We start from the raw sequence: 461,373 nt of genomic DNA on the forward strand, positions 1-461,373 counted from the left end.
GAACCTCTGATCGACAGCCCCGGTGGCAAACTCCGTGCCGCCGGGCGCTTTCCCGACAAAAATACTAGGACTTTGTCCGGCGCGATGATTGGCGTAAACTGCCGGCAAGCCTGCGAGGAGTTTCCATGACCGCCATTACCATTACCGATGCCGCCCACGATTACCTGGCCGACCTGCTGTCCAAGCAGAACACGCCGGGTATCGGGATCCGCATCTTCATCACCCAGCCCGGCACCCAGTACGCTGAGACGTGCATTGCCTACTGCAAGCCGGGGGAAGAAAAATCCGAAGACACCGCGCTGGGGCTCAAGAGCTTCACCGCGTACATCGACTCGTTCAGCGAAGCCTTCCTGGACGATGCGGTGGTCGACTACGCCACTGACCGCATGGGCGGCCAATTGACCATCAAGGCGCCCAACGCCAAGGTGCCGATGGTCAATGCCGACAGCCCGGTCAACGAGCGCATCAATTACTACCTGCAAACCGAAATCAACCCGGGGCTGGCCAGCCACGGCGGCCAGGTTTCGCTGATCGACGTGGTGGAAGACGGCATCGCCGTGCTCCAGTTCGGCGGCGGCTGCCAGGGCTGCGGCCAGGCTGACGTGACCTTGAAGGAAGGCATCGAGCGCACCTTGCTCGAGCGCATTCCGGAGCTCAAGGGCGTACGCGACGTGACCGACCACACGCAGAAAGAAAACGCCTACTACTGATTGTGGCGAGGGGACTTGGCAAAACGTCACCCGCCCTGTAGGAACTGCCGAAGGCTGCGATCTTTTGATCTTTTGATCTTTCGCTTGAGACCCAAGTGTCAGAGCAAAGATCGCAGCCTCGCTTCGCTCGGCAGCTCCTACAGCAGGGGCAGGTTGGGTCTTGCTGAGCTTCAGGGCCTGTAGAGATGCGCATGCCCGGCGCGGTAAAGCGAAGACTCGCTGAATACATCATTGCCCAGCACACGTCCCACCAGAATCAGCGCCGTGCGGCGAAAGCCCTTGGCGCGTACTTTTGCTGCGATATCGTCCAGCGTCCCCATCACCCAATCCTGATCCGGCCAGGTCGCCCGGTGGATCACGGCAATCGGGCAATCGGCGCCGTAGTGGGGCCGCAGTTCGTCGACGATTTTTTCCAGATGAGTGACCCCCAGGTGAATCGCCATGGTCGCCCCATGCTGCGCCAGGCTGCCCAATTCTTCCCCGGCGGGCATCGGGCTTTTGTCGGCGTAGCGGGTGAGGATCAGGCTTTGGGAGATGTCCGGCAAGGTCAGTTCGGCGCCCAGCAGGGCGGCGCAGGCTGAGGTCGCGGTCACACCCGGGACGATTTCGAAAGGGATGCCCAATTCCTGCAGGCAACGAATCTGCTCGCCAATGGCGCCGTACAGGCTCGGGTCGCCGGAATGCACCCGGGCCACGTCCTGGCCCTTGAGATGGGCGCTCTTGATCAATTCGATGATCTGTTCCAGATGCAGCTCGGCGCTGTTGATCACCTGTTCGGCGCAATGGCCTTCAAGGACAGCGGTCGGCACCAGCGAGCCGGCGTAGATGATGACCGCGCAGTGGCGGATCAGTCGCTGGCCTTTGACGGTAATGAGATCCGGGTCGCCGGGTCCGGCGCCGATGAAGTAAACGGTCATGACCGGCTCCTGTGAAAGGTAGGTGAGCATCGCCCAGATGAAGATCGCTCATGATCCTGGGCGCCGATTATCGGGATTTACGCCACGACCGCCAATGCCAACGTGCTCTTGGGGCCTTTTTGGCGAGTCATCAGCAGCGTCGCGGGCGCTGTGCCCAACTGGTCGGCCAAGGCCAGGGCGGCGCTTTCGGCGATGCCGTAGCAACCGGTGCGTTCGAAGGCGATCTCGGAGCGGTGACTGAGCCGCTCCTGATACTCGGCCAACTGCTCGGCGCTGAAGCAAATCAGCGGCAGCGCCAGTTGTTCGGCCAGTTTCAGCAGGCCCGGTTCGTCACGCTTGAGGTCGATACTGGCCAGGGCTCGCACCTGATCAAGCGCAATGCCATGGGCCAGCAACGCCTGGTCGAGCAATGCTCGTAGCGTGCTGGCCGGGCAGCCGCGCTGGCAGCCGAGGCCGACCACCAGGATCGGCCTGGTGCTCATGCGTCGTGGTGGGCTTGGCCATCACGGCGAAACAGCCAGGTGCTGATCAGGCCGAGGGCCAGCCAGAACGCGACGTTGGTCAGCTGCGAGGCGATCTTGAATTGGCTTTCCAGCGCTTGGGGCGCCAGCATCGAGTGGACTTCGGGTTGCGGCGCACCGATGACATGGGGCACCAGCAACGTCGCCACGCCCAGCACCTTGAGCAGCCAATGCCGGCCAAAGGCGATCAAGGCAATGCCCACCGCCGTGGACGCTGCGGTGCCGATCCACCACATCTGCCGTTGGGCCAGGTCGGCCGCTGCGGTACCCGGCAATTCCGGGGGCAGGCCGAGGGTCGGCGCCAGGACGAACGTGGCATAGCCGGCCAGGCCCCAGAGCAGGCCCTGGGAGGTGCGAGTCGGTGCGCGCAAGGTGTACAGGCCCGCCAGCATCAGGGCAAAACCCACGGCGACCACCAGGTTGCCGCCGGTGGTGGACAGCACGCGCTGCCAGCCGTCTTCCGGCTCCCAGGCCTCGGCATCATGGGTATGAGCCGCTCCGTCGGCGTGTTCATGGACCTCGGTCGCCGGGGCCTTCTCGAAGGTTTCCGCCTGGAGAATCAGCGGCGATACCCAGAAACTTTGCAGCAGGGTCAGCAGCAGGGCGGCCAGCAAGCCGCTGAAACCAGCGGTCTGCGCGATACGCTTGATCATGGCGTCAGTTCTCAATGGCACGGGAAAGCGGCGCTGTGGCGGGTATCGTGGGCGGCGTTGTGCACCGCTTCGATGTGGGAGAAACCGGCGAAATAGACCAGCCCCGCGCCCAGGATCGAAGCCAGGATCGCGGCGCTCAGGCGTTGGCTCAGGGTGGTGGTGCTGCTGGCGGTGCGGGCGGTGCTGCTGATGGTCGACATGGCGCTTCCCTCTGTTCTTGTTCAGTGGGGGATATGAGCGCGATGAGACCCCGGGCGAAAGCCCACCAAGGTTCGAACAGCGCCCGCCCACCGCGGGTTTGTTGATGCATGAGTCATGGGCCGGTCTCCGGGCTTGCGAGGGGCCGGGCTTGCGCCTGGCCTGCAAGCGTCACCTTCCCATGTCCGCGGACACAGTGGTTCAGACGCTTCGCTCGCTTACCGTTGCGGGGGCAGCACCGGACTGACGTGGCTTTGGAGTAAAGCACACGATTCACCGGTTTCCCGTTTCACCCTGTGAAGGGCACCCATGACAAGTGGTTTGCGTAGCGGGTTCTGTTAGCCCAACTTCGGACGCCAGAATTTGAGCTAGCAGAACCCGCTACGCAAACCATGCACAGGAGAGCATGGGCGGGGGCGGGGCGTCAATGTACAAGGGGCGCGGCGAGCATGCTGTTGTGGCGAGGGAGCTTGCTCCCGCTGGGCTGCGCAGCGGCCCCCGGTTCTTTACGGTCGCTGCGCAACCGAGCGGGAGCAAGCTCCCTCGCCACAACGGCGTCATGCAGATTACTTGCGGCGATTGACCCGCCACCACACCCTGCGTAGCCTTGCGCCTTCGAGGTTCTTCGGCATGCGCCGAAGCTAAGAAGGGAACGCGGTCCAAGCCGCGGCTGCCCCCGCAACTGTGAACGGTGCTGTTTCTGCAAGGCCACTGTGCATGCTCTCTTTAAACGGGCACACGGGAAGGCGCAGCAATTGCCAGTCGAAAGATTGGCCCGCCGTCAGCCAGGAGACCTGCCTCGAGACAGATTCTCACTACAACCGGGCGGGGTGATCCGGTGGCGAAATCTTCCGCGCACGCCTGTGCCAGCGGTCGTCGTCCCGTTTGCCCGCCACCTTGCCAAAGGGCATCCGATGAAAACACTGGCCAAACTCCCCGTCACCATCGTCACCGGTTTCCTCGGCTCGGGTAAAACCACCTTGCTGCGGCACATGCTCGACAACGCCCAGGGCCGGCGTATTGCCGTGATCGTCAACGAATTCGGCGAGCTGGGCATCGACGGCGAGATCCTCAAGCAGTGTTCCATCGGCTGCACCGAAGAAGAGGCCAACGGCCGCGTCTATGAACTGGCCAACGGCTGCCTGTGCTGCACGGTGCAGGAAGAGTTCTTCCCGGTGATGCGCGAACTGGTGGCTCGGCGTGGCGACCTCGACCACATCCTGATCGAAACCTCCGGCCTGGCCCTGCCCAAGCCGCTGGTCCAGGCTTTCCAATGGCCGGAAATTCGCAGTGCCTGCACCGTCGATGCGGTGATCACCGTGGTCGACAGCCCGGCCGTGGCCGCCGGTACCTTTGCCGCCTTCCCCGACCAGGTCGATGCCCAGCGCAAACTCGACCCGAACCTGGACCACGAATCGCCGCTGCACGAACTGTTCGCCGACCAACTGGCGAGCGCCGACCTGGTGATCCTCAACAAGGCTGACCTGATCAGTCCTGAAGACCTGGCCAAGGTTCGCCAGGAGGTCGCCGAAGAGCTGCCACCGGCGGTCAAGGTCATCGAAGCCAGCAGCGGTCGCCTGCCGCTGGACGTGCTGATCGGCCTGGGCGCCGGTTCCGAAGAACACATCGACGGCCGCCACAGCCATCACGACCATCACCACGATGGCGACGATGATGACCACGATCATGACGCCTTCGATTCCATTTCCATCGAACTGCCCCAGGCTGACGAAAGCCTGTTGCTCGACGCGCTGACGCAACTGGTGGTCCAGCACGGCGTACTGCGAGTCAAGGGTTTCGCGGCGATTCCAAACAAGCCGATGCGCCTGTTGATCCAGGGCGTCGGCACGCGTTTCGACAAGCATTTCGACCGCCAGTGGGGCGCCGAGGAAGCGCGGGTCACCCGTCTGGTGCTGATCGGCCAGGCGCTTGACGCCGCGCTGCTCGAAGCGCAGTTGCGCGCCGCCCTCGGCGCCTAAGCCATGCACCTGCTCAGGACCCAGCCCGGCGGTTTTGTGTCGGATGACAACATCGCCGACCTGGGGCAAACCCCCGCCGAACTGGTGATCCTGTGCAGCGGCGACTCCAGCCTGGCGCTGCTGGCCGAAGCGGCGAAGCAGTTGCCGGATGATTATCCGCAGTTTCGCCTCGCCAACCCGATGCAGGTGCAAAACCACGCTTCGGTGGATCTGTATGTCGAAGACGTGCTGCGCCACGCCAAGGTCATCCTGCTGTCGCTGCATGGCGGCATCGGCTATTGGCGCTACGGTATCGAGCGCCTGATGGAGTTGGCCGGGCGCGGGGTGAAGCTGATCCTGGTGCCGGGGGATGATCGTCCGGACCCGGAGCTCAGCGACCTGAGCAACGTCCCCTGCGAAGACCGCGACCGGCTCTGGCAGTTCTTGCGCCAGGGCGGGCTGGGCAATGCCCTGGATCTGTTTCACAACCTGGGCAGCCAATGGTTTGGCCGCGATTATCCGTGGACCGAGCCGCAGGCCTTGCCGCGCACGGCCATCTATCACCCGCGCAAAACCAGCGCCAACCTCGACGATTGGCAAGCCGACTGGAGCGCCGGGCAGCCAGTGGCGGCGGTGCTGTTTTATCGCTCCCACCTGCAAGCGGCGAACACCGCGTTCATCGACGTGTTCTGCCAGCGCCTGCAAGCGGCGGGGCTCAATCCGCTGCCGATTGCCGTGGCCAGCCTCAAGGAGCCTGCTTGCCTTGCACTTGTAGAGGATTGGTTGGACGAAGTGGCGGCGGGCGTGATCCTCAATACCACCGGCTTCGCTCAATCCAGCCCCGAAGCTGCGCATCTGCGCCCGTTTCGTCGCAACATCCCGGTGATCCAGGCGATCTGCGCCCAGGACAACGAACCCGGCTGGCGTGCCAGCGAGCAGGGCTTGGGACCACGGGACCTGGCGATGCACATAGCCTTGCCGGAACTGGACGGACGGATCATCAGCCGCCCCATCAGTTTCAAGGACCTGGCCTGGCGCAGCGAGCGCAGCCAGAGCGACGTGGTCTGCTACCGGGCCGCGCCCGAGCGTATGGATTTTGTCGCTGGGCTGGCCCGACGCTGGACCACCCTGGCGCGTTTGCCCAATGCCCAAAAGCGTGTGGCGCTGATCCTCGCCAACTACCCGACCCGCGACGGGCGCATCGGCAATGGCGTCGGCCTGGACACCCCGGCGGCGGCGCTGAATATCCTGCGGGCCCTGCAGGCCGAGGGCTATCCACTGCCGGCTGAACTGCCAGCAAGCGGCACCGCGTTGATCCAGCAATTGCTCGGCGGGGTCAGTAATGACCTGGACAGCCTCGACTTGCGTCCCTGTCACCAGAGCCTGGCCCTTGCCGAGTACCAGGCCTTGTTCGACGCACTGCCCGAAACCAATCGCCAAGCGGTGCTGGCGCGCTGGGGCTCGCCCGCGCAGGACCCGATGTTCCGCGAGGGACGCTTGATGGTCGCCGGCCTGCGCCTGGGCCTGACCTTCGTCGGCATCCAGCCGGCGCGGGGTTACCAGGTCGACCCGAGCGCGGTGTACCACGACCCGGACCTGGTGCCACCCCACGGTTACCTGGCGTTTTATTTCTGGTTGCGCCACACCTACGGCGTCCACGGGGTGATCCACGTCGGCAAGCACGGCAACCTTGAATGGTTGCCGGGCAAGGGCGTCGGGCTGTCGGAAAACTGCTGGCCGGACGTGCTGTTGGGGCCGCTGCCGAACATCTATCCGTTCATCGTCAATGACCCGGGCGAGGGGGCCCAGGCCAAGCGTCGCACCCAGGCGGTGATCATCGACCACTTGATGCCGCCGCTGACCCGGGCCGAAACCTATGGGCCGCTGCGTAACCTCGAGCTGTTGGCCGACGAGTACTACGAGGCGCAATTGCTGGATCCGCGCCGTGCCCGGGAACTGCAACGGGACATCCTCAACCTGGTGCGCGAGACGCACATCGACCGCGAGTTGCAACTCGATGCCGCGCTCGATAGCGATGCCGATGCGGCGATCTGGCTGCCACGCCTGGACACCTACCTGTGCGACTTGAAGGAGTCGCAGATCCGCGACGGCCTGCATATTTTTGGTGAGTCGCCCAGCGGACGGCTGCGCATCGACACGTTGCTGGCGTTACTGCGCATTCCTCGTGGCGACGGCAAAGGTGCGCAGTCGAGTCTGTTGCGGGCGCTGGCCAAGGCGTTCGGGCTGGGTTTCGACCCGCTGGACTGTGCCTTGGGCGAACCCTGGACTGGCGACTGTCCCGAGGCCTTGCGCCAGGTCAGCGCCGAGCCCTGGCGCACCACCGGCGATACGCGCGAGCGCCTGGAGCTGTTCGCTGTACAGTTGATCGAGCAGGCGCTGGACGGTGCGGTGGAGCAGCTCGACGCGCCAGGTTGGGAGGTGGTGGGCAGCATCATTGAAAACCTGCGATCCGTCGTGGCCCCACGCCTGGACGCCTGCGGCCCGGCGGAAATGCGCGGCCTGCTCGATGCCTTGAGCGGGCGCTTCGTGCCGGCCGGCCCCAGCGGTGCGCCGAGCCGCGGGCGCCTGGACGTATTGCCTACCGGGCGCAACTTCTTCTCGGTGGACGTGCGCAACCTGCCCACCACCACGGCGTGGCGCATCGGTTTCCAATCGGCGAACCTGATCCTTGAGCGGCATTTGCAGGATCACGGCGACCATCTGCGCCAGCTCGGCCTGTCGGTGTGGGGCACCGCCACCATGCGCACCGGTGGCGATGACATTGCCCAGGCCATGGCGTTGATGGGCGTGCGTCCGGTGTGGGCCACGGGCAGCCAAAGGGTCGATGACTTTGAGATCCTGCCGCTGAGCCTGCTGGACCGGCCTCGGGTCGATGTCACGCTGCGCGTGTCCGGCTTCTTCCGTGATGCCTTTGCCAACCTGATCCGCCTGTTCGATGCCGCCGTGCAGGCCGTCGCCGCCCTCGATGAGCCGGACGACATGAACCCCTTGGCAGCCAAGGTGCGCAGTGAGCGCGAAGCCTTGCTGGCGTCGGGCCTGGAACCAGACGCCGCGGCGCGCCAAGCCGGCTGGCGAATCTTCGGCGCCAAGCCCGGGGCCTATGGCGCAGGCGTGCAGGGCGCGATTGACGGTCGCTTGTGGCAGAGCCGCGAGGATCTGGCCGAGGTGTACCTGAACTGGGGCGGTTATGCCTACGGCGCCAGCGATGAAGGCACTGCCGCCCGGGAACAGTTCTCCCGGCGCTTGAGCCAGGTGCAGGCGGTGCTGCAGAACCAGGACAACCGCGAGCACGACCTGCTCGACTCCAACGATTACTACCAGTTCCAGGGTGGCATGCTGGCGGCGGTCGAGACCCTCAGTGGTGATGCGGCGGCCAGTTACCATGGCGATCACAGCCAGCCGGACTTGCCCAAGATCCGCACCCTGAAAGAAGAGCTCAACCGCGTCATCCGTTCCCGCGCGGCGAATCCGAAGTGGATCGACGGGGTCAAGCGTCACGGCTATAAAGGTGCGTTCGAACTGGCGGCGACGGTGGACAACCTGTTTGCCTTCGACGCCACCACCCGATTGATCGACGATCACCAGTACGCCTTGCTGGCCGATGCCTACCTGCTCGACCCGGACACCCGGGATTTCGTCCGCCAGCACAACCCCGACGCCCTGCGGGACATGACCGAGCGCATGCTCGAAGCGCAGCAGCGGGGGATGTGGCAGGAACCGGGTGAGTACCGCGAGGCGCTGGAGAATTTGTTGTTGGACATAGAAGAAGATGGCTGACGTGCCTACTCAGCAGGCGGGACACAATGTCTGTGATGGGTTGACCTGTGGCGAGGGGATTATTCCCGCTGGGTTGCCCCTACCTTCCGTAGGAGCTGTCGAGTGCAACGAGGCTGCGATCTTTACCCATACCCCTTAAATCTCAAGCGAAAGACCAAGATCAAGATCAAAAGATCGCAGCCTTCGGCAGCTCCTACCACCGAACATCCATGAGATATCCAACATGACCCACACCCCCCATTTCCCGCTCTGCGCCGTGGTCGGCGCCGATGACCTGAAACTGGCCCTGTGCCTGGCCGCGATCGATCCGAAAATCGGCGGTGTGCTGATCGAAGGGCCGCGGGGCATGGCCAAGTCCACCCTGGCCCGGGGCTTGGCGGACCTGCTGGCCAGCGGTCAGTTCGTCACCTTGCCCCTCGGTGCTACCGAAGAGCGGCTGGTGGGCACCCTGGACCTGGACGCGGCCCTGGGGCAAGGGCGCGCGCAGTTTTCTCCCGGCGTGCTGGCCAAGGCCGACGGTGGCGTGTTGTACGTCGATGAAGTGAACCTGCTGCCCGATCATTTGGTGGACTTGCTGCTCGATGTGGCTGCCAGCGGCACCAACCTGATCGAGCGCGACGGCATTTCCCATCGGCATCCGGCGCGCTTTGTGCTGATCGGCACCATGAACCCGGAAGAGGGTGAGCTGCGCCCGCAGTTGCTCGACCGTTTCGGCCTCAACGTCGCCCTCGACGGTCACACTGCACCGGCTGAACGCGCTCAGATCATCCGGCGGCGGCTGGATTTCGACAGCGATCCGCTGGTGTTCTGCGCAGCGTGGGAGACGGCCCAGCAGCAGTTGCGCGAACGTTGCCAACAGGCACGCGACCGCTTGGCCGGGATCGCCCTGGACGATGCGGCGCTGGCGCAGATCACCGAGCGCTGCTTTGCCGCCGGGGTCGATGGCTTGCGCGCCGACCTGGTCTGGCTGCGGGCGGCCCGGGCCCATGCGGCTTGGCGCGGGGCTGCTGCGATTGCCGATGAAGACATCGATGCGGTCGCCGAGTTTGCCTTGCGGCACCGGCGGCATGGGCATTCGACACCGGCACCGTCCCAGGCGCCGCAAACGCCCGCCAATGGAGCGACCCAGCCCAACGAAGGCCAGGGCCAGTGGGGCGACCTGCCGGCCCGGGCATTGCCGACCGGTGCCCGGCGTGACGTGCCGAGCTGGCCAAAAAAGCCTTAGGCATTCGCCCCCGTTCGCCGGCGGGGGCGAATGCCAGACCCCGTGCCGGACGACTCGACCAGGGCCGCCAGGGCCGCAGCAAAGCGGCGGCCAGCGGTGCGGTGAACTGGCCGGGGACATTGCTCAATGGCCGACCACGTCTGCGTGAGGACCTGCGCTTTCATGGGCGCCATCGCTCGCCCCATGAGCTGTGGCTGGTCATCGTCGATGCGTCGGCCTCGACCCGTCGTCATCGCGCCTTGAGTGACGGCAAGGGCTTGCTGGCGCAGCTGTTCGACGACGCCTACCGCCAACGCGCCCGCCTGGCACTGTTGAGGGCCAGCGGCACTGTCCCGAATTGGCAGGTGCAAGGGCTCAAGGCCTCGGCCGGCTTGCGCGACTGGCTCGACGGCCTGGGCGCCGGTGGCGGTACACCGTTGCTGGCGGCGCTGGAGGAGGCCGGGCGCTGGCTGGTGGCCCGGCGCAAGCGTTACCCGGCGGAGCAGCAGCGGGTCTTGGTGATGACCGATGGACGAGTCAAGGAGGGGCTTTCACCGCCGTTTCTCGATTGTCCGTGCCTGCTGATCGACATTGAAAGAGGTCCGATCCGCCTGGGGCGGGCCCGGCAGTTGGCGGGGCGGTTGGGGGCGGAGTATCGGCATATTGATCAAATCACTTGAAATGTTCTTTGACTGTGAAGGCCTCATCGCGTCGGTCCCTGATCTGACCATCTAACCCGCATCACTGCACTATGCTCAGGCAGCCCCCTCACAGGAGTGAACCATGCGCGTACTCGTCACCAACGCCCAGGACGATTTTCGGGTCAAGGCCTATGCCGGCACCAACGGCGTGCTGCTCGCCATGGACCTGGCTGAATCCCGGCGCAAGGGTCTGCTGGGCTTTGCCATCGAGAAGCAGCACAGTGACAGGCCCTGGCTGTTCCTGTTCAACAGTCTGACCTTCCCCGACAAGGCCCACACCTTTCCTCAGTTCCACGCCACCCCCAGCGACAAGGCACCCTTGCAGAAATTTCGCTGGGCCGACTACGCAGTCAACCCCGGCGTGACGATTCGCTACCGTGTGCACCTGGCCTATGGCAGCCCCGATGCACCGCAGTTGGGCGACTTCCTGGAGGTCACCGTCACCAGCGACGACGGGCAGCCGGCCAACCAGCAGGTCATCTTCAATCGGGCGGTGGCCGCCAGCCAGGCGTTCCAGCGCAAGTTTCCTGAAGTGGATGCCTTGATCAGCGCCAACAAAAAACTGTCCATCGAAGCCTGGCCCGACGCCCCGCGTCGTTGGCTGGAAAATGGCTTGTTGGGACGCTTGACCGGCTTCATCGACCGGGCGCTGGATGCCAGTTGGGCCCTGGATGTCGCCATCTATGAATACGAACTGCCGGTGATCGTCGAGGCGGTCAACGCCGCTCATGCTCGCGGGGCACAGGTTCGAGTGCTGTACCACGCCGAACCAGGAGACGACACCACCCAACGCAACGAAGCCAACCTCCAAGCACTGCCGGCCGCCAACAAACGCGGGCGGGTCACCCACAACATTTTCCACGACAAGTTCATCGTGCTGAGCAAGGTTGATGGCGGCGGTGCGCTACAACCTGAGGCTGTGCTGTGCGGCAGCACCAACTTCACCGCCAACGGCGTCTACCGCCAAGCCAACGTCGTTCATGTGCTGGATGACCCACAGGTGAGCGACAGCTACCGCCAAGTGTTCGAGCAGATCTGGGCCGCACCGCAGAACGTCGATACCATTCGCCAGTGACTGACCCGGAACAACCCCATGGCACCGAAGAAGGCGCTGTTTACCGGATTCTCGCCACGCACCGGCGAGGGCGACCTGGACCGCTTCGTCGACATCATCAAGGGCGCGCGAAAGGACCTGTTGTTCGTCACCGCATTCGTCTTGCCCGAGCGCATTCTCGACGCCGTGCTTGGCCAGCCCAATGACGACGTGTTGCGCTATGGCCTGCAAAACACCAAGAGCCGCATCACCGGCTTTCACGCCGACCGTACTGCCGAATTCGCCGCCACCGCCTTGCTCAACACCGGCCTGGAAGGCTGGCTCAAGGAAAACATGAAAGGCCAGAAGGGCAACCTGCTGGTGCACACCAAAGCCATCGTCACCGACTTCACCAGCGACACACCGACCATCCTCAGCGGCAGCCACAACCTGAGCGCCGCGGCCAGCAATGGCAACGACGAGAACTACCTGATCATCCAGGGCGACACCGACCTGGCCGACCGCTACGGGCTGGAACTGCTGCGTTTCTATGAGCATTACCGCTTTCGCTACTTCGCGAAAAAACTCGCCCTCAAGCAGGTCAAGCCACTGGCGGTGGATGACAGCTGGAGTGATGACTATTACCGCGAGGGGGATTTGCGGATGTTGTCCAGGGTGAGGTTTTGCGGGCGTTAGGTGCAGCGGGTATCCAGTGCTAGCATAGGGCCATCTGTCGGCCGGGAAAGCTGCCATGAATCGCTGTCACGGAACGTCTGCCTTGCTTCGCGCCTGTATCGCGACCCTGTTGTTGGCGCTGTGTACTTCGACCCTTGCCGCCAATCAACCGTGTTCCGGGCGCAAGGGCGGGATTGCCGGGTGTGACGGCGATACCTTCCTGTGCAATGACGGCTCCATCAGTGCTTCGAAGAAGTCTTGTTCCGCTGTGCTGGGGCTTCGGAACGAGGCCAGGCCGCAGTTGTTGCTCAAATCATCCGAGGGTTGCCAGTGCGGCAGTGGCAATTACTGCGTCGGTCCCCGGGGCGGGGTCTATTGCCTCACGCCCGGCGGCAGCAAGAGCTACAAGCGCAAATAGCCAGGCACACCGCCGAACCATTGTGGGAGCGAGCTTGCTCGCGATAGCGTCAGGTCAGTCGCCATCAATATTGACTGATATGCCGCCATCGCGAGCAAGCTCGCTCCCACAGGGTATCCATTTACAAATTCCAGGGTGGCTCCGTTTCGGTGCGCCGGGTGCGCCGAGTACCCGGTTTGGGGCCTTGTTACCCGTGCGTCGTGGCCAACGGTAGCAATAGCGTTCGCACGCAGATGCCACTGTGCGGACGCCTGTTTCTCCCATCCCCCTGATTTCCTTAACTTTCCATTTTCCTCACTCGCGCGCTGCATGCCTGTGGCACACTTTCTGCTGTCTATTCCGTTGTTACATACCATGTTCCGGTATAGCGGAATAAACTGACCTTGGAGTGCTTGCCATGCAACGCCGACCTTCCTTGTTAAAAGCGTGTGTTTTTCTCTTCGCGGCCACGACGGCTGCCATGGGGGTCGCTCAGGCGGCCGACAGCAAGCTGGACAGCGTGCTGCAGCGGGGGAAATTGATCGTGGGCACGGGCAGTACCAATGCGCCGTGGCACTTCCAGGGAGCGGATGGCAAGTTGCAGGGCTTTGATATCGACATTGCGCGGATGGTCGCCAAGGGGTTGTTCAACGACCCGGAGAAAGTCGAGTTCGTGGTGCAGTCTTCCGATGCGCGCATACCCAACCTGCTGACCGACAAGGTCGACATGAGCTGCCAGTTCATCACCGTCACCGCCAGCCGCGCCCAGCAAGTGGCGTTCACCCTGCCGTACTACCGCGAAGGCGTGGGCCTGCTGCTGCCGGCCAACAGCAAGTACAAGGAAATCGAAGACCTCAAGGCTGCCGGCGACGGCGTCACCGTGGCGGTGCTGCAGAATGTCTACGCCGAGGAATTGGTGCACCAGGCGCTGCCCAAGGCCAAGGTCGATCAATACGACAGCGTCGACCTGATGTACCAGGCAGTGAACTCCGGCCGCGCCGATGCCGCCGCCACCGACCAGTCCTCGGTCAAGTACCTGATGGTGCAGAACCCCGGCCGCTACCGCAGCCCGGCCTATGCCTGGAGCCCGCAAACCTACGCCTGTGCGGTCAAGCGTGGCGACCAGGACTGGCTGAACTTCGTCAACACCACCTTGCATGAAGCCATGACCGGCGTGGAATTCCCCACCTATGCGGCGTCCTTCAAGCAGTGGTTTGGCGTCGAGCTGCCGTCGCCAGCGATCGGTTTCCCCGTTGAATTCAAATGACCCTGTGAGCCCGGGGCGCCACTTGCTGGCGCTCCGGCTAAGGTACTGCCGACCATGAATTATCAGTTGAACTTTGCCGCCGTCTGGCGCGATTTCGACACCTTGCTGGCGGGGCTGGGCCTGGGACTTTCCCTGGCGTTGGTGTCGATCGCCATCGGTTGCGTGATCGGCCTGGCGATGGCGTTCGCGCTGCTGAGCAAACATCGGCTCCTGCGGGTGCTGGCGTCGGTGTATGTCACGGTGATCCGCAATACGCCGATCCTGGTGTTGATCCTGTTGATCTACTTCGCCTTGCCGAGCCTGGGCATCCGCCTGGACAAGCTGCCGTCGTTCGTCATCACCCTCTCGCTGTACGCCGGGGCCTACCTGACCGAAGTGTTTCGCGGCGGGCTGATGAGCATTCACAAGGGCCAGCGGGAAGCGGGATTGGCCATCGGCCTGGGCGAGTGGCAGGTGAAGGCCTACGTCACGGTGCCGGTGATGCTGCGCAACGTGTTGCCGGCCTTGTCGAACAACTTCATTTCGCTGTTCAAGGACACCTCCCTGGCGGCGGCGATTGCCGTGCCGGAACTGACCTATTACGCCCGCAAGATCAACGTGGAGAGCTACCGGGTGATCGAAACCTGGATGGTGACCACGGCCCTGTATGTCGCGGCCTGTTACCTCATTGCCATGGTGCTGCGGTATTTCGAGCAGCGCCTGGCGATCCGCCGTTAGGAGTTTCCCATGTACGAATCCCCCAGTTGGTTGCATGAGTTATGGGTTGCCCGGGACACCCTGTGGAGTGGCTTTCTGACCAGTGTGCAGTGCTCGGTGTTGGCGATTTTGTTGGGCACGTTGATCGGCCTGGTCGTCGGGCTGGTGCTGACTTACGGTCGGACCTGGATGCGTGCGCCGTTTCGTTTCTACGTCGACCTGATTCGCGGCACGCCGGTGTTCGTGCTGGTGCTGGCCTGCTTCTACATGGCCCCGGCGCTGGGCTGGCAGATCGGTGCGTTTCAGGCCGGCGTGCTGGGCTTGACGCTGTTTTGTGGCTCTCACGTGGCCGAGATCGTGCGTGGGGCCTTGCAGGCGTTGCCTCGCGGGCAGATGGAAGCGAGCCAGGCCATCGGCCTGACGTTCTACCAGTCGCTGGGCTACGTGCTGTTGCCCCAGGCCTTGCGGCAGATCCTGCCGACCTGGGTCAATTCCTCCACCGAGATCGTCAAGGCCTCGACCTTGCTGTCGGTGATCGGCGTCGCCGAACTGCTGCTCAGCACCCAGCAGATCATCGCCCGGACCTTCATGACCCTGGAGTTTTACCTGTTCGCCGGGTTTCTCTTTTTCATCATCAATTACGCCATCGAATTACTCGGGCGGCACATTGAAAAGCGGGTGGCGTTGCCATGACTGACGTTTCGAATCTCTCCAACACGAACCCCAACATGAACCTCTCCAACACCCAGCCGCTGCTGGACATTCGCGGCCTGCGCAAACAATACGGCCCGCTGGAAGTACTCAAGGGCGTGGACCTGAGCATGCAGCGCGGCAACGTGGTCACGCTGATCGGCTCCAGCGGTTCGGGCAAGACCACGCTGCTGCGCTGCGTCAACATGCTGGAAGAATTCCAGGGCGGGCAGATCGTGCTCGACGGCGAGTCCATCGGCTACGACGAGATCGACGGCAAGCGTGTGCGCCACGCCGAGAAAGTCATTGCCCGGCACCGAGCCATGACCGGCATGGCCTTCCAGCAATTCAACCTGTTCCCGCATTTGACGGCGTTGCAGAACGTCACCCTGGGCCTGCTGAAGGTGAAAAAGCTGCCCAAGGACGAAGCCGTGGCCCTGGCCGAGAAATGGCTGGAACGGGTGGGCCTGTTGGAGCGGCGCGATCACTTTCCCGGCCAGTTGTCTGGCGGCCAGCAGCAGCGCGTGGCGATTGCCCGGGCGATTGCCATGAACCCCAGCCTGATGCTGTTCGACGAAGTCACTTCGGCCCTGGACCCGGAACTGGTTGGCGAGGTGCTGAACGTGATCAAGGGCCTGGCCGAAGACGGCATGACCATGCTGCTGGTGACCCACGAAATGCGCTTTGCCTTCGAGGTCTCCGACAAGATCGTGTTCATGAACCAGGGCCGCATCGAGGAGCAAGGGCCACCCAAAGAGTTGTTCGAGCGACCGCAATCACCGCGCCTGGCGGAATTTCTCAAGAACACGCGTTTTTAACTTTTCATTCAATAAGGAGATAACCCATGAGCATTACGCGCTACGGCACCGGCAGCACCGCAGGTGGAGGTCAGCCTCGGCCATTTGCCCGCGCCGTGGAGGCCGATGGCTGGCTGCACGTGTCCGGCCAGGTGCCGGCGGTGAACGGCGAGATCATTGTCGGCGGGATCGTCGAGCAGACCCACCAGACCATGAAGAACCTGGTCGCCATTCTCGAAGAGGCCGGATACGGCCTGGAAGACGTGGTGCGCTGCGGCGTATGGCTGGAAGACCCACGGGACTTCTGGAGTTTCAACAAGGTCTTTGGCGAGTACTTCAGCCCGGAACACGCCCCGGCCCGGGCCTGCGTGCAGGCGAGCATGATGGTTGATTGCAAGGTCGAGATCGATTGCATCGCCTACAAGAAAAAGGCCTGAACCCTGTAGGAGCTGCCGAGCGAAGCGAGGCTGCGATCTTTCCCCAGACAGTTGAGTCTTAAGTGAAAAAGATCGCAGCCTTCGGCAGCTCCTACAGCGTCGGAGTAAGATTCGACAGCTCCTACGACCAATGAACGGGAATGCAATAAATGACCGAAGACACCATCAAACGCCGGGCCCGAGGATTGGATCGGGCGTTCGATATCCTCGATTTTCTCAAGGAAATCGGCCAGCCGCTGCGCCCGAACGATATTGCCAGCGGCATCGGCAGCCCCAAGTCCACGGTCTATGAACTGGTGGCGTCGCTGCTGGAGCGGCGCATCCTCGAGCCGGTGGGCAAGGACGGCCATGTCTACCTGGGCCGCCAGTTGTATTTTCTCGGGCAGGCGCACCTGCGGCATTTCGATTTGAGCCGCGAGGCTGACCAGGCCTTGCAGGAGATCGTGCGCCAGACCCGGGAAACGGCGCAGATGTGCCTGCTCAATGGGCGCAAATACACCGTCGCGCTGATGAAGGAAGGCGAGCGGCATTTTCGCATTTCATCGGACATCGGTGAAAACGCGCCGATCCCCTGGACGGCGTCCGGGCGCCTGTTGCTGGCGCATCTGAGTGACCAGCAGATCGTCGACCTGATCGACCCCGACGACTTCATTTTGCCGGACGGCGAGCGCCTGCCCCTGGAGCAATTCCTCAAGGAAATCCGCCAGGCCGGCCTCGATGGTTTTTTCTCCTTCGACAGTGTCGCCGACACCTTCACCCACTGTTTCGCCGCGCCGGTCAAAGACCCCGGCGGCGTGGCCATCGCCACCCTGTGCATCGTCGCCCCACGGGCCGACGCCAAGAACAATTACGCCGACTACCGCCGGGTGCTGATCGAAAGCGCCAACAACCTGGCCCGTCGGATCAATGAATAGACAGCACCGGCACGAGTGGCCGTGTGCGAGGAGTTCGAACATGCCTTCCGCCATCCTTAATGCCGGCGTCGAGAAGGGCGCCGCCACCGTCGGCGCCCACCTGCTACGGGACGTCAGCCTGCCGGCGCTGGTGCTGCATCGCGCGGCGCTGGAGCACAACATCCGCTGGATGCAAGATTTCGTCACCAGCAGCGGTGCCGAGCTGGCGCCCCACGGCAAGACCAGCATGACCCCCGCGCTGTTTCGCCGGCAGCTGGAGGCCGGCGCCTGGGGCCTGACGCTCGCCACCGCCGTGCAGACCCGTGCCGCTTACGCCCATGGCGTGCGCCGGGTGCTAATGGCCAACCAATTGGTGGGCACGCCGAACATGGCGCTGATTGCCGATTTGCTCGCCGACCCGGCGTTCGAATTCCACTGCCTGGTCGATCATCCGGACAACGTCGCTGACCTGGGCGCGTTCTTTGCCACTCGCGGCGTACGGCTCAATGTGATGATCGAGTACGGCGTGGTCGGCGGCCGGTGTGGCTGCCGGACCGAAGCCGAGGTGTTGGCCCTGGCCGAGGCTATCCAGGCGCAACCGGCGCTGGCCTTGATCGGCATCGAAGGCTACGAAGGGGTGATCCACGGTGACCACGCCATCAGTGGCATTCGTGCGTTCGCGGCGTCCCTGGTGCGGTTGGCGGTGCAGTTGCAGGACAATGGCGCCTTTGCCATCGACAAACCGATCATCACCGCCTCGGGTTCGGCCTGGTACGACCTGATCGCCGAATCCTTCGAAGCCCAGAATGCCCACGGGCGTTTTCTCAGCGTGCTGCGCCCCGGCAGCTACGTGGCCCATGACCATGGCATCTACAAAGAAGCGCAGTGCTGCGTGCTGGAGCGGCGCAGCGACCTGCACGAAGGCCTGCGCCCGGCGCTGGAGGTCTGGGCCCATGTGCAATCGCTGCCGGAGCCGGGCTTCGCGGTAATTGCCCTGGGTAAGCGCGACGTGGCCTACGACGCCGGCTTGCCGGTGCCGCTCAAGCGCTACCAGCCCGGATCGGACTTGCTGGCGGGTGACGATGTGAGTGGCTGCAAGGTGACGGCGGTGATGGACCAGCATGCGTTCATGACGGTAGCGGCGGGGGTTGAGTTGCGGGTCGGGGACATCATCTCGTTCGGTACTTCACACCCGTGCCTGACGTTCGACAAGTGGCGGGTGGGGTGCCTGGTGGATGAGCAGTTGCGGGTGGTCGAGAGCATGGAGACGTGTTTCTAGCCTTTAGACCGAGTCGCGGCTATCGCGGGCAAGCCTTGCTCCCACAGTTGGGCCGCTGCGGACACAGAATTTGTGTTCACCAAAGATCCCCTGTGGGAGCGGGCTTGCTCGCGAAGACGATCTGTAAAACACCGCTGAATTATCAGGATCATCCATGAGCAACCCCAAACCCCGCATCGCCCTGATCGGCGAATGCATGATCGAATTGCAACAACGCGCCGACGGCAGCCTCCTGCAAAGCTTCGGCGGCGACACTCTGAACACGGCGGTGTACCTGGCCCGCGCCCTGGGCGACCGGGGCGCGGTGGATTACGTCACCGCCCTGGGCGACGACAGTTTCAGCGATGCCATGTGCGCGAGCTGGGCTGCCGAGAACATCGGGTTGCAGCGGGTCCAGCGCTTGCCTGGACGCCTGCCGGGTCTGTATTGCATCCAGACCGATGCGGCGGGTGAGCGGCGATTCCTGTACTGGCGCAACGAGGCAGCGGTGCGCGATTGTTTTACCACCCCGGCCGCTGGCCCGATCCTGGCTGCGTTGCTGGATTACGATGTGCTGTATTTCAGTGGCGTCACCCTGGCGGTGCTCGGCGAGCAGGGGCGTGGCAAGCTCATCGAAACTCTGGTCCAAGCGCGCCGGCGCGGGGCGCTGGTGGTGTTCGACAATAATTTCCGGCCCAGGCTCTGGGCCTCGAACGAAGCGGCGCGGGCGGCGTATCGCAGCGTCTTGCCCTATGTGGAACTGGCGCTGCTGACCGTAGAGGACGAGCAGGCATTGTTCTGTCATGCCGACAGCGAGGCGGTGTTCGCCGCCTATGCGCAGCTCGGCACGCCCGAGGTGGTGCTCAAGCGCGGTGCCGAGGCCTGCCTGATTCGGTGTGACGGCCAGTCTTATGAAATACCTGCCCTGCGGGTCGAGCGCGTCGTGGACACCACGGCGGCGGGGGACTCCTTCAGCGCCGCGTACCTGGCGAGTCGTCTGCTAGGCGGCAGCCCGGTGGAGGCGGCCGAGGCCGGGCACCTGTTGGCGAGCCGGGTGATCCAGGTGCCGGGGGCGTTGATGCCCCGGGACTGACTGGGGGGATGTACCTGTGGGAGCAAAGCTTTGCTCCCACAGGCAAGCTTTGTTTCCACAGACAGGCTTCGCTGACAACGTGATCGATCAATCCCGGTAGAACACCTGCACCAGGTGATACCCGAACTTGCTCTTGATCGGCCCATGCACTACCCGCAGGGGCTTCTTGAAAATCACCGCATCGATCACCCCGACCATCTGCCCCGGCCTTACTTCACCCAAATCGCCGCCGCGTTTGCCCGAAGGGCAGGTGGAGTATTTCTTGGCCAGCACATCGAAGGCTTCGCCCTTGGCGATGCGTTGCTTGAGCTGTTCGGCTTCTTCGGCGGTTTTCACCAGGATATGGCGGGCTTGGGCTTTCATTGCTGCGGTGACCTGAACGGTGCGACGGGGCGGCGATTATGCCTCAAGTCAGTTGCCATGGTTGATCATCGTCCGAATCTTGTTGGCCAATAGATCTAGGGTGAAGGGCTTGGCGACCATGTCCATGCCCTGGTCGAGGAACCCCTGGCGTTCGGCGGCTTTTTGCGCGTAACCGGTCATGAACAGCACTTTGAGCCCCGGCCGGTGCTGGCGGGCGATCTCTGCGAGCTGCCGACCATTCATGCCCGGCAGCCCGACATCGGTCACCAGCAGGTCGATGCGCTGGTCCGATTCCAGCACGGGAAGCGCGGTCACGGCGTCCCGGGCTTCGAGAGCGGTGTAGCCCAAGGCCTGCAACAGATCGAGCACCAGCATGCGCACAGCAGGTTCATCCTCCACCAGCAGCACGGTTTCCCCGGCGATGGCCGGCGGTACGACGACTGTCTCTGGCGTCTCGGGTGGTTGGGTCGGCGAAACGTGCAAGCGCGGCAGGTACAACTGCACCCGCGTGCCCTGGCCCGGCACACTGTCCAGGTTGAGGTGCCCACCCGACTGCTGGGCAAACCCGTAGATCATCGAGAGGCCCAGGCCGGTGCCCTGGCCGATGGGCTTGGTGGTGAAGAACGGATCGAAGGCCTTGGCCAGCACGGCGGGGGTCATGCCGCTGCCGTTGTCGCTGACGGCGATCATCACGTAGTCGCCGGCCTTGACCGGCTCCAGGGTGTTGATGTCCGCACCGTCGAGATAGACGTTGGCGGTTTCGACGATCAATTCGCCGCCCTCGGGCATCGCATCGCGGGCGTTGATCACCAGGTTGAGCAGGGCGTTTTCCAACTGGCTGGCATCGGTGCTGACCGGCCACAGCTCATTGGCCAGTTGCAGTTGCAGCACGATGTGATCGCCCGTGGTGCGGCTCAGCAGGTCTTCGAGCGAGCGCACCAGGTCATTGGCGTCCAGTGGTTTGCGGTCCAGGGACTGGCGCCGGGAAAAGGCCAGCAATCGATGAGTCAGCGCCGCGGCGCGGTTGGCCGAGGACACCGCCGCTTCGGTGAAGCGCCCGATCTCGTCGGTGCGGCCAGCGGCGATGTAGCGTTGCATCAGGTCGAGGCTGCCGAGGATACCGGTGAGCATGTTGTTGAAGTCATGGGCAATGCCGCCGGTGAGCTGGCCCACGGCTTCCATTTTCTGCGCATGGCGCAGGGCTTCTTCGGCGCGCTCGCGTTCGAACATCTCGCTTTGCAGCCGGTGATTGGCTTCGGCCAGTTGCTGGGTACGGGCGATGACCCGTTCTTCGAGTGTTTCGTTGAGGTTGCGCAGGGCCTCCTCGGTTTTGCGGCTTTCGGTTTCGTCGATCACAAAGATGTAGAAACCGTTTACTGCACCGTCCGCCCCGTGGCGAGGCAGGTAGTTGACCAGCGAATGGCGCGGGCGCCCGTCGCGATGGCCCATTTGCACGGCGAAGGTGCACGGTTTGCCGGCCAGGGCGTCGGCGATCTGCTGGGCGCGGGCGGCATAGGCCTCTTCGCCGAGTACTTCGCGGACCGTCTTGCCGTAGAGTTCCTGAGGGGTCAGGCCGTACCAGTCCAGGTAGGCACTGTTGTTCAGCCGGAAACGCTCTTGGCGGTCCACGTAGCTGATGAGGATCGGCATGGCGTTGATGATCAACTGCAGCTCGGTCTGGCTCTGGCGCAGGGCCTGCTCGGTGCGCTTGCGCTCGGTCAGGTCCAGCGCCGCACCAAGAAAACGCTTGGGCCGGCCGTGGCGATCCTTGTAGCAACGACCGCGTACGAATACCCAGCGCAATTCACCGTCGGGCCGCAGCAAACGATATTCCTCGGCGTATTCGGTGCCGTGGGTGATGCAGTGCTTGATGCTGCGAGCGACCATGGCCCGGTCCTCGGGGTGCACGCCTTCGAGGTAGGCGCTGATGGGCAACTGGCGTGACAGGCTCGGATCGACGCCGTGCAGCAGGGCGAAGTGTTCGTCGGCGATGAAGCGATCTTCGCTGATATCCCAGTCCCAGGTGCCTAACGCATCGGTGGCGGCCAAGGCCAGTTGCAAGCGTTCCTCGCTTTCGAGCTGGGCCTTGAGACTGGCCTCGGAGCGTCGTTCGAACTCCTGGGCCAATTTTCGCCGTTCGCTGGTTTCAATGGCGGTGACCAGGATACCGGCGACGGTGCCGCTTTCGTCGTGCACGGGGCTGTAGGTCAGGTCCAGCCACAAGTCGCAGAAGCGGCCGGCGAAGGGTAGGCGCCATTGCTGATCGCGGCTGCTGTACGTGCGGCCTTGCAACACGCGGTGATAAATCGGTTCGCTGAAGGCTTTGAGTTCGGGCCATGCTGCGTGGGTCGGCTGGCCGAACGCCTGCGGATGCTTGTCGCCGACCAATCGGGCAAAGGCGTCGTTGTAGATGTGGGTCAGTTCGTGGCCCCACAGCAAGGCCATTGGCATCGGGGAGTGGAGCACGATGTCCACGGCGGTGCGCAGGCTTTGCGGCCAGTTTTGGGTGGTGCCCAGCGGGCTGCGGGTCCAGTCCAGCCGGGCGATCAGGCTCTGTATGTCGCTGCCGGAGGGCATCGCGCTCATGACAGACCCCCTGCAAGTCGTGTCGGTACCGCGGCGTCTACTATCCTCTGAAGAAGGTAAGCGCGGGTTGATCTGAAGAGTTTCATGCTCGGGTCAGCTTGTTTCAATTGATGTCTCGCGGAAATTTCAGTCCATGGAAATTGATCCCTTGTTGCGAATCCTGGCGAGCCAGAATGGTTCCGATCTTTACATGTCCACGGGTGCGCCGCCGTGCGCGCGTTTCGAGGGTGTGCTCAAACCCTTGGGGAACGAGGCATTCAAGGTCGGCGACATTGCCCGGCTCGCCGAGTCTTTGATGGACGCCGAACAGCGCCTTGAGTTCGATCGGGAGTTGGAAATGAACCTGGCGATCTCCCTGGCCGGCGTCGGGCGGTTCCGGGTCAATATCTTCAAGCAGCGCAATGACGTGTCCATGGTGATCCGCAACGTCAAGCTGGACATCCCGCGCTTCGAAGACCTGAAACTGCCTCGAGTGCTGTTGGACACCATCATGCAGAAACAAGGGCTGATGCTGTTCGTCGGCGCGACAGGCTCGGGCAAGTCGACCTCCCTGGCGGCGCTGATCGATTACCGCAATCGCAACAGCAGCGGTCACATCATCACCATCGAAGACCCGGTGGAGTATATCCATCGGCACAAGAAATCCATCATCAATCAACGGGAAGTCGGTGTCGACACCCGCAGTTTTCACGCGGCCCTGAAAAACACCCTGCGCCAGGCGCCGGACGTGGTGCTGATCGGCGAAATCCGCGACCGGGAAACCATGGAGCATGCCCTGGCTTTCGCCGATACCGGGCACTTGGTGATTTCCACGCTGCATGCCCACAACGCCAACCAGGCACTGGACCGGGTGATCAACTTCTTCCCGGAAGAGCGCCGGCCGCAGTTGTTGAACGACCTGGGCAACAACCTCAAGGCGTTCGTCTCCCAGCGCCTGGTGCGCACCCGCACCGGCCAGCGCCGGGCGGCGGTGGAGGTGATGCTGGGTTCGCCCACGGTGGCCGACCTGATCCGGCGCAACGAGTTCGGCGAGCTCAAGGGCATCATGGAAAAGTCAGAGGAACTGGGAATGCAAACCTTTGATCACGCACTGTTCAACCTGGTGGTTGAAGGCGCCATCGATGAGGAGGAAGCCCTGAAAAACGCTGACTCGGCGAACAACTTGCGATTGCGGTTGAAGTTGCATACCGAGTCGGGTGCGGCGGCGCCACCGGCCGACCCGCCAGCGGGTGAGTGGGGGCTTATGGATTGAGTACTTCTGTGGGAACAACACTTGTGGAAGCAAAGCCTGTGATGAGCCTGTGGGAGCAAAGCCCGTGATGAGCCTGTGGGAGCAAAGCTTGCTCGCGATGAACGATGACGCGGTAGGTCTGAAAAACCGCGTTGCCTGTATCGCGAGCAAGCTTTGCTCCCACAGGTTTTGCTCCCACAAGTGTTTTTGCTCTCCACAGGTCTGAGGCCTGTTCAGTTCAGGTAGCAAGCTCCGGCCGATCCCGAAACTGCTCCAAAGCCCCGGGGTTGGCCAAGGCATCGGTGTTCTTCACCACCTCGCCATGCACCACATTGCGCACCGCCAGCTCCACCACCTTGCCGCTGATGGTTCGTGGAATATCACTGACCGCGAGGATCTTCGCCGGCACATGACGCGGTGTGGTGTTGGCCCGGATGACCTGGCGGATCCGTTGCACCAGGGCTTCATCCAGTGTCACGCCATCGCGCAGGCGCACAAACAGGACCACCCGGACATCGCCCTGCCATTGCTGGCCGATGGCGACGCAGTCCAGCACCTGCTCGACCTTTTCCACCTGCCGATAGATTTCCGCCGTGCCGATGCGCACGCCGCCGGGGTTGAGCACGGCATCGGAGCGTCCATGGATCAAGAAACCGCCGTGGGGCAGTTCTTCGGCGTAGTCACCTTGGGCCCACACGCCGGGAAACTGGCTGAAGTAGGAGGCGCGGAGTTTTTCCTGCCGAGGGTCGTTCCACAAACCAATGGGCATTGCCGGGAAATGCCGGGTGCACACCAACTCACCTTTTTCACCGATGACCGGGGTGCCGGCCTCGTTCCAGACTTGCACGGCCATGCCCAGGCTCTTGCCCTGCATCTCGCCCCGGCGTATCGGTGACAGTGGGTTGCCGTTGACGAAGCAGGACACAATGTCAGTGCCGCCGGACATCGAGGCCAGGCAGACATCGGACTTGATGTCGCGGTACACGTAATCGTAGCTATGGGGCGCCAGCGCCGAGCCGGTGGAGAGCAGGGTTTTCAGGCTGTCCAAGCGGTGCGTCTGCCGGGGCTTGAGGCCTTCGCTTTCCAGGGTGGCGAGGAACTTGGGGCTGGTGCCGAATACGCTGATGCGCTGCTGGTCGATCAGGTCCAGCAAGCGCTCGGGGCCGGGGTGGAACGGCGAACCATCGTAGAGCACCACCGTGCTGCCCACGGCGAGGGCCGACACCAGCCAGTTCCACATCATCCAGCCGCAAGTGGTGTAGTAGAACAGCCGATCCTCGGGCCCGAGGTCGACGTGCAGGCCATGTTCCTTGACGTGTTGCAGCAGCACGCCGCCGGTGCCATGGACGATGCACTTCGGCACGCCGGTGGTGCCGCTGGAATACAGGATGTACAGCGGGTGGTCGAAGGGCACGCTGACGAAAGCCGGTTCGCCACCGCTTCGATAAAAGTCGTTCCACAGCGCGACAGCGGCCGAGGTCTTGAAGTCCTCGACGCGGGCGTCAGGCTGGGCATAAGGCAGTACGATCAATTGCTGCAATGACGGCAATCGTTCAAGGATTTCGTTGACCTTGGGTCGCTGGTCGATGATTTTCCCGGCATAGCGATAACCCGCGCAGGTGATCAGCACCTTGGGTTCGATCTGGCCAAACCGGTCGATGACCCCCTGGGTGCCGAAGTCCGGTGACGAGCACGACCAGATAGCGCCCAGGCTGGTGGTGGCGAGCATGCCGACCAGGGTCTGCCAGGTGTTGGGCATGCAAGCGGCCACTCGATCGCCCCGGGTGACGCCAGCGGCTTGCAGGCTTTTTTGCAGGCCAGTGACATGGGCGGCGAGTTCGGTCCAGGTCAGTTGTTCCTGGCCGCCGTTTTCGTCGAGCGCCACCACGGCGACGGCGTCATCACGGCGGCGCAGCAGGTGTTCGGCGAAGTTCAGCGTAGCGCCAGGGAACCACTGGGCGCTGGGCATTTGCGCACCCTCCACCAATACCGCGTCCGGCGCGTGGTGAAAGCGAATCTCGAAGAAATCGACAATGGCCTGCCAGAAGGCCTCGCGCTGATCGACGCTCCAGGCGTGCAGGGCCGGGTAGTCGTTCAGTTGCAGTTGATGTCGCGCGTTGACGAACTGGCGAAAGGCGTTCATGCGCGACTGGGCGATGCGTTCGGGGTTGGGTTGCCAGAGGATGTCGGACATGGGGTGCCTCTTGTTTTTTTGTGTACACACAAACTATAGAGCGACCCATTCTTGTGGTGAGGGGATTTATCTCCACTCTGTGGGAGCAAGGCTTGCCCGCGATGGCCGCACCGCGGTTCAACAGCTAGACCGCGGTTTCGTTCATCGCGGGCAAGCCTTGCTCTCACAGATAAGTCCCCTCGCCACAAGGGATCGCAAGGGATTTACTGGGCTAACCATCCACCATCGATATTCCACGCCGCGCCGCGCACCTGGCTGCCGGCTTCGCTGCACAGGAACAGCACCAGTTCCCCCAGTTGCGGCGGGGTGACGAATTCCAGGGACGGCTGTTTCTCGGCCAGCAGGTCATGCTGCGCCTGTTGCGGATCGACGCCGGCGGCAATGCGATCATCGATCTGTTTTTGCACCAGCGGCGTCAGCACCCAGCCCGGGCAGATGGCGTTGCAGGTCACGTTGCTGGTGGCGGTTTCCAGGCCGACCACCTTGGTCAGGCCGATCACCCCATGCTTGGCTGCGACATACGCCGCCTTGCCGACCGAGCCGACCTGGCCATGCACCGAGGCGACGTTGATGATCCGCCCCCAACCCTTGGCACGCATGCCCGGCAGGCTCAGGCGGGTGGCGTGGAACACCGATGACAGGTTGATGGCAATGATCGAGTCCCAGCGCTCCACCGGGAAATCCTCCACGGCGGCCACGTGCTGGATCCCGGCGTTGTTCACCAGGATGTCCACGCCGCCGAACTCGCGCTCGGCGTAGGCGAGCATGTCGGCGATCTGCGCCGCGTCGCTGACGTCGGCCGGATGATGACCAACCTTGCCGCCGAACTGTTTCACCTCGGCGATCACTGCCGAGGCATCGCCAAAGCCGTTGAGGATCAGGTTGGCCCCGGCCCTGGCCAGGCTCAGGGCGATACCCAGGCCGATGCCACTGGTAGAGCCGGTGACCAGGGCCGTCTTGCCTGAAAGAGTGGTTGTCATGGGAACCTCACACAATGCCAGTGGCGTAGAACACACCGATCACCGCGAAGACCGCGAGGGTCTTGATCAGCGTAATGCAGAAAATGTCTTTGTAGGCTTCACGGTGGGTCAGCCCGGTGACGGCCAGCAGGGTAATTACCGCGCCGTTGTGGGGCAGGGTGTCCATGCCGCCGCTGGCCATGGCGGCTACCCTGTGTAGCACTTCCAGGGGGATGTTGGCGGCGTGGGCAGCGTTGATAAAGGTTTCGGACATCGCCGCCAAAGCGATGCTCATACCCCCCGAGGCGGAGCCGGTGATGCCCGCGAGCAGCGTGACGGTCACCGCTTCGTTGACCAGTGGGTTGGGAATGCTCTTGAGCCAGTCGGCCAGTACCAGGAAGCCCGGCAAGGAGGCGATGACCGCGCCGAAGCCGTATTCCGAAGCGGTGTTCATCGCCGCCAGCAGTGCACCGCCCACGGCGCTCTTGCTGCCTTCGGCCAGTTTGCTGCGAATGACCCGGAAACCGAACAACAGCACCATGATGATGCCCACCAGCAACGCTGCCTGCACTGCCCAGATCGCGGTCAGTTTGGCGATGTCGCTGGTCACTGGCGTCGCCATGCCCGGCAGCGCCAGGTTGTGGGTCTTGCCATACCACTGGGGGATCCACTGGGTGAACAACAGGTTCATGATTCCCACCGCCAGCAGCGGCGAAACGGCGATCCAGGGGTTTGGCAGCTTGATGTCTTCGGCGGTTTCCGGCTCGTTGCGCAGCTCGGTGCCATAGCCTTCGCCCACACGTTGGGCTTTGTTGCGCTGGCGTTGCAGGAACAGCATGCCGAGGCTGAACACGAAGAGCCCGCCGATCAGGCCCAGCCACGGTGCAGCCCAGGCGGTGGTATTGAAGAACGTGCTGGGGATGATGTTCTGGATCTGTGGCGTGCCGGGCAGGGCGTCCATGGTGAACGAGAACGCGCCGAGGGCGATGGTGGCCGGGATCAGCCGTTTGGGGATATTGCTCTGGCGGAACATTTCGGCGGCGAACGGGTACACCGCGAACACCACGACGAACAGCGACACGCCGCCGTAGGTCAGCAAGGCACAAACCAGCACGATCACCAGCATGGCCTGGCGCGTACCCAACAGGCGAATCGCCGCGGCGACGATGGAGCGGGAAAACCCCGACAACTCGATCAACTTGCCGAACACTGCGCCGAGCAGGAACACCGGGAAATACAGTTTGATGAACCCGACCATTTTTTCCATGAACACCCCGGTGAACGCAGGGGCGACGGCGGATGGGTCGGTGAGCAGGACGGCGCCGAGGGCGGCGATGGGGGCAAAGAGGATAACGCTGTAGCCACGGTAGGCGGCCACCATCAGCAGCGTGAGGGCTGCCAAGGCAATGATCACACTCATGGTGTGTCTCCTGGATTGTTATTGTTGTGGTGAAACTGTGGAGGGGCTTTAGCGAGTTTTGTGCCAGGTGTGTAACTGGCTGAAATATAAGGAAATTGTTTGGGGGGTGTAGGGCGGATATGAGAGATTTGTCTCTGGTTTGAGACTTCTGTGGGGTGTACCGGCCTTATCGCGAGCAAGCTCGCTCCCACAGTTGACCGCGTACTTCAGAAGAAGCCAGCCCCCCTACGGGAGCGAGCTTGCTTGCGATGAGTGCGAAAGCGCTCCAAAAGAAGCTGTCTAAATATAGAGACTTGAATCTCTTTATTGAGACTCTGCAATCCCCAACGCCACCATCTTCTTGTACAACGTCGACCTGCCCAACCCCAACCGCTCGGCCGCTTCAACCACTTTGCCCCCGCATTGCACGAGGGTGGTTTCGATCAACTGCCGGTCGAATCGTGCCCGGGCCTGGCTGAAGGTTTCTTGCGGCAGCGGCTCCAGGCTCGGGCTTGCCGAGTGAGTTACCGGTATGAATGTGCCGATGGCGGCGCGGATGTCCGCCGCCGTGAGCACCAGGTCATCGCTGAGCAGCGCGGCCCGTTCCAGCACGTTGCGCAGTTCGCGGATGTTGCCCGGCCAGGCGTGTTGCCGCAGTAGGTCGAGGGCGGCGTGGTTCAGTTCGTGCTGGCTACGCAGTTCCTCAAGGATCGCTTCGCTCAGGGCCGGCAAGTCATCCAGGCGCTCGCGCAACGGCGGGACCTGGATCGGCAGCACGTTGAGGCGGTAATACAAGTCGGCGCGGAACTCTCCGCGCTTGATTGCCGCTTCCAGGTCCATGGAGGTGGCGGCGATCACCCGAACGTCGCTTTGCAGCACCTCGTTGGAGCCCACCGGTTCATATTCTTTTTCCTGGAGCACGCGCAGCAGTTTGCTTTGCAGCGGCAGCGGCATGTCGCCGATCTCGTCGAGGAACAGCGTGCCGCCCTGGGCAATTTGCAGTTTGCCGGCGCGACCCTTGCGGTCGGCCCCGGTAAACGCCCCTGGCGCAGTGCCGAAGAACTCGGCTTCCAGCAGCGATTCAGGAATCGCCGCGCTGTTGATGCTGACGAACGCCTTGTGCGCGCGTGGCGAAGCGCTGTGGATGGCCTGGGCCAGCAGTTCCTTGCCGGTGCCGGTTTCGCCGAGCAGCAGCACCGGCGAATCGGCGCTGGCGCTGCGCCGGGCACGGCGCTTGACCTCAAGGCCGGCGTTGCTGGTGCCAATGAAATGGGCGAAGTTGTACTTGGTTTGCCGCGCCCGCAGCAGCGAGCGGGTGGAGGCCAGTTCTTCCTGCATGCTCAAGTAGCGCTTGAGCATCGGTGACAAACTGCGCAATTCATCGAACAAGGCAAAGCCGATGGCACCGATCACCGCGCCCGCGCTGTCGTGGATCGGCAGGCGCATCACTATCAGGGGCTCCTTGGGCGTGTCCTGCATGTCCAGCAGGATCGGGCGCCCGGTGCGCACCACTTCACGCAACAGGCTGCTGGGGATCACGCTTTCGCACGCCCGGCCAATCGCCTCCTTCGCCGAGTTCAGGCCGAAGCGGCGGGCGTAGCGTTCGTTCATCCAGACGATATTCGCGTCACGGTCGACAATCACCGTACCTTCGCTGGACTGCTCGATGATCTCGAACAACGAACGGATCGCCAGCGTACGGACGCGCTTGTAATCCTTGAGGCTTTCGGTGGGGTTCATCGGTCATTTCCCGGGAGGTCCGTCGTTCGGCGGCATTATGCCGGGGCATGCAGGCTGATCAGAAGTCCCTTCCGATTCGTCATGGTTGGAGGGGGAATAAAGTTGTACAGTTCGTTCGGTCTGTACATAAAGGTTGTCAGCACGTCATGAATAAATTCAATCCTCGAAAGCTGAGGCTTTCCAAGTGGACGGCTTGCAATCCAGTCAATCGAGAAAAGCACTTTCTGGTTCTTCAGCTGCTTTGCGATGAGCATGGTTCGCCGATTCAGGTGGAATTGCAGGCTGTTCGAAGTGCACGCATCGAATGGCTCGATTGGCAGGTGTTGCGTGACAGCACACGATGGAAAATGGGCTGGAGCTGAACGGGTGCCGCTTGCGAGAATGAGTGAAAGCCTAATTAAGTTGTACATAAACAAAAATATGTACAATTATTTAAAGGTAGTGGCTTAATGATGCTAAGCCAAGGCCCGCCTTCAGGCAGGCAGTGGTATTGCACTTAACGTCTCTGGGAGTCGTACCCATGTTCATTCGTACTCGCAAGCATCAGGACGCTTTGCACGAAATCCAAGCCAGGCAGGCGATTCTTGAAGCGCAGCGGGTGGCCCTCCGTGGCGCCATGGCCATGGTGGAGTTCACGGCGACAGGGGATGTGCTCGACGCCAGCCCGCTTTTCCTGAAGATGACTGGCTATTCTCTCGAAGAGGTGGTGGGCAAGCACCACTCGATGTTTTGCGAACCTTCCTACGCGCGCAGTCCGGAAAACGTGGCGTTGTGGCAGCAGTTGGGGCGAGGCGAAAGCGCCGAAGCTCAGTTTTTGCACCTGCGGCGCGCAGGCGGCGGGATCTGGGTAGAGGCAAACTATGTGCCCGTACACGATAAAGGTTCAGGGGTGCAGCGTATTGTCCAGGTTGTGCGCGACAATCATGAGCGCGTGCTTCGCGCGCAGACCGAATCCAGTTTCAAGCAGGCGATAGACCGTTCCATGGCGGTCATTGAATTTGACCTGGGCGGTACCGTGGTGCGGGCCAATGAAAATTTCCTCAAGGTCATGGGGTATCGACTCGAAGAAGTGCTCGGCCAACACCACCGTATATTCTGCCCGCCCAAAGAAGTGCAGAGCGAAGCCTATCGTGGCTTTTGGGCTGGGCTGAACCAGGGCCGATACATGAATGGGCTTTTCCAGCGTGTCGACAAGCGAGGCGCGACGGTCTGGCTGCAAGCGACTTACAACCCGCTCTACGATGCCAATGGGCGTTTGTACGGAGTCGTTAAGTTCGCCACGGACAGCACTCGAGAGGTCGAGCAGCGTCAAACTGAATCAAAAGCGGCGCGGCTGGCGTTCGAAACGTCTCGCCAAACAGATGAACATACGCAGTTGGGCACCTCGGTCGTCCAGCAAACCGTGACAGTGGTGCAAAGCATTGCTGATGAATTACAGCAGGTTGCCTTGGGAATCGGTGCGTTGAGCGCCCAGTCCGAGGAGATCGGCAGTATCGTCGATGCCATCCGGGGGATTGCGGAACAGACCAACCTGCTGGCACTCAATGCCGCCATCGAAGCGGCCCGAGCCGGGGAGCAAGGACGTGGATTCGCGGTGGTCGCCGATGAGGTGCGCAACCTTGCCCGGCGCACCAGCCAGGCCACCGTGGCCATTTCTGATGTGGTCGGCAAGAATCGCGAGTTGGCTAAACAGGCGGTGACCAGCATGCAGTCCAGTACGCTCAAGGCGGAGCAAGGCGTGACGTTGGCAAATCAGGCGGGCACGGTCATCTTGGACATCCATCGCGGTGCCCAACTGGTTGTCACGGTGATTGGCGAATTTGCGCACACCTTGGATCAGCGGGGCGAGGCCTGATCGCGTCAGACCCACCCCGTATGCGCCGCCGCCAACAACTCCTTGGTATAAGGGTGTTGAGGCGAGTCGAACACGTCATGGCTGGCGCCTTGCTCGACCACTTTGCCGTCCTTTATCACGATCATGTCGTGGGCCAGGGCGCGGACCACCGCCAGGTCGTGGCTGATGAACAGGTAGGTCAAGTCGTACTTCTCCTGGAGCTGGCGGAGCAGGGCGACGACTTGTTTCTGTACGGTGCGGTCCAGGGCCGAGGTGGGTTCGTCCAGCAAAATCAATGCTGGCTTGAGCACCAGGGCCCGGGCAATGGCGATGCGTTGGCGCTGGCCTCCAGAAAATTCGTGGGGGTAGCGATCGCGGGTCAGCGGGTCGAGGCCGACTTCCTCGAGGGCCTGGATCACCCGGGCTTCACACTGTTCGGGGCTGGAGGGCTGGTGGACCTCAAGGCCTTCGCTGATGATCTGCTGCACCGACATGCGCGGGCTGAGGCTGCCGAACGGATCCTGGAACACCACCTGCATCTGCTTGCGCCACGGCCGCAATGCTTTTTGTGACAGCTGATCGAGGGCCTGGCCCTGGAAGCGAATGCCGCCTTCGGATTCGATCAGCCGCAGGATCGCCTGGCCGAGCGTGGACTTGCCGGAGCCGGATTCACCGACGATGCCCAGGGTCTTGCCACGCTGGATGGACAGGCTGATGCCATCCACGGCGCGCAAGTATTCCTTGCGCCGGAACAGACCGCCGCCCAGGGGGAAACTGACGTGCAGGTCCTGTACCTGCAGCACCTCTTCGCGCTCGTCCCGGGGCAGGGCTTCGCCTTCCGGCTCGGCGTGCATCAGCTCGCAGCTGTAGGGGTGTTTCGGCGCGCTGAAGAGGGTTTCGCAGGGCGCCTGTTCAACGATTTCACCCTCTTTCATCACGCACACCCGTTGCGCGATGCTGCGCACCAGGTTCAGGTCGTGGCTGATCAATAACATGGACATGCCAAGCCGTTGCTGCAGCGACTTGAGCAGCAGCAGAATCTTGCGCTGCACGGTCACGTCCAATGCGGTGGTCGGTTCGTCGGCAATCAACAGTTCCGGCTCGCAGGCCAGCGCCATGGCGATGATGACCCGCTGCCGCTGACCGCCGGACAGTTGATGCGGATAGGCCTTGAGCCGTTCGGCGGGTTTCTGGATGCCCACCAGGGTCAGCAGTTCCAGAATGCGCTCGCGCGCCGCTTTGCCCCCCAGGCCCTTATGCAGCATCAGGGTTTCACCGATCTGCTTCTCGACGCTGTGCAGCGGGTTCAGCGAAGTCATCGGCTCCTGGAAGATCATCGCGATCCGGTTGCCGCGCAGCTCCCGCAGGGCCGTGGTATCGGCGCCCACGAGTTCCTGGCCGCGATAGCGAATGCTGCCGGTGGTGCGGGCTTGTGTTTCGGGCAGCAATTGCAGGATCGAGTGGGCGGTCACCGACTTGCCGGAACCGGACTCGCCGACCAGGGCCAGGCATTCGCCGGGGCGGATGTCCAGGCACAAGTTGCGCACCACGGCGTTGTCGTTGAAGGCCACGCTCAGGTCGCGGATTTCGATCAGGTTGTCGCTCATCTCAAGGTTCCGCTTCATGGTCGTTTCACGATCGTGGGTCGAACGCGTCTCGCAACGCTTCGCCGATAAACACCAGTAGAGAGAGAATCAGCGCCAGGGTGAAAAACGCCGTCAACCCCAGCCACGGCGCTTGCAGGTTTTGCTTGCCCTGGGCAATCAATTCGCCCAGGGAAGCGCTGCCGGCTGGCATGCCGAAGCCGAGGAAATCCAGGGCGGTGAGGGTGGAGATGGCGCCGGTGAGGATGAAGGGCAGGTAGCTCAGGGTGGCGTTCATTGCGTTGGGCAGGATATGCCGCACGATCACCTTGCGGTCCGACAAGCCCAGGGCCCGGGCGGCTTTCACGTACTCAAGGTTGCGCCCGCGCAGAAACTCGGCGCGGACCACGTCCACCAGGGCCAGCCAGGAAAACAGCGCCATGATTCCCAGCAGCCACCAGAAATTCGGCTCCACGAAGCCCGACAGGATGATCAACAGGTAGAGCACCGGCAGCCCGGACCAGACCTCCAACAGGCGTTGCCCGAGCAGATCCACCCAGCCGCCGTAGTAGCCCTGCAATGCACCGGCGGCGATGCCGATGAGTGCGCTGATGGCGGTCAGGGCCAGGGCGAACAGGATCGACACCCGTGCGCCGAAGATCACCCGGGCCAGCACGTCCCGGGACTGGTCGTCGGTGCCCAGCCAGTTCACCGATGAGGGTGGGCTCGGGGCCGGTTGGTTGAGATCGTAGTTGGGGGTGTCGGCGCTGAACGGGATCGGTGGAAACCACAGCCAGCCGCCGTCCTTGTGGATCAGGTTCTGCACGTAGCTGCTGCGGTAGTCGGCCTGGAACGGCAGCTGCCCGCCAAATTCCTGCTCGGTATGGCGCTTGAACACCGGGAAATACAGCGAGCCCTGGTAGCTGAGCACCAGGGGTTTGTCATTGGCGATCAGCTCGCCACCCAGGGTCAGGATGAACAGGCCGATGAACAGCCACAGCGACCACCAGCCCCGACGGTTTTTCTTGAAACGTTCGAAGCGCCGGCGGCCCAAGGGGGAAAACTTGAACATCAGGCGTTCCTCGCGGCGAAGTCGATGCGCGGGTCCACCAGGGTGTAGCAGAGGTCGCCGATGAGTTTGATCAGCAGGCCGAACAGCGTGAAGATGAACAGTGAGCCGAACACCACCGGGTAATCCCGGGACACCGCGGCCTCGTAGCTCATGCGTCCGAGGCCGTCGAGGGAAAAAATCACCTCTATCAGCAAAGAGCCAGCGAAGAACACGCTGATGAACGCCTGGGGAATGCCTGAAACCACCAGCAGCATCGCATTGCGGAACACGTGGCCATACAGCACCCGGCGTTCGCTCATGCCCTTGGCCCGCGCGGTGACCACATACTGGCGCGTGATTTCATTGAGGAACGAGTTCTTGGTCAGGATCGTCAGGGTGGCGAAGCCGCCGACCACCAGCGACGTGACCGGCAGCACCAGGTGCCAGAAGTAGTCGGCGATCTTGCCCAGCGTCGACAGCGACTCGAAGTTATCCGACACCAGTCCGCGTACCGGAAACCAGTTCAGCGAGGTGCCGCCGGCAAACACCACGATCAGAAACATCGCGAACAGGAACGCCGGCATCGCATAGCCAATGATGATCGCCGTGCTGCTCCACACATCGAATGCCGAGCCGTGACGCACAGCCTTGCGGATGCCCAGGGGGATCGATACCAGGTAAGTGATCAGTGTCGCCCAGAGCCCAAGGGAAATGGTCACCGGCATTTTTTCCAGGATCAGGTCGGTGACCGTCGCGCCGCGAAAGAAGCTCTTGCCGAAGTCCAGGCGAGCGTAGCTGCTGAGCATCAGCCACAGCCGTTCGTGGGCCGGTTTGTCGAAGCCGTATTGTTTCTCGATGTCCTTGATCAGCTGCGGATCCAGGCCGCGACTGGCGCGGGAGCTGCCGGTCATGGCGTTGCCCGAACCGCCGACGCTGGCGCTGCCGATGCCTTGCAGGTGGGCGATGGCTTGTTCCACCGGCCCGCCGGGTGCGGCCTGCACGATGACGAAGTTCACCAGCAGGATAATCACCAGCGTGGGGATGATCAGCAGCAGGCGCCGCACGATATAAGCCCACATCAATGCGGCCCTCCGGGTGTGCCGCGCCTGATACGTTCGGCACGCATCTGCTCGTTGGTCAAGGGTGTGGTGCTCACTTCCCACCAGCTTTCGATGGCTTCGTCATTGCTGGCCTGAACTTTCGGGATACCGAAGCGGTTCCACCACACGGTCGAGCTGCCCGGGGGGTAATAGTTGGGGATCCAGTAGTAATTCCATTGCAGCACCCGGTCCAGGGCGTGGGCATGGCGCAGCATGTCGGCTTGGGTGTTGGCCTTGACCAAGCCGTCGATCAATGCGTCCACCGCCGGGTTCTTCAAGGCCATGTAGTTGTTGGCCCCCGGATCGTTGGCTGCTGCCGAGCCGAAGTAATTGTAGAGTTCCATGCCCGGCGATGTACTGACGGGGTAGCCGGTGATGATCATGTCGTAGTCGCGGCTCATCAGGCGATTGACGTACTGGGATGCGTCGATGCGGCGGATGCTCATGTCGATGCCGATTTGTGCCAGGGTTCGTTTGTAGGGCAGCAGCAGGCGGTCGATACCGTTCTGGCTGTTCAGGAACGTGAAACTCAGTGGCTCGCCCTCGGCATTCACCAGGCGGTCGCCGTCGGGTTTCCAGCCGGCCTGCTCCAGCAGCGCCAGGGCTTGCAGTTGCTTGTCGCGGATCACGCCGCTGCCGTCGGTTTTCGGGGCCTGGAAGACCTGGGTGAAGACTTCGTCGGGAATCTGCCCGCGCAAGGGTTCGAGAATCGCCAGCTCGCCAGCATCGGGCAGTTTCCGCGCGGCCAGGTCGGTGTTGGAAAAGTAACTCTGCTGACGCACATAGAGGTTGCGCATCATCTGGCGATTGCTCCATTCGAAGTCCCAGAGCATCGCCAGGGCCTGGCGCACGCGGCGGTCCTGGAACTGCGGTTTTTGCAGGTTGAAGACGAAGCCCTGGGCGGTCTGGGGGGCCTCGGTGGCCAGGTGGGCCTTTTGCAGGCGACCGTCGCGCAGGGCTGGGCTGTCATAGCCAATGGCGTAGCCGGTGGCGGAGAACTCGCGATTGTAGTCGTAGGCGCCGCCGCGCAGCACCTGGCGGGCGACGTCGGTGTCGCCAAAATACTCGATGCTGAAATGGTCGAAATTGTAGAGGCCACGGCTGACCGGCAGGTCCTTGCCCCACCAATCGGCATTGCGCTCGAAGGTAATGCTGCGCCCGGAGTCGACCTTGCTCACCCGGTAGGGGCCACTGCCCAGCGGGGGCTCGTAGCCGCCACCGTTGGCGAAATCGCGGGTCTTCCACCAATGTTCGGGAAAGACCGGCAGGGTAGCGATGTCCAGGGGCAGGGTGCGGCTTTCGTTGTTCTTGAAATTGAAGCGAACGGTGCGCTTGTCCTCGACCACGACGTCCTTGACCGCCGCGAACTGGGTGCGGTAGCGCAGGCTGCCCTGGGTCATCAACAGCTCGAAGCTGTAGCGCACGTCCTGGGCGGTAATGGGTTTGCCATCGGCGAAGCGCGCCTTGGGGTTCAGGTAGAAACGCAGGGACAGGCCATCGTCGGCCCGCTCCATCTTCTGCGCCACCAGGCCGTAGACGGTATAGGGCTCATCCAGCGAGCGCTGGGCCAGTGGTGAATACAGCAGGCCATCGATCTGGCTGACGCCGATGCCTTTGTCGATGTAGGGCAGGATGTGGTCGAAATGGCCGATCTCGATGGCCGAGCGGCGCATGGTCCCGCCTTTGGGGGCCTGGGGATTGGTGTAGGCGAAGTGACCGAAGCCTTCGGCATATTTGGCCGGTTCGCCATAAACGGTCAGGGCGTGTTGCGGTGCCGCATCGACGCCGGCGGCGCCTGTCAGCAGGACCACGGCAGTCAATAGCAGGGAGGGGAACGCCAGTCGCATTGTCAGCCTTAAAGCCGGGTGATCGATGACACGATTTGTACGCGAGCGGCGCATGAATCGCCAGCCCTTGTGGCGAAGGGATTTGTCTGTGGGAGCAAGGCCTGTGGGACAAAGCCTTGTGGGACAAAGCCCGGTGGATGCAAACCCTGTGGGAGCAAGGCTTGCCCGCGATTGCTGCGCCACCGGTTCAATAGCTAAACCGCGTTATCGTTCATCGCGGGCAAGCCTTGCTCCCACACGTTCATCGCGGGCAAGCTTTGCTCCCACAAGGGGCCATCAGTCCTGACGGCTGGTGACTTCCAGCAGGTGGAAGCCGAACTGAGTCTTGACCGGGCCCTGGACCACATTGATCGGTGCGCTGAATACCACGGTGTCGAATTCCTTGACCATCTGGCCCGGGCCGAACGAACCCAGGTCGCCGCCCTGACGGCTGGATGGGCAGGAGGAGTTGGTCTTGGCCACTTCGGCGAAGTCGGCGCCGGCTTCGATCTGGGCCTTGAGTTCGTTGCACTTCTCTTCGCTGGAAACCAGGATGTGGCGGGCAGTGGCTTTAGCCATGGGGGAAAATTCCTTTCGCTGTATTTAAAGGTGTTGAGCCTACCGGATTCGTTAACGTGTTGTTGTCAAAATTGCGTCAAAACCTTGGGCCCGGCGATCAAAGGCCGGCTTTGCGCAGGCGCTCGGCGTGGCGCAGGTAAAGGTCTGTGGGGTTAAGCTCCTTGGGGTTAGGCTCTGTCGGGTCTGTACCCTTGCGTAACGTGCCGCCTCCTGGAGTGATGGCCTCCATGTGGTCCATGGGATAGTCGGAACGAATGACTTTGCCCAGGTGCGAACTGAAGCGCCCGACCAGGCCGTCGTTCTGCTCGGCTTCGGTGATGAAGTATCTGGAAAAGGCGCGGTAGAAAACCTGCAAAGGCTGCGATGCTGCCCCCGTCGTCTCTCGCAACGTACCGCTCCATGAGTAGTAACGCACGCCATTGACCCGGTCCGGGCCGTTCCCGCCCCAGTTCTTCGGCAAGCCCTGGGGGTATTTGTCGTTGAAGGCGCCCACGCCCTCAGTGGTCAACGTCGCCAGCGCGGCGAGGGCTTTGGGTGACAGCTGCGCCTGTCCGTCAAGCAGCGAGATGAAGTCGGCGAACAATGTGGCGACGCCTCTTGCCACATGCCCTGGCAACCGTCCGGGGGTAAGGGCCTTGCGCAGAAAATCCGCCAGTTCGGAACCATGGTTGGGGCCGCTGACCGACGTGACCGAGGCTACTTTGTCGGGTGCCAGCGCGGCGGCATAGCGCGCGGCCAGCGCACCCTGGCTGTGGCCGATCAGGTTGACCCGGGCTGCACCGGTGCCGGCCAGGACCCGATCGATTTGTGCCAGCAGTTGTTCGCCTCTGGCCTCGTTGCAATGGGTGGCCGACAAATAGGGGATAAACACCCGGGCACCGCCTGCACGGAGGGCTTGTTTGACGCCATGGAACAGCTCGAAGCCGCCGATCTTGTCAAACCCGAACAACCCATGGACCAACAGGATGGGAAACTGAGTGGTTGCATTCCGTTGCATGTTCGTACCTTTTTCGAAGAGGTTCACGTTGAATTTGCGACTTCACTCTAATCCAGCTCCGTGATCGGCGATGTAGGAAGAAACCACGCTGAACCAGCGAAACCGGAATAAAAAAAGTGGGAAGAATGGGAAATAACCCGACGGTGCCTATAGGTGTAGGAGGTCTCCTATAACCCGAGTTGTTTGCAGCTACGGCTTTGAACGCAAGGGACTACTGCCGTTGTCGACTTGTCTGGCTGTGGGTTTGGGGCGAGCGGGTTTTAATGGCTCCATTGAGCACCGTTATGCAAACGGTGCCTTCATCCAAGGACTGGAGCCTGTACATGATCACTTACCCTTCTTCTCAACGACCCCGTTCAACATCAAGCACAAGGCTGCCGCCACCGGTCCTGGCCGCGGCCAGGGACGGGGTGATCAATCCCGCTTGGCGCAAGGCCGTCGTTACCGTCAAACCTTATCCGATGATGACGTGCGGGGATGAGGTGCTGCTGTGTTGGCATGGGCTCAATAACGAGGGTGAGCCTTACCGATATGAAGTGGCCGGGTTCGTCACGCAGCGGCAAGTAGGACGAGACCTCGTATTCGTCGTGCGCGAACCGCATATTGCCGAGTTGGACGGTGGCTCGCTGGAGCTCTCCTACCAGGTGACGGGCAAACAGTTGCCGGCCACCCTGGTTTCGGAGCACCTGCAATTGGACATCGGTGATGTATCACCGCAACTGCTACCTGCCATTGCCAACGATGCGGTCGGTGGCAGCCTTGACCCGAGTCGAGTGCCTGACGGAACCTGGGTGACGATTCGGCCCTACGCCAGGATGGCGGTCGGCGATCGGTTGATCCTGACGGCCAGTAAAGGCTCCAACGCGCTTTGGCGCGACGTGCTGGAGATAGAAACCCATGCTGTCGGTCGTGAGGTGTCGCTCTGGATCGATCATTCGTTGATCGCTCCCCATGTGGGACACAACCTGGCCCTGGTCTATGTCGTCAGGCGTGGGCATTCGGTGCGCCGTGCCGAGCCCTTGTCATTGCGCGTCGGTCCTCTGCTGCGTCCTGTGTTGAAGGCGCCCAGGATTCAGGAGATGAATGATGGGTGGCTTGATGTCGACGATTTGCAAGAGGGAGTGACGATCGTCATCGATGATCCCGGGCTTGAGGTGGGCGAGCTGGTCTGGTTGCAGTGCAATGGCAATTCCGCTTATGTGCTTGAACGCGAAATCACCGAGGCCACGGCAGGCCAACCGCTCGCATTTGTGGTTCCTGTGGCGTTTTGGCAGGGTCAAGGCGACAGGTCGGTGGCCGTGTTCTATCAGGTCGAGCGCCTGGATGACGTCAGCCAGCATTCGGAGTGGGTGACGGTCCAGGTTCGTTCCAGTGCGTCAGCCTGAGCGAAGCGGGAGCGTGCTCCCGCCGGGCTCTGTAGGAGCTGTCGAGCGAAGCGAGGCTGCGATCTTTTGATCTTTCGCTCCAGACTCAATTGGTAATGGAAAGATCGCAGCCTCGTTTCACTCGACAGCTCCTACGGCGCAGTCCAACGGGAGCAAGTGCTCACCACAATGATCCAGACAAGTCACAGTATTTACCCCAGAAGAGGGCGTGTTCGGGACTCAGGCTGGCAATTGCAGCTTGTGATGGGCCTGGCGCAACAACTGCTCAGTGGATTCCCAGCCCAGGCAACCGTCGGTGACCGATACGCCGTAGCGCATCGATGGGGCCAGCGGCTGGCAGCCTTCGAACAGGTGACTCTCCAGCATCATGCCAATCAGGGAGCGGTTGCCTTGCAGGCGCTGCTCCAACACGTCATTGAACACCTGCGGCTGACGCAACGGGTCCTTGCCGCTGTTGGCGTGGCTGCAGTCCACCATGATCCGGGCCGGTATCTTCAGGCGGGTCAGGTCGTGGTGTATCTGCGTGACGTTCTGCTGGTCGTAGTTCGGCCCGCGATGGCCGCCACGCAACACCAGGTGGGTATCGGGGTTGCCCGGCGTCTGGACGATCGCCGGATGCCCCTGGCTGTCCACACCGAAATGCCGGTGGGGGTGGGCGGCAGAGCGCATGGCATCGCAGGCAATGCCGACCCCGCCGTCGGTGCCGTTCTTGAACCCCACCGGCATGCCCAGGCCGCTGGCCATTTCCCGGTGGATCTGCGACTCGGTGGTGCGCGCACCGATGGCGACCCAACTGAGCAGGTCATCGAAGTAACTGGCAGCCATGGGTTGCAGCAGTTCGGTGGCGACGGGCAAGCCCAGTTGCAACATTTCGCGCATCAGTTCCCGGGACAAGGTCAGGCCGGCGGCCATGTCATCGCTGCCATCCAGGCCAGGATCGTAGGCCAGTCCTTTCCAGCCTACGGTCGTGCGGGGCTTTTCCACGTAGGCGCGCATGACCAGCAGCGTGCTGTCGCGCACTTCATGGGCCACGCGAGCCAGGTTGGCGGCGTATTCGAGGGCGGATTTCGGGTCGTGGATCGAGCAGGGGCCGACGATGACCAGCAGGCGGGAGTCCTCGCCGTCGAGGATCGTGCGGATGGCCTGGCGATGGGCACTCACTTGGTGACTCAGCTCGGTACTGAGCGGCAATTGGTGCTTGAGTTGCAACGAGCTCGGCAGACGCAGGGTCAGGGCTTCGTTGGCAGGGTTGAGCGTGGACAGCGGCAAAGCGGAGACGGACGAATTCATGATCTGGCTTCCTGGACGGGCAGCGGGTTCATTCCCGCGCGCCGGTCCTAGTGGGGTGTTCGACAATTGGCCGGATTGGCCCGCAATTGAGGCTTGCCACCGGTAGGTGACCGATCGGAGGCGGCAGGCTGTCCCGAGCGGTGGCTGGTAAATCGCCAGGCGGAAAAACTGTCGTAACGGTAATAAGTGGCGTAGTTCATGGCTCAATCCTCAAGTTGTCTGGTGCTGCAAATGTGTGGGGCCTGAAAAAACAAAACCCCCGGTCGGGAGGCCGACCGGGGGTTTGGAAAACTCTGGAAGGCGACCCGTTTAAAGTGGGCGCCGGTTGGGTATCAGGCGCGCCAGTGGCTAAACCAATACCCAAAATAAAAGCTGACCGGAGTTTGAACACTGTTCGCCCGGGCAGCCGCAACCGAGCGCTGGGCGCTGGCGGTTTGACGCGGTGAGAGGGCGTTGAACATGGTCTGTCTCCGATGAATGGCCCTGAGCTTACTTGAGGACGGTGCGCCGGTTCAATCGGAAAATGCTATCGAGGGCATGCAATTGTTCGCCCTGGCTTGAGTCCGCTGGGCTTTATGACACACTTGAGGTTTGCAGCGCCTCCCAGGGATGACCCATGACCGCTCCAGCCTTCGCCGCCGCCCAGTCGATCTCCATCGCGGGGGACGTCCGTGCCAACCTCGTGCGTCATCAGCATTTCATGCAGGCGGCCGCTGAACAGGGTGTGCAGTTGCTGGTGTTTCCTGAACTGTCGCTCACCGGCTATGAACGTGGCCTGGCGGCGGACCTGGCCGTCCTGCCGGAGGATGCCTTATTGCAACCGCTGCGCGACTTGGCCCGCGAGCTCGGCCTGACAGCGGTGGTGGGCATGCCGATTCGCCTGTCGGCGGATGCCCCGGTGTTGATCGGCGCGTTGGTCCTCGGTGCCGATGGCTCCCTCGGGGTGTACAGCAAGCAGCACCTGCACCCAGGGGAAGAAGTCGCCTTCGCCCCGGGCCATGGTGGCTCGATGCTGACGATGGGGCAGGATCGCGTCGCCCTGGCGGTGTGTGCCGATTTTTCCCACGCCAGCCATGCTGCCGCGGCAGCCGGGCAGGGCGCTACGCTATATGCGGCGGGGGTGTTGATCACCGAGGGCGGCTACGTGCCCGATACGACGTTGCTGCAAGGCTACGCCCGGCAGCACGCCATGACCGTGCTGGTCGCCAATCATGGCGGCGTCACCGGCGGTTGGGAATCGGCTGGCCGCAGCGCCATCTGGGGCCCGGACGGTTCGTTGCTTGCGGCAGCGCCGGGCACGGGCGAGCTGTTGGTGGTCGCCCGCCGCGACGCCAACGGCTGGGCAGGGAAGGTCGTACCGGTGCAAGTGCTTGGATGAGGTGTTCATGAGCTTCGAGTGGCGTGCCGCAACGGCCGGGGACATCGACTTCGCCCGACAGCTGACCTGCGACAATATGCTTGCCTATTACCTCAAGCATGATTTGCTCTGGCAGGACGAAGCATTCGATCTGGCCTGGATCATTCGCCAGAACTGGATAATCAGTCGTGAAGGCCAGGCGCTGGGCTTCGTCAGTCTCAGTCGTGATGCCAGGGCGTTGTATATCCGGGAGCTGCAGATCGACGAGGCGTTCCGGGGGCAGGGCGCCGGTACCTGGGCGATCGGACAAGTTTGGGACCTGGTGGGGCTGGAGCGTCGCCCGGCTTTGCGCCTGACGGTGTTCAAGGATAATCCGGCCAGGGCATTGTACGAACGGATGGGCCTGCGTGTCGTGGGCGAGGATGAGTGTTTCCTGAGGATGCAGCGAGACGCCGGTGCTTGACGCCTCGGGCGTTGTGCCAATAAAGATGTGTTGTAACTTTTATCTGTCCCTTTGCGCTAGGTCTGCCGGATGCTTTTTGCTAAGGTGTTGTGCAACCCAAATAAGACCAAATCGTGAGGTGTCTGCTTGATTAGGGTGTTAGTGGTCGATGACCATGATCTCGTCCGTACGGGCATTACACGAATGCTGGCTGACATCGATGGCCTGCAGGTAGTTGGCCAGGCTGAATCCGGGGAAGAGTCCCTGATCAAGGCGCGTGAATTGAAACCCGACGTGGTGTTGATGGACGTCAAGATGCCTGGCATCGGCGGCCTTGAGGCCACGCGCAAACTGCTGCGCAGTCACCCGGACATCAAGGTGGTCGCGGTGACCGTCTGCGAAGAGGATCCGTTCCCCACCCGGTTGTTGCAGGCGGGCGCGGCGGGCTATCTCACCAAGGGCGCTGGCTTGAACGAGATGGTCCAGGCCATTCGTCTGGTTTTTGCCGGGCAACGCTACATCAGCCCGCAAATCGCCCAGCAATTGGCGATCAAGTCATTCCAACCGACCAACGACTCGCCCTTCGATGCGCTGTCGGAGCGGGAAATCCAGATTGCCCTGATGATTGTCGGTTGCCAGAAGGTGCAGATCATCTCCGACAAGCTGTGCCTGTCGCCAAAAACCGTCAACACCTACCGCTATCGTATCTTCGAGAAGCTTTCGATCAGCAGTGACGTCGAATTGACACTGTTGGCGGTGCGCCACGGCATGGTCGATGCCAGCGCCTGAAAATGACTGAATTGTTTGATCCAAGTGCGTTCCTCTCCACCTGCAGCGGTCGCCCCGGCGTGTACCGCATGTTCGACGGCGACGCACGCCTGCTTTATGTCGGCAAGGCCAAGAACCTCAAGAAACGCCTGGCCAGTTACTTTCGCAAGACCGGCCTCGCCCCGAAGACTTCCGCCCTGGTGGGGCGCATCGCGCAAATCGAAACGACGATCACCGCCAATGAAACCGAGGCGCTGCTGCTTGAGCAGACGCTGATCAAGGAATGGCGCCCGCCGTACAACATCCTGCTGCGCGACGACAAATCCTACCCCTACGTGTTTCTGTCCGACGGGGCCTTTCCGCGCCTGAGCATTCATCGGGGCGCCAAAAAGGCCAAGGGTCGGTATTTCGGTCCTTACCCCAGCGCCGGGGCGATTCGTGAAAGCCTCAGCCTGCTGCAGAAAACCTTTTTCGTTCGCCAGTGTGAAGACAGCTACTACAAGAATCGCACCCGGCCCTGCCTGCAATACCAGATCAAGCGCTGCAAGGCGCCTTGCGTAGGGTTTGTCGAGCCGCAGGTCTACGCCGAGGACGTGCGTCACTCGGTGATGTTCCTGGAGGGCCGCAGCAATGCGCTGACCGATGAACTGTCGGCAGCCATGGAAGACGCGGCGGTCAACCTTGAGTTCGAACGGGCCGCCGAGCTGCGTGACCAGATTGGCCTGCTGCGCCGCGTTCAGGACCAGCAAAGCATGGAAGGTGGCAGCGGTGACGTCGATGTGATCGCCGCGTTCATCAACCCGGGCGGCGCTTGCGTGCATTTGATCAGCGTGCGGGGCGGTCGTGTGCTGGGCAGCAAGAACTTCTTTCCCCAAGTGGGTATCGAGGAGGACGTGGCTGAGGTCATGGCGGCGTTTCTGGGCCAGTACTACATCAGCAGCCCGGAACGCGACTTGCCTGCCGAGTTGATCGTCAACGTGGTCCACGAGGATTTCCCGGCCCTGATCGAAGCCATCGACAAGCTTCGCGGTCGTGAACTGACCATCAGCCACCGCGTTCGCGGCACCCGTGCCCGTTGGCAGCAACTGGCCGTGACCAACGCCGAACAGGCCCTGGGCGCGCGCCTGGCCAACCGTCAACATGTGGCGGCGCGATTCGATGCCCTGGCCGATGTCCTCAACCTGGATGAGCCGCCGCAGCGGCTGGAGTGCTACGACATCAGCCACTCCAGTGGCGAGGCAACCGTGGCGTCCTGCGTGGTGTTCGGTCCGGAAGGCCCGATCAAGTCCGATTATCGCCGGTACAACATCGAAGGCGTCACCCCCGGCGATGACTATGCCGCCATGCATCAAGCATTGATGCGGCGTTTCGGCAAGCTCAAGGACGGGGAGGGCAAGTTGCCAGACATCCTCTTGGTCGACGGCGGCAAGGGCCAGTTGTCCATGGCCCGCGATGTGCTCAATGAACTGATGGTGCCCGACCTGATCCTGCTGGGCGTGGCCAAGGGCGCGACGCGCAAGGCCGGTTTCGAAACCTTGTACCTGAACGACGCCGCCCATGAGTTCACCCTCAAGGGCGATTCGCCGGCGCTGCACCTGATCCAGCAGATCCGTGACGAAGCCCACCGTTTTGCCATCACCGGACACCGTGCCCGTCGTGGCAAGACGCGCCGGACGTCTACACTGGAAGGTGTGGCAGGCGTCGGCCCGACGCGCCGCCGCGACTTGTTGAAACATTTTGGTGGATTGCAGGAACTGTCTCGTGCCAGCATCGAGGAGATAGCCAAAGCACCCGGTATCAGTAAAAAGCTCGCTGAGTCGATTTATGCAAACCTGCACAGCGAGTAGAATGCCCGTCAACCTCGCAGCCAGTTGTGCCGATGAATATCCCAAATCTGATTACCGTCCTACGCGTCCTGCTCATTCCGATCTTCATTTTGCTGTTCTATTTGCCGTACCACTGGAGCTACATGGCCTCCGCCTCGGTCTTCGCCTTCGCCGCCGCGACGGACTGGCTGGACGGTTACCTGGCCCGACGCCTGGAGCAGAGCACGCCGTTCGGTGCCTTCCTCGATCCGGTGGCCGACAAGCTGATGGTCGCGGTGGCCTTGGTGCTGCTGGTACAGGAACACGGCAACCTCTGGCTGACCTTGCCGGCGGCGGTGATCATCGGCCGCGAAATCGTCGTCTCGGCGCTCCGTGAATGGATGGCCGAGTTGGGCGCCCGCGCCCAAGTCGCCGTGTCGAACCTCGGCAAATGGAAAACCGCCGCGCAGATGCTGGCGCTGGTGATCCTGCTGGCGAACCCTTCGGATTTCAGCTTCTGGGTGCTGTTGGGCTATGCGCTGTTGCTGGTTTCCGCTGGGCTGACGCTGTGGTCGATGGTCCAATACCTGCGCGCGGCGTGGCCGCATCTGCGGACGGATGTAGACCCGAAATAAAACTTTTTTGAATCAAGGGGTTGACGGCGTAATCTGAGTCTATAGAATGCGCCACACCAAGACGCGGGAATAGCTCAGTTGGTAGAGCACGACCTTGCCAAGGTCGGGGTCGCGAGTTCGAGTCTCGTTTCCCGCTCCAAGATTCAGAAAAAAGCCACTCAGATGAGTGGCTTTTTTTTGCCTGAGATTTATGTGCCGAAGCGTCAGCCTTTAACGTTAGTGGTCAATCTCGGGGCAGATGCAACTGCCCAAAAAGGCTCCTGACCAAGTTACAAGGTTGGATTGGTACTGACCCAGAATGCGCTCACAGCGGTAGTCGGAGACTGGAGACGCACATTCATCATGGGCGAATCAAAATGGCATGGCCTGGAACACTCATGCTTGGCCCTCGTATGCCTAAACGCTTCGATAAGCGAAAAATTCCTGCCTCACGATACGCAGCAATCGTGCCGGCGTATCGAGGGCCAGCGGGGCATGGAGGGGCTGTTACCTCTGCGAGCAGCAGAACGAGCGCTGTGCTGTTCGAAGCATGGTCGGGGTCGTGCTGTCTACTAGCAACTGCCTTACATGACGTCGATCAAGTACTGGTTTGAAGCGTCAGAGCAAGTCGTGGCGCAGGTGTCTTTCGCGTTGCTCCTCGCGTTCTTTGGCCTCGATGCACAGGCTTGCGGTAGGCCGTAATAACAAACGCTTGAGTCCGATGGGCTCACCCGTCTCTCGGCACCAGCCATATTCTCCATGGGCCAGGCGGTCCAGTGCTTGATCGATTTTATCCAGTAGCTTCTTTTCTCGCTCCAACAAGCGCAATTGCCACTGACGCTGCTCTTCAGCGCTGCCGATATCGACAGGATCGCTATTGGTTTCGCCTTCGCGCAAGCCCTCGAACTCTTCAGCAATACGCGCCTGTAGCTCGCCGCGTTGGTTCAACAGCAGGGCACGGAAGAACTGCTGCTGCTCAGCATTCATATAGTCTTCTGCCGGCAGAGCAAGCAGCTCGGCCTCGGTTAGCACAGTGGGCATGGTGGACCGCTCCTATTGATTTTAGCCAGCCTTGAAACGGCAAAAACGGATCAGTTTGTAGGCGTCACAGGCGAGGCGATCGTCTCGGATCTCTCGGACTCATTTTGTTTTTTGAATGCAGACATCAGAGAGGGTTTTCGTTTAATGTAATAATATAACACTTAAGCCGGGCTCACCAATGAACGCACTCGTACTCTCCAGCGCCACACGCTATGCCTGTTGCATCGGTGTCCCCTTTAGACAGGGGGGCGTGCAGGCAACCTTGCCTGTTCGAGCGCAACGACTGCCCGTCCGGTACGGGACGGCTGCAGACAGTCCGGATCGCAGGGTCGAGCACAAGCACGACTTTCCGATGGCGGTACCACACTCATGAGTTTGTGGCTTGAACTTGAACAGGCAGGGCTCGGCGAAGAACAGCCTTTGACTACCGTGCTAGACGCCATTCCTTGGAACGCTGACGGGCTGATCGGCGCCATCGCCCAGCGGCACGACACAGGAGAAGTGCTTATGTTGGCGTGGATGAACCGTGCGGCGCTGGATGAAACGCTCGCCACCGGCCAAGTCTGTTACTGGTCGCGCTCGCGTCAGCAGCTGTGGCGCAAAGGCGAGACCAGTGGCAACCACCAACGCCTGGTCGAAGCGCGCCTGGACTGCGATGGCGACGCCATTCTACTGCTCGTCGAGCAACAGGGGCCGGCTTGCCACACAGGACGCCCCAACTGCTTCTACAACGCCATCCGCAACGAGCGGGTGACGGTTATCAGCGTGCCGCAATGAAGCGCCTGTTGATTGGCCTCGTACGCCTCTACCAATTTCTGATCAGCCCCTTGCTCGGGCCGCGGTGTCGCTTCTATCCGAGCTGTTCGCATTACGCCATCGAAGCCGTGCAAAGCCATGGCGCATTTCGGGGTGCCTGGCTGGCAGTGCGCCGCCTGGGGCGCTGCCATCCTTGGCATCCGGGGGGGTATGACCCGGTGCCGCCGCACAATCCAACTACAGAGCAAAAAACATGATTCGCAAAAACCCTTCCGGCCATTTACCGGTCATTGCCGAGTCCGCCTACGTGGATAAAACAGCGATTATCTGCGGCAAGGTCGTTATTCACGACAACGTCTTCGTGGGTCCCTACGCGGTGATACGTGCTGACGAAGTGGACGAAACCGGTGATATGCAACCCATCGTCATCGGAGCCAATTCCAACATCCAGGATGGGGTGGTCATCCATTCCAAGTCCGGTGCAGCGGTGACTATCGGCGAGCACAGCTCCATTGCGCACCGCTCGATAATCCACGGCCCTTGCCAGGTTGGAAACCGGGTGTTCATCGGCTTTAACAGCGTGCTGTTCAACTGCACCGTTGGCGACGGTTGCGTGGTGCGGCATAACGCGGTGGTCGACGGCTGCGATCTGCCGGCCGGCTTTCACGTTACCTCCACTCAGCGTATCGGGCCCAAGACTGACCTGGCCAGCCTGCCGCGTGTGAGCGTATCGGCGAGCGAATTTTCCGAGGACGTGGCGCGTACCAATATCGATTTGGTGCGCGGTTACAAAGCCCTGCAGAACGAGTTCTGAGCATGAGCAGCGTAGTCATCCGCAACGCCCGCCTGGTCAATGAAGGAAGAGAGTTCGACGCTGATGTATGGGTGCGCAATGGTCGTATCGAACAGATCGCCAGCAGCATGGGCGGGCGCAATGCCGACGTCGAAATCGACGCCGCTGGCCAGTTCCTGCTGCCGGGGATGATTGACGATCAGGTGCATTTTCGTGACCCCGGCTCGCCGGCAAAAGGCAGCTTCGCCACCGAATCCAGCGCGGCGGTAGCTGGCGGCATCACCAGCGTGATGGATATGCCCAACACCAATCCGCCGACCCTGAGCCTGGAAGCCCTGGCCGCCAAGGAGCACCGCGCCGCGTCCTTTTCCAAGGCCAACTACGGCTTTCACTTCGGCGTCAGCAAGGACAACCTGGACACCGTTGCGGCCCTCGACCCCAATCGAGTGGCTGGGGTGAAGGTGTTTATGGGCGCATCCACTGGCGACATGCTGGTCGATGACATCTACTCCCTGGAGCGCCTGTTCGCCAACTGCCCGACGATTCTGCTGACCCACTGCGAGAGCACACCACGTATCCGCGAACGCGAAGCCGAATTCCACGCGCGCTATGGCTCGGATATTCCGCCCGCCATGCACCCGCTGATTCGCGATGGCGAAGCCTGCTACCAGTCTTCCAGCCAGGCAGTGGCTTTGGCCAAGCGCTTCAACACCCGTTTGCATGTACTTCATCTGACAACGGCACGAGAACTGGCGTTGTTCGGTACCGGGCCACTGGCCGGCAAGCGCATTACTGCGGAGGTCTGCGCCCATCATCTCTTGTTCGATGACAGCGACTACGCACTGCTCGGTCACCTGATCAAGTGCAACCCGGCAATCAAGAGCCGTGCCGACCGCGACGCCTTGCGTCAGGCCTTGCTTTGCGGTCGGCTGGATGTGATCGGTACCGACCACGCTCCGCACACCCTGGAAGAAAAACAGCGCCCCTACGCCCAGGCTCCTTCTGGCCTGCCATTGGTGCAGCACGCCTTGCCCGCGCTGCTGGAGCTGGTCGCCGACGGCGTGCTGCCGCTGACCACCCTGGTGGAGAAAACCAGCCATGCGGTCGCCGACCTGTTTGCCATTGAAGAGCGTGGTTTTCTGCGCGAAGGCTATTGGGCTGACCTGTGTCTGATCGAGCGTCTGAGCGAGCCGAGACCGGTGCATGCCGACCCGCTGCTCGCCCACTGCGGCTGGACGCCATTCCAAGGCCAAAGCATGCGGCACAGAGTGCGCACCACCCTGGTGTCTGGCCAAGTGGCCTGGCATCTGGGCCGCGTGCAGGACAACTGCCAAGGCTTGCCGCTGCGCTTTAAGCGATAACCCCATCACGACTAGAACGCTGAACACCCATTAATCAGCGCCTGATCAGTAACCGATTAGCCAAGGATTTCCATGCTTACCATCACTCTGCCAGACGGCAGTCAGCGTCAGTATTCACAACCTTTGCGCGTGGCCGAAGTGGCTGCCGATATCGGCCCGGGTCTGGCCAAAGCGGCATTGGCCGGGCGCCTCAATGGTCGCCTAGTGGACACCAGTACCCTGATCGACAGCCACGCCAACCTCAGCCTGGTCACGGCCCGAGACCCGGAAGGCCTGGAACTGCTGCGCCATTCCTGCGCGCACCTGCTGGCCATGGCGGTGAAGCAGCTCTACCCAAGCGCCCAGGTGACTATCGGCCCGGTGATAGAAGACGGTTTCTTCTACGACTTCGCCTTCGAGCGTCCCTTTACCCCCGACGATCTGGCGTCCATTCAGGCCCGCATGCAGGAACTGGCCAGCGCCGATCTGCCGGTCAGCCGCCGCGAACTGCCGCGCGACGCTGCCATCATCCATTTCGAAGCCCAAGGCGAACACTACAAGGCCGAGCTGATCCGCGATATTCCCGAAGACGAGGTGCTCTCGCTGTACCGTCAGGGCGACTTCGAAGACCTTTGCCGTGGCCCGCATATCCCGCGCACTGGCCAGTTGCAGGCGTTCAAGCTGACCAAGGTGGCCGGCGCCTATTGGCGCGGCGACGCCAAGAACGCGGCGCTGCAGCGCATCTACGGCACCTGCTGGGCTACGCCCAAGGAACTCAAGGCCTACCTCAACCGCCTGGAGGAGGCGGGTAAGCGCGACCATCGCAAGCTCGGCGCCCAGCTTGACCTGTTTCACTTCGACGACTGCGCCCCCGGTTCGGTGTTCTGGCACCCCAAGGGCTGGACGCTGTTCCAGCAATTGATCAATTACATGCGCCAGCAGCAGGACGCTGCCGGCTACGTCGAGGTCAACACCCCGGACGTGATGGACCGCAGCCTGTGGGAAACCTCCGGGCACTGGTTCAACTACCGCGACGCGATGTTCACCACCACGACCGAAGACGAGCGGGTGTTCGCCCTCAAGCCGATGAACTGCCCCGGCGCGGTGGCGCTTTACGCCCGCGGCTTGAAGAGCTACCGCGACTTTCCGCTGCGCATGGCCGAGTTCGGCAAGGTGCATCGCTACGAACCGTCCGGCGCGCTGCACGGTCTGCTGCGTGTACGTCACTTTACTCAGGACGACGCACACATCTTTTGCACCGCTGCGCAGATGGAGCAGGAATGCGCCGACACCATTGCCCTGGTGTTCGCGATCTATCGCGACTTCGGCTTTGACGAGGTGGCGGTAAAACTGTCCACCCGACCAGCCAACCGCATCGGCAGCGACGCCACCTGGGATCAACTGGAAGGCGCACTGTCCGGTGCCTTGCAGCGCATGAATATCGACTACCAATTGAACCCCGGCGAAGGGGCCTTCTACGGGCCGAAACTGGAGTTCGTACTGCGCGATGCCATCGGCCGTGACTGGCAATGTGGCACCCTCCAGGTTGACCTCAACCTGCCCGAGCGCTTTGACATCAGCTACGTCAACGAGCAGGGCGAACGCGAACGCCCGGTGATGTTGCACCGCGCCTTGTTCGGCTCGCTGGAGCGCTTTACCGGCATTTTGATTGAGCAGTACAGCGGCCTGTTCCCGCTGTGGCTGGCCCCGCAGCAAGTCGCCGTGCTGACCATCTCCGAAGGGCAGAACGACTATGCCCGCCAAGTGCTTGCCACGCTCAAGCGTGCCGGTTTGCGTGCGACAGCCGACCTGCGTAACGAGAAGATCGGCTACAAGATCCGCGAAGCCACCCTGCAGAAAGTGCCCTACCTTTTGGTGATCGGCGAGCAGGAAAAAGCCGGAGGCCGCGTCACCTTGCGCAGCCGCGCCGGCGAGCACCTCGGCAGTCTCACGCTGAACGAACTGCTCGAGCGCTTGAGCGAAGAGGCGCGCCCGCCCGGCCAGGAGTTTCCATGCTGATCCGCAAGCTGTTCAAGTTCGAGAGTGCACATATCGTCCGCAACTGCAGCAGCCGACGCTGTTCGCGCTCGCTCCATGGTCATTCCTACAAAATAGAGGTCCTGCTTGAGGCTGACGCGCTGGATCACGGCCAGATGGTCTACGACTTCGGCCTGCTCAAGGGCACGGTAGGGGATTTTATCGACGCCTTCGACCATGCAGTGACCTTCTGGGACGGCGACGACCCGGACTACGTCGCGCAGTGCAAACGCTTCTCCGAACGCTGGGTATCCTTGCCGGTGTCGCCCAGCGCCGAGCAGTTCTCACGGGTATTCTTCTGCCTGATCGACGCGGTGCTGAGCAATACGCAGATGGCCAACGGCGAGGTCGGTGTGCGTCTGCACTCGGTGATTGCCCATGAAACCGATACCGGTTATGCACAGTGCTTTCGCGAAGACGCACACAACCCACGCATGGGCGCGTTCCAGCTGAGCCAGATCGGTTTCTCCGCGCAGGTCAAAGGCGAGTGGGCCAACCCGCAGATGTTCGCCAAGCTGCTGGCCGGTGAAGTCTTTATCAATCGTCCGCCGGCCTGACATCAACTCTTGATGGTCACTGGACAATGGTCGTCGCAGTGGCCATCGTGCGAGTGGTGCAGATGACCGTCCACCAGGTAATCGACATGGTCGCCATGCGGAACGGGCTCATGGGCGCAACCTGGCCCGTGTACATGACCTGCGGGGTGGCCGTCGCACTGGTGGGTCGGCGTGCAGCGATCACGGTTGAGGACATTCACCGAAAGGCTGTGCTCGTCGACGTGATCACCACTACAACTGGCCTCTGCGTGCAGTCGTAACGAGTCTGGAGCCAATACCACACTGCGAGCTTTCCAGATCAAGCCACGCTCTCGCTGGTGACTGGAAAGGCCTATTTATCTCCTCCTTGATGCGGGATTGAAACAAGTCCAGAATCAAGTCTTTTCCTGCTCCGGTAAGAAAAGAAACCCCTTAGATTTCAATGGGTCGGACGCCAGATAAGAGTCTCGTTTCCCGCTCCAAACATAGCGCTGCATAGTTCAACTGAATCATGCAGCGAACGAAAAAAGGACCTCCGGGTCCTTTTTTCGTTTCCGGCGGAAAGCACCGAAACTCGGCGCCATCCGGTGCATTCAGGTCCAGGATCGAGTCCAGGATGCGGACGTGCACTGAATCGGCTTGTTGCTGGAGCAGTTTGCACCGCGAGATGAGTATCTAGGCCTAACTCTGTTCAGGAACTCGCGATTGCACTCTCAGAAGTGACAGTTCGGCATGCCCGCGACTGTCGTGCGGCAATCGCATTGCACAGGGCCCGGGCGACAGGTGCGTAACTGGTCTGGCTGGGCTGGCCGGCTTCGGGAGCCCCGGTGGGATTGATCAGGTGTACCGCGATCTGTCCTGGCAGCCATGAGACGAGTGGCCAACGGGTGCGATAGGCAGGTTTGGGCTGGGTATCTGCGGTGGTCGGATCAAAATCGCAGGATGTCACAACCGCTATCCCTATCAGGCAAGCGCCTTCGAGCTGCGAGCGCACGCGGCCAGGATTTTTCAAGAAGCCCAAGTCCGCGACAACGACCGCGTCATGAATGATCAAGCGGCCTTCGTCGCTCACCTCGATATCGAGAACGACCGCCATGCAGGTCTGCGCGTCATAGTGGGCAGCGATGCCTTGCGCCCGACCATGTCTTGGCGGTTTGCCCCAATGAGCTTTCTTTGCCGCTTCGGTGATGACGTTCCGCATTCGATGGCCCTCGATGCTTGATGAGTGCCGAGTGCCGTCGTCCACTGTCGATGCCGGATCAATCAGCGAAAGCAGATAGTCCCTGTGATCCAGCTTGCAGGCTCGCACCTGCGCAGCCATGAGTCGCTGTTCGGCGAACAGGCGGAGCAACAGGCCTTTTCTGTCCAGATTGTTGTCGAGGGTCGATTGCCAAGTGAATGGATCAAGAGCACTGACGTGCGCATCAGGATGGCTCATTGCATTTCTCCTTCCGGTTGATGGCAAGAGGTCCAGCTAAAGCGATGTGTCCTTGGTGCCTGTAACGCTGGCACCGTAGGGGCGGTCATTGGGGGTACTTTAGGGGGAAGGATCTGACGTCAGAGTGACCGGAGGCTGACAGGAACATGTCAGGCGTTGGGCGAGCCGGCTTTCCAGCCAGTGAGTTGCTTGTTCGAGAATTGGGAAGTTGGGTATTGATCAATATCGAAGGAGTCAGCGTATCGGCAGCTCGTGTGGTGTCTCCAGGGTCACGTACTAGTCGATCCAATAGATGCACGTCCCGAGCGGTGACCCAACTATCAGCAAGTGGAACAAACTAATGTCGTGGTAGTCTTCAAATGTGCCCCTGGCAACGGACGGTTCTTACATGGGGGCGGTCCGCAACACTGGAGTATTTTTTCCATAGGAGGTTTCGCGTGCCCTGGAAGTCAAATCTTGTAGTGCTCGCCCTGTCTGCCGTTGCCTTTTCGGCGCAGGCCCAATCCGATCGTCAAGTGGTCGAGGACATGGTTACTCGCTCGGCCAATGTCTGCCCAGGCCATAGCACCGAGCGCACCACGCCCACGGTGAAGGCGGTGCCTGTCGGCGCGTTGCGGGTTATGCTTGACCGCGGCTTGGTCATGTGTCCCGATCGGCGCCTCGATGTCGGCGCGCCGGCTGTGTTCTACGGTAGAGTTGGCGTGTTTGGATGGAACCCCGAAGTGCCTGCAAGTTCGGAGGTGATCGCCAAGCAGATCGACGCCATGACCCGCAAGGACGAGTACCCCTCGGACACTTTGGTTTGGGATGCCAAGGGTATGCCACTTGAGCAGCGCACTGTGCCGGCTTTCGAACCCAAGCCAGGGGCTGCTGTGCTGTACCAGGTACGGTAAGCCCTGTCGACGAGGCGCTTGGAAGTAAGTGTCAGGTGGGTTTATGTAGTCATGGCTTCTGAGACACTCTGACGCGCCCAGCCTTGGTCATTGAATATCCGGCCAGGCAGTTCATCCAAGACCGCACATGCGTGTTTGGTTCGGTGAGTTCCGAGTATTATCATAGCCTTAGAATTCAATGGGGCGGACACCAGATACGAGTCTCGTTCCCTGCTCCAAGATTCAGAAAAAAGCCACTCAGATGAGTGGCTTTTTTGTGCCTGTCGAAAAACACGAGTTGAGTTATAAAGAAGCTCAAGAGCGCTACGGCACTCAGGGCTAACGCCCGCCCATTAACCAAACGTTAGGCGTTCAAAGATGGGAGGCGTAGTTCAGTGTTGACGAGAAGAAAGTTCATCGCTACTGCAGCAGTAACGGGGGTGGGTGCCGCAGGGGCCCTTGCGTTCCACACCTCGAGCAAGGGCAGTGTGGAATATGAGCATGCCGTGAAGCAGATATGGCGTCACAGCGAACTCGATTCGAGTAACGTTCCGGCAGTACTGCGCGAACTTGTGCGCTACGCAACCCTAGCGCCATCCAGTCACAACACCCAGTGCTGGAAGTTCGGGCTGGACGATCAGTCGATTTCAATCCGGCCTGACTATCAACGCAGATGTCCGATTGTCGATCCAGACGATCACCACCTTTTTGTCAGCCTCGGCTGCGCCGCCGAGAACCTTGTGCAGGCAGCGGCAGCGATGGGCTTTAGGGGTGATGCCGTTTTCAATACCGGGAAAAACGAATCATGGAACATCTCCTTGGAGCGCGCAGCGCAGGTCCGAACTCCGCTTTTCGAGGCAATTCCGCGTCGGCAGTCGACCAGGGCCGAATTTGATGCCAAGCCTCTTTCAAACGACGAACTGCGGCTTCTGGAAATAGCCGGCTCGGGAAATGGCGTTCGGGTTCAGTTGCTCACGGATAAACAGGACATGGAGAATGTCCTTGACTTCGTGGTTCAGGGAAACACCGCACAGATGCGTGATCCGGCATTTGTGCGCGAACTCAAAGAATGGTTGCGTTTCAACGGAGGACAGGCCGCGAGGCAGGGCGACGGACTGTTTACAGGTTCTTCCGGCAACCCAACGGTCCCCAGTTGGCTTGGTGGCCTGATGTTTGATTTCTTTTTTTCCGAAGAGTCCGAGAATGACAAGTACGCGCGACATGTTCGGAGCTCCTCCGGCATTGCGGTATTTGTTTCAGCGCTTGAGGACAAGCATCACTGGATCGAGGTGGGGCGTGCCTTTCAACGGTTTGCTTTGCAGGCAACGGCGATGGATATTCGAACCGCTCACCTTAATCAGCCGGTGGAAGTCGCGTCACTCAGGCCGCAGTTCGCCAAATCAATCGGTATCTTGGGTCAAAGGCCTGATCTTGTCATTCGATTCGGTCCTGGACCCGAGATGCCCAGATCCTTGAGGCGCCCAATTGAAACCGTACTGTTGTAGACGCCTGACCATTCGTTCCAGCGGACGTTGGGGTGAAACAGGTGTGAACCTATTTCAGGACCACCTTGCTGTAGGGTACCGGCATGGTGGCGATCCGGTTTTCCACCTGATTACCTCCCCAGAGCCGGTTGACTACGCCTGAAGTCTTAGCGCGCTGATGATAAAAGCATGAAGGCTATTGACTGCTTTAGACCCGCGAGAGGTTCGGCTACGTAGAATCGACACTTCCATAGGTTCAATGTTTCCTAAGCCGTGCTCGTTGCTTAAGACGTGAAGCGATGGCTGCACGCTGCACTGAGTGATCGCGGCGATAGCGAGTCCTCCCTCGACTGCGGCCACCTGGCCAGCAAGACTGGAGCTGTTGTATACCACCTTGAATTCACGTCCCTGCTGGGTCAGTGAGTTCACTGCATAGCGTCGAGCCAGGCTCTCTCTTTCGTAGACTGCAATGGGCACCGGGTCTCGCCTCCATAGTTCGAATTGGGGTGAACCCACCCAGACCATGGGTTCTTTGAAGAGGAATGTGCCGCTTTGAGGCGTGTCTCTGGACACCAGCGCAAGATCAAGATCGCCGCTTCGCACACGTGGTATCAGCGTGGTCGACTGTTCACAGGTCAACTCTATTTCCACGCCTGCGTAGCGCGGCGAAAAGCGCTTCAGAACTGGCGTGAGATACTTTGCCGCGTAGTCCTCCGCGACGCCAAGGCGGATTCGTCCGGTTAACTCTTCACCGTGAAATGCCGCTTGGGCTTCGGCGTGGAGCGCAAGTATGCGACGGGCGTAGCCCAGCAGCGTCTGGCCGTCAGCGGTCAGGTGTAGGTGCCTCGGGCCACGACTCAATAGCGGCCGTCCAAGGGCTGCCTCCAGCTTCTTCATCTGCATGCTGACAGCTGATTGCGATCTGTTGACCTCGTGGGCTGCACCCGATAGCGAACCTGCATCCACCACTGCCACGAAACACTTGAGCCAATCGGTCTGCAAATCGCTGGCAGGCATCGCTGTCACCTCTATTCGTTAATCGAATGGCTACGACGTAAATTATGCGCTTTTCATGGCGGTTGTTCACTCGCAGGATGCTGATCAGAATCGACACACTGGGATCGGATCATGCCATTTGAGACTTGGTTGCTCTATCTGTTTACCTGCTGCGGCATAGCGATAGTGCCAGGACCCAATGCGCTCTTAGTGCTTACCCATGGAGCCATTCATGGGAGCCGAAAAACGTTGTTCACTATCACGGGTGGCGTTCTCGGCTTTGCCGTCGTGCTTTCACTTTGCGCATTGGGATTGGGGGCGCTGATCCAGGCGTCGGCCACCTGGTTCACCGCGTTGAAGATAATCGGCGGGCTTTATCTGATCTGGTTGGGCTTCGGGCTTTGGCGTTCCCCACCCGTCAGTCTTGATGCGACGGGTACCAAGAACTTCCGAGGCCGGTCTCTGTTCCGCCAGGGGTTGGTATCGGCCATTTCAAATCCCAAGGCGCTGCTGCTATTCACCGCATTTATCCCGCCATTCCTGGATCCTCACAGAAGCATCATCGCGCAGACGTTCGTCATCGCATTGACTTACGCCGTGGTGGAGTTCGTTGTTGAGTATCTAGTGGCCAGCGCTGCGCACCAGGTCAGGCCATGGTTAGCCCGAACCGGGCGGCGATTCAATAAAGTTTGTGGTGGTTTTTTTGTTCTTTTCGGGTTGGTTCTGCCCGTCCATGCTTGAAGCCATGCTTCGTTTTGGAGCCGACGGCGGCAGCGCCCCGCGTTGTGCAAAATACTGTGCGGGCGTGCTCCCCAGTGCCTTTTTGAACATGGTGATAAAGGCGTTGACCGAGTTATAGCCCAGCTCGGTTGCAACGTTCTGCACCTTCGCACCACTGGCCAATTCTCGCAGTGCCACGACAAGGTGCAACTGTTGCCGCCAGCGTCCAAACGTAAGGCCCGTCTCACGAATCATCAATCGAGACAGCGACCTGTCGCTCATCGCCACGCGTTTGGCCCACTCGGCTGACGTACTGCGGTCGGAAGGGGAGAGCGTCAGTGCATGTGCTATCGCACGAATTTTTGGATGGCTGGAGATGGGGAGGTTGAAGCGCTCGCGCGGCATTTCGACCAGTTCGTCGAGGATCACTCTCGCAAGCCTGGCGGCATGGCCAACCGAAGGATAATCGGCAGGCTCCTGTGCCAGCCGATCAACCATTTCCCGGATCATTGGGGAGATGGACAGCGTGCAGCAATCCTCGGGTAGGTTCGCCGCTCCGGGGTTCACGAAAAGATAATTGAGCCGGGCATTCGCTGTCGCCCGTGCGCTATGGGGCACGCCGCCCGGAATCCAGACACCGCAGTTGGGCGGTACGATCCAGATCTCGTTGTCGGCAGTACAAGTGACCGCCCCGTGCAATGCAAGGATCAGTTGGCCCTTGCGATGCACATGCGTTGGCACTTCCGCCTGGTGATCTGCAAAGTCGAGCTGCCGGGCCACCGCCGGCCGATCCGTGAGGTCAGGGTCGAAGACGGAAACGGCTGATTGTGTGGGCGGCATCAAGTTGGCAGTTTTTAGGGATATTTTGGAAGAATACTGAATTTATTTGCTTTTGCAACGCAGCAATAATGGTTCGCATGAACATCCTATCTGCTGTGAACAAACCACCTGGGCGCGCCGCCGTCGGCATAGCGCACGCGGTAGTGTCTCTCCTGCAAACTCCTGCCATGAGGGCAGATGTGGATGCGGTGCTGTTTTCGGCGAAGAGCTTTGCCGCAGCGATGTTGGCCTACTATGTTTCGCTGCGTATAGGACTTGCCAATCCTTACTGGGCAATAGTGACCGTCTACATCGTCTCGCAGACCTCGGCGGGTGCGTCGCTCAGTCGCGGTGTCTATCGCTTCGTGGGAACCCTCGTCGGGGCGGCGGCAACGGTGGCAATCATTCCGAATTTCGTGAACGACCCTATCGTATGCAGCGTGGTGCTCGCCTGCTGGATCGGCCTGTGTCTTTATTTCTCGCTGCTTGATCGCACGCCAAGAGCCTATGCTTTCGTTCTTGCCGGTTATACCGCGAGCCTGATCGGATTTCCCAGCGTCCTTGATCCAGGCACGGTGTTTGATACAGCTTCCGTGCGGGTCCAGGAAATCTCCATCGGGATACTGTGTGCCGTTCTAGTGCATCGCTACATCCTGCCCAAACGTATGACGGGTCAGTTCATTGGCAAGCTGTTGGCAGCGCTGCGGGACGCCCGTCAATTGGCAGCCGATGCCTTGAAGGGAACGCCGAGTGAGAATCGTCGCGATCGGACCCAGCTTGCAGTGGATCTTCTTGCCCTTCAGGGGCTTGCTTCGCACCTGCCCTATGATCCGGCCCCTGCGCTGCGGCACGAGTCGGTACAACTGATCCATGACCGGCTCGCGCGATTGCTTGCGCTCGCTGCGGAGATCGAAGACCGGATCCATTCCCTGGGTGTGGGCGGCTACAACTCACCCGATGAACTGGTCGCTTTGCTCGATGATCTCGCGACGTGGACCTGCGCTGTCGAGGCGACCGACCGGGAGCGCGTCGCGAAATGCTTAATCGCCCGCGCGCGGGCGATCAACAAACGTCTCGGCGTAGGTGACGCAACGCCAGGCGTCAGGCTCGCCGCTAATCTCGCCGGTTATCTTGGCGAAATGATCGGCCTGCTCCAGGACTGCGACAACCTGGGGCGCCACATCGTGACTGCCGAGCAATCACGCGAGACGACAGCGCTTCATTGGCCCAAGCCCGCGAAGGGCTACATCTATCACCGCGATCGCTGGATGGCGGGCCGGGCCGCGTTGGGTGCCATCGTCGGCATCCTGATCAGCTGCGCTTTCTGGATCTGGTCGGCCTGGCCTGAGGGCGGGACGGCCGTATCGATTTTCGGCGTATGTTGCACGCTGTTCGGAAATGTCGATGCGCCAGCCCCTAACGTCATCAAATATATGCTCGGCTCGATCTATGGAGTGGTCATCAGCTTTGCCTATAGCTTCGTCATTCTTCCCCAGGTCACGGACTTCGCTCTCCTTGTTGCGGTGCTGGCACCGGCGTTCCTGTTCGCGGGTTCCCTGCAAGCGCGTCCGCCGACAACGTTCATGGCGCTCGGTATCACCCTGACCATTCCGATTCTTTCAGGGTTGCGCGCCACCTACGCCGGCGACTTCGCTGCATCCCTCAATACCGTTGTTGCGCTCTTCGCGGCGGTCGGATTCGGGGCGGTCAGTATGACCTTGTTCCAGACCGTCCCGGTCGACGCAGCGATCAGCCGGCTGCTTCGATTGAGTCGCAGGGGCGTCAGCCGTCGAGCGCTGGGTGAGGTACCCGATGACCGGCATTGGACGAACCTTATGATCGATCGGACGGCGCTGCTGCTACCCAGGTTACGGGTGTCCAACAAAGGTTATTCAGATGTTCTCGACGATACCTTGCACCATCTGCGCGTCGGCCACGCTGTTGGATCGCTTCGCAAGATCATCCCGCAGGTCGACGGCGACATCGCCGAAAAACTGGGTGAGCTGCTTTTCGCGATCGCCGCACGCTTCAGCGCCAGAGACCTTAAGGATCATGTTGATCCGACCGGTTTTGACCAGCGTATCGAGACCTTGCAGGCGATGATCGCTGACAGCTCGATCAACGACCGCTCGCGGATCGCCGAGCTGCTCATGGACCTTAGGTTTGCCCTAGGTCTCAGTCATACGGCGAGTGCGCCTCATGATCGTTGATCTCGACGTCGGTGGCGTCCTCATCCCCGGGTTACTGGCGCTGGTATTCGTCGCCATTTTTGCCACCATCGCGATAATCCGCGTCCTCTGCGTCGTGGGCATCTACCGCCTGTTCGTTCACTGGCCGCTCGTCGAACTCGCCATTTTCGCGCTCATCTACGGTTTGCTCGTGCAGCACCTGCCCTCAATCGGACACTTATCTTGAAGCCTGTTCTATCCTTGCTCAGCCGCTATGCCCTGACTCTTTGCCTCGTTGCTGGCGCCACGCTCATTGCGCTGGGGGCGTGGAACCATCACGAGCGAACGCCCTGGACTCGCGACGGGCGAGTGAGCGCCGATGTCGTGCAAATTGCACCGGAAGTCTCCGGCACTGTCAGTGCCGTCCCGATCGTTGATAACCAGTATGTCCATCGGGGTGACATTCTTTATGTGATCGACCCGCAGCGGTATCGGCTCGCATTGGCGTCGGCCGAAGCCGACGTCGAAGCCAAGCGCCAGGATAGGCTCGTTCGCCAGGCGGCGGCGCGGCGGCGTGGCCAACTCCGCGATATCGTGTCTCAAGAAGATATTCAGAAAACAGGAGGCGCGGCTGCAGTGGCGGGCGCCACCTATCAAGCAGCGCTGGCGGCTCTGGACCTCGCCAAACTCAATCTCGCCCGCTCGACTATCCGCTCGCCGGTCGATGGCTATGTCACTAACCTGAGGTTGCGCCCTGGTGACTATGCGACGGCCGGTTCGACAACGGTTGCTATCCTCGACGCGGCGAGCTTCTGGATCACTGGTTATTTTGAGGAGACGAAAATCCGGCAGATCCGCGTCGGCAACCCGGCGCAGATCATGCTGATGGGCTTTGATCAGCCTGTATCGGGGCATGTCGAAAGCATCGGTCGCGGCATCGAGAACAGTAACGATTCGCCAGGTCATCTCGGCCTGCCAAATGTGGCGGCGACATTTACCTGGGTGCGTCTCGCGCAGCGGATCCCGGTTCGTATCCATATCGATAGGGTGCCACCGGGCGTTGAGTTGGTCGCAGGCATGACCGCGAGTGTTGAGATCATCCCGCTTTGAGGCGTTGTGCTTTTCAGCCAGCCAGCCAGCCAATCAATCAGGGCAGGGCATGCCCCTCTAAAATCTCGAATCCGTCGTCAATGGGGGCGTAAGCAACAACTTCTCGGGTCTTATCAATGGAAAGGCGCTTGTATCTATTGTCTGATACGCCATGAATCACATGGAACCCGTTCAGCTCTGCATCCACGCAACTTCTAAGTAAAGCTACGACATCCCTCTCGCTGATAAATGCAGCTACATCTCTGTGGCTGTGGGTCTCTCCATGCTGAAACTCGGCTACGTTTGCAATGCGGACTGCAATGGTTGTCATTTGACCATCGTTTGCATACATCGATGCGAGAGCCTCCCCAAATGCTTTGCTGACCCCATAAAGATTTCCTGGCCTGGGCGACATATATTCATGTACCTGGACGTCTTTGGGGTAACCCTCAATGGCCTGGGCACTGCTCGCAAATATGAACCGCCTGCAACCTTGTGCCTTCGCGGCGAACAGCATGTTGTAGGTGCCAACAATATTTACAGGCAGGAGGGAAGTCATGAAGTTAGCGTCTGGACTCGGGTCAGCAGCTAGATGAATCACGGTGTCGATGCCTTCGCAGGCCTCAAGGCAGCTTGACTGATCCCTGACATCAAGAGAGAAACTTTGTGCGGATTTCGGAAATTTCTGTACATCTATATCAGCAAGACGCAAATCCAATCTATCGGCTTGCGCTGTCCAAAAAGCAGTGCCAATCCTACCCGCCGCTCCTGTGACTAAAATTTTTCGCGCGCTCATGTGTCTGCGTCCTTACCGTTAAGCTGCATTGAGCATTTGAGATCAGCAGTGCCTGATACATGTCGCACCGATCTAGGTGAGCGGTGGGGGCGGCCGATAGTATTTCAGAAACTTCGGCCCGCGCCGACTCAGATGGTGTCGGCTACAGTTCCTTGTAGCCTTAGGAATGTATCACGACCGCCACGGAATATTGATCATGACGAAACACCCTCCGCTCCAATCGCTCGGCTGCGCTGAATGCCGCAACCGCGAGGCGTTGGGGTTTGATTTCACCATGGCCTTCCAGCCTATTTTCAACGTCCGGACACACGCTGCGTTTGCTTATGAGGCGTTGGTCAGAGGCGTCAATGGCGAATCGGCTGGCTACATCCTGGGGCTCGTGAACGACAGCAACCGCTACCGCTTCGACCAGGCTTGCCGGGTGAAAGCCATCGAGGAATCCGCGAGGCTGGGCCTGCTGGACATTCCCGATTGCTTGCTGAGCATTAATTTCCTGCCCAACGCCGTATACCGGCCAGAGACGTGCATCCGGGCCACCCTGGAAGCGGCGCGCCTGACGCATTTCCCGCCAGAAAGGCTCATGTTCGAAGTGACCGAAGGCGAGAAGGTGGTCGACCCTGGGCACCTCAAATCGATTTTCGTGGAGTACCAGCGCCAGGGTTTCATTACCGCCATCGACGATTTTGGCGCGGGCTATTCGGGCCTTAACCTGCTGGCCATGTTCCAGCCGCAGGTGCTGAAGATTGACATGGCACTGACCCGAGGCATCGATCGAGACCCGGTCAAACAAGCGATCGTTGAAGGTATCATCCTGGTCGCCAGGCGCTTGGATATCCTGATCATCGCCGAAGGTGTCGAGACCCGTGAAGAAAGCACGACGCTTCTAGGCATGGGAATCGAGCTGATGCAGGGATATTTGTATGCAAGGCCCGAGGTCGGTCATCTTCCGGCAGGATGCTTTGACTTGGGTTGATGTGTCCAAGCTCTTTATTCGTGTTTCCTGATGGGTGTGAACACTGCTAGTCCGTTGCCCATTCGTCATTCACCGCATTGTGTCCATGATATTCGATGGGCCATTATCGGGCCTCGACATAAGGACACGTCCCATGCCCACGCCTGTACTCCACCTGTTGTGCGGTAAAATTGCTTCGGGAAAATCCACGCTGGCCCGATCGTTAAAGGCTGAACATTCAGCCATTTTGTTGAGCGAAGATCACTGGCTTTCAAAGCTCTACCCTGATCAGATCAAATCGGTAGCGGACTACGTCCTGCATGCGCGCCGGATCCGGGATGTCCTGGGGCCGCTGGTTATCGACATGCTCTGGACGGGGACTCCCGTGGTTCTCGATTTTCCTGCCAACACCCCAGCAGATCGTCATTGGCTGCGCAGCCTGGCTGACACTGCGAAAGTCCCTCACCGTGTTCACTACATTGAGGTGGACGATGACACCTGCCGCCGAAGACTGCACCACAGGAATGCGCGTGCCGAGCATGACTTCGCAGCCACTGATGCTGAATTCGACCTGATCACGAGCTACTTTCGTGCACCAGACCAGGTGGAAGGGCTCGATGTTGTCATACACCGAACGTGATCCGTTGAAAATGTCGGGGCATTAAAGGTGGGTTTGCGGCTCGCGAAATACGGGGCATCGAATCCATAGGTTCTACGGCAGGAGTGCTTCACGATCCCATCCAGTTATCCAAGAAATCCGTGAGTATGTCTGTGGATAACTGCGCTGAAGCCAGGTAGGCAGGGCGTTTTAACGGGTGCTCAAAAAATCTACAGGCAGATTGGTATCATCCCGCCGCAGGCCATTGAGTTTAAAAAGGGCGCTGAAAATCGGGATCACCTTGCATGCATGTTCATCGACGCCATCCGAGAAGTGGCGAGCTGGGCAGCGGGAATTTCAGACAACAAAAAGCCCGCGCATGACGGGCTCTCTGTATGGGGTCAAATCCTTTTGTCTGTTCAATCTAGGCTTCGTACTGTAAATATTTCGTGAAAAGCATGCTGCGGGAGCGAAATAACCGGCATTTGGTCGGATTTTTTGTCGATAGCAAGACAGGGCGCAAACAAAATCCCGGGCAAAGGCCCGCGTAAGGCGGGCCTCTCCATGAAGAGAGATCGGTTATCGGTTAAACCGCTCGACCAATGAGTACTGCGTGGACGCGGTCCTGGTCAGTTCCTTATTCAGATCTGCCGATTGGTGCGCCTGTTCCGAGGTTTTATCGGCCAAGTGGGCGATGGTTGTAATGTTTCGGCTGATTTCCTCGGCGACGGCAGTTTGCTCTTCAGTGGCCGCGGCAATCTGGGTGGTCATCTCGGTGATGTGGGAGACCGCTTCGCTGATGCCCACCAATGCCTTGTCTGCCTCCAGTACCCAGGTCACACCTTCCTGGGCCTGACGATGCCCGCTCTCCATGGTCTGCACGGCGTTGTTGGACGACGCCTGGAGCTTGGTGATCAGGTCATGGATCTGGGTGGTGGATTGCGAGGTGCGTTGGGCCAGTTGACGAACCTCATCGGCCACGACGGCGAAACCCCTGCCCATGTCGCCGGCGCGCGCTGCTTCGATGGCGGCATTTAATGCCAGCAGATTGGTCTGGTCGGCGATTCCTTTGATCACGTCAACGACTGTGCCTATTTCATTGCTGTCCTTGGCCAGCTGTGCAACGGTCAGGCCTGTCTCGCCGACCGCGGCGGAGAGGCGCTCGATAGCCTCTCGGGTGTCTCGGGCCACATCGCGGCCGCGATTGGTCAGCAGGTTGGCTTGTTGAGTAGCGTCAGCCGTGCGCTGGACGTGGCTGGCGACTTCCTGGGTGGTCGCGGCCATCTGGTTGACCGCGGCAGACACCTGTTCGGTTTCGACGCGCTGACGATCCAGCCCTTTGGAGCTGTCCGTGGCAAGTACATCGGATTGTTCCGCCAGTTTGCTGAGTTGCTCGGCGGTGTCTTGCAGGCGCGTCAGGCAAGTCTTCAGGCGCGAAGTCTGGCTGACGAAGGCGGTTTCCAGGCGTGCTTGTGGTCCGCGCGCATCGCTGTACATCTGAGCGATCAGTAAATCGGAGGTAGAGGGCTCTGCCATCCGCAGCAGGCGCAAAGTTCCTCGCATCTGCCAGCGTGACGAGAGCAAGCCGATCGGCACGGCGATGCCTACGGCCACGGCAATTGCAACAGGCGTGCTGAAGAACAAGCCGCCCAGGGTGCCTGCCAGCCCCATGGCTAAGAACGGCAAGCAATCCAGCAGGGACGCTTGCCAAGCATCTTGGCGGGGGACAGCTGGTTTTCCCTGGCTGATGCGCTTATACAGGGATTCAGCTCGACGAATCTGATCAGTCGTCGGTTTGACTCTGACCGACTCAAAGCCCACCACTTGGCTGCCTTCAAATATCGGTGTGACGTAGGCGTTGACCCAGTAGTGATCGCCATTTCTGGAGCGGTTCTTGACGATACCCATCCACGGGCGGCCTTGCTTGAGAGCCCCCCACATATGGGCAAATACGGCAGGCGGGACGTCAGGATGGCGGACGATATTTTGCGGGGCGCCAATTAGATCGGTTCTATCAAAACCACTGATCTCGACGAAGGCGTCGTTGCAGTACGTGATAACGCCTCGATCATTGGTCGTCGAGATGAGTTTCTGGTGGGGGGCGAGTGAAATTTCACGCTGCGTAACTGGCTGATTATTTCTCATTCCGACTGTTCCTTGATTCCGTGAAAGGTCATCGGCCAGTAATTGAAAAAAATTAGCGGCGCGCTTCAAAAAATTCTTTTATAACAACGAGTTATATTAATGCGCTTGAGTTGTTTTTTGATCCGGATCGCTCTTGAGTATAGGTTTGGTTTTGATTAAAAAACCATTGTTACAATCGAAAAGGCTAGCTCTTTTATTAACAAGCAGTCAGTTGACTATCGATGTTCTTCCAGTGCTACTTCCTACGCGAAGATCATTGCCAGCATTCTTCAACCTGGACTTGGCTAAGGAACGGAGCAAAAGGGGCCATCTGAAGCCGCATGACGCAACGCGCAAATGCCGTAAGGCACCTGCCAATGTCCTGACGCTAACGTAGAGATGGCGACAAGGCGCTGAACTTGGAAGGGCGCAGGGCGGACCGATCCGGAGCGCTTGATGATGCTGATAAAAACAACTCATCCCAAACTGACGAACTGGGTGTACAGGTTCATCCTCCACGCCGCACAGCGCTTGCCGGCTCCGGGTGTTAATTAGGTGCTTGTATTGCTGCCGCTATTGCCGATGGTGTGGCAGGTGGCAGGTGGCAGGTGGCAGGTGGCAGGTGGCAACGGCCATGGAAATGAAACGGTACGCGCCGAACCTGCTTTCAGCTCAGCCTGGTCAGATACTCCGGCACTTGTTGCTCAGGGAGCACTGACAGAACTTTCAACCGCTGCAACATGCGTTGGCGGGCGCGGTGAAGGTGTTCCTTGAGGTTCAGCGCTGCTGCGTCGAATGCGCCATGCAATAGCAGCTCTAGAATCAGACGGTGCTCGGCCAGCATGGCTTCGTCGGGACCGAGGCCCAACTGACTGTAAAAAATCCGACTGATGATCCTGGGGCTCTGGGGCTGCCGGATCAGCGTAGCGATCTTGCGATTGTTTATTCCGGCGAGGCAGTGGTAGTGCAGGTCTTCTTCAAGTCGTTCGATGCAAGCCAGGCTGCAATGTGGGTTGCTCTGTGCCTCTTTAACCCGAGCCAGCATCGCTTCAAGGGCTTGCCGGCTAAGCCCTGGTGCGCTCTGGCGTAACGCCTCAGGTTCAAGGCAGGCGCGCAACTCGTAGTCTTCGGTGACCTCCCTGGCGGTGAGCGGGCCGGCCAGCCACTGGGAGTAGGGTTCCTTTTCCACCAGGCCGCGGTCACGCAGACGCATCAATGCCTCGCGTATCACCGCCCGACTGACGCCGTAATGCTCGGCCGCCTTTTGCTCGTCGAGTCGATAGTGCCCGAAGGCAATACAGGTCGATAAAGCCGAGCCAATCTCGTCGAACATCCGCTCGCCCAATGGGCGGGTATCGACCAGTTCTTCGCTGCTATCAAGGCCAAGTTGCTTGTGGGTAACGGCCAACCGCAGTGGCTCCACTTCAACCCCCTTCGGATTGACCAGATAACCGCGGCCATCGAATCGACTGATCAAGCCTTCCTTATGCAGCAGGTCCAATGCTTTGCGCACCGGGACGCGGCTGGTTCCAAACAGCTCGGCCAGAGGTGCTTCGAGCAGGACGAGCCCTTGAGCCACCTCTCCATTCACGATGGCGTCACGCAGGACCTGGCGGATCATGGCGTAGCGCGATGCAGTGCGGTAATCCTCGGCGGTCATCGATCTCATACGCTTCTCGAAAGGCGGGGGAAGATTCTCGCACAAGTCTGTTGTCACCGTGGACCACGTCATTTGTGCGCGTTCGTAGGGCCGTTGTTACGATTTTGCACCAAAACGGATATTTTCTAATAAGTACATTATCAGGGTGCCTTAGCTAATTCTGCGCAGAATGCTTTGCGCAAAGGAGTACCAACCCGATTGGCAAGGTGTCTAGTTCGAGTGCTGGGCGTAGGCTGATGGCTATAGGTTACCGCTCAGACGTTCCTTCCGTATTCAGTTTGGCACGCTATCTGCTCTATAAAACGTACATTTTAATAATGAATACGTTTGTTGGTGGATCAGATGGCCCATACCAGTCCTCAATTACCGCTTGAGTCCGATGCATTGGCGATGGCGGACGCATTCGCCTCGGGCAGCAGCGACCCGGTCAAGGCATTGGAAGAAACGCTGGCCAGGGTGGCGCAAGTCGATGACGTGTTCATCTCTCTCTGTTCGGCGCGTGCCTTTCGCGAAGCCCACTCATCAGCCGCACGCTGGAAGGCCGGACAGCCGGCAAGCGCACTGGACGGCGTACCCATTGCCTGGAAAGACATGTTCGACGTCGCAGGCAGCCCAACCACCGCAGGCGCAGCCGTGCGCCGCGACATTACGCCAGCGCTGCTTGACGCGAATGTCGTAGGTCAACTGGCTAAAGCCGGAATGGTCAGTGTGGGGAAAACAAACCTTAGCGAGTTCGCTTACTCAGGCCTTGGACTCAATCCCCATTTTGGAACGCCGCACAATCCAGTCGGGCTGGACCAGCCACGCATTCCGGGCGGCTCGTCCTCAGGCTCAGCGGTCGCGGTCGCGGCGGGAATCGTACCGATTGCCATGGGCACGGACACCGCAGGGTCAATCCGAATTCCAGCGGCCTTCAATGGGCTGGTGGGATTTCGCAGCAGTTGCAGGCGTTACAGTCGCGAAGGCGTCTTTCCGCTCGCGCATACCCTCGACAGTGTCGGGCCTCTGACACGTAGCGTGCGTGATGCCTTGGCTATCGATGACATCCTGTGCGGGCGCACCAAGTCGACATCACTCATCCCCCGCGGTCTGGCAGGGCAGCGTTTTTGGGTCGACCAGTCGGCCCTTGAGGATGCACGTGTAGAACCTGCGGTGCGTGACAACCTGCTGAACTGCTTGAGCGTATTGAAAGATCACGGTGCGCTGATTGACCTGCGGCCTTCGCCAGCCTTTCAAGCGACGCTTCAGCTTATCGAGGCGCAAGGCTGGCTTGGCGCCCCTGAGGCTTTCGCTCTGCATCAGCCTCTGCTCGACAGCGATGCCGCCACCCGACTCGACCCCCGCGTGCGACGCCGTCTGGAAGCCGCACGTGCATTTCCCGCCAGCCAGTTGATCAACCTCCACAGCGCGCGCAACCGGCTGCAGCAACAAATGACCGATGAGCTGGATGGCGCGTTTTTGATTACACCGAGCGTAGCCCATGTGGCGCCACCTCTGTCGCCACTGGAAGCCGATGACGAGCTGTTCGTGCGCACCAATCTCGCGACGTTGCGCCTGACCATGCCCGGCAGCTTGCTGGATCTGCCGGGAGTGTCACTGCCCAGCGGCCGCGATGCGCTCGGTTTGCCCACCGGCATGTTGATTAGTGCGCCTGCGGGTGAAGACTTTCGATTGTTGCGCGCGGCGCTGGCAGTGGAAGCCGCGTTGCGCCAGCCCTGAAACCCACGACTGATTTGATAAAACCGCAGGAGAACAATGATGGCTAAAGAAATTCTGTGCGCCTTCGGCGTCGACGTAGACGCCGTGGCAGGCTGGCTGGGCTCGTATGGTGGTGAGGATTCGCCTGACGATATTTCCCGCGGCCTGTTCGCCGGCGAAATTGGCGCCCCGCGCTTGCTCAAGCTATTCGAGCGTTACGGCCTGCGCACCACTTGGTTTATTCCCGGGCACTCGATGGAAACCTTCCCCGAGCAGATGAAGGCCGTGGCCGACGCCGGCCACGAAATCGGCGTGCACGGCTACAGCCACGAAAACCCGATTGCCATGACCGCCGAGCAGGAAGAAATCGTGCTCGATAAATCCATCGAGCTGATCACCCAGGTCACCGGCAAACGCCCCACTGGCTATGTCGCGCCGTGGTGGGAGTTCAGCAAAGTCACCAACGAGCTGCTGCTGAAAAAAGGCATCAAATACGACCATAGCCTGATGCACAACGACTTCCACCCCTACTACGTACGCAAGGGCGACAGCTGGACCAAGATCGACTACAGCCAGCATCCCGACACCTGGATGAAACCCTTGGTGCGCGGTGAAGAAACCGATCTGGTGGAGATTCCGGCCAACTGGTACCTCGACGATTTGCCGCCGATGATGTTCATCAAAAAGGCCCCCAACAGTCACGGTTTCGTCAACCCACGTCACCTCGAGGAAATGTGGCGCGACCAATTCGACTGGGTCTACCGCGAACACGACTACGCGGTGTTCACCATGACTATCCACCCCGATGTATCCGGTCGCCCGCAAGTGCTGCTGATGCTTGAACGTCTGATCGAACATATCCAGAGCCATGCCGGCGTGCGCTTCGTCACTTTCGACGAAATCGCCGACGACTTTGTCCGTCGCCAACCCCGTACCTGACACCCACCCTCCGAGGCGCGATTCATGTCTATCTACAACAAGCTTGACCTGACTGGCTGGAAACCCCGGCAGTTGACGTCCCAGGAAGTACGTTTCGCCACCTGGATCGCCTTCTTCGCCTGGGTGTTTGCGGTGTATGACTTCATCCTGTTCGGCACCTTGCTGCCCGAGATCGGCCGGCACTTTGGCTGGGGCGAAGTGGAGCAAGCTGAAATCGCGACCTGGGTGGCGGTGGGTACCGCTGTTGTCGCGTTGGCCATCGGGCCGATCGTCGACAAGTTGGGGCGACGCAAAGGGATTATCTTCACGGTGGCCGGATCCGCATTGTGCTCGGCGCTCACCGCGATTGGCGGGGCGTGGGGCAAGTCGCCGCTGATTCTGATCCGTTCGTTGGGCGGCCTGGGCTATGCCGAAGAAACTGTCAACGCCACCTATCTGACCGAATTGTATGGCGCCTCGCAAGACCCGCGACTGACCAAACGTCGTGGTTTCATCTACAGCCTGGTGCAGGGCGGTTGGCCGGTCGGTGCGTTGATCGCGGCGGGGTTGACCGCGCTGTTGCTCCCGATCATCGGTTGGCAGGGCTGCTTCATCTTCGCCGCGATTCCGGCGGTGGTGATTGCGATCATGGCACGCAAGCTCAAGGAGAGCCCGCAGTTCCAGATCCACCAGCGCATCAGCGCACTGCGTAAAAGCGGCGCTGTGATCGAAGCGCAGAACGTGGCCGTGACCTACGGCGTCGACTACGACGAACACAGCAAGGCCGGCCTCAAAGCCGCGTTCCGTGGCCCAGCCCGTCGCGCTACCTTGGTGATCGGCGCCGCGCTGTTGCTCAACTGGGCGGCGATCCAGGTGTTCAGCGTGTTGGGCACCTCGGTAATCGTCAGCGTGCACCACATCTCGTTCGAGAACTCTTTGATCATCCTGGTGCTGTCGAACCTGGTGGGTTACTGCGGCTACCTCAGTCACGGCTGGATGGGCGACAAGATTGGCCGCCGCAACGTGATCGGCCTGGGCTGGATGCTCGGCGGCCTGTCGTTTGCCGGGATGCTGTTCGGCCCGAGCAACATGCCGATGGTGGTCGGGCTGTACAGTTTGGGCCTGTTCTTCCTGATTGGGCCGTACTCGGCGGCGCTGTTCTTTATCAGTGAAAGTTTCCCTACCAGCATCCGCGCCACCGGTGGCGCGATCATTCATGCCATGGGTCCGATTGGCGCGGTGGTCGCAGGGTTTGGCGCCACCCAGGTGCTGTCCGCCGGCAGTGATTGGCAGACCGCTGCACTGTGGTTCGGTGCGGTGCCGTGCTTCTTGTCCGGTGCCCTGATGTTTGCCGCACGCCACGTGCGCCCGGAAACCGTTCAGTAAGGAGTTTTTGATGAACCGTAAAGTTGCCTTGATTACCGGTGCCGCCAGCGGCATCGGTCAAGCCCTCGCCGTAGCCTATGCGGGCAGCGGTGTGGCGGTCGTCGGCGGGTATTACCCGGCCGATCCCCATGACCCGCAGACCACGGAGGCCATGGTGGAAGAAGCCGGTGGCGAATGCCTGATGCTGGCGCTGGACGTGAGCGATACCGCGTCGGTGGATGCACTGGCCGAACAAGCGGTGCAGCACTTCGGCCGCCTGGATTACGCCGTTGCCAACGCCGGTTTGCTGCGCCGTGCGCCGTTGCTGGAAATGACCGATGAACTGTGGGACGAGATGCTCAGCGTCGACCTGACGGGGGTGATGCGAACCTTTCGCGCGGCGACTCGGCATATGAGCGAGGGCGGGGCGTTGGTGGCGATTTCGTCGATTGCCGGCGGCGTGTATGGCTGGCAAGAGCACAGCCATTACGCAGCGGCCAAGGCCGGTGTGCCGGGGTTGTGCCGTTCCCTGGCGGTGGAGTTGGCAGCACAGGGCATTCGTTGCAATGCGGTGATACCGGGGTTGATCGAGACGCCGCAGTCGTTGGATGCGAAGAACTCCCTCGGGCCGGAAGGCTTGGCGAAAGCTGCAAGGTCGATTCCGTTGGGGCGGGTAGGGCGCGCGGATGAAGTGGCTTCATTGGTGCAGTTCTTGACCAGTGATGCGTCGAGTTACCTGACCGGGCAGAGCATCGTGATTGATGGCGGCCTGACCGTGCGCTGGCCTGACTGACTGTACTGGATCAAAAATGTGGGCGCGAGCAAGCCCCACATTGGAACTGTGTTTTTTCGGGAGATTGTTTACATGCCCCAACTGACTAATCGCCGCGCCGTCATCACCGGTGCCGGCAGCGGTATCGGTGCCGCCATCGCCCATGCCTATGCAGCTGAAGGCGCGCGCCTGTTGCTGGCCGATCGTAACGCCGTCAGCCTCGCCGAAACCGCTATCACCTGCCGCAACCTCGGCGCCGAAGTGCTGGAGTGCCTCGCCGATGTAGGCACTGTCGAAGGCGCCCAGGCCAGTGTCGACCGCTGCGTCGAACATTTCGGCGGCATCGACATCCTGGTCAATAACGCCGGCATGCTCACCCAGGCACGCTGCGTCGACCTCACTATCGAAATGTGGAACGACATGCTGCGCGTCGACCTCACCAGCGTATTCGTAGCCAGCCAGCGCGCCTTGCCGCATATGCTCGCCCAGCGTTGGGGGCGGATCATCAACGTGGCCTCGCAACTGGGCATCAAGGGCGGCGCCGAACTCACCCACTATGCCGCGGCCAAGGCCGGGGTGATCGGCTTCACCAAGTCCCTGGCGCTGGAAGTCGCCAAGGACAACGTGTTGGTCAATGCCATCGCTCCAGGGCCGATTGAAACGCCATTGGTCGTCGGGATCAGCGACGACTGGAAGCGCGCCAAAGCCGCCGAGTTGCCCCTCGGCCGGTTCGGCCTGGCGAATGAAGTGGCGCCCACCGCCGTGCTGCTGGCCAGCGAGCCGGGTGGCAACCTGTTCGTTGGCCAGACCCTCGGCCCGAACTCCGGCGATGTCATGCCATGAGCGAGGTGTAGCCATGTGCGGACTCTGCGGTTTGCTCGGCGAAGACTTGCACTGGAGCGACCCCCTGGGCGATGAGCTGCCCAGGCGCCGCGAACGCCTGCGCCGCATCGCCGCGATCAATCAGGTACTGGCGGTGTTCCGGCTCAAGGTCGAGGACTTTCAGGGCGCCTCTTATCTGCTGCTCGGCGCGACCGGCAAGCAAGAACTGGCGAGTGGCCTGGATCAACTCTGGCGAGCGGCCGAAACCATGCTCGGTCGCCCGTTGGACCCCCTGGACCCGCACCTGTTGGATCACTTGGAGTCAGCCGTATGAGCATCGCTCTCAACGTCATCACCGGTTTCCTGGGCAGCGGCAAAACCACCTTGCTCAAGCGCCTGCTGCAAGGCGAAAGCCTCGGTGATACGGCTTTGCTGATCAATGAATTCGGCGACGTCGGCATCGACCATCTGCTGGTGGAAGAAGTCGCCCCGGATACCGTGCTGCTGCCCAGTGGCTGTGTGTGTTGCTCGATTCGTGGCGAACTCAAAGACGCATTGCTCGCCCTGTTGCAACGCCGTGAGCGTGGCGAAATCCCGGCGTTCAAACGGGTGATCCTGGAGACTACCGGCCTGGCCGACCCGGCGCCGATCCTCGCCACGTTGAACAACGATGTGCAATTGCGCGGGCGCTTGCATATCGGCCTAGTGGTCACCTTGGTCGACGCCAGCCATGCCGCGCTGCAAGAGCGCCTGCATCCGGAATGGCTCGCCCAGGTCGCCGCCGCGGATCGCTTGTTGTTGAGCAAGACCGACTTGGTGGAGGACTGCGCCACACTGCGCGCGCACCTGCAAGCGCTCAATGCCGGAACGCCGATCCTCAATACCAGCGACGTCCGCTGCGGCGATCAACTGTTGCTGGGTGAAGGTTTGCGCAGCGCCGAACCGACAGAGGAAGTCAGTCGCTGGCAACTGCATCGCAGTATCAGCGCCACCCATGGTGCCGCGCAAGTATGCAGCCTGACCTTCGACCGGCCGCTGGATTGGGTCGGTTTCGGGGTTTGGTTGTCGATGCTGTTAAGATGCCACGGCGAACGAATCCTTCGTGTCAAAGGACTGCTCAACGTGAACACCAGTAACGCCCCCATCGTCATCCATGGTGTGCAGCACTGCCTGCACGCCCCGGTGCACTTGCCTGCCTGGCCGGGCACTGATCGGCAATCGCGACTGGTGTTTATCCTGCGTGGCCTCGACCCCGCGCTGCTGCGGCGCTCCTTTGACGTGTTCTCCCAGCGGTTCGCCGCATGATCACACTCCGCGTCCTTGGCACCTCGGTGACTTTGCTCGAATGCCTGCGTGTGCGGGCAGAACAGGAACTGGGTATCCGCTTGGTTTACCAAGTACACGACGTCGAACAGGCCCAGCGCATCGCGGTGATGCAGCCCGACAGCTACGACCTGTACGACCAGTGGTTCCACAACGTTGACTTCGTGTGGCCGGCCCGGGCGATCCAACCCATCGATACGCGGCGCATTGCGTTGTGGCATGAGATCAACGACCTGCCCAAGCGCGGTCGCCTGTCCGCCAATGATCGGTTGGGCAGCGGCAGCGTGCCTAGCGAGCGTTTATTCGTGCAGCACGATGGCAGCCTCGGCAGCACCGTCACTGAGCGGATCAGCATGCTGCCCTTGACCCATAACGCCGACAGCTTCGCCTACCGCCCCGAGCGCTTGCCCGAGGGGTTTCGCCATGACAACGAAAGTTGGGGGTGGTTGCTCGACCCCGCGTGGCGCGCGCGCACTGCGCTGCAAAGCGATGCGGCCATCGGTGCCCTGGACGCCGCGCTGGCGGTGCAGGGTGCGGGACTGGCGCGCTTCAAGGACATCGGCAATATGAGTATCGAAGAGATCGATGTGCTGGCCGATATTCTGGTGCGCAAACAGAAGGAAGGTCACTTTGCGGCGTTCTGGTCCGATGACGAGGAGGCCGCGCAATTGATGCTCAGCCCGAGCATCGACATCCAGAGCTTGTGGTCGCCGACGTTGATGCGCCTGCATCGCGCCGGGGTGAAATACCGTCTGGCGGTACCTCGCGAGGGCTACCGTGCCTGGTTCGGCGGTTTGTCATTGTCGCGCCACGCCCAAGGCCCGGTGCTGGATGCGGCCTATGCATACCTCAATTGGTGGTTGTCCGGCTGGCCCGGCGCCGTGATGGCGCGCCAGGGTTACTACATCGGCAACCCGGCGCGCAGTCGCGACCATCTGAGCAGTGCCGAGTGGGATTACTGGTACGCCGGTCAACCTGCGCGGGAAGAGTTGCTGGGCAGTGATGGTTTGCCGCTGATAGACATCGGTGATGTGCGCGATGGCGGTTCCTATGAGCAGCGCATGGGGCATATCGCTGTGTGGAACTCGGTGATGGATGAGCACAACTATCTGGTGCGTCGCTGGGGCGATATTTTACGGGCGGGGGCGAAAAGCTCCCGCAGACCGGGGAATGGCGGACCGTGCTGACATCAATGGTGATACCCACAGGTCCTGTTGGCGCTGGTCTCATGACCAGCGTCAGCAGCGAAAATAAATGTGCCCCTTTAGCGCCCCAAGCAGGTTTTCAGGCGCGAAGAAAAACTGTCGTAAGACGACTTGCTGCCCGTACCTGGCTTACGTCTCGTAAGCAATGGTGTAGCTGTTACCGGAACGCTTGATATGAGCAAAGCCGAGCGCGGCCAAGTGCATGCCAGCGACCATCAAGTTGTCTGAACTGGCAACATCCAGCAGCCTCGTTCGCGTGGCCGCCGATAGCAATGGGTCCTGGTCGAAGGCAATCGTGACATCGGGGCGCGCGATCTGAATCTGAGGAAAATGAACGATATCGCCCCACACTAGCAGGCTGCTCGCCGCGGACTCGAAGCGGTAGCCGCAATGCCCGACGGTATGCCCAGGCAACGGCATCGCGCTGATTCCAGGCAGTACGTCATTGGCGGTGAACGGGCGCAGATTTTGCCGGTACCGCTCGAACACCCTTCGTGCAAACAGAAAGTTTCCACGCGCGCGTTCACTGGCTTGACCAAGGTGGCCATCGTCCTCCCAGAACGCTAGCTCTCGCTGGTGCACAACCAATTCAGCATTGGTGAAGGCCATTTCTCCCGCTGCGTTCAACAAGCCACCGATGTGGTCGGGGTGCGCGTGCGTCAGCAGAATCGTATCTATTTCGCCGGGTTGCACGCCAGCCAATACAAGATTGGCCAGCAACTCGCCGCCCCATTGATTGAAACCGCCGGCGCCGGCGTCGATCAGAATCGTGCGGCCACGCCCACGTACCAGATAGCAATTGATATGGATCGACGCTGGCTCGCTGATCCCGGCGGCTAACTGAAGTCGGGCCGCCTCCGTTGGCGCGATATTAGCGAGAAAATCCAGGCTCGCACCCAAGTAGCCATCGCTGATGGCTGTGATTGAAAACTCGCCGATTTGCTGGCTGGGGAGTCTCCGGTGATTTATGTCCACGTTACTCATGACTGTAACTGCACGGTCATTGCGCAATAGACATCCAGCCCCTGCAGATCGCTGGCCTTTGCCTGAGTGCAATCCAGTTTGGCCAGCCAACGGTGTGCAGGTCTCTTGTCCAAAGCAACTGCGTGTAGCGCTAAAGGTGTAAGGCCTAATTCAATCAGTATTTGAGGGCCTTGTTCACTGAGCAACAGGAATTCGTCCGCGCCCACGGCAACGGCTCGGTCCAGCCCGGCATAGAGGTTGCGCCTCCAATCAGTGATGTGCGACTGCCAACGGGAAAAATTGCCACCCCCTTTTTGGCGGTACTCGTCGCTCTGTAATACGGCTGGCGTGTCGACTGAATGCAGGGCCAGGTAGGCCGGGCAATTGCCGCTCAAGGCTTTGAAACGCTGTGAAGAGCTAAATCCGCTCACCGAGATCAGCGCTGGCAGTTTTTCCAGGCTGTAAAACGCATTCCACTCGGCTTCGCTGGCGGGTTCAGCGTAGTTGCATTCGACTGTGTAAATCATAAATGTCACTTCATGGGTTGATGTTTTATCATGCTAGTGACACGGTAATCGCTTATAAAACGACTTTATCGCACCATTCAGTGACTAAACATCAAGGTGGATGCCTAGACTTGCCTCAGGAAAACCCATGCGTCGAAAACTCCCTAGTAACGCCGCCTTGATAGCCTTTGAAACAGCAGCCCGTCATGGCAGTTTCGCCCGTGCCGCAAACGAATTGGCCTTGACCGAAGGCGCCATCAGTCGGCAGATAGGGCGCCTGGAAGCCTTTCTGGGCGTTACGCTATTCGAGCGCGTTGGCAACCGCGTGCGGCTTTTGCCTAACGGTGAGCGCTACGCTGCCCAAGTGCGCGAACTACTCGACCGGCTCGACAGGGACAGCCAGTATTTGATGGGCCAGCCCAACGATGGCGCAAGCCTGGATATCGCCGTCAGCCCAACTTTTGCCCTGCGTTGGCTAATTCCTCGGTTGTCCGGCTTTGGCGAGCAACACCCGAATATCTGCGTGCACCTCTCGGAACGTATGGAACCGTTCGTGCTTGCCGGCAGCGGCTTCGATGCCGCTATCCATTTTGAGCACCCAGCTTGGACAGGCATGCATACGCACCGCCTGTTGAACGAAGTGTTAATTCCGGTCTGTCATCCTGACCTCCTGAACCCTGGCAAGCAGGCAACGGCTCTGGATTCACTGCCGCGATTGCACCGCCGGCAGAACCCGGATGCCTGGCAGCGCTATGCCCAGGAAACCGGGATTGTCCTGAGCAACGCAGCGATGGGAGCACGCTACGATTTGCATGCGATGTTGATCGAAGCCGCACTGGCTGGTCTCGGCGTGGCACTTGTACCGCGCTTGTACGTGGAAGCAGAGCTGGCGCAAGGCCGGCTGGTTGCGCCATGGCCGCAGGAGACGAATGTTGCCAAGACTTTTTGCCTCGTGTTACCCGAGCCCCTTGAGCTGAGCCGCGTGCCCATCCAGGCATTTGCGCATTGGCTTTTGAAGGAAGCACAGGTGAAGTAGGGGCGTGTAGTGGTGTCAGTACCGGGTCGATTCCGTAGGCCACGCTAGTATTGATCACCCCCGGGTGACAGTGTCGGTGCGCGACCAGGGGCGCTCAGTTGGCTGAAATCCTTCCATGGCCGCGCGAAGCGGGCACGTTGAGACTATGCTCATTGCCACTGCAGGCAATGTACTGGTTTCACTTGTCGCCCCCCCAAGGAAAGGAGTCTGTATGTGGCTGGTTCTTCATGCCCGGTTCCATTATTTGCACGGTCGAATGCGCAGTCTGGTAACGCCGGTCCGTCGGCATACTTCGATCACCCACAAAATCTTGTGGTGCTTCACCGGCTGCGTGACCGGGCTGGCGATGGTTGTCACCCCTCCAGTCCAAGCTGCCGACGCGGGCATCGCTGGCGGCCCTACCGCAAGCTATAGCATTGGCTTCAGCAACTCCTACGCGGGCAGCGATTTTCGCAAGGTGATGGTGCGCAACTGGCAGGAGATTGCGGACCAGGCGCAAAAGGATGGCTTGATCCGCGAGGCGCCGGTGGTCAGCGCCAATAACTCGGCATCGGAACAGGCGGCCCATGTCCAGGACATGATCGTCAAGGGCGTCAATGCCATCGTCATCCTGGCCGCGTCCGACACGGCCCTCAACGGGGTAATCCGCGATGCTTGCAACGCCGGCATCGTGGTGGTCGTCATGGCCAGCCTGGTTACCGAACGCTGCGTCTATACCGTGGACTACAACTGGGCCGCCATGGGCCGCGTGGAAATGGATTACATCGCCAAGCGCCTCAAGGGGAACGGGACGCTGCTGGAGATTCGTGGCATTGCCGGCGATGCCACCGATAAAAACATCAGCGACGGCATTCGCACGGCCGCCAGCGACTATCCGGGCCTGAAGTTCGCCAAGACCGTCTACGGGAACTGGACCGCTTCCGTCGCACGCAAGGAGGTGGCGCTGGCGCTGCCGTCGCTGCCCAACATCGATGCCGTCGCGACTCAAGGGGGCGACGGTTATGGCGCGGCCATGGCGTTCAAGGCGGCGGGACGTCCTTTGCCGATCATCGTGATGGGAAACCGTCAGGATGAACTCGCCCTGTGGAAACAGGAGCGCGATGCCAATGGCTATGAAACCGTTTCTGTCTCCGCTTCTCCGAGCGTTTCCCAGGTGGGGTTCTGGGTGGCCCAGCAGATTCTGGCGGGCAAGCAGGTGCCGAAGTTTGTCGAGGTGCCGCTGGTACGCATCGATGCGAAAGACCTGGACGGCTGGCTCGCCACGATGCCGGTGGGTGGCGCGGCTAATCCTCCCTACAGTCAGGCTTCCGTTGCGGCGATGATCGACGCGGCCATCAACAATACGGCGCCGCCAGCGCCTTTGCCGGAGGTGACGAAGCAGTAGTGGCAGGCGTGGAGCGAGGAGGCGAGGCGCCATGTTGACATTCAAATCCTCCACGGACAGGCCCATTGCCGTCAGGATTGGCCTGGCGGTCGCCGCGCTGGTGTTCCTGATGCTGGTGGTATCGCTCGTGAACCTCTATGGCCTGCGAGGCATGGTGCGTGCGGTGGATTCCGCCAGTCATTCCGCGGAAATTCTGGCCTCGGTCAACGGGGCCACCGGGCGGGTGGAAAACTTCATCGCCACCCGCGACCAGGAAAGCCTGTCCCAGGCCGAAGACATGGTGGCGACGGCGATTGCCGGCCTCACCGCCATTGCGGTGGAAGAGGCGCAGTCGCTCAAAGGCAGTCTGGAAAGGCTCGCCGCGGCAATCGCCGCCTTGCGGGCGGCGACCCTGACCATGGATGGCGAAACAGAGAACATGACAGCCCACTACGGGCGGATGCGGGAGGCGACGATCCTCGTCGAACAGGGCATTGCCGATGGGCTGAAGGGGATTGATTCGCGCGCCGCCGAGCACGAGGCGCGGGTGAGCCGCATCGAAACTGCTCATCGCATTCTGGATATCCTGCGCGACGGTGAACGGATCATCATCGCCAATGTGGCCAAGATGCTGGTGTCCGGTGATGGGGCGGCCTTCACCGCGGCGCGCAACACTTGCGCGGCACTCCCGCCGGTGATCGAGCAATTGCGCGAGCTGATGGAGGCGCCGCAGGAGCGAGAGACTTTGGACCAGTTGGCGACGGCGGTCGCTGCGGTCAGCCAGGCGGTCGAGCATTTTGGCGAGGCGCCCAAGCTTTGGGGAGACGAGGCTTTGCGGCATCTGGCCGCCGTCGAGGATGTGGTCGAGCGCCTCGATGCCATGTTGGGTGAAGTGGACGAGCATGTTTCCCGTGACGCAAATGACATTCAGGCAGCTACCGGTTTGCTGCACAACGCAGCCGCGTTGTCCAAGCGTTTCGCCGAGCGTGTGGCCACCCTGGAGGCGCAGACCTTGTCGTTTCGCCTGTCACCGTCGGCCGAGGTCGCCGGCTCGGTCGGCGAGATCCTGGACGAGCTCTCCCGTCTCGCGCGCGTTCTCCCTTCGTCGGTGGGGCTGCAAGCCAAGGCTACCCCCCTGACTGTCAGCGATCAGATTGCCGGCTACCGGGCGGCATTCGCCCGGTTCCATCAGGCGAGCAACGCCTTGAGTGGCGCGCGCGACCAGGTTCGCAACGAGGCACGAAGCGCCGGCCTGTTGGTGGCGCGCTTCGCTGGCCAAGCGCGCTCCGACGCCTTGGTCCACAATGATCGCAGCATGCTTGCGACGATCGTTGCGGGTACCGTCGCCATCCTGCTAGCCGGCGCCATCGCCTGGAGCACGTCGCGATTTGTCGCACAGCCCATCGTGGCCCTGGCCTCGGTCATGCGCCGACTTGCGGCCGGCGACCTGAACGCCGAGATCGCCAGCGCCGAACGCGGCGACGAGATTGGAATCATGACCCGCGCCGTGCGAGTGTTCCAGGAGAATGCCTTGCGCATCCGGGTGCTGGAGGCCGAGGCCGAGGCCGAACGACAGCAAGTCCAGGCCTCTTTGGAAAGAATGGTCGCCGAACGGACTGACACGCTGCACCAGCAGACCGAGGTGCTGGAGGCGCAGGCTGTCGAACTCATTCAGGCGCGCAACCAGGCCGAGGCGGCTAACCAGGCAAAGAGCGATTTCGTGGCCACGGTCAGTCACGAACTGCGCACCCCCCTGACCCTCATTCTCGCCCCCCTGGAGCAGCTCTCGGCGGCGACCATCCCGCCGGCGGACTGGCATGTGCAAGTCGACCGCGCCCAACGCAACGCGCTGCGCTTGATGAACCGGGTGAACGACATCCTCGATTTTTCCAAGGCCGAAGCGGGCAAGTTCGAGTTGTGCCCAACGCCAATTGACTTGAACAAGGTGGTGGGTGTGCTGGCCGAGGATGCCGCCATGGTGGCCGAGGGCAAAGGCTGCACCTTGACCTGCAGCATTGATCCCGCGCTCGGCACGGTGTTCCTGGACCCCCGGCACTTCGAGAAGATTCTTCTCAACCTGGTCAGCAACGCGATCAAGTTCACGCCCGCGGGCGGTACCGTGCACCTGGCAGTCACTGCGCTTGATGGCGAGCGATTTGAACTCGCGGTGCACGACTCAGGTATTGGCATTGCGCCTGACAAACTGCCGCTGCTGTTCCAGCGTTTTTCTCAGATCGATAATTCCGCTACGCGCCACTACAGCGGCACGGGCATCGGTCTCGCCCTGGTCAAGGATCTGGTCGAACTGATGGGGGGCGAAGTCGGCGTCAACAGCGAGCCCGGTCAGGGTTCGTGCTTCTTTGTTCGACTTCCGCTGGGGACTGAGCAAAGCACTGTACCGACCGAAGCCAGCAACATGCACGAGCTAACGTCACCGAGCACTGCAAGCACAACCGAGCAGCGCCACCTGCGTTTCGACGACGGTCGCCTTGGCATTCGCAATGACCGGGCGCCGATGGAAGAAGCGGACGAGCAGCACCCGGAACACGCCCTGCGATCCAAAGTGCTCGTGGTAGACGACAGCCCGGAAATGCTTGGTTATCTCAGCGAACTGTTGCACGACGACTACAGCGTCGCTACCGCAGTGGATGGAGAGCAGGCCTGGGCAGTCCTGCAGCGTCGCCCCATCGATGTCGTCGTCTCGGATGTGATGATGCCGAAGCTCGACGGCTTCGGCCTGACTGCCAGAATCAAGGCCAGTGCCGGTTTTGCCCATTTGCCCGTGATCCTGGTGACCGCCCGCGGCGGTAGCGAGGCCTGCGTCTCCGGGCTGGAGAGTGGCGCCGATGACTATATCGCCAAACCCTTCTCGCCGCTGGAGCTCAAGGCTCGCGTACGCGCGGCGCTACGCATGAGCCAGGTGCAAACCGAACTGCATGCAAAATCCCGTCAGGCGGGCATGGCCGAAATCGCCACGACTGTGCTGCACAACGTCGGCAACGTCCTCAACAGCGTGAATGTATCGGCAGAACTGGTCAGCAGCCAGATGCGCACCTCCAAGGCCCAGGGATTGGGCAAGGTGGCTCAACTGTTGAGCGAACACGTCCATGACCTGAGCGATTTTCTCACTAGAGACCACAAAGGAAAGATGCTGCCTGACTACCTGCTCAAGCTGGCGAAAATGGTGACGGCGGAGCAACAGGGCATCATCGAAGAACTCGGGCAACTCACCAAGGGCATTGACCACATCAAAACCATTGTCGCTGCCCAGCAGTCCTATGCCGTGGCCGTCAGTATTGTCGAGACAGTGCCGGTCGCAGAGTTAATCGACGATGCCTTGCGCATGAGTGCTGGATTACTGGCGCGCGAGGAGGTGACGGTGGTCAAGGAGATTGACGACTTGCCCCTGCTGCCCCTGGACCGGCACCGGATGCTGCTGATTCTGGTGAACCTGATCAACAATGCCAAGCAGGCGTTGGACGGCGTGATCGATCGCAGCCGATGCGTCACGTTCGGCGCGTCCCTCGCTGACGGGGCAGTATTGCGTATCACGGTGGCCGACAACGGCAATGGGATTGCGCCTGAGCACCTGACGCTTATCTTTTCCCATGGTTTCACGACGCGCAAAGACGGTCACGGTTTTGGCCTGCATAGTTGCGCGCTGGCCGCGCAGGAAATGGGTGGCAGCTTGAGCGTGCGCAGCGATGGGGTCGGACAGGGCGCTACCTTTACCCTCGATATTCCCCTTGATGCGCCGCTGAGTAAGCGATGACCGCCGAACCGGCACATTCTACGGGTCGATGATATGCCGGGCTGACCGGAGCCTCAAAGAGGGATGTGGGTTGTCGACAGGACCTGGCGCAATCCCATGAACGAGCGAATCTGGCGAACCCCGGGCAGGTAAAGCAACTGCTCCGCGTGGAGCCGGTTGAAACTGTTGCTGTCCTTGGTGCGCAGCAACATGAAGTAGTCGAACTCCCCCGTCACCACATGGCACTCCATGCAGCCGGACACTTTTTGCGCGGCGGCCTCGAATGCGGCGAAGGATTCCGGCGTGGAGCGATCCAGCACTACGCCGATCAAGACCACCATCCCCGCATCCAGCGCTTCATTGTCCAGCAGCGCGACGATGTCCTTGATCAGGCCGACCTGCTTGAGCCGTTCAACGCGCCTGAGGCAAGCAGGGGCACTCAATTTCACCTTCTCTGCAAGCGCCACGTTGGAGATGGAGGCATCTCGTTGCAGGGTCTTGAGAATGGCGCGATCGGTTCGATCCAGTGGATGCGGCACGGGGTCTGCGGTGCCCGGCTTCTTGTGAGTATTTGTTGCTTTCATATCGGTTTCTACGCAATGAAAGTATGTTTTGTGTGACTTTATGGAAGTTATGTTTCTTGAAGTGATGGAAACTTGCAACACATATTTTTTGGAATCTTCTTAATATTGAACTCATCGAAGCCCTCCTGAAAGAGCCTGGAATGCGGCCCTTTTTCCTTTCGGTCTGGCGCTTGGATATTCAATATCAAGGAGCAGAGTCATGAACCTGAATCGTTTTAAACGTTACCCATTGACCTTCGGTCCTTCGCCCATCACGCCCTTGAAGCGCCTCAGTCAACACCTGGGTGGCAAGGTCGAGCTGTATGCCAAACGTGAAGACTGCAACAGTGGCCTGGCCTTTGGTGGGAACAAGACGCGCAAGCTCGAATACCTCATTCCCGAAGCGATCGAGCAAGGCTGCGATACGCTGGTCTCCATCGGTGGCATTCAGTCGAACCAGACCCGCCAGGTCGCTGCCGTCGCTGCCCACTTGGGCATGAAGTGCGTGTTGGTGCAGGAAAACTGGGTGAACTATTCCGACGCAGTGTATGACCGCGTCGGCAATATCGAGATGTCGCGGATCATGGGCGCTGACGTGCGGCTTGACGCAGCAGGCTTCGATATTGGCATTCGGCCAAGTTGGGAAAAGGCCATGAGCGATGTCGTGGAGCAGGGAGGCAAACCGTTTCCGATTCCGGCGGGTTGCTCCGAGCATCCCTATGGCGGCCTCGGTTTCGTCGGCTTTGCCGAAGAAGTGCGGCAGCAGGAAAAAGAACTGGGCTTCAAGTTCGACTACATCGTGGTCTGCTCGGTGACCGGCAGTACGCAGGCGGGCATGGTTGTCGGTTTCGCCGCTGACGGTCGTTCGAAGAATGTGATTGGTGTCGATGCTTCGGCCAAGCCGGAACAGACCAAGGCACAGATCCTGCGCATCGCCCGACACACCGCTGAGTTGGTGGAGCTGGGGCGCGAGATTACGGAAGAGGATGTAGTGCTCGATACGCGTTTCGCCTACCCGGAATATGGCTTGCCCAACGAAGGCACGTTGGAAGCAATCCGACTGTGCGGCAGCCTTGAAGGGGTACTGACAGATCCGGTGTACGAAGGTAAATCGATGCACGGCATGATTGAAATGGTCCGTCGGGGTGAATTTCCCGAAGGTTCCAAAGTGCTTTACGCGCACTTGGGTGGGGCGCCGGCGCTGAACGCCTACAGCTTCCTGTTTCGTAACGGCTGAGCGCAGGCCTGTTGAAGTTCACTGTGGGAGCGGGCTTGCCCGTTCGCACGGGTTCAATACTCATGCAGTAAACGCTCGCGTTCAAACCACGCCGGGAGTACCACCATGCATGCGATATCGCAGTCTGCAATCTGGGTGAAAGAACCGCTGGCGGATACCGGAGTCGTCATCGTGACCAGCGCCGCGTTGCCCAAATACATGATTGACAAGTTGCACATGGCGATCGACGACTGGGACCAGGTTGCTTATCTGGTGGTCCAGCAATCCAGGGCGTTTATGCTCGACTGGTTGCAGTTTGGGTCCAACCCGATAGATGCAGCGGCGGCGACCACCTGCCGGGCCAGCCAACTGCTGCGCGGCCTGTCCAAAGGCTGCTTTTTACTGGATGTCGAAGTCAGCCCGATACCCCGTCTCACCTGGCTGGGATCAGTCTGCGGTCACCCACTGCGTGTCCTCAAACTGGAAGACGCAGCCTCTCATGCAGCGATCGATAAACAGGTGGAAGAGATTTTATCGGTGACCCGGACACTGGTGAAAAGCGGGTTGCAAGAGCGTTGTTTCATCTAGCGAAAGTCATCGCCACACACGCCTGAATTGATTACCCAATGGAGAGGCCACACTCATGAGCCGATCTGCCGACTGTCGTTCTAAAACCATGAAGTGGATGCGTGAACCTTCGAGCCGTACCCGCATCGTTGTCATAGTGTCCGCAATTGACAGTGACCATATTGACCTGATGCATCATGGGTTCAGCTGTTTTGACAATATCGCGCTTGTACAGGTTGAACCTTCGGATACAGGGGCTGACAGGTGCGTTGCAGTACACGTAGCGGGGTGTGATTACAGCTTTCTCGTTTGCGGTGAACTTGAAGAGTATCTGCTGAACAATCTTTCCATTGGCAACCCGTGCATCTACCAGATAGGGCAAGACAGCTGGGCCGAGCGCTCCGTCATTGACGCGGTAGAGCAAGTCAAAAAACTCGCCCGATTGAGCTATTTGCGCCACCTTGAAGCGTTGCCCGACATTTGCAGGAGCTGTCGATGAACCTGTCCGATATTGATGCCCAATGGTCGGGCCAGACCACTGACGATGCTCAAGAAGTTGCTGAATGGCGGGACGCCTTGCTGTCAGTTATCGCCCATAGCGGCACGGCACAGGCCAAACAGATTCTCGACATGCTGGTGGCTGTGGCAAGCGCCTCGGACATCGGTTGGCGGCCCGGCCATGGCACGCCTTACATCAATACCATCAGTGTTGAGTGCCAGCCGGTATTTCCAGGGGACCTGGCCATCGAAGAACGGCTGGCCTCGATCATGCGCTGGAATGCGTTGGCCATGGTTGCCAGGGCCAACTACGCCTATGGCGAATTGGGCGGCCATATCGCCAGTTATGCCAGCGCGGCGGATTTGTTTGAAGTGGGCTTCAACCATTTTTTCAAAGCGCGAACCGAAGGGAGCGGTGGCGATCTGGTGTTCTATCAGCCGCACTCGGCGCCAGGGGTCTATGCCCGGGCGTTCCTCGAGGGACGCCTGGAAGAAAAGGATCTGCTGCATTATCGGCAAGAGATCAGCGCGCGCGCCAAGGGTGTCCGGGGTCTGTCGAGTTACCCGCATCCTTGGTTGATGCCGGACTTCTGGCAGTTTCCGACGGGCTCCATGGGCATTGGTCCGATCAGCTCGATCTACCAGGCGCGTTTCATGCGTTACCTGGAGCATCGAGGCCTGCAAGACAGCGCCGGGCGAACCGTCTGGGGCGTGTTTGGCGATGGGGAAATGGATGAGCCGGAAAGCATGTCGGCATTGACGCTGGCCGCGCGCGAAGGGCTGGATAATCTGGTCTGGGTGGTCAATTGCAACCTGCAACGGCTGGACGGGCCGGTGCGTGGCAATGGTCGCATCATCGACGAGTTGGAGGCGCTATTTGGTGGTGCCGGCTGGAACGTCATCAAACTGGTGTGGGGCGCCGACTGGGACGGCTTGTTTGCGCGCGATGCGGATGGCGCGCTGGTCAAGGCGTTATCCAACACCGTCGATGGCCAGTTCCAGACGTTCGCGGCAAAAGACGGGCGCTTTAACCGTGATCATTTCTTTGGCCAGAACGAGGCATTGGCGCAGCTGGCACAAGGCCTGACCGATGAACAGATCGATCGCCTGAAACGTGGCGGTCACGACATGGTGAAGATCTTCGCCGCCTATCAAAGCGCACTGCTCGAAGGCAACAAACCCACCGTGATTCTGGCGCAGACCAAAAAGGGCTTCGGCATGGGCGATGCCGGGCAGGGCAAGATGACCGTGCACCAGCAGAAGAAGCTCGACAGGGAGGCGCTGATCGCGTTTCGCAATCGTTTCAACCTGCCGTTGACCGATGAACAGGCCGCCTCGTTGAGCTTCTTCAAACCCGATGAAGACAGTGCTGAAATGCGCTATCTGCACGAGCGTCGCCATGCATTGGGCGGCTACATGCCGTCGCGTCCTTCGACTGCCGAATCATTGGCGGTGCCTGACGTCAGCCGCTATGGCGCGTTTGCCATTGCTGCCGAAGGCAAGGAAATGTCCACCACCATGGCTTTCGTTCGAATGCTCAGTGGTCTGCTGCGGGACAAACAACTGGGGCCGCGAATCGTACCGATCGTGGCGGATGAAGCGCGTACGTTCGGCATGGCCAGCCTGTTCAAACAGATCGGTATTTATTCCAGCGTGGGGCAGCGATATGAGCCGGAAGATATCGGTTCGATCCTGAGCTATCGAGAAGCCCTGGACGGCCAGATTCTCGAAGAGGGCATCAGCGAGGCCGGGGCGATCAGTTCCTGGGTAGCGGCGGCGACCAGCTATTCGGTGCATGGCTTGCCGATGCTGCCGTTCTACATCTATTACTCGATGTTCGGCTTCCAGCGCATCGGCGACCTGATCTGGGCGGCGGCGGATCAACGGGCCCGCGGCTTTCTGCTCGGGGCCACCGCAGGTCGCACGACGTTGGGTGGCGAAGGCCTGCAGCATCAGGACGGCAACAGTCATCTGATGGCGGCGATGGTGCCCAATTGTCGTGCCTACGATCCGGCATTCGCCGGCGAGCTCGCGGTGATCCTGGATCACGGCATGCGCCAGATGCTGGAGCGCCAGGTGGACGAGTTTTATTACGTCACCTTGATGAACGAGAACTACCCGCAGCCGAACCTTCCCGAAGGTGTCGAACAGGCGATTATCAAGGGCATGTATCGGTTTGCCCGGCATGAAGTCGAGGGTGCGCGTGGACGTGTCCAGTTGTTGGGTTCCGGCGCCATCCTGCGCGAAGTGATTGCCGCCGCCGAGTTGCTGGCCAGCGATTGGGGGATCGACAGTCAGGTCTGGAGCGTTACCAGCTTTACCGAGTTGGCACGTGATGCCCGTGAAGTGGAACGTTGGAATCGACTGCATCCTGGACAGCCTTCGCGCAGCAGTCATGTCCAGGCGTTGCTCAACAACTCGGCGCCGATCATTGCCTGCACGGACTACGTTCGCGCCTTGCCGCAGCTGATCGCCAGTTATCTCGATGCCCGTTACACCGTACTGGGCACCGACGGCTTTGGCCGTAGCGATACCCGCGGTCAGTTGCGCAGGTTCTTCGAAGTGGACCGCCACCAGATCGTCTTGAGTGCGCTGACTGCCCTGGTGCACAAAGGGCGCCTCGATGCCAATGTGTGTGCCGAGGCTATTGAGCGGTACGCCATTGATGTGGACGCGGTGGCCCCTTGGGACGCTTGATTTCAGGGGGTATATCCATTGCTGCGGTAACGGCCGCTTAGGGTTCCGCTCTTACAGCGGGTCACTTTTGGAAGAGCGCTTTTCGAAAGTGACCCGCTGTTGAGCGGAACCCTAAGCCGCCGTTACCAAAAAAACGGATATACACACCACCCATCCGGAAAAACGCGAATAGATTTCCCCCCCAAAAAAAGCCTCAACTACCCTAGCCAACAGCCAGAATAGTCGCCACCAACGCCAGAGCGCGAGGCACCAGCGTATCCAGTTCCAGATACTCACGCTCGGTATGGACTTTGCCACCCACCGGCCCGAGACCACACAGCGTCGGAATGCCCAGGCTGGCAGTGAATCCAGAGTCAGCACAACCGCCAGTGAATTCGCCTTCGACGCTGAAACCCAGCGCCAAGGCCTTTTGTTGGTAGATCTGCAGCAGCCGTTCGCTATGACAGGCTTCCATCGGCAGAAAGGTTGTCGCCTCCTTGAGGATAGCGCGGGTGCCGATCAACTCTTCTTCCGCGACGATGCCCAGGATCGCGGTAAAAATCTGATCCCAGTGCTCGAGTTCGATGAAGCGCACATCCAGCCGGGCAGAGGCGCCAGGCGCGACGGTGTTGCTGGAGGTGCCACCGGCTATCAGGCCAACATTGGTGGTGATGCCTGCCGCGTAATCGGTCAAGGCATGGAGCTTGACGATCTTGCGTGCCAGGGCTTCGATGGCACTGGCTCCGTCGGCATGGTTGACCCCGGCATGCGCCGCGCGGCCGCTGACTTCGATGATCAGCGTGGCGCCGCCTTTGCGTGCGCTGACCACGTTGCCGCTGGCCCGGCCGGGTTCGGTATTGAGCACGGCACGCGCGCCACGGGCGGCTTTTTCGATATGGGTTCTGGCGCTGCCGGAGCCGATTTCTTCGTCTCCGGTGTACAGAACCTGCACCGGATAGGGCAACTGACCGGCGCGTTTGAGAGTCTTGAGCGCAAAGCAATTGAGCACCAGGCCGCCTTTCATGTCGGCGACGCCGGGGCCATAGGCAAGGTTGGCGTCGCGGCTGTAGCCGCGAGTCGTGGTGGTGCCTTTGGGGAACACCGTGTCGCGATGGCCCAGCAACAGCACCGGCTTTCCAGAGGCGCCTGGCACTTCGGCGAGCATCACGTCGCCAAAATCATCGACCGGCATGCGCTTGAGCAGGATGCCGTCGGCTTCCAGTTCAGCCGCGAGCAGCGCGCCCACCGCGTCGACGCCCGCCTTGTCGTAACTGTTGGAGTCGGTGTCGACGATACGCTGCAGCAGCGCTTCCATGGCGTGGCGCTGGTCGGCAAGCCAGTCCAGCGCCTGTTGTGGCGTGGCACTCATTGCGCTTGCTCGCGCAACTGATGCTCCTGAGTCAGGCGTGCCGCGTCGTTGCCCAGGTCCCAGAACAGACCGGCCATGATTTGCAGGCTTTCTTTGACCACCGGTGCCAGCAAATGCTCGTTCGGCGCATGTTGCGAGCAGGCCGGGTACGAGTGCGGCACCCACAATGTTGGCAGGCCGAGCACGTCCGCGAACACGTCGTTGGGCAGCGAACCCCCGAGGTTTGGCAGCAGCGCAGGTTTTTTGCCGGTGGTCTGTGTCAGGGAGCTGAGTGCCCAATTGACCCACGGGCTTTGCGGGTCCAGCCGAGTGGCGTGCATCACATCGATGCGGCTTTGCTTGACCTCGACATTGCTGAAGCCATGAGCATCCAGGTGGGCACGAACAGCCGGGATGAAGGTCGTGTAGTCGCTGTTCACCACGAAGCGGATATGGCAGTGGGCATTGGCTTTACCAGGGATCGCATGCACGGGGGCGTCCGGGTTGCCGGTCTTGAAGGCGATGACGTCGAGGGTGTTCCAGCCGAACACCTTTTCGCTCAGCGAGAGCTGCGGGTTACCCCAGTTGGCGTCGATGTCCGGATCGCCCGGCCCGCCACCCACGTCAATGTCGGCCAGTGCCAGGCGAACCGGCTCCGGCAGCGTCTCGGGCTGCAGGCCTGCCACTTTCACCCGGCCCTGTTCATCGATCATGCTTGCGATGGCATTGGCCAGAATGATGCCAGGGTTGGCCAGCAAGCCGCCCCAGTTGCCAGAGTGATGGGCGCCTTCGCGCAAATTGACCACCAGCTCGAAGTTGAACACCCCGCGTGAGCCGAGAAAAATGGTCGGTCGTGATGCCGCCAGGCGCGGGCCGTCCGAGGCGATGAAAACATCCGCCGCGAGCTCTTCGCTGTGGGCGGCACAGAACGCATTCAAGCCCGGGGAGCCTTCTTCTTCGCCCATTTCCAGCAGCAATTTGACGTTAAAGCCCAGCTTGCCGTCGCGAGCCTTGAGCGTTTGTTCCAGCGCGGTCAGGTTGATCAGGTGCTGGCCTTTGTTGTCCGCCGTGCCGCGGCCGTACCAGCGATCGCCTTCGACCGTGACTTGCCACGGCGACAGCCCTTCACGCCATTGCGCTTCATAGCCGCGCACCACATCACCGTGGCCGTAGCTCAGTACGGTCGGCAGTTCTGGATGCTCAATGCGTGTGGCGATCATGAAGGGCCCACGCTCTGCCACCGGGTTGTCATAAATCTTGACGCTGAAGCCCATGGCCTTGACATGCGGGGTGATGAAGTCATTGAGATAGCGATACAACTCGGGCTGGCTGTCCGTTGCCTGGCTTTCGGTGGGCAAGGCGACGCTACGTTCGAGCAGATTGAAAAAGGCGCCGTTGTCGAATTGCTCTGTGGTGTTGCTGATGGCCAATGAACGACTCATGAGTGGACAAGCTCCAGTGTTTGGGCAGGATTGTCGTGAAGGTGGCAACGCACGTTGCCCCCGATAATGGAATCATTGGCCGGGTAGGCCGTTTTGCACGGTGCGAAGCAGCTCGGGCAGCGCGGGTGGAAAGCGCAACCGGACGGCGGTGACATCGGATTGGGAAAGGTCCCGTGCAGGCCGATCTCGGGAATGCCCAGGTGCGGATCGGGCGTGAGCACCGAATCCAGCAAGGCACGGGTATAAGGGTGGCCGGGTTCAGCAAACAACGATTCGCGCGTACGTTCTTCGACGATGCGCCCCAGGTACATCACCGCGACCCGGTCGGCGAGGTGTTCGATGACCGCGAGGTTGTGGCTGATCAGCAGATAGGTCAGGCCGAACTCGCGCTTGAGGTCTTGCAGCAGGTTGAGAATCTGCGCTTGCACCGACACATCCAGTGCTGAGGTGGGCTCGTCGCAGATCAACACATCGGGGCGCATGATCAACGCTCGTGCGATCGCGACTCGCTGGCGTTGTCCGCCGGACAGCTGGCTCGGGTAGCTGTCGATCACCCGCTTGGGCAGGCCGACCACATCAAGCATCGCTTCGGTCTTCTTGCGCCGCTCGGCGGGGCTGCCGATGTCATGCACGATCAGCGGCAGGGTAATGATTTCGCGCAGTGTCTTGCGTGGGTTCAGCGAGGAATACGGGTCCTGGAATATCGGCTGAATATGCCGGGACATTGCCTTGCGATCAGTCGCCGCCAGATGCTTGCCATTGACCAGCACATCGCCGCTGGTAGGCGGCAGCAGACCGAGCAGCAGCTTTGCCAGGGTACTTTTTCCGCAACCGGACTCACCTACCAGACCGAGGGTCTCGCCACGCATCAGACGCAGGGAAACGCCATCTACGGCTTTCAGGATGGCGGCGGGTTTGAAAAAGCCCTGGTTGATCCGAAACTCGCGACGGATGTCACACAGCTCCAACGTAATGTCTTTTTTCATGACCTTGCACGCTCCTGAAGGCGAATCGGTGCCGGGGCCGGTGCGGCGAACAGGCAGCGCGCCATGTGTCCGTCCTGTTCGACTTCGGGGATGTTCTGCGCGCAGGTCGGTATCGCCTGAGCGCAACGATTGCGGAACGCACAACCTTGCTGCTCGCCCACCAGGCTCGGCACCAGGCCTGGAATCGAACCCAGTGCCTCACCCGGTTTGGTCTGGCCAGGGATTGGAATACTGGCCAGCAGACCACGGGTGTACGGATGCTGCGGGTTCTCGAACAGTTGCAGGGCAGGGGCGGTTTCGACGATTTCCCCGGCATACATCACCGCGACCCGATCGGCGATCCGCGCCACCAGCCCAAGGTCGTGGGTGATGAAGATCACCGCCAGGCCGAGTTCTTTCTGAATATCGCGAATCAGGCGCAGGATCTGCGCTTGAATAGTCACGTCCAATGCAGTGGTGGGTTCATCGGCGATGATCAGGTCCGGTTCGCACATCAACGCCATGGCAATGATCACCCGCTGGCGCAAACCACCAGAAAGTTGATGCGGATACTGCCGCAAGCGCTCGGTGGCATTGCTGATGCCGACTTTCTCCAGCATCCGCCCGGCGCGAACCAGGGCATCCTTGCGCGACACCTTGCGATGCCGGGTCAGCACTTCGCTGAGTTGATCGCCAATGCTGTAGGCCGGGTTCAGCGAGGTCATCGGTTCCTGGAAGATCATCGCCAGACGGTTGCCGCGCAGGTCGCACATGTGCCGTTCGCTCTGGCCGATCATGTCGATGCCGTCCAGCGTCAGCCGTGACGCAGTACGTTTGGCCTTGCGTGGCAACAGGTCCATCAGCGCCAGCGACGTCAAGGATTTACCGCAGCCGGATTCGCCGACGATGCACAGCATTTCGCCGCGTTCGACTTCAAAGTTCAGGCCACGCACTGCATGCAGCGTGTCATCCGGCGTTGGGCTGTTGCCCATGGGGATATCCACGCGCAGGTTTTCTACATGGAGTAATGCCATGTTCGGTACCCTCTATGAGTTACGGCCGTCTATCAGTTACGGCCATCGGGCAGGATCAGATCGCGCAGGCCATCGCCGACCAGGTTGATGCCCAGCACCAGAATCATCAGGGCGACACCGGGAATGGCGATGACCCATGGGGAAAAGAACATGTAGGGTTTGCCTTCAGCGATCATCAACCCCCAGGACGGCGTCGGCGGCTGCACACCCACCCCGAGGAATGACAGTGCCGACTCCAGCAGGATCGCGTGGGCCATTTCCAGCGTCGCGACGACGATCAGCGCACCGACCAGATTGGGCAGAATTTCACTGACCAGAATGCGCAGGGTCGAGCAGCCCAGAGCCTGGGCCGAGGCCACATATTCAGCATCGCGAATCTGTTGCACCGAAGCCCTGACCACCACCGCGAAGCGATCCCAGAGCAGGCAGCCGAGCAGCACAATCACCACTTTCAGCGAGCCGCCCATCAGCGAGGCCGAGGCCAGCGCGACCATCACCACCGGCATCGCCAGCCGGGTGGTGATCAAGTAGCTGATAAACGCATCGACCTTGCCGCCGTAGTAACCCGCCAACAGCCCCATGACGGTGCCGATAAAGCCGGAAATAAGCGCCGCCGCAATGCCGATGAACAATGAAATACGAGCGCCGTAGAGCAGTCGTGACAGGTAATCACGGCCCAGCTTGTCGGTTCCCAGGACGTATTCCCAGGTGCCGTTGGCCATCCATACCGGCGGTTTCATACGCAACATCACGTCTTGCGCATAAGGGTCATAAGGTGCCAGCCACGGCGCGAAGAGTGCCCCCGTGAAGATGATCAGCAACAACACCGTGCCGATGGCGAAACCACGATGACGAAAGCTCTTGCCAAGGACTCGGCTCAGGCTGCTGGGCGGTGGCAGGTAGTCATTGATCGCGAGGGTAGTGGGGGTGCTCATGTAAGCCTCCTAGCGCACGCGAATGCGCGGGTCGAGCAGTGCGTTGAGCACATCGGCCAGCAAGGTGAGGATGATGTAGATCACTGCGATGAGCAGGACCACGGCCTGTACGACCGGAAAGTCATCACGGGCGATGGCGTCCCAGGCGAGCTGTCCGATACCTTGCAGGGAGAACACGGTTTCGATCACTACCGACCCGCCGAGCATGAAGCCGAACTCCACCGCCGCCAGGGCGACGACTGGAATCAAGGCGTTGCGCAGTGCATGCTTGAACAACACGCGGGCAGGGCGCAGGCCCTTGGCGCGGGCGGTGCGGATGTAATCGGAACTGAGCACATCAAGCATGCCTGCACGGGTCAGACGCATGATTGCCGGAGTCGCGTAATAGCCCAAGGCAATGGCCGGCATGACGAAGTGCAGCAGGGTCGAGTTGCCGGACACTGGCAGCCACTTGAGCGTCACCGCGAACACCACGATCAGCATCAGCGCAAACCAGAAACTTGGCATTGCCTGACCCAGTACGGCAATGGTCAACGCCAGGCGGTCAATCCAGGTGTCGCGTTTGACTGCGGCCAGCACCCCGAGCGGAATCGCCACCAGCAGTGCAATGCCCAATGCCATCGCTCCCAGGCCGAGGGTGATTGGCAGGCGGTTGACGATCAGGTTGTAGACCGATTCCTGAAAGAAAAAAGAGTTGCCCAGATCCAACCGCAGCAAATCGCCCAGCCAGTTGAAGTACTGGGTCGGCAGCGGTTTGTCCAAACCGTACTGCACGCGGATCTGTTCGATCTGTTCGCTGCTGGCTTCCGGTCCGCCAATGGCAGTGGCCAGGTCGCCGGACAGATGCAAAAGAGAAAAACTGATCACCGACACGGTAATTGCAACGCAAAATGCGATACCCAGACGGCGTAGAAGGAATCCAAGCATGGCAAGTTTCCTCGTATCCATTGGCTGATAGGTGTGGGGCGTGCCGTAGCGCGGTTAAAACCGCGCGTCACGGCACCTGTCGATTACTTCCAGCTGGACTGAACGAAACGCGGTAGCTCATCCGGGTAGGGCGTGAACGCCAGGTCGGCGGTATAGGCGTAGTTCATCGAGTAATTGAACAGCGGCGCCCAATAGGCTTGCTCGCTGATGCGCTGCAACGCCTTGCGGTAGTTGTCCTTGCGCACTTGCGGGTCGAGGGCGTTGTCGGCGGTCTGCAACCAGCCCTGGACTTGAGGATCCTTGATGTTGTCGTCCGGGTTGCCTTTGAACCAGGTCCCAGCCGACGCCGATGTGTCGAGAATCGAGAACGAACCCCAGGCCTGGAACGATATCGGCACTTTGCCGCCCCGTTGTTGATCGCGCAGGGCGGCGTACTTCAAGTAGCGCAGCTTGGCGTTGATACCCACGGCACGCAGGTTGCCGATGATCGCTTCGACGTAATCACGGTCGCGGTAGGCGAAGATTTCTGTCTCAAAGCCATTCGGATAACCGGCTTCAGCGAGCAGCGCCTTGGCCTTGGCCGGGTCATAGTTGTAGACCGTGGCTGCCGTGGTGTCGCAACCGAATTGCCCCGGATAGCAGGCGACTTGCAAGGGTTTGGCTTCGCCGCCCACCAGTTGTGAGGCCAGTGCATCGCGGTTGATGGCGTGGTTGATGGCCTGACGCACCTTAAGGTTTTTCATCGGTGAGTTTTCAGTCGAGGTGCCACGAGCATCGAGGATCAGGAAACCGATGCGCATGGTTTCGCCGCTGGCCACGGTCAGGTTCGGCATGCTCTTGAGGTTGACTGCCTGGTCCGGTGCGACGCGCCAGGTCCAGTCGACACCGCCGGTCATCAGCTCGGCCAGACGGGTTTCCGCATCAGGGATCACCCGGAACTTGAGGTGGCCGATATGCGGTTGGCCTTGTGGGCTGTCCTTGAAGTAGTCCTTATTGAGCGCCATGGTCACGCCTTCGCCTGCCACTACTGACACAGCTTTATAGGGACCGGTGCCAATCGGTTTACGACTGAATTCAGCCAGGCCGACTTTCTCGAAATACGTTTTGGGAAACATCGGTACGGCGTTGGACAGGTATTCCAGTGCCGCGGGAAAAGCTTTTTTCAGATGAAGACGGACGCCGTAGTCACCGGTTTTTTCCGCGCTTTTGATCCAGTCGACGTTTTGCACGGTAACGACTTTCGCTTCGGGCGACACCACGTAGTTGAGGGTGAACACCACGTCGTCGGCGGTGAAGGCGTCGCCGTTGTGAAATTTGACGCCTTTGCGCAGCTCAAAGTCGATGGTGGTGTCGTCGACCTGTTTCCAATGGGTGGCCAGCATGGGTTTGTATTCGCCGCTTTTGGGATCGCGGTAGATCAGGTTGTCCCAGATCAGCCGGCCGAGAATCACCCCTTCGCGTAAATCGTTGTGATAGGGGCTGACGTTTTCGGGCTCGCTGTCGGAAGCGTAAACCAGGGTGTCGTTGGCTTTACCGGCATGAGCCGGAAAACTGCTGATGAGGCCCATCAGCGCAAAACTGCAGGCGAAACCTTTGATGCCCATGCCGTCGTCTCCGTTGGCGAGAGTGGTTGAATCAAAGGGCAGCGAATCGCAAATGCGGTAAACGAGGAGGAGAAGCTCAGGCGTAGTTTTTTTTGGTCTGGACACGAATGTAGGGAAAGGCTATCAATGCCACAAGCACAATCTTTCGATACTTGCTTTGCCGAAAAGGCAATCCTCGGGGGCTCCGATGCAGCTGTATGGCGTGCAATCCACGGCGTTGCGCTATTTTCTGGAAGTCGCGCGGTGCGGATCGATCAGCGAAGCGTCGGTGCGGCTCAATGTTGCAGCGTCAGCGGTAAGCCGCCAGATTTCCAAGCTTGAGTTGGCCCTGGATGCCAGCCTGTTTGAGCGTCGTGCCCGAGGCATGGTGCTCAGCGAGGCGGGGGCGCGACTGGCGGCCTATGCGCGCAAGTCCCAGCTTGAGGCTGAGCAGGTGGTGCTGGAGATTACCGAACTGCATGGCTTGCAGCGCGGCCATGTGCATGTTGCCTGCTCGGAAGGGTTTGCACTGGAATACATGCCCAGGAGCATCAGCGCGTTCAGGCGTGAGTATCAGGGCATTCATTTCACCTTGGAGGTCTGTGCGCCTGCCGAAGCGACCGAGAAGGTGCGTTCCGGCGAAGCCGACCTGGCGATGACCTTCAGCCTGACGCCGCAAAAGGAAATCAAGGTCGAACATGTCCTGAGCGGGGCGATTTTTGCCGTGGTCGCCAATTCCCATCCCTTGGCCGGGCGTGAAGCGGTCAGCCTCGCTGAGCTGCAGCCCTGGCCCATTGCGTTACCCAAGGCCGACACCACGATACGGCAATTGTTCGACATCTGTTGCGGTGTACAGGGGCTGTTGTTCGACCCGGTGTTGACCACTAACTACGTTGCCGCGCTCTATAGCTTCGTCCGCGAAGAAGGCGTTATCAGCCTGGCCAGCGAAATGACCTTGCAAAAGCAGGTGGCGGACGGGGTCCTGCAATGCGTGCCGATCCTTGACGAAGGCATGCAGGCACGGCGCATCGAACTGCAAAGCATGGCAGGTCGCAATTTACCGGCAGCGGTTTGTGCCTTCAGGGATTTTCTGATTGCGGATCTGGCGAAAGCGAAGCGTCGCTGAAAAAGAGGCACTCTGTGAGGCTTCGGTGGGGCAGACCTTGCTCCGACATGGGCGTCAGGTAATGGCGGTCGGGGACCGCACGTTACTTTTTCACAATAGCCATTCTGCGACCACTGATGAAGCACAGCAGGCCTCCCATCGCGGTCAGTGCGCCTAACACATAGAACATCGTCGGTGCCGGAGTATGCATCAACAGGTACCCGCAGATCACCGGGCTCAAGGCGCCGCCGAGCGCTGCCAGGTTTTGGGCACCGTAGTAGCTGCCGCGCAGTTCTTCCGGGGCCAGGGTATCGACGAAAAGGAACTCGGCCGGGTAAATGATCATTTCACCGAGGGTGAAAATGAACATCGCCACGCACCAGCTCACCATGTTGTCTGCCAGGCTGAAGCCGATCAGGCCAAGCATGAACAGGCTGGTGCCCGCGGCAATCCAGTAGCGCAGCTTCTCGCGATCGAGGAACCGGCCGATTTGGTACTGCAGCAGGATCACGGTGATGGCGTTGCAGGCGAGCAGGGCGGCCATGATGCCCAGCGCGCGTTTGGAGTCGTGGGTCACCAGCAGGTATTGCGACAAATAGAGGGTGAAGCGTCCGTGTACCACGGTGCTGAGCAGACAGCCGCAGGTGAACATGATCAGGGTACGGTCATTCTTGAGGGTCTTGAGCGTCTTGAGAAAACTGGGTGGTGGGCCAATGGCCGGTGTCGATGCCGGATCTTTGGGGATGCCGGTCATCAGGAAGATGCTGAAAAACGCGATACCACCGGCGATCAGGAACGGCGCGATCGGATAGACCCCGGCAATCACCACGCCGAGCATGGGACCGGTGGCATAGCCGATGTTGGTCAGGGTGTAGCGCAGGGAAAACGCCTTGGCGCGTTGGCCGATGGGCAGGTTTTCGCTGAGGATCGCTTTGGAGCCGATCAGGAACAGCGCGGACGCGGTCTCGGTGATCACCACGGTCAGGGTGGTCAGGTAGAGGTTCTGGGCAAAGGTCAGCAGCACGAAACCGATGGCGCTGGAAAGCATCGCCACGATGAGCAGCCGGCGCTTTTCCAGGCGATCGATGACATAGCCGCCATACAGCGCCAACAGGGTGGCGATGAACACCGCAATGCCAAGCAGCAGGCCGACGTCCTGTTGGTTGAGACCCAACTTGTTGCTCAAGAACAGCGTAAGCAAAGGGCTGGTGATGGCACGACTGACCACGATGGTCAGTGAAACGATCATCAAGCGTCGGATAACGAGCGAGTAAGTGGCCACGGTGGTGCAAATATCCTTATTCAGATGTTTGGCGTTCGCCGCAATACCACGTCGCTGCTACTGCGAACAAGCCACCGATCCAGCGTGCGTACCGATTGCAGTTCTTCGATGCGCCACAGTTGCCCCAGTAATCCTTCAGCTTGTTCCTGCGGCATCACCCGCATCGCCAAGCTGAAAAACTTCTCCTGCAGAGCCACATCAGTCAGCGGATTGCCTGGCGCGCCCAATGGCACGTCTACGCACACGCTTGCCTGCCGACCGTCCACGGTCCGCAGTGTTACCACGGGCTCGCCATCTTCGGACAGACGCGGATCGACTTCGAGGTGAATACGCGACAACCATTGGCTCATGTGCGGATCGTTGCGTTGCAGGTCGTCATAGGCCTGCAATCGGCAATGCCCCTGCACCAGCCGCGCGGCCAAGGCATACGGCAGGCTCATTTGCGCGGCTGCAAGGGTACTGACGTCCCGGCCGCCACACATGGTGTGAAGAAACCCGCTCAACCGCACCTGCACGTCTTCGACCTGGTCGAGCCGTACATTCAGTTGATCCAGCAGCAAGCCGAGGGCGTCGATGGCTGAATGGGTGCCGCGGCAGGAGGCATAAGGCTTGATTGAGCACCGGGCGAGCTTCCAGACCGCACCGAGGTCAGCATCCAGCGCTTCGGGCATTGAGGTCGTTGGGGCGAGGGTTTTCAGAAAACCACCCCAAACTTCATCGAACAACTGCGTCGGCCCGCTGATGCCCTGTTGGGCAAACCGCGCTGGTGTATCAGGCGTCAATAGATTTATTTGCCTCGGTCGATAACTTTCGTGACCGCCTTAGTTCCGCGCAAAACGAACTTGTCGGTGATCTTGGCGTGGGGGTCATTGATAATACAATCTCCGATGATAATTCACCGTTAGTTGCCGCACTTAAACGTATAAATGAACAGTCTCCCAAGGTCAGATTTCAACTTCAGGCCACGCAACTTGATGAGGTTGAAAGAGGCGTCGTCGAGGGGCGATTGGTGGCGGGAATTGTGCCGATTTATCAAAAGCGCGAAGAGTTTGATTACTACGCGCTATACGAAGAGCGCTCGGAGGTTTACTGCGCGCTCGACCATCCACTGTTCTCCATGGCGGACGCGGACATGGGGGGAAATGTGCTCAAGGATTACGAGTGCATCAACCATCGCTACGCGATTCATCGCGACAAACTGAAATTTGCCCACTACGACAGCTTTTCCGCCTCGGCAACCCAGGTGGAGGCCGTTGCATTGCTGATCAAGACGGGGCGTTTCCTGGGCTTCCTGCCCCAGCATTACGCCGCGCCGATGGTAGCGCGGGGCGAGTTTCGCGCGGTGCGTCCGGACCTGTTCAACATCGTCACGCCGTTCAGCCTGATACTGCGTCATAACAGTGTGCGCAGCCCCCTGGTCAAGGCATTTGCCCAGGCATTGGGCGTGGACTTAAAAGCCTCGGTTTGATTGTTTGCCGCGTTAAACACTCACGGACACCGGTGGCGAGCGCGAACGATTGACGAAGCTTAGAACCCCAGCATTTACAACAATACTAACGCCGTACTATCGGGCCTATCTGTTGAGTCGATCGATTGAGTCCGCAGCCGAGTGCTGTCAGTCAAAACGCGCTGATGGCTGAGGTGGCTTGTATCCCGCAAGCATTACCTGGAAACCACGACCGGTCATGCCATGTTCGAAGCGGCATGACCGGAGCGCCTTGCGGATTACTTTTGCGCCAGCAATGCCTTTCTTGCTGCCTTTTCGTGTTTCATGGCGGCGATTTCACGCTCGCAGGCCTCGACATCGAACGAGTTGTCCCACTTGGCAATGGCGAGGGTGCCGATGCCGTTACCGATCAAGTTGGTTACCGCCCGCGCTTCGTTCAGGAACCGGTCAATCCCCAAGAGCAAAACGAGGCCGACCAGAGGAATGGAGTGGATGGTTGTGAGCGTGGCAGCCAGCGTTACGAACCCCGCACCCGCCACGCCGGCCGAGCCTTTTGAGGTCAGCAGGAATACGCCCAGCAGAATCATCTGATCCACAAAAGTCAGTGGCGTATTGGTCGCCTGGGCGATAAAGATGGCGGCCATGGTGAGATAGATGCAGGTGCCGTCCGCATTGAAGGTGTAGCCAGTTGGCAACACCATGCCCACGACGGATTTTTTGCAGCCAAGCTTTTCAAGCTTCACCATCATTCGCGGCAGCACGGCTTCGGTTGAGCAAGTGCCAAGGGTGATGAGAATTTCATCTTTGAAATAACGAAGAAACTGCATCAGCGGCATGCCCGTCCATCGAGCGACCGTACCGAGCACGACTACGATGAAAATCAAGGTCGTGATGTAGAGCGCGACCAGCAACTGGCCGAGCGACAGCAAGGTACCGATCCCGTATTTGCCGATCGTGAACGCCATGCCGGCACCGGCACCAATCGGCGCCAGGCGCATGACCATCGCAACGATCTTGAACAGGCCTTGCAGGAACAGATCAAGGGTGTTGATCAGTGGCTTGCTGGTTTCGCCCATTTGAACCAGGGCAACGCCCATCAATACCGAAAGCAGGATGACCTGGAGCATGACGCCGTTGGAGAATGCGCCGATGAAGGTTTGCGGGATGATATTGAGAAAGAAATCAATGGTGCCGCCTTGTTCACTGGCAGCTTGGCTGTATTTGCTGATGGCACTTCCATCAAGTGTGCTGGCGTTGATGTTCATACCGACGCCAGGCTTGACGATGTTGACCACAATAAGGCCGACGACCAGGGCGATGGTTGAAAGAATCTCGAAATAGATCAGCGCTTTTACGCCAATCCGTCCGACTTCCTTGATGCTGCCCATCTTGGCGATACCGACAACGACCGTACCGAAAATAATCGGCGCCAACAGCATTTTGATCAGTTTGATGAAGCCATCGGCAAAGGGCTGGAGCTTGGCGCCGATATCAGGCACGAAGTAACCGATTGCTGCACCGATCACGATGCCGATGAGTACTTGCACATACAACTGGCCATACCAGCGGGATTTGGAGATTTCCACGGGAGCACCTCATTTTATTTTTGTGATGGGCTGTGGCTTGGCGTCGAGAGGGGACACCGGGTGTTGCGGCCTCTTTGACAGAGACCGCAGATAGAGGGTGATCAGCCTTCGCCCAACTCACGCATGACGGCATACAGAGCGGACTTGGCTTCGAAGCCGACACCTGGAATATCCGGCAGGCCGACATAGCCATTTTCGACGCGGATACCGTCGGCGAAGCCGCCAAAAGGCTGGAACACATCGGGGTACGATTCGTTGCCGCCCAGGTGCAGGCCCGCGGCGATGTTCAGGGACATCTGATGACCACCGTGAGGCACTACGCGGCGAGAAGACCAACCCATGTCTTCCATCACCTTGAGGGTGCGCATGTACTCCACGAGCCCGTAGGACAGCGCGCAGTCGAACTGGAGGTAGTCGCGATCAGGGCGCATGCCGCCGTGGCGCAGCAGGTTGCGGGCATCCTGGTGGGAGAACAGGTTTTCACCGGTGGCCATGGGCAGTTCGTAGTGATTGGCAAGCTCAGCCTGGAGTGCGTAATCCAGCGGATCGCCGACCTCTTCGTACCAGAAGAGGTTGTATTTCTTGATAGCTTCAGCGTACGCAATACCGGTTTGAAGATCGAAACGACCATTCGCATCGACCGCCAGTCGACGACCGTCGCCAACCACTTCAAGCACCGCCTCGATGCGACGGATATCTTCATCCAGTGGCACTGCACCAATCTTCATCTTGACGACGTCGTAGCCACGATCCAGATAGCTCTGCATTTCTGCTTTGAGCTTGGTCTGGTCTTTGCCAGGGTAGTAGTAGCCGCCCGCTGCATAGACCCAGACCTTGTCATCGGCCACGCCGTTACGGTAACGGTCGGCCAGCAGGCGATACAACGGTTTGCCTTCAATCTTGGCGACGGCATCCCACACAGCCATGTCGATGGTACCGACGGCAACCGAGCGCTCGCCATGGCCGCCTGGCTTTTCGTTGGTCATCAGGGTTTTCCAGATGGCGAACGGGTCCAGGTTGTTGTTGGCATGGTCGATGAGTGTGTCTGGATCAGCTTCCGTAATACGCGCCAGGAAACGATCACGCATCAGTGCGCCCTGGCCATAGCGGCCATTGGAATTGAATCCGTAGCCGATGACAGGCTTCCCGTCGCGAATCACATCCGTGATGACAGCGACAACCGAGCAGGTCATTTTCGAAAAATCGATGTAGGCGTTAGCGATTGGGGAGGCAATGGAAACAGTTTTTTCACGAATGTCTACGATGCGCATGACGGGGTCCTCTTGTTGTTTGTAGCCCCACGTTATGCTTTGCGATGTCACCCGCCCAATGCTATTAATGCCGCACCCTATGCACAGGAGGCATGGCCCTTGGAACTCGTCTGGCTTGAGGATTTTTCAGCGCTTGCGGAGTACGGCAGCTTCGTTCGGGCGGCTGAAGCGCGGCACGTTACCCAGCCGGCATTCAGTCGCAGAGTGCGCTCGCTGGAGAGTTGGATGGGGGTGCAATTGTTCGTTCGAACGCCTCAAGGCGCGACGCTTACTGAAGCCGGGAGGCAAATTTTGCCTAGTGCTCAGGAGGCTGCCAGGCGCTTGTACAGAATGCGCAACGAGGCTCAAGAGGTTGCGGGGATGGCTGCCAGGTCGCTTCAATTTGCGGCGACGCATTCCCTGTCGTTCACATTTTTTCCCAGGTGGCTTCGAAGCTCGGAGAGCGGTGCCCCCATCGAGGCTGTGCAACTGCACTCCGATAGCATGGCTGTCTGTGAGCAGATGCTGATACATGGCCAGGTGCAGTTTCTGCTCTGCCATCGCCATCCCGATGTTCCACCTTTGCTCGCCCCAGATCAGTTCATCGGCAAGAAGGTGGGTGAAGACGTTCTCGTTCCTCTGGCGAGTGCTTCTGCCAACTTCGGCACCTCGCCTGCGGCATTGCCATACCTGGCTTACACCCATGAGTCTGGATTGGGGCGTATCGTCGCCCACAGGCTGCGTGGCAAAGAAGATTACCTTCACCTCAAGCCACTTTTCAGCAGCCACCTTGCCGCGGTGCTGATGTCCATGGCCTTGGAAAGCAAAGGCGTGGCCTGGTTGCCCAAGAGCCTCACCGAGCAGGAAATGCTGGATGGACGCTTAGTCAGAGCGCTCGACGAAAGCTGGGATATACCGCTGGAAATTCATCTGACCCGTCCATCGGCGCCACTCAGTCAATCTGCCGAAGCCTTCTGGGCCAGGGTGGGGCAGTGACCAGGCGCGTTTTATGGGACGCGTTGCCAGCAAGCGGTTTTCTTGAAGCTGCGAACGGACACGCCCCGATAGAACGACCAAATAGCGAGCCCCTGCACGACGACCGCTGCTGTCACGACGGCGACGATGGCATGATTCGGATCGGTGAAGAGGGTGCGGACCAGGCCGAAAAAGGCCGGGGCGAAGGCGTAGGTGGCTTGGCTGATCGCGATCATCAGGGCGATCACCCTGGCGGTTTGTTCTCGGCTGAACTCGCTCTGTGCAATCAGTGGCGGCAAGGAGGTGGCATTGCCAATGCCCGAACCGATCAGTACCACGGCTACCCAGGCCATCGTCGGGTGAAGGTCCAGGCCCAGAAGCATCAGCGTGCCCAGCATCTGGATGGCATACCCGAGGCAGGCCAGGTGCCGGCGGTTCATGCCGTGGATCATCAGGCGTGCGGCGCCGTATCGCCCGCCCATCGCACTGGCAGTGGCCAGACCCATGGCGAAGGAGGCGTCATGCGCCCCCATGCGTCCCACCAGGATCGAGTACAGGTGCGCGATCAAGCCGATCTGGGCGAACAGCCCCAAGGACATGCCGGCTGCCAGGCTGCGGAAACTGGCTGACCTGAGCGTCTGCATGGCGGTCCACGGCGTGGCGCTGGTGTTGGCCCGCTCGGGTTCCGGCGGGGCTGCATTGTCGGGATGCTGTCCCAGGTTTTGTGGGCTTTTGTTGAAGACCAGAAAGGCGAACGCGCCTATGAGCAGCACTGCGACGACGCTGATCAGCAGCGCCGCCGTGGCAAAGCCGAAACGCTCGATCAGCAACACCCACAGCGGTGAAAAGATCACGCCACCCAGGCTGGCGCCGTTGTAGGCCTTGCCCAGGGCCTTGGGTCTTTCCTTGATATACCACGGGGCGATCAGGCTGTTGACGGCCGCAGCCCCCAATGTCACCCAACCGATGCCCGAGCAGACAGCGCCGGCATACAACACCCAGAGCTGGTTGGCTTGCGCCCAGATGTTCACGCCGATGCCCAGGACGATGCAGCCCAGCAGGGTGATGGCGGGTATCCCGAAGCGTGCGTAAAGGCGTGGCAGGTTGGCGATGACAATCGTGCCGCTGAGAAAGTGCACGGTCACGGCAGTCGAGACCTGGGCAATCGGCCAACCCGTGCGCTCCATGACCGCTTGCATATAGATCGGCGGCCCATAGAAGCCAATCCCCCAACCGATCATCGCCAGGACGAACGTGCAGGTCAGTACGGTCTTGCCAAAAAAGCGCGTGTGAGTCATCGCCATCTCCTCCAAGGTGGCTCACAGACTATGCGCTCGGCAGGTTCCTCACTTCGAGCTGCGTCGAACAATGGATGTCGAGCATGATTGCTTGTTGGATTTGGTTTTCCGGTAGAACTCCGTGACGCTGCTGCCTGCAGTCACGATGCACAGGTCGTTGCAATTCGCGGCCTGGAGCATCCGCTACGTTGATTGGAGCTGAGCTTCGATCGCTTGCTTGTCGATAATCGACCAGACCTCGCGGATCCTGCCGTCTTCGAACGCGTAGAAGACGTTTTCCGTGAAGGCGATCCGTGCGCCATTGACCGCAAGCCCCAGGAACTCCCCAGCCGGCGTGCAATTGAATGCCAGGCGAGCCGCCAACTTGGGTGGGTCGATCACCAGGAATTCGACTTCAAATCGCAAGTCGGGAATGTCCCGATAGTTCGCTTCCAGCATGCTTTGATAGCCATGCAACCCTAATCGTCTCGCGTTGTGAACCACTTCCTGATGCACAAAAAGGCCCAGGTTTTGCCAATCCTGTGCATTCAGGCAGGCAAGGTAGTGGTTATAAATGTCGGCAAGATTCGAGGTCATGGGGACGGATTCTCCGTTACGTGTCTGTTCCAAGAGCATAGTCATGCCGCAGTTTCGACCTGCTCTTGACTTCATGGCGAGGAGGCTAAGCTCTCCCAGGCCGCCAACGGCGTCTCGAAAAATAATCGCGTCGACTTGTCGATTTCGACCATTGCCATTCGATTAACCCATAGAGCCGCCACACGGACGGCCTAATCCATCCACTCTCAGGAGATCAGAGCATGCGATTTATGGTGATCGTCAAAGCCAGTCCGGAATCGGAAGCCGGAGAAATGCCCAGCGAGCAATTGCTGGCCGCCATGGGCGCCTACAACGAAGCGTTGGTCAAGGCCGGGGTGATGCTCGCCGGTGAAGGCCTGCACCCCAGTGCCGAGGGCGTGCGGGTGCAGTTTTCCGGCAAGGACCGGACGGTGATCGACGGGCCCTTTGCTGAAACCAAGGAGCTGATCGCCGGTTTCTGGATCTTCAAGGTCCAGTCACTGCAGGAGGCCATCGATTGGGTCAAGCGCTGCCCGAACCCGATGGTCAGCGACAGTGAAATCGAGATCCGCCAGATCTTCGAGCTCGAGGAGTTCGGCGAGTCCTTTACTCCCGAATTGCGCGAGCAGGAAGAACGCCTGCGGGCGCAGATGTCCGGCCAATCGTGAAGCCAATTACAGGAGACCCCACCATGAGAATCATCCCTTACCTGACCTTCAACGGTCACTGCAAGCAAGCCTTCGCCTTGTATCAGGAGGTACTCGGTGGCGAGCTGTTTTCCATGTCTTTTGCCGAGGCACCTGAAGAAACCGGGATGCCCAAGGATCCCAATCTGATCCTGCACACCTGCCTGACCGTCGGCGCTTTCAGTCTCATGGCCTCCGACTGCCCGCCAGGCCAGCCGTTTCGCAAGCCGCAAGGCGTGTCGGTCTCGCTCAATGTCGACAGCGTGGAGGAGGCCGAGCGGCTGTTCAATGGCTTGAGTGCAGGTGGCAGCGTTTACATGCCCTTGGAGAAGACCTTTTGGGCGCAACGCTTTGCCATGTTTGAAGACCGCTTCGGGATTGCCTGGATGGTTAATTGCGAGGGGGAAAAATAAGTCGAGCGCAGCCCATGGATGGACGACTCGGGTGAGCACGCTCCACGGTTTTGCCTCTGTCAGGTGAACCTTGCGCCAATACTGCTTTCACTTATTAAGTTGCCGTTTTAAGTGGTCCTGTGGGAGCGAGCTTGCTCGCTCCCACAGGGGTCAGTCTGAATTTGGCCGCTGTCTCAGTGCCGATAAGGAATTCGCATGCACCCAATCTCGTCCACATTCCCCTTGAACGCCACCGTCGAACGCGAGCTCAGCCCGCGTGCGGTCAGTACGGGCATCGTCCTCGGTATCCTGCTGACACCCTCCAATGTCTATGCCGGGTTGAAGATCGGTTGGTCGTTCAATATGTCGATCATTGCCTTGCTGATCGGTTATGGCATCTGGCAAGGCCTGGCGAGTCGGTCGGTGGGTCGATTGCCCTGGACGCTGCACGAAAGCAACATCAACCAGACCGTGGCCTCTGCCGCTGCGTCGATCATTTCCGGTGGGCTGGTCGCGCCCATCCCGGCCTATACCTTGCTGACCGGCCAGCAGTTGGACGCCATTCCCATGGTGGCCTGGGTCTTTTCGGTGAGCTTCCTGGGGGTCTGGATTGCCTGGTACCTGCGCCCCTCACTGCTCAATGACAAGGCACTGAAATTTCCCGAGGGCATGGCGACCCTGGAAACATTGCTGCACATCTACAACCACGGTCACGAAGCCGCGACGCGCTTGAAGGTGCTGCTCAGCGCCGCGTTGCTGTCCGGGCTGGTCAAGGCGCTCGACACCTTCATGTGGGCCATCCCGCGCTGGTCTCCGAGCGCCCAACTGGAGCGCCTGACGTTTACCGCCGACCCTTCGCTGTTGTTAGTGGGGTTCGGCGGGATCATCGGTATTCGCGTGGGCCTGACCCTGCTGCTCGGTGCCCTGCTGGCGTGGGGCGGGTTGGCGCCGTGGCTGCTGGCGCAAGGCCTGGTGCAGTTGCCGGATGGCAGCAGCGGCCCGCAATTCGCGGCGCTGGTGGAGTGGTTGCTCTGGCCGGGGGTGAGCCTGATGGTCTGCTCGACCCTGGTCTCGTTGGCGATTCGCTTGTGGGCATTGCACAGGTCCACCAAGACGGGCGGCGGGGCGATCTGGACGATACCCAAGCCTGGGCCTGCTGCTGGTTTCGTACTGGCTATTTTCCTGGTGGTGAGCTTGCAAGTGCTGTTGTTTGGCATCAACCCATGGATGGCCCTGTTGACCATTCCCTTGGCGATCTGCCTGGCGGCGGTGGCCGCCCGGGTGGTCGGCGCCACGGGCATTCCACCGATCGGGGCCATCGGGCAATTGTCCCAGTTGAGCTTTGGCATCGTCGCGCCGGGGCAGGTGCCGATCAACCTGATGAGCGCCAACACCGCCGGCGGTTCGGCCGGGCAGTGCACCGACTTGATGAACGACTTCAAGGTCGGCCGGGCGATTGGCGCTACGCCGCGCAAGCAGTTGATCGCCCAGACCCTGGGGATTTTCGTCGGTAGCATCGTCGGTGTGTTGGCTTACCTGGCCCTGATCCCCGACCCGCAAACCATGCTGCTCACCGAAGAGTGGCCAGCCCCGGCAGTCGCCACCTGGAAGGCCGTGGCACAAACCCTGACCCTGGGCCTGGATTCCTTGTCAGCGAGCATTCGCTGGGCGATTTTCATCGGTGGCCTGGTCGGCTTGTTGTTGGGAGTCCTCGACAGCCTGCTACCGGGGCATCGGGCTCGCTACCTGCCAAGCACGGCGGCCTTGGGCCTGGCCTTCGTCCTGCCGGCCTCGGTGTCACTGATGATGGCCCTCGGTGCGGTGCTGACGTGGCTGGTGAGCTGTCGCTGGCCGAGCCTCACGGAACGCTTCGCCATCACCGCGGCGGCGGGGTTGATTGCCGGGGAGAGCATTACCGGGGTGGGGGCGTCGTTGTGGCAGATGCTTGGGAATGGGTGAGGAGCGTACAACGATCAAAGTTCGGATGTTGCACGCCGCCCTCACGTTCAGCTGAAGTTTTTCAGCCCGCGTCCAGGGCTGTTTAGCTTGCTTCTAGGTGCGCCGTGCCCGCTCTAATTACTAAGGCTGGCCTGTGGGCTTGGTGGAGACGATTTTGCCGTAACCTTCTACTGGCGATGCCTCATTGACCACCAATACACGTTCTTTGCGACACTTGAACTTCACCCCTTTGCGCGGCGCCATGACTCTGGTTGTCTCCATGCACATTGCCTTGGAAGCAAAGGTTGGCCCTGGTTGTCGCTGCTCGACACAGCCTTCGAAGCCACTGCAGATCGTCATCACAACAAAATAGACAGTCATCATCTCGGTGTCGCTCCATTGAGTGACGCGGTTGATTACATCCTGTAGTCCAGGTCGGCGGCCCAAACGTTTAGCGGGGTTGCCTACCGATGATGAGCTTGGATTTAATGCCCCAGCAATGGCACATGGATACCGCGCGTCGGGAAACCGTCACTGTATTAATTTATTTTTATCTCGTCGTTAACTTCGCCAATAACTTGGCGTCACCCGGGCTACATGGACGTCAGCAGAACCGGCTATCCTTTTGGAACACCGCATTCTTGGCAAAAAGGGAAGCCATGCCCGACTTCGATCGCACCACCGGCCCCAGACACGGCACCACATGCGGTGATCGAACCTGTTCGATTGAGCCCAGGGTACGAAGGTCCTGGCGGCTGCAAATGGCTTCAATAACGATTTCCTGTCTTTTCACGGCAACGTCCGGGTACGGCCAGGACCTGCCAACCGCAGCGGGTCTCGAAAACGCCACCGTCACAGTGGTTCAAGCGCAGGAAGTCGTTGCCAGGGCCTCCCTTGGCGCCGTGCGCTGGAGCGGCCCGGTATCCGGCCCGCAAGCCCAGCGGGGCAAGAGCATCGCGCTGGTTGCAGAAGATTTGCGTAACGGAGGCATTGTCGGCGTCGCGCAGGGGGCCCGTGAGGCCGCCAGCGCGTTGGGCTGGACGCTGAAGATATTCGATGGTGCCGGCTCATCGGCCGGGCGCGCAAAAGCCTTTTCCGATGCCCTGGCCGCGAAGCCTGACGGCCTCATCCTGTGCGGCTCCGATGCCCTTGAGAACAAGGCGGCGCTGCTGCTCTTCGCCAACAAGGAGGTGCCGGTGGTTGGCTGGCACGCCGGGGTGCGCCCCGGGCCGATTGAAGGCACTCCGGTGGCCATGAACGTCACGACCGACCCGCTTGAAGTGGCGCGCCTCACGGCCATGGCGGCAGTGGCGCAGTCAGACGGACGCGCCGGCGTGGTCATCCTGACCGACTCCAAGTACAGCATTGCCATGGCGAAAGCCAAGGCCATGGAAGACGTCATTCGGGCCTGTCGTGAATGTACGTTGCTGGAGGTGCGCGATGTGGCGATCTCCGAAAGTGGCGAGAAGATGCCGGCGATCACCAAAGAATTGCTTCAGCGCTATGGCAAGCGCTGGACCCATACGTTGGCCATCAACGACATCTATTTCGACTACTCGATTGCCTCGCTGACCAGCGCCGCCATACCCAGTGACGGCATCAGTCTGTTGTCTGCCGGTGACGGCAGCGCTTCGGCTTTCTTGCGCATACAGGCAAAAACCTACCAGACCGTTACTGTGGCCGAGCCGCTCAACCAGCATGGCTGGCAAGTGATGGATGAATTGAACCGATTGTTTGCAGGTCAACCAGTGAGCGGCTTCGTCGCGCCGATTCACTTGGTCAATGCCGACAATATCGCCTTCGATGGCGGGAAAAAATTCCAGTACGATCCTGACAATGGCTATCGAGACATCTATCGCCACCAATGGAATCCCTGATGTTGGACATGACTTCCCGGCTTGGACGCCAGCTATTGCCACAATCGCTGCGCGCACAATTCACCCTGGCGTTCCTGACGCTGGCGCTGCTGATCCTGGCAGCGGGCGCCACGGCGGTCTACGCGTTGCGCACCTCAAACAGCGCCACTGGTCAACTGACGGATGAACGACTGGTCCGCATGCAAAATGGGCAAGACATGGTGCAGCGCACCTTGCTGATCGAACGCCAGACCGACCAGCTGCTGACAACCCGTTCCCCAGACATCCTGCGTTCAAGCTATGCGGCGACCGTCGAACAGCTTGAAGCCCTCGATCAACGGGTGCAGCAACTGACTGCCGCGAACAGTGGCGTGGCGATACTCGACATGCATCAGTCGAGTCAGATGTTCCGCAATACCGCTAACATCGTTGCGCAGTTGCGAGAAAGCCTGCTGCAAACCGAAGTCAGCTTCGAGCAGGCCCTGGAGGATCAAACCGCCCGATTAACGGCGACCCAGACCCGGGCCAGCCTCGAACTGGCGGTGCTGCTTTTCGATCTGCCGCAGGCGGTCGACAGTGAGGCCGTGCAACGGCTGCGGACCCGCTACGAGCACCTGTCACGCACCGCAGGCATGTTACCCGACGCTGATGTGCAGACGCCGGATCTCTTTTCCCTGCGCCAGACGCTCATCAATCAGCAGGACGTCCTGCAGCGCTTCAATGAGCAACTCAATGAGGAGGCCGGGGTCCTCGTCGCGCTGGCCCGTACGCAATCGGACGCCTACACCCAAGACTATCGCGATGCGGTGCAGCGCCTGGTCGAGGCCTCCAATCGCAGCCAGCAATGGGTGCTGATCATGTTGGGCGCCAGCCTGGTGTTCGCCTGGTTCGTGACCCGGGTTTTCATGGGCCGCCATGTGCTCGTGCGCCTGAATGAAATAAGCCGGCAATTGCGTCAGGAACACACGGACAAAACGCATCTGTTGATGGCCGACCATGGGAAGGACGAGATCGGCAACATGGCGCGGGCGGTGAATCAATTTCTCAAAGACCGGCTTCAGCTGGAGAAAAGAACGGCCCAACTGAGTATCGCCACAGAGCGGCTCGCCGTGCAAAACGACCGATTGGAGCAGGAGGCCATCGTTCGGGCCGGACAAGGTCATGTCCTGGAACTGATCGCCAGGAGCACCGAGCTTGCAGAGGTGCTCGACAGCCTGGCGCACCTGGTCGAGTCCCAACTGGAGGGCATGAAGGTGTCCATCCTGGTGCTGGACGAGGAGGGCAAGCACCTGCTGCACGGGGCTGCACCCAGTTTGCCGAAAGCCTATAGCGAACTCATCGACGGGATCGAGATCGGTCCGAGCGTCGGCTCCTGCGGTACCTCGGCCTATCGCCGAGAGCCGGTCATCGTCACGGACATCGACCAGGATCCACTGTGGCAAGCGTACCGTTCACTCGTTGCGCCCTATGGGTTTCGCGCCTGCTGGTCGACGCCGATCCTGTCCCATGAGCGCAAGGTCCTGGGTACGTTTGCCTTGTATGCCAACACCGTACGCAGCCCCAGCGCGGCCGAGACGCAACTGATCGACATGGCGACACCGCTTGCTGGCATTGCGATAGAACGCCAACTGACCGAAAAGCGCATTCGCTTCATGGGCGATCATGACGCCCTGACCGGGCTGCCGAATCGCACGCTGCTCGAAGACCGTCTCAAGCAGGCGATGCTATATGCCCAGCGCTACAACCGGTTGGTGACCGTGGTGTTTCTCGACCTGGACAAATTCAAACTGGTGAATGACAGCCTTGGGCACAGTGCCGGGGACGAACTGCTGAAAACCGTCGCCCAGCGCATGTTGGGGTGTGTACGGCGTATCGACACGGTCGTGCGACTGGGCGGCGACGAGTTTGTGATCATCCTGTTCGACCAGCCCTCGGACCTGGACGGCGTGACGCCAGTGCTGCACAAAATCCAGGAAGCCATCCTGCGGCCGATTCAACTCAGCGGCCATACGCTCCATGTCACCTGCAGCATGGGGTTGTCCACTTACCCGGCCGACGGCACGGATACCGACACGCTGCTCAGCAATGCGGACGCCGCCATGTACCGGGCCAAGGAGCTGGGGCGCAACAGCTTCCAGTTCTATACGAGCGAGATGAATAACAAGGTCCAGGGCAAGCTCGCCATGCAGGACGGGCTGCGAAGCGCACTCAATAACGACGAGTTCCTGCTGCTGTACCAGCCACAAGTGGATTTGCAGTCAGGCCAGATCATCGGCGTGGAGGCATTGATCCGCTGGCAGCATCCCGAGCTGGGCATGGTCTCTCCCATCAAATTCATTCCCCAGGCCGAAGAGACCGGGTTGATCGTGCCCATCGGCGACTGGGTGATTCATACCGCCTGCAGACAGAACAAGGCGTGGCAGGATGCCGGTTGGCCGCCGATCACCATGTCGGTGAACATTTCCGCCCGACAGTTCATCGAAAGGGACCTGATCGACCGGGTGATGCATGCCTTGCAGGAAACCGGCCTGGACCCGATGTACCTCGAGCTGGAACTGACCGAAAGCCTGATCATGCAAGACCTTCAGCAAGCCATCAGCAAAATGAAGGCCCTGCAAGCCATGGGGATCAGCCTCTCGATCGACGACTTCGGCACTGGCTATTCCAGCCTCGCCGCACTGAAAAGTTTCCCGATCGCCAGACTCAAGATCGACCAGTCGTTCGTGCGCGATCTGCCCGACAACGAGAACGACAAAGCCATCGCCACCGCCGTGATTTCGTTGGGGCACAAGCTGAACCTCAAGGTCATTGCCGAAGGTGTCGAAACCCAGGAACAGCAAAGCTTCTTGCGTGATAACGGCTGCGATGAAATCCAGGGGTACTTTTTCAGCAAAGCGGTCAGCGCGCAGGAAATCGGTTTGTTGCTGCGTACCCACCGGGTACCTCAAGCGAGCCGCCTGGCGAGCCCTGGTTCGCCCAGGCAAAACAAACGCGATGTAAAACGCCCGAGCGGTCCAATGTCTGGGAATTGATGACGCAGCGTGCTGTAGCGCTGCTGTGCCAGGCCAAGTGCATATCTGGCAATCGATATATTGCCTGTTCGCCGGTTACCGCAACGAGGACATCATCCTAGCGCTCCAGAATGAACTCCACTCGACGGTTGCGCGCGCGACCTTGGGTTGTTGAGTTGTCGCCTAAGGGACGGGTGTCTGCATAGCCGACTGCGGTAAGGCGGTCGCTGTTGATGCCGTTGCTCTGCAGGTAGCGCACGACGCTGCCGGCGCGGGCGCTGGAGAGTTCCCAGTTGGAGGGGAAGCGTGAGCTGCGGATGTCCTGTGTGTCGGTGTGGCCGGCGACGATGACTTTGTGTGGGACGCTTTCGAGTATCGGTATCAGCCGTTGCAGGACTCTCAGACCGCCGAGGTTCAGGTCAGACTGGCCGGAGGGAAAGATGATCTCACTGCTGATCCGGAAGCTGACGGCGCTTTCGCTGGCGACCACTTCAATATCGCTGCCCAGCTTGTCCAGCGGCAGTTCATTGAGCAGATCCTCAACACTGGGTTTGACCGGAGCCGGGGGCGCAGGGATTACAGTGGCGGGCTCAGGGGCTGGCACCTCGATCGTCGTGGCGACTGAGGCGACCAGGTCCGGGGCTACGGCTTCAGTCGCGGTTATGGGTTCTGGCGTGGGTTCCGGTTTTGGTTCGACCGCTGTCTTGGCCTGCGGCGCGAGCAACAATGCCCCGGGCGGATCCAGTCGGGTCAGTTCTTTTGCGTTGAAAATCTGGCTCAGGTTGAAGTCGCCTTGGTGTGGGTGGTCATGACCCCTGCCGGCCATGGCCAGCATGGCCATGGTGACTACCAGCAACAGCGTCATCATGTCCAGGTAGGTCATCATCCAGGCGTCGCTCTCGGTGTCCTCCGAGGCATTGGCAATCGCTGCCGCTGCTGCGGTTTGCCGTTTCAGGCCACGATGACTCTGCCGAGCCTGCATAAGCTCTATTTCAAGGGCCCGGTGACGAGCCAGCCAGTGCTGATGATCGGTCACAACGTTTCCCGAAGCGTAGCCATTGAACGCACTCATGTTCGCAGGTTCCACTTGATGGGCATTCGCTTGCGGCTCAGGCGAGGAGGGGCGTCACGCAGTTCGTTCTGATGTTGGGCGACGAAGGATTTCAGCGTTTCACGCATCAGGCCCGGGCTGCGCTTATTGGACATCATGGAAATGCCCTGCAGGATCATGTTCATCAGCACCACCCGCTGTTCAGTGCGGCGCTCGAGTTTGACCGCGACCGGTTTGAACACCAGGTTGGCCAGCAGCACGCCGTAAAGGGTGGTCATGAGGCCGACGGCCATTTGCCTGCCAATGGTGATCATGTCGCCGTCGCCGAGCACAAACATGAGGTTCACCAATCCCACCAGTGTGCCCAGCATGCCGAAGGCCGGGGCGTAGCTGGCCATGACCCGAAACAGTTGCGCCTCGGCCTGTTCCTTGGCGCGCAGTCTTGAAATGCGCCATTGCAGCAGTTCAAGGATGTCGTCTTCCGGTGTCTTGTCTATGACCAGTTGTACGCCGCAACGCAGGAAAGGATTCTTGACCTGATCCAGTGCTCCTTCAACGGCTCGCAAGTCGCCGTCGATCCACAGGCGCGACAGGCTGACCAGCTCATTGATGTCTTCCTGGGTGTACTCGCGCTCGTTGCGGATCACCGTTTTGATGAGGCTGAAGATTCGCAGCACTTCGCTCAGCGGATAGCTGATGAAGGTCGCGGCAAACGTGCCGACCACCACAATGCCCAGGCTCGGTATATCAATGAACAGCCCGGGTTGCTGCGCGGAAAACACCAATAGAACGGCCAGCAGCAAGAGACTGGCGAGCATACCGATCAGGGTTGAGGGGTTCATGCGGCACTCCTGGGGACAACGCTCGGCACCTTCGACGTGGCGTGGGTGCGATTAAGGCAAGGCTGGCTTTATACCGTGGCCGGTGCTGTTTCAAACCCGCTAATACAGCCACTTTTCCTGGCGAAATCTGCGCTACGGAAAATGGCTGTCGAGTCTGCAAGGGGAGAGAACATCGCGTTCGAAATTTTTTTCAGGGTTGGCTAAAGGTGAGTGATCGGATCGCCGATGTTCGCAATGTCTGTACGGCAACGGCGCTGAAAGCAACGGGCGTCGGATTCTGAATGTGTCACTAGCACCTCCCCACGAGAAGGAACTGCAAAATGTCAGTTATCAATACCAACATCACCTCGTTGATCGCTCAACAAAACCTGAACGCTTCGGAAAACAGCCTGAGTACTTCGATCGAACGTTTGTCGTCCGGTCTGAAAATCAACAGCGCCTCCGATGACGCCGCTGGCCAGGCGATCGCCAACCGCATGAGCTCGCAGATCACTGGTCTGGAGCAGGCGAGCAGCAACGCCAGCGACGGCATCTCCCTGGCGCAGACCACCGAAGGCGCCCTGGATCAGGTCAACGACAACCTGCAGCGTATTCGTGAGTTGGCCGTTCAGGCCTCGAACGGCACCAACTCCCAGTCCGACTTGCAGTCGATCCAGGACGAGATCACCCAGCGTCTGGACGAGATCGACCGTATCTCCGAACAAACCGCGTTCAACGGCGTGGATGTATTGGCGTCCGACCAGACGATTACCATCCAGGTGGGGGCGAACGATGGTGAGACCATCGATATCAAACTGAGCGAAATCAACGCCGAAACGCTGGGGCTGGGGGACTTCAACGTCAACGGCTATGACACGACGCTGACCGCGGCGACCTTGTCGGACGAATCGGGCACCGCGATCACTTCGACCAACACCAGCTACGTCGACAAGTCTGGCACCACCATCAGTGGCGGCACCTTGTCCACAGACGCCGATGGTGACTACTTCCTGACCGTGGACGGTAAAACCTACGCGGCCGAAGTCACGCTGACGACCAGTGGCACCACCACCACGGCGAGCATCAGCATCGACACGGAGAACGCGGTTACCAAGAAGTCGACAAACACCCTGACCACGCTCGACAGTGCGCTCAATACCGTCGACTCCATGCGTTCGGACCTTGGTGCGGTGCAGAACCGCTTCGACTCGGCGATCACCAACATTTCGACCACCACCACCAACCTGACATCCGCCCGTTCGGGTATACAGGATGTGGACTACGCCACTGAAGTGTCGGCGATGACCAGTGCCCAGATTCTTCAGCAAGCAGGTACCTCGGTATTGGCCCAAGCCAACTCCATGCCGGAGCAAATGCTGTCTCTGCTGCAGTAAACATCAGGCATTCGTCGCACGCGTCAGGAAGGGGCCAGCGCCAGCTGAGCCCCTTTTTTTCGTTGTCTGGTCACCACGCAATACCGCGTTATCGCGGGGCTGGCGTGGGTTTATCCGGGCTTTGCCGCAGCAAGTGGCGCGATAGCATTGCGGCAGACTTTTCCTTTGCGAGGCTGTCCTTCATGCCCAAGCCCTTACGCGGCCGATTGCACAAAAAAACCACCTCTGCGACCTCAAATCGTGCCGCGGATACGCGAGACCTCGCCCAGGCGCGACGGCTGAGCCAGCAGCGTCCGCGTGACCCACAGGTATGGAAAGACTTGGGCAATCTGGAGTTCAAGGCCGAGCCTGAGCGAGCACTGGCCAGTTTCGAGCGAGCACTGAGCCTGCTGCCCGACGACCCACAGACGTTGGAGTTGGTGGCCAAGGCGGCGCAAAAGCTGGGTCAGGCCGATCGGGCCCAGGCGCTTGCCCTCCAGGCCCTGGGAATAGAACCCGATTTCGCAGCAGGCCATCATCGCTTGGCCACGCTTTATTTTGAAAAAGGCCAGTTCGCCAAAGCCTTGCAGCACATCGAGCGGGCACTGGATATTTCCCCCGATGACTGTCGCATGCAGTCCAGGAAAGGCTTGGTCCTCAATCGGCTTGAGCGCTACAGCGAGGCCATCGCCGTGTTCGACAAGCTGATCGTGCGAGAACCGGGTGACTACAGTCACTGGAACAATGCGGCCAATCTGTACAAGGACATCGGTCGGTTGGCCAAGGCCGACGAGTACTATCAAAAGGCAGTGTCGCTGGCCCGGCGCAAGGATGTACTGCCGTACTCCAATCGCCTGACGTCGCTGCATTACGATCCTGAGCGCAGTCGCGACTACATCTTCGAGGTCTGCAAGCAATGGCAGTCGCGCTTCGGGCCGAAATCCGTTCCGCCACGGCCCGAGGCACAGGATCGAGCCCCGGACCGATGCCTGCGTATCGGTCTGGTGTCCGATGGCTTGCGCCAACATCCGGTGGGCAACATGATCGTGGGGGTGCTGGAGAAGCTGCCACGGCATCAGTTTGAATTGTTCGCCTACAGCACCAGCCAGGTATGTGATCACTTGACGCGACGCATTCGCGCGACGGTTCAGCAATGGCTCGCGATCAAGCATATGGATGAGCACACCCTGGCCCAGCGCATTCGTGACGACCGGATCGATATCCTGATCGACTTGTGCGGTCACAACGCCGGCAACCGGATGGGCACCATGGCCTTGCAACCGGCACCATTGCTGGTCAAGTGGGTGGGCGGGTTGATCAATACCACGGGGCTGGACGCGATCGACTACCTGCTCAGCGACCGCATCGAGTCGCCTGAAGGCGAGGATGCGTACTACACCGAAAAACTCATTCGCCTGCCCGACGATTACATCTGCTACGACCCACCGCCCTACACACCGGACATCAAGCCGTTGCCGGCGCTGGAGAACGGATTCATCACTTACGGATGCTTCAATAATCCAACCAAGGTCAATGATGTCCTGTTGGCGCAATGGGCGAAATTGATGCTGGCGACGCCTGCATCGCGCTTGTTGCTCAAGGGCGGGGCATTCGGCAACAGTGAGCTGCGCGAACATGTGCATGGTTTCATGGCCCGCCAGGGCATCGACCCTGAGCATGTGCTCGTGGAGGGGCCGGTCGGTCACAAGGCGCTGCTGGAGGCTTACAACCGTATCGATATTGCGCTCGATCCCTGGCCTTATTCCGGCGGCTTGACAACCTGCGAGGCTTTATTGATGGGCGTGCCGGTGGTCACCTTGCCGGGGCCGACCTTCGCCGGGCGCCATTCGGCCACCCACCTGGTCAATGCCGGTTTTCCAGAATTGGTGGTCAACAGTTGGGATGAGTACCGCCAGCGGGTGATCGGCCTGGCCGGGGATGTGAAAAGCCTTTCGACGATCCGCGGGCACTTGCGTGACGTGCTGATGCGTTCACCGGTCTGTGACAGTCGGCGTTTTGCAAACCATTTCAGTAGCGCCATGCGGGCCATCTGGCAGCGTTATTGTGAGGGTAAGCCCGCGGCGGCCTTGACGCTGGACACGCAGGGGCAGGCCAGGTTCAGCGATGAGGCCGATAACGTGGACCTCCAGCACCCCATTGCGCCACTTGAAGAGCAGGGGTTCAGTTTCAAATTTCAGGGCAAGATCGTTACGCTGGATCATGGGGCGACACTGGTGGCTTCGGCGCAGTTTGTCGAGTTGCAAAGGCTGGGCGCTTTTTCGACGATTGCATTCGATCCGGCCAGTCGCGTAGCCAATGCCAAGCAATTGGGGCAGATGGGCGAACTGCATCATTACCCCCATGCGGCATTGGGTGATGGTCGGGCGACGACCCTCTATGCGTGCCTTGATCCGGCCATGAGCGCCACGCTGGAACCTCTGGGCGCGGCCCATCCGGATTCCGGTTCCAAAGTCCTGGCCAAGCTTGCACTGCCGACACTGAAGCTCGACAGCATCAAGGGTTTGCAGTCCGTTGACTGGCTGTTGCTGGACAACCTGAGCAACAGCGTGGCCGTCATTGAACATGGTACGCGGCGGCTGGCCGATACGCTGCTGGTGCAGGCGCGCATCAACTTCACACCGACCCATCGTCAACAATCCGATATGGGGCTTATCAGCAAAAGTCTTGCGCGACTGGGTTTCAGTTTCTATCGATTGAACAAACTCCAGCACGCCAGCCATCTGCCGCAGGACGAGCATTGCGTGCAACTGCGCGCGTCTCATCTGGTCTGTGCAGACGCATTGTTCCTACCTGACGCGGCGCGACTGGCGTCACTGTCGGACAACCAGCGTTTGAAGCTGGCGTTCATCCTGCACACGGTATATGGCGTGCATGATGTGGCGACGCAACTTATCGCGGCAATGGACAGTGATTTGGCGCAGCAGTATCGCCAGCATTGCCAGGGTTCATCGCCGTCCCGCCCGGCCGCTGCGGCGCAGCGGGGCGAAGCAGGCGCCACAGGCAGCGATACCCCCACGTCAAGTGCCGCGCAGGCACTGATAGAGGAACCCCAGGTGACGTTCCCCGAGGAGGTCGCGGTTTATCTCAGGCGCATTTATTCGCAGGCGTCGGTGATTCTGGAATACGGCAGTGGTGGCTCGACCATCATTGCCGCCAGGATGCCAGGCAAATCGGTCATTTCGGTAGAAAACGACGCGCATTGGGCCAAGAACATGCAGGACTGGATCGCCAGTGCTGAGCTGCCATCGCGGCCGGTGATCTATCCCGTCGATGTCGGCGAAACCGGAAAGTGGGCGCGGCCAAAAAACGCCCGGGCCTGGAAACGATTCCACACTTACCCACTGAAGGTCTGGGACGAGCCGTTTTTCCAGGAGCCCGATGTCATTCTGATCGATGGACGCTTTCGGATTGCCTGCTTCGTGACTGCCTATCTGCGGGCGAACAAGCCGATGATCGTGCTGTTCGATGACTACCTCGACCGCCCTCACTATCACGTGGTCGAGCGATTGCTGGCGCCGACCGAGTTTGTCGGTCGGATGGCCAGGTTTGACTTGCGTCCTCTGACTGAAGTACCCCGGTCGGAGTTGACCTGGCTGGTGGGGAGCTATAACGAGGTGGCCTACGCCGAGTGACGGATGGAACGTTCCCATGGGGACATGGGAACGTTGTCGCTGAGGAGCCGGGGAGGCGGTGATGACGCCACGCTCACCTGCCGATTGCCGAATAGGTCAATCCGGCGTCCAGCAGAGCCTTTGGTTCGTACAAGTTGCGCCCATCGATCACCACGGCAAGCTTGAGTTGCTGTTTGAGCCAGGTGAAATCGACGCTGCGAAAGGCTTTCCACTCCGTGCAGATCACCAAGGCATCGGCACCCTTGACGGCTTGTATACGGTCTGCGGCCAACAGCAAATCGTCGCGTTCGCCATAGATGCGCCGACACTCCAGCATCGCTTGCGGGTCGTAGGCCTGTACCTTGGCGCCAGCGTTCCATAAGGACTCCATCAAGTCTCTGCTGGGGGCGGCGCGCATGTCGTCGGTGTTGGGTTTGAACGCCAGTCCCCACACGGCAATGGTTTTATACCGCAACTGACCGTCCAGGGCCCGTTCGAGCTTTTTGAACAGGGAGTTTTTCTGTCGCTGGTTGATCGCTTCGACCGCTCTGAGCAATTGCGGGTCGTAGCCGACATCCTGGGCCGTGCGACTGAGGGCTTGTATGTCCTTGGGGAAACACGAACCGCCATAGCCGCAACCGGGGTAGATAAAGTCATAGCCGATCCGCGGATCGCTGCCGATGCCATGGCGAACTTCTTCTATGTCCACCCCAAGGCACTCGGCGAGGTTGGCCATTTCATTCATGAAACTGATTTTTGTCGCCAGCATGGCGTTGGCGGCGTACTTGGTCAGCTCGGCGGCGCGCAGGCTCATGAACATCAGCTTGTCGTGATTGCGGTTATAGGGGGCGTAGCACTCGCGCATGAGGGCTTTGACCGCGTCCGACCCGGTGCCGACGATGATGCGTGCGCCGCGGGTGAAGTCGTCGATGGCGGCGCCTTCTTTCATGAATTCCGGGTTGGAACAGACCTCGAACGGCAGTTGCACACCGCGATCGGCCAGCGCAGCGCGAATGCTCGCCTGGACCTTTTCCCCGGTGCCAACCGGGACGGTGGATTTGTCGACGATGACCTTATAGCCCTGCATGTGCTGACCAATGTTTCGTGCTACGGCCAGCACATATTGCAGATCGGCGCTGCCGTCCTCGTCGCCCGGAGTACCCACGGCAATGAACAGCAGATCGGCGAAGGCAACGGTTTGTGCGGCATCAGTGGAGAACAACAGGCGCCGAGCCTGGACATTGGTATGGATCAGTGCGCTCAGACCGGGCTCATGGATCGGTACTTCGCCGTTGCGCAGCAGTTCGATGCGTTGGGGGTCGATGTCCATGCACATCACTTCATGGCCGACATCGGCAAGGCAGGCACTTGCCACAAGCCCCACATAACCTGAGCCGAATACGCTGATTTTCATGGTTCTCTACTCCGCCATGCTTGCGCGTAGGCGGGCAATGGCCTGGCTGTGCAACTGGCAGACGCGAGACTCGCTGACGCCTAGCACCAGGCCAATTTCCCGCAGGTTGAGTTTTTCGTGGTGGCACAGCGCGAGCAGCAGTCTTTCCCGCTCGGGGAGGGCGTCAATGGCGCGCATGAGGTGGGTGCGGTTGCGATCGTTGACCAGTTCGGCGAAGGGGGTGATATGCCGGGAGCATGTCTCATCGATGTGCTCTTCGTTCACATCGTCGATGGGCAGCATCTGGCTGCCGTTGGTGTCGCTGAGTACCTGATGATACTGGGCAAGTGTCAAACCCATTGCGTCCGCGATTTCACGCTCTTTGGCCGGCCGCCCCAGGCTTTGCTCCACGCGATGCATGGCATTTTCGAGCGCGCGCGCGTTGCGGCGCACGCTGCGAGGCACCCAGTCACGGGTACGCAGTTCGTCGATCATGGCGCCGCGGATACGCTGCGAGGCGTAGGTTCCGAACGTCGCCCCCACGTTCAAGTCATAGCGAGTCATCGCATCAAGCAGGCCAATGCTGCCGGCTTGAATCAAATCATCCAGCTCGATATTGGCTGGCAACCGCGTTTTCAAACCTAATGCTTGCCGTCGGACCAAGGGTAAATACTGCTGGAGCAATTCCTGCTGGTTCATCTTGCCCTGTGCCGTATACATCGTGCGCGCCTGCGAAAGACAAAAAAATGGCAATGAGCATCCGCACAGTTGGAAGCCGTGTGATGCCTGGAGTCGTAATATCAGGATTATTACCGCTCCCCCGAGCCCCTTAAGCGTGGAACAGCCATGCGCTACACGACATGTTCCCCGCTTAGGTGTGCCAGCCAATGACGAATGACTCAGTGGCCTGCTTCATCGACGAGCAACAATCGAATGCCGAGATAACGTCGGGCTGCATCCTGCAAGTTGCCGAGCAGGCCCTGTCGGGAAAACCCGGGGTGCAGCGCCAGTACCTGGTTGGGGCCACCTTGCTCGCCGAGCTGGCGCAAGGTCTGGAACGTCCGGCGGAAAGCATCCAGGTCGCTGTCGACCCACAGGCCCCAGCACGGTTGCCGCTGGGCCAGTGCTTGCAGGTCCTGGCGACTGTTGCACACAGGCAGTACGCGCCAGCGGTTGGGGTGACCGACCCAGGGGTGACCCTGGTGGTGCCAGCGTTCCAGGGTTTGATAAACCTGGCCTGCCATCTGCGCCGAGCCGAACAACATCAAGGTTCGATCTGGCGGCGTTGGCGATAACCGTTCGACCTCTCGGACCGTCGCAGTGGGGGCGGCCTGGTTTTGCCTGGCCCAGCGCCGCAGGCCGGCGGCCTGATCCAGGGTGTCCACCGCAGATAGGAACTGGGGGCCAGTCATGTGCAAATACGGGTGGGAGGGTTGTGCATGCGGCTCAAAGCATCGTTGATCGTCAGTAAATGCAACAAGCTTTCAAGGAGCCCCGATGCGTTGTCAGTGCGCTTTTCAGGCAGCAGACCCACCAGTTGAGTGCGTGCCTGAAAGGCCCAGTCCTCGCTGTCGTTGCTCAGTCGCACGGCGGTTGCGGCCAGTCCGGCCGCCAGGTACACGCGAATTTCGGCATTCAGGTGCGGCTGAATGCCGGTCAATAGCGTCCAGCCACGCCCGGTGAGCCTGGCCAGTTCATCATGCTTCAATTGCAAGATGAGATCGGCCATCTGACCCTGCAAAGCTTCTTGTATGTCGCCGCTGGCCAACCACCAACGTTGCCCCAGGCACTGGCCGCCATGGCTGTCATGCAGCGTGCCGAACCAAGCGCGCAAGGGGGCGTGAGGCGCGCCCTTGAGCGTGACCGGCAGATGGCTCAGGTTCAGGCGCACGTTGCGGCCGCGGTACCTGAGCTCATGAACAGTCACCTCGTCGCAGCAGCTGAGCAACGTGCCAAGGGGCTTAAGCTCACCTTGATGGACGACCCGCTGGCGACCTTTGACGGGGCTTAACCACGTCTGCCCGTTATGACGCAATACTTCAAGTACTTGTGGGCTCGGGCAGGCGGACCACACATGACGATGGGCCGGCCAGCGCGGCTGGCACCAGTCCAAGCGTGGTTGCGGACCGATCGGCATTCGGTGTGTCAGCCATGGCCGGGCCTCCAAATGAGCAGCGTTGTCCACCGTTAACAGAGGCATGTTCCACGTGGCTCCGGGCATGGGGCGAGGCGTTCCCCACAGCAGCAGGCCATTGGGTTCGGCAGGCGTCCAACGCTCCTGCGTGCTCAGGAACGCCGCCCAACGCTGGTGCTGCACCGCTTGGGGCAGATCCATCAGCGGCCAGGTATCGAGCAGTTGCGCAAACCCTGCGATCTGTTGACTCAAGCTGCTGCGCAACGACGAAATAATCCGGCTCTGGCTCAATAAACCGCGCACGAGCGCGTCCAGTTGCCGAGGCGTCGAGACGTCCGGTTTTGCAGCGAACAGCGACGGGTGAGAGAGATCCAATGCTTGTTGCAGGAATGTCGACGCGGCGGGTAGCTGCAAGTCCTCAGGTACTTGCTGGCCGACGGACAAGTAATTCAGGCACAGGCCGTGGCGGATAATGATATCCAGCGCCGGCCCCAGCCGTGCGGCCTCATCGCATTTGCTGAGGATGCAATCATCCAGTCGGCAACCGGCAGCCAGCGCGGCACTGCGATAGATTTGCACCACTTCTTCGAGGGTGTCGCCGTGGCTGGTCGCATTGATCACCAGTATCAGTCGCAGGGCCTGGCGGCTTGAGCCCAGTTGGGTGATTTGCTTGAGCAAGCGTTGATCGCGTTGGCTCATGCCTACGGTGTCGATGATCACCAGTCGCTTGTCGGCCAGTTCGGCCAGCAGCGGATCAAGTTCCGCCCCAGGCCCCGGAGTGTGCAGTTCGACACCCAGTAATTGAGCGTAGATACGCAGTTGTTCGTGGGCGCCGATACGAAAGTGGTCCGTGGTGATCAAGGCGACTTGATTGGCGCCATGGCGCATCACATATCGGGCCGCCAGTTTGGCGGTCGTGGTGGTTTTACCCACGCCGGTCGGCCCCACCAGGGCGATGAGACGTGTGTTGTCGAACAGTTCAGCCTCATCGACAAGTTGATTCAGTTGGCTGTCCAGCTTTTGCGCCAACCAGCTTTGCAGCCTGGCTGGGGTGGCGTCAGGGCCCAGCAGCGGGGTAGGCGTCGTGCCGAGTATTTCCTCGCTCAACTGAGCACTGAAACCTGCATCAAGCAGCCGGTTGAGCAATTGGGACCGGCAGCCCAGGTCGGTGCCCGAACGTTGTGTCTGGCGATCGATGAGCTGGCGCATGTCTTGGATTTCGTTCAACAGGCGCTCACTCAGCGTGGCGAAATCCATGACGGTTGCTGATGTGGCGCTCGCCGCCACGGGCCGTTCAACAGGCGGGGGAGATGGCCTGCTGAGCTGGTTGGCGTATGCGGCAGCGGCTTGGCGCGCGCTGACCTGCACGATGTCGTCCGGTTCGGCGAGTGTGGCAAGCGTTGACGCTGCAGCGGCCGGCGGCTGTGCTTCTGGTGCCAGTGCCATGATCTCGACACCGTCTTCGGTCATGCGACTCGACAGGATCAGGGCTTCGTCACCCAAGACAAGACGAACCTGATTCATCGCCTCGCGGCTGTTGGCGCCGATAAAACGTTGGGCACTCACTTGGGCGTTGCTCCTATCACGTTAATCATACGAAGCGTGCGGTCATCCGGCACTTCGCTCAGGGAGATCACCGTCAATTGACGCAAGCGCCGCCGCAAGAAGCGCGATAGCACTGGGCGCAGCTTGTTCGGCACGACCAGCACGGGCGGTTCGCTGCTGACTTCCTGGCGCTTAAGGGCCAGCGAAGTCTGGTGCATCAGGTTGTCTGCCAAGCTAGGCTCCAGCGACCCACCATTGCCCACGGCCTGCATCAGTACCTGTTCAAGGTTGAAGTCCAGTCCGATGACTTTCAGTTCGGGTTTGTTGGCAAACAACTGGTTGACGATCGAGCGGCCCAGGGCGATGCGCACCACGGCGGTCAGCTCTTGCACATCCGGCGGTTGCTGCGCGCCGCCATGTTCGGCCAGGGCATCGAGAATGGTGCGCATGTCACGGATCGAGACGTTTTCTTCCAGCAGGTTCTGCAGCACGCGTTGCAAGACGGTCAGCGTCACCAGCTTGGGCACGACTTCGTCGATCAACCCTTTGCTGTCTGGACCGAGTTTGTCCAGGAGCTTTTGCACTTCGCCGCGGCCGAGCATGTCTTTGGCGTGTTGGTGCAGCAAATGGTTGAGGTGGGTGGCCGTCACGGTGCTGGCGTCGACCACGGTGTAGCCATAAATCTGTCCGTGTTCACGCAAATTCGGCTCGATCCAGATGGCCGGCAAACCAAACGCCGGGTCCACGGCCTCTGTGCCTGCCAACTCGTGGGTGACCTTGCCAGGATTGATGGCCAGCCACTTGCCGGGAAAGATTTCGCCGCGCCCGATCTCAACGCCTTTCAGGCTGATGATGTAGGTGTTGGGTGACAGCTCAAGCTTGTCGCGCACATGCACCACTGGGGGGAGGAAGCCGACGTCCTGGGCGAACTTTTTGCGCAGGCTTTTGATACGTGTGACCAGCTCGCCTTGCTGGCGTACATCCACCAATGGAATCAGTCGGTGGCCCACGCGTAAGCTCAAGGTATCGACCAGCTGCACGTCATCCCATGTGGCTTCGGTACTTTGTGACGCCGATTTGGGCAACAGGGTCTGGATCGAGTTTTCCACGGGCGCCTCCTCCTGTTTGGAGAACCACCAGCCCAGGCCGCCGAGCAATCCGGTGAGGATCAGGAACACCAGGTTAGGCATGCCCGGGACCAGCCCGAGCAACCCCATCACGCCTGCGGTCATCATCAGCACTTTGGGCCGACTGAACAGTTGGCCCATCATCTGTTGGCCCACGTCCTGTTCGGTATTGACCCGCGAGACCGTGACACCCGCGGCGATGGAAATCACCAGGCCAGGGATCTGAGCCACCAGACCGTCGCCGATGGTCAGCATGGTGTAGGTGTGAGCGGCGTCGCTGAAGACCATGTCGTGTTGCAGGATGCCGATGGCCAGGCCGCCGATGATGCAGACCGCCATGATGACCAGGCCCGCTACCGCGTCGCCCCGCACGAATTTGCTCGCGCCGTCCATGGACCCGAAGAAGTCGGCTTCCTGGGCGACCTCCTTGCGTCGTTGGCGGGCTTGCGGTTCGCCGATCAGGCCGGCGTTCAAATCGGCGTCGATTGCCATCTGCTTGCCGGGCATCGAGTCCAGGGTAAAGCGCGCGCCGACCTCTGCGATCCGTCCGGCACCTTTGGTGATCACCATGAAGTTGATGGTGACCAGAATCAGGAACAACGCCAGGCCCACGGCGAAGTTCCCGCCCACCAGGAACTCGCCAAAGGCCTCGATAACCTTTCCGGCGGCATCGGGGCCTGTATGCCCCTCCATTAGAATCACTCGGGTCGAGGCGACGTTGAGCGACAGGCGCAGCAAGGTGGTGAACAGCAACACAGAGGGAAACGCAGAGAAATCCAGCGGCTTCTCCGTGAGCATGCTCACCATCAAGACCATGATTGCCAGGGCAATGTTGAAGGTGAAGAGCAGGTCCAGAATAAACGTCGGCAGGGGGAGGATCATCATCGACAGGATGAGGACGATCAACACGGGCCCGGTCATGATCTTCAGGTCAGTTTTGGCCAGCCAGGAATCAGGTCCGAGTAAGTCGGTCATGCCTTTCATTCGTTCTGCTCATCCTCAGGTTTCGCGTTACGCGGGCCACGCTGGTCCATACCCGGTGGTACGGACAGATTGACCGGGGTCGGTGGAACGTCACCGCCATGCTCATTGACGCGCTTGAGGCGTATGGCCCAGGCGACGACTTCGGCGACAACGGTGTAAAGCTCAATGGGGATTTCACGATCCAGATCGACGTGGAAGTAAAGGGCGCGAGCCAGTGGGGGCGCTTGCAGCACGGGCAAGTCATGTTCCTGGGCGATTTCGCGAATGCGCAGGGCCACATCGTCGGCACCCTTGGCAACCACCCTGGGGGCGCCGTGCTCGTCTTTTCGATAAGACAGGGCCACGGCGAAATGGCTGGGGTTAGTGACGATGACGTCGGCCTTGGGCACCTTGCTCATCATCCGTCGCCGCGCACGTGCCTGCTGCAACTGACGGATTCGCGCCTTGATGTGGGGGTCGCCGTCGGCGTTCTTGTGTTCCTGGCGTTGTTCCTCCTTGGACATGCGCAGGTTTTTCGCGTACGTCCACAACTGATAAGGCGTGTCCATGCCAACGACGATGATCAATGCCGTCACACACATCGCACAGGACTTGGCCGTCAACTCCATGACCGCTGCCAGGGCTTGCTGTGCGGGCATTTGTGGCAAGGCCAGCAATTGCCCTATGTGCGCCTTGAGGAAGAAGTAGAGCACCGTGCCGATCAACGTCGCCTTCGCGATGGCTTTTGCCAGTTCGACCAACACCTGCACGGAAAACAGCCGTGCCAGCCCACTCATCGGATTGACCCTCGAAAACTGCGGCCGTACTGCGGCCAGGGTAATCACCAGTCCTCCCAGTAGCGCCGGTGCGGCCATGGCTGTGAAGGTCATCAGGGCGAAGAACGGGACCAAGGCGAACAGCGCGATCTGGCTCAATGACCAGAGCACACTGAGCATGCGTGCGGTGTCGAACAGTTGTGCGCGTTCGAACAGCAGCGCCTGCTCCATGACCTGACCGAGGTTGTCATACAGTTTGCCGCCCATCATCCACAGCCCGCCGATGCCGGCCAGCAGCATGACGAAGGTGTTCAGTTCTCGAGAGCGTACGACCTGGCCCTGTTCACGGGCCTTCTCTATGCGTCGCGGCGACGCCGCTTCGGTCTTGTCCTCTCTGCTGGTCTCGGCCATGGCTCTCCAAGCGCCTGCGGCGACCCGCGCGACATGTCAAAGGTCGCTATTGTGCGCAGCCGCCCAGAGACCCGATCGTGGAAACACCACACACAATCGAGCGCTAATGTCCGGTTTGTTCCGCAGGTTTGCTTGTGGAGGGCTCCGAGGGGGTTGGTTCAGGTATGTCCAACGGACCGTATTCGTCCTGGGACAAAATCCGCTGCGCAGCGCGGCTGTCCAGCACGATGATTTCGATTCGTCGATTGGACGCGTCATAAGGGCCGGCACCGTGGAAGCGGATGCGATCGGACATGCCGGAGACACGCAGCAACTTGTCCGAATCCAGGCCGCCGGCGACCAGCTCCTGGCGAGAGGCTTTGGCGCGGTCGGCGGACAAGTCCCAGTTGTTGTAGCCGGCCTCACCGCCGGGATACGGGTGACTGTCGGTATGCCCGCTGATTTGAATGCGATTGGGCAGCTCATTGAGTACGGGGGCGAAGGTCCGCAGGAGCTTGCGTAAGTACGGCGCGACATTGGCGCTGCCCAGTTCGAACATGGGGCGTTTGTCCGTGTCGAGCAACTGCACGCGTAAACCTTCCGGGCTCAGCTCTATCGAAATCTGCTGCTTGAGCTCCCTGAGTTGCGGATCGCGCTCCACGGCACTTTCCAATCGTTGCTTGAGTGACTCCAGGCGGCGGCGTTCCTCGCCGGACAAGTGTTCGGGGCGCTGATTCAGGCGTGCCTGCTCGCCCTGGGAGAAGCGTGGGTCCGGGCCTCCGCCGGGAATTGCACGGGTGCTCGCCGAATTGCGATCGCCTTTGCTCATGGCGACCAGCAAGGGGGTACTGAAATATTCGGCAATGGCATCCTTGTCGCTTTTGCTGGCGTTGGACAATACCCATAACACCAGAAACAGCGCCATGAGCGCGGTCATGAAGTCGGCGAAGGCAATTTTCCAGGCCCCGCCATGATGTCCGTGCGCGGCCTTTTTCTTGCGCCGGATGATGATCGGCTGCTCGCTCATACTTTTTCCAGGCCAAGTGGGGCGTTGCCACCGCTGCCACGCACGTAGCTTTCCAGCTCCAGCGCGCTGGGTCTTTCGCTGGTGTGCAGGGCCTTTCGACCGAACTCAACGGCCAGTTGCGGTGGCAGTCCTTGCAGGCTCGCCAGCAGCGTGACACGAATGCACTGCAGCATCTTGGCGGACTCGGCGGCTTGTCGATCAATCCGGCTGGCCAATGGTGCAACCACGCCGTAGGCCAGGTAGATGCCGAGGAAGGTGCCGACCAGTGCATGGGCAATCATCTGGCCCATCAAGTCCGGACCCACGTCGACCGAGCTCAAGGCTTTGACCACCCCCATGACCGCCGCAACGATGCCGAAGGCCGGTAATGCGTCGCTGACTTTGTACAGGGCGTCGGAGGGCAAATGGGCTTCGTGTTCGAACTCTTCGATTTCGTGCAGCATCAGTTCGTCGAGCTCGTGGGTCTGCATGGCGCTGCTGATCAACAGGCGCAGGTAATCGGTGATGAAATTGATGATCATCGGATCGCTGGCCAGTCGCGGGTACAGGCTGAAAATCGGGCTCTGACCGGGCTCGTCGATATCCCGCTCCAGGGCGAGCATGCCTTCGCGCCGAGCCTTGCTCAGCAGGATATACATCAGCGCCATCAGCTCCATGTACAACGCTTTGTCGTACTTGGCGCTACGTTTGAAGCGTGAGACGGCGTTGAGCGTGGCCCTGATGGCCTTGCCGTTGTTCGCGGCGATGAACGCTCCGATACCGGCCCCTCCAATCATCAGCAGTTCAGTGGGCTGATACAGTGGGCCCAGGCTGCCACCGGACAGGACGAAGCCACCGAACACCGACAAAAGTACAACGGTAAGCCCTATTGCGATGAGCACGTGGTCGTTCCTTAATTTCAAGAAATAGATGACCTGCGGAATATCGGCAGGGGTGTCCAGAACTTGAATTATTTTCTTCGCTTTGCGGCGCGGGCGCGGCGGGGGGGCGGCAGGTGGTGCAGGCAAAATTCCACCGGTGCGCGCAAGCGCCCGGTGGCAAGGGATAAACCCATCTGGATTTACCTGCTCCTTTCAATCGCGGGTTTTTTTGGCGAGGCTTTTTGTTTTACACCTTGCGTACCGGAGGCAGGCGATCGAGCAACTGGGCTTCGATGTCCCGGCGTTTCAAGGTTTTTCCTGCGCGTGACGGCGGTTGGCAGATCCCGCAGACGTAGTTCTGTACCGGTGCGTGAGAGTGCGCAACGAACTCGCCTGAACAGCATGAGCAGCGGATCAGCTCAAGCATGTCGCTTTCAAAAAAACGTACGAGCGTCCAGGCGCGTGTCAGGCCGAGCACCAGCTCACCCTCCTGGTCGCCGACCTGCTCCAGGTAGAGGCGATAGGCTTTGACGAACGCATCGATCCGGTATCCGCCAATTTCGATCATGCTTCGGTACATGCCGTAGAACAGCGATGAGTGGATATTCGGTAGCCATGTGACGAACCAGTCGGTGGAGAAGGGCAGCATGCCCTTGGGCGGAGAGGCTCCTCGAACCTCTTTGTACAGCCGGATGAGGCGTCCACGGCTAAGCGACGTCTCGGTTTCCAGCACCTGCAGGCGTGCGCCCAGTTCAATCAGTTCGATTGCCAGCTGCACTTGCTGCATTTCGGTGACCAGGCTTTTTTCTGACATGGATCAGCCTTCCCCGAACCGTATATCCCCTGAGCGATCGGCGGCTGCCATCAGCAAGGCTGAATGAATTTCCACCATGCCCAGTTCGCGAGCGTTGCCCAGGACTTTGGATAGTCGGTCTGTCTCTTCGAAAACGGGGCGGCAAATCAGTTGGTTGACCCGGGCTAGCTGAGTCATCTGCTTGCTGCTCAGTTTGGTCAGTAGATCCGCCATTTTTTCGCTGAGTTTCAGGCGGAAAATGGCCACCTCTCGGTCTTTGCGCAACAGGTTTTGGGCCAGTAGCAAATATGAAAGATTCAGATCCTGGATATCTTCAAGCTCTGTATTGGTATTTGGCAATTTCTACCCCTCCCCATGGATACTACAGTTTGGCCACACTTCGACGGTGTGACCTCCGGCAGATAAATGTCAAAAACGACAATGACTAAGATGCACTGCGTTGCCGCGAGGGCAAAAAAGTGTTGTGTGTTGTTTTCTTTTGGTTATCCACGTGTTCGACCTTGCCCAAAGGTCATGGAAACCATTTTATTTTTTCTAAAGTATCAGCTTGAATGCACGATAACAGATCGGGGCAGACTATTTGTTGTCTGTTTACACGATTTTTTCGTACACCCCGGATAGTTCCATAGCAATGTGTCGTGACTTGATGTGGCTTGTACGCGCTTCTTATTTTTTATGGTACAAATAGTGGCTTATTGGTATTACGCTGTTCGACGGGACTCGATACGCAGTGTTCAAGTCACTCTTTCGACGATTGATTTGCATGAGTTGACCCAAGTCATTTTGACGCGCGTGCAAAAAGGAACTGACTTGTCCATCCAGCTCCATTATTTGCCTCATGAGCTCAAATTTGCGCTGCTGGCCGGCATCGTCAAGTTTGGCTTGAGCTTCGGCGCGGCGTAAGTAGGCCGCGTCGATCAGGCCCTGGGACTTTAACGTGAAGATGCCATCCCAGTCGGCCCTTTCTGCACATTCGAGAATGCGTCGGGATTGTTCGAGCAGTTGTTCATAAGCGGCGATCAATTGTGTCTGTATCATGTCTACCGCTCTTCCTCGATTTGCGAACCGATGGCTAGCCAGGCGGCGGCGACATTGTTCAGCAAGTCGGCGGCCGTGGTGAGGGCTGTCTCGTCATTCTCGAGGTTTGCTCGAAGCAGGACACGAATGACGTAGTCATAGAGTTGATCAAGTTGCACGGCAATATCGCCGCCTTGCTCAAGGTCCAGTGACGCACGCAGCCCCTGGCTGACAATATTGATTGCCTTGGTAATGGCAATGCCCTTTTCGGCTATGTGGCCAGCCTGCAGGTGCAGGCGTGCGATGCGAATCGACGTCTGGTAGCTGTCGAACAGCATCACAATTCTTTGGTGGGGGGAGGCCGCCAAAATGCCGCTTTCCACGCCCACCTTGGCGTAAGCATTAGCGTCTCGAATGGAACTCATCTAATTTGCTCCGCAGTAGTGTCATCAATCATCGCTATTAAGTGCGTCAAATTGGGTGGTCAGGTAGTCGGAAGTCGAGTTCAGTTCCGATATCAAGGTGTCGAGCTGGGTGAACTCTTCTGTCCAGCGAGCCATTTCCGAGTCGATGAGTGCTTGTTTCTCTTCATAGCGCTCTTCAAGTTGCTCAAGTTTGGATTCCAGGCTGTCGGTCTTGGCGACAATCAAACCGTTATCTTCATTCAGGTAGTTGTCCAGGTCGCTCGACAATTGGGTAATGAATCCTGTGCTGTCATCGGTGCCGATAAAAAATTGGGAAACAGCTTCCATGTCATCTTCCAGCGCACTTGTCAGTGCATCTTCATCAATCAGCAGGGTACCGTCGACTTCCAGGGAAATACCCAGTTGTGACAGGTAGCTGTAAGTCCCGCTGCCAATCGCGCTGTACAGATCGCTGCTCAGTTCACTGCTGATTCGCCGGGTGGTCGAGTCTCCCAGCAGCTCGCCGGCCGTATCCGTATCCGCGTCATAGGAGGTCAACTCGTCCACTGTTGTGACGTAATCGTTATAGGCATCGACGAAGGCGGTAATGGCATCGAGGATCGCATCGGTATCCTGAGCAATCGTCAGGGTTTGAGAGCTGCCGGTGGCGGACAGGCTCAGGGTGACCCCTTGCAAGGCATCTTCGACGGTGTTGCTTTGGCTGCTGATGGCGATGCCGTTGATCGTGAGTTCGGCGTCCAGCGCTTCGACCGTTTCGGTCATGTTGCCCGTGGTGCCGTCGTAGCCGAACAGGCTCGATGCTTGATCGGTGCTGTCCGTGCCCGTGTAGGTCACGGTCATTTCAGATTCGGTTCCGGTGCTGTCTGACGTCAGCACCAGGCGATAGGGGGTGTCGCTGCCGTCATTGACGATGGAGGCGGTGACGCCGGCATCGGCCGCGTTGATAGCATCGCGAATGCCTTGCAGGGTGTTGTTGCTGCTGTCGAGGGTGATCGAGACCGCCTCTTGCGTCCCGACTTGCAGGGTCAGCGTGCCGGTGCCCAGGGCCGTGGTCGTGTCTGCGATGCCGGCAGTGGTGAGGCTTTGGGCCTGGGCCAGTTGTGTCACTTCCAGCGAATAGGTACCGGCCTCGGCTTCGCTGGTGGTTGCGGCCGTCACTCCGCTGCCCGACAGCGTCGTGGTCAAGGACTCGTAAAGGCTCTCATCGGCCAGGGCTTCGACCGCCGTTTGCAAGGTGCTCAGGGCACTGGTCAGTGTCCCATAGGCGGATATTTCGGCGGTCACCGATTCTTCCTGGGCGGTGATCGGGTCCAGCAGGCTGGTCTCTTTCGACTCTTCCAGGCTTTCCAGGATGCTGTCCAGATCCAGTCCGGAGCCGACGCCCAGGGAGGTGATGGTTGCGGTGGAGCTGCTGGTGGAGGTGGTCGTCGCCATAGGTGTCTGTCCTGGTTTGTGCCTGACCTTGCTCGTTTGGGCAAGACGTTGTGTTCGCCCTCAAGGAGGGCGCTTGAACGCAACATCGGCAATCGGTAAACCCATCTTTAGGGCTCGCTCACCTTTTCAACCGTTTCATCAATAAGGGTGTCGGGCGGCGTGCCGCGACCCTGCCTAACAGCCTTTCAGACCTGCATGCTCATCACGTCCTTATAAGCCGTGAGCAATCGGTTACGCACTTGCACACCCATCTGGAAGGCAATGCTGGCTTTCTGCGAGTCGGCCATCACATCACTGAGCGACACCGCAGCACTGCCCGCCTGGAAGGCGTTGGATTGGCTGGTAGCGGTTTGCTGAAGTTGATTGATGCGCTGTAGCGATGCCTGAAGTTCTCCGGCGAACCCACTGCTCGACACGCTGGTGAGGTTACGGGGGCTTGCCCCTTCGGCCTGCTCGGCAAGGCTCGTCAGTTGTTGCAAGGCATTGGTAAGGGCGGACGAATTCATGACGCAAGACCCGTATGTAGCGATTAGGCCAGCAGATTACCAAGCCCGCAGGCCCGTACATTCGTTCAAATGACGACAAAAGCGATGGCTTTTCCGGCCTTTAGCTTTCGGCATTTTCGCCAGAATGAAGCTCTGCCAGCCGTCCCGATTCCTGCGACGCCCATGGGTGTTGCCGCAGCGGGAGGCTGTTCGACTACTACTGCTACCGGACTCTGCAATGTCTTTCGTACCAGCCCTATCCTCGCTATCGAGGTGCTCGTGAGTACCGCAGTTCTGGCCAAGGGCGCGCCTAAGAACATTCCGGTCAGTGTTCCAGCCAAGCCGTTGGCGGCGTTGTCGAGCCTGTTTCGCAGTCAGCCGTTACTGCCCCTGTTGTTGGCGGGCGCGGCGGTCATTGCAACCTTAGTGGCGTTGTTGCTGTGGGCGCGAGAGCCGGAGTATCGCGTGCTTTTTTCCAGCCTCAGCGAAGCGGACGGCGGGCAAATCATCGGTGAACTGGACAAGCGCGGGATTGCGTATCGTTTGGGCGAAGGGGGCAACACCATCATGGTGCCCAGCGACAAGATGAACGCATTGCGCCTGCAATTGGCCGAACAAGGCTTGCCCAAGGGCGGCAGCATCGGTTTCGAATTGTTGGACAGGCAGGCGTTCGGTGTCAGCCAGTTTGCCGAGCATCTGAATTATCAGCGCGGCCTGGAAGGTGAACTGTCACGGACCATCGAGTCTCTGGGGCCGGTAGCGAAGGCGCGTGTTCATCTGGTCATGGCCAAGCAGTCGGTCTTTGTTCGCGATCGAGAGGCGGCGCGGGCGTCTGTGGTGCTGACCTTGCAGCCCGGCCGCGAGTTGGGGCCGAGCCAGACCAGTGCCATTGTGCATCTGGTTACCTCCAGTGTGCCGGAACTGAACGTGGATGCTGTCACCGTGGTGGACCAGAATGGTCGCCTGTTGTCCCAGACGCACAGCGACAACAGCGGCCTTGATGGGTCGCAACTCAGCTATGTGCGTGAAGTAGAGCGTTCCTACCAGCGCCGTATCGAGGACATCCTCACCCCCTTGCTGGGCAATCAGAATGTTCACGCCCAAGTGGTCGCCCAGATCGACTTTTCCAGCCGCGAAAGCACCGCTGAACGTTACGCGCCCAATCAGGACCCCAACGAGGCGGCAGTGCGCAGTAAACAGACCTCTGAGCATGTGTTGGAAGAGGATGGCGCGGGGCGAGGTGTTCCTGGCGCGCTGACCAACACACCACCCAATACCCCGGCACCGACTCGCGCCACGGCACCTGCACCTGCGCCCGGCACCGCGCCGGCCGCGGCCGCTGGCACTGCAAACGCAGCCGAGACGCAGGGCGGCAAGTCGCTGCAAAGCGAGCGCATGATCAACTACGAAGTCGACCGTAACGTCGAGCACGTCAAATCGGGCCAGGGCAACATTCAGCGCCTGACGACGGCGGTGGTGGTCAACTACCGCACGGTGCTCAAGGACGGTACGCCAACGCCGGAGCCGTTGAGCAAGGAAGAGCTGGAGAACATCAACAACCTGGTGCGCCAGGCCATGGGCTTCACGGAAAGTCGGGGCGATGCCTTGCAAGTGATCAACAGCCCATTTGTCGAGACCGATACGGCGGTGACCGAGCCGGCATGGTGGAAAACCCCCGAGGCCTACAACCTGTTGATGAGCGCTTTGCGCTACTTGCTGGTCGGTTTTGCCGCGTTGACCCTGTGGTGGCTGGTGCTCAGGCCGATGCAGCGGCGCAATGCCGAGATGAACCGGCGCGTCCCAGGGGCCCTGGCTGAGCCGGGGGCCGCCCTCGTGCCAACCACCATGGGCACCGGTCTCATGGTCGCCAATCAGGACCATGCGCCGCAAACCCTGCCGCGCAAATCGGCCGTGTACGAGCAGAACATGCAGAGCTTGCAGCAGATCGCTGCCGAAGACCCAAGACTGGTCGCCATGATCGTGCGCGGGTGGATGAAAAAAAATGACTAACAAGATGAGCGGGTCTCGCCGCAGTGCAATTTTGCTGTTGTCGCTCGATGCCGACAGCGCCGCCGAAGTGTTCAAGTTCCTGCCGAGCTCGGACGTCGAAGCCATCAGTATGGAAATGGCACGTCTGAGCCAGGTGTCCCATGATGAAATGCGTCAGGTCCTGGAAGAGTTCATGGACGAGACCGATCAATATGCGGCCATCAACATCCAGACCAGCGACCATATTCGCGCGGTATTGACCAAGGCCCTGGGCAGTGAGCGTGCGGCCAGCCTGATCGACGATATCCTGGAGAGCACCAACACCGGTTCCGGCATCGACAAGCTGAACCTGATGGAAGCCTCGATGGTTGCCGAGATGATTCGTGACGAGCATCCACAGATTATCGCGACCATCCTCGTGCATCTGGAGCGCCCTCAGGCATCCGATATTCTCCAACTGCTGCCCGACCGCCTGCGCAACGACATTATTTTGCGGATCGCGACCTTCAGCGGTGTGCAACCGGTAGCGTTGCAGGAACTGACGGAAGTGCTGGGCGTCATGCTCGATGGGCAAAGCCTCAAGCGCAGCAAAATGGGCGGGGTAAGAACGGCGGCGGAAATCCTCAACCTGATGAGTTCCTCGCACGAAGAACTGGCCATCGAAACCGTACGCCTGCACAACGAAGACCTGGCCCAGAAGATCCTCGACGAGATGTTCCTGTTCGAGAACCTCATCGAGGTGGACGATCGCGGCATCCAGTTGTTGCTTCAGCAGGTCGAGAACAACTCGTTGGCGGTTGCTCTCAAAGGCGCGCCGCCGGCCTTGCTCGAACGCTTCCTCAACAATATGTCGCAACGTGCCGCGCAATTGTTCCGTGAAGACATGGAGGCACGCGGGCCGATCCGCATGTCCCAGATCGAGGCCGAGCAGAAGGCCATTCTGCAGGTGGTCCGACGCTTGTCCGACAGCGGCGAAATCGTGACTGCGCGCGGGAATGACGCTTATGTCTGAGTACTCGCACGCGCCGGACAACGAGCGTTGGCAAACCTGGCAAATGGACCCGCTGGGCAGCAATGAGGTGCCTGCCCCGGATCCGGAGATGAGTCATCGGGAGTTGCGGCGCAAGCAAGCTTTTCAGCACAGGCTGGAAATGCAGGCGCTACGCGAGAAAACCGTCAGCGAGGCGCAGCAGATCGGGCATGCCCAAGGGATGGAGCAAGGGTATGCGCAGGGGCTGAGCGAAGGTCGCCAGGCCGCTGCGCTGGAGTTGCAACAACAGGTGCTACAGACGTTGCAGCCGTTGCTTGAGCTGTGCCAGAACTTTGATCAGGCGCTCAAGCAGATGGATGCGCATATTGCTCGCCAGTTGACCCGGATTGCCCTTGATGCCGCGCAACAACTGGCCGGGGAGGCCCTGACCGCGCAGCCGGAGCAGGTCATCGCCATTGTGCAGAGGATGCTCCATAGCGACCCCGAGCTGACCGGAAAACCGCGCCTGTGGTTGAACCCGGATGACTTGCTATTGGTTCACCGCAGCCTTGGCGAACAGATTGCCGCTGCCGGGTGGGCCTTGCACGCCGATACGGCGATTTTGCCCGGCGGTTGCCGAGTAGTCAGCGCCAGCGGTGAGTTGGATGCCACGCGCCAGTCACGCCTGGGGATGTTGAGTCGCAGTACTGAGCGGGCACTCGACAATGCGGTGGCGATCCTCGGCGAGCAGCCATGACCCACGGCAATCTGCATATCGAACGCTGGAGTGGCGTCCTGGATACTTTTGAAGGGGCGCCATTGCGTGTCGCCGATTACCTGCGCAGCGGACGGATTGTCCGCGCCACCGGCATGGTTCTTGAGGCGGTGGGGCTGCGCCTGCCCTTGGGGGGCGCCTGTCTCATTGAGTTGGCCGCGCAAAGTCAGGCCTGCCTGCAATCGGTTTATGCCGAGGCGCAAGTGGTCGGTTTTGCCGGTGAAATCCTGTACCTGATGCCCTTGGAGGAAATCCAGGGGTTGCAACCGGGCGCGCGGGTGCTTGCGTCGCTGGATTGTCTGGAGGGCGAGGCGGGAGCACGCCATTTTCCGCTGGGCATGTCGCTGCTCGGGCGGGTGCTGGACAGCAGTGGACAGCCGCTGGATGGCCGGGGGCCGCTGCTGGGCGCCCATTACGCCAGTCTGCACACGCAGCCGCTCAACCCACTCAAGCGTGCCCCGATCGACCGTCAGATCGATGTCGGTATTCGTGCCATCAATGCCTTGCTGTGTGTCGGTCGCGGCCAGCGCCTGGGCCTGTTCGCCGGATCCGGCGTCGGCAAATCGGTATTGCTTGGCATGATGGCGCGCTACACCCAGGCCGATGTCATCGTGGTCGGTCTGATCGGCGAGCGGGGCAGGGAAGTCCAGGACTTCATCGATAACATCCTGGGCGAAGACGGGTTGCGCCGTTCCGTGGTCGTCGCCGCGCCGGCCGACACGTCGCCGCTGCAACGGTTGCAGGGGGCGGTGTATGCGACGCGCCTGGCCGAGGATTTTCGCGACCAGGGCAAGGATGTCCTGTTGATCATGGATTCGTTGACCCGCTATGCCATGGCCCAGCGTGAAATCGCCCTGGCCGTGGGTGAGCCTCCGGCGACCAAGGGCTATCCACCCTCGGTGTTCGCCAAATTGCCGAAACTCGTTGAGCGCACTGGCAATGGCCCTCTGGGAGGGGGATCAATCACCGCGTTTTATACGGTGCTCAGCGAGGGCGACGATCAGCAGGATCCGATTGCCGACGCGGCACGGGCGATTCTGGATGGGCACATCGTTCTGTCTCGTCACCTGGCCGAATGCGGGCATTACCCGGCCATCGATATCGAAGCGTCGATCAGCCGGGCGATGACAGCCATCGCCAGTGAGTCGCAGCAGCGCAAGGCACAACAGCTCAAGCAAATGCTCTCACGCTACCAGCGCAATCGCGACTTGATCAGCGTCGGCGCCTATGCGCCAGGGCACGATGCCCAGCTCGATCGCGCCGTTGGCATGTATCCGCACATCGAGCGATTCCTGCAACAACGCATCAATGACCGTGCAAGCCTGGAAGAGACCGTATCCGGGCTCAACCTCTTGTTCCCTGGTAAATGATCCTTCCTGGCGAGTAATCAATGATGGTTAATCAGTCCCTCGACCTGCTTATCGAACTGTCCGCCAAAGCGCGGGATGTGGCGGCGCGTGCATTGGCGCAGAGTCGCCAGGCCGAGCAGCAGGTGATCAATCAGTTGCGCACACTGGATGAGTATCAGCAGGAGTACCGGCAGAACTTGCAACGCGAACTGCTCAAGGAGGGCATGAGCCCCTCGGCCCTGACGAATTACCGTGGCTTTCTGCATTCGCTGGAAGAGGCCGTCGATCGGGCACAAAAGAGCCTGGAGCGTCACCGAAAACAGGTGGCCCAGCATCAACTGACCTGGATGGCGCAGTGGCACAAGGTCAATGCCTTTGAAGCATTGGTCAGTCGTCGGGCGCAGCAGGAGCGGCTGCTGGCCGGGCGTGTCGAGCAACGGCAAACCGATGAGATGGCCAGCCAGATGCATCAGCGTCTCGACCGTTTCCTGACCTCCATCGACAACCGTTTCTAGAGGACACCATGGATATCATCGCTTCGTTCGCCTCATCGTCGGCGGCCTTGTCTCAAGCTGATGCATCAAGCTCGCCCCAGGGCAGGGCTGCCGAGTCATTTGCATCGGTACTGAGCCAGCTGGGCGAGGCTGCGGCGAGCAATGATCCGACCGGGTCGACGGTTTCGACCGATGACAGCAGGGCTCTGGCGGGAACGACGGTGCCGGCCACCGAGCCCCCTGCGCCGACTCCCACGTCTTCGACGATCAACCAGGCGTTGGCGCCCGCGAGCCATGACGCTGCTGCGGTCCAAGAGACTGAGCTGTCAACGATGTTGCCGGGTGCGGTGGCGCAGGAGGCCGTTCTCGAGCCCGTCCAGCAACCGGAACCGACGTGCTTGCCGTCTCCTGCTGTTCAACCGGGCCAGCAAGTGGCGGCCGCCCGGGCAGAACAGGACGCCCTACCCACGGACGACGATCCCGATCTGGATATCTACGCCACGGCAGGAGACCTGGGTGAAAACGTTGAACAGGATGCCATGGACGGTACGGATGCCCATGACAGCAAGCTGGAGGATATTCGTCAGCGCATGGATCTGATTCAAAGTGCCGGCCAGCTTGATCCGGCTTTGTTGGTCGTGGCGCCCATGGGGCCTCAACCGGTCGTGGCACTCGCTGTCGCCAGCCAGGAAGTTGTGTCGGCGGACCCCGACACGTTGGTCAGCCCCAACACAAACCTGCCGACGTCGAATCCTGTGCTTGAGAACAGCGAGTCAGAGGCCCCTGTGGATACGTCCGTGCGGATGGAGGTGCAGGGGGCTGTGCCGGCATTGGGCGGTGCGGTTGCCGATGCGCTGCAAGACGTACGAAAGCAGAGCGATAATATGCCGGTCTCCGGTCAGGTCGAAGGCACTGTCAGTGGCGATGTACCAGGCGCTTTCAACTTGGTATTGCCGGCCTTGAACAGTGTCGGCTTGAGCAGTGCCGACAAAGTCGTGGCCAATGGCCTGACGCTCTCTGCCGCCATTGGCACAACCGACTGGCAGGACGGCTTGGGGCAACAGGTGATCGACATGATCACGCGCGGCGAGCAACAGGTCGACCTGAAGTTGAACCCGGCCGGGCTTGGTCCGCTGTCCATTAGTCTCAACCTCAGTGATGGCAACACTCAAGCGCAGTTCCAGTCGGCGCATGCCTCGGTGCGTACCGCGGTAGAGCAGGCATTGCCGCAGCTGCGAGAAGCCCTGGCTTCCCAAGGCATTTCATTGGGCCAGGCTTCGGTCAGCGATGAGTCCTCGCGTCAGGCGTCAGGCGATCAGGCTCGGCACGACGCCCAAGGCAGCCGCAGTGGCGTGAACAGTCTCGCCTCGGCGCCGAGCGAAGATGACGCGGCGGTACAAAGCATCGTTGTGCGCAGTTCGGGCGTCGACTTGTACGTCTGAATAGCAAATCAAAACAGCAAGATACCGCCGTTACCCTGGTCTTATTGCCCCATGGGGAGACCGGGTGGTTGTTCATACTTGAGCCCTGCCCACCGTTCTCCTTCTTTCCAGGGTTCCAACCGATGACCACCACCCGCAAAACCCCCTGGCTCTTGATTCTGTTGCTGGCGATGGTCGCCGCTGCAGCCAGCTCCGGCGGCATGTATGTCTTTATGAGCCACAACAGGACCGCTGTCGACGAGACGGCGAAAGTTGCAGCCGTGGAGAACAAGCCCCAGGCGCCGCGGCTGGTCACGATTGCGCCGATGACGGTCAATCTTCAGAACGAGCGCAATGAGCAAAGCCTGCTGTATGTGGGGTTCGTGCTAGAGGTGGGAAATGAAGCGACGCAGGTATTCCTGCAGCAGTACATGCCGCAGATTCGCAGCCAGCTTTTGACACTGTTGAGTGGGCAGGACAGTACGCAACTGGCCAATCCGCAGGGCAAGGAGCGCCTCGTTGCCAACATACTCGAAATGCTCAAGCACTCCTCGACGGCACAGCCGTCGGAGCTCTCGGTGCTCAATGTTCTGTACACCGACTTTATCGTGCAGTGACCCATGGCTATAGACGATTTGCTCTCCCAGGACGAGATCGACATGTTGATTCGCGGCGGTGTCGACGACGACGCCCCGGATGATGCCGCTACGCTCAAGGATGCCGATGTTCGTCCATACGATCCGGCGACTCAGCATCGGGTGATCCATGAGCGCTTACACGCTCTGGATATCATCAACGAGCGTTTCGCCCGCTACTTGCGCATGAGCCTGTTCAACCTGATCAGGCGCAGCATCGATATCACCGTCACCAGCGTGCGCTACCAAAGCTACAGCGACTTTTCCCTGCACATGCCGATGCCCACCAACATCAATCTGTTGGCGATGAAGCCGCTGCGCGGTACCGCGTTGGTGGTATTTCCGCCCAGTGTGGTGTTCATGGTCGTGGACAACCTGTTCGGTGGAGATGGCCGTTTCGTGACCAAGTCCGAAGGCCGGGAATTCACCCACACCGAGCAGCGCATCATCCGGCGTTTACTGGGCTTGACGGTGGACGCCTACAAAGACGCGTGGAAGTCTGTCTATCCCCTGGAAATCGAATACCTGCGTTCGGAGATGCAGGCCAAGTTCGCCAACATCACCAGTTCACCGAATGAAATCGTAGTCAATGCCACGTTTCATTTGGAGGTCGGCAACCTCTCCAGTGATTTCAACATCGTGATCCCCTACCTGATGATCGAACCGATGCGTCAGCTGCTTAACGGCCCTCTGACCGATGTCAATCCCGAAGAGGAGCGGCAATGGAACAAGCGCATGGCTGGCGAAATTACCCACTCAGAGATCGAGCTGATCGCCGACTTTGTCGAGATGGATGCGCGGGTCGGGCAAGTCATGGCGCTGAAAGTCGGTGACGTCCTGCCTATCGAACTGCCTGACATCGTCAGTGCTCGTGTCGACGGGGTGCCTGTCATGAAGTGCGAATTCGGTAGCCAGAACGGCGTGCGTGCCTTGCTCGTGAAGGAGTTGGTCGATCACTCCCTGGGCCTTGCCTCTTCCACTTCAACCAGCAAGTTCATCAAGGGCCATGTGTCCACCGCCAAGGAGTCTGACCATGACTGATTCAAGCCAAATCGAGCCACAGGAGGTCGATGACTGGGCCAGCGCCATGGCCGAGCAGGGCGCCGAGCCCCAGACCGATGACCCTTGGGCCACGGCCCTTGCCGAACAGGGCGAGGCGCAGGAAACCGCTGAACAGGCTGCCGCAGGCGTCGGCACCAGCGTCTTCAAGCCACTGCCGGTTCCACCACCCGTGGCCGCCGCGCGGGAGCTGGAGATGATCATGGACATTCCGGTCAAGTTGAGCGTCGAGCTTGGCCGCACGCGGATCACCATCAAGCAGTTGCTCGAGCTGGCCCAGGGTTCGGTACTGGCGCTCGACGGCCTGGCGGGTGAACCCATGGACATCTTGATCAACAGCTACCTGATTGCCCAGGGGGAAGTGGTGGTCGTGGATGAGAAGTACGGCATCCGGATCACGGAGATCATCACCCCTTCCGAACGCGTACAAAAGCTCAACCGATGAGTCAGTTCAACCAGACACCCCCGGTGCCCCTTGGCGTCCCCTCGGACAGCCTGATGAACCTGGCATTACTCGGCAAGACCGCGTTGGCGCTGGGGCTGGTGGTCGCCTGCGTCTTGCTCTGCGGCTGGCTCGCCCGTCGTGTCGGAGTGCGCACCTTGAAGCCCGGTAACGTGATGCGCGTGGTCAGCAGCACAAGCCTGGGGCAGCGTGAGAAAGTGGTGATCGTCGAAGTTCAGGGCAAGTGGCTGGTGCTGGGGGTGACTGCGCAACAGGTCAGTGCGTTATCGCAGATGGATGCGCCGCCAGCCGACGCCGAGGGCGCCACCGCGACCGGCGATGGTTTTGCCGAGCGCCTGGCCGCTGCGCTGCGGCGCAGTAGCCCGCGCAGCGACGATCAGCCGGGGAGTCCGTCATGAGCAGGTCGGTTGCTTTTGCGCGGGGCTTGAAACGGGCGGCGCTGTCGGCCTTGTTGCTGGTTTCGCTGATGGCCAATGCCCAGGCTGAACCGGCGCTTCAGGAGTTGGCCGCTTTCACCGGGCAGGCTGGCGGTCAGCAATGGTCACTGAGCCTGCAAACCCTGTTGCTGCTCAGTGCCATGGCGTTCCTGCCGGCAGTGCTGCTGATGATGACCGGCTTTACCCGCATTATCATCGTCCTGGGTTTGCTGCGTACCGCCATTGGCACCACATCGGCGCCACCGAACCAGGTGTTGCTGGGGCTGTCGTTATTCCTGACGTTTTTCGTCATGTCCCCGACCCTCGATCAGGCCTATGAAAAAGCCTGGCTGCCCTTTTCCAAGGACGAGATCACGGTTGAGCAGTTTCTCGACCAGGCGAGTCAGCCGTTTCGCACGTTCATGCTGACCCAGACGCGTCAGGGCGACCTCGCGCTGTTTGCGCGCCTGGCCCAGATCGAAGACTTGCAAGGCCCTGAAGACGTGCCGATGCGGGTATTGCTGCCGTCCTTTGTCACCAGCGAACTGAAGACGGCGTTCCAGGCCGGTTTTACGATCTTCATTCCGTTCTTGATCATCGATCTGGTGGTCGCCAGCGTGCTCATGGCGCTGGGCATGATGATGGTGCCGCCGTCGACGATTTCGCTGCCGTTCAAGCTGATGCTGTTTGTGCTGGTCGATGGCTGGCAGTTGCTGCTCGGCTCACTGGCGCAAAGTTTTTTCACCTGATGATGTGGCTTGGAGGACGTGGACAATGACACCGGAAATGGTCATGGACCTGGCTTACAAAGGGATGCGCATGAGTATGGTCGTGGCGGGCCCCGTGTTGTTCGTGACCCTGTTTATCGGTTTGCTGGTGAGCCTTTTCCAGGCCGCGACGCAGATCAACGAATCCACGCTGTCGTTCATCCCAAAAATTATCGGGGTGTGCGTGGTGCTGGTGCTGGCGGGTCCGCTGATCATGGAAATGTTGGTCGACTATACCCGCGCGCTGTTTAGCAGTTTGCCTACGCTGATCGGCTGACGTCGGTGATCGAGGTCAGTTCTGCGCAGTTGCAACTCTGGGTGAGCAGCTTCTTCTGGCCGTTCTGTCGGGTGTTGGCATTCCTGATGAGCGACCCGATCCTGGGTCATAAAAACGTTTCGAGCCAGGTCAAGGTCGGCCTGGCGATGCTCCTGGCTTTCCTGCTCGCGCCCAATCTGCCGCCCATGCCGGATGTCGCCCTGTTTTCATGGGCCGGTTTGGGGGTGATTGTGGAGCAGGTGTTGATCGGGATGTCCCTGGGCATGGTCATGCGCGTCACGCTGGCGGTGGTCGAGATGGCGGGCGATATTTGCGGCATGCAGATGGGACTGGCCTTCGCCACGTTCTTTTCCGCCGATACCAGTACCAACAGCCTGGTACTGTCTCGCTTTCTGAGCATGATCACGATCCTGATGTTTCTGGCGCTGGAGGGGCATCTGATGGTGCTCGAGTTGCTGGCGGCAACCTTCAAGAGTTTGCCGATCGGTAACCTGCACTTCGACCCCAATGCCTGGAACCTGCTCGCTCGCTATGGCAGCACGATTTTCCTCACCGGACTTTTGTTGGCGCTGCCTATGGTCGGCACGTTGCTGATCATCAACCTGGCCATGGGCATTCTGAACCGCGTCTCGCCGCAATTGACGGTGTTTTCCGTGGGCTTCCCGGCGACATTGTGCGTGGGGTTGGTGTTGCTGATGGTGGTGATGGGCGATCTGGGGCAGTTTCTCGCCAGGCTGATGACCAACACGCTGCAATTCATGCAGTACCTGATCGAACACATGGCGCGGCCATAAACCCACCCGGGCAACCCTGCGGGAGCCTGGCTTGCCTGCGAAAAACAATGACGCGCAATACCTGAAAACCGCGGCGCACTCTTCGCGGGCAAGCCTTGTTCCCACAGGTTGTTCGTGGCGATTGTGCGGTTTCAGATGTACTCGAACAACGACATTTTCTGAATACTGACGAAGGTCTGCTGGGCAGCCTGCAGCGCGACTTGCAGCGAGGTGTACTCGGTGACGGATTCGGTGTAGTCGGCATCCACCAGACCGGACAGGCGTTCGGTGTAGCTGAGCGCCAGGTCATCACCGATGGTGTCGAGCACTTCCAACTGATTCAACCGTGAACCCACTGAGGTCAGTACGGTCAGGACATTGTCCTGGGCATTGCTCAGTTCGCGACTGACCGTGGACAGGGTGTTGTTCAGGCTGGCTTGATCCGCTTCGGTCTCCACCGGCGTCTGCAACGCTGTGATCAGGTTTTTCAAGGTTGCGAACAGGTCCGGGTCGGCATCGGCCGCGGCGCTGACAGTGATGGTGTCGCCGTCGGCCGGGGTCCCACTGAGGGTCAGGGAGAGCCCGTTGACTTCAAGGGTGTCGCCGGAGGTATACGCAACCGGGTCTGCGCCATCGATGCTGTATTGGGCTGTGCCGTCGGCGGCTGTGCTGAAAGTCACGGTAAAGCCCGTACCGTAGGCGGCGTCCTCGGTGTCAGTGATGTCGGGGCCGTCGAAGGTCACGCTGCCGGTGTTGTCGCCGGCTTCGGCAATAAAACCTGCGGAGCTGCTGACCGACAGGAAAATCGACGCGCCGTTGTCGCCGCTGGTCATGGTCTGGGTGGAGCTGACCTGTTGCGTGACAACGTTGTCATCGCCCTGGTAGACCAGCTCGCCATCGGCATTTTCGGCGAAGGCCGGGCTCTGGCTCTGATAGCCGGAAAACAGGTAGTTGCCGTTGCTGTCCGTGGCATTGGCCAAGGTCACCAGCGTGTCGTAGACGCCTTGCAATGAGGTGGCGAGTGATTCGCGGTCGGCATCGCTCAAGGTGCCGTTGTTGGCCTGGACGACCAGGGCCATGGCACTGCTGATGGCATCGTTGATGCTATCGAGCGTACTTTCTTCCTGGGACAGCGAGGTCGTGATGGCACTACGTGAGTCGGCGTATTGCTCGTTGGCCGCGATCGCCTGGCGGACGTTGACGGCCTGGGCGGCGGCCAGGGAGTCGTCGGAAGGGGTTTCCACTCGCGTGCCGCTGGCCACTTGCTGGGCGGCGTCCTGGTAGGCGCTTTCCTGGGCGAGCATGGAATTCAAGCTTTGGTTGTAAATTGTCGCACTGCTCAGACGCATGGCGTGACGCTCCTTTCAGACGTTATCAGCTGATGTCCAGAATGGTATCGAGGAGGCTGGTGCCCACCTCGACGACCTTCGCACACGCCTGGTAATACTGTTGATAGACAATAAGGTTGGCCGCCTCTTCATCAAGGTTGACCCCCGATTCCGATTGCTGCAGCGTCGTCAATTGCTCGGTCAGGCTCGATTGGGTTTCCAGTTGGCCCGCGACTTTGCTGGCGGTGCTGCCCACGTCACTGACCAGTGCCGAGTAGGTTTGGCTGAGGGTAGAGGTGCCGCCCACAATGTTGTCTGTTTGCAAATCCAGCATCGCCAGGGCGTTGGTGTTATCGCTGCTGCCGGTCGAGGTGCCAGCCGCAAGCAGGCTCCCATCGCTGATCAGGGTGCTGAAACTGCTGGCGGCGGTGCGTGTGGGCAGCACCAGAAAACTGTCGCCGTTATCGGCGGTGCCACTGATGGTCACGCTCATGCCGGCGAACGCCAGGGTGCCGGAACTGCTGTCGTAGGTGGCGTCGAGGCTGGCGCCAGTGTCGTTACGGGTCACGGTGTAGCCGTCGGTGTCGGAATAGCTGACGGTGTAGTCGCTGGCACTCAACGCACTCACATCATCGGTGAAGGTCGCGGTCAGAGTGGCGTCACCGGTATTGCTGGTATTGCCGTAGATGCTCGGATCGTCGACCGAAAACAGCGCTGTGCCGGTGTCGCCATTGAGGTCGATACCGGCTTGCTGCAAGGTGTTGAAGGCTTGTGTCAACGAGACTGCCAGCAGCCCCAACTGGTTTTGCGTGTCGGTCAGCGTGGTGTCGCGAAAATCCATCAGCCCGCCCAGGGAACCCCCTTCGAACGTTGCGTCATCCAGCACCGTGGTATTGCCGGCGGCGTCCACGTAGGCGACCACTGTTTGGGTCGGGTCGCTGGCCGAAACGCTGGTTTGCAGTTCGAAACTGTCATTACCGGCGACCAGCGCCAGGCCGTTGCTCAGCGATACGCTGTAACTGCCGTTGTCCTGAGTGGTGATATCGACGTCCACCAACTCACTGAGCTGGCTGACCAGCAGGTCCCGTTGATCGAGCAGGTCGTTGGAGGTGGTGCCCAGGGCGTCGGCAAGGCCGATTTTTTTGTTGAGGTCGGCGATCTGCTCGGTGAGGTCATTGATCTGTGTGACTTGGTCGTCGATCTGGCTGTTCACATCGTCCGCCATGTCGTCCAGGTAACTGCCCAATTGGGTGAACTGGGACGCCAGTGTTTCAGCTGCACCGATGACTTCTTCTCGTGCTGCGGTGTCGCTGGCGTCCGAGGTCAGCGTCTGGATGGCCGAGAAGAAGCTTTGCAGCAGGGTATCGAGGCTGGCATCGCCATCGGCCAACAGACTGTCGATCTGATCGACTTCGGTCTGGTAGGTCGAGAGCGCGCTTTCAGCGCTGATCGAACTATTGAGCTGGGTGGTGACGAACTGGTTGTACTGGCGGTCGACACTGGAGATTTGCACGCCACTGCCCGAAGTGGACTCGGAGAAAGTGGCGACCTGCAGGGTATAGCCTTCGGTATAAGCGTTGGTGGTGTTGTTGCTACTGGTACTGAGGGCAATCTGTGCGGCGCTAAGGCCGCTGACGCCAATGGAAATAATGCTCATTGAGAAGCTCCTAAGCTACGTATTGCGCACTATCGGCCCCGTGAAAGTGCAACTTGACCGGTGAGCTCGATTCTTTTCAAAAACTTTTCGGCGATGTTCCCGTGAGCGGCGCAATGACTGACGATCCGGGCCGTCGGCGCTGCGTGTTCAATCACTGTTGCCGGTGTGCCACGGGCGGTACGCTGGGGCGTAGCGGACCGATAGTCGCCATTACCGAGATCAGCTTTTGCGCGTACTGCGGGTCGGTGGCGTAGCCGCCTTGTTGCAAGGCGAGGGCGGCCTGGGGCGCATCCGTGGCATTGCGTACGGCGGCATAGCCGGGGCGGGTGCTGATCAAACGGGCGTAATCGTTGAAGGCGGCCTCATAAGATGAGTAGACGCGGAAGCTCTCGACCTGCTTTTGCGCCTCGCCCGCGGCGTATTCAGTGGTCATGACCTGCGCGGTCGGGCCTTGCCACTGGCTGCCGGCCTTGATCCCGAACAGGTTGTGGCTGTCGGCGCCATGGGCGGTGGTGATCTGGCGGCGTCCCCAATCGGTTTCCAGCGCGGCCTGGGCAAGGATCAGTTCGGCCGGCACGCCACTGCTGTTCGCGGCTTTTTGCGCCGACTCGTTCAGCCGTGAAACGAACGCCTGCACATGCTCGGGACGTTCGTTGTCCGTTCCGCTGACTTCACGGCGCTTCCACGCTTCGAACGCCTGGGTCTGGGCCGCATTCGCAAAGGGCGAGGCCGCTGCGGTGCTGCGCGCCGATGGCACGTCGAAGAACAGGGCTGCCTCGCTCTCAACGTCGGCGCTGACGTCACTGGGCTTTGTGAAGTGGCCACCCAGTTGTCGAGTCAATTGCTCGGCCAGGCCGATGCCCTTTCCCGACAAGCTCTGGGCCCATTGCTGGTCGAGCATCTCAGTGTACAGCTCGGTTTGCGAGTCGCTGGACATCTCCGATTTTGGAATCGCCGCCCGCATGCTCTTGAGCATCATCTGCAGGAATAAAGCTTCAAACTGCTTGCTGGCCTCTTTCAGGCTTGCCCCCGGGTCCTGCTGCGAACGCCGTTTGAGTTGCTCCAGGCCCTGGACATCAAGGGCAAATCCGTCGGTGCTGCCCATCATGCTCATCAGATGATCTCCAGCTCTGCCCGCAGGGAACCGGCTGCCTTGAGGGCTTGCAGGATGACCATCAGGTCTTGCGGGGTGGCCCCCAAGGCGTTCAAGCCCTTGACCACGTCCATCAAGTTCGCCGTGCCTTCGAGCAAATGCAGCGAGCCTCCCTGGGACTCGATGGAGATATCGCTTTTAGACGTCACGGCGGTCTGCCCGCCACTGAAGGCACCGGGTTGGCTGACGGTATTGGTGGTGTCGATGATCACCGAGAGGTTGCCGTGAGCGACTGCTGCGCGGTAGAGCTTCACCGAGCTGTTGAGCACCACCGAGCCGGTGCGCGAATCGAGAATCACCTTGGGGCGCATCGGGGCCGGCAATACCTCGATGCTTTCGATGCGCGCCATGAAGTTAACCCGCTCATTGGGTGAGCGCGGTCCCTGGATCTGGATCATGCCGCCGTCCATGGCCGACGCCACGGTGTTGCGCAACTCGGTGTTGATGGCATAGACCAAACGCTGGGCGGTGGCGGAGTCTGGCTCATGCAGGTTGAGGTTGAGCAAGCCATTGTCGGTACTCAGGTGCAGTGGAACCGCACGCTCGACAATGGCGCCCCGGCTGATGCGTCCTCCGGCCAGTTGATTGACTTGCACGCTGCTGCCGTTGGCCGAGGCGCCCGCACCGCCGACCAGCAGGTTGCCTTGTGCCACGGCATAAACCTCGCCGTCAGCGCCCTTCATGGGGGTCATCAGCAAGGTGCCGCCGCGCAAGCTGCGGGCATTACCGATCGAAGACACAACCACGTCAATCTGCAGTCCTGGGCGAGACAGTGCTGGCAGGTTGGCGGTGACGATCACCGCGGCGATGTTGCGCATCTGCATGTTGGCATCCGCCGGCAAGGTGACGCCCAGCTGCGACAGCATGTTGGTCAGGCCTTGTTCGGTGAACGGGCTCTGGGTGGTCTGGTCGCCGCTGCCGTCCAGGCCCACCACCAGGCCATAGCCCACCAGGCTATTGGGCCGTATCCCGGCAAAATCGGCGATGTCGCGAATCTGCTCGGCCTGTACCGTGCCGCCTGCCAGCAACGCGCCGGCACACAATAGGATGCGCAGGATTCGGCATCCAGATCGGGCGGCGCGCAGCAGTGATTGAATGAATACAGTGTCAGCCATGGTTCCCGTACTCAAAATGGAGAGATGTTAAGGAGGACGCGATGGAGCCAGCCCATACGCTGCGCTTCGTTGATGTAGCCATCACCGACGTATTCGATCCGGGCCTGGGAAACCTGGGTCGACGACACCGTGTTTTCTCCGGTAATGGTCCGGGGATTGACCACGCCGGAGAACCGGATGAATTCGGTGCCCTGGTTGATTGCAATCTGTTTGTCGCCCCGCACCCGCAAGTTGCCATTGGGCATCACCTGCATGACCGTCACGGAAATCGTGCCAGTGAAGGAGTTGTTGGCCTGGGAACCGCCGCCACCGCTGAAGTCGTGGGTTGTCGAGGCGTCGAGCCCGAAATCGCCGACCTGGGAGGCGCGGCTGGAGGTGGTCGCCAGGCTCAAGCCCATGGAACCGGCGCGGTTGGCATTGGATGAGGAGGTCTTGCTGGCGCTGACTTGTTCTTCCAGTTCGATGGTCAGCGTGTCGCCGATCATCCGCGGACGCCGGTCCTCGAACAAGGGTTGCGGCCCGCGGCTGCCCTGGTAGATCGAACCGTTGGCCAGCCGGGCGGGCGCCTCTGGTACCTGCATTTGCTCGTCCGGTACGACGGGCTTGCGGGGCAATTGTTCGCAACCTGCGGTTGCCAACAAAGCGGCCAGTACCATCGATAGAGGCCATCCCGATAAGGGCTTATGCGCCATTTTCTGTGTCTCGAACATGGCGGTCAGAGTTGAGTCAGACGCTGTAGCATCTCGTCCGAACTCTCGACGGCCTTACTGTTGATTTCGTAGGCGCGCTGGGTCTGGATCATGCCTACCATTTCCTCCACGACGTTGACGTTGGAGGTCTCGACGTAACCCTGGGACAGGGTTCCACCGCCATTGAGCCCGGGTGTGGTTTCGGTCGGGGACCCCGAGGCGTCTGTCTCCAGATACAGGTTCTGGCCGATGCTCTGTAAGCCTGCCGGGTTGATGAACAGCGCCAGATTCAGTTGCCCGACCTGGGTCGAGGTGGAACTGCTGGGTTGGGTCACCGAGACGATGCCGTCGGTACTGATGGAGATCGCCGTGGCGTTGGCCGGAATGGTGACCCCCGCCGAGAGCTTGTAGCCGTTGGACGTGACCATTTCGCCGTTCGAGTCGAGCTGGAAGCTGCCGTCACGGGTGTAGGCGGTGGTTCCATCCGGCATGTCGACCTGGAAAAAACCCAAGCCATTGATGGCCAGGTCTTTGGAGTTGCTGGTCTCTTCGAGATTGCCTTGGGTATGCAGGCGTTCGGTGGCGACTTCACGCACCCCGGTACCTACCTGCAAACCGGAAGGCAACCGGGTGTCGGTACTGCTTTGTGCACCTGGTTGGCGTACGTTCTGGTACACCAGGTCTTCAAATACCGCTCGCGACCGCTTGAAGCCATTGGTGCTGACGTTGGCCAGGTTGTTGGCAATCACGTCCATTTGCCCCTGCTGGGCTTCCAGGCCGGTTTTGGCCGTCCACAGTGATCTGATCATCGATCGGTTCCTTAGTCATTCAACCGTGAGGTCAGCCCTGCAGGGAAAGCAGGCTATTGGCGGTCTTGGCGTTTTCGTCGGCAGTACTGATGGCTTTCATCTGCATTTCGTAGCGTCGCGAGTTGTCGATCATGGCGACCATGGCGCTGGTAGGGCTGACATTGCTGCCTTCCAGCGCGCCGGGAGTCACGTGCATGGTTTCGTCGGCTGGCAGTGGTTGCACGGCGCCGCTGGCATCCGGCAACGCTCGGAACAGACCGTCGGTACCGGCCTGCAGGGTGCCGGGCAAGGCCGATACCAACTTCAGTCGACCCACTGGACTCAAGCCCCGGGGCTCCATGCCGAGCTCACGAACACTGATCGTGCCATCGCTGCCCAGGGTGATTTCGCTGCCCAGCGGCACAGTGATCGGACCACCGTCACCGATGACCGGGCGGCCACCCACGGTCATGGCACCGGTGCCATCGACCTGCAAGTCACCTCGGCGCGTGTAGGCCTCTTTGCCGTCGGCGGTTTGCACCGCCAGCATGCCGTTTTCACCGAGCGCGACATCCAACGCCCTGTCGGTATGGGTGATTGGCCCTTCGGTCCAATCGACGCCCAACCCGTTTGCAACGACGGAGACGCGTGTGGGCAAACCCTCGCCTGCGACAGGCGAGGACTGCATTTCGACCAACTGAGAGCGAAAGCCCGGCGTCACGATATTGGCCAGGTTGTTGGCCACGACGGCTTGCTGTTCGAGGGCCTGATTGGCCCCGCTCATGGCCGTGAAGAGCATGCGATCCATGCGTCAGGACCCGATGTTCACGGCTTGCTGGAGCACTTCGCTTTGTGCCGTGACCGACTTGGCATTGGCCTGGAAGTTGCGCTGGGCGATGATCAGGTTCACCAGCTCTGCGGTCAGGTCGACGTTGGAGTCCTCGGTCGCACCACTGAGGATCGAACCCAGGGAGCCGCTGCTGGCAACGCCCAGCAAAGCCTGGCCGGATTCGGCGGTGGCAAGCCAGGTATTGTCGCCGTTGGACTGCAAGCCGTTTTCATTGCTGAACGTGGCCAGTTGAATCTGGTCGATGTCTTGGGTCTGGTCGTTGGAGTAGGTGGCAACGACCATGCCGGTGTCATCGATGGTAAAACTCACCAGGCTGCCGGAGGTGTAGCCGTTTTGAGAGATGTCGGACACTTCGGAATCGTTGCCGAACTGCGTCGTGCCGGTCAGGTCCAGCGCGATGGTCATGGCCGCGGCGCCATTGTCCGGGTCATAGGTGTAGGTGCCGGTTTCGCCGCTGGTGATCAGGCCGCTGGAGCTGAACTCCACGGTTTGTGTCTCGGTCAGCAGGTTGCCGTCGATTGCGGTATGGACTTCCCAGGTGTTCTCGGCGGTTTTGCTGAAGTAAAGCGTGCTGGTGTGGCTGACGCCCAGGGAATCGTAGAGGGTCGTACTCGTTGAATAGGAGTAGGTCGACGAGTCGGTCAGGTCGAAGGTGTCGGTGATGATGTCTTCACTGGCGTCCAGGTTCAGTTCGGCGTCCACTTCGGTACTGGCGCTGGCCTGCATGCCGGCCGTCGGGATCTGAATGACGCCGTTGACGCCCAGCAATTGATCGCCGGCGGCGTTTTCCAGGTAGCCATCGGCGGTCAGGGTCAATTGACCGTTGCGTGAGTACACGGTTTGCGTGCCGTCGGTGAAGGTGAGGAATCCCTCACCGTTGATCGCCAGATCCAGCTCGTTATCGGTGGTTGTCAGGCTACCGGAGGCGAAGTTCTGGACCACACCTGAAACCGAGGTCCCCAGGCCGACATCGGCGCCGGAATAGACGTCGGCGAACTGAGTCGTGGAGCTTTTGAAACCGACGGTCTGGGAGTTTGAAATGTTGTTGCTGACGACGTTGAGGTCAGTGGAAGCAGCCGTCAGACCACTAAGCGCTTGGGAAAAAGCCATGGTATTTCTCCTGAAATGCGAACGATGACTGACCAGTCTTGGCAACTGCGGACAATGGCCGGTTATGAGTGAGGCAAATTGATCAAAGCACCAGGCTGATGTCGCTCAGCGCGACGTTTTCATTGACGCCACCCAGATCGAGCGCCACTTCGTTGCTGCTGTCGGTGGTCACGCCTGTCACCAGGGCGTATTTCAGCGCGGTGGTGGTCACGGCGGTGTCGTCGGCAGTAGCGCTGATGGAGAAGGTGTAGGCCCCGTCGGCTGCGGTCGTGCCGTCGTCCTGTAACCCGTCCCAGGTCATGGCTTGGGTGCCGGCGCTCATGTCGCCTTCATCCAGGGTACGAACCACCGTGCCGCTGCTGTCTTTGATGGTGACAGTGACGCTGTCGGCGTCACTGTCCAGGGTCACGCCGAAGGTGGTGGCGACGCCACTGGCGACCTGGATGGTGTTGCCGTCGATCAACACGCCGTTGCCCACCAACGCCGAGGCTTGCAGGGTCTCGCTGGCGCTGATCTGGCTGGAGATGCCCTCCAGCGTGGTGGTCACCTCCTCGATGCTGCTGATGGTGCTGATCTGTGCCAGCTGGGTGACCATTTCGCTGTTGTCCATCGGGTCGGTCGGATCCTGGTTCTGCAATTCAGTCGTCAGCAGCGTCAGAAACTGATCTTGCAATTCATCCGAGGCCGAAGCCGTGCTTTCAGCGGTCGTACTGCTGCTGTTCATGGTCGAGAGGACAGAACTGGAAATCGTGCTAGCCATGGTTTACGCCTCACCTAGAGTCAAAGTTTTCAGCATCATTTCCTTGCTGGTAGACATGACTTCGACGTTGGCCTGGTAGGAGCGCGAAGCGGAGATCATGTTGACCATTTCGCCCACGGGCTCGACGTTGGGCATGGTCACGTAGCCCTCATCGTTGGCCAGTGGGTCGCCGGGACGGTACTCCTGGCGCATGGGGGAGCCGTCTTCGACCACCTGGCTCACCCGTACGCCACCAATGCGGTTGCCGGCCTGGTATTGCGATTCGAAGACCACCTGGCGGGCGCGATAGGCCTCGTTGTCGGGGCCGCTGGTGGTGTCGGCGTTGGCCAGGTTGCTGGCCGTTACGTTCATGCGCTGGGACTGGGCGCTGAGCGCGGAACCGGCGATATCGAAAATGCTGAACATCGACATAGTGTTTTCCCCGCTTTATTCGGATTGCATGGCTGTCTTGAGTGCCTGCAACCGGCTGCTCAGAAATGTCAGGCTTGCCTGGTACCTGACGGCGTTATCGGTGAACTGCGCACGCTCGCGGTCCATGTCCACGGTGTTGCCGTCAAGGCTTGGCTGGTCAGGCACGCGATAGAGCAGGGTGCGGCTCGAGAGGCTGTCGCAGGCTGCATGCAGGTGGCGGTCCGAGGTGGTCGTCAGCGTCATGCCACGCTCATTGGCGCGACCCTTTTGCAGCGAGTTGGCCAACTCGGTACTGAAATCAAAATCTCGCGCCCGGAAGTTGGGGGTGTCGGCGTTGGCAATGTTGTTGGCCAATACCTGCTGGCGCTCAGCGCGCAAACTCATTGCGTCCTGCTGGAAGCGCAGCTCGTTGTCGAGCTTGTCGATCATTTCGGCGAACCTGTGCTTCAAATAATTGAACGGCTCGCAGGTTAGTCCCAAGGTCGTCGATGCAAAGGCTGAAACAGGCCGCTATTTGACGACCAATTCAGACCTTGCCTTGTCGCCAGGGAGCCTAAAATTCTCCACTCGCTACCTCGAGGGTTGGCTTGATGACAGGGTTTTTCCGGCCTCGTGCGCTGCTCAGCCACGTCTGCCTGCGCCAATGGGTTTTGATTGCACTGCTACAGAACGGCATCGCCATGGCTCAACCGAGTGAGCTGCAAGAGCAAGTGCGTCACTTGATTGAGCCGCGCCTGCCGCCTCGCAGCCAGCAGGTGCAGATCGACATCGGGCAGCCGGCCGCACGGATATCGGCGTGCGGAAGACCTTTGCCGTATCTGGTGCATCCTGAGCAAAGCGTGTTGGGTCGCGTGGCGGTTGCCGTGGGTTGTGAAGGAAACGAAGGCGTAACCGGCTATCTTCAGGTCAGTGTGAGTGCGGTCGGCGATTATGTGGTCAGCCGGCAAAGGATCGCGGTGGGTGATGTCGTCAAGGCCAATATGCTGGAAATCCGGCGTGGCGCGCTGGAGCGCTTGCCCAAAGGTAGCGTGCTTATGCCAGAGCAGATCATTGGCCTTCAGGCCAGTCGCAGCTTCAACCGCGGTGCCGCCCTGGCACTGAACAATTTTCGCCCGCGCTGGCTGGTGGAGCGCAATCAACGTGTGGTGCTGCAAGCCAAAGGCGCCGGGTTCACTATCCGGCGTAATGGCAAGGCACTGGACAATGGCCGACTGGGTAGCAGCGTCAGGGTACTGAGCAGCGACGGCAAGCTGCTCAATGCGCAGGTTGTTGGCCAGAGTGAGTTGTTACTGCGTTATTAAAATGTTTGCCAAATCCCGATCACCGGTCAAAGTTTGCCTTCTCGATTGCCGATAGTGACCCAACAACAGCCAACGAAGCCTCTAACGTGAAAATCATAAGCGCTAACCTGACCAATACCCTTGCGCCGACCGACAGCAAAGTGCCCGGCACCAGCTCGCAACGAACCGAGCTCCAGACGCTGGACGCGCCGCTCGATGACGGCGTGCAGGTCTCCAGTATCAGTGCCATTGCCGATGTTCAAAGTGCGTCGGATGTCGATATGGAAAAAGTCGCGGCCCTGCGCCAGGCCATCGAGAGCGGCACCCTGCAAATCAGCTCGGAGTCGATCTATGAAGGCTTGGCGGCGAGTGCCAGAGAGACGCTCGATAGCGATATGGCCTGAGCGATACGAAAAACCGACACCGATGAGTTTCAGGTACCTATGAGTCTGGTTAAACATTTGGAGTTGCAGCAGCAGGCCATCGTGGAGTTGGTCGAACTGCTGGAGCAGGAACGCCGCGCCTTGGCTCAAGCCAGGGTCGATGGCGAAAAACTGAGAGAGCTGACGGCAAGCAAACAGGTGGCGCTGCAGAAACTGGAGCAGTTGGAGGCCAGTCGTTATGGGGCGCAACTGAAACTCGGCTATGGGCCTGGCCGAAAAGGCGCGTTCAGGGCGGCTCAAGAGGCCGACTGTCTGGCTGCCTGGCGGCAAATGCAGGCGTTGGCGTTGCGCGCCCGAGAAATAAATACTTCCAATGGCGCGACCCTCAGCCTGCGCATGACGTACAACCAGCGCATCGTCAGCTTCCTCAACAACCTCGTCGGCAACAAACTGTACGGTCCGGACGGTCGAGCCGTGCGCAACAGTGTTTAAGTCGTCGCATATTCTGACCGCGCGGCGGGAAGTCTGTGTCGACCAGGTTGTGCAGGGGCTCGACGGGTGTGCAGGTGTTCGGCGTTATCCGGCCTCAGAACTGTTCGGGTTGCAGTTGCAACAGTGACGGGCTGCCGGCGCGGATGCTTTGTTCCAAGCTGAGGATGCGCGGCAGCAGACGGCTGAAGTAGAAGCGCGCGGTGCCCAGCTTGGCGCCATAGAACGTAGGGTCTGTGGCGTGTTTGTGGTCGGCTGTCTGGGCCATGCGTGCCCACATGTACGCGTAAGCGACGTAGCCGAACATGTGCAGGTACTCGACGCAGGCGCTGCCGATGGCGTGGGGATCGAGGCTGGCCTGTTGCTGCAGCCAGTCGCTGAGGCTTTCCAGGCGTTGCACGGCGTCCAGTAGCTCGGCGGCATAGGCGGCGCCGGGCAGATAAGCGAAGTCACGGATCTGAGCGGTGAACAAACGCAGGGCCACGCCGCCGTTGCCCACTACTTTGCGTCCCAGCAGGTCGAGGGCCTGGATGCCGTTGGTACCTTCATAGATTTGAGCGATGCGCACGTCGCGTACCAGTTGTTCCTGGCCCCATTCGCGGATGTAGCCGTGGCCGCCGAATACCTGTTGGCCATGGATGCAACTGTCCAGGCCGGTGTCGGTGAAGAAGGCCTTGGCCACTGGCGTCAGCAGGGCCACCAGGGCTTCTGCATCAAGCCGCTCCTGGGGATGGTCGCAGAACTTGGCCAGGTCCAGTTGCTGGCCGACGTAGCAGGCGAAGGCCCGGCCGCCTTCGGTCATGGCCTTCATGCTGAGCAGCATGCGTCGTACGTCGGGATGGACGATGATCGGGTCGGCGATCTTGTCCTTGGCCTGGGCGCCTGCGGGGGAGCGGCTCTGGATACGTTCCTGGGCATAGCGGCGGGCGTTCTGGTACGAGGCTTCGGCGCAGCCAATGCCTTGGATACCAATGGACAGCCGCTCGTAGTTCATCATGGTGAACATCGCCGCCAACCCCTTGTTGGCCTCACCGATCAGCCAACCACTGGCACCGTCGAAATTCATCACGCAAGTGGCTGAGGCCTTGATGCCCATCTTGTGTTCGATCGAACCGCAGCTGACGGCGTTGGCTTTCCCGAGCGTGCCCTGCGCATCAACGCAGATTTTCGGTACCAGGAACAGCGAGATGCCCTTGGGCCCGGCGGGCGCATCCGGCAGCTTGGCCAGGACCAGGTGAATGATGTTTTCCGTCAGGTCCTGCTCGCCGCCGGTGATGAAGATCTTGCTGCCGGTGATCTGGTAACTGCCATCCGCCTGGGGTTCGGCACGGGTGCGAATGATGCCCAGGTCGGTGCCGGCATGGGCTTCGGTCAGGCACATTGAGCCGGCCCAGCGCCCCTCGTACATCGGTGGCAGGTAGAGGGCCTTGAGTGCTTCGCTGGCATGGGCGTCGATGGCCAGGCAGGCGCCGGAACTCAGCGCCGAGTACAGGGCGAAGCTGGAGTTGGCGGCGTAGAGCATTTCTTCGAACTGTACGGCGAGCATCTTTGGCATCCCCATGCCGCCGTAGGCCGGGTTGCCGCTCAGACCGACCCAGCCGCCGTCGATGTAGGTCGAGTACGCCGCCTTGAAACCGCTCGGCGTGCTGACCTGGCCGTCGTGCCACAGGGCACCTTCCTCGTCGCCGCTGCGGTTGAGTGGAAAGATCAGGCTATGGGTGACCTTGGCGGCTTCTTCGAGAATCGCATCGGCGGTGGCGGCGTCGACGGTATGCGCCAGCGCGGGCAGGCGGGCCCACAGGTTCGGTGCGTTGAAGACTTCGTGCAGGACAAAGCGCATGTCGCGCAACGGGGCGTTGAATTCGGGCATTGCAATGAACCTCATGCAAGGAAAGGAGGTGGAATGGCGCAGTCGCGCGGTTCACGGATCACAATCCCAGGCACCGCTGACGTGCGGGTGCTCGCTTGCCCACGAGACGGCCGGTGAGAGGCCGGGTCTGTCAGCGATGCCTGGGTTTTTTCGGCGGTCGGGCTAGAGATTCTTCGCCATGTCGCGCAGTACGAACTTCTGGATCTTGCCGGTGGAAGTCTTGGGCAACTGGGTGAAGACCACCGTGCGTGGCACCTTGAAACCTGCCAGGTGCTCGCGACAGAAGCTGATGATCTCGGCTTCGCGCACGTCTGCATGGTCGGATTTGAGGGTGATGAAGGCGCAGGGTGTTTCACCCCATTTTTCGTCAGGACGGGCCACCACGGCGGCTTCCAGCACCGCCGGATGCCGATAGAGCACGCCTTCCAGTTCGATGGTGGAGATGTTCTCGCCACCGGAAATGATGATGTCCTTGAGCCGATCGCGGATTTCCACATAGCCATCGGCATGGGTCACGGCCAAGTCGCCGGTGTGGAACCAGCCGCCTTCAAAGGCTTCGGCGGTGGCGCTGGGGTTTTTCAGGTAGCCCTTCATCACGGTGTTGCCGCGCATGAAAATCTCACCGATGGTCTGGCCGTCATGTGGGGTTGGTTCGAGGGTCCTTGGATCGGCCACCATCACCCCTTCCAGGGTCGGGTAGCGTACGCCTTGGCGAGCCTTGATCTGGGCTCGCTGTTCCAGTGGCAGCTCATCCCAGGCCGCGTGCCAGGCGCATAGGGTCACCGGCCCGTAGACTTCGGTCAGGCCATAGACGTGGGTGACCTTGATGCCCATTTCCTCGACGGCGCCAATCACCTTGGCCGGCGGTGCCGCTCCTGCAACCATGGCACTGACCGGATGGTCGATCGCGGCCTTGGCCGAGTCGGGCATGTTCACCAGGGCATTGAGCACAATGGGCGCACCGCAAAGGTGGGTGATCTGATGTTCGCGAATCAGGTTGAGGATTTTTTGCGGATCGACCCGGCGCAGGAACACATGGACGCCGGCCAGGACGGTCACGGTCCAGGGATAGCACCAGCCGTTGCAGTGGAACATCGGCAAGGTCCAGAGGTACACCGGGTGATTGCCCATGGCCCACGTCATCTGGTTGCCGAGGGAATTGAGGTAGGCGCCGCGGTGGTGATACACCACGCCTTTGGGGTTGCCGGTGGTGCCGGAGGTGTAGTTCAGGGAAATGGCCTGCCATTCATCGTCTGGCCACTGCCAGGTGAAGTCCGGGTCGCCCTCGGCAAGAAACGCCTCGTAGTCCAGTTCACTGACCGCCAGGCCTTCGCCATATTCCGGATCGTCGAGGTCGATCACCAGGGGCGGGTGGTCGAGCATGCCGATGGCCGCTTGCACCACGTCATGGAACTCACGGTCGGCGATCAACACCTTGGCTTCGCCATGGGCCAGCATGAATGCGATGGCTTCGGCATCCAGGCGTACGTTGAGGGCATTGAGCACCGCTCCGATCATCGGCACACCGAAGTGCGCTTCAAGCATGGCCGGAATGTTCGGCAGCATGACCGCCACCGTGTCGTTTTTGCCGATGCCGCGACCGGCCAGGGCTGAGGCGAGGCGCCGGCAGCGACTGTAAGTGTCGGCCCAGGTGCGCCGGATCGAGCCGTGGATCACGGCCGGGTAATCGGGATAGACGCTTGCGGTGCGCTCGATGAAGCTCAGGGGTGTAAGGGCGATGTGGTTGACGCCAGTTGGCGCAAGACCTTGTTCGTAGATGGACATGGCTGGGGTACCCGGTGGCTGATTATTAGCTCTATTGGCCGAGGTTCTCGGGGTCACGGGCTGCCGGTGCTAGCTCAATCGCAGTGCGATTGTCGACAGGCGCGTTCACCACGGAAAAGCTCGGTGACTTATCCGGGGGAATTTATATACTGTTTGCCGATTGATATGGAAGTACTACCTGAGTTGTATAGTATATGTACCATATGTCGCCCGCCCTATTTTCACGACAGGTTTTCTGATGATTTCCACCTCCGTTCGCTTGCACGGCTGGTTGCGCCTGCAACGTGAAGGCATGGCCCTGGCGGCTTGTGCCGATGCCCTGTGCCGGGCCTTGCAGGATTGTGCGCAAATCCGCCGGGCGGTCTACCTGAGCTGGCATGCGCCAAGTGGCATCTATCGGCATGAAGGCCGTGCCCGGCATTTGCCGCCGGGCTTTGGTGAAGCTTTGCAAAGCAGTGACCGGGCACTTTTCCAGCGCTTGCAGGACGAGGAGCGGCTGGAACTGGCGCAGGTGCGTCAGCTCGATTGCTGGCTGGCCGGTCGTCTGCGCCGCGCGGCCCTCGAGCATGGTCAGGTCCTGGCGTTGGCCCTGCAGCCGGGGCAGCAAGGCTTGCTGCTGGTTGAGCTACAGCCCGAAGTGGGTCAGGACTGGCTGGTGGCGGTGCACGAATTACTGAGCCTGCTATTGGCCAGTGTCAGCGGCCAGTTGCGCGATTCGCCGCTGCTCGGCCATGACCCGCAGCCAAGTGCATTGCTTGATTCGCGAGGCCGACCGCTGGAGCTCAATGAGGCGCTGATGGCGCTGCTCGAACAGCTGTCGTTGGCCGATGCCTCGAGCCTGTTGCCGGTCAGCCACGCGCACCTGGTCCAGGCCTGTCTGACCCAGCAGCGAGCCATCGAGAACGTGGAGGTGCAGGTTGCCGAGCAGATCCTGATCTGGACGTTCATTCCCGACCCCAAGGCCAATCGTGTGCTGGCCCGCTGTCGCCAGGCCACCGCACAGATCCTCGCTGAGCGCGAGTCGGCCAAGGCGCGACGCCTGTACCGGCTGATCACCGAAAACACCACCGACCTGATTTCCCGCCATACCCCGGACGGCTGCTTCCTCGATGCGTCACTGGCCTCTTGGACCTTGCTCGGCTATTGGCCGCAGGAGCTGCATGGGCGCCAGGCCCACACGCTGTTTCACCGGCAGGACCAGGCCGGCCTGATGCAACGCACCCGCGATGCCCTGGAGCAGGACGGCTATCACACCATGACCTACCGCATTCGCCATCGCGACGGCCACTACCTGTGGTTCGAGACCGCGTGCCGAGCCATTCGCGAAACCTACACCGGCGCGGTGGTTGAAGTGGTCAGCGTGTCCCGGGACATTACCGCGCGGGTCCAGGCCGAAGAAAACAAGCGTCGTCTGGCAGAGGTGGTGGAAGCCAACACCGACCCGGTGCTGTTCATCCAGCCCGATGGCGCGGTGACCTACCTCAACCCGGCGGCGCGCCGCACCCTTGGACTGGATGCGCAACACAGCCTGCCAATGCTGGATGCCTTTCTCAGCGCCGAGGTGCTGGACAGCCTGGAACAGGAGGGCTGGGATTATGCCGAGCGCAGCGGCCGCTGGAGCATCGAGGCTCGGCTGCAACCGCCGGCCGGAGGTGCTTCGGTGCCGGTGTCGCTGATGCTTCTGGCCCATCGCGCGGCCAGTGGCGAGCGTTTCTATTCGCTGGTGGCCCATGACCAGTCCGAACGGGAGTTGCGTGAAGCCCAGCAGCGTCATCATCAAGACGAACTGGCCCACACGGCGCGCCTGGTGACCCTTGGTGAACTGGCCTCGGGCATTGCCCATGAGATGAATCAGCCACTGGCGGCGGTGGTCAATTATGCCAACGCCAGCCAGCGCTATTTGCAGACCCTGGGCAGTCATTCCGAGGCCGCCGAAAAGGTGGCCCAGGGGCTGGAGCGAATCGCCGTGCACGCCAATCACGCATCGGAGGTGATCAAGCGTCTGCGCGCCTTCCTGCGTAAAGGCCGCCGCCGCATGGAGGCCTTGGACCTCAGTGACGTTGCCCGGGCAACCACGCGCCTGTGCCTCTGGGAAGCGAACAGTTGCCAGGTGGAGATCGTGGAGCGGTTGCCGGATAATCTGCCGCTGGTCTACGCCGACCGGGTGTTGCTGGAGCAGGTGCTGCTCAACCTGCTGCGCAACGCCATCGAGGCCAATCGCGAGGCTCATCCCGGCCAGCCGTCACAGATCGTCCTGGCGGTCGAGCCTGGGGCTGACGGCGGGATGCAGGTCAGCGTCAGCGACCAGGGACACGGCGTGCCGACGGCGCAACTGGAGCAGATTTTCACCCCGTTCTATTCCAGCAAGGTCAACGGCTTGGGGTTGGGGCTGTCCATGAGTCGCAGCATCATCGAAGGTTTTGGTGGCGAGTTGCAGGCCCGGCCTTTGGCCGTGGGCTTGCAGATGCGCTGCAACTTGCCGGCGCCGACCCTGGCCGGCTTGGCCCGACAACAAGAGGAGTAAAACAATGGTGAGTGTGGCGCAGCAGGTGGTGTATGTGGTCGACGATGACCAAGGCATGCTCGACTCGACAGTCTGGCTGCTGGAGTCCGTGGGCCTCAAGGCCCTCTCGTTCACCAGTGGCCGGGAGTTTCTCGAGGCTTGCGACAACCCGCTCAATGGGTGCGTGCTGCTGGATGTGCGCATGCCAGGCATGGGGGGGCTCAACGTACAGGAAGAGATGCGCAACCGCGGGCTGCGCCTGCCGGTGATCTTCGTCAGTGGGCATGCCGATGTGCCGATTGTGGTGCGGGCGTTCAAGGCCGGGGCCCATGATTTCATCGAAAAGCCCTACAACGAACAGTTGCTGCTCGACAGCGTGCAACAGGCCTTGAGCCTGGCCGACGACAGCCAGACCGTCAGCGCGGGCCAGGCGCGAGTGCAGGCGCGGCTACAGAGCTTGACCCCGAGGGAAAACGACGTGTTGCTGCCTCTGGTCCAGGGCTACACCAACCGGGAAATCGCCGATCAGCTTGGGGTCAATGTCAGGACCATCGACCTCTATCGTTCCCGGGTCATGAAGCGCATGGGCGCCGAGAACCTGCCGCAGCTGGTGGGCATGGCGATTGTCGCAGGCCTGGTCGATCCGTTGCAGCTGCGCTGATGGCTTGGCTCAGGCCGCGGTGACGCGCAATGTCGGTTCGGCGGCGATCTTGGACGCCAACACCCGTTCTATGGCACCAGCGAGCAGGTTCTCCAGCAACTCATCATGTTCGTGCTGCTCCAGGGGTTGGTGCGCCAGCCAACTGGGCGCGCTGTTGAGCAGGCTGGCAATGGCGTGGCCGGCCGCGGCTATTGCCCGGGAGGGGAGGCGCCGAGGAGCACCCAGCATCAGCAACAGCTGCCGTTCGTATTGCTCGCGTAAATGCTGCACCCGCTGTTGTTGCTCGAGGTTGAGGCACCCGCTGTCGCGCTCCACCAGGCGAAAATGCCAGGGCATCTCCCGGTGCAGCTTGAGGTGAATGCGGATCAACCGTTGCAGGTTGCCGCGCTTGTCCCGGGGTTGCTGTTCAATGCGTCCGAGCGTGGCCAGCAGCTCTTCGAAAAACTCCTCGATCAGATCGGCCAGCAGGTGCTGCTTGCTTGGGTAATGGTGATACAGCGAGCCGGGTGTCAGCCCCAGGTGGCTCGCCAGCTCCCGCATGCCGACCTGGCCGAAGCCCTTGCTGGCGAACAGTTCCAGGGCCTTGTCCCGGCTTTCGGCGAAGCGTGAGCAACGCTCAGCCATAGGCATGGAAACCCCGCCCGGACTTGCGTCCCAGGTAGCCGGCGGCGACCATTTCCTTGAGCAATGGAGCGGGGCGATATTTGCTGTCGTTGAAGCCTTCGTAGAAGGCCTCCAGGATGGCCAGCAAGGTGTCCAGGCCGATCAGGTCCGCCAGTGCCAGCGGCCCGATGGGCTGGTTGCAGCCCAGGCGCATGCCCGCGTCGATATCTTCGGCGCTGGCCAGGCCTTCCTGGAAGACCAGGATGGCTTCGTTGATCATCGGCACCAGGATCCGGTTGACCACGAAGCCTGGGCGGTTGCCGGCAGTGATCGCGGTCTTGCCCAGTCGCCGGGCCATTTCCAGGGCCAGGGCGTGGGTCGCGTCGTGGGTCTGCAGGCCACGAATCACTTCGATCAGGCCCATCACCGGCACCGGGTTGAAGAAGTGCAGGCCGATAAAACGCTCTGGATGACTGACGCCGGCGGCCAGTTGGGTGATCGAGAGGGAGGAGGTGTTGGACGCGATCACGCAGTCGCTGCCGACTTGAGATGCGACCTGTTGCAGCAGTCGCAGTTTCAGGTCGAGGTTCTCGGTGGCGGCCTCGATCACCATTTGTGCGCCGGCCAGGCTGGCGTAGTCGGTGCTGGTGCGAATCTTGTCCAGGGCGAGGTTCTTCTGCGCTTGGCTCAGGGTCTGCTTGGCGATTTGCCGGTCGAGGTTCTTGGCCACGGTGGCGAGGGCTTTTTCCAGGGCGCTGGTGGAAATGTCCAGCAAGGTCACTTCGAAGCCGGCCAGGGCGCAGACCTGTGCAATGCCGTTGCCCATGGTGCCGGCGCCGATCACGCCGATTGTGTGCAGATGCATGTGGGGTGTTTCCTTTTTCAAGCGCGCCCCAGCGTGCAGCCACTGGCCGGCCCTGGACGCGGTCCGCCGGAGGGGCTCGACAGATGGTGCGCCGTGCCCCCTTAATGCCGCCAGTCTAGAGGTCGCCGTTGGGTGGGCCTATGCCATAACTGTTCAGCGATGCTGGCGTTTTTTGCCATCGGGGAAGTGGGGGAAACTGGGTTTATGCGGGAAAAGGATTCGGTCGCGGTCTACTTCGTGCACACCATGATCCATGCGCTGCGGGACCAGCCTCAACGGCTGGCGGCGATACTGGCCGAGGCCGGCATCGACCCGGCGTTGCTGGGGCAGCCTGAGGCCAGGGTTTCAGCGAGTGCATTTGCCGCGTTGTGGCTGATTCAGATTCGCGAACTGCAGGACGAGTTCTTCCAGCTGGATTCCCACGGCATGCCGGTCGGCAGTTTTGCCCTGATTTGCCGGGGGTTGATTCAGGAGCCCGACCTGGGCAAGGCCCTGCGCCAGTGCCTGGGCAACTTCGGATTGTTCCTGCGGGATTTTCGCGGCAGCCTCAGCGTGCGCGGCAAAAGGGCGGTGATCAGTCTACAAACGTGCTCGGCGGATCCCGTTGCCTGCCGTTTTGGTGAGGAAACGTTCCTTGTGCTGATGATCAGCCTGCTGTGCTGGTTGGGCGGGCGGCGCATTCCCATCGATCGCGCGGACTTTCGTCAGTCGCGCCTGTCCCTCAGTGACGATGCGTTGCTCTGGGGCCCCAACCTGAGCTTTGGCGCCGAGCGCACGGAAATCGAATTCGCCAGCCGCTACCTGCGCTTGCCAGTTGTTCAGGACCTGGCCTCCCTCAAGGTATTTCTGCGCAGTGCGCCTCAATGGCTGGTGATCCGTTTTCGCAATCAGCATGGCCTGGCTACCCGGCTTCATCAGTGCCTGCGCCACAGCCATTACAGCCAGTGGCCCACCCTGGAAGCCTTCGCCAGTGACCTGCGGATGAGTCCCAGCACCTTGCGTCGACGCTTGGAGCGCGAAGGGAGTTCGTTCCAGGAAATCAAGGACGAGGTCCGCCGTGGGCTGGCCGTCGAGCTGCTGCGCCAGACCGACAGCAGCATCAGTGACATCGCCGAGCGGACTGGCTTTCAGGAGCCCAGCGCCTTCCATCGTGCCTTCAAGAAATGGACCGGCGAAAGCCCCGGTCGCTATCGCGCACGCTTCCAGCGGTCGGCATGACCAACCCACAGGCCACCGCAGCACTGACGGCCTGTTGGCGGCTTACCGAACCCAGCTTGCGTCGCGCATTGAGCAGGTGGAAATCGATGGTGCGTTCGGAACAGGTCAGGATGTGGCTGATTTCCCAGGTGGTCTTGCCTTCGCTGGCCCAGTACAGGCAGTCCATTTCCTTGGGCGTCAGGTCCTGGCGCGGTTGGGCAGGCCGGTGCAACTGATGTCGTATCCCGGCGAGCAGGTAGGGAATGAGCATGAACAGTTGATAAACGGCGGGGTTGGAAAATCCCTTCTGTTCGGTGATCTGTGTGTCGTCGAAGGCCACGCTCAGGGTTCCCCTGAGCATTTCGTAGCGCAGCGGGATACTCACGCCGCTTCGCAGGCCGTGTTGCTCGCGTTGCTCCCAGAAGTGCCGGGAGCGTCCCCGGGCGCGCCGTCGTTCGCTGTCCCAGAAAAGCGGCACCAGTTCGCGTCGACAGTGCCTGAGGATCGGGTCGATCTCGATCAGCCCGTCACAGCGGTAGTGTTCCAGCCAGTGTTTGGGAAAGGTGGTGATGAGGCCGGCGAGGGGGTCGGTATCCCTGGGCGCTATCGGCCCCAGGCTGATGAGGTAGCTGCCGAAGCCGAGTTGGCGCAGCACTTTGTTCAACAGGCGCTCCCAATCGCAACGGTTGGCATCCTTGGCGAGGCTCGTGAAGGCGGTCAGCGTAGCGGCACGCTCGGCCTGGGTCCGGCCGCAGGCGGGGGAGTGGTGTTTGTCCATAAACGGATCGCTCTAGTTCTAGCAGGAATGAAGCAGTCGGAGCACGGGAAAGAAGGGGCGCATGCCCCTTCCGAGTGGATTACTTGTGCACGTAACACCGGATGAAACTGCGGAACAGGTCCAGGCCGTTTTCGGTGAGGATGCTTTCTGGGTGGAACTGCACGCCCTCCACCGGCAGGTGGCGATGGCGCACGCCCATGACATAGCCGTCGTCCGTGGACCTGGAGGTGATCTCCAGGCAGTCGGGTAACGGCTGGTCGCTGATCATCAACGAGTGGTAGCGGGTCGCCCGTATCGCCTGTGCTTGCGTGTGGTCATAGACGCCCTTGCCATCGTTCTCGATCGTGCTCACCTTGCCATGCATCACGTGCGGAGCCCGGCAAACCTGGGCACCGAAGGCCAGGCCGATGGCCTGGTGACCCAGGCACACGCCCAACAACGGCAGGCGCCCCTGAAAGTGCTTGATCACTTCGATGTAGCCCACATCGGCCGGATGCCCGGGCCCAGGGCCCAGCACGCAGAAATCCGGCGAGAACGCTTCAATGCGCTGGATGAGGTCTGGTACGTCGTGACGCTCGACGTGGGTTTCCAGCCCCAGTTGTTCCAGGTACTGGCTGATGATGAAGACGAAGCTGTCATAGGCGTCGATCAAGAATACTTTCACAGTGCGATCTCCTGGCCGGTCACCGCCCGGTAGACGGAACCCATCTTGTACAGCGTCTCTTTCCACTCAAGTTCAGGTACCGAATCGGCCACCACGCCGGCGGATGCACGCAAGTGGTACGTACCCTCGTCGAAGACCGTGGAGCGAATGCACAAGGCGGTGTTGACGCTGCCATCGAAGCCGACCAGGCCAAGGGCCCCGGCATAAATGCCGCGGCGGTTGCTCTCCATCCCCTCGATCAGCTCCATCGCCCTGACCTTGGGCGCGCCGGACATGGTGCCCGCGGGGAACGATGCCTTGATCACGTCGTAGGCATCCAGGCCCGGGCGCAGCAAGCCGCGAACGTTCGACACCATGTGGTAGAGGTGCGAGTACTCTTCCACCAGCATGAACTCATCGACTTCCAGCGAGCCGGCCTGGCACACGCGACCGATATCGTTGCGACACAGGTCGATGAGCATCAGGTGTTCGGCGCGCTCCTTCTCGGAGCGGGTCAGCTCCAGGACCAATTCAGTCGGATCGACGCCAGGCTTCTTGCCCACGGTGCCGGCGATCGGGCGCATCTCGATCAAGTCGTCCTTGATCCTGACGAACAGCTCGGGACTGGCGCCGATCAGGTCGATGCCGCCCACGTGGGCCAGGTACATATAGGGGGAAGGGTTGCGCAGGCGCAGGTTCTGGTACACATCGAACGGCGAAACCTGCGAGCGGATGCGAATCTCATGGCCGAGCTGGATCTGGTAGACGTCGCCGGCGCGGATGTGCTCCATCGCCACTTCGACACGCTCGACGAATTGCTCCGGCGTCACCGTGCGCTCTTCCTCGAAGGCCTCAGGGTACGGTAGTGGAGCCAGCGCCTCGGATGCCGGGGTTGTGCTCAGGAAAGGGTAGTCCTCCAACGTACGGGGTGACCACAGATCGTGGTTGTTGATCAGGGTTTCGACGATGCCGTTGCTGTGGAAATAAACCAGGGTCTGATAGACCGACAGGGCAATGAGCGGGTAGTCGTAGGTCTGTTTGGCCAGATCGGGAAGTCGCTCGATCAGGCGAACGCAGTCGTAGGAGAAATAGCCGAAGAAGGCCAGGCTGGCAGGGGCATTGGACGCAGGCTGGAACGTTGCCTGGATAGCCCGGAGCAGGTTCCACGCTGCCTCGCTGTCGGGTAGATGGATCTTGTGTTCCTGATCGACCTGCATGCCCGCTTGCCGCAGGCTGGCGGACAAATGTTCACACAGGGCGGGGCAGCCTCGCAGTTGGGCCTGGCCCTCATCGATACACACTTCGAAAAGCGGTTCGAGGCCGATGATCGTCGCCCGGCGATCGCGGCTTGGGCCGGACAGTGATTCAAGAATGAAAACAGACTCGCGACCCAGTTGTTCCAATGCATTTGCATATATGCCAAGTGCATCCGTAGGTCGACGTTCTTCGCGACGAAGAACATTCACGCCAATTAAATTTTTATTCACGGTTAATACCATTTTCAAGGTGCAACGATTCAGGCACTCCATTAAGAGAGCGCCACGGGAATATAAAGCGCGCAGGCACTTTAAATACGTGTTGACGGATATCCTGAATAGACGGGGCGGACGCTTTTCATGTCGTGCGCACTACGAGGCGTGCAATGGATTGCAGCCAGGCGAAGCGCAGGGCACAAGGCGCGAGCGCCTTCGATTCAGTGGGGAAAGATCAGGACGTTGCTGGCAAGCAGCAGACAGGCTCCGGTCTTCGCTGGATTAGCGACGCCAGATATTGCTTTTGAAGATGGCCAGAATGGCCCGGGAACAGCTGTCGGGATAGCTGTGGGAGGAACTGATAGCAGAAAGGTGATAGTACATTTTTAGACATCCCAGTCTTGGCTAAGCACTGCGGGAATAATTGGCAGTGCGGCGAAATTACCAGCGTGCCCTAGGGCTGTCAACTGCTGAGGGAATATTAATCTTTCATGCATTTCTGAATAGCGACGGGGCGAAGCGCTATCCCTACGCGTATGTAACCGCGCGTGCTTTTAACAAGAAACGGGTGCGCGCACAACTGTGCAATAGCGCAGCTGGGTATTTGTAAGTTCTGTTACTAACGTAGCGGCCGTTGAGTTCCAGTAACCCATCAAACCTGAGCGGCTGAAATGAAAGAGCATTTAGAGACATTCAAGAAGCGGTACGATCCGATTCATCAGGCCTATTGGACCGACGTCCTCAGCGACACGGCGCTGGCGGCCTGGCACCAGGAACAGTTACGGGAAGTGATCGGCCACGTGAAGCGGTCTTCGCCGTTCTATTCCAGGCACCTTGCCCAGGTCGACGAGCGTTCGCTGACCTTGGATGAGCTCGCCACCTTGCCATTCACGACCAAGGATGATCTGCGCGAGGCAGGCTTCGACATCTTGTCCGGCCCGCTGGAAGACAGCATCTTCTATTACGAGACCACGGGGACCACCGGGCCCGCCACGCCATGCCCGCGGGACCGCAAGGAAAGCTATGCGAGCAATCGCCAGCTGGCGATGGCCTACCAGGCCGTGATCGAAAAGCATTTTCCGGGCGAAAAGACCGTGGTCGGCATCATGGGGCCAACCGAGGTCCATTCCTTTGGTGACACCCTGGGCGATGTCTGCACCCAGCTCGACCTGTGCAATGCCAAGATCTGGCCGCACTCGCCGGTGATCGGTTGGCCCAAGGCACTGCAACTGCTCAAGGACCTGCGGATCGGCGTGCTCGCATCGGCGCCGGGGCTGTTGCTGGCCATGGCCAAGGAAGCCGAGCGCCAAGGCTTGAACCCACGCGAGGACTTCGCCCTGCGTGCGTTCATGATGAGCGGCGAGCTGTGCACGCCTGCGTTGAAGAACAACCTCTACAGCCTGTGGGGCGCGCAGGCCTACAACAGCCTGTATGGCTCCCAGGAGGCGATGATCATCGCGGCCTGCAACGCCAACGACCAGTTGGTGCCTCATCGCCTCAACTACATCATCGAAGTGCTCGATCCCAAATCCGGGGAAAGCCTGGGCGACACCGGCGACGGTGAGTTGTGCGTGACCATGCTGATCCCTGGCAGCAAGCCGTTGATTCGCTACCGCACGGGCGACCTGGTCTCGATCCAGTCGCGCCCCGGCTATGGGCAATCGATGCGCCAGACCGTCAAGGTCGTCGGTCGGGTGAAGGATGCCGTGCAACTGAACGATCGCGCCTTCTCGGCCGCACAGATCGAGCAGGCGCTGCTTGAAGGCGTCGAACAATGCCTTGGCTACCAGATCATCCTCAGTCGCGCCAATGATCGCGACACCGTCATCGCCAAGCTGGAAATGTCGCGCTTCTTCGAGGGCGATCGTGGGCGCCTGGTGCTGCTGATCAAGGAGCGCCTGCGCGAACGGCTGGGGGTCGATGCCACGGTCATGGTGGTGGGCGATCTGGCCGAGCACGTGAACCTTGGCAGTTGGTTCAGCTGGAAAGAAGCGCGCATCGTCGACCAGCGTCAAGGCCAGTGAGGTCAGCGATGAGCCTGTCTGTTCGCGTGATCGACCACGCCAATGAGCTGTTCGAGTCCGTCAGGCACCTCAGGAGTCGCTACCTGGGGACCAACCCGGCACGGGAGGATGACTTCGAGCGAAGGGAGCAGGTGCGTGATGCCTTGTCCTATCACCTGGTCTACCTGGACAAGGACGAAGTGGTCGGGACGTTGCGCGTCACCCCGCTGGGGCATGGCCTGAGCTTCGTCGAGCGAGCGGTCGACGTGCAGGCCTATTTCGAACAATCGACGGATGCCTTCGATGCCAATCGCCTGGTGCTGGACGAGCGATACCGGGGCGGGCGGCACCTGCGCCTGTTTCTCCTGCAAGCGGCCATTTGGCTGAAAGCCAACACCCACCTGCGATTCATCTCGGCACTGTGCCGCGGCCAATTGGCTGCGCTCTATGTCGGCCTGGGCGGGCGCGTGCTGGTGGATGACGTTACCTGGACCGGGGAACAGGTCGAGCGGCGCTACAGCCTCGTGTACCTGGAACTCGAAAGTGTTTACCTCAATGTTAAAGGAGCCAATTGAAATGCAAGCATTCTTCAAGGAACTCGACGCTATCGTCGAAGCGGGCTGGGCCCAGATCAAGCAGGGCGCCTACTGGAAATTCAGCCTGGACAACCCGACGCCGCCAGCCCTCTACCAACAGCTCATGCTGCAGGTCTACCACTACACCCGCTACAACTCGGTGAACCAGGCCGCCTGTGCCTACAGTGCCGATCCAGAGGACACGACGCTGTTGCGCTTCGTCTACAAGCACGCCTTGGAAGAGTTGGGCCACGAGCGCATGGTGCTGCGTGACCTGGAGTCGGTCGGGCTGCTGCCGCAGGCCATGCCGGCGCCCCTGGCGCCGACCCAGGCACTGATCGCCTTTCTCAACGATGTGGCTATCCGCAAGGGGCCGATCGCTCGCCTGGGCTACAGCTACTGGGCCGAGGACGTCTACGAGCACATCCAACCGATCCTGGAGCGGTTCCGTGCCGACCTGGGCTTGAAGGATGAGCAGATGACCTTCTTCGTCGCCCACTCGACCATCGACGAGAAGCACGCCGAGGAAGTGCGTATGGCGATGCAGCGTGCGGTGAAGACCGAGGAGGATCGTCGCCAGATCAAGGAAGTGGCCCGCGTCACGTTGTGGCTGACCGGGCAGTTGATGGAAGAGGCTTTGCGTGCCTACCTGGCTGGCGAAGAAGGGTTGCGGGAGGCGTCCTGAATCATGAATCTGACCATCATTGTCGGGTCAAGCCGACCTGGTGGTGTCAGTGCACGGGTGGTGGCGCTGGTGCGCCGCCACCTGGGCGAGGAGGTCGCGGTCGATGACATCTGGCTCAAGGATTACCGGATCGACTACTGCGACGCCGACAACGCCTGTTCCGACCAGGACTGCCAAGTGCAGGACGATGTCGGGCAGTTGGTGGCGCGGCTGGATCGCGCCGATGCGGTGCTCTATCTCCCCGTCATGCACGCCTACGGCACCAACAGCCGCTTCCAGGCGTTTCTGGAACGAGTCGGCTATGGCTTCCTGCGGCCACGGGAGCGTCCGCTGCGCGACAAGCTCGCGGCGATTGCGGTCGTCGGCCGACGCTATGGACACACGGCGGTTTTCTCCCAGGTCGCGCTGAACGTGCTGCTCAACAAAATGATTCTGGTCGGCTCGGGATTTCCGCCGTGCTTCCAGACCCAACTGGCCCACGATCCCGAAGCGGAACAGGCCCTGCGCGAGACACTCGATCGGCTCTGCGAGCATCACTGTCGACTTAACCCCCCGGCACTTGCGACGGGCAAGCCGGAAAGAATCCTGCGGCCCATTCAATTTCAGAAGGGATAACTGTCATGCCATTGAAAGATTCATTGCTCGCGTTACTGGTCGCGTTTCTCTGGGGCGCGCAGGTTACCGCAGTGAAAATCGGCGGCGCCGAGTTGCCGCCTATCCTCATGGTCGCCATGCGCTACGCGATCATGGCGCTGTTTCTGCTGCCGCTGCTCAAGCGCGTCAAGCGTGAACAGTTCGCGTCCGTGGCCCTGATCGCCACGATTACCGGGACCTTGCATTTCGGTTTGCTGTATTGCGGTATCGCCCGGGTAGACGCCTCTACCTCGGCGATCATCTATCAACTGGCGGCACCGTTTACCCTCGTCCTGGCATTCGCGTTATTGGGCGAAGTCCTGAAACTGCGGCTCCTGGCGGGCATCCTGCTGGCGTTCGCCGGTGTCCTGGTGCTACTGGCCACGCCATCGGCGGGTGGGACCTTCATCGGTATGTTGCTGGTGGCGCTGGCGGCCTTGGCATTCGCTGCCGGGTCAGTGTTGACCAAGCGTCTCGGGCCCCTGGATCCGCTGGCCTTGAGTGCCTGGACGGCGGTCATCGCCGCACCGCAACTGTTGCTGTGGTCCTTTGTCCAGGAAGGCGAGCAATGGGCACGCGTCTACACGGCCAGCGCCCAAGCGTGGTGGGCGGTGCTCTACACCGCGCTCAGTGGCGGTCTGTTGGGGTTCGGCCTGTGGTTCTGGTTGCTCGGCCGCAACTCGATGCAGCAACTGAGCCCGTACCTGCTCCTGGTGCCGGTGTTCGCGATTGCTGTCAGCCAGGTCATGCTCGCCGAAGGTTTCAGCCAGCGCCTGGTGATCGGCGCCGTGTTGACGCTGTCAGGTGTGGCGCTATGCCAACTGCGCCTGCCGGCAAGATTCTTCCTCAAGACCGGTAGCAAAGGACAAGGAGTGGCGGATGAACCGCGTTGATCGACTGCTGCTCGGCACCTTGCGCCTGGTCCACCGCTGGCAGTTCGGTTTGAAGCTGCGCTGGCACACCGGTACGAATGGGCGCCTGGCTTATCTGCAAAGCCCTGCACGGCACCCGCGGACGACGCTGGTCATGCTCCATGGCCTGGGCGCGAGCAAAGATCAGTGGGGCCCTGCGATGCTGGGCATGGCGCGCCATAACCATTGCGTTTTCGTCGACTTGCCGGGGCATGGCCAATCCGTGTACGAGGCGGGTGCAGGCTTTGGACCACAAGCAATGCTGGCGGAGCTCGAAGGCTTGCTGGAAACGCTCGTCGAGGGCCCCTTCGTGCTGGTCGGCAGCTCTTTGGGTGGGTGCGTGGCCGGCCTGTATGCCGCCAAACATCCGCAGCGTGTCAGCCACCTGGTCTTGCTGGCGCCTGCCGGTCTGGGCGAGCAAGCGCTAGGTCCCACATTAAAGGCCAGCCTGCAAGGGGCGGGGACGGTGTTTGGCTATCGTACGGTCGAAGAGATGAAGCACTTCTGGAACCTGGTGTTCAAGGCGCCGCCCGAGGTAGGAGGGCGCTTGGCCAAGGCCATGGCGGCCAGCGGCAGGTCGAGGTTTGCCGCGGTGCAGCGGGTCGTCGAGGATTTGCGCCGGGAGGGCCTGGACGTGCTGCTCGAGCGGCTGCCACAAATTGCTTCGAAGACGCTCGTGATCTGGGGGCGGCATGACCAGGTATTCCTGCCGGCGACCCTGGAGAACCTGCTCCAGCAACTGCCCGATGCGCGCGGCGAGTTCATCGAGGACTCCGGGCATGTGCCCTACCTTGAACGAGGCGCTGATGTAGTGGCAGCCATCACACGGTTCATTGCAACGTCCGAGTGATCGGGGCAGCCTTACGACGAATACTTCCGCGCGCTGAACCAGGCGCTGAAAATCCGTGGGCCGATGTGCCCCGTGATGCTGATTGACCTCGACCGGCTCGATCACAATATCAATGTGGTCAAGCAATCCGTCACGCTCTATGGTCGCAGCCCCAATCAGGAAATGGTCAACGGCTCACCCACCGTAGGGCTGAATGTTGAAGACCAGGTGTTTTTACGACCGACCCAGACGGAATCCGTGCTGCTGCAATTTGGCGATTTGCTGGCCGTGCGCGGCGGGAAGATTGTTGAAACCTGGCCTGTGTACTGAATTGGATCTGCCCCTCGTGCCTGGGCGTCTGCCGAATTTGAACGGATGAACAGAGGAGGCGGTCTACGCTTTTCAAGCGTCGTGACAGGAAAAGAACCGATGCCTTCAATGGACATTCAGCCCTTGCTCGAAGAATTGCTCCTGGCCCGCGGTCCCGGCGGGCAGGAAGACGAGGTTCGGGAAATATGCGTCAGGGAGCTGGGCAAGCACTGCGATGAGATATCTGTCGACGAGGCAGGCAATGTCAGGGGCCTGATCAAGGCTATGGGTGATTCTTCGCAAGCACCGCCCATCAGGGTCATGGCTCACCTTGATGAAATTGCCATGATCGTGAAGAAAGTAAGGCACGACGGTAATCTGGAGGTCGTGGCACTGGGCGGTGCCCAGCCCATTTGCTTCGGCGTTTGTCCGGTAGACATACTTGGCGATACCCAATACCTGCCCGGCGTACTGTCTTATGGCTCCATGCACAACAGTGGTGGTTCGGCGCAGGGGCGCGATGTCCTTTCGGGGGCAGTGAAGTGGAGCGATGTCCATGTCATCACCCGATGTTCGCCGCAGGAACTGGCCCAAGCCGGTGTCCGACCCGGCGTACGCGTGGTGCTTAGCCGGCACTGGCGTCAGCCGTTCTTAGTGAAAGATTCAGTCGCCGCCCACTTCCTGGATGACAGGGCGCCCTTGGCGGCACTGATCACAACAGCACAGCACTTGAAAAACCGCCGGCATGAGCTCAAGCAAGACGTCTGGTTCGTCTGCACGACGCTTGAGGAGGAATCCAACGCCGGTGCGCTCTATGCCGCTGCCCGCGTGCCGGGGGACACCACCATTGCTGTAGAGGTGGGGCCAGTACTGGAAGAGTACGGAACGGTTTTATCGGCAGACCCGATCATCAATACCGGGGACCAGAAAGGCTATTACACCCGCTCTGTCGTGGACGCCCTGATCAAGGCAGCACAGCGCTCGGGATATGACCCACAAGTTGCCCTTCTGGTGGATTTCGCCTCCGACGCCAGTGCCATCATGAGCGCTGGAGTGGCGGCGCGAGTGGGGTGCATCGCCATTCCAACGGAGAATACCCATGGGTTTGAAATGGTGCTCCATGAAGGAATCGTTGCGTGTGCGGCGACCCTCACGGAATACCTGGTACAGGGTACGTGAAAGTATTTCCTAAGCGGTGGGCCGACGCATCGCCAGAATGGCTGCACCGAAGCCGATGCTGGGCGGGTGCGCCAAGGCCAACGAAATCTCGACGAATGACAACGACGTGTATTTACGCGCGCTGGCACCGTTTGCCGTCGTCGACCTTCCTTTCAGCATCGTCGCCGATACGCTGATCCTGCCTTATACGATTTTTCATATGAGGCCTGCCGAGGAGTAGGCCTCTCTACATGATTCGAACCCGCTTCCTCGCTCCAGCTGTTCAAACCCCGGCAATGGTCTCGCGGACGAAGTTGTCGTAGGTGCGCAACGGACGCCCCAGGATCGCCTGCAGTTGTTCCACGGTTCATCTGATGCGGGTCGCCCCCCCGACCTCGACCAACGCTTTGAGTCGCGAAGCCAGAATGTTCTTGGCCACGCCCAGGCTCTTTTGAAATTCGCTGAAGCGGCGAATGTCGTCGAGTGCGTCGCGTTTTCCATCTGAAAAAAGGATCGCAAGTCCGGTCAATGTCTCGGGAAAGCATCCTGGTGGGGGCGCATGCACTCGTGAGCTGTCGAGCGAAGCGAGGCTGCGATCTTTCCCCTGACACATGAATCCCCAGGGAAAGATCAAAAGATCGCAGCCTTCGGCAGCTCCTACAGGGGGCATCGTGTTCCTTGAGTGACGACCAATGTGCGGGGCTTTCGCCGGACCTCCCTGATCGCACTGGGCGCGGCGACCGCGACCCAGGTTTATGCGCTGTGGGGGTGGATGGCGGTCTGCCTGCTAGGCGCGTTGATCAGCCTCGCCGCGTCGGCGGTGTGGAGGCTTTCGCTTCATTGCGGCCACTGCTCAAGCAGGATCGAGACGAACTTCTCCGCAGCAGGGGAGAGCGAGGCGCCCCGGCGGTAGACCAGGCCCAGCGAGCGGTTTACCACCGGCTCGATCAGCGGCACGCTGACCAGCGTTGGATGATCCCCGGCCGGCATTGCCAGGCTGGGCATCGCCGACACGCCAAGGCCAGCCTCGACCAGCCCCAACGACGTCGACAAGTGCTGCACTTCGTAAAACCATTGCGGGCGCCAGCTCAGGCCCGACAGTGCGTGGTCCAGCAGCATGCGGTTGCCGCTCAGGCGACCAACGCCGATCAGCCGATAATCACTGAGTTCCGACCAGGTAACCGCGCTGCGTTCAGCCAGTTCATGATCGCGCCGGCAGGCCAGCACAAAGGGTTCGTTGACCAGGGGCACGAACTCGATGTCCGGGTGCTGGCCGCTCATCATGTTGATGCCGAAGTCGGCTTCGCCGCGCAATACAGCTTCGAGCCCTTCGTTGGCACTGAGGTCGAGCAGACGGATGCGGATTTTCGGGTAGCGCTCGTTATAGAGGCGAATCACCGAAGGCAGGAAATAGAAGGCCGCCGTGGGGATGCACGCCAAGGTCACCCGGCCGATCTGGCGCTCCGCCAGCTCGCGGATGTTGAGAATCGAGTCATCGAAATCATCCAGCAGGCGCCGCGCCTTGGGCAGGAAATCACGCCCGACGCTTGTCAGGCTGACCTTGCGGGTCGTGCGATCGAGCAATGCGGTTCCCAGGCCTTCCTCAAGTTTTTTCATCCGCCGGCTCAACGCCGGTTGCGACAGGTGCAGCGCATCGGCGGCTTCGTGGAAACTGCCCAGTTCGGCGATTTTCACGAAAGATCGTATGTCTTGAAGCTCATATTCCATGTGCTATCTCACTGGAAGAAAGGCAGTGCGCGATGGCAATCATCGTAAAGTAATTCATTTGTGAAACGCAATAATCGCTCTGATCTTTGCATTGGAAACACTTTTCAAACCCTGCCACTCTTGTGTCCAGAGCATCAATTATCCAGATTGATCAACAAGAGTTAGTGAACATGCAGCGAATTCCTTGTGTGCTAATGCGCGGTGGTACGTCCAAAGGCCCGGTATTTCTCGCCTGGGATCTGCCGGTCGCCATCGCCGAACGTGATGAGCTGCTGCTCAACCTGATGGGCTCCGGCCATGAGCTGGAAATCGACGGCATCGGTGGCGGCAGTCCGCAAACCAGCAAAGTGGCGATCGTCAGTCCATCGCTGCACCCTGACGCTGATGTCGATTATTTGTTCGTCCAGGTCATGGTTTCCCAGCGTCGGGTCGATACCGCCCCCAACTGCGGCAACATGCTTTGCGCCGTCGGCCCATTCGCCATCGAGCAGGGATTGGTCAAGCCGTCCGGTGACCTGACCCGGGTGCGTATTCGCAACCTCAATACCGGGACCTTCGTGAATTCCGACGTGCAAACGCCGGAAGGCAAGGTCAGCTATGAAGGCGACACCGCCATCGACGGCGTGCCCGGCACAGCCGCTCCGGTGCAACTGACCTTTCTCGATGCAGCGGGCAGCAAGACGGGGAAGCTCTTCCCGACCGGACAAGTCCAGGACTTGATCGATGGCATCCCGGTGACCTGTATCGACATGGCGATGCCGATGGTGATCATCCAGGCCAGTCAGCTTGGCAAGCGTGGCGATGAAAGCCCCGCTGAACTGGACGCCGATAAGGCCTTCCTGCAGCGCCTGGAGTCCCTGCGGCTGAAAGCCGGCCTGGCCATGGGCTTGGGTGATGTCAGTGACAAGGTCATTCCCAAGCCGGTACTGGTATCTCCAGCCAAGTCTGGCGGGACGGTCCAGGTGCGTTATTTCATGCCGCACAACTGTCACCGTGCCCTGGCGATCACCGGCTCCATCGGCTTGGCCACCGCGTGCGTGACCGAGGGCAGCGTCGTTGCGCAGTTGCTCGGCACCATCGGCGAGCCGCGCTTGCAGCAGGTTCGTATCGAGCACCCCAGCGGCGGCATCGATGTCGTGTTGTCTTACACCGGCGAGAAGGGTGAGACCATTCGCGCCTCGGTGGTGCGTACCGCGCGCCGGCTTTTCTCAGGTTTCGTCTACGCCACGGCGCCCCACCGGCTGGCCGGATAGTCCAGACAGTCAGGGTCGTTTGCATCAGAACAATTCTAAAAATGGGTGATGCCATGAAAGTTGTTAAATCGCTCTACTTCCAGATCATCTGCGCCGTACTGCTGGGCGTTATCGTTGGGCACTTCTGGTCGCAACAGGCGATTGCCTTGAAGCCGCTGGGTGATGCCTTCATCAAGTTGATCAAGATGATGATCGCGCCGGTGGTGTTTTGCACCATTGTCACTGGCATCGCCGGCATGAGCGACAAGCGCTCGCTGGGGCGCTTGTTGAGCAAGACCATGTTGCTGTTCCTGGCGCTGACGATGATCAGCCTGGTCATCGGCCTGGTGTCGGTCTACCTGTTCAAGCCCGGTGCCGGCATGAACATCGACCCGACCCAGTTGAGCACCCAAGGATTGTCGCAGTACACCGACTCCGCCGCGAAACTGAGCGTGGTGGACTTCTTCATGCACATCATTCCCGACACCTTCATCGGCGCCTTCAATAAAGGCGAGGTGTTGCCGGTGCTGTTTATCGCGGTGCTCTGCGGTTTTGCCCTGTCGTCCTTGGGCGAGCGCGGCAAGCCGGTGCTGGAGGTCTTGGAATCAGCTTCGCACATGGTCTTCAAGATTTTCTCCTACCTGATGCGTTTCGCTCCGATCGGCGCTTTCGGGGCCTTGGCCTTCACGGTGGGGCAGTACGGCATCACGTCGTTGGGCTCACTGGCCAAGCTGATCATGACTTTGTATATCGCCTGCGCCTTCTTCGTCTTCGTAGTGCTGGGCAGCATTTGCCGCGCACATGGTTTCAGCCTGTGGAAGCTGTTGCGGTATCTGCGTGAAGAATTCCTGGTGGTGCTGGGAACGTCCTCGACCGAACCGGTGATGCCGCGGATGCTGGAGAAACTCCAGGCCCTGGGGTGCAAGAAAGGGGTAGTGGGGCTGGTGCTGCCCACAGGTTACTCGTTCAACCTCGACGGCACGGCGATCTATCTGTCGCTGGCGGCGATCTTCATTGCCCAGGCCTGCAACATCGACCTGACGCTGACCCAGGTCATTACCATGCTGGCGATCATGCTGCTGTCGTCAAAGGGGGCCGCGGGTGTGACCGGCAGCGGGTTTGTCGCCCTGGCCTCGACCCTGACGGTCATCCACGACATTCCCCTGGCGGGTCTGGCCCTGTTGATCGGGATCGACCGGTTCATGTCCGAAGCGCGGGCGTTGACCAGCCTGGCGAGCAACGCCGTCGCGACCGTGGTGATCTCCCTGTCGGAGAATGCCTGCGACCGCGAAGTCCTGCTACAGACCCTGGATGGCAAGCCCGCCCTGACGCAGACTCAGGCAACGGACCCCGCCTGGGACGGCACGAAGGTCGGCAACCACATCTAGCCGCTCACAGCTGACTCGACAGCAGCGCATCAGCTCACTCACTACCTGCGCCAGGCATATTGTTGCGTGTAGCCTGGCGGGTTGGAGGACGTGTGCCTGGATGTCAGCCAAGCTACTCATAACAACAAGAGATCTGACTTATGCTCGCTTTACTTGGCTTGGCCATGGTGGTGGTCTTCACCTTCCTGATAATGACCAAAAGGTTGTCACCGATCGTCGCCCTGACGGTGGTGCCCATCGTCTTTGCCGTGCTCGGCGGTTTTGGCGGGACCACCGGCAAGATGATGTTGGACGGCCTGAAAATGGTCGCGCCGTCGGCGGCATTGCTGTTGTTCGCGATCCTGTTTTTCGGCCTGATGATCGACGCCGGTCTGTTCGACCCGCTGATCCGCAAGATCCTCAAGCGGGTCAATGGAGACCCGATGAAGATCGCCGTGGGCACTGCGCTGCTGTCGTTGTTGGTGGCGCTGGACGGTGACGGCACGACGACTTACATGATCACTTGTGCCGCGATGTTGCCGCTGTATAAACGCATCGGCATGAACCCGATGATCCTGGCGACTGTTTCCATGCTCTCCTTGAGCATCATGAGCGGCATGACCCCTTGGGGTGGTCCGGCGACCCGTGCGATCGCAGCGCTGGGCCTGGATGCCGGTGAGTATTTCGTGCCGTTGCTGCCAACCATGATTGGTGGTGCGATGTGGGTGGTGTTCACGGCGTTCCTGTTGGGCCGTGCCGAGCGCAAGCGCATCGGCAACGTCCAGCTGCAAAGCGGTGGTGGTAATTGCTACATCAACGCGATCATGGAAGACACCCCACACAAACGTCCGAAACTGGCCTACGTCAACCTGCTGCTGGTGGTCGCGGTGATGGTCGCGCTGGTGATGGGGCTCATGCACTCGGCGATCCTGTTCCTGATCGGTTTCGTCCTGGCGCTGATGATCAACTATCCGCAGCTGGACATTCAGAAGGAACGCATTCTCGCCCACTCGGGCAACGCCATGGCCGTGGTCCTGCTGGTGTTTGCCGCGGGCATCTTCGCCGGGATTTTCTCCGGGACAAAAATGGTCGATGCGTTGGCACAGACCCTGGTGGACTGGATTCCGCCGTCCTGGGGGCATCTGTTCCCGCTGGTGGTGGCGATTACCAGCATGCCGCTGACCTTCGTATTGTCCAACGATGCCTACTACTTCGGTGTCGTGCCGATCCTGGCCAATGCCGCTGCCGCCTACGGTATTGATCCGATCGAAATTGCCCGGGCGTCCATTCTTGGCCAGCCGGTGCACCTGATGAGCCCGCTGGTGGCCTCGACCTTGTTGCTGGTGGGCATGGTCGACCGCGACCTTGGCGACTTCCAGAAAGCCACCGTCAAATGGGCGGTGCTCACGTCCGTGGTGATTACCGCACTGGCCCTGCTGACCGGGGCGCTGACGCTGTTTTCCTGATTCACCCGACACGTCTTGGTTTCCTGCCTGACACGCCCCCGCAAGCGGGCGTGCGCTGGCCTGCACGTTAAATAACAACAATGAGATTAGACATGACCACTTTGCTTATCCGCAGGGCTTTGTTTCCAATCCTGGGCTTGCTGCCCCTGGCCTCGGCCAGCGCCGAAGGTTTCATCGACGACAGCAAGCTCAAGCTGCAGTTGCGCAACGTCTATTTCAACGAAAATTTCCGCGACGAGCACGGTATGAGCCCACGGGCTGCGAGGACCGCCAAGAGTGAGCGCACCGAATGGGCCCAGGGCTTGCTGCTGGATTACCAGTCAGGTTTTACGCCGGGCACCGTTGGGTTCGGGGTTGATGCCCTGGGCCTGCTCGGGGTCAAGCTCGACTCCGGGCGTGGTCGCAGCGGCACCGGCCTGCTACCGGTGCATGACGACGGTCGCGCCGCCGACGAGTTTGCCAGCGCAGGGTTGACCGCCAAGGCCAGAGTGGCCAAGACCACGATCAAATACGGCACCTTGCTGCCCAAGAGCCCGGTGCTGGTCTACAACGATTCGCGGCTGTCGCCCCAGACATACCAAGGCACCCAGATCAGCAGCAATGATGTCGACAACCTCACCGTCACCGGCGGCCATCTGGAGCGTTTCAAGCTGCGGGATTCGAGCGACAGCATGCCCATCGTGCCCGATGGCTACGGCGGCGATAAGTCCGGTGACTTCAGCTATGCCGGCGCCGACTACAAGCTGGGCAAGCACATCCGCCTGAGCTACTTCTACGGCGAGCTGGAGAATTTCTATCGACAGAATTTTGCTGGCATCCAACATGATTTGCCCTTGGGCGCTGGGGTATTGACCAGCGACCTGCGCTACTTCAACAGCGTCGATTCGGGGTCGGCCTACGGCGGCAAGATCGACAACGACATGCTCAGCGGGTCGCTGTCCTACGCGGTTGTCGGCCACACGTTGAGCGCCGGCTACCAAACCCTCAGCGGCGAGGCGGGCCTGCCTTATGTCAGCGGTGCCACGGTGTACACCTTCAGCAACGTCGGGATCGGCAAGTTCATCGAGGAAGACGAGAAAACCTGGATGCTCGGTTACGGCTACGACTTCGCTCGCCTAGGCGTACCTGGCCTGACATTTTCCACCCGCTACCTGAGCGGCAACGACGGCAAGTCCAATACCGCCGTCAAAGAGTGGGAGCGTGACGCAGAGATCGCCTACGTGGTGCAGCAGGGCACGTTCAAGGGGCTGGGGGTGAAGCTGCGCAACTACGTCTATCGCTCGGACTTTTCCCGTGGCCGTGACAGCAACCGGATCTACTTCACCTACGACATCGCCCTCTGGTAGGTAGAGCCGTCCAGTAAAAAAGATGGACCTTTGGCAAGGGATTGCTTCCGCTCGGCACTGTAGGCGCTGGCGAAGCCTGCGATCTTTTGATCTTGATCGTTTCGCTTGCGACTTAACAGTCCTGGACAAGATCGCAGCCTCGTTGCACTCGGCAGCTAATGCAGGCGCAGCCCTGCGCGACCAAGATTCGGTGGTGCGCGATGTGAGTCGGGTTCTCAACCTCAACCGCATGGCTCAAGAGATCGGCGGGGGCATGCAGGAAATCGGCAATGCCACGGCGCAAGTGGCAATTGCAATGCTTCAGTCAACATAGTCCGGGCCTTTAACGAAATGGCCCGGATTTGTTCCATACGTTTGGGGATCAGAACTTTTTCGGCACGGGCAAGGGCCGGTCGATACAACCATGCTCAGGCGCGCGTCGTGCGGGTAGGGGGACCAGCGAAACCAATTCCTCTTCGACGATTTGATTGCTCATGGCCAATTCCAGCTCGGGGCAGTCAATGCTGAGCCAGTCACCGTGCTGGAGCGGCACGTTCGCGGTGCGATGGCTCAAGCTGTGAAACACGTAGTGAACCAGCCCAGGCTCGAGAAACTGCTCATGTTTCTCCAGGAACTCTTGCGAATATCGGCGCAAACTCTGCCAGCGATGCAAACTCATCCGATGGTGACTTGCCGTCAACGGCTGGCCGTCGCGCTCTATCTGGACATTGATGGCCAAGTCAGCCTGCAATTCCCCCACGATCAATGCCGGGGCAATCGCACAGGTGCGCAAGTGCGCATGCGTTGCAGAAATGGCATCACGGCTGTGCAATACATGATCGTGAATATCGTTGCCCAGGGTAAAACCAATGAAGCGCAGCGCGCCAAACGGGTCGACCCAATAGAGGCAGACAATGCACGGCTCGCTACTGATGCTTTGTGAATGATAAGGCACCTGCAAAGGGTCGCCGTCGGTCTTGAGCAACCGGCCGTTACCTTTGTAATACCAGGCTTGTTCTGTCTTGGCGGTACAGAGCGTGATTTCGCTGATCTGGACCAATAGATTGCTATCGGGCTTGAGCGGCGGCCGGTATTTCATCGCCGTGGGCGTAAGCGGGTAGGGCGTGGACGGCAGGTCCTTGAGATAGGACTCCCAGTCCATATTCCGATCAGCGCAATGGGCCAGGGCTTCATAAAGATTTCCCTGGGGTGGACGCACTTCACGGCTTTGGCCGGACTTGAAGTCAAATACGCCAAGGCCTCCTCGTGGCACTGGAGAGTCCAGCAACATTACATAATGGGTCATCACTTATCCTCCAGGGTCAAGCGTGCGGACAGGGGGGCGTAGTCCTTGAGTCGGCTGAAAGCCGGGTTTGCCTCTTTGAGCCATAAGGACAGCAAGCCCCCCGTGACACTTCCGGCCAGTGCCAGGAACAGTATTGCGGTGAGTCCCCACGTCATGGCGATGTAGCCGGCGAAGACAGGCGCGACGCCCCCTCCGAGAATCTCTCCACAGCCCACCACCAGGCCCGTCGCGGTGGCCAATAAACTGGGCGGCACTGACTCGCTGGTCAGTGGGCCGACCGTTATGCAGATCAGGCTGAAGTTGATAAAGGACAAGAAAAATAATTGAAGGAACAGTAGCCAGGGCAGCGGTGGGCTGATGATCAATAAACCCACCAACAGCGCGCTGATCATGAAGCAGGTGGAAACCACGGGCTTGCGACCCAGTTGGTCGGACAGGCCGGGAATGACCAACTGGCCAAAAAAACCACCCAGGCCAATGGCAGAAATGATCATGGCCATGGAGAAGTTGCTCAGGTGCAGAATGTCTGTCAGGTAGCTGGGGAGCAGGGCACACAGAACGAACTGGCACGTCAGTATGCAAAGCATCAAGGCAATATTGAGCCGCACATTCCCGCTGGACAGGGCCGTCCTCCACTGGCTTTTGGAGGTATGTGCAATCGACGCCGTGCCGGGCATCTGGGTCGGTTGATAGGTTCTATACAGGTACCAGGCCACTAACAGGCCGGGTAACGAAATGATGGCGAATACGGCGCGCCAGGATCCGAACACTTCAAGCAGGACACCTGCCAGCAGCGGTCCGAGGCACAGGCCGATGATGGGGAACAAGGCCTGTTGAATACCTAGATTGAGTCCGCGCCGGCAAGGCTGCGAGACTTCATCGGTGACAATGATACTGACGGGAGTGAAGGCACCTTCACAGACGCCCATCAAGGCACGCAAGAGCACCAGGCCCACCAGGCTGGTGATCAATGCCGACGCACCGGCCAGCAGGGATAGCAAGGTGATCGACAGCACCAGCAACTTCTTGGGGCCCAGTACCCTGATGGCGGCGCCCATGAACAAAGCTGAGCCTCCCCATGCAAATGCCAGGATGGCCGACAACATGCTCAAGTCCTGATAGTCCAGGGCCAAGTCATGCATGATCACCGGGAACAGTGGCATGATAATGAACCTGTCCAGTCCTACCAGCCCGAAGCTCAGCGATAGAAGCGTGATCATGCGTCTTTCATAGCCACCCCAAGGTCGAGCGACCAGATACTTCATCTCCATGTTCCTTCCCCTTCTTTCCCTAGCGCTTTCGAAGCCCTCTCGAACGAGGTGAACGCCTGCGATCCATACTCCGGCAGCCAGGGGCGGGTGTGCCCCTGGCTGGGTGCCGGTGTTTTATCGGGTTTGTCAGGCGACCCAAGTGCCCGCGGCCATTTCAGCGGTGAAACCGGGGCCGAAGGCCGCCAGCATGCCCGTCGCGCCATCGACAAGCCCGCTGTCAAACTGGCGCTTGAGCACATCGAAGACCACCACGCTGGCGATGTTCCCGGCTTCACTCAAACTGTCGCGAGACTGCGCGACCCGGCCCGCTTCCAGGTCCAGTTGCAGGACCAGTTCATCAAGAATTTTCCGTCCGCCGGTATGGAAGATGAAAAAGTCATTTTGAGCGCAATGTTGATTGAAGGTCTCGTAGTTCAATTCCTCCATCATCGGTGCGACATCTTTAATGGAGTTCATCACAGCCTTGTCCAGGGTAAAGTGAAAGCCACTGTCTTTAACGTCGTATTTAATGTAGTGCTCGCTGTCTGGCAGGAAGTAAGACCCGGTCTTGGCGATCTTGAAACCAGGCGCCTGGTCATCGGCGCGCATGACGCAGGCCGATACGGCATCGCCGAATAACGCCGCCGATATGAACGCGTGCAACTTGGTGTCCTGGGGTTGATAGCAGAGCGACGAAAACTCCAGGGAGACGATAAGAACATGGTTGTCCGGCGCCCGGCTGGCAAAATCATTGGCACGATTGATCGCCGCAGCGCCTGCTACACAGCCCAATTGCGCGATGGGCAGTTGTACGGTCGACGTTCGCAGGCCCAGGTCATTGATCAAGTGGGCCGTCAGCGAAGGCATCATGAAACCCGTGCACGATGTCACGGCGACCATGCGAATGTCGTCGATAGTCAGCCCGGCGTTCTCAATGGCTTGGCGCGCCGCGATGGATGACATGCGGCGGGCTTCGCGCTCATAAACGATGCTGCGGTGGGTGAAGCCGGTATGCACCGCCAGTTCATCGATAGGCAGGACCAGGTGCCGTTCGTTCACCTGTGTGTTTTGAATCATTCGTTTGGCAAGTGCCATTCGTGGGTGATCATCATGCAACTGCTCTAGATGCTCGATCATTTGTTGCTGGGTGATCTTGTATTGCGGAAACAACAGACTGGGTTTGCAAAGAGTAGACATGACAAGTCCTCGGCTAGAAGCCAATAAAGTTAGAAGCACATTTAAGGCAATGACTGCAAAGCAGGACTCTGAAAGGCAGAATCAAAGCAGCGGGCTGGAGAGCCAAAAAACTTGACTGTTGTTATCGAAAGAACGGGGTGTGGCGCACGCCTGTTTGTTATTTCACCAATACAAACTTATAGGCATATTGCCAGGCCAAGTTGCTTTCCCGGACATGTTTGCGAATAACCATGCGCACGGGCGCACCGCTGACGACTTGCCGGGGATCGATGACATCAACGATTTCCGAGGCAATCACCAGGCCATCATCCAGACGCACCATCGCCATGAAGCGGGGCACGGTTTCGCCATAGCCCATGGCTGCCAGTATCGGATTCTCGGCATGGGCGCTGACTTGGATGGTGCCGGTGCGTGCGCAGCGATACGGTTCTACATTCAACGAATTGCACGCGCCGCAGACGGTGCGCCGTGGGAAGAAAATTTCTTCGCAATCCTGGCAGCGACTGCCTTCGAGACGGTATTTGCCGCCATGCTCGCGCCATTCGCGCAACATGCTGGCGGTGGTCATGCGGTGAATCTGTTCAGGGTAAAGGGACATGGTCGGCTCCTTAATCGTTGGAAAGCACAATGACACTGTTGTGCGCGGCGTAACCGCCCAGGTTTTGCGAGACACCGATACGGGCGCCTTTGACTTGGTTGTTGGACTCGCCGCGAAGCTGTCGGAACAATTCAGTAATGTGCAAAATCCCATCGCAACCGGAGGCGTGGCCGCGTCCGATATTGCCGCCGTCAGTGTTCAGGGGAAGTTGCCCATCAAGGGCGATACCGCCTTCCAATACAAAGTCGCCTGCCTGGCCTGGACCACATACGCCCATGGACTCCATTTGAATCAACCCGGCGCCCAGCAAGTCATAGACTTGCGCCACGTCGATATCCTTTGCGGTGATACCGGCTTTTTTGTAGGCGATTTCGGCGCAGGCCATCGAGTTGGCGGAAACCGCCATGCCTACATCTTTTGGCAGCCCCGGAAATTGCAACGTCGGGTTGTGGTAGCGCGTGCCGAAATAGTGCGATACGCCGGTGTAGGCACAGCCACGGATAAATACCGGTTGGGTCGTGTAACGGTGCACAAGGTGTTCGGCGACCAGGATGGCGCAGCCGCTGGCTTCACCCCAGGCCAACATCGAGCCGCATGCTTCGCTGCTCTTGAGTGTTTCGAGGGACGGAATTGGCACGCCATAACGGGTAGCCGTGGGGGTGTTATGGGCATAGATACGCATCTGCCGCCCAAAAGTCGCCAATACATCCGCTTCGCGTCCTGCATAACCGAACTTTTCAAAATATTCGGCGGTCGCCAGGGCGAAGGCGTCTGTGTGTGAGATGCCTAGAAAATAATCGTATTCACATTCAGTGCTGGAGCCAATGTATTCGGCATAGTTGATGTGGTCGGTCATTTTTTCAAAGCCGCCGCACAGGACGATGTCGTATTCACCTGAGGCGACCATTTGGTGAGCCATCTGGAAAGACACCGAACTGCTGGTGCAGTTGGCGGTACTCATGAACGTGGGGGCAGGGCTGATACCCAAAGCATCGGAAATGGTCGGGCCCAGGCCTCCGTATTCGGAAATGCCTTCACCGTGGTAACCATAGGCAACTGCCTGGAGTTCGCGCGGATGCATCTTGATGGCGTTGAGTGCTTGGTAGGCGGACTCGACGATCATCTCCTTGAAAGTCTGACGAACCCTGGAACTGCCCGGTTTAGGGGTATAGGCAGCCGAAACGATAGCGACGCGTCGTGCGCACATAAGAAGGTGCTCCTTGCTAGATGGATTGGAATCAGAGATAGGCCGTCAGGGCATAGTCAGGCCGCAAGTATTTGAACTCGTACTTGATCGACGTCCCGTAATCCACGTAGTACTTATCCTCCAGCAGCGTGCGCAGCGGAACGTTGGTCTTTTGATAGGCTTCGATGGCGTCGGTGACGGTCAAGGCAATGGCATCGCTGCCCGCACCAAACCCATAGGAAACCACCAGGATTCTTTCACCGGGACGCGCTTGATCGAGGACGTTGACCAAGCCCAGCAAAGGGCTCGCAGCCCCAGCATCACCGACACTCTGGGCATAGATGCCAGGTTCGATTTGCGCCGTTGTGAATCCCAGGTGCTTGCCAAGAGAGTAGGGGGTCGACACCAGGTTTTGCTGGAAGACGACATAATCGAAATCACCGGCCTGCGCATGGATCTTGGCCATCAATCCCGAGGCGGCACGACGAGTCTGGTCTTCAAGGCCGATGCTGTTCTTGTCCGAGCCCAGTCCCATTCCCGACCGGATATAGCGATCCCCCTGAGGCCTGATGTTGTCAGCGACATCTGCCGCGCAAGAAAAACTTGCGTCAAAATGCGCGATCACATTTTCTGTACCCAACAGCAGGGCAGCGGCCCCCGCTCCGGCATAGGATTCTGTCAAATCACCGGGGGCGGTGTTGCGGTTGATCGTATCGGCGCCCACCGCCAAAGCGTTGCCCACCATGCCCGATGCCACCAGGGCGTATGCAATCTGCAGGGCGCTGGTGCCTGATTTGCCGGCAAACTGCACGTCTGCGCAAAAGGCGTCGTAGCCGCAGCCGAGCATTTCCAGGATGATCGCGGCCGAGGCCCGGGAGTCATAAGGATTGGTGCAGGTGCCAAGATAAAGCGCTTCAAGGGGACAAGGCGGCGCTTTGTCCAGCGCGCGTTGGGCGGCGAGCACGCCCAAGGTGATGACGTCTTCGTCAGGTTGCAGCACAGCCCTTTCAAGAACGCCCAATTGACCCTTTACCAAGCTCAGATCGGTGTTTTTCCACACCTGGATCACGTCGTCCACCTTGAGCCGGCAGACCGGGATGCCCGCGCCGTAACTCACAATTCCTACTTTATTCATGTGTACTTCCTCCAGATTCCGTTCTTTCACCCGCTGGCGGAAAGCCGTGACAGGTGCATGAAATATTTAGAAACTATCTATTGGTGCTCGCAAAGTGATACTGGCGGTCCTATGCCCCGTAAATCGGCGGGTTCAAGAGGCAGAACCTGCCGGTCAACCTGTGAACAATAGGTTTATTTCCGTCCAATCATTATGTATGATACGAAACGTGCCGTATCGTTAAGGTCGCGTTAAAAATTTATGAATTTCCTTCTCCGATTTCCCTACATGGAGGCAATAAGCGCTCAAGAGACCCGCTGCTAAGCAGAAGCTGAGATCTAATAAACATACAAAACGAAACGATCCGTTTCATTGCTTTTCGAGAGAATCCTATACCTTGAGTCTCTTTTGTCAAGCGCCATATTGGAGATTTTGATTTATGGCCCGTAAACCATCTCGGAGCTCCATTGGCTCATTGAGGAGCCCTCACACGCACAAAGCGATCATTATTTCTGCCATAGAAACACTCAAGGAGTGCGGTTATTCGGGGTTGAGCATCGAGGCTGTGGCCCGCCGTGCTGGCGCCAGTAAACCGACAATCTACCGATGGTGGGGTAACAAGGCAGCCTTGATCGCCGAGGTCTACGAGAGTGAAAGCGAGCAGATTCGAAAAGAGCCTGATAAAGGCTCCTTCAAGGAGAACCTCAATTTCTTGCTGCTCAATCTCTGGAAGGTCTGGCGAGAAACGATTTGCGGGGAGGCTTTTCGGTGTGTCATTGCTGAGGCCCAACTCGATCCCAGCACGCTGCCCAAACTGAAAGACGAATTCATGGAACGACGTAGGGAGTTGCCTCGCAAGCTGGTGGAAAATGCCATTCAGCAAGGCGAGTTGCCCAAGGATACGTCGCGTGAATTGCTCCTGGACATGATCTTCGGGTTTTGCTGGTACCGGCTGTTGACCGAGCAGTTGGAGGTGGAAGCGGATATCAATGAATTCACGACACTTCTGATGAACGGGGTACTGCGCACGAATTCGGCAGCGGTTCAGGGCGCCGCCGAAGCCTGATTATCGGGTGGGGTTGTCCTTACTTTGCGCCACTGAATTGTGCATGAAGGCTCGGCAGGATGCTGGCCAGGTGGTTGAACTCACACAAGTCATGCACTGCAAATTCATAAGCCAGGGTTTCCAGCTCCACTTCCCCCAGACCGTTTTCTTCCAGTAGCTGAGCGGCTCGCTCGGCGCCTGGAAAACGCTGCATCGCAGGGTGGCTGCCGACCCAGTAACGGCTCGTCAGGTACAAACCCTCCGGGCATTCCTTGAACAAGTGCGCCATCAATGACACTGGCACTTGCGGTTCGTGGGCCAGGCTCATCAAGGCGCTGACGCTGCCGTCTATGTTGGATTCGCGGTACAGGTCCGGACAGAAGCCCAGCTCGCAGGGGTCCCTGAAATCGATGTGCAGGTGCATAAGGCGGTCACCGACGTACTCAGAGGCGCAAAAGGTATTGCCATATAAACGCTCCTCGAAGCTCAGGGTATTGTCGAGAAGGCGTTCGTGATGAACGCAGGGATTTTCCACATGGGCATAAGGAAACCACAGGGTGTAGCGTTCAGCCTCCAGTGGGTGCCACATGAACCACCACTTGAGCATCTCGGCTGTGCAGTTGGGGAAAAACTTGCGACTTTGCACGTAGGCCATCGGCCCTGGCAGCAGGGCGTAACCGGCCTCTTCGCTAATGAAATCGGCGGCGAGCATGCGGTTAAGGTCTTCAACGCTGGGCGTCAAGGTGTCAGCCAGGGGCATGGGGCCTTGCTGTATTTTTTCGACGGCACTGAGCGGCACGCTGATCTTGGAGCGGAAAAAGTCGGCGTAGGGTTTGCCTTGGATGGCCCGCTGATTGGCCAGGAACTGCTTCTGCATTGGCAATGAGAAGTAGGTGAAAGGTGTCATTACGCGCGCTTCCATGACGGTATTTCCTTGGTAGTGCGTGAAAAGCCCGCAGCATCGGCTGCAAAGTCCTCACGTGGTGTTGTAAAGGGGACAATGACGGGACCAAAATAGGTAGGCTTAAATAAAAAGTCAAATTTGAATTAGAACTATAAAGAGATGAGCTCATGGACAATGCCATTGGCAAGCCTTCCCTGCCTCGCGCTTCGCGGCTCGATGGGCAGGCAACGCGGTTGCAGATTCTGGAAAAAGCGGGTGAGCTGTTTGCCGAACAGGGCTTGGCCAACACCACCAGCAAGCAGATTTGCGAACGTTCGCAAGCCAACAGTGCGGCGGTGAATTACCACTTCGTAAACAAAGAGGGCCTGTACCGCGCGGTATTGCTCGAAGCCCACGCTCGGTTGGTGCGGATGGAAACACTGGTTTCGCTTAACGAGCGGCCAGGTACACCGCAAGACAAATTGCGTGCGCTCATCACCGTGTTGGTCGAACGCCTGCACGACCATCCGGATGGCTGGGCGCTGAAAGTGCTCACGCGCGAAGTGCTTTCGCCTTCTCCCGAGTTTGAGGTGGTGCTCAAGGAGCAGTCGTTTCCCAAGGCGCACATCCTGCGTGGGTTGCTTGGACAAATCATGAATTTGCCTGCGGATCACCCGACAACGTTGCGCAGCGCCATCAGCGTTTTCGCCCCCTGTCTTTTTTTGCTGATAGCCCATCAGCCGTTAAAACAGCATGTACTGCAAGGCTTGAATCTCGAGCCGCAGGGTTTGATAGATCACATGATGAGTTATGCCCTTGGTGGGCTCCAGGCCGTGGCGGCGACTGCGCACGATGCTACGAACTGACGCGCAATCCACTGTTATCAGGGTTTACCGCTGGCGCGTGTCCAATGAGTAGGCACCGCCGCCGCGCGCGACGATGTAGAGGGCAAGAAATCCCATCAGCACAGGAAACTCGATGCCTCGATCTATCCAGGGCCAGGTCGGTCCCAGTGCGTAGCTGATTGCGACCATCTCAATGGCAATCAGCAGTGCGACGAGTCGCGTGCCAAGCCCCATCGCCAGCATGAGCGCACCGACTGTCTCCAGGAGCATGACCAGGAAGGCAAGCTGCGCAGCCAAAGGCAGCCCCATCACGTTCTGGATGAGGTTGATCGACGCGGTCATTGGATCAGCCATCGATCCATGGGCGGTGCGCAGAACCTTCGGCAAGCCGTGGGTAAACAGGACCCCGGCGAAGACGATCCGCAGCATGGCGTACAGGTAAGGTTCCAAGCGGGCGACTCGTGCAGTCATCGTGGCCACCGCGTAGCGCAGTGATGGTAGATCTTGAGTTGTCATGGGAAATCCCTGGCAGGGTTGCGTGAAGCGCTGATGCATGACGTCGATAGCGACCCCGACACGGTACGAGGTCGATACACCTCTGAATGCTCCAAAGGCACTATTGTCCTTTGGCGGGCAGCCCCATCTTCGCCAGTGTCAACGTTTCATCGGCGCGCCCCCAGCCGCCGTCTGCAACCTCTTCGACCAGGACCATAGTGAACGGACGGACCCCCTCGCCAAAGTACTCGACGAACATTTCTGTGGTGCGATGGATGATCTCTTCCTTGCGGGCGTGGTCCAGGATTCCTTCGGGGAATTTGTAGTTGGCAAATGGCATGGATCTACTCCGTGGATGTGAGAAAGATGCGGTAGGGAAAATGACCCCTGGCGCGCATCTTTGCCCTTTAGGCCCATGGAATAAATCCCTCTGGATTGTCATCAGCATTCAACACGCGCGAACAATCGGCGGCCTGGACTCAGTGCGAGTGACGCGGCTCACCGCTGCGGGCGATCACGCGCAAATGTAACGTCGCCGGCTCCAGGCAGCCCCCCGTGGACAGTTGCCCCACCAGTTGCCGGTACAGCTCCTGCCAGGGTGTTTGCGAAGGCGGGATGTTCGGCGTCCATTCGTGTCGGCGCTGGGCCATCTCGGCGTCGTCGATCAGCAGGTTCACGGTGCGGGTGTTCAGGTCCACTTTCAGCCGGTCGTTGGTTTTCAGCAACGCCAGGCCGCCGCCCACCGCCGCTTCCGGGGACATGTTGAGGATCGATGGGCTCGCTGATGTGCCGCTCTGGCGCCCGTCGCCCAGGCAGGGCAGGGAGTCGATGCCTTGTTTGATCAGCGCGGCCGGAGGGGCCATGTTCACCACTTCGGCGCTGCCGGGGTAGCCCACGGTGCCAACGCCACGGATCACCAGGATGCAGCGCTCGTCGATGTCCAGCGCCGGGTCGTCGATCCGCGCGTGGTAGTCCTCCGGTCCTTCGAACACGATGGCTCGGGCCTCAAAGCTATTCTCGGCGCCGGGCTCGGACAGGTAGGTCTTGCGAAACGCTTCGCCCACCACCGACATCTTCATGATCGCGCTGTCGAAGAAGTTGCCGCTGAGCACGATGAAGCCAGCCCGGTGCTTGAGCGGGGTGTCGAAGGGATGGATCACGTCGGTGTTGCTGGTCAGGCTGTTGCTGACGATTTCGCCGATGGTCTTGCCGCTGACCGTGGCGCAGTCTTCATGCAGGCGCCCGGCTTTTTGCAGTTCATGCATGACCGAGGGCACGCCTCCGGCCCGATGGAAACCTTCGCCCAGGTACTTGCCCGCCGGCATGCAATTGACCAGCAGCGGCACATCCTCGCCAATCCGTTGCCAATCCTCCAGGCTCAGCTCGACGCCCATGTGCCGGGCGATGGCGATCAGGTGCGGCGGGCAGTTGCTTGAGGCGCCCAAGGCCGAGGCGACGGCGATGGCGTTCTCGAAGGCCTGGCGGGTCATGATTTGTGATGGGCGTATGTCTTGCAGCACCAGCTCGCAGATGCGCTTGCCGGTGGCATAAGCCATTTGCCCGCGCTCGCGATAGGGGGCCGGAATGCTCGCGCAACCGGGCAGCGACATGCCCAGGGCTTCGGCCAGGGCGTTCATCGACAAGGCGGTGCCCATGGTGTTGCAGTGACCCACCGATGGCGATGCCGCGGTGGTCATTTCCATGAAGCCTTCGTAGTCGATCTCGCCGGCGGCCATCAGGTTGCGCGCATGCCAGAGCACAGTGCCCGAGCCGATCAGTTCGCCCTTGTGGTGGCCGTCGAGCATCGGCCCGCCGGACAGGACAATGGCCGGCAGATCGGTGGTCGCCGCAGCCATCAGGCAGGCCGGGGTGGTCTTGTCGCAGCCGGTGGTGAGCACCACGCCGTCCAATGGGTAACCGTGAAGAATCTCCACCAGCCCCAGGTATGCCAGGTTGCGGTCCAGGGCGGCAGTGGGACGGCGCGACTGTTCGGCGATCGGGTGCACCGGGAATTCCATGGGAATGCCACCGGCATCACGGATGCCGGCCTTGACCCGCTGTGCCAGTTCCAGGTGATGACGGTTGCAGGGGGTCAGGTCGCTGCCGGTCTGGGCGATGCCGATGATCGGGCGTCCCGATTGCAGCTCTTCGCGGGTCATCCCGTAGTTCATGTAGCGTTCGACATACAGGGCGGTCATGTCCGCGTGGGCAGGGTCATTGAACCATTGCTCGCTGCGCAGGCGGCGTTTTGGCGTGTCACTCATGATTCATTTCTCTCTTGTAATTGGATGAATCGGTCACGGTCGTGGTGTTTTAGCGGTCCAGCAGTCCTCGGGCGGCGAGGTTACGCAGCAAGGCGCTGACCCCAAAGGTCCAGGGGGCGGCATCGCAGCTGTGGGTCACCTGGTTATGCAGGCTGCCGAGCAACGGGCTGCTGATGCTGACCACGTCACCGCGTTTGTGGGTGAAACCGCTGCCGGCATGGTCACGGTCTTCGGTGGGGGCGAACAGGGTACCGAGAAACAGCACGAAACCATCCGGGTATTGGTGATTGGCGTTGAGCGTCTGGCCTGCCAGGTCCTGCGGGTCGCGGCTGATCTGGTTCATGGAGCTGGAACCGTGCAGGCGGTAGCCATCTTCGCCATGTACCTGGAGGTCGACCACGCAGGCGCGTACATCATCCAGGCTGAAGTGCTCGTCAAACAGGCGAATGAACGGCCCGATGGCGCAGGAGGCGTTATTGTCCTTGGCCTTGCTCAGCAACAGCGCACTGCGGCCTTCGAAATCTCGCAGGTTGACGTCGTTGCCCAGGCTGGCGCCGAGGATCTGGCCGCGGCTGTTCACGGCCAGCACCACTTCGGGCTCCGGGTTGTTCCATTGCGAGCCTGGATGAATGCCGATGCGGCTGCCGCTGCCCACGGCGGCCAGGACCGGTGCCTTGGTGAAGATTTCTGCATCCGGGCCGATGCCCACTTCCAAGTACTGCGACCACATGCCTTGTTCGATGAGCAAGGCCTTCAGGCGCATGGCTTGCTCGGAACCCGGCACGATCGCGCGCAGGTTGTCGCCGATCACGCTGTGCACCGTGGCGCGTACGGCTTCGGCCTTCGCTGCATCGCCGCCGGTTTGTTCCTCGATCACACGTTCGATCATGCTGGCGGCGAAGGTCACGCCGGCGGCCTTGATTACTTGCAGGTCCAGTGGCGGCAACAGCGACGGTTTGCTCGGGTCGGCATCAGGGCCGGTGTTGGCCAGCAGGGTTTGGACACTGGCGATGAAGGTGCCGGGCGTCTGTCGCACGGCGGCCAGCGGCGATTCGGTTTCCAGTAAATCGCTCAATGTCGCAAAACGATCCGAGAGATCGAACACACCGTCGCTGCGCAACGCAATGGGCGAAGGCCCGGCGATTCGGCCTGGCACCCAGGCACGACCAATCAGGGTGCCGGCCACGCCATCGACGGGCAGGGTGTTCTCGGGAGTAAGCGGTAGCGACATGGCAAGTCTTCCTGTTGGTAAAGCCTTCACGCTAGGGTGGCCGCTCGATAAACTCCAATGAGATATATTCAGTATTTGATAACGTCGGGTTATCGCCGGCCTGAGGAATTGCCATGTCAGATCTGTCCTTCTCCAGCTTCTGTGGCTGGCTCAAATTCCGCCATTTGCTGCTGATCGACACCTTGGGGCGCACCCGCAACATGCACTTGGCGGCGCAGCAGATGAACCTCAGCCAGCCGGCCATCAGCAAGATGCTCAAGGAAATCGAAAGCCTGCTCGGCTTTGCCCTGTTCGAACGGCTGCCACGGAGCATGCCGCCCACGGCCTTGGGCGAGCACGTACTGCGGTACGCGCAGATTGCCTTGAATGATGCGCGCTCGTTCGTCGAACAAATCAGCAGCTTGCGCGAAGGGGGCCACGGCTTTCTCAAGGTCGGTGGGATCTTCGCCGCCACTGCAGTGGCCTTGCCTGAGGCGATCCTGCAGATCAAGCAGCGCTGGCCGTTGCTGTCGATTGAAGTGGTGGAGCAGACCAGCAACCACCTGATGGAGATGCTTGAAGAGAAGACGCTCGACCTGGCGGTGGCCCGTTTTACCGATCAAAGCCAGCAGCAGCGCTATGATTTCCAACCGTTGGCCCCGGAACCGTTCTGCATCGTGGTCAACCATTGCCATCCATTGGCCGGCGCGGGCCCGGTCTCCTTGCAGCAACTGGTGGACTTGCCGTGGATTCTCTATCCGGTCGGCACGCCGATTCGCGCACGCATGGAGCTGGCCTTCGCCGAGGCCGGGGTGGGAATGCCGCGCAACACCATCGACACCATTTCCATGCAGACCTTCCTCCAGGTGCTGCAACGCGGGCCCATGATCGGCATGCTGCCCAATGCGATGGTCGATCCGCTGCTCGAAAGCGGTCAACTCAAGACCCTCGACACCCCGCTGCGCCTGGTGCCGCAGGACTACGGCATCCTCACGCGCAAGGATGAGCCCTTGGTGGGTGCGGCGCTGGAGTTCGCCGAGATCCTCAAGGACAACGCCCGCCTGGCCGCCATGCAGCCTGCTTAAGGGCAGTATGAATCTGTGGGAGCAAGGCTTGCCCGCGATGCAGGCGCCTCGTTTCCCCTCAGACCGCGTCGTCTTCATCGCGGGCAAGCCTTGCTCCCACAGATGACTCGTCACAGGTTCCATGGGTCTGAAGATCATTCGATAACGCATCGTTATCAACTAATCCAAAAATGCCATTGGGAAAGAATCGATTCCCGACAGTAGAGTCCTCGTTCAATCGCCGGATGATTCGCTCATTCGACGTGACCCAATAAAAACAATCAGGGGTTACCTCATGCAAACCATCTCCGAGCAGTTGCCCGCGCAGGCTCCCGCCTGCGAATTGGATTTCGAAGACCGGACCTACCGCAAGGTCATCTGGCGCATCCTTCCCGTGTTGCTGTTGTGTTACATGGCGGCGTACCTCGATCGAGTGAACATCGGGTTCGCCAAGCTCGATATGCTCAACGAGCTGCAGTTCAGCAACACCGTATATGCCTTGGGCGCCAGTATGTTTTTCTGGGGCTATTTCCTCTTCGAAGTCCCCAGCAACCTGTTGCTGCATCGCTTTGGCGCGCGGTTCTGGATTGCCCGGATCATGCTGACCTGGGCGGTGGTGTCCATGGCCGTGGCCTACACCGTGCCGCTGGCGGCTTTCTTCCACCTCGAATCGAGCACGATGTTCTATGTGCTGCGTTTCCTGTTGGGCATTTGCGAAGCCGGCTTCTTCCCTGGCGTGATCCTCTACCTCAACTACTGGTTCCCGACCCATCGGCAGAGCCGGGTGATGTCCGGGTTCCTGCTGGCGTTACCGGTCAGCCTGACCCTGGGTGGGATACTCTCCGGTTGGCTGATGAACAGCATGCAAGGGGTGCATGGCTTGTCTGGCTGGCAATGGATGCTGCTCATCGAAGGCATTCCTTCGATCATCATGGCGGTCGTGGTGATCGTCTGCCTGGCCGACAACATCGACAAAGCCAAATGGCTGTCTGCGGCGCAAAAAGCCCTGCTCAAGGCCAATCTGCAAACCGACAACCAGGGCAAGGCCACCCGCTTGAGTGAAGTGTTCTTCAATCCTCGGGTGTGGTTGCTGGTGTTGATCCTGCTGACCTTCAACACCGGCTTCTATGGCCTGGCGTTCTGGATGCCGTCGATCATCAAGAGCACCGGCGTTACCAACAGTTTGCACATCGGTTTGCTGACCGCCATTCCTTATTCGGTGGCAGTGGTGGCGATGCTGCTCAACGCCCGGCACTCCAACCGCACCGGTGAGCGGCGCTTGCATGCGGCGATTCCGGCGTTCATTGGCGGCGTCGGCTTGATCCTCAGCGCGTTCTTCGCCGACAACCTGGTGTTGTCCGTGCTCTTTCTCAGTGTTTCCGCTTCGGGGATCCTCAGCCTGATGCCGATATTCTGGACCCTGCCGGGCACCGTGCTGTCGGGCGTCGCCGCCGCAGCCGGGATTGGCATGATCAACGCCATCGGCAACCTGTCGGGCTTCACCGGTTCGATGATCACCGCTGTGGCCGAAACCCTCACCGGCAACATCAATAACGGTACCTATGTGCTGGCCTTGTGTCTTTTGGTCAGTGGTGGACTGATCCTGGCCATTCCCGCCTCGATGCTCGGCAGGGCTCCCAAGCACGCCGCCACGGCAGCACAACTGGAGACCGCATGAATCTACAAAACAAGCGCGTACTGGTCACGGCAGCGGCGCAGGGCATTGGCTTGGCCAGCGCCATGGCCTTCGCCCGGGCCGGGGCCGAGGTGTTCGCCACTGACATCGATACCCAGGCACTGGCGGGAATCGAAGGCATCACCGCCATGCCCTTGGACGTCACGTCGCCTGCGGCCATCAGCGCCGTTTGCGAGCGCGTCGGTGGGCTCGATGTGCTGTTCAACTGCGCAGGCTTCGTGCACAGCGGCAACATCCTCGACTGCGACGAAGCCGCCTGGGCTCGTTCGATGGACCTCAATGTCACGGCCATGTACCGGTTGATCCATGCGTTCCTGCCGGGCATGTTGGCCCGTGGCGGCGGTTCGATCATCAACATGTCGTCGGTGGCCTCCAGCGTCAAGGGCGTGCCCAATCGCTTCGCCTATGCCACCAGCAAGGCCGCGGTGGTGGGCCTGAGCAAGGCCGTCGCCATCGACTTCGTCAGCCAGGGCATTCGCTGCAACGCGATCTGCCCGGGCACCGTGGATTCACCCTCGTTGCGCCAGCGCATCGCCGACCAGGCCGCGCAGCAGGGCGTCGATGAGGCGCAGGTCTACCGGCAATTTCTCGACCGCCAGCCCATGGGCCGCATCGGCCACACTGAAGAGATCGCGCAGTTGGCGTTGTACCTGGGCAGCGATGCGTCCGCCTACACCACGGGAGCCATCCACATCATCGACGGTGGCATGAGCCTCTGAACCCCGGTCTTCACTTGAGCAGGAGCACGACATGAAACTATTGCGCTACGGCGAAAAAGGTTCGGAAAAGCCCGGGCTGTTGGATGCCGACAACCAGATCCGCGACCTGTCGGGCCATGTGCCGGACATCGCCGGGCAAGCCCTCGGCCCGGACAGCCTGGCAGCGCTCGCCGCCCTTGACCCGCGCAGCCTGCCGATCGTGGTCGGCCAGCCACGGATCGGTGCTTGCGTCGGGCAGGTCGGCAAATTCATCTGCATCGGCCTGAACTACGCCGACCATGCGGCCGAGTCGAATATGGAAGTGCCGAAAGAGCCGATCATCTTCAACAAGTGGACCAGTGCCATTTGCGGGCCGAACGACGACATCCAGATCCCGCGCGGCTCGCTCAAGACCGACTGGGAAGTTGAACTGGGCGTGGTCATCGGCAAAGGCGGGCGCTACATCGACGAAGCCAATGCCATGGAGCATGTCGCCGGTTACTGCATCATCAACGATGTGTCCGAGCGCGAGTGGCAACTGGAGCGCGGCGGTACCTGGGACAAGGGCAAAGGCTTCGACACCTTCGGCCCCCTTGGACCATGGCTGGTGACTCGGGGCGAAATTACCGACCCGCATACGCTGGACCTGTGGCTGGAGGTCGACGGACACCGCTATCAGAACGGCAATACCCGAACGCTGATCTTCAGCGTGCCGCAACTGATTGCCTATCTGAGCCGGTGCATGAGCCTGCAACCGGGGGATGTGATCTCCACCGGCACGCCGCCCGGCGTCGGCTTGGGCATCAAGCCCAACCCGGTGTTCCTGCGGGCGGGCCAGACCATGCGCCTGGGAATCCAGGGCTTGGGCGAACAGCGCCAGGTCACGGTGCAGGCGGACTGAGGGCTGAGCCCGCTCCCACAGAAGGACTCCGGATGCACGCGGATATTGTGTCCGCTGAAGCTCCAATGTGGGAGCTTGCTCGCGATAGCGCTGGCCCGGCTAGCCTCACTTGGGATCAACACGCCTGACACGCTTCATCACCACCACGAAAAACACCGGTACGAACACCACCGCCAGCGTGGCGCTGATCATCCCGCCGATCACCCCGGTACCGATGGCCTGCTGGCTCGCCGAACTGGCGCCCGTGGCGATCGCCAGCGGCACCACCCCGAGGATGAAGGCCAGCGAGGTCATGATGATCGGCCGCAGGCGCAGGCGTGCCGCCTGGAGCGTGGCGTCGATCAGGTCGTGGCCTTCGTCGTACAGGCTCTTGGCGAACTCGATGATCAGGATCGCGTTTTTCGCTGACAGGCCGATGATGGTGATCAGCCCGATCTTGAAGAACACATCGTTAGGCATGCCGCGCAACGACACGGCCAATACCGAGCCGAGCACACCCAACGGTACCACCAGCAACACCGAGGTCGGGATCGACCAGCTCTCGTACAGCGCCGCCAGGCACAGGAATACCACCAGCAGCGACAGGCCCAGCAGGATCGGCGCCTGGCTGCCGGACAAGCGTTCCTGCAAGGACAACCCGGTCCATTCCTGGCCCAGGCCCGTCGGCCCCAGGGCCACCAGCCGTTCGATTTCGGCCATGGCTTGCCCGGTGCTGTAGCCCGGTGCCGGTTCGCCGGAAATGCTCACCGCCGGATAGCCGTTGTAGCGGGTCAGTTGCGCCGGTCCCTGGGTCCAGCGGGCCTGGACGAAGGCTGACAACGGGACCATTTTCCCGCTGTTGTTGCGCACGTGAATTTTCAACAGATCCTCGACCTGGCTGCGCTGGTCACCTTCGGCCTGGACCACCACCCGTTGCATGCGCCCCTGGTTGGGAAAGTCGTTGATGTAGGCCGACCCCACTGCCGTGGACAACACACTGCCGACGTCGGCAAAGGAAATGCCCAGGGCATTGGCCTGCTTGCGGTCGACCTCCAATTGCACCTGCGGCGCCTCCGCCAGGGCGCTCTCACGCACATTTATCAGCACCGGGCTTTTTTCGGCGGCGGCGAGCAATTCGCTGCGGGCCTGCATCAAGGTGGCATGGCCGAGGCCGCCACGGTCCTGCAAACGGAACTCGAAACCGCTGGAGGTGCCCAGGCCATCCACCGGCGGTGGCAGCACCGAGAACACCATGGCGTCCTTGATCTGGCTCAGCGCCAGATTGGCGCGGTCGGCGATGGATGCCGCCGAATCATCGGCGCCGCGTTGCGACCAGTCCTTGAGGGTGGTGAAGGCCAGGGCCGCGTTCTGCCCGCTGCCGGAAAAGCTGAAACCGAGAATGATCGTGCTGTCACCGACCCCTGGTTCGCCGGCGTTGTGGGCTTCAATCTGCTCGACCACCTGCACCGTACGATTCTTGCTGGCACCCGGTGGCAGCTGGATGTCGGTGATGGTATAGCCCTGGTCTTCCACCGGCAGGAACGAGGAGGGCAGGCGACTGAACAGCAGGCCCATGCCCACCAGCAACACGCCGTAGATCAGCAGATAACGGCCGCTGCGTTTCACCGCATGGGCCACCCAACCTTGATAGCGCTCGCCGAATCGGTCGAAACCACGGTTGAACAGGCCGAAGAAACCGGTCTTGGCGTGGTGGTCACCTTGGGCGACGGGTTTGAGCAAGGTCGCGCAAAGCGCCGGGGTCAAGGTCAGGGCGAGAAAGGCCGAGAACAGGATCGAGGTCGCCATCGACAGTGAGAACTGCTGGTAAATCACCCCGACCGAGCCCTGCATGAACGCCATCGGAATGAACACGGCCACCAGCACCAGGGTGATGCCGATGATTGCCCCGGTGATCTGCCCCATGGCCTTGCGCGTGGCCTCTTTGGGCGACAACCCTTCCTGGGCCATGATCCGCTCGACGTTCTCCACCACCACGATGGCATCGTCCACCAGGATGCCGATGGCCAGCACCATGCCGAACATCGTCAGCACGTTGATCGAGAACCCCAGCGCGAGCATCGTCGCGAAGGTGCCCATCAGCGCCACCGGCACCACCAATGTCGGGATCAGGGTGTAGCGGATGTTCTGCAGGAACAGGAACATCACCGCGAACACCAGCAACATCGCCTCGCCGAGGGTATAGATCACCTTGGTAATCGAGACCTTGACGAACGGCGACGTGTCGTAGGGGATCTTGTATTCCACGCCGGCCGGGAAGTAGCGCGACAGCTCGTCCATTTTCTTGCGCACCAGGGTCGCGGTGTTCAAGGCATTGGCGCCTGGCGACAGTTGCACGGCCACGGCCGTGGAGGGCTTGCCGTTCAGGCGCGTGGAAAACTGGTATTCCTGGCTGCCGATTTCCACCCGGGCCACGTCGGCGATGCGCACCGTCGAGCCGTCGGGGTTGGCCTTGAGCACAATGTCGGCGAACTCTTGCGGCGTGTTGAGCTGGCCTTTGACGACGATGGTCGCGGTGATTTCCTGGGTGCTGCGGCTCGGCAGATCCCCCAGGCTGCCGGCCGACACCTGGGCGTTCTGCGCCACGATGGCGGCGTTGACGTCGGCCGGGGTCAGGTTGAAACCGACGAGTTTCTGCGGGTCGATCCAGATCCGCATGGCCCGTTCGGCCCCGTACAACTGGGCCTTGCCGACGCCGTCCAGGCGCTTGATCTCGTTCATCACGTTGCGCGCCAGGTAGTCGCTGAGGGCCACGTCGTCGAGCTTGCCGTCGCTGGAGGTGAGGGTGATCAGCAACAGGAAACCGGCAGAGACTTTGTCCACTTGCAAGCCTTGCTGGGTCACCGCCTGCGGCAGGCGCGACTCCACGGCCTTGAGGCGGTTCTGCACGTCGACCTGGGCCAGTTCCGGGTTGGTACCGGGTTGGAAAGTCGCGGTGATGGTGGCGCTGCCCAGGCTGCTCTGGGATTCGAAATACAGCAGGTTGTCGGCGCCGTTGAGTTCTTCTTCGATCAGGCTGACCACGCTTTCGTCCACGGTTTGCGCCGAAGCGCCCGGGTAGACGGTGTAGATCTCGATTTGTGGCGGGGCCACGACCGGGTATTGCGCCACCGGCAGTTGCGGGATGGCAAGGATCCCGGCCAACAGGATGAACAGCGCGACGACCCAGGCGAATACCGGACGGTCGATGAAGAATTGCGGCATGGCTTAATGTCCTGCCTGTGGCCCGGGAACCTGGGCGAGGGGAAGTGGGGAATCGTCGATCCGGACTTGCTCGCCGGGGCGGGCGTGTTGCAGGCCTTCGATGACGATGCGGTCGCCGGGTTTCAAACCCTGCGTGACGACCCAGCGATCGTCTTGCACGGCGCCCAGTTGCACCGGTTGTTGGCTGACCTTCTGCTCGGCGTCCAGCAGCAATACCTGGGCAACTCCGGCGCTGTCGCGCAGGATCGCCCGTTGCGGCACGGTGATGCCCTGGCTGTTGACCGCCTGTTCCAGGCGCACGCGAATGAAGCTGCCGGGCAGCAGGTCCAGGTCGGGGTTGGGGAATTCGCTGCGCAGGGTGATCTGGCCGGTGCTCGGGTCGACGCTGAGGTCGGTGAACAGCAATTTGCCGGGCAGCGGATAGGGGCTGCCATCGTCCTGAATCAACGTGGCCTTGGCCTGGCCCTGGCCGACCGCTTGCAAAAGCCCTGTGCGAAAGGCGCGGCGCAGGTTATTGAGTTCGCGGGTCGATTGGGTGAGGTCGGCGTAGATCGGGTCCAGTTGCTGGATCAGCGCCAACGGCGTGCTTTCGTTCTGCCCCACCAGGGCGCCTTCCGTTACCAGGGCGCGACCGATACGCCCGGAAATCGGCGCGGTCACCGTGGCGTACCCCAGGTTCAGCTTCGCCCGTTCCACCGCGGCCTTGTTGGCAGCGACGTCGGCGGCGGTCTGGCGCACGCTGGCCCGGGCGTTGTCGTAATCCTGGCCACTGATCGCCTTGTCATCGATCAATTGGGCGTAGCGCTGCGCCTGCAAGCGGGCCTGGAATGCATTGGCCTCGGCCTTGCGCAACGCGGCCTGGGCACTGTCCAGGTCGGCCTTGAAGGGCGCCGGATCGATGCGAAATAGCACCTCGCCCTGTTTGACGTCGCGGCCTTCACGAAACACCTGCTGCAAGACCACACCGGCCACCCGGGCCCGGACTTCGGCCACCCGCGGTGCGGCGATGCGGCCGCTCAGCTCGTTGCTGATCGACAGTGGCCGGGCCTGGACGGTTTCGACACGCACGCTTGCCAGCGGGGCGGATGCTTGCGGGGGCGAGGCGCTATCACAGCCACTGAGCAATAGTGCCCCGACCAACAGGCCCAGTGCGACGAAAGGAATCTTGGACATGGTGCTTCCCCAATATTGAACCGCCCATGGTAGGGAGCGAGGCCAATGGCAGGGGTGAAGCTTTGTAGGGGGTGTGTGAAATTGTGTAATCACCCTAGTGGTCTGTTTCAGGGGCCACTAGATCCGAAAATGCCCCACCAACTGCTGTTGACGGTTGGCCATGGCATGCAGCGAGTGGCTCGCCTGCGATGCTTGTTCCATCTGGCCGGTCAATGTTTCGCTGATCCCTCGAATGTCACTGACGCGATGGCTGATGTCTTCCACCACGGCGCTTTGCTCCAGGGCCGCGCTGGCGATCTGCTGGTTCATGTGCTCGATCACTTCCACGGCATCGCTGATGTGCTGCAGCGCCGCCTGGGTCTTTTCGACCTGAGCGACGCTGTCTCTGGCCTGTTCGCGGCTCAATTGGGTGCTGTGCACCACTTCCTGGCTCAACTGTTGTAACGCTTCGATCACGGTGCGTATCTGCTCGACCGAGTTCTGCGTGTTGCTGGCCAGATGGCGAACTTCATCCGCCACCACCGCGAAGCCGCGTCCCTGTTCACCGGCCCTGGCCGCTTCGATGGCGGCATTCAAGGCCAGCAGGTTGGTCTGCTGGGCAATGGCGCAGATCACGTCCAGCACCTGGCCAATGTGTTGACTGTTGCCGGCCAGCGCCTGCACTTGCTCAAGCGTCGTCTCCAGACGCCGGTCCAGGCTGTCGATGCTGGTGACCGCGTTGGCGAACAATTCACGTCCCGATCGGCTGGCGTTTTCGGCGACGGTGGCGGCATCGGCCGCCTGGTGGGAGTGACGGGCGACTTCCTGGGCGTTGGTGCTCATTTCATGCAGGGCGGTCGCTGCCAGCTCGACTTCCCGGTACTGCGTGTGCATGCCGGCGCTGACTTCCCGGGCCACCTGCGCCGATGTATCGGCGGTGTCGCGGGTGTCCAGGGACGCTTGCTGGATATCGCGGATGATGGGCTGCAATTTATCGAGGAAGCGGTTGAAGCCCTTCGCCAGTTGACCCAATTCATCGTGGCGGTCGTTGGGCAGGCGCTGGGTGAGATCACCGTCGCCTTCGACAATGGCGTCGAGCATGTGCGCCACCCTGAGCAAGGGGCGTGTGACGCCGTAGGCCGTCAGCCAGATAAGCAATAAGCCCAGGCAACTGGCGAGCAAGCCCAGGCTGAGGTTGAGCCAATTGGCCTGGCGACGCTTGTCGTCCAACTGGGCCTGCATTTGCAGGGCCGGCGCTTGCACAAGCGACTCAGGCACGCGTATCTGCAATTGCCAGGGGGTATTGGCGGGAACGGTTTGCACGGCTTGCTGAACGTCGACGGAGGCGCCGTCGACCGTGCCGCTATGGCCGGCAACTTGCCCTGACGGAGAAAGAATGTTGATCTCGCTGTGACCGGGGTACAGGTCGTTGGCAAGGCTGGCGGCCAGTTGCTGGAGGGTATCGAGGCTGATGTCCATACCCACTACGCCGATGACTTTGCCCTGGTCCAGCAACGGTATGGAGATGCTGCTCATCAACGTCTTCTGGCCTTCGACTTCAATCGCATAGGGCTCTGTCACGCAGGTGCGCCCCTGGGTCTGTGGGCAGAGGTACCAGGCGTTTGCTGGCTCGCTGCCCGGTGGCGCGGTGTTGGCGCTGATCTGGGCTTCGCTGAGCACCTCTTGCACCAGTTGCCCAGGTTGGCTTTGCGACCAATACAGGGCAAAGCGACCTTTTTCGTTGCCGGCCAGATCGCGTTGGCCAATGAAACCAGCATCTTCACCAACCAGTGCGTCGGGAAGCAGCACCACGTAGAAGCCGAGGACTTTTTCGCGGTTTTGAAGGGCTTGGCGGGTCGCGGCGATCAGGTCCCTGCGCAGTTGCCCTGGCGTCAGTCGCCCGTTCCACGCTTGGGCGCGCAGTTGCATGACTTGTTGGGCAAATCCTTCCCCATAGATCGCTGTTTCGCTGAAAAAGCGTTCCACCCGCTGACCGTGGGCCAGACCCTGTGCCTGCAAACCTTCCAAGGCCGAGCGGCCGAGCAGTTGGCTGCTCTGTTGCTTGAGCAGCGTTGCGCCTTGCTGGTTCTGATACAGGGAGGCGCCGGTCAATGCCCCGACGACGGCCAGCAGGCACAGCCCACTCAGGAGCGTGATCCGCCATTGGATAGAGAGACGAGCGAAGAACATGCTGAAGTTACCTACGCTTAGGGGCTTTATTGTTTTGGGCCCAGCACTGTCTGAGCGGTGGGCGAGGTTATCTTGCGGCAGGAAGCGCCTACCGGTTATCCCGAATCGGCAGCCGTTGTGCTCCGGCACTGGGCTAATGCGGTTCACTCAATAAAACGCTGAAGCTGTGCCACAGAACGCTCGCTGGCCTGCGGTAGGAGCTGCCGAAGGCTGCGATCTTTTGATCTTGATCTTTCGCTTGAGACTCAATGGGGCTGAAAAGATCGCAGCCTCGCTTCGCTCGACAGCTCCTACAGCGCCAGCCAGCCCCAGCGGGAGTAATCCCTCGCCACGGGTTTGTCAGCGTTACCGCATTGGGCTGACCTGTTTTGGGGCACAGCTTGGGATGCTGCCGTTTTGGGATAGCGAAGGGTTTTGGCAAGGGCCTAGCATCGAATCCAGCGTGCAAGCAGAACAATAAGCATCGGGAAGTCGGCGAAGCTGGCGTCTGCGATCCAGCAACACTGCCTCATACTAAGGTCAAGAATAATGAGTGTATCTTTCCCGATCAGCAGCTCGACGGAGTTGAAGCGCGGCGCCTTGGGTGTCGGTTTCATCATCTTCTTTGTGATTTCGGCGGCGAGTCCCTTGAGCGTCATCGCCGGCGGTTTCCCCATTGGCATCATGCTGGGCAACGGCGCTGGTACACCGGCATTGCTGCTCCTGGCCTTGCTGGTGTTACTGGCGTTTTCGGCGGGCTACACGGCCATGTCCCGCCACATGACCAACGCCGGTGGTTTTTATGCCTTCACCTCCCGCGGCCTGGGTGGCCTGGCCGGCGGTGCGGCGGGGGTGTTGGCGATGTTTGCCTACAACATTCTCCAGGTCGGCCTGTACGGCATGTTCGGCGGGGTGGTCAGCGGCACGATGGCCAGCGTCTTTGGCCTGGACTTGCCGTGGTGGGCGTATTCGCTCCTGGCGATGGCGAGCATCGCGATTCTTGGCTATCGCAAGATCGATCTATCGGCCCGAGTGCTGTCGGTGGTGGTCATTGCCGAATATCTGGCGATCCTGACACTGGATTTCGCCATCCTTAAAACCGGTGGCGACAGCGGCATCAATTTCGCTTCGTTCGAGCCCAGCCATGTATTCAGCGGTACGCCATCGATCGGCTTGCTGTTCTGCTTCGCGGCGTTCATCGGCTTCGAGGCCACGACCATCTACGGCGAAGAGGCGAGGAATCCGCATCGTACGATTCCCATTGCCACCTACAGTTCGGTGCTGTTGATCGGTGGTTTCTATGCCCTGTCGGTCTGGGCGATGGTGATTGGCGTCGGGGCGGACAAGATCGTGCCGGCCCTGCAGGCGCTGCAAGATCCGACCACATTCATCTACGGTATGTCCGATCATTTTGTCGGCCCGCACCTGACCCAGATCATCCGTGTGCTGTTCATGGTCAGCATCTACGCCGGACTGCTGGCGTTCCACAATGCCGCGGCCCGTTACTTCTATGCCATCGGCCGTGATGGTTTGCTGCACAGCCGGTTGGGCACCACCCATCGCGTGCACCAGAGTCCGCACATGGGCTCGGTCCTGCAAAGTCTGATCGCGGCGGTGGTGGTGTTGATCTTCGCCGCGCTGGACGCCGATCCGATCCTTCAGCTGTTCGCCTGGTTTTCCAACCTGGCCACGCTGTGCGTGATCCTGCTCATGGCGCTGACCTCAGCGGCGGTGTTTGTCTATTTTCGAGCTCATCCGGAGCTGAAGGTGGGGTTCTGGCGCGGTCGGATTCTTCCGGGCTTTTCGTGCCTGGCATTGCTGGTGGTCCTGGCTCTTGCGGTGATTCATTTCGACGTGCTGACGGGCGCCAGCCAGCTCTTGTCCTATGGCCTCTGCGCTGTGATTCCCGTCGCGCTGATCGTCGGCGTGTTCCTCGCTGTTCGATTGCGCAAGGCCTCGCCCGAGCGGTTCATGGCGCTGGGAAGCCACAAGCTCTAAGGCATCACGCACAACGTCAATCCACCCAGAAACAAGTCCGCTGTCGTTCGGGACGGTTCGTCAGCGCGTGAAAGGAAGGTTCTATGCACGATTATCAAATGCTCATCAATGGGGCTCGGGTCGACGGTGAGAACGGGCACTTTGATGTGCTCAATCCGGCGACCGGTACGGTGTTCGCTCGATGCGCGGCCGGTTCCCTGGCCCAGCTGGACCTGGCCGTCGAAGCGGCGCAGTCGGCCTTTGTCGAATGGCGACACAGCACCCACGAAGATCGCCGCCAGCGCCTGCTGAGCATCGCTGCCGATCTCGAACAGGAAGCCGAGGCGTTGGCCCGGCTCATTGTCCTGGAACAGGGCAAGCCGCTGGAATTGGCGTTCTGCGAGGTGATGGGCGCGGTGGCCTGGACGCGCTATGCCGCCGAGCAGCAGATTCCCGTGGAGTTGGTGGAAGAAACCCCGACCCAGCGTATTGAACTGCACCGCAAGCCGTTGGGCGTGGTCGCGTCGATCACGCCCTGGAATTGGCCGTTGATGATCGCCGTCTGGCACATCATGCCGGCCTTGCGGGCCGGCAATTGCGTGATCAGCAAACCGTCAAGCCTGACCCCCTTGAGCACCCTGCGCCTGGTGGAAGTCATCGCTCGCCACGTGCCTCGGGGCGTGATCAATAGCGTGACCGGTGAGCAAGGGTTCGGCAGTGCGATCACCTCCCATGCCGGTATCCAAAAGATAGTCTTCACCGGCTCCACCGCCACCGGCCAAAGCGTGATGCGCGGCGCCGCCGGCAACCTCAAGCGCCTGACCCTGGAGCTGGGCGGTAACGATGCCGCCATCGTACTGCCAGGCACCTCGGTCGAGGCGGTCGCCGAAGATATTTTCCAGGCCGCATTCCTGAACATGGGGCAGACCTGCGCCGCCCTCAAGCGCTTGTACATCCACCAATCCCAGTACGAGGCCTTTGCCGAGGCCCTGACCCAGATCGCCAGGCGTCAGGTGGTAGGTGACGGCCTGGCGCCCGGGGTCACGTTTGGCCCGGTGCAGAACCTCGAACAGCTGGCGCTGGTGGAGGAACTGGTGGCGGATGCCCGTGCCCAGGGGGCGCGTGTGTTGTGCGGCGGTGCTCGTCTGGACCGCCCGGGCTTTTTCTATCCACCCACGCTGGTCGCCGATGTGACCGATGGGCAGCGCCTGGTGGATGAGGAGCAGTTCGGGCCGGTTTTGCCGCTGATTGCCTACCAGGATGTCGAGGATGTCCTGCGTCGCGCCAATGCTGGCGACATGGGCCTGGGTGGATCGGTCTGGGGACGCGACAGCGAGCAGGCACAGGCCCTGGCCAGTCGCCTGGAATGTGGCATGGCCTGGGTCAACTGCCATGCGCAGATCCAGCCGAATACGCCGTTTGGCGGCAGCAAGATGTCCGGGTTCGGCGTCGAGTTCGGCCTTGAAGGGTTGCTGGAGTTCACCGGCCAGCAACTGCTGTACGTACGCAAGCGTGAAACAGAGTGAGGAATGCAACCATGTACGAGCACTACAAGACAGCACCAAAAAAATTCTGGCACCCGATGAGTTCTTCGGCGCCGGCGAACCGCTCCAAGACGTTGATCATCGCCCGTGGCGACGGTAACTACATCACCGATATCGAAGGCCACCGCATGCTCGATGGTGTCGGCGGCTTGTGGAACGTGAACGTGGGCCATAACCGGGCTTCAGTGAAGGCGGCCATTGCCGCGCAGCTGGATGAACTGGCTTATTACCAGACCTTCGACGGCATCGCCCATCCGCGGGTGTTCGACCTGGCCGAGCGGCTGACGTCGATGTTCGCCCAGGAAAACATGACTCGGGTGTTGTTCAGTTCCGGCGGTTCGGATGCGGTCGAGACGGCCCTGAAAATGGCCCGCCAATACTGGATCGCCAGCGGCGAGCCAGGGCGCACGCGCTTTCTGTCATTGCGCAATGGCTACCATGGCGTGCACGTGGGCGGCACCTCGGTGGGCGGCAACGGCGTGTATCACTACAACCACGGGCCGCTGCTGGCTGGCTGTCATCTGCTCGACACGCCGTGGCTGTACCGCAACCCCTGGGACTGCCGCGATCCGGAAGAACTGACCGCTCACTGCATTCGTCAGTTGGAAGACCAGATCGCACTGCTCGGCCCGCAGACCATTGCCGCGCTGATCGCCGAACCGGTGCAAGGCGCCGGCGGCGTGATCGTGCCGCCGGCGTACTACTGGAAGGGGCTGCGCGAAGTCTGCGACCGCCACGGCATCCTGTTGATCGCCGATGAAGTGGTGACGGGTTTCGGCCGCACCGGCTGCATGCTCGGCAGTCGTGGCTGGGGTGTCGCCCCTGACGTACTGTGCCTGGCCAAGGGCATCACCGCCGGTTACATCCCCATGGGCGCCACGGTCTTCAACCAGCGCATGGTCGATGCCATCGAGAACGGCCCGGGTTTCAGCAACGTAATCATGCACGGCTACACCTACAGCGGGCATCCGACTGCCTGCGCGGCGGCCCTGGCGGTGCTGGACATCGTCGAGGCCGAGGATTTGCCGGGCAACGCCGGGAAGGTCGGTGCCCAGTTGCTGGAGCAACTGCAACCGCTGACCGAACGTTATGCAGTGGTGGGCGAAGTGCGCGGCAAGGGCTTGATGATCGCCGTGGACCTGGTGGCGGACAAGGCCACGCGCGAGCCGCTTGACCCTGCTACGGGCCTGGCCTCGCGCATCGCCGAGCAGGCGCGCCGGGCCGGCGTACTGATGCGCCCGATAGGCAACAAAATCGTGATGTCGCCACCGCTGACCCTCACCTCTGACGAGGCCGCCCTGATGGTCGGCGCGTTGGACAGTGCGCTCGCCGACTGCCGCTAGCCTGTAAGCCGGCGCAGCGTGCTGCGCCGGCTCCTGAATATAAAGACAGCCTTCAAAGGCGCACCACAAGGAGCTTCAGCCATGCGGAACCTATCGCGTATGGAATTTTTCGGCAGTGGCCTTGCCTGTACGCTGGCGCTCTGCGCCGCGAGTCAGGTCCAGGCCTATGAGTTGTATGCCGATGACGACACTCATTTCAACGCCGACATGCTGGCGGTGTTCGGCCATTTCAACAGCCGCAAGAACTACGACGGCAGGCCAGGTGGTTCAACCTGGCGCGAAGGCTTCATCAAGTATGGCGTCAGCGGCGACCAGGGCCTGGCCGGCCATGGCACCGTCTACGGGGCGTTCAGCCTGGTCAGTTCCGCCACCTGGGGCGATGGCGACGCGGCCGGCAATTCGCTGGGCAGCGAGCGCACGACGAAGATCGAAGACGCTTACCTGGGCTGGCGCTCCGCCGATCTGTTTCCGGTGCTGGGGCAGGACGGTGTCGATATCTCCGGCGGCCGCCAGGTGGTCAAGCTGGGCAGGGGCTTCCTTATCAACGATGACGGGCCGAACCTGGGCAAAGGGCCTGCCGATGGTCGCTTGAATCGAGGGGGCGCCTATTACCTGGCTGCCCGGCACGCGTTCGATCAAACCGCCGTATTGCGTCTGGGCGGGCAGGATGGGCTGCATGGCGGTGTGGTGTGGCTCAAGTCCGATAACCGCGCCCAGGCCGAAACCGAACTGGCTGCCGGCACGCTGGACTACACCACCAAGGCCGGGACATTGGGCTTGACCTGGATCCACGGCCTTGATGTGAGTGACCGCTGGGCCAGCGATTTTCAGCGCCAGCGCAAGGGCATGGACGTCTACAGCATTCGTGGCGAAGGCGACGCGGGCATCGAGAACGCCAGCCTGGCATTCGAATACGCCTGGCAGGACAAGGACGCCGGCCCGCAGAACGCCTGGTACGCCGAGGCCGGCTACACCTTCGCCGATCTCGCCTGGGCCCCGAAGCTGACGTACCGCTACAGCCGCTATTCCCAGAAGTGGGACTCGCTGTTCACCGGGCAGAGCACGGGTTATGGCACCTGGTTCCAGGGCGAAGTCGCGGGCAATTATGCCGGGCCCTTCAACAGCAACACGGGCATTCATCATGTCGGCCTGACAGCCACGCCGTTGGAGAACCTGACCCTCGGTGCGTTGTACTTCGATTACAACACCGTGCGTAAAGACAACGCCCTGAACCTGGATGCCCGCGAGCTGGATGTGTATGCCGAGTGGGCCGTCAACGAGCATTTGATCATTACCCCGCTGATAGGCCTCTACAAGCCGGACCGGGATGCAACGACGGGGGGCAATCAAGTGGCGGGCAATGGCACCAACGTCTACAGCCAGGTGACGGTGGCCGTGCCGTTCTGAGGCAGGGGTGTTCGGTAAACCTTGTGGCGAGGGAGCTTGATCCCGCCGGGACCTGTAGGAGCTGCCGAAGGCTGCGATCTTTTGATCTTGATCTTTCGCTTGAGGCTCAATGGGGGGCGAAAAGATCGCAGCCTCGCTTCGCTCGACAGCTCCTACAGTGCCCAGCTTCCTCCCACAGGTTCAGCGCATCCGCTCGGCAATCCGCCGGGTGGTGTCCATCACCATTTCAATCACGGTTTCCTGGCGCAGCAGTTTGAAGCTGTCGGTGCTGCCGACGGCTGAAAGGCTGCCCACCACCTCGTCGAGCCCAGGGTTGATGATCGGCGCCGCGATACCGGTGAGCCCTTGGTTGAGTTCATCGTGGGTCAGGCAATAGCCGTCCTTGCGGATCTTTTTCGCCGCTTTGGAGAAGCTTGCCCAGTCGTAGGTATTGTCAGGGTCGTTGGCCAGGTGTTCTTCGAACAGGCGTTGCAGGCGGCGTCCCTTTTGGAAGGCGATCAGCACCTTGGATTGCGCACCGCGAAAAAACGGTAGCGGCTGGCCGCGACCGAATGCGAACTGGTAGGTGTCATTGGGTTCGGCAATGTAGGTGTTGATGATGTGGCCGTCATAGAAAACGCTGGCGAACACGGCCAGGCCGGTGGCTTCGGACAACTGGTGCATCAACTCGCGGCCCGCCACGAGGATCGGGTCGTATTGGCGCATCATCCAGTCAAGCTCGATGATGCGTGGCCCCAGGCCGTAGCTGCCGGCATCCACTCGGACCAGCAGGCCTGCATCACACAAATCCTTGACGTAGCGGTACACGGTCGCCCGTGACAAGCCCATGCGCTCGGCGATGGTGTCGGGGTCGATCTTCAGCGTTGCCGGGCCGAACAGGTCCAGCACACTCAGCATTTTGCTCAGACTGCTCATTTCGCTCCTAAAGGGGGGAATGGCGCGTAGGTGGTCGTTTGGATGAGCACTATAGGTAGCTGCGCCAGTGATGGAAAGCCCGCTCGCTCGGCAAACGGGGCGTTGCCACGATACGCCAGTGCTTGAGAAAAACAAACATATTGAAGGCTATATTCTCTCTGTAATTTTGCATAAATCTCAAAATAAGAGCTTTTATGTGTAAAAAATACTTGAGCGGAGGGTTTTTCTGTGTGATAAATCTCAGCCACTGCAAACGCTCGATCAAGAGGGCTGGAAATGAATGGTGCGCAACTGATAGTGAAGGCGGCGGTGGCGAGCGGTATCGAATACTGTTTCGCCAATCCCGGAACGACTGAAATTCCCTTGGTGGCAGCCATGGCCAGTGCGCCAGCCCTCAAGCCGGTGTTGTCCTTGTTCGAAGGGGTGTGCACCGGTGCTGCGGACGGCTACGGCCGGATTGCCGGCAAGCCGGCGATGACCCTGACTCACCTGGGGCCAGGCTTTGCCAATGGCATTGCCAACCTGCACAACGCACGTCGCGCCAACACTCCGATCGTCAACGTCATCGGCGATCACGCGTCATGGCACGTCAATTACGATCCGCCGCTGGCCAGTGATATCCAGGCGCTGGCCGGGAGCGTTTCCGGTTGGGTGCGCACGTCGCGCACCGCATCGGGTGTCGGCGAAGATTTCCAGGAGGCGGTGCGCGCCGCCTGGCAGGCCAACGGGCAGATCGCGAGCCTGATTCTGCCGATGGACCTGCAAGCCAATACGGTGCAGCACGAGAAAGCCTTCACGGCATTGCAGGCCCCGGTCCGCCGTTTTGCCGGTGACCGGGTCGAGGCGGTCGCCCAGGCCCTGCGTGATGGTCGGCGCCTGGTGTTTATCGTTGGCGACCAAGGCCTATCCGTCGCCGGACTCGAAGCGGCGGGGCGTCTGGCTCAGTTGCCGGGCGTACGTTTGTTCGCCGAAACCTTTCCGCGCCTGAGCTATCGCGGCGGTGGTTTGCCTGACCTTGATCGCCTGCCTTACTTCCCCGAAGTGGCCATTGAGATTCTTGACCAGTACGACGCGGTGGTGTGTGCCGGCGTCCCCGAGCCCATCAGCTACTTCGGCTACGAAGGCATTGCCTCCCGGCTGGCGGAGCGTGAACGCCTGCTGTGTCTGGCGGAGGTGGGGGACGACGTTGCCGGCGCGCTCACTGCGCTTGCCGATGCGCTTGAAGCGCCGGCTTATGTGCCAACGCCAACCGGTATCGAGCTGCCGCCAAGCGAAGCCACGTTGACACCGCAGTCCGTGGGTCAGGTACTGGCTGCATCGCTGCCGGACGACTGCATCGTTTCGGTGGAAGGCGGGACGTGCGGCTATCCGTTCTTCACCGCCTCGGCCCATGCCGCACGGCATCGGGTCTTGACCAACACCGGTGGGGCCATCGGCCAGGGCATCCCGGTGGGTTTTGGCGCCGCCATGGCCGAGCGCGGCAACCGTGTGTTCTGCCTGCAATCGGACGGCAGTGCCCAGTACACCATCCAGACCTTGTGGAGCATCGCCCGTGAGCAACTGCCGGTGGTGATCCTGATCGCGGCCAACCATCGCTACGCCATTTTGCAGAACGAGCTGCGCCGCTTCGGCATGACCGAGTTGGGTCCCGAGGCCCTGAGCCTGACGGTACTGGACCGTCCACGCATCGATTGGAAGGCCTTGGCCAAGGGCTACGGCTTGCCGGCCAGCACCGTGCACACCAATGGTGAGTTGCAGCGCGCCCTGGCCAACGCCAAGGCCGATGGCGGTCCTTGCCTGATTGAAATGGCGTTGTGAAGGAGCGGATATGAACCCGATTCAATTGTTACCTGCCGTCGAGAAGTTCCTGTCGCAGCCCGGGCGCCTGTTTATCGGCGGGACCTGGCAGGACGCTGCCAGCGGCCGCCGGTTTGCCGTGGAAAACCCGGCCACTGAGCACACCCTGGCGGAAGTCGCCGAAGGCGGCGAACGCGACGTGGATGCCGCCGTCGCTGCCGCTCGCGCGGCCTTCACCGGGCCCTGGGCGCAGCAGTCACCGGCCCAGCGCGGGTTGTTGCTGTTTCGCCTGGCGGAACTGCTCGACCAGCATCGCGAAGAGCTGGCGCAACTGATCACCCTGGAAAACGGCAAGCCAATCGCTGCGGCCCGGGGAGAAGCGGCCAGTGCGGCGAATATCATTCGTTATTTCGCGGGCTGGCCGACCAAGATCGAAGGCAGCACGCTGCCGGTGTCGCCCTCCAGTGGCGCACCGATGCTCAACTACACGTTGCGCGAGCCGGTGGGCGTCTGTGCCTTGATCGTGCCGTGGAACTTCCCGCTGACCATGTGCGTGTGGAAGCTTGGTCCGGCGCTGGCGACCGGTTGCGTCGCGGTGCTCAAGCCCGCCGAGCAGACGCCCCTGGTTGCCATTCGCCTGGTGCAGTTGATCGAGGCCGCCGGTTTCCCGGCTGGGGTGGTCAACCTGCTCACCGGCCTCGGTGTGCATACCGGCGCACCGCTGGCCCAGCACCCGGACGTGGACAAGATCGCCTTCACCGGTTCGACCCACGTAGGGCGGCTGATCGCCCAGGCGGCCACCGGCAACATGAAGAAGGTCTCGCTGGAGCTGGGTGGCAAGTCTCCCAACATCATCCTGCCGGACGCCGATATCGTCCGTGCCGCCAAAGGCGCCGCCGACGGCATTTTCTACAACCAGGGGCAGGTCTGCACCGCCGGATCGCGTCTCTATGTGCACGCCAGCGTCCTCGACCAGGTGCTTGAAGAACTCCAGCGCCACGCGGCCGCCCATGTGTTGGGGCCGGGCCTGGATCCGGCCAGCAGCATGGGTCCGCTGGTCTCGGCCCGGCAATTGGGCACGGTGCGTGGCTACCTGCAACGGGGCCAGGAAGAAGGCGCCGAGCTGATCTGCGGCGGCGACCGGCCGACCCATCTGGAGCGTGGTCATTTCATCCGCCCCAGCGTGTTCCTCGACCGCGCCGAGCGCGCCTGTGTCGCCCGGGAAGAGATCTTTGGCCCGGTGCTGACCGTCATGAGCTGGACCGAGATCGATGAACTGGTGCTGCGTGCCAACGACTCGCCTTACGGCCTGGCCGCAGGGCTCTGGACTCGCGACTTGCGTTCCGCCCATCGCGTGGCCGCCCAGTTGAAGGCCGGCTCGGTGTGGATCAACTGCTGGAACGTCGTCGACCCGGCTTCGCCATTTGGCGGCTACAAGCAATCCGGCTGGGGCCGGGAAATGAGCAAGAACGTGATCGATGCCTACACCGAAACCAAAAGTGTCTTCGTCGATCTCGCCTGAGCCGAACAATCACAAGAGGAACTGCTATGGATCTGGAATTACAAGGCCGCGTGGCGATCGTCACCGGCGGTGGCATGGGCATCGGCAAGGAAGTCGCGCGCTTTCTGTCCCAGGAAGGCTGCAAGGTGGTGATCTGCGCACGGCGCATGGAATACCTCCAGCAAGCCGCCGAGGAAATCAGCGCGCAGACCGGCAACGAGGTGCTGCCGCTGTTCTGTGACACCAACCAGATGTCGGCGGTGTCCGACATGGTCGAGGCAGCCCACAAGCACTTTGGCCGCATCGACATCCTGGTCAACGGCGCCGCGGCACCGTCCGGTGTGGTGCGCAACGACATCGAACATGCCGGCGACGACGAATTGCTCTCGGACCTCAACACCAAGGTGATCGGTTATTTCCGTTGCGCCAAGGCCGTGACTCCGCACATGAAAGCCGGCGGCTTCGGTCGCATCATCAATATCGGTGGCCTGACCGGGCGTGGCAGCAAGGTCCTCTCGGGCATGCGCAACCTGGCCATCGCCCACATGACCAAGACGCTTTCCGACCAACTGGGCCCAGCCGGCATCACGGTCAATCTGATCCACCCCGGCGTCGTGGACACCCCGCACATCCAGGAGCTGTACGAGCGCGAAGGGATCAAGCAGGGCAAGACGCCCGAGCAGGTGGAGCAGGGCTACATCGACGCAACGCCGATCCGACGCACCCTGGCGCCGATTGAAATGGGCTGGTTGATCGGCTTCCTCGCATCCCCCAAGGCCGGTGCGGTGACCGGGGAATCCATCGGCATCGACGGCGGCTTGACCCGCGGCATCTTCATTTGAGGAGCAGCAGTGATGAGTAACGGAACCCTTTTGGTCGCCACCGTAGGGCAGGCGGTCATCCGCAGCGCCGACGATGGCCGTACCTGGCATCGCCTGGGCCTGGGCCAGGACCTGGAATTCGACGCGATCACCCGCTCCCTGAGCTTGCATCCGGGGACGCCTGAGGTGATCTATGCCGGCACCGATGTCGGCCTGTGCATCAGCCGTGATACCGGCGGCCATTGGCAGCGGATGGACTCGCCGTTCAACGGCCAGACCGTCTGGAAGGTGGCCGTGGATCCCCAGGACGCGCAGCGCATTTTCGTCGGCACCGGTGCGCCGTCGCGCGCGGTGTTGTGGCGCACCCTCGATGGCGGCCAGAACTGGGAACGTGCCCCGGTGGAGATCCCGGAGTTTTGCGAAGGCGTCAGTCGTCCACGCTTGCTGGCCTTCGCCTACGACCCGACCGATCGCAACCAGCTCTGGTTCGGCCTGGAAGAGGGCGGGTTGTTCCACAGCCGTGACGGTGGCGATAGCTGGACCCGTGTCGATGACCGCCTGCTGTGGGACTTCAACTCGGATGTGCACAACATCGTGGTCCTGCCCAACCACGGGCAAAAAATCATCGTGGTGGTGTGCGTCAACGCCGTTTATCGCAGCCTCGACGAGGGGCAGACCTGGACCGGCATCGTCGCGCGGGAAACCTTCGGCCTGTACTACGTGCGCGCCATGAATGCACCGCTGGGCAGCGAGGATACGCTCTACCTGAGCATTTCCGACGGCACCCCTGGCACGACCAGCAAGGTGCTGGTCTCACGGGATGCCGCCCTCAGTTGGGAGGTGCTGCCACTGCCGCAACAGCCCAACTCTTGTGTCTGGGCGATTGCCTTGAACCCTGCCGACCCTCGCCAGATCGTCGCCGGCACCAAGTACGGGCATCTGTTCACCTCCGAGAACGGCGGTGACGGCTGGCAGAAGCAGTGGCGTGAATTCAGTGAAATCGCTGATGTGCTCTGGACGCCTGCCGTGGCGCAAATCAAGTCCGGGCATCAATCCATCATCAAGAAGAACTGAGGGATCGCGCGATGAAAGTCGAAGTCGTTCGTACTCACCTGTCGCTGTCCGTGAGCGACCCTGAAGTGTCGGCGCGCTGGTACGCCGACGTGCTGGGCATGCATGAAAGCGCCCGGGGTGAAAGCTGGATCATGATGGCCTTCGGTGCCAAGCACCACGACATCGCGTTGCTCCGCGCAGCACCCGGTGCCCACCAGGGCGGCCTGGGGCTGCAGCACTACGGGCTGGAGATCGCCGGCGACATGACCACCCTGCGCAAGCTCTACGGCATGTTGCTGAACAAGGGCGTCGAGGTGGTGAAGATCACCGACCACGAGATTGGCAACGGTGTGTATTTCAACGACCCCGACGGCAATCGCCTGGAATTCTTCCTCGAATCCGAACATGACGACGAGCGAGGCAAGGCCCGCTTCAAGGCCGCTGGGGCGCCCAGCCGGCATTTCGATCTTGACCCACTTTGAAAGAGGCACGTTTGATGAAAAGCGCAAATTTCGCCAGTTATCACATCCGCAAATGGTACAGCTTCGTCGAGGAAACCCTGGCCAACGAAACGGGCCAGTTGGCCGACGGTGAGCCGCTGTTCAAATACGCCATTGGCGCCGTGATCGCCAACCCTTATGCCGGACGCTTCAGCGAAAGCCTGGCCGAGCTGATAGAGCCGTCACCCTTGCTGGGCCAGGAATTTGGTCGGCGCATCCGGGTACTGGCGGGCCAGCATCAGATCGTCAGCTACGGCAAGGCGTGCCTGGTGGGCAGCCAGGGCGAGTACGAACATGGCAATGCATTGTTGACCAACCCGGCGGCGGATCCGATCCGCGTCGCGTTGGGCGGCGGCAAGTCCTGGGTGCCTTCCACGGGCAAGCGTGGCGGGCCTGGCGTCACCATCGATGTGCCGCTGGCCCACAAGGACGCGCTGTATGTCCGTTCGCACTACGACAGCATTTCGTTGTCGTTCGGTGACGGTCCGGCGGCCGACGAATTGATCATCATCTGGGCCTTCGCCACGCGGGGGCGCTTGCATGCGCGTCTGGGTGGCCTTCAGGCTGCCGACGTCAAGGGCAATGACGGCCTGTATTGAGGTGCGCTGATCGTGGGAGGCCAACGAATGTCTGCAAACAGCCAGTTCTTCATCAATCGGTCAGGGATGCGCTTGCATTATCTGTCCTGGGGCAATCCGTCGGGCATTGCAGTGGTGTTGCTGCACGGGCTGCGCTCCTATGCCCAGACCTGGGATGGCCTGGCCAATGCGCTGGGTGAGCGGTACTGCTGCTATGCCCTTGACCAGCGCGGCCGTGGCTACAGTGACTGGGCGGATGCTTCCAGTTACCGGACCGAGGCCTATGTCAACGATCTTGAAGATATGGTGGCGCATCTGGGGCTGCAGCGTTTCGTCCTGGTGGGGCATTCCCTCGGTGGCACCAATGCACTGGAGTATGCGCGGCTCAATCCGGGGCGACTGCAAGCTTTGGTGGTCGAGGACATCGGCCCTGGTTCTTCGGTCAGCGGTGACGGCGCCGAGCGGATTCGGCGCGAGATGAGCCAGACACCGTTGTTGTTTCCTGACTGGGAGAGTGCCGCCCAGTTCTGGCAGCAAGCGCGACCTGGCTTGTCGCCGGAGGGGCTGGCTTCCAGGTTGATGTATTCCATGAAGGAAACGCTGGCTGGAATCGAATGGCGTCACGACCAGCAGGGTATTGCCCAGGCGCGCCTGAGTATTACCCCGACCGACCTGTGGCCGGCGGTACGGGCGCTGGATTGCCCGACGCTGTTCATTCGTGGCGGCCGTTCCGACTTCCTGCCCTTGGCGACCCTTGAGTCGATCAAGCAGGCCAATGAGTGGGTGCGCACCGAGGAAATCGCCGACGCCAGCCATTACGTCCATGATGACCAGAGCGAAATGTTCAACCTTGTCGTCATCGACTATTTGTATGACCAGTGTCTACAACCACAACAACAAAGCGGTGAATAGCGATGAAGCAGGAGAAAACCCAGGTTGTCATCGTGGGCGGCGGCCCGAATGGGATCACAGCCGCTCATTACATGGGGCTGTACGGCATCGACTGCATCGTCCTTGAGTTGGCTGACGGCGTCCTGCCGTATCCGCGCGCGGTGGGCATGGATGACGAAGCACTGCGTGTGTTGCAGGGCATCGGCATCGCCGAACTGGCCGCGCGCGACATGATCTGCAACGTACCCCTGCGGTACTACAATGCGCGAGGCGTCTGTTTTGCCGAGGTCAAGCCGAGCACGGCCCACTATGGCTGGCCGATGCGCAACATCTTCATGCAACAGTTGCTGGAAACGACATTGCGCGAGCAACTGGGCAAGCACGCCAGTGTCGAGTTGCGCCAGGGCCATGAAATGCTCGATCTGGAGCAGGATGCCGAGGGCGTGACGTTGCAGGTACGCGATGCCCAAGGCGAGCTCTATCAACTACAGGCGCAGTACGTGATCGGCGCCGACGGCGGACGTTCCAGCGTGCGCAAGAAACTCGGCATCGAGTTGCTGGGGTTGACCCATCCACGCAAATGGGTGGTGATCGACACGGCCAACGACTCCCTGGATGCACCGTATACGGCCCTGCATGCTGACCCGCAGCGGCCCTTCGTCTGCATCTACCTGCCGTATCAGCAGCGGCGCTGGGAGTTCATGCTCCTGGAGGGCGAAGACGAGGCCCGGATGTGCGAAGAGGCCACGATCCGGGACTTGATCCGTGGGCATATCGGCGATGCGGCCGACCAACTGGAAATCATCCGGATCCGCGCCTACACCCATAACTCTCGGGTCGCGGCACGCTTTGTCCAGGGCCGTGTGGCCTTGGTGGGGGATGCGGCGCATATTTCCCCGCCCTGGGCCGGGCAGGGGCTCAATTCGGGCCTGCGTGATGTCGCCAACGTCTCCTGGAAGCTCGCCGCGATTCTTCAAGGGCGGGCGTCACCGGCGATTCTTGCCAGTTACGACCAGGAACGCCGTGGGCATGCGACCGATCTCATCGCGTTGGCCGACAACATGGGCGCAGTGCTGGGGCTGACCAACCCGTTGATGGCCGGTGTGCGGGACTGGTTGTTCCAGGCCGTCAACAGCGTCGACAACCTTCGCTCGCACTTGCTGGAATTCAAGTTCAAACCCAAGGCGACCATCACCAAAGGCTTGGTGTATCACGAGCGCGCCGAGCTGCATGAGGATGATCTGGTCGGGCAGTTGTTCATCCAACCGACCATCGAAGATGCCCAGGGCCAGCGCCGACGCCTGGACGAGGTGCTGGGACATTCCTATGCGGTGCTGGGGTATCGGGTCAACCCGAGCGAACAGCTCAGCGAGCAAACCGCCGCCTGGTGGGCGCGCTGGGAAACGCGCTTCATCCAGATCAATCGCTCGCGCAGTGGCGTGGGGCGTAACCAACCCTTGTCCGCCAGCGACGCCATTTGCGTCGAGGACGTCGATAACCGCCTGGGCGAATGGTTTGCCAAGGTGCGTGACTGCGTCGTGGTGGTGCGGCCGGATCGGTTCGTTGCCGCGATCACCACACCTGAGCGGCTCGAAGGCGTGTTGCGCAAACTGGCGGAGCAACTCTCATGAGACGCGAAGATGATTTCCTGGTCCGGCTTCACGAGGCCGAGCAGGCTGTACATGCCTTGCCTTCGTTGGAGCCACAAGCTGTTGCCCTGCAGGAGGGCTACACCTTGCAGCGCGAGGCATTGCGCCGGCGCCAGGCCGCTGGTGAGCGGTTGACCGGGTGGAAAGTGGCTTTCGCCGGCCGTGCCGCCCAGGACCGTTTCGGTATTGATGAACCGGTGCTGGGCGCACTGACCGATGCCATGGTGGTAGAGCCCGCCAGCACGGTGCCCCTGGCGCGGCTGATCCAGCCAAAGCTGGAAATCGAGCTGGCGTTTGTCCTGGGGCGCACATTGGTGCCGGGTTTCTACAGCGACGAGGACATCCTCGCCGCCATCTTAGAGGTCGCGCCGGCATTCGAAATCGCCGATTGTCGTTGGCAGGGCTGGCGTTTCGGCGTCGGGGCGTTTCTTGCCGACAATGCCGCCGCGGGGCTGTATTGCCTCGGGGCGAGGGTGGGGTTCGATCCGGACCGACTGCCCGAAGTGAACTATCGCCTGGCGCATGACGGCGTGTCCTGTGGTGAAGGTAACGTCTTGGCGCGCGAGGACACGCCTCTGGCGAATCTGTGTTGGCTGGTCCGGCGGTTGCTGGCCGACGGGCAGCGCGTTGAAGCGGGGCAGGTGGTGCTGTCCGGGGCGTTGTTGGCGCCGATGGACGTCAGGGCAGGCGAATATCGTTTGCACATGCTTGGCACGGAACTGGCTTTGGTTTTCCGGTAGGCGTTGCCGAAGGCTGCGATCTTTTGATCTTGATCTTTCGCTTGGGACTCAAGTGTCTGGGGAAAGATCGCAGCCTCGTTGCACTCGACAGCTCCTACACAGCGTACGTCGGGCGAGGACGCCTGCTCCCGCTGGCTACACACTGTAGGCGCTGCCGAAGGCTGCGATCTTTTGATCTTGATCTTTCGCTTGGGACTCAAATGTCTGGGGAAAGATCGCAGCCTCGTTGCACTCGACAGCTCCTACACAGCGTACGTCGGGCGAGGACGCCTGCTCACGCTGGCTACACACTGTAGGCGCTGCCGAAGGCTGCGATCTTTTGATCTTGATCTTTCGCTTGGGACTCAAATGTCTGGGGAAAGATCGCAGCCTCGTTGCACTCGACAGCTCCTACACAGCGTACGTCGGGCGAGGACGCCTGCTCACGCTGGCTACACACTGTAGGCGCTGCCGAAGGCTGCGATCTTTTGATCTTGATTTTTCGCTTGGGGACTCAAGTGCCAGGGGAGAGATCGCAGCCTCGTTGCACTCGACAGCTCCTACACAGCGTACGTCGGGCGAGGACGCCTGCTCCCGCTGGCTACACACTGTAGGCGCTGCCGAAGGCTGCGATCTTTTGATCTTGATCTTTCGCTTGGGACTCAAATGTCTGGGGAAAGATCGCAGCCTCGTTGCACTCGACAGCTCCTACACAGCGTACGTCGGGCGAGGACGCCTGCTCACGCTGGCTACACACTGTAGGCGCTGCCGAAGGCTGCGATCTTTTGATCTTGATCTTTCGCTTGGGACTCAAATGTCTGGGGAAAGATCGCAGCCTCGTTGCACTCGACAGCTCCTACACAGCGTACGTCGGGCGAGGACGCCTGCTCACGCTGGCTACACACTGTAGGCGCTGCCGAAGGCTGCGATCTTTTGATCTTGATCTTTCGCTTGGGGACTCAAGTGCCAGGGGAAAGATCGCAGCCTCGTTGCACTCGACAGCTCCTACACAGCTTCTACACAGCTTCTACACGGTTCCTGCAGGGCTTGAGTAACTGCATCGGGTAAATAAGCACAGCATCACCGAGGAACAATGATCATGTTCGCCGAAGTCCGTACCTTCAATGATCCTCAGCAACACGCCGGTTCGATCCTGGGTTGGCAACAGGTCTATGACCAACTCGGGCGTGGTTGCCTTTCCAGTGAACTGCGGCAGGTGTGCGCCGATCGTTTCCAGATTTTCCAGGAGGTGCTGGATAAACGGGTGGTGCAGCGCGGTTGCGCGCCAAAAGGGCGCTTGTGCATTGCCATGTCGTTGGGCGGTGCGCCGGTGGTCCAGGGGCACCAAGTGGGCGCCCACAGCGTCGTGCTGTTGCGCGATGGCGAAGACTTCGTCTTGCATGCGCCGGAAAGCACGCACTTCTTCGCGGCCAATGTCGACACGGTACGGTTCGCCAAACTGGCGGCCTACGAACTGTCGAGCGAACAGCTCAAGCGCCTGCAAAGCGTGTCCCAGGTCAGCGTGGACGAGGCGGTGCTGCGCCGCGTGCAGCAAAGGATCCACCCACTGTTTCGTCACCTTTTGGAACAGGCAGACGCCGTCAATCCCGCCTCGGAAAAAATCCTCGAGGACGTCCTGCTCAACGCCTTTCTCGATCTGTTCAGTCACGCCTCGGACGAGGTGCGTGGCCGACGCGGCAATTTTGCCGTCAGTGCCTACCTGGTCAAACGTTGCCAGGAGCTGGTGGTGTCCAGCGCCGATGTGCCCTTGAGCATCCTCGACTTGTGCGAGCAGTTGCGGGTCAGCCGCAGGACCCTGCAGAACAGTTTCCAGGCGGTCACCGGGATGCGTCCGGTGGAGTACCTGCGCAACCTGCGGCTCAATGCCGTGCGCCGGCGTTTGATCACGACCCATGCGGCGGCACTGAACGTCAGTGAAATCGCCATGGCGATGGGGTTTTTCCACCTGAGTCATTTTGCGGCCCATTACCGGGCGCTGTTTGGCGAGTCACCCTCCGATACGCCCAGGGCACCGGCTTGATGGGCCGCCGCCTGCTGTGTTACCGAATCATCCCCCTGCACCCATAAAAGGCAGCCGTTGAGCTGTTTGGTAGCACACCTGTGCGGCTAATGGTTTAAGGCGGGCAGTCGTTTTCCTCGGCAAATCCCTCCAAATCAATCGCTTGCACGATTATGCGTAAGCTTGGCATGCATTCTGCTTTTTGAATTTATGGATAATTGGATACAAAAATTCAGAAGGTGCTGCCATGCAATTTGTTCCCACTTACGCTGAACGCCCGCCGATAACGGCCGAGGAGGAGGCCTACAATTTCCTGCTCGATGCGATTTGTGGCGGTCGGTTACGCAAGGGCGACCGGCTGATTGCCGAGGACATCGCCAACGAAATCGGCATGAGCCGGATGCCGGTGCGTGAAGCCTTTCGCCGTCTGGATGCCCAGGGCCTGGTGACCCTGCGACCCAATCGCGGGGCGATTGTCAGCGGCCTGGACATCGATGAGTTGCACGAAGTCTTCGAAATGCGCAGCGCCCTGGAAGGCCTGGCGGTCCGTGTCGCGACAGCCAGAATTGGCGAACGCCAGTTCGCCGCCTTGGAGCGACTGCTGGACGAGATGGACGATTACCGCGAGGAAAGCGCCGAGTGGGTCAGCCGCCATCGCGCGTTCCATGAATACCTGTGCAGCCTCAGCGGTCGCCCGCGATTGCTCAAGCAGATCAGCGCGCTCTATGCCCTGATCGAAGCGCCCATGCGCTTGTGGCTGCAGCATGTGGAAAAGCCCCTGAGTGCGCGCCAGGAGCACATGCTGATCCTCGACGCCCTGCGCGCGGGCGACGCCGAGAAGGCCGAGGCGGTGGTGCGTGCGCACATCGAAGGCACCGTCCCTGAATTGATCGAGTTCCTGCAATCGAAAAAATAACGAGAGCGGGCTCCGAGCCTGCCCGTGTTCTGACTTTGAGTACTGCCCGTTACTTACTGAACTGGAGTGTCTGGTCATGCATAAGCCTCGCCTGTTGGTTGCCGCTATATCCTTGGGTTTCTGTGCGCAGTGGGCGGTTGCCGCGCCCGTTGTCCCGGAGCGTTTGCTCAAGGTCGATAAACTCGTCTACTGCTCGGGCATGGATTCGCCGCCGCTGGTGTCCTTCGATGAGGCGCAGAAACCCAAGGGACTGACCGTGGACCTGGGGCTGGAGATCGCCAAGCGCCTGGGCGACAAGAAGGTGGAGTGGCGGGTCATTCCCTTTTCCGGACTGCTCCCCGCGTTGCTGGCCCGACAGTGCGACATGATCGTCGACCAACTGTTTGACAAGCCCGAGCGCCGCGAGGTGATCGACATCGTCAACTACATGTATTCCAGCCAGGCGGTGGTGGTGCCCAAGGGCAATCCAAAGGGCCTCAAGACGCTGCCGGATCTCTCCGGACACAAGGTCGCCGTACTTAACGGTTCCACCATCAAGACCCTGCTCGACGCCGAGAACGAGACCCTGGCCAAGGCCGGCAAGCCACCCATGAAACTGGTGGTCTACAACTCCGACACCGATGCCTTCCAGGCTCTGCGCATCAGCCAGGTCGACGCCTACGGCACCACCGTGGAAACCGCTGGTTACTACGCCGCCATGGCCCCCGATCTGTTCGAGGAAGGGGTGCCAGCCTTCAGCCGGATTCTCACTGGCCTGGGTATTCGCAAGGACGATCCGCAACTGACTGCCGCCGTGCAGCAGGTCATCGGCGATATGCGCAGCGATGGCAGCTACAGCCAGCTGCTTGGCAAATGGCATGTCGCCAGTGACACGCTTGATTGAGGTGAACCATCGATGAATTTCAATTGGGATGTGTTCTGGCAGTACCTGTTGCAGCCCAGCGGGGTGTACCTCACCGGGCTCTGGCTGACCTGCCTGATCAGTGTGCTGGCGATGTTGCTGGGTTGTGCCCTGGGGCTGGCCGCCGCTCTGCTGCGGTTGTCGAGCAACCCCTTGCTGCATTTGCCGGTGCGTTTTTACGTGTGGCTGATGCGCGGTACGCCGTTGCTGGTGCAGATCGTCTTTCTCTACACCGCACTGGCCGCTGGCGGGATTTTCCGCTTCGAAGACATCGACCTGTTCGGCCTGGTGATCCCCGGCAATATCCAGGCGGCGATCATTGCCCTGGGCCTCAACGAGGGCGCCTACATGGCCGAGATCATCCGCGCCGGCATCGGTGCGGTGGACAAGGGCCAATACGAGGCCGGACGCTCGCTGGGCATGACCTTCGCCAAACTGATGCGCCGCATTGTCCTGCCCCAGGCGTTCCGGGTCATCGTGCCGCCGCTGGGCAACGAGTTCAACGTGATGCTCAAGAACACCACGCTGGTCAGCGTGATCGGCGTACAGGAACTGTTGCTCAGTACCCAGATGGTCACGTCGTCGACGTTCCGGGTGTTCGAACTGTATCTGGTGGTGGCGATCTACTTCCTGTTGCTGACCACGTTGTGGGGCTTTTTCCAGCGCTGGCTGGAAGCCCGTTTCGGTCAGTCGGACCGCCCCTCGTCACCGCCGCCGGCGTCGACGCGGATGTTCGGTCGCAGCACCCTGAACCTGTTGAGGGCACGTTAACCATGGCGCATAAAAGCGAAGAGCTGATCATCGAGGCGCTGGACGTTCACAAGTCCTTCGGCGAGCTGCAGATTCTCAAGGGCATCTCCCTGCAAGTACGGCGCGGCGAAGTGGTGGTGCTGATCGGCGCTTCCGGCTCCGGCAAGACCACTTTCATTCGCTGCATCAACTTGCTGGAGGACATCCAGGGCGGACGCATCCGCGTCAATGGCCGGGCGATGGGCTATCGCGAGCGGGCCGACGGCAGCCTGGTGCGTGAGTCGGAGCGCAACATCGCCCGTCAACGGCGGGACATCGGCATGGTCTTCCAGCGCTTCAATCTGTTCCCCCACATGACGGCCCTGGAAAACATCATCGAGGCGCCGATCCAGGTGCTTGGCGTGACTCGCACCGCAGCGCTGGAGCAGGCCCGGGGCCTGCTGGAGCGGGTCGGCCTGGCGGACAAGGCCGATCACTACCCGTCGATGCTCTCTGGCGGCCAGCAACAGCGGGTCGCGATTGCCCGGGCCCTGGCCATGAAGCCCCAGGCTATGCTTTTCGACGAACCCACCAGCGCCCTCGACCCGGAAACCGTCGGCGAGGTGTTGCAAGTGATGAAGGAGCTGGCCGACGAGGGCATGACCATGGTCGTGGTGACCCATGAAATGGGTTTTGCCCGGGAAGTGGCCGACCGTGTGGTGGTCCTGGACCAGGGCGAGCTCATCGAGCAGGGGCCGCCGGAGCAGATTTTCTGTCACCCCATTCATCCTCGTACCCGGGCCTTTCTCAGTCGCGTGTTATGACCTTCCCCGGCCACTGAATTCCTGTATCGAAGAGCCTTCGCCATGCTGAAATTTTCTGCCCACCAATACCCTTATCCGTCGCAACGCCAGAGCGTTTTCGCCCGTCGGGGCATGGTTGCCGCGTCCCAGCCCCTGGCGGCTCAGGCGGGCATTGAAATCATGCAAAAGGGCGGCAATGCCATCGACGCCGCCATCGCCACGGCCGCCGCACTGACGGTGGTGGAACCCACCGGTTGTGGCATTGGCGGTGACGCCTTCGCGCTGGTCTGGTGCAAGGGCCAGTTGCACGGCCTCAACGGCAATGGCCATGCGCCGGCGGCCTTGAGCATCGAGGCGGTCAAGGCCGCCGGCCACGGGCAGATGCCGCTCTATGGCTGGACACCGGTGACCGTCCCGGGCTGCCCGTCGGCCTGGGCCGAGTTGTCCCGACGCTTTGGCAAGCTGCCCTTTGCCGAGCTGCTGCAACCGGCCATCAGCCTGGCGCGGGACGGCTTTGCGCTGTCGCCGGTGGTCGCCCATCAATGGCAGGTCGCGGTGAACGAGTTCACCCCCCATCGCGATGCCGTCCTCGAGGCCTGGTTCGCTACCTTCCTGATCGAAGGCCGAGCGCCACGGGCCGGGGAGATTTTTCGCAACCCGGCCCAGGCGCGCACCCTCCAGGAATTAGCCGATACCCGCTGCGAAAGCCTGTATCGCGGCGCGTTGGCCGAACGCCTGGACGCCCATTCCCGGGCCAGTGGCGGCTATCTGCGGGCCTCGGACCTCAGGGATTATCGTGCCCAGTGGGTGGACCCCATCCACGTCAATTACCGAGGCGTGGATGTCTGGGAAATCCCGCCAAGCGGGCAGGGCCTGGTCGCCTTGATGGCGTTGAAGATTCTGGAAGGTTTCGACTTCGATCACCGTGACAGCCAACAGACCTGGCATCGCCAACTGGAAGCGATGAAGTTGGCCTACAGCGACGGCCTGCACTACATCACCGATCCTGTGCACATGCGCGTGGCGGTGGCTGACCTGCTCAGCGATGACTACAGTGCCCGCCGTCGCCGGCAGATCGGCGAACGGGCCCAACCGCCCGCGCCCGGCGACCCCCACGCCAGCGGCACGGTGTACCTGGCGACCGCGGATGGGGAGGGCAATATGGTTTCGTTCATCCAGAGCAACTACCACGGGTTTGGCTCAGGCGTGGTGCTGCCCGACAGCGGTATCGCCCTGCAGAATCGTGGGCAGGAATTCAGCCTCGATCCGTCCCACGCCAACTGCCTGGCCCCGGGCAAGAAGACCTTCCATACCATCATTCCCGGTTTCCTCACCCGCGACGGCGAAGCCCTCGGCCCCTTCGGCGTGATGGGCGGCTACATGCAGCCCCAGGGGCATGTGCAGATGGTCATGAACCTGGTGGATTTCGGCCTGAACCCGCAAGCGGCCCTGGACGCACCGCGCTGGCAATGGCTGGGGGCGATGAAGGTCGGTATCGAGCACGGGGCCTCACGGGACCTGGCCAATGCCCTGGCGCGACGGGGGCATGAGGTTCAGATCGCCAGCGACCTGACCGACTATGGCCGCGGCCAGATCATCCTGCGCGACCCGGTCAGTGGTGTGCTGTGCGGCGGGACCGAACCGCGGGCGGATTCGCATATAGCTGTTTGGTAACAGTTGCCACTGACGATCAGTCGGCACGGGCGTCTGCCAGTGCCTGCCTGATCGCCTGCGCCAGATCCAGCAGCACTGTTGCATAACGTGCTTCAATTTCCTGCGCTGTTTCAACGGTCGCCAGGCTGATGTTCAGCGCATGGGTCCGATAGGCCGGGTGGTCGAGCGGGGTGGCAATCGCCATGACCTCCGGCTGCCATGAGGCCACGCAGTACCCGGTTGCCCATACGTGCTTCACCGCATCGTCGATTTCTTCGATCAGTTGGCTGGCGCGGGCCTCGCAGCGGCGCGAGCTGAACAGTTCCAGCAATGGCCGGCGTTGTCCTTCTTCCAGCCCCGACAGATAAGCCCGGCCCAGGGACGTCACGTCCATGGGCAAGCGCTGCCCGGCGAGTACATTGCGCGGCGACTTGCGCTTGCCCAAGCGAATCGACTCCAGGTAGATCATCTCGTCGCCATCGGCGGCGGCGAGGCTGACGTTGACCTGATGGTCGCGAGCCACTTGCAACATCAACGGCGTGGCGATCTGCAACAGCGTACTGGCGTGGTACATCGAATGCGCCAGCCCAAGCAGGGAGGGTGCCAGTCGGTAGGTGCCCACTGTCGGGTCGTAATCCAGGAACCCGGCGTGAACCAGGGTCTGGGTCAATCGACTCACGGTGGATTTCGACAAACCGGCGATCTCGCTCAGGTCACCATTGGTCAGGGATTCGGTACCCGGCCGGAACGCCCTCAGCAAATCCAGGCCGCGCTCAAGGGATCGGTTGAGCGGTGCCTTGCCTTGCCCGGGAACATTTGCCGAAGCCAGGCCAGTGTCACCCTGTTCCAACAGGTGGAACGGTCGCGTTGTCATCAGGTTCGCTCTCCCGCAGATTGAATCCAAGCTTGGCGCATCGCCGGGCGGTCAATCAACTGAATAATAAGAGAGGCACCGTATGACGATCCCTCAGCAATTGTCTGGCCCCATTGATCTGTGTGTCGTGGATGGCATCGCGACGCTGACCCTCAATCGCCCCGAAGCGCGCAACGCAATCAGTGATGAAATGCGTTCGTTGCTGATCGAATACCTGGAGCAGATTGCCTCGGACAACTCGATCAAGGCGCTGATCGTGACCGGCACCGGCAAGGGCTTCTGTGCCGGTGGCGACATCAAGGGCATGCAGGCGCGCATGAGTGCTCCCGCCGGTTCCGTGGCGTTCAATGGTTGGAAGCGCCAGCAGCGGGTTCATCATGCGGTGTCGCTGCTGCACAACCTGCCCAAGCCAACCATCGCTGCGGTGAATGGCGCCGCGACGGGCCTGGGCTGCGACATGGCACTGAGTTGCGACTTCATTGTCGCCTCCGAGCAGGCCAGCTTTGCGATGAGCTATATCGCCCGCGGCCTGATCCCGGATGGCGGCGGCCTGTATTTCCTGCCCCGCCGTGTCGGGCTGCCCAAGGCCAAGGAACTGATCTTCAGCGGGCGCACAGTCGCGCCGGTGGAAGCCCAGCGGATCGGCATGATCGATCGCGTCGTTGAGCACGATCATCTGTTACCGGCGGCCCACGATTGGGCGTTGCAACTCGCGGGCGGATCCGCCACGGCCCTGGCCCTGAGCAAGTCGATCCTGAACAACACCTTCGAGCTCACCCAGAGCCAGATATTCGCCATGGGCAGCCAGGCCCAGGGCATCTGCTACACCTCCAGCGAGCATCAGGAATCGGTTGCCGCCTTCCTTGCCCGCAAGGCCGAGCGGAGCTGAACCATGAATCAGATTGCACGTCTTCTCAGCCCCGCCAGCGTTGCCGTCATCGGCGCCTCGGGCGATTCCCGCAAAACCTCCGGACGCCCCATTGCCTTCCTGCGCAAGCATGGTTTCGAAGGGCGCTTGTACCCAGTCAACCCACGTTATGAGCAAATCGACGGGCTGCGCTGCTATCCCAGCGTTGCCGAGCTGCCGGAAGTACCGGACGTGGCGATCATTCTGCTGGGGGCGGCGCGCGCCAACCAGGCCGTCGCCGAACTGTCGGCACTGGGTTGCCCCGCGGCGATTGTATTGGCCGGTGGCTATGGTGAAACCGGTTCTGAAGGTGCCGCGCGCCAGGAAGAATTGAAAGCGGCCCGCGGGTCGATGCGGATCCTCGGCCCCAACACCATCGGCCTGGTCAACCTGACCGAGCGGATCACGCTGTCGGCCAGCGGTGCGCTGGACATGGATGAGCTGCTGGCCGGACGGGTTGCCGTCGTATCGCAAAGCGGCGGCATCCTTGGCGCGCTGCTGTCCCGTGGTGTCGCTGCCGGCATCGGTTTTTCCAAGCTGATCTCCACCAGCAACGAGGTCGACCTGGATGTCGCCGACTTCGTCGATTACCTGGCCGACGATCCCGCGACCTCGGTGATTGCCCTTTACCTGGAGGGCTTGCGCGACAGTGAAAAATTTTCCCGTGCGGCGCGCAAGGCGCGCGAGGCCGGCAAGCCTGTCGTGGTCTTCAAAGTGGGACGCTCCCAGGCAGGTGCCCACGCGGCGGCCTCCCATACGGGGGCCATGGCGGGCTCCGATGCGCTGTACTCCGCCTACTTCCGTCAGCTTGGGGTGATTCGCGCCGAGACGTTTGCCGACCTGTTGGACATTCCCTTCGCATTGGCCAGTGGCCGGGTCATGCGTGGCCGACGGGTCGCCATTCTGACCTCCACCGGCGGCGCGGGCACCTTGATCGCCGACAGCCTCGGTGTCAGCGGTTTCGAAACCCCCACGCCCGGCGCGCAGACCGCGGCGAAACTGCGAGACCTGGATATTGGCGACCAGGCGGTGCTGGACCGTAACCCGATCGACTTGACCTTGGCGGGGTTGCAGCCGGAGTTGATGCGCGAGGCGATTGGCATCTTGCTCGACAGTGCGGATTTCGATGCAGTGATCAGCGTCGTGGGCTCTTCCGGTGTTGCCCAGCCGCACCTGATGGCCGATGCCATTGGCGACAGCCTGGCCAGCTCCGATAAACCGGTGCTGGCGTACATCAGCCCCCATGCCCCGGCTGCGGCCCGGCGTATCAATGGCGCTGGAGGCGTGGCGTTCAGCGCGCCGGAAAGTTGTGCCAGCGCACTGAAGGCATTGGCGGCACAGGCCACCTGGAGCGAGCCATCCCCTGAGTCTGGCACTGCGCAGGCCGGGCCAGAGGTTCTCCAGGACCTGCCAAGTGGCCCGCTCGATGAAGAGCGCAGCAAGCGCTTGTACGCCAGCTTCGGCATCCCGGTGACGCGGGAGCGGGTGGTTGGTGATGGGGAGCAAGCCGCCCGGGCCGCGCAGGAACTGGGCGGTCACGTCGCGCTCAAGGTGCTTTCCGAGCAGATCCCGCACAAGAGCGAAGTGGGCGGCGTGGCCTTGCATCTGGACGCCGGAAACATCGGCGCGCGGCTGGATCGCATGCGTGCCGAGGTCAGCCGCCACGTGGGGTTCGAGCCGCCGACCTTTCTCGTCCAGGAAATGGTGACGCAAGGGCAGGAGCTCATTCTCGGCTTCCACCGCGACCCGCAGCTGGGCTCGGCGCTCCTGCTGGGAATGGGCGGGGTTACAGCGGAGTTGTTCCAGGACACCACCTTGCACTTGCTTCCGGTAAACCTCGAGCAAGCCCGGCAGATGCTGCGCGAGCTGCGCACTTACCCGTTGCTGGATGGCTATCGCGGCATGCCCAAGGCCGACGTCGAAGCCGCCGCGCACTGCATCGTCGCGTTCTCGGACATGGCCATGCAATTGGGCGAGCGCCTGATCGAAGCCGAGATCAATCCGTTGCTGGTTCGTCCTGCCGGAAGCGGGGTGATGGCCTTGGACGGCTTGACGATCATGGCGTAAGGAGGCCGTTCCACTCTGTGGAACAGCTGCCTTTACCCTGGAAATCACGCTCGCATAATCAAACAACGCTCATTTAAGACTCATAAAAACAAGCAGGTCTCTATGAACAGTCCCCATATTGCCATCCAGTCGCGCAGTGCCCCGATCAGCGCAACGGTGACCGCCCCGACGGTGGTTTCTTTCCGTGACGTGTCCAAGTCCTTCACGGTCAAAGGCGTCGCCAAGCAGGCATCCCACAGCATCAATGTCGACATCCAGCAAGGCCAGTTGGTGACCATCATCGGCCCTTCCGGCTGCGGTAAGTCGACCTTGCTCAACATGGTCGCCGGTCTGTTTTGTCCCACCACTGGCGAGGTACTGTACCGAGGCGAGGCCGTGCAAGGCATCAACGGTCGCACCGGTTACATGACCCAGAGCGACCATCTCCTGCCGTGGCGGGATGTGGCCGGCAACATCGCCGTTCCCTTGGAAATCCAGGGTGTGCCCAAGGCCAAGCGTGAAGCGCGAATCCGCGAGTTGTTGACCCTTGTCGGCCTCGATGGACACGAAAAGGCCTACCCGAGCCAGCTTTCCGGTGGCATGCGCAAGCGCGCCGCCCTGGCGCGCTTGCTGGCCTATGACCCGGAAACGCTGCTGATGGACGAGCCGTTTGCCGCACTGGATGCGCAACTGCGCATCCGCATGCAGACGGAGCTGTTCAAGCTCAGTCGCCAGCTCAAGAAAACCGTGTTGTTCGTCACCCATGACCTGGACGAAGCCGTGGCCCTGGGCGATCGCTGCCTGGTGTTCTCCGGTCGCCCGGGCACCATCGTGCGCGATGTGCCCATTCCCTTGGGTGACGATCGCAACATCATCCAGCTGCGCAAGAACCCGCGTTACCACCAACTTTGTGGCGACCTGTGGGAAATCATCACGCCGGATCACGACGCCTGAAGTTCCAGCCCTGGAGAACCTTGCACATGAATATCTTTCTCGGTCGTCTCGCCATCTTCGCAGCGATTTTTTTGTCCTGGCAGTTCGCTTCCGGTCCCTTGGTGGATCCGTTTTTCGTCAGCTCGCCATTGGAAATCGGCCGGCGCTTCATTGAGCTGGTCGCCAGTGGCCGACTGTTCTCCCACGGCTGGATCACCGTCGTGGAAACCCTGGCGGGCTTTTTCTTCGGTGCCCTGGCAGGCATCACGGTGGGCTTGATCCTGGGGCGCAACGCGCTGCTCGCCAAGCTGCTGGACCCGATCCTGACTTCCATCTACAGCCTGCCGAAAGTTGCCCTCGCGCCGCTGTTCATCATGTGGTTCGGGATCGGCATCGAAATGAAGATCATCCTGACCGCCACCATCGTGTTCTTCCTGGTGTTCCTCAACACCTACAGCGGTGTCCGCGCGGTGGAGCGCGAGCAATTGGAGATCCTGCGCCTGATGGGCGCCAAAGAGCACCACCTGATCACCAAGGTCGTGCTGCCGTCGGCCATCCAGTGGGTGTTCACCGGCCTCAAGCTGTCGGTGCCCTATGCCCTGATCGGTGCCATCGTCGGCGAGATCATGGCTGCCAACCGTGGCCTGGGCTACCTGTTGCAGGACGCGGCGGGGCAACTGGACACGGCCGGCGTATTCGCCGCGCTGATCGCTATCATCGCCCTGGCGCTGCTGCTCCAGGCGGCGGTTCGTGCGCTGGAGACGTACCTGATGCCGTGGAAGAAAGAACAGGACGAGCGAGAAATCTCGGTCTGAGCAACACCATCACAACAACAAAAACAGAGGGTCGCATCATGTCTATCAAAGGTTTTATTTCTGCTTTAGGACTCAGCGTCGTACTCGGTGCTGTCTCGCTCCAGGCGCAAGCTGCCGAGAGCATCAAGGTCGCCTTGGGCACGGAAGGTTTCGTGCACATGCCGCTGTTCGTCGCACTCGACGGTGGCCTGTTCGAAAAACACGGCCTGGACATCGAACTGGTGAAGTTCAAGGGCGGCGGTGCGGCGGCGTCGGGGCTGGCCAGTCGTTCGGTGCAGTTCTGCTCATGCGCCACCCAGAATGCGATCAATGCCAAGATCAAGGGCGCAGACATCACGCTCTTGGGGCGCATGGTCGGCCAATACGCCAGCAATGTGGTCATTCGCCAGGAAGTGGCCGATCGGCTTGGCCTCAATGCCAGCTCCACCGTCGCGCAACGGCTGGCCGCGTTCAAGGGCCTGCGCCTGGCGGTGAGCGGAGCCGGTGGCAGCGCCGATTTCCTGGTGCGCTTCCTTGGCCAACAGGCCCATCTGGAATCGGAAAAGGATTTCACGCTGCTTTACCTCAACAACGGCGCGGCAATGCTGGCGGCGTTCGCCCAAGGCAAGATCGATGGCTTTGCCCTGTCATCGCCGGCCTCAGATAGCGCGGTTATTGACCAGAACGGCTTCACCTTGCTGGACATGTCCGAGGGCATGGTCGCCGAGCTGGATGGTTATCCCTCGATCGCCCTCAGTGCTCGTCGGCAATGGGCCGAAGACAACCCGGCCATCGTAAAAGCCTTCCTGGCCGCCTTGGGCGATGCCACTCAGATGATCAACGAACAGCCGCAGCAAGCCATGAAAGCCGTGCGCAGTCGCTTCGGCGGCGTGAATGACAAGGTCTATGCCGCCGCCTGGGAAAACAATCGCAAGTCGTTCCCGAAGACCCCGTACCTGACGAATACCGACGTGGAGCGTGCGATCAAGTTCCTGGGGGCGGTCCAGAACGAAAAAATCCCGGGCAAGGCCCAGGACTATCTGACCCAGGTGCGCTGAAGCGCGTTTGAATTTCATCCGGCCGGCGCTTCAGGAACACATCGGCAGCGCTCGGCTTCTTCTCGGTAAGCAGTCATGAAATCAATAAAAACAATGCCGCTCTGCGCGGCAGGGATGGGCTTTGCCGTGTATCTGCCCATGGCAGGCGCCGAAGGGTTCCTTGAAGACGCCAAGGCCTCTTTGCAAATGCGTAATTTCTATATGAGCCGGGATTTTCGCGAGGGCGCGGGCCAGTCAAAACGCCAGGAATGGGCCCAGGGTTTTATCCTGCGTTATGAATCCGGCTTCACACCTGGCGTCGTCGGGTTCGGTGTCGATGCGATCGGCATGTTGGGTATCAAGCTCGATTCCGGGCCAGGGCGTTCCGGCACCGGCCTGCTGCCGGTCCAGGACGATGGGGATGTACCCGACAATTATTCCAAGGCTGGCGGCACCCTCAAGGTCAAGGTCTCGGAGAGTCAGTTGCGGGTCGGGACCCTGTTGCCGAAATGGCCGACCCTGACCGCCAACAACGGTCGCTTGCTGCCCCAGACTTTCGAGGGGGCCCAGGTACAGGTCAATGAATGGAAGCCTCTTGAGCTCACCGCGGCACAGATCCAAGGCACGGTGTACAGGGACCAGTCGGGCTCCACCGGTCTTGAGCTGAACAACAAGAACCGTCGCTTCAGTGGCCCCCTCGATGGCGGTGATTTCAACCTTCTCGGCGGGACCTTTCACGCCAGTGAGACGACCGACCTGATTGCCCAATACGCCGTCCTGGAAGACGTCTACAAGCAGCGCTTCCTGGGCCTGACTGATCGCCGCAAGGGCGATTGGGGCGCCTTCACCAGCGATGTGCGCTTGTTCGACAGTGACAGCGATGGCCAGGCGCGAGGCGGGCGCATCGACAACCGTGCCTTCAGTGCCTTGGGCACTTACACGCTCAAAGGCCATTCGTTTGGGCTGGGCTACCAGAAAATGTCCGGGGACTCCGCGTTCCCCTACGTGGCCGGCACCAACCCTTACCTGGTGAACTTCGTCCAGATGGGCGACTTTGCCGAGAAGGACGAACGCTCCTGGCAGGCACGTTATGACTTCGACCTCGCCAGCGTCGGCGTACCGGGCTTGAGCTTCATGACGCGTTACCTGCGCGGCAGTCGGGCCGACGTGCCGGGTGCTGATTCCGACGGCGAACGCGAACTCGACGTCGAGCTGCAATACGTGGTGCAGAGCGGTTCGATGAAAGGCATGAGCATGCGGGTGCGCAGCGCTACCTATCGAGCGGACTTCGCCCGGGACGCTGACGATGTGCGCGTGATCGTCAGCTACCCACTGTCGCTTCTGTAATCCAAGCCATTCAACGGGAGGTAACCGATGCACGCCACTGTAGTGCTCCAACGTGAAGGTGATGTCGGCCAGGTCATCATCGACAATCCACCGGTCAATGCCCTGTCGCTTGGGGTTCGGGAGCAGTTGCTCGAAAGGCTGCAAGAGGCGTTGGCCGACAGTGCCATCAAGGTGATCGTCATTGCGTGCCAGGGCCGGACATTCGTCGCCGGGGCCGATATCAAGGAATTTGACCTGCCCCTGCAGGCACCTCATCTGCCTGAGGTGTTGGCCGCGATTGAACAGGCGTCGAAACCCGTCGTTGCGGCGCTGCATGGCTCGGCGTTCGGTGGCGGGCTCGAACTGGCGCTGGCTTGCCATTACCGAGTGGCCGCACCGGATGCGCAGTTCGCTTTGCCGGAAGTCAGCCTGGGGCTGATACCCGGAGCAGGGGGCACGCAACGCTTGCCACGGTTGTGCGGCATGGAGGTGGCACTGGCGATGGTGCTGGAGGGCGAACGTATCGGTGCGGCGCAGGCACTGTCGATCGGTTTGCTGGATAGATTGAGCGACGCTTCGGTCCTGGAGTGCGCAATCGACTTCGCCAGGGACGTCGTGGGCAAACCTATTGTTAGAGGCTGCGACCGGTCGGTGCCTGAATTCGACCGGCAGTTTTTCCACGAACGCGCCCAGGCGATCCTTCGCAAGACCGCTGGCCAGGAGGCCCCCGTCATGGCCCTGCAAGCACTGCAAGGCGCCTGGCAACTGCCTTTCGCCGAAGGAATGGCGAACGAGCGTGAACGCTTCATCGCACGCCGCCATAGCGAGCAGGCGAGGGCATTGCGGCACGTGTTCTTTGCCGAGCGGGACCTGGCCTCCAGATGTCGTGCATTGGCCACGCAAGCCCCCACACGCCCCATCGATGTGGTCGCCGTGATCGGCGCGGGCACCATGGGCAGCGGCATTGCGCTGTGCCTGGCCAACGCCGGCATCGCTACACGCCTGATCGACACGCAGCCCGAAGCCCTGGAGCGAGGCCGCACGACCATCGACCGTTACTTCTCCAGTGCCTTGGAGAAAGGCCGACTGGATGCCGATGAAGCCACTCGGCGGGCCACGCTGATTGAGTTCGACTCAAGCATTGAAGGCGTTGCCAGTGCTGACCTGATTATCGAAGCCGTGTTCGAAGACCTCGCCGTCAAGCAGGCCGTGTTCAGGCAGTTGGACCGCTTCGCCAAGTCGGGTGCGATCCTCGCGACGAATACTTCGTACCTCGATATCGAAGCCATTGCCGCCGTGACCACCCGCCCGGGCGATGTCATCGGCATGCACTTCTTCAGCCCGGCGCACGTCATGAAGCTGCTTGAGGTGGTCAGGACGCCCCGGGGCCACGCTGATGTCCTGGCGACGGTGCTGCAATTGGGCGGGCGAGTGGGCAAGACCGCTGTCGCGGTGGGCAATTGCTATGGTTTTGTCGGTAACCGTCTGCTGGCCGTTCGCGAGCGCGAGGCGGGTTTCCTGCTGGAGGAGGGGGCGGCGCCCGAGGATGTGGACCGGGTCATCCGCCAGTTCGGCTTCCCCATGGGCCCCTTCGAACTGCGTGACCTGGCGGGCGTGGATATCGCTTGGCGAAACCGGCAGGGCCGGGCTGATCTACTGAGCGCTGCGGAACGCCGTTGCAACTGGATCGAACAGCTGCACGAGGCGGGGCGTCTCGGACAGAAAACAGCAGCCGGTTACTATCGATACGAGGAAGGCCAGCGCCGGGGCCTGCCGGACCCGTATGTGGCCAGGATGCTCGTGGCTCATCGCCAGAACCGTGGCATCGAGCCGCGTGCAATCGGCGATGAGGAAATCCTCGACAGGTGCCTGTTCGCCATGATCAATGAGGCCGCGCACCTGCTTGAGCAAGGCATCGTCGACAGCCCCAATGACATCGACCTCGTCTGGATTCACGGCTACGGCTTTCCCCGTTACCGGGGCGGGCTTCTTTACCATGCCGACCGGGTCGGCTTGCCCAGGATCGTCGAGGCGCTCTCCAGCTGGGCGGCCTTACTTCCTGAGCGAGGACTTGGGGTGGCTCCGCTGCTTCGGACAAAGGCAGCGCAGGGTTCGTCATTCATTCAGCCATGATGCGAATAAGGTCGCGCTTCATTGCTCGAGCATCAACGTGCGCCAGACGATTACTGGCGCAACGGTGCCTTGCTCCTCCTTGTTCTCCGCCAAGGGCGGCGGGGCCGAAGGGGTCACCTCTGTTGTTGGATCCTGGTCGCTGTCTGGGGCCGATACGGTTTCACTCATCGGCCATTCCTGAATGGATCTTGATGACAACCTTGCCCTTGGATCGTCCTTGTTCGACATAGCGCAGGGCATCGGCCGTCGCGTCGAAAGGGAAGGATCGGTCAAGCACCGGCTTGATAACGCCGGACTCGACGAGCGTGGTGATTTCACGCAGTTGAGGACCGCTGGCTCGCATGAACACGAAGGCGTAGCTCACACCCTTTCGGGGGGCCTTGCGGCGTATACCGCTGCTCAACAGGCCCATGATCAGTCTCAGCACCCAGGAAAATCCCTGGGCCTGGGCGAACTGTGGGGTGGGTGGTCCCGAGATGGAAATGAGCTGGCCGCCAGGTTTGAGGATCTTCAGCGATTTCTCCAGTTCATCGGCGCCCAGGCTGTGCAACACGACGTCATAGTCCTGCAGGACGCTGGCGAAATCCTGTTGCCTGTAGTCGATGACTACGTCCGCGCCGAGGGCTTTGACCCACGGCACATTGCCGGTGCTGGTGCTGGTCGCAACGAAGGCGCCCAAGTGCTTGGCAAGCTGGATGGCGAGGGTGCCGACGCCACCTGAACCGGCCTGGATGAAGACCTTTTGGCCTCGCTTCAGTCGGGCGGTTTCAACCAGTACCTGCCAGGCGGTCAGGGCGACCAAGGGCAGGGCAGCGGCTTCTTCCATGCTGATGTTTGCCGGTTTCACGGCCAGGGCGTTTTCGTTCACTGCAATCTGCTCGGCGAAGGTGCCGATGTGCCCATCCGGGGCGCGGGCATAGACCTCATCGCCCGCCTTGAATTGCTCGACACGGGAGCCCACACGGACCACGACCCCGGCCAAGTCATGACCCAATGCCAAGGGAAATGAGTAGGGCAGGATCAATTTGAATTCGCCTTTGCTGATCTTTGAATCCAGTAGATTGACGCTGGCGGCCTGCACGCGGACCAGAACGTCGTGCTCTCCCACGTCAGGGGCCGGTACATCGCCTATACGGCCACTGCTCTTGCCGTAGCGGTCGATTAAAAATGCCTTCATGGTGTTTTGCTCTTCTAAGGGATGCAGCGCAGTGATCATCTGGCCCGGCATCCAGAAATACCGGCGCTGTCCTTCGCGCCGGCGCCCGCTAAACAATGATCACGCCGGGTCTTGATAACGTTCGGCAACATGGGACTGCCGGATTTGCCCGAGCAGGCCTTGACGCGCGGCCTGCAAGGCATCCCAGCGTGCCGCTTCATGCAAAGGCGGGATGGTCACCGGCTCGCGACGATCAAAACCGACCAGCGCGGCATCGACCAGGTCAGCGACTTCCATGACTTCATTCAGGGTGTTGATATCGATGCCCGCGCGTTCCCAGATTTCGGTACGGGTGGCCGCTGGCAGGACAGCTTGAACGTAGACGCCTTTTGGGGCGAGTTCCAGGCTGAGTCCCTGGGAGAGAAACAGCACGAACGCCTTGGTCGCGCCGTAGACCGACATACCGAACTCCGGTGCCAGGCCCACGACGGAGCCAATATTGATAATCGCGCCGTCACCCGCTTTGACCAGGCGTGGGGCGATGGCGCTGGCCAGCCGCACCAGCGCGGTGGTATTGAGCGACACCAGGTGCGCGACGCTGTCGGTCGATTGTTCGATGAAGGTCCCGGATTGGGCAGCACCGGCGTTATTGACCAGGATGCCGATGTCGGCGTCATCGCGCAGCCGGGTTTCGACGGTGGTCAGGTCGCCGATCTGGGTCAGGTCGGCCTGGAGAATATCCACGACAACGTTATGTTCGCTGCGCAGCTTGGCGGCCAGCGCTTCCAGGCGCGCGCTGTCGCGGGCGACCAGGACGAGAGGGTGTCCACGTTGCGCAAAGCGCTGGGCATAGACAGCGCCAATGCCGGTGGAGGCGCCAGTGATGAGAACGGTTGTGCGAGTGTCCATGGGAGATTCTCTTCTTCAAGGTATTGATGAGCGAGTCGCGCGCTGTTGTTCAGGCGCGCAGTCGGGTCTTGCCAGTGTTACCGCGCGCTGGATTCAGCGAGCGTTGGATAGTCGATGTAGCCCGTCGCACCGCCACCGTAGAGGGTAGCGGGGTTGAATGCCGACAAAGGCGAACCGGTTCTGAGCCGCTCCACCAGGTCCGGATTGCCGATGAACGGCCGGCCGAAGGCGATCAGGTCTGCCTTGTCTTCGACGAGTCGTGAGGTGGCCAGCTCCAGGTCGTAGCCGTTGTTGGCGATGTAGGTGTTTTTGAAACGTTGGCGCAAGGCGGCAAAGTCGAAGGGCGCAACGTCGCGCGGCCCACCTGTCGCGCCTTCGACCACGTGCAGGTAAACGATGTCGAGAGCGTTGAGCTGTTCGACCAGGTAGTCGAACTGGGCCTGTGGTGCGCTGCTGGACACACCATTGGCCGGCGAGACCGGCGAGATGCGCAGGCCGGTGCGGTTGGCGCCGACTTCTTCCACCACTGCCGCGGTCACTTCCAGCAGCAGGCGAGCACGATTTTCAATCGAGCCGCCGTAGGCATCGGTGCGCACGTTGGCACCGTCCTTGATGAACTGGTCCAGCAGATAGCCGTTCGCGCCGTGGATCTCCACGCCGTCAAACCCTGCCGCGATGGCGTTCGCCGCCGCCTGGCGAAAATCGTTGACGATCCCGGGTAACTCGCTGATGTCCAGCGCTCGCGGTTCGGAAACGTCCTCGAAACTATTGTTGACGAATACCTTGGTCGCCGGACGCAAGGCGGAGGGGGCCACTGGTGCGACGCCGTTCGCTTGCAGGTCGACGTGGGAAACGCGGCCCACATGCCACAGTTGCAGGAAAATTCGCCCACCTTTGGCATGCACGGCCTCGGTGACGGTGCGCCAGCCGTCGATCTGCGCCTGGGTGTAGATCCCAGGTGTGTCCTGATAACCCTGTCCTTGCTGGGAAACCTGTGAAGCCTCGGAGATCAGCAGGCCTGCCGACGCTCTTTGGCTGTAGTAAGTGGCAGCGAACTCGCTCGGTACAAAACCTTGCCCCGCACGGTTACGTGTCAGCGGTGCCAGGACCACTCGGTTGGAAAGCGTGAGATCACCCAATGTGTAGGGCGTGAACAGGTTCTGGTCGGTCATGGCGTCTTGTTTCCGTCGGTTTGGATAAAGGGTGCGCGTGCAGCCTGCCGAAGTGAGCGCGGCTTTTTATTAGGATGATGATCGAAATCTAAACTGTCAACTAATTTGATTATGCTCGACATCTATGTATGATGTGCGCATGATTTTCGAGCAGCACGAGGGAGTGAAAAATGAGGGTGACCAAGGCCCAGGCCCAGGCAAATCGGGAGCACATCGTCGAGACGGCGTCTGTCTTGTTTCGCGAGCGAGGTTTTGACGGCGTGGGTGTGGCGGACTTGATGGCGGCCGCCGGCTTCACCCATGGCGGGTTCTACAAGCATTTCGGTTCCAAGGCCGACCTGATGGCCGAAGCGGCAGCCAACAGCCTTGCGCAGTCGCTGACCGACAATGCGGGCATCGACGTGCCTGGTTTCGTCGATCTTTACGTGTCCAGGGACCACCGTGACGGCCGGGGCGGCGGTTGCACCTTGGCGGCACTGTGTGGCGATGCTGCCCGTCAATCGCCCGAACTGAAGGCCACCTTTGCCAGCGGCATCGAAAACACGCTGGCCGCGCTCGAAAGCCGGTACGAGACCGAGCAAGACGCGCCGCAGGAAGCGATCAGGGCCAAAATGCTCGACATGTTGGCCCATGCCGTCGGCGCGATCATGTTGTCACGGGCCTGCCCGGACGATTGCGCGCTGGCCGATGAAATCCTCGAGGTTTGCCGCGCCCAGATCATCGCATCACTGCCGCCATCGCCCGTGACGCAGCCTTAGTGATCATTTGTTTCATGAGAACGTGCTTCCGCTGGACTTGTGTAGGAGCTGCCGAAGGCTGCGATCTTTTGCCTTCGATTCAATTGCCAGTGGAAAGATCGCAGCCTCGTTGCACTCGACAGCTCCTACACAGATCCCTGTAGGAGCTGCCGAAGGCTGCGATCTTTTGATCTTGATCTTTCGCTTTTGATTCAATTGCCAGTGGAAAGATCGCAGCCTCGTTGCACTCGACAGCTCCTACGCAGATCCCTGTAGGAGCTGCCGAAGGCTGCGATCTTTTGATCTTGATCTTTCGCTTTCGATTCAATTGCCAGTGGAAAGATCGCAGCCTCGTTGCACTCGACAGCTCCTACACAGATCCCTGTAGGAGCTGCCGAAGGCTGGGATTTTTTGATCTTGATCTTCGCTTTCGATTCAATTGCCAGTGGAAAGATCGCAGCCTCGTTGCACTCGACAGCTCCTACACAGATCCCTGTAGGAGCTGCCGAAGGCTGCGATCTTTTGATCTTGATCTTCGCTTTCGATTCAATTGCCAGTGGAAAGATCGCAGCCTCGTTGCACTCGACAGCTCCTACACAGATCCCTGTAGGAGCTGCCGAAGGCTGCGATCTTTTGATCTTGATCTTTCGCTTTCGATTCAATTGCCAGTGGAAAGATCGCAGCCTCGTTGCACTCGACAGCTCCTACACAGATCCCTGTAGGAGCTGCCGAAGGCTGCGATCTTTTGATCTTGATCTTTCGCTTTCGATTCAATTGCCAGGGGAAAGATCGCAGCCTCGTTGCACTCGACAGCTCCTACACAGATCCCTGTAGGAGCTGCCGAAGGCTGCGATCTTTTGATCTTGATCTTTCGCTTTCGATTCAATTGCCAGGGGAAAGATCGCAGCCTCGTTGCACTCGACAGCTCCTACACAGCGCTCCTACACAGCGCCTACAGGAGCTCCCTCGCCGGTCCTATAGCGACGCCCTGACCACCAGGGGGCAATCCACCGGCTGGGCGCCCGTTACCTCGAGGTTCTCGATCAGGTGTCGGGCCGCCTGGCGACCGATCTCGTAGTACGGCAGTTGTACAGTGGTCAGTGGCGGGATGAACAGTTCGGCGATGCCGATCATGTTGTCATAGCCGAGCACCGCAACATCGTCGGGAATTTTCAGGCCGCGGCCCAGCAACAGCTGATAGGCGCAAAAGGCGATGCGGTCGTTGCCGCAGACCAGGATGTCGAATTGCGGACGCCCGTCGATGATGTGCCGGTCGAGAATGGCGGCGGTTTCACCATAGGCGTCGTGATCGGAAAGGTCGTATTGCAGGAGTGCCTCAGGCGCCAGGCCGACGGCCTGACAGGCACGTTGCAGGCCCCGTTGGCGCAGGCCCCAGGCCAGACTCTTCCTCGGCAAATTGATACACAGCGGACGCCGATAGCCTTGGCTCAACGCATGCTGCATGGCTCGATGCTGCCCGGCTTCATCATCCGGCACATAACTGACCAGGTGGCTGTCATCGGCCAGGCAATTGGCGAGCACCAGCGGCTTGCTCTTGAGTCGCTCGGGAATGCTCACCTGGCGCAATCCCATGGCACTGAAGATCAACCCGTCGGGACGGTGCGACAGCATCAGGTCGATGTTCTGGTCGGTGGGCGGGTTGCTCAACAGATTGAGGATGAAGACGTTCCAGCCTGCCTGCTGCGCGGTCTGTTCGATGGACAGCAGCAACTCGACGGCAAACGGCGTTGTCGCGGTGTCCAGTGCGAACACTCCGATGGTGCGCGCCTGCAGGTTGTCGCCGCGCATCCTGCGCGCCGACAGGCTCGGTACGAATTGCAGTTCATCAATGGCGCGACGTACCCGCTGAAGGGTTTCGGGGCTCAGTTTTTCCGGCGTGTTGAGCGCGCGCGAAACCGTCATCAGGGATACGCCGGCCAGCTGTGCAACGTCTTTCACGGAAGTCATGCGAAGTGCGGCCAGTCAGGTTGACGCAGAATCATGACACAGGGTCCGGGCTTCTCGCGACTCGAATGAAGGTACTCACAGCCAGCCCGAGTCCAGCGGCCATGCCTTGGGGATGGCGACGCGCCCGCCCGTCCCGTTCGCCAACAGTTTCACCCCGAGGCTGTCGGGCCGCGGATAGACGCGGCTGCTGAAGCTGAAGCGGCCGTTTTCCTCAAACACCTCGATGGACGAGCGATCGAGAAATACCCGCAGCTGCAGTTGCGTTTGCGCCGGGTCTATCGTGACGCTGCGCTGACCGCTCACTTGCGCACCCGAACGGCTGCGATCGAGCACCAGGCGTTGCAGTGACGCGTCGTAATAAAGCAGGGTTTGTTCCTGCTCATCGGCACTGCAGCGCAAGGCGATGCCCAGATGGCCTTCGGTGCAACCGAGCAGATCCAGATGCACATGGATTTCCAGCCTGTCGCCGTTCACTTGCGGCACCCAGCGGCTGCCCGACTCGCCCCACGGCGTGATGCTCGGCAGTGGCGCCTGACGCAGCGCGGTCAGTTCCCGTGCCGGGAACACGCCAAGACGATCGCCCTGAAGTTCAAGCTCGCGGGGCAGGCCGAGCATGCCGCACCAGTGATGGGCCTGGCTCGGCATCGGGCTTTCCCACATGTCCAGCCAGGCCCACATCAGGCGCCGACCATCGGCGGCCTCCAACGTTTGCGCAGCATAGAAATCGTGGCCGTTATCCAGTTCGATGAACGGCCCGCCGCTGAAGTGCCATTCGCTGTCGAGCCGGCCGATGCGATAACCGGTCTGGTACTTGTTGAGCCGTTCGTAACCTTCAGGTTGCATGCCCTGGGGGGAATACAGCAGCACGTCGCGCCCGTTGAGGCGAAACAGGTCCGGGCATTCCCACATGTAGCCATCGACCTCATTGCCGCTGGACACGTAGTCGAGGAACTCCCAGGTGCGCAGGTCGGTGGAGCGGTACAGCGGCAGCAGCGGTTTGTCGCCCAGGCGCGCGCCGGCAATCAGGAACCAATAGCCGTCCTCCTGCCAGACCTTGGGGTCGCGAAAGTGCATGATCGTTTCTTGCGGCGCGTTCTCGATGACGGCGCCATGCTTGACGAACCGGATGCCGTCGTCACTGGTGGCCAGGCACTGGACCTGGCGGATAAAGCGTTCGTCACCCACTTCTCCCAGCCAGGTGTGCCCGGTGTAGATCAGCGCCAGGGTATCGCCACACACCACCGCGCTACCGGAAAAACAGCCGTGGCGGTCGAAGTCATCCCCCGGCGCCAGGGCAAGGGGCAGATGCTGCCAATGGACCAGGTCGACGCTCTTGGCGTGGCCCCAATACATCGGACCCCATTTGGCATCGAAAGGGTGGTGTTGGTAGAACACGTGATATTCGCCACGGAAAAACACCACCCCGTTAGGGTCGTTCATCCAGCCAGCGACAGGCGCCAGATGATAGTCAGGTCGATAATCGTCGATGACGCGAGACTGACCTTCACTCAGCGCCTGCTGCGCATGTTCAAGGGGGGAGGGCATGGGGGCGTTCATGGCATTCACGGACACAGTCATAGGGCGCCTGCTTTTGGCGAGCGCTGCGGGGCGTCCTCCGGGAGGACTTCAATAACAGCAGGATGGCGTCTCAAGGCAGTGCCATCCGCATCGAACAGGTGCAGGCTGCCGAACGCCAGCTGCAGTTCAACCCGATCGCCCACTTGCCATCCGGCGTTGACCTCGCAGCGACAGATCAACGGTTCATCCTCGCCGGACTCCAGGTGCACGTAGGTTTCGCTGCCCAGGTATTCGACCCCGACCACGACAACCCCAGCGCTGCCGTGCGCCGCTTTGAGCGACACGTGTTCCGGGCGAATCCCCAGGGTCAGCGAGCTGTTCGCCGCCAGGTGGGCGCTGTCGAAGGGCAGGGGCGTCATGCCCAATAGAGGGCTGTCGATCTGGCTGGTTTCGCCTGGGGTGTGCAAGCGCGCCGGCAGAAAGTTCATCTTGGGCGAGCCAAGGAAACCGGCGACAAAGCGGCTGGCCGGACGCTCATAGAGTTCGCGCGGCGAGCCGACCTGCTCGATGCGGCCGCCATTGAGCACGACAATCTTGTCGGCCAGGGTCATCGCTTCAACCTGGTCGTGGGTCACGTAGATCATGGTCGAGCCCAGTCGTCCATGCAGCCGGGCGATTTCGTTGCGCATCTGCACGCGCAGGGAGGCGTCGAGGTTGGACAGCGGCTCGTCGAACAACAGGATGTCCGGTTCCCGCGCCATGGCCCGGCCCATGGCCACCCGCTGGCGTTGCCCACCCGACAGTTCCCGTGGCTTGCGTTGCAGCAGTTTGTCCAACTGCAGGATTTGCGCGGTTTTCAGCACCCGCTCGCGCAGGCTGGTCTTTTCGGTCTTGGCCAGTTTGAGGCCGAAGCTGATGTTGTCGTAGACGCTCATGTGCGGGTACAGCGCATAGGACTGGAACACCATGCCGACGCCACGCTCGCGCGGTTCCAGGTCATTGACCCGGCGTCCGTCGATCAGCAGGTCGCCGTCACAGATCGAATCCAGTCCGGCGATCAGCCGCAGCAAGGTCGACTTTCCGCAACCCGAAGGGCCGACGAACACCACGAATTCACCCGCCGAGATTTCCAGGCTGACGTCGCGAAGAATGCGTGTGCCGCCCAGTTGTTTGTTCACGTTGTCCAGCTTCAACTTGATCACGATGCTGTTCCTTTCTTGTCTGTGTTGGGCCTCAACCCTTTAACGCGCCGGCAGTGAGGCCGGAAACGATGCGGCGCTGGAAGATCAGCACCAGAATCACCAATGGCACCGTGACCAGCACCGACGCCGCCATTAACAAGCCCCAGGGCAATTCATGGGGGCTGCCGCCGGAAATCAGCGCGATGGCGACCGGGACCGTGCGTTGCGAGTCGGTGAGGGTGAAGGTCAGGGCGAACAGGAACTCGTTCCAGGCGGCGATGAAGGCCAAAAGCCCCGTGGTGACCAGTGCCGGCCAGAGCAGCGGCAACAGCACGCGGGTCAGCGTGACCCAGGGTGACGCACCGTCCATGATCGCGGCCTCTTCCAGCTCATGAGGCAGTTGGCCCATGAAGGTGGTCAGCACCCAGACGGTGAAGGGCAGGGTGAAAATCGTGTAGCTCAGGATCAACGCCCAGGAGGTGTTGTACAGGCCCAGGGCACGGATCACCTCGAACAATCCCGACAGCACTGCGACTTGTGGAAACATCGAGACGCCCAGGACCATCATCAACACCACGCCGCGTCCGCGAAACTTCACTCGGCCCAGGGCATAGGCGGCGGTCAGGCTGAGGAACAGCGCCAGCGCGACCACGCTCAGCGCCACCACCAGCGAGTTGCCGATGGCCCGCAGGAACGAGGCCTGGCTCAGCACGGCGGCATAGTTGGAGAAGTCGGGGCTGTCGATCCAGTAGCTCACCTGGAACAAGGCGCTGGACGGCTTCAGCGACGTCACGATGGCGTAGTAGAACGGGAAGACCGCATACAGCAGCAAGATCCCGATCAGGCACCAGAACCCGGCGCGCAGCAGGGTTTTTTTCAGCAGGCGCGGGCTCATGAGCGAACCTCCAATTGACGGCGTCCGAGGTACAGGTACGTCATGGCGATGACCGCCACGACCAGGAACAGCAAGGTCGAAGCGGCGCTGCCGTAACCCACGTCCTGGAATTCCACCAGATGCTGGCGGGCATAGACCGACATGCTCATGGTGCTCGATGAGTTAGAGGTCAACACATAGATGACGTCGAACACCCGCAAGGAATCGAGAATGCGAAAGATCGCCGCCACCAGCAAGGCCGGCATCAGCAGCGGCAGCGTGACCCACCAGAACACTTTCACCGGGTGAATGCCATCGACCCTGGCGGCTTCGTAGCAGTCGCTGGGCAACATCTGCAAGGCCGCCAGCATCAGCAGCGTGACGAAAGGCACGGTCTTCCAGACGTCGACGATGATCACCGCCCACATCGATAGGTCTGCATCGGCCGTCCAGGCCAGGGGCGCATCGATCAGGCCGAGGCCGAGCATCAGGTGATTGATGATGCCGAACTGGTCGTTGAGCATCCATGACCAGATTTTCGCCGAGACGATGGTCGGGATCGCCCAGGGGATCAGGATCAGCGCCCGCACCAGGGCGCGTCCGCTGAATTGGACGTTCAGCAGCAACGCCACCAACAGCCCCAGGACGATCTCCAACCCCACTGACACCACGGTGAAATGCAAGGTGTTGCGCACCGCGTTCCACCACTGTGGATCGACCAGGATGCCTGACCAGCCGGTGCTGCTGTGCAACAGATAATTGCTCAAGCCGACAAAGGTTGCATCGCTTGTGTCGGCCAGGCTGGCGTCGGTCAGGCTGAACCAGAATGTGCGCAGCAGCGGCCAGGCCGCCACCAGGGCCAGGCACAGCAACATCGGGCTCAGGAACAGCCAGGCGGCGCGAACGCGACGGCGTTGTACCGGCGTTTCCCGTGTGAGCAGGTACTCGTCGTCGCCGGGGGCGAGTGTCGTGGAGACAGACATGGTGATTTCCTTCCTTGTGGCTTACCAGTTCCGGCGTTTGATGCGCGTGAGTTCGCTTTCCAGTTCGGCCAGCGCCTGATCCACCGGCCGTTCGCCCGCCAGCACGCCGTGCACTTGATCGAAGAAGGCATTGGAGACGCGTGGATAGCGGTCGGCGGTGATTGAAGCGGGGCGCATGACCCCATCATTGAGGATGCTGCGCAGTTGGCTGTAGTACGGCATGGCCGCGAGCAACTCGGGATCCTGGTAGAGCGACTCGATCACCGGGTTATAGGCGCCAACCAAGGCGCGGTGTTTCTGTTGTTGGGCGCTGCTCAGGTAGCTCACCAGTTCGGCGGCGAGCTTGGGGTTGGCGCTGTAGCGCGACACTGCCAGGCCCCAGCCACCGAGGGTGGACGCGTGGGTGCCCGTCGCGCCGCCGCGGGGCAGGGGAGCGACGCCGACCTTATCCTTTACGATGCTGTCCTGGCTTTGCACCAGGGCCCAGACATAAGGCCAGTTACGCATGAACAGCGCATTGCCCGACTGGAACACGCCGCGTCCTTCTTCCTCGGTGTAATTGAGCACGCCACGGGGGGCGATGTCTCCGACCCAGCTTTTGGCCAGGGTCAACGCCGCCCTCGAGGCCTGGCTGTTGACCACGATGTCGCCTTGCGCGTTGACCAGCCCACCTTGCGGCTGGCTGCTGATCCACTCCAGTGCGTTACACGTCAGGCCTTCGTAGGCGCGTCCCTGGAATACATAACCCCAGGCATTGGCGTTTCCGGCATCGCGTTCGGCCTGCTGGACAGCCCTGGCAGTCGTGGTCATTTCTTCCCAGGTCTGGGGCACGGGCTTGTTGTACTTCTCGAGCAGGTCCTTGCGGTAATACAGCAGCCCCGAGTCGGTGAACCACGGCATGGTCACCAGGCGCCCGTTCACCGTGGCGTTATCCACCTGGGCCTGGAAATAACCCTGGGTCGCGTTGGCAGGAAGCACCTCGCGCAGGTCCATCAAGTGCTTGGCCAGCATCCCCGGCCACACCATGTCGATCTGGATGATGTCGATGTCGCTGGATTGCGCACTGAGGATCTGCTGGTAGAACGACAACCGCTCGGTCGCCGAGTTAGGCGTGGAAACCACTTCGACGCTGTTGCCGGTCTGCTTCGACCACGCTTCGACGGCCTCCTTGCAAAGCTGCAATTCAGCGCCCACGGCACCGCAGGAAATCGTCAGGCTGGCGGCTGTGGAGAGGGATGGAAACCCGACGCACAGGCCGAGCAATGCCGCTGGAAGGAGCGATTTGAGCTGTTTCATAAAGCCCTCTTTATTTTTGTTTTTAGAAAAGTTAACGTTAACATCGCCAAATGTAGCAGTGTATTTGCGATCAGGCATCCTTTTTTTGCTCAGGTTTGACAATTCAGAGCCAGGGCGAAAAAGGCCGGTCGCGGCAACAGAACAATAAAAACAAAACAGGGAAATTCCACATGCAGAAAGCATCAAGCTGGCTACTCGCAAGCGTGCTCGGCGCCGCGGCGACCGCTTCTCAGGCCGCAACGCTGGAAGAACGCATGGCCGCGTTCGAGGCCCGTGCCAGCGCAGCGGAAAAACGTGCCGCCGCCGCCGAACAGCAAACCCAGGCGCTCGCCAGGGAACTGCAACAAATCAAACGCGCCACGCCCGCCACACAACCGGTGGCGTCCGCCGCTACGGTCCCCACGCTCGATGCCCGTCTGGCAAAACTCGAAGCCAGTCAGCAAAGTTCAGAGAAGCAGGGCAGTGGCGCCCACCTCACCGACGGCTTCAGCTTCAAGGGCTACGCCCGTTCGGGGTTGCTGATCAATGATGGGTTGGGCGGTGGTCGTGGCGGTCCGTACACCACCCCGGCCGGTTCTGTGGGTGGCGCTGTCGGGCGACTCGGTAACGAGGACGACACCTACATGCGCATCGACCTGTCGAAAGAGCTGTACGCGCAGAACGGCACCCGCTCCAAGTTCACGGTGTCCATCGCCGATGGTGTGGAGAGCTCCAACGACTGGACCGCCGAGGAAAGCAACCTGAACGTGCGCCAGGTGTTTACCGAGCTCGATCACCTGGCGGCCTTCAAGGGCAACTCGATGTTCGAAAATTCCACCCTGTGGGCCGGCAAGCGCTTCGACAGGGACAATTTCGACATCCACTGGCTGGACTCTGACGTGGTCTATCTGGCCGGCACCGGCGGTGGCATCTACGATGTGCAGATGACCAAGGACTGGCGCTCGAACTACTCACTGATCGGTCGCAACTACGGGGATTTCAGCGAGGGTGGCGTCAATGCCGATGTGGAGAGCTACATCCTGACCTCCAACCAGTTTTTCGACGGTGGCCAGTGGCAGTGGATGTTCAACGCCATCGGCTCGAAGAAAAACGACTTCGCTACCCGCACCAATGAAGCGGGGCTGACGCCAGCCGATTCCGGCTTGCACGCGATGGTCGCCAATCACCAGAAAAACTTTTTCGGCCGCGAAGGCTTCTTCAAGACAGCGCTGCTCTATGGCCAAGGGTTAGGGGCAGAGGTCAAGAACGTTGGCTCGGATGGCGAACTGATCGACGACGCCCGTGCCCTGCGTCTGGCGCTCTACGGCGAGACCCCTATAGCGTCCGGCTGGCGCATCGGCCCAAGCCTGCTGGCTGAACAAAGCAAGGATCGCTACGTCAAGGGTGACGACTACCGCTGGATGACCCTGAACGTGCGGTTGGCCAACGAAATCAACAGCAATTTCGAGATGGCCTACGAGATGAGCTGGCAAACCATGCAGCTGGACCCCAAGGGCTACCTGCAACGCAATGCGGTCGACGGTAACTTCTGGAAGTTCACGGTCGCCCCGACCTTCAAGCCTGACCTGGGCGATCTGCTCACGCGCCCTGAGCTACGCCTGTTCGCCAGCGTCATGAACTGGTCGTCGGACCTGGACCGGTACAGCACCACGGACTCCTTCGGCAAGACTGACTTCAACGCCGGCGGTGTCTGGCAGTACGGCATCCAGATGGAAACCTGGTTCTGATGCCAGCCAGTTGAAACCGGTGGGAGCGGGCTTGCTCGCGAAAGCGGTGGGTCAGCCTGGACAGGTGTTGGATGTACCGCCGTCATCGCGAGCGAGCTCGCTCCCACTGGAACTGGGGCTATCGGAGCGCATTTAATGAACCCGGGCCCGTCCCGTCATGTCACTCGTTTGTCAGAAACGAAAACAGGACGGACCCTCTGATGCGACCTATCGATCTCACCAGCCTCTCCCTTGCCGCGCTGCTGTGCGTGGCCTGTTCAAGCCAACCGCCCGCTACATGGAGCTACGCCGACGCCCAGGCACGAGCCAATCTTCCCCCCGACCAAGCCTATCCCGAACTCTTTGAAGCGGTGCAACGCGAGCAGGTGTTCCCCGACCAGAAGCATTTCGTGGACGCGCTGCCCAACCGTGATCCAGCGCAGATCCGCGCCGATTACCTGGCCCGACGTAACAGCGATGCCTTCGATATCAAGGCCTTCGTGAAAGACAATTTCATCGAATCCGGCGCAGCTGAAAGCCCGGCACCCAAGCCCGGCGCTCCGATCGAGGAGCACATCGACAGTCTCTGGCCGATACTGAGCCGAACCTACAGCCAGGTGCCGGCCTATAGCAGCTTGTTGCCCTTGCCGCAGCCCTATGTGGTGCCCGGCGGGCGTTTTCGCGAGATGTATTACTGGGATTCGTATTTCACCATGCTGGGGCTTGAGCAGAGCGGTGATAAGGCCCAGGTCCGCCAGATGACCGACAACTTTGCCTACATGATCGACACCTACGGCCACATTCCCAACGGCAATCGCACCTACTACCTGAGCCGGTCGCAGCCGCCATTCTTTGCTTACATGGTGCAGTTGCAGGCGCGTATCGAAGGTGACCAGGCCTATGGTCGATACCTGCCCCAGTTGCAGAAGGAGTATGCCTATTGGATGGAAGGCGCCCAGGCACTCAAGCCCGGCGCGGCTGAGCGACATGTGGTCAAGCTCGCCGATGGCAGTGTGCTCAACCGCTATTGGGATGCCAGCGCGACGCCTCGACAGGAATCCTGGTTGCAAGATGTCAGCACCGCCGAGCAGGCGCCGGACCGGCCCAAGGAAGAGCTCTGGCGTGACCTGCGCGCCGGCGCCGAAAGTGGCTGGGACTTCAGCTCGCGCTGGTTGGACGATGGCCAGAACCTGGCGAGCATTCGTACCACCGCTATCGTGCCCGTGGATCTGAATAGCCTGATCTATCATCTGGAAAACACCATCGCCAAAGCCTGCGAGACGGTGCAGAACACCCCTTGCGTCCAGGCTTACGGCCGGCGCGCCGAACTGCGCCAGCGTGCCATCGAGAAGCACTTGTGGAATGCCGACAAAGGCTTCTACGTGGACTACGACTGGCAACGCAACCAGCAGCGCCAGCAGCTCACGGCCGCGACGCTGTTCCCGCTGTATACGGGCCTGGCGTCTGTCGAGCATGCCGATCGCACCGCCGATGCGGTACGCAATGGCCTGTTGCGCCCCGGCGGCATCGCCACCACCCAGGTCAGCAATGGCCAGCAGTGGGACGAGCCCAATGGCTGGGCACCGTTGCAATGGGTGGCGGTGGAGGGGTTGGACCGATACAGGCATACCGCCCTGGCGCAGCAAATTGGCAGCCGCTTCTTGCAGCAAGTCGAAAACCTCTACCGCAAGGAGAACAAGCTGGTGGAGAAATACGATCTGTCCGGTCGCGGTGACGGCGGGGGAGGCGGCGAATATGAACTGCAGGACGGCTTCGGCTGGACAAACGGGGTGACGCTAAAGCTGCTGGGTAAATATGGCGAAGCTTCCCCAAGGCTTGTGGGTGAGTAAATGCCAAAGGCCCCTGTGGGAGCGAGCGCTGTGTGAGCTGTCGAGTGCAACGAGGCTGCGATCTTGCCCCAGACCATTGAGTCGAGAGCGAAAGATCAAGATCAAAAGATCGCAGGCTTCGCCAGCTCCTACAGAGTCCAGCGGGGCTGCGATCTTGCCCCAGACCATTGAGTCGAGAGCGAAGGATCAAGATCAAAAGATCGCAGGCTTCGCCAGCTCCTACAGAGTCCAGCGGGGCTGCGATCTTGCCCCAGACAATTGAGTCGAGAGCGAAAGATCAAGATCAAAAGATCGCAGGCTTCGCCAGCTCCTACAGAGCCCGGCGGGGCGGTGCGACGTTTCGCTGAATCCCCTCGCCACAGGGAGCCGTTGTGGGCTGGCTATTCATGCACCGTCACCCGATTGCGCCCGCTCTTCTTCGACGTATACAGCGCCTGGTCCGCCCTGGCGATCAGGTCGGCGTGGTCGTTCGAAGGTTGGCTCAGGTCGGCTACCCCCAGGCTGATGGTGAAACGGATGACCTGGCCGTTGTAGTGCACTTGCAGCGTCTCGGCTGCCTTGCGCAGGCGCTCGGCGAAAATCCGGGCGCCGGCCTTGTCGGTGTCCGACAGCACCACGCCGAACTCTTCTCCGCCATAACGCCCGGCGACATCGGCGTCGCGCACATGCTCGCGCAGTAGTTCGGCGACGTGCTCGATGACCTTGTCTCCGGCCTGGTGACCATAAGTGTCGTTGACCTGCTTGAAGTGGTCGATATCGAGCATCACCAGGCTCAACGTGTTGCCGTAGCGCTGGTGGCGGGCGTAGGCGGCTTTCAGGTCGCCTTCCCAGTGACCGCGGTTATACAACCCCGTCAGTCGATCCGTGCTGGAGAGTCGTTGCAGTTGTGCATTGGCGGCCTGGAGCTGATGCCGGTTGGTGGCGACGTCGGTGACGTCATAGATCACCAGGCAGATATGCTTGATGGTGTTGTCGGGCGAGCGCAGCGGCAGCAGCGTGGTGTTCTGGTACATGAACGCTTCCTGGCCGGTGATCGGCTGGTAGCTCTTGAACCGGATCAGGTACGGGCGCTGTTCCCAGACCGTGAACGCTGGCGTGCCCAGGGTCGCGACACTTTCCACCTTGCGGCTGAACCATTGGCGATCGATTTCAGGGAACAGGCTGAAAAAATGCTGATTGTGAGCATCCTTGGGCTGCACCCCGGAGCGGTTCTCCATGAAGGTGTTCCAGACCTGCACGCGGTACTCGCGGTCGAGCACCACGACACCGACGTCGATGCTCTGAACGATGGCCAGCAACCAGTGAAACTCGTTCAGATCGATGGAATCGTTCATGGCTCAGTTCATCAGGTAGGCGAGTTTGTGGGTCAACCGTTCGATGGAGTCTTCCGTGAACAGCAGCAAGAGGTCGAAGCGAATATCGTGCCCTTCCAGGCTGTAGCTGATCTCCACCGCCAGGGTCTTTTTCCAATGCTTGCGGTTGACCTGGATCAGTTCCTCGATGGCCGCGTGCTGGCCGAGAATCTGCGGATGGCCCTGGGAAAACACCACATCGATCTGCTCGGCAATGCTGCTGAGGCACGCACCGATCAAGACGCTGGAAAGGTCCAGCAACATTTCCAGGTCCGAATAATCGGCGCTCTCGCGCTGCATCAATTGCGCGATGTCGGCGATTTCCGAGTCATGGAATATCAGCAGGGCTTCGCCGGCAATGCCGCTGCCGATGAAACCCTGGCAGATGGCCGTGAGTTGCTGGGAGCTGCCGACGTCGTTGAGCGCCATGTGCAGTTCACCGACCTCGAGGATGTTCACGTTCGGCACCGGCAACTGCACAAAGACCCCCAATACCTTGGCGATCAGGGCCGCCGCCCGGCCGATGGCAACGTTGACCGTCTCGCGGAACACATCGTGAAAACTGATGGCCGCGTTCGGGGCCGAACGGTTCGGCAGTGGCACCTGGCCGGATGGGGTCAGTAGCCCCAACCGGGTGAGGGTCTGGCGCAGTTCGTTTTCGTCGAAAGGTTTTTTCAGGAATGCCAGCGCGCCCAGCTCAAGCACGCGGCGCACCGCCTCGTCCTGGACGTCACCGGAAATCACGATGACTTGCGCCTTCAAGCCTTCGGCGCGCAAGGCGCTCAACACCTGGTAGCCATCCATCTCCGGCATGGTCAGGTCGAGCAGCACCACTTGCCCCAGGCCCTGGCGTATGGCGTCCATGGCCTGGCGCCCGTTGACCGCCTCGGTGACCGAAACCGGCCAGTCTGTGGGCAGCGCGCGCAACACCTGTTTGCGCGCCATGTTGGAGTCGTCACACACAACCAGGGGAATCAACGACACAGGGACGTCCATTGGCGTTCAATGGCTGGGAAGGTCCTACATACATCACTCATAGGCTGGCAGGGGCCCTTTGCTTAACGAACAGGATTTATCAGGTATTACGTCCTGCATCAAAGACCTGCAGGACACTGTTGTATTAAAAACTGGACCAATAAGTCAGGGGAGTCAACTGCACTTCGTCATGACAATCACCGCAAAGCCACGGTCGGCGTGCCGATTGGCAGTGGCAGGCGCAGTTTGTGGTCTATAGTTTTCTGCAAGTCCGCGGTCCTTCAGTGTCGGCGATCAGGAGCCACGAACGCCTCGCGGCGTTTGCCGGGTCGGATACCCGCAGGCCGTCGGCATTGAACAATGCAGGGAGCACACCATGGCGATCCAGCGGGCGAGTGTACTGACGTCGGCCCAGGATGTCGCTCCTCGTGAAAACGCCCTGTCCGATGCGACGAGTCATCCGTTTTGGCGCCGCTTCGACCCGGTCAAGGAAGCCTACATTCTGTTCCCGCTGCTGGCGGTTTTACTGCTGTCGGTCATCTGGGCGGGCACCCTGTACCTGATCAAGGTCGAGCAGGCCCGCGCGCAGCAGGGCATCGCCGAGGCGAGCCTGGAAATCGGCGCCACCTACGAAGCGCAGATCCTGCGGGCGGTGCGTGAAATCGATCAGACCCTCAAGCTCGTCAAGTACACCTACGAGTCCGGGCGCGAGACCAACCCGCTGCCCCAGCTCAAGGCACGCGCCTTGCTGCCTTCCCCTTATCTGTTTGACGTCAGCGTGGTCGACGCCACTGGCCGGGTCGTCGCCAGCACCCAGCCGAGCGAGGCCGGAAGCCGGATTGCCAAGGATGAGCTGCAAACGGTGGGGCGTGACACTGCACTGTCGATCAGCCGTCCGTGGAAAAGCCCGGCGACGGGGGAGTGGAAGTTGCGTTTCAGCCGGCGGCTCGACGCGGGGGATGGCGCCTTCGCCGGGATCGCCATGGTCAAGGTCGACGCGGCCTATTTCGTCAGCAGTTATGACCCCTCGAAACTCGGCGATCATGGCGTGCTCGGCCTGCTGGGCATCGACGGCATCTTTCGGGCACGGCGCAGCGGGGATGCGATCTCGGCCGGCGACGAGGTCGATTACGCCGCCGTGGTGCCGGACACTGAAAACACTGAAGCGGTACGCTCGATCAATGGATGGGACGGTGTGCGGCGCTACACCAACGCCCGTCAGCTCTACGATTTTCCGCTCGCGGTGGTCGTCGGTTTATCCGAAGAAGAACAGTTGGCCTCGGTGGCCCGGCAAGCGCACACCTACCTCTGGCGTGCGACAGGCGCCAGCCTGTTGCTGATGTTAATGGCGGGGCTGCTCGCCCGAATGAGTTGGCAACTGGTGCAAAGCCGCCTGCGCGCGGCCGAGGCGAAAATTGCCTACGCTGAACGTGTCGAGTACCTGGCCTATCACGACGGCCTTACGGCGTTGCCCAATCGCAGCCTGTTCAGCAAGCAGTTGAGCCAGAGCATCAGCGAGGCAGGCTGTTATCACCGGCAACTGGCGGTGCTGTTCCTTGACCTCGACCGCTTCAAGCAAGTCAACGACACGCTTGGGCACGATGCCGGCGATCAATTGCTCGAGGAGGTCGCGCTGCGACTCAAGGGGTGTCTGCGCACCAGCGATACGGTGGCCCGATTCGGCGGCGATGAATTCGTGATCCTGCTGCCGGAGCTGTCCGATGACAAGGACGTGGCAGCCACCGCCCAGAAAATCCTCGGCGCCATTGCCCGGCCCTTCAACCTCCAGGGCCAGGAGTTCCGGGTGACTGCCAGTGTTGGCATCAGTGTCTTTCCACAGGATGGCCTGGACGAGCAGACACTCAAGAAAAACGCCGATATCGCGATGTACCAGGCCAAGCAATGCGGCAAGAACAACTTCCAGTTCTACTCCGCGAAGCTGAACGCGGACTCACTGGAACGGTTGACGCTGGAGCTGAGCTTGCGCCACGCGCTGGAGCGCCACGAGTTCGAGCTTCACTACCAGGCCAAGCGAGATATCGGCAGTGGCCGAATCACCGGCATGGAAGCGCTCCTGCGCTGGAATCATCCAGACCTGGGTATCGTGGCACCGATGCAGTTCATCCCGGTCGCGGAAGAGAGCGGTTTGATCGTGCCGATCGGCAAGTGGGTACTCAGGACCGCCTGCCAGCAAAACGTGGCTTGGCAGCAACAGGGGTTGCCGCACCTGAGGGTCGCCGTGAACCTCACGGCACGGCAGTTTTCCGATGAGAACCTGCTCACGGACCTGGCGCAGATATTGGCCGAAACCGGTATGGATGCACGTCTGCTGGAACTGGAAATCGCCGAGAGCCTGCTCATGCAGGACGTCAAGAGAGCGTTGAGCGTGTTGACGGGGCTTAAACACCTGAAGGTCCGCATCGCCATCGACGATTTCGGCATTGGTTATTCTTCGCTTTCTGCCCTCGAGCAGTTTCCGCTCGACGTCATCAAGATCGATCGCTCGTGCATCTGCGATACCAGCAGCGTGTCGGAAGACAAAGCCTTGACCGAGGCCATTATCGCCATGGGTCGCACGCTCAGCCTGACCGTGGTGGCCCAAGGCGTGGAAACCAAGGCGCAGGCCGATTTCCTGCGGGACAATGCCTGCGACGAATTCCAGGGCTTCTACTTCAACAAACCGGTTCCCGCCGATCAGTTCAAGGTGTTGCTGCAAGCCCAGGCGGCTGATACGGATCTGGATACCTAAGGCCCGTACTCATTGTGGCGAGGGGATTTATCCCCGCTGGGTCGCGAAGCGGCCCCAACACTGCCGATTCAATTTACTAGGCAAACTGGGATTTCAGATTTTAGGGCTGCTTCGCAGCCCAGCGGGGATAAATCCCCTCGCCACAGATACATCTGCTTTCTCAAGTGAACAGCATGTACTGTACTCATTGTGGGTCGAGCGGCAGCACCCTGACGCTGCCGTCCACCTCCCGAGCATCGATATAGCCAATGGTGCCGGGGTTTCCTGCAACACGCTTCTTGAGCTCCGCGCTGCTTGAAACAGCCTGCGGCGGCTGGCCCCTGCCGGTAAAGATGATTTTCGACCAGTGCGCCTTGAGCTGGGAGGCGGACTTGCCTGTGAACGTTGTGTAGAACTCATCACGGGTCGGTGAATCTTCCGTCAGGTCTATGGGAGTTGCCTGTCCGCCGTCGGGGAAACGACTGGTCTTGCCCAGGAAAATATCTGCCACCTGATTGCGCGCGAGCGTTTTCACCGGGCTGGACGTGGCGACGACTACGACCACCTCGGCCTGGACGGCAGTGCTGGCTGCGCACATGGCGAGCCCCGCTACGGCGAATCCGATGAGCCTCACAAACCACATGGCCCGCTCCATCAGAATACAAAATCGACAGCTAGGCTGATGACGTTGAATGAGCCCCCCGGCTCGAAGTCCGGTTGGGGGTTGATCAACGGGCCGACCGAGTTGCCTTTGAACCGTGTGTGATCGTATTGCAGCTTGGCGTCCATGTTCTTGGTGAAATCCCAGCGCACGCCCAGGGAGAGGGTCTGCTGGCCTTCGTTTGAGCCCAGGACGGAGTTGAGCGCACCGTTGAGCTGCGCGGCAGCACCCGCCAGGTCCGGTGGCAAGGCCGATGTTGACAAGCCCGGGCTGGAGACTTCTGTTTCGGTCTTGGACCGAGCGTAGGTGACATAGGGGGTGAACGCTTCAATGCGGTATCCGCCGCTGATGTACCAGGCGCTGGTCCTGCCTAGCCCGGAACGGCTATCGAGACGCCCCCATTCGCTCATGACGAACCAATCGCCCGGATCATAGCTGGCGCCTACTCCAAAGAATTCGACGGGCGTGTGATCGGAGTCGTAGCGATCGGCGATGGCGATGCCTTCTGCACCAAACTCCCTGAACGTATCGAAGAGTGAGTTGAACTGCTCCAGGGTCAGGTCGGCTTTCATGAAGGTGATGCGCGTGGTCAGGACGCCGAACTCAGTGGTGTTGGTGATCCCCCAGAAATTTCTCGCCAGTGCTTTGCCAGCGCCGTCAGGCAGTCGGCTGTCGGTCTGACCGTAGTGAGCCTGCACGGTATCGGTGATTTCATCGATATGAAACCGGTAGCTGCCATCGATGCCGTCGCTGCTGGAAATCGGCATCAGGCTGTAGACCTCCATGGGCGCCCGCACCCAGGGCAGGGTATAGCCCACTTTTCGAGTGTCGGAGACCAGGAAAGTCGGCAATACGGTACGGCCGATGCGGGCGTTGAAGTCCGGCGTGAACTGGTACTTGATGTTGGCCCACTCGACAAAGGGTCGGTAGCTGTTGTCGTAGCGCTGCTCTGAAATGACCTGCACCACGGCCGACAGCTGCGGGGTGAACGTAGCGGTCAGTTGGGCACCGATCAGGCTGTCGACGTCGGCGCTCCAGTTGCGTGAATGACCTGCGCCGTTGGGTTTGAAGACACTGGAGGTGAAGTCGGCTTTTTTCTCGCTGGAGTGGACGATCCCCACGGTGCCGAAGCTGCTCAACGAGAACATCGCCGTATCGGCTGTGTCGGCGCTGGCCCCGCCGGCATACAGCGTCATGACGGCCAGGGCCAGTGTGTTGGGTCTTGTCACCATAGGGTCAACGTGACCTCGATGCATGGATCGCCATTCGTCTGTTCCTTGTAACGTTGGCTGACACTGCGCGCTAGCACGCACCGAAGCGTAGTCTAGATCGCCAATTTGAGCGTAAAGGTCGCGCCCGTTCCCGGGCCCTCGCTGTGGGCCTCCAGCGAACCGCCCATCTCCATGGCCGCCAGCACGCAGCTGTGCAGCCCAAAGCCATGGCCATCCTTGCGCGTGGTAAAGCCATGGGCAAAGATTCGTGTCAGGTTTTCTGGCGCGATGCCTTCGCCATTGTCGATGACCTTGATCACCAGGGTGTTCTCTTGGGCAAGCTCACTCTGGAGGATGATTTGAGGGATAAGCTCCGGCCGGTCATCCATCGCCCTGCTGGCGTTTTTGATCAGGTTGACCAGGATCAGCAGCACCCGGTGCTTGTCCAGTAGCAGCAGGGGTGTTTCGGCCAGGTTTCGCACCACGGTGATCCGATGCGCCGCGATGATGCCGGTATTCATGCGCAGGGCATCCTCGATCAGGTCCTTTATCTGCACAGTTTCGGCAATGCTGGAGGTGCCCGCATAGGATTGCTGGGCGGCGACGATTTCCTTGATGTGATCGACGCTTTTGCTCAATTGGCCGAGTTCTTCGGTCATGCTCTGTTGCTCGACCGCAAGCGCATCCACCAGTTGGTTCAGGTAGCCGGGCAGCAGCTTGCCTTTCTCGTCGCGGGAGATGAAGTCACCGAGGTCCTCGGCATGCTCGTTCATCATTTGCACCGCCTTGCCAAGCCCCAAGGCCTTGCTGGTGCGTAGCTTGCGGGTGACCAGGTCGGCGGAGATATTCACGCTATTGAGCACATTGCCCACGTTGTGCAGGACATTGGTGGCGATTTCGGCCATGCCGGCCTGGCGGGCGGCCGCGGCCAGTTGAGTCTGGGCTTCGGCGGCGCGCAAACGGCTTTGCGCCAATTGCCAGCTCATCCGGGCGAGCAGGCCCACCAACAACACCAGCACCAGGCTGCCGCCCGCAGCGCGCCAGAGATAGGTCCGCGCTTGCAGGTTCACTGCGGCCAGTTGCTCTTGCTCGGACAACCCGACAATCACCGCCAATGGAAAATCGTAGAGCTGACGGGCGCTGGTGTAGCGCCGCACCCCGTCCCATCCATTGACCGAGAGCACGGCCTCGGTGTTTTCGGCGTCCGGCACCACGGCACTGTAATCGACCGTATCGCCGGCCAGTACCGTTTCCCCGGTGCGCCGTACGCGGAAGATGCCGTCGGTGCCAAGGAGCCCGAGCGCACCCTGGTCGCCGAGTTTCGAGGCATCGTAGCTGCTGACGAAGTAGGCGGCATCGACCTCGACCCTGGCGATCCCGGAAAGCCCGCCGTGCGCCGCGTTGAGTCGCCGGCTGAAGCGCAGGCGCCATTCCCCGGTGACAGGGCTTTTCCACGGGTGGCTGATGGACAGTGAGTCGCTGTGCCGCAGCGATTGCTGTTCATCCGGGTCCGCGATATTTTCCCGGTTGTTGACCCGCGTGCTTGCCACGAGCCTGCCGTCGGGGTTGACCACACTGACGTCAAACACCAGGGCCGGGGGCAACAGGGCCCGCTCCTGGAGTCGGCGCAGGGGGTTGGGCTCACCCTCAGCTTCGTAGGTGTATTTGACCAGCTTGAGGGTTTGATCGATTTCGTGAATGGCGCGCAACATTTGCGCTTCATAAGTGGCGCCCATCTCCAGGCTTGCCGTCGCGGCGCTCTGCTGCGCGCGGGCCTGTTCAACCTTGATCAGGTACAGGGTAGCGGTCCAGATGACCAGCAACAGCAGCGCGGCCAGCAACGGGAACAGAATGTAGGCTTCCTTGGCCTGGTCGAGGCCGAACCGAAACACACCGGGCCCGGTAGTGCCATCGGCCTCTGCATGATGGGCAGTGCCAGGGGCCAACCTCAATGTCTCAGGCCGCTGGATCGGCATGGTGTGCTCCCTGCATAGTTCACTACCGAAGGCTGGTGGGCATCCGACACGGTAACGGCTCGGGGGGTGTTGCTCCTGATGGTCCGAGCTAAATCCTGAATCTGTCAGGAACTATAGACCACAAAACCTGCATGCCGGTATGTGAACAGGGATGTTGTGTTGCGCAGGAGAGGGCTTGTTTTCGCTGGACTCTGTAGGAGCTGGCGAAGCCTGCGATCTCTTGATCTTGATCTTGATCTTGATCTTGATCTTTCGCTTTCGACTCAATTGATCTTGGAAAGATCGCAGCCTCGTTGCACTCGACAGCTCCTACGCTCCTACGCTTCTACGCTCTTACACCGCTTGTTTGACCTTGCGATGCACCCACTGCGCCTCGTCCTGCAATTCAAGGACTTGCCAATGGAAGCGCTCCAGGGAGGCGCTGTGCCCGACACTGATCAGGATCGTGTCCGGCAGCGTTTGCTTGAGCAATTGATAGCAGCGTGCTTCGTTTGCCGCGTCCAGCGCCGAGCTGCTCTCATCGAGAAACAGCACCGCAGGGCGGGCCAGCAGGGCCCTGACGAAAGCACAGCGTTGCTGTTCGCCGACGCTGAGGGTCTGCGCCCAGTCCCGTTCCTGCTCCAGTTGATCGGCCAGGTGTTGCAGGCCGACTTGCTCCATGATCTGGCGCAGCGCCGCATCTTCTTCGCGGCGGGGTGGTTTGGGGTACCAAAGCGCCTCGCGCAGGCTGCCCAGCGGCAGGTAGGGTTTTTGCGACAGTGTCAGGGCGCGCTCACGGTCATAACGACTTGAGCCGCGAGCATGATGCCAAAGCCCGGTAATCGTGCGGATCAGCGTCGATTTGCCGTAGCCGGACGGCGCGCTGATCATCAGGCTGTCGCCGGGCTTGAGGGAAAGGTTGAAGCCTTTGAACAAGGGCCGGCCGTTCGGCAGCCAGATGTCCAGGTCCTTGATGTCGAGGCCGCTGGCCTGTTGTTCGTGCCTGACCTGGGACGTGACCTCGACGTTATCCAGGCGCGCCTGGAAACCGATCAGTCGGTCGATCACCGACTTCCATTCCGACAGCTCCGGGAACACGCTCACCAGGTAGGCGATGGCCGCGTGCACTTCGCCGAAGGCCGCGCTTATCTGGGTCAGGCGGCCGAGGGGAAAGGCGCCGGCAAAGAATTGTGGCGCCATGATGAACATCGGGATGACCGTTGCACTGCGCAAGTAGAAGGTCGAGTAGCCCATGATCAGCTTCTGTTTCTTCACCAGCGCCCAGAAGTTCTCCAGCGCCGCCTCCAGGCGATGGTTGAAGCGTTCGTTTTCCACGACCTCGCCCCGGTATTGCGCCACCGAGTCAGCGTTCTCCCGCAGGCGGATGAGCGAGAAACGAAAATCCGCTTCACGGCGTTGTTGCATGAAATTGAGGCTGGGCAGCGCGCGGCCCAGCCAGAAAGCGAGGCCGGTGCCCAGCAGCGCGTACACCAGGGCGACCCACACCAGCAACCCCGGAATGACCACCGACTGATCGTTGAACGGCACGCTGACAAGGCTGGAGGCCTGCCAGAGGATATGCAGGAAGGAAAACAGCGACACCACCGACGTCAACAGGCCCAGGCTCAACTTGAGTGACTTGACGATAAACAGGTCGATGTCTTCGGCGATCCGCTGATCGGGGTTGTCGACGTCGGTCTCGGTCAGCTTCAGCTTCTGGTAGCGCTGGCTGCCCAGCCATTGATCGAGCATGTTGCGAGTCGCCCAGCGCCGCCAGCGGATGGTCAGCTTCTGCTGGAAGTGGAACGCGCCTACGGTAAAGGCGGCCATGCCTATCTGCAGCAGGATGAACTGCAGGCTGCCCACCAGGAAGCCGTGGTAGTCCAGGGCCTGCAAGGCGTTATAGAAATGCAGGTTCCAGAAGTTGGTGAGGATATTGACGCCAACCAGGCACAGGGTCATCAGCACGGTGGCCAACAGCAGCAACAGGGCCGGGTACTTTTCCTCGGAGGCCCAGAAAGGCCGCGCGAGACGCCAGAAATTGCGAAGTGTGTGCATGTGGTCTTGGTGAGCCTGGTCGCTAACGACGTTGAGTTTGCAGGGGAGGGAGGATAGGATCAGCCAATGCTAATCGTTTGCATTAATTAGGGAAAGCCACGGGAGCCCCGTTATCGAATTTCCAGAATGGCTTAACCAGGCCTGGCCGCCGATACAGCGGGTTATTCGGCAGGCACCTGGCGATCAGCCTGCCATCGCGTTGAGCCAGCTTGCCGACCCTGCCGTACTGCAACCCTTGCTGAGCCGGTTTGCCCTGCGTTACCCGGGGGTGAACCGCGCCGCCGTGGTATCGCAGTGGTCGATGAACTACATGAGTATTGTCCTGCCGGCCACCCTGGCCTGCGTGCTGACGCGTCACTGTGCCATCGAGTTCTGGGGCGGGGACGCGCTGCTGCACGACGACGGTCAACCTGCGGCGCTGGACCTGGCCACGGGGCTGTCGGCCTTGGGCGCGGAGGATCGTGCTGCGTACTGGTCGCGATTGATCCACGAGCACCTGGCGCCGCTGTTCAGCACCTTGGCCGCCGCCGGTGGCCTGGCTCCGAAGATATTGTGGGGCAACTTCGTTGCCATCTGGGACGGCGCGTTCGTCAGGATGGACCCCGACCTGTCCAGGGACGGCTTCGCCGAGGCGCACCAATGGCTGGAGCAGGTCACGGTGAACAACGGACGCTTGAAGCTGCGGGGCCTGCAACGCATGGTCGAATCACCGGCGCCGCAGATTTGCCCGTGCTTGCCCCTGCGTCGGCATTGCTGCCTGCATTACCAGCTGCACGAGCCGGTCGAAGGCCAACCGCCCGTGCTCTGCGAATCCTGCCCCAAGCTGCACCGCCTGCCGGTGGCTGAGCAGGTGAGCTACCTGCATTACATCTATGCAGAGGGGTGAGACTCTGTAGGAGCTGGCGAAGCCTGCGATCTCTCGATCTTGATCTTTCGCTTCAGACTTAATCGGCAGGGGAAAGATCGCAGCCTCGCTGCCTTTCCGAGATCAGGTATCCCACCATGCGTTTCGCGGCGTGTTTGCCTGCGATAAAAGGCGTGAATAGCCCACACCACCCCTATGAATAGAAACCCTGTCCCAAGCGCTTCCATAGAAGAGGGCCAACGATGGTTGATGAGCAAGCCCATCGTAGTTGCATAAATGGTTTCGCTGGCGATCAATTGCCCGCTTAGAGCCAGGGGTAGGCGCCGAGTGGCGACTGACCATGCCCAGGCACCTGCGAGGGTGGCGCCTAACCCCTGAATTAACCCACAGATTATTAGCGCCTGAGTACCTGCTAACCCGCTCGGATGGCTAGCGAAGTGGGACAGTTTGAAGTACAGCCCAACAGGAACGAAGGCGAGCATTTCGACGCTGCACATGAAAATCAGCATGGCTGACCACAACATGGGAGATAGGCTTGGGCGCTGAGCCAAAGCACTTTCATTTAACAACCCAAAACCAGTCCAAAATCCAATGGCCATTAATGATGCGAGCAGACCCAGCAGTATCGAATCGGTCGGGAGCCCCACCGTTGCGCTGCTAAAATCAAACACGCTCAGGTTGACCAAACTTATGCCCAATGCCGCCACCAGCAGTGGCCCGGCAATGGCGCGCCATGGCACGCTGGAGCTTCGCATGTTCCCGGCAATCGCGAGCACGATCGGTACTGACCCCATCATCACCGGAGGGATCACCGGCCCAGCTGCCAAGACGGCGGTGGTAATCAGAAAGAAGTAACCGATGTATCCCAAGAAGCCCAGCAGTGCGGCACAGACCCAGTCGCTCAGTCGCAATTGCCGCACTTCGCTACGGTAAACAAACAGCACCAGCAGGCTACCTAAACCGGCAAAGGCATAGCTCACCACAGCCAGATCAAAAAGGCTGTAATCGCCGACCAACCCCGGAAAGATGTAGAGCAGCGACCAGGAAAAAGTGGCGGCAATGGCCGCTAATAGGCCTAGGGTCATACGCTCTGCTCTTGCTGGCCCTGCTTGCGGATCCAGCATTGAGCTACATGCCGGGCAGTGTTGAATACCCGCACGTCCTGGCCCATGGCGCCGCTGACAAAACTGCCTTCCAGCAAGATAAACAACCCATCAGCAACTACGTCAGGGTCGCTTATGCCGGCGCTCATGGCCAACGCAGTAAGATTTTCGCGTATCCCTTGCTTATGCCTGCTCACTGCCAAATGCACAGGGTGGCTAAAGTGCGGGAATTCAGCTGCACTGTTGACGAACAGGCACCCGCGCCCGCTATCTTGCAAAAGAAAGCGTTGATACAAATCAAAAAACGCCAGCATGCCACTGACCGGGTCGGGATGCCCTGCCAAGGTGCGCGCTACCTCTTCACGCCAGCGTCGGTCACGCTCCTCAAGACAAGCCACTATCAGCGCATCCTTGGAAGGGAAATGGCTGTAGAGCGTCATCTTGGTAACACCCGCCATCGCGGCGATGGCCATCACACCAGTGATGTATATACCTTGTGAAAGAAACAGCTTCAGCGCTGAGTCAATCAAGCGCTCACGGGTATTGTCCAATTTAAGGCACTCCGGCATCGGGACGGAGTTGACTATACTGACCGGTAAGATTGAGGTGCATCCAAATACGACTTGAATCATGGCCGTTACGACATAGACCGCAGCATGCCAATGCAGCAGTAAATCGTAGGATTTGGCCAATCAGGAAGTTGCTACGCCAGCTAAGCGCCCCCTGAACCCGCAAGGTTGAACGCACGCCCATTCATGCGTCAGCCGCTCGGTAACGCCATTCGCTCGTTGCGTTGGCAATCGCGTGAGAACATTCTTCAGGTAGGCATATGGATCATGTCCGTTAAGTCGCGCCGACTGGACCAAAAGCATGATCGCAGCCGTCGTTTTTCGCTGCGTAGCGATCCGGAAAACAACCGATTCGAACGCCCAAGGGCCCACGGCCGGATCTGGTTCTCGACCTGGTTGTTGTCTATAGGCACACAGGCAGGGGAAAGATCGCAGCCTCGTTGCACTCGACAGCTCACACAGCTCCTACAGTTCATACCGTCGGCCTCTGTAGGAGCTGGCGAAGCCTGCGATCTTTTGATCTTGATCTTTTGCTCAAGACTCAATTGGCAGTGGAAAGATCGCAGCCTCGTTGCACTCGACAGCTACACAGCTCAGCTCATACCGTCGGCCTCTGTAGGAGCTGGCGAAGCCTGCGATCTTTTGATCTTGATCTTTTGCTCAAGACTCAATTGGCAGTGGAAAGATCGCAGCCTCGTTGCACTCGACAGCTCCTACACAGCTCCTACACAGCTCCTACAGTTCATACCGTCGGCCTCTGTAGGAGCTGGCGAAGCCTGCGATCTTTTGATCTTGATCTTTCGCTCAAGACTCAATTGGCAGGGGAAAGATCGCAGCCTCGTTGCACTCGACAGCTCCTACACAGCTCCTACACAGCTCTTACAGCTCATACCGTCGGCCTCTGTAGGAGCTGGCGAAGCCTGCGATCTTTTGATCTTGATCTTTCGCTCAAGACTCAATTGGCAGTGGAAAGATCGCAGCCTCGTTGCACTCGACAGCTCCTACACAGCTCCTGCGGGGTAGCGGGAGCAATCTCTGGCGATAGGTTTCCTCAAGACTGCATTTCGGCCACGGGCATTGCATCAGCCTGCGGGGCGACTTCGCTGAGCTTGCCATGTTCAATGCGGATCAGCCGGTCGGCCAGGCCGAAGTAGGCGTCGTCATGGGAGATGACAATCAGCAGTTTGCCGCGCTCGCGCAGGTCCGGCAGGATCCGGGTATAGAAAAAGTGCTTGAACACCGGGTCCTGATCGGCGGCCCATTCGTCGAACAGGTAGCAAGGGCGATCATCCAGGTATGCGCTGAGCAGCGCCAGGCGCTTGCGTTGCCCGGTGGACAGCGCCAGCGTTGTCAGTTTGCCTTCCTCGATTTGCACCTTGTGGTCCAGTTGCAGGTGCACCAGGTAGTCCTGCGCCTGTTTCACCAGATGCGGATCGTCGCCATCGAACAGGTTCTCGAACAGGCAGAAGTCGGTGAAGATCGCCGAGAAGTGCTGCCGGTAATGGTGGTTGTCATTGCTCGAAGACACCTGCTCGTCGAGCATGATGTCGCCGCTTTCCGGCCGGTACAGCCCGGTCAACAACAAGGCCAGGGTGGTCTTGCCGCTGCCGTTGCCGCCGGTGATGAACACCACTTCGCCGGCATTGAGAGTGAGGTCGATGGGGCCCAGGGTGAAATGACCGTCCTCGCGCTCGCGGTAGTAAGTGTGGGTGACCTGGCGACACACCAGGCTGCGCACCTGGGTCGGCGAGATCGTGTCGACGGTCTCGTCGGCGGTTTGCATCTGGCCTTCCAGGGCGCGGATCTTGTTCAGGGCCACGCTGGCCCGGCCGAGGGTCGGCAAGGCGTGCATCAGTTCCGACAGCGGCGTGATCATGTAGAGGATCGCCAGGATATAGCCGGTAACCAGGCTCACGCTCAGGTCGATGAAATGCGGCGCGGCGAACAGCACCACGCCGATCAGCAGGTAGAACACCGCATTGCCCCAGTTCAGGACCAGGGCATAGATGCTCATGCCCCGTACAAAATCGCGACGATATTGCTGGCTCACCGGTATCAGCAGGCGAGTGAAGAAGTGTTGCCGGCGCGGATGGTTGAGTTGCAGTTCCTTGCTGCCATCGGTGAGCAGGCGGTATTGATTGAACAACTGGTCCTTGAGCTCGCGAGCACGGGAGATCGACGTCAGTGCCCGGCGTTGCGGCCAGTGAAAGCTCAGGCTGCCCAGGGCGATCAGCAGCAGCGTCAGGCCCAGCAGCGGCAGGCTGAGCCAGCCCAGGTAGCCCAGGCAGGCGACGATGATCCCGACGTTGACCAACAGGATCGGCACCAACTCCACCGCCTGGCTGATGGTTTGCGTATCGTCGGTGAGCATTGCCAGCAGGCGATGTTTGCCCAGACGCTGCAATTGCGCGTAGGGCGTGTCGATCAGCTTGGCGCTCAGGTGCAGGCGCATGTCGTTGACCGCGGCCTGGCCCAGGCGCAGCAGGCTGATGTCGGAGATGATCCGCGACACCGCGACCAACACCACCAGGCCGGCGAAGAGCAGGCCATCCACCGGGCGCAGCTTATCGAACACCTCCAGGCTGTGGTTGATGTTGGCGATCAGGCCGGCCGCTGCGAGGCCGCAGGTCAGCCCCGTCAGGGTCGCCACCAGCAGTGCGCGCCATGAGCGTTTAGCCATGAGTAACAACAGATCCATTTCAAACCGCTCCGTGTGTAGCAATGGCCGTGAGGCGCGCCGCCAATTGTTCATGCAAGGCGCGTTGCTCAAGGATGGTGAGGTGTTGTGCTGCGATGACCTCGCGGGTCAGCGGCCCGCTGCTCAGGCGTTCCCACTGCGGGTCGGCGAAGTCAGCCTGGGCGAGGGTGTCGCTGGCCCACCAGACATGCACCGGGCAACTGAGCCGGGCAGGTTTGAAAGTCGCCAGCAGATGCTGCGTATGCTGCTGGTAGCGCAGCCGCGTTTGCAAATGCTCCCAACTGTCGCCATCGAGTTGCAGGCCTTGTTGCCGTGCCCACTGGACCAGTTCCGGCAGGCGTGCCGCTGGGGGCAGGGCGTCCAGTTGCGCCAGCAACGCAGCCATGATCGGCGGCGGCAACTGGCGCAACACGGCCTGGCTGTCCGCTGTCAGTGCTTGGGAAGCCGATTCCAGCAATACTTCGACACTGTCTTGCGGCGCCTGATGCTGGTATTGCGAGTCGATGATACCGAGAAACGCCACGTCTTCACCCTGGCTTTCCAGGCGAGCGGCCGCGGCAATCGCGAGCAGGCCGCCGAGGGAGAAGCCCAGCAGGTGATAAGGACCCTGCGGTTGCTGTTGGCGCAGGTGCTCGACATAAAGCGCGCCGAGGCTCTCGATATCGCCGCCCAGCGTTGTGCTGTCGTCGCTCAGGTACGCCGCCTGCAAGCCCCACAGATGCCACGCCGAAAGCGGTGCCAGCAGCGTGCGGTAATCCTGCACGTGGCCGGTGGAGGGGTGGAAGCAGAACAGGTTGGCGGCTTCAACGGCGTTGGGTGCCGACAGCCGGACCAGCGGCGAAAGCTTGAGCTCGGCCTGTACCAGCGCCGCAAACGCCGAGACGCTCGGGGCGTTGAACACCGCATTGACCGTCACCGGTGCCGACAGCGCGCTCTGCAAGCGGCTGGCGAGCGTTACCGCCGCCAGGGAGTGACCGCCCAGCTCGAAGAAATCATCGTCGATGCCCACCCGCTCCAGGCCCAGCACCTGTGCCCAGACTTCGGCGAGCAGAGCTTCCAGCGGCGTGCGCGGCAAGGCGCTGCCGACCGTGTCGAGGACTTTGTCGGCCCATTGCTGCAAGGTCTTGCGGTCGAGCTTGCCGTTACCCATCAACGGCAACGCTTCGACGATCCGCAGGGTAGGCAGCATGTAGTCCGGCAAGCAATCCTGGGCCTGGCCATGCAGGCGGGCGACCGTGGTCGAATGCCCGGGCGCCAGGGTCATGAAGGCGAACAGTTGCTGGCCGAGCTCGCCCCGAGGGATGCACTCCACGGCAGCCTGGGCTACACCGGGAAGGCCGCTCAGTTGCGCCTGAATCTCGTCGAGTTCCACACGGAAACCGCGGATTTTTACCTGGCGGTCCGCGCGTCCGGTGATTTCCAGGCTGCCGTCATGGCAATAGCGGGCCAGGTCGCCGGTGCGATAGAGGCGCTCGCCAGGCCGTTGCGCCAGCTCAATGAAACGCCCGGCATTTTGCTGTGCGTCCAAGTAACCGCGAGCCAGTTGCGGGCCGGCGATATACAGCTCGGCGCTTTGCCCAGGGGCGGCCAGCGCTTGCTGCTCGTCGAGCAGGTACAGGCGCATGCCGTCGAGACGGTCGCTCAGCGGCAGGCGGCGATAATCCATGGCTGGCTCGGCCTTGTGCATCACCACGCCAACGGTGGTTTCGGTCGGACCGTAATGGTTGAAGACCGCCAGCGTCGGCGCGAGGCCGCGAATGCTTTGCAACAGGCGCCGCGAACAGCTTTCGCCGCCGAGGATCAATTGCTTGCGCGGCAATACGGCAGCGCTTTGGGCGTGAATCAACCAGGCGTCGAGCAACGATGGCACGACCTTCAGGTGGTCGATCGGGTACTGCGCCTGCCAGGCGGCCCAGGCATGCGCGTCCATGGCTGTTTCCTTGTCCAGCAGGTGCAATTCGCCGCCGCTGAGCAGTGCCGGGAACAGCAACGTGTAGCCCAGGTCGGCCGCCAGGGAAGTGACCACCGCACTGCGTTCGCCGGGCGCCAGCGCCAGGCGCCGGGACACGCTGGCGACATAACAGGCGAGCTGCCGATGCTCGACGATGACACCTTTGGGTGTGCCGGTGCTGCCGGAGGTGAACAGCACGTAAGCCGCGTCCTGGGCTTGGATCTCGACGTCGACTGGCGTGGCGGATGCTTGCTGCCAGGTCGCTTCATCGCGCAGGTCGAGGCTGCCGATGCCGGGCAAGACGGGGGCGCTGCCGGCCGAACCACTCAGAATGAAGACCGGCTGCGCCTGTTGCAGGATGGCCAGGGAGCGCTGTGCCGGCTGATGCACGTCCAGGGGCACGAACGCCGCGCCGCTCTTGAGCACGGCGAGCATGGCCAGGACCATTTGCGACGAGCGATCCAGATACAACGCCACGCGATCTTCGCGACCCACGCCTTGAGCGCGCAGGTAATGCGCCAGTTGGTTGCTGCGGGCCTGCAATTGGGCGTAGCTCAGTGGCCCGTTATGGTCGCGCAGGGCCAAGTGCTCGGGGAACTGCGCGGCACACGCATCGAAGCTCGCCGGCACGCTGGAAAACGGCGGCGCCGCGATGTCGACAGGCGCCTGCAGGGCGGCCAGCGTCGCGGCGAAACTTGGCGACTGCAATGACAGCTCGACCAAGGGCTTGCCTGGGTTGGCGAGGGCACCGAGCAGCAGCGATTGGAACTGCTCCAGCAAGACCAGGGCGGCTTGCTCGCTGTAGCGGCTCGGCAGGTGGCAGAGGTTCAGGCGATAGCCGCCAGCGGTGGTTTCGGCCACCAGCAGCAGCTCCATGCCCGCGGGGATGGCTTGTGCGTCCAGCACGGTGAGCGTCGATGCCAGGCTGCCCAAGGCGTCGAGCCGATCGGGCAACTGCCCACCCCACTGGAAACCGTACTGCGAGGCGTCGCCCGGCTGTGCAGCGCTGACGCCGCAGTATTCCTGCCATTCCGTGGCTTGCTCGCAGAGCACCTGCAGGTTCGCCAGCGCCTGGGCAAAATGGCTGTTCGCCGCCGGTTGCCAGCGCAGGGGCAGGGGCTTGGCGAACAAGCCCCAGCAGTCGGCGAGTTCTTCATAGTCGTCGCGGCAATCGTGGACCCAGTTCAAGGTCAGTGCGGGACTGTCGCCAGTACTCAGGCGCTGCAACAGCACGCCCCAGGCTGTCATCAAGACCTGCTCGGGCGATGCGTCGTGATGCTGGCAAAAGCTGTCCAGGGCCATGCTCGACGACGGGGTGGCGTACAGGCGAGTGGTGACCGGGGCGTCGGGACGGTCGTTGCGTACCTGACGGTAGAGCAGTTCGCTGGCGGCCGGCTCGTCGAGGGCTTGGTCGGCCCAGAAACGCCGGCCAGGCTCGGCATCTTCATCGGCCTGCAATTCGTAGAGCCAGGCGCTGTACTGGGTATAGGTCATGGCCTCGTCATCCACCGATGGCGCGTCCGTCGAGCCCAATGCCTGGGCCAGGCGCAGCAAGGTCCCGCGATCGGCGCTCAGCGCCGGCAGTTGCAGTGTCACCCGGTGGCGATCGTCGCCGAGCGCGTGCACCTCGACGCTGATGGCGTCCGCGGCCATGACGGTGGATTCGACCACTTGCAAGGGCATCAGCAAGCCTGGCTCAGGCCGCAGCCGCAGGCGCAGGGCCTCGTGGCAAGCGCTCAGGGCGACGAGCCGCTGCTGTAGGCGCTCCAGGGCCAACGGGCCTTTGATTTCCAGTTCCAGGCGCGCCGCTGGCAACCCCGCCAACCACTGGCTGCGTTGTTGGGGCGAGAGGGCGAAGGCTTCTTCACGAGTTTCAAAGGCGCTCATGCCTGCACCTCCGAAGCTTGCGACGGCTGTGCTTCGGGCAGGCATCCGGTCAATTGTTCACGACGCATCATCTGGCCCATGGCGACGCAGATCTTGCGCTCGCCATCGAAGGGGTCCCGGGCGTGGGCCACCAACATATTGTCCAGCATCACCATGTCCCCCTTTTGCCAACTGAAACGTACCGCGCAGGCTTCATAGGCCTCGCCGATCACTTGCATCACCGCGTCCTCGATCACGCTGCCGTCGCCGTAGTACACGTTGCGGGGCAGGTGCCCGGGGCCGAACAGGCTGATCAGGTTGCTGCGCACTTCCGGCTCCAGGCAGGCGGTGTGGTGCAGTTGCACCTGGTTGAAGAACGACAGTTCACCGGTCTCGGGATGCGCGACGATGGCCGGGCAATGCTGGGCGATCCGCAGGTTGTCGGCCCCCAGCCATTCCCAGCGCATGCCCGACGCCAGGCATTGGCGCTCGACTTCCTCGCGCTGTTCGGTCTTGAAGAAGTCCTGCCAGCGCACATCCAGCTTGTCGGTGAAGTGCCGCACGTAAAGCAGCCCCAGGGCCTTGAAGCGAGCGACGATGTCCTCGGGCAAGCGCGCCAACACCTGTCGGCAATCGACGATGGGCGTGCAGCCGCCGCGCGGCGCCGGCGTTTCGCAATAGAACCACTGCTTGCGTGGCCACTGCGGCAGATGGGAGCTCTCGTTGTGGAAGAGAATCATGTGCTGTTCCGGGTACGGCGTGGAGTGGTAGATGTTCTTGCCGGACTTGTTTTTCGGCAGGTCGCCGTAGGTCCCGTAGAGGTCGGGTTCGATGGCCTGGGCGAATTGTTCGAAGGCGGCGGCGTCCGGCAGGTTGAAACCCCGGAACAGCAGGCCACCGTGGGAAAGCAGTTGGGCATTGATCCATTCCCGGGCTTGCAGCGCCCAGTGCACCGGGTCCAGGTCGCCGAGCAACGGCTCGATCACCAATGGCAAGGCTTGCCCGGCGATGAGGGTGCGGGTACGGACCTGCTCGTGGGCCACCTGGCTCACGGCGGTTGCACGGGTCTGCTTGAGCTTGCTCAGTTTCGACTGCTTGCGCGCGCTGCGGGCCGAGGCCTCGTCGAGTGACGAGTCAGCCGGGGACGGCGCGCTGGCGTTGCCGCCCTCCAGGCGCCACGACCAATGTTCCAGCGCTTGGCCCGGGGCCGAGAGGATCTGTTCCAGCAGGCTCTCGAAGCCTTGTTCGAGGCGCTGGATGGTCGGCGCCTGCAACACGCTGGTGCGATACACCCAGCGCACGTTCAGGCCTTGTTCTTCGTCCTCTTCGACGAACACGGCGAGGTCGAACTTGCTGCTCTCCTGGGGCGATACCAAGTGTTCCACCTCAAGGTCCGGCAGGCTGGCATTGCCGCTGGGCGTGTTCTGCATGACGAACAGCACCTGGACCAGTGGGTTGACCCCCGGCGTACGCGGCGGCTGCAACTCTTCGACCAGTTTGTCGAACGGCACTTGCTGATGCTGGAACGCCGACAGGCAATCCTCGCGCAAGCGTTGCAGGCGGGCGTCAAAGGTTTCGCCCTCGCTCAGGCGGGCACGGATCGGCAACACGTTGACGAAGAAGCCGATGAGATGTTCCAGGGCCGGATGTTCGCGGTTGGCCAGGTCAGTGCCGACGATGAAGTCGTTGGCCCCGGTGGCCCGCTGCAACAGGCTGTTGAAGGCATTGAGCAAGACCATGAACAGCGTCGCCCGTTGCTGCTGGGCATAGCTCTTGAGCACCTGGGTCTGGGCCGCGGTGAAGCGTTGCTCCAGCGCCGCACCCTGGTAGTCGGGGCGCGCCGGGCGTGGCTGGTCAAGCGGCAGCGGGATCAGCGTTGGCGCGCCGTCGAGCTGGCGGCGCCAGTAGTCGATGGCCCGTGCCAGCAGGCGCTGTTGCGCTTCGCTGCGTTGCCAGTAGGCATAGTCGGCGAACTGGATCGGCAGCACCGGCAGCACCGGTGTCGAGCCGCTGCTGCGGGCCTGGTACCCGACGATCAGCTCCTGCATCAGGATGCCCATGGACCAGGCATCGGTAGCGATGTGATGCAGCACCAGTTGCAGCACATGATCGTCGCTGCCCAGGCGCAGCAGGCTGGCGCGCAGCATCGGTGCCTGTTGCAGATCGAACGGGCGTGCGGCCTGTTCATCGATCAGGCGTTGCAGGGTTTGCGCCTGCTGCTCGCTGACGAGGTGGCTCAGCTCGGTCGGCGTCAAGTCGACTATCGGTGCCGGGTTGATGACCTGGCAAGGCTGGTCGCCGTGGAGGTGGAACGCGGTGCGCAAGGACTCATGGCGTTCGAAGACTGCCTGCAACGCCGCTTGCAGCGCCGCGATGTCCAGCGCGCCACGCAGCCTGACGGTGGTGGTCATGTTGTAGGCGGCGCTGGGGCCTTCGAAACGATCCAGGAACCACAAGCGTTGCTGGCTGTAGGACAGCGGCAACGGCTGGTTGCGCGGCGCCAGGGCGATCTCGCTGTCGCCGTCGGCTTCGCTCTGGGCGTTGCGCTGCTGATCGACCGCCTGGGCCAATTGTTCGAGGGTGCCACGCTCGAACAGCGTGCGCAGTGGCAGGTTCACGTTCAACCGTCGACGAATCCGCGACAACACCTGGGTGGCCAGCAGCGAGTGACCGCCGATGGCGAAGAAGTCGTCGTGTACACCGACGTCGTCCAGGCCGAGGATTTCCTGCCAGAGTTCGGCGAGCACTGTCTCGGTTGGCGTGCGCGGTGCGATGCATTGCGCCTGCGCTGTCTCGTCCTGGGGCAGACCCAGGGCAGCGAGGGCGCGGCGGTCGACCTTGCCATTGGCGTTCAGCGGCAATTGCGCAACGGCCAGCCAACGGGCCGGGACCATGTAGCTTGCCAGTTGCTGGCCCAGGTAAGCGCTCAAGACCTGTTGCGCGGACTCACCGCCCAGGTCGGCCGCTTCATCGAGCACATACCAGGCCACCAGTTGCAACGCACCGCGGGCGTCGGGCAGCGCCAGCACCGCCGCGCTGTCCACCGCCGGGTGTTGCATCAGGCGGTTTTCGATCTCGCCCAGTTCGATGCGGTGGCCACGGATCTTCACCTGCTGGTCGCGACGGCCAAGGTACTCGATCACGCCATCGGCGCGCATCCGGCCCATATCACCGCTGCGATACAGCCGCGCATTGGCCTGGAACGGGTGCGGAACAAAGGCTTCACGGGTGCGTTGCGGGTCGCGCAGGTAGCCGCGACCGACGCCGACACCGCCGATGCACAACTCGCCGGGTACGCCGATGGGGACCATGCGCAGCGCCGAGTCGAGGACGAACACCTGGTTATTGGCGGTCGGTTTGCCGATGGGCATGTGCAGGCAGTCGTCGGCCGGGGCCTGGGTGATGGGGTAAAAGGCGACGTCGTCCGAGCATTCGGCGGGTCCGTAGGCGTTCATCAACGGGATGGTCGGGAAGCGTGCGAACCAGTCCCGCGCCAGGGCCGGTGGCAATGCTTCACCGGTGGGCAGGAGCCAGCGCAGGCTCGCCAGGCTGTGGTGCGCCTGGCTTTCCTGGAGCATGCCGCGAATCAGCGCCGGCACGGTTTCCAGCAGCGTCAGTTCTTGCTCCTGAACGGCATCGAGCAAGGCCACCGGGTCGTGGGCCTGGGCATCGGGAAGAATGTGTACGGTGGCGCCGAACAGCGGTGCGGCGAGGAACTGCCACACGCTGATATCGAACGCCGCCGAAGCCGTCTGGGCAATCCGGTCGTGCTCACCCAGGCCGAGGCTCGGGACCTTGCCGAACATGTTGTTGAGCATGCCGCGTTGTTCGACCATCACACCTTTGGGCGTGCCGGTGGAACCCGAGGTGAAGATCACGTAGGCCAACTGATCGGGGTTGTGCCCATAGCTGACCGGCGGCTGTTCGCGGCCCTGCCAGAGTGCCTGGGCGACCAAGCAGGTGGGTTGCTGGCGCATCTGCGGCAGGACGCTGTCCAGTGCTGAGGTCGCGTGCTCGCACACCAGTAGCAGCGGTGCCTCGCCCAGGTCCAGCAGCTCCGCCAGGCGTGCGTGAGGCTGTTGGATATCCAACGCCTGGAACGCGGCGCCGGCCTTGAGCGTGGCGATCATCATCGTCAGCAAGGCCAGGCCACGCTCGGCGAACAGCGCCACCAGGGTTTCCGGGCCGGCCCCGGCGGTTTGCAGCGCATGGGCGATGACGTTGGCGCGGCGATCCAGTTCGGCGAAGGTCAGCGATTGTCCCTGGCATACCGCGGCGAGGTGCTGCGGGCGGCTGCGCACTTGTTCGGCGAACAGCGCCGCATAGCCGCGCTCCAGCGGGAACTCGACGTCGCTGCGGTTGCAGTCGATCTGCAACTGCCGGCGTTCCGCCTCGGGCAGCATGTGCAGGCTGCCCAGGGGCGCTTGCGGTGTCTCCAGCATGTTCGAAAGCAGCTGCACCAGGTGCCCGAGCATGCGCTGCACGGTGTCAGTGCTGAAACGCATGCTGTCGTAGGACAGGCGAATGCCCAGGCGGTCGCCGGGGTACAACACCACCGTCATCGGGAAGTTGGTGTGTACCCGGTCTTCGTAGATGTCGATGCTGAAGGCATCCAGTTGCACGCTGCTGATATCCAGTGGCGCGTTCTCGAACACCACCAGGCTGTCGAACAACTGCTGGCCGCGCGGCACTTGGCTGCAGCGCTGAATGTCCACCAGCGACGCGCTTTCGTGTTCGCGCAATTGCGCGTTGTGGGACAGCAGCGCCTGCAACCAGTCGGCCACTGGCGCTTGTGGGTCGACATCGATGCGCAGTGGCAAGCTGTTGATGAACAGCCCGACCATTTCTTCTACACCGGCGAGGTCAGTCGGGCGGCCGGCGACGGTCACGCCGAACAGCACGTCGCGGTTGCCGCTGTAGCGCGACAACAACAGCGCCCAGGCACCCTGGATCCAGGTGTTGGGTGTGAGTTGGTATTGCTGGCACAGCTGCTGCAGACGCTGGGTCTGGGCAATGCTCAGGGTCTGGTCGAAGTCGCCGACCTGTTCCGGCGCTTGTTCCGGGCCGGCCACGGGGCTGTCCACATGCAGTGGCGTCGGCTCGCTGAAACCGGCCATTTGTGTCTGCCAGAACGCGTGTGCGGCGGCCATGTCATGGCGTTCCAGCCAGCTCATGTAGCCGCGGAACGAGCGCAAGCGCGGACGGGCCACAGGTTCCTGGCGCACGATGGCCTGGTAGATCGCCAGCAGGTCTTCCATCAGCAGGCCGAAGCACCAGGCGTCGGTCAGGATGTGGTGGAAGCTGCGCACCACGGCGAAGCGTCGTTCGTCGAGTTGGAACACCCGCAGGTGGGTCAGTGGCGCACCGGCCATGTCGAAACCTTGCAGGCGTTGTGCTTCGAGGGCCTGGTCCATGGCCAGGCGCTGCTGTTCTTCGTCGAGGTGGCGCAGGTCCTGCCAGTCGAACGCCCGATGGGTTTGGCGGTACACGCATTGCAGCGGCTCATGGTCGTCCTGCCACCAGAACGCGGTCCGCATCATCGGATGGCGCTCGAGGAACAGCTGCCATGCGGCTTCCATCGCCGGGCGTTGCAATACCCCGTCCCAGCTGTAGCGTTGTTGCATCAGGTAGATGCCGCTGTGGGGTTGCAACAGGGTGTGCAGGAGCATGCCCTGTTGCATCGACGACAGCGGGTAGACGTCTTCGATGTTCAACCAGTCCAGCGGCTCGGCCGCCAGGGTCGCCGCTTGCTTGTGGCACAGTGGAAACGCCTGGCTGGCAGGGCGCAGGTCCGGTGCGGTGACGAGCCCGGCGAGTTCGCTCAAGCGTTGTGCAAGGCGCGGTGCCCAGTCGGCGGCGAGGGTGCCTTGGCTGCGCAGGTGCAGGCAGTCATCCTGCCACCAGGCGTCCAGGGTCAGCGGGCAAGGCGAAGCCGCCGATGGGCTTGCGGCTTCGACCTGGGCCAGGATGCCGCGTGCTTCGCGATGGCTGTCGAGGTTGCCCAGCCAGCGAATGGCCACTGATGCCGTCGGCAGGTCGCGTAGCGGTTCTTGCAGGTAGGTATTGTCCGACAGGTAGCGCAGGGCGCCATAGTCGACGCCGTGTTGCGGGTAGGCGCGCATCTGCGCGGCCAGTGCCTGCAAGCGTTGCAGCAGGCTGTCGCCTTTGGGCTGGAGGAAATACGGCACCGCCAGTGCCAAGGGCCCCACGATGCGCGCCGGGTCGAGGTCGGCCACGGCAATCGGCGCCGCGACCGGCAAGCGCTCGACACTCGGACGAGCATCGTGAACGCTCAGTGCAACCAGGCCATTGCCGCACAGTTCACGGCACTGTTCGACTACGACGGCGGCCAACAGGCTGTTCCAGTCCAGTTGCAGCACTTCGCCCAGACGCTTGAGCTCACCTGAGGTGGCGGCCGCCAGGGTCTGCTCGACCACGCTGGCCGGCTGCTGGCTGTCAGGCAGTTGCAGCGTTTCCAAGCCGGCGTATTGCAGCCAGTGTTCCCAGGCGTCGTCCAGGGCATCACCCTGGGCATGGGCCTGCTGGTGCCGCGTCCACTGGGTGAAGTCACCACCGGCGTAGGACAGGCGCACCGGCCGCTGATAACGCAGTTGCGCCAAGGCCAGGTTGAGGTCCGTCAGCAGCAGCGTCCAGGAGGCTTCGTCCAGGCACAGCGGATGCGCGGCCAGCAGCAGCGAATGTTTGCCGTTTACCTCCAGCAAGCTGGCGTACAGGGTTTGACCGGCGTCCAAGTCCAGCGCGTCGACACCGGCCTGGGCCAGGGCTTGCAGTTGCGCCGGGGCGCAAGTCTCAAGTGTCTCGGTGGCGATGACCGGGGCCTTGGCCGCGACCAGTACCCGTTGCTGCCACTCGCCCTCCGGCAGGGCCTTGAGCGCCAGGCGCAAGGCCTGGTGGTGTTGCTGCAAAGCGGCGATGGCCTGGCTCAGCAGCTCGCTATCGATCGCCTGGGTCAGCGCCACGCAACGCCAGGTGGCGTGCAACGGCCCTTGTTGCAGGCGCGCCAGTTGTCCGGCGGCCAGCGGCAGTTCATAGCCATCGGCAATGGCTTGCGCCACACCCTGGCTGGCATCGGCGCCCAGCACCCGGGCGATGTCGGCGATGGTGCGGTTTTCGAAGAGCTGGCGGGGCGTGAGTTTCAGCCCTTGCTGGTTGGCGCGGGCGATGATCTGCAAGTTGATGATCGAGTCGCCGCCCAAGGCGAAGAAGTTGTCATGCACGCCGACACGCTCAAGCTTCAGAACCTCCTGCCAGATGGCGGCCAGTTGCGCTTCGACTTCATTGCGCGGGGCCACGTGGGTGGCGCTGTCGTCGGTGGGTTTTTGCGGGAGCGGCAGGCGCTGGACATCGACCTTGCCGTTACGGGTCAGGGGCAGTTCGTCGAGGGTGATGAAGTGCGCCGGAACCATGTAGTCCGGCACCCGCGCAGCGAGGTCGTTACGCAGTTTCGTGGCGGACAGCGACTGGCTGGCGATCAGGTAGGCCACCAGGCGCAGGCTGCCGTCCAGTTCCACGGCGCGGACCAGCGCCTGCTCGATCAGCGGCGACAGGCGCTTGAGCTGCGCCTCGACTTCGCCCAGCTCCAGGCGGTTGCCACGGATCTTGACCTGGCTGTCGACCCGACCGAGGAACGCCAATTGGCCGTCCACTTGCCAGCGCACGCGGTCGCCGGTGCGATACCAGCGTTGCTGGTCGGCGTCGAGGTGGAAGCGTTCGGCGGTCAGGTCCGGGCGGTGCAGGTAACCCCGGGCCAGGGCGCCGTTGATCAGCAGCTCACCGGACACCCCGGTGGGCACCAGCCGACCGTTGGCATCCACCACTTGCAGTCGGCGGTTCGGCAGCGGGCGGCCGAGGGCGACGCTGCGCAGGCCTGCGGGCAGTTCGGTGGCAATCGCCCCGACCGTCGCTTCGCTTGGCCCATAGTGATTGAAGACCCTGAGCCCCGGGGCCAGGCGGTTGACCTGCTCCAGCAGCGCCGGGCTGAGGGCGTCGCCACCGAAGACCAGCAGGGCGCGGGGCAACAGGCGGGCATCGGGCAACGCCTGCAACAGGCCGGCCAGGTGGCTTGGGGTGATTTTCAGTACATCCACCGGCTGTTGCTCGAAGAGCTCGGCCAGTGCCAGGGGGCTGAAACCGCTGTCTTCATCCACCAGCAACAGGCTGGCGCCGCTGCACAGGGCGCCGAACAGTTGGGTGTGGCCGAGGTCGGCGGCGATGCTCGACAGCAAGCCGTAGCGAGCCGCCGACGGCGGGTTGAGCACTGCGTGTACGGCCGTCAGGTAGTCGACGATGGACTGGTGCTCGACCACCACACCCTTGGGGGTGCCGGTGGAACCCGAGGTGTAGATCACGTAGGCGGCGTCAGTCGGGCTGTGGGCCACGGCCGGAGGCGTATCTGGCTGGGAGGCGATGGTGCCGGCCTGTTCTGCCAGCCAGAGTGTCGGCGTGTGCTCGGCCAGGCCCTTGAGCAGGGGCGAAGCGGCCGCGCCGATCAGCAGCGCGGCGCGGCTGTCCACCAGCACATCGGCCAGGCGCCCGGCGGGCTGCTTGAGGTCCAACGGCAGATAGGCGGCACCGGCCTTGAGGGTGGCCAGCAGGGCAATCACGAACTCGGCGCTGCGTTCCAGGGCCAGTGCCACGACGCTGTCGTGGCCGATGCCTTGGGCGCGCAAATACTGGCTGAGGCGGTTGGCCTGCTGGTCCAGTTCACGGTAGGTCAGGGCGACCTGACGGTCGCGGACCGCCAGGTGTTGCGGGTGAGCGGCCACCTGTTGTTCGAAGCGCTGGTGCAGGCACGCAGGGGGCACCGGCAGTTGCACACCGCGACCCTGCACGAGCAGTTGCTGGCGTTCTTCAGGGCTCAGCCATTCAAGCTCGCTGACCCGGCACTGCGCTTGCGCCGTCATCGCCAACAGGATCGCGCGCAATTGTGTCGACAACACCGCGACCTCGGCATCGCTGAAGCGACTGCGGTCGTAGCTGATCAGGTAGTGCAGTTGTTTGTCCGGCACCACGATCAGCGACAGCGGGAAGTGGTTGCGGCCTTGGGTGAGGGTGATGCCTTCGGCCTGCTGGTCGCTGCTCGGGGCACTGAAGCTCAAGCCACCGGTGTCCTGGTTGAGCGCGTCGGTGACCGGGAAGTTCTCGAACACCAGGATCGAGTCGAACAGCGCCTGTTCGGCGGCGATGCGCGTCATCGACTTGAGCTTGCCCAGCGGCAGGTAGGCGTGGTGACGCAGATCGCTGTTGGCGTGCTGCAGGTGTTGCAGCCAGGTCACCAGCGTCGGCGCGTCAGCCCACTGCACCCGCAGCGGCAATGTATTGATGAACAGTCCGACGGTGCTGTCCACCGCCGCCAGGTTCTCTGGACGCCCGGCGACGGTGACGCCATAGACCACGTCGTCACGCCCGGCGTGCTGGCCCAGCAGCAGTGCCCAGGCGCCCTGGATCAGCGTATTGATGGTCAGGTCGTTCTGGCGGGCGAAGTGCGCCAGTTGTTCGGTTTCGCTGGCGGTCAGCAGACTTTCCCGCTCGGCGAACGGTGCCCCCGCCGGTGCCGGCTGGCGTTCGGCGAAGGTGGGCAGCGGGGTCGGCTCGCTGACGTCCTGCAACTGCTCGCGCCAGAACCCTTCGGTGGCGGCCATGTCCTGTTCCGCCAGCCAGGCGATGTAGTCCCGATAAGGGCGGGTCGGCGCCAGGCGGGCGGGGCGGCCATGGGCTTGTTCGTAGTACAGCGCCAGCCACTCCTGGACGGCAATGCCGACGCTCCAGCCGTCCATGAGGATGTGATGGAAGGTCCAGATCAGGTGCCAGCGCTCGGGGGCCAGGCGCACCAGGCACACGCGCATCAGCGGCGAGTCATTGAGCTCCAGGGGTTGCGCCCGCTGCTCCAGTGCCAACTGTTCCAGCGCGGCCTGTGGCTCGGCGCGGTCTTGCCAGTCCAGTTCGGTCAGGGGCAGCGCGACTTCCTGCTGCACCACCTGATAGGCATCGTCCAGTTCCTCCCACAAAAAAGCACTGCGCAGCACCGCGTGGCGCTGCATCAGCGCCTGCCAGGCACCGCGAAATGCGTTTAGTTGCAGCGGGCCGTTCATGTCCAGGCTCAATTGCTGGTAATACACCCGCGAATCCGGTTCATAGACGCTGTGGAACAACAGGCCGTGCTGGGTCGGCGAAAGGGAGTAGATGTCTTCGATGTTGTTCATGCTTGCTTGGTGTCCATTTCAAAGTCTTGAAAACTCAAGTGAGTCGATCCAGGCGCCGCGCAGGTCTCGGACCTGCGCACGCGCCGCGTCGCTCGCTAGCTTTGGGAATTGGGTTTGGTCTTGAGCTTGCCCAGCAGCTTGTCCAGGGATTTCTGGTTCAGCGCCTTGGCCAGCGGGAAGTCCGCGGGCATCAGCGAACCGGCCTGCGGGTCGAGGCAGTGTTCGACCAGTGCCTGCAAACGTTCCAGCAGGCGAGCGGGCAAACGGCTGTCGGCGTTCGGCGTGACGCTGTGCCATTCGACACGCAACACGCCGTCCTCCAGCCAGGCCACCACTTCACGGGCGTGGGTCACTCGGTTCACCGGGGCCACGTCTGGCGGCGGGGTCAGGCTGCTGGCGCGCAACCAGCCCGCTGGCGTTTGCTCATGCCCCAGGTAGTTGAACAGCACATCACCGTGGCTGGCCGGCAACTCGCCGCGCTGGCGCAGCAAGCCGTAGCCCAGGCCCTGGCCGGGTACGTCACGCAAGGCTTGCTTGGCGTTGCGCACCTGCTCGCCCGCGGCGCCGCTGGCGTTCACCCGCAGTGGGTAGAGGGTGGTGAACCAGCCGACGGTGCGGCCGACGTCCAGCCCGGCAAATGGGGCGTCACGCCCGTGGCGTTCCAGGTCCACGGCGATGTCGCTGCGCTGTTCGACCTCGGCCAGGGTCGCGGCGAGGGCGGCGATCAGCAGTTCTTCCGGTTGCGTGCGGTAAGCGCCATGGGATTCGGTCAGCCATTGCTGCGTACGGCTGGCGTCCCAGCGGGCCGACAGTGTCTGGCGCTCGGCGACCGTGGCCATTGGCGGCCGGTTCGTGCCGATCTGGGCACTCCAGTAGCGATGCTCCGCAGTGACCTTGGCGGCATGGGCCTGCAGGTGCTCGCTCCATTGACGATAGGAGGTGGTTTTCGCCGGCAACGTCGGACTTTCGCCCCGCTCCAGTGCCGGGTACAGCTGTTGGAAATCTTCCAGCAGCGGCGTCCAGGACACTGCATCGACCACCAGGTGATGAGCCACCAGGTACAGGCGCTGCGGGGTGCCTTCCAGCAGGGCCGCGGCAAACAATGGGCCGTGTTGCAGGTCCAGGCTTTGCGCGACTTGCAGCAATTGTTCCGGGTGCTCGCAGCAGGTCAGTTGGGCCGGGGCCACCGGCGCGATGTGTGCCTGCCATTGGCCGTCGACGTCGGTGAAACGCAAGCGCAGGGCGTCGTGGTGGGCCACCAACCGATCCAGCGTGGCTTGGACGATGGCCGGTTCCAGGCGACGGTCGCTGTCGGCCAGCACCGATTGGTTCCAGTGCGCGGCCTGCGGTTGCTGCTGGTCGAAGAACCACTGGTGCAAGGGCATCAGCGGCATCGGCCCGGTCACGTCACCTTGTTCGGCCTGGGCCAGCAGCGCCGTGGTCACGTGGGCCAGGGCCGCCGGAGTCGGCGAACGGAACAGGTCCCGTGGCGTGAGCGAATAGCCCTGTTCACGCAAGCGCGAGATCAGTTTCAGGCCAAGGATCGAGTCACCGCCCAGGGCGAAGAAACTGTCCGAGGTGCCGACTTCACGGCCACCGGTCAAGGTGTCGCCGAGCAGCTCGCCGAACAACTGGCAGAGCAGGCGTTCCAGGTCGGTGCGCGGTGCCGCGTAGTCCTTCTGGGTATTCGGCAAGGGCAGGGCAGCGAGGGCCTTGCGGTCGATCTTGCCGTTGGTGTTCAGGGGCAGGGCCGGGATTTGCACCCACACCGCCGGCACCATGTACGCCGGCAGCTCGGCCGCGAGCTGGGTGTCGAGGTCCGACTGTGCGGTGCTGCTGCTGTAGAACGCCACCAGGCGGTTGTCGATGACCAGCGTGCAGGCGCCGGTGATGGCTGGCAGGTTCAGCAGCGCTGAGTCGATTTCCCCCAGCTCGATGCGCTGTCCACGCAGTTTCACCTGATGGTCGAGACGGCCCAGGTATTCGATGTTGCCATCGGCCAGGAACCGGCAGCGGTCGCCGGTGCGGTACAGGCGATCACCGGCCACGAACGGGTTGGCGAGGAAGCGTTCCTCGGTCAGGTCCGGGCGTTTCAGGTAACCCCGGGCCACGCCGACGCCGCCGATGTACAGCTCGCCGATGCTGCCAATCGGCAGCGGTTGCAGGGCCTCATCGAGGATATACAAGCGCAGGTTGGCGATGGGTTTGCCGATCGGCACGATTGCATCGTCCGCCGAGCAACGCCAGACCGAGACGTCGATGGCTGCTTCGGTCGGGCCATACAGGTTGACCAGCGCCGCCGGGTGTAGACCCATGAACCGCCGGACCAGGTCCACCGGCAGGGCTTCGCCACTGGCGAACACCTGGCGCAGGTTGTGGCAGTTGACCAGGCTCGGTTCTTCGACAAAGGCACGCAGCATCGACGGTACGAAGTGCAACGTCGTGACCTGTTCCTGCTGGATCAACTGGCTGAGGTAGGCCGGGTCGCGATGCCCGTCCGGCCGGGCCACCACCAGGGTCGCGCCAGTGATCAGCGGCCAGAAGAACTCCCACACCGATACGTCGAAGCTGTACGGGGTTTTCTGCAAGACGCGGTCGTTCGGGCCAATCGGGAAGGCGTCCTGCATCCAGTGCAGGCGGTTCATCAAGGCGCCGTGTTCGTTCATCACGCCCTTGGGTTGGCCGGTGGAACCGGAGGTGTAGAGCACGTAGGCCAGGTCGTTGGCCTCGACGCTGATTGGCTCGAATGCAGAGGCTTGGGGCAACGTGTCGAGGGTCCAGGCTTGATGCCCGACTGGCAGGCGCGACAGCCATTGCGTTTGGGTCAAGGTGACCTTGGCATCGGCGTCTTCGATCAGGAACGCCAGGCGCGCGGCAGGCAACTCCGGGTCCAGCGGCAGCCACGCGGCGCCGGCATGGACGATGCCGAGCAAGGCCACGACCATCTCCACCGAACGCTCCATGCACAGCGGCACGATGCTGTCGCTGCCCACGCCAACTGCGCGCAGGGCCCGGGCGACGGCTTGTGCGCGCTGGTCCAGCTCGGCATAGCTCAGGCGCTGGCCTTCGAATACCAGCGCCGGGGCGTTGGGGCTCAGGGCCGCTTGTTGGCTCAAGGCCGTGTGCAGGTTGGTCGGGCCGCTGTAGTGGCGGTCGGTGGCGTTCCAGCGGTCCAGTTGCTGCTGATCCTGCTGTTGCGGGAACAGTTCGACCAGGGTGCGTTCAGGGCTTGCCACCAGGGCGTCGAGCAGCGCGCACCACTGCGCGCTCCAGCGTTGCATCGTCGTTTCGTCGTACAAGGCCGCTTGGTATTCCAGCGCCAGCGTCATGTCGTTGCCGTCGTCCTGGACTTCCCAGCTCTGTTCAAACTTGGCGTCGATCACCGGCAGCATCTGCTCTTCGACGTCCAGCCCCGGCCATTGGCTGCTGTCGACGCGGCCGTAGTTGAGGGAGAACAGCACTTGGAACAACGGCGTGCGGTTCAAGTCGCGGTTCTGTGCGATAGCGCCGACCAGGGTAGCGAAGGGCAGGTCAGCATGGGCCTGGGCTGCACGCAGGTCGGCTTCGAGGCTGGCGAGCAATTGCTCGGCAGGGGCCCGTTGGTCGACGTCGCTGCGGATCACCAGGGTGTTGACCAGACAAGCCAGCAGTGTCTGGGCTTGCGGTTGATCACGCTGGTCCGCCGGGGTGCCGAAGCGAATATCCCGTTGACCGCTGTAACGCGCCAGCAGCGCGCTCAAGGCCATGGCGAGCACCACATAGGTGGTGGTGCCGCGCTGACGGGCGAACTGGCGGATGGCGTCAGCGCGCTGGGTGCCGAGGCGGACGGTCAGTCGCCGGGCGCGACGATCGGCTTCGGCGCCACGCGGATGGTCGATGGGCAGGTCGAGCTGGTAGTCGTCCTGGCCCAGGTGTTTTTTCCAGTACTCCAGGCTGTTACTGCGCCGGGCCTGGGTGTCCGGGTGCTGTTGCCACAGGGCGAAATCGACGTAATCGATTTCCAGCGGTGCCCAGGCGGGCGAGTGCCCGTTCAGGCCGGCTGTGTAGGCCTGGGTCAGTTCGTCGATGAGCAACTGCATGGCCCAGCCGTCGGTGGCGCTGTGGTGCAGGCACACCAGCAACAGGTTCTCGTCACTGCCCTGGCGTTGCAACAGGTGCGCACGCCACGGCGCCGCGGCGGCCAGGTCGAACGGCGTCATTAGTGCGTCCTGGGCGTTGGCGCAGGCCGCTGCCCAGTCCTGGGTCGCAACACAAGTGACCGCGAGCGCCGGGCCGTGGTCGTCGATCAGCAATTGCGGCTCGCCGTCGATTTCGACGATACGGCTGCGCAGCACCAAGTGGCGCTGGCTGACCTGCGCAAAGGCCTCGCGCAAGACCTCGACCCGCAACTCGCCGCGCAAGGTCAGGGCGAACGGCATGTGGTACTCGCGGGACTCCGGCACCAGGCGGCTGAGCATCCAGAACCGGCGTTGGGCCAGGCCCAGGGGCAATTGCGCCGGGCGCGGTTGTGCGCTGATCGATTCACCGGGCATGGCCGCGCGCAGATGCTCGGCCAGGGCCGCGACGGTCGGTTGGGCGAACACCAGCGGTAGGGGCAGGGAAACCCCGAGGCGCTCACGCACCCGGCTGACCAGGCGGGTGGCCAGCAAGGAATGGCCGCCGAGTTGGAAAAAGTTGTCCTCGATGCCGACTTCCGAACCGCCCAACACCTCGCTGAACAGTTCGCAGAGCACGCTTTCAGTGGCATTGCGCGGCGCGGTGCGCGGCTGGTCGCTTTGGCTTTGTGGCAGCGGCGTGGCGGCCAGGGCCTTGCGGTCGAGCTTGCCGTTGCTGTTGAGCGGCAGGTTATCGAGCTGCACGAACAGACTTGGCTGCATGTGCGCGGGCAGGCTGTCGCTCAAATCGGCACGCAGGGTCGCCTCATCGGCGTCACCGCACCAGAAACTTACCAGGCGCTGGTCGAGCAACAAGGTGGCGGCGTCGCGAACACCGGCCTGGGCCAGCAGCGCAGCGTCGATTTCTCCCAGTTCGATGCGCTGGCCGCGCAGTTTCACCTGGTGGTCGAGACGCCCCAGGTACTCGATGTTGCCATCGGCCAGGAAACGGCAACGGTCGCCGGTGCGGTACAGGCGATCACCGGCCACGAACGGGTTGGCGAGGAAGCGTTCCTCAGTCAGGTCCGGGCGTTTCAGATAACCCCGGGCCACGCCGACGCCGCCGATGTACAGCTCGCCGATGCTGCCAATCGGCAGCGGTTGCAGGGCCTCATCGAGGATGTACAAGCGCAGGTTGGCGATGGGTTTGCCGATCGGCACGATCACATCGTCCGCCGAGCAACGCCAGACCGAGACGTCGATGGCCGCTTCGGTCGGGCCATACAGGTTGACCAGCGCCGCCGGGTGTAGACCCATGAACCGCCGGACCAGGTCCACCGGCAGGGCTTCGCCACTGGCGAACACCTGGCGCAGGCTGTGGCAGTTGACCAGGCTCGGTTCTTCGACAAAGGCACGCAGCATCGACGGTACGAAGTGCAACGTCGTGACCTGTTCCTGCTGGATCAACTGGCTGAGGTAGGCCGGGTCGCGATGCCCGTCCGGCCGGGCCACCACCAGGGTCGCGCCAGTGATCAGCGGCCAGAAGAACTCCCACACCGATACGTCGAAGCTGTACGGGGTTTTCTGCAAGACGCGGTCGTTCGGGCCAATCGGGAAGGCGTCCTGCATCCAGTGCAGGCGGTTCATCAAGGCGCCGTGTTCGTTCATCACGCCCTTGGGTTGACCGGTGGAGCCGGAGGTGTAGAGCACGTAGGCCAGGTCGTTGGCCTCGACGCTGATGGGCTCTCCAACTTCAGCATTTGGCAACGCATCCAGCGTCCAGGCGTCATGCCCGGCGGGCAGGCGCGACAGCCACTGCGCTTGGGTCAAGGTGACCTTGGCATCGGCGTCTTCGATGAGGAACGCCAGGCGCGCGGCAGGCAACTCCGGGTCCAGCGGCAGCCACGCGGCGCCGGCATGGACGATGCCGAGCAAGGCCACGACCATCTCCACCGAACGCTCCATGCACAGCGGCACGATGCTGTCGCTGCCCACGCCTACTGCGCGCAGGGCCCGGGCGACGGCTTGTGCGCGCTGGTCCAGCTCGGCATAGCTCAGGCGCTGGCTTTCGAACACCAATGCCGGGGCGTTGGGGCTCAGGGCCGCTTGTTGGCTCAAGGCCGTGTGCAGGTTGGTCGGGCCGCTGTAGTGGCGGTCGGTGGCGTTCCACTCGATCAACTGGCGACGACGCTCTGCCGCCGGCAGCGGTGTCCAATCGCCGAGGCGGGTCCGTGGCGCTTCGAGCATCGCTTCCAGCAGTTGTTGCCATTGTTCCAGCCAACGCCGGGCAGTGCTTTCGCTGAACAGCGCGGCGCGGTATTCCAGCAACACCGACAGCACCTCGCCGTCATGCACTTCCCAGTTCAGGTCGTACTTGGTGGCCTGGGCGGTCACGGCGCGTTCGCTGACCTGCAACTGCGGCCATGGCTGGCTCGACGAGTCGGCGTTCTGCATGGCGAACAGCACTTGGAACAGCGGCGTCTGACCGAGGCTGCGCGAAGGTTTCAAATGCTCGACGACTTGGTCGAAGGGCACGTCCTGATGCTGTTGGGCATCCAGCACACGGTTGCGCACCTGGCCCAGCAAACCTTCGAAATCCAGCGCCGGATCGAGGTCGGCACGCATGACCACGGTGTTGACGAAGCAGCCGATCAGCGGCTGCAGCTCGGCGAATGGACGCTGGGCCACCGGGCTACCGACCCGTACGTCGCGCTGGTTGGCGTAGCGCCCCAACAGCAACTGCGCCGCACCGAGCATGAGCATGTACAGGGTGGCGCCGCGTTGCTGGGCGAACTGCCGCAGGCGCTCCACCAGGGCGGGCGGCAATTGCAGCTGGACCGCGCCGGCCGCCGGGGCGAGCTGGGTTGGCCGGCCCTGTTCGGTTGGCAGGTCCAGCAGGTAGTCGCCGTCCTCCAGTTGGTTGCGCCAGTATTCCAGTTGGCTGCTGAACGCGGTCTGTTGAGCGGGTTCGCGCTGCCAGAGGGCGTAATCGGGGTATTGCAGCGCCAGCGCCGGCAGTGCCGCCGGGGTGCCCTGGCACTGAGCGGTATAGAACTGTCGCAGTTCATCCAGCAGGTTCTGGCTGGAGGCGTCATCGGTGGCGCAGTGGTGCACGCTGAGCAACAGCAGTGATTGGGCGGCGCCGCTGCGTTGCAGCAGCGTGGCACGGACCGGCACTTCGGCGGCGAGGTCGAACCGGCGGCCGGTTTCTACGTGGATCGCCGTATCGGTCAGTTGCTGCCATTGCGCGTCGCTGGTCGCTTGCAGTGCCGTCACTTGCAGGCTGATATCGACCTGCGGTTCGATCACCAGCGCCAACTCGCCGTCGCTATCGCGCACGATGCGGCTGCGCAGGATCTCGTGGCGTTGGACCACGCTGTTCAGGGCCGTGTGCAGGGCCTGGGCATTGAGTTCGCCGTCCAGTTGCACGGCGCTGACCACGTTGTACTCGCCACCGCCGGTGCTCAGTTGTTCAAGGAACCACAAGCGTTGCTGTTCGAACGACAGCGGCAGGCGCGCCGGACGCGCTGCCGGGACAAAGGTCGCCGCCGGGGCTTGCAGGGGATCACCCAGCAGCGCGGCCAAGGCGTCGAGGGTCGGGTGTTCGAACACCGCCCGCAACGGCGGCACGCTGGCGAACTGTTGGCGCAGGCGGGCAAACAACGCCGCCGCCAGCAGCGAGTGGCCGCCGAGGTAGAAGAAATGGCTGTCGCGGCCGATCTGCGACGACGGCACGTTCAGCAACTCGGCCCACAGGGTGGCCAGTTGCTGTTCGGCGGCGCTGCGGGGCGGGTCGAGGGCGTCTGGCGCGGCTTGGATGTCCGGGGCCGGCAAGGCCTTGCGGTTGAGTTTGCCGTTGTCGGTCAGCGGCAGCTCATCGAGCAGCACGAATGCCGAGGGCACCATGTAATCGGGCAGGGCGGCGCCAACGGCTTTGCGCCAGGCGTGGATGTCGGCCTGCTGGTCGCACGTCACGTAGGCGACCAGGCGCTTGTCGCCGGGCACGTCTTCACGGGCCAGCACCACGGCCTGGCGCACGCCCGGTTGAGTGCCGATCAGGGTTTCGATTTCCCCCAGTTCGACGCGGAAGCCGCGGATCTTCACTTGGTGATCCATGCGCCCCAGGTATTCGAGCTGGCCATCGGGCAGCCAGCGCACCAGGTCACCGGACTTGTACATCCGCGCCCCGGCCACGGGGGAGAACGGGTCTTCGATGAACACCTTCGCGGTCTGCTCGGCGCGGTTGAGGTAGCCCAGGGTCACGCCGGCACCGCCGATGTGCAGTTCCCCCGGGACGCCCACCGGCATCGGGTTGAGGAAGGCATCGAGCACGTAGGTGCGCACGTTGGCGATGGGTCGGCCGATGATCGGCCGCAGCGGGAAGTCATCCACCGCGCAACCAGTGGCATCCACGGTGCATTCGGTCGGGCCGTAGGTGTTGAAGAAGCGGCTGCCGGCAATCGACGGCAGGCGTTGCCACAGTTGTGCGTCCACCGCATCGCCACCGAACAGCACGAAGCGCGGCAGGTACACCTCGCCACGCCGAACACCGTCGCTTTCAAGCAGGGCCTTGAGTTGCGCCGGGGTGCATTCGAAAGCGTCCAGGCAGGTGGCGCGGAAGAAGCCGGCCAGGGCCTCGGGGTCGTAGCGCACGTCTTCGGGAGTCAGGTACAGGCTGTGGCCGTCGAGCAGCAGGATCAGCTCGGCCACCGAGCTGTCGAAGGCGAACGAATAGTTGAAACTGGTGCGCATCGGCTGGTCGGTGTAGCGGCGATACAAGCCATGGATCCGTGCCCAGGCCAGGTTGACCACCGAGCCGTTGGTTACCAGGGTGCCCTTGGGCTTACCGGTCGAGCCGGAGGTGTACATGATGTAGGCCAGGTCTTGTGGGCCGGCGAGCGGGGCAGGGTTGCTGTCTGGCTGGTTGGCGAACAGCGCTGCGTCGCTGTCCAGGCGCAAGCGTGGCAGTTCGGCGCCCAGCTGTTCCAGCAGGCCTTGCTGGCCGAGGAACAGTGCCGGCTGCGCGTCTTCAAGCATGTACGCCAGGCGATCCACCGGGTAGGTCGGGTCCAGCGGTACATAAGCGCCGCCGGACTTGAGAATGCCCAGCAGGCCGACCAGCAGTTCCAGCGAACGCTCGACACACAGCGCCACCGGGCGGTTGGCGCCGACACCGCGGCTGCGCAGGTAATGCCCCACCTGGTTGGCGCGCCGGTTCAGTTCGCCGTAGCTCAGGCTGCGGCCTTCGAAACACAGGGCGTCGCGTTCCGGGGTGCGCTCGGCCTGTTGTTCAAACAGTTGAGCAAAGGTCAGGTGGGTCGGCACCTGCATCTCGGTGCGGTTCCACTCGACCACGGTGCGTTGCCACTCCGCGTCCATCAACAGCGGCAAGGCGGCAACCGGGCGTTGTGGCTCGGCGAGCATGTGTTCGAGCAGATGCTCCAGGCGGGCGAGAGTCTGGCGGGCGCTGTCGGCGACGAACAGGTCCAGGGCGAACATCAGCTCCAGTTGGATCGGCGCATTGGCCGGGCACAGCACGTGCAAGTCCAGATCGCATTCGGAGTGGCGCAGCGGCGTGTCCAGCGCTTCGAATTCCAGCCCCGGGAAACGCAACCGCGATTCCATTGCCAGTTGCTGGGCGACCATCACCTGGTACAGCGGCGCATGGCTGAGGCTGCGCGGCAGTTGCAGGTTGTCCACCAATTGTTCGAACGGCAGGTCCTGATGCAACAGGCCAGCGCGCAGACGCTCGGCCACTTGTTTGACCAGGGCGGTGAAGCCGGCTTGCGGCTCGAAGTCGGCGCGGATCGCCAGGTTGTTCAGCAAGATGCCCAGCAGGCCTTCGGTGCCCGGTTGTTCCCGGTGGGTGACCGGGGTGCCGACCAGCACCGTGGCGTCGCCGCTCAAGCGGTGCATCAACACGGCGAAGCCGGCGAACAGGACGGTGAACGGTGTAGTGCCGAGGCGACTGGCGAATGCTTGCACCTGGGCGCTGAGGTCGGCGCTGAGTTCACGCTGCACGATCCCGGCGCGGTAGCTTTGCACCGATGGCCGTGGATGATCGGTGGGCAAGGCCAGCAGCGGGCTGGCATCGCTGTCGCGCCGATCCAGAGTGGTGGTCCAGTAATCGAGCTGGCGCTTGAGTTCGGCGCCTTGCAGGTGTTCGCGCTGCCAAAGGGCGAAGTCGGCGTATTGCAGTGGCAGGGCCGGCAGTTCGGCGGGGGCGCCGTTGCATCGGGCTTCATAACCCAGGGCCAGCTCGCGCAGGGCGATGGTGGCCGACCAGGCGTCCGAGACCAGGTGATGCAGGGCGATGCCGAGCACATGTTCACCCGGCGCCAGGCGCAGCAAGCGCGCACGCAGCAGCGGTGGGCAGGTCAGGTCGAAGGGCTGCTCGAAGGTGTCTTGCAGGGCATTGAACTGCGCGCCAGCGCGGGCGGTGGCGGTCAGGCCCGACAAGTCTTCGAAGGGCAGCGCGATGTCCAGCGCTGGGCTGATGCGTTGGCACGGCACGCCGTTGTTGTTGTAGATGCCGGTGCGCAGGATTTCGTGGCGCACCAGCAGGTCGTTCAGGCTGGCGTGCAGCGCCGGGACGTTGAGTTCACCCTTGAGGTGCAGGGCGAACGGGATGTTGAACAGGGTGGTGCCCGGTGTCAGTTGCTCGATGAACCACAGGCGTTGTTGCGAAAACGACAGTGGCAGCAGCGCCGGGCGTGGCTGGGCCTTGGGCACGCTGATCGCACTGGTTTGCGGTGCGGCGGCCTCGGCCTGGCGGGCGCCGATGGCCTCGGCCAGCAAGGCCACGGTCGGTTGTTCGAACAGTACCCGCAATGGCAGGTCCAGTTTGAACTGGGTGCGCAGGCGGGCCACGATCTGGGTTGCCAGCAGCGAGTGCCCGCCGAGGGTGAAGAAGTTGTCTTCCACGCCTACTGTGTCGCGCCCCAGGACCTCGGCCCAGATGGAAGCCACGCTGGTTTCCAGCGTGTTGCGCGGGGCGATGCTGTGCTGGGTGTCGGCCTGCCAGTCCAGCTCGCGGGCGGTGAGGGCCTTGCGATCGACCTTGCCGTTGTTGTTCAGGGGCAGTTTGTCCAGGCAGACGAACGCGGCCGGCACCATGTACGGCGGCAGTTGCGCACGCAGGTGTTCGCTCAGGCCGTCGCTGCCCAGCGAATCGTCATGGGCCGCCCAGTACGCCACTAGCCAGGCTTCGCCGACGGTGTTTTCCCGCAGCAGGACCGCGGCTTCGCGTACGTTCGGGTGCTGGGCGAGGCGGTGTTCGATTTCCGTCAGCTCGATCCGGTGCCCGCGCAGTTTCACCTGCTGGTCGCGGCGGCCGAGGTATTCGATCACCCCGTCTGCCCGCCAGCGTCCCAGGTCACCGGTGCGGTACAGGCGTCCTTCGAGTTGAGGGTGGTCGATGAACGCGTCAGCGGTGCGTTGCGGGTCGTGCAGGTAGCCGCGGCCGACACCGACACCACCGACACAGATTTCCCCGGCCACGCCAACCGGCACCGGGCGCAGGGCTTCGTCCAGCACATACAGGCGGTTGTTGGCGGTCGGCTGGCCGATGGGCATGTGGCTGACTTCGGCCCCCGGTGCTTCGAAGATCGGCTGGAAGGCCACGTCGTCGGCGCATTCGGCCGGCCCGTAGGCGTTCATCAGGGCGATGTCGGGGAACCGCGCGAACCAGTCGCGGGCCACGGTCGGCGGTAGGGCTTCGCCGGTAGGCAACACCCAGCGCAGGTCCGGCAGGTGCAGGTCGCACGGGCACAGCGCGAGCACGGTGCGCATCAGGCTCGGGACAATTTCCAGCACGTTCAGGCGCTCGCTGGCGAGCACTTGCAGCAGGCCTTGCGGGTCGTGGGCGACTTCATCCGGAAGAATGTGCACGGTGGCACCGAGCACCGGCGCGGCGAGGAACTGCCACACCGAAATATCGAACGCCACCGAAGCGGTCTGGGGAATCCGGTCGGCGGCGTTGAGGCCCAGGGCCGGCACCTTGCCGAAGATGTTGTTGAGCATGCCGCGCTGTTCGATCATCACGCCCTTCGGCGTGCCGGTCGAACCGGAGGTGAACAGCACGTAGGCCAGGCTGTCCGGACCGGCAAGCACCGGCAGAGGCACGTCGTTGCCGGACCTCCAGCAGGCCTCGGCGAACAGCGCCTCGGGCGCCCGGTCGAGGCCGCTGAGCAGTTGATCGAGCAGGCCGCTGCAGGCTTCGCTCGCCACCAGCATGGGCGCGCGGGACAGCCCGAGGATTTCCCGCAAGCGCTCGGGCGGGTGATTGACTTCAAGGGGCAGCATCGCCGCGCCGGCCTTGAACACGGCCAGCATCATGGTCAACAGCGCCAGGCCACGGGGGGCCACCAGCGCGACCAGTTGGTCTTCAGCGGCGCCGGCCTCGCGCAGGGCGTGGGCCAGGCGCGTGGAGCGCAGGTCCAGCTCGGCGTAAGTCAGCGACTCCCCGTCGCAGATCGCGACGACCTGCCCTGGGCGCTGGGCGACTTGGGCGGCAAACAGCTCGGCGTAGCTTTGCTCCAGCGGGAAATCATGCGGGTTAAGCGCCCATTCGCCCAGCAACTGCTGGCGTTCCTCGGCGGCCAGCAGCTCGAAGCTGGCCAACGGCGCCTCGGGGGCGGCGAGCATGCTGCGCACCAGGCTGGCGATGTGACCCAGCGTGCGTTGCACGGTGGCGGCTTCGAAACGTTCGCGGTCATAGGAAACGCGGATGCCCAACTGTTCGCCCGGCAGGATCACCACGGTCAAGCCGTAGTGGGTGTGCACGCTGTGGTCCATGCCTTCGAGGCTGAACTGGAAGCCGCCTTCGAGAATCTGTTCGTCGATGGGCGCGTTTTCGAATACCAGGATGCTGTCGAACAGGGTCTCGCCCCGGGGGAAATCACTCCAGCCCTGGATGTCGGTCAAGGGCGTGTGCTCGAAGTCGCGCATGTCGACGTTGAGCTTTTGCAAGTCGCCCAGCCAACTGCCGAGCGAGGCGTTCGGGTCCACCGAAACCCGCAGCGGCAAGGTGTTGATGAACAGGCCGATCATTTCCGCGACGCCAGTCAGGTCGGCCGGACGCCCGGCCACGGTGACGCCGAAGACCACGTCCTGTTGCCCGCTGTAACGTGACAGCAGCAGCGACCAGACGCCCTGGAAGAACGTGTTCGGGGTGATCCGGCGACTGCGGCAGAACGCCGCCAGTGCCTGGGTTTCCTGTTCGTCCAGGTGAATCAGTTGGTCGTCCACCAGCACCGCATCGGTGTAGCGGTCGCGGGTCACGCCGTTGTCCACGGTCAGCGGCGTGGGGGCATTGAGACCTTGCAACTGGCCGCGCCAGAACTGCTCGGCCTTGCTCGCGTCCTGGCGTTGCAGCCACTGGATGTAATCGCGAAACGGCCGCGGGCTTTTCAGTTCCGGCGTGCGGTCGTTGCACAGTGCTTCGTAGACTTTGAGGAAGTCCACGGTCACCAGGGAAATGCACCAGGCGTCCATCAGAATGTGGTGGAAGCTGCGAATGAACTCGTAGGATTCGTCGGCCAGGCGCACCAACCGGAAGCGAATCAGCGGCGGCTTGGACAGGTTGAAGCCGACTTTCTGCTCGTCTTCCAGCAGCGTGCGGATCCGCGCTTCCTGCTCATGGGGGGCGAGCCCGCGCAGGTCGAGGGTGTCCAGCGGTACCTTGACCTGGCGATGGATCACCTGCACCGGTTGCTTCTGGCTTTTCCACTGGAAGCTGGCGCGCAGGGAAGGGTGCAGCGCCACCACCTGGCGCCACGATTCGAGGAACGCCCCTTCATCGATGGCCCCGCCGATGCGGTAGCGATCCTGCATCAGGTACACACCGGAGTCTTCGTGCAGCAGGGAGTGGAACAGCATCCCTTGTTGCAGCGGCGACAGTGGGTAAATGTCTTCGATCGGGTTGCCGGTGGTTTTTTCGGTGGTCATTGAAAGCGTCCTGCGTAAAAAGGGGCAACGGTGATGGCGGGGCGACGGGACGAGCCGCTCACAGGTCGGCCTCGTCCAGTTCGGCCATCAGCGCTTGCATTTCGTCATCGGTCAGGCCCGAGGCGCTGAACTCGGTGCTGTCAGCCTGTGGCTCGGCGGCGCTCGGCGCCAGCGGTTGCGCGACCTCGGCCATGGCCGCGATGGTCTGGCGTTCGAAGACTTGCTTGGCCGAAAGCGCGATGCCTTGCTCGTGGGCCTGGGCCACCACTTGCAGGCTCAGGATCGAGTCGCCGCCGATGGCGAAAAAGTTGTCGGTGACGCTCACCGTCGAGAGCTTCAAGACCTTGGCGACGATGGCTTGCAGGGCGGTTTCCATGGCGTTGCGTGGCGCCACGTGGGCGCTTTCGTCGAACGAGTCGGGGTCGGGCAATTGGCGGGTGTCGAGCTTGCCGTTGGGCGTGCGCGGAAAACTCGCCAGGGTCAGCACCAGGGCCGGCACCATGTACGACGGCAGGCGCTCGCCGAGGAAACGCTTGATCGCCTCGGAATCCGGTGCGTAGCCGTGGGCGGCGAGGATGTAGGCGAGCAGGCGCTTGCCGGCGGCGTGTTCCTGGACGATCACCGCGGCTTCGCGCACGTCGCTGTGGCTGCACAACTGGCGTTCGATTTCACCCAGCTCGATGCGGTAGCCGCGCACCTTGACCTGATGGTCCTTGCGCCCCAGGAACGCCAGGCGCCCGTCGGCCAACCAGCACGCCAGGTCGCCCGTACGGTAGGCGCGGGTGCCGTCGGCCAGGGTGACGAAGGCCTTGGCGGTTTCTTCGGGTTTGTGGCGATAGCCGCGGGCCAGGGTCGGGCCGGCGAGGACGATTTCCCCTGGCTCGCCGATGCCGCAGGCGGTGTCGAATTCGTTCAGCAGGCGCAGGTCCATGCCGGCGATGGGGCGGCCAATGCTGACGTTGCGGTTTGGCTCAAGCACCTCATAGGTGGCCCAGACGGTGGCCTCGGTGGGACCGTATTCGTTCACCAGACGGGCGTGGGGCAAGGTCTTGCTGTGTTGCGCGATCAGCGATGGCGGGCAGGCTTCACCGGCGACGATCCAGCAGACGAGGCTGTCGGTGCCTGCGCTGCGCTGCAATTGATCGAGCAGGGCCTGGTACAGCGATGGCAGCGACAGACCGTGGCTGACCTGATGCTGGGCAATCAGTTGCGCCAGGCGGGACATTTCCAGCTCTTCTCCCGGGGCGGGCAAGACCAGGCGCCCGCCTTGGGCCAGGGTCCAGAAAATCCCGGCGACCGAACTGTCGAAGGCGAACGACGACAGCAGCAGGTAGGCGCGCACCGGAGTGTCATAGGTGGCCATGCGCACCTGGGTCGAGAAGCTCAGGGCGCCGTGGCTGATTTCCACGGCTTTCGGCGCACCGGTAGAGCCCGAGGTGTAGATCAAGTAGGCGAGGTCGTTCGCGTCTGGCAGCGGCAGCGCCGGCCAATCGCCGAGGTCCGGCGTTGCCAGGTCATCCAGCACGAAGCGTTGCAGGGTGGCCGGCACGCTGTCGGCCAGTTCGGCACTGACCACGATGTGGGCAATGGCGCTGTCGGCGAGCATGTAGGCGCGGCGGTCGGCCGGGTAGGTCGGGTCGATCGGCACGTAGGCGCCACCGGCTTTCAAGACGGCGAGCATGGCGACAATGGCCGCGTTGCTGCGGGCGAACAGGATACCGACGGGCACCCCGGGACCGATCCCGGCGGCGACCAGTCGATGGGCCAGGTGCGTGGCGCAGGCGTCGAGGCGGCTGTAGCTCAGCGCGCCGTCCTGGTCGCTGAGGGCGATGGCGTTTGGTTGCTGGCGAACCTGACGGGCAATCAGTTCCACCAGCGTCACCGGTTCGATGGACGGCACGCTTGTGCTGGTGCCGATCAATTGTGATTGCAGCGCTCCACCCAGGGGCAACTGGGCCCAGGCCCGTTGCGGTTCAGCCAGGGCACCTTGCAGCAGTTGCAGCCATTGCTCGGCGAGGCAACCTGCGGCTTCGGCGCTGAGGGCATGGCGGTCGTAGACCAGTTGGGCGTGCAGGCTGGCGGGCAACTGGCGTACGTTCAGGCACGCCTTCAGCGGGTTTATCACTGCGCTGGCATGACGTTCCCGGGCATCGCCCGAACGCCAGGCAAAGGCATAGCCGGCGTTGAGGTGGCCGACGTAATAGTCTTGCCAGCCGACGGCCCGTTCCCGGATGGCGGCCACTCGCGTGCTTTGTTCCAGCAGGGTCGCTTGGGCATCCAGTTCGATGCTCACGGGCAGGCACTGCTCGAACAGGCCCAGGGCGTTTTCCAGTTCCGCGCCACGACTTTCATGGATGAGGGTGAGCGGCACCTGTTGCTGGCCGGCCAATCGTCCCAGCACCGCTGCCCATGCCGCCAGCAGCAGGTCCGGGGTCAGGGCCGAGTGACGGGCGAGGTCAGTCGGCAGGGTCAGGTCCAGTCGGGACGGCGCAAACCCGCCCTCGACGGTCGATTCGAGGGGCAGTTGCAAGGTGGCCTGTTCGGTTTCGTCCGAAGGCTTCCAGAAGCTCACGCCTGGATGGTCCGGCGCCTCCTCAACCAGGCTCCAGCGCCATTCGGCGTAGTCGGCGTACTGCAAGGTGTCGGAAAGGTCGGTTGCGGTGTCGTGCAGCAGTGCGCCGGCCAGCCATTTCAGGCTGGCGAGGTCGAAGTGGCTGCTGGCCGCCGCCAGGTCCAGGACCGCTTGTTCATCGGACAAGCGCACCAGGGTCACGCACAGTGGGGTTGCCCAGTCGCGGGGCTGGGTGGCGAGCCGGGCCAGCGCGGCGTCCTGGTCTGCGCCGCTGTGTTGGCGCAGGTCCTGGAGGTTCACCGCCAGCGAGCCGGTTTCGTCGATCACCTGCACCGGGTGGCGCAGGCCGGGCACGGGCATCAGGCGCGTGCGCAGGATTTCACTGCCGGCCACCAGGGCTTGCAAGCGGTTGTTCAGGGCATCGACGTCCAGCGGCTGCGACAGCGACCATTGCAAATGGCAGCTGAACGGGTGCTGCGCCGCGCCGTTGATGTGGGGGTAAACCGATGTCTGTTGCGGCGAAATACGAAAACCTTGAAGTCCGCTCATGTTCATCTCGACTGGAAAAGGGCTTGAGCCTGGATCACCGCACAGACGTCGGGGCTTGCTGGACACGTGTCAGGCAAGCCTCCTGCGAACGGCAGGTGGACCCGTTGAATGTCAGACGGCAACGTCGCTCGACAGCAGGGCTTCAGCCATGCCGGTCATGATGGCGCGCTTGCCGGTAAAGGGTTCGCGACCGTGCACGGCGAGCATGTTGTCGATGAACAACACGTCCCCTTGTTGCCAACTGAACCGCACCAGCGAATCGAGGTAGGCCGCACGCAGCGATTGCAATACGTGTGTCTCGATCGGTTCGCCATCGCCATAAAAGGTATTGGTGGGCAGGTCGAGGTCGTTGAAGTTGCTTTGCAGCGAATCGCGGATTCGCCCCGGCAGGGTGCTGATGTGGAAGAACGTGGCGTGGTTGAACCAGACCTCTTCGCCGGTGCGCGGGTGGCGCACCACCGCCGGCCCGCGTTGGCGGGTGCGCAGGCGATTGTTGTCTTTCCATTCCACTTCGATGCCGACGCTGGCGCAGTAGGCCTCCACTTCGCGACGGTCTTCGGACTGGAACACGGTCTGCCACGGCAGGCCGAAACCGTCGCCGTAGTTGCGCACGTACAGCACGCCTTTTTCCCGGAATCGCGCTTCGATCTGCGGGCTGATCCTGGCCTTCACGGCGCGGGTCGAGCCAATCGGTGTTTCACCACCGGTCTCGGACGGCAGTTGGCAATAGAAGAACAGCCGCAGTGGAAAGCGCGGCGAGTAGGAGTGCTCGTTGTGGGGGAAAATCATCTGGTCGGCCGGGTAGTCGGTCGAGGTGTAGATGTTGCCGCCGACCCGTGTCCGGGGCGAGGCGCGGAACATGTATTCCAGAGCGCCGGGGGAGAGGGCGGCGATCACTTGGTCGAACTGCTCGACGGACGCGACGTTGAAGCCGCGAAACAGCAGGGCACCGTACTCCAGCAGTTTCTTTTCCAGCGACTCGCGTTCCCGGGTGGCCCAGGCGATCAGGTCGACGCCGCTGACCGCCGGCTCGATCACCAGGGGCAGGGCGTGGTCCGGGCTGAGCAGGCGCTCGGTGACCAACTGTTGTTCCGAGACGTTCATGGCTTTGCGACGCACGGCGCCGAGGGCGCGTGGCGATGGGGGCACGATAGACATAACGGCATCCGACTCGGTTAAAGGGACAAGGAGCGACGTTTGGCTTGCATCATCTGGCTGCGACCGGCCAGCGCCTGTGACTGTTGTCGCTCACGGGCAAAGGCCTGGTCCCAGTTGTCGATGCGCTCGGCCAATGCCGGCAGCGGCTCGTCCAACAGGGTGTGTAGCTGGTCCAGCAGGCCCGTCCACAGGTGTTGCAGGCGCAGGGCGCGCTGCTGGTCGAAGTATTCGCCGCGATACTTGAGGGTCGCGGCGAGGCCTTCGCTGCCGTGCACGAGATCGAGCACCAGGTGGAAATCTCCCGGTGCCTGGGCCACGTCCAGCGCGGACAGCTGCGCACCGGCGATGGCGGTCGGGGTCACCCGTGACGGTTGATAGTTGAGCTTGACCTGGAACAGTGGCGAGTGACCGGGGCGGCGTTGCGGCGCGAGGGCCGAGACCACCAGGTCGAAAGGCAGGCCTTGATGGGCATAGGCCTGGCGCGCTTCATCGCGAACCCGCTCAAGGAAACCGGCCAGGGTCGGTTCGCCACGCAAGTCGCAACGCAGGGTCAACTGGTTGACGAAGAAACCGATGACGTCGTTGTGCTCGGCCAGTGGCCGGCCGCTGACGTCAGTGCCCAACAGAAATTGCTGCTGGCCGCCCAGTTGCTTGAGCACCAGTTGGTAGCTGGCCAGCAACAGCATGAACAAGGTCATGCCTTGCTCGCGGGCCAGTGCTGCCAGCCGTTCGCAGCGGGCCTGGGGCACGCTGAAGTCCAGGCTGTGTTCGCCCGGGGCCTGGCCGCTGCCACCGAGTTCCAATGTTTGCGGCATGCCGGCCAGGTGTGTGCGCCAGAAGTCCTGCTCGGTGGCGATCCGCTGTTCGCTCCAGTACCGGGCTTCCCATTGGGCGAAATCGAGGTATTGCCCCGGCAGCCCTACGTCCGTCGAACCAGCCAGCTCCGCCAGCAGCACTTGCGCCGAACGCCCGTCGAAGGCGATGTGGTGCAGGGTCAGCAGCAGGTCATGCTGTTGCTCATGTCGGCTAAGCAACTGCGCTCGCAGCAACGGGCCGGCTTGCAAATCGACAGGGCTGGCGTGTTCGTGGGCCAGGTGCTCGCTCAGCGCCTGCTGTTGCTGCGCTTCATTCTGTTCACGCAAATCGTGATGGGTCAGCGCTACCGCCGTGGCCGGCAACACCTGTTGTTGCGGGCCATCGACACCGTCGCGGTACACCGTGCGCAACACGCCATGGCGCTCGACCAGCGTGTTCAAGCGCAGGGCCAGCGTCTCGATGTCCAGCGGTCCTTGCAAGCGCAGGTGCAGCACCAGGTTGTGGCGGGTGTCGTCCGGGTTCAGTTGACGCAGGAACCACAGGCGACGCTGGGCGAACGACTGATGGCCCTGGTTGAGGTTGGCCTGCTCGGTCGAGGCTTCGGCCGTGGGAGCTGGTTCATTCAGGAAACCTTGCAGGGCCAGCACCCATTGCCCCAGGGTGGTTTCCCCGAACAAGTCCTGGGTCTCGAGGTTCCAGCCCAGGTCCCGCTGCAGGCGCGCAGCGAAGTCGGCCACGCCGATGGAGTCCAGGCCCTGGCCGATCAGGCTGCGTTCGAAGTGGGCGCACACATACGGGTTGACCGCGTGCAGCGTCTGTTCCAGCCATTGGCGGCAGGCGACTTGGGCCTGTTGCGGCGTTTCGGCCACCAGGCGCTTGAACTGGACAAGGTCAAGGGTCTCGCCATTCGAGGCATGCTGCCCACCGCTCTGGGCGATGATGCTCAATGTGCCGGCGGCCAGCTGTTTGCGTGCGCCTTGGCGGGCGATCTTGCCGCTGGTGGTCATCGGGATGGTGCCGGCTTGCACCAGGACAATCTGGTCGATGCCGCAGTCGGCGGCTTCGCGCACGGCGTTTTGCATCGACGCAAACAGCGCCAGATGATGCGCCGGGTCGACGAACTTGCGCTGCGGCTCGGCGACGATCACCAGTTTCTCGCGGCCCAGGGCCGGGTCCATTTCCGAGAAGGCGGCAATGCGGCCGGTGCGGATGCCTGGCTCGGCGTCGGTGATGGCGAATTCGATGTCGTGGGGGTAGAGGTTGCGTCCGTTGAGAATCAGCAGGTCCTTGAGCCGTCCACAGATCACTACCTGGCCTTCATGCATGAAGCCCAGGTCGCCGGAGCGCAGGTAGTGCTCCGCTGAACCGACTATCCGTGCTTCAAAGGCTTCGCGAGTGGCCTCGGGGTTCTTCCAATAGGCTTCGGCGTTGCTCGGGCCCTTGAGCCAGACTTCGCCGATGCGGTCGGCGGCGCAGCGTTCGAAGGTGTGCGGGTCGACGATGGCGATGCTGTGCAAGGCTTGCGGGTAACCGCAGGCGACGAATTCCACGGCGGCGGCATCGGCCGTCGCCAGGGCCACGCGACCGGTCTCCAGCACGGTCTTGTCCAGGCGCAACACCACTGGCAGCGCATCGGCCGGCGTGGCGCTGACGCACAGGGTCGCTTCGGCCTGGCCATACCCGGGGCTGATGGCCAACGGGTTCAGGCCACATGCGGCAAAGCGCTGGGCGAAGGCTTCCAGAGTGCCGGGGTGGATTGGTTCGGCGCCGTTGATCGCGTATTTCCAGGCGCTCAGGTCGAGCTGCGCGATCAGATTGTCGCTGACCACGCGGTTGCACAGGGCATAGGCGAAGTTGGGGGCGAAACTGGCGGTGGCGCGGTAGCGGCTCAGCGCCTGCAACCAGGTCGACGGCGCATTGACGAAGGTCTGGGACGCCATCAGGTAGCACGGCATGCCGCTGTAGAGCGGGGCCAGTAGACCGCCGATCAGGCCCATGTCGTGGTACAGCGGCAGCCAATTGACCATGGCGCCGTGCTCGTCGAACGCGTAGGCCTGGCGCATCAGTTCGACGTTGGCGATCAGGTTGCGTTGACGCACCTCAACGCCTTTTGGCGAGCCGGTAGAGCCCGAGGTGTATTGCAGGAAGGCCACGGTCGAACCGTCGATGGCCGGGCGTTGCCATTGGCTGGCCGGTGGCGTGCCCAGGTGCTGGACGGTCAGCACATCGACGCGACCCTCCACCAGTTCCAGCAAACCTTCGCAATAATCTGCCGGTGCGAGAATCAGCGCCGGTTCGGCATCCACCACCACGTTGCGGACGCGATCGAGGTGGCGCGGCTTGCGCGACGGTGGCGGAAACAACGGCACGGCAATCAGCCCCGCATACAGGCAGGCACAGAAGGCGCGGGCGTAGTCGAGGCTGCTGGGCAGCATCAACAGCACTCGATCACCCGGGGCATAACGCGCTTGCAGCGCAGCCGCCAGGGCTTGGGATTGGGCGTGCAGTTGGGCAAAGGTCAGGGTTTCGCCGATCTCTACGCCGTCCGGCAGAAAATGCAGGGCCGCGCGCTGAGGGAAGTGCTGGGCGTTGGCTTCCAGCACGTCGATCCAGTGTTCGAATGAAAACATGTGCAATTCACGCCATGGCCACGATGACTTTGCGGTCACCGGTGAAAGGATTGCGACCGTGTGCCACCAGTCGGTTATCGAGCATCAGGATGTCGCCGGGCTGCCAGGGGAAACTGATGGCAGTCTCGCGGTAGACCTCGCGCACGGTGTCGAGCATGTCGTCGGCAATCGGCGAGCCGTCGCCGAAATAGACATGGCGCGGCAGGTTCTCTTCACCCACCGCCGCCAGCAGGCTGGCGCGTACGTTCGGTTCGATGGCCGAGACATGGAACAGGTGCGCCTGGTTGAACCAGACCCACTCACCAGTCTCGGGATGCTGCTGCACGGCGGCGCAACGCTGGCGGGTGCGAAGGTCGCCATCGGCTTTCCATTCCCACTCGATGTCGTTGTCCTGGCAGTAGCGTTCGACCTGGGCGCGGTCCTGGGTGTTGAAGACTTTCTCCCAGGGCAGGTCCAGTGCGCCGCTGTAGTTGCGCACGTAGAGCAACTCACGGCTGGCGAACAGCTCGCGAATCTCGGCAGGCATGCGCTGGTAAATCAGGCGGCTGTCGGCAATCGGGGTCTCGCCGCCGGTCTCACTGGCCTTGATGCAGTGAAACCAGATGCGCGAAGGCCAGGGACGGGTATAGGCCTGTTCGTTGTGCAATGGAATGAACTGATGGGCCGGGTACTCGGTGGAGCTATAGACCCCGGCGAAGACCTTGCTGCGTGGCGTGGAGCCGAATTCGTAACTGGCCAGCGGCGCACCGAAGCTGGCAGCGAAGCGCTTGAAATCGATGGGCGTGGCGACGGTGAAACCGCGAAACAACACGCCGCCAACCGTAGTCAGGGCATGGGCCAGGCTGTCGCGAATCGAAGCGTCCAGATCGTGGATCGACTGCCCCGATGTCCCCTGCACCAGCACGGGTAGCGACTGGGCGCTTGCATCCGTGGGCGCCATTGAAAAAAGCTCGGAACGCCCGTTCAGGTGTTCGATTGAGGTCATCCTTGTGCATCCTCTTTTGTCTTCTTCGACCAGTCACAAGACCATGAAAGCAGGGCAGCGGTCAGCGATGTAGGACTCGTCTGTAATGTATGTAAGGCAATACAAGACGCCATACTAGGTACAAATGAGATAGATTATCAATACTATTTATTTAAATTTTTTTTTGGATTAGACTCCGCTCCGCTGGCGCAAAACAGCCTTCGGCCAGCTCAAAACACCTAAAAATATCTGTCGCAGGGGAGCGGGGCGTGAATTTCAAAAAGAACACAATTGCGTTGGCTGTAGGGTCGGCCATCGGCCTGAGCAACGGTGCTTGGGCGGCCGAAGAAGCCGGCAAGATGGAGATCGCTCCAATCACCGTAACCGGTGAGAAGATCGACCGTACCCTCGAAAAGACCCAGTCCAGCGTGGTGGTGGTCACCGACAAGAACCTGCGTGAACACGGCGACAAGGACCTGGTGGATGTATTTGCCCGCACGCCCGGCGTCTATACCCAGGCGGGTAATGAGACATGGGGTATCCGGGGTGTGCCGGTGTCCGGTTTTGACGACCAGGGCCCGGCGACCCTCAACGGGGCGGTGTCGGTGTATGTCGACGGTGCCGTGCAGCCCAACCGCGCGCTGACCCTCAGCCCGGTTCCGCTCTGGGATGCCGAGCAGATCGAAGTACTCCTGGGTCCGCAATCCACCACCCAGGGTCGCAACTCCCTGGCCGGTGCGGTGGTTATCCGGACCAAGAACCCAACGTTCGAACCGAGCTTTTCGGCGCAAACCAACGTAGGTAACTACGGCGAGCGCGGGGCAGCCGTGGCGGGCGGTGGCTCGATCGTGGATGACAAGATCGCCGGGCGTATCGCCGTGGACTATGGCGAAGGTGACGGCTACATCCGCAATACCACGCTCAATGAAGATGCCAACCCGCGTCGCACCAGCAACACCCGTGGCAAGTTGCTGATCCTGCCCAATGACGACACCGATGTCCTGCTGACCTACGCCCACAGTGAGCATCGTCAGGGCGACCGCTCGACCATGCGCGTCAATGGCAAGCCGAGCTACTACGACATTTCGTCCAACACCAAGGCCTTCGACAATCTCAAGCAGGACACCCTCAGCGCCAAGGTGGACTACCGCCTGAACGATGCCTGGTCGCTGACGAGCATGACGGCCAATACCAGTACGGACTACAGCAACCGTCTTGACTTTGACCAGACAGCCGTGGACGACCAAGTCGTTTTGCGTAAACAGGATGGCAACCTGTTCAGTCAGGAGCTGCGTTTGAATTACGCGTCCGACACCGTCAAGAGTTTCGTCGGTGCCTACTATGGGCGTAACACCAACGACTTCCATGACCGATTGTTGTTCGATGGCGCGCTGTTCGGCACGGTCAAGGGCGATACCACCATCGAGAACAAGGCGGTGTTCGGTGAAGTCAACTGGACGTTCGCACCGCGCTGGACTTTGATCACCGGCCTGCGTTATGACCACGAGACGAACGACACCGACGTCGAGCAGGATGATTTCTCCGAGCCGGCCAAAGTCAGCAAGTCGTTTGATGCCGTACTGCCGAAACTCGGCATCGACTACGAATTGGCAACGGACCAGTACCTCGGTTTCATGGTGCAGAAGGGCTATCGCGGTGGCGGTGTCAACCTGCGCTCCGGTAGCGGTCACCAGGCCTACGACCCGGAATACACCACAAACTACGAGCTGTCCTACCGCGGTTCGTTCTTCGACAAGACCCTGCGTACCCGCGCCAACCTGTACTACACCGATTGGAAAGACCAGCAGGTCGGCCTGCGGCAGAGCGGTAGCTCCGTCATTGACATCTACAACGCCGGTCGCAGCGACATCAAGGGCCTGGAAGTCTTCGTAGAAAAAGACATCTCCGAACAATTGACCTTGAACGTCGGTGGCGCCATTACCGATAGCAAATACAAGGACTTTGTCACCGGTACCGGCCAGGACATGAGCGGCGAAGCGTTTATTGGTTCGCCTAAATACAAGGTGTCCGTGGGCGGTGTGTATCGCTTCGACGATCGCCTGATGTTCGGTACTGACGTTATCTACCAGAGCACCGCACCGTCGGAATATGAGTTCGATGCCAACGGCAAGGTCACCGGCGAGCGCCGCAGCGACAACTACGTGCTGGTGAACTTCAACACCGAGTACAAAGTCACCAAGAACGTCGCGGTGTCAGCTTATGTGAAGAACGCGTTCGACAAGGAATACGTCACCAACAACCGCAGCGACGACATCATCGACGTCGGCGCACCGCGCACGGTGGGGATGATCCTGCGCTACGACATGTAAACCCACGGGCGCGGGGAGGCAATCTCCCCGCGTCTGTCCTGCAACGTTTCGGATGTTTGTTTCCAGGCTGTTCGTTCCCTTCCAAACCCAGCCTCCATGGAGGAAATCATGAGTGCTTTTTCGAATGCCACAGCGGGTGGCGCGCAACAGCTACGCCTGTTGCACACCGGTCTGTCGAATCCTTACTGCCTCGATTCGACACCGCTGCTGGAACGTCAGCAACAGCAGGAATCCAACGCCCGCAGTTACCCGCGACGCATTCCCCTGGTGCTTGAAAGGGCCCATGGCATTTATGTGCAGGACAGCCGGGGGCAAGTGTTCGTCGATTGCCTGGCCGGTGCCGGGACCCTGGCGTTGGGGCACAACCATCCGGTGATCATCGAAGCCATCACCCAGGTCATGGCGGCTGGTGTGCCGATGCATACCCTGGACCTCATGACACCTGTAAAGGACGCCTTCGTCCAAGAGATTTTCGCTTGCCTGCCCAGCGAGTTCGCTCGCCATGCACGCATCCAGTTCTGCGGCCCGAGCGGGGCCGATGCGGTGGAAGCCGCCCTCAAGCTGACCCGTACCGCGACCGGACGGCATTCGGTCCTGGCGTTCGAAGGGGCCTATCACGGCATGACCCTGGGCACCCTGGCCATCAGCGGCAACCTGTCGCCGAAGAATGCCCTCGGCGCGTTGATGCCAGGCGTGCAGCGCCTGCCGTTCCCCCACGATTATCGTTGCCCGTTCGGGGTGGCCGGCGATCAGGCGGTCACGTTGAACGTGCGCTACCTCGAGCACTTGCTCAACGACCCGGAAAGCGGGGTGACCGCACCGGCGGCAATGATCCTGGAGCCGATCCAGGGCGAGGGCGGGGTGATTGCCGCGCCGGACCGCTGGCTGCAGGAGTTGCGCCGGTTGACCCAGGCCCACGGCATTGCGCTGATCGTCGACGAGATCCAGTGCGGCATTGCCCGCAGTGGACGGATGTTCGGCTTCGAGCAATCGGGCATCACGCCGGATGTCATCACCCTGTCCAAAGCCATCGGTGGCGGGTTGCCGTTGTCGGTGATGGTCTACCACGAGTCGCTGGACGTCTGGCAGCCGGGTGCCCACGCCGGCACGTTCCGCGGCAATCAACTGGCGATGGCGGCGGGTACCGCGACCTTGCGTTTTATCCGCGATCAAGGTCTGGTCCAGCACGCCGAAACGGTGGGCGCCCACCTGCAAAAACAATTGCAGGCGCTGCAAAACGAGTTCGCCTGGATCGGCGATGTGCGTGGGCGCGGCCTGATGCTCGGCATGGAAATCGTCGACCCGCAAGGCACCCCAGACGTACAGGGCCATCCTCCCGTGGACACGGCCCGGGCCAAGGCGTTCCAGCAGGCTTGCCTGAAGCACGGCTTGATCGTTGAACTGGGCGGACGCCACGGCGCAACCGTGCGCTTCCTGCCGCCGCTGATCATCACCGAACAGGAAATCGATTTCGTCGCAAAAATCCTGTTCCAGGCCGCGAGCACAATCAACGAGCGCCCCGCAGGCTGATCATCCAGGTCCGGACCGCATCCGGACACAACACCAAACCCTGTGACAGCTACTCAAGCACTGGCGTGAGTCAGCCCGGTCAAGGTGTCCGCGATAGCCTTCGTGCGTTGTGCCGTGCCTTCGGTGGTGCGGCTCGAGTCTTCCAGGGCATCGAGCATCTCGCGCAGGGCGCTGACGGCGACGGACTGGTCTTCGATCTGTTGGGCGACGCCTTGGATCTCCGTCGAGAGCAGGTCAATGTCCACGCCGATTTCCGCAGCATTCTTGCGGGTGATTTCCGCGAGCTTGCGCACCTCATCAGCCACCACCGCAAACCCTCTGCCCATCTCACCGGCGCGGGCTGCTTCGATGGCCGCGTTAAGGGCCAACAGGTTGGTCTGTCCGGCGATTTGCTGGATGACCTGTACGATCGACTGAATACGCAAGCTCGAACTGGCGAGCGCACGGGCGCCGACCACCGCTTCGCCCGCTTGGGTGGCAAGCTGTTCGACGGTCGTGCCGGCCTGTTCGGCGACGCTGTTTTGCCGATCGATCGTGCCCGTCAGGTCATCCATCGACAAGTGCAGTTCGCCAGAGTAGTGCTTGATTTGCGTCGCCATCAGCGCTTGCTGCTGGCTGGCCTGGGCCAATACCTGACCCAGGTCTGTCAGGCCGTCAAACACCGGCAGGATTGTGTTGTCCAGGCCGCGCGTGTCCAAGGCGCTGCTGAAGTCATTCATCTTGAACGCCATGATCTGCTTGACCACGACATGGTTCAGGCCCGCCAATTTCTTGATCTGGCGGCGCAGGAAAAACGCCTTGAACTCGCCGTAGTGAGCGATGAAGTTGTCGACGTACTCATCGACAAAACGGGCGCCCTTGGTGACTCTGAAGAAGAAAATCGCCGTGAGTGTCTGGTTAAGGTTCAAACCGAGGATTTCACCAAACGTCGAGAAGCCGGCCAGAGGCACGTCCCCGAAAATACCGGCCATGCTGCCCAGGTCGCTGCTGTTGTTGAGCCGGCGCAGGATGCAGTCGTTGAGAATAGCGGCCACCGGGCGGCCGCCTTTGCCCTTGAGGAATTTCTCGTAGTCGAGTCGGGTCGCCTCGCGAAGGGGCGTGCGCTTGACCATCACCAGCTCTTCGCCGGGCGCCACGTCGCAGAACAACTGGATGATCTGCTGCTGATAGTCGATACGGGCAATGGAGCGCACGAACAGTTCATCGCCCACGCGAATGGCGAATGAATAATCGGCCAGCTTCTTTTCCAGCGCCTGGGCACTGCATTCGAATGCATCGCACAGCGCCTGGACCATGCTCTTGATGTTCCCCCGGCTGTCGATGACCTGGTCGATGGTGCGGTCCTCGACCGACGCGGTCAGCACGCTGAACGTCAGCCCAGCCGGTTGGAAGTTCTGACTCTTGAACACTCCGAAGCGCACATCCGCCGCGGTTTTCAGAAAGACAATCTGCGCGTGGTTCTGATAACTGCGCTGCCCATCACTGATGAGGGTCTTTTTGAAGTCCGCCTTGCCACCGGCCGAGCCGCCGACGAACAGGCAGGGAAACCGTCCCGACTCATAGAGCGCCTCCATAAAGAATGACTCGGAAGCCGAAAGACCGTCGAACACCACGTAGGCCAAGGTATCGCGATGGTCAATGGGCGTGCTCACTTGCGCCTGCTTGATGTTATTCACCAACCGGCTGATTCGCTCACGCATGGCCAAGCGCTTGCCGCCACCGCGAATGTCCTCGCACTCCAGCGGCACCATCACTACCTCGGCCGACACAATCACACTGGCGTCAAACAGCTGCAGCACCACCCGGTCCCAGGTCTCGCCGGTCTGGCAATACAGCGTGTTCGCGCCGTTGCACAACTCACCCGACGTCGTGCACAGGCTGATGGCGCTGTGGGCGAAGCGCTTCTTGACCTTGGCGGCGATCTGGTCGATGTCCAGGTGCGGGGAGACGAACCCGGTGATCAACACTGGGGTGATACGTACGTCGGCCAGCGCCTGGTCCAGTTCAGCAGAGGTGCAGGCCACGCTGACAGCCCCTTGAGTGCGGGCTTGGGCTGTGTTGAAGAGGTTCAGTAGGTTCATGGCTGGACTCGGTTGAGCGCGACGAGACGCGTACGAGGTATGCGGGCGGAGTTCTTTCTCTGTCGCGGTCACGGCTGGGGGCTTGTATGGGCGTGAGCTTGTGCTATTTGCGGGGGCCACACACAGGGGCTTTTGGTTGGGGTTCACTCCGCCTGTTGATCAGCGACTTTCGTATAGGCCTCGGGAGAAGCCTATGAAAAAAATCAACTCCATGACGCCTGGACGGCAAAGCGACACCCGCTATGCTATCGACGATGGCGTCTTGCCATTTACTCCGCCCACCACAACCTCAGGTGCGAGACGAGAACCTGCCCGTCATCGCCCTTTGCAGAGACAATCCATGAATACATACAAAGCCATGTCCGGATTTGCCTGGGGTGTTTTGTTAGGTTGCATCGGCCAGGCCAACGCTTTTCAGCTCTCGCCGGATGGCACCTTGGCTGAGCGGGAGATGGCCAAGAAGTACGGGGTGTCCTATAAGGCGACGGTGCCGTTCGCCAGCTTTGCGCTGCATAATTTTTCCGATCCTGCCCATGAGGCGCTGACGCAGAAGATCTATGGGTGCGACGGGGACTGGCAGGATTGCAGCAACCCCAATCTGGAAAATGCCGGCGCCTACATCATTGCCGGGGTTCGCTGGAACGATGATCCGGTGTTCATGCCGGGTGCGGAAGATGCCAAGACCAAGGGCTGCAATGGACGTTATTCGGTTGGCTTTATCTCGCAGACTCGGTGCTGGGTAAATCTCTTCGAGAAAGCGGAGGGCAAAAGTGCTTCTGAGCCGATGGCGTTCATGGGGGCGGGGAACTACATTTCTCGTTCGCATTTCGGCGACCTGCAGTTCTTGCATGCAATGGCTTCCCAAGAGGGCGCCACGCCGGAGCAGACCAAGCGTGAAATCATGATGTGGGCCGAGTTTGCCTGGGGTGTTGCCGATGGAACCTATCCCATCAATACCTATTTGAAAGACATCAAGATCGAAGGTTGGGAACAGCATTTCAATAACGGGCAGACCGTACAGGATCTTTTTGCGGTCGGGCGTCCATGGCTGCGGGCGAATGTGAACCAGGTGGCGTTTGGCAGCTTGCTTCACCTTGTCCAGGACAGTTTCGCCGGGGGGCATGCGCAGCGGCGTGAAGAGGTACTGGGTGACAAGTGCATGGGCGGTGCCGACGCTGTGCTGGGGCGGATCGAAGAGTTTCATTCTTATGCCCGGCAGGATCATGCCAAGCACAAGGACGATGACGCCAGTTCAGTGGCCAGGATCATGTTGATGGGCCATGAACCGGATGTCGTGGATGCGGGCAAGAAACTGAGGGGATTTATCGCCGATCGCAGGAAATGGGCGGATGTCAGGCCATATCTGGATGAGTGTGTTTTTGCGCTGGCCAATGAAACGACTCCGGCGTCGGCGGGTGATGGATATAAGCTGCAGGCCAACCGCTGAACACCTGATGAAAAACGGGTGGGAGCTTGCTCACATTGACGTCGGCATATTCAGCATCGGTGCAAGCTGATCCACCGCCTTCGCGAGCAAGCCCGCTCCCACAGTAGCCACAGAACGATGTGCCTTGCCTGCCCGCCGGCCGTCCGTTGACATTCGGCCTTCCTCGACCATCATTAAGTGCCTCCAGAGTCATCACTCCTCCAGAGGCACGATCATGGCGCAAACGGACATTCTCGTTGTGGGAGCCGGCCCTACTGGATTGGTCCTGGCTTTATGGCTGACCCGGCAGGGGCTTGCTGTCAGGGTTGTCGACAAGAGCCGCGGGCCGGGGGAAACCTCGCGGGCCATGGCCGTCCAGGCCCGCACACTTGAGCTGTATCGCCAGCTCGGCATGGCCGGTGCGGTCATCGAGGCCGGGTACAAAACCCCAGCCATGAACCTGTGGGCCCGGGGGAAACGCAAGGCGCGGATTCCTCTGGTGGACGCTGGCGGGGATGTATCGCCTTATCCTTTTGTCCTCATATACCCCCAGGATCGTCATGAGCGGCTGTTGGTCGAGCAGCTTCAGGCCCTGGGCGTCGAAGTCGAGCGGCAGACCGAACTGCTGTCCTTCGAGGACCGTGGCGACCACGTTGCCGCGCGCTTGAAACACGCCGATGGTCGCGAAGAAACGCTGACGGCCGCTTACCTCGCAGGATGCGATGGCGCGCATTCGCTCGTGCGTCATCAGGTGGGAAGCGGTTTCGAGGGCGGCACCTATAAGCAGTTGTTCTACGTGGCGGACGTGTCTGCCAGCGGTTTCGAGCCTGCGGATGAGGCCCATGTCGCTTTTGATAAATCCGAATTCGTGTTGGCGTTTTTCTATGGCGAAACGGATCAATATCGCCTGATCGGGACGGTTCGTGATGAGCGTGCAGAACATCCAGAGACGCTGACGTTCGAGGACGTTGGCCATGACGCGATCAACGGCCTGAACATCAGGATCAGTCATGTGAATTGGTTTTCCACTTACCGGGTCCATCATCGCGTCACGGATCAGTTCCGCTGGGGCAGGGCGTTTTTGCTGGGAGACGCTGCGCACGTCCACAGCCCGGCCGGTGGTCAAGGCATGAACACCGGCATCCTGGACGCGATCAATCTGGCCTGGAAACTGGCGTCGGTCGTGAAGGGACAGGCCCCCGACACGTTACTCGACAGCTACCAGGCCGAACGCCAGGCGTTTGCGCAAAAACTGGTGGAAACGACGGACCGGCTGTTCACCTTTGCAACCGCCCAAGGCAATTTTGCCGACTTCGTGCGCACGCGCATCGCACCGCTTTTTGCCAGCGTTGCCTATAAAAGCGAGAACGTGCGCGAGTACCTGTTCCGGATAGTGTCCCAAACCACCTTGAATTATCACCAGAGCCCGTTGAGTGCCGGCAAGGCGGGTGACGTGCTGGGCGGTGACCGTTTGCCATGGGTTCCGGTGCCGGGCGCCGACAACTACGAACCGCTCGCATCCATCGGCTGGCAGGTGCATGTCTACGGTGAGGCCCGGGCGGAGCTGCAAGACTGGAGCCGCCAGCACCAGATCCCCCTGCACACGTTCACCTGGCAGGATGAGCATCACAAAGCCGGGTTGTGTCGGGACGCCGCGTATCTGCTGCGTCCCGATACCTACGTCGCCCTGGCGGATCCCCAAGCGTCTGCGGCAACGTTGAGCCGGTATTTCAGCGACCGGGGCCTGACACTGCCGGCTTGAGCGCGCCAGGTTTGGCGATTCGCCCTCAGCCCAGATCCCCAGCCTCATGCCGCTCCGGCACCTGGCTCGCTTCATCCCCCCACGTGCGGTTGACCCGCTGCCCGCGCTGGACGGCCGGTCGCTTGGCGATCTCTTCGGCCCAGCGCTGCACATGGGTGTATTCGTGGGCACTCAGGAATTCGGCGGCGCCGTACACGTTGTTACGCACCAGTTGGCCATACCAGGGCCAGACTGCAATGTCGGCGATGGTGTAGTCATCGCCTGCCAGGTATTGGCTTTCGCCAAGGCGGCGATCCAGTACGTCGAGTTGACGCTTGGCCTCCATGGTGAAGCGATTGATCGGGTATTCGAATTTCTCCGGCGCATACGCGTAGAAATGCCCGAAACCACCGCCCAGGTACGGCGCAGAGCCCATCTGCCAGAACAGCCAGTTCAGTGTTTCGGTGCGGCCTGCCGGGTCGGTGGGCAGGAAGGCGCCGAATTTTTCCGCCAGGTACAGCAGGATCGAACCGGACTCGAACACACGGATGGCAGGTTCCACGCTGCGGTCCAGCAGGGCCGGGATCTTGGAGTTGGGGTTGACCTCGACAAAACCGCTGGAGAACTGGTCACCCTCGCTGATGCGGATCAGCCAGGCGTCGTACTCCGCGCCCGTATGACCCTGTGCCAGCAGTTCCTCCAGCAGGATGGTCACCTTCACGCCATTGGGCGTGGCCAGGGAATAGAGCTGCAACGGGTGTTTGCCAACCGGCAAGGCTTTGTCGTGGGTCGGCCCGGCGACAGGGCGGTTGATGCTGGCGAACTGGCCGCCAGACGGGGCGTCGTTTTTCCAGACCTTGGGCGGAACGTAGGACGCTTGGCTCATCGGGACATACCTCATCGTTTGCTTGTGGTGTGATCCCCAGAGTCTACCGCTGTTCGTTCATGATCCGCGCCACTTCACCGGAAGCCTTGAGCTGATCGAAAGCGCGCTGGGCCTTGGCGACGACTTCGTCAGGCGTGCTCAGGCTGAACGCCAGGTGGACCCTGTGGGGTTGCTCGTCGAGGGTATAGACCTCTTCCAGGGAAGTGAAATCGACTTGGGCATCCTTGCTCAGCAGGCGCGCGGTGTTCTCTGGCATCGGCAACAGCTGGACCTGGCGATTCAGCAGCTTTTGAAAGTTGTCGTGGTTGTTGGCCGAGCTGACCAGCCGGGTAAACCCACGCTGTTGCAGGTAGATCTGCTTGGCGTCGTTTCGCACCACGCCGATGCTGTACTGCCTGGCGTCCTCGAGGTTGTTGACGGTGATGCCTTCACTGTCGCGCATCTTGTAGAGCCGGCTCGCCACCCGGTGTATTTCCCCGACCCATTTGAACAAATGCTCGCGGGCCGGGGTACGGTCCAACGGGAAAATCAGCACGTTAGGCTCATGCAGGGCCTTTTCGTAGGCCCGGGCCCACGGGTACAGCGACAGGCTGTAGTCGGTCAGATGCGCGCCTCTCAACGTTTCTTCGGCGATGCGAATACCCGGCCCGACGACCTTGTCATCACGCTGGTAGGCATAGAGGGAATCTTCGGTCACGACTTCGATCGCCTCGGCGTGGCTTTGCAGGCTGATCGAGGTGAGGAGCAAGCACGAGCAGAGTATCAGGCGATAGTGCATAGACAGACCTCATGGCATGCGATGGTTTACAGGGCGACGCAGTCGCGCCCCTGGTGTTTGGCCCGGTACAGCGCCTGGTCGGCGCGTTGCAGCAGTTGATCGAAATGGTCCATGGTTTCCGGGTCCAGCTCGGCAACGCCGATGCTCACGGTGACAAACGGCGATACCTTGGAACCGCTGTGGGGCAGTTCACGTTCGGCCAGGCTTGTACGAAAACGTTGGGCGGCCTCGCAGGCCTGGGCGGCGTTGATGTTGGGCAGGGCCACGACGAACTCTTCGCCGCCGACGCGCGCAGTCAGTTCGCCAGAGCGGCCGAACACGCTGCGCAGGGTCTCGGCGATCTCCTTCAAGCACAGGTCGCCTTGCATGTGGCCGTAGGTGTCGTTGTAGATCTTGAAGAAATCCACATCGCACATGAGCACGGCCAGCGGGGTCTTGTGGCGGATCGCCCGGCGAAACTCGATGTCCTTCAACTCGTCGAAATAGCGACGGTTGGCCAGCCCCGTCAAATCATCGTGACGTGACAGTGCTTCAAGGGCCTGGTTGGCCGCCTTCAATTCTGCGGTGCGGGCCTCGACCAGTTCGGCCATTTGGTCGCGGCTGGCGGCAAGGGCCAGTTCGTCCGAGTGCTGGCGCTCCAAATGGGCGCGCAGATTGTCCTGGAGTGTATTGACCTGGAATTCGAGCAGGCTCAGCTCGTCCTGGCGCTGCACCGCCCGTTGCAGCTTGAGGTGATGCTTGAGGGTTTGCGGCACCAGTTCGCCCAGGTGCCGGGCGATGTGCACCACATGCACGGTCACCAGGCGGTTGAACACGGTCATGATCAACCCGGCCAGCAGCAAGGACTGGATGAGCTGGGTGATGACGATGCTGCGTGCTTCGTCCCAGAGGCGTTCCCAAAGCAGGTTGTTGTCGCCTTCGATGGTCAGCTCGCCGACTTTTTCATGGGCCCCGGCGTAGGGCTGTGCGATGAGCTCGCGGTGCAGCACCGGCACCACGCCGGATTGATCGACGGCGTATCGATTGAGTTCGATGACTTCAGGCGCTTGCCCGGGACGCAGGATGTTCAACACCAGGCGTCCCACGGGCGCTGCCATGGCGACGCTGGTGATTTGCTGGTCGAGGGATTCACGGTCCAGTTCCCAAATGGCATGGGCCAGGGTGTTCTGGAACACCTGGTCGATCAGGGCCAGCTCCGAATTCATTTCCGCCAGGTTGTTTTCCCAGGCCAACCAGGTACGCCAGGTGACCATCGCCAGGGTAAAGAGCAGGCAGAACAACAGCGTTGCCAGCACCAGGCGGCGTCCCAGGGAGCTGAACGCCTTGGTCTGTGGTTGTAAGGAGGACGCCGTACGAAAATTGGCATCCATGTCATAGCCATTTGCGCAGGATGGCATCGTAGACGCCATTGCGTCGGATGGTCTCCAGGCCAGCACGGAACTTCGCCACCGTATCGGCGGGCGTATTGCGGCTGAACGCCATGCTCAAGCCGTCGGCGCTGCTCAGTTCGGGCAGCGCCAGCGAGCGGACCAGCAACTTGTCCGGGTCTTCGCCATTCTGGCGCGTGAGGTACAACGCGTTGAGCTCATTGGAAATCCACAGCTCCACATGATCGACCTTGAGCTTGCGGTAGTTGTGTTCGTACTTGGTGCTCGACTGCAGTTCTTCGCCGATGCGAAAGCCCTTCGAGACCAGGTATTGCTCGCCCACGTCCTGGTTGACGGTGGCGATCTGGTGACCGTGGGCATCGGCCAGCGTGTCGAGTTTCACCGGCCGGTTGGCCAGCGAGTAGAGGTACCACTGCGTCGGGCCGATGCTGCCGACCCACTGGAAAAGCGATTCGCGTGCAGGCGTGCGGACGATCGAATAGATCAACACGTTGCTTTCATTGAGCGCCAGTTCGTAGGCGCGGGCCCACGGCATGGACTGGATAGGCGCGTCCATGCCGACCTCCTTGAGCACGGCCCGGACCACCTCGGTGCTCATGCCGGTCATTTGGCCGTTCTGCGTCATGTTGTAGGGCGGCAGTTCCTCGGTCACGATGCGCAGTTGCGCCTCTGCCGCGCAAGCGCTTGCAGCGAGGAACATCAGGACGCCCCACATCAGCAGGCGATTGAGAGGCAAACCCATCGATCATTACCCTATGCAACTGGCAGAACCCAGAGGTCTGGGAGCTATTATTGATAGGGTTATCGGCTGTGCTGGCGCCTGCTTGAATATCAACCGTTCAACAGCGTCATCGTGTGCGCCTGGTATCGGTCGCCCGCCACTGCACCTTCGCCTGCGAAAATCCCATCCAGTTGCGCCAACTCGTCAGCGCTCACCACCACCGAAGCCGCTGCCACGTTGCTTTCCAGGTACTTGCGCTGCTTGGTGCCCGGGATCGGGATGACATGGTCACCCTGGGCCAACACCCAACCCAGGGCCAGTTGTGAGGCGCTGATGCCCTTGTCCAAGGCCAATGCCTTGACCCGCTCTACCAGCGCCAGGTTGCGAGTGAAGTTGTCGGCCTGGAAGCGCGGGTTGAAGCGGCGATAGTCATCGGCGGCGAAGTCTTCCGGCGATTTCAACTCGCCGGTCAAAAAGCCCCGGCCCAAGGGGCTGTAGGCGACGAATGCAATGCCCAGGCGTTGGCAGGTCGCGAGCACGCCATTGTGTTCGGGGTCGCGGGACCACAGCGAGTATTCGCTTTGTACCGCCGCCAGGGGATGCACGGCGTGAGCCCGCTGGATGGTCTCGGCGCTGGCTTCCGAGATCCCGATGTGGCGGACCTTGCCGGCCTTGACCAGCTCGGCCATGGCGCCGATGGTTTCTTCGACGGGTACTTGCGGGTCGATGCGGTGCTGGTAGTAGAGGTCCAGGTAATCGGTGTCGAGGCGCTTGAGGCTGCCATCGACAGATTGCCGGACGTAGTCGGGGCGGCCATTGACGCCGCGGGCGTGGGGATCGCTGCTGCGCACCAGGCCGAACTTGCTCGCCAGGTACAGGCTTTCGCGCTTGCCACGCAGGGCCCGTCCGAGCAGTTCTTCGTTGGTATGCGGGCCGTACATGTCGGCGGTGTCGAACAGCGTCACGCCCAATTCCACGGCGCGGTGCAGCGTGGCAATCGCTTCTCGCTCGTCAACGCCTGTGGTGTAGAAATCCGACATGCCCATGCAGCCCAGGCCGATGGAGGAAACGTGAGGGCCGCGATGGCCGAGTTGGCGAGTCTTCATGCTGATAGCTCCTGGAAATGAACGACCTGTGCAGTCTCTATCAAGCGGTTTTCTGGATAAATCCATGATTATTGGTTTAACTATTCGTGATATCTAAATAGTGAGGCGCAAGATTGGACCGACTACAGGCCATGCAGGTGTTCCGGCGCATCGTTGAACTGGGCGGTTTTGGCAAGGCGGCCGATGACCTTGGGCTGCCGCGGGCCACCGTCAGCTTGCTGATCCAGCAGTTGGAAGCCCATCTGGGCGTGCAACTGTTGCAACGCACCACCCGGCAGGTGCGCGCAACGCTCGATGGCCAAGCGTATTACCAGCGCAGTGGCCAGTTGCTGGACGACCTCGATGACCTGGAAAGTTCGTTGTCGGCGCAACGCAGCCAGCCGCGCGGCACCTTGAAAGTGGACATGCCCATCGCCTTTGGTTGCACCTGGATCGTGCCGCGCCTGGCGGATTTCTATCGCCGCTACCCGGCATTGCAGCTGGACATCGGCTTTCACGACCGCCAGGTCCATCTGCAGCGCGAGGGTGTGGATTGTGCAATCCGCGCCGGCAACGTCGTCGACCAGGCGCTGGTGGCGCGTCCTATCGTGCGCCTGCATCAACTGACGTGCGCCAGCCCTGGTTATCTGGCCCGCGCCGGCACGCCCGGGCGGCTGGAGGATTTGACGGCACATCGGGCCATCGGGTTTGCGTCCGGCAATGGGCGGTTCTTTCCGTTCGAACTCGAGGTGGCGGGGCGGGTTCGCGAAATGCAACTGCCCAGTGACTTGAACGTCAACAATGCCGACGCCTATGTGACGGCCTGCGAAGCGGGATTCGGCTTGATCCAGGCGCCGCGTTACCACGTGCAACAGCAGTTGGCCGAGGGCCGGCTGGTTCAGGTACTTGAGGATTACAACGTGCCAACGTGGCCGATCTCAGCGGTGTACCCGCCCCATCGACAGCTGTCGCCCAGGGTTCGGGTGTTTATCGACTGGGTGATCGAGCTGTTGCAGGAAGAGGCTGACGCCCAGCGGACGCTGATGGAGAAGGCGTAGGCGCTGCGTAGGAGCTACGCAGGAGCTATGCAGGAGCTACGTAGGAGCTGTGTAGGAGCTGTCGAGTGCAACGAGGCTGCGATCTTTCCAAAGACACTTGAATCCCAAGCGAAAGATCAAGATCAAGATCAAGATCAAGATCAAAAGATCAAAAGATCGCAGGCTTCGCCAGCTCCTACAGAGAGCCAGTAGGTGGGTGTTTGCCCAGGATCTCAAGCCTTGACCCAACGCTGGCGACTCCAACCGCTCAACGTATCGACTGCCAAAACCAGCAACAGCATCGCCAGGATCACCGTGCTGCCCTGAGCTTCCTGGAACAGGCTGAGGCTGACGTAGAGCATTTGCCCCAAGCCCCCGGCGCCGACGAAGCCGAGCACGCTGGCCATGCGGATGTTGTTTTCCCAGCGGTACAGGATATAGGCCAATAGCTGGGGCAAGAGGTTGGGCAGCGTGCCGTAGCAGAACGCCAATACCGCATTGCCACCTTGCAGGCGGATGGCGTCGGCCGGTTCGGAGGGGGTGTTTTCCAGGGCTTCGGCGAACAGCCGGCCGAGCACGCCGGTGGTGTGCAGGGCCAAGGCCAGGGTGCCGGCATTGGGGCCGAGCCCGGCGGCGAGGACCATCAGCGCCGCCCACACCAGTTCTGGAACCGCGCGCAAGGCATTGAGCACCAGCCGCGAAGCGCTGTGCAGGGGCCAGCCGAAGCGCCCGGCCGCAGGCAAGGCCAATAGCAGGCCGAAGAGGGCCGCGAGCAGGGTGCCAAGGGCCGACATGGCGAGGGTTTCCAGGGCGCCATGGCCGATCGCCTTCAGATGGCCCGGGCTCAGGTCCGGGCTGAGAAAACGCTGCGCATAAGCGCCCATCTGGTGCAGGTTGCCGCTGTCGCCGAGCTCGCCCAGGTCGATGCCCAGGTAGACGAACGAGGCGACGACTGCCGCACCGATGCACAGGGCAATGACCGCGTTGATCAACCGATTCATGCCAGCCTCCAGCGCAGCAGGCGGCTGAGTTGATCGGCGAGCAACACCAGCACCAGGAACGTCAGCAGCAGGCTGGCCACTTCACCGCCGGCGAACATTCGCAGCGACAGGTCCATTTGCTGACCCAGGCCCCCGGCACCGACGAAGCCCATCACCACCGAGGCGCGGATGGCGCATTCCCAGCGATACACCGTGTACGACAACAGTTCCGCCGCGACATTGGGCAGGATCCCATAGCAGAAAGCGGTGAGCCGGCTGCTGCCGGACTGCAAGAGGGCATGGGCCGGACGCTGGTCGACCGACTCGTAGATTTCCGCGTAGACCTTGCCCAGCATGCCGCTGTAGGTAATGGCGATCGCCAGTACGCCAGCCGTGGGCCCGAGCCCGACGGCGCGGACGAAGAGCAAGGCCCAGACGATTTCCGGGACGCTGCGCAGGAAGATCAGCAGGCCGCGCACCGGCCAGCGCAGCAGTTGACCCCAATAGCCCGGGTGCCCGGCACGGGAGGCCGCCGACAACGACAGGGCGCGGCTGGCCAGCAGGCTCGCGGGCACCGCCAACAGCAACGCCAGGGCCATGCCGGCGGTGGCGATCGCCAGCGTCTGCAAGGTGGCTTGCCACAGCAGTTCGACAAATTCGTCGCCATGGGCGGGAGGCCAGAAGGCCGCTACAAACCGGCCCATTTCACTCTGGCTGTCGCTCGCCACCAGCACGCTAAGGTCCAGTTCGCTGAACTGGATGCCCGGCCACAGCAGCACAAGGGCCAGCAGGCTGAGCAGCAGGCGCGGGCGGGTGGCGGGGTCTCGGGTATCGCGTGTCAGCATCGCGGGATCTGCACGCTCAAGGAAGAAGGGGGCGTTGGCGAAGACTGTAGCTGTTCGTTGGCATAGAGGGTATCGAGCAATTGACGGTCTACCGCGTCGGTTGGCAGGTCGAACAGGATCTGTCCATCGCGCAGGCCGATGACCCGGGAAAAGTGTGCCAAGGCCAGTTCCACCGCGTGCAGGCTGGCGACCAGGGTGACGTTGTGCTCCCGGGCATGCTGGCAAAGCACCGAAAGCGTGTGCTGGGCCAATACCGGGTCCATGGCCGAAACCGGTTCATCGGCCAGCAGTACCTCTGGCGCCTGGTACAACACCCTGGCAATGCCGACGCGTTGCAGCTGTCCGCCGGACAGCTGCTGGCATTGCGCGAACAATTTGTCGCCCAGGTCCAGCCGGGCCAACGCTGCCCTGGCGCCTGGAATATCCAGTGGATGCAGCAGGTTCAACAGGCTTTTGCCGATGCCCCACTGACCGAGCTTTCCGGCCAGGACAGCCGTGACCACGCGTTGACGTGGCGGCAGCGGCGGCGATTGGTGGATCAGGCCGATGCGCGCGCGCAGGCGCTGACGCTGGCGGGCAGACAGTTGCCAGGCGCGTTCGCCGAGCAACTGCAGTTCGCCGTGACCCGGACGCAGGGCGGTGGCCAGCAGGTTGAGCAGGCTCGACTTGCCCGCGCCAGAGGGGCCGATGATAGCGACCTGTTCGCCGGCGCCGATGCGCAGGTCGATGCCCCGCAGCGCCTGGACACCGTTGGCATGGGTAACGCTGACCTGGGTCAGTTGCAGGGTCATTTGAGCAGTTCGGCGGCGCGTGCGGCTTCCTCGATGCCCTTGTAGTTCTCAGGCTTGGTTTCGATGAAGCGACTGGCGGCCTGCAGATCGAGGATTTCCTTGTCCTTCGGGTTGGCCGGGTCGAGTGCCAGGAAGGCCGCCTTTATCTTGGCCGCCAGCGCTGGGTCGAGCGTTCCGCGCACCGTCCAGTTGTAATCGAAGTAGGCTGGGGTGGTGGCGAAGACCTTGACCTTGGTCGTGTCGACCTTGCCGGCAGCGACCAGTTTTTCCCAGACACTGGCGTTCAGCACGCCGGCGTCCACCTTGCCGGCCTGGACCCAGGCGACGGTGGCGTCATGGGCGCCCGAGTAGCCCACGCGACTGAAGTAGCTTTCCGGCTTGATACCGTCCTTGAGCATGAAGTAGCGCGGCATGAGGCTGCCGGACGTCGACGACACCGAACCGAAGGCAAAGGTCTTGCCCTTGAGGTCGGCGAGGGATTTGACGGCCGGGTCGGCGGTGATGAATTTACTGGTGAACTGGGCGTCCTGTTCACGCTGGACGAGGGGGATGGCGTTGCCGGTTTTCAGGCGTGCCTGCACGAAGGTGAAGCCACCCAGCCAGGCCATGTCGATCCGGTCGGTGGCCAATGCCTCGACCACGGCGGGGTAGTCGCTGACGGGTACGAACTCGACTTTCATGCCGGTTTGCTGTTCCAGGTAGGCACCCAGCGGCTTGAACTTGCGCAGCAGTTCGGTCGGGGCCTCATCGGGAATCGCACTGACTTTCAAGGTGTCGGCGGCCTGGCTCAGCAAGCTGCAAAAAGACAGGGTAACGCCGACGGCCAATGCGAGGGAACGCTTGAGCATGGAAGATCTCCGGAACAGGAAGGCAAGGAAGGGTGAAGCATCACGCCCACACGGAGGGCGGTACGCCGCTCTGTGAGGGTAGACGAAGGAGAGCGATATTAACCGTTTCTGGCCTTGAACTCACCCAAACCCCTTGTGGGGGGGCGAGCCTGCCCGCGATAACGGTTTCCAGGGCAATGCCCAGGGCGTGTCATCCAGGTGTCATCGAAGCCATGGCAGGATCTTCGCAAACCATCGTGGTAAGTCCGGCAGCGCCTGTGCCTGCTGGCTGATGAATCAAGGAACACCGCTATGAAAGGCGACGCCCCCCTGTTCGCGGCCATTGACCTGGGCTCCAACGCCTTCCGCTTGATGATCGGCCAGTCGGTCAAGCGCAATCGACGCCTGGTGATCCAGGAAGTGAAAACCCTGCGTGAGCCTGTTCGATTGGCCGAAGGCCTGCAGGCCGGGGCATTGGACGAACTGGCGCTGGATCGGGGCTGGCAGGCCCTCGCCCGATTCGGTAAAAAGCTGCGTGGCTTTGAAGCTGCAAGGGTGCGGGCGGTGGCGACCAGCGCCGTACGCGAAGCGGCGAATGCCCAGTTGTTCCTGGCCAGTGCCGAACGGCACCTGGGGTTCCGGATCGACGTGCTGTCCGGGCATGAAGAGGCCCGGCTGGTGTATGCCGGCGTGGCCCATACGGTGCCCGGTGTCGAGCAGACGCGATTGGTGGTGGACATTGGTGGCGGCTCGACCGAGCTGATTCTGGGGCAGGGCGCTCAACCGCTGCTGACGCAAAGCATTGCCATCGGCAGCGGTACCTTTGGCGCGCGTTACTTTCCGGGTGGATGCATCACTGCCCAGGCCTTGCTGGAGGCTGAGCGCGTGGCGGTCTTGCAGTTTGAAAAAGTGGCGGTGGGTTATCGCGCCCATGGCTGGCAGCAGGCGATCGGTTCTTCCGGTACGGCGCGGATGTTGGCCAAAGTGCTCAAGGCCAACGGCCTCAACGACTTGGGTAAAGGCGGTATTACCTACAGTGGATTGTTGCGTTTGTCGCTGCGGTTGCTGGAAGTCGGCCATGTCGACCAGCTCAGACTGGCCGGTTTGCAAAGCCATCGCCTGGGCATCCTGCCCGGTGGCCTGTCGATCATGCTGGCGGCATTCAAGGTCTTCGGTGTCTCGCACATGATTGCTTCCGAGGCGGGCCTGAGGTTCGGCGTTCTGCATGGCCTGATGCATCAGCACTGATCACGGACCGTTGTTGCCCATCGTCATTCATCAGCGACGGCTCAATGTCGAGCATCAGCGCCTCTTCGGTGACCCCTTCTTGACCCGATCATCTGGCATTTCATCGCCTGGGCAGCAGGCACGTCCGGTTATCGCAAAGCGTGGGCCCGGATGAGGGTGATTGCGTGAACGGGGCTTTTCGCTCTTTCGATATGCAGTCAGTGAAGGCACAATGCGCATCCTTTTTTGGCTCGCCTTGCCCGGAGGCCTCGAAAATGATCAAAACGCCGTACTACCTCATCGACAAACAAAAGCTGCTGGCGAACATGCAGAAGATCGCCTATGTGCGTGAGCAGTCCGGGGCCAAGGCCTTGCTGGCGCTCAAGTGCTTCGCCACCTGGTCGGTGTTCGACCTGATGCAGCAGTACATGGACGGCACCACATCGTCGTCGCTCTATGAGCTCAAGCTCGGCCGGCAGAAGTTCGCTGGCGAAACCCACGCCTACAGCGTCGCCTGGGCCGACGATGAGATCGAGGAGATGCTCGCCAACTGCGACAAGATCATCTTCAACTCCATCGGCCAGTTGCAGCGCTACACCGAAGCGTCGGCCGGCAAGGTCCGCGGCCTGCGGGTCAACCCGCAAGTGAGCAGCTCCGATTACCTGCTGGCCGACCCGGCGCGGCCGTTCAGCCGCCTGGGCGAATGGGATCCGGTGAAAATCGAGCAAGTCATCGAGCATATCTCCGGCTTCATGTTCCACAACAACTGCGAGAACGGCGATTTCGGTTTGTTCGACCAGATGCTGGGCACTATCGAAGAGCGCTTTGGTCACTTGTTGCATAAGGTCGAGTGGGTCAGCCTCGGTGGCGGCATTCACTTCACCGGCGAGGGCTATGCCCTGGACGCCTTCTGCGCACGGCTCAAGGCCTTCTCGCAAAAATACGGCGTGCAGGTCTACCTGGAGCCGGGCGAGGCCGCGATCACCCAGAGCGCGTCGCTGGAAGTCACCGTGCTCGACACGCTCTACAACGGCAAGCACCTGGCCGTGGTGGACAGCTCCATCGAGGCGCACATGCTCGATTTGCTGATCTATCGACTGGACGCCAAGCTGGCACCAAGCGAGGGCGAACACACCTACATGGTGTGCGGCAAATCCTGCCTGGCCGGAGACATTTTCGGCGAGTACCAATTCGATCGTCCGCTGTCCATCGGCGATCGGCTGTCGTTCATCGACGCAGCAGGCTACACCATGGTCAAGAAAAACTGGTTCAACGGCCTGAAAATGCCGTCCATCGTAGTGAAGCAGCTCGACGGCAGTGTCGAGGTGGTTCGCGAGTTTGTTTACGACGACTATCTGTCCAGCCTGTCTTGAGCTGGCGGAAGGAGAAATGAAGAAATTGAAGAAGAACGTACTTATCATTGGTGCAGGAGGTGTCGCCAAGGTGGTGGCCCACAAGTGCGCGCAGCACAACGACGAACTCGGTCGTATTGCTATCGCGTCGCGCAACATCTCCAAATGCCAGGCCATCATCGACAGCGTCAAGGCCAAGGGTAGCCTCAAGCAACCCGCCGACATCAAGGCCTTTGCACTGAACGCTCTGGATGTCGAAGCGACCAAGTCGCTGATTCGCGAAACCGAGTCGCAGATCGTCATCAACGTCGGCTCTGCCTTTCTCAACATGTCGGTGCTGCGTGCCTGCATCGATACCGACGTGGCCTACCTGGACACCGCCATCCACGAAGAACCGGGCAAGGTCTGCGAGACGCCGCCCTGGTACGGCAACTACGAGTGGAACCACCTCCAGGAGTGCCAGGACAAGAACATCACCGCCATTCTCGGCGTGGGCTTCGACCCGGGTGTTGTCAATGCCTATGCGGCACTGGCGCAGCAACAGCATTTCGACCGCATTGATTCGATCGACATTCTCGACGTCAATGCCGGCTCCCATGGCAAATATTTCGCCACCAATTTCGACCCGGAAATCAATTTCCGCGAATTCACCGGACAGGTGTGGAGCTGGCAGGACAGCCAGTGGACCAGCAACACCATGTTCGAGGTCAAGCGCACCGACGACCTGCCGGTCGTAGGCTCGCAGAACCTGTACCTGACCGGCCACGACGAAGTGCACTCGCTGTCGAAGAACCTCGACGTGCCCAACGTGCGTTTCTGGATGAGCTTCGGCGAGCACTACATCAACGTGTTCACCGTACTGAGGAACCTCGGCCTGCTCTCCGAGCAACCGGTCAAGACCGCCGAGGGCCTGGAAGTCGTGCCGCTGAAAGTGGTCAAGGCCGTGCTGCCTGACCCAAGTTCGCTGGCGCCGGGCTATACCGGCAAGACCTGCATCGGCGACCTGGTCAAGGGCGTCAAGGATGGCCAGCCGCGCGAGATGTTCATCTACAACGTGGCCGACCACGAGGACGCCTACGCCGAAACCGACAGCCAGGGCATTTCCTATACCGCAGGCGTGCCACCGGTGGCCGCAGCCTTGCTGGTGGCCCGTGGCGAGTGGGACGTGCAGCGCATGGTCAACGTCGAGGAGCTGCCTGCCGAGGCGTTCCTCGAGGCGTTGGATGTGATGGGCTTGCCGACGCGCATCAAGGACGAGCATGGAGACCGTCCCTGGAACCAAAGCGCCTGAAGGACGCCAGGCAGGTTCCGTTCCGACTCCCCGATAGGAACTGCAGAGTCCATCTGAATTCTGCAGGCGATTGAACCAGGCGTGAATACCTGGCAATCAGTGAGAGTCTTGAAGAAATGCTCCGTATCGAAAGGTACGGAGCATTTTTCGTTTATGCCCGCGTCAAATGAATGTAAGCGTCCGGCCAAGTCACCTTCCGAACTCCAGCATTAAGGGCGATGGTGTCCGCGTCTATTTAAGCGGACGCGATCACCCTTATCGCCAGGATTTCCATGCGCCAACGAAGCTCTTATCCGAAACCATTCAAAGCCCAAGTCGTTCAGGAATGCCTGCAACCTGGCGCAACCGTGTCCAGTGTCGCCATCAGTCACGGCATCAACGCCAACGTCATCCGCAAATGGATGCCGCTCTATCGAGACCAACTCGCCCCAAACTCGCTACCAGCCTTTGTCCCGCTGAAGGCTGCTCCTAAACGGCCAGCGGAAACGTTGGTGATCATTGAGTTACCCATGGCCGGGCAAGTGATCACGGTGAAGTGGCCAACCTCAGATCCTGAGGGCTGCGCGCAGTTTATTCGGACTGTCGCTCAATGATCCGTATTGATGCGATCTGGCTGGCCACCGAACCGATGGATATGCGCGCCGGCACGGAGACAGCATTGGCCCGGGTGATCGCGGTGTTCGGTGCGGCGAAGCCGCACTGCGCTTACCTCTTCGCCAATCGCCGGGCCAACCGGATGAAGGTGCTGGTGCATGATGGCGTGGGTATCTGGCTTGCAGCACGGCGACTGAATCAGGGCAAGTTCCACTGGCCGGGCGTTCGCCATGGAGCTGAGGTCGAACTCGACAGCGAACAGCTTCAGGCCTTGGTACTGGGCCTGCCCTGGCAGCGTGTCGGCGCAGGCGGTGCGATTACTGTGCTGTAAACGCCGGCCATTTGGCCGGTCTACTTGTCGCCGTCCCGTGCCGGCTCTGGCACAATCAACGGCATGACGTCTTCGCCCAACCTCGACCAGATGACCCCGAAACAGCTACGTGCTTTGGCGGCGCAAGCGTTGCAGTTGCAGTCCCAGATCGAGGTGATGAGCAAGAAGATTCAGAACGATGGAAGCATCATCGAGCAGCTCACTTACGAAATCGCCCTTCTCAAACGCCACAAGTTCGCCAAGCGCAGCGAGCAAATCAGCCCGGCGCAAGGCAGCTTGCTAGATGACCTGCTCGACACAGACCTTGAAGCAATTGAGGCCGAGCTAAAACAGCTCCTCCCAGCTGCGCCACCGGCCGAACCACGGCAATCTCCCAAGCGTGCACCATTGCCGCCGCAGTTTCCGCGCACGGTGATTCGCCACGAACCCGAAAACACCCAGTGTGCCTGTGGCTGCAAACTTCAACGCATCGGTGAAGACGTCAGCGAGAGGCTGGATTACACACCGGGCGTGTTTACCGTCGAGCAACATGTGCGTGGCAAATGGGCCTGTCGTCAGTGCGAAACACTGATCCAGGCGCCGGTGCCGGCCCAGGTTATCGACAAAGGTATCCCGACTGCAGGCTTGCTGGCCCACGTGATGGTGGCCAAATTTGCCGATCACTTGCCGCTGTACCGGCAGGAGATAATCTTTGCCCGCGCCGGGTTGGCAATTGCTCGCTCGACCCTGGCCCAGTGGGTCGGACAAACCGGTGTGCGACTCCAGCCACTGGTCGATGCACTGCGTGAAGCGGTGCTAAACCAGGGCGTGATTCACGCCGATGAAACACCGGTACAAATGCTCGCGCCAGGCGAGAAGAAAACCCACCGGGCCTACGTCTGGGCCTACAGCACGACGCCGTTTTCGACGCTCAACGCAGTGGTTTACGACTTCAGTCCAAGCCGTGCCGGCGAACACGCACGCAACTTTTTGGGCGACTGGAACGGCAAGCTGGTCTGCGATGACTTCGCTGGCTACAAAGCCGGTTTTGAGAAAGGCATCACTGAGATCGGCTGCATGGCTCATGCCCGCCGCAAGTTCTTCGACCTGCATGTCGCGAACAAAAGCCAGTTGGCCGAACAGGCGCTGCACTCGATTGGCGGTTTGTACGAGGTTGAACGCCAGGCTCGGGACATGAGCAATGAAGACCGTTGGCGAATACGTCAGGAAATGGCGGTACCGATCAGCAAAACACTGCATGACTGGATGTTGGCCCAGCGCGACCTGGTACCCAATGGATCAGCCACGGCCAAAGCCCTCGACTACAGCCTGAAACGCTGGGTAGCGCTGACGCGCTACCTGGACGATGGGGCTGTGCCCATCGACAACAACCAGGTCGAGAACCAGATACGGCCATGGGCACTCGGACGCTCGAACTGGTTGTTTGCCGGGTCGCTGCGCAGTGGCAAACGGGCGGCGGTGATCATGAGCCTGATCCAGTCGGCGCGCATGAATGGGCATGATCCGTATGCCTATCTCAAAGATGTGCTGACGCGGCTGCCGACACAACGGGCCAGTGAGATCGGCCAACTGCTACCGCATCAGTGGGTGCCGGCCTGAATTACGCAAGGTGAGTTGGCGTGCGCTTACGGAACACCCCTTTCTTATCGTGTCGGGTCATACGAGTTGACTACCGCATCCCACTGCATTTCATGGTCTTCGACCGCAACATTCCATTCGCAACCAGACACCGCGATACGAATGTCCGATAAGCACTTACACCAATGTTGTATGCCAACCCATGATGCGTCTTCTTGGTTATCAGGGAGCTTAGTGGCGCCCGAAAACACGAGGCCCTTCTTTAGAAAACGACTCGGCTCCAGGTTTGTTGAGAAATCGAATGACTCCCAATTTAGGCCAGAGCCGAGGGAGAAGAATCGTTCGATTTGATCGTCTACACAGTAGCGACGAACAATCTCCTCAATAACGGTTACCTCGTTCGAGCTGAGCGGGGCCTTTCGCCAAGCAGTGTAATAGATGGATATTGCCAAAATGCGCCCTCAGAGTCGGTAACCGTGATTGGGATGAAGGATACCGGGCTAGCGTCCGTTCGACTACGCAAGGTGTGTTAGCCGGACACTTACAAATGAATAACCTTGTGGCGAGGGGATTCATCCCCGCTGGGCTGCGCAGCAGACTCAACACAAGACCGCTCAAGCAGAAACCCTCGCCATGAACGATCACTCGACCTTACGATTGCGCTTCGAGCCCCAGGAGAAACAATCAGTGAAACCATTCAGGATTCGCGAGCTGGGGAATACCGACGCCGAAGCGCTGCTGGCCTTCGAAATCCAAAACCGTGAATGGTTCGAGTCGCAGATCGACTGTACGTTTTAAATCCGTCCAAGCGACTTTCGATAAAGCCAAAGCCTTAGGTTATCCCCACGTTTCCTTCAGTACCGAGCGAAACAGTTCCGACAGTAACGGCTCTACTTCCTTACGCTCGCTACGGGTCGGCTTGATGTCCTCGAGTCTATTCAGTTCCCGCTCAATGAATTTCTGAATCGGCATGATCTGCGGCGAAAGCCCCATTTCTGGTGAGGCGCGCTTGATTGCAAGCAAGTCATCGATGGCAAGGTGCAACCCGGGCTCGCCGTCGATGACTTCGCGCAGCTTGTCAAACTCGATGGGGGCGGGTTGATCAAAGCGCTCCAGCCACCGTACCGATAGCAATGGTCGCAGTACGTAGAAGTATTTTTTCAGCGGTACTTCAGCGGCCTGCAAGTACCCCCGGTAATTGGTTTTTGCCATGCTGCGATAATGGTAGATACCGCTTTCAACCGAGTACACCTGCGGCAGCAACGCCTTGGCACGCTCGTGGAAGGAGCCGGAGTGTTCGTAGATGATGGTGGACTGCACCCACTCGACAAACCCCGGATTTGACTTCCAGAAAAGCCTCAAGGCCTTGCGCAGATCCCAGCCATTGATGTCCATGTCATCGATGATAGGGTACTCGATGACGTCGCGCTGTTCTTCAAGGCCAACCGAAAGATACCACTCAGGTTTGTTGACATAGATGAAGCGCGCGTCGTAGTCGCTATTGGGGGATGCGAATCCCCAGGCGCGACTGCCCGACTCTACGGCGAGCAGGATCTTCACCTCATGTTCATTCTCAGCACGGCGGAGACGATCTTGAACTTCTTCCCGAACAGCTACGGAAACCATAAGCTCACTCTAATCAGATGAATTTTGCGTGCACTAACACCATTTGTGACGGTGTGATTCTAAAGCAGGGGGTCGTTCCATGACCAATTGGCGAACGACAAGGTACATCGACAGTAGGGCCACCAAGGCCGCGGCCACCTGTACCATCAACGTCCATGTTTCGTAATTAGACATGTTTTCTCTCTTGCTTCTTAAGTATCTCAAGTGTTCTTGAGTCGACACGCACCCCACCACCCAGCACCTGGGCGTACACGGAATGCTCGCCCGCGGCCGCTGCAAAAAGCGTCATGCAGGACGCGAACTTCATGGCATCGATGGACCCGAGGAGTTTCTCCAAAGCGACTCCAGAGTCCAGTACCGCACGAGTCGCACGCTCGAGTCGCGGTCCCAGAAGCGGGTGCTGCCAATAGTCACGCGCCTCGTCAATGCCGCGCAGGCCATAGTAGGTGGCGTTCTCACTGACACCCAGGCCGCGTAATTGGGGAAAGATGAACCACATCCAGTGGCCTTCCTTGCGGCCACGCCGCAGTTCAAGCAAGGCGTGCTCATAGGTAGACGCTTGCGCCTGGATAAAACGCTCCAGTGATTCGGTCATGGGAGCCTCCGATAGGGTTCCAAGGCTGAAGAATGAACCAGACAAGAGCAAAGCCTATAGCACACTTGCGCTATAGCGCCGCTTGGCACTCGTCCCTAACCTATGAGCGTTATCGGTTTTTTGATCGATCGCAACGAGCACATCGGGACAAGGATCTGTTTTTTGAAAAGTACACCTGCCAGAAAGTCCAACGTCAATCCGGCTTGGCGCAAACGCCTGGCAACGGCGTTCACCGCCTCGACCCTTGCCGTCAGTGGCTGGGGTTCTTTTATCGCCGATGCGTCGGCCTCGACCGCCAGTGCAACGTCTTCTGCAGCTTGCACCAACGAAGCGGACTTTCAGGCCGGGACAGTGGTGGAGTACGAAAGCCGCGACAACCTGTCGTCGGCCATCAGTCGCGGCAAAACCGAGACGTTGGGGCGTGAGGCATTTGCCGACGCCAATCCGGTGGCTTCGGCGCACACATCGTTCTTGAATAATGCGCCGTTCTTTCTGACGACAACCTTCGCCGAGATCAAGGATGGTCGGCTGGTTCGTTACGGTGATCGCCATGGCGCCGGAGCGTCGTTGGTGACCACTATCTACCAGCCTCCCGCTTCCACACCGATTGATCTGCAACCTGGGCAGACCGTCACCGTCAGCTACAAAAACAAAGCGGTGAGCGCTGGGGCAACGGTCGAGTTCGATGTCGTCGAGAAGCTGACTTATAACGGTCGTGAAACGATCAAGACGGCCCTCGGTACGTTTGATACCTGCAAGTTCACCAATGAAATTTCCACGGGCTCGGCTTCGGCCACGCAGCCGAAAAACGTCGTCGTTGTCCAGAACTGGTTTCCCGCGGACGGCCCCTACCGTGGTCAGCCGATCCGATCTGTCAGACCGCCGGCCAATGGCGTTGCGCAGAGAATCAGTGAAGTCGTCAAGATGCAGTACGAGGCGCGATGAACGACGCGTTTCGGGCCAAAAGATGTGTCGGATCATCGTGGCAGACGAACACCCGCTGTTCCGAGAAGGGATGACGCTGTTACTGGAACGCCTGATACCTGAGGCAATGATCGAACAAGCAGGACGCCACGTACTTTGCGTTAGCCGGGATGAAAAATCGACGCCTGGCCAAGCCAGGCGCCGATCCGGCTGGCGCTTACAGCCAGTACCGCAGGCCGAGCATCAAGGACTGGGCGTTGTATTCGGTTTCCACGTCGGCCTGGGGCAGGCCCTGGATTTTGCCGAAGTTCGCTTCGCCGGTCTTGAAGTAGCGGTAATCCAGGGACATGGACCAATGCTCGTTCAGCTCGTAAGCGACGCCAGCACCGAGTTGCCAGGCCGAGACGGTGTCGCGATGGGTGCCGCCGAACTCGACGCCACCCGCTTCCAGGTCCTTGATGGTCAGCACCGCGTAGCCCAGGCCTCCGCCCACATAAGGCGTGAAACGGCTCAAGGGGGCAGGCAGGTTCGGGATGTCATACCAGAGGTTGGCCATCAGGCTGCTGGCTTGCTCTTCGCCTTTGCCCTCGATGCTGCTTCCGCCCTCGTAGATCCGGTTATTGAACTGGTCCAGGGTGTTGCGGCGGTAGCTCAGTTCCACTTCGGGCCGTAGCCCGACCGGAAACCGCCAGCCCAGTGCCAGCCCGGTGGCGTAGCCCGAGTGCAGCGGTTGATTGAATTCCATCTGGACGAAATCGTCGTTGTTCTGGGTCAGGTCCTGCTTAGCGACCCAGTTCACGCCGCCCATGCCACTGACATAGGGGCCGAGGTTGTCGGCGAAACTCGATGCTGGGGCAATAGCCCCCAGGCCAACGATTGTCATGAGCAGATATTGGGTGTTTTTCTGTAGATTCATGCTGGATCCGAAATGTGCTGTTATCGATAAGTAAGCGAAGCGAGTCCGGGAAGACGCGTTCAACACGCGTGCTTGCGGGAGGTATTCACACGAGGTGCAAAGGTGTCGCGGTTTTCGCGTGCCCCGGGACGCCGATGGCCCGTTGTTCGGCCAGCGTGCACAGGTTGTCCAGTGCGGTAGTCATGGCTGCGGTCAATGCTTTGCGCAGCAGCCCGCGATACAGGAAACTCAACGGCCCGGAAATTTTCGCGCTGTGGATGACATGGGTTTCATCGGCAGAAAGCCTGCGCATCTGATGGTCGAACTCGAGGTCGATCCAAAGCAGCCGTGCGCTGTTGCGATAGCTTTCGTGCAGGCTCACGGCTTCCAGTTTCAGTGGCATGTTCAAGCCATTCTTGAGCACACATTTGCCGCGTGTCCCCGCCTGGAAAGGGCCGTCGAGTTGACACTGGCGAACGTCGGTATCCCATAGCGGCGCTTCTGCAAAATTGCTCCAGATCTTCCAGATTTCAGAAGGGGGCGATTTGACTATGACTTGCACTTTGACATCGTTCATGGCGACACCTTGGTTGTGGGGGGCACGGTCATGCTGGAGGGCAGGTCCATTCAATGCTCAGGCCGCCGGTGCGGATTGGCTCAGCACCTGGGCGGTAATGCTCGCTTGACCGATTTTTTCGCCCCGGTTGAACAGGTCGATATAGATGCGGTTGGTCTTGAATGCCTGGGGCGACGCATCAAAACCGGCTTGTGGCGCCAATGACAGCGGGCTGTTCCTGGGGATGGGGCGATCCAGGGTGAAGCTCAAGGCCAACAGATTCATCGGGGTATTGAGTGGAATCCGCAGATGGCTGTGGGCGATCTGCATGTAGCACTGGCGAGCGACTTCGAGGAAATACACCATCGAATAGTGCTCGGGATCACCGGCCTGGAAGAAGTGTTCCGGCGGCAGTTTCACGGTGTCCACGCTCAGGCCCTGGGCGACGCCGCTCATGTCACTGACGATGACGTTCTCCTCCCTGGCCTTGTGCAACAGCGCCTTGTTACGGCAGGGCGTGGCGTTGAATTCGCCGGCTGGCGATGTCTCGAACGCCGAGCTGTAGGCCATCCCGAGGACGCAGGTACACATCACTTTCCCGGCCTGCATGACCTTCGCATTGAACACCTGGGGATCCTGGCCTTGCTCGACATGCAGATCGATCACGCCTTGCTTCTGCACGTAGTGCTGGAACTTGATCGTCAGGCTCTTGATGTAGGCGACCCGTCCGCTCAGGGGGGGCATTGCCAGTTCGATCAGTTGCATTACGCCCTCGAGCAGCAGAATGCCCGGGACGTGATCCAGGGGATGATCGAAGAAGTACGGGTGCGCTTCATCCACCACGAGCTGGGCGTGCAACGACTGTGGGCCGCGCTGGACGTTGGCGATCACGACATGCTCTGCCCGGCGCTGCCAGTGCGTCGGGCGCTGGGTGGCGTTGCCATGGTGCAGGGCGAACAGGCTTTCGATGGCGCGAACCCGCACCCGCAGCCCGGACAGCAGGGTGCTGGTGAGCATGTCGCTGAGTTGCTGCACGTCGACGCCATCGTTCTGCGGTTCGCGGACCAGGCTGACAGGCCGGGCAGGCGTGATGACCTGCTGCAGTTCGTGGGATGACGAATGGGCAAAGCGCAACATGAAGGGATGCTTGATGGGCGGGCTGGCCTCGGCTGCTGACGGGCGCCATTGGCGAAACTTCTCGGTGAACAGCCACATCACCGTCTTGCCTGCGTCGCGCACCTCGATCACGGTGTGGGTCGCGCCCTTCAACATCACCGCCAACAGGGTCTCTATGCCACTGGCTTCAGCCAGGAAACCGGTCATCTCCTGCAATGATCCGCTGGCCGGCGTCGCAGCAGGCTGCAACTCGCAGACATCAACGTTCGGATAGTCGCTCGGCGCTTTGCCCAGTCGTCGGCAAGCCTCTTCCAACGAACCGGCAGCGTGGGCGAGGACCGCCGCGCGAATCACCAGCAAGGGTTTGTCAGCGGCATCCGGTTGGTAACGACGCAGCGCGATCAGCCCCAGTCCTTCACCTTGCGTGATCGTGCTGCACCGGGCGCGCTCGACCTCGATTTCACCGCTGACAAAACGCCCTGCGCCGAGCAGCAAGGTGGTGATGCCGTCGTTGAACCACTGCGGCGAAGCCAGCAAGGTTTGCCAGAACAGGCCAGCCGTGCCGACCAGGGTCTGATGGAAACCCTTGAAGTCAAAAATCTGCGCCGGATAGCCGGACAACATGTTCGGCAGCATGGTTGCCACGTCCGTCACCTCGACGCCCGGTGCCGTACCTTGCGCCCGGGAGTAAAAGTTGTGGGCGCTGCTATAGGCATTGCTGAAACGCTCGCCACCCATGTTGCAGCACATGACCATCGCGGTGCCGGGCGAACCGGCCACGCCTGGCAAACGTTGCAGCAAGTGATTGACGCGATCGGTGATCAACAGCTTGAACGGGTCGACATGAGCCAATGGCTTGGGCCCCATGCCGAAACCATCGATATCGATGACGTGGTCTTGTGCGAGGAATTTCCCCAGCAACGGTTGACCGGGCGCCGGGGTGTAATCAACGAAGCGCCCATAAGGGAACATGACCGAAGGTGCCGCGGGTTGATCGAGTTGCTGCTGGAATGACTGCAAGGAACGGTGGCTGCCCAGCGCTGCTTCAGCCTCGACAATGGCAAGGTCCAGCATCACCACGCCGCTGGCGCTCGCCGGGGTGGCCGGGGGCGTGGCAGGGTGGTTGTCGGGAATGTATTCATCCACCACCAAGTGCGCGTTGGCACCGCCGAAACCAAAACTGGAGATGCCAATCCGGATTGCGCAAGGATGATCCTCCAGGGCACGTACCTGCTGGGTGGCGAGTCGTAGGCAGGTTTCGTCGACCTTGGTACTGGGGCGGTAACCGGGCTGCGGGGGGATGCCTTTATGGCGCAGTATCATCAAGGCCTTGGCGAGCGAAGCACCGCCGGCAGCGGCCAGGGGATGGCCGATGACCGATTTGATCGAACCGATGGTGATTGGCTTGCCGTCCGGGCGATGGGGGGCGAAGAAGCTGTTCAGCGAGGCCAGCTCCGTTGCGTCCCCCAGCGGTGTACCGGTGCCGTGGGTCTCGATGTAATCCACATCGCGTGGGTCAAGGCCGCGATAGGCACGTTGGTAGGCCGAGTACTGGGCCTGTTTGCCAGGTGCAAACACCGAGCCTTCGGCGCCGTCGGCGGACATGCCCAAGGCGCGCAGCACGCCCAGGGGACGCCGCTGCGCCGTCAGGGCCTGGGCGAGCGGTTCGACCAGAAAGGCCACGGCACATTCGCCTGGCACGATGCCGTCGGCGTCCTGGCCGAACGCTTCCATGCGGGCGCGGGCGGAAAAAGCCGTCAACTGCGAGAACCCCAGGAACAGCGCCGGTGGCAGCACGGTGTTGATGGCCATGACGATCGCGTTGTCCGCCTGGCCACTGTTGACCAGCGCCTGGGCCATATCCAGGGCATAGGGGAACGAACTGCATGCGGTGTCAACCGATAACGCCGGCCCACCCAAGGCAAAGGCCGCCGCCAGTTCCGCCACTTGTTCACCCGGTGTAAAGCCCGCCGGTGCGTCGGTTTTTCCAGAGACGCCGGTGACGAAATAGCTCTCGTCACTCCAGGACGTCGCGACCACCAGCGCGGTGCGCTCCCTGCTCAGCGCCGAGCCTTGTCCGGCCAGTTGGGTGAGCAGCGTCTGGAGCACTTTCTTGCCGATGGCGACCTGTCGCCCTTCGTGTCGTGACGGAGTCGAGTCGTCATCGGTCAGGCAAAAAGCGCTGTCCAGGTACGTGCGGTCCTTCTCGCCGGCCTTGGTTGAATAGATCGACGCCTTGTCCAGTTCCCAGCGTGTCGGCATTGATTCGATCGGTGCGATCTGCCCTTGCGAGAGCAACTGCCAGAGCGCATCCGTGGACGGCGCTCCTGGAAACTCGCCCGCCATTGCGCTGAAGCAAAAATCGCCCTTTGTTGTGACTGCGCCACTCATACCTGTCTCCCTGATCGCCAAAATGCGGGGTGACCTGTTCGGTCACCCGGATTCCATTCCTGTTGCTGCTGGGCTCAGCTCAGCCTGGCCAGCAGCGACAAGGCGTCCTGGGGTGTGCGACGGGACATCAGCGCTTCACCGGCAAACTCGCTGGCAGAGCACTGTTGCGCCATGGATTGGCAAAGCGTTTCCCGGGCAAAGCCGTTGAGGCCCAGTTGGGCGAACGGCGTCTGGATGTCGATCGACTGCGCGGTGTCCGGGATCAACGGAGACAGGGCGTTGAGCAGCAGGTTTTCTTCCTGTTCTTGAATGTCCGTCGTGGCCGGTGAGGGCTCGTCGCCAGACGCTGCCTGCGGTTTTGGATCGGCCAGGGCGGCTTGGATGAGGGCAATGGTTGCCTGCGGGAACTTGGCATTGGCCAGCTCGGTGCCTTGGGCCTTGAGCTGTGGCCACAGGGCGACTGCCGACTCCAGGAAGTCCAACTGCACCAGCGAATCCAGGCCCAGGCTTTCATAGCTTTGTGTCGGGTCGATCTGCTCAACCGTAAAGCCGGTGATGGTCGCCAATTGCTCGAGTACCCACGCTTGGACATCCACCGCCGGCGCCTGCGGATCGGCTTCAAGGCGCGCCAGCAAGGCGGTTGGGGTAGGGGCATCGAAGAGCTGCGAGGTCAGGTCTTTCTTTTCCGGGAAGTGCTGGGCCAGGGATTCGAAAATATCTACCAGCCCCAGGGAGTCGATCCCCAGGCTCTCGAAGCTCTGATCGAAGTCGATCTGTTGCGCCTGGAAACCGGTGAGGGTGCTGATTTCGGCGCGCAACCATTGCCCGTAGCTGAGCGCAGCAGTCTGTTCAACAGCTTCGGCGACAGGCGTAGGGGCCGGTATTGTCGGATTCGAGTGAGCCGGCTCCAAGGCAGGAGTACTCTCGTTGACAGGGGCTTCGATGCCATTGGCATAAATGCCTTCAAGGACTTGTTGATGAGCATTGAAGTAATGCGCAGTGACCGTTTCGGACTGTTCCAGAAGCCGCAGTAATATCGATTCTTTGGCGATATTGGATTCGCACAGTGAATCAATGATCTTTTCGGAAAGAGAGAAATAGCTATGGGCTATTCTTCCGTTGGACACGATGAATTCCTGTACAACATCGTTCAGTTGCAAACGCATAAGATTCTCCTAACCAAGTCGGTCGATATTTCTGTAAGTAAGAAAGATCAAAAATCATGGCCCAGGGCAGGGCCTTGTTTATATCAATTCATCAAACTGGCAGTAGCCATGGAGCGACTTAAAGTTGGAGTTCCACTGCGTCGGTCTCGCAAGTTATTGTTTTTCTGACGCCCTTGAGCAACCCGGACCTTACATTCAGATACGTCATCAACGTTATTGCATCGGCGCCGAGGAAAGCGATATAGCCGTCAGGGCGAATCAGCATCAACGTGCCTTCCTTGGCGTGATAGCGCTTGTGCAGTCGCCAATCGGGGTCCAGCAACGTCGAGTGCCAAGCCGGCAGGCCGGCGCTGCTCAGGGCGTCGATCACGCAATAGGCCTTGATGCCCGGGTAGTCCTTTTCCACCGACTTGGCCAGCGCGTAGTAGCCTGGCAGCAACGGGGAAAACTGATCGGCCGCGCTGAAAATCAGCAGCGTGAATGTTCCGTGGAACACGTCGATCAAGCGTTTGGTTGGCATCCCTTGCAGTTGCCACAACTCGACATCGGGCGCCAGTTGCCCGGCGCGGGGCGGTGCGGTCTGGAACTCGGGTTTTTTCCCTTTCTTGTTCCAGTTCTTGCGCTGCTTCGTCGTCAGCGATTCTTGAATGAAGTCGCTCTTGTCGTAGTGATATTGATGGCCGGAAATCATCGACGGCAGTTTGCGCTGGACCTTTTTGCGGTTGCTCAACAGCGGCAGGACATTGTCGCGCAACCATACCAGGGCCCGTCGCCGGACCGTAATCAGCCCCGTCAGCCGGTGTGCGGTGTTCTCGACTTCCAGGGCAACCGGGTAGCGCTCTTCGTTGTAGCTGTCGAGCAAGGACGGATTCGCCAGGCCCTGATCGACATAGGCCATTTTCCAGGCCAGGTTATAGGCCTCGGAAACCCCCAGGTTCATCCACTGCCCACCGATGGGGCTGCCGATATGCGCCGAGTCCCCGAGCAGAAACACGGAGCCTTGTTGCATCGATTGCACGCGGCGATGCTGGAAAGAGGCGATGGTGGTCGATGAAATGTTGGACAGCGTCATCTTTTGCCCGCGCCCTTCGCACAAGCGCTGGAAGTTCTCCAGGCTCAAGGACGGGCGTTCGCCTTCTGGCGGCAGGTTGTAGGGCATTTCGATGAACAGGCGATAACGCGATTGAGCGCTGATCGGAGCAACGGCCACATAACCGTCCTGCGCACCGAGGAAGAATGCGCCCTCATCCTTGCTTCCGGACCATTCGATATCGGCATCGGCGAGCATGAAGAAGCGGTCGTAGGACGAGCCTTCGAAGGTCATGTCCAGGCGTTTTCTGATGTTGCTGCGAGCACCGTCGCAGGCGGCCACCCAACGACTGGTGAAGTGTTCGTCGGTGCCGTCGGCATGCTTGAGCGTCATGCGCACCGAACCTGGCTGGTTTTCGATGTCCACCAGTTCGGTATTCCACTCCACCTCGGCACCCAGTTCCTTGAGCCGCTCCAGGAGAATTTTCTCTGTTTGCGGCTGTGGCAGGCTCAGGAGCAGCGGATAGGTCGCATCCAGGTAGGAGAAGTTGTAGTTCAGCACCCGCTTGGCATTGGACTGCACCGAAAACTGGTTGATCGTGAAGCCGTCGCTGATCGCTTGCTCGGCAACGCCCAGGTCCCGAAAGATTTCCAGGGTCCGGGAATGGATGGCCATCGCCTTGGTCGCCGTCGAGGGGCCGGCGTTTCTTTCAATGATGCGAAACGACACCCCCCATTTTTTCAACAGGATTGCCAGGGACAGGCCAACAGGACCGGCGCCGACGATCATGACGCTCGGGGCGCTGCCAGGTCGCTTGAAATGCTTGGGGGCCAACGTGCTCAGAGTGTTCATCGATCAGTACCAGTTTCTGTAGAAGGGAGAGTTGGCAATGCCGAGCAGGGCATCGTCGCCTGATGAATCGCCGTAGGCATAAATGTAAAAATCATCAAGGTTGCTCAAGCAGCCTTTGAGCCGCGTGACTTTCTCTCGCTCTACACAGTTGGTGCCGGATATCCCGCCGGTCAGCTTGTTTTTTGCCGTTGCCAGGCGGGTGCCGCACACATAGTCAAAACCCGCGGCCTGGCCCCAGGGGATCAGGTAGTTTTCCGGCGAATTGCTCACCAGCGCGGTGACGTGCCCCATCGATTGATGCCATTGCAGCCGTCGCAACGCCTCGGGCCTGAGCCAGAGCGGCAGCAGCTCGCTGATGAAATACTTGGCATGTTCGCGCTCTTGCTCCACTGACAGGCCGCCCAGGTAACAGGCGATGAAGGCCAGGCGCGCTTGCATCAGCGGGGTGATGCCGACGATCACGCTGAGCATCTTGGGCAGCAGGGGAATGATCCGCAGCCAGAACGAACGGGTGCCCACGATAAAGCGCATGTAGCGCCAGAACGTGTGCCGGTCGGTCAATGTGCCGTCGAAGTCGAAAATGGCCAGTACCGGTTGTGTGTTGTTAGCGTGCATGTGCCTCTTCCTTGAGAGAAGTAATCTCGATGGTCTTGGGCAGCTTGAAGCCCGACAGGTAGCGCGAAAGCAGGGTAGACAGCGCGTTCTGGGTCAGCTCGCCGGTCCCTTCGATGCACAGGTGCAGCACGTTGACTTCCTTGTGGTCCGGGACGATATAGGCCTTGGCGCGCACCACGTCAGGGTGCTTGAGGGCGATGGATTCGATTTCCACCAAGTCGACCATCTGCGCCTTGATCTTCGAGATTCGCAGGCGTTGGCAATAGAAAAACACATGCCCATCGTCGTCCTGCCAGACCAGGTCACCGCTGTGGAACCAGCCATCGCGGAAGAACCGCGCATTGATGTCTTCGGCATCGTTGTAGCCGTCGATCACCATCGGGCCGCGTATCAGCAGTTCGCCGATACGCCCAGGTGCCACGTCCAGGCCCTGGGCGTCGACGATTCGTAGTTGCACACCGCTGATCGGTTGGCCCATGGCGCCACGATGGACGGTGCCAATCGAGCTCTGGACGATCACGGGCATGCTTTCGGTCAATCCATAGCCTTGCAGCACCGGATTGCACCCCAGCAGCTTCCCCAGCTTCTCGGCTTCGTCGGCCGGCAGGTGGCTGCCGCCCGAGTAAATCATCAACTGCGGGTGCAACGGCAGGAGCGCGCCCTTGCGCTTGGCCAGGCGCGTATTGAAGTAACGAATGACGTCGGGCACCAGGCAGGCAAAGCTGACCTGATGCTCGGACAAGACTTCAGCGAGGTCTCGGTTGAGCAGGGTGTTGGTCATCAGCAGGGTGGCGCCGATGCTCAAGGGAAACACCATCATCACGGACAGGCCGAAGATGGCATAAAGCGGCAGCGTCACCAGATGAACCGATCCGACGCCTTGCAGATGAAAGTGCTCATGCAGCCCATCGCTCGATTGCGTCAGGTCCAGATAACGGTGAGAAACCGCCAGGGGCCTGCCGATGCCGCGATAGGTGAACTGCACCGAGGCGATCGGATTGCCCTCGGGCAACAACAAGGGTTCGATCTGGCAAGGCAGTTGAGAGAGGGCCGTTGCGTTGGCGGGCAGGGGCGACGACGGTTCGCTCGCACCGTCCAGCACCAGGGAGTGCCTGACGCCGTTGCCTGGCTGGAATACCTCGCTGTGTTGTGCCCAGAGCGTTTCGCTGGTGACCACGAGCGTCGGCCTGGCGAGGCTGACGACACTGTCCATTTCGAAGGAGGTCAACTTGTAGTTGAGGATGACCGGAATGGCACCGCGCCCGATGATCGCCAGGTAATAAGCGATGAACGCCACTCCATTGGGCAGCACCAGCGCCACTTTGTCGCCAGGCAATACACCAAGTGCCGTAAGGGCGCCATTGCATTGTTCAGCCTTGATGCGCAACTCGCGGTAAGTAACAGTATCTTCTTCCGTGTCCAGATGCCGAATAGCAACTTGTTCGGGGAAAGATTCCGAAAAACCGACAAAGCGATGCAGAAAACCTTCTTTATATGAAAGGCTTTTCATTTACCAACCTCTCTCAATCCTTGGATGTATGGCTAGTCAAAAAAAGTACTACAGAGGCAGGCTATATATGAAATGTTTCAATTAGGCATCTGTGTAGTTATTATTCCGATACCAATCCAGGGTATCGGTCAGTGTTTCAGCAACTGGGCGGAACTTGCACTCCAACTCCCTTGAACTTTTGTTATGGCTGAAATGTGTGCGGCCTTGTTCTTGCTCCATGAGCTTGACCGTGGACGTACTGATGAGCACCGGCTTTTTGGTAATCCGGTAATAACCTTCATAGATCAGCGCGATGATTCGCAGCATGAACAGGGGCACTTTTCGCTCTGGGGCTTTTATGCCACTGACGCTGGACAGCGCCTGGAAAATGCTCTTCATGTCCATGTGATTGCCGGCGGCCAGGTAGCGCTCTCCGGACCTGCCGCGGCTGATGGCCGCGATTTGATGCTCGGCCACATCCCGGGCATCGACAACGGAAAAGCTTCCGGGGAGTACGCCGGGCAATTTTTGTCCGACAAAGTCGAGCAGGAATTGTCCTGACGAAGTAGGGCCGATATCACCGGGGCCGAACATCCACCCTGGCAAGACCATGGCGATAAACATGTCCGGGTGCTGCGCCAGGAACTGCTGGACCTTCTGTTCGGACAATATTTTGCTCAAGTAATAATCGTCAGCCTCCAATTCACTGCGAGACATGGTTTCATCGATCACTTGATCCCGATTGCCCTTCAACACGGCAATGGAAGAGGTATGGACTGCACGACGAATGCCGGCGTCATAAGCAGCCTGCAACAAGCGCTCGGTGCCGGTCACATTGGTGTCATACAGCTTTTGCCAATGTTTCCCGCCTTTGTAACTGTCGCGGAAATAAGCCGCCGTATGAAACAGGGCATCGCACCCTTGCAGGGCATGGGCAAAGGCCTCGACATTAAGCATGTCGCCTTCGACCAACTCCACGGGTAGGCTGCCGAACTGTTTCCTGGCTTTCTCTACGGAGCGAACCAGCGCTTTGACTTTGATGTTTCGTTTTAATAGCGCACGAACGACATTATTTCCGAGCAGGCCAGTAGCGCCTGTAACGAAGGCATATTCCATTAAAATCCCGCTCCTGTGAGGTGACCTGACATTGCATCGAGAACGGTGTCACTGACTCGGTGCGCTGATCAGGCGTTGGGCTCCACCAACGGCGCAAGTAAAAACCATTCGGTATCTGAAAATCAAGTGGTATTTCGTCGGATTGTCGAACGGAAGCCTCTGTGCCGGGCTTCATACGCGATTTTTCACGTTCCAGCGTGTGGTGAAGGCGCAGGAAAATAGCCGGCTTGAGCCGCTCAAAGGGACGATAGGGGCTCATCAAATGGGGCGAAACGACGATCTTGATTCACCCATATCCCAGCGCAAAACTGTAGCGGGTAGCCCATCTAGCGAGCCCTTCCGGCTGTTCCAACTACATGGCACATACATGGCACTTTTTGAAAGTTAAAATGTAAATGATTGGATATGGCGCGTATAAGATATGATGGCGAGAACGGGTTCCGTACAGCGAGTAGTCAATTCGTTGCATCCAGTTACACATAGCTATCTTGTTTGGCCAAAGGAGCCGAGGGCGTGATTAAAAAGAGACTAGGTCGAGAAGAGAGTCAGCAAGTAACAAGAGACAAATTATTCGACACAGCCACCGAGCTGATGATCCGAAAAGGCTTTCATGCCGCCAGCGTCAACGTTATCACCGAGGAGGCGGGCTTTTCCAAAGGCGCCTTTTTTTCAAATTTTTCAAGTAAATCGGACTTGCTGCTGCAGTTGACTCAACGCTTCAAGCGAGTTGAGATCGACCGACTGAGTACGACCCTGGCATCGGGCTATTCGGCGGAGCAGTTGAGCCACGGCTTGAATGCCTATATCGATACGCTGAAGAACAATACCCGCTGTGCGATCCTCGATGCCGAGTTGCAATTGATCGCCCTGCGCGATGAAGAATTCTCGCAGCATTACTACGACTTGCATGAGGAAAACAGCGAGGCCTTGGGCAAGTTGATTACCATCATATTCAATCATGCCGGCAAGAAGCCGCCCCTGGCCTGCGCCGCACTTGCCAAAACCTTCACCGCCCTGGCGGAAGGCCTGATATTGCAAGGGCATAAAGACCCGGCTGTTGAAATCAAGCTGGTGTTGAACTCGCTCATCCAGACTGCAGAGCCCCTGTAGTCCTCCGCTATCCTTGGTGATAGGCCAGCGACGGGTGTCCAGCATCTGGTTCGCGAATACCGCTGCCTGGATCGACCGTCCCGTGAATCGATATTGACCGTACAACCGTCATCGCGAGCAAGCTCGCTCCCACATTTTTTGGGGCGGCTGCAAGATTTTCGTCCATCGCCAATCCCGTGAAGGATAAGCGCCCTTTTTGCCTTCGGCCTTTAGCGTTCGTTCAGAGTTGCACCCGACGAAGCCTGCCCTTCAAAGGGACTACGTTGTTCTCGGACGTAGGCAATGGTCGCCCGACCAGGCCCATGCCCTCGCTGACCAGTACCGCGTCCGGTAACAGGCACAGGTTGGAAGGGGTATCCAGGTCGCGGGCGAGCACGGTGACCTGGGCTGTTTGCAAGTCGCAGCTCAGCAGTCGCCCACTGAACCGGGTAAAGCCGCCATGCAGGGGTTCGCCGTTCCAGTCAGGGGGCAGGGGTTGTTGCAGGCGCTCGCAGAGTTCCAGCACCAGCAAGTTCCCGTTGGGACGCAGTGCCAGCCCGGTGGGCAGTTGCAGGCCGCGAATCAGGATCTCGATCCTGGCGCTGGCGGGCCAGACCCGGATCACCTGGCCTGCCTTCTCGGCAAAGTCGATGCCCTTGCGGCTCGGGTCGCCGTGCAGTTCGCCCGAGAACAGGCTGATCAGCACGGCGTCTGTCGCCGGTTCGTACACAAGGGTCACGGGAACGGCCTCCTGGCCTTGATCCAGTTCGGGCAGTTGGGCCAGCACGCGTTCTTGCTGGCCTGTGACGAACTCCACCAGCTGATTGGTATCGGGCTTGACGGCCAGCCAACTGCGGCGGGTCGGGTGGTAGCACAGCGCATTCAGGTTGCCACGGCTATGAAAAACCGGTTCGGGTGGTGTGAATTGCAGGTCCAGCAGTTTGGAACCCGCGACATAATCGGTCTGGCTGACCAGGCAGCGTCCGTCACCGCAGGCGATGTCCGACACCCCCATGATTTCATCGCGCAGCATGCGCGCCTGCATGTTCATGGCGCGAAACCCTTGCGCCAGGGTTTCGCGGGGCAGGTAGGCGCCGGGCTGGTGCGGATCCGGTCGCAGTCGACTGATACGGCCGCTGAAGGGGTGGTCGGGCAACCCCGAGCCCGCTTCGGTCAGCAGCAGGCTGCCGTCGGCTTGCAGGCAAAGGCCGCGAGGGTTCAGCAGGTCCTCGGCGACAAAGGTGCTGGGGCGCAGGTTTTCCCCGGGGTGTGCGGGGATCTGAAGGGGAACGGGCATAGGTTCTCTCCGTGAACAACATCCGTGAACAGAAGGGAGGACGCGCTCATTGCGGCGGTTGCCACGGTTCACCAGTGAGATAGGCCCGCAGCAGTGCCCGTTGGCAGGGCGACATCGAGCGCACTACGGGCATGAACAGCGTGGTGCCTTTGTAGGCGTCCGAGGTGCGGGCGAGGATGGGGTTCTTGGCGCCCATGATGGCGTCGGGCTGATTCAGCGGGATATAGCGCGACATGGCGGGGAAGGCCAGGTAGTGAAAACGCAGGACGTTAGGGTACATCAGCGGCCAGGTGATGGTGGTGCCCTGGGGAATGCCGAAGTCGGTCTGGGCGTATTTGCGAAAGTTGGTGAAGTAAGCGCTGCTGTCGAGGCCGTTGGCGGTGCAGGTCAGGGCGACGAAACCGGCCTGGGCGGCACTGCCGGGCTTGAGGGTGACCGGGAAGCTGACAGAAAGCTCGCCACTGCCGACGGTCAACGAATCAGGGAAGTCGAGGAAGTCCCAGTATTGCGGCTGGTCATAGACGGCGGGAGCCGCCGCTTGCAGGCCGATTTCGGTGGCGCTGGGGACCGCTCCGCCCAGGTACCTGACCTGCAGGGTGATCGACAGGCCGTTGGGGTAGTCCTCCAGGTAGACGTTGCGCTGGTCGGCATAGATCCGATAGGTCGACTCGGTGGCTTGCAACGTGGTGCCGGCGACCTTGCCCGGTGCCGTGATAGCCAGGGCAGAGGTCCGAACGGCCTGTAGCTGGTCGGCAGTCAGGGGCAGGTCGACGATACCGCCGTACACGTAGTAGTCGAATAGATAACGGCTGGTCGGCTCCAGGGTCGTCAGGGTGGTGGAGCCGGCGCTGATGGTCACGGTCCCGTAATCGGCGTTGGGCCCGATCGGGCTGGTGATGTCATCCCTGACGGCCCGGAAGGTTTCCTTCGGAATGACGTTCACCATGTCGATGCTCAGGTAACCGGTGTTGTCCAGGTCGGCGTAGCCGGCATTGCCCGTACTCTGGTTGACCAGTTGCCGGCCCGGCTGGCAGTTCAGCGGCTCGTCGGCGAAGGCCGGGGCCAGTGTGCCGATGACCCGGCCGATGCTCGGGTTGGGCGTGTATTTGCCGGCAGCATAGTCGGCGTCCAGTTGTTCGGTGGTCATCGTCGGGCACATTTCGAACATGACGAAACGCAGGACGATGCCCGTTGCCCCCGGTGCCTGGATGATCGAGCGCAGGCCGCTGCTGTTCTGGTTCCAACTGACAATGCTGCTCAACGGGAAGGTCAGTTGAAATGTGCCGCTGGCGTGGAAAGAGCCCGGTGCGTCCATCTTTTTCGGCAGCAACACACGTCCCGCCACGTCGAAGCTGCTGCACACGGTGTTGCTGCGGATCAGCAACTGGATGTTGTCGTTGCCACCGATTTGCAGGCCGCCGACGAAGATTTGGGTCGTCGTCGAGGCGGTAGGGTCCAGGTCCACCATCATCGGACCGGAAACGGGCCCCTGGCCGGTCACCGGGTCCACCGAGCCGAGCAGGTACACAGCCTGGCCCACCAGGTCGCCGGTGGTGGTGATGCTGCCGGGTTCGCCCTGGGAGCTGATCAAGGCGTTCTGCATGTCGACGACATGCTGCCCGTAGTGGTTCCAGCCACCGGCGGTGTAGTAGTTGCCGGTGGGGGCATTGATCATGTTGTTCAACTGGTCATCGGTGTAGGGCTCGGCGCCCGGCGCCAGGGTCGAGGTGGTCAGGTCGAAGAGCGGCCAGTCATCGTTGCCATCGTAGGGAATGGTCGGGGAGTTGTTCGGCAGGCTGACGTCCGTGCGGATGCCGCCCCAGAAGTTCAGCCGTGGTCCGTTCAGGATGCTCATGAGTTATTCCTCGTCCTTGATGGTTTTGCCGACAGGTGCATTGGCGAATTTGAACAGGTAGGAGTAATCGGATTTATAGGGACTCTTGACCGGTGTCGCCATGGAGTGGCAGTTCATGCAACTGCTGTTGGGCTGGATATAGCTTTCCATGGTCACGTTGGCCGAAAGGGCCGGTGTCGGTTGGCCCAGCGGGTTGCTGGGGTTGTCCGGCATCAGCGGGCGCTGGGTGGTGATGAGTTGGTAGTACTTCAACACGCTGCGTTGCAGGTCCGGGTCGCTGCGGTAACGGGCGTTGACCTCGTTGGTGATCTCGGCGATCGGGGTGAACCGGTTCAACGGGTTCGGGGTCTGGAAGGTGGTGCCAGGTTTGGGCACGCAGACCAGGTGCGCGCCCTGGGTCTGCCAGTCACAGGGCGACTGGTTGAGCGTGGCTGCCGGGGCGTTGGCGTTGAAGTAGGAATAGGCCGTGCCGGATGCCGGCTGGTCGACCCATACACCGTTCACCAGTGCTTTGGGCGCAACGTTGTCGATCTGCTCGAAGGTCGACCAGATCCACTGCGGATAGCCGTTCACCTTGGTGATGATGTGCAACCCCACCAGGCCCAGGTAGGCCTCGGTGACACCGTTGCGCTGGCCTTGGTCGTCGAACGTGGCCACGCGCGCGAGCATGGTCAGGTAGCGGCTGGCGTTGTCATTCGTGGTGAGGATGCGCCAGCTCGATTTGACCTCGATGACCCCATAGGGGAAGTGGATGTTGTCGGCTTTGGAAACCACATCGGCGTTATAGAACTGGTTGGCGACGATGTAGTTGTAGGAGGTCTCGTTGGCCGAGATGTCGTAGTAGGTCGGGTTGCCGGCCTGGTCGATCAGCCAGCCGCCGACGGCCTGGTCGACGGCATTTACCTGGGAGCTGTTCTTCAGCGCGGCGATGTTGATGATGCCCAGGCTCTTGGCCAGCTGCGGGGTGTTCCAGGGGCCTGGGTCGGCCCCCCGTGGCAGGAAAATTTCTTCCACGGTCTTGTAGGTCTGCCAGACGGTGTAGCCAGGGTCCCCTGGTTGTTTGCTGCAATCGGGATCGCCGCGCTGCCCCGACTGGGCGGGCCAGTTCACGGCGATGAACAACTGCCAGCTGTATTGATCGAACAGGTCCTGGCTGGCGGTGGCCGCCGGCGCCGTGCTGGGAGGTTGGCAATTGAGGTTCGAGGCCTGCGTCCGTGGCATGGATTGCTCCTGGGATTGCTCCAGGGCCAGGGCCGGAAGATTGGCCAGACCCAGTAGTACCAGGATGAAACGGAGTGAAGTGTTCATGGCGATCCTTCGTCATTGGTCAGGGTTTGCGCTGCATGAGCTTGTTCCACTGCGCCTTTTGGCCGTTGCTCTGTGAAGCCGGTGGCTCGAACAACTGGCAGGGCGGTGGATTCGCCGGGCACATCGCGGCCACCTGCGCCCAGGTCTGGGCGGGGTCCGGTTTGGCGATGCGGAAGTTGGTGTAGTTCTGGCTGACGATCGGGGCATTGGCGACGCTGGTGTCACCGGAGAAAAAGAACGATTGGGGCTGCCGGTAAGGCGGTTGTCCCGACATCTTTTTGTAGAAGGCATAGCCAAACAGGATCGGACCCTGCGGCGATTGAAGATCCAGCGCGTAGGCCTGCACGCTACCGTCGAGGTTTTGGCTGCGCTCGGCGCTGTAGGGCAGGTGCTGGATGAAGTCTTGCCGCGGCGGATGATTCATGGGCGAGAACATGCAGCAGGCAGGCATGTCCTTGGGGCGATCCTGCGGGTAGGTCAAGAAGTACGCCTTGTTGCCCAGGGACACGAAGGAGCAGGTGTAGTTGTTGTTCTTGATCGGGAAGATCGGCAGGCAGTACTTCTCATAGTGCTCCATCATCGCACCGAAACCGTCGCCATCGGCCGGGATATAGGCCGTGTCGTAGTAGCTGGTTCCTCGAGAGACGGTGTAGTCCGCCGGGGTCAGGGTGGAGGGGGGACTGCTGTAGGGCGGCGGGTTTTTTTCGTAGTTGTGCATCACCCGGTACATGGTCCAATCGCTGATCCAGAACGCCGGAAAAAACGGATCGGAAGGGTCGCCCGGGGCGCGCTTGGCGATGCAGTTGCCATTCTGTTCGTTGCAGCCCTCGGTGTTGTGCACCCCCATGGTGAAGTACACCGCGCCGCTGTCCTGTTGGGCAAAGAGCCCCGGACTGAACAACAGGATCAGTAACAACAGTCGGCTCAAAATGCAGGCTTTCATATCGACACTCCTGTGCAGTGCCGGGCGGCGGGCTCGCCACCCGGTGATCCTGGGTGAAATCGTCAAAGGCCGTTGTAGTCACTCATGCTGAGTTTCTTGGGCGGATAGTTGAGCTTCACCAGGCGCTTGGCCCACAGCTCCAGGACGGCGCGGCGGCTTTGGGACATGTCCCGGGTGATGGGCATCGCAAGGGTGCTATGGTCCTGGTAATCCTTGCTGATCAGCAAAATCAATTGGTCGATGGCGCCCTCCACGCGCGTCCGGGAATTGAGTGGCATGAACTTGTTCATGATGGGGTACAGGTAATAGAAGGTCTGCAGGATCTTGGGATAAATGAACTTGTCCCACAGCAGCTCTGGAGCGTTTGTTTTTTCGCAGATGGCGTTCCAGGTGTCGATGAAGTCCTGTTGCAACTGCATGTCCACGGGCAGCACCCGTATCGGTGCGAGGAAGTCGACGTAGGCCTGGGTGATCGGGAAGCTGAACGGAATGGCCGGTTTTTTGCCGTTCTCCTGCACGAAGAAGCGCAAGGTAGGGAAGCCTGGTGCCACTGCCCGGCAGCTTATCTGGGCGATGCCTTGGGCGTTGGTGGTGATGACGGCGTAGGAGTAGCTGACGCTGCTGGCCTTCTTGTCCTGCAGTGTGCCGGTGTCATTGAAGCCCTTGTCGAAGACCAGGCAGGGGCGCAGGTTGATGGCAATCGGCGTACCGGACGCTTTGAGGAAGTCTTGATACCCGACCGGGTTGCCCGCGGGTTCGGGCACGTCCTGCAGGTCGGTCAGCCGGCGACCGCTGCCGGTGCTGCGATAGAGGGCTACCGTAGGCGCGTCGATGAACTGCGGCAGATTGGCCGTGTTATTGATACGGTCCGACGGGTTGTCGTAGAACAGCGTGAAATCGGCCGCATTACTGAAAGCCAGGTAGTAATTGCTGCTGGTCACCATGTAGGGATTGCCGTACTCCGCGACATACAACGTGGTGTTGGCGGCCGGCTGACCATTTTTCTGCACCATGATGCTCAGCGTCTTGCGGTCACCGACATCAATGAAACTGCCGCTCTCGATGACTTCGGCGGTCCACAGTTGCTGGCCGGCGGCCATCTTCGGAGGGACCGGGGCCGGGTTGCGCTGTTGCAGCAGCAGAGGACCGGACTGCAGCAGTGCCTTGGCTTCGGCGTTGAGCGTGAGATCGAGGATGCCGGAGCGTTGCTCGAAAGCCGATTGCTGGTATTGGTCGAAGCCGAAACCGATCGCCGGCGTGAACCGTCCCCTCTGGCGCACGCCCAACAGGTAGTCTCCGGCGTTGAATTTCTCAGGGACGAGGATGTCGTCTGTGGCGTTCACGGGATAACACGGGAATGTGTTGCTCAGGTCCAGCGACAGGGTATTACCGGTGATCTGCGCCGAGATCACCCCCAATGGGACACTTTTTCCATCGTAGCCCGGTTGAACGACCGAGACTGGCTGGGTGGGTACCAGGCGCACCCCGGCGGGAGCGGTGGGGTATTCGTTGGCGAACCACAGACCCAGCACCGCCGAGGTGCGGCTGTAGGCGGGGTTGAAGAAAATTTGGTTGACGTTGTTCAAACCTGCCCTGTAGAGGTCACGCACTTTCGCCATGATGTCCGGGTTGTTGGAACGGGTGTCGGGGCGCTGTGTGTAATCGTTGAACACACCGTTCTTGTCGTAGCAGGTCAGGTAGGTTGAAAAACGGAACATCAGGCCCTGGGCCCCTTGCTGCGTTATCTGCTGCTTGAGGTTGGCCAACAGACGCGAGTCGCCAATCGCCCATTCCAGGTTCTCCTTGGGAAAGCAGGTCTGCCAGGTGGTGCTGACGTTCACCAGGCTACCCAGGGCCCCCCAACTGAAGTTCAGGAAACGATCCATCATCCGATACTTGCGGTTGAGGGTCAGGCCGCAGGACGTATCCCCCAGCACCAGTTTGTCGAAATACAATGCTGTGAACGTGTTCTGCCATGGACTGATATCCACGAAGCGCGCCGCGGTCGGGGCGGAGCTGCCCAGAGGGCTGCCGAGTAATTGGTATTGCGCGCCGATCAGCGAATCCTTATCGATGTAGGTATTGGCCTGCAGCTCGCCGCCGATGACGGTCGAGGTGGTTTTCCCGTAGTTCACCAGACCGCAACCGTTGTCACCGAACAGATCCCATTCGGCGGGCATGTACGGGTCATGCTTGGGATTGATATTGCCTGGCACCTGCTGCACATAGGTCGGCATGTCAGCCATGTGCTGCGTCGAGAGGATCCATGGCATCAGCCTGTCGGGGGCATTGTGGGAGTCGATGCCGAAGTGCTTCACGAACGGCCAGTTGATGTCCATCTTCACCGCGTCATACAACGGGTACACGTCGTTGTTATTGGCCGTCGGCGGGTTCCAGAACATCTCGCCGTTGAGATAGATGCGGGGAAAATTCAATACGCTCATGTCGTGCTCTCCTTAGCGTTTCCACTGGGCATGTTTCAGCGACCAGACAAAATCCAGTTTTTTGTAGCCGACGAAGGCCTTTTCCGGCGGCGGCGTAGTGGGGTAGGTGAGACCGCCTGAGGTCGGGATGGCGAAACTGAAGTAACCGTTGTTCTTCGAGTAGGCGGCGGTGCTGTGGCAGGCCAGGCAGGACGATGTGTCCTGGAATGCCGACTCCAACTGCGAGTTCGCCAGGACCTGGGTAATGGGCCGGAATTCCACGCCGATCAACTGGTACTTCGACAGGCTCGGGTTATTGGCCTGGAAGTGGGCGTTGACCGGTATGGCGTCCGCTGTCGGCCCGGTGCTGTTTGTCATCGGCTTGGGCGGATAGTCCTTGGTCACGGTGTACTTGGGGTTGTTGAGGTTTTCGAAGGTGGTCCAGGCCCAGTTGGGGGTCAGTTTGTTGACCACGTGCAAACCGCTCAACGCCGCATAGCCGACCTTGTACCCGGTGCCCACGGCGTAGTAGGCCTGGGCCACGTAGTAGCCATCTTTTTCCAGTTGCTGCTTGTAGTTCGGGTCCGTGCCGATCCATAGCCAGGCGGCTTTCAACTCCCAGGCCGTGGCCGGAAAATTCAGGTCGCTGGTCAGGGCCTCTTGACCATCCACGTTGTAGACATTGGTTTTTACGATGTAGTTGTAGGTGTCCTGGCCCATCAGCAGTTGAAAGCGCACGACGTGACCTTGTTGTGTGGTAGGCACGGCGGCGCCGCCCATGGCCAGGCTCAGGCCGTCGACCTGCTGTACCGCGTTGAGGTTATGCAGGAGACGGTTCGGGTCCAGCCCCAGGGCTTTGGCTTGCCGGAGCACCTCGCCCGGTAGCCTCATGCGACTGTCATACGAACCGGGGTTGGCGCCATTGGCCAGATAGACCTGATCGGAAGGCTTGAACAGCTCCCACTGACGGTTGTAACCCTTGGCGTCGGACTGGTTCAAACAGACGAACCAGTTCCAGGCCATGGTCTCCGGGCTTTTGTTGAACGCGGTCCGGGTCTGCTCTGTGTTGTATCCGAATTGCAGGAAATTACCGCAATCGAAGTTGTTGGTGTCCTGGGCCTGGGCCAAACCGGCCAAGGCACTCAGGACAGTGATGGAAATGGTTCGCCGCATGGAAGCTCCTTGGCATTCGCCGTATCGGCATGAGGGTGCCCCCGGAAGTGTTCCAGGAGCAATTGCTTCACTGCCGTCGCCTCAAGGTGCTGCGGCAACGACAGATCACAATTGGTGATGAGCAGCGGGCCGGTCTCCTTGCTCTTGGGCAGCCGTCCGTGGCTGCCGCGGACCAGGCGGGTGTCCAGCGGAATCAGGTCCATGTAGTAGCGAAAGCCGAGCTTTTTCTGGAGCAGGCGGCGCGCCACTTTCAATGTCGGGAAGCGAATGGCCGGGTCGATGAACAGCTCGAGCGGGTCGTAGCCTGGCTTGCGATGGATGTCCACGGTGCGGGCAAAGTCGGGAGCCTTGCCCTCGTCGAACCAGTAGTAGTAATCGAACCAGTAACCGGCGGCGGCGACGGCCACCAGCTCGCCGCTGCGGGGATGATCCAGTTGCCAGGCCTGTTGTTCGGTTTTATCCAGTACCTGTTCGATGCCGGCCTGGCGTTGCAACAGCGCCTTGACGCGGGGGATGTCGCGCGCCTGCTTCACGTAGATGTGCGCGACCTGATGATCGGCCACGGCAAACGCCGCACTGGCGCCGGGATCGAGCAATTCCCAGGTCAGCGATTGGCGTACCTGCAACAAGCCCTCGGCACGTAACAACCGGTTGATGGACACGGATTGGGTGACGGCTTCGATCCCGTATTCGGACAGCAGCATCACTGCCGCGCCTTGCGCTTGGGCAAAGTCCAGCAGCCGCCCGACTTCGCTGTCGATGGCGCGTACCTCGTCGGCAATCGACGGGTGATCGGGTCCCAGGCGTTGCAGGCTGTAGTCGAGGTGCGGCAGGTAGATCAACTGCAGGTCGGGGCGGTTGAGCTGGAATTCGGCAATGGCGCAATCGACGATCCAGCGACTCGAGGCGATGCCGGCCGCCGGGCCCCAGAAGCTCGGAAAGGGAAACTCGCCGATCTGCTGTTCGATACGCTCATGCAACGAGGCCGGCTCCGAATACAGGCCGAACATCTTGCGGCCATCGGCCGGGTAGTGGGGCCGTGGGGTAATGGCGGCGTCCACGTCCGCATACATGTTGTACCACCAGAACAACTGGCTGCAGCGAAACCCTGGGTACTGGCGCTTGAGTGTCTGCCAGACCTTTTCCCCCTGGATCAGGGCGTTGGGTTGCAGCCAGAAACGCACTTCGGCCTGGTCGCGAAAATACCAGCCGTTGCCGACGATGCCGTGTTCCGACGGTGGCTGTCCCGTGAGGATCGAGGCCTGCACGGTCGAGGTGACCGCCGGGAACACCGGTTGCAGCGTGGCCATCCTGGCCGTTTTCAACAGGGCATTGATGCAGGGCGTCGCGGCACCCAGCAACGCCGGGGTCAGGCCGACCACGTTGATCAGCAGCAGTGGTTGACGCACAGGATCAGAGCGCATGGGCATGGGCCTCCAGCGCTTGGGGTTGCAGCAAGCGGCGCTGCTGCAACTGGTCCTCGACCCAATGCAACTCCGCCGCGATGCCCTGGAGTTGGGCGTGCTCGGTCGTGGGCCGTAGCTGGCTGGGCAGGACGCCCCAGCTGTAGGTTTCCACTTCCAGTACGGGGCGCCAATCCTCATGGTCGGCCAGAAAGTCAAAGGTCTGCGCCAGGGCGACCTGGCTGCCACTGAGTTCGGGCAACAGCAACTGCTCGCTGAACAGCGGAATGTGGAAGTGAATCCTCAGTTCGGGATGAGAGACGCGGTTCTGCTCACAATCGTCCAGGGCCGCGGGAAGGTCCGCCCAGGCCGATAATCGCTCCTGCCCATCGCGGGCCTTCACCTGATGCAGGTAGGTGGGCTCGGCAAAACCGCTCAATGTCTTGAGCACCTGTTCGCGTCGATGCTCGTCCTCAGGCAGCCGACAAATCAGTGCATTGGATAACTGGATCTTGCCGATGGGGACCTGGGCGCGACGCAAACGGTCCAGTGCTTGATAGCAGTCTTCGAACATCACGGCCTGGTGGCAGACGTCAAAGCACAGCGCCAGGTGTTCATGGTGCGGGTCCGTGGCTTGCCAGTGGCGAAAGAAGGCGATGGCCTGGTCGGTGTTTTCCAGCACGCAATCGGGCTCCATCTCCAGGCAGACCACGATCTTCTTGCCCGTCTCTAGCTGCAGCCGGGCCAGCGCGGCGGTGAGCACGCGCAGTTGCTGCTCGGCACGTTGCTGTAGCGTCGGGCTCCAGTGGGCGGCATAGCCCAGCGGCAGGCTGGAGATCACCCCCTGGGCACAGTCCGCTGGCAGGGCCTGGGCGAGAAACCGGGCCAGGTCCAGGCTGTACGCCAGCCGCTGCGGATCGGCCCAACTGGGCAGGTAGACGTCGGCTTTTACCGCGCCCTGGTGAAATTGGCCGTAGGGAAACCCATTGAGCGAGGTCAGGCGTAGCCCGCTGCGTTGCAGCAGGTCGAGGAAATCCGCACGGGTCGGTGCTTGTTGAAGTTCGGCGGCGGCGAGGGCGCTGATCCACAATCCACTGTCCTGCGTGTCGAGCCCGCGCAGTGTGCGTACGGCCTGGAAATGCCGTTCGATGGATGCGCGCAGTCCGCCCAGGTCATGGGTCGGGTGCACGTTGCTGCAATAGCCGATCTGCGTGGCCGTCCAACCCGTGCGGGCACTCATTTGATCACCGGTTCCTGGCCCCGCAGGGCGGAGTTGTCCTGCCATTGCCGCCGCTGATCGATGGGCAGGGGCGTGCTGACCAGGGCTTTGTCCAACTGGCCGCTCTGGGCAAAAAAGTCCACCGGGTTGTGGAACAGCACTTGTTCGACCTGGGCTTCACTGAACCCTGCGGCCAACATTGCCTGGCCGGTCTTGGGCACCTTGAGCGGGTCGCTGATGCCCCAGTCGGCGGCGCTGTTGACCACCATTTTTTCCGTGCCGTACTGCTGCAGCAGCGCAACCATGCGTTGTTCCGACATCTTGGTGTTGGGGTAGATGGAATGGCCGCGCCAGCAGTCGCTGTCCAGCACCAGGGGCAGGGTCAGTTCGTTGAGGTGGTCGATGATCACCAGATGCTCGGCGATCCCGACCTCGCGAATGACGGCGAGCGTGCGTTTGGTGCCACCTATCTTGTCGCGGTGCGGGGTGTGCACCAGTACCGGCAGATTGAATTGCTTGGCCAGCTCCAATTGGGCAGCGAGAAAACGATCCTCCTCCGGGGTGATGTCGTCGTAACCGATTTCACCCACCGCCACCACGCCGTCTTTCACCAGGTAGCGCGGCAGAATCTCCAGCACCTCATTGGCCACCGACAGGTCATTGGCCTCCTTGGGGTTCAGGCCGATGGTGCAGAAATGATGGATGCCAAACATGCTGGCGCGAAAACGCTCCCAGCCCAGCAAGGTGTCGAAGTAGTCGATGAAGCTGCCGACGCTGGTCCTGGCCTGGCCCTGCCAGAAGGCCGGCTCGATCACCCCGGTGATGCCGGCGGCCGCCATGTTCTGGTAGTCGTCAGTGGTGCGGCTGACCATGTGGATATGCGGGTCGAAGTACTTGGGCATGGTGAATCCTCGTCAGAAAAGCAGGGGACGGTTGGGCATCAGTTCGGCGAAACGCCGCCCAGGGGCTCGCGCCATTGCGCCGGCAAGCGTTGTTGCTGGCCCAGGCCGACCAGGCGCTGACGTTGCGCCGGGCTCAACAAGTCGAAGGCAATCACGTGAGGCAGTCCGGCGGACACCGTTCGTTCGGCGGCGAGTTGTTCGTCCAGCAGGTCGAGGGCCAACTGGTTGAGGGTGACGCTTTGTCGTTGTGCCAGGCCGATCAGGCGTCGTACATCGAGGCCCATGCCCAGCGCTTTCAACACCAGCTGGTTGAAGGCCTGTTCGTTGTAGTGACGCGACGGATAGGCGGTGTCCAGGGCGAGGGCGGCGAACACCTGGCTGTTGCTGGTGCGCCCGGCCTGGCGTGCAAGCTCCACGCACGCCCCGCGGCTATCGAGCCAGTCGAGGGCCTTCAAGGTGGCGACTTTTTCCTGGTCGTCGCCCCACAGGAACAACTGGTGCAGCAGCGGGACCTGCTCGGTAGGGGGCTGCAGCTCCAGCACCTGGGCCAGCAGCAACGCCCGCGCCAGCTGGACGTTGCTCCAGCCGTCGGTGCCGGGCTGTGCACGCTCCTTGAGGTGGCGCTTGCACTGACTGCTCAAGCACGCCGCGGTGTTGGCGTCCGGGCGCCGGGCAAGTTGCTCCTGTGCCTGGCGCCACCATTGCCGCTCGGTTTCTTCGAACTGACGAATGAAGTTTTGCCGTTGTTCGTTCAGGCAGTCGTGGCGCATGTCGAGAGCCGCCGAGGCCGGTGCAGTAACGTCCGTGTTCATGTGGGTTTGATCCAGCGCTGGAAGTGAGGAAGCAGGAAAAACACCAGGACACACAACAGGCTGCCCAAGGGCTGGTTAGCCACGGCCAGCACCAAGGCATCGAACAGCGGCAGGGCTGCCAGGCCGGCGCCGATGAAGGCGCGGACCTGCCGTTGCCGAGGGGTGGCCAGGTTGCGCCAGTAATGCCAGCCCAACCAGCCAAGCCATAACAGCAGCACCGGCCAAAACCAGGCGCTGCCTGCGTAGATCGCCAAGGCCAGCGGGCTCAGCATCAGCAGCAGGGGGAGGCGGCTGATCAGTTGGTTGCGGTGTTCCTGGCGAGCCAGGTAGGTCAGGCCGCTGATGTAGACGCCCAGCAAAATGGCGCAGAGCCAGATCGGTTCGGGTGGCACCGCCAGACTGGCCGCTGCGGTGAGGTAGAGCGCCGAGCGGCAGGCACCCATCAGCCAGACGCTGTGGGCGTATTTCTTGTGCAGCAGGTTGTAACCGAGGATGCAGCCCACCAACAGGGTGGCGCTGCCCAGCAGCCAGTGCGGCTGCTCGATCAGCCGGCTCAGGCCCAGCAGCGAGGCCGCGGCCAGCACCAGCAACAACGCAGTGGCCAGCCGTACGTGCTGGCGGCTGACCAGGCCCAGGGTAATGGGGCGAGGATTATGGTGTTGTTGGTCCCAGTCGGCGTCCAACAGGTCGTTCAACAGCATGCCGGCCAGGTACAGCAGCGACAGCGCCGCCAGCAGCAGGATCCACACCAGGGACGACGGCGGAGCCAGGGCCCCGGCGCTGCTGGCGAGCAGGGCGGCGGCCAAGGTGTTGGTCCACACCGTGGGCAGGTTGGACACGCGGCCGAGCGTCAGCCAGGCCTTGAGGTTCGGTGCCGTCTGGTTCATTGCGCACAGCTCTGGTTCAGGGTGAGCGCAAGATCGACCTGGGAGGACAGCCGCTGCAACGCCTGCTCCATTCGCGCGGTATCGATTTCATGCAAGTCCACCGACTCGCCGATCCGGCTGAGCATGGGGATGGAAAGTTGCCCGCCCAAATGCTGGCGGAACTCCTCCAGCCCCAGCAAAACCTGCGAGCGTCCCCGTGCATCTTTCAAGGTCAGCTCCGGCGGATTCAGGCAGAAGCCGAGCTTGAGCAGCAGGTTCAGCAGCCGCTCGGTGTCGCTGTCGCTCAACAGCCCCAAGGCATTGGCATAGAGTCCATCCAGGGCCATGCCCACCGCGACGGCTTCACCATGGCGCAGTCGGTGGTGACTGAGGTTTTCCAGTTTATGGGCGGCCCAGTGTCCGTAGTCCAATGGCCGCCCGTTACCGCGTTCGAAGGGGTCGCCGGCACCGGTGATGTGGGCCAGGTGCAATTCGGCGCAGCGGCGGATCGCGTAGCGACTGGCCCCATGATCGAAGCGGGCGAGGGCGTCGGCCTGTTGCTCCATCCACTGGAAAAACGCCTGGTCCTTGATCAGCGCCACTTTGACCGCCTCGGCCAGCCCGGCGATCTGGTCGCGCCGGGTCAGGCTGGTCAGCAATTGAAAGTCGTTGATGACCGCGGTGGCGGGATAAAAGGCGCCCAGCAAGTTCTTCTGGCCGAAGGCGTTGATGCCGTTTTTCACACCGATACCGGCGTCGTTCTGGGCGAGCACGGTGCTTGGGATGCGAATCAGGCGAATGCCGCGGTGGAAGGTGGCACAGGCGTAGCCCACCGCGTCCAGCACCGCGCCGCCACCGAGGGCCAGCACATGGCAGTGCCGGTCCAAGCCATGTTTCAGCATGTCGGTGTACAGCCGCTGCAACACCTGTGATTCCTTGCTCGACTCGCCGGCCGGGACCGCGATCGGCGGCGCCTGCAGATGCAGGTCTGGGAAATGGCTGGCGAAGTAGGCGTTGATCTGTTCCTGCAGGTGCGGAGCGCTGCGAAGCAGTTGTTCATCGGCGAAAATCAACACCGTGACGGGGCTCCTGTGGCCGGCCATGAGTTGGCGGTGCAGGCAGGGATTGAGCAGATCGAACACATGATCGGTGAACACCACCGGGTAGTCGTAGCTGACCTTGAAGCGCCCGTGCAACGGTTGTTCCGCGTCGTGCCGGCGAAGGCTCTTGAACAGGCTGTACCCGGCGATGAACAGCCCGGGCAATACCATGCTGGCGAGCAGCGTCACCAACAGTGCGTTCTGCTCGACGAGAAAGGTGCCAATGGCGCTGTAGGCCAATGCGAGGCCGGCGTTGGCCAGGGTGGTGACCAGGATGAACGCGCGCAGTGGGTAGCGTTGCATACCGGCGGCGACGACCGAGGTTTCCGCCAATACCGGGACCCCGCGCAGGCAGATCAACGACAGTGTGCCCAATCGGTAGGCCAGTTGCCCCGGCTGGCGTTGATGCAGGCCGAGGCGGCCGGACAACAGACGCAAGTAGCCGGCCCCCAGTGCATAGCCCAGCCCGGCGCCCAGGCACAGACCCACGAAAATCACCAGGTAACCCCCTACGCTGCCGAGCATGGCCACAGCCAGCAGCGCGACCATGCTCGACGGCACGGGCAGCACCACGTCCAGCGCCAGCAGGGCGATCAGCAGCAACGCCAGGTTGAGTTTCTGCGCGGGCGTCGAGGGCAGGTACAGGTTGAGATGGGTCAGGAAGTCCTGGATCTGTTGTTCGAACAGCAAGAAGCTGGCGATCACCAGGGCTGAAAAGCAAACCAATGACAGCCAGAAATGTCCGGCTGCGCCTTTTTGCGAGAGCGAACGATACCCACGGCCATGCTTCATCAAGCATCCCTCTTGTTGTTATTGACTGATTCCGTGTCAGTAATTGAAAGCAACGCCAAGTGTGTGTTTTAGGCCAATAGATGCTCTCGCCCGAAGGGCTCTCAGGTGTGGTTGATGATGTGGTTGGCAACAGATTTGAATCTAGACGGCCCGAGTGTTTTTGCAAGGCCATCTGATGGCAATTTGATCTGGGGTGCCACTTCGCGTCTCAGGTGACCTGTAACGGCGGCTTGTCCCCGCTCGTTCAGGGCCTCGAATACCCGCGCAGCTGCGCCGGGCTGACGCCAAGGCGTTGCTTGAACAGCGTGGTCATGTGCGCCTGGGAGTTGAAGCCGCAGCTGTGCGCAATGTCGGTCAGTCGGGCGGCTGAGTCACGCATCAGCGCCCGTGCCTTGGCCAGGCGTCGGTCGATCAGGTAGCTGTGTGGGCTTTTGCCGGTGGCATCCTTGAATGCCCGCATGAAATACCCTTCGGACAAGCCAAGCAGCCCGGCCATTTCCTTGACCCCCAGCGGACCGTCGAGACCGGCGTCGATGAACTCGTCGAGCAGGCGCATTCGCCCGCCCGTGATGGAGCCGTGGGGGTGTACCGAAAATGTCTTGGGGGCCTTCAGCCGTTCAGCCAGTCCGAGCGTCCAGGCCTCCCAGTCATCCTCTGCGGTGGGCCGCAGCAGTGCGCTGCGCATTCTCAGCGCGAGGGTGATGGCCTGCGGGTCAATGCGGTTGTTGAACGCATGCTCTCCCGGCAATGCCATACCGTCGGTGCGCACGACCCGCAGGTATTCACCGCCCCTGGGGGATTCGGAGAACACGTCGCATTCGGCGGGGACGAATGCCAGGCCGTTGGGGATCGCCTCGAAGGGCTGCATGCGGTCGCTACCGATGGCGTGCACGCCGCGCTGGCTGTCGAAGGCAAAGCCGATCGCCGACTGGGTGGCGACATAGCGGGTGGCGTAGGCGCAGCCGGGCAGCAATTCGATCGCCCAGGGCCCTGCCTCGATGCGACGGACCGGTTCGGACTGGGGCGGCTGTTGGCGGTTTCGAGGGTTCATGAACAGCATAGTAGTGAAGAGAGGGCCTGAAAGTCAGGTCAGTTTTCTGAAAGCCTGGCGGTGGTGCCCTGATTAGACTGGGCAAAACCCGGAGGCCCATCATGCACACACTGACCCGCGACGACATCGAGCAAGCTGCCCATCACCTCTACCAAGTCATGCCCGCCACCGCCCAGTATGCCTGGCCCTTGCTGGCTGAACGGCTGGGTTGCACGGTGTGGGTCAAGCACGAGAATCACACCCCGACGGGGGCCTTCAAGGTGCGCGGCGGCCTGACCTTCGTGCATTGGCTCAAGCGTGAGCACCCAGAGGCAAAAGGCATCGTCACGGCGACTCGCGGCAACCATGGCCAGAGCCTGGCGCTGGCGGCCAGCGCATTGGGTTTGAAAGCGTTGATCGTCGTGCCGCACGGTAACTCGGTAGAGAAGAACAACGCCATGCGTGGCTTTGGTGGCGAGGTGGTCGAGTATGGCCGCGATTTCGATGAGGCCCGTGAAGAGGCTGCACGCCTGGCCCAGGTGCATGGCCTGTACCTGGTGCCGCCGTTCCATCCCGAGTTGGTCAAGGGCGTGGCGACCTACGGGCTTGAGCTGTTCAACGCGGTGCCGGACCTGGACACCGTCTATGTGCCGATAGGCTGTGGCTCGGGGATCTGCGCGGTCATCGCCGCCCGCGATGCCTTGGGCTTGAAGACCCAGGTGGTGGGCGTGGTGTCCACCGAGGCCGTGGCAGCGAAGTTGTCGTTTGAAACGGGCACCCTCTGCGAGACCGATTCGGCCAATACCTTTGCCGACGGTCTGGCCGTGCGCAGACCCATTCCCGAGGCCTTTGCCATCTACGGGGCCGCGGCGGCGCGAATCGTAGCGGTCAGCGACGCTGAAATTGCCGGAGCCATGCGGGCGTATTACACCGACACCCACAACCTCGCCGAGGGTGCCGGCGCCGCCGCCTTGGCAGCGCTCATGCAGGAGCGTGAAACGATGCGGGGCAAACGGGTAGCGGTGATTCTGTCCGGTGGGAATATCGACCAGCCGGTGTATGCGAATCTGATTGGCTGATGCCGATAAAGCACGGCGGACTTCCTGTTCAAGGCCAAGGCGCTGCCGGCGCCGCTGGCCACTTCCGGGATTATCGATACGTCCTTCAGTCAGGCCTTGAGCGAATAAACCGAGCCATTCTGGGTCAGGGCACCAGTACGGCTTTTGCGCTGCTGCCCTGGGCGATCAGCGCGTACTGGGCCTTGCCGTCCACCAGGGGGATTTCAAGGATATCCGTGGGAGCGTCGATGACGCCTGCCTCGAAGTGTTGGCCAAACTCTTCAAGCATCCGGGCGCAATCGGTGTTGTCGTAAAGCAGCGAATTCACGCCGATCAAGATGCCGCCTTTGCGATAGAGCGCCAGGGCGGGGAAGTGCACCATCCCATCGGGCGGGGCTGCAATGAACGCAATGCGACCGAAGTTGGCCAATGCCGATACGGCCTCTTGCAGCCAGAAGCCAGTGGTGTCGAAGATGACCTGCGCTCCACCCGGAAACACCGCGTTGACCTGCTCTGCCAGGCTGCCGGGCGCACTGGTCACGATGACGTCGTAGCCTTTGGCTTGCAGCTCGGCGACCCGCTCCGGTCGCCGTACCGCCGCAAGCACGCGTGCACCGCGGGCCTTCGCCAGGGCCAGCGCTGCGCTGCCTACCGCGCCATTGGCGCCAATCACTAAAAACGTCGTGTCGCGCTGCACGTGGGATCGTTCAACGGCATCGTAGGCGGTGGTAAAAGGCACGCCGATAGCCGCTGCTTGGACGAAGGACAAACGCTCAGGCTTCAGGGCCACGCCACTTGCCGGAACCGTGAGGTATTGCGCATGGGAGCCGTCACGCAGGAAGCCTGGGCCCTTGCCGGTTCCCCAGACCGCTTTGCCGAGCAGATGTGCCGGGCCTTGCTCAACCACCCCGGCGAAATCACGGCCGGGCACTCGGGGCAAGGTGGTGTAGGGAAAGCGGCCCTCGACATTTTTAACATCGCTGGGGTTGAGCCCGGCCGCCTTGACCCGGATCAGGACCTCGTCGGGGCCCGGGACGGGTGTCGGCAAGTCAACGAGGCAGAGGTGGTCCAAGCTGCCGGTGGCGGAAAACTGTAGGGCTTTCAAGCTGCAATACTCCTCGACGAAATGTGCATCGAGGATAGCGTTCGGGCCGATAGCGAACCCGCCAGAGAGTTTCGTCTATCGGACAAAACCCCTTGATGCCATCGCGTTTTTATACGCCGACGGTGCAACGCCCAGGGAGCGGCGGAACATCTCGCTGAAACTGCTTAGCGTATAGCCCAACCGCGTCGCTATCGTCCCCACCGAGTCGCCTTCCAGGAGTGCGGCGACTGCGTGGGCCAGTTGCACTTGGCGTCGCCATTCGGTGAACGTCAGGCCAAGCTCGGCATGGAACAACCGGGCCAGAGTGCGGGTGCTGGCCCCCACCGACTCGGCGTGCTGCTCAAAGGACATGGCCAGTCCGGGGACCTCGAGCACCGTCTCGCACAAGTTGCGCAAGCGTCGATCCCCGCCGGCAGGCATGGGCACCTTGAGCACCGCCGAGCGCAGTTGGCGAAGTTCCAGCACCAGCAGGTTATCCAAGGCATCACGCAACGCAGGATCAGGGCGATTACCCAGCGCCACTCGACGGATGATCAGCTCGCGCAGCAGCTTGCTGACCTCGAGCACTTGCAGCTCAAGCCCCACGCTCATGGCCAGTTCGACGCGCAAATAGAGATTGCGCATCTCCAAGGGCGAAACCACGCGGATCCCGTGTGTGACCCGCGGCGGCAGCCACACCGCGCGCTGCGGCGGGACCAGCAGCGCAGCACCGGGTGTATCGACCCACATGAGGCCACTTTGGGCATAGAGAAGCTGGCCCCATTCATGATGATGAGGCGCGATCAACGTCCCGGGTGGGTAGGTGCGGGAAAGCGGTTGAACAAGATGCGTCGTGTCCGTCAGATCGGGAGGTGAAGCAAGGGCCATGACCGGAACTCAGAACGATAACGGTGCTTTTTAGCACAAGTGCGCGGGGAGGAGGGGCCTGGCGTGGCTGTGCCGCCGCTATCGCGAGCAGGCTCGCTCCCACAGGGATTGGCGCTGGGCATCAATTGTGTGAACACCCGAAGCAGAACTGTGGGAGCGGTGGGTATCCGATCTGCTGACACCCGAACCAAAACTGTGAGAGCCTGCTCGCGATAGCGGTGGGTCAGATCGCACTGAGAGTGGATGCCGCTTCCGCAGCCATGGCCGCCCGGACGCTGGGGCGTGCGGCGATTCGCGCCATGAACGCCGCCAGTGCCGGCCAGTCGCTGATCTGGATATTGAACAACGGCAGCCAGTTCAAGACGGTGAACAAGTAGCCGTCGGCCAGGCCAAAGGTGCCCATCAGGTAATCCTGTTGTTCAAGGGCCTGGCTGAGGTAATCCAGGCGCCTGAACAGTTTTGCCCTGAAGATGGCCTTGGTCGGCTCTGCAATATCGGCGTTGAACAGCGGCGCACATCCGCTGTGGATCTCGGATGTGATGAAGTTCAACCATTCCTGCAGGCGGACCCGCTCCCAGGTGCCGCTGGCCGGCGCAAGTGCATTTGCAGGAACCAGATCGGCCAGGTACTGGACGATGGCGGCACCCTCGGTCAGGACATCACCATTATCCAGCACCAAGGCTGCCACGTAGCCCTTGGGGTTGATGGTCAGGAAGTCGAGCCCATCGGCGGTTCGCTTGGTCTTGTTGTCGACCCGAATCAATTCAAAGGGCAGGCCCAATTCCCGCAGCACGATGTGCGGGGACAATGAGCAGGTCATGGGGGCGAAGTACAGTTTCATGGTTTCCTCAAGCTTGGGGGACGTGCCGCCAGAATCCACGAGGGCTGGAGCATTTTCAAAGGACATCTTCGGTGCTAGCGTATGACAAAATCTCATGAGTAAGTCAGACCTCCATGGCCACCCGAATACCCTCCCTCAATGGCCTGAAAGCATTCGAATCAGCCGCCAGGCACATGAGCTTTACCAAGGCCGCAGAAGAGCTGAACGTCACACAAACCGCCATCAGCCATCAAATCCGCCGGCTCGAAGAGGAACTGGGCGTGCGCTTGTTCCTGCGGCTCAAGGATGGCCTGGCGCTGACAAATGAAGGCCATGACTATTTTCCTGGCGTTCGTGCGGCATTCCATGAGTTGCGCTATTGCACGCAGACGTTGCTGGAGAGCCGCAATAACAGCGTCTTGACGATCAGTACCCTGGTTTCATTTGCCTCCAAATGGTTGTTGCCGCGACTGGCGTCTTTCCAGCAGGCGTATCCCAACATTGATGTGCGCGTTACAGCATCCACCGAACGGGTGGACTTTCGTAAAGGCGGCGTCGATGCGGCCATTCGTTACGGTTCCGGCGACTGGAAGGGGTTGCGGGCTGACTGGCTGATGGCCGACGAAATCTTTCCGGTGTGCAGCCCCAGGCTGCTGCAAGGTCCGGCAGCCTTGGAGAATCCGCACGATCTGGCCCAGCACACTTTGTTGCAGGTCAGCGGGGTGACCCACGATGACTGGAGTGCCTGGTTGAGTGCCGCCGGCCAACCGAAAAAACTGGCCGAAGGCAGCCGGTTGACATTCGACCTTGCCATGATGGCTGTTCAGGCTGCGGTTGACGGCCTGGGGGTCTGCATCGGGCGTTCAACTTATGTCGAGGACGACCTGAAGGCCGGGCGATTGGTTGCCCCCTTCGATCTGCGATTGAAATCTGAACTCGGCTTCTATTTCGTGAGCCCGCATGAAACAGCCGACACCCCAAAAGTGCAGGCCTTTAGAACCTGGTTGATGGATTCGGCGGGGTTTGGCGCCGAAACATGATTACACCGTGCCGTTCAGCCGTCAGTCAGCGAGCCGATATAAGAACGAGGTCCGCTTGCTTTCAGGGTTCATCGAGGGTACGTCATGTTTAATACAACACTAAAAAATGAACTGACGGCTAGGACGGCCGAATTGGCAACATACAAGGGACTCGTCGGCTCCCTGGAGCGCTCGATGGCTGTTATCGAGTTCAGTCCCGATGGCAAGGTCCTGCGGGCGAACGAGAATTTTCTCGCCACGATGGGCTACCGTGCGGATCAATTGGCCAGCCTGTCCCATCGGGACTTCTGCACTCCAGCGCTGGTGGGCAGCGCCGAATACCGTGAATTCTGGAACCAGTTGCGCGCCGGTCAATTCGTTTCCGGCACGTTTCAGCGCCGCAGCGCGCAAGGCCAGAACGTGTGGCTGGAAGCCAGCTATAACCCGGTAGTGGATGAGCAAGGCCGCGTCGTGAAGGTGGTCAAGTACGCACTCGATGTCACCGCCAAGGTCGCCAGCGAGGCAGAAACACGTGCCCGGCTGGCGGCACTTGACCGGGCCATGGCAGTGATCGAGTTCGACCTGGGCGGCAACATCCTGACCGCCAACGAAAACTTCATGAATGTCATGAATTACACGTTGGCGGAGATCAAGGGCAAGCATCACCGGATGTTCTGCGAACCGAGCCTGGTCGGCAGCTCCGAATACAGTGATTTCTGGCGCCGTCTCAACGCCGGCGAGTTTTTCAGCGGGCAATTCAAGCGCCTCGGCAAAAACGGCAAAGTCGTCTGGCTGGAAGCCAGCTACAACCCGGTCTTCGACGCCGAAGGCAAGTTGTGCAAGGTTGTGAAGTTCGCCAGTGACATCAGCGAGCGGGTGGAGAAATTCGAAGAGGATTCGCGCGGCGCTTCCCGTGCGTACCATATCTCCGCCGAGACCGAACGCGTGGCTGAACAGGGCGCTCAGGTGATCCACCAGACCGCCAAGGAGATGCGCGAGATCGCCGACAACATTGGCTCTTCCGCGCGTCTGGTTGGGCAGCTGGGCGCGCGTTCGGAAGAGATCACGGCCATCGTCAACACCATTCGCGGCATTGCCGACCAGACCAACCTGCTGGCCCTCAACGCGGCCATTGAAGCCGCGCGGGCCGGGGACCAGGGGAGGGGCTTCGCGGTGGTGGCCGACGAGGTCCGGCAACTGGCCGGGCGCACCAGTCGCTCCACCTCGGAGATTGCCGAAATGATCGGCATGATCCTCTCAGAAACCCGCGACGCCGTCGCCAGCATGAACGTGACTCATGAAGGCGCATTGCGCGGTGTAACCCTGGCAGACCAGGCCGGCTCGGTCATCGTGCAAATCAGGAACGGAACCACGGATGCGCTCGAGGCGGTGAGCATGTTTGCGTCCAAGCTCGACGAATCCGAGGTGATTCCCAAGACGGCTATCGGCTGGGTGGGTTGAGGTGAGCTGGGTCCTCGCCCTTGCGATCCATGCGCTTGACCAATTCAAGCAATACCGCTCGCAGCTCTGGCGGTCGCACGGGCTTGGCCAGCACCGAGATATTCAGGCTTTGCAGCGATTGGCGTATCCGCGCGATCTCATGCCCGGTGATGACCAGCGCCGGGACTTGCCAGCCGCGCTGCTCGCGTAGCGCGGCAATGCATTCGGCGCCCGAGACTTTCGTACCCAGGTCGAAATCGGCGATGACGATGTCGCAATCGCTGATCAGCCCTTCGCCGTCGCTGTGGGCCTCAACCTCGCATCCCCATTTTTCCAGCAGCGCCGAGGTCGCCATCAGCACGTTGGCGTCGTCTTCGACCAGGCATACCCGCAACCCGTCCAGGCGATTCTGGACGGGCACCACCTTGGGCATCATGAGGCGTGGTGCCGCCGGCTCCAGGCCGCTGATCGCCACCCGGGTGCCTTGTCCGACCTTGGAACGGATGTGTATATCGACGTCGAGCATCTGGCTGATGCGCTTGACGATGGACAGGCCGAGGCCGAGACCCTCGACATCCTTGTCGCGCGCATGGCGAACGCGGTAGAACTCCTTGAACACCTCGGGCAAATGTTCGGTGGCGATGCCGCGCCCCTTGTCGTAGATCACCACGGCCAGGCGCTGGCCCTGGCGCCGCACGCCGATCAGCACAGGTTGGCCGGGTGCGTATTTGAGGGCGTTGGACAGCAGGTTCTGGACCATCGTGGTCAGCAAGCCGGGATTGACGTTGACCCAATAAGGACATGCGCGCAGACGCAGCTCGACGCCGGCCCAACGGGCCGCCTCGGTGTTCTGCTTGACGACGTCCTGCAGCAATTGGCCCAGGTGTACGGTGTCGGCCTTCGGCATCAGTTGACCGTGATCGAGGGTGTAGATATCGAGGATCGAGCGGAATAGCTGCGACACGGTGTGCAGCGAACGGTCGATGTTGTCCACCAGCCGCAATTCTTCCAGCCCCAGCCTGGCGTCACGCAGGCAGGCGGTGAACAGACCGATGGAGTGGATTGGCTGGCGCAGGTCATGACTGGCCTGGGCGAGGAATCGCGATTTCTCCTGATTGGCCGAAATGGCTTCTTCGGAGGCAATGCGTGTGCGCGTGAGCAAAATGTGCGCATAGGCGGGCACCACGATGGTGGTGACGATCAACATCAGGAACATGTAGGGCTGCGTACGCCAGAACGGGGTCAGCCAGAAAACCAGTACCAGGGACGACAGCGCGATAACGGTCGCCAGCGCCAGGTAGCGCGAGCCGAAGCGCATGCCATTGCCCAGCGTGACCCAGAGCAATGCAGCGTAGACCGGTAGCGTGCCTTCTCCACCCACGATCATGGCAAATGCGATGCCGGCATAGTCATGCAGCATCGTGAAAAGGCGCCGCCAGAAGAAGTGTCCTGGCCAGCGCTTGATGATCATGCGCAGGAACACCGAGACGAAGATGAACGTGCTGATGTAGATAATGATGGGCACGTAGCGCGCGGCGTTCTCTGGATAGAGTCCGGCCAGGATGACGATATACACCAGCGCACAGGCGCTGACGGTCAGGCGTAATGTGGCCTGCTCGAGTTCACTGTTCTTTTCCACTGGTTTTGGCACCGCATGACCTCTGATGCCTCCAAGCGTAGCGGCTAGCCTCGGTGAAGGTTGGGAACAGGCTCGATGCTGTCCCCAACGGACGATGCCATTGCGTCAGTAGACCCTGTAGTACTTCACGACGTCATCGACGAAATAGATGGTCAATACCGAACCTTGCGTCTGGCTTTGGCCCGTTTTCGTGCCGGTCACGCTGCTGACGTCATTGGCCACGGTTTGCGCCTTGGACAGTTGTGCCGCGGTTTCGTACATCTTCAGGCTCGTTTCGGTCGATACGTACTTATGGGCCAGTTTCATGTACTTATCCAGGCCCTCATCAGTCTTTTCATAAGTCCAGTTCGACTCGTTGCTGGAGCTCGTCGAATTGAGTTCTTCATTCGTCGGCGCGCCGAACATTTGAGTGATCTGGCCTTTTGTCGTCTTGCCTGGAATGATCGTTTGCTTGAGGTAAGAGACGTCGTATTTTTTGGTGCCCTGATTCAAGGTGCTCATCAAGTTACCCAAGTCGCCGGTGTTTGCACAACCGTTCAGTACCCCCGCCAGCACGCACAGCGCTAATCCATTTCTAAGCGTTTTTCCATATTTGAAGGACATGATGACTTCCCTTGAGTTAGTGTCAGGACCATTCCATTTCAACCGTGCAGACGGTGAAGTTGACCCAGCATTGCGCCGCCTATCGATTATTAAATTCATAGGCTTCGCATGTCATAACGTTTCAATAGGCACAGTGATACTGCACGGCGCACGGCATGTTGGCTTTCTTTATGTTTGGCTGTTTGAACAGCCTTTTTATGGAGCGTCCACAGCTTAGGGGGAGAGTGCTGGGCGAAGCTATAGTACAAGTGTGCTATGGCTTCGCAAGCGGGCCGGGAGGGTAATACTCAATTAATATTCGTGGCTGTTGTGCATTTAACTGTCTTGTTTTCCCGGCCATCCACCATTGCCTGGGAAGTTGGAAAACTGCGCCGCAGCCGCGGCGCGAGTGGGCACACCCAGGGATTTGAGCAGGCTTGAGACATGGATGCGCACCGTGAACGGGGAAATGCCCAGGTCCCTGGCTATCTCCTTGTTGGTCTTGCCGGCGGCGATCAAGCCAAGCACTTGCCGTTGGCGCGCGGTCAGTTGGGAAAGTGCATCGTCCAGGATCGCGTTTTCGGCTTGATACTTCACCACCACTTCGCCTTCGCGTATTGCCATGATGGCCTCGGCAATACCGGCGGGGTCGATATTCTTGCCGATGAAGCCGTCGGCACCCAGCGCCATCACCTGGGAAATAACATCGACATCATCCATCATTGAAACCACGATGATCGAGGTGCGTTTGAACTCACTGCGCAACTGGCCGATCACTTGCAGCGATTTGATCCCGGGAAAGCGCAAGTCGAGTATCAGCGAGTCCACTTCCATCCCTGAACGTGCCAGCGCCAATACTTCATCCAGGTTGCCAGCTTGTTCTATGGTGGCCTTCGGCAGAAGCCGTTCGATGGTTCTCAACATACCTTCACGAAACAAGGGATGGTCATCTGCCACAATAACTCTGCACGTCATGCTTCAGATCCTTCTGATCTTCCAGTTCACGAATCGTAACCTAAACTGCCCCCTTGGGTTTCAAGTTTGAAACAACCTTTCATGTTGGAATAATCCAGTGACTATGACGGAAAAGAATAGCGAGCTTGATCAGGCTACCTTGAGATTGACGGTCGGGGCCTGCGCTTCACTCTACGTCATTGTGGTGGCCTGTCTGGCCAGTGACTTCGATACCTATGTACCGATCCTGTGGTACATGGCCTTTTTCTTCGGCGTCGCGGTCCCGCTGCGCATGGCGATCAAGCGCTGGCCCGGGCACTTCTTCCTGCGTCGTCTTTTTGCCATGACCCTCGACTATGCAAGCCTCGCCTTCGCCTTGATCGTGGGTGGAGAAGGCACGCTACCGGTCTACGCTGCATTGCTCTGGGTCACGCTGGGCAATGGCATGCGCTTCGGCTCGCGCTACCTGGCGCTGGCAACCGTTATCGCGCTGTCGACCCTGGTGGTGATTTTCCTGCTCACGCCGTTCTGGCGTGGCCAGCCCTACCTGTTCCTGATGCTGATCGTCACCACCATCGTGGTACCTGCCTACGCGCATATCCTGCTGACCCGAACCCGCATCGCTTCGGAGGAGGCGATTGCCGCGAACCAGGAGAAATCCCGCTTCCTGGCCCAGGCCAGCCATGACCTGCGCCAACCGATCCACTCGATCGGCTTGTTCACCGCCTGCCTGCGCGATGCCCGGTTGGGCCAGGAAGAGTTGCGACTGGTGGACAACATCGACCGCTCGTTGCACATCGTCTCGCAGCTGTTTCGTTCCATCCTCGATATCTACACCCTCGATAACGGGCAGCTTGAGCCGCAGGCCGAGCCCGTACACTTGGGCGCGTTGCTGCAGGACGTGGTCAAGCAGAACACCGAAGCGGCGCGCTGGGCCGGTGTCGAGTTGCGCCTGCGGCCTTGCCGGCATTGGGTCAATGTCAACGCCGGCCTGTTGGCGACCATGGTGCAGAACCTGGTCTCCAACACACTCAAATATGCCTCCGGCCAACCGGTGTTGATCGGCGTGCGGCCGAAAGGCAGCGGCCTGGCCATCGTCATCTACGACAAGGGCCGGGGCATTGCCGCCGAACACCTGCCCGAGGTGTTCAAGGAGTTCTATCGGGTGCGCCACGTCCGTGACAAAGACGTCGAGGGGTTGGGCCTGGGGTTGTCCATCGTCAAGCGAATCAGCCACCTGATCAATCTGGACATCCAACTGGACTCCCGGCTCGGCAGAGGTACCCGCGCGATGATCCAGGGGCTGGAAACGGTCGCGCCAAGGGCGATGGTGGACAGGCCGGTGTCCACCCATAGCCGTTTGCAAGGGCTGCGAGTGTGCCTGGTGGAGGATGACGCCAACGTGCTGATGGCGACCTCCGCGCTATTGGAGAAGTGGGGGTGCGAAGTGCAAACCCACAGCGACGGGGTGGGCGTGACCAGCGACTGCGACATCATCATTGCCGACTTCGACCTGGGCACGAAGGTCTCCGGTTCCGAATGCATCGCCGCGATTCGCGAACAACGGGGTTGGGAAGTCCCCGCCATGATCATGACCGGCCATGAAATCGAAAGAATTCGCCATGCGCTGCACCACATGAACATTTCGATCCTGGCCAAGCCCGTGCGGCCTCCGGAGTTGCGGGCGACCTTGCTCGAGCTGACCAAGAACTTTGCCAGCGTCAGGACCTGACATCTGTTCGGGCCATTCCTCGTTCTTCCACCATTCCATTTCATGAAACGGTGGATTGCAGTTTGTGCGTATTCCTGCGCCGCCGCTTTGGGCAGAAGATGACCCCAGCCACTTGCACAACCGTGCAAACGATGGCGGAGAATCCCAAACCGAAGCGCACTGGCGCAGGCGTTCATGCTGCGAGCGCGAGGAGTAGCTGATGGACGAAGCCTTGCAAGCAAAAACCTCGCCCTGGCACGAAGGAGAGCTGGCCTTGCAGCGCTCCGTCGGGGCAGTCGACATGATGGCCAGTGTCGGTCAACGGCAATTGGCGCGCACGTGGATGCCGGACCAGCACCGGGAGTTCTATGCCCAGTTGCCTTTCGTGGTGCTGGGGGCGGTGAATCGGCAAGGCGACGTCTGGGCGACCCTGCGCGCTGGGCAACCGGGCTTCATGAACTCGCCCGATCCGCAGACCCTGCACATCAACCTTGCGCCTGAGCCGAACGACCCGGCCCAGGAGGGCATGGGCGAGGGCGATGCCATCGGGATGCTGGGCATCGAGTTGCACACCCGCCGGCGCAACCGCATGAACGGTGTCGTACGTCGTCAGCTTGCCCCGGGGCTCGAGATTTCAGTGAGCCAGGCGTATGGCAACTGCCCTCGCTACATCAACCTGCGCCAGTATCACTTTGTCGACGCGCAGGCCGTGGCGCCGCGTCAACTGACCGTGTCAGACCCGCTGGTGCGGCGCCTGGTGACGGCGGCCGACTCGTTCTATATCGCCACCTATGTGGTGCGCGATGGCGAGCGGCAGGTCGATGCGTCTCACCGTGGCGGCAAGCCGGGGTTTGTGCGCATGGATGAAGACGGATCGCTGACCATTCCGGACTTTTCCGGCAACCTGTTCTTCAACACGCTGGGCAACATCCTGCTCAACCCACGGGCCGGGCTGGTGTTCGTCGATTTCCAGACGGGCGATCTGCTGCAAATGAGTGGCTCGGCGCAAGTGCTGCTGGACGATCCCGAGATCAGCGCGTTCCAAGGCGCCGAGCGGCTGTTGCGCTTTATCCCGCAACGCATCGTTTATCGCCCAGCCGCCATTGCGCTGCGCTGGACGGACCAGGACGAAGGCGACTCGCCCAATTCATTGATGACCGGCAGTTGGGAGCAGGCCGCCGAGCGCTTGCAGGCCGAGGCGCTGCGTAGCCGCTGGCGTGCGTTGCGGGTCGCGCGGGTGGTGGATGAGAGCCACAACATTCGCTCGTTCTACTTGCAGGCGAGCGATGGCTTGGGTTTGCCCCGGTTTGAAGCCGGGCAACATTTGCCGGTGCGGATCCTGCTGGAAGGGCAGAACGCACCATCGATCCGGACCTACAGCGTATCCAGTGCGCCGTCGGATGATTTCTTGCGCATCAGCGTCAAGCGCGATGGCTCGGTGTCGTCCCATCTGCATGATCAAGTGCAAGCGCTGCACGAGATCGAGGCGCGGGCGCCTCAGGGCCATTTCACCGTCCAGGCCACCGAGCGACGCCCATTGGTCTTGTTGGCCGCAGGGGTGGGCATTACGCCGCTGTTGTCGATGCTGCGCGAGGTGGTTTACCAGGGGCAACGTATCAGCCGCATGCGCCCGGTCTGGCTGGTGCAAAGCGCTCGCTCGGTGGCCGATCTGGCGTTCCGTGACGAAATCGACGAACTGGCCGCCCGTGCTGGCGACAAGCTCAAGGTTGTGCGCATGGTCAGCCAACCGCCCACCGAGAGAGAGGACGCCGAAGGCTATGACCTGGCGGGCCGGATCGATGTGGAGCTGCTCAAGAAACTGCTGCCGCTCAACGACTACGACTTCTATTTGTGCGGGCCGGGCAGCTTTACCCAGGCGCTGTACGACGGGCTGCGCAAGCTGCGCATCCCTGACGATCGCATCCACGCGGAAACCTTCGGCCCCTCCACACTTGTGCGGGATCTCGAAGTCAGCATGCCAGCGCCCCAGCAAGTGCCGGTTGCGAGTGAAGCGGTGAAGGTCTTGTTCGCCAGCTCTGGCAAGGAGGCACGTTGGGAGCCCGGCAGTGGGACGCTGCTGGAACTGGCCGAAGCGCGCGGCCTGAACCCGGAATTCAGTTGCCGCGGCGGTTCCTGTGGAACCTGCAAAACCCGCTTGAGCCGCGGTCAGGTGCACTACCTGAGCCTGCCGGCCGAACCGGTTGGTGAAGGTGAGGTGCTGATCTGTTGCGCCGTACCGGCCCAGGGGAGCGAGCCGTTGGTGCTTGAGGTTTAGGCGGCCTGGCTGTTTCACCAGGTGAAAGGGTGGCTTGTAAAAGCGGGTTATTCCGCTGTCCGGGACAGGAGCAGAGGATAGCGCCATCGACGCGATCACCGCTTCGGGCCAAAAAAACATGGAGTACGTCATGTCTGAGAAAGCGCTCGAACTTTATCTCCACCCGCTGTCGGGGCACGCCCATCGTGTCGAGCTGATGCTCTCGCTGTTGGCCTGCCAACGCTCGGACTACATCGTCGAGCGCCTGCGCGAGCACCCGGCCCTGCGAGCGGATGTTTCTTGAATATCAGCTCGCGCTTGGGCCCAGCATCCCGCGGCGCACGCGTCCTGGCGCCTCGCCGTAGAGCTCCTTGAATTTCTTGCTGAACGCGGCCTGGGATTGGTAGCCAACCTGTACGGCAATATCGCTCAGCCCCAAGTGTGAGTGGCTGAGCAGGCTGAAGGCCAACTCCATGCGTACTTGCGTCAACAACACCCACGGCGAGACGCCGGCCACCTTGACGAATGCGCGCATGAAGTTGGCCCGGGACATGCTCGCGATGTCCGCCAGGCCTTGGATGGTCCACTCGTGCGCAGGGTCCGCCAGCATCGCCTGCCAGGCCCGGCCCAGGCGTTTATCGCCGAGCAGGGCCAGCGAGCCGCTGTCCTGACCCTGGCTGGCCAGGTGTGCACGCAGGATCAGGGTGAACAGCGCCTGGGACAGGGCATCGAGCAAGAAGCGCGCGCCGACCTTGTCCCCATCCGCTTCTGCGCGCATGACCGCCACCAGCGCCGGTAACGGTCCATTGGCCGGTAATGCGCCGCTGGGAATCACCAGGTATTCGGGCAAGGCACCGAACAGCAACGAAGCCCGGTTGAAATGAAAGCCCCCGCAAAGCATGTCCAGCTCCGCGCTGGCGCCGCCAATGCGATGAATCGGCAAGGTGCCCCCGGTCACAACTCGGGGGGAGGTCGGCGTCACTGTTTTGCCAGGGCTGTGCATGAGGTGGGGCGCGCCTCGCGGCAACAGCAGGATGTCACCGGCGCGCATGGGCAAGCGCTGCCCATCGGCAAGCTCGACACGGCATTCACCGGCCAGCACGATGTGATAGGGCGCTATGCCCAGGGCTTGCTGCCCGTGATCCAGGGCCCAGTCACCCTGGAACTGACAGCGCAGGTCCAGGCTGCCGCGCACGTTGGCCAGGCTGATGAGTTTATCGATCGCATTCATTTGAGCGTTTCGCCAAAAAAACTGAGCGCATTGAGCAAACCCGAGTGGCGCCAGGGTGAAAAACTGAGGGCGTCAAAACAGTACACCCAACCCACTCAGGAGTTAATGCCATGTTCAATAACTGGTCCGAAATGTTGCCCACCATTCAGAAAGCTTTCGGCGCGCTGGGCCGCAGCAACCCGAAAATGGTCAAGGCCTATATGGCGTTAGGAGAAGCCGCCAGCGAAAACAATGTACTCGATGCCAAGACCCGCGAGCTGATCTCGATCGCCATCGCCGTCACCACCCGCTGCGACGGTTGCATCGCCGCCCACACGGACGCGGCGATCAAGTCCGGCGCGAGTCGCGAGGAGGTCGCAGCGGCCTTGGCAACCGCGATTTCGTTGAATGCGGGGGCGGCCTATATCTACTCGCTGCGCTCGCTTGAGGCGTATGACATGCTGAAAGCGCCGGTGTGATTTGTATGTGTGTATATCCGTTGCTGCGGCAACGGATATACACACAACACCCCCTCAAATTGCTGGCGAAGGCTGGCGTCTTTGTGATGCGGATGCTGAAGCAAACGCCGATCAGATAACGCAGAACCCATGGCGAGGAGAGCTCCTCCATTTCAATGTAGAGAACTAACCCATCGAGCCATTGCTCCTAATACAAATACCAGGATCAACGTGCGGGTCGCGCCAATGGAAAATGTCAGTGTCTACACAATCGGTCATTCAACCAGGACCATTGAGCAGTTTGTGCAGACATTGAAAAGCTTCAACGTCGAGATGATCGTCGACGTCAGGACCGTTCCCAGATCGCGGACAAATCCTCAGTACAACCTCGATACGCTCCCGGAACAGTTGGCGCCCTTCGGTATCGAGCATGAGCAGATTCGGGAACTGGGCGGACTGCGGAAAAAATCCAGGATCATTCCCGATGACCTCAATGGATTCTGGGAAAATCGCAGCTTTCACAATTACGCGGATTACGCGTTGTCGGACGAGTTCGAGAAGGGGCTTGAACGGCTCATGACGCTCAGCCGGACCCGACGATGCGCCATCATGTGTGCCGAAGCAGTCTGGTGGCGTTGCCATCGGCGGATCATCGCGGACTACTTATTGCTCCGTGACAGGGAGGTCTTCCATATCATGGACAAAGACAAGGCCAACAAAGCCGTATTGAATCCTGCCGCGAAGGTGCAAGGGTTGAAGCTGACATACCCTGCAATCCAGGCTTGAGCAAGCGCCGGATAAACGATCACCTCAGCGGCAGAAAAAGCTCGGTAATGGTTTCGTTCTCTGCAACGTCCGGAAAGAACGTCATGCGCTGGCAATAGAGCGGGAAATTTCCCGGTTCCTCACCACTGGCCGGCAGCCACTCCCTGTACAGGTACGACGCGGCGGGTTCGAGATTATCGGCTCCCCCCTCGACCCGCAGGACTGCACAGCGACCGGCCGGAATGCAGCCTTCCTTGATCGCTTGCCCGTTCGGCACGATCGGCTGGTCCGTTCCTGCGCATAAATCCAGGCGATAGTCTTCCGGGGGCGTCGTGTGCGGGTCAGCGTGGAATACGTTGAAGGTCGGACTGATCGGCGGGATCAGGCCGACACTGCGCCGCCAGGCAATGAAACGTTGGATCGTCGTACCGAGCGTCGAGGGATCGCCTCGGTGTTCCATGATCGCGACGGTTGTCACCGCAACCCTGCGGATCTGTACGTCGCTGGGCTGATAGAGGGTGGGCATGAGACTGTTCCTCGCTGTGCGCAATGGCTTGAACGTCGTACTCCAGCGCTCCCAGTCGGGAGCCTTGCGGAAACTCGATGGTTGTTGTCCCACGCGTTGTCGAAATACACGGGCAAAGGCGTCAGGTGCGGTGTAACCAGCGTCCATGGCGATATCCGTGATCGTTTCACGTTCGCGAAATGCCAGCTTGTAGGAGGCGCGTTTCATGCGGGCGAGTTGGACATAGCGATTCAAGGGCAAATTGAACGTCGCCATGAACTGCCGGTGAAAATGGTATTTCGAAAAAGCCGCAACGCCACTCAACGTATCCAGGTCCATGCTGTCATCAAGATGCAGGTCAATGTAATCGAGCACCTTCTGCATCCGGGACTGGTAGCGCTTGTGTGTGTCGGTCATGGTTTTCTCCCGTTGAGGACACCAGCATGAGGCCGACAAGCAAAATGCGCTCGACCGATCTTGCTGTCTTGAGCGCCCAGCCTGGTGACAGGCCATGCATTAGGTCTTGGCCGGCGCGTCGATCAGCCGGCAAGTCCCCAGGAAATAAAACACACCACCGGCAACAATGAACAGGGCGAGCATGTAGAAGATGTAGTGAGGCGGCTGCGTTGCCAATACGACGCCACACAGCACCGGTCCGGAGGCGGCGCCGAGGTTGCCGAGATTCTGCGCGGCGTAGTACATGCCGCGCAGATGGTCGGGGGCGATGTTGTCGATGAACATGTATTCAGCGGGGAAGACGATGATCTCACCCACCGTGAACACCGCCATGGCGATCACCCACACCAGGAGGGTGTCGGCCAGGGCGAAACCGGCCAAGCCGAGGATGAACAGGCTCAGCCCCGCCGCCAGCCACAGGTTCAGATGACGGTGGGAAATCTTTCGGCCGATGGCGTATTGCAGGCTGATCACCATCAGCGCGTTGGTCGTCACAAGGGCGCTGATGATGCGGTAGGTGAACTGCGCTGTAGTCGTGACCACCAGGTACTGTGAGAGATAGGCCGTGAACTGGCCGAAGACCACCGCGCTGAGCAGGCCGCCGAGGGTGAAGCACACCAGGCGGTAATCGCGCAGCAGAAGTTTGCCTACGGCCAGGAAAGGTGCGGGTTTACCGCTTTCGCGAGCAAGCTCGCTCCCACAGTGGCTCGCATCGACGACCGCCAGGCCCCTGTCGCCCCAGCGGAAATAGACCAGGCAGAATCCGGCACCCAGCATGCCGGACAACAGGAATGGAAGGCTGATATCCAGCTCGGCTATCCCCGCACCGAGAAATGGCCCAACGGCATAGCCGATGTTGGTCAGCGTGTATTTGATCGAGAACGCTTCGCTGCGCTCGGCGACTGGCAGCAAGCTGCCAAATCCGGCCTTGACCGCGATATCGATGACGGCATAAGCCAGGTTGATCAGCACCAGGCAGCTGTAGAACAACCAGAGATCGCGAGCCAGGAACGTTCCGAGAAAACCCGCCGTGAACAGTCCGCTGAACCCCAGGATGAGCCGGTGGCTGGGCACGTTGTCCACCAGGAAGCCGCCGTAGAGGCTCAACAAGGAGCCGATGATCAATGTGCTGCCGATCACCAGGCCGATATCGGCAACGTTCAGTCCAAAGCTGTCCGACAGGTAGATGACCAGGTAGGGCAGTGTGATTGCCCGGGCCAGCGTCAGGATGAGTGACGCTGAAAGCAGCAAATTGACTGACGTGGGATAGCGTTTAAGGGTAGCGAGCATCCTTGCCTCATACGACCGCAGATGTTTATGGGAGGGCCAGCGTCGTCTCGCGGACGGACACGCGGCTGCCAAGCTTACTGAGGAATCACGTTCTGATTTATGATGTTTTTTCCCGTATTGGTTGAACTCAATTCACGAATTAAGGATGCCCATGTTTTCCTCGGAGCGATTGAAGGGGCTCGATGTATTTGTCTGCGTTGCCGAGTCCGGCAGCTTCAAGGCCGCCGCAGAGCGGATGAGCCTGACCAGTTCTGCGATCAGCAAAAGCGTTGCGCGCCTGGAGAGCCGGCTTGGGGTTCGACTGTTCGATCGCACGACTCGACGTGTTTCGCTGACTGATGCAGGGCGCGCCTTCCTTCGCACCTGCACAGGTGTGCTGGCAGACCTGGAAGAGGCTGAATTATCGCTGCACGCTGAAAACGCCGAGCCACGTGGCAGAGTTCGAATCGATCTTCCCGGGGCCTTCGGCCGATCCCAGGTGCTGCCTATCGTCTTGCGATGCCTGCAGGACTACCCGCAACTGGTGCCACACATTTCGTTCTCCGATGGCTTCATCGACCCTGTGCAGGAAGGGGTGGACATTGTGATCCGTTTGGGCGGCGCGGACATTTGGCCGGCCACCTGGGGGCATCGCTATCTTGGCCGCGAATGGCATATTTTCTGTGCATCACCTGCGTATCTGGCCAGGCATGGCACGCCCCTGATCGACCTCGATCTGGAACATCACCAGTGCATCGCCTACGGTTGGCCGGATGGAAACGTCAGCCCCTGGAATTTTGCCGGGCGCCACCGGGGCGAAACGGTCAGCAAACAGGTTGCGCCAACGTTGGTGGTGGGCGATGGCGAGGGCCTGGTGATGGCGGTATTGGCAGGTTGCGGTATTGCCCAATTACCGTCCTGGTTGGTCCAGCGGCAACTGGATGAGGGGACATTGGTTGAAGTGCTGCCCCAGTGTGCAACTGATGGAATGGCGATCAATCTTGGCTGGCAGAAAAACCGTGGGACGCTGCCCAAGGTCGCGGCTTTATTGGATGCGCTGACGGCCAGTTTGGCTCAGGCGGCAGGAGGGCGGGCGCAACGGCTATAGAAGTTCTTGCCCTTGGTGCCCCGACTAAGTCGACACCGCATCATGGCAGCAGACGCACAGCTTGTTGCCATCGAGGTCTCGAAAGTAGGCGCCGTAATAATCGGGGTGGTAGTGGGGCCTCAAACCGGGTTCTCCCTCACACGTCCCACCCAGTGCCAGTGCTGTTGCGTAGCTGTTCCTGACGGCTTCCCGGCTGGGCGCAAGCAGGGCCACCATCTGTCCGTTGCCGGGTTCGTGCGCTTTGCCATCAAAGGGTTTTCCAATCACGAAGATCGGACGCGGTGAATGCTCGGCAATCCATCCAGCCCAGCCTTTACTGGCATCGCTGAATTTCAATGTAAGGCCCAGTCCGTCCATGAGTTTTGAATAGAACACGAAGGCGCGATCAAAGTCGGCGATACCTAGAAAAACATGCGAGATCATGATGGCTACCGTTTTGCCTGTGGGCGCGAGGAATGTTTGAAACGCCTACGTACGCTGCCACAGCAATCATCACGCTGCCAAGCCCCGGCTGTTAAGACTCGTGCTCAGACGCTCGATGCCTGGCTTGCCGGGCTTCGGTGCCGACGACCAGCCAGATGCCGATTGCGGATACCGCCATCCCCAACACCATCTGCCATGAAAGCGGTTCGTTGAACATCGCCCAGGCCCAGAGCATCGTAATGGGCGGGCTGAGATACAGGACGCTGGCGACCCGGGTTGCGGTCGCGCGGCGCAGGCACAGCCAGTAGAGCCCATAGCCGCCCATCGTCGACAGGCCAGCCGTCCACAAGACGCTCAGTGCAAATCCGGTGCTGGGTACTGGCGCCAGGCTGCCATGGGCGCCTTCGACCAAGGCGAAGGCCAGGCCCGAAACGCAGCATTGCAGCCACAAGTTAGGCAACAGGCCCAGGGATTGCGCGGGGGGTAGATATTTCTGCCACAGGGTCGCGACGGCGAGCGAGAGCATGCCAAGCAGCGGCAGGCCATAGGCCCACCAGGGCGCGCTGCCCCACGCCAGCGCACCTTGGGTCACCAGCATGACGCCGAGCAGGCCGATGAGTAGCCCGGCCCAGACCTGCCAGGCCAGTCGTTGCCGCAGTACGCCCGCCGCCAACAGCGCCAGGCCCATCGGCAGCAGGTCGGCGACAAGCGCGGCCAGGCCCGCCGGCACACCCAGGGCGATGCCTTGGGTGATACCGGCCAGGTAGCCCGCCATCGCCAGAAGGCCGATGCCGGCATTTTTCAACAGCACAACGGGCGAGGTGCGGCGCAGCGCTCTGGCGACGAAGGGCAACAGGACCAGCGTGACCACGACGCAGCGCCAGAACACCACCAGCAATGCTGGTGCGTAATCAATGGAGAAGCGCGCGCCGACGAAGCCGGAGCTCCACGTCAGCAGCAACGCCGCCTCGAGCAATGGCAATGGAATCAGCCAGAGCCAGTCGGGCTTGGGCAGTGAAGTGCAGCTCATCGATTTATTCGGGTTCATGACCACAGGCTACGAAACCCGCGTAATCTAATAAATCAAAATGTAATGCATCAGTCATTCACGAAGATTGAATCATGACAGCCATACTTGATATCGACTTGATACGTACCTTTCATGCGGTGGCGCGGATCGGCAAATTCAGTGCGGCGGCAGAACAGCTGCACAAAAGCCCGGCGGCGGTCAGCGTGCATATTCAGCGCCTGGAAGCGGTCGCTGGCGGGCGCCTGCTCAACCGGGACAATCAATCGGTGTCCCTCACCGCGTTGGGCAAGCGTTTGCTCGTGGCGACGACGGAACTGCTGAGCACCCATGACCGGGTGCTGGCCGACCTGCACGGAACCCGGCTGGCGGGACGCATCACCTTGGGCGTGCCGGATGAATACGCCGAGCATGTCATCCGCGACATCCTCCCGACCTTCGCCGCCGCGTGGCCCAACGTGGTGCTGGAACTCAAGACCGCGCCGAGCTACGCACTCCGTGACCTGGTGCAGCGCGGCAAACTCCAGGCAGCGGTCGTTGCGCAGCCGAAGGGGCAGGTCAGTGCTGGCGGGCAGGTGCTGGTTTCCACCACGCCGGTCTGGGTCGGGCCGGTCCACGCGACGGTGGTTTCGATGGAGCCGCTGCCGCTGGCGGTGCATGCGGCGCAATGCCCTTATCGGCAAGCGATGATGGAGGCCCTCAGGCAAAGCGGCCGCAGGACCCGAGTCGTCCTGGAAAGCCCCTCCAACCAGGCCGTCAAGGCGTGTGTGGAGGCCGGGTTGGCGGTCAGCCTGATAGACCGTGCGCGGGTGACGGATGCGATGCAGATCCTCGAAGGCCTGCCGGTCATCGCGGAGCACGAGGTGGTGTTCATGCGAGCCCAGGCATCACACGCCGATGAGGCGGTGGACCTGCTTTCCCGTGCCATGCAACAGTATTTTCGGCTGTAGAACCGGCCCAGGGACTGCTGCGCCGTCCAGCGGGAGCAAGCTCCCTCGCCACGGGGTTGCGCCCGTACTCAAAAATGAAGTCGAGCGCTGCTTTTGTGGCGAGGGAGTCCCCGCCGCATCTCCGACGCTGCGCTGTCGCGCAGGGAACAGGTCTTGTGGCGAGGGGATTTATCCCCGCTGGGCTGCGCAGCGGCCCCCAACCAGACAACTCGGTGTGCCAGTAAGATCGAGGTCGTTGCTTTTGGGGCTGCTGCGCAGCCCAGCGGGGATAAATCCCCTCGCCACACGGGAATAGCGGTCCAACTGAGTCGCATTGCAGCTTTTTGAAAAGTACTTTAAAAACATGGAGTTGCAATTTGTTCCATGAGAGCTTGCTACCGCTGGGCTGCGTAGCAGCCCCAAGACCGAGTCCGCTAAACGATCAAGCCGACAGCGGCGGTGTCCGCGGCGGGATCAGGCGTTTTGAACCAATCGATTCAAACGCCGAAGCCAGTCGCAACAGCGTCGAATCGTCATAGGCGCGGCCAGCGAACGTGAGCCCGACGGGCATGCCGATGTCCGCCATGACGCCCATCGGCACGGTGACAGTCGGCACGCCCAGATGGCGGATGGCAAGGTTGCCATTGGCGACCCAGACGCCGTTGCTCCAGGCGATATCGGCAGACGCCGGGTTGATGTCCGCATCGGCCGGCCCGACGTCGGCGACGGTGGGGAAGATCACCGCGTCCAGGCCCAGCCGCTCCATCCAGTCTTCCAGATCGATTCGCCGTGTCTCTTCAAGCCCACGCAGGCCGTCGGGCAGGGTCGGGATCTGGTCCCACGGCGTGATGCCGCGTTGGGCCATCTTCACGTATTCATCCATGCCGGCGGCCAGATCGTCCTCTCGGTTGGGCAAGGTGCCCGGGTCGTGGGGGAAGATCTTCGGCCCGTCGACGTCGGCCAGGCGATTCAACGCTGGATCGCCGTTGGCCCGCAGGAAATCATCGAATGCCCAGGCCGACAGGTCCCACAATTCATGGTGCAGGAACTCTTTGGAAACCAGGCCGCGGGTGAATACCGTGGGTGCGCCAGGACGATCGCCCTCGCAGTTGGACACCAGGGGGAAATCCACCTCGACCACTTCGGCGCCACAGGCCTCAAGCGCCTTGCGCGCTTGCTCCCAGAGCTCGATCACCGAGGCGCGGGTGATGATTCGCTGCCCCGTCGGGCCACCGATGCCGGGGGCCTGGGCCGTGCCCGCTTCAGGATCGGCGTTGATGTACATCCGAGGCACGCCGAACCGAACGCCTGCCAGCGCACCGGGGGGGCTGGCAAGGCTTGGATACGAGGCCGGACGAACCGAGTCAACGCTCGGAATCGGCACCCAGGGTTGCAGGCGCCACAGGTCGCCACGGGTGTCCGGGTCCTCGGCGACCACCACGTCCAGCACTTCGAGCAGGTCGGCCATGGTCCTGGCGTAGGGCACGACGACGTCCATCGTCGGCGTCAACGGCCAGTTGCCACGTACCGAGATCACGCCGCGCGACGGCGTATACGCGCACAAGCCATTGTTCGACGCTGGACCGCGCCCGCTCGACCAGGTTTCTTCGGCAAGGCCGAACGCCGCGAAACTGGCGGCAGTTGCCGTGCCCGCACCGTTCGAGGAGCCGGAGGCAAAGGGGGCAGTGAGGTAGTCGCCGTTGTACGGGCTCTCGGCACGGCCATACACCCCGCGCTGCATGCCGCCGTTGGCCATGGGCGGCATGTTGGTCTTGCCCAGGCAAATGGCCCCGGCGGCACGAAGCCGTTCGATGGTGAACGCATCGCGATAAGCAACCAGGTCCTTGAACGCCGGGCTGCCGGAAGCGGCGGTGAGCCCCTTGACCAGGTAACTGTCCTTGGCCGTGTAGGGAATGCCGTCAAGCGGCCCCAGGGTCTGGCCGCTGGCCCGACGAGCATCGCAGGCCTGGGCCTCTTTCAATGCATCGGGGTTGCGCACCACCACCGCGTTGAGGGCGGTGGGCGTATCGGGGCCGTCGTAGGCATCGATCCTGGCGAGGTAGGCCTGGACAAGCGCTACCGCCGTTGTCTGGCCCGACTCCAGCGCAGCGCGCAATTGGGCAATGGAGGCTTCGGTGATTTCGATCATGCTGTTAGCGCCGCGGCAGAGGGATGGCGGGGTGTTCGGGTCCATTGAAGTTGCTCCTGAGACTTCAGGTCATCTCAAAGTGGATATTTATCGGACTTGCGCACTGTACTACGGAATGGCGATCAGGGGCAGTTCAGGTTTGACCGGACTGTCTCTGGAACGATCCAAAATCTGCCACCTTCAGACTTCGTTAAGAAACGGCCTCGATACTTTCTCCCAATAGCCCGAGGGAGAACGTTGACCCATGCCCGATTTCGACTGGAACATCCACTTGCCGCTGGCCTTCGGTGACGCCGGCCCTCCGGTTCGCCACTTGTACCGGGCCCTGCCGGACCACCCACGGCGCGCAGAGTTCGAAGCGTTCATCCAGCAGCGTTTTCGCCAGGTCCATGGCGCCGATATTCGTCACTTCATGCCGGAGCTGTTCGGGCTCGACGATGTCCACGGCACGCTCTGCGCAGCCGCTGGCGTGCGCCGGGCCGTACAGGGGCCGCTGTTCCTCGAACGATATCTGGACAGCCCCATCGAGCCTTTGATCAGCGCCGCCGCCGACCGTCCGGTGGACCGCGTCGGCATCGTCGAGGTTGGCAACCTGGCCGCCAGCGACACGGGCAGCGCCCGGCTGAGCATCATCGCGATCACTTATCTGTTGGCCATGGGCGGCCTGGAGTGGGTCGCGTTCACCGGCAATATCGGCCTGGTCAACAGCTTTCATCGCCTGGGCCTCAAGCCTGTGACGCTGTGCCCGGCCGACCCGCAGCGCCTCGGCGAGGACCGCCATCTCTGGGGTCGCTACTACGAGAGCCAGCCGTGGGTTCATGTCGGCAACATCCGCGCCGGTTTCATTCATTTGCGCAATACCGGCCTGTTCAATCGCCTGGGACTGCCGACGGACCTCGGAGAAACCAGCCATGTCGCCTGAAATGGAACGCTTCAAGCGCACCCTGCGCGGGCACGCTGAACGCAGGGGCCATGCCGTGGCGCTGTGGGGCGACGGCTCGCAGCTCGACTACGCGACACTCTATTCCGAAGTGGTGTACCGCCAGCAGCGCCTGCGCGATGAGCACATCAGCGTGGTCGCCCTGGCCCTGGACAACGGCATCGAAGCGATGCTCTGGGACCTTGCCGCACTGTTCGAAGGGCTGACCTGCGTCATCCTGCCCGGTTTTTTCAGCCAGGCTCAACGTCGGCACTGCCTGGAACAGAGCCAGGCCGAGCGAGTGATTGCCGAGCCTGCGTTCGACGCAGAACTGCAAGCTGCCGGGTACCAGCACAGTGGCGAATTCTGGCGACGGCACTTCGACGGGCCGAGCCGTCTGCCGGCAGGCACCGCCAAACTGACATTCACCTCCGGCACCACCGGCACGCCCAAAGGCGTCTGCTTGAGCGCCGACAGCCTGTTGCGGGTGGCCCGTGAACTGGAGCAGGCCAGCCAACCGGTCGAGGCCAGGCATCACCTGGCGTTACTGCCCTTGGCGATTCTGCTGGAAAACCTTGGCTGCTACGCGGCGTTGTATGCCGGAGCCATGCTGAGCCTGCCCAGCCAGAAGACCCTCGGCATCCAGGGCGCCAGCGGAGTCGACCCGACGCGCCTGCTGGGATGCCTGGCCGAGCGTCGGGCGCACAGCCTGATCCTGGTTCCGCAGCTGCTGTTGATGTTGGTCACGGCAGCCGAACAGAAGATGTTCAACCCGCACATCGTGCGCTTCGCCGCCGTTGGCGGGGCACGGGTGTCCCAGGATTTGTTGCAGCGGGCCCAGCGTGTTGGCCTGCCAGTGTTTGAAGGCTATGGGCTGTCGGAATGCGCCTCGGTGGTCTGCCTCAATCGGCCCCAGGCCCATCGTGCCGGCAGTGTCGGCCAGCCGCTGCCCCATGTGGAGGTCCGCTTGGCCGATGACGGCGAAGTCCTGATCAAGGGCTCGACCCTGCTGGGTTATCTGGGTGAACCCCTGCACACCGGCGAGTGGTGGCCCAGCGGCGACCTGGGTGAATTCGACGAAGACGGTTTTCTTTACCTGCGCGGTCGCAAGAAGCACCAGTTCGTCACCAGTTTCGGTCGCAACGTGAACCCCGAATGGGTTGAAGCCGAACTCACCCAGGGCGGTGACATTGCCCAGGCCTTCGTTTATGGCGAAGCCTTGCCGCACAACCATGCGCTGCTCTGGCCCGCCCGGGCCGACTGCACGGATCAAACGTTGGAGCTGGCCGTGGCCAAGGCCAACGACACGCTGCCCGATTACGCACAGGTCCATCGCTGGACGCGCCTGGACCAACCTTTCAGCGCTGCCAACGGCATGCTCACCGCCAATGGCCGGCCCCGCCGGGAGGCCATCGTCGAGCATTACCGCGCGCAGCTCACTTCATCTGTCTTGTCCGAGGAATCCGCATCATGAGTTTTTTTGACACGTTGCAAGAAGCCACCCAGCAAGAGCGCCAGACCCTGTTCAATCTGCCAATCATCCGTGACGCCCTCGACGGCCAGGTCAGCCTGGCCAGTTACCGGGGTTTCCTGATCCAGGCGTATTACCACGTGCGCCATACGGTGCCATTGATGATGGCTTGCGGAGCGCGCCTGCCAACGCATCTGGAATGGCTGCGCAAGGCGGTGTGCGAATACATCGACGAAGAGTACGGCCATGAACAATGGGTGCTGGATGACATTGCCGTGTGCGGTGGCGATAAGGAGGCGGTGCGCAACGGCCAACCTTCGTTGCCCATTGAGCTGATGGTCAGTTACCTCTACGACTTGATCGCCCGAGGCAACCCGGTAGGCCTGTTCGGCATGGTCAATGTGCTGGAGGGCACCAGTATCGCCCTGGCGACCCATGCCGCCGACAGTATCCGCCAGCGCCTGGAATTGCCGCCTACGGCGTTCAGTTACCTCAGCTCCCATGGATCGCTGGACATCGAGCATATGCAGACTTATCGCGGCCTGATGAACCGGCTGGACGATCCGGCGGACCAGGCTGCGGTGATCCATGCCTCCAAGGTGGTGTACCGGTTGTACACCGACATGTTCCGGGGCCTGCCGCGCGACGGGGAGCATGAACATGCGCCTGTGTGATGCCCGTGTCGTGCTGACTGGCGCCAGCGGCGGAATCGGCCAGGCCATCGCCGCCGCCCTGTGCGCCAGTGGCGCGCGGGTGCTGGCCGTGGCCAGGCATCGCGAAGCCTTGCAGCCGTTGCTGGAGCAGTATCCGCAGCAATTGAGCTGGGTCGAAGCCGACCTGACCTTGCTCGCCGACCGGCGCAAAGTGCTGGTCGCCGCCGAGGCCCAGGGCGGCATCAACCTGCTGATCAATGCCGCTGGCGTGAACCATTTCGCCATGCTCGAACAACTCGACGACAGCGAGATCAACGCCATGCTGGCGTTGAACATCAGCGCGCCGATCTGCCTGACCAAACTGCTCTTGCCGCTGCTCAAGCAGGCTGACAGCGCGATGGTGGTCAACGTCGGTTCGACCTATGGATCGATCGGCTACCCGGGCTACGCCAGCTATTGCGCCAGCAAGTTTGCCTTGCGCGGTTTTTCCGAAGCCTTGCGCCGGGAGTTGGCCGATACCCGTGTCGGGGTGCTCTATGTAGCGCCCCGGGCCACCCGTACCTCGATGAACAGCCCGGCGGCCGACGCGCTCAACCAGGCCCTGAAGGCCAACGTCGACGACCCGCAAACCGTAGCGGCGGCGGTGATCCACGCGATCATCGGCGACCGACGCGAACTGTATCTGGGCTGGCCTGAACGCTTTTTTGTCGGCCTCAACAGCCTGCTGCCCAACTTGGTGGACCGTGGCCTGCGCAAGCAATTGCCGCTGGTGCGCCGCCTCAGTCACAAACCTGAAAACGAGCACCTCAAACCATGAAAAAAATCCTCGCTTACCTATTGATCGGCACCCTGAGCCAAAGCGTCTGGGCGTTGGAGGCGGCCGACCAGCAACGTCTCAGTGACATCCAGCAGCGTTGGGCCCACATTCAATATGAATTGCCCGAAGGCCAGCGTGCCGATGCGTTCGAAAAGCTCGCCGTCCAGGCCTCGGCGTTCAAGCAGGAGCGCCAGTCGGTGGCCGAAGCGTGGATCTGGTCCGGCATCGTCAACAGCAGTTGGGCCGGCGCCAAGGGTGGGATCGGCGCGCTGGGCAAGGTCAAGGATGCCAAGGGTGACCTGGAAAAAGCCCTGACCCTGGACCCCAAGGCCCTGCAAGGCTCGGCCTACACCAGCCTCGGCGCACTCTACGACCGAGTGCCGGGCTGGCCCCTGGGATTCGGCGACTCGGACAAGGCCGAGCAATTGCTCCAGCAGGCTTTGCAACTCAACCCCAACGGCATCGACAGCCTGTACTTTTGGGGCGATCACCTCTACCGTCAAAAGCGCTATGGCGAAGCCAAGGCAGCGCTTCAAAAAGCCTTGCAGGCAGCACCGCGGCCGGGTCGAGAAACGGCCGATGCCGGGCGCCGCAAGGAGATCGACGCTTTACTGGTGAATGTGAACAAGCAACTGAACTGACAGGAGCGTATGTGCGTTTATTACTGATCGAGGATGACGTGGCCTTGGGCGAAGGCATCCATCAGGCCCTGAGTCGCGAAGGCTATACCGTCGACTGGGTGCAGGACGGCAGCAGCGCCTTGCATTCATTGCTCAGTGAAGCCTTCGACCTGGCGGTGCTCGACCTGGGCCTGCCACGCATGGATGGCCTGCAAGTATTGCGGCGCTTGCGTGACAGTGGTTCCAACCTGCCGGTGCTGATCCTCACGGCCCGGGATGCCACCGAGGATCGCATTGCCGGGTTGGACGCCGGAGCCGATGACTATCTGATCAAACCGTTCGACCTGGCAGAACTCAAGGCCCGGCTCAGGGCCTTGTTGCGCCGCAGCGCCGGCCGCGCCCAAGCGTTGATCGAACATGCCGGCATCAGCCTGAATCCCGGCACCCAGCAAGTCAGCTACCAAGGCAAGCCGGTGGCCCTGACGCCCAAGGAATATCAGCTGCTCCATGAACTGCTCTCGCCACCGGGCCGTGTCATGACCCGCGATCATCTGATGCAGTTGCTCTATGGCTGGAGCGAGGAGGCCGAGAGCAACACCCTGGAAGTGCACATCCATCACCTGCGCAAGAAATTCTCCACGGACCTGATCCGTACCATCCGCGGTGTCGGTTACCTGGTGGAGGAGCGCCGATGAGTTCGATCCGGCGCCGCACCCTCACGTTGATTCTCGGCCTGCTGTTCCTTGGCCTGTTGATCATCACCGTCTTCAACCTGCATGACAGCAACCACGAAATCGCCGAGGTCTACGATGCCCAGTTGGCGCAGAATGCCCGGCTGCTGCAGGGCGTGATGCGCATGCCGATGGCGAGCAAGGAGCACGCCGAGTTGTACCAGGCGTTCAATTCGGCATTGGGGCAGGCGGTGCCTAAAGTTGACGGTCATCCCTATGAAAGCAAGATCGCTTTCCAGGTCTGGAACTCCCAAGGTTCGGTGCTGGTTCATACGTCCAGCGCACCGTCGTTCACCTCACCGCCTGGCGCACCGGGCTTCAGTGACATCGTGGACCGGAACAACCGTAAGTGGCGGGCGTTCGTCCTGGACGATGCGCAATACGGCTTGAAGATCTGGGTAGGCGAGCGCGACGACGTGCGTGCCGACCTGGTCGATCGCATTGTTCGCCACACCGTCGTGCCGAACCTGATCGGCAGCGTGGTGCTTGCCGTGGTGATCTGGTTGGCCATCGGCTGGGGGCTCAAGCCTCTGGTCGATATGGCGGCAAAGTTGCGGGCCAGGCATCCCGGCTCACTTGAACCCCTGCAAATGATGCCGCTCCCTACGGAGCTTGAGCCCATGCAGGCGGCGCTCAACCGCGTATTGGCGCAAATCCAGGAGGTGATGGGCCGTGAGCGGCGCTTCATCGCCGACGCCGCCCATGAAATGCGTACGCCCTTGGCCGTGCTGCGGGTGCATGCACAGAACCTGATGGAGGCGGGGAGCGAGCAAAGCCGTCGCGAGTCCCTGGAACACCTGATCGCTGGCGTCGATCGCACCACGCGTCTGGTCAATCAACTGCTCACCATGGCGCGGGTCGAACCGCAGGCAGGTGTTCCGACACCGGCAGTCATAGATTTGCCCGCCACGGTTCGTGCCAGCCTGGTTCAACTGACGCCCTGGTTGTTGAGCAAGGGACTCGAGCCGGTGCTGGATGTCAGCGATGACATCGGCCCGGTTCGAATCGACCCGGTGGCCATCGACATCGCCTTGAACAACCTGGTGACCAACGCGGCCAATTTTTCTCCGGCCAACGGCACGATCACCGTACGACTGGTCAGGAAGGACGATCACTACGAGTTGTCAGTCGAAGACCAGGGGCCAGGTATCGACGAGGCCGAGCGGGAGCGGCTCTTCGAGCGGTTCTACAGTCGCGGCAACGACCAGGGGGCGGGGTTGGGGCTGACGATCGTGCGCACCATCGCGGCTCGTCTGGGGGGGCGCATACGCTTGGAAAATCGTGCCGAGGGCGGGCTGTGCGCGACCTTGGAAATAGGGCGCTTCTAGGCGATTCTTCGGCGCCATGACAGGTTGCCGACCTCATCGGGTGGTTCAAGCGGGCGCGTCGCCCCTGGGTTGTTCGGCGAGAAAGTCGACGATCTCGCCGACCGTGCTGCGAGCGGTACGTGTAACGCCGATCAGGGTGGCGGAAGCCGAACCCGTCCACTCGCCGTAGCCGACCAGCCACAGCCTGGGCTCTTGTGTCGAGCGGGTGCCCTCGACCGCCACGCGACCTTCGTTGTTGAGCACCCCCAGCGCATCAAGGTGCTGCAGGGCAGGCCTGAAGCCGGTGCACCAGATCACCACGTCCACCGCCGATTCGCGGCCGTCGGCCCAGATCACACCGTTGCGGCTAAAGCGCACGAATGGCCTGACCGACTGCAGGGCGTTGCGTTCACGGGCCTCGACCACCGACGGCACCATGACGATGTCACCCAAGCCTCCCACGGGTTGGTCGATGACGCGACCTTCCTGCTGGGCCTTCCAGCGCTCGGTTGCACGCTCGAACAACACCCGTCCATCCACTTCGTCGGGAAGGAACAGCGGCTCGACGGGAGTGACCCAAGTGGTCTCGGCGATTTTCGACACCTCGGCCAGAATCTGCGCCCCTGAATTACCGCCACCCACCACCAGGACTTTCTTGCCGGCGAAAGGGGACGCCTCGACATAGTCCGCCGAATGCACCTGCTGGCCGGCGAACAAGGCCGCATCAGGGTAGTGAGGGATGTAGGGGTTGCTCCACGTGCCCGTTGCACTGACCACGACCCGGGCGTCCCATTGCCTGTCCGGGGAATGTACGCGCAAACCCTTTGCTGTGCGTTCCACACGCGTGACTTGTACCGGCCGTACCACGGGCAATCCATAGCGCTGTTCATACTGCGTGAGGTAGTCGATCACATGGTCTCGTGACGGATTGCCATCCTGTGTGGGGGGCATCATCCAGCCGGGGATCGAACTCCAGGTCGCCGGGGAAAAGAGTCGTAGCGAGTTCCAGCCGTGGCGCCAGGCACCACCGGGTTCTGCCTGGGCGTCGAGAAGGACGAACGACAGAGGCGTGCGTCGCAGGAAATAGGCCACCGCCAAGGCTGCTTGGCCCCCACCGACGATGACAACGTCAAATGTCTCGGGCTGTGAGCAGGGCATGGCGGCGAATCCTTCGGTTGAGGGAGCCAGTTGCAAGGCTCCAAGAGGGGCTTGCAAGGTCAATGGCCGTTCCAGGAGAAAGGCCGCTGTGCGCCTCAGCAACGTTTGCAGGTCTTGATGCCCAGCAACGAATAGAGCGGGCAGAAGCGAAAGATACCCGTGGCCAGTGGCACCAGGCCAATCCAGCCCCACGCGCCGATCAAGCCCGTCAGGCTCAGGATGATGAGGACAAGCCCCACGGCAATACGTGCGCCCCGGTCAATGGTTCCAATGTTAGCTTTCATGGCACTCTCCCGATCAATGAACGCGCCGGGTTTCCAGCGCGGTGAACAGCAACATGCCCGCCAACATGGCCAGCATGAACACAACGGCTTGCCAGTGTCCGGTCAGCAGGATGGCCACGGCGGGGCCAGGGCAGATGCCGGCGATGCCCCAGCCGATGCCGAACACCAGGCTGCCGCCAATCAGGCGTGGGTCCAGTTCTCGCTTGACCGGCAACTGCATGGGGCTGCCCAGCAGCGAATGAGTCTGTTGTCGCGCCCAGGCCAGCGGGACAATGGCGGTGCCAATCGCCCCGATCATCACCAGCGCCAGGGACGGGTCCCAAGTGCCGGCCAGATCCAGAAAACCCAACACCTTTTTCGGGTTGGCCATGCCTGCCAGGAGCAGCCCGAAGCCAAAGAGCAAGCCCGCGATGAATGCCGTCAGTTTGCGCATGTTCAAACCCCCATCACGTGACGCAGGACAAATACCGTGGCGAAACCGCTGAGCATGAAACACGCGGTGGCGACCATCGAACGCGGTGAAAGGCGTGACAGGCCGCACACGCCATGGCCACTGGTGCAGCCTGAACCGTAACGAGTGCCGACACCCACCAACAGGCCGGCGACAGTGAGGCCGAACCAGCCGTTCTGGAACTCGATGGGCGGCAAGGTCGCAAACACGCCCCATACCAGCGGCGCGACGAGCAGGCCCAGGAGAAACAGGGCCTTTTCGCCCAGGCCTTCGCTGCCCCGCTGCAGCAGGCTGCCGATCAGCCCGCTGATGCCGGCGATCCGGCCGTTGGCGACCACGAACAGGCTGGCCGCCAGGCCAATCAACATGCCGCCGGCCAGGGATGACCACGGCGTAAAGTTGAGCCAGTCAAGATTCATCAGCGTTCTCCAATGCACAATCGTTGATATTGCACCAGGCGATTCAACCCAGGGCTTTTACCAGCAGCGCGACCGCTACCAGCGTGGACACAAGGGCGAAGCCTCTTTGCAGGTAGGGTTCCGGCAACCTCGCAGCGACCAGGCGCCCGCCGAGCATGCCGACGATGGCCCCCATGGAAAAGGGTAGCGCTATTGGCCATTGCAGGTGGCCCATCGCCGAACTCGCCAGCACCCCTGACATGGAAACCAAAGCGATGACGGTCAGCGACGTGGCGAGCACAGACTGCGTGGTCAAATTGGTGTACCGCTGGAGCGCCGGAACCATGACGAAACCGCCACCCACACCGAGCAGCCCGGAAAGCACCCCGGCGATCATGCCCGACGCCGTGAGCGCCCATGCGCAAGGTCCGGTCCAGTTCAGCTTGCCGCGATTTTCGTCCAGGACACAGGGCGGCGGTTTGCGCGTGGCGGATGCCTTGGCCCCGACGCGAGCGGGCAGTGATTTTTGCAAGGCCCGGAATGCCACGTATATCAGCAACAAGGCAAACAGGATCGTCAACGGACGGTTGGGCGTGCGCTGCGCCAACCAAAGGCCCAGCGGTGAGCAGATGACCCCCGCACTGGCCGTCAACAGTGCAGCCTTGTAGCGCACGATGCCGTTGCGCAGGCCCATCACGGCGCCCAGGGTGGCGGCCAGGCCCACTGCCAGCAAACCGATGGGCCCCGCTTCGGCCATGCTCAAGCCCACGCCAAAAACCAGGAACGGGACGGCGAGTATGCCGCCGCCGGCCCCGGTCAGCGCCAGGATCACGCCTACCGCAAAACCCAGTACCAGGACTGCAATCATCTCGGTCTCCTGGAGCAGAGGTTTGATTTCATAGGTCCGCCAGTTCAGGTTTCGCCAGCCACTCACGGCCCTTGAGCATGGCTTTCCAATACAGCGGCGGAAGAATTCGCTCTTTAAGTAGCCAGGCGAGTCTCGAAGGCCGAGTACCGTCGATCAGCCAGGACGGGAAGCTGGGGGCAAGCTTGCCGCCGTAGGTAAATTCAGCGAGCACGACCTTGCCTCGTTCCACGGTCAGCGGGCAGGAACCGTAGCCGTCATAATGGGCGCTGCCCTTGGCCTTGCCCATGGCCGCCAGCACATTATGGGCGACCACGGGCGCCTGCTTGCGCGCCGCCGCTGCGGTTTTTGCGTTGCTGGTATTGGTTGCATCGCCCAGTGCGTGAATATTCGCCCAGGTTTTATGCCGCAAGCTGTCGGGATCGACATCGATCCAGCCCGCCCCATCGGCCAGAGGGCTTACGCGGATAAAATCCGGCGCAACCTGAGGGGGTACCACATGCAGCAGGTCGAAGTCGTGCGTCACCAGGTGAGTACTGCCATCGGCCTTGACGCACCTGAAGGTCGCCGTTTGTGCCGGTCCATCGACCGACGTCAGCGTACTGCCGAAATTCAGGTCGATCCCATAGGCACGGACATATTCCATCAGGGCCGGCACGTAGTCGGGGACGCCGAACAGGACGGCCCCGGCGCTGCAGAAGTCGATCTCGATATCGCCGAGTACGCCTTGGCGTTTCCAGTGGTCGGCGCACAGGTACATCGCTTTTTGAGGGGCCCCGGCGCATTTGATCGGCATGGGGGGCTGCGTGAAAATGGCCCGGCCACTGCGCAGTTGCTGCACCTGTTCCCAGGTGTAGGGGGCCAGGTGGTACAGATAGTTCGAGGTGACGCCGTTGCGCCCCAATGTCTGCGGCAAACCTTCAATGGCATGCCAATCCAGTTTCAGGCCCGGGCATACGATCAACTGCTCGTAGCGGACCACGCGGCACCCATCGAGAATGATGGCGTCGTTTTCAGGTTCGAAAGCCGCGACAGCCGCTTTGATCCAGTGCACGCCCCGGGGAATGGTCGCACCCATCGTGTGGGCGGTTTGTTGTGCCTCGAACACGCCACCGCCGACGAGGGTCCAGCCGGGCTGGTAATAATGCACATCCGCTGGATCGATGATGGCGATGTCCAGGCCTGGCTCGCGGGCCAACAGGCTCGAGGCTGTGGCGATGCCCGCCGCGCCGCCGCCGACAATCACCACTGAATGTCGGGCCTCGGCCACGCCAACAGGCGTACGTCCCTCGTTGGCAATTCTGCGAATGACGCCTTTCATGTCGAAACCGGCTTTCCTGGCGGCTTCGACAATCTGCGGCAAGGGCTGCTGGCCGGCCTGGGACAGTGCCCACATCGTCGTCGAGCGCATGCCGGAGCGGCAATACGCCAACACTGGCTTGGGCAAGGACTCGAGCAATTTGCCGAAGGCAACGCCCTGCTCATCGGTCACCTTGCCGGACTCTGCGGCAAGGTAGTGCGCCTCGATACCCATCGCTTGTGCCGCGCGCTGGATGTCGGCAAACAAAGGTTGATCGCTGCCTTCACCATCAGGACGGTTGCAGATGATGGCGCGAAAGCCGCTGGTTTTGATCTCACTCATTTGGTCGGGTTGAATCTGCCCCGAGATCGAGAGGCCGGACGCAAGGTGGTGGATGTCCATGAATGTCTCCGTGATGACGGTTTTTCTTATAGGGGGGCGGGTCTTCAGAGCCGATTGAGTGGGATTTTCAGGTAGCACGTGCCGTTCGATTCCGGCTCCGGGAAATGCCCGGCCCGCATGTTGACCTGGACCGATGGCAGGATGAGCGTCGGCATCTCCAGCGAGGCATCGCGCTGGGTGCGCATTGCCACGAATGCTTGTTCACTGATGCCGTTACGGACATGAACATTGTCGGCGCGTTGCTCGGCGACGGTGCTGGAAAATTGCACCTCGCGGCCACCGGGTTGGTAATCGTGACAGGTGTAGAGCAGGGTGTTGGCCGGCAGGCTCAAGACCTTGTTGATGGATCGGAACAAGGTATGCGCGTCGCCACCGGGGAAGTCACACCGTGCGGTGCCGTAGTCGGGCATGAACAAGGTGTCGCCCACGAACGCCGCTGTTTCCTCGCCGTCGCTGATGACGTACGTCATGCAGGCAGGGGTGTGGCCCGGTGTGTGGAGCGCACGGCATTGCAATGTGCCGAGCGTAAACGTCTCGTCATTGACGAACAGACGATCGAACTGACTGCCATCGCGGGACATCTCCCCACCGACGTTGAACAGCGAGCCAAAGACTTCTTGTACCGTCGCAATCTGGCTGCCGATCCCTATCTTGCCGCCGAGTTTTTCCTTCAGGTACGGCGCGGCGGTAAGGTGGTCGGCATGGACGTGGGTTTCAAGAATCCATTCGACCTTCGCCTCCAGCTCGATCACCCTGGCGATCAGCTTGTCGGCGGAGGTGGTTGTGGTACGGCCGGATTTGGGGTCGTAATCCAGGACGCTGTCGATCAAGGCGCACTGGCGGGTCGCTTCGTCCAGCACCAAGTAGCTGACGGTATGGGTCTCAGGATCGAAAAATCCTTCGACGTGCGGTTTTACGGTCATGAACGGTCTCCTTCGGGGGCTCTCATCGAACCGCTTGAAGAACAGACACAGCAATAATGCTGCCAGGTTGATGCTGGGTCGTTTTATAAGTCTAACCTTATGATTTTATTGGATTAATTTCATAAGCTCCGCCAGGGCGCGGGCCGATGTCCAGACAATTTAACTGCCATTGGCAGTGTTTTTTGGCATAGTGGCAGTGCCACCCTTGCTGGATGAATTCACTGGAGCCGCGATGACACACAGCCTGCCGCCCACCCAAGACCTGCTTCCACGTCCAGACCAGGTGCAGTCCCTGGTCTCGTTTCTGGAGCATGAGCCCCAGCCGATGATCGTCCTCGATCCGGATTACAACATCCTGGCGGCGAACACGGCTTACTTGCGTCAGTTCGGCAGCGCCGACAAACCGTTCATTGGCCATAAGTGTTATCGGATTTCCCACCACTACGATGTGCCTTGTGACCAGGCCGGCGAGAACTGCCCGATGAAAAAGGCCAGGGAGATGCGCAGTCCGGATCGGGTCTTGCACATCCACCACACACCGCGCGGGCCGGAACACGTCGATGTGGAACTGCGCCCGATCCTCAATGAACATGGCGCCATCACCGCTTATGTGGAACGGCTCACCTTGGTGCGTAGCGCCTCGGCCCGGCCCAGTAATGAAGGGCTGGTGGGCAGTTCACCGGCCTTTAATCAGGCGCTGTTGGAACTGCAGCGGGTAGCGCCCTCGATGTTACCGGTGCTGTTGCTGGGAGAGTCCGGCACCGGCAAGGAGCTGTTTGCCCGCGCCGTCCATGAAACCAGTGAGCGGGCAGCCGGGCCTTTTGTCGTGGTGGATTGCTCCGGCTTGACCGAAACCTTGTTCGAGAGCGAGCTGTTCGGCCACGAGAAGGGCGCATTTACCGGCGCCACCACGCGCAAGGTGGGCCTGGTGGAGACGGCCCAGGGCGGTACGCTGTTTCTCGATGAGATAGGCGACGTTCCCCTGGCCATGCAGGTGAAACTGTTGCGACTGATCGAGTCTGGAACCTATCGCCGTGTCGGCAGTGTAGAAACCCAGCACGCCGATTTCAGGCTGGTGGCCGCGACCCATAAGCCCCTGGAAAAGATGGTGGAGAAGGGCGAGTTCAGGCAGGACTTGTACTACCGCATCAGCGTTTTCCCTATCCATTTACCGCCTTTGCGTCATCGCCTTGAAGACATCGGCTTGCTGGTGGATTCATTCCTGCAACGTTCCGGGATCGGCAAGCGTCGGCTGACCATCGATCCCGAGGCGCTGATGCAATTGCAGCGGTTTGCCTGGCCGGGCAATATCCGCGAGCTGCGCAATGTCCTGGAAAGAGCTGCGCTGTTTGCCGACGACGGCGTCATTCACGCCTTGCATCTGCCCGCGCCCCCCTTGGCGTTGTCCGCCCCGGCCTTGACGCCTGCCAGCGATAGCAGGGACCTGGAACAACTGGTGGCCACTTTCAAAGGCACCCGCAGCGAACTGGCCAGGCACCTGGGCGTGAGTGAGCGCACGTTATACAGGCGGTTGAAAGAACAAGGCCTGGCCTGAACGTCATCGAGCCTGCACTGCCAATGACTGCCAGCCCCTGGCAGTTTGGCAGGTTCTATTCTCGCCAAACCAGGCGATGAGCTTCAGCGCCTATCGATAACCTGTTGTTTTATAAGCACAAAAAATAAATTCAGGCGTTGGCATGCGCCGTGCTAATGCATGCCCCATGACTATTTCCGATAAACGATTGCGTCGCCATCTGCTCACAGCAGTGCTGATCAAACTGGTCGTGCTGACAGTGCTGTGGTGGCTGTTCATCAAGGATTCGCGCGTCAGCGTTGACTCGAACACCATCAGTGACAGGTTCGGCGTACCCACCTCGGCTCAAGGGGCAAGCAAGTGATCTCAGAACAACTGGTGGATCTGTCACGGCTGCAATTCGCAGCCACAGCGCTGTACCACTTTCTATTTGTACCGCTCACCGTGGGGATGGTGTGGCTGCTGGTCATCATGGAAAGCGTCTATGTGATGACAGGCAATGTCATCTGGAAAGACATGACTCGCTTTTGGGGCAAATTGTTCGGTATCAACTTCGCCTTGGGCGTGACCACCGGCATCACCCTGGAGTTTCAGTTCGGAACCAACTGGGCGTACTACTCGCACTATGTCGGGGACATCTTCGGAGCCCCGCTGGCCATCGAGGGTCTGATGGCGTTCTTCCTTGAGTCGACCATGATCGGCTTGTTCTTCTTCGGTTGGGATCGCCTGAAGAAAGAACATCATTTGCTGGTCACGTTGTTGATGGCCATCGGTACCAACCTGTCGGCGCTGTGGATTCTGATCGCCAATGGCTGGATGCAGAACCCGGTGGGCTCGGAGTTCAGCTACATCACCATGCGCATGGAGATGGTGGATTTCTGGGCCGTGGTCTTCAACCCGGTGGCGCAGGCCAAGTTCGTCCACACGGTGTCTGCCGGTTATGTCACCGGTTCGATGTTTGTGTTGTCGATTTCCAGTTGGTACTTGCTCAAGGGGCGTGATGTCGAGTTCGCCAAGCGCAGCTTTCGGGTGGCGGCCGCCTTCGGCCTGGCCTCGGTGCTGAGCGTCATCGTACTGGGGGACGAGTCGGGTTATACGGTGGGCGAGGCGCAGCAAACCAAGCTGGCGGCCATGGAGGCCATGTGGGAAACCAAACCCGCACCGGCGGGCCTGACGCTGGTGGCCAGCATTAATGAAGCCGAGTCCAGGAATAACTGGGAATTCGATGTGCCGTGGGTGATGGGCTTGATCGGCACGCGCTCGGTCAGCAAGCAGATTCCGGGCATTCATGACATCAAGGCGAAAAACCGCGCGCGCATTCTGCGGGGCATTACCGCCGTCAATGCGCTTGAAGCGCTGCGCGCCGATCGCACCGATAAGGCCGCGTTCGATACCTTCGAAGCGTACAAGGCCGATCTGGGCTTTGGCCTGCTGCTTAAAAAGTACGTCGAAGATGTCAACCAGGCCACGCCGGCCATCATCGACAAGGCTGTGAACGATACCGTGCCGCGGGTGACCCCGATGTTCTGGGGGTTCCGGATCATGGTCGGCCTGGGCTTTGCCATGCTCGTGCTTTTCGGGCTGGCATTCTGGAGCACCTTGAAATCCAGCGGCGCACATCATCGCGGGCTGCTGCGCTGGGCGCTCTGGATGCTGCCTGCGCCATGGCTTGCCTGCGAATTGGGTTGGTTCGTGGCCGAGTACGGCCGCCAACCCTGGACCATCTACGGTGTGTTGCCGACCCACATGAGCGTTTCCACCCTCGGCGTCGATAACTTGTATGGCTCTCTGGCTGGGTTCGTCGTTTTCTACACGGTGCTGCTGGCGGTGGAAATGTTCCTGATGGTCAAGTTCGCCCGCCAGGGGCCCGGCAGCCTCGGTACAGGTCGTTATGTCCACGACGCCAAGTTGAAGGAGCTTCACCATGCTTGATTACTTCACGCTCAAGATTATCTGGTGGGCGCTGGTCGGCGTCCTGCTCATAGGTTTCGCCATCATGGACGGCCACGACATGGGCGTCGGCACACTGCTGCCGTTTGTCGGTCGCAATGACATGGAACGCCGCGTCGTGATCAACACCGTGGGCCCGCATTGGGATGGCAATCAGGTCTGGTTCATTACGGCCGGCGGCGCCTTGTTCGCCGCATGGCCGGTGGTCTATGCCACGGCGTTCAGCGGGTTCTATTGGGCGATGATCCTGGTGCTCTGGGCGTTGTTCTTCCGCCCGGTGGGTTTCGACTACCGCAGCAAGATCCACAACCCGGTGTGGCGCAGTACCTGGGATTGGGGGCTTTTCGTGGGTGGGGCCGTGCCGCCGCTGGTGTTCGGCATCGCGTTTGGCAACTTGTTGCAGGGCGTACCGTTTCACTTCAACAACCTTCTGGTATCGACATATACGGGGAGTTTCTGGCAATTGCTGAATCCCTTTGCGCTACTGACGGGTGTGGTGAGCAGTGCAATGATTACCCTGCAAGGCGGCGCTTATCTGGCGCATCGCACTGAAGGTCTTATCCAGGCGAGGGCAATCAAAGGTGCTGTGGGCGCGGCGATCGTGCTGGTGTGCTCATTCATCATTGCCGGTATCTGGTTGCAATCCATAGACGGTTATCGCATCACCTCAGTCGTTGATACCGCCGGACTACCCGATATTCTCGACAAGTCCGTAGTGCGCGAAGCGGGCGCCTGGATGGCGAACTATGGTCATTATCCTTTGTTGTGGCTGTTGCCCGTACTGGGATTGGTTGGCGCAGCAGGTGCCGCCATGTTGCTGATGATGCGTCGTACACTTTCGGCGTTTGTTGCCTCATCGCTTGCGGTCATCGCCGTCATCAGCACGGCGGGTGTGTCGATGTTTCCGTTCATCATGCCGTCATCAACAGTGCCTGCGGCAAGCCTCACTGTGTGGGACAGCGTCTCCAGTCATTTAAGCCTGGCCATCATGTTCTGGGCTACGTTGATCTTCATGCCACTGATCGTGATTTACACCTCGTGGGCCTATCGCGTTATGCGGGGCAAGGTCACAGTCGCACAGATCAAAGCCAACGAACATTCAGCCTACTAGTACCGGCAAAGGAGTAATAAACATGTGGTATTTCGCCTGGATGCTGGGGGTCGGTTTTGCATTGCTACTGGCCATATTGAATGCGATGTGGGGCGAGAACGAAGCCGGTCGGGCCCTGAGCGACCGTGAGGAGCCGCGGCCATGATGCCGCGTGTCGCCGACGCCCCGGCACCCTCACGCCTTCACGCGCTGAGCTTGCTTATCGCGGTAGCGATCATGCTTGCGTGTACGCTCTATCCGCCCCTGATGGCCACCCCGGACGGTAAAGCTGATCATGGGCTGGCAATGGCCTTGTTCACTGCGATGAGCGTGGCCTTTGTCAGGGGCGTGGGCTTCGTGCCGCGCGCGCGCGTGTGGCGCTGGCTGTTCTCGGGCTGGACCTGCTTTGCCGCGCTGGCACTGGCTTGCTGGGTAAAGTTTATCAATTGAGGGCTGATGACATGACTGAACTCTTGAGTTCTCAATATAAAGGCAGTACCAGCACCTATCTCCAGTTAGGTGCTGAGGTAGGCGTCCGTAAACTTGTCGATCGCTTTTATGAGTTGATGGATACGCTACCTGATGCGCGAGTGGTGCGTCGAATGCATCCTCCGAGTCTCGCCGGCAGTGCTGACAGTCTATTTAAGTTTCTAAGCGGCTGGTTTGGCGGCCCGCCATTATTCCAACTGGAGCGCGGCCACCCGCGTCTGCGCATGCGACATGCCCCTTATGCAGTCAGTATTGTCGAACGCGACGAATGGATGTTGTGCATGCGTCAGGCAATTGATGAGCAGGTGAGTGACATCGCGCTAAATAGCAAGCTGCAACGTATGTTTTCCGAAATGGCGGATCATATGATTAATGCTGATGGGCGCAGTGCTGTGATTTTTAAGGTGTTGTAGGAAATTATTTCTCCCAACTGGATTCTTTCAAAACATCATGATTAAAACTGCCCATGATCTTGTAGTTGACGCTAAAGCGCGTATCGAAGAAGTTGCAATTGAAGACATTGATCAGGCTATCCAGAATGCGGATGTACTGATTGATGTGCGTGAAGCTGACGAGTATGCCGCAGGCCATCTCCCAGGCGCTATGCACGTGTCGCGCGGCATGCTGGAATTTAAACTTTCCAACGACACCGCACTCAGTTTGCGCGAACTTAAAATCGTGCTGTACTGCAAAACGGGTGGTCGTGCTGCACTCGCTGCCGGATCGCTACGTGATATGGGCTACCTGTATGTAAAGTCAATCTCCGGAGGGTTCGACGCTTGGGCTAGTGCAGGGAAGCTGATAGTGGGGCCGCATTTACCCATCTTCGAGTAACACCTTGTGTCACATGGAAGATCCAGTAATGTGCTATGCGGGAGAATGTAGGAACGCACGTTTGGTGCCAGGTTCTTTGGTGAACTGCTCTGGCTCTACGGGTATGGTCGTATGGCTTTTGCCCTCTTCCATCAAATCCATCTTTGGACTCGGAAGAGGGCGAGACTGACTCGGTCAACCCTGAAGCTTTGATATGGTTTTGCTATTCAGGATCTTTTTCTACTATGCGGCGCAGGCTGAAGGCGCCGCGCAGCTCTCCAAGAGCAAAGTTTCGCGCTTGATCCTGCGGGTAACTTTGATCGATCACTGCAGCCAGCTCAGGCTTGATTTCCTTGCCATGGCATGCAAGACACGGTTCTCCAGTAGGGATGGCTTTCATCAGTCGGAATTCCCCACCCACCATTTCGGCGTGCTTCATTTCTGCCAGTGGCTCGCCCGCGGCAGCACGATCGGCGAACTGCTGTAGGACTTTGCGCTCCCAGGCATCAGGGGCATTGGCCGGATTGCGGACCTTCAAGGATGTACGACCAACTGTCCAGGGGGACTGGCTATGCTTGGCTGCGATCTCTGGGGCCAGCAACTGACAGAACTCTACAGCCTTGGTTGGGCCGCCACTTTGCATAGCTGCCTTTATTGTGCCCAGTAGTTCCTGCTGGAACGGCGGGATCAACGCAGCCCCTTCAGCAGATAGATTTTGCAGATCCTCAGCCAAGGCGCCGAAACTCAGAGCGCCTAACAAAACAGCAGTGACAATACGCATGACAGTTCCTTTGGTCTTCACCTGAGCCTGGCCGGCGGGTTGACGTTGTTGCACTGAAGCCTGATGAAAAGCCCGGCGATGGCCGGACGGTGATCAAAAAACTCACCTGCCGACGCGGCAGGTGAGTAGGGCAGCCCTGGCGCTAGCGGCCAGCCTAGCGAGCTGGCGGGCTCATTTGCTGTTGTTGCATCATCTGCTCCATCATCATCTGTTGCATGCCCATGTACCTGTCCATCATGTACTGGTGCTGCTTCATCTGCTCAGGCGTCATCTGGGAATAGTGGCCGCCCATTTGTTTCCAGCCCATCATTGGGCCGTTCCCCCTCATGTGGCCGCCCATCATGCCTCCCCCGCAACACCCCATCATCCCATTCATCGTCTGCATGCTTTGCCGCATCGTGGCCTGGTGATCCTGCATGAGTTTCTGGCGTTGCGCCGGATCGCTTGTGTTCTGGATCTGGGTCATCTGTTCCTGCATTTTTTTCAGGTTTTCCTGGGCCGTCGCCATCTGCTGGTCGAATTGCTCAACGCTCATTGACGGCTGGGGCGCCTTGGCGGCGTCGGTATCTTGCTGGGCAAAGGCCAGCGTGGGGAAAAGCACCGCGGTCAGAGCGAGGGCGGCGAGTCTGGGTGCGTTCATGGTTCAGTTCCTTGCAGGCTGGTGGAGCGGGGAGTGGGGTCGTCACGGTTGACGATCGGACTCGGTTAAACGCAGTCGAAGCTGTTTTTCAATCTCGATGATGGCGAAGAGCGCAATGCCCACCGCGATAACCAGCAGTCCGTCCTTCAAGGGCACGGCTTGGGTCGCAAACACCGCTTGCAGCGGTGGCGCGTAAGTGATGGCGAGCTGGGCGGCTGTCACCACCGCGACGGTCGCCCACACAACCTTCGTACCTCGAACGCCCTTCCAGGTCAGCGACGTGCCGTAGAGATTGCGGATAAAGAACAGGTGGAAAATTTCCATCACGACCAAGGTGTTCACCGCCAGGGTGCGCGCCAGTTCGACGGAGTAGCCTCGGTCCAGGGCATAGGTAAAAATGCCGTAGACACCGCACAGGAACAGAATGGACACGAGCACCATATGCCAGACCAGTGCACCGCTGATCAGCGGCTCCTGTCTTGAGCGCGGTGGCCTGCGCATGGTGTTGTCTTCGGTCGGCTCGAACGCCAGCGCGACACCCAGCGTGACAGCGGTGATCAGGTTGATCCACAGGATCTGTATCGCCGTGACCGGCAACGTAAAGCCAAACAGCAGCGCGACAATCAGGGTCATTGTCTCGCCCGCGTTGGTGGGTAACGTCCAGCTCAGCACTTTCTTGATGTTGTCATAGACCGTCCGTCCTTCACGCACAGCAGCCACGATGGAGGCGAAGTTATCGTCCGCCAGTACCAGGTCCGCGGCTTCCTTGGCGGCCTCGCTGCCTTTGCCGCCCATGGCGATGCCGGCGTCTGCGCGCTTGAGCGCTGGCGCGTCGTTGACGCCGTCGCCGGTCATGGCCACGGTCATGCCGTTGAGTTGCAGCAACGTCACCAGCCGAAGCTTATGTTCGGGGCTGGTACGCGCGAAGATGTTCACTTGTTCGAGCGATTCCCTGAGGGTTGCATCGTTCATGGCGTCCAGGTCGCTGCCGGTCAGTACCTTGTCGGGGTTGTGCAGGCCGATCTGATTACCGATGGCGCAGGCGGTGCCGGCGTGGTCGCCTGTGATCATTTTCACGGCAATGCCGGCCGCATGGCATTGCTTGATCGCCTGGATCGTTTCCGGGCGGGGCGGGTCGATCATCCCGACCAGGCCCAGCAAGGTCAGTGTCCCTTGCACATCGGCAAATTCCAGGATGGCGTGTTCGGGTGGGACGGACCTGACGGCGAGCGCCAATACGCGTTGGCCCTTGCGGGCGATGGCATTGGCCTGCGCGTGCCAATAGTCGGCATCAAGCGGGGCCGTTGCCCCAGTGCCGCTGCGTTGGCACGTGCACATGGTCAAGATCTGCTCCGGCGCGCCTTTGACATAGATCGCGGCTTGGCGCTCATGGTTGTGATGCAGCGTCGCCATGAAGCGGTGTTTGGCGTCGAACGGAATGGCGTCGGTGCGGGCCCAGGTGCCGCGTTCCTCTTCGCCGTTGATGCCGGCTTTGGCGCAGAACACCAGCAATGCACCCTCCATGGGGTCCCCTTCGACCTTCCAGGCGTCTTCGTGCTGTCTCAAGCTTGCGTCATTGCAAAGGCTTGTCGCGCGCCCCAGTTCGGCCAGCACCGGGTGGTGGGAGGTGTCGATCAACTGATCGGCAAGGTTCATGTTGCCCGAGGGCTGGTAGCCGACACCGTCTACCGTGAAGGTCAGGTCACTGGTGACGACGGACGCCACCATCATCTCGTTGCGGGTGAGGGTGCCGGTCTTGTCCGTACAAATGACCGATACCGAGCCCAGCGTTTCGATGGCCGGCAGGCGCCGAACGATAGCGTTGCGACGCGCCATCGCCCGCACGCCCACCGCCAGGGTAATGGTGAGTACGGCGGGCAGCCCCTCGGGTATGGCAGCGACCGACATGCCCACCACGACCATGAATATCTCGGTGAAGACGTAATGCCCGACAAAGTGGCCATAAGCGAGTAGCAGGCCGGCGATCAGCAAAATCAGTAGCGTCAGCCAGCGCGCGAAGACATTCATTTGCTGTATGAGGGGCGTCGTCAGGGACTCCACTTGCGCCAGCAGGTTGCTGATGTGCCCGATTTCAGTCGAGGTTGCGGTGGCGACCACGACCCCAGAGGCTTGGCCGCAGGTCACCAGGGTGCCACTGAATGCCATGCAGGCACGATCACCCAGGGCCGCTTCGATGCCCACCGGTTCGGTATTTTTTTCAGCGGGTGCGGATTCTCCGGTCAGGATGGCTTCCTGGACCTGGAACCGGTTGGCATGCAGCAGGCGCAAATCGGCCGGGACTTTATCGCCGGCCTCCAGCAAGACGATGTCGCCGGGTACCAGTTCTTCACCTGCAATGCCCAGGCGTTCGCCGGCACGTATCACCGTTGCCCGGGGCGCCAGCATGTTGCGGATAGCGTCCATGGCCTGTTCGGCCTTGCCTTCCTGGACATAGCCAATGACCGCATTGGCCACCACGACAGCGAGAATGACCACCGTGTCCCACAGGTGTTGCAGCGTTGCGGTGATTGCAGCGGAGCCTAAAAGCACATAAATCAGGATGTTGTGAAATTGCAGCACAAATCGCCGCCACGCCGGCCGCCGGGCTGACGCTGACAGCCGATTGAAACCCGTACGCTCAAGCCGGGCCCGGACTTCGGCGATGTCCAGCCCGGCTTGCTCATCGACACCCAGGTGTTTGAGCACCTGTTCGGCGGGCAACGTGTACCAAGCCAGGCCCTGCGAGGGCGTTGTCGGGGGCGCCGCTGGTATGTTGCTCGGTCGGTTCATCAGCCGCATTCCTGTGGGCACGGGGCGGTTGTTCTGCAGGCCATCGGCGCGGGCCTGCCCTCAGTCAACCTGCTGTGGCGCAATCACCCACAAGCTGCACGGCATCTTGTACAGCAAGCCTTCCACGGTGCTGCCGATCAGCTTGTCCAGGCCTGCGTAGTGCACGCGCCCCATGACGATGACATCAATGTCATGGGACGCGGCGTAGTTCGCCAACACCTTGGCCGGATCACCCATGATCATGCGCCGTTGCTCCGGGTCGATGCCATTGCGTTCGGCCAGTGCATCGAAGGCCGCGCCCTGGGATTCGTAGAGCTGGCGGGCCAGGGTCGAGGAGAAGAACATCGAACCGTTGCCATAACCGTATTCGGCGGCGGTAATGGACGAAAGATCGTAGGCGTAGATGACTTCCAGCGTTGCGTCGCAGCTGGCGGCCAGCTTGTTGGCTTCGCTCAGGATCCGGTCATTGAGGCCTTCGTAGCGTCCGTCCTGATGAAACGGGTCGATGGCGGCCAGGATCTTGCGCGGACGAGCGTGGGCGACCTTGTTGACGAAGTGCAACGGAACGTCGCATTCGCGCAGCAGATGCACGTCCAGTGGCGTGAACATCAGCCGGGAAAACCAGGACTCATGGCCCACCGACTTGATCAGCGCATCCATGGGTGCTTCCTTGAGGTGGACCAGGATCTCCTGCAAGGGGCGTTCGACCCACGTCACTTCTGTCGTGACCTCGATACCGAGTTTGCGCAGGGGCCTGGCCTGTTCCTCCAGCCACTGCCGATGGCGTTCGATGTAGCCCAGGCGCATCTGCTCCAGTGCCTGTTCGTTGACCAGGCTGGCCGTGGCCAGGCCTTCGAGGTAGTCAAAAGCGACGATATGCAGCGCCGCGCCTTCGGCCTTGGCCAGTGCAGCCGCCCGGTCGAATGCCGGGCTGTGTTCCATCAGTGGCGAGACGACCAGCATCAAGCGTGATTGCGTAGACATGACAAACCTCCCGGGCAAGGACCTGTTGGCGCCGGGCGACGTTTCGCGCGGCGTGGTGTCTGCCACTGATCATGAGCGTCATGGAGTCTGGTAACTTGATTTGCATCAAACACGCCTCAAAGCATTGCATCGAAGGCGGCAGCGGCTGGGCAATCGCGCTATGTTTGAGCATGATCAGTCGCCCCAGGGCACGAGCGCAGCCAGCTCGGGCCGCTGGATTGAGTGACAACCGCAGGCAGTGCCAGAGAGCCGTGACAATGACTGAAACCCCATGACTGAAACCCTGGCCTTCGCCAATGCCGCCGCCGCGCTGGGAATCGGCCTGCTGGTGGGGCTTGAGCGCGAACGACGCAAAGGCGAGGGCGACAGGCGCGATTTTGCCGGCCTGCGCACCTTCGCCATCACGTCGGTGCTCGGCTATCTGGCGATCCAGGCGGGCGGTCCCGTGTTGCTGGGGGGCATGACCCTCGCTTTGGGCGCCTTGGTGACCGTGGCCTATTGGCGAAACCTCGACAAGGACCCGGGGATAACCAGCGAGGTGGCCTTGTTCGCCGTATTGGCACTGGGCGCGCTCTGTGCGAGCGCCCCGGGCCTGGCGACCGCGATTGGGGTGGTGATGGCCGGGTTGCTCGCCAGTCGCCAGGCGTTGCACCACTTTGCCCGCAACCAGTTGACCGCTGCCGAGATGCGCGATGGCCTGGTGCTGTTGATCGCCGCGTTGGTCGTGCTGCCGCTGGCGCCGGATCGATTCCTCGGGCCTTATGACGCCATCAACCTGCGCAACCTGTGCACCCTCACCGTCATGCTGATGGCGGTGGGCGCGCTGGGGCATGTCGCGGTTCGGACCCTGGGGACCCGCTACGGCTATGCCGCCAGTGCCGTCGCCTCGGGGTTTGCCTCTGCCACTGCGACTGTTGCAGCCATGGGCAACATTGCCAGGAAGGAACCTGTCAATCTCAAGGTGCTGAGCGCGGCGGCGGTGCTATCCAACCTGGCGACGGTGGTGCAAATGGGCCTGATTCTCACGGCCGTGGAACCTGCGCTGTTGCGTTGGATGTGGGGGGCGTTGTTGTGCGGGGTGCTGATGACCCTGATCTACAGCGGTGTGCTGATGTTTCCCCGTCCCAGGACGCCGGCCGATGAACCGATCCGGCATGGCGGGGCGTTCAGTCTCAAGCTGGCGCTTATGGTGGTCCTGGCCATGGCCGGTCTCACTGTCCTGTCGTCGGCGATGCTCGATGCGTTTGGCCAGGCCGGGGTGACCGTCACTGCGATTTTCAGCGGGTTGCTCGACGCCCATGCCTCGACAGCCTCCATCGCTTCCCTGGCCAAGGGCGGGTTGTTGCCCTTCGACGACGTCGCCGTGCCGATCTTGATCGCGTTCAGCAGCAACTCCCTGAGCAAATGCGTGGTGGCCTGGCTCAGCGGCGGGCGAAGGTTTGCCGCGTATGTAATTCCCGGCCAGGTGCTGATAACGCTGGCGATGTGGGCGGGGCTGTGGCTCCCGAGTTTGTCAGCTTGAATGAATGATGGCTATTTGATGAAGATCAAGTCCCGCCCCTGGCATATGTTCATTCTGGAACCCTCAATCCTTTAAGTGGCTGTCGCCACGTGCCGAGGTGTTCCATGTCCCAGACTCAACGTTTGTTGTTATTGGCGCCTGACGCCATGATCCGTACGCCGGCGTTCGACCGCGCCACCGAGTTGGCCCTGGCGCTGGACCTGCCCCTGCACATCGTGGCGTTCGACTACCTGGAGTTGCTCTCGGTGGCCGGTCTTTTTGCCCCGGAGCAGGTCAAGCAAGCGCGTGAGGGCTATCTGGAAACCCATCGGCACTGGCTATGGCAACAGGCCGAACTGGCGCGCCGGCACGGCGTCGAGGTGACGTGCGAGGTGGTTTGGAGCAAGGATGCTTTTCAAGCCTTGCAGCAGTACGTCAAGGAGATGCCGATGGCGTTGATCATCAAGGACGCGCAGCCGGAACCGGCAATGAAGCGGGTGTTTTTCACGCCCTTGGACTGGCGCTTGCTGCGTGACTGCCCGGTGCCGGTGCATCTGGTCACGGATTCGCGTCACCCCCGGCCTCGGCGGGTCCTGGCGATTGTCGATGTGCTGCGCAGCGAAGACCAGGACTTGGTGTTCAACGACCAGATCGTCGACGCCGCAGTCAAACTGGCCGAGCAATGCAACGCCCAGGTCGAGTTGCTGCACGCCTTCGATTGGACGGCCGTCTACGCCTCGGACATGGGCATTGGTGCACTGCCCCTGGCCACCGGGCTCTACGAGGCGTTGGGCCAGGCACAGCATGAGGTGTTCGAGTCCCTGGCCGAGCGGCATGGGGTCGCGCCGCAGCAGCGCCACTTCATCGAAGGCTCACCGCTGAACAGCATTTGCACGTTCGCCACCGATCATCAGATCGACGTTATTGTCATGGGCACCACCGCACATCGTGGCCTGGACAAGCGCCTGGGCACGACCGCCGAGTTCCTGCTGCAACGGGCGCCCTGCAGCGTATTGGCGATCAAGCCGCAAGCATGACGGGATCAACGCTACGCGAGGCCATGCCAAGGCCTCGCACCAGCGTTCGGGCTAAAGGTAGAGCCGGTGGATGACCTGCCGAGTGTCGTCGGGATCGCTGCGGGTTTCAAAACCCAGGCTGTGGGCAAGCTCGCGCATCGGGGCGTTGCTGGCGGAGTCGATGGAGTACATCTGGTGGAAGCCATTTTTACGTGCGGCCTCGATCAGGTGTTCCATCAACAACGTACCCAGCCCCAGGTGTTGCCAAGGGTCGGCGACGGTCACCGCGCACTCGCATTCGTGTTCCTGGGTCGCGCAATAGCGGCTGACACCGATCTCGATCAACTCGCCGTTGTCATGGACCAGGGCGATGTAGGCCATGTGCGACTTGCAGTCGACATCCATCAATTGATCGAGCAGCGCCGTGCCCGGCTCATTGATCTGCGCCAGGAAACGCATGTGCCGGGACTCCGGCGACAGGCGCATGATGAAGTCGTATTCGCGCTGGCGGTCCTGCTCCCTGAGCGGCCGGATCAAGACATGCCGGCCGTCCCTGAGTGGCTGGATCCAGTGCTTGCCACTGATGCTGGCATACAGGGCTGCGGCGCGTTCGTTGTGGTCTTTGACAGTGAGCATGGTGCGATCCTCCCTAGGATGTGCACGTGCGGTGCGATAAAAATCTACGCATTCGGTACAGTTCTACGCCCGCCACGACGATCGATTCTGATCTGGATCAGTGCCCGCGTATCCCGTCCGTCGATTGCCCTGCCCTTGATTCAGATCAAACCGTTTGGAGCCTGTATGGGCGCACGCTGAAGGTCGTACCGGAAAATGGCCGGTGCAGGGTTTTGGATTGGCGTGAACAATCCGATGGAGGTGTGCGATGGGGCAATACCAGCGTCTGCTATTGATCGTCGAACCTGATCTGCACCCTTCGGCGGCGATGCGCAGGGCCTGCGCCCTGGCCCGGGTCAGTGGCGCGGCGCTGCATTTGTGCGCGTTCGTCCAGCCGCAGGCCCGCACCCACTTATGGGGAGAAAAAACCGATGAGGCGAATGAGCAACGCTATGTGCACCGCTATCGGCGCTGGATGGTGGAGGAGGCTGCGCTGCTCAAGGAGGAAGGCCTGGATGTGACGACACACGTGGTATGGACGCTCCATCCGTTGCTGGACATCCTGCGCTATGTCGAGCAGTTCCAGCCTGACCTGCTGATCAAGGACGTGACCCTTGAACCTTTGCTCAAGCGAGTGTTCGCCACGCCCCTGGACTGTCACTTGTTGCGCGACTGTCCGGTGCCCGTGCATCTGGTCAACCAGGCGGTGCACGGCTTGCCGCGCCGGGTCGTGGCGGCGGTGGACCCCTCGGACCCCCAGGCCAATGCCTTGAACGAGCACATCGTCCAGACTGCCGCCACGCTGGCCCGGCAATGCGACGCCTCGTTGCATCTGCTGTACGCCTGCGACCTGTCGCCGGCTTTCAATGGCGAAGCCTCGCTGCTGGCCGGTGCCTGGGATGACGACTTTGCCGACGCCCTGCGCGAATCGCTGCATGCGGCGTTCATCAGCCTGGCCGAGCGCTGTGGCGTACCGGCGGAACGTCGGCACTTCACCGTTGGTCTGCCGGTGCCGGTCATCCGTGAGTTCATCGACGAATTCGAGACCGACGTCGTGGTGATGGGCACTGTGCACCGCGCCGGTCTTGAGCGTTTGATTGGCAGCACGACAGAACGTGCCTTGTATTCGGTGCCGGGCAGTGTGCTGGCCGTCAAGGGATGAGTACGATGGCCCCGTTGACCTGTCCGCTCCTCAAGCGTTCCAGGGCGTGGTTGGCTTGGACCAATGGGTAGCAGGTCACGTTGCAATGCACGGGCGTGCGCTGGATCTGCTCGAAAAACGCCACGCCGTCCGCGCGGGTCAGATTGGCCACTGAACGCACGCTGCGCTCCTGCCACAACAGGCGATAGGGGAAGGCAGGGATGTCGCTCATGTGAATGCCGGCGCACACCACGCAACCGCCTTTGGCGGTGGCTTGCAAGGCCAGCGGCACCAGTTCGCCGACAGGGGCGAAGATCAGGCTGGCGTCGAGCAGGTGTGGCGGCGCCTGATCCGATGCCCCGGCCCAGGTTGCGCCCAGCGAACGGGCATAGTCCTGGCCGCTATCATCACCGGGGCGGGTGAAGGCATAGACTTGCTGGCCCCGGCCCACGGCGACCTGGATCACCAGGTGCGCAGCGGCGCCGAAGCCATAGAGGCCCAAGTGAGGGGCGTTCTGCGCCATCTGCAAGGCCCTGAAACCGATCAGCCCTGCACACAGCAAGGGTGCTGCTTCGGCGGCCTCGAGCGTATCGGGGAGGGGGAAACAGAATCGCGCATCGGCGACGGTGTAATCGGCGTAGCCGCCGTCCAGCTGGCAGCCGGTGAACAGCGCCTGGTCGCAGAGGTTCTCCCGGCCCGAGCGGCAGAACTCACACACGCCGCACGTCCATCCCAACCAGGGCACACCCACCCGTCGGCCGATCCAGTCCGGGGCCACCTGCGCGCCAACGGCGGTGACCTCACCGACAATCTCGTGGCCCGGCACCCGAGGCAGCCGGGCCTGGGGCAGTTCACCGTCGAACAGATGCAAGTCGGTGCGGCACACACCGCAGGCTTGCACCTTGATCAGCATTTGCCCGGCCGCCGGTGTCGGTTGGGGACGCTCCTGCAGTTGCAAGGGCTGGCCAATCGTGTGCAGGACCATGGCGCGCATGAGCATTCTCCTGTGTGAGCGGGCGCCCGCCCTGCCAGTGAGCGGTGCCAGAGCATCGAGCAAGCACCTTGTATGACCTTAGCGTCCCTGGTTCTGATGTAAATCAAGTCACCCTTATTCCCGCGTTCCAGAATCAGGCATGGCTGCCGTTCAATAACGGTTCGAGTGACAGCCAACGGAATGGAATCGGCCCGGGGCCCGGGCTCTACCTGCCAACCCTGTTTTTTACGGAGGACGTGATGAGCGATTTTCTCAGCCCCGACCAACTGGAAGGCATTGACGCCTACTGGCGAGCGTCCAATTACCTGGCCGTGGGTCAGATCTACCTCAAGGACAACCCGTTGCTGCGCAAGCCGCTGCAAAATGGCCACGTCAAGCCGCGCCTGCTCGGTCACTGGGGCACGACGCCGGGGTTGAACCTGATCTATGTGCACCTCAATCACCTGATCAAGACCCACGACCTGGACATGATCCTGGTCACGGGCCCCGGCCATGGCGGCCCGGCCATTGTTGCCCAGAGTTACCTGGAGGGCAGCTTCACCCAGTGTTATCCAGACGTCGAGCAGAATGAGAACGGGATGCTGCGCCTGTTCCGGCAGTTTTCCTGGCCATATGGGTTGTCCAGCCATGTCTCGGCGCAGATACCCGGCTCCATCCACGAGGGTGGGGAACTGGGATATTCCCTGGCCCATGCCTACGGGGCGGCGTTCGACAATCCCGAGTTGATCGTGGCTTGCGTGATCGGTGACGGTGAGGCCGAAACCGGTACGCTGGCGGCGAGTTGGCATTCCAACAAGTTTCTCAACCCCGCGCGCGACGGCGCTGTATTGCCTATCCTCCATCTCAACGGCTTCAAGATCGCCAACCCTACGTTGTTGTCGCGCATCAGTGAGGATGAACTGTCCGCCCTGATGTACGGCTACGGCTACGATCCCTATTTCGTCGAAGGCGACGACCCGTTCGCCGTCCATCAGTTGCTGGCCAGCACCCTGGATAGCATGCTGCTCAAGATTCGTGAGATCCAACGCAAGGCCCGGACAGGTTCGACGGGGCCTGCCCCGGAGCGTCAGCTCTGGCCGATGCTGGTATTGCGCACGCCCAAGGGATGGACCGGCCCCAAATTTGTCGATGGCCAGCAGGTCGAAGGTACCTGGCGCGCCCACCAGGTGCCGCTGTGTCACCTTGAGCAGCCCCAGCATTTGACGCAACTGCAGCAGTGGCTCGAAAGCTACCAGCCGCAAGCGTTGTTCGACGCCAACGGCACGTTGCTGCCCGAGATTGCCGCGCTGGCGCCGACCGGCCATCGGCGTCTGGGCGCCAACCTCCATGCCAATGGTGGCTTGCTCCTGCAGCCCTTGGAGATGCCTCGTTTCACCGACTACGCCGTACAGCTCCCCGCGCCCGGTGGCGTGGAGGCCGAAGGCACCCGCGTGCTGGGCACATTCCTGCGCGATGTGATGAAGCACAACCTCAAGGCCGGCAATTTCCGTCTGTTCGGCCCCGACGAAACCGCCTCCAATCGCCTTGATGCAGTGTACGAAGTCAGTGGCAAGACCTGGATGGCTGCGCTGGAAGCGGGGGATACCAACCTCGACTGTGCAGGACGTGTAATGGAAATACTCAGTGAGCAGGTGTGCGAAGGCTGGCTGGAGGGGTATCTGCTGACCGGTCGCCATGGGTTGTTTTCCTGCTATGAAGCGTTCATTCACATCGTCGACTCGATGTTCAACCAGCACGCCAAGTGGCTCAAGACCGCTGCCCAGGTGCCGTGGCGCGCACCGATCGCATCGCTCAATTACCTGCTCACCTCCCATGTCTGGCGTCAGGATCACAATGGTTTTTCCCATCAGGACCCAGGCTTCATCGACCTTGTGGCGAACAAAAGCGCCGACGTGGTGCGTATCTACTTGCCTCCTGATGCCAATTGCCTGTTGTCGGTGACCGATCACTGCCTCAAGAGCCGCAACTACATCAACGTGATCGTGGCCGGTAAACAACCCCAGTGGCAGTGGCTGGACATCGACTCGGCCATTCGCCATTGCATGGTCGGCATTGGCCGCTGGGCCTTTGCCTGCAAGGACGATGATGACCCGGATGTGGTCATGGCCTGTGCCGGTGATGTACCGACCCTCGAAGCCCTGGCGGCTGTCACCTTGCTGCGCCAATACGTGCCGGACCTGCGCATACGGGTCATCAATGTGGTGGACCTGATGGTGCTGCAACCGCCGCAACAACATGCCCATGGATTGTCGGATGCGGAGTTCGACGAACTGTTTACCGTGGACAAGCCGGTGATCTTCGCCTTCCATGGCTATCCGTCGCTGATCCATCGGCTGGTCTATAAGCGCCACAACCACGACAACTTCCATGTCCACGGCTTCATGGAGCAGGGCGCAACCACCACGCCATTCGACATGGTGGTGATCAATCAGCTCGATCGTTATCGATTGGCCCTGGACGTTATCCAGCGGGTACCACGGCTGCAGCCGTTGGTGGACAGCGCCCGTGATCGATACTGGGAAACCATGGAAAGGCACCAGCTCTACGTTATCGAGCATGGGCAGGACCTGCCCGAGGTCCTGGACTGGCGCTGGACGCCCACGCCGCCATGACCGCCAGCAACCATCACGGCATCGACGCTGCACTGCGGCGTCCGAGCCCGACCCTGGAGATCCATCATGAGCCAGTACCAACGCCTGTTGCTGATCCTCAACCCGGCACAACGACATTCTCCCGCCCTTCATCACGCCGCCGCCCTGGCGGCCGCCAGCGAGGCGCATTTGCATGTCATCGCGTTGATACCCTCGCTGGACATTCTGTCGTTGCTTGAAGAGGCGCCTCGCGAAGACGCGCGCCAGAACTATTTCCAGGACCAGCGTGATTGGCTGGAGGAAGAAGCCGACAAAATGCGTCGTCGAGGGCTGCGGGTCACCACGGAAGTGGCGTGGGCCGATGCCATGCGTGAGCGGATCCTGCAACACGTCGAGCAGTTCCACCCCGACCTGCTGATCAAACAGGTCCAGCATGAATCCCTGCTCAAGCGCGCGTTCTACACGCCGTTGGATTGGCACCTGCTGCGCAAGTGCCCCGTTGCGTTGTACATGGTGGGCGCTGGCGGTCACGCTTTGCCGCGCAAAGTGGTCGCGGCAGTGGACCCTTCCAGTGCATTTGCACAGAACAGCGGGCTCAACGACCGGATTATTCGCCAGGCGCTGAGCCTGGCGCTGCAATGCGACGCCGAGTTGCATCTGGTTCACGCCTTCGAGGTGTCTTCGGTCCACCTGGGCGATGTGGGGAGCGGCGAGTTGTCGCTGTCGCAGCTCAGCAAGGAACTGCGCCGCAGCCTGGAAAAATCCTTCCTGGAACTGGCCAACCTGTTCGGCGTGCCTGCCGAGCGCCGGCAGTTTTTGCTGGGGCATCCGGTCTCGGCGCTCAGTGAATTTGCCTTGGAGCATGACGTGGATGTGATCGTCATGGGCCGATCCCAGCACCATGATCCGTTTGGGCTGCTGGGCAGTACGACAGAACACATCCTGTACCAGGTGCAGTGCAGTGTCCTGGCGGTCTGACGAAATGGGCCCTGGCGGCTAAGTGATTGACGGGAATCAAAGCCCGCCTGGGCAAACAATGCGACCAATAGCTATTCCATCGATTGCCCAGGAGCACCGCCATGCGCATGACATTTCTCGGGGCCGCAGGCACCGTTACCGGCAGCAAGTACCTGCTGGAACACGACGAACAGCGCATCCTGATCGATTGCGGCCTGTTCCAGGGCTACAAGCAGTTGCGCCTGCACAACTGGGATCCCTTCGAACTGCCGATGCGCGACCTGGATGCGATCGTATTGACCCACGCTCATCTGGACCACAGCGGGTACTTGCCGGTCATGGCGCGCAATGGCTATCGCGGCCCCATCTACGCCACTCCGGCGACCTGCGAGCTGGTGAAGATCCTGCTACGCGACAGCGCCCGCCTGCAGGAAGAAGAAGCTGAATACGCCAACCGCAAGGGGTTTTCCAAACACACGCCGGCATTCCCGCTATACACCCGCGAACACGCTGAACGCGCGCTGAAACTGCTGCGCCCGATTGCCTTCGAACACCCGGTGGAGATCGCCCGGGGTATCTCCATCCTGCTGCGTCGCGCCGGGCATATCCTGGGGGCCGCGACGGTACAGGTCCAGGCCGGTGGGGTGACGCTGGTCTGTTCCGGGGACCTGGGGCGACCCGAGGATCCGGTGATGTTCGCGCCACAGACCATCGAGCAGGCGGATGTCCTGTTGGTGGAGTCCACCTATGGCGACCGTCGGCACCCACATCAATTGCCCGAAGATCAATTGGCCGATGTCATTACCCGCACCGCGCTGCGCCGTGGCATCACCCTGGTGCCCTCGTTCACGGTCGGCCGTGCCCAGTTGCTGATGTACCACCTGTATCGCCTGAAGCAACGTCGGGCGATCCCCGATATCCCGATCTATCTCAACAGCCCCATGGCCATCGACGTCACCCGGTTGTACCAGCGCTTTGGCGACGAGCATCGCCTCTCCAAGGAAGAGTGCGAGGGCATGTGCCACATCGCCCATCCGGTGCGCTCGGTCAAGGACTCCATGGCCCTGGACCTGCAACGCACCCCGGCGGTGATCATCGCCGCCAGTGGCATGGCTACGGGGGGAAGGGTGCTGCATCACCTCAAGAGCCTGGCGCCCAACCCCATCAACACGTTGCTGATGCCCGGTTTCCAGGCAGGCGGTACGCGAGGCGCCAGGATTGTGGCGGGCGAACCTGCGGTGCGCATCCATGGCAAGGACGTGCCGATCAATGCCGAAGTGGTGTCCATGCAAACGCTGTCGGCCCATGCCGATGCTGACGAAATCATGCAATGGCTGCGCGGCTTCAAGACACCCCCCCGGCACACCTATGTCGTGCATGGCGAGCCCAATGCATCCGATGTCTTGCGCCATCGCATTCGCGACGAATTGGGTTGGTCGGTATCGGTGCCGGAGTACCGCGATAGCGTGGAACTCTGAACGACCGCCTTCGCGAGCAAGCCCCACAAGGGGGTTAGAGTCGGGTTCAGGTAGGTGGGGGCTGTTCCAGGTTCAGCAAGGTGTCGATCCGCGCCGGGCTGAAAGGTGGACGGGGCGCCGGTGGTGTCCAGCCGAACAGGTGTTCCAGGGCGGCGCCGCACACCCGGCCCTGGCAGGCACCCATGCCGCAGCGGCTTGCCAGCTTCGCTTGGCGCCAGTTTTCGTGGCCGGCCAGTTCGCCATATGGCACGTCTTCGCAGCGGCAGACCAGGGTATCGCAGCGGGCCAGTGTCTTGAGCCGTGGATCGAGGGCGAAGGCCTTGTTCAATGCCCCGGCGAAACCCTGCCAACGAGTGCGGCGCGGCCACAGGTGCCGGGCGGCTGCGCTATTGCCGACGGCGGCATGGCCGGCGATGGCGCCTTCTACCAGCGCCAGTTCGCTGCCGCCAAAACCGGTGCATTCGCCTGCCGCGTAATGTTCATGGCGAGTGGTCGCTTGCCAGGCGTCAACCGCCAGCGCCTGGTCTTCAACCGCGCAGCCCAGGGCCTGGCCTAATTGAGTATTGGCAATGAGCCCGAAGCCACAGGCCAGCCGGTCGCAGGCCAACTCAATCGTCTTGCCTTGTTGCAGCAGGCGCACGCCCTCGAGCCGCTCCCGACCGAGCGCCTCCAGCACGTGGGTGCCTGTGCGGTAGTGTCGGTCGAACAGACTGAGCGATTGGACAAATTTGCCCGGCCAACGTGGCAATTGCGCGGCGAAACCGGCGACGGCGGTGCGACTGGCCTGCTCGGCGATGCACAACAGCTGTGCGCCTTGATGTTTTGCCGTGGCGGCGCTGGCCAACAGCAAGGGACCACTGCCGGCGATCACCAGCCGTTCGCCGCGCACCGGCAAGCCCCCCTTGATCAGCGCCTGCAAGCCGCCAGCGCCGGTCACGCCGGGGAGTGTCCAGCCAGGAAACGGCAGCAGCAACTCACGGGCACCGGTGCAGAGGATCAAGCGCTCGTAGGTGATCTGCCAGCCGCGCTCGGCATCTTCCACCAGCAAGGTTTTATCCGCCGCGCAGGCGATCACCCGAGTGCCGGCATGGCAGCGTACGTTGGCGCAGGTTTGCAGTTGCTCGCGCAGGCGTCGGGCGGCGCTGGGCAGGTTGGCCTGGGGGCCGTCGCGCCAGATCTGCCCGCCGGGCAGCGGGTTGTCGTCCAGCAGCACGATGCGCGCGCCGCTGCTGGCTGCGGCGAGGGCGGCGGCCATGCCGGCGGGGCCGGCGCCGATGATCAGCAGGTCGGTGGCTTCGTTCATGGTCGGGTCTGCACCTGCATGCCGTCGTGGCACAGGGTCTGGCAGGCCAGGCGCCGACGGCCGTCGATCAACACCCGGCACTCCTGGCAGATACCCATGCCGCACAAGGGCGCACGGCGCTGGCCGCTGACCGAGGTGCGACTGCAACCATCGGCGCCCAACGCCAATGCCGCCGCGACGCTGGTGCCGTTGGCGACTGACAGCGGGCGGCCGTCCAGGAACAAGTCAGGCATGGGGCCAATCCTCCTTGGCTAAGCGGATGTCAGAAGCGCACCCCGAACCTGTGGCGAGGGAGCTTGCTCCCGCTGGGCCTGTAGGAGCTGTCGAGCGGAGCGAGGCTGCGATCTTTTTCCTGATAGCTGGAATCTCAAGCGAAAGATCAAAAGATCGCAGGCTTCGCCAGCTCCTACAGAGCCCTGCGGGAGCAAGCTCCCTCGCCACAGGGGATGTGTGTCGGGCTTCAGGCATGGGCCGGTTCTCCCAAAAAACGCTGCGGCAGATAAGGCTGCGCGGCCAGTGGTGAAGTTTCGTCGAACAGCTGCGCGACGAGCAGGTCGGCCGTTGCCGGCGCCGTGGTGACGCCCAGGCCTTCGTGGCCCACCGCCAGCCACAGCCCCTGGCGCTGCGGATGTTGGCCCACCAGGGGCAAGCCGTCGGGGCTTGCTGCGCGAAAACCGGTCCAGGCCCTGATGCCGTTCAGATGCGCCAACCCTGGCAGGTATTCGACGGCGCGCTTGAGCATCTTCGCCAGCATCCAGCCTTCCACCTGCGGATCCACGGTGCCGAACTGCCGCGAGGCGCCGATGAACAGTTGTCCGGTCGGGCGTGGTTGGATATTGCACGCCACCGACGGCCCACTGGCGTTATGGGCGCTGGTGACGTAGCCCAGTTCCACCAGGGTGTGGGTGACGGTGGCGGGGTAGCGGTCGGTGATCAGCAGGTGGCCCTTCTTCGGCTCGATCGGCAGTTCCGGGCACAATTCAGTGGCCTGGATGCCATTGGCGAGAATCACCGCTTCGGCGCTCAACCAGCGACCGTCGTCGAGGCGCACGCGATGACCGTCGACTTCGCTGACCTGTGCCCGTTGCTGGCGAATGTTGGGCGCGTCCAGCATCCAGCGCGCGGCTGCCGGGGCGTAGAGGATGCCATCGCCCTTGATCAGCAGCCCACCTTCCAGCCCTGGGCGCAGTTCGGGTTCGCGCTGATGCAGGGTGGCATGGCCGATCAGTTCACAGGCTTCGCCATGGGCCAGCAGGTTCAGGTATTTGCTATGGGCCACCGCCATTTCTTCGGCATTGGCCGCCAGCCACAAAGTGCTGTTGTTGCGCCAGGCGCAGCCGTCGGGCAGGGCCGGGGCCAGTTCGCGCCAGCGTTGCAGGGAATATTGACTGAGGGCCAGCTCCGCCGGGTTGTCATCGAGCACCAGCAGATGCCCCATGCCGGCCGCCGTGGCGCCGTGCCAACCGGCGTCCAGCACCAACACGTTGAGGTTGCGTCGGGCCAACGCCTGGGCACAGGCCGCACCGATGATGCCCGCGCCAATGATGATCACGTCGGCGACATGGCCGTTGCTCACGGACGAATGCCCCAGGCGAACGGGTCATCCGCCTCGATGATCAGGGTGGTTTCGGCGCTGATGTAGGCACGACCGCGAATGGTCGGCACGATGCGCTCGCCCGAGTGCTCATAGGAGCCCTCGAACTCGCTGCCAATGACACTGGCCTGGCGCCAGATCTGACCGGGTTGCAGTTTTCCATCGGCCGCCAGGCACGCCAGTTTGGCGCTGGTGCCGGTGCCGCAAGGGGAGCGGTCATAGGCCTTGCCCGGGCAGAGCACGAAGTTGCGGCTGTCGGCTTGCGGGTCGTCGGCGAACAGTTCGATGTGGTCGATCAGGCCGTCGTCTTCGCCGCGAAAACCTTGCTGCTCCAAGGCTTGCTGCACGGCGTAGGTGTAGGCGGTCAACCGGTCGAGGTTATCGCCGGCCACGCGCTGGCCGTGTTCGGCGATCAGGAAAAACCAGTTGCCGCCCCAGGCCACATCGCCCACTACCTGGCCGATGCCGGGCACCTCCAGGGCCAGTGCCTTGCGGTAACGATAGGCTGGCACGTTGCGCACGCTGACCGAGCGGTCCTCGTGCAAGGTGGCCTGTACCGTGCCCACCGGGGTTTCGATGCTGTGCACGCCGGGGCCGATCCGGCCCAGGTGGGCCAGTGACGCCACCAGGCCGATGGTGCCGTGGCCGCACATGCCCAGGTAGCCGCTGTTATTGAAAAAGATCACGCCGGCACAGGCACTGGGGTCCACCGGCTCGCAGAGCAACGCGCCCACCAGCACATCGCTGCCCCGGGGTTCCAGCACGCAGGCGGTGCGCCAGGCGTCGTGTTCCGTGGCCAGGCGTTGCTTGCGCTCGGCCATGCTGCCCTGGCCCAGGTCAGGAAAACCGTCGGTGACCAGTCGGGTCGGTTCGCCGCCGGTATGGGAATCGATCACGGTGATGCGTTTCATGGGAGGGCCACGTCCGTTCAGATGAGTGACGGCAAGCGTGGCCCGCGCCGGGGGGCGACGGCTTGAGGGTTTTATTTGCCACCAATGACGAAATCGGCACAGCGCCAGCGCATCAATGGCTGGAAGGCAGGTACTTGAACAAGGTCTCGCAGACCCCGGCGATGTGTTCGTCCAGCAACTTCACCGCCTGCTCGACATCACCGGCGCGGCAGGCCTTGATGATTTCCCGGTGCTCGTGATCGGCGCGGTCCTTGCCCGCCGAAAGGCTCATCTGCATGCGCAAGTAGCGCTCCAGCTTGTCGTGCACCGAGCGGATCAAACTAACCATGAAGGGCCGTTGCGCCGGTTCGTAGAGGCAGGCATGCAGTTGCCAGTTCAGCTCGGCCCAGCGGCCTACGTCGTCTTCACCGACGAACTCCCGGCAGATGCTTTCGGCGCGGGCGAAGGTGGCTTCGGTCATGTTGGGAATCGCCAGGCGCAGCACTTTGTCTTCCAGCAGCATCCGCACTTCGAACATCTGCGCCAGCTCCGCCTCGGAAATGCGCGTCACCATCGCCCCACGATTGCGCTGGAACATCACCAGGCCCTCGGCCTCCAGGCGCTTGAGGGCTTCGCGCACGGGGATCTTGCTGACGTTGAACTGCCGGGCGATGTCATCCTGGCGAATGGGCTCGTCCTCGGCAAAGTGCCCGGCCACGATGGCATCGCGCAGGTGGCGGGTGATGATTTCCGAGGTGGAAGGGGTGTTGCCCAGGTCAGGCAGGTTGAACTTGGATAAAGTCACGGCGGCGGGTCGTTCGGCTTAGGTGGGGATATGGTATACGACTTTGCCGGGCGCGGTGTCCCCGGGAGGCTCTGTAGGAGCTGGCGAAGCCTGCGATCTTTTGATCTTGATCTTTCGCTCACAACTCAATTGGCAGTGGAAAGATCGCAGCCTCGTTGCACTCGACAGCTCCTACACAACTCCTACAGCTCATACGGTAGGCCTCTGTAGGAGCTGGCGAAGCCTGCGATCTTTTGATCTTGATCTTGATCTTGATCTTGATCTTGATCTTGATTTTGATCTTGATCTTTTGATCGTTCGCTCAAGACTCAATTGGCAGGGGAAAGATCGCAGCCTCGTTGCACTCGACAGCTCCTACACAGCTCCTACGCAGCTCCTACACAGTTCTTATAGCTCCTACGCAGCATCTATTGCCAGGGGGGGTGTTCAGCTGTGGGACAGGTGGCTCACGTAAGCCTCTGTCCGGACGATCCGCCATCCGGTGACCGACGCCCCCGCCAGCAGCGCCAGGCCGAAGACGATCAATGCCACGTCAGCGCCGAAATGATCGGCCAGCAACCCGGTTACCACCACTGGGATGCTGAACCCGACATAGGCGAACAGGAAGAATCCGGCACTGACCCGGGCCTTTTCCGTGCCGGCCATGGCTGTGACGGCTGACAACCCGCCCAGGTACAGGAAACCGTAGCAAGCGCTGCTGGCGCCCAGTGCTCCGAGCAATACGGCGAGCAGGGAGCCAGCGCTCGCGCCCCAGGCCAGCAACGCGTAGCTCGCGGGCAGGATCAACAGGCCCAAACCCGTGGCCCTGGCCGGCTGCATGCGCCGAACCCAGGGCTGGAAGAGCAGGCCGCAACTGATGACCGTGAAGGTCGACAGGCCCGACCAACGCTGCAAATCATGGGTCGCCAGCACCGATGGCAATATGGCTATGACCAGGCCCGAGGTCGCCCAGGCCAGCAGCATGGAAAAACTGTAGGGCAGGCTGCCGGGGGGAAACAAAGGCAGGCGCAGCAGCGGTGCGTCTTTGATTTTCAGCGCCGGGTCCGGTAGCCGCCAGACCACGACGATCGCGATGGCGGCCAACATCAATTGCAACCAGAAGCTGCCGGGCGTGGCGCTGTGGTGGACCAACAGGAACAGGCTGGTCAACGCCGCGCCCAGGCCAAACCCCAGGGAGGTGCTGGCGGTGACCCGGTTGGCCGGCGAGCGGGGATCGCGGGTTGCCATGAGCTCGGTCATATAGGCGGTCGATGTGGCCGAGGCCAGTCCTGTTCCGACCCCCAACATCAGGCGCGCCACACCCAGCGCCTCCAGGCTTGGCCAGAGCAGTGTCACCAGGGTCGCCAGCATCGACAGCCCGAGGGCGACCAGGATCAACGGTTTGCGTCCCACCCGGTCGGCCAGCCCGCCGAACGCCAGCAAGACGGGAAGCACGCCCAGCACATAACCGGAAAACGCCACCGCCGTGGCACCGACGCCGTAGCCGGACAACTGCGCGTAGGTGGTGTACAGCGGCGCCTGCAGGTTGACCGCAAGGGTGATCAGGCAAAGGCCGAAAGCCAGCCCCCAGGAATGTCGATGCTGTGGGTTCAAGGGTGTTCCTTAAGGGAAGTGCATGAAGTCCCGGGGACTATCACGTGCGGGCACAACGCAAACAAGGAACAGACCCAGGCCATTTGTGCTTAACTGTTCGCTAAAAATTAGAGAACACTTAGCCAAGAGTGCCCGCTGTGGACCTGAAGATTGATCGCAACGTTGCCGAGCCCGTGATTCGGCAGCTCGTGACGCACCTCATGGGCTGGATCAACGCCCATGGCATCCGCCCCGGTGCGCGCATGCCGTCCATTCGCCAGCTGGCCCGGGAAAACAGCCTGAGCCTGTCGAGCGTGATCAAGGCCTATGACCAACTGGTCGCCAGTGGGGTACTGGAGTCCCGGCACGGCGCCGGTTTTTTTGTCGCGCAGCAGTGGGTCCGACCCGTGGAGCCGGAGCCCGAAACGGATAATCCGCGGTGGCGGTTGTTCGACAATGAATCGACGCAGCTCAAGATGGGGTGTGGCTGGCTACCCGATGCCTGGCGAGACGACACCGACCTGGGCCAGGCGATCCGCCAGGTGGTGCGCAGCGACAACCACGCGTTGTTCAACTACAGCACCCCGTTGGGCTCGCCTCATCTGCGCCTGCACCTTCAAAAGCGCCTGGGCCTGATCGATATTCATGTCGACCCGGCGCAAATCATCACCACCCAAGGCGCCAGCCAGGGCCTCGACCTGCTGGTGCGAACCCTGCTCAAGCCCGGTGACCTGGTGCTGGTGGAAAGCCCCGGCTACTACAACCTGTTCAACCTGCTGAAACTGCATGGGGTCCAGACCCTGGCGGTGCCAAGGACCGCGCAAGGCCCGGACATCGCCAGCCTGGAACTGCTTCTCGGCGAGCATAAACCCTCGTATTTCTTCATCAACAGCATGTACCAGAACCCCACCGGGACCAGCCTGGCGCCGAGCGTGGCCTATCGTCTGCTGCAACTGGCAACGGCCCATGACTTTCGCCTCATCGAGGATGACATCTACGCCGACTTCCAGAATGGCCCGACGTCACGCCTGGCCTCCCTGGATGCCCTGGACCGGGTGATCTACCTGGCGAGTTTTTCCAAGACGCTGTCCAGTTCGCTGCGCATCGGCTACGTGGTCGCTCACCCCGAAATCATCCAGCGCCTGGCCGAAGTCAAGATGATTACCGGCATCGGGTGTTCGCTGCTGGCGGAAAACGTGGTGGCGACGTTGTTGGCCAACGGTGCTTATCGCAAGCTGATCCAGCGCTTGCGCCAGCGCCTGAACAAGCAGATGGCGAGCACGCTGCGCCAGTTGGACCCGGCCCACTGGGAGGTATTTGCCGAGCCGATGGGAGGCCTGTTCGTCTGGGCCAGGCCTCGACGCCTGGCGGCACAACGGGTTCAGCAGATCGCCCGGGAACTGCAAATCCAACTGTCCCAAGGCTCGACGTTCCTGCCCCAGGGCGAGGCGTGTGACTGGTTGCGGTTGAACGTGGCTTATACCCAGGATCATCGTGCGCAGGTGTTCTTCCAGCGGGTGGAGCAGGAGTCGATTGCGGTAGGCCAATAGGGTATGGGGGGGATTGTTCTGGCGCCATCGCGAGCAAGCTTTGCTCCCACAGGGGAGGGCCGGGGCCAGTCACAAGACTTGTACCCACTGAAGATCTCTGTGGGAGCAAAGCTTGCTCGCGATAGCGGACTAAACGGTCACAAAAAAAATAACAGTGTTAATGGGAATAAATATCAAACGGGAATGAGTTGTTGTATCTTTCGCGACACATTCTTGTCAGCCTCCAGATGTGGTGGCTTTTTTCCATTAGGATTGTGCATCGATGCGTCGGATTCTCGTTTCACTGTGTGTGCTCCAGGCTTATTCCGTTTCCACCTGGGCAGAAGAGTCAATCCCTGCCACCCCGTCGACCCTTGAGCTGCAAGCCACGGACATTGTCGGCACTGCAGACTATGAATCAGCCCAGGGCCCGGTGAAGGGCTATCACGCCACCCGTTCGGCCAGTGCGACCCGCACCGACACGGCGATCCATGAAACCCCGCAATCCATTTCCGTGGTGTCCCGCGACGTTGTCGAAGACCTGGGTGCCACGCGCCTGCAAGACGCCCTCGATTATGCCGGCGGGGTCGGCCGGGGCAACAACTTCGGCGGCCAGGGCCTGACCACCTTCACCGTACGCGGTTTCACCACCGGGGAGTTCTACCGCAACGGTTTCCCGATCAACCGTGGCTACCCGAACATGCCGGACGCCAACACCATCGAGCGACTGGAAGTCCTGCGCGGTCCGGCCACCATGCTCTATGGCCGTGGCGACCCGGGCGGTACCTTCAACGTGGTGTCCAAGCAGCCGTTGGCCGAGCGCACGGTGACCCTGGGCAGCCAGGTCAGTGACCAGGGGATGCGTCGCGGTACGCTGGACGCGTCTGGTCCGTTGGATGAAGAAGGGCGCTTGGCTTATCGCTTGAACGTGATCGGCGAGGGTGGCGACACGTTCCGCGACCACGTCGAGACCGAGCGTTACGGCATCGCGCCCGTGGTGACCTGGCAGGTCAACGACACCACGCGCCTGACCTTCGAAGGCGACTTCATGCGCAACAACGCTCCTCTGGACCGCGGCTTGACCCATTACGCCGGCCAGCGCGGCACCGCGTCGCGCGATACGTTCTTCGGCGAGAAAGACGCCGGCAAGCTGCACAACGACAACAACATGCTGCAGGTGCGTTTCGAGCACATGCTCAACGACGACTGGACCCTAGCCGGCGGTACCCAATGGCTCGACGGCACCCTGCAGGGCAATGCCGTGGAAGGCAACGGCATCGCTGCCGATGGGCGCAGCCTGGGTCGTAACTTCAACTACCGCAAGCTGGAATGGACCGATCGCGACACCCAGCTCAACCTCACCGGGCATTTCTCCACCGGCGGGTTCGAGCACACGCTGCTGACGGGCATCGAGTATGAAGACTACGACTACCAGTCCATCATCCAACGTTCCGCCGCAGGTGCTGGTGCCTACCCGATCGATATCTTCGACCCGGTGTATGGCCAGCCACGCCCGGCGTTGACGCGCACGCCCACCGATGACCAGGAAAACCTCAAGACGTTTGGTGTGTTCGTCCAGGATCAGGTGGCGCTGACTGAGCGTTTGAAATTGTTGGCCGGGGCACGTTTTGAGCGGTTCGAGCATAAGTACAAGACGTTCGTGACCGACACGGGAAACTGGAACGTGAGCGACAGTGCCGTGACCCCGCGGCTGGGAATGATCTACGACCTGACCGACACCGTGGCGGTGTATGCCAATACCGCTCGTTCGTTCAAACCTAACACCGGCCGCAGCAGCGCAGGGGGAGGGTTCAAGCCGGAAGAAGGCAAGTCCTTCGAAATGGGCGTCAAGTGGGAAGCACTGGATCGCCAGTTGAGTGTCGACGCTGCGGTGTATCAGATCGAAAAGCGTAACGTACTGACCCCCGATCCAGTGGACCAGGACTTCAAAGTGGCCGCCGGCGAAGTGCGCAGTCGTGGTTTCGACTTGAATGTGGCGGGTAATTTGACGCCGCAGTGGCGCATGATCGGTGGCTACGCCTATGTGGATGCCGAAGTGATCAAGGACAATAGCATCCCGTCCGGCACCCGCTTGCTCAACGTGCCCAGGAATGCCTTCAGCCTGTTGAACGTCTACGAATTCCAGGACGGTGGCCTCAAGGGGCTCGGCCTGGGCCTGGGCGCCAAGTACGTCGATGAGCGGGCCGGTAATACGGCAGCCAGCACCTTTACCATGGACAGCTACACCGTCGTCGACCTGCTCGGCTACTACAAGGTCAACGAGCGGATTCGCCTCAACCTGGACCTGAAGAACCTGTTCGACGCCGATTACGAAGAGGGCGCGTTCGGTGGCGTCTACGCCTACCCAGGTGCACCGCGGACTGTGCAGGCTGGTATTTCCTACACGCTCTGAGTTCCGTGTTTCATGAAAACCCCGAAGGTCCGGCCTTCGGGGTTTTTGTTTTTTACCACTTGCCTCTTTACCACTTGCCTGTGCTCATCCCGCCGTCCACCGGCAGTATCGCGCCCGTCGTGAAATCAGCGCCCGCCAGGTACAACACCGCCTCGGCAATTTCCTCGATGGTGCCCACGCGACCGGCCGGGGCCAGGTTGTCGAGGAATTCGCGGTGCGCCGGGTCGTGCATGGGCGTGTCGATGATGCCGGGGGCGACCGCGTTGACCTTGATGTTGTGGGGCGACAGTTCCAGGGCCAGGGCGCGGGTCATCTGGTTGACCCCGCCCTTGATCAACACCGGCAGCGCTGCTGGCACCTGGATGTTCGGTTGCAAGGCCACGGCGGCCGAAATGTTGATGATGAAGCCTTGCTGGCGCCCGATCATGTGCGCGGCAGCGGCCTGGCTGGCGTAGACCAGGCCCTTGAGGTTGGTGTCCAGCAGCGCGTCCAGGTCTTGGGGGCTGTATTCGACGAAGGGTTTTGGCAGGAAGAACCCGGCGTTGTTCACCAGCCCATCAACGGCGCCAAACACCTCGACGGCTTGGGTGATGAGGGTGGTTGAAGTGGCCGGGTCTGCGATGTCGCCGGCCACGCCGAGGAAACCGGCCGGGTGGCCGAGGTCGGCGGCGGCAGCCTCCAGGCCAGACGGGGAGCGAGCATTGCCCACCACGTTATACCCCCGGGCCAGGAACGCCTTGACCAAACCCAGGCCGATCCCGCTGGACGCGCCGGTGATGATGACGGTTTTGTTGAGGCTCATGATTGACTCCTGATCACATTGAGTTGAACCGGTACGCCTGTGTTGGCGGTGGTTGAGCTCAGGGTATTGATGCGCCAGGGTTTGATAAACAAGGCTTCTGGTATTTGAGTTGATACATCATGTAATCAATCTGAAATGCCTATAAATCCCTGTGCGAGCTTGTCAGGCTGTCCGGTTCGCGCGCAGAAAAAAGCCCGGTCAATCGGACCGGGCTCGGGAGGGGCAGAGCGTTATTCCTTGGGAAGGCTTCGATACTGCGTCGTCGTCATCCCCGCGTATCCCCAATTATCCGTGTCGACTTCCTCGATCACGATATGGGTCAAGTGCGGATCCTTGCCCAGCACACGCTGGAGGGTTTCGGTGATTTCAGAAATCACCTGGGCTTTCTGTTCACGGGTGACGCCGTCTCGGGTAATTCGCACATTGACGAAAGGCATGGTGCACTCCAGCTGATGGGAAATGGACGCAGGACAACGCCCGCGTGTTGGAAGGTCACTGTATTTATACGCCGCAGACTGATAAACAGGCTTTTCGAAACTTCAGTTGATACGCGGTGTAATGAATCATGAAGCGTCATTTCGAAGACCTGCAATTGGGCAGCATAGAACTGTTCTGCCTGGCGGCGGAGGCGGGCAGCTTCACGGCGGCGGCGCAGTTGGCGGGGGTAACCCCGGCGGCGGTGAGCCGCTCGATCTTTCGCCTTGAAGAGCGCCTGGGCTCACGGCTTTTCGTGCGCACCACTCGCAGCATTCGCCTGACCGAAGCCGGCAAGACCTATTTCGAGCAATGCCGCCAGGCGTTGACGCAACTGGTCGAGGCGCAACAGGAAATGATGGGCGCGCAATCGGTGCCGTCCGGGCAGCTGCGTATCAGCCTGCCCACCACCTACGGCCATCACCGCATCCTGCCCTTGCTGCCGACCTTTCGGGCCCTATACCCGCAAGTGACGGTGGACCTGCACCTGAGCAATCGAAACATCGATTTCGTGGCCGAAGGTTATGACCTCGCCATCCGGGTGCGGGCCCAGCCAGACTCTTCGATGATCGCCCGGCTGCTGGAAGACGCAAAACTGGTGGTGGTCGCGTCCCCGGACTATCTGCGCAAGGCCGGCACGCCGCAAACCGTCGAGGACCTGGACGACCACGAGTGCATCCAGTTCGAATTGCCCAGCAGCGGGCGACGGATTTCCTGGTTGTTCAAGGTCGATGGCAAGGAAAAGGAGGTGTTCGGCGAAGGAGGCTATTGCTGTTCGGACGATGTGCTTGGTGGCGTGACGCTGGCCAGGCATGGCGCTGGGCTGTTTCAGACCTACAGGTTCATCGTCGAGCAGGAACTGGCCAACGGCAGCTTGGTGGAAGTACTCCAGCCTTATGCGGGGCGGTCGCGGCCGTTCACCTTGCTGTACCCCCATGGCCGCTACGTGCCGCAACGGGTGCGCGCCTTCGTGGACTTCCTGTTGCAGTACCGCCAGCAATGGGCGACGGATTGAAGTCACTGTGACCTGTGGCGAGGGGATCTAGCGAAACGTCACACCGCCCCGCTGGGCACTGTAGGAGCTGACGAGTGCAACGAGGCTGCGATCTTTTTTCTCCAGACGCTTGAGTCCCAGGCGAAAAATCAAAAGATCGCAGCCTTCGGCAGCTCCTACAGGATCCAGCCCAGCGGGGCGGTGCGACGTTCCGCTAAATCCCCTCGCCACAATGAATCACAGCGGCTTCAAGTTGCCAGGGCGCGTTGCGCGGAAAATTTCTCCATCAGAACCGAAACGCCTGACGACCGATCAGCAGCCACTTGCCATTCTTCTGTTTCTGCCAGACCTGGAAATTCTCGATCTCCGTCGGTACCACCTCAGTGCCCTTGAGCGCCTGTGCCGAGAAGTGGTGGCGCACCAGCGCCACATCACCGGACAGGGTGATTTTCTGGTTCTTCATTTCCAGGGTCTTGAACGCGCTCTTGCCCGTTTCGATGTCGGCGATGAAGGCTTTCTTGTCCTGGATCTTGCCGCTGGAGTGCCCGTAGGTCAGGTTCTCGGCGGCCAGTGCCTGGAGTTGTGGGATGTCTTTGTGCAGCATGGCTTGGGTCAGGTGGTCGACGGCCTGGGCCACTTCCTGCTCGGCCGATGAAGTGGCTGCCGCTGCGTAGCCGCTGAACAGGCACAAGAAACCGATGACCAATGTCGCTTTTTTCATGGGGATTTCCTTATTTTTGTAGGTGTCGGGAGCGCGAGCGATGGGGGCTCGTCGGTCATCGTACAACTAGGAGTGGGATGTTGGCAAACCAGCCGGGTGCATGGCTCAAGAGCGCTGACAATGTGGCGAGGGAGCTTGCTCCCGCTGGGCTTGTGTAGGAGCTGCCGAAGGCTGCGATCTTTTGATCTTGATCTTTCGCTTTGGACTCAATGTATAGAGGAAAGATCGCAGCCTCGTTGCACTCGTCAGCTCCTACAGCCCAGCGGGAGTAAGCTCTCATGGAACAAATTGCAACCTGTGATTTTTAAGGCTGAAAATACATATCGATCGGTCTATGAGGAACCGCAGGTAAATATCGGGCAAGGTGCCATTTGATAACGCAACAAGTTGTAGCCGGTTAACTGTAGGAAAATTCCCCAAAGCATCCGCCAACGTATTATCTATGGCATGACTTTGTTTAATATCGATGAGCCAAAGCGTCCCGTAAGACACTGTATTTACACCAATACAGCCCCAAGAAATAACGAAGAAAAGTCGCCCTGTTTAATTTCCGTAAACATATCCAGCGCGACACGTTTAAATACATTCCACATTACGCCTGAAAGGCTACGAGACCTTGCGTCCTTACTTACGCATGCGTCAGAATCCGCCGGCTTGTGCGCTTTGCCCCTGGCCTCTATCGTTTACCTGCCACTGCCCATCAGTGGTCGGGTTTAGTCGCCCATCAGGTTTGGTAAGGTGCTTGAGCACCGTTCAGTCAGGTCATTTATATTCCTGCACTAAATGGTGGTTGTGCGCAGGGCGTCCTCGGGCGCGCCGGGTTTTACCAATTCCTACCGGTCGACTAACCTGCGTACAGCCGCCACCCTTCTTTTAGTCGAGAACGGTTGCAGCTCCAATGTAGGAATTGTCACTTATGTTCAAAGTAACTCCCAACCCCCCGGATATCGATTCGGTACTCTACGGCGACTCTCTCGACCCCGAAAAGTTGAAAGAGGCGGCAGACCGCGCGCTCAAGCATTACCTGAACCCCGGGGCGACGAAAACGCAGATACCGCCCCGCAAGCCCAGCACGATCTTCACCATCGACGCAGCGGTGGATGACGAAACGTTACTCGTTGAGGCGTGCGAGTCCTTGGCATCCGCCAGCGTGATGGTCAGCGACCTCGCCGAATTGACGGACGGCCCAAGACGCCAAACGATGCTGGTGCTGCAACGGGTCATCATGTTGGGTGAGTTAGCGGTCAATCGAGTACTGGATAACACAAGCCTGGGTAGTCGCCAGGGAGTGTTGTGGGGGGCGCCGCAAGCGCCCTCACAACCTAAGTCCACAAAGCTCGGTGGAACGTTGGGTTCCGTCAGGCACTGCCAACCGCATGGGCCTTGTTGCTCCGCCTTCACAAGCCTTCCCGAACCGCCTCCCGAATCCCCTCCAGCAACAGGGTGAACGCCGGGTTGTCGTTGTCCTCGCGCCACACCAGGTGCAATTCGCTTTGCACCCCTTCGCCCAGGTCGATCTCGCGAAACACCACCTGCTTGAACACCACGCTGCTGGCGCAACGCGGTACCAGGGCCAGGCCCATGCCGGCGTTGACCAGCGCCAGGATCGTCAGCGACGACCCCAGCCATTGCACGAATTGCGGCGCAACCCGGGCCGAACGCAGCATGCCGGTGAGCAGTTCGTTGAAGGGCGGGTAGGCGGCGTGGGAGTACATGAGGAACGGTTGGCCGTCCAGGTCCTGGACGCTGACGGATTCGGCACTGGCCAGGGGATGTCCGGCGGGCACCGCCAGCACGAAGGGCTCGCGCACCAGGCATTCGGTAGCGTAGCCGGTTTCCAGCAGGGGCGAGCGGACGATGCCAACGTCGATGCGCCGGGCGCGCAGGGCCTCGTGCTGCTGATAGGTGTTCATCTCCGCCAGGACGATCTTGACCTGGGGCTGTTTCAGCCGGGCCTCGGCAATCACCTTGGGCAGAAACTCGTACACCGCGCTGCCGACGAAGCTGATGGTGACCGAGCCGATGTCGCCCTGGGCGAAACGCCGGGCCGCCACGGCAGCTTGTTGCGCCTGTTCCAACAGGTTCTGCGCCTCAATGAAAAACGCCCGGCCGGCGGCGGTGAGTGCCACGCTGCGGGTGCTGCGGGTGAACAGCTCGACGCCCAGGTGGTGCTCCAGCAATTGGATCTGCCGGCTCAGCGGAGGTTGGGTCATGTTCAGGCGTTCGGCGGCGCGACGGAAGTTGAGTTCGGTCGCCACGGTGGTGAAGCAGCGTAGCTGGGCCAGTTCAAACATTGATTCAATCCAGGTATCAATCAAGTGCCAAGTTAGATTAGACGGGAACAATCCGCCGCGTCCATCATCGTCCCGTTCCCCATAAAGACAATGATCGGGAGGCACCCTTGAAAACCCTATCTGACGCTACGCCTGACAGCCCCCTGGCGCTGAACCCTGGCCCATCGGGAGCCGCTGTATGAAGATCAAACGCGTTACCGTCACCCCCATCGCTTTTCGCGATCCACCCTTGCTCAACGCCAGTGGTATCCATGAGCCGTTCGCGCTGCGCTCGATCATCGAGATCGAGAGTGACAACGGTTACATCGGCCTCGGGGAGAGCTATGGCGATGCACCGGCCCTGGCGATCCAGCAGCAGTTGCAGAGCCAGTTGATCGGCCTGGATCCGTTCAACCTCAATCAGTTGCGGGCCATCGTCCAGGCGACCGTCGCCGCGCAGAAACCGGCCAGTGTTGCCGGTGCCGAACTGGCGCCGGGTTCCCATGCGAGCAAGGCGGTGAGCAATGCCTATTCGGCGTTCGAAGTGGCTTGCCTGGATTTGCAGGCCCACTACCTGAACGTACCGCTGGTGGACTTGCTGGGCGGCGCGATTCGCGACGAGATTCCGTTCAGTGCGTACCTGTTTTTCAAGTACGCCGAGCACATCGACTCGCCGTATCCGCCCGACAGTTGGGGCGAGGCGCTCGACGAACAGCAGATCGTTGCCCAGGCCCGGCGGATGATCCAGGACTACGGCTTCAAGAGCATCAAGCTCAAGGCCGGCGCCCTCGATCCAGAGCATGAAGTTGCCTGCATCAAGGCGCTGAAACAGGCGTTTCCCGGCTACCCGTTGCGCATCGATCCCAATGGCAACTGGTCCCTGGAAACCTCGATTCGCATGGCCGAGCTGCTGGGGGATGACCTGCAGTATTACGAAGACCCGACGCCAGGGCTGGAAGGCATGGCCGAGCTGCACAAACGCACAGGGTTGCCGCTGGCGACCAATATGGTGGTCACCGACTTTGATGAGTTCCGTCGTAGCGTGGCGCTGGGCAGCGTGCAGATCGTGTTGGCCGACCACCATTACTGGGGCGGCCTGCGCGACACCCAGGCCTTGGCGAAAATGTGCAGCACCTTCGGCCTGGGCGTGTCGATGCATTCGAACTCGCACCTGGGCATCAGCCTCATGGCCATGGCCCACGTGGCGGCCTCGGTGCCGAACCTGGACTACGCCTGTGACACCCATTACCCGTGGCAGGAGCCGGATGAAGAAGTGATCAAGGGCGGCAAGCTGCCGATTGTCGACGGTTGCGTGAAGATCACCCGGGCCCCGGGCCTGGGCTTGGAACTGGACCGGGATCAACTGGGCAAGCTGCATGAGCAGTTCCTCAGTTGCGGCATCCGCCAGCGCGACGATGTGCGCCAGATGCGCCGCTACCGGCCGGACTGGAAGACCGTCAAGCCGAGGTTCTGAGCCGAAGGCGAGGGGCAGTTGTGGCGAGGGGATTTATCCCCGCTGGGGCGCGAAGCGGCCCCGAAACCTGATATCTCGGTACGCCCAGAAAGATCCAAGGGGCTGCTTCGCAGCCCAGCGGGGATAAATCCCCTCGCCACAGGTCAATGTATTCAAGCTCAACCCCACATCCTCCCAGGCCGCCCTGCGGCCCACACCCAAAGTACCGCGCCCGTCGCAATCGCAGTCTTACACCCAAACTGCCGCGCCGGGCCGGCGCTTCCAAAGCATCCGCCAATTGCCTCCAAGGCAGCGTATGACGCGCCCGGGCGCCTTTCGATAATCGCCTCCGACATCCCGTCCCCTGTTGCGGAGCGCGCCATGCACAACAATAAAAATACCCGCCAACGTTTTTTGCCTGCGGTCATCGTAGGTGTTTCGAGCCTGGGCCTGATGCCTGGGGCTAACGCCGAAATCATGCTGTACGACAAGGACCAGACCACCTTTTCCACCGACGGCTACATCAATGCCTTTTACGTCAACAGCGACGTGGACCGCGCGGGTGAGCAGTACGACCGTCGGCAGGCGCGGGTCAAGATGGGCTTCTTGCCCAACTACCTGGGCTTCAACATGGGCAAGCAGGTCGATGACCTCAAGCTCGGCGCCCGGGCCTCGTTCTGGGTGACCATCAACGACAGTGAAACCAATGGCACCGACACCGCCATCGACGTGCGCCAGTTCTACGGCACCGTGGCGAACCCGGAGTGGGGTGAGGTGCTGATCGGCAAGGACTTCGGCCTGTTCGCCCGCTCCAACATCCTGCTCGATGAACTGCTCGCCGGTTACGGCCAGGTCAGTGACACCCTGGGCTTGGTGGATGGCGGTGGCGTCTCGTTCGGCAACATCGGCAGCGGTTATCCGTATCCGTTCCCGACCTCGCAGATCACCTACCGCACCCCGGTGATGGAGGGCTTGCGCGTGGCGGTGGGAATCATGGACCCGGTGGACACCAACGACAACAGCGCCACGGGCAAGGCCTATCAGGAAAACCCGCGCACCGAGAGCGAGATCACCTACCAGTTCGACCTGGGCGGGGCGAAGATCTACAGCTGGCTCAACGGCAGCTACCAGACCTCGGACAACACCGACGCCAGCGTCGAATCGGTCACTTCCAAAGGCCTGGGGTACGGTGTACAGGCGAAAATGGGCGGGTTGTCGCTGACCGGCTCGGGGTTCCAGGCCAAGGGTATCAACCCGTTCTTCACCAACAATGCCGGTGAAGCCACCCTGCGCAATGTCGACAGCAAGGGCTACCTGTTGCAGGGCTCCTACAAGCTGGGCAAGAACCGCCTGGCGTTGTCCTACGGCAAGACCGACGACGACGGCAACGGCGTGGTGGGCAGTGGCGCCGATTACGAAACCCGTGGCGTCGCGCTGTTCCACGACATCAACGACAACCTCAAGCTCGTGGCCGAGTACAACCAATTCGAAATCAACGGCCACGATACCAGCGCCCAGAACGAAGACACCGATACCTTTGCGGTGGGGGCGGTGCTCACCTGGTAAGAGTTGGAACCTTTGGGTCCGACGCCGTCTGTGGGAGCAAGGCTTGCCCGCGATAGCCGCGCCGCGGTCGAACAGCTGAACCGCGTTATCGTTCATCGCGGGCAAGCCTTGCTCCCACAGGCCTTTGCTATTGGGGGCTGCGCATCAGCCCCTTTTTTTCAGTGTGACGTCCCCTCGGCGAACTCGATCTTGTTGCCGACGTTGTACTTGCCCGAAGGCTTGTTCATGGGCAAACGCTTGATTTCCTTGAGGGTGTCGCTGTCGTAGACGATCAGCGCGCCATCGGTATCCCAAATGCTCAGCAGCAGGTAGCGGCCATCGCGAGTGAACTCGACGTGGGCGGCGGTTTTGCCGGGCATCGGCCGCAGGGTGTGGGCGATTTCCAGGGTCTGTTTGTCGATCAGGTGGATGGCATCGTTGTCCGGGCCGAAGAACACGTCGGTCCAGGCGTAGCGCGAGTTGGCGTGGCTGCGCAGGAAGAAACCCGGCCCCAGCGTGGGAATCTGCTTGATGACTTTCCAGGTGTCGAAGTCGATCACCGAGATCAGCCCCTTGCTGATGTTGGGCGTGGCGAACACCCAGCGCCCGTCGCGTTTCCAATAGGTCCCCGAGCCCAGGTGCGGCATGCCCGGCAGGGCGATGTCGGTGACGATCCGCCCGGTGTCGAGGTCGATCACCTGGCCGCCCTGGGCCTTGCGCGAGGTAGCGAGCAATTGTCGGTAATCGGGCGAGAAGGAAAAATCATCGAGGTAATCCTCGGCCTCGATACGCCTGGGCACAAAGTCCGGATTCGGGCCGGTGGACAGCTCCCAGACCTCCTTCACATCTTTCAAGGCCACGATGAAGCTGTTGCGCGGCGGCGCGGTATAGACCGCACTGACCCGAGACGCCTGGCCGTCCAGCCCCACCGTTGCAATCGTCTTGACCAGTGACAGGTCGCGGGCATCCAGCACCACCAGGTTGCCCGGCAGGGTGTTGCCCACCAGCACCCAGCGCCCGTCCTTGCTCACCGCCAGGTTGCGGGTATTGAGCCCGGCCCGCACCTCGGCGATGAGCGTGAGGTTGTGCAGGTCATACAGGCTGATCCAGCCGTCCCGGGAGGCGAAATAGACGAAGCGTCCATCCGGCGAAAACTTCGGCCCGCCATGCAGCGCAAAGTGTGAGGCGAAGCGCGCCAGGATCTCGAAGCGATCCCCGTCGACGATATCGACGTGATGATCGCCAGCCTCCACCACCACGAACAGGTTCAGCGGGTCGGCGTGGTGCTGGGGTTTATCGGGCAGGCTGGCGACATCCGCCAGCAGGCGATGACTGCGGCGTGTGTCGTCCTCGCTCCAGGTCGGTTCGACGGCGGGTGGACGCTGGAGATAGTGAGTCAGGCCATCGATCTGTGCAGGTTCGAGCACCGCACCGAACGCCGCCATCTGGCTGGCCGGGCGTCCATTCTCGATCACCTGGCGGATTTCGTCGGGCTTGATCCGACTCAGGCTCTGGGGCAACAACGCCGGCCCGGCGGCGCCGATGCGATTGACCCCGTGGCACTGCTGGCAGTGTTGCTGGTAGTTCTGTTCGGCCAACGCCAGGTCCGGTTCAGGCGCCGTGGCGCCGTGGACGGCGCCGATCCACAGCAATGGGGCAAGCCAGCCGATTCTCATGAGGCCACCCTCGCGACACCTGGCTGGAGCGGTAGGGCCGGGTGCAGGCGGGCCGGATGCTCCAGTACCTGATGGGCAAACAAACCGACCACCTTGCCGATCACCGTCAAGGTCGGCAGGCCTTCGGCGCAGGCCCGCGCCATGTCCGGCAATTGCTCGAGCGTGCCGCGCAGGACCTGTTGGTCGGGGCGCGTGCCGTTGCTGATCAGCGCCGCCGGCGTATCGGCCGCCAGGCCCGCTGCGATCAGCTGTGCGGCGATGGTGCCGAGGTTCGACAAGCCCATGTAGAACACCAGGGTCTGGCTGTCGTCCGCCAGGCTTTGCCAGGGCAGGTTCAAGTCGCCTTCGCGTTGCAAATGACCGGTGATGAAACGACAGGAATTGACCAGGTCGCGATGGGTCAGGGGAATGCCCGCATAGGTGCTGCAACCGGCCGCGGCGGTGATGCCTGGCACGACTTGGCAATCGATACCATGGGCCAGCAGATACTCCAGCTCCTCGGCGCCGCGACCGAAGATGAACGGATCGCCACCCTTGAGCCGCACCACCCGTTGTCCCTGGTCGGCCAGCTCAACCAGCAGTTCGTTGATCTGTGGCTGGGGCAAGCTGTGGCAACCGGCGGCCTTGCCGACGTAGTGCCGGGCGCAGGTCAGCGGGATCAGGCCGAGCAATTGCGAGCTGATCAAGCGGTCGTAGACCACCGCGTCGGCCTGCATCAACAGGCTCCAGGCGCGCAATGTCAGCAGGCCCGGGTCACCGGGGCCGGCGCCGACCAGGGCGACTTCACCCGGTCTGAAAGGAGATTGCAGGGCAGCGGGCAAAACGATGGAGGCAGGCATGGGACTTCCTTGGTTCGGTATCAGGTTCGCCGTCGGTTGATCAGGCGCAGGGCATCGCAACGCTGGGGATCGCATGCAAGCCGATTTCTTCGTCGTTGAGGTGGCAGCCGGGGTCCTGGCCCCACAGGTCGCCGTCGGCCCAGGCCCGGGTGCGGGTATTGCCGTTGCAGATCGCCAGCCAGCGGCATTGCCCGCAGCGGCCGCCCACGACCCTTGGGTGTTCGCGCAGCTTCAGCAGCAGGGCATCGGGGCGATCGAGCCAGAGGGTCTTGAATGGCATCTGGCGGACATTGCCCACCGAGTGCTGCCACCAGTAAGTATCGGGATGAACCTCGCCGGTATTGTCGATGTTGGCGATGCCGCTACCCGACGCGTTGCCGCCCCAGGCCCGCAGCATCTGCTCCAGTGCGCCGTAGTGTTGGGGCAGGCGCCGGGCGGCCCATTGCAGCAACAGGATCGCGTCGGCGTCGTTGTTGCCGCTGACGAAGTCACTGTCGTGGCCCTGTTCGATGTCGCGCCAGGCCCGTTCGAAGATCAAGGTCATGGCCTCGCGGCTCATCTGCTGATGGGCATCGAGCTTGCGACTGCGCTTGCCCCGGCCGCTGTAGTTGAGGTGCGACAGGTAGAATTTCTGTACGTCGTACTCATTCATCAAGTCCAGCAAGCGCGGCAACTGGGCATGGTTTTGCTGGGTGAGGGTGGTGCGCAACCCGACCCGGATGCCTTGCTCGCGGCAAAGCCGGATGGCCGCCATGGAACTGGCGAAACTGCCCTTGAGCTGCCGGAATTCATCGTGGGTCGCTTCCAGGCCGTCGATGCTGATGCCCACGTAATCGAAGTTCGCCGCCGCAATCTGTTCGATATTGGAAGCGTCGATCAGCGTGCCGTTGGTGGAGAGGGCGAGGAAAAAACCTTTGTCGCGGGCATAGGCGCTGAGTTGGAACAGGTCTTCGCGCAACAGCGGTTCGCCGCCGGACAGGATCAACACGCGCACGCCGGCATCGTGCAGGTCATCGATGACCTTAAGCGCCGCCGCGGTGTCCAGTTCATCGCGAAACACGCTGTCGGCCGACGTTGCATAGCAGTGCTTGCAGGTCAGGTTGCAACGCCTGAGCAAGTTCCAGATCACCACCGGCGGGCGGCTGCTGCCCGGTGGCGCGACACGTGGGGCGGGGCATTGGCCGGCCAGGGCTCGCAGGTAATGGCTGATCCTCAACATAAAGCGCTCCTTCCTTGTGGGAGCAAGGCTTGGTGCGAGCAAGGCTTGCCCGCGATGAAGCCGATGCGGTCCTTCATAAAACCGACGCCCCTGTTTCGCCAGCAAGCGTTGCTCCCACGGGCGACAGGCGCAGGCCGGTTTTTTTCAGGATGCGGCTGCTCACCAGCATGTCGTCGGCGGCGCAGGCGTCCCCCAGCAGGTAGCGCAGGTGTTCGCGGTAGCTATCGATTTCTTCGCGGCTGCGGCCATGGACCATGGCAAACAGGTTGTAGCGCCAGCCGGGCCGGCGCGGACGTCGGTAGCAGTGGCTGACGAAGGGCTGCGCCCCCAGCAGGGTGCCGAGACGCGATATGTCGGCATCGGCCACGTCCCACACCGTCATGCCGTTGTGGCGGTAGCCCAGGCGATAATGATTGGGCACGGCGGCGATGCGGCGGATCGCGCCTTCGGCCTGCAGGCGCTTGAGCAGGTCGAGGGTCGATTCCACGCTCAGTTCCAGTTGTTCGGCCAGCCAGGCCCAGGGGTCTTCGAGCAAGGGCAGGCCGGCCTGGGTCAGTTCCACCAGGCGCAGTGCCAAGGGTGTTTCATCCAGCCGTGGCGATGCTTGCCACAAAGACTCAGACGGGGAAATACAGGCCGACATGGTAGGTCTCCTCTTTGGGCAGGTTCAGCGGCACCAGGCCGGTCAGGTGTTCGATGCGCAGCAGGGTGTCGTTGATCGCCTGTTCGCTGGGGCAGGCGAGCACGAACCACATGTTCCAGGTGTGCTCGCGGCGGTAGTTGTGGGCGACCTCGGGCATGTCCGCGAGCAACTCGGCGATGGGCTCGAAGCGCGGCTCGGGCACCGCCAGCGCCGCCAGGGTGAATGCACCGCCCAGGCGATCGATGTCGAACATCGGGCCGAAACGGGTGAGTACGCCGTCGTTGAGCAGCTCATGCAGGCGGTCGAGCAATTCGCTACTGCTGCTGTCCAGCTCCTGGGCCAGGGCTTGCCAAGGATGACGCACCAGCGGCAGGCCCAGTTGCAGGCGATTGATCAGGCGCCGGTCCAGGTCATCCATCGATACGGGCTCCGACCGGTGCGGCGAAACGTGCGCCGCATTGCTTGAACAGGTGTGTGCTGAACAGCAACTGGTGGGGCAGGTCGTCCAGCAGATGCTCTTCAAGCAGCGCCTGGACATGGGCCTCGACACGGTCACGCTGGCGACCGTGGATCATGCAGAACAGGTTGTATTGCCACTGGGGCAGGCGCCTGGGGCGTTGGTAGCAAAGGCTGATGCCCGGCGCTTGCCCGAGGCGGCGCCCGACTTCATCGACCAAGGCGTCCGGCACGTCCAGCACCAGCATGGCGTTGGCGGCAAACCCCAAGGCGCGATGGTTGACCACCAGGCCGACACGGCGGAACAGCCCCTGTCCATGCCAATGCTGCACCTGCTCGAGCACCTGTTGTTCGCTGGCCTCGATCTGCTCGGCCAGGGCCTGGAAGGGACGCGAAGTCAGGGGCAGGCCGGTTTCCAGCAGACGGCGCAGTGCCAGTGACTGTTGTTCGCTCAGGGCGTTTTTCATGGGGTGGCCTCCAGGGCAAAGCCCAGGTCGATGCGGTAGGCGGTCAGCATGGGCAGGTCCAGTGGCGTGAGACCGGTATCTTTTTCCAGTTCCTGGAGGATGTTTTCCAGGTGGGCGCGGTTGGGGCCGGTCAGCACGAACCAGAGGTTGTAGCGATGTTCGCGGGCGTAGTTGTGATTGACTTCCGGGTATTGGCTGATGCGCGCGGCCACCTGGTGCAAGCGGTCTTCGGGCACGGCCAGGGCGGCCAGGGTGCTGGCCCCGGCCCGGGTGTGTTCGAACACCGGGCCGACCCGCGACAAGGTCCCGGCCACTTGCAGGTGCTGCAGGCAGTCGATGACCTGGACTTCGCTGCAGCCCAGGGTCTGGGCCATGGCCCGATAGGGCTCGGCGCACAGCGGCAGGCCATGCTGGAATTGATCGATCAGGCGCCGGGCCAGTGAGCTGGACGTCATGGTCAGTACCCCGGCTTGTGCGCGCGACTGCTGAAGAAAATGCCGCTCGGGCTCAGGGCCGGCAGGCTGCCCAGGCGTTCGAGCCGATACGGGTTCCAGACCTGTACCTGGCCACCGTCGCGAGCGGACAACCACAACTGGTCACCCCGTGCGGTGAACTCCATGTGCAGCACCGCCGGGCCTGGCCGCAGGTCGGCGACGATGGCGTGGGTCTGGGTGTCGATGACCTGGACGCGGTCGTTGTCCGGGTAGGCGAAGTTGACCCACAGCTGCCGGCCATCCGGTCGCGCCGTGACGAATACCGGTTGGCCGGCCACGGCGATCGCGTCGGTCTGCTGCCAATCCTGGGCGTTCATCACCAACACCTGGTGATGCCCGACGGCAGGCACGAAGACTTGCTGGTCGGCCATGGCCCAGCCTTCCAGATGCGGCATCTTGTACACCGGGAGCCGCGCCTGGCCGCGGCCGTAATGGCCCAGCACCCGCGTCACGCCGCGCTCCGGGTGCCACAGGTCAAGTTGGGCCATGCCGTCTTCACCGAACAGCCCGGCCATGTAATAGCGCCCGTCCGGGGTGATCAGCGCGTCATAGGGTTGCTGGCCGATGGCGGTGAACCGCTCGATGCGCGGGGTGAGGCCGAGGCTGAAGTCGGCGGTCCAGATCTCGCCGGTGTCGAACAGGCTGAACACGAAGCGTTGTCCGGGCGCGTCCACCAAGCCGACCACCCGTGAGCGCTTTTGGCCGCCGGGCAACTGCGTGGCCGGGATGTCAGCAACCTGTTCCAGGGTCTGGGCATCGAACACCTTGACCCCGCCGGGCTCGTAGTTGGAGACGGCGATCAGCTTGCCGTCCTGGCTGATTGCACCGCCGATGCTGTTGCCGCCCTGGATGATCCGGCGCTCGATGCGCATCCTCAGCAGGTCGACTTTGCTCAGGCCCCCGTCGCGGCCGAACACGTAGGCGTAGCGCTGGTCGCGGGAGAACACCACCGAGGCGTGGGACAAGTCGCCCAGGCCTTCGACGCGGCCCAGGGCGGTGCGGGTGTCGCTTTCAATGATTTGCAGGCTGCCGGTGGCGCGCTCCACCACCACGCCCAGATCGCCGGTGCCGCGCAATGGTGTCTGGGCGCAACCGCAGAGCAGCAGGGCGATGGCCGTGGAGGACAGGAAAGAACGGATCATGAGGCGGGTTTTCCTTGAAGGAGCCGGTCCACCAGCCAGCGAATGTCGGCGGGCGCAAGCAACGGTGCCCAACCGGGCATGGCGCTGCCGGGCCGTCCGAGGGTGACGGTGGCGATGAGGCTGTCGCGGGATTTTCCGGCCAGGGCTTCGTGGGTCAGGGGCGGGCCGAGGCCGCCGGTCATGTACAGGCCGTGGCAGGCGCCACAATCCTGGTCCAGCAGGTGTTGCAGTTGCACCTGGCGCTGGCTGTCGGGAGCGGCCAGCACGCAGGAAGAGAAAACGAAGAGGAGGGTGGCTATCGCGGTGCTAAAGCGGTGTCGTTCCATGACGTCCTCCTGAATGAAAGGGTGCTGCCTTTGTAGCGGCTGGGCCTGTAGACGCTGTGTAGGTGCTGTGTAGGAGCTGTGTAGGAGCTGTCGAGTGCAACGAGGCTGCGATCTTGTCCCTGACAGTTGAATCTCAAGCGAAAGATCAAGCGAAAGATCAAGCGAAAGATCAAGATCAAGATCAAAAGATCGCAGGCTTCGCCAGCTCCTACAGGGCCCTGCGGGAGCAAGCTCCCTTGGGTGGTTATTTAAGGGTCAAGACCCACGCAGCCAGGATCTTGGCTTCTTCTTCCGTCACGGGGTTGGCCGGCATCGGCATCGGTCCCCAGTTGCCTTGCGTACCTTCCTTGATGTGCTTGGCGAGTAAATCCTGTGCTCCGGCGACGCCGGCGTTTTTCGCCGCGACGTCCTTGAGGGCCGGGCCAACCACCTTGGTGTCGATGGAGTGGCAGGCCGCGCAGGGCTTGCTCTTGAACAGTGTCGGGCCGTCTTGTGCCAACGCCGGCAGGCTGGAGGCGGCAGTCAAGGCCAAGGCAATCAGAATAGGCTTCATGGTTTTTCCTCTTATTGATGGGGCTCAATAGATGTCGTGTTGAGTGTTGTAGACGTTGAATTTTCCAGTGGGGGTGATCAGGCGTTTGTCCTTGATCACGTTCTTGACCTTGAGGGTCTTGTCGTCGATCACCACCAGCGCCGACTCATCTTCCTGGCCACTCCAGACCGAGAACCAGACCTCGTCGCCGGCCTTGTTGTATTCCGGTTGCACCACACGCAACGCGCCTTTCTTGATACCGGCGTACTCGGCAATCGGCAGCACGGTGTAGCCGGCGTCGAGCTTGTCGATGTTGAACACCGCCACTGACTGGCTGAGCTTGGCGTCGGGGTTGAGGGTGGTGTCGACATACAGGTGACGAGACGCGGGGTGAGTCTTGATGAACAGCGAGCCGCCACCCTGGCCCTGGAGCGAGTCGACCTGTTTCCAGGCGTATTGCGGGTGATTGACCGGGTCGGTACCGATCAGCGAAACCCCGGCATCGCCCAAGTGGCTGGTGGCCCAGACTGGTCCGTAGAGAGGATGGTTGAAGTTGGCGCCGCGTCCCGGGTGCGGGGTCTTGCCGACGTCCACCAGGGCGGTGAGCTTGCGTTCCTTGGAGTCGATCACTGCGACCTTGTTGGAGTTGTTGGCGGCCGTCATGAAATAGCGATGGCTGCTGTCCCAACCGCCGTCATGCAGGAACGGCGCGGCGTCGATGCTGGTGATGGTGAGGTTCTTGATGTCCTGGTAGTTGACCAGCATCACCTTGCCGGTTTCCTTGACGTTGACGATGAACTCCGGCCATTCGTGGGAGGCGATGATGGCCGCAACCCGTGGCTCAGGATGGTACTGCTGGGTGTCGACGGTCATGCCCCGGGTCGAGACGATCTGCTTGGGCTCCAGGGTCTCGCCGTCCATGATGGTGAACTGCGGCGGCCAGTAGGAACCGGCGATGGTGTACTTGTCTTCGTAGCCCTTGAACTTGGAGGTTTCCACCGAGCGGGCTTCGATGCCCACCTTGATTTGCGCGACCTTGGTCGGCTCTTTCGGCCACAGGTCGATCATGTCGATCTTGGCGTCCCGGCCGATCACCAGCAGGTAGCGACCCGACGCCGAAATGCGCGAGATGTGCACGGCATACCCGGTGTCGATCAGCTTGACGATTTTCTTGCTGTCGCCATCGACCAGGGCAATCTTGCCGTCGTCGCGCAGGGTGACTGAAAACAGGTTTTGCAGATTGAGGTTGTTGAGCTGTTTGGTCGGGCGGTCCTCGGGCTTGACCAGTACTTTCCAGGTCTTGAGGGTTTCGGCCATGCCCCATTCCGGTGGCGTCGGTGGGGTGTGCTGGATGAACTTGGCCATCACCGTGATCTGGTCTTTGGTCAGGGCATTGGAGGTGCCCCAGTTCGGCATGCCGGCGGCCGAGCCGTAGGTGATCAGTGCCTCCAGGTAGGCCTGGCCGCGCGATTGGGTGATGTCGGGGGTCAGCGGCTTGCCGGTTGCGCCTTTGCGTAGCACACCGTGGCAACCGGCGCAGCGCTGGAAGTAGATCTCCTTGGCCGAGTCGAAGTCGGCCTGGCTCAGGTCTGGCGCGCCTTCGGTCTTGACCACGCGGGGTGGTTCCGGCGTAGCGGTTTGGTCGGCGAAGGCGTGGGGGGCGGCCAGTGCTGTACACAGCGCTGTGACCCGCAGGGCCCACGATTTTTTGTGGCTGATCAGCATTCCATTTCTCCTCAGGCATGACCCGCGCTGCGCTGTAATTGACATTCGGCGCGCAGGTTCTTGGTGCGGTGCAAGGCTATGCCCAGGCCGGTGGTTAGCCGCTTGACCGCGATCAAGTTTGCCGGCTGCAACCCTTGCCAGGTTGTCGCAGGGCACCGTAGCGTGGCCTGCAATCGTGTTGTCTGATCAGGCCTTGCCATGAACGCTATCCACACTTTGCAGCACCTCGAAGAACCCTTTTATCAACCCCAGGACAACGAGCAGGCGATGTTCGAACAGGCCTGGCATCACGGCATGCCGGTGCTGATCAAAGGCCCCACCGGCTGCGGCAAGACCCGTTTCGTCCAGCACATGGCCCACCGCCTGAAACTGCCGCTGTACACCGTGGCCTGCCACGACGACTTGAGCGCGGCCGACCTGGTGGGGCGTCACTTGATCGGCGCCCAGGGCACCTGGTGGCAGGACGGGCCCTTGACCCGGGCCGTGCGCGAGGGCGGCATCTGTTATCTGGACGAGGTGGTCGAAGCGCGCCAGGACACGGCCGTGGTATTGCACCCGCTGGCCGATGATCGTCGGCAGCTGTACCTGGAACGCACCGGCGAAGTGCTGCAGGCGCCGCCGTCCTTCATGCTGGTGGTGTCGTACAACCCCGGTTACCAGAACCTGCTCAAGGGCATGAAGCCCAGCACTCGCCAGCGTTTCGTGGCGATGCGCTTTGGCTATCCGGCGGTGGCCGATGAAGAGCGCATCGTCGCCCGCGAGGCAGGGGTTGATCTGGCCCTGGCGGCCCAGGTGGTGCGATTGGGACAGGCGCTGCGCCGGCTCGATCAGCATGACCTGGAGGAAGTCGCCTCGACGCGCCTGCTGATTTTCGCCGCGCGCATGATCGGCTCCGGCATGGATCCGCGCCAAGCCTGCCTGGCGTGCCTGGCCGAGCCATTGAGTGACGACCCGCAGACCGTCGCTGCGTTGATGGATGTGGTCGATGTCCACTTTGGCTGAAACCGGTGCCGTGCCCCGGCGTTTGCCCGGGGACCTGGCGATGTGGTTTTTCATCCTCGCCGAGCTGTCGGTGTTTGCGTTGTTGATCCTGGCGTTCACCGTCGCCCAAGCGTTGTACCCGCAGACTTTCAGCGAAGGCCGGCAATTGCTGGACCGCTCCACGGGCCTGGCGATGACCCTCAGCCTGCTGACCGCCGGCCTGTTCGCGGCCCTGGCCCAGGAGCAAGTCCGGCAGGACCGGCCGCGTCGAGGCGCACTGTTGTTGTGTGTGGCGCTGTTGCTCGCCTGCGGCTATGTGGGGATCAAGCTCACGGAGTACGCCCATCTGTTGGCGAGCGGCCTGGGCATGGAGCACAACACGTTCTTTACCTTGTACTGGATCCTCACCGCGTTCCACTTCCTGCATGTGCTGCTGGGCATGGTGATCCTCGCCTGGCTGGCCGAGGGTTGTCGGCGACGTCGCTATGGGCCGCAGCGCAACAGTGGGCTGGAGTCCGGCGTGCTGTATTGGCACATGGTGGATCTGGTCTGGGTGGTGTTGTTTCCGGTGGTCTACATCCTTGATTGAGCGGAGGTGCTCATGTCGGCTTCCCGTGTCTTGATCGCCTGCTGGATGACGCTGGCCGTGCTGAGCACCGGCACCGTCGCCCTGGGCCAGATCGCGGCTAGCGAGCTGGTGTCCATCGCCATCCTGGCGGTCGCGGTAGCCAAGGCCTGGCTGATCGCCGACGGCTTCATGGAACTGCGCCACGCGCCGCGATTGTGGCGGCGGTTGGTGTTGAGCTGGGCGGCGCTGCTCGCGACCGTTATAGGGATCGTAATCTCGTTCGCCCTCTGAATCCCGACACACCCCCTGTGGCGAGGGAGCTCACTCGCGCTGGGCTCTGTAGGAGCTGGCGAAGCCTGCGATCTTTTGATCTTGATCTTGATCTTGATCTTTCGCTTGAGATTCAAGTGTCTGGGGAAAGATCGCAGCCTCGTTGCACTCGTCAGCTCCTACATAGCTCCTACATAGCTCCTACACCGCTCCTACAGGCCCAGCGGGAGCAGCTCCCTTGCCACAAAAACTCACCCGCCTTTCGGGCTGTGTTGGAACAACCCACCAAAACCATCGGAGATTCTTGATCGCCATCAAGCGGTTTCACACCCCTCGCTTCCTAGAATGAACACGCCAAGCAATGAGGAAGTGACCATGTCAGATACCTTCACCAAAGGCATGGCCAGGAATATTTATTTCGGGGGAAGCATCTTCTTTTTCCTGATATTCCTGGCCCTGACCTACCACACGGAACAGACCTTTCCAGAACGCAGCAACCAGGCGCAATTGACGGAATCGGTGATACGCGGCAAGGGCGTCTGGGAGCGCAACAACTGCATCGGCTGCCACACCCTGCTGGGCGAGGGCGCGTACTTTGCGCCGGAGCTGGGCAACGTGGTCAACCGGCGCGGTGGCGACGAGGCCTTCAAGCCTTTTCTCCAGGCGTGGATGAAGATGCAGCCTTTGAACGTTCCGGGCCGTCGGGCCATGCCGCAGTTCAACCTGAGCGAGCAGGAAGTCGACGATATCGCCGAGTTCCTCAAGTGGACCTCGAAAATCAATACCAATGGCTGGCCGCCAAACAAGGAGGGCTGAGAGATGAGCATGGCTAATCCGCATCTGAAATTCGCCTCGCAGGCCGTCGCCAAACCCTACTTCGTGTTTGCCCTGATGCTGTTTCTGGGGCAGGTGTTGTTCGGTTTGATCATGGGCCTGCAATACGTGGTCGGCGACTTCCTGTTTCCGCTGATCCCTTTCAACGTGGCCCGCATGGTCCACACCAACCTGCTGATCGTCTGGCTGCTGTTCGGCTTCATGGGCGCGGCGTATTACCTGATACCGGAGGAGGCCGACCGCGAACTGCATAGCCCGAAACTGGCGATCGTGCTGTTCTGGGTGTTCGCTGCCGCGGGTGTGGCGACGATCCTGGGCTACCTCTCGGTGCCTTATGCGACGCTGGCGAAATTCACCGGCAACGACTTGCTGCCAACCATGGGCCGGGAGTTCCTGGAGCAGCCGACCATCACCAAGATGGGCATCGTGGTGGTGTGCCTGGGGTTCCTCTACAACATCGGCATGACCCTGCTCAAAGGTCGCAAGACCACGGTCAGCATGGTGATGATGACTGGGCTGATCGGCCTGGCGGTGTTCTTCCTGTTCTCCTTCTACAACCCGGAAAACCTCGCCCGCGACAAGTTCTACTGGTGGTGGGTGGTGCATCTTTGGGTGGAAGGCGTCTGGGAACTGATCATGGGTTCGATGCTTGCCTTTGTCCTGATCAAGATCACCGGCGTGGACCGCGAAGTGGTCGAGAAGTGGCTCTACGTGATTATCGCCATGGCGTTGATCACCGGCATCATCGGCACCGGCCACCACTTCTTCTGGATCGGCGCGCCCGAGGTCTGGTTGTGGGTCGGCTCGATCTTCTCGGCGCTGGAACCGCTACCGTTCCTGGCCATGGTGATCTTCGCTTTCAGCATGGTGAAAAACCGTCGTCGGCAACACCCGAACCGCGCCGCCACGTTGTGGGCCAAGGGCACCACGGTCACCGCGTTCTTCGGCGCGGGCGTCTGGGGTTTCCTGCACACCCTGGCACCGGTCAACTTCTACACCCACGGTTCGCAACTGACCGCGGCCCACGGTCACCTGGCCTTCTACGGTGCCTACGCCATGATCGTGATGACGCTCATCAGCTACGCCATGCCACGCTTGCGCGGCTTGGGTGAAGCAGCGGACGAACGCTCGCAGCGCCTGGAGATCTGGGGCTTCTGGTTGATGACCTTGTCGATGGTGATGATCACCTTGTTCCTCACCGCAGCCGGTGTCGTCCAGGTCTGGTTGCAACGCTGGATGACGGATGGCAGCGCCTTGCCGTTCATGGCCACGATGGATCATTTGAAGCCGCTGTTCTGGGCGCGACTGGTCAGCGGCGTCGGTTTCCTGGCCGGGTTGCTCTGCTACCTGTTCAGCTTCCGTCAACGCGGCCGTGCGGCCCTGCGCGCACCGGCGGCGGTGGTGCCTTCTTGACAGGTCACCACTGAATCCGTGGCGAGAGAGCTTTTGTGGCGAGGGGATTTATCCCCGCTGGGGCGCGAAGCGGCCCCCTACATCCTGTCTGAAACACCGCAGTAGCAGACGTTTCTGGGGCTGCTTCGCAGCCCAGCGGGGATAAATCCCCTCGCCACAATGGGTTCGGCTTAAGAGGAGATAACCATGGCATTCACCCTCGAGCTGGAAGAATGGGTCGGCAGTGTCTGGCACCGTTTCATCACCCGTCGGGCCAGTGTCGATTTTCCTGAAGCACGGGTCGAACTGGTCCCCCGGCAACGCTCGTTGCAGGTGCTGTTTCGCGCCACCGGCGGTGCGCCTCACCTGGGGGTGGAAGCGGTCAGTGATCGCGACCTGCTGCTGCGGCGCAACCTGTTGCAGCAGATCGCCGGCACCTGCAAGCAAGTGCCCCTGGCCTGTTGCGATGGCGACAATCTGCGGCTGCCGGCGAGCCTGGCGGCGTTCCCCGATGTCGGGCTCAACGAAGAGCTGTATCGCTGGCTCGCGTTGCTGGCCGCGCAATCGGGGCCGATGAAGCACTGGGGGCGGGACAATCAGCGCTGGACCCTGGCGCTGTTGAAGCGCTACCCGGCGCTGCGCCCTCGTTACCGGCGGCTGGTGGACGCACACCTGCCCCTGCGCCCCGATCCGGCCACGCTCAACCCGGCCGAAGCCGCCTTGGAGCGGGCGTTGTGCCAGGCCTTGCGCGAACCGGGCAGTGTCGAACGTTTTCCACGCAGCGAGCGGGCAGCCTGGCCGTTGCCGCTGTGGCTATACCCACCCCAACACCTGGCCAATCCCCAGGCCGCCAACCTTGAGGAGTCCGAGCAATACCTGGCCACGCCCCCCGGCGAACAGCAGGGCGGGCGCAAGCGCGCCGAGCGAATCGACGACACTACCCGTGACGG

At 61.2% G+C, this 461,373-nt stretch carries 380 protein-coding genes, 1 tRNA gene, 20 pseudogenes and 2 riboswitches (2 of these 403 cut by a window edge); of the genes and pseudogenes, 198 read left to right on the forward strand and 203 right to left on the reverse strand.

Annotated features, from left to right (window positions below):
• On the forward strand, positions 1-10 hold the end of the coding sequence (locus GFU70_RS10300) for a fatty acid cis/trans isomerase (RefSeq protein ID WP_058543988.1). The gene continues 2,282 nt to the left of window position 1, outside the view; 10 of the gene's 2,292 nt are visible here — the last part of the coding sequence; its start codon lies off the left edge, out of view; the stop codon is at positions 8-10.
• A 115-nt stretch (positions 11-125) separates the two neighbouring features.
• Entirely contained in the window at positions 126-710 is a 585-nt protein-coding gene (nfuA, locus tag GFU70_RS10305; RefSeq protein WP_039589296.1) for a Fe-S biogenesis protein NfuA, read from the forward strand.
• A gap of 170 nt (positions 711-880) precedes the next feature.
• On the opposite strand, the gene cobM is transcribed toward nfuA, so the two are convergent.
• The 4 genes from cobM to GFU70_RS10325 all read right to left on the reverse strand — a co-directional run bounded on the left by cobM (position 881) and on the right by GFU70_RS10325 (position 3,001).
• Complete coding sequence (gene cobM, locus GFU70_RS10310) at positions 881-1,627, reverse strand: precorrin-4 C(11)-methyltransferase (protein ID WP_153387974.1); 747 nt, start codon at positions 1,625-1,627, stop codon at positions 881-883.
• 77 nt (positions 1,628-1,704) lie between these two features.
• Positions 1,705-2,109, reverse strand: coding sequence for a cobalamin biosynthesis protein (locus GFU70_RS10315; RefSeq protein ID WP_153387975.1), 405 nt, complete (start codon positions 2,107-2,109; stop codon positions 1,705-1,707).
• On the reverse strand, positions 2,106-2,801 hold the full coding sequence (locus tag GFU70_RS10320) for a CbtA family protein (RefSeq protein WP_153387976.1): 696 nt from the start codon (positions 2,799-2,801) through the stop codon (positions 2,106-2,108). Before GFU70_RS10320 ends, GFU70_RS10315 begins: the two co-directional genes overlap by 4 nt.
• 11 nt (positions 2,802-2,812) lie before the next feature.
• Positions 2,813-3,001: a CbtB domain-containing protein gene (locus GFU70_RS10325; protein WP_014338677.1), complete on the reverse strand. Its 189-nt coding sequence runs from the start codon at positions 2,999-3,001 to the stop codon at positions 2,813-2,815.
• A 100-nt stretch (positions 3,002-3,101) separates the two neighbouring features.
• Positions 3,102-3,325, reverse strand: a riboswitch (cobalamin riboswitch).
• Positions 3,326-3,600: 275 nt separating this feature from the next.
• Positions 3,601-3,816: riboswitch (cobalamin riboswitch) on the forward strand.
• 97 nt (positions 3,817-3,913) lie between these two features.
• Here GFU70_RS10325 and cobW point away from each other — a divergent pair.
• From cobW to GFU70_RS10395, 14 genes and pseudogenes are all read left to right on the forward strand, one after another.
• Positions 3,914-4,978 (forward strand): cobalamin biosynthesis protein CobW, encoded by a 1,065-nt coding sequence (gene cobW, locus GFU70_RS10330; RefSeq protein ID WP_058543984.1) that lies wholly within the window; start codon positions 3,914-3,916, stop codon positions 4,976-4,978.
• Positions 4,979-4,981: 3 nt separating this feature from the next.
• Positions 4,982-8,755, forward strand: a complete 3,774-nt coding sequence (cobN, locus tag GFU70_RS10335) for a cobaltochelatase subunit CobN (RefSeq protein WP_153387977.1) — start codon at positions 4,982-4,984, stop codon at positions 8,753-8,755.
• Between the two features lie 223 nt (positions 8,756-8,978).
• A complete protein-coding gene (locus tag GFU70_RS10340; RefSeq protein WP_058543914.1) occupies positions 8,979-9,980 on the forward strand; it encodes an ATP-binding protein in 1,002 nt (333 codons plus the stop codon).
• A gap of 101 nt (positions 9,981-10,081) precedes the next feature.
• A complete protein-coding gene (locus GFU70_RS10345; RefSeq protein WP_081264377.1) occupies positions 10,082-10,639 on the forward strand; it encodes a vWA domain-containing protein in 558 nt (185 codons plus the stop codon).
• Positions 10,640-10,742: 103 nt separating this feature from the next.
• Positions 10,743-12,389: pseudogene (locus tag GFU70_RS10350) on the forward strand (phospholipase D-like domain-containing protein).
• Positions 12,390-12,444: 55 nt separating this feature from the next.
• The gene (locus GFU70_RS10355; RefSeq protein ID WP_153387978.1) at positions 12,445-12,786 is read left to right on the forward strand and encodes a hypothetical protein; all 342 of its coding nucleotides are present in this window, start codon (positions 12,445-12,447) and stop codon (positions 12,784-12,786) included.
• 397 nt (positions 12,787-13,183) lie between these two features.
• Entirely contained in the window at positions 13,184-14,032 is an 849-nt protein-coding gene (locus GFU70_RS10360; protein ID WP_058543918.1) for a transporter substrate-binding domain-containing protein, read from the forward strand.
• A 54-nt stretch (positions 14,033-14,086) separates the two neighbouring features.
• Entirely contained in the window at positions 14,087-14,749 is a 663-nt protein-coding gene (locus GFU70_RS10365; RefSeq protein WP_058543919.1) for an amino acid ABC transporter permease, read from the forward strand.
• 9 nt (positions 14,750-14,758) lie between these two features.
• Positions 14,759-15,421, forward strand: a complete 663-nt coding sequence (locus GFU70_RS10370; RefSeq protein WP_058543920.1) for an amino acid ABC transporter permease — start codon at positions 14,759-14,761, stop codon at positions 15,419-15,421.
• On the forward strand, positions 15,418-16,236 hold the full coding sequence (locus GFU70_RS10375; protein ID WP_064106783.1) for an amino acid ABC transporter ATP-binding protein: 819 nt from the start codon (positions 15,418-15,420) through the stop codon (positions 16,234-16,236). The genes GFU70_RS10370 and GFU70_RS10375 overlap by 4 nt, the downstream gene beginning before the upstream one ends.
• Positions 16,237-16,262: 26 nt before the next feature.
• Complete coding sequence (locus GFU70_RS10380) at positions 16,263-16,652, forward strand: RidA family protein (RefSeq protein WP_058543921.1); 390 nt, start codon at positions 16,263-16,265, stop codon at positions 16,650-16,652.
• Between the two features lie 149 nt (positions 16,653-16,801).
• The gene (locus tag GFU70_RS10385; protein WP_058543922.1) at positions 16,802-17,566 is read left to right on the forward strand and encodes an IclR family transcriptional regulator; all 765 of its coding nucleotides are present in this window, start codon (positions 16,802-16,804) and stop codon (positions 17,564-17,566) included.
• 40 nt (positions 17,567-17,606) lie between these two features.
• A complete protein-coding gene (locus tag GFU70_RS10390; protein WP_058543923.1) occupies positions 17,607-18,824 on the forward strand; it encodes an amino acid deaminase in 1,218 nt (405 codons plus the stop codon).
• Between the two features lie 154 nt (positions 18,825-18,978).
• Entirely contained in the window at positions 18,979-19,896 is a 918-nt protein-coding gene (locus GFU70_RS10395; RefSeq protein WP_153387979.1) for a sugar kinase, read from the forward strand.
• Between the two features lie 87 nt (positions 19,897-19,983).
• Here the strand turns inward: GFU70_RS10395 and GFU70_RS10400 are convergent, their stop codons facing one another.
• Positions 19,984-20,259, reverse strand: coding sequence for a peptidylprolyl isomerase (locus GFU70_RS10400; protein ID WP_003182808.1), 276 nt, complete (start codon positions 20,257-20,259; stop codon positions 19,984-19,986).
• A 48-nt stretch (positions 20,260-20,307) separates the two neighbouring features.
• Positions 20,308-22,845: a PAS domain-containing sensor histidine kinase gene (locus GFU70_RS10405; protein ID WP_153387980.1), complete on the reverse strand. Its 2,538-nt coding sequence runs from the start codon at positions 22,843-22,845 to the stop codon at positions 20,308-20,310.
• 133 nt (positions 22,846-22,978) lie between these two features.
• On the opposite strand from GFU70_RS10405, the gene GFU70_RS10410 reads away from it, so the two are divergent.
• Positions 22,979-24,097: a PilT/PilU family type 4a pilus ATPase gene (locus tag GFU70_RS10410; protein WP_116642741.1), complete on the forward strand. Its 1,119-nt coding sequence runs from the start codon at positions 22,979-22,981 to the stop codon at positions 24,095-24,097.
• A gap of 217 nt (positions 24,098-24,314) precedes the next feature.
• Here GFU70_RS10410 and GFU70_RS10415 read toward each other — a convergent pair whose 3' ends face one another.
• From GFU70_RS10415 to GFU70_RS10430, 4 genes are all read right to left on the reverse strand, one after another.
• Positions 24,315-26,270 (reverse strand): acetoacetate--CoA ligase, encoded by a 1,956-nt coding sequence (locus GFU70_RS10415; protein ID WP_153387981.1) that lies wholly within the window; start codon positions 26,268-26,270, stop codon positions 24,315-24,317.
• Positions 26,271-26,473: 203 nt separating this feature from the next.
• A complete protein-coding gene (hbdH, locus tag GFU70_RS10420) occupies positions 26,474-27,250 on the reverse strand; it encodes a 3-hydroxybutyrate dehydrogenase (protein WP_058543928.1) in 777 nt (258 codons plus the stop codon).
• A 7-nt stretch (positions 27,251-27,257) separates the two neighbouring features.
• Entirely contained in the window at positions 27,258-28,649 is a 1,392-nt protein-coding gene (locus tag GFU70_RS10425) for a GntP family permease (RefSeq protein ID WP_058543929.1), read from the reverse strand.
• Positions 28,650-28,952: 303 nt separating this feature from the next.
• The gene (locus GFU70_RS10430) at positions 28,953-30,368 is read right to left on the reverse strand and encodes a sigma-54 interaction domain-containing protein (protein WP_153387982.1); all 1,416 of its coding nucleotides are present in this window, start codon (positions 30,366-30,368) and stop codon (positions 28,953-28,955) included.
• Positions 30,369-30,514: 146 nt separating this feature from the next.
• Between GFU70_RS10430 and GFU70_RS10435 the strand changes: the two genes are divergently transcribed.
• The 3 genes and pseudogenes from GFU70_RS10435 to GFU70_RS29055 form a co-directional block, all read left to right on the forward strand.
• On the forward strand, positions 30,515-30,730 hold the full coding sequence (locus tag GFU70_RS10435) for a TIGR02450 family Trp-rich protein (protein ID WP_081264378.1): 216 nt from the start codon (positions 30,515-30,517) through the stop codon (positions 30,728-30,730).
• Positions 30,731-30,888: 158 nt separating this feature from the next.
• A pseudogene (locus tag GFU70_RS29050) lies at positions 30,889-31,668 on the forward strand (PAS domain-containing protein); the annotation flags it as partial.
• Between the two features lie 105 nt (positions 31,669-31,773).
• Positions 31,774-32,223: pseudogene (locus tag GFU70_RS29055) on the forward strand (methyl-accepting chemotaxis protein); the annotation flags it as partial.
• A 5-nt stretch (positions 32,224-32,228) separates the two neighbouring features.
• On the opposite strand, the gene GFU70_RS10445 reads toward GFU70_RS29055, so the two are convergent.
• The 6 genes from GFU70_RS10445 to GFU70_RS10470 form a co-directional block, all read right to left on the reverse strand.
• On the reverse strand, positions 32,229-33,809 hold the full coding sequence (locus tag GFU70_RS10445) for an ABC transporter ATP-binding protein (protein WP_153389160.1): 1,581 nt from the start codon (positions 33,807-33,809) through the stop codon (positions 32,229-32,231).
• Positions 33,810-33,834: 25 nt separating this feature from the next.
• On the reverse strand, positions 33,835-34,857 hold the full coding sequence (locus tag GFU70_RS10450; protein ID WP_058545041.1) for an ABC transporter permease: 1,023 nt from the start codon (positions 34,855-34,857) through the stop codon (positions 33,835-33,837).
• Positions 34,857-35,915: a microcin C ABC transporter permease YejB gene (locus GFU70_RS10455; protein ID WP_153387984.1), complete on the reverse strand. Its 1,059-nt coding sequence runs from the start codon at positions 35,913-35,915 to the stop codon at positions 34,857-34,859. The genes GFU70_RS10450 and GFU70_RS10455 overlap by 1 nt, the downstream gene beginning before the upstream one ends.
• The gene (locus tag GFU70_RS10460; protein ID WP_116642735.1) at positions 35,915-37,783 is read right to left on the reverse strand and encodes an extracellular solute-binding protein; all 1,869 of its coding nucleotides are present in this window, start codon (positions 37,781-37,783) and stop codon (positions 35,915-35,917) included. The genes GFU70_RS10455 and GFU70_RS10460 overlap by 1 nt, the downstream gene beginning before the upstream one ends.
• A 276-nt stretch (positions 37,784-38,059) precedes the next feature.
• Positions 38,060-38,341 carry a peptidylprolyl isomerase gene (locus GFU70_RS10465; protein ID WP_058545044.1) on the reverse strand — a complete coding sequence of 94 codons (282 nt, stop codon included), beginning with the start codon at positions 38,339-38,341 and terminating at the stop codon, positions 38,060-38,062.
• Between the two features lie 97 nt (positions 38,342-38,438).
• On the reverse strand, positions 38,439-39,338 hold the full coding sequence (locus tag GFU70_RS10470; RefSeq protein ID WP_153387985.1) for an esterase/lipase family protein: 900 nt from the start codon (positions 39,336-39,338) through the stop codon (positions 38,439-38,441).
• 323 nt (positions 39,339-39,661) lie between these two features.
• On the opposite strand from GFU70_RS10470, the gene GFU70_RS10475 reads away from it, so the two are divergent.
• Positions 39,662-40,723, forward strand: a complete 1,062-nt coding sequence (locus GFU70_RS10475; protein WP_226921081.1) for a hypothetical protein — start codon at positions 39,662-39,664, stop codon at positions 40,721-40,723.
• 219 nt (positions 40,724-40,942) lie between these two features.
• Here the strand turns inward: GFU70_RS10475 and GFU70_RS10480 are convergent, their stop codons facing one another.
• The gene (locus tag GFU70_RS10480) at positions 40,943-42,013 is read right to left on the reverse strand and encodes a 3-deoxy-7-phosphoheptulonate synthase (RefSeq protein WP_153387986.1); all 1,071 of its coding nucleotides are present in this window, start codon (positions 42,011-42,013) and stop codon (positions 40,943-40,945) included.
• Between the two features lie 616 nt (positions 42,014-42,629).
• Here GFU70_RS10480 and GFU70_RS10485 point away from each other — a divergent pair.
• From GFU70_RS10485 to GFU70_RS10510, 6 genes are all read left to right on the forward strand, one after another.
• A complete protein-coding gene (locus tag GFU70_RS10485; RefSeq protein ID WP_153387987.1) occupies positions 42,630-43,391 on the forward strand; it encodes a carbon-nitrogen hydrolase family protein in 762 nt (253 codons plus the stop codon).
• Between the two features lie 7 nt (positions 43,392-43,398).
• Positions 43,399-43,833 (forward strand): GNAT family N-acetyltransferase, encoded by a 435-nt coding sequence (locus GFU70_RS10490; protein ID WP_064106785.1) that lies wholly within the window; start codon positions 43,399-43,401, stop codon positions 43,831-43,833.
• A gap of 126 nt (positions 43,834-43,959) precedes the next feature.
• On the forward strand, positions 43,960-44,601 hold the full coding sequence (gene uvrY, locus GFU70_RS10495) for a UvrY/SirA/GacA family response regulator transcription factor (protein WP_003200277.1): 642 nt from the start codon (positions 43,960-43,962) through the stop codon (positions 44,599-44,601).
• A 2-nt stretch (positions 44,602-44,603) separates the two neighbouring features.
• Positions 44,604-46,427, forward strand: a complete 1,824-nt coding sequence (gene uvrC, locus GFU70_RS10500; protein WP_058545049.1) for an excinuclease ABC subunit UvrC — start codon at positions 44,604-44,606, stop codon at positions 46,425-46,427.
• Positions 46,428-46,459: 32 nt separating this feature from the next.
• Positions 46,460-47,020 carry a CDP-diacylglycerol--glycerol-3-phosphate 3-phosphatidyltransferase gene (pgsA, locus tag GFU70_RS10505; RefSeq protein WP_058545050.1) on the forward strand — a complete coding sequence of 187 codons (561 nt, stop codon included), beginning with the start codon at positions 46,460-46,462 and terminating at the stop codon, positions 47,018-47,020.
• A gap of 63 nt (positions 47,021-47,083) precedes the next feature.
• A tRNA-Gly gene (locus tag GFU70_RS10510) sits at positions 47,084-47,159 on the forward strand.
• Positions 47,160-47,617: 458 nt separating this feature from the next.
• Here GFU70_RS10510 and dksA read toward each other — a convergent pair.
• Positions 47,618-48,040, reverse strand: a complete 423-nt coding sequence (gene dksA / locus GFU70_RS10515; protein ID WP_153387988.1) for an RNA polymerase-binding protein DksA — start codon at positions 48,038-48,040, stop codon at positions 47,618-47,620.
• A 369-nt stretch (positions 48,041-48,409) separates the two neighbouring features.
• Between dksA and hisI the strand changes: the two genes are divergently transcribed.
• The 6 genes from hisI (at position 48,410) to GFU70_RS10545 (ending at position 53,523) form a co-directional block, all read left to right on the forward strand.
• Complete coding sequence (hisI, locus tag GFU70_RS10520; protein WP_153387989.1) at positions 48,410-48,817, forward strand: phosphoribosyl-AMP cyclohydrolase; 408 nt, start codon at positions 48,410-48,412, stop codon at positions 48,815-48,817.
• Positions 48,814-49,053, forward strand: a complete 240-nt coding sequence (gene yidD / locus GFU70_RS10525; RefSeq protein WP_153387990.1) for a membrane protein insertion efficiency factor YidD — start codon at positions 48,814-48,816, stop codon at positions 49,051-49,053. The genes hisI and yidD overlap by 4 nt, the downstream gene beginning before the upstream one ends.
• Positions 49,050-49,610, forward strand: a complete 561-nt coding sequence (locus GFU70_RS10530) for a carbonate dehydratase (protein WP_153387991.1) — start codon at positions 49,050-49,052, stop codon at positions 49,608-49,610. The genes yidD and GFU70_RS10530 overlap by 4 nt, the downstream gene beginning before the upstream one ends.
• Positions 49,611-49,612: 2 nt before the next feature.
• The gene (locus GFU70_RS10535; RefSeq protein ID WP_153387992.1) at positions 49,613-50,950 is read left to right on the forward strand and encodes a dihydroorotase; all 1,338 of its coding nucleotides are present in this window, start codon (positions 49,613-49,615) and stop codon (positions 50,948-50,950) included.
• A 72-nt stretch (positions 50,951-51,022) separates the two neighbouring features.
• Positions 51,023-52,948 carry a threonine--tRNA ligase gene (gene thrS / locus GFU70_RS10540; RefSeq protein ID WP_153387993.1) on the forward strand — a complete coding sequence of 642 codons (1,926 nt, stop codon included), beginning with the start codon at positions 51,023-51,025 and terminating at the stop codon, positions 52,946-52,948.
• Positions 52,942-53,523: a 6-pyruvoyl trahydropterin synthase family protein gene (locus tag GFU70_RS10545; protein WP_153387994.1), complete on the forward strand. Its 582-nt coding sequence runs from the start codon at positions 52,942-52,944 to the stop codon at positions 53,521-53,523. Before thrS ends, GFU70_RS10545 begins: the two co-directional genes overlap by 7 nt.
• A 16-nt stretch (positions 53,524-53,539) precedes the next feature.
• Here GFU70_RS10545 and GFU70_RS10550 read toward each other — a convergent pair whose 3' ends face one another.
• Together GFU70_RS10550 and GFU70_RS10555 are read right to left on the reverse strand one after the other, a co-directional pair.
• Positions 53,540-53,719, reverse strand: a complete 180-nt coding sequence (locus tag GFU70_RS10550) for a hypothetical protein (RefSeq protein ID WP_153387995.1) — start codon at positions 53,717-53,719, stop codon at positions 53,540-53,542.
• 474 nt (positions 53,720-54,193) lie between these two features.
• A complete protein-coding gene (locus GFU70_RS10555; RefSeq protein WP_116642549.1) occupies positions 54,194-54,940 on the reverse strand; it encodes an aldehyde dehydrogenase in 747 nt (248 codons plus the stop codon).
• A 437-nt stretch (positions 54,941-55,377) separates the two neighbouring features.
• Here GFU70_RS10555 and GFU70_RS10560 point away from each other — a divergent pair, with 437 nt between their 5' ends.
• Both GFU70_RS10560 and GFU70_RS10565 read left to right on the forward strand, forming a co-directional pair.
• Entirely contained in the window at positions 55,378-55,833 is a 456-nt protein-coding gene (locus GFU70_RS10560) for a hypothetical protein (RefSeq protein ID WP_058542099.1), read from the forward strand.
• A 374-nt stretch (positions 55,834-56,207) separates the two neighbouring features.
• Positions 56,208-57,317, forward strand: coding sequence for an Acg family FMN-binding oxidoreductase (locus tag GFU70_RS10565; protein WP_153387996.1), 1,110 nt, complete (start codon positions 56,208-56,210; stop codon positions 57,315-57,317).
• A 132-nt stretch (positions 57,318-57,449) separates the two neighbouring features.
• On the opposite strand, the gene GFU70_RS10570 is transcribed toward GFU70_RS10565, so the two are convergent.
• Positions 57,450-58,313, reverse strand: a complete 864-nt coding sequence (locus GFU70_RS10570) for a LysR family transcriptional regulator (RefSeq protein ID WP_027912433.1) — start codon at positions 58,311-58,313, stop codon at positions 57,450-57,452.
• Between the two features lie 111 nt (positions 58,314-58,424).
• Here GFU70_RS10570 and GFU70_RS10575 point away from each other — a divergent pair, with 111 nt between their 5' ends.
• Positions 58,425-59,033 (forward strand): LysE family translocator, encoded by a 609-nt coding sequence (locus GFU70_RS10575; protein ID WP_058542101.1) that lies wholly within the window; start codon positions 58,425-58,427, stop codon positions 59,031-59,033.
• Here GFU70_RS10575 and GFU70_RS10580 read toward each other — a convergent pair.
• Positions 58,950-59,852, reverse strand: a complete 903-nt coding sequence (locus GFU70_RS10580; RefSeq protein WP_081264397.1) for an AraC family transcriptional regulator — start codon at positions 59,850-59,852, stop codon at positions 58,950-58,952. The two genes, GFU70_RS10575 and GFU70_RS10580, sit on opposite strands and share 84 nt — an antisense overlap.
• Before the next feature lie 77 nt (positions 59,853-59,929).
• Between GFU70_RS10580 and GFU70_RS10585 the strand changes: the two genes are divergently transcribed.
• Genes GFU70_RS10585 through GFU70_RS10595 form a run of 3 tightly spaced genes read left to right on the forward strand, consistent with a single transcriptional unit; the run spans position 59,930 to position 63,109 of the window.
• Complete coding sequence (locus tag GFU70_RS10585) at positions 59,930-62,041, forward strand: FUSC family protein (protein ID WP_153387997.1); 2,112 nt, start codon at positions 59,930-59,932, stop codon at positions 62,039-62,041.
• The gene (locus GFU70_RS10590; RefSeq protein ID WP_058542104.1) at positions 62,031-62,246 is read left to right on the forward strand and encodes a DUF1656 domain-containing protein; all 216 of its coding nucleotides are present in this window, start codon (positions 62,031-62,033) and stop codon (positions 62,244-62,246) included. Before GFU70_RS10585 ends, GFU70_RS10590 begins: the two co-directional genes overlap by 11 nt.
• Complete coding sequence (locus GFU70_RS10595) at positions 62,243-63,109, forward strand: efflux RND transporter periplasmic adaptor subunit (protein ID WP_058542105.1); 867 nt, start codon at positions 62,243-62,245, stop codon at positions 63,107-63,109. The genes GFU70_RS10590 and GFU70_RS10595 overlap by 4 nt, the downstream gene beginning before the upstream one ends.
• A gap of 37 nt (positions 63,110-63,146) precedes the next feature.
• Here the strand turns inward: GFU70_RS10595 and GFU70_RS10600 are convergent, their stop codons facing one another.
• Positions 63,147-63,884: an NAD-dependent epimerase/dehydratase family protein gene (locus GFU70_RS10600; RefSeq protein WP_153387998.1), complete on the reverse strand. Its 738-nt coding sequence runs from the start codon at positions 63,882-63,884 to the stop codon at positions 63,147-63,149.
• A 196-nt stretch (positions 63,885-64,080) separates the two neighbouring features.
• Between GFU70_RS10600 and GFU70_RS10605 the strand changes: the two genes are divergently transcribed.
• Complete coding sequence (locus GFU70_RS10605; RefSeq protein ID WP_153389162.1) at positions 64,081-64,857, forward strand: EAL domain-containing protein; 777 nt, start codon at positions 64,081-64,083, stop codon at positions 64,855-64,857.
• A gap of 133 nt (positions 64,858-64,990) precedes the next feature.
• The gene (locus GFU70_RS10610; protein ID WP_153387999.1) at positions 64,991-65,476 is read left to right on the forward strand and encodes an AAA family ATPase; all 486 of its coding nucleotides are present in this window, start codon (positions 64,991-64,993) and stop codon (positions 65,474-65,476) included.
• Between the two features lie 537 nt (positions 65,477-66,013).
• On the opposite strand, the gene GFU70_RS10615 is transcribed toward GFU70_RS10610, so the two are convergent.
• Together GFU70_RS10615 and GFU70_RS10620 are read right to left on the reverse strand one after the other, a co-directional pair.
• The gene (locus tag GFU70_RS10615) at positions 66,014-67,579 is read right to left on the reverse strand and encodes a methyl-accepting chemotaxis protein (protein ID WP_153388000.1); all 1,566 of its coding nucleotides are present in this window, start codon (positions 67,577-67,579) and stop codon (positions 66,014-66,016) included.
• A 646-nt stretch (positions 67,580-68,225) separates the two neighbouring features.
• A complete protein-coding gene (locus GFU70_RS10620) occupies positions 68,226-69,218 on the reverse strand; it encodes a GntR family transcriptional regulator (RefSeq protein ID WP_413468852.1) in 993 nt (330 codons plus the stop codon).
• Positions 69,219-69,560: 342 nt separating this feature from the next.
• On the opposite strand from GFU70_RS10620, the gene GFU70_RS10625 reads away from it, so the two are divergent.
• The 8 genes from GFU70_RS10625 (at position 69,561) to GFU70_RS10660 (ending at position 77,303) form a co-directional block, all read left to right on the forward strand.
• Positions 69,561-70,937, forward strand: a complete 1,377-nt coding sequence (locus GFU70_RS10625; protein ID WP_058542137.1) for an amidase — start codon at positions 69,561-69,563, stop codon at positions 70,935-70,937.
• Positions 70,938-70,976: 39 nt separating this feature from the next.
• Positions 70,977-71,855 carry a polysaccharide deacetylase family protein gene (locus tag GFU70_RS10630; protein WP_058542110.1) on the forward strand — a complete coding sequence of 293 codons (879 nt, stop codon included), beginning with the start codon at positions 70,977-70,979 and terminating at the stop codon, positions 71,853-71,855.
• Positions 71,856-71,879: 24 nt separating this feature from the next.
• Complete coding sequence (locus GFU70_RS10635) at positions 71,880-73,220, forward strand: MFS transporter (protein WP_058542111.1); 1,341 nt, start codon at positions 71,880-71,882, stop codon at positions 73,218-73,220.
• A gap of 10 nt (positions 73,221-73,230) precedes the next feature.
• On the forward strand, positions 73,231-73,992 hold the full coding sequence (locus tag GFU70_RS10640; protein WP_058542112.1) for an SDR family NAD(P)-dependent oxidoreductase: 762 nt from the start codon (positions 73,231-73,233) through the stop codon (positions 73,990-73,992).
• A 72-nt stretch (positions 73,993-74,064) separates the two neighbouring features.
• Positions 74,065-74,814: an SDR family NAD(P)-dependent oxidoreductase gene (locus GFU70_RS10645; RefSeq protein WP_153388002.1), complete on the forward strand. Its 750-nt coding sequence runs from the start codon at positions 74,065-74,067 to the stop codon at positions 74,812-74,814.
• A 13-nt stretch (positions 74,815-74,827) separates the two neighbouring features.
• Complete coding sequence (locus GFU70_RS10650) at positions 74,828-75,127, forward strand: hypothetical protein (RefSeq protein ID WP_047229666.1); 300 nt, start codon at positions 74,828-74,830, stop codon at positions 75,125-75,127.
• On the forward strand, positions 75,124-76,098 hold the full coding sequence (locus tag GFU70_RS10655) for a CobW family GTP-binding protein (protein ID WP_058542114.1): 975 nt from the start codon (positions 75,124-75,126) through the stop codon (positions 76,096-76,098). Before GFU70_RS10650 ends, GFU70_RS10655 begins: the two co-directional genes overlap by 4 nt.
• Positions 76,095-77,303 carry an ABC transporter substrate-binding protein gene (locus GFU70_RS10660; RefSeq protein WP_058542115.1) on the forward strand — a complete coding sequence of 403 codons (1,209 nt, stop codon included), beginning with the start codon at positions 76,095-76,097 and terminating at the stop codon, positions 77,301-77,303. The genes GFU70_RS10655 and GFU70_RS10660 overlap by 4 nt, the downstream gene beginning before the upstream one ends.
• 147 nt (positions 77,304-77,450) lie before the next feature.
• Here GFU70_RS10660 and GFU70_RS10665 read toward each other — a convergent pair whose 3' ends face one another.
• Both GFU70_RS10665 and GFU70_RS10670 read right to left on the reverse strand, forming a co-directional pair.
• Positions 77,451-78,305: an MBL fold metallo-hydrolase gene (locus tag GFU70_RS10665; protein ID WP_058542116.1), complete on the reverse strand. Its 855-nt coding sequence runs from the start codon at positions 78,303-78,305 to the stop codon at positions 77,451-77,453.
• On the reverse strand, positions 78,302-78,811 hold the full coding sequence (locus GFU70_RS10670) for a sugar ABC transporter (protein WP_153388003.1): 510 nt from the start codon (positions 78,809-78,811) through the stop codon (positions 78,302-78,304). Before GFU70_RS10670 ends, GFU70_RS10665 begins: the two co-directional genes overlap by 4 nt.
• Before the next feature lie 127 nt (positions 78,812-78,938).
• On the opposite strand from GFU70_RS10670, the gene GFU70_RS10675 reads away from it, so the two are divergent.
• The 5 genes and pseudogenes from GFU70_RS10675 to GFU70_RS29070 all read left to right on the forward strand — a co-directional run.
• Entirely contained in the window at positions 78,939-79,826 is an 888-nt protein-coding gene (locus GFU70_RS10675) for a LysR substrate-binding domain-containing protein (protein WP_058542118.1), read from the forward strand.
• Positions 79,827-80,037: 211 nt separating this feature from the next.
• Positions 80,038-81,210, forward strand: coding sequence for an ABC transporter substrate-binding protein (locus GFU70_RS10680; RefSeq protein ID WP_058542119.1), 1,173 nt, complete (start codon positions 80,038-80,040; stop codon positions 81,208-81,210).
• A 1,294-nt stretch (positions 81,211-82,504) separates the two neighbouring features.
• Positions 82,505-83,557 (forward strand): annotated as a pseudogene (locus GFU70_RS29060) (sensor histidine kinase); the annotation flags it as partial.
• Between the two features lie 207 nt (positions 83,558-83,764).
• Positions 83,765-84,100, forward strand: a pseudogene (locus GFU70_RS29065) (response regulator transcription factor); the annotation flags it as partial.
• 519 nt (positions 84,101-84,619) lie between these two features.
• Positions 84,620-84,961: pseudogene (locus GFU70_RS29070) on the forward strand (ATP-binding protein); the annotation flags it as partial.
• A gap of 53 nt (positions 84,962-85,014) precedes the next feature.
• Here the strand turns inward: GFU70_RS29070 and GFU70_RS10690 are convergent.
• On the reverse strand, positions 85,015-85,524 hold the full coding sequence (locus GFU70_RS10690) for an Lrp/AsnC family transcriptional regulator (protein WP_058542121.1): 510 nt from the start codon (positions 85,522-85,524) through the stop codon (positions 85,015-85,017).
• Positions 85,525-85,723: 199 nt separating this feature from the next.
• Between GFU70_RS10690 and GFU70_RS10695 the strand changes: the two genes are divergently transcribed.
• The 4 genes from GFU70_RS10695 to mdeB all read left to right on the forward strand — a co-directional run bounded on the left by GFU70_RS10695 (position 85,724) and on the right by mdeB (position 90,481).
• Positions 85,724-86,740 carry a 1-aminocyclopropane-1-carboxylate deaminase gene (locus GFU70_RS10695; RefSeq protein ID WP_058542122.1) on the forward strand — a complete coding sequence of 339 codons (1,017 nt, stop codon included), beginning with the start codon at positions 85,724-85,726 and terminating at the stop codon, positions 86,738-86,740.
• Between the two features lie 105 nt (positions 86,741-86,845).
• Positions 86,846-87,307 carry a hypothetical protein gene (locus GFU70_RS10700; RefSeq protein ID WP_058542123.1) on the forward strand — a complete coding sequence of 154 codons (462 nt, stop codon included), beginning with the start codon at positions 86,846-86,848 and terminating at the stop codon, positions 87,305-87,307.
• A 55-nt stretch (positions 87,308-87,362) separates the two neighbouring features.
• Entirely contained in the window at positions 87,363-87,785 is a 423-nt protein-coding gene (locus GFU70_RS10705; protein WP_153388005.1) for a hypothetical protein, read from the forward strand.
• A complete protein-coding gene (gene mdeB, locus GFU70_RS10710) occupies positions 87,782-90,481 on the forward strand; it encodes an alpha-ketoglutarate dehydrogenase (RefSeq protein ID WP_153388006.1) in 2,700 nt (899 codons plus the stop codon). Before GFU70_RS10705 ends, mdeB begins: the two co-directional genes overlap by 4 nt.
• A 202-nt stretch (positions 90,482-90,683) precedes the next feature.
• Here the strand turns inward: mdeB and GFU70_RS10715 are convergent, their stop codons facing one another.
• From GFU70_RS10715 to GFU70_RS10745, 7 genes are all read right to left on the reverse strand, one after another.
• Complete coding sequence (locus GFU70_RS10715) at positions 90,684-91,829, reverse strand: M20 family metallopeptidase (protein WP_153388007.1); 1,146 nt, start codon at positions 91,827-91,829, stop codon at positions 90,684-90,686.
• Positions 91,826-93,250, reverse strand: coding sequence for a M20 family metallopeptidase (locus GFU70_RS10720; RefSeq protein ID WP_153388008.1), 1,425 nt, complete (start codon positions 93,248-93,250; stop codon positions 91,826-91,828). The genes GFU70_RS10715 and GFU70_RS10720 overlap by 4 nt, the downstream gene beginning before the upstream one ends.
• Entirely contained in the window at positions 93,247-94,236 is a 990-nt protein-coding gene (locus GFU70_RS10725) for an ABC transporter ATP-binding protein (RefSeq protein ID WP_153388009.1), read from the reverse strand. The genes GFU70_RS10720 and GFU70_RS10725 overlap by 4 nt, the downstream gene beginning before the upstream one ends.
• Entirely contained in the window at positions 94,233-95,249 is a 1,017-nt protein-coding gene (locus GFU70_RS10730; protein WP_079301258.1) for an ABC transporter ATP-binding protein, read from the reverse strand. The genes GFU70_RS10725 and GFU70_RS10730 overlap by 4 nt, the downstream gene beginning before the upstream one ends.
• 32 nt (positions 95,250-95,281) lie before the next feature.
• Positions 95,282-96,184, reverse strand: a complete 903-nt coding sequence (locus GFU70_RS10735; protein ID WP_014338928.1) for an ABC transporter permease — start codon at positions 96,182-96,184, stop codon at positions 95,282-95,284.
• A 9-nt stretch (positions 96,185-96,193) separates the two neighbouring features.
• A complete protein-coding gene (locus GFU70_RS10740) occupies positions 96,194-97,111 on the reverse strand; it encodes an ABC transporter permease (protein WP_153388010.1) in 918 nt (305 codons plus the stop codon).
• 83 nt (positions 97,112-97,194) lie between these two features.
• Entirely contained in the window at positions 97,195-98,715 is a 1,521-nt protein-coding gene (locus GFU70_RS10745) for an ABC transporter substrate-binding protein (RefSeq protein WP_058542131.1), read from the reverse strand.
• Positions 98,716-98,902: 187 nt separating this feature from the next.
• On the opposite strand from GFU70_RS10745, the gene GFU70_RS10750 reads away from it, so the two are divergent.
• Positions 98,903-99,820 (forward strand): LysR substrate-binding domain-containing protein, encoded by a 918-nt coding sequence (locus GFU70_RS10750; protein WP_058542132.1) that lies wholly within the window; start codon positions 98,903-98,905, stop codon positions 99,818-99,820.
• Between the two features lie 82 nt (positions 99,821-99,902).
• On the opposite strand, the gene GFU70_RS10755 is transcribed toward GFU70_RS10750, so the two are convergent.
• Positions 99,903-101,081, reverse strand: a complete 1,179-nt coding sequence (locus GFU70_RS10755; protein WP_153388011.1) for an MFS transporter — start codon at positions 101,079-101,081, stop codon at positions 99,903-99,905.
• A gap of 20 nt (positions 101,082-101,101) precedes the next feature.
• Positions 101,102-101,845, reverse strand: a pseudogene (locus tag GFU70_RS10760) (MmgE/PrpD family protein); the annotation flags it as partial.
• Here GFU70_RS10760 and GFU70_RS10765 point away from each other — a divergent pair.
• Positions 101,845-102,549, forward strand: a pseudogene (locus tag GFU70_RS10765) (substrate-binding domain-containing protein); the annotation flags it as partial. The pseudogenes GFU70_RS10760 and GFU70_RS10765 overlap by 1 nt on opposite strands.
• Positions 102,550-102,806: 257 nt before the next feature.
• Here the strand turns inward: GFU70_RS10765 and dctA are convergent.
• Both dctA and GFU70_RS10775 read right to left on the reverse strand, forming a co-directional pair.
• Positions 102,807-104,114: a C4-dicarboxylate transporter DctA gene (gene dctA / locus GFU70_RS10770; RefSeq protein WP_058546312.1), complete on the reverse strand. Its 1,308-nt coding sequence runs from the start codon at positions 104,112-104,114 to the stop codon at positions 102,807-102,809.
• A gap of 101 nt (positions 104,115-104,215) precedes the next feature.
• The gene (locus tag GFU70_RS10775; RefSeq protein ID WP_116642532.1) at positions 104,216-105,385 is read right to left on the reverse strand and encodes a mandelate racemase/muconate lactonizing enzyme family protein; all 1,170 of its coding nucleotides are present in this window, start codon (positions 105,383-105,385) and stop codon (positions 104,216-104,218) included.
• A gap of 99 nt (positions 105,386-105,484) precedes the next feature.
• Here GFU70_RS10775 and GFU70_RS10780 point away from each other — a divergent pair, with 99 nt between their 5' ends.
• The gene (locus GFU70_RS10780) at positions 105,485-106,360 is read left to right on the forward strand and encodes a LysR family transcriptional regulator (protein WP_053187398.1); all 876 of its coding nucleotides are present in this window, start codon (positions 105,485-105,487) and stop codon (positions 106,358-106,360) included.
• A gap of 11 nt (positions 106,361-106,371) precedes the next feature.
• Here GFU70_RS10780 and GFU70_RS10785 read toward each other — a convergent pair whose 3' ends face one another.
• Both GFU70_RS10785 and GFU70_RS10790 read right to left on the reverse strand, forming a co-directional pair.
• Positions 106,372-107,637, reverse strand: a complete 1,266-nt coding sequence (locus tag GFU70_RS10785) for an MFS transporter (protein ID WP_116642531.1) — start codon at positions 107,635-107,637, stop codon at positions 106,372-106,374.
• A 183-nt stretch (positions 107,638-107,820) separates the two neighbouring features.
• Complete coding sequence (locus GFU70_RS10790; RefSeq protein ID WP_413468838.1) at positions 107,821-108,258, reverse strand: ester cyclase; 438 nt, start codon at positions 108,256-108,258, stop codon at positions 107,821-107,823.
• Positions 108,259-108,434: 176 nt separating this feature from the next.
• On the opposite strand from GFU70_RS10790, the gene GFU70_RS10795 reads away from it, so the two are divergent.
• The 3 genes from GFU70_RS10795 to GFU70_RS10805 all read left to right on the forward strand — a co-directional run bounded on the left by GFU70_RS10795 (position 108,435) and on the right by GFU70_RS10805 (position 111,229).
• Positions 108,435-108,860 carry a YciI family protein gene (locus GFU70_RS10795; RefSeq protein WP_116642530.1) on the forward strand — a complete coding sequence of 142 codons (426 nt, stop codon included), beginning with the start codon at positions 108,435-108,437 and terminating at the stop codon, positions 108,858-108,860.
• A 23-nt stretch (positions 108,861-108,883) separates the two neighbouring features.
• Positions 108,884-109,291: a VOC family protein gene (locus tag GFU70_RS10800; protein ID WP_058546307.1), complete on the forward strand. Its 408-nt coding sequence runs from the start codon at positions 108,884-108,886 to the stop codon at positions 109,289-109,291.
• 195 nt (positions 109,292-109,486) lie between these two features.
• Positions 109,487-111,229: an OPT family oligopeptide transporter gene (locus tag GFU70_RS10805; RefSeq protein WP_153388012.1), complete on the forward strand. Its 1,743-nt coding sequence runs from the start codon at positions 109,487-109,489 to the stop codon at positions 111,227-111,229.
• A 120-nt stretch (positions 111,230-111,349) separates the two neighbouring features.
• On the opposite strand, the gene GFU70_RS10810 is transcribed toward GFU70_RS10805, so the two are convergent.
• Positions 111,350-111,592, reverse strand: a complete 243-nt coding sequence (locus GFU70_RS10810) for a hypothetical protein (protein ID WP_133247206.1) — start codon at positions 111,590-111,592, stop codon at positions 111,350-111,352.
• A 473-nt stretch (positions 111,593-112,065) separates the two neighbouring features.
• Between GFU70_RS10810 and GFU70_RS10815 the strand changes: the two genes are divergently transcribed.
• Positions 112,066-113,085 carry a substrate-binding domain-containing protein gene (locus GFU70_RS10815; protein ID WP_058546305.1) on the forward strand — a complete coding sequence of 340 codons (1,020 nt, stop codon included), beginning with the start codon at positions 112,066-112,068 and terminating at the stop codon, positions 113,083-113,085.
• On the forward strand, positions 113,073-116,096 hold the full coding sequence (locus GFU70_RS10820; RefSeq protein ID WP_153388013.1) for an EAL domain-containing protein: 3,024 nt from the start codon (positions 113,073-113,075) through the stop codon (positions 116,094-116,096). Before GFU70_RS10815 ends, GFU70_RS10820 begins: the two co-directional genes overlap by 13 nt.
• 97 nt (positions 116,097-116,193) lie before the next feature.
• On the opposite strand, the gene GFU70_RS10825 is transcribed toward GFU70_RS10820, so the two are convergent.
• Together GFU70_RS10825 and GFU70_RS10830 are read right to left on the reverse strand one after the other, a co-directional pair.
• Positions 116,194-117,147, reverse strand: coding sequence for an OmpA family protein (locus GFU70_RS10825; RefSeq protein WP_153388014.1), 954 nt, complete (start codon positions 117,145-117,147; stop codon positions 116,194-116,196).
• Positions 117,144-117,968: a motility protein A gene (locus GFU70_RS10830; RefSeq protein WP_058546302.1), complete on the reverse strand. Its 825-nt coding sequence runs from the start codon at positions 117,966-117,968 to the stop codon at positions 117,144-117,146. Before GFU70_RS10830 ends, GFU70_RS10825 begins: the two co-directional genes overlap by 4 nt.
• Before the next feature lie 320 nt (positions 117,969-118,288).
• Here GFU70_RS10830 and GFU70_RS10835 point away from each other — a divergent pair, with 320 nt between their 5' ends.
• Positions 118,289-119,341, forward strand: coding sequence for a flagellin (locus GFU70_RS10835; RefSeq protein ID WP_116642526.1), 1,053 nt, complete (start codon positions 118,289-118,291; stop codon positions 119,339-119,341).
• A 182-nt stretch (positions 119,342-119,523) separates the two neighbouring features.
• Positions 119,524-122,973 carry a tetratricopeptide repeat protein gene (locus GFU70_RS10840; RefSeq protein ID WP_153388015.1) on the forward strand — a complete coding sequence of 1,150 codons (3,450 nt, stop codon included), beginning with the start codon at positions 119,524-119,526 and terminating at the stop codon, positions 122,971-122,973.
• 73 nt (positions 122,974-123,046) lie between these two features.
• Here the strand turns inward: GFU70_RS10840 and GFU70_RS10845 are convergent, their stop codons facing one another.
• The 14 genes from GFU70_RS10845 to fliE all read right to left on the reverse strand — a co-directional run bounded on the left by GFU70_RS10845 (position 123,047) and on the right by fliE (position 137,363).
• Positions 123,047-124,366, reverse strand: coding sequence for a UDP-glucose dehydrogenase family protein (locus GFU70_RS10845; RefSeq protein ID WP_058546299.1), 1,320 nt, complete (start codon positions 124,364-124,366; stop codon positions 123,047-123,049).
• A 6-nt stretch (positions 124,367-124,372) separates the two neighbouring features.
• Entirely contained in the window at positions 124,373-125,065 is a 693-nt protein-coding gene (locus GFU70_RS10850) for an RNA polymerase sigma factor FliA (protein WP_058546298.1), read from the reverse strand.
• 179 nt (positions 125,066-125,244) lie between these two features.
• Positions 125,245-125,757, reverse strand: a complete 513-nt coding sequence (locus tag GFU70_RS10855; RefSeq protein ID WP_226921089.1) for a hypothetical protein — start codon at positions 125,755-125,757, stop codon at positions 125,245-125,247.
• Positions 125,754-128,045, reverse strand: coding sequence for a flagellar biosynthesis protein FlhF (flhF, locus tag GFU70_RS10860; protein WP_153388016.1), 2,292 nt, complete (start codon positions 128,043-128,045; stop codon positions 125,754-125,756). The genes GFU70_RS10855 and flhF overlap by 4 nt, the downstream gene beginning before the upstream one ends.
• A complete protein-coding gene (flhA, locus tag GFU70_RS10865; RefSeq protein ID WP_058546295.1) occupies positions 128,042-130,135 on the reverse strand; it encodes a flagellar biosynthesis protein FlhA in 2,094 nt (697 codons plus the stop codon). Before flhA ends, flhF begins: the two co-directional genes overlap by 4 nt.
• Entirely contained in the window at positions 130,132-131,301 is a 1,170-nt protein-coding gene (flhB, locus tag GFU70_RS10870) for a flagellar biosynthesis protein FlhB (protein ID WP_058546294.1), read from the reverse strand. The genes flhA and flhB overlap by 4 nt, the downstream gene beginning before the upstream one ends.
• Positions 131,302-131,404: 103 nt before the next feature.
• Complete coding sequence (motB, locus tag GFU70_RS10875) at positions 131,405-132,307, reverse strand: flagellar motor protein MotB (RefSeq protein ID WP_058546293.1); 903 nt, start codon at positions 132,305-132,307, stop codon at positions 131,405-131,407.
• Positions 132,304-133,188 (reverse strand): flagellar motor stator protein MotA, encoded by an 885-nt coding sequence (motA, locus tag GFU70_RS10880; protein WP_058546292.1) that lies wholly within the window; start codon positions 133,186-133,188, stop codon positions 132,304-132,306. Before motA ends, motB begins: the two co-directional genes overlap by 4 nt.
• 226 nt (positions 133,189-133,414) lie before the next feature.
• Complete coding sequence (gene flhC, locus GFU70_RS10885; RefSeq protein WP_058546291.1) at positions 133,415-133,981, reverse strand: flagellar transcriptional regulator FlhC; 567 nt, start codon at positions 133,979-133,981, stop codon at positions 133,415-133,417.
• A 3-nt stretch (positions 133,982-133,984) separates the two neighbouring features.
• Entirely contained in the window at positions 133,985-134,320 is a 336-nt protein-coding gene (gene flhD / locus GFU70_RS10890; protein WP_058546290.1) for a flagellar transcriptional regulator FlhD, read from the reverse strand.
• 327 nt (positions 134,321-134,647) lie between these two features.
• A complete protein-coding gene (locus GFU70_RS10895) occupies positions 134,648-135,019 on the reverse strand; it encodes a flagellar protein FliT (protein WP_058546289.1) in 372 nt (123 codons plus the stop codon).
• A gap of 2 nt (positions 135,020-135,021) precedes the next feature.
• Positions 135,022-135,423: a flagellar export chaperone FliS gene (gene fliS / locus GFU70_RS10900; protein ID WP_058546288.1), complete on the reverse strand. Its 402-nt coding sequence runs from the start codon at positions 135,421-135,423 to the stop codon at positions 135,022-135,024.
• 24 nt (positions 135,424-135,447) lie between these two features.
• On the reverse strand, positions 135,448-136,857 hold the full coding sequence (gene fliD / locus GFU70_RS10905) for a flagellar filament capping protein FliD (protein ID WP_153388017.1): 1,410 nt from the start codon (positions 136,855-136,857) through the stop codon (positions 135,448-135,450).
• A 185-nt stretch (positions 136,858-137,042) separates the two neighbouring features.
• Positions 137,043-137,363, reverse strand: coding sequence for a flagellar hook-basal body complex protein FliE (gene fliE / locus GFU70_RS10910; RefSeq protein ID WP_058546286.1), 321 nt, complete (start codon positions 137,361-137,363; stop codon positions 137,043-137,045).
• Between the two features lie 258 nt (positions 137,364-137,621).
• On the opposite strand from fliE, the gene fliF reads away from it, so the two are divergent.
• The 13 genes from fliF (at position 137,622) to fliR (ending at position 148,751) form a co-directional block, all read left to right on the forward strand.
• Positions 137,622-139,352, forward strand: a complete 1,731-nt coding sequence (gene fliF, locus GFU70_RS10915) for a flagellar basal-body MS-ring/collar protein FliF (protein ID WP_153388018.1) — start codon at positions 137,622-137,624, stop codon at positions 139,350-139,352.
• A 4-nt stretch (positions 139,353-139,356) separates the two neighbouring features.
• Entirely contained in the window at positions 139,357-140,343 is a 987-nt protein-coding gene (gene fliG, locus GFU70_RS10920; protein WP_226921095.1) for a flagellar motor switch protein FliG, read from the forward strand.
• Positions 140,336-141,058 carry a FliH/SctL family protein gene (locus GFU70_RS10925; protein WP_116642520.1) on the forward strand — a complete coding sequence of 241 codons (723 nt, stop codon included), beginning with the start codon at positions 140,336-140,338 and terminating at the stop codon, positions 141,056-141,058. Before fliG ends, GFU70_RS10925 begins: the two co-directional genes overlap by 8 nt.
• A gap of 11 nt (positions 141,059-141,069) precedes the next feature.
• On the forward strand, positions 141,070-142,446 hold the full coding sequence (gene fliI, locus GFU70_RS10930; protein ID WP_175360227.1) for a flagellar protein export ATPase FliI: 1,377 nt from the start codon (positions 141,070-141,072) through the stop codon (positions 142,444-142,446).
• Positions 142,447-142,466: 20 nt separating this feature from the next.
• Positions 142,467-142,940, forward strand: a complete 474-nt coding sequence (fliJ, locus tag GFU70_RS10935) for a flagellar export protein FliJ (protein WP_064106795.1) — start codon at positions 142,467-142,469, stop codon at positions 142,938-142,940.
• 8 nt (positions 142,941-142,948) lie between these two features.
• Positions 142,949-144,361 (forward strand): flagellar hook-length control protein FliK, encoded by a 1,413-nt coding sequence (locus GFU70_RS10940; protein WP_153388019.1) that lies wholly within the window; start codon positions 142,949-142,951, stop codon positions 144,359-144,361.
• A gap of 122 nt (positions 144,362-144,483) precedes the next feature.
• A complete protein-coding gene (gene fliL / locus GFU70_RS10945) occupies positions 144,484-144,957 on the forward strand; it encodes a flagellar basal body-associated protein FliL (RefSeq protein WP_058546280.1) in 474 nt (157 codons plus the stop codon).
• Positions 144,958-144,960: 3 nt separating this feature from the next.
• A complete protein-coding gene (fliM, locus tag GFU70_RS10950; RefSeq protein WP_153388020.1) occupies positions 144,961-146,016 on the forward strand; it encodes a flagellar motor switch protein FliM in 1,056 nt (351 codons plus the stop codon).
• Positions 146,009-146,479, forward strand: coding sequence for a flagellar motor switch protein FliN (gene fliN, locus GFU70_RS10955; RefSeq protein ID WP_058546278.1), 471 nt, complete (start codon positions 146,009-146,011; stop codon positions 146,477-146,479). Before fliM ends, fliN begins: the two co-directional genes overlap by 8 nt.
• Positions 146,476-146,895, forward strand: a complete 420-nt coding sequence (gene fliO / locus GFU70_RS10960) for a flagellar biosynthetic protein FliO (RefSeq protein WP_058546277.1) — start codon at positions 146,476-146,478, stop codon at positions 146,893-146,895. Before fliN ends, fliO begins: the two co-directional genes overlap by 4 nt.
• Complete coding sequence (gene fliP, locus GFU70_RS10965; RefSeq protein WP_153388021.1) at positions 146,892-147,662, forward strand: flagellar type III secretion system pore protein FliP; 771 nt, start codon at positions 146,892-146,894, stop codon at positions 147,660-147,662. Before fliO ends, fliP begins: the two co-directional genes overlap by 4 nt.
• A gap of 25 nt (positions 147,663-147,687) precedes the next feature.
• Positions 147,688-147,957 carry a flagellar biosynthesis protein FliQ gene (gene fliQ / locus GFU70_RS10970; protein WP_058546275.1) on the forward strand — a complete coding sequence of 90 codons (270 nt, stop codon included), beginning with the start codon at positions 147,688-147,690 and terminating at the stop codon, positions 147,955-147,957.
• A gap of 5 nt (positions 147,958-147,962) precedes the next feature.
• On the forward strand, positions 147,963-148,751 hold the full coding sequence (fliR, locus tag GFU70_RS10975; RefSeq protein ID WP_058546274.1) for a flagellar biosynthetic protein FliR: 789 nt from the start codon (positions 147,963-147,965) through the stop codon (positions 148,749-148,751).
• Positions 148,752-148,882: 131 nt separating this feature from the next.
• Here fliR and flgL read toward each other — a convergent pair whose 3' ends face one another.
• The 11 genes from flgL to flgB form a co-directional block, all read right to left on the reverse strand.
• Positions 148,883-150,079: a flagellar hook-associated protein FlgL gene (gene flgL, locus GFU70_RS10980; protein ID WP_058546273.1), complete on the reverse strand. Its 1,197-nt coding sequence runs from the start codon at positions 150,077-150,079 to the stop codon at positions 148,883-148,885.
• Between the two features lie 25 nt (positions 150,080-150,104).
• Positions 150,105-151,715, reverse strand: a complete 1,611-nt coding sequence (gene flgK / locus GFU70_RS10985) for a flagellar hook-associated protein FlgK (protein WP_153388022.1) — start codon at positions 151,713-151,715, stop codon at positions 150,105-150,107.
• Positions 151,716-151,866: 151 nt separating this feature from the next.
• Complete coding sequence (gene flgJ, locus GFU70_RS10990; RefSeq protein WP_175360229.1) at positions 151,867-152,820, reverse strand: flagellar assembly peptidoglycan hydrolase FlgJ; 954 nt, start codon at positions 152,818-152,820, stop codon at positions 151,867-151,869.
• An 8-nt stretch (positions 152,821-152,828) separates the two neighbouring features.
• Complete coding sequence (locus tag GFU70_RS10995) at positions 152,829-153,983, reverse strand: flagellar basal body P-ring protein FlgI (protein WP_058546270.1); 1,155 nt, start codon at positions 153,981-153,983, stop codon at positions 152,829-152,831.
• A gap of 11 nt (positions 153,984-153,994) precedes the next feature.
• On the reverse strand, positions 153,995-154,639 hold the full coding sequence (locus tag GFU70_RS11000; RefSeq protein ID WP_226921098.1) for a flagellar basal body L-ring protein FlgH: 645 nt from the start codon (positions 154,637-154,639) through the stop codon (positions 153,995-153,997).
• A 59-nt stretch (positions 154,640-154,698) separates the two neighbouring features.
• Entirely contained in the window at positions 154,699-155,481 is a 783-nt protein-coding gene (gene flgG / locus GFU70_RS11005) for a flagellar basal-body rod protein FlgG (protein ID WP_058546269.1), read from the reverse strand.
• Positions 155,482-155,512: 31 nt separating this feature from the next.
• Positions 155,513-156,268: a flagellar basal body rod protein FlgF gene (locus GFU70_RS11010; protein WP_058546268.1), complete on the reverse strand. Its 756-nt coding sequence runs from the start codon at positions 156,266-156,268 to the stop codon at positions 155,513-155,515.
• Between the two features lie 3 nt (positions 156,269-156,271).
• Positions 156,272-157,420 carry a flagellar hook protein FlgE gene (gene flgE, locus GFU70_RS11015; protein WP_058546267.1) on the reverse strand — a complete coding sequence of 383 codons (1,149 nt, stop codon included), beginning with the start codon at positions 157,418-157,420 and terminating at the stop codon, positions 156,272-156,274.
• A gap of 82 nt (positions 157,421-157,502) precedes the next feature.
• On the reverse strand, positions 157,503-158,180 hold the full coding sequence (locus tag GFU70_RS11020) for a flagellar hook assembly protein FlgD (protein WP_058546266.1): 678 nt from the start codon (positions 158,178-158,180) through the stop codon (positions 157,503-157,505).
• Between the two features lie 3 nt (positions 158,181-158,183).
• Positions 158,184-158,591: a flagellar basal body rod protein FlgC gene (gene flgC / locus GFU70_RS11025; RefSeq protein ID WP_058546265.1), complete on the reverse strand. Its 408-nt coding sequence runs from the start codon at positions 158,589-158,591 to the stop codon at positions 158,184-158,186.
• Positions 158,592-158,606: 15 nt separating this feature from the next.
• Entirely contained in the window at positions 158,607-159,020 is a 414-nt protein-coding gene (gene flgB, locus GFU70_RS11030; RefSeq protein ID WP_116642511.1) for a flagellar basal body rod protein FlgB, read from the reverse strand.
• A gap of 161 nt (positions 159,021-159,181) precedes the next feature.
• Between flgB and flgA the strand changes: the two genes are divergently transcribed.
• From flgA to GFU70_RS11045, 3 genes are all read left to right on the forward strand, one after another.
• Entirely contained in the window at positions 159,182-159,892 is a 711-nt protein-coding gene (gene flgA / locus GFU70_RS11035) for a flagellar basal body P-ring formation chaperone FlgA (RefSeq protein WP_116642510.1), read from the forward strand.
• An 86-nt stretch (positions 159,893-159,978) separates the two neighbouring features.
• Positions 159,979-160,275, forward strand: a complete 297-nt coding sequence (locus tag GFU70_RS11040) for a flagellar biosynthesis anti-sigma factor FlgM (protein WP_058546263.1) — start codon at positions 159,979-159,981, stop codon at positions 160,273-160,275.
• A gap of 39 nt (positions 160,276-160,314) precedes the next feature.
• On the forward strand, positions 160,315-160,746 hold the full coding sequence (locus GFU70_RS11045) for a flagella synthesis protein FlgN (RefSeq protein ID WP_153388023.1): 432 nt from the start codon (positions 160,315-160,317) through the stop codon (positions 160,744-160,746).
• A 94-nt stretch (positions 160,747-160,840) separates the two neighbouring features.
• On the opposite strand, the gene GFU70_RS11050 is transcribed toward GFU70_RS11045, so the two are convergent.
• Both GFU70_RS11050 and GFU70_RS11055 read right to left on the reverse strand, forming a co-directional pair.
• Positions 160,841-162,613: an acyl-CoA dehydrogenase C-terminal domain-containing protein gene (locus tag GFU70_RS11050; RefSeq protein WP_153388024.1), complete on the reverse strand. Its 1,773-nt coding sequence runs from the start codon at positions 162,611-162,613 to the stop codon at positions 160,841-160,843.
• Between the two features lie 162 nt (positions 162,614-162,775).
• Entirely contained in the window at positions 162,776-164,398 is a 1,623-nt protein-coding gene (locus GFU70_RS11055) for an acyl-CoA synthetase (RefSeq protein WP_153388025.1), read from the reverse strand.
• 238 nt (positions 164,399-164,636) lie between these two features.
• Between GFU70_RS11055 and GFU70_RS11060 the strand changes: the two genes are divergently transcribed.
• Entirely contained in the window at positions 164,637-166,922 is a 2,286-nt protein-coding gene (locus GFU70_RS11060) for a PAS domain S-box protein (RefSeq protein ID WP_193034289.1), read from the forward strand.
• A gap of 4 nt (positions 166,923-166,926) precedes the next feature.
• On the forward strand, positions 166,927-167,562 hold the full coding sequence (locus GFU70_RS11065; protein ID WP_058546258.1) for a response regulator transcription factor: 636 nt from the start codon (positions 166,927-166,929) through the stop codon (positions 167,560-167,562).
• Between the two features lie 9 nt (positions 167,563-167,571).
• Here GFU70_RS11065 and GFU70_RS11070 read toward each other — a convergent pair whose 3' ends face one another.
• Together GFU70_RS11070 and GFU70_RS11075 are read right to left on the reverse strand one after the other, a co-directional pair.
• Positions 167,572-168,192 carry a TetR/AcrR family transcriptional regulator gene (locus GFU70_RS11070; protein WP_175360220.1) on the reverse strand — a complete coding sequence of 207 codons (621 nt, stop codon included), beginning with the start codon at positions 168,190-168,192 and terminating at the stop codon, positions 167,572-167,574.
• On the reverse strand, positions 168,179-169,030 hold the full coding sequence (locus tag GFU70_RS11075) for a 3-hydroxybutyryl-CoA dehydrogenase (RefSeq protein WP_058546256.1): 852 nt from the start codon (positions 169,028-169,030) through the stop codon (positions 168,179-168,181). The genes GFU70_RS11070 and GFU70_RS11075 overlap by 14 nt, the downstream gene beginning before the upstream one ends.
• A gap of 204 nt (positions 169,031-169,234) precedes the next feature.
• On the opposite strand from GFU70_RS11075, the gene GFU70_RS11080 reads away from it, so the two are divergent.
• Positions 169,235-170,248 (forward strand): AraC family transcriptional regulator, encoded by a 1,014-nt coding sequence (locus tag GFU70_RS11080; protein ID WP_153388026.1) that lies wholly within the window; start codon positions 169,235-169,237, stop codon positions 170,246-170,248.
• On the opposite strand, the gene GFU70_RS11085 is transcribed toward GFU70_RS11080, so the two are convergent.
• From GFU70_RS11085 to GFU70_RS11095, 3 genes are all read right to left on the reverse strand, one after another.
• Positions 170,187-171,005 carry an autoinducer binding domain-containing protein gene (locus GFU70_RS11085; protein WP_153388027.1) on the reverse strand — a complete coding sequence of 273 codons (819 nt, stop codon included), beginning with the start codon at positions 171,003-171,005 and terminating at the stop codon, positions 170,187-170,189. The genes GFU70_RS11080 and GFU70_RS11085 overlap by 62 nt on opposite strands.
• A 79-nt stretch (positions 171,006-171,084) precedes the next feature.
• Entirely contained in the window at positions 171,085-171,669 is a 585-nt protein-coding gene (locus tag GFU70_RS11090) for an anthranilate synthase component II (protein WP_153388028.1), read from the reverse strand.
• Positions 171,666-173,135 carry an anthranilate synthase component I family protein gene (locus GFU70_RS11095; RefSeq protein WP_153388029.1) on the reverse strand — a complete coding sequence of 490 codons (1,470 nt, stop codon included), beginning with the start codon at positions 173,133-173,135 and terminating at the stop codon, positions 171,666-171,668. Before GFU70_RS11095 ends, GFU70_RS11090 begins: the two co-directional genes overlap by 4 nt.
• 656 nt (positions 173,136-173,791) lie before the next feature.
• Between GFU70_RS11095 and GFU70_RS11100 the strand changes: the two genes are divergently transcribed.
• The 9 genes and pseudogenes from GFU70_RS11100 (at position 173,792) to GFU70_RS11140 (ending at position 180,464) form a co-directional block, all read left to right on the forward strand.
• Complete coding sequence (locus GFU70_RS11100) at positions 173,792-175,144, forward strand: phenylacetate--CoA ligase family protein (RefSeq protein ID WP_058546253.1); 1,353 nt, start codon at positions 173,792-173,794, stop codon at positions 175,142-175,144.
• 8 nt (positions 175,145-175,152) lie between these two features.
• Positions 175,153-175,698, forward strand: coding sequence for a hypothetical protein (locus GFU70_RS11105; RefSeq protein ID WP_058546252.1), 546 nt, complete (start codon positions 175,153-175,155; stop codon positions 175,696-175,698).
• A gap of 1 nt (position 175,699) precedes the next feature.
• On the forward strand, positions 175,700-176,383 hold the full coding sequence (locus tag GFU70_RS11110) for an iron-containing redox enzyme family protein (RefSeq protein WP_058546251.1): 684 nt from the start codon (positions 175,700-175,702) through the stop codon (positions 176,381-176,383).
• Positions 176,384-176,386: 3 nt separating this feature from the next.
• Positions 176,387-176,998 (forward strand): flavodoxin family protein, encoded by a 612-nt coding sequence (locus tag GFU70_RS11115; protein WP_116642506.1) that lies wholly within the window; start codon positions 176,387-176,389, stop codon positions 176,996-176,998.
• Positions 176,999-177,003: 5 nt separating this feature from the next.
• Entirely contained in the window at positions 177,004-177,909 is a 906-nt protein-coding gene (locus GFU70_RS11120; RefSeq protein ID WP_058546250.1) for a DMT family transporter, read from the forward strand.
• Positions 177,896-178,777, forward strand: a complete 882-nt coding sequence (locus GFU70_RS11125; protein WP_153388030.1) for an alpha/beta fold hydrolase — start codon at positions 177,896-177,898, stop codon at positions 178,775-178,777. The genes GFU70_RS11120 and GFU70_RS11125 overlap by 14 nt, the downstream gene beginning before the upstream one ends.
• Positions 178,778-178,912: 135 nt before the next feature.
• A pseudogene (locus GFU70_RS11130) lies at positions 178,913-179,086 on the forward strand (DSD1 family PLP-dependent enzyme); the annotation flags it as partial.
• A 108-nt stretch (positions 179,087-179,194) separates the two neighbouring features.
• Positions 179,195-180,244 (forward strand): M28 family peptidase, encoded by a 1,050-nt coding sequence (locus tag GFU70_RS11135; protein ID WP_193034303.1) that lies wholly within the window; start codon positions 179,195-179,197, stop codon positions 180,242-180,244.
• 37 nt (positions 180,245-180,281) lie between these two features.
• A complete protein-coding gene (locus GFU70_RS11140) occupies positions 180,282-180,464 on the forward strand; it encodes a YceK/YidQ family lipoprotein (RefSeq protein WP_226921101.1) in 183 nt (60 codons plus the stop codon).
• A 147-nt stretch (positions 180,465-180,611) separates the two neighbouring features.
• Here the strand turns inward: GFU70_RS11140 and GFU70_RS11145 are convergent.
• Positions 180,612-180,716 (reverse strand): annotated as a pseudogene (locus tag GFU70_RS11145) (winged helix-turn-helix transcriptional regulator); the annotation flags it as partial.
• 231 nt (positions 180,717-180,947) lie between these two features.
• Here GFU70_RS11145 and GFU70_RS28705 point away from each other — a divergent pair.
• Positions 180,948-181,136: pseudogene (locus tag GFU70_RS28705) on the forward strand (MFS transporter); the annotation flags it as partial.
• Here the strand turns inward: GFU70_RS28705 and GFU70_RS11150 are convergent.
• On the reverse strand, positions 181,061-181,951 hold the full coding sequence (locus GFU70_RS11150; protein WP_003200706.1) for a LysR family transcriptional regulator: 891 nt from the start codon (positions 181,949-181,951) through the stop codon (positions 181,061-181,063). The pseudogene GFU70_RS28705 and the gene GFU70_RS11150 sit on opposite strands and share 76 nt — an antisense overlap.
• A gap of 170 nt (positions 181,952-182,121) precedes the next feature.
• Between GFU70_RS11150 and GFU70_RS11155 the strand changes: the two genes are divergently transcribed.
• From GFU70_RS11155 to GFU70_RS11170, 4 genes are all read left to right on the forward strand, one after another.
• On the forward strand, positions 182,122-183,204 hold the full coding sequence (locus GFU70_RS11155) for a 4-oxalomesaconate tautomerase (RefSeq protein WP_153388032.1): 1,083 nt from the start codon (positions 182,122-182,124) through the stop codon (positions 183,202-183,204).
• A gap of 41 nt (positions 183,205-183,245) precedes the next feature.
• Positions 183,246-184,571, forward strand: coding sequence for a dicarboxylate/amino acid:cation symporter (locus GFU70_RS11160; protein ID WP_064106797.1), 1,326 nt, complete (start codon positions 183,246-183,248; stop codon positions 184,569-184,571).
• 140 nt (positions 184,572-184,711) lie between these two features.
• Positions 184,712-186,016, forward strand: a complete 1,305-nt coding sequence (locus GFU70_RS11165; protein ID WP_058542736.1) for a CitMHS family transporter — start codon at positions 184,712-184,714, stop codon at positions 186,014-186,016.
• Between the two features lie 92 nt (positions 186,017-186,108).
• Positions 186,109-187,362, forward strand: coding sequence for an OprD family porin (locus GFU70_RS11170; protein WP_058542735.1), 1,254 nt, complete (start codon positions 186,109-186,111; stop codon positions 187,360-187,362).
• A 361-nt stretch (positions 187,363-187,723) separates the two neighbouring features.
• Here GFU70_RS11170 and GFU70_RS11175 read toward each other — a convergent pair whose 3' ends face one another.
• From GFU70_RS11175 to GFU70_RS11200, 6 genes are all read right to left on the reverse strand, one after another.
• Positions 187,724-188,647: a hypothetical protein gene (locus GFU70_RS11175; protein WP_058542734.1), complete on the reverse strand. Its 924-nt coding sequence runs from the start codon at positions 188,645-188,647 to the stop codon at positions 187,724-187,726.
• Complete coding sequence (locus GFU70_RS11180) at positions 188,647-189,912, reverse strand: MFS transporter (protein ID WP_153388033.1); 1,266 nt, start codon at positions 189,910-189,912, stop codon at positions 188,647-188,649. The genes GFU70_RS11175 and GFU70_RS11180 overlap by 1 nt, the downstream gene beginning before the upstream one ends.
• A 132-nt stretch (positions 189,913-190,044) precedes the next feature.
• Positions 190,045-191,094: a type III polyketide synthase gene (locus tag GFU70_RS11185; protein ID WP_058542732.1), complete on the reverse strand. Its 1,050-nt coding sequence runs from the start codon at positions 191,092-191,094 to the stop codon at positions 190,045-190,047.
• 157 nt (positions 191,095-191,251) lie between these two features.
• Positions 191,252-191,692: a Zn-ribbon domain-containing OB-fold protein gene (locus tag GFU70_RS11190; protein ID WP_014337947.1), complete on the reverse strand. Its 441-nt coding sequence runs from the start codon at positions 191,690-191,692 to the stop codon at positions 191,252-191,254.
• 10 nt (positions 191,693-191,702) lie between these two features.
• Entirely contained in the window at positions 191,703-192,899 is a 1,197-nt protein-coding gene (locus GFU70_RS11195) for a thiolase family protein (protein ID WP_058542731.1), read from the reverse strand.
• A gap of 31 nt (positions 192,900-192,930) precedes the next feature.
• The gene (locus GFU70_RS11200) at positions 192,931-194,013 is read right to left on the reverse strand and encodes a hydroxymethylglutaryl-CoA synthase (RefSeq protein WP_058542730.1); all 1,083 of its coding nucleotides are present in this window, start codon (positions 194,011-194,013) and stop codon (positions 192,931-192,933) included.
• A 418-nt stretch (positions 194,014-194,431) separates the two neighbouring features.
• Between GFU70_RS11200 and GFU70_RS11205 the strand changes: the two genes are divergently transcribed.
• Positions 194,432-195,058: a TetR/AcrR family transcriptional regulator gene (locus tag GFU70_RS11205; protein WP_058542729.1), complete on the forward strand. Its 627-nt coding sequence runs from the start codon at positions 194,432-194,434 to the stop codon at positions 195,056-195,058.
• 19 nt (positions 195,059-195,077) lie between these two features.
• Here GFU70_RS11205 and phlG read toward each other — a convergent pair whose 3' ends face one another.
• The gene (phlG, locus tag GFU70_RS11210; RefSeq protein WP_153388034.1) at positions 195,078-195,959 is read right to left on the reverse strand and encodes a 2,4-diacetylphloroglucinol hydrolase; all 882 of its coding nucleotides are present in this window, start codon (positions 195,957-195,959) and stop codon (positions 195,078-195,080) included.
• A 149-nt stretch (positions 195,960-196,108) separates the two neighbouring features.
• On the opposite strand from phlG, the gene GFU70_RS11215 reads away from it, so the two are divergent.
• Positions 196,109-196,786 carry a TetR/AcrR family transcriptional regulator gene (locus GFU70_RS11215; protein ID WP_058542727.1) on the forward strand — a complete coding sequence of 226 codons (678 nt, stop codon included), beginning with the start codon at positions 196,109-196,111 and terminating at the stop codon, positions 196,784-196,786.
• A 24-nt stretch (positions 196,787-196,810) separates the two neighbouring features.
• Here the strand turns inward: GFU70_RS11215 and GFU70_RS11220 are convergent, their stop codons facing one another.
• From GFU70_RS11220 to GFU70_RS11235, 4 genes are all read right to left on the reverse strand, one after another.
• Positions 196,811-197,281, reverse strand: a complete 471-nt coding sequence (locus tag GFU70_RS11220; protein WP_153388035.1) for a DoxX family protein — start codon at positions 197,279-197,281, stop codon at positions 196,811-196,813.
• A gap of 100 nt (positions 197,282-197,381) precedes the next feature.
• The gene (locus GFU70_RS11225; RefSeq protein ID WP_003200762.1) at positions 197,382-197,600 is read right to left on the reverse strand and encodes a tautomerase family protein; all 219 of its coding nucleotides are present in this window, start codon (positions 197,598-197,600) and stop codon (positions 197,382-197,384) included.
• A 139-nt stretch (positions 197,601-197,739) separates the two neighbouring features.
• Entirely contained in the window at positions 197,740-199,524 is a 1,785-nt protein-coding gene (locus tag GFU70_RS11230) for an IlvD/Edd family dehydratase (protein WP_116642502.1), read from the reverse strand.
• A gap of 49 nt (positions 199,525-199,573) precedes the next feature.
• Positions 199,574-200,755, reverse strand: coding sequence for a fumarylacetoacetate hydrolase family protein (locus GFU70_RS11235; protein ID WP_153388036.1), 1,182 nt, complete (start codon positions 200,753-200,755; stop codon positions 199,574-199,576).
• Between the two features lie 113 nt (positions 200,756-200,868).
• On the opposite strand from GFU70_RS11235, the gene GFU70_RS11240 reads away from it, so the two are divergent.
• The 4 genes from GFU70_RS11240 (at position 200,869) to GFU70_RS11255 (ending at position 205,093) form a co-directional block, all read left to right on the forward strand.
• Positions 200,869-201,819, forward strand: coding sequence for a LysR family transcriptional regulator (locus GFU70_RS11240; RefSeq protein WP_058546411.1), 951 nt, complete (start codon positions 200,869-200,871; stop codon positions 201,817-201,819).
• Between the two features lie 274 nt (positions 201,820-202,093).
• Complete coding sequence (locus tag GFU70_RS11245) at positions 202,094-203,476, forward strand: MFS transporter (protein WP_116642499.1); 1,383 nt, start codon at positions 202,094-202,096, stop codon at positions 203,474-203,476.
• Positions 203,473-204,213, forward strand: coding sequence for an SDR family oxidoreductase (locus GFU70_RS11250; protein WP_153388037.1), 741 nt, complete (start codon positions 203,473-203,475; stop codon positions 204,211-204,213). Before GFU70_RS11245 ends, GFU70_RS11250 begins: the two co-directional genes overlap by 4 nt.
• Positions 204,214-204,244: 31 nt before the next feature.
• The gene (locus GFU70_RS11255) at positions 204,245-205,093 is read left to right on the forward strand and encodes an ureidoglycolate lyase (protein WP_153388038.1); all 849 of its coding nucleotides are present in this window, start codon (positions 204,245-204,247) and stop codon (positions 205,091-205,093) included.
• A 105-nt stretch (positions 205,094-205,198) separates the two neighbouring features.
• Here the strand turns inward: GFU70_RS11255 and GFU70_RS11260 are convergent, their stop codons facing one another.
• From GFU70_RS11260 to GFU70_RS29080, 4 genes and pseudogenes are all read right to left on the reverse strand, one after another.
• Positions 205,199-208,294 (reverse strand): efflux RND transporter permease subunit, encoded by a 3,096-nt coding sequence (locus GFU70_RS11260; protein WP_116642496.1) that lies wholly within the window; start codon positions 208,292-208,294, stop codon positions 205,199-205,201.
• A gap of 3 nt (positions 208,295-208,297) precedes the next feature.
• Positions 208,298-209,467 (reverse strand): efflux RND transporter periplasmic adaptor subunit, encoded by a 1,170-nt coding sequence (locus tag GFU70_RS11265; RefSeq protein ID WP_153388039.1) that lies wholly within the window; start codon positions 209,465-209,467, stop codon positions 208,298-208,300.
• Between the two features lie 117 nt (positions 209,468-209,584).
• The gene (locus GFU70_RS29075) at positions 209,585-210,340 is read right to left on the reverse strand and encodes a methyl-accepting chemotaxis protein (protein WP_413468854.1); all 756 of its coding nucleotides are present in this window, start codon (positions 210,338-210,340) and stop codon (positions 209,585-209,587) included.
• Positions 210,341-210,442: 102 nt separating this feature from the next.
• A pseudogene (locus GFU70_RS29080) lies at positions 210,443-211,636 on the reverse strand (HAMP domain-containing protein); the annotation flags it as partial.
• Positions 211,637-212,164: 528 nt separating this feature from the next.
• Here GFU70_RS29080 and GFU70_RS11275 point away from each other — a divergent pair.
• The 4 genes from GFU70_RS11275 (at position 212,165) to GFU70_RS11290 (ending at position 217,886) form a co-directional block, all read left to right on the forward strand.
• Positions 212,165-213,613 carry an APC family permease gene (locus GFU70_RS11275; RefSeq protein WP_058546782.1) on the forward strand — a complete coding sequence of 483 codons (1,449 nt, stop codon included), beginning with the start codon at positions 212,165-212,167 and terminating at the stop codon, positions 213,611-213,613.
• 83 nt (positions 213,614-213,696) lie between these two features.
• Positions 213,697-215,118, forward strand: coding sequence for an aldehyde dehydrogenase family protein (locus GFU70_RS11280; RefSeq protein WP_116642493.1), 1,422 nt, complete (start codon positions 213,697-213,699; stop codon positions 215,116-215,118).
• Between the two features lie 11 nt (positions 215,119-215,129).
• Complete coding sequence (locus tag GFU70_RS11285; RefSeq protein WP_058546784.1) at positions 215,130-216,479, forward strand: aminotransferase class III-fold pyridoxal phosphate-dependent enzyme; 1,350 nt, start codon at positions 215,130-215,132, stop codon at positions 216,477-216,479.
• 81 nt (positions 216,480-216,560) lie between these two features.
• The gene (locus GFU70_RS11290) at positions 216,561-217,886 is read left to right on the forward strand and encodes a hypothetical protein (RefSeq protein WP_116642492.1); all 1,326 of its coding nucleotides are present in this window, start codon (positions 216,561-216,563) and stop codon (positions 217,884-217,886) included.
• 180 nt (positions 217,887-218,066) lie between these two features.
• On the opposite strand, the gene GFU70_RS11295 is transcribed toward GFU70_RS11290, so the two are convergent.
• Together GFU70_RS11295 and GFU70_RS11300 are read right to left on the reverse strand one after the other, a co-directional pair.
• Positions 218,067-218,801, reverse strand: coding sequence for an IclR family transcriptional regulator (locus GFU70_RS11295; protein WP_058546786.1), 735 nt, complete (start codon positions 218,799-218,801; stop codon positions 218,067-218,069).
• Positions 218,798-219,178, reverse strand: a complete 381-nt coding sequence (locus GFU70_RS11300) for a hypothetical protein (RefSeq protein ID WP_193034323.1) — start codon at positions 219,176-219,178, stop codon at positions 218,798-218,800. Before GFU70_RS11300 ends, GFU70_RS11295 begins: the two co-directional genes overlap by 4 nt.
• On the opposite strand from GFU70_RS11300, the gene GFU70_RS11305 reads away from it, so the two are divergent.
• The 15 genes from GFU70_RS11305 to GFU70_RS11375 all read left to right on the forward strand — a co-directional run bounded on the left by GFU70_RS11305 (position 219,078) and on the right by GFU70_RS11375 (position 235,353).
• Positions 219,078-220,619, forward strand: a complete 1,542-nt coding sequence (locus GFU70_RS11305) for an acetolactate synthase large subunit (RefSeq protein ID WP_116642491.1) — start codon at positions 219,078-219,080, stop codon at positions 220,617-220,619. The genes GFU70_RS11300 and GFU70_RS11305 overlap by 101 nt on opposite strands.
• A 10-nt stretch (positions 220,620-220,629) precedes the next feature.
• Positions 220,630-222,120 (forward strand): aldehyde dehydrogenase family protein, encoded by a 1,491-nt coding sequence (locus tag GFU70_RS11310; RefSeq protein ID WP_058546788.1) that lies wholly within the window; start codon positions 220,630-220,632, stop codon positions 222,118-222,120.
• A gap of 26 nt (positions 222,121-222,146) precedes the next feature.
• Positions 222,147-222,941 (forward strand): SDR family NAD(P)-dependent oxidoreductase, encoded by a 795-nt coding sequence (locus tag GFU70_RS11315; protein ID WP_058546789.1) that lies wholly within the window; start codon positions 222,147-222,149, stop codon positions 222,939-222,941.
• Between the two features lie 12 nt (positions 222,942-222,953).
• Positions 222,954-223,994: a VPS10 domain-containing protein gene (locus GFU70_RS11320; protein WP_058546790.1), complete on the forward strand. Its 1,041-nt coding sequence runs from the start codon at positions 222,954-222,956 to the stop codon at positions 223,992-223,994.
• Positions 223,995-224,005: 11 nt separating this feature from the next.
• A complete protein-coding gene (locus GFU70_RS11325; protein WP_058546791.1) occupies positions 224,006-224,455 on the forward strand; it encodes a VOC family protein in 450 nt (149 codons plus the stop codon).
• A 14-nt stretch (positions 224,456-224,469) separates the two neighbouring features.
• Entirely contained in the window at positions 224,470-225,072 is a 603-nt protein-coding gene (locus GFU70_RS11330) for an amino acid synthesis family protein (protein WP_058546792.1), read from the forward strand.
• Between the two features lie 27 nt (positions 225,073-225,099).
• Complete coding sequence (locus GFU70_RS11335; RefSeq protein WP_116642489.1) at positions 225,100-225,963, forward strand: alpha/beta fold hydrolase; 864 nt, start codon at positions 225,100-225,102, stop codon at positions 225,961-225,963.
• Positions 225,964-225,965: 2 nt separating this feature from the next.
• Positions 225,966-227,573, forward strand: coding sequence for a bifunctional 3-(3-hydroxy-phenyl)propionate/3-hydroxycinnamic acid hydroxylase (locus GFU70_RS11340; RefSeq protein WP_153388041.1), 1,608 nt, complete (start codon positions 225,966-225,968; stop codon positions 227,571-227,573).
• On the forward strand, positions 227,570-228,331 hold the full coding sequence (locus GFU70_RS11345) for a 2-keto-4-pentenoate hydratase (protein ID WP_058546795.1): 762 nt from the start codon (positions 227,570-227,572) through the stop codon (positions 228,329-228,331). Before GFU70_RS11340 ends, GFU70_RS11345 begins: the two co-directional genes overlap by 4 nt.
• 1,078 nt (positions 228,332-229,409) lie before the next feature.
• Positions 229,410-230,351 (forward strand): helix-turn-helix domain-containing protein, encoded by a 942-nt coding sequence (locus GFU70_RS11350; protein WP_058543078.1) that lies wholly within the window; start codon positions 229,410-229,412, stop codon positions 230,349-230,351.
• Between the two features lie 226 nt (positions 230,352-230,577).
• Positions 230,578-231,246, forward strand: coding sequence for a GntR family transcriptional regulator (locus tag GFU70_RS11355; protein WP_153388042.1), 669 nt, complete (start codon positions 230,578-230,580; stop codon positions 231,244-231,246).
• Between the two features lie 76 nt (positions 231,247-231,322).
• The gene (locus GFU70_RS11360) at positions 231,323-232,129 is read left to right on the forward strand and encodes an ABC transporter substrate-binding protein (protein WP_153388043.1); all 807 of its coding nucleotides are present in this window, start codon (positions 231,323-231,325) and stop codon (positions 232,127-232,129) included.
• 12 nt (positions 232,130-232,141) lie between these two features.
• Positions 232,142-232,918: an amino acid ABC transporter permease gene (locus GFU70_RS11365; RefSeq protein WP_153388044.1), complete on the forward strand. Its 777-nt coding sequence runs from the start codon at positions 232,142-232,144 to the stop codon at positions 232,916-232,918.
• Between the two features lie 2 nt (positions 232,919-232,920).
• Positions 232,921-233,700, forward strand: a complete 780-nt coding sequence (locus tag GFU70_RS11370) for an amino acid ABC transporter ATP-binding protein (RefSeq protein ID WP_058545291.1) — start codon at positions 232,921-232,923, stop codon at positions 233,698-233,700.
• A gap of 42 nt (positions 233,701-233,742) precedes the next feature.
• Positions 233,743-235,353 carry a gamma-glutamyltransferase family protein gene (locus GFU70_RS11375; protein ID WP_116642486.1) on the forward strand — a complete coding sequence of 537 codons (1,611 nt, stop codon included), beginning with the start codon at positions 233,743-233,745 and terminating at the stop codon, positions 235,351-235,353.
• A 16-nt stretch (positions 235,354-235,369) separates the two neighbouring features.
• Here GFU70_RS11375 and GFU70_RS11380 read toward each other — a convergent pair whose 3' ends face one another.
• On the reverse strand, positions 235,370-236,206 hold the full coding sequence (locus tag GFU70_RS11380; protein ID WP_153388045.1) for an IclR family transcriptional regulator: 837 nt from the start codon (positions 236,204-236,206) through the stop codon (positions 235,370-235,372).
• A gap of 82 nt (positions 236,207-236,288) precedes the next feature.
• Here GFU70_RS11380 and GFU70_RS11385 point away from each other — a divergent pair, with 82 nt between their 5' ends.
• The 7 genes from GFU70_RS11385 to GFU70_RS11415 all read left to right on the forward strand — a co-directional run bounded on the left by GFU70_RS11385 (position 236,289) and on the right by GFU70_RS11415 (position 245,382).
• Positions 236,289-237,095, forward strand: coding sequence for an enoyl-CoA hydratase/isomerase family protein (locus GFU70_RS11385; protein ID WP_116642484.1), 807 nt, complete (start codon positions 236,289-236,291; stop codon positions 237,093-237,095).
• Positions 237,096-237,098: 3 nt separating this feature from the next.
• Positions 237,099-239,180 carry an acetate--CoA ligase family protein gene (locus GFU70_RS11390; RefSeq protein ID WP_153388046.1) on the forward strand — a complete coding sequence of 694 codons (2,082 nt, stop codon included), beginning with the start codon at positions 237,099-237,101 and terminating at the stop codon, positions 239,178-239,180.
• 102 nt (positions 239,181-239,282) lie between these two features.
• Positions 239,283-240,113, forward strand: a complete 831-nt coding sequence (locus GFU70_RS11395; RefSeq protein ID WP_081264401.1) for an ABC transporter ATP-binding protein — start codon at positions 239,283-239,285, stop codon at positions 240,111-240,113.
• Positions 240,114-240,139: 26 nt separating this feature from the next.
• The gene (locus GFU70_RS11400; protein WP_058546126.1) at positions 240,140-240,907 is read left to right on the forward strand and encodes an ABC transporter permease; all 768 of its coding nucleotides are present in this window, start codon (positions 240,140-240,142) and stop codon (positions 240,905-240,907) included.
• 38 nt (positions 240,908-240,945) lie between these two features.
• Complete coding sequence (locus GFU70_RS11405; protein ID WP_116642482.1) at positions 240,946-241,944, forward strand: ABC transporter substrate-binding protein; 999 nt, start codon at positions 240,946-240,948, stop codon at positions 241,942-241,944.
• Between the two features lie 75 nt (positions 241,945-242,019).
• A complete protein-coding gene (locus tag GFU70_RS11410) occupies positions 242,020-243,270 on the forward strand; it encodes an OprD family porin (protein WP_153388047.1) in 1,251 nt (416 codons plus the stop codon).
• Positions 243,271-243,297: 27 nt separating this feature from the next.
• Complete coding sequence (locus GFU70_RS11415) at positions 243,298-245,382, forward strand: 3-hydroxyacyl-CoA dehydrogenase NAD-binding domain-containing protein (protein ID WP_153388048.1); 2,085 nt, start codon at positions 243,298-243,300, stop codon at positions 245,380-245,382.
• 18 nt (positions 245,383-245,400) lie between these two features.
• On the opposite strand, the gene GFU70_RS11420 is transcribed toward GFU70_RS11415, so the two are convergent.
• The 4 genes from GFU70_RS11420 to GFU70_RS11435 all read right to left on the reverse strand — a co-directional run bounded on the left by GFU70_RS11420 (position 245,401) and on the right by GFU70_RS11435 (position 248,619).
• The gene (locus GFU70_RS11420) at positions 245,401-245,550 is read right to left on the reverse strand and encodes a hypothetical protein (RefSeq protein WP_153388049.1); all 150 of its coding nucleotides are present in this window, start codon (positions 245,548-245,550) and stop codon (positions 245,401-245,403) included.
• Complete coding sequence (locus tag GFU70_RS11425; protein WP_153388050.1) at positions 245,543-246,559, reverse strand: NADP-dependent oxidoreductase; 1,017 nt, start codon at positions 246,557-246,559, stop codon at positions 245,543-245,545. Before GFU70_RS11425 ends, GFU70_RS11420 begins: the two co-directional genes overlap by 8 nt.
• 99 nt (positions 246,560-246,658) lie before the next feature.
• On the reverse strand, positions 246,659-247,447 hold the full coding sequence (locus tag GFU70_RS11430) for an SDR family NAD(P)-dependent oxidoreductase (RefSeq protein ID WP_116642479.1): 789 nt from the start codon (positions 247,445-247,447) through the stop codon (positions 246,659-246,661).
• Positions 247,448-247,524: 77 nt separating this feature from the next.
• A complete protein-coding gene (locus tag GFU70_RS11435; RefSeq protein ID WP_116642478.1) occupies positions 247,525-248,619 on the reverse strand; it encodes an alkene reductase in 1,095 nt (364 codons plus the stop codon).
• A gap of 170 nt (positions 248,620-248,789) precedes the next feature.
• Here GFU70_RS11435 and GFU70_RS11440 point away from each other — a divergent pair, with 170 nt between their 5' ends.
• A complete protein-coding gene (locus tag GFU70_RS11440) occupies positions 248,790-249,377 on the forward strand; it encodes a TetR/AcrR family transcriptional regulator (RefSeq protein WP_058546120.1) in 588 nt (195 codons plus the stop codon).
• 954 nt (positions 249,378-250,331) lie between these two features.
• On the opposite strand, the gene GFU70_RS11445 is transcribed toward GFU70_RS11440, so the two are convergent.
• The 6 genes from GFU70_RS11445 to GFU70_RS11470 all read right to left on the reverse strand — a co-directional run bounded on the left by GFU70_RS11445 (position 250,332) and on the right by GFU70_RS11470 (position 257,176).
• The gene (locus GFU70_RS11445; RefSeq protein WP_058546119.1) at positions 250,332-251,324 is read right to left on the reverse strand and encodes a LacI family DNA-binding transcriptional regulator; all 993 of its coding nucleotides are present in this window, start codon (positions 251,322-251,324) and stop codon (positions 250,332-250,334) included.
• Between the two features lie 75 nt (positions 251,325-251,399).
• Positions 251,400-252,902, reverse strand: a complete 1,503-nt coding sequence (locus GFU70_RS11450) for a glycoside hydrolase family 32 protein (protein ID WP_193034290.1) — start codon at positions 252,900-252,902, stop codon at positions 251,400-251,402.
• On the reverse strand, positions 252,899-254,044 hold the full coding sequence (locus GFU70_RS11455; protein ID WP_153388051.1) for an ABC transporter ATP-binding protein: 1,146 nt from the start codon (positions 254,042-254,044) through the stop codon (positions 252,899-252,901). The genes GFU70_RS11450 and GFU70_RS11455 overlap by 4 nt, the downstream gene beginning before the upstream one ends.
• Before the next feature lie 31 nt (positions 254,045-254,075).
• Positions 254,076-254,918, reverse strand: coding sequence for a carbohydrate ABC transporter permease (locus GFU70_RS11460; RefSeq protein ID WP_153388052.1), 843 nt, complete (start codon positions 254,916-254,918; stop codon positions 254,076-254,078).
• Positions 254,915-255,880 (reverse strand): carbohydrate ABC transporter permease, encoded by a 966-nt coding sequence (locus tag GFU70_RS11465; RefSeq protein ID WP_153388053.1) that lies wholly within the window; start codon positions 255,878-255,880, stop codon positions 254,915-254,917. The genes GFU70_RS11460 and GFU70_RS11465 overlap by 4 nt, the downstream gene beginning before the upstream one ends.
• 21 nt (positions 255,881-255,901) lie before the next feature.
• A complete protein-coding gene (locus GFU70_RS11470) occupies positions 255,902-257,176 on the reverse strand; it encodes an ABC transporter substrate-binding protein (protein ID WP_058546115.1) in 1,275 nt (424 codons plus the stop codon).
• Between the two features lie 170 nt (positions 257,177-257,346).
• On the opposite strand from GFU70_RS11470, the gene GFU70_RS11475 reads away from it, so the two are divergent.
• Together GFU70_RS11475 and treA are read left to right on the forward strand one after the other, a co-directional pair.
• Positions 257,347-258,903 carry a carbohydrate porin gene (locus GFU70_RS11475; RefSeq protein ID WP_116642472.1) on the forward strand — a complete coding sequence of 519 codons (1,557 nt, stop codon included), beginning with the start codon at positions 257,347-257,349 and terminating at the stop codon, positions 258,901-258,903.
• A 200-nt stretch (positions 258,904-259,103) separates the two neighbouring features.
• A complete protein-coding gene (gene treA / locus GFU70_RS11480; RefSeq protein ID WP_153388054.1) occupies positions 259,104-260,732 on the forward strand; it encodes an alpha,alpha-trehalase TreA in 1,629 nt (542 codons plus the stop codon).
• 380 nt (positions 260,733-261,112) lie between these two features.
• Here the strand turns inward: treA and GFU70_RS11485 are convergent, their stop codons facing one another.
• Both GFU70_RS11485 and GFU70_RS11490 read right to left on the reverse strand, forming a co-directional pair.
• Positions 261,113-262,066 carry a diguanylate cyclase gene (locus GFU70_RS11485; RefSeq protein WP_058546112.1) on the reverse strand — a complete coding sequence of 318 codons (954 nt, stop codon included), beginning with the start codon at positions 262,064-262,066 and terminating at the stop codon, positions 261,113-261,115.
• A gap of 3 nt (positions 262,067-262,069) precedes the next feature.
• On the reverse strand, positions 262,070-263,080 hold the full coding sequence (locus tag GFU70_RS11490) for a response regulator (RefSeq protein WP_058546111.1): 1,011 nt from the start codon (positions 263,078-263,080) through the stop codon (positions 262,070-262,072).
• A 355-nt stretch (positions 263,081-263,435) separates the two neighbouring features.
• Here GFU70_RS11490 and GFU70_RS11495 point away from each other — a divergent pair, with 355 nt between their 5' ends.
• Entirely contained in the window at positions 263,436-265,808 is a 2,373-nt protein-coding gene (locus tag GFU70_RS11495; RefSeq protein WP_153388055.1) for an EAL domain-containing protein, read from the forward strand.
• A 184-nt stretch (positions 265,809-265,992) separates the two neighbouring features.
• On the opposite strand, the gene GFU70_RS11500 is transcribed toward GFU70_RS11495, so the two are convergent.
• The 4 genes from GFU70_RS11500 to GFU70_RS11515 all read right to left on the reverse strand — a co-directional run bounded on the left by GFU70_RS11500 (position 265,993) and on the right by GFU70_RS11515 (position 271,672).
• Positions 265,993-266,430 carry a substrate-binding domain-containing protein gene (locus GFU70_RS11500; RefSeq protein WP_058542432.1) on the reverse strand — a complete coding sequence of 146 codons (438 nt, stop codon included), beginning with the start codon at positions 266,428-266,430 and terminating at the stop codon, positions 265,993-265,995.
• Positions 266,431-266,441: 11 nt separating this feature from the next.
• Positions 266,442-267,680 (reverse strand): porin, encoded by a 1,239-nt coding sequence (locus GFU70_RS11505; protein ID WP_153388056.1) that lies wholly within the window; start codon positions 267,678-267,680, stop codon positions 266,442-266,444.
• Positions 267,681-267,772: 92 nt separating this feature from the next.
• Complete coding sequence (locus tag GFU70_RS11510; RefSeq protein WP_153388057.1) at positions 267,773-269,635, reverse strand: ATP-binding protein; 1,863 nt, start codon at positions 269,633-269,635, stop codon at positions 267,773-267,775.
• A 333-nt stretch (positions 269,636-269,968) separates the two neighbouring features.
• Positions 269,969-271,672 carry an ABC transporter ATP-binding protein/permease gene (locus tag GFU70_RS11515; RefSeq protein WP_058542435.1) on the reverse strand — a complete coding sequence of 568 codons (1,704 nt, stop codon included), beginning with the start codon at positions 271,670-271,672 and terminating at the stop codon, positions 269,969-269,971.
• A 199-nt stretch (positions 271,673-271,871) separates the two neighbouring features.
• On the opposite strand from GFU70_RS11515, the gene fhuF reads away from it, so the two are divergent.
• Complete coding sequence (fhuF, locus tag GFU70_RS11520) at positions 271,872-272,558, forward strand: siderophore-iron reductase FhuF (RefSeq protein ID WP_153388058.1); 687 nt, start codon at positions 271,872-271,874, stop codon at positions 272,556-272,558.
• Here fhuF and GFU70_RS11525 read toward each other — a convergent pair.
• From GFU70_RS11525 to GFU70_RS11575, 11 genes and pseudogenes are all read right to left on the reverse strand, one after another.
• Complete coding sequence (locus tag GFU70_RS11525; RefSeq protein WP_226921107.1) at positions 272,543-273,622, reverse strand: DMT family transporter; 1,080 nt, start codon at positions 273,620-273,622, stop codon at positions 272,543-272,545. The genes fhuF and GFU70_RS11525 overlap by 16 nt on opposite strands.
• Complete coding sequence (locus GFU70_RS11530; protein WP_058542436.1) at positions 273,619-274,191, reverse strand: TetR/AcrR family transcriptional regulator; 573 nt, start codon at positions 274,189-274,191, stop codon at positions 273,619-273,621. The genes GFU70_RS11525 and GFU70_RS11530 overlap by 4 nt, the downstream gene beginning before the upstream one ends.
• Before the next feature lie 141 nt (positions 274,192-274,332).
• A pseudogene (locus tag GFU70_RS11535) lies at positions 274,333-274,637 on the reverse strand (transposase domain-containing protein); the annotation flags it as partial.
• A gap of 623 nt (positions 274,638-275,260) precedes the next feature.
• A complete protein-coding gene (locus GFU70_RS11540; protein WP_153388059.1) occupies positions 275,261-276,907 on the reverse strand; it encodes a cyclic peptide export ABC transporter in 1,647 nt (548 codons plus the stop codon).
• 1 nt (position 276,908) lies between these two features.
• Positions 276,909-280,745, reverse strand: coding sequence for a non-ribosomal peptide synthetase (locus GFU70_RS11545; RefSeq protein WP_153388060.1), 3,837 nt, complete (start codon positions 280,743-280,745; stop codon positions 276,909-276,911).
• Entirely contained in the window at positions 280,742-290,947 is a 10,206-nt protein-coding gene (locus GFU70_RS11550) for a non-ribosomal peptide synthetase (RefSeq protein ID WP_153388061.1), read from the reverse strand. Before GFU70_RS11550 ends, GFU70_RS11545 begins: the two co-directional genes overlap by 4 nt.
• 95 nt (positions 290,948-291,042) lie before the next feature.
• A complete protein-coding gene (locus GFU70_RS11555) occupies positions 291,043-304,989 on the reverse strand; it encodes a non-ribosomal peptide synthase/polyketide synthase (RefSeq protein ID WP_153388062.1) in 13,947 nt (4,648 codons plus the stop codon).
• Positions 304,990-305,047: 58 nt separating this feature from the next.
• A complete protein-coding gene (locus GFU70_RS11560; RefSeq protein WP_153388063.1) occupies positions 305,048-308,110 on the reverse strand; it encodes a non-ribosomal peptide synthetase in 3,063 nt (1,020 codons plus the stop codon).
• A gap of 111 nt (positions 308,111-308,221) precedes the next feature.
• On the reverse strand, positions 308,222-309,268 hold the full coding sequence (locus GFU70_RS11565; RefSeq protein WP_153388064.1) for a TauD/TfdA family dioxygenase: 1,047 nt from the start codon (positions 309,266-309,268) through the stop codon (positions 308,222-308,224).
• Positions 309,269-309,285: 17 nt separating this feature from the next.
• Positions 309,286-312,714 (reverse strand): condensation domain-containing protein, encoded by a 3,429-nt coding sequence (locus GFU70_RS11570; RefSeq protein ID WP_153388065.1) that lies wholly within the window; start codon positions 312,712-312,714, stop codon positions 309,286-309,288.
• Between the two features lie 7 nt (positions 312,715-312,721).
• Entirely contained in the window at positions 312,722-313,699 is a 978-nt protein-coding gene (locus GFU70_RS11575; protein ID WP_081264403.1) for a TauD/TfdA family dioxygenase, read from the reverse strand.
• 248 nt (positions 313,700-313,947) lie between these two features.
• Here GFU70_RS11575 and GFU70_RS11580 point away from each other — a divergent pair, with 248 nt between their 5' ends.
• Entirely contained in the window at positions 313,948-316,008 is a 2,061-nt protein-coding gene (locus GFU70_RS11580; protein ID WP_116642461.1) for a TonB-dependent receptor, read from the forward strand.
• A gap of 108 nt (positions 316,009-316,116) precedes the next feature.
• Complete coding sequence (locus GFU70_RS11585) at positions 316,117-317,538, forward strand: diaminobutyrate--2-oxoglutarate transaminase (protein ID WP_153388066.1); 1,422 nt, start codon at positions 316,117-316,119, stop codon at positions 317,536-317,538.
• Positions 317,539-317,591: 53 nt separating this feature from the next.
• On the opposite strand, the gene GFU70_RS29085 is transcribed toward GFU70_RS11585, so the two are convergent.
• Both GFU70_RS29085 and GFU70_RS29090 read right to left on the reverse strand, forming a co-directional pair.
• On the reverse strand, positions 317,592-318,269 hold the full coding sequence (locus GFU70_RS29085) for a methyl-accepting chemotaxis protein (RefSeq protein ID WP_371916742.1): 678 nt from the start codon (positions 318,267-318,269) through the stop codon (positions 317,592-317,594).
• 195 nt (positions 318,270-318,464) lie between these two features.
• Positions 318,465-319,619: pseudogene (locus tag GFU70_RS29090) on the reverse strand (FIST signal transduction protein); the annotation flags it as partial.
• Between the two features lie 193 nt (positions 319,620-319,812).
• Between GFU70_RS29090 and GFU70_RS11595 the strand changes: the two are divergent.
• Together GFU70_RS11595 and GFU70_RS11600 are read left to right on the forward strand one after the other, a co-directional pair.
• The gene (locus tag GFU70_RS11595; protein ID WP_226921110.1) at positions 319,813-321,066 is read left to right on the forward strand and encodes a hypothetical protein; all 1,254 of its coding nucleotides are present in this window, start codon (positions 319,813-319,815) and stop codon (positions 321,064-321,066) included.
• Between the two features lie 214 nt (positions 321,067-321,280).
• Positions 321,281-322,807 (forward strand): FAD-dependent oxidoreductase, encoded by a 1,527-nt coding sequence (locus tag GFU70_RS11600; protein WP_153388068.1) that lies wholly within the window; start codon positions 321,281-321,283, stop codon positions 322,805-322,807.
• A gap of 25 nt (positions 322,808-322,832) precedes the next feature.
• Here the strand turns inward: GFU70_RS11600 and yghU are convergent, their stop codons facing one another.
• The 5 genes from yghU to GFU70_RS11625 form a co-directional block, all read right to left on the reverse strand.
• Positions 322,833-323,672: a glutathione-dependent disulfide-bond oxidoreductase gene (gene yghU, locus GFU70_RS11605; protein ID WP_058545440.1), complete on the reverse strand. Its 840-nt coding sequence runs from the start codon at positions 323,670-323,672 to the stop codon at positions 322,833-322,835.
• Between the two features lie 43 nt (positions 323,673-323,715).
• Positions 323,716-324,450 (reverse strand): substrate-binding periplasmic protein, encoded by a 735-nt coding sequence (locus GFU70_RS11610; RefSeq protein ID WP_058545439.1) that lies wholly within the window; start codon positions 324,448-324,450, stop codon positions 323,716-323,718.
• Between the two features lie 26 nt (positions 324,451-324,476).
• Positions 324,477-325,820, reverse strand: coding sequence for a diguanylate cyclase (locus tag GFU70_RS11615; RefSeq protein ID WP_116642455.1), 1,344 nt, complete (start codon positions 325,818-325,820; stop codon positions 324,477-324,479).
• Between the two features lies 1 nt (position 325,821).
• Entirely contained in the window at positions 325,822-326,580 is a 759-nt protein-coding gene (locus GFU70_RS11620) for a substrate-binding periplasmic protein (protein ID WP_058545437.1), read from the reverse strand.
• A gap of 89 nt (positions 326,581-326,669) precedes the next feature.
• Positions 326,670-327,665, reverse strand: coding sequence for an aldo/keto reductase (locus GFU70_RS11625; RefSeq protein ID WP_153388069.1), 996 nt, complete (start codon positions 327,663-327,665; stop codon positions 326,670-326,672).
• 113 nt (positions 327,666-327,778) lie between these two features.
• Here GFU70_RS11625 and GFU70_RS11630 point away from each other — a divergent pair, with 113 nt between their 5' ends.
• On the forward strand, positions 327,779-328,702 hold the full coding sequence (locus GFU70_RS11630) for a LysR family transcriptional regulator (protein ID WP_153388070.1): 924 nt from the start codon (positions 327,779-327,781) through the stop codon (positions 328,700-328,702).
• A gap of 212 nt (positions 328,703-328,914) precedes the next feature.
• Here GFU70_RS11630 and phnE (GFU70_RS11635) read toward each other — a convergent pair whose 3' ends face one another.
• From phnE (GFU70_RS11635) to GFU70_RS11650, 4 genes are read right to left on the reverse strand one after another with little or no spacing between them, the layout of a single operon-like run.
• Positions 328,915-329,682 (reverse strand): phosphonate ABC transporter, permease protein PhnE, encoded by a 768-nt coding sequence (gene phnE / locus GFU70_RS11635; RefSeq protein WP_116642452.1) that lies wholly within the window; start codon positions 329,680-329,682, stop codon positions 328,915-328,917.
• Entirely contained in the window at positions 329,679-330,506 is an 828-nt protein-coding gene (gene phnE, locus GFU70_RS11640; RefSeq protein ID WP_058545433.1) for a phosphonate ABC transporter, permease protein PhnE, read from the reverse strand. Before phnE (GFU70_RS11640) ends, phnE (GFU70_RS11635) begins: the two co-directional genes overlap by 4 nt.
• A complete protein-coding gene (locus GFU70_RS11645) occupies positions 330,500-331,297 on the reverse strand; it encodes a phosphonate ABC transporter ATP-binding protein (RefSeq protein ID WP_153388071.1) in 798 nt (265 codons plus the stop codon). Before GFU70_RS11645 ends, phnE (GFU70_RS11640) begins: the two co-directional genes overlap by 7 nt.
• A complete protein-coding gene (locus tag GFU70_RS11650; RefSeq protein WP_116642451.1) occupies positions 331,294-332,145 on the reverse strand; it encodes a putative selenate ABC transporter substrate-binding protein in 852 nt (283 codons plus the stop codon). Before GFU70_RS11650 ends, GFU70_RS11645 begins: the two co-directional genes overlap by 4 nt.
• 291 nt (positions 332,146-332,436) lie before the next feature.
• On the opposite strand from GFU70_RS11650, the gene GFU70_RS11655 reads away from it, so the two are divergent.
• The 7 genes and pseudogenes from GFU70_RS11655 to GFU70_RS11685 form a co-directional block, all read left to right on the forward strand.
• Positions 332,437-333,372, forward strand: coding sequence for a Ppx/GppA family phosphatase (locus GFU70_RS11655; RefSeq protein ID WP_153388072.1), 936 nt, complete (start codon positions 332,437-332,439; stop codon positions 333,370-333,372).
• Between the two features lie 254 nt (positions 333,373-333,626).
• Positions 333,627-334,724 carry a carboxynorspermidine decarboxylase gene (locus GFU70_RS11660; RefSeq protein WP_058545429.1) on the forward strand — a complete coding sequence of 366 codons (1,098 nt, stop codon included), beginning with the start codon at positions 333,627-333,629 and terminating at the stop codon, positions 334,722-334,724.
• Positions 334,725-334,749: 25 nt separating this feature from the next.
• Positions 334,750-335,994: a saccharopine dehydrogenase family protein gene (locus tag GFU70_RS11665; protein ID WP_058545448.1), complete on the forward strand. Its 1,245-nt coding sequence runs from the start codon at positions 334,750-334,752 to the stop codon at positions 335,992-335,994.
• Positions 335,995-336,266: 272 nt separating this feature from the next.
• On the forward strand, positions 336,267-336,587 hold the full coding sequence (tnpA, locus tag GFU70_RS11670) for an IS66-like element accessory protein TnpA (protein WP_153388074.1): 321 nt from the start codon (positions 336,267-336,269) through the stop codon (positions 336,585-336,587).
• Positions 336,584-336,919 carry an IS66 family insertion sequence element accessory protein TnpB gene (gene tnpB / locus GFU70_RS11675; protein ID WP_153388075.1) on the forward strand — a complete coding sequence of 112 codons (336 nt, stop codon included), beginning with the start codon at positions 336,584-336,586 and terminating at the stop codon, positions 336,917-336,919. Before tnpA ends, tnpB begins: the two co-directional genes overlap by 4 nt.
• Before the next feature lie 63 nt (positions 336,920-336,982).
• Positions 336,983-338,518, forward strand: a complete 1,536-nt coding sequence (gene tnpC, locus GFU70_RS11680) for an IS66 family transposase (RefSeq protein ID WP_153388076.1) — start codon at positions 336,983-336,985, stop codon at positions 338,516-338,518.
• A gap of 666 nt (positions 338,519-339,184) precedes the next feature.
• Positions 339,185-339,283, forward strand: a pseudogene (locus GFU70_RS11685) (GNAT family N-acetyltransferase); the annotation flags it as partial.
• A gap of 51 nt (positions 339,284-339,334) precedes the next feature.
• Here the strand turns inward: GFU70_RS11685 and GFU70_RS11690 are convergent.
• On the reverse strand, positions 339,335-340,123 hold the full coding sequence (locus GFU70_RS11690; RefSeq protein ID WP_153388077.1) for a DNA polymerase beta superfamily protein: 789 nt from the start codon (positions 340,121-340,123) through the stop codon (positions 339,335-339,337).
• Positions 340,124-340,289: 166 nt separating this feature from the next.
• On the reverse strand, positions 340,290-340,718 hold the full coding sequence (locus GFU70_RS11695; protein ID WP_116642448.1) for a DUF1810 domain-containing protein: 429 nt from the start codon (positions 340,716-340,718) through the stop codon (positions 340,290-340,292).
• 102 nt (positions 340,719-340,820) lie between these two features.
• Here GFU70_RS11695 and GFU70_RS11700 point away from each other — a divergent pair, with 102 nt between their 5' ends.
• Together GFU70_RS11700 and GFU70_RS11705 are read left to right on the forward strand one after the other, a co-directional pair.
• On the forward strand, positions 340,821-341,663 hold the full coding sequence (locus tag GFU70_RS11700; protein WP_153388078.1) for a hypothetical protein: 843 nt from the start codon (positions 340,821-340,823) through the stop codon (positions 341,661-341,663).
• 22 nt (positions 341,664-341,685) lie between these two features.
• A pseudogene (locus GFU70_RS11705) lies at positions 341,686-341,787 on the forward strand (DNA-binding response regulator); the annotation flags it as partial.
• Positions 341,788-341,859: 72 nt separating this feature from the next.
• Here GFU70_RS11705 and GFU70_RS11710 read toward each other — a convergent pair.
• The 8 genes from GFU70_RS11710 to GFU70_RS11745 all read right to left on the reverse strand — a co-directional run bounded on the left by GFU70_RS11710 (position 341,860) and on the right by GFU70_RS11745 (position 352,868).
• Entirely contained in the window at positions 341,860-342,558 is a 699-nt protein-coding gene (locus GFU70_RS11710; RefSeq protein ID WP_153388079.1) for an outer membrane protein, read from the reverse strand.
• Between the two features lie 85 nt (positions 342,559-342,643).
• Entirely contained in the window at positions 342,644-343,114 is a 471-nt protein-coding gene (locus GFU70_RS11715) for an SRPBCC family protein (RefSeq protein ID WP_058545424.1), read from the reverse strand.
• Between the two features lie 57 nt (positions 343,115-343,171).
• Positions 343,172-346,600, reverse strand: coding sequence for a beta-ketoacyl synthase N-terminal-like domain-containing protein (locus tag GFU70_RS11720; RefSeq protein WP_153388080.1), 3,429 nt, complete (start codon positions 346,598-346,600; stop codon positions 343,172-343,174).
• A gap of 74 nt (positions 346,601-346,674) precedes the next feature.
• Complete coding sequence (locus GFU70_RS11725; RefSeq protein ID WP_153388081.1) at positions 346,675-347,766, reverse strand: acyl carrier protein; 1,092 nt, start codon at positions 347,764-347,766, stop codon at positions 346,675-346,677.
• Positions 347,767-347,884: 118 nt separating this feature from the next.
• A complete protein-coding gene (locus GFU70_RS11730) occupies positions 347,885-349,648 on the reverse strand; it encodes an FAD-dependent monooxygenase (protein WP_058545421.1) in 1,764 nt (587 codons plus the stop codon).
• Positions 349,649-349,651: 3 nt separating this feature from the next.
• Complete coding sequence (locus GFU70_RS11735) at positions 349,652-350,263, reverse strand: HAD-IB family hydrolase (protein WP_153388082.1); 612 nt, start codon at positions 350,261-350,263, stop codon at positions 349,652-349,654.
• Entirely contained in the window at positions 350,253-351,773 is a 1,521-nt protein-coding gene (locus GFU70_RS11740; RefSeq protein ID WP_116642438.1) for a class I adenylate-forming enzyme family protein, read from the reverse strand. The genes GFU70_RS11735 and GFU70_RS11740 overlap by 11 nt, the downstream gene beginning before the upstream one ends.
• An 81-nt stretch (positions 351,774-351,854) precedes the next feature.
• Positions 351,855-352,868, reverse strand: coding sequence for an SDR family oxidoreductase (locus tag GFU70_RS11745; protein WP_153388083.1), 1,014 nt, complete (start codon positions 352,866-352,868; stop codon positions 351,855-351,857).
• Positions 352,869-353,381: 513 nt separating this feature from the next.
• On the opposite strand from GFU70_RS11745, the gene GFU70_RS11750 reads away from it, so the two are divergent.
• Positions 353,382-353,978 (forward strand): TetR/AcrR family transcriptional regulator, encoded by a 597-nt coding sequence (locus tag GFU70_RS11750; RefSeq protein WP_153388084.1) that lies wholly within the window; start codon positions 353,382-353,384, stop codon positions 353,976-353,978.
• Positions 353,979-354,198: 220 nt separating this feature from the next.
• Here the strand turns inward: GFU70_RS11750 and GFU70_RS11755 are convergent, their stop codons facing one another.
• The 13 genes from GFU70_RS11755 to GFU70_RS11815 form a co-directional block, all read right to left on the reverse strand.
• A complete protein-coding gene (locus GFU70_RS11755; RefSeq protein WP_153388085.1) occupies positions 354,199-355,254 on the reverse strand; it encodes a hypothetical protein in 1,056 nt (351 codons plus the stop codon).
• 46 nt (positions 355,255-355,300) lie between these two features.
• A complete protein-coding gene (locus GFU70_RS11760) occupies positions 355,301-357,109 on the reverse strand; it encodes a hypothetical protein (RefSeq protein ID WP_058545416.1) in 1,809 nt (602 codons plus the stop codon).
• A 3-nt stretch (positions 357,110-357,112) separates the two neighbouring features.
• A complete protein-coding gene (locus GFU70_RS11765) occupies positions 357,113-358,417 on the reverse strand; it encodes a hypothetical protein (RefSeq protein ID WP_058545415.1) in 1,305 nt (434 codons plus the stop codon).
• A 19-nt stretch (positions 358,418-358,436) separates the two neighbouring features.
• A complete protein-coding gene (locus GFU70_RS11770; protein WP_116642434.1) occupies positions 358,437-359,360 on the reverse strand; it encodes a hypothetical protein in 924 nt (307 codons plus the stop codon).
• Between the two features lie 62 nt (positions 359,361-359,422).
• The gene (locus tag GFU70_RS11775; protein ID WP_058545413.1) at positions 359,423-361,804 is read right to left on the reverse strand and encodes a hypothetical protein; all 2,382 of its coding nucleotides are present in this window, start codon (positions 361,802-361,804) and stop codon (positions 359,423-359,425) included.
• 12 nt (positions 361,805-361,816) lie between these two features.
• Positions 361,817-362,956, reverse strand: a complete 1,140-nt coding sequence (locus GFU70_RS11780; protein WP_153388086.1) for a hypothetical protein — start codon at positions 362,954-362,956, stop codon at positions 361,817-361,819.
• A complete protein-coding gene (locus tag GFU70_RS11785) occupies positions 362,926-364,380 on the reverse strand; it encodes an alkaline phosphatase family protein (RefSeq protein WP_058545411.1) in 1,455 nt (484 codons plus the stop codon). The genes GFU70_RS11780 and GFU70_RS11785 overlap by 31 nt, the downstream gene beginning before the upstream one ends.
• A complete protein-coding gene (gene eboE / locus GFU70_RS11790; RefSeq protein ID WP_153388087.1) occupies positions 364,370-365,599 on the reverse strand; it encodes a metabolite traffic protein EboE in 1,230 nt (409 codons plus the stop codon). Before eboE ends, GFU70_RS11785 begins: the two co-directional genes overlap by 11 nt.
• The gene (locus tag GFU70_RS11795) at positions 365,596-366,480 is read right to left on the reverse strand and encodes a TatD family hydrolase (RefSeq protein ID WP_058545409.1); all 885 of its coding nucleotides are present in this window, start codon (positions 366,478-366,480) and stop codon (positions 365,596-365,598) included. Before GFU70_RS11795 ends, eboE begins: the two co-directional genes overlap by 4 nt.
• A 38-nt stretch (positions 366,481-366,518) precedes the next feature.
• Complete coding sequence (locus GFU70_RS11800) at positions 366,519-367,292, reverse strand: EboA domain-containing protein (RefSeq protein ID WP_153388088.1); 774 nt, start codon at positions 367,290-367,292, stop codon at positions 366,519-366,521.
• Complete coding sequence (locus tag GFU70_RS11805) at positions 367,289-368,179, reverse strand: UbiA family prenyltransferase (RefSeq protein ID WP_058545407.1); 891 nt, start codon at positions 368,177-368,179, stop codon at positions 367,289-367,291. The genes GFU70_RS11800 and GFU70_RS11805 overlap by 4 nt, the downstream gene beginning before the upstream one ends.
• Positions 368,176-370,050 carry a 3-dehydroquinate synthase gene (locus GFU70_RS11810; protein WP_058545406.1) on the reverse strand — a complete coding sequence of 625 codons (1,875 nt, stop codon included), beginning with the start codon at positions 370,048-370,050 and terminating at the stop codon, positions 368,176-368,178. Before GFU70_RS11810 ends, GFU70_RS11805 begins: the two co-directional genes overlap by 4 nt.
• A gap of 244 nt (positions 370,051-370,294) precedes the next feature.
• Positions 370,295-371,110: a helix-turn-helix transcriptional regulator gene (locus tag GFU70_RS11815; protein WP_058545405.1), complete on the reverse strand. Its 816-nt coding sequence runs from the start codon at positions 371,108-371,110 to the stop codon at positions 370,295-370,297.
• A gap of 92 nt (positions 371,111-371,202) precedes the next feature.
• Here GFU70_RS11815 and GFU70_RS11820 point away from each other — a divergent pair, with 92 nt between their 5' ends.
• Both GFU70_RS11820 and GFU70_RS28720 read left to right on the forward strand, forming a co-directional pair.
• Positions 371,203-372,159 carry a threonine dehydratase gene (locus GFU70_RS11820; protein WP_116642427.1) on the forward strand — a complete coding sequence of 319 codons (957 nt, stop codon included), beginning with the start codon at positions 371,203-371,205 and terminating at the stop codon, positions 372,157-372,159.
• 9 nt (positions 372,160-372,168) lie between these two features.
• Positions 372,169-372,267 (forward strand): annotated as a pseudogene (locus GFU70_RS28720) (ABC transporter substrate-binding protein); the annotation flags it as partial.
• A 16-nt stretch (positions 372,268-372,283) separates the two neighbouring features.
• On the opposite strand, the gene GFU70_RS11825 reads toward GFU70_RS28720, so the two are convergent.
• From GFU70_RS11825 to gstA, 3 genes are all read right to left on the reverse strand, one after another.
• On the reverse strand, positions 372,284-373,243 hold the full coding sequence (locus tag GFU70_RS11825; protein WP_058545403.1) for a quinone oxidoreductase family protein: 960 nt from the start codon (positions 373,241-373,243) through the stop codon (positions 372,284-372,286).
• A gap of 75 nt (positions 373,244-373,318) precedes the next feature.
• The gene (locus tag GFU70_RS11830; protein ID WP_058545402.1) at positions 373,319-374,110 is read right to left on the reverse strand and encodes an AraC family transcriptional regulator; all 792 of its coding nucleotides are present in this window, start codon (positions 374,108-374,110) and stop codon (positions 373,319-373,321) included.
• Between the two features lie 223 nt (positions 374,111-374,333).
• Entirely contained in the window at positions 374,334-374,951 is a 618-nt protein-coding gene (gene gstA, locus GFU70_RS11835) for a glutathione transferase GstA (protein WP_153388089.1), read from the reverse strand.
• Positions 374,952-375,064: 113 nt separating this feature from the next.
• Here gstA and GFU70_RS11840 point away from each other — a divergent pair, with 113 nt between their 5' ends.
• The 3 genes and pseudogenes from GFU70_RS11840 to GFU70_RS29100 all read left to right on the forward strand — a co-directional run.
• A complete protein-coding gene (locus tag GFU70_RS11840) occupies positions 375,065-375,970 on the forward strand; it encodes a transcriptional regulator GcvA (protein WP_153388090.1) in 906 nt (301 codons plus the stop codon).
• Positions 375,971-376,144: 174 nt separating this feature from the next.
• A pseudogene (locus tag GFU70_RS29095) lies at positions 376,145-376,822 on the forward strand (PAS domain-containing protein); the annotation flags it as partial.
• A gap of 114 nt (positions 376,823-376,936) precedes the next feature.
• A pseudogene (locus tag GFU70_RS29100) lies at positions 376,937-377,410 on the forward strand (methyl-accepting chemotaxis protein); the annotation flags it as partial.
• Here the strand turns inward: GFU70_RS29100 and GFU70_RS11850 are convergent.
• The 3 genes from GFU70_RS11850 to GFU70_RS11860 all read right to left on the reverse strand — a co-directional run bounded on the left by GFU70_RS11850 (position 377,391) and on the right by GFU70_RS11860 (position 380,585).
• Positions 377,391-379,028, reverse strand: coding sequence for a hybrid sensor histidine kinase/response regulator (locus GFU70_RS11850; protein ID WP_153388091.1), 1,638 nt, complete (start codon positions 379,026-379,028; stop codon positions 377,391-377,393). The pseudogene GFU70_RS29100 and the gene GFU70_RS11850 overlap by 20 nt on opposite strands.
• 105 nt (positions 379,029-379,133) lie before the next feature.
• The gene (locus GFU70_RS11855) at positions 379,134-379,631 is read right to left on the reverse strand and encodes a hypothetical protein (RefSeq protein ID WP_081264405.1); all 498 of its coding nucleotides are present in this window, start codon (positions 379,629-379,631) and stop codon (positions 379,134-379,136) included.
• 315 nt (positions 379,632-379,946) lie between these two features.
• On the reverse strand, positions 379,947-380,585 hold the full coding sequence (locus GFU70_RS11860; RefSeq protein WP_058545397.1) for a response regulator: 639 nt from the start codon (positions 380,583-380,585) through the stop codon (positions 379,947-379,949).
• A 103-nt stretch (positions 380,586-380,688) separates the two neighbouring features.
• Between GFU70_RS11860 and GFU70_RS11865 the strand changes: the two genes are divergently transcribed.
• From GFU70_RS11865 to GFU70_RS28725, 3 genes are all read left to right on the forward strand, one after another.
• The gene (locus GFU70_RS11865) at positions 380,689-382,296 is read left to right on the forward strand and encodes a hybrid sensor histidine kinase/response regulator (protein ID WP_058545396.1); all 1,608 of its coding nucleotides are present in this window, start codon (positions 380,689-380,691) and stop codon (positions 382,294-382,296) included.
• A gap of 199 nt (positions 382,297-382,495) precedes the next feature.
• Positions 382,496-384,550 carry a pyridoxamine 5'-phosphate oxidase family protein gene (locus tag GFU70_RS11870; RefSeq protein ID WP_058545395.1) on the forward strand — a complete coding sequence of 685 codons (2,055 nt, stop codon included), beginning with the start codon at positions 382,496-382,498 and terminating at the stop codon, positions 384,548-384,550.
• A gap of 130 nt (positions 384,551-384,680) precedes the next feature.
• The gene (locus GFU70_RS28725; protein WP_226921116.1) at positions 384,681-384,833 is read left to right on the forward strand and encodes a hypothetical protein; all 153 of its coding nucleotides are present in this window, start codon (positions 384,681-384,683) and stop codon (positions 384,831-384,833) included.
• Between the two features lie 3 nt (positions 384,834-384,836).
• Here the strand turns inward: GFU70_RS28725 and GFU70_RS11880 are convergent, their stop codons facing one another.
• Positions 384,837-385,760, reverse strand: a complete 924-nt coding sequence (locus GFU70_RS11880) for an AraC family transcriptional regulator (protein WP_058545394.1) — start codon at positions 385,758-385,760, stop codon at positions 384,837-384,839.
• Positions 385,761-385,870: 110 nt separating this feature from the next.
• Here GFU70_RS11880 and GFU70_RS11885 point away from each other — a divergent pair, with 110 nt between their 5' ends.
• Positions 385,871-386,218, forward strand: coding sequence for a carboxymuconolactone decarboxylase family protein (locus tag GFU70_RS11885; protein WP_116642422.1), 348 nt, complete (start codon positions 385,871-385,873; stop codon positions 386,216-386,218).
• A 225-nt stretch (positions 386,219-386,443) separates the two neighbouring features.
• Positions 386,444-386,983, forward strand: coding sequence for a DUF488 family protein (locus GFU70_RS11890; RefSeq protein WP_153388092.1), 540 nt, complete (start codon positions 386,444-386,446; stop codon positions 386,981-386,983).
• Between the two features lie 19 nt (positions 386,984-387,002).
• On the opposite strand, the gene GFU70_RS11895 is transcribed toward GFU70_RS11890, so the two are convergent.
• Together GFU70_RS11895 and GFU70_RS11900 are read right to left on the reverse strand one after the other, a co-directional pair.
• Positions 387,003-387,884 (reverse strand): AraC family transcriptional regulator, encoded by an 882-nt coding sequence (locus GFU70_RS11895; protein ID WP_153388093.1) that lies wholly within the window; start codon positions 387,882-387,884, stop codon positions 387,003-387,005.
• 99 nt (positions 387,885-387,983) lie between these two features.
• Positions 387,984-389,213: an MFS transporter gene (locus GFU70_RS11900; protein WP_058545390.1), complete on the reverse strand. Its 1,230-nt coding sequence runs from the start codon at positions 389,211-389,213 to the stop codon at positions 387,984-387,986.
• 151 nt (positions 389,214-389,364) lie between these two features.
• Between GFU70_RS11900 and GFU70_RS11905 the strand changes: the two genes are divergently transcribed.
• Positions 389,365-390,300, forward strand: a complete 936-nt coding sequence (locus tag GFU70_RS11905) for a LysR family transcriptional regulator (protein ID WP_058545389.1) — start codon at positions 389,365-389,367, stop codon at positions 390,298-390,300.
• A 24-nt stretch (positions 390,301-390,324) separates the two neighbouring features.
• Here GFU70_RS11905 and GFU70_RS11910 read toward each other — a convergent pair whose 3' ends face one another.
• On the reverse strand, positions 390,325-390,723 hold the full coding sequence (locus GFU70_RS11910; protein ID WP_058545388.1) for a VOC family protein: 399 nt from the start codon (positions 390,721-390,723) through the stop codon (positions 390,325-390,327).
• A 91-nt stretch (positions 390,724-390,814) separates the two neighbouring features.
• Positions 390,815-391,771 carry a DMT family transporter gene (locus GFU70_RS11915; RefSeq protein WP_153388094.1) on the reverse strand — a complete coding sequence of 319 codons (957 nt, stop codon included), beginning with the start codon at positions 391,769-391,771 and terminating at the stop codon, positions 390,815-390,817.
• 74 nt (positions 391,772-391,845) lie between these two features.
• Here GFU70_RS11915 and GFU70_RS11920 point away from each other — a divergent pair, with 74 nt between their 5' ends.
• Positions 391,846-392,700, forward strand: coding sequence for a LysR family transcriptional regulator (locus GFU70_RS11920; RefSeq protein ID WP_153388095.1), 855 nt, complete (start codon positions 391,846-391,848; stop codon positions 392,698-392,700).
• Positions 392,701-393,121: 421 nt separating this feature from the next.
• Here the strand turns inward: GFU70_RS11920 and GFU70_RS11925 are convergent, their stop codons facing one another.
• Positions 393,122-394,828: an amidase gene (locus tag GFU70_RS11925; protein ID WP_116643773.1), complete on the reverse strand. Its 1,707-nt coding sequence runs from the start codon at positions 394,826-394,828 to the stop codon at positions 393,122-393,124.
• 244 nt (positions 394,829-395,072) lie between these two features.
• Between GFU70_RS11925 and GFU70_RS11930 the strand changes: the two genes are divergently transcribed.
• Genes GFU70_RS11930 through GFU70_RS11960 form a run of 7 tightly spaced genes read left to right on the forward strand, consistent with a single transcriptional unit; the run spans position 395,073 to position 401,367 of the window.
• The gene (locus GFU70_RS11930; RefSeq protein ID WP_153388096.1) at positions 395,073-395,750 is read left to right on the forward strand and encodes a thermostable hemolysin; all 678 of its coding nucleotides are present in this window, start codon (positions 395,073-395,075) and stop codon (positions 395,748-395,750) included.
• Positions 395,740-397,221 carry an AMP-binding protein gene (locus tag GFU70_RS11935; RefSeq protein ID WP_116642416.1) on the forward strand — a complete coding sequence of 494 codons (1,482 nt, stop codon included), beginning with the start codon at positions 395,740-395,742 and terminating at the stop codon, positions 397,219-397,221. Before GFU70_RS11930 ends, GFU70_RS11935 begins: the two co-directional genes overlap by 11 nt.
• Positions 397,218-397,892, forward strand: a complete 675-nt coding sequence (locus GFU70_RS11940; protein ID WP_058543491.1) for a TenA family transcriptional regulator — start codon at positions 397,218-397,220, stop codon at positions 397,890-397,892. Before GFU70_RS11935 ends, GFU70_RS11940 begins: the two co-directional genes overlap by 4 nt.
• Positions 397,879-398,688 carry an SDR family oxidoreductase gene (locus tag GFU70_RS11945; protein WP_058543490.1) on the forward strand — a complete coding sequence of 270 codons (810 nt, stop codon included), beginning with the start codon at positions 397,879-397,881 and terminating at the stop codon, positions 398,686-398,688. The genes GFU70_RS11940 and GFU70_RS11945 overlap by 14 nt, the downstream gene beginning before the upstream one ends.
• On the forward strand, positions 398,685-399,329 hold the full coding sequence (locus GFU70_RS11950; protein ID WP_058543489.1) for a tetratricopeptide repeat protein: 645 nt from the start codon (positions 398,685-398,687) through the stop codon (positions 399,327-399,329). The genes GFU70_RS11945 and GFU70_RS11950 overlap by 4 nt, the downstream gene beginning before the upstream one ends.
• Before the next feature lie 11 nt (positions 399,330-399,340).
• Complete coding sequence (locus GFU70_RS11955; protein WP_058543488.1) at positions 399,341-400,003, forward strand: response regulator; 663 nt, start codon at positions 399,341-399,343, stop codon at positions 400,001-400,003.
• Positions 400,000-401,367: an ATP-binding protein gene (locus GFU70_RS11960; RefSeq protein ID WP_058543487.1), complete on the forward strand. Its 1,368-nt coding sequence runs from the start codon at positions 400,000-400,002 to the stop codon at positions 401,365-401,367. Before GFU70_RS11955 ends, GFU70_RS11960 begins: the two co-directional genes overlap by 4 nt.
• 45 nt (positions 401,368-401,412) lie before the next feature.
• Here the strand turns inward: GFU70_RS11960 and GFU70_RS11965 are convergent, their stop codons facing one another.
• The 7 genes from GFU70_RS11965 to GFU70_RS11995 form a co-directional block, all read right to left on the reverse strand.
• A complete protein-coding gene (locus GFU70_RS11965) occupies positions 401,413-402,504 on the reverse strand; it encodes an ArsO family NAD(P)H-dependent flavin-containing monooxygenase (RefSeq protein ID WP_058543486.1) in 1,092 nt (363 codons plus the stop codon).
• Positions 402,505-402,599: 95 nt separating this feature from the next.
• Entirely contained in the window at positions 402,600-402,788 is a 189-nt protein-coding gene (locus GFU70_RS11970) for a DUF2892 domain-containing protein (protein ID WP_058543485.1), read from the reverse strand.
• A 13-nt stretch (positions 402,789-402,801) separates the two neighbouring features.
• On the reverse strand, positions 402,802-403,221 hold the full coding sequence (locus GFU70_RS11975; RefSeq protein ID WP_058543484.1) for a DUF6691 family protein: 420 nt from the start codon (positions 403,219-403,221) through the stop codon (positions 402,802-402,804).
• A gap of 2 nt (positions 403,222-403,223) precedes the next feature.
• A complete protein-coding gene (locus GFU70_RS11980; RefSeq protein ID WP_058543483.1) occupies positions 403,224-403,658 on the reverse strand; it encodes a YeeE/YedE family protein in 435 nt (144 codons plus the stop codon).
• 43 nt (positions 403,659-403,701) lie between these two features.
• Complete coding sequence (locus GFU70_RS11985) at positions 403,702-404,505, reverse strand: sulfite exporter TauE/SafE family protein (RefSeq protein ID WP_058543482.1); 804 nt, start codon at positions 404,503-404,505, stop codon at positions 403,702-403,704.
• Positions 404,506-404,533: 28 nt separating this feature from the next.
• Positions 404,534-406,204: a bifunctional protein tyrosine phosphatase family protein/NAD(P)/FAD-dependent oxidoreductase gene (locus GFU70_RS11990; RefSeq protein ID WP_058543481.1), complete on the reverse strand. Its 1,671-nt coding sequence runs from the start codon at positions 406,202-406,204 to the stop codon at positions 404,534-404,536.
• A gap of 44 nt (positions 406,205-406,248) precedes the next feature.
• On the reverse strand, positions 406,249-407,127 hold the full coding sequence (locus tag GFU70_RS11995) for an MBL fold metallo-hydrolase (protein ID WP_058543480.1): 879 nt from the start codon (positions 407,125-407,127) through the stop codon (positions 406,249-406,251).
• A 232-nt stretch (positions 407,128-407,359) separates the two neighbouring features.
• Between GFU70_RS11995 and GFU70_RS12000 the strand changes: the two genes are divergently transcribed.
• The 8 genes from GFU70_RS12000 to GFU70_RS12035 all read left to right on the forward strand — a co-directional run bounded on the left by GFU70_RS12000 (position 407,360) and on the right by GFU70_RS12035 (position 413,024).
• Positions 407,360-408,682 carry a sigma-54 interaction domain-containing protein gene (locus GFU70_RS12000; protein ID WP_116642413.1) on the forward strand — a complete coding sequence of 441 codons (1,323 nt, stop codon included), beginning with the start codon at positions 407,360-407,362 and terminating at the stop codon, positions 408,680-408,682.
• A 166-nt stretch (positions 408,683-408,848) separates the two neighbouring features.
• Entirely contained in the window at positions 408,849-409,025 is a 177-nt protein-coding gene (gene cydP / locus GFU70_RS12005; protein WP_014338536.1) for a cytochrome oxidase putative small subunit CydP, read from the forward strand.
• Positions 409,022-410,593 (forward strand): cytochrome ubiquinol oxidase subunit I, encoded by a 1,572-nt coding sequence (locus GFU70_RS12010; protein ID WP_116642412.1) that lies wholly within the window; start codon positions 409,022-409,024, stop codon positions 410,591-410,593. The genes cydP and GFU70_RS12010 overlap by 4 nt, the downstream gene beginning before the upstream one ends.
• The gene (gene cydB, locus GFU70_RS12015; RefSeq protein WP_116642411.1) at positions 410,586-411,722 is read left to right on the forward strand and encodes a cytochrome d ubiquinol oxidase subunit II; all 1,137 of its coding nucleotides are present in this window, start codon (positions 410,586-410,588) and stop codon (positions 411,720-411,722) included. Before GFU70_RS12010 ends, cydB begins: the two co-directional genes overlap by 8 nt.
• Positions 411,723-411,744: 22 nt before the next feature.
• Positions 411,745-411,867, forward strand: a complete 123-nt coding sequence (gene cydX, locus GFU70_RS12020) for a cytochrome bd-I oxidase subunit CydX (RefSeq protein ID WP_017847575.1) — start codon at positions 411,745-411,747, stop codon at positions 411,865-411,867.
• The gene (locus tag GFU70_RS12025) at positions 411,864-412,151 is read left to right on the forward strand and encodes a cyd operon YbgE family protein (RefSeq protein WP_058543476.1); all 288 of its coding nucleotides are present in this window, start codon (positions 411,864-411,866) and stop codon (positions 412,149-412,151) included. Before cydX ends, GFU70_RS12025 begins: the two co-directional genes overlap by 4 nt.
• Before the next feature lie 11 nt (positions 412,152-412,162).
• Positions 412,163-412,603 carry a group II truncated hemoglobin gene (locus GFU70_RS12030; protein ID WP_153388097.1) on the forward strand — a complete coding sequence of 147 codons (441 nt, stop codon included), beginning with the start codon at positions 412,163-412,165 and terminating at the stop codon, positions 412,601-412,603.
• 40 nt (positions 412,604-412,643) lie between these two features.
• Positions 412,644-413,024: a rhodanese-like domain-containing protein gene (locus GFU70_RS12035; protein ID WP_058543494.1), complete on the forward strand. Its 381-nt coding sequence runs from the start codon at positions 412,644-412,646 to the stop codon at positions 413,022-413,024.
• 202 nt (positions 413,025-413,226) lie between these two features.
• Here GFU70_RS12035 and GFU70_RS12040 read toward each other — a convergent pair whose 3' ends face one another.
• From GFU70_RS12040 to GFU70_RS12055, 4 genes are all read right to left on the reverse strand, one after another.
• Positions 413,227-413,784 carry a DUF3365 domain-containing protein gene (locus GFU70_RS12040; protein ID WP_153388098.1) on the reverse strand — a complete coding sequence of 186 codons (558 nt, stop codon included), beginning with the start codon at positions 413,782-413,784 and terminating at the stop codon, positions 413,227-413,229.
• A 154-nt stretch (positions 413,785-413,938) separates the two neighbouring features.
• Entirely contained in the window at positions 413,939-414,424 is a 486-nt protein-coding gene (locus GFU70_RS12045; protein WP_058543473.1) for a hypothetical protein, read from the reverse strand.
• Between the two features lie 42 nt (positions 414,425-414,466).
• A complete protein-coding gene (locus GFU70_RS12050; protein ID WP_153388099.1) occupies positions 414,467-417,214 on the reverse strand; it encodes a cation-transporting P-type ATPase in 2,748 nt (915 codons plus the stop codon).
• Positions 417,215-417,274: 60 nt separating this feature from the next.
• Positions 417,275-418,198 (reverse strand): universal stress protein, encoded by a 924-nt coding sequence (locus tag GFU70_RS12055; protein ID WP_058543471.1) that lies wholly within the window; start codon positions 418,196-418,198, stop codon positions 417,275-417,277.
• Positions 418,199-418,469: 271 nt separating this feature from the next.
• On the opposite strand from GFU70_RS12055, the gene GFU70_RS12060 reads away from it, so the two are divergent.
• Entirely contained in the window at positions 418,470-419,720 is a 1,251-nt protein-coding gene (locus tag GFU70_RS12060; RefSeq protein ID WP_058543470.1) for an MgtC/SapB family protein, read from the forward strand.
• A gap of 104 nt (positions 419,721-419,824) precedes the next feature.
• A complete protein-coding gene (locus GFU70_RS12065; protein ID WP_058543469.1) occupies positions 419,825-420,736 on the forward strand; it encodes a universal stress protein in 912 nt (303 codons plus the stop codon).
• 51 nt (positions 420,737-420,787) lie between these two features.
• Here the strand turns inward: GFU70_RS12065 and GFU70_RS12070 are convergent, their stop codons facing one another.
• Entirely contained in the window at positions 420,788-421,351 is a 564-nt protein-coding gene (locus tag GFU70_RS12070; protein WP_153388100.1) for a GNAT family N-acetyltransferase, read from the reverse strand.
• Between the two features lie 247 nt (positions 421,352-421,598).
• Here GFU70_RS12070 and GFU70_RS12075 point away from each other — a divergent pair, with 247 nt between their 5' ends.
• Positions 421,599-422,492 (forward strand): universal stress protein, encoded by an 894-nt coding sequence (locus GFU70_RS12075; protein ID WP_058543467.1) that lies wholly within the window; start codon positions 421,599-421,601, stop codon positions 422,490-422,492.
• On the opposite strand, the gene GFU70_RS12080 is transcribed toward GFU70_RS12075, so the two are convergent.
• A complete protein-coding gene (locus tag GFU70_RS12080) occupies positions 422,482-423,465 on the reverse strand; it encodes a zinc-dependent alcohol dehydrogenase family protein (protein ID WP_153388101.1) in 984 nt (327 codons plus the stop codon). The two genes, GFU70_RS12075 and GFU70_RS12080, sit on opposite strands and share 11 nt — an antisense overlap.
• Before the next feature lie 239 nt (positions 423,466-423,704).
• Here GFU70_RS12080 and GFU70_RS12085 point away from each other — a divergent pair, with 239 nt between their 5' ends.
• From GFU70_RS12085 to GFU70_RS12095, 3 genes are all read left to right on the forward strand, one after another.
• Positions 423,705-426,077, forward strand: coding sequence for a phosphoketolase (locus tag GFU70_RS12085; RefSeq protein WP_153388102.1), 2,373 nt, complete (start codon positions 423,705-423,707; stop codon positions 426,075-426,077).
• A 66-nt stretch (positions 426,078-426,143) separates the two neighbouring features.
• Positions 426,144-427,034: a universal stress protein gene (locus tag GFU70_RS12090; RefSeq protein ID WP_064106808.1), complete on the forward strand. Its 891-nt coding sequence runs from the start codon at positions 426,144-426,146 to the stop codon at positions 427,032-427,034.
• A gap of 101 nt (positions 427,035-427,135) precedes the next feature.
• Positions 427,136-428,491, forward strand: coding sequence for an MBL fold metallo-hydrolase RNA specificity domain-containing protein (locus GFU70_RS12095; RefSeq protein WP_058545656.1), 1,356 nt, complete (start codon positions 427,136-427,138; stop codon positions 428,489-428,491).
• Positions 428,492-428,537: 46 nt separating this feature from the next.
• Here the strand turns inward: GFU70_RS12095 and GFU70_RS12100 are convergent, their stop codons facing one another.
• The 6 genes from GFU70_RS12100 to GFU70_RS12125 form a co-directional block, all read right to left on the reverse strand.
• A complete protein-coding gene (locus GFU70_RS12100) occupies positions 428,538-429,794 on the reverse strand; it encodes an FAD/NAD(P)-binding oxidoreductase (RefSeq protein ID WP_058545655.1) in 1,257 nt (418 codons plus the stop codon).
• Entirely contained in the window at positions 429,791-430,027 is a 237-nt protein-coding gene (locus tag GFU70_RS12105) for a 2Fe-2S iron-sulfur cluster-binding protein (protein WP_003202550.1), read from the reverse strand. Before GFU70_RS12105 ends, GFU70_RS12100 begins: the two co-directional genes overlap by 4 nt.
• A gap of 227 nt (positions 430,028-430,254) precedes the next feature.
• On the reverse strand, positions 430,255-431,370 hold the full coding sequence (locus GFU70_RS12110) for an NAD(P)/FAD-dependent oxidoreductase (protein ID WP_153388103.1): 1,116 nt from the start codon (positions 431,368-431,370) through the stop codon (positions 430,255-430,257).
• Positions 431,367-432,299: a 4-hydroxyproline epimerase gene (locus tag GFU70_RS12115; RefSeq protein WP_058545652.1), complete on the reverse strand. Its 933-nt coding sequence runs from the start codon at positions 432,297-432,299 to the stop codon at positions 431,367-431,369. The genes GFU70_RS12110 and GFU70_RS12115 overlap by 4 nt, the downstream gene beginning before the upstream one ends.
• Before the next feature lie 112 nt (positions 432,300-432,411).
• On the reverse strand, positions 432,412-433,083 hold the full coding sequence (locus GFU70_RS12120) for a GntR family transcriptional regulator (protein ID WP_153388104.1): 672 nt from the start codon (positions 433,081-433,083) through the stop codon (positions 432,412-432,414).
• A 426-nt stretch (positions 433,084-433,509) separates the two neighbouring features.
• On the reverse strand, positions 433,510-434,676 hold the full coding sequence (locus GFU70_RS12125; RefSeq protein ID WP_153388105.1) for an MFS transporter: 1,167 nt from the start codon (positions 434,674-434,676) through the stop codon (positions 433,510-433,512).
• Between the two features lie 137 nt (positions 434,677-434,813).
• Between GFU70_RS12125 and GFU70_RS12130 the strand changes: the two genes are divergently transcribed.
• Entirely contained in the window at positions 434,814-436,205 is a 1,392-nt protein-coding gene (locus GFU70_RS12130) for a PLP-dependent aminotransferase family protein (RefSeq protein WP_153388106.1), read from the forward strand.
• Between the two features lie 262 nt (positions 436,206-436,467).
• The gene (locus GFU70_RS12135) at positions 436,468-438,597 is read left to right on the forward strand and encodes a TonB-dependent siderophore receptor (protein ID WP_058546332.1); all 2,130 of its coding nucleotides are present in this window, start codon (positions 436,468-436,470) and stop codon (positions 438,595-438,597) included.
• 67 nt (positions 438,598-438,664) lie between these two features.
• On the opposite strand, the gene GFU70_RS12140 is transcribed toward GFU70_RS12135, so the two are convergent.
• Positions 438,665-439,399 carry an SDR family NAD(P)-dependent oxidoreductase gene (locus GFU70_RS12140; protein WP_058546333.1) on the reverse strand — a complete coding sequence of 245 codons (735 nt, stop codon included), beginning with the start codon at positions 439,397-439,399 and terminating at the stop codon, positions 438,665-438,667.
• Between the two features lie 230 nt (positions 439,400-439,629).
• A complete protein-coding gene (locus GFU70_RS12145) occupies positions 439,630-439,836 on the reverse strand; it encodes a tautomerase family protein (RefSeq protein ID WP_003202537.1) in 207 nt (68 codons plus the stop codon).
• A 128-nt stretch (positions 439,837-439,964) separates the two neighbouring features.
• Between GFU70_RS12145 and GFU70_RS12150 the strand changes: the two genes are divergently transcribed.
• Positions 439,965-440,888, forward strand: a complete 924-nt coding sequence (locus GFU70_RS12150) for a LysR family transcriptional regulator (protein ID WP_058546334.1) — start codon at positions 439,965-439,967, stop codon at positions 440,886-440,888.
• A gap of 265 nt (positions 440,889-441,153) precedes the next feature.
• Here GFU70_RS12150 and GFU70_RS12155 read toward each other — a convergent pair whose 3' ends face one another.
• Entirely contained in the window at positions 441,154-441,588 is a 435-nt protein-coding gene (locus GFU70_RS12155; RefSeq protein WP_058546335.1) for a nuclear transport factor 2 family protein, read from the reverse strand.
• Between the two features lie 916 nt (positions 441,589-442,504).
• Here GFU70_RS12155 and GFU70_RS12160 point away from each other — a divergent pair.
• Positions 442,505-442,864: pseudogene (locus GFU70_RS12160) on the forward strand (DUF6124 family protein); the annotation flags it as partial.
• A 121-nt stretch (positions 442,865-442,985) separates the two neighbouring features.
• Here GFU70_RS12160 and GFU70_RS12165 read toward each other — a convergent pair.
• Positions 442,986-443,882: a LysR substrate-binding domain-containing protein gene (locus tag GFU70_RS12165; protein ID WP_116642397.1), complete on the reverse strand. Its 897-nt coding sequence runs from the start codon at positions 443,880-443,882 to the stop codon at positions 442,986-442,988.
• A gap of 178 nt (positions 443,883-444,060) precedes the next feature.
• On the opposite strand from GFU70_RS12165, the gene GFU70_RS12170 reads away from it, so the two are divergent.
• The gene (locus tag GFU70_RS12170; protein WP_116642396.1) at positions 444,061-445,335 is read left to right on the forward strand and encodes a glucarate dehydratase family protein; all 1,275 of its coding nucleotides are present in this window, start codon (positions 444,061-444,063) and stop codon (positions 445,333-445,335) included.
• Between the two features lie 360 nt (positions 445,336-445,695).
• Entirely contained in the window at positions 445,696-446,880 is a 1,185-nt protein-coding gene (locus GFU70_RS12175; RefSeq protein WP_058546339.1) for a porin, read from the forward strand.
• 158 nt (positions 446,881-447,038) lie between these two features.
• Here GFU70_RS12175 and GFU70_RS12180 read toward each other — a convergent pair whose 3' ends face one another.
• From GFU70_RS12180 to GFU70_RS12230, 11 genes are all read right to left on the reverse strand, one after another.
• Complete coding sequence (locus GFU70_RS12180; protein WP_153388107.1) at positions 447,039-448,535, reverse strand: nitrite reductase; 1,497 nt, start codon at positions 448,533-448,535, stop codon at positions 447,039-447,041.
• A complete protein-coding gene (gene cobA, locus GFU70_RS12185; RefSeq protein ID WP_116642394.1) occupies positions 448,532-449,374 on the reverse strand; it encodes a uroporphyrinogen-III C-methyltransferase in 843 nt (280 codons plus the stop codon). Before cobA ends, GFU70_RS12180 begins: the two co-directional genes overlap by 4 nt.
• Positions 449,375-449,414: 40 nt before the next feature.
• On the reverse strand, positions 449,415-450,593 hold the full coding sequence (gene nirJ, locus GFU70_RS12190) for a heme d1 biosynthesis radical SAM protein NirJ (RefSeq protein WP_153388108.1): 1,179 nt from the start codon (positions 450,591-450,593) through the stop codon (positions 449,415-449,417).
• A 73-nt stretch (positions 450,594-450,666) separates the two neighbouring features.
• Entirely contained in the window at positions 450,667-451,236 is a 570-nt protein-coding gene (locus GFU70_RS12195; protein ID WP_081264406.1) for an Lrp/AsnC family transcriptional regulator, read from the reverse strand.
• On the reverse strand, positions 451,211-451,654 hold the full coding sequence (locus GFU70_RS12200) for an Lrp/AsnC family transcriptional regulator (RefSeq protein ID WP_058546342.1): 444 nt from the start codon (positions 451,652-451,654) through the stop codon (positions 451,211-451,213). Before GFU70_RS12200 ends, GFU70_RS12195 begins: the two co-directional genes overlap by 26 nt.
• Positions 451,647-452,159: an AsnC family protein gene (locus tag GFU70_RS12205; protein WP_153388109.1), complete on the reverse strand. Its 513-nt coding sequence runs from the start codon at positions 452,157-452,159 to the stop codon at positions 451,647-451,649. Before GFU70_RS12205 ends, GFU70_RS12200 begins: the two co-directional genes overlap by 8 nt.
• Positions 452,156-452,614 carry an Lrp/AsnC family transcriptional regulator gene (locus tag GFU70_RS12210; RefSeq protein WP_153388110.1) on the reverse strand — a complete coding sequence of 153 codons (459 nt, stop codon included), beginning with the start codon at positions 452,612-452,614 and terminating at the stop codon, positions 452,156-452,158. The genes GFU70_RS12205 and GFU70_RS12210 overlap by 4 nt, the downstream gene beginning before the upstream one ends.
• Before the next feature lie 2 nt (positions 452,615-452,616).
• The gene (locus GFU70_RS12215) at positions 452,617-453,795 is read right to left on the reverse strand and encodes a cytochrome D1 domain-containing protein (protein ID WP_153388111.1); all 1,179 of its coding nucleotides are present in this window, start codon (positions 453,793-453,795) and stop codon (positions 452,617-452,619) included.
• Positions 453,792-454,121, reverse strand: a complete 330-nt coding sequence (locus GFU70_RS12220; RefSeq protein WP_058546346.1) for a c-type cytochrome — start codon at positions 454,119-454,121, stop codon at positions 453,792-453,794. Before GFU70_RS12220 ends, GFU70_RS12215 begins: the two co-directional genes overlap by 4 nt.
• A 244-nt stretch (positions 454,122-454,365) precedes the next feature.
• Positions 454,366-454,674 (reverse strand): c-type cytochrome, encoded by a 309-nt coding sequence (locus tag GFU70_RS12225; RefSeq protein ID WP_058546347.1) that lies wholly within the window; start codon positions 454,672-454,674, stop codon positions 454,366-454,368.
• A gap of 24 nt (positions 454,675-454,698) precedes the next feature.
• On the reverse strand, positions 454,699-456,378 hold the full coding sequence (locus tag GFU70_RS12230; RefSeq protein WP_058546348.1) for a cytochrome D1 domain-containing protein: 1,680 nt from the start codon (positions 456,376-456,378) through the stop codon (positions 454,699-454,701).
• Between the two features lie 267 nt (positions 456,379-456,645).
• Here GFU70_RS12230 and GFU70_RS12235 point away from each other — a divergent pair, with 267 nt between their 5' ends.
• The 6 genes from GFU70_RS12235 to GFU70_RS12260 all read left to right on the forward strand — a co-directional run.
• Positions 456,646-457,380: a CbbQ/NirQ/NorQ/GpvN family protein gene (locus GFU70_RS12235; RefSeq protein WP_371856181.1), complete on the forward strand. Its 735-nt coding sequence runs from the start codon at positions 456,646-456,648 to the stop codon at positions 457,378-457,380.
• Complete coding sequence (locus GFU70_RS12240; protein WP_153388113.1) at positions 457,364-457,948, forward strand: cytochrome c oxidase subunit 3 family protein; 585 nt, start codon at positions 457,364-457,366, stop codon at positions 457,946-457,948. The genes GFU70_RS12235 and GFU70_RS12240 overlap by 17 nt, the downstream gene beginning before the upstream one ends.
• A gap of 12 nt (positions 457,949-457,960) precedes the next feature.
• Positions 457,961-458,218: a cytochrome C oxidase subunit IV family protein gene (locus GFU70_RS12245; protein WP_058546350.1), complete on the forward strand. Its 258-nt coding sequence runs from the start codon at positions 457,961-457,963 to the stop codon at positions 458,216-458,218.
• Between the two features lie 354 nt (positions 458,219-458,572).
• Entirely contained in the window at positions 458,573-459,013 is a 441-nt protein-coding gene (locus GFU70_RS12250) for a c-type cytochrome (RefSeq protein ID WP_116642386.1), read from the forward strand.
• A gap of 3 nt (positions 459,014-459,016) precedes the next feature.
• A complete protein-coding gene (locus GFU70_RS12255; protein ID WP_058546351.1) occupies positions 459,017-460,444 on the forward strand; it encodes a cbb3-type cytochrome c oxidase subunit I in 1,428 nt (475 codons plus the stop codon).
• A 186-nt stretch (positions 460,445-460,630) separates the two neighbouring features.
• Positions 460,631-461,373, forward strand: the beginning of a protein-coding gene (locus tag GFU70_RS12260; RefSeq protein ID WP_058546352.1) for a nitric oxide reductase activation protein NorD. The gene runs 1,096 nt beyond the window's last position; the window shows 743 of its 1,839 coding nt (coding positions 1-743); the start codon lies at positions 460,631-460,633; its stop codon lies beyond the right edge, outside the window.

It is taken from the genome of Pseudomonas brassicacearum (assembly GCF_009601685.2).
GTDB lineage: Bacteria > Pseudomonadota > Gammaproteobacteria > Pseudomonadales > Pseudomonadaceae > Aquipseudomonas > Aquipseudomonas kilonensis_B.

What these genes read in the sequence shown, in the direction of transcription:
- nfuA (WP_039589296.1), top strand. Translation starts at nt 126, where the DNA reads ATGACCGCCATTACCATTACCGATGCCGCCCACGATTACCTGGCCGAC.
- cobM (WP_153387974.1), bottom strand. Translation starts at nt 1,627, where the DNA reads ATGACCGTTTACTTCATCGGCGCCGGACCCGGCGACCCGGATCTCATT.
- GFU70_RS10315 (WP_153387975.1), bottom strand. Translation starts at nt 2,109, where the DNA reads ATGAGCACCAGGCCGATCCTGGTGGTCGGCCTCGGCTGCCAGCGCGGC.
- GFU70_RS10320 (WP_153387976.1), bottom strand. Translation starts at nt 2,801, where the DNA reads ATGATCAAGCGTATCGCGCAGACCGCTGGTTTCAGCGGCTTGCTGGCC.
- GFU70_RS10325 (WP_014338677.1), bottom strand. Translation starts at nt 3,001, where the DNA reads ATGTCGACCATCAGCAGCACCGCCCGCACCGCCAGCAGCACCACCACC.
- cobW (WP_058543984.1), top strand. Translation starts at nt 3,914, where the DNA reads ATGAAAACACTGGCCAAACTCCCCGTCACCATCGTCACCGGTTTCCTC.
- cobN (WP_153387977.1), top strand. Translation starts at nt 4,982, where the DNA reads ATGCACCTGCTCAGGACCCAGCCCGGCGGTTTTGTGTCGGATGACAAC.
- GFU70_RS10340 (WP_058543914.1), top strand. Translation starts at nt 8,979, where the DNA reads ATGACCCACACCCCCCATTTCCCGCTCTGCGCCGTGGTCGGCGCCGAT.
- GFU70_RS10355 (WP_153387978.1), top strand. Translation starts at nt 12,445, where the DNA reads ATGAATCGCTGTCACGGAACGTCTGCCTTGCTTCGCGCCTGTATCGCG.
- GFU70_RS10360 (WP_058543918.1), top strand. Translation starts at nt 13,184, where the DNA reads ATGCAACGCCGACCTTCCTTGTTAAAAGCGTGTGTTTTTCTCTTCGCG.
- GFU70_RS10365 (WP_058543919.1), top strand. Translation starts at nt 14,087, where the DNA reads ATGAATTATCAGTTGAACTTTGCCGCCGTCTGGCGCGATTTCGACACC.
- GFU70_RS10370 (WP_058543920.1), top strand. Translation starts at nt 14,759, where the DNA reads ATGTACGAATCCCCCAGTTGGTTGCATGAGTTATGGGTTGCCCGGGAC.
- GFU70_RS10375 (WP_064106783.1), top strand. Translation starts at nt 15,418, where the DNA reads ATGACTGACGTTTCGAATCTCTCCAACACGAACCCCAACATGAACCTC.
- GFU70_RS10380 (WP_058543921.1), top strand. Translation starts at nt 16,263, where the DNA reads ATGAGCATTACGCGCTACGGCACCGGCAGCACCGCAGGTGGAGGTCAG.
- GFU70_RS10385 (WP_058543922.1), top strand. Translation starts at nt 16,802, where the DNA reads ATGACCGAAGACACCATCAAACGCCGGGCCCGAGGATTGGATCGGGCG.
- GFU70_RS10390 (WP_058543923.1), top strand. Translation starts at nt 17,607, where the DNA reads ATGCCTTCCGCCATCCTTAATGCCGGCGTCGAGAAGGGCGCCGCCACC.
- GFU70_RS10395 (WP_153387979.1), top strand. Translation starts at nt 18,979, where the DNA reads ATGAGCAACCCCAAACCCCGCATCGCCCTGATCGGCGAATGCATGATC.
- GFU70_RS10400 (WP_003182808.1), bottom strand. Translation starts at nt 20,259, where the DNA reads ATGAAAGCCCAAGCCCGCCATATCCTGGTGAAAACCGCCGAAGAAGCC.
- GFU70_RS10405 (WP_153387980.1), bottom strand. Translation starts at nt 22,845, where the DNA reads ATGAGCGCGATGCCCTCCGGCAGCGACATACAGAGCCTGATCGCCCGG.
- GFU70_RS10410 (WP_116642741.1), top strand. Translation starts at nt 22,979, where the DNA reads ATGGAAATTGATCCCTTGTTGCGAATCCTGGCGAGCCAGAATGGTTCC.
- GFU70_RS10415 (WP_153387981.1), bottom strand. Translation starts at nt 26,270, where the DNA reads ATGTCCGACATCCTCTGGCAACCCAACCCCGAACGCATCGCCCAGTCG.
- hbdH (WP_058543928.1), bottom strand. Translation starts at nt 27,250, where the DNA reads ATGACAACCACTCTTTCAGGCAAGACGGCCCTGGTCACCGGCTCTACC.
- GFU70_RS10425 (WP_058543929.1), bottom strand. Translation starts at nt 28,649, where the DNA reads ATGAGTGTGATCATTGCCTTGGCAGCCCTCACGCTGCTGATGGTGGCC.
- GFU70_RS10430 (WP_153387982.1), bottom strand. Translation starts at nt 30,368, where the DNA reads ATGAACCCCACCGAAAGCCTCAAGGATTACAAGCGCGTCCGTACGCTG.
- GFU70_RS10435 (WP_081264378.1), top strand. Translation starts at nt 30,515, where the DNA reads ATGAATAAATTCAATCCTCGAAAGCTGAGGCTTTCCAAGTGGACGGCT.
- GFU70_RS10445 (WP_153389160.1), bottom strand. Translation starts at nt 33,809, where the DNA reads ATGAGCGACAACCTGATCGAAATCCGCGACCTGAGCGTGGCCTTCAAC.
- GFU70_RS10450 (WP_058545041.1), bottom strand. Translation starts at nt 34,857, where the DNA reads ATGTTCAAGTTTTCCCCCTTGGGCCGCCGGCGCTTCGAACGTTTCAAG.
- GFU70_RS10455 (WP_153387984.1), bottom strand. Translation starts at nt 35,915, where the DNA reads ATGTGGGCTTATATCGTGCGGCGCCTGCTGCTGATCATCCCCACGCTG.
- GFU70_RS10460 (WP_116642735.1), bottom strand. Translation starts at nt 37,783, where the DNA reads ATGCGACTGGCGTTCCCCTCCCTGCTATTGACTGCCGTGGTCCTGCTG.
- GFU70_RS10465 (WP_058545044.1), bottom strand. Translation starts at nt 38,341, where the DNA reads ATGGCTAAAGCCACTGCCCGCCACATCCTGGTTTCCAGCGAAGAGAAG.
- GFU70_RS10470 (WP_153387985.1), bottom strand. Translation starts at nt 39,338, where the DNA reads ATGCAACGGAATGCAACCACTCAGTTTCCCATCCTGTTGGTCCATGGG.
- GFU70_RS10475 (WP_226921081.1), top strand. Translation starts at nt 39,662, where the DNA reads ATGATCACTTACCCTTCTTCTCAACGACCCCGTTCAACATCAAGCACA.
- GFU70_RS10480 (WP_153387986.1), bottom strand. Translation starts at nt 42,013, where the DNA reads ATGAATTCGTCCGTCTCCGCTTTGCCGCTGTCCACGCTCAACCCTGCC.
- GFU70_RS10485 (WP_153387987.1), top strand. Translation starts at nt 42,630, where the DNA reads ATGACCGCTCCAGCCTTCGCCGCCGCCCAGTCGATCTCCATCGCGGGG.
- GFU70_RS10490 (WP_064106785.1), top strand. Translation starts at nt 43,399, where the DNA reads ATGAGCTTCGAGTGGCGTGCCGCAACGGCCGGGGACATCGACTTCGCC.
- uvrC (WP_058545049.1), top strand. Translation starts at nt 44,604, where the DNA reads ATGACTGAATTGTTTGATCCAAGTGCGTTCCTCTCCACCTGCAGCGGT.
- pgsA (WP_058545050.1), top strand. Translation starts at nt 46,460, where the DNA reads ATGAATATCCCAAATCTGATTACCGTCCTACGCGTCCTGCTCATTCCG.
- dksA (WP_153387988.1), bottom strand. Translation starts at nt 48,040, where the DNA reads ATGCCCACTGTGCTAACCGAGGCCGAGCTGCTTGCTCTGCCGGCAGAA.
- hisI (WP_153387989.1), top strand. Translation starts at nt 48,410, where the DNA reads ATGAGTTTGTGGCTTGAACTTGAACAGGCAGGGCTCGGCGAAGAACAG.
- yidD (WP_153387990.1), top strand. Translation starts at nt 48,814, where the DNA reads ATGAAGCGCCTGTTGATTGGCCTCGTACGCCTCTACCAATTTCTGATC.
- GFU70_RS10530 (WP_153387991.1), top strand. Translation starts at nt 49,050, where the DNA reads ATGATTCGCAAAAACCCTTCCGGCCATTTACCGGTCATTGCCGAGTCC.
- GFU70_RS10535 (WP_153387992.1), top strand. Translation starts at nt 49,613, where the DNA reads ATGAGCAGCGTAGTCATCCGCAACGCCCGCCTGGTCAATGAAGGAAGA.
- thrS (WP_153387993.1), top strand. Translation starts at nt 51,023, where the DNA reads ATGCTTACCATCACTCTGCCAGACGGCAGTCAGCGTCAGTATTCACAA.
- GFU70_RS10545 (WP_153387994.1), top strand. Translation starts at nt 52,942, where the DNA reads ATGCTGATCCGCAAGCTGTTCAAGTTCGAGAGTGCACATATCGTCCGC.
- GFU70_RS10550 (WP_153387995.1), bottom strand. Translation starts at nt 53,719, where the DNA reads ATGTCCTCAACCGTGATCGCTGCACGCCGACCCACCAGTGCGACGGCC.
- GFU70_RS10555 (WP_116642549.1), bottom strand. Translation starts at nt 54,940, where the DNA reads ATGAGCCATCCTGATGCGCACGTCAGTGCTCTTGATCCATTCACTTGG.
- GFU70_RS10570 (WP_027912433.1), bottom strand. Translation starts at nt 58,313, where the DNA reads ATGCCTGCCAGCGATTTGCAGACCGATTGGCTCAAGTGTTTCGTGGCA.
- GFU70_RS10575 (WP_058542101.1), top strand. Translation starts at nt 58,425, where the DNA reads ATGCCATTTGAGACTTGGTTGCTCTATCTGTTTACCTGCTGCGGCATA.
- GFU70_RS10580 (WP_081264397.1), bottom strand. Translation starts at nt 59,852, where the DNA reads ATGCCGCCCACACAATCAGCCGTTTCCGTCTTCGACCCTGACCTCACG.
- GFU70_RS10585 (WP_153387997.1), top strand. Translation starts at nt 59,930, where the DNA reads ATGAACATCCTATCTGCTGTGAACAAACCACCTGGGCGCGCCGCCGTC.
- GFU70_RS10590 (WP_058542104.1), top strand. Translation starts at nt 62,031, where the DNA reads ATGATCGTTGATCTCGACGTCGGTGGCGTCCTCATCCCCGGGTTACTG.
- GFU70_RS10600 (WP_153387998.1), bottom strand. Translation starts at nt 63,884, where the DNA reads ATGAGCGCGCGAAAAATTTTAGTCACAGGAGCGGCGGGTAGGATTGGC.
- GFU70_RS10605 (WP_153389162.1), top strand. Translation starts at nt 64,081, where the DNA reads ATGACGAAACACCCTCCGCTCCAATCGCTCGGCTGCGCTGAATGCCGC.
- GFU70_RS10610 (WP_153387999.1), top strand. Translation starts at nt 64,991, where the DNA reads ATGCCCACGCCTGTACTCCACCTGTTGTGCGGTAAAATTGCTTCGGGA.
- GFU70_RS10615 (WP_153388000.1), bottom strand. Translation starts at nt 67,579, where the DNA reads ATGAGAAATAATCAGCCAGTTACGCAGCGTGAAATTTCACTCGCCCCC.
- GFU70_RS10620 (WP_413468852.1), bottom strand. Translation starts at nt 69,218, where the DNA reads ATGACCGCCGAGGATTACCGCACTGCATCGCGCTACGCCATGATCCGC.
- GFU70_RS10625 (WP_058542137.1), top strand. Translation starts at nt 69,561, where the DNA reads ATGGCCCATACCAGTCCTCAATTACCGCTTGAGTCCGATGCATTGGCG.
- GFU70_RS10630 (WP_058542110.1), top strand. Translation starts at nt 70,977, where the DNA reads ATGGCTAAAGAAATTCTGTGCGCCTTCGGCGTCGACGTAGACGCCGTG.
- GFU70_RS10635 (WP_058542111.1), top strand. Translation starts at nt 71,880, where the DNA reads ATGTCTATCTACAACAAGCTTGACCTGACTGGCTGGAAACCCCGGCAG.
- GFU70_RS10640 (WP_058542112.1), top strand. Translation starts at nt 73,231, where the DNA reads ATGAACCGTAAAGTTGCCTTGATTACCGGTGCCGCCAGCGGCATCGGT.
- GFU70_RS10645 (WP_153388002.1), top strand. Translation starts at nt 74,065, where the DNA reads ATGCCCCAACTGACTAATCGCCGCGCCGTCATCACCGGTGCCGGCAGC.
- GFU70_RS10650 (WP_047229666.1), top strand. Translation starts at nt 74,828, where the DNA reads ATGTGCGGACTCTGCGGTTTGCTCGGCGAAGACTTGCACTGGAGCGAC.
- GFU70_RS10655 (WP_058542114.1), top strand. Translation starts at nt 75,124, where the DNA reads ATGAGCATCGCTCTCAACGTCATCACCGGTTTCCTGGGCAGCGGCAAA.
- GFU70_RS10660 (WP_058542115.1), top strand. Translation starts at nt 76,095, where the DNA reads ATGATCACACTCCGCGTCCTTGGCACCTCGGTGACTTTGCTCGAATGC.
- GFU70_RS10665 (WP_058542116.1), bottom strand. Translation starts at nt 78,305, where the DNA reads ATGAGTAACGTGGACATAAATCACCGGAGACTCCCCAGCCAGCAAATC.
- GFU70_RS10670 (WP_153388003.1), bottom strand. Translation starts at nt 78,811, where the DNA reads ATGATTTACACAGTCGAATGCAACTACGCTGAACCCGCCAGCGAAGCC.
- GFU70_RS10675 (WP_058542118.1), top strand. Translation starts at nt 78,939, where the DNA reads ATGCGTCGAAAACTCCCTAGTAACGCCGCCTTGATAGCCTTTGAAACA.
- GFU70_RS10680 (WP_058542119.1), top strand. Translation starts at nt 80,038, where the DNA reads ATGTGGCTGGTTCTTCATGCCCGGTTCCATTATTTGCACGGTCGAATG.
- GFU70_RS10690 (WP_058542121.1), bottom strand. Translation starts at nt 85,524, where the DNA reads ATGAAAGCAACAAATACTCACAAGAAGCCGGGCACCGCAGACCCCGTG.
- GFU70_RS10695 (WP_058542122.1), top strand. Translation starts at nt 85,724, where the DNA reads ATGAACCTGAATCGTTTTAAACGTTACCCATTGACCTTCGGTCCTTCG.
- GFU70_RS10700 (WP_058542123.1), top strand. Translation starts at nt 86,846, where the DNA reads ATGCATGCGATATCGCAGTCTGCAATCTGGGTGAAAGAACCGCTGGCG.
- GFU70_RS10705 (WP_153388005.1), top strand. Translation starts at nt 87,363, where the DNA reads ATGAGCCGATCTGCCGACTGTCGTTCTAAAACCATGAAGTGGATGCGT.
- mdeB (WP_153388006.1), top strand. Translation starts at nt 87,782, where the DNA reads ATGAACCTGTCCGATATTGATGCCCAATGGTCGGGCCAGACCACTGAC.
- GFU70_RS10715 (WP_153388007.1), bottom strand. Translation starts at nt 91,829, where the DNA reads ATGAGTGCCACGCCACAACAGGCGCTGGACTGGCTTGCCGACCAGCGC.
- GFU70_RS10720 (WP_153388008.1), bottom strand. Translation starts at nt 93,250, where the DNA reads ATGAGTCGTTCATTGGCCATCAGCAACACCACAGAGCAATTCGACAAC.
- GFU70_RS10725 (WP_153388009.1), bottom strand. Translation starts at nt 94,236, where the DNA reads ATGAAAAAAGACATTACGTTGGAGCTGTGTGACATCCGTCGCGAGTTT.
- GFU70_RS10730 (WP_079301258.1), bottom strand. Translation starts at nt 95,249, where the DNA reads ATGGCATTACTCCATGTAGAAAACCTGCGCGTGGATATCCCCATGGGC.
- GFU70_RS10735 (WP_014338928.1), bottom strand. Translation starts at nt 96,184, where the DNA reads ATGAGCACCCCCACTACCCTCGCGATCAATGACTACCTGCCACCGCCC.
- GFU70_RS10740 (WP_153388010.1), bottom strand. Translation starts at nt 97,111, where the DNA reads ATGCTTGGATTCCTTCTACGCCGTCTGGGTATCGCATTTTGCGTTGCA.
- GFU70_RS10745 (WP_058542131.1), bottom strand. Translation starts at nt 98,715, where the DNA reads ATGGGCATCAAAGGTTTCGCCTGCAGTTTTGCGCTGATGGGCCTCATC.
- GFU70_RS10750 (WP_058542132.1), top strand. Translation starts at nt 98,903, where the DNA reads ATGCAGCTGTATGGCGTGCAATCCACGGCGTTGCGCTATTTTCTGGAA.
- GFU70_RS10775 (WP_116642532.1), bottom strand. Translation starts at nt 105,385, where the DNA reads ATGCGCATCGTAGACATTCGTGAAAAAACTGTTTCCATTGCCTCCCCA.
- GFU70_RS10785 (WP_116642531.1), bottom strand. Translation starts at nt 107,637, where the DNA reads ATGACTCACACGCGCTTTTTTGGCAAGACCGTACTGACCTGCACGTTC.
- GFU70_RS10790 (WP_413468838.1), bottom strand. Translation starts at nt 108,258, where the DNA reads ATGACTATGCTCTTGGAACAGACACGTAACGGAGAATCCGTCCCCATG.
- GFU70_RS10795 (WP_116642530.1), top strand. Translation starts at nt 108,435, where the DNA reads ATGCGATTTATGGTGATCGTCAAAGCCAGTCCGGAATCGGAAGCCGGA.
- GFU70_RS10800 (WP_058546307.1), top strand. Translation starts at nt 108,884, where the DNA reads ATGAGAATCATCCCTTACCTGACCTTCAACGGTCACTGCAAGCAAGCC.
- GFU70_RS10805 (WP_153388012.1), top strand. Translation starts at nt 109,487, where the DNA reads ATGCACCCAATCTCGTCCACATTCCCCTTGAACGCCACCGTCGAACGC.
- GFU70_RS10810 (WP_133247206.1), bottom strand. Translation starts at nt 111,592, where the DNA reads ATGATGACTGTCTATTTTGTTGTGATGACGATCTGCAGTGGCTTCGAA.
- GFU70_RS10820 (WP_153388013.1), top strand. Translation starts at nt 113,073, where the DNA reads ATGGAATCCCTGATGTTGGACATGACTTCCCGGCTTGGACGCCAGCTA.
- GFU70_RS10825 (WP_153388014.1), bottom strand. Translation starts at nt 117,147, where the DNA reads ATGAGTGCGTTCAATGGCTACGCTTCGGGAAACGTTGTGACCGATCAT.
- GFU70_RS10830 (WP_058546302.1), bottom strand. Translation starts at nt 117,968, where the DNA reads ATGAACCCCTCAACCCTGATCGGTATGCTCGCCAGTCTCTTGCTGCTG.
- GFU70_RS10835 (WP_116642526.1), top strand. Translation starts at nt 118,289, where the DNA reads ATGTCAGTTATCAATACCAACATCACCTCGTTGATCGCTCAACAAAAC.
- GFU70_RS10840 (WP_153388015.1), top strand. Translation starts at nt 119,524, where the DNA reads ATGCCCAAGCCCTTACGCGGCCGATTGCACAAAAAAACCACCTCTGCG.
- GFU70_RS10845 (WP_058546299.1), bottom strand. Translation starts at nt 124,366, where the DNA reads ATGAAAATCAGCGTATTCGGCTCAGGTTATGTGGGGCTTGTGGCAAGT.
- GFU70_RS10850 (WP_058546298.1), bottom strand. Translation starts at nt 125,065, where the DNA reads ATGTATACGGCACAGGGCAAGATGAACCAGCAGGAATTGCTCCAGCAG.
- GFU70_RS10855 (WP_226921089.1), bottom strand. Translation starts at nt 125,757, where the DNA reads ATGACTGGCCCCCAGTTCCTATCTGCGGTGGACACCCTGGATCAGGCC.
- flhA (WP_058546295.1), bottom strand. Translation starts at nt 130,135, where the DNA reads ATGAAAGGCATGACCGACTTACTCGGACCTGATTCCTGGCTGGCCAAA.
- flhB (WP_058546294.1), bottom strand. Translation starts at nt 131,301, where the DNA reads ATGGCCGAGACCAGCAGAGAGGACAAGACCGAAGCGGCGTCGCCGCGA.
- motB (WP_058546293.1), bottom strand. Translation starts at nt 132,307, where the DNA reads ATGAGCGAGCAGCCGATCATCATCCGGCGCAAGAAAAAGGCCGCGCAC.
- flhC (WP_058546291.1), bottom strand. Translation starts at nt 133,981, where the DNA reads ATGTCAGAAAAAAGCCTGGTCACCGAAATGCAGCAAGTGCAGCTGGCA.
- GFU70_RS10895 (WP_058546289.1), bottom strand. Translation starts at nt 135,019, where the DNA reads ATGATACAGACACAATTGATCGCCGCTTATGAACAACTGCTCGAACAA.
- fliS (WP_058546288.1), bottom strand. Translation starts at nt 135,423, where the DNA reads ATGAGTTCCATTCGAGACGCTAATGCTTACGCCAAGGTGGGCGTGGAA.
- fliD (WP_153388017.1), bottom strand. Translation starts at nt 136,857, where the DNA reads ATGGCGACGACCACCTCCACCAGCAGCTCCACCGCAACCATCACCTCC.
- fliE (WP_058546286.1), bottom strand. Translation starts at nt 137,363, where the DNA reads ATGAATTCGTCCGCCCTTACCAATGCCTTGCAACAACTGACGAGCCTT.
- fliG (WP_226921095.1), top strand. Translation starts at nt 139,357, where the DNA reads ATGAGCGGGTCTCGCCGCAGTGCAATTTTGCTGTTGTCGCTCGATGCC.
- GFU70_RS10925 (WP_116642520.1), top strand. Translation starts at nt 140,336, where the DNA reads ATGTCTGAGTACTCGCACGCGCCGGACAACGAGCGTTGGCAAACCTGG.
- fliJ (WP_064106795.1), top strand. Translation starts at nt 142,467, where the DNA reads ATGATGGTTAATCAGTCCCTCGACCTGCTTATCGAACTGTCCGCCAAA.
- GFU70_RS10940 (WP_153388019.1), top strand. Translation starts at nt 142,949, where the DNA reads ATGGATATCATCGCTTCGTTCGCCTCATCGTCGGCGGCCTTGTCTCAA.
- fliL (WP_058546280.1), top strand. Translation starts at nt 144,484, where the DNA reads ATGACCACCACCCGCAAAACCCCCTGGCTCTTGATTCTGTTGCTGGCG.
- fliM (WP_153388020.1), top strand. Translation starts at nt 144,961, where the DNA reads ATGGCTATAGACGATTTGCTCTCCCAGGACGAGATCGACATGTTGATT.
- fliN (WP_058546278.1), top strand. Translation starts at nt 146,009, where the DNA reads ATGACTGATTCAAGCCAAATCGAGCCACAGGAGGTCGATGACTGGGCC.
- fliO (WP_058546277.1), top strand. Translation starts at nt 146,476, where the DNA reads ATGAGTCAGTTCAACCAGACACCCCCGGTGCCCCTTGGCGTCCCCTCG.
- fliP (WP_153388021.1), top strand. Translation starts at nt 146,892, where the DNA reads ATGAGCAGGTCGGTTGCTTTTGCGCGGGGCTTGAAACGGGCGGCGCTG.
- fliQ (WP_058546275.1), top strand. Translation starts at nt 147,688, where the DNA reads ATGACACCGGAAATGGTCATGGACCTGGCTTACAAAGGGATGCGCATG.
- flgL (WP_058546273.1), bottom strand. Translation starts at nt 150,079, where the DNA reads ATGCGTCTGAGCAGTGCGACAATTTACAACCAAAGCTTGAATTCCATG.
- flgK (WP_153388022.1), bottom strand. Translation starts at nt 151,715, where the DNA reads ATGAGCATTATTTCCATTGGCGTCAGCGGCCTTAGCGCCGCACAGATT.
- flgJ (WP_175360229.1), bottom strand. Translation starts at nt 152,820, where the DNA reads ATGGGCAGCACCGACGGATTTGCCCTTGATGTCCAGGGCCTGGAGCAA.
- GFU70_RS10995 (WP_058546270.1), bottom strand. Translation starts at nt 153,983, where the DNA reads ATGGCTGACACTGTATTCATTCAATCACTGCTGCGCGCCGCCCGATCT.
- GFU70_RS11000 (WP_226921098.1), bottom strand. Translation starts at nt 154,639, where the DNA reads ATGGTACTGGCCGCTTTGTTGGCAACCGCAGGTTGCGAACAATTGCCC.
- flgG (WP_058546269.1), bottom strand. Translation starts at nt 155,481, where the DNA reads ATGATCAGATCACTGTGGACGGCCAAAACCGGCCTGGAAGCCCAGCAG.
- GFU70_RS11010 (WP_058546268.1), bottom strand. Translation starts at nt 156,268, where the DNA reads ATGGATCGCATGCTCTTCACGGCCATGAGCGGGGCCAATCAGGCCCTC.
- flgE (WP_058546267.1), bottom strand. Translation starts at nt 157,420, where the DNA reads ATGGCTTTTTCCCAAGCGCTTAGTGGTCTGACGGCTGCTTCCACTGAC.
- GFU70_RS11020 (WP_058546266.1), bottom strand. Translation starts at nt 158,180, where the DNA reads ATGGCTAGCACGATTTCCAGTTCTGTCCTCTCGACCATGAACAGCAGC.
- flgC (WP_058546265.1), bottom strand. Translation starts at nt 158,591, where the DNA reads ATGTCGATGTTCAGCATTTTCGATATCGCCGGTTCCGCGCTCAGCGCC.
- flgB (WP_116642511.1), bottom strand. Translation starts at nt 159,020, where the DNA reads ATGATCGACAAGCTCGACAACGAGCTGCGCTTCCAGCAGGACGCAATG.
- flgA (WP_116642510.1), top strand. Translation starts at nt 159,182, where the DNA reads ATGACAGGGTTTTTCCGGCCTCGTGCGCTGCTCAGCCACGTCTGCCTG.
- GFU70_RS11045 (WP_153388023.1), top strand. Translation starts at nt 160,315, where the DNA reads ATGAGTCTGGTTAAACATTTGGAGTTGCAGCAGCAGGCCATCGTGGAG.
- GFU70_RS11050 (WP_153388024.1), bottom strand. Translation starts at nt 162,613, where the DNA reads ATGCCCGAATTCAACGCCCCGTTGCGCGACATGCGCTTTGTCCTGCAC.
- GFU70_RS11055 (WP_153388025.1), bottom strand. Translation starts at nt 164,398, where the DNA reads ATGTCCATCTACGAACAAGGTCTTGCGCCAACTGGCGTCAACCACATC.
- GFU70_RS11060 (WP_193034289.1), top strand. Translation starts at nt 164,637, where the DNA reads ATGATTTCCACCTCCGTTCGCTTGCACGGCTGGTTGCGCCTGCAACGT.
- GFU70_RS11065 (WP_058546258.1), top strand. Translation starts at nt 166,927, where the DNA reads ATGGTGAGTGTGGCGCAGCAGGTGGTGTATGTGGTCGACGATGACCAA.
- GFU70_RS11070 (WP_175360220.1), bottom strand. Translation starts at nt 168,192, where the DNA reads ATGCCTATGGCTGAGCGTTGCTCACGCTTCGCCGAAAGCCGGGACAAG.
- GFU70_RS11075 (WP_058546256.1), bottom strand. Translation starts at nt 169,030, where the DNA reads ATGCATCTGCACACAATCGGCGTGATCGGCGCCGGCACCATGGGCAAC.
- GFU70_RS11080 (WP_153388026.1), top strand. Translation starts at nt 169,235, where the DNA reads ATGCGGGAAAAGGATTCGGTCGCGGTCTACTTCGTGCACACCATGATC.
- GFU70_RS11085 (WP_153388027.1), bottom strand. Translation starts at nt 171,005, where the DNA reads ATGGACAAACACCACTCCCCCGCCTGCGGCCGGACCCAGGCCGAGCGT.
- GFU70_RS11100 (WP_058546253.1), top strand. Translation starts at nt 173,792, where the DNA reads ATGAAAGAGCATTTAGAGACATTCAAGAAGCGGTACGATCCGATTCAT.
- GFU70_RS11105 (WP_058546252.1), top strand. Translation starts at nt 175,153, where the DNA reads ATGAGCCTGTCTGTTCGCGTGATCGACCACGCCAATGAGCTGTTCGAG.
- GFU70_RS11110 (WP_058546251.1), top strand. Translation starts at nt 175,700, where the DNA reads ATGCAAGCATTCTTCAAGGAACTCGACGCTATCGTCGAAGCGGGCTGG.
- GFU70_RS11115 (WP_116642506.1), top strand. Translation starts at nt 176,387, where the DNA reads ATGAATCTGACCATCATTGTCGGGTCAAGCCGACCTGGTGGTGTCAGT.
- GFU70_RS11120 (WP_058546250.1), top strand. Translation starts at nt 177,004, where the DNA reads ATGCCATTGAAAGATTCATTGCTCGCGTTACTGGTCGCGTTTCTCTGG.
- GFU70_RS11125 (WP_153388030.1), top strand. Translation starts at nt 177,896, where the DNA reads ATGAACCGCGTTGATCGACTGCTGCTCGGCACCTTGCGCCTGGTCCAC.
- GFU70_RS11135 (WP_193034303.1), top strand. Translation starts at nt 179,195, where the DNA reads ATGGACATTCAGCCCTTGCTCGAAGAATTGCTCCTGGCCCGCGGTCCC.
- GFU70_RS11140 (WP_226921101.1), top strand. Translation starts at nt 180,282, where the DNA reads ATGGCTGCACCGAAGCCGATGCTGGGCGGGTGCGCCAAGGCCAACGAA.
- GFU70_RS11150 (WP_003200706.1), bottom strand. Translation starts at nt 181,951, where the DNA reads ATGGAATATGAGCTTCAAGACATACGATCTTTCGTGAAAATCGCCGAA.
- GFU70_RS11155 (WP_153388032.1), top strand. Translation starts at nt 182,122, where the DNA reads ATGCAGCGAATTCCTTGTGTGCTAATGCGCGGTGGTACGTCCAAAGGC.
- GFU70_RS11160 (WP_064106797.1), top strand. Translation starts at nt 183,246, where the DNA reads ATGGGTGATGCCATGAAAGTTGTTAAATCGCTCTACTTCCAGATCATC.
- GFU70_RS11165 (WP_058542736.1), top strand. Translation starts at nt 184,712, where the DNA reads ATGCTCGCTTTACTTGGCTTGGCCATGGTGGTGGTCTTCACCTTCCTG.
- GFU70_RS11170 (WP_058542735.1), top strand. Translation starts at nt 186,109, where the DNA reads ATGACCACTTTGCTTATCCGCAGGGCTTTGTTTCCAATCCTGGGCTTG.
- GFU70_RS11175 (WP_058542734.1), bottom strand. Translation starts at nt 188,647, where the DNA reads ATGACCCATTATGTAATGTTGCTGGACTCTCCAGTGCCACGAGGAGGC.
- GFU70_RS11180 (WP_153388033.1), bottom strand. Translation starts at nt 189,912, where the DNA reads ATGAAGTATCTGGTCGCTCGACCTTGGGGTGGCTATGAAAGACGCATG.
- GFU70_RS11185 (WP_058542732.1), bottom strand. Translation starts at nt 191,094, where the DNA reads ATGTCTACTCTTTGCAAACCCAGTCTGTTGTTTCCGCAATACAAGATC.
- GFU70_RS11190 (WP_014337947.1), bottom strand. Translation starts at nt 191,692, where the DNA reads ATGTCCCTTTACCCTGAACAGATTCACCGCATGACCACCGCCAGCATG.
- GFU70_RS11195 (WP_058542731.1), bottom strand. Translation starts at nt 192,899, where the DNA reads ATGTGCGCACGACGCGTCGCTATCGTTTCGGCTGCCTATACCCCTAAA.
- GFU70_RS11200 (WP_058542730.1), bottom strand. Translation starts at nt 194,013, where the DNA reads ATGAATAAAGTAGGAATTGTGAGTTACGGCGCGGGCATCCCGGTCTGC.
- GFU70_RS11205 (WP_058542729.1), top strand. Translation starts at nt 194,432, where the DNA reads ATGGCCCGTAAACCATCTCGGAGCTCCATTGGCTCATTGAGGAGCCCT.
- phlG (WP_153388034.1), bottom strand. Translation starts at nt 195,959, where the DNA reads ATGGAAGCGCGCGTAATGACACCTTTCACCTACTTCTCATTGCCAATG.
- GFU70_RS11215 (WP_058542727.1), top strand. Translation starts at nt 196,109, where the DNA reads ATGGACAATGCCATTGGCAAGCCTTCCCTGCCTCGCGCTTCGCGGCTC.
- GFU70_RS11220 (WP_153388035.1), bottom strand. Translation starts at nt 197,281, where the DNA reads ATGACAACTCAAGATCTACCATCACTGCGCTACGCGGTGGCCACGATG.
- GFU70_RS11225 (WP_003200762.1), bottom strand. Translation starts at nt 197,600, where the DNA reads ATGCCATTTGCCAACTACAAATTCCCCGAAGGAATCCTGGACCACGCC.
- GFU70_RS11230 (WP_116642502.1), bottom strand. Translation starts at nt 199,524, where the DNA reads ATGAGTGACACGCCAAAACGCCGCCTGCGCAGCGAGCAATGGTTCAAT.
- GFU70_RS11235 (WP_153388036.1), bottom strand. Translation starts at nt 200,755, where the DNA reads ATGTCGCTACCGCTTACTCCCGAGAACACCCTGCCCGTCGATGGCGTG.
- GFU70_RS11240 (WP_058546411.1), top strand. Translation starts at nt 200,869, where the DNA reads ATGTCAGATCTGTCCTTCTCCAGCTTCTGTGGCTGGCTCAAATTCCGC.
- GFU70_RS11245 (WP_116642499.1), top strand. Translation starts at nt 202,094, where the DNA reads ATGCAAACCATCTCCGAGCAGTTGCCCGCGCAGGCTCCCGCCTGCGAA.
- GFU70_RS11250 (WP_153388037.1), top strand. Translation starts at nt 203,473, where the DNA reads ATGAATCTACAAAACAAGCGCGTACTGGTCACGGCAGCGGCGCAGGGC.
- GFU70_RS11255 (WP_153388038.1), top strand. Translation starts at nt 204,245, where the DNA reads ATGAAACTATTGCGCTACGGCGAAAAAGGTTCGGAAAAGCCCGGGCTG.
- GFU70_RS11260 (WP_116642496.1), bottom strand. Translation starts at nt 208,294, where the DNA reads ATGCCGCAATTCTTCATCGACCGTCCGGTATTCGCCTGGGTCGTCGCG.
- GFU70_RS11265 (WP_153388039.1), bottom strand. Translation starts at nt 209,467, where the DNA reads ATGTCCAAGATTCCTTTCGTCGCACTGGGCCTGTTGGTCGGGGCACTA.
- GFU70_RS29075 (WP_413468854.1), bottom strand. Translation starts at nt 210,340, where the DNA reads ATGCACACGCAGTACCGGGAAGTCGAGCTGGCAGCGACCGCCCTGCAT.
- GFU70_RS11275 (WP_058546782.1), top strand. Translation starts at nt 212,165, where the DNA reads ATGAGTGTATCTTTCCCGATCAGCAGCTCGACGGAGTTGAAGCGCGGC.
- GFU70_RS11280 (WP_116642493.1), top strand. Translation starts at nt 213,697, where the DNA reads ATGCACGATTATCAAATGCTCATCAATGGGGCTCGGGTCGACGGTGAG.
- GFU70_RS11285 (WP_058546784.1), top strand. Translation starts at nt 215,130, where the DNA reads ATGTACGAGCACTACAAGACAGCACCAAAAAAATTCTGGCACCCGATG.
- GFU70_RS11290 (WP_116642492.1), top strand. Translation starts at nt 216,561, where the DNA reads ATGCGGAACCTATCGCGTATGGAATTTTTCGGCAGTGGCCTTGCCTGT.
- GFU70_RS11295 (WP_058546786.1), bottom strand. Translation starts at nt 218,801, where the DNA reads ATGAGCAGTCTGAGCAAAATGCTGAGTGTGCTGGACCTGTTCGGCCCG.
- GFU70_RS11305 (WP_116642491.1), top strand. Translation starts at nt 219,078, where the DNA reads ATGAATGGTGCGCAACTGATAGTGAAGGCGGCGGTGGCGAGCGGTATC.
- GFU70_RS11300 (WP_193034323.1), bottom strand. Translation starts at nt 219,178, where the DNA reads ATGGCTGCCACCAAGGGAATTTCAGTCGTTCCGGGATTGGCGAAACAG.
- GFU70_RS11310 (WP_058546788.1), top strand. Translation starts at nt 220,630, where the DNA reads ATGAACCCGATTCAATTGTTACCTGCCGTCGAGAAGTTCCTGTCGCAG.
- GFU70_RS11315 (WP_058546789.1), top strand. Translation starts at nt 222,147, where the DNA reads ATGGATCTGGAATTACAAGGCCGCGTGGCGATCGTCACCGGCGGTGGC.
- GFU70_RS11320 (WP_058546790.1), top strand. Translation starts at nt 222,954, where the DNA reads ATGAGTAACGGAACCCTTTTGGTCGCCACCGTAGGGCAGGCGGTCATC.
- GFU70_RS11325 (WP_058546791.1), top strand. Translation starts at nt 224,006, where the DNA reads ATGAAAGTCGAAGTCGTTCGTACTCACCTGTCGCTGTCCGTGAGCGAC.
- GFU70_RS11330 (WP_058546792.1), top strand. Translation starts at nt 224,470, where the DNA reads ATGAAAAGCGCAAATTTCGCCAGTTATCACATCCGCAAATGGTACAGC.
- GFU70_RS11335 (WP_116642489.1), top strand. Translation starts at nt 225,100, where the DNA reads ATGTCTGCAAACAGCCAGTTCTTCATCAATCGGTCAGGGATGCGCTTG.
- GFU70_RS11340 (WP_153388041.1), top strand. Translation starts at nt 225,966, where the DNA reads ATGAAGCAGGAGAAAACCCAGGTTGTCATCGTGGGCGGCGGCCCGAAT.
- GFU70_RS11345 (WP_058546795.1), top strand. Translation starts at nt 227,570, where the DNA reads ATGAGACGCGAAGATGATTTCCTGGTCCGGCTTCACGAGGCCGAGCAG.
- GFU70_RS11350 (WP_058543078.1), top strand. Translation starts at nt 229,410, where the DNA reads ATGTTCGCCGAAGTCCGTACCTTCAATGATCCTCAGCAACACGCCGGT.
- GFU70_RS11355 (WP_153388042.1), top strand. Translation starts at nt 230,578, where the DNA reads ATGCAATTTGTTCCCACTTACGCTGAACGCCCGCCGATAACGGCCGAG.
- GFU70_RS11360 (WP_153388043.1), top strand. Translation starts at nt 231,323, where the DNA reads ATGCATAAGCCTCGCCTGTTGGTTGCCGCTATATCCTTGGGTTTCTGT.
- GFU70_RS11365 (WP_153388044.1), top strand. Translation starts at nt 232,142, where the DNA reads ATGAATTTCAATTGGGATGTGTTCTGGCAGTACCTGTTGCAGCCCAGC.
- GFU70_RS11370 (WP_058545291.1), top strand. Translation starts at nt 232,921, where the DNA reads ATGGCGCATAAAAGCGAAGAGCTGATCATCGAGGCGCTGGACGTTCAC.
- GFU70_RS11375 (WP_116642486.1), top strand. Translation starts at nt 233,743, where the DNA reads ATGCTGAAATTTTCTGCCCACCAATACCCTTATCCGTCGCAACGCCAG.
- GFU70_RS11380 (WP_153388045.1), bottom strand. Translation starts at nt 236,206, where the DNA reads ATGACAACGCGACCGTTCCACCTGTTGGAACAGGGTGACACTGGCCTG.
- GFU70_RS11385 (WP_116642484.1), top strand. Translation starts at nt 236,289, where the DNA reads ATGACGATCCCTCAGCAATTGTCTGGCCCCATTGATCTGTGTGTCGTG.
- GFU70_RS11390 (WP_153388046.1), top strand. Translation starts at nt 237,099, where the DNA reads ATGAATCAGATTGCACGTCTTCTCAGCCCCGCCAGCGTTGCCGTCATC.
- GFU70_RS11395 (WP_081264401.1), top strand. Translation starts at nt 239,283, where the DNA reads ATGAACAGTCCCCATATTGCCATCCAGTCGCGCAGTGCCCCGATCAGC.
- GFU70_RS11400 (WP_058546126.1), top strand. Translation starts at nt 240,140, where the DNA reads ATGAATATCTTTCTCGGTCGTCTCGCCATCTTCGCAGCGATTTTTTTG.
- GFU70_RS11405 (WP_116642482.1), top strand. Translation starts at nt 240,946, where the DNA reads ATGTCTATCAAAGGTTTTATTTCTGCTTTAGGACTCAGCGTCGTACTC.
- GFU70_RS11410 (WP_153388047.1), top strand. Translation starts at nt 242,020, where the DNA reads ATGAAATCAATAAAAACAATGCCGCTCTGCGCGGCAGGGATGGGCTTT.
- GFU70_RS11415 (WP_153388048.1), top strand. Translation starts at nt 243,298, where the DNA reads ATGCACGCCACTGTAGTGCTCCAACGTGAAGGTGATGTCGGCCAGGTC.
- GFU70_RS11420 (WP_153388049.1), bottom strand. Translation starts at nt 245,550, where the DNA reads ATGAGTGAAACCGTATCGGCCCCAGACAGCGACCAGGATCCAACAACA.
- GFU70_RS11425 (WP_153388050.1), bottom strand. Translation starts at nt 246,559, where the DNA reads ATGAAGGCATTTTTAATCGACCGCTACGGCAAGAGCAGTGGCCGTATA.
- GFU70_RS11430 (WP_116642479.1), bottom strand. Translation starts at nt 247,447, where the DNA reads ATGGACACTCGCACAACCGTTCTCATCACTGGCGCCTCCACCGGCATT.
- GFU70_RS11435 (WP_116642478.1), bottom strand. Translation starts at nt 248,619, where the DNA reads ATGACCGACCAGAACCTGTTCACGCCCTACACATTGGGTGATCTCACG.
- GFU70_RS11440 (WP_058546120.1), top strand. Translation starts at nt 248,790, where the DNA reads ATGAGGGTGACCAAGGCCCAGGCCCAGGCAAATCGGGAGCACATCGTC.
- GFU70_RS11445 (WP_058546119.1), bottom strand. Translation starts at nt 251,324, where the DNA reads ATGACTTCCGTGAAAGACGTTGCACAGCTGGCCGGCGTATCCCTGATG.
- GFU70_RS11450 (WP_193034290.1), bottom strand. Translation starts at nt 252,902, where the DNA reads ATGACTGTGTCCGTGAATGCCATGAACGCCCCCATGCCCTCCCCCCTT.
- GFU70_RS11460 (WP_153388052.1), bottom strand. Translation starts at nt 254,918, where the DNA reads ATGAGCCCGCGCCTGCTGAAAAAAACCCTGCTGCGCGCCGGGTTCTGG.
- GFU70_RS11465 (WP_153388053.1), bottom strand. Translation starts at nt 255,880, where the DNA reads ATGTCTGTCTCCACGACACTCGCCCCCGGCGACGACGAGTACCTGCTC.
- GFU70_RS11470 (WP_058546115.1), bottom strand. Translation starts at nt 257,176, where the DNA reads ATGAAACAGCTCAAATCGCTCCTTCCAGCGGCATTGCTCGGCCTGTGC.
- GFU70_RS11475 (WP_116642472.1), top strand. Translation starts at nt 257,347, where the DNA reads ATGCAGAAAGCATCAAGCTGGCTACTCGCAAGCGTGCTCGGCGCCGCG.
- treA (WP_153388054.1), top strand. Translation starts at nt 259,104, where the DNA reads ATGCGACCTATCGATCTCACCAGCCTCTCCCTTGCCGCGCTGCTGTGC.
- GFU70_RS11485 (WP_058546112.1), bottom strand. Translation starts at nt 262,066, where the DNA reads ATGAACGATTCCATCGATCTGAACGAGTTTCACTGGTTGCTGGCCATC.
- GFU70_RS11490 (WP_058546111.1), bottom strand. Translation starts at nt 263,080, where the DNA reads ATGGACGTCCCTGTGTCGTTGATTCCCCTGGTTGTGTGTGACGACTCC.
- GFU70_RS11495 (WP_153388055.1), top strand. Translation starts at nt 263,436, where the DNA reads ATGGCGATCCAGCGGGCGAGTGTACTGACGTCGGCCCAGGATGTCGCT.
- GFU70_RS11500 (WP_058542432.1), bottom strand. Translation starts at nt 266,430, where the DNA reads ATGTGGTTTGTGAGGCTCATCGGATTCGCCGTAGCGGGGCTCGCCATG.
- GFU70_RS11505 (WP_153388056.1), bottom strand. Translation starts at nt 267,680, where the DNA reads ATGGTGACAAGACCCAACACACTGGCCCTGGCCGTCATGACGCTGTAT.
- GFU70_RS11510 (WP_153388057.1), bottom strand. Translation starts at nt 269,635, where the DNA reads ATGCCGATCCAGCGGCCTGAGACATTGAGGTTGGCCCCTGGCACTGCC.
- GFU70_RS11515 (WP_058542435.1), bottom strand. Translation starts at nt 271,672, where the DNA reads ATGCACACACTTCGCAATTTCTGGCGTCTCGCGCGGCCTTTCTGGGCC.
- GFU70_RS11525 (WP_226921107.1), bottom strand. Translation starts at nt 273,622, where the DNA reads ATGACCCTAGGCCTATTAGCGGCCATTGCCGCCACTTTTTCCTGGTCG.
- GFU70_RS11540 (WP_153388059.1), bottom strand. Translation starts at nt 276,907, where the DNA reads ATGGATCTGTTGTTACTCATGGCTAAACGCTCATGGCGCGCACTGCTG.
- GFU70_RS11545 (WP_153388060.1), bottom strand. Translation starts at nt 280,745, where the DNA reads ATGAGCGCCTTTGAAACTCGTGAAGAAGCCTTCGCCCTCTCGCCCCAA.
- GFU70_RS11550 (WP_153388061.1), bottom strand. Translation starts at nt 290,947, where the DNA reads ATGAACAACATCGAAGACATCTACTCCCTTTCGCCGACCCAGCACGGC.
- GFU70_RS11555 (WP_153388062.1), bottom strand. Translation starts at nt 304,989, where the DNA reads ATGACCACCGAAAAAACCACCGGCAACCCGATCGAAGACATTTACCCA.
- GFU70_RS11560 (WP_153388063.1), bottom strand. Translation starts at nt 308,110, where the DNA reads ATGAGCGGACTTCAAGGTTTTCGTATTTCGCCGCAACAGACATCGGTT.
- GFU70_RS11565 (WP_153388064.1), bottom strand. Translation starts at nt 309,268, where the DNA reads ATGTCTATCGTGCCCCCATCGCCACGCGCCCTCGGCGCCGTGCGTCGC.
- GFU70_RS11570 (WP_153388065.1), bottom strand. Translation starts at nt 312,714, where the DNA reads ATGTTTTCATTCGAACACTGGATCGACGTGCTGGAAGCCAACGCCCAG.
- GFU70_RS11575 (WP_081264403.1), bottom strand. Translation starts at nt 313,699, where the DNA reads ATGACCTCAATCGAACACCTGAACGGGCGTTCCGAGCTTTTTTCAATG.
- GFU70_RS11585 (WP_153388066.1), top strand. Translation starts at nt 316,117, where the DNA reads ATGAGTGCTTTTTCGAATGCCACAGCGGGTGGCGCGCAACAGCTACGC.
- GFU70_RS29085 (WP_371916742.1), bottom strand. Translation starts at nt 318,269, where the DNA reads ATGGCGTTCAAGATGAATGACTTCAGCAGCGCCTTGGACACGCGCGGC.
- GFU70_RS11595 (WP_226921110.1), top strand. Translation starts at nt 319,813, where the DNA reads ATGAAAAAAATCAACTCCATGACGCCTGGACGGCAAAGCGACACCCGC.
- GFU70_RS11600 (WP_153388068.1), top strand. Translation starts at nt 321,281, where the DNA reads ATGGCGCAAACGGACATTCTCGTTGTGGGAGCCGGCCCTACTGGATTG.
- yghU (WP_058545440.1), bottom strand. Translation starts at nt 323,672, where the DNA reads ATGAGCCAAGCGTCCTACGTTCCGCCCAAGGTCTGGAAAAACGACGCC.
- GFU70_RS11610 (WP_058545439.1), bottom strand. Translation starts at nt 324,450, where the DNA reads ATGCACTATCGCCTGATACTCTGCTCGTGCTTGCTCCTCACCTCGATC.
- GFU70_RS11615 (WP_116642455.1), bottom strand. Translation starts at nt 325,820, where the DNA reads ATGGATGCCAATTTTCGTACGGCGTCCTCCTTACAACCACAGACCAAG.
- GFU70_RS11620 (WP_058545437.1), bottom strand. Translation starts at nt 326,580, where the DNA reads ATGGGTTTGCCTCTCAATCGCCTGCTGATGTGGGGCGTCCTGATGTTC.
- GFU70_RS11625 (WP_153388069.1), bottom strand. Translation starts at nt 327,665, where the DNA reads ATGAAGACTCGCCAACTCGGCCATCGCGGCCCTCACGTTTCCTCCATC.
- phnE (WP_116642452.1), bottom strand. Translation starts at nt 329,682, where the DNA reads ATGAATCGGTTGATCAACGCGGTCATTGCCCTGTGCATCGGTGCGGCA.
- phnE (WP_058545433.1), bottom strand. Translation starts at nt 330,506, where the DNA reads ATGCTGACACGCGATACCCGAGACCCCGCCACCCGCCCGCGCCTGCTG.
- GFU70_RS11645 (WP_153388071.1), bottom strand. Translation starts at nt 331,297, where the DNA reads ATGACCCTGCAACTGACCCAGGTCAGCGTTACCCATGCCAACGGTGTC.
- GFU70_RS11650 (WP_116642451.1), bottom strand. Translation starts at nt 332,145, where the DNA reads ATGCTCAAGCGTTCCCTCGCATTGGCCGTCGGCGTTACCCTGTCTTTT.
- GFU70_RS11655 (WP_153388072.1), top strand. Translation starts at nt 332,437, where the DNA reads ATGAAAGGCGACGCCCCCCTGTTCGCGGCCATTGACCTGGGCTCCAAC.
- GFU70_RS11660 (WP_058545429.1), top strand. Translation starts at nt 333,627, where the DNA reads ATGATCAAAACGCCGTACTACCTCATCGACAAACAAAAGCTGCTGGCG.
- tnpA (WP_153388074.1), top strand. Translation starts at nt 336,267, where the DNA reads ATGCGCCAACGAAGCTCTTATCCGAAACCATTCAAAGCCCAAGTCGTT.
- tnpB (WP_153388075.1), top strand. Translation starts at nt 336,584, where the DNA reads ATGATCCGTATTGATGCGATCTGGCTGGCCACCGAACCGATGGATATG.
- tnpC (WP_153388076.1), top strand. Translation starts at nt 336,983, where the DNA reads ATGACGTCTTCGCCCAACCTCGACCAGATGACCCCGAAACAGCTACGT.
- GFU70_RS11690 (WP_153388077.1), bottom strand. Translation starts at nt 340,123, where the DNA reads ATGGTTTCCGTAGCTGTTCGGGAAGAAGTTCAAGATCGTCTCCGCCGT.
- GFU70_RS11695 (WP_116642448.1), bottom strand. Translation starts at nt 340,718, where the DNA reads ATGACCGAATCACTGGAGCGTTTTATCCAGGCGCAAGCGTCTACCTAT.
- GFU70_RS11700 (WP_153388078.1), top strand. Translation starts at nt 340,821, where the DNA reads ATGAGCGTTATCGGTTTTTTGATCGATCGCAACGAGCACATCGGGACA.
- GFU70_RS11710 (WP_153388079.1), bottom strand. Translation starts at nt 342,558, where the DNA reads ATGAATCTACAGAAAAACACCCAATATCTGCTCATGACAATCGTTGGC.
- GFU70_RS11715 (WP_058545424.1), bottom strand. Translation starts at nt 343,114, where the DNA reads ATGAACGATGTCAAAGTGCAAGTCATAGTCAAATCGCCCCCTTCTGAA.
- GFU70_RS11720 (WP_153388080.1), bottom strand. Translation starts at nt 346,600, where the DNA reads ATGAGTGGCGCAGTCACAACAAAGGGCGATTTTTGCTTCAGCGCAATG.
- GFU70_RS11725 (WP_153388081.1), bottom strand. Translation starts at nt 347,766, where the DNA reads ATGCGTTTGCAACTGAACGATGTTGTACAGGAATTCATCGTGTCCAAC.
- GFU70_RS11730 (WP_058545421.1), bottom strand. Translation starts at nt 349,648, where the DNA reads ATGAACACTCTGAGCACGTTGGCCCCCAAGCATTTCAAGCGACCTGGC.
- GFU70_RS11735 (WP_153388082.1), bottom strand. Translation starts at nt 350,263, where the DNA reads ATGCACGCTAACAACACACAACCGGTACTGGCCATTTTCGACTTCGAC.
- GFU70_RS11740 (WP_116642438.1), bottom strand. Translation starts at nt 351,773, where the DNA reads ATGAAAAGCCTTTCATATAAAGAAGGTTTTCTGCATCGCTTTGTCGGT.
- GFU70_RS11745 (WP_153388083.1), bottom strand. Translation starts at nt 352,868, where the DNA reads ATGGAATATGCCTTCGTTACAGGCGCTACTGGCCTGCTCGGAAATAAT.
- GFU70_RS11755 (WP_153388085.1), bottom strand. Translation starts at nt 355,254, where the DNA reads ATGCCCGTTCCCCTTCAGATCCCCGCACACCCCGGGGAAAACCTGCGC.
- GFU70_RS11760 (WP_058545416.1), bottom strand. Translation starts at nt 357,109, where the DNA reads ATGAGCATCCTGAACGGACCACGGCTGAACTTCTGGGGCGGCATCCGC.
- GFU70_RS11765 (WP_058545415.1), bottom strand. Translation starts at nt 358,417, where the DNA reads ATGAACACTTCACTCCGTTTCATCCTGGTACTACTGGGTCTGGCCAAT.
- GFU70_RS11770 (WP_116642434.1), bottom strand. Translation starts at nt 359,360, where the DNA reads ATGAAAGCCTGCATTTTGAGCCGACTGTTGTTACTGATCCTGTTGTTC.
- GFU70_RS11775 (WP_058545413.1), bottom strand. Translation starts at nt 361,804, where the DNA reads ATGAGCGTATTGAATTTTCCCCGCATCTATCTCAACGGCGAGATGTTC.
- GFU70_RS11780 (WP_153388086.1), bottom strand. Translation starts at nt 362,956, where the DNA reads ATGCGGCGAACCATTTCCATCACTGTCCTGAGTGCCTTGGCCGGTTTG.
- GFU70_RS11785 (WP_058545411.1), bottom strand. Translation starts at nt 364,380, where the DNA reads ATGCGCTCTGATCCTGTGCGTCAACCACTGCTGCTGATCAACGTGGTC.
- eboE (WP_153388087.1), bottom strand. Translation starts at nt 365,599, where the DNA reads ATGAGTGCCCGCACGGGTTGGACGGCCACGCAGATCGGCTATTGCAGC.
- GFU70_RS11795 (WP_058545409.1), bottom strand. Translation starts at nt 366,480, where the DNA reads ATGCCCAAGTACTTCGACCCGCATATCCACATGGTCAGCCGCACCACT.
- GFU70_RS11800 (WP_153388088.1), bottom strand. Translation starts at nt 367,292, where the DNA reads ATGAACACGGACGTTACTGCACCGGCCTCGGCGGCTCTCGACATGCGC.
- GFU70_RS11805 (WP_058545407.1), bottom strand. Translation starts at nt 368,179, where the DNA reads ATGAACCAGACGGCACCGAACCTCAAGGCCTGGCTGACGCTCGGCCGC.
- GFU70_RS11810 (WP_058545406.1), bottom strand. Translation starts at nt 370,050, where the DNA reads ATGAAGCATGGCCGTGGGTATCGTTCGCTCTCGCAAAAAGGCGCAGCC.
- GFU70_RS11815 (WP_058545405.1), bottom strand. Translation starts at nt 371,110, where the DNA reads ATGCTGTTCATGAACCCTCGAAACCGCCAACAGCCGCCCCAGTCCGAA.
- GFU70_RS11820 (WP_116642427.1), top strand. Translation starts at nt 371,203, where the DNA reads ATGCACACACTGACCCGCGACGACATCGAGCAAGCTGCCCATCACCTC.
- GFU70_RS11830 (WP_058545402.1), bottom strand. Translation starts at nt 374,110, where the DNA reads ATGGCCCTTGCTTCACCTCCCGATCTGACGGACACGACGCATCTTGTT.
- gstA (WP_153388089.1), bottom strand. Translation starts at nt 374,951, where the DNA reads ATGAAACTGTACTTCGCCCCCATGACCTGCTCATTGTCCCCGCACATC.
- GFU70_RS11840 (WP_153388090.1), top strand. Translation starts at nt 375,065, where the DNA reads ATGGCCACCCGAATACCCTCCCTCAATGGCCTGAAAGCATTCGAATCA.
- GFU70_RS11855 (WP_081264405.1), bottom strand. Translation starts at nt 379,631, where the DNA reads ATGTCCTTCAAATATGGAAAAACGCTTAGAAATGGATTAGCGCTGTGC.
- GFU70_RS11860 (WP_058545397.1), bottom strand. Translation starts at nt 380,585, where the DNA reads ATGACGTGCAGAGTTATTGTGGCAGATGACCATCCCTTGTTTCGTGAA.
- GFU70_RS11865 (WP_058545396.1), top strand. Translation starts at nt 380,689, where the DNA reads ATGACGGAAAAGAATAGCGAGCTTGATCAGGCTACCTTGAGATTGACG.
- GFU70_RS11870 (WP_058545395.1), top strand. Translation starts at nt 382,496, where the DNA reads ATGGACGAAGCCTTGCAAGCAAAAACCTCGCCCTGGCACGAAGGAGAG.
- GFU70_RS28725 (WP_226921116.1), top strand. Translation starts at nt 384,681, where the DNA reads ATGTCTGAGAAAGCGCTCGAACTTTATCTCCACCCGCTGTCGGGGCAC.
- GFU70_RS11880 (WP_058545394.1), bottom strand. Translation starts at nt 385,760, where the DNA reads ATGAATGCGATCGATAAACTCATCAGCCTGGCCAACGTGCGCGGCAGC.
- GFU70_RS11885 (WP_116642422.1), top strand. Translation starts at nt 385,871, where the DNA reads ATGTTCAATAACTGGTCCGAAATGTTGCCCACCATTCAGAAAGCTTTC.
- GFU70_RS11890 (WP_153388092.1), top strand. Translation starts at nt 386,444, where the DNA reads ATGGAAAATGTCAGTGTCTACACAATCGGTCATTCAACCAGGACCATT.
- GFU70_RS11895 (WP_153388093.1), bottom strand. Translation starts at nt 387,884, where the DNA reads ATGACCGACACACACAAGCGCTACCAGTCCCGGATGCAGAAGGTGCTC.
- GFU70_RS11900 (WP_058545390.1), bottom strand. Translation starts at nt 389,213, where the DNA reads ATGCTCGCTACCCTTAAACGCTATCCCACGTCAGTCAATTTGCTGCTT.
- GFU70_RS11905 (WP_058545389.1), top strand. Translation starts at nt 389,365, where the DNA reads ATGTTTTCCTCGGAGCGATTGAAGGGGCTCGATGTATTTGTCTGCGTT.
- GFU70_RS11910 (WP_058545388.1), bottom strand. Translation starts at nt 390,723, where the DNA reads ATGATCTCGCATGTTTTTCTAGGTATCGCCGACTTTGATCGCGCCTTC.
- GFU70_RS11915 (WP_153388094.1), bottom strand. Translation starts at nt 391,771, where the DNA reads ATGAACCCGAATAAATCGATGAGCTGCACTTCACTGCCCAAGCCCGAC.
- GFU70_RS11920 (WP_153388095.1), top strand. Translation starts at nt 391,846, where the DNA reads ATGACAGCCATACTTGATATCGACTTGATACGTACCTTTCATGCGGTG.
- GFU70_RS11925 (WP_116643773.1), bottom strand. Translation starts at nt 394,828, where the DNA reads ATGATCGAAATCACCGAAGCCTCCATTGCCCAATTGCGCGCTGCGCTG.
- GFU70_RS11930 (WP_153388096.1), top strand. Translation starts at nt 395,073, where the DNA reads ATGCCCGATTTCGACTGGAACATCCACTTGCCGCTGGCCTTCGGTGAC.
- GFU70_RS11935 (WP_116642416.1), top strand. Translation starts at nt 395,740, where the DNA reads ATGTCGCCTGAAATGGAACGCTTCAAGCGCACCCTGCGCGGGCACGCT.
- GFU70_RS11940 (WP_058543491.1), top strand. Translation starts at nt 397,218, where the DNA reads ATGAGTTTTTTTGACACGTTGCAAGAAGCCACCCAGCAAGAGCGCCAG.
- GFU70_RS11945 (WP_058543490.1), top strand. Translation starts at nt 397,879, where the DNA reads ATGCGCCTGTGTGATGCCCGTGTCGTGCTGACTGGCGCCAGCGGCGGA.
- GFU70_RS11950 (WP_058543489.1), top strand. Translation starts at nt 398,685, where the DNA reads ATGAAAAAAATCCTCGCTTACCTATTGATCGGCACCCTGAGCCAAAGC.
- GFU70_RS11960 (WP_058543487.1), top strand. Translation starts at nt 400,000, where the DNA reads ATGAGTTCGATCCGGCGCCGCACCCTCACGTTGATTCTCGGCCTGCTG.
- GFU70_RS11965 (WP_058543486.1), bottom strand. Translation starts at nt 402,504, where the DNA reads ATGCCCTGCTCACAGCCCGAGACATTTGACGTTGTCATCGTCGGTGGG.
- GFU70_RS11970 (WP_058543485.1), bottom strand. Translation starts at nt 402,788, where the DNA reads ATGAAAGCTAACATTGGAACCATTGACCGGGGCGCACGTATTGCCGTG.
- GFU70_RS11975 (WP_058543484.1), bottom strand. Translation starts at nt 403,221, where the DNA reads ATGCGCAAACTGACGGCATTCATCGCGGGCTTGCTCTTTGGCTTCGGG.
- GFU70_RS11980 (WP_058543483.1), bottom strand. Translation starts at nt 403,658, where the DNA reads ATGAATCTTGACTGGCTCAACTTTACGCCGTGGTCATCCCTGGCCGGC.
- GFU70_RS11985 (WP_058543482.1), bottom strand. Translation starts at nt 404,505, where the DNA reads ATGATTGCAGTCCTGGTACTGGGTTTTGCGGTAGGCGTGATCCTGGCG.
- GFU70_RS11990 (WP_058543481.1), bottom strand. Translation starts at nt 406,204, where the DNA reads ATGGACATCCACCACCTTGCGTCCGGCCTCTCGATCTCGGGGCAGATT.
- GFU70_RS11995 (WP_058543480.1), bottom strand. Translation starts at nt 407,127, where the DNA reads ATGACCGTAAAACCGCACGTCGAAGGATTTTTCGATCCTGAGACCCAT.
- GFU70_RS12000 (WP_116642413.1), top strand. Translation starts at nt 407,360, where the DNA reads ATGACACACAGCCTGCCGCCCACCCAAGACCTGCTTCCACGTCCAGAC.
- cydP (WP_014338536.1), top strand. Translation starts at nt 408,849, where the DNA reads ATGACTATTTCCGATAAACGATTGCGTCGCCATCTGCTCACAGCAGTG.
- cydB (WP_116642411.1), top strand. Translation starts at nt 410,586, where the DNA reads ATGCTTGATTACTTCACGCTCAAGATTATCTGGTGGGCGCTGGTCGGC.
- cydX (WP_017847575.1), top strand. Translation starts at nt 411,745, where the DNA reads ATGTGGTATTTCGCCTGGATGCTGGGGGTCGGTTTTGCATTGCTACTG.
- GFU70_RS12025 (WP_058543476.1), top strand. Translation starts at nt 411,864, where the DNA reads ATGATGCCGCGTGTCGCCGACGCCCCGGCACCCTCACGCCTTCACGCG.
- GFU70_RS12030 (WP_153388097.1), top strand. Translation starts at nt 412,163, where the DNA reads ATGACTGAACTCTTGAGTTCTCAATATAAAGGCAGTACCAGCACCTAT.
- GFU70_RS12040 (WP_153388098.1), bottom strand. Translation starts at nt 413,784, where the DNA reads ATGCGTATTGTCACTGCTGTTTTGTTAGGCGCTCTGAGTTTCGGCGCC.
- GFU70_RS12045 (WP_058543473.1), bottom strand. Translation starts at nt 414,424, where the DNA reads ATGAACGCACCCAGACTCGCCGCCCTCGCTCTGACCGCGGTGCTTTTC.
- GFU70_RS12050 (WP_153388099.1), bottom strand. Translation starts at nt 417,214, where the DNA reads ATGAACCGACCGAGCAACATACCAGCGGCGCCCCCGACAACGCCCTCG.
- GFU70_RS12055 (WP_058543471.1), bottom strand. Translation starts at nt 418,198, where the DNA reads ATGTCTACGCAATCACGCTTGATGCTGGTCGTCTCGCCACTGATGGAA.
- GFU70_RS12060 (WP_058543470.1), top strand. Translation starts at nt 418,470, where the DNA reads ATGACTGAAACCCTGGCCTTCGCCAATGCCGCCGCCGCGCTGGGAATC.
- GFU70_RS12065 (WP_058543469.1), top strand. Translation starts at nt 419,825, where the DNA reads ATGTCCCAGACTCAACGTTTGTTGTTATTGGCGCCTGACGCCATGATC.
- GFU70_RS12070 (WP_153388100.1), bottom strand. Translation starts at nt 421,351, where the DNA reads ATGCTCACTGTCAAAGACCACAACGAACGCGCCGCAGCCCTGTATGCC.
- GFU70_RS12075 (WP_058543467.1), top strand. Translation starts at nt 421,599, where the DNA reads ATGGGGCAATACCAGCGTCTGCTATTGATCGTCGAACCTGATCTGCAC.
- GFU70_RS12080 (WP_153388101.1), bottom strand. Translation starts at nt 423,465, where the DNA reads ATGCGCGCCATGGTCCTGCACACGATTGGCCAGCCCTTGCAACTGCAG.
- GFU70_RS12085 (WP_153388102.1), top strand. Translation starts at nt 423,705, where the DNA reads ATGAGCGATTTTCTCAGCCCCGACCAACTGGAAGGCATTGACGCCTAC.
- GFU70_RS12090 (WP_064106808.1), top strand. Translation starts at nt 426,144, where the DNA reads ATGAGCCAGTACCAACGCCTGTTGCTGATCCTCAACCCGGCACAACGA.
- GFU70_RS12095 (WP_058545656.1), top strand. Translation starts at nt 427,136, where the DNA reads ATGCGCATGACATTTCTCGGGGCCGCAGGCACCGTTACCGGCAGCAAG.
- GFU70_RS12100 (WP_058545655.1), bottom strand. Translation starts at nt 429,794, where the DNA reads ATGAACGAAGCCACCGACCTGCTGATCATCGGCGCCGGCCCCGCCGGC.
- GFU70_RS12105 (WP_003202550.1), bottom strand. Translation starts at nt 430,027, where the DNA reads ATGCCTGACTTGTTCCTGGACGGCCGCCCGCTGTCAGTCGCCAACGGC.
- GFU70_RS12115 (WP_058545652.1), bottom strand. Translation starts at nt 432,299, where the DNA reads ATGAAACGCATCACCGTGATCGATTCCCATACCGGCGGCGAACCGACC.
- GFU70_RS12135 (WP_058546332.1), top strand. Translation starts at nt 436,468, where the DNA reads ATGCGTCGGATTCTCGTTTCACTGTGTGTGCTCCAGGCTTATTCCGTT.
- GFU70_RS12140 (WP_058546333.1), bottom strand. Translation starts at nt 439,399, where the DNA reads ATGAGCCTCAACAAAACCGTCATCATCACCGGCGCGTCCAGCGGGATC.
- GFU70_RS12145 (WP_003202537.1), bottom strand. Translation starts at nt 439,836, where the DNA reads ATGCCTTTCGTCAATGTGCGAATTACCCGAGACGGCGTCACCCGTGAA.
- GFU70_RS12150 (WP_058546334.1), top strand. Translation starts at nt 439,965, where the DNA reads ATGAAGCGTCATTTCGAAGACCTGCAATTGGGCAGCATAGAACTGTTC.
- GFU70_RS12155 (WP_058546335.1), bottom strand. Translation starts at nt 441,588, where the DNA reads ATGAAAAAAGCGACATTGGTCATCGGTTTCTTGTGCCTGTTCAGCGGC.
- GFU70_RS12165 (WP_116642397.1), bottom strand. Translation starts at nt 443,882, where the DNA reads ATGTTTGAACTGGCCCAGCTACGCTGCTTCACCACCGTGGCGACCGAA.
- GFU70_RS12170 (WP_116642396.1), top strand. Translation starts at nt 444,061, where the DNA reads ATGAAGATCAAACGCGTTACCGTCACCCCCATCGCTTTTCGCGATCCA.
- GFU70_RS12175 (WP_058546339.1), top strand. Translation starts at nt 445,696, where the DNA reads ATGCACAACAATAAAAATACCCGCCAACGTTTTTTGCCTGCGGTCATC.
- GFU70_RS12180 (WP_153388107.1), bottom strand. Translation starts at nt 448,535, where the DNA reads ATGAGAATCGGCTGGCTTGCCCCATTGCTGTGGATCGGCGCCGTCCAC.
- cobA (WP_116642394.1), bottom strand. Translation starts at nt 449,374, where the DNA reads ATGCCTGCCTCCATCGTTTTGCCCGCTGCCCTGCAATCTCCTTTCAGA.
- nirJ (WP_153388108.1), bottom strand. Translation starts at nt 450,593, where the DNA reads ATGTTGAGGATCAGCCATTACCTGCGAGCCCTGGCCGGCCAATGCCCC.
- GFU70_RS12195 (WP_081264406.1), bottom strand. Translation starts at nt 451,236, where the DNA reads ATGTCGGCCTGTATTTCCCCGTCTGAGTCTTTGTGGCAAGCATCGCCA.
- GFU70_RS12200 (WP_058546342.1), bottom strand. Translation starts at nt 451,654, where the DNA reads ATGGATGACCTGGACCGGCGCCTGATCAATCGCCTGCAACTGGGCCTG.
- GFU70_RS12205 (WP_153388109.1), bottom strand. Translation starts at nt 452,159, where the DNA reads ATGAAAAACGCCCTGAGCGAACAACAGTCACTGGCACTGCGCCGTCTG.
- GFU70_RS12210 (WP_153388110.1), bottom strand. Translation starts at nt 452,614, where the DNA reads ATGACGTCCAGCTCACTGGCCCGGCGCCTGATCGATCAATTCCAGCAT.
- GFU70_RS12215 (WP_153388111.1), bottom strand. Translation starts at nt 453,795, where the DNA reads ATGATCCGTTCTTTCCTGTCCTCCACGGCCATCGCCCTGCTGCTCTGC.
- GFU70_RS12220 (WP_058546346.1), bottom strand. Translation starts at nt 454,121, where the DNA reads ATGGAACGACACCGCTTTAGCACCGCGATAGCCACCCTCCTCTTCGTT.
- GFU70_RS12225 (WP_058546347.1), bottom strand. Translation starts at nt 454,674, where the DNA reads ATGAAGCCTATTCTGATTGCCTTGGCCTTGACTGCCGCCTCCAGCCTG.
- GFU70_RS12230 (WP_058546348.1), bottom strand. Translation starts at nt 456,378, where the DNA reads ATGCTGATCAGCCACAAAAAATCGTGGGCCCTGCGGGTCACAGCGCTG.
- GFU70_RS12235 (WP_371856181.1), top strand. Translation starts at nt 456,646, where the DNA reads ATGTTCGAACAGGCCTGGCATCACGGCATGCCGGTGCTGATCAAAGGC.
- GFU70_RS12240 (WP_153388113.1), top strand. Translation starts at nt 457,364, where the DNA reads ATGTCCACTTTGGCTGAAACCGGTGCCGTGCCCCGGCGTTTGCCCGGG.
- GFU70_RS12245 (WP_058546350.1), top strand. Translation starts at nt 457,961, where the DNA reads ATGTCGGCTTCCCGTGTCTTGATCGCCTGCTGGATGACGCTGGCCGTG.
- GFU70_RS12250 (WP_116642386.1), top strand. Translation starts at nt 458,573, where the DNA reads ATGTCAGATACCTTCACCAAAGGCATGGCCAGGAATATTTATTTCGGG.
- GFU70_RS12255 (WP_058546351.1), top strand. Translation starts at nt 459,017, where the DNA reads ATGAGCATGGCTAATCCGCATCTGAAATTCGCCTCGCAGGCCGTCGCC.